This is a genomic window from Streptomyces sp. NRRL F-5135 (assembly GCF_000719775.1).
GTDB classification, from domain to species: Bacteria; Actinomycetota; Actinomycetes; order Streptomycetales; family Streptomycetaceae; genus Streptomyces; species Streptomyces hebeiensis.
Map to the genome: position 1 here is coordinate 1 of NZ_JOHR01000004.1, position 432,206 is coordinate 432,206.

The following is a 432,206-nucleotide window of genomic DNA, read 5'->3' on the forward strand; positions in this document are numbered from 1 at the left end:
AGATCACCCGCCCCCCGCTCCAACCGCCCCAGAGCACCATCACGCTCCACGGCGGCACGAGCCGCACGCCCCTCCGCATCCGCCAACTCCACGACGAACATCTCCAAGGCGCGGCGCAGCTGGAGATCGGACGGTGGCGGCGTGGCCGCCAGGGTCTCCTCGGCGCCCGCGCCCTCCCTGACCCTCTTGAGCACGGCGGGGAGCGTGACGTTCACCAGGTGGGCGGAGTCCGCGCCGGTCCTGGCCAGCTGGGCCTGCGCCGTGCGCCTGTCCTCCTCCGCCTTGGCCGTGCCGCGCCGGCCGCGCCCCAGCGCCAGCGCGGAGGAGACGACGGCGACCGCGACGCACACCCAGGCGACGACGACCGTGGTGACCACCCAGGAGCGGGCCTGCCCGGGAGCCGTCGCGGCCACCGCGCCGCCGACGGCGCCGGCCACCACCAGGGTCAGGGGTACGGCCAGGGAGGTCGACCGGGTGGTGCGTATTCGGCGCGGACTGGGGGCGACAGGAGCTGGCATTCCGCGGTCCCTAGGTAATCGAGTGCGAGGAGCAGACCGGCCGACCTGCGGGGATCGGCCGCACGGGCGGAATCGGACACCGATGGGGACGGCGATCTTCCGCACCACATGTGGCGCTCATGCTAACCACGTGCGGCGGTGGAGAACACATGGAGTCCATGGAGCCCGCGGAATGGAGGACTTCGTCCCGAAGCCGCCCCTGCGGCAGGGGCCGTGGTGAGCGCGGCCCCGTCGCGGACCGCGGCCGACCGCGGCCCCGCCCGCAGTACAGTGCGGTGAACGACCGGGCGCGCCCCACCGTAGTGCGGTGCACGGCACCCGCCATGGACATACGGGACGGAAAGTGTCGGACCTCGACCAGCTCACGCAATCACTCGCCCGCAACCTCAAGCGCTGGCGCGGCGAGCGCGGCTTCACGCTCGACGCCCTGGCCGCCCGGGCGGGGGTGAGCCGCGGCATGATCATCCAGATCGAGCAGGCCCGGACCAATCCGAGTGTCGGCACCACCGTCAAGCTCGCCGACGCGCTGGGGGTGAGCATCACCACCCTCCTCGACCACGAGCAGGGCCCCGAGGTCCGCATCGTCCCCGCGGACCAGGCCGTACGGATGTGGTCCACCCCGGCCGGCAGCCGTACGACGCTGCTCGTCGGCACCGAGGCCCGGGGGCCCCTGGAGCTGTGGTCGTGGACGCTTCAGCCGGGCGACGCCGCCGGCTCCGACCCGCATCCGCCCGGCACGACCGAACTGCTGCACGTCACCGCCGGCCGACTCACGCTCGTCGTGGACGGTGAGCCGCACACCGTACCGGCGGGAGCGTCCGCGACGTTCGAGGCGAGCGTTCCGCACGTCTATCGGAACGACGGCGGGGAAACCGTGGAGATGATCATGTCCGTCTCCATCCCACCCGTCCGCTGACCCGCGGGCCGGGGCCCGTGTCCGCCGGCCCGCGCAACGAACGTCACCGGCACCGGTGCGGTCAGCCGTCCAGGCGGGGAATCTCGATGGCGGGGCACCGGTCCATGACCATGGCGAGCCCCGCCGCGCGAGTCCGGTCGTACGCCTCCTCGTCGACCACCCCGAGCTGGAACCACACCGCCTTCGCGCCGATCTCCACCGCCTGGTCCGCGATCCCGCCCGCCAGCTCGCTGTTGACGAACACGTCCACGACGTCCACGGGGAACGGGATGTCCGCGAGCCGGGCGTACCCCCGCTCGCCGTGCACCGTCTCGGCCTTCGGGTGCACCGGCACGACGCGCTTGCCGAAGCGCTGGAGCACGGCGGCGACCCCGTACGCCGCCCGCGACCGGTTGCCGGACAGGCCCACGACGGCCCAGGTGTCACCGCTGTCGGTGAGAATGCGACGAATCGTCTCCGCGTCTGCGTACATGCTCCATGACAACGGCCCCGCCGCCCCGGCCATTCCCGGGGGCCGGCCCCGCATAGGGTGAGGGGATGCAGGAGCAGTACCGCACCGTCGCCCGCGCGGGCACGCACGAGACCGAGATCAACCGGTCGCGCTTCATCTGCGCCCTCGCGCCGGTCGCCACGGAGGACGAGGCGCGGGAGTTCGTCGCGGGCGTCCGCGCCGCGCACCCGGCCGCGACCCACAACTGCTTCGCGTACGTGCTCGGCGCCGACGCCTCCGTCCAGAAGGCGAGCGACGACGGCGAGCCCGGCGGCACGGCCGGAGCACCGATGCTCCAGATGCTGCTGCGCCGTGACGTGCGCTACACCGCCGCCGTCGTCACCCGCTACTACGGCGGCGTCAAGCTGGGCGCGGGCGGCCTGATCAGGGCGTACGGCGGTGCCGTCGGCGAAGCCCTGGACAGTCTCTCCACCACGACCAGGCACCGGCTCCGCCTGGCCACCGTCACGGTCGGCCACCAGCGGGCGGGCCGGCTGGAGAACGACCTGCGGGCCATGGGGCGTAGGGTGCGGGACGTACGGTACGGGGAGAGCGTGACGATCGAGATCGGGCTCCCGGACGCGGAACTCGACGCGTTCCGCGCCTGGCTGGCGGACGCCACGGCCGGAGAGGCGACGCTGACGCCGGGGGACGAGGTCTTCTCGTGAGGATCCTGCACACCTCGGACTGGCATCTGGGCCGGTCCTTCCACCGCGTGAGCCTGCTCGACGCCCAGGCCGCCTTCCTCGACCACCTCGTCACCACCGTCCGCGCCCACGACGTGGAGGCCGTCGTCGTCGCCGGTGACGTCTACGACCGGGCCGTGCCCCCGCTGGCCGCCGTCGAACTCTTCGACCGGGCGCTGCACCGGCTCGCCGACACCGGCGTCACGACCGTGATGATCTCCGGCAACCACGACTCCGCCCGCAGGCTGGGCGTCGGCGCCGGGCTCATCGAGCGCGCCGGTGTCCACCTGCGCACCGACCCCGCCGGGTGCGGCACGCCCGTCCTGCTCCCGGACGCGCACGGGGACGTGGCCTTCTACGGGCTGCCGTACCTCGAACCGTCCCTCGTGCGCGAGGAGTTCAAGGCGGAACGGACCGGGCACGAGGCCGTCCTCGGCGCCGCCATGGACCGGGTGCGCGCCGACCTCGCCGGACGGGCCGCCGGGACGCGGTCCGTCGTCCTGGCGCACGCCTTCGTGGTGGGCGGCGCGCCCAGCGAGAGCGAGCGGGACATCACGGTCGGCGGTGTCGCCGCCGTGCCCGCCGGGGTCTTCGACGGCGTCGACTATGTCGCCCTCGGGCATCTGCACGGCTCACAGACCATCACCGACCGGGTCCGCTACTCCGGTTCGCCGCTCGCCTACTCCTTCTCGGAGAGCGCGCACCGCAAGACCATGTGGCTCGTGGACCTCGGGCCGCGCGGCGAGATCACGGCCGAGCGTGTCGACTGCCCCGTACCGCGCCCGCTGGCCCGGATCCGGGGACCGCTCGACGACCTGCTCGCCGATCCCCGGCTCGCCCGGCACGAGGAGGCGTGGGTCGAGGCCACGCTCACCGACGGCGTCCGGCCCGCCGAGCCCATGGCCCGGCTCACCGAGCGGTTCCCGCACACGCTCAGCCTGGTCTTCGAGCCCGAGCGCGGCGACGACGACCCGCTCGCCTCGTACGCCCGGCGGCTCGCGGGCCGTACCGACCAGCAGATCGTGGAGGACTTCGTGGCCCATGTCCGGGGTGGCCTCGGGCCCGACGAGCCCGAACGCGCCGTGCTGCGGGGCGCGCTCGAGGACGTACGGGTCGACTCCGGCACGCGCGAGGGGGACGCGTGAGGCTGCACCGGCTGGCCGTCACCGCCTTCGGCCCGTTCGCCACCACCCAGGACATCGACTTCGACGCGCTCGCCTCCGCCGGGCTCTTCCTGCTGCACGGACCGACCGGCGCGGGCAAGACCTCGGTCCTCGACGCGGTCTGCTACGCGCTGTACGGGGCCGTGCCCGGCGCCCGGCAGAGCCCCGGGACCACCCTGCGCAGCGACCACGCGGCCGACGGCACCCCCACCGAGGTCACGCTCGACCTCACCGTCGGCGGCAGGCGGCTGGAGATCACCCGGCGGCCCGCCCAGCGCCGCCCCAAGAAGCGGTCCACGGGCTTCACCACCGAGAAGGCGCAGAGCCTCCTGCGGGAGTACGACGCGGGCAGCGGGCAGTGGCGCGCCCTCAGCCGCTCCCACCAGGAGACCGGCGAGGAGATCGGGCAGCTCCTCGGCATGAGCCGGGAGCAGTTCTGCCAGGTCGTGCTGTTGCCGCAGGGCGACTTCGCACGCTTCCTGCGCGCCGACGCCGAGGCCCGCGGCCGACTGCTCGGCAGGCTCTTCGACACCCGCCGGTTCGCCGCCGTCGAGGAGCGGCTGGCCGAGCTGCGCCGGGCCGGCGAGCACCGGGTGCGGGCCGGGGACGACCGGCTCCTCGCCGTGGCGCAGCGGATCGACCAGGCGGCGGACGACCGCTCGGCGCCGCCCCCGCCCGAGCGGGAGCCCGGCGACGCGGGGCTCGCGCCGGCCGTCCTCGAGTGGGCGGCCCAGGTGCGCTCGACCGCGTGGGAGCGCGCCGACATCGCGGAATCGGCCCGTACCACCGCGGAGAGCGCACTGGCCGCCGCCCGGCGGGCGCTGGAGACCGAGCGCGAACTGGCCCGCCTCCAGGAGCGGTCCGCCGAGACCCGGCGGCGCGCGGAGGCGCTCGAAGCCCGCCGCCCCGACTACGAGCGGGCCCTGGCCCTGCTCGACCGCGATCGCCGGGCCGAGCGGGTCGCCCCCGCGCTGGCGCTGCGCGACGACGCCGAGCGGGCCCACCGCGCGGCGTCCGCGGCCCACGACCGCGCCCGCGCGACCCTGTCCGGCGGCTTCGCGGTCGCCGGTCTCACCGACGACCGCCTCGTCGACGCCGGCGCGGAGCGGCTGGTCGCTCGGGAGCGGGCCGTGCGGCAGGAGCTGGGCGCCCTCGACGCCGCCCGGCGCGCCGAGCGGCGGGACGCGGAACTCACCGAGGAACGGACCGCGCTGGAGCGGCAGGCGCGGGCGGACGAGGAGATCATCGAGGAGACGGCGGCCTGGCTGACCGGCTGGGAGGCCGAGCGCCGCGCCCTGCTCGGGCGGGTGGAGGACGCCCAGGAGGCGGCCGCCCGTGCCGAACAGCTCGCCGGCCGGCTCGAACCCGCCCGGCACCGGCTCGCCGAGGCCCGCCGCCGCGACACCTTGCGAACGGAGGTCGCCGCGGCGGAGCGCCGGCTCGACTCGGCGGCGCGGCAGGCCAACTCCGCCCACGAGAACTGGCTGGACCTGCGCGAGCGGCGGCTGCGCGGTATCGCCGCCGAGCTGTCCGCCCGCCTCGTCGACGGTGAGCCCTGCGCGGTCTGCGGCGCCACCAGCCATCCGGAGCCGGCCCAGGCCGAGGCGGGGCAGGTCGGCCGGGCGGCCGAGGAGACGGCGCTCACCGCGTACCGGCGGGCCGCCGACGCCCGGGCCGAGAGCGAACGGGAACACGCGTCCGTACGGGAGCGGCACGCGGCCGCCGAGGCCGCGGCCGGGACCGAACCGGTGGCCGAACTCGCCGCCACCGTCGAGGAGCTGGAGCGCGAGCACGCCGCCGCCCACCGGGCGGCGGCCGGTACCCACGCCGCCCGGGAGGCCCTGGCCCGCGCCGAGCGCGAACACGACGGCAGGCTCGACGCCCAGCGCCACGCCGAGCGCCGGAGCGCCGCCCGCACCTCACGGCGCGAGGCGCTGGAACGCGAACAGACCGCGTTGCGGGCGGAGATCGGCCGGGCGCGGGGTGATGCGGAGAGCGTCGAGGCGCGGGCCGCGGAGCTGGAGCGCGGGGCCGAGCGGCTCGCCGCGGCGGCCGAGGCCGTACGCGCCGTCGAGACCACCGCGGCCGCGCTCAAGGAGGCCGACGACCGGCTGGCGAGCGCCGCCTTCCGGGCCGGTTTCGACACGCCGGACGCCGCGGCCGAGGCCCTGCTCGGCGACGACGACCGGCGCGTACTCCAGCACCGGATCGACGCCTGGCGGGCCGAGGAGGCGGCCGTCGCGGACCGGCTCGCCGAACCCGGCACCGGGGCCGCCGCGGAGCGCCCGCCCGCCGACCCGGCCGCCGCGCGGGCCGCGTACGACGCCGCCGAGCGCACCCTTCGCCGGGTGTCCGCCGCCGAGACCGCGGCCCGCGCGCGCCGGACCGAACTGGCCGGACTCTCCCGGCGGGCCGAGGCCGAGACGCGCGAACTGGGCCCGCTGCGCGAGGAGTACGACCGGGTGGCCCGCCTCGCCACGCTCGCCGCGGGCACGTCCGCCGACAACGAGCGCCGGATGCGCCTGGAGAGCTATGTCCTGGCGGCCCGTCTGGAACAGGTCGCGGCCGCGGCCACCGTACGGCTCCGGCGCATGTCCGCCGGCCGCTACACCCTCGTCCACACGGACGCCCGCGGCGGCGGACAGCGACGCTCCGGGCTCGGGCTGATGGTCGTCGACGCCTGGACCGGCAGCGCGCGCGACACCTCCACCCTCTCGGGCGGCGAGACGTTCTTCGTCTCGCTCGCCCTGGCGCTGGGACTCGCCGACGTCGTCACCGACGAGGCCGGGGGCGTCCGGCTGGACACGCTCTTCATCGACGAGGGGTTCGGCAGCCTGGACGACCAGACGCTGGACGAGGTGCTGGACGTACTGGACTCCCTGCGGGAGCGGGACCGCAGCGTGGGCATCGTCAGCCATGTCGCGGACCTGCGCCGCCGGATCCCGACCCAGCTGGAGGTCGTCAAGGACCGGCGGGGTTCGAGGGTCCGGCAGCGCTCGACGGGCTGACACGACGTCGGCCGGCCGAGGTGAGGGCGGTCGGCCGAGTGGCGTCGGCCGGCCGAAAACGGGATGACACCCGCCGACCGGGTCATCAGCATGGGGGCCATGCCCGCCCTCGAACCTCCCACGCCCGAAGCCCTGCGCCGCGATCCGCTGCCGCTGCGCGGCCGAACCGCACTCGTCACCGGCGCCTCCCGCACGGGCGGCATCGGCTGCGCGGTCGCCCGGCGGCTCGTCGCGTACGGCGCCGCCGTCTATCTGCACCACCACGTCCCGCACGACGCTGAGAAGCCGTGGGGCGCCGACCCGGAGGGTCCGGAGGGCGTCGCCGCGTTCGTACGGCAGGCCCGCGCGGATCCGGCCGCCCCGGTGGCGCACGGCCCCGGGGACCTGTCCGATGCCGAGGCGCCGGCCGCGCTGGTCGCCACAGCGTCGGAGGCGCTCGGCGGCCGGCTGGACATCCTGGTCGCGAACCACGCGCTGAGCGGTTTCGACGGGACGCTCGACACGGTGGACGCGGCGATGCTCGACGCGCACTGGGCGGTCGACACCCGGTCGGTGCTCCTGCTTGTCCAGGCGTACGCGCGGCTGCGCGCCGCGCACGCCGGTGCCGGGGGCGCCCTCCCCGGCGGCCGGGTCGTGATGATGACCTCCGGCCAGGACATCGCGGGCGGCATGCCGGGGGAGCTGGCGTACGGCCTGGCCAAGGGCGCTCTCGCCTCGGTCACCCGGTCCCTGGCCACGGCGCTCGCGGACGCGGCGGTCACCGTCAACACCGTGAACCCGGGGCCCGTCGACACCGGTTACCTGACGGGGGCGGACTACGAGGCGGTCAGGGCGCGGTTCCCCGCCGGGCGGTGGGGGACGCCGGACGATCCGGCCCGCCTGATCGCCTGGCTGGCGACCGACGAGGCGGCGTGGGTCACCGGTCAGGTCATCGACTCGGAGGGCGGGTTCCGCCGCTGACCGCCGGGTCCCGCGTGCCGGTGACGAGAGGTTCTCCCGCGGACGCGGACGCGGACGCGGACGCGCCCGCCGCCCGCTCCGACGGTACGCCGTCCTGGGCGGGGGAGCGCTTGAACCGGCCCCGGACGATGTCGATCAGCGAAGGACCGCCCCAAAAACACCACAGGGCGATGACGGGATCGCAGATGGCGCAGCCCAACGAGGAGTCGTGCGCGAACGGGATGATCGGGCTGCCCTTGATGTGGTGGACCACGTCCCAGGCGGTGTGCAGCAGCCAGGCGATGCCGATGAATGTCCACGACTCCAGCCCGCGGTACGCGACGTAGGTGAGGACGGCGGTGAAGAGGAACTCCCAGCCGCCCGTCCCGCCGCCGCTCAGGTAGGCGGCTCCCGCTCCTCCCACCATCACCGCGTTGAAGCGGCGCCGGTGCGGTTCACGGATCAGCGACATCAGCAGGGCGTACACGAGGCCGATCAGGATCGGCGCGACGATGCTCATGACCGGGAGGCCCTTTCGAGGTCCGGACGGGCGGAGCCGGCGCGGTCGAGCAGCCGCAGGACGAGCAGGCCGCCGGTGGAGCCGGGGCGGGACGTCTCCACCGAGGCGAGGGCACTGTCCTGACCGGGCAGGATCAGCAGGGCCAGGACGGCGGCGGCCCCCGCGGTCAGCACGATCGAGGTGATCAGCCAGGCGTTGCCGAGGACACCGAGGCTGCTGGCCGTGGGGAACCCGAAGACGGGCACCGCCACGCCGACGGCCGCGTAGACGCGGCATACGCGGTGCGGCGTCCGCAGGGTCGCGAGTGCCTCCAGGTCGCCCGGGGCGGCGTGGGCGCGGCGCGGGGCCCCGGGGAACATGCTCGCGGCGACGGTCACCGGGCCGATGGCCACGACCGCGGCCAGGACGTGCGGGGAGAGGAAGAATTTCGTCACGTCAGCGTTCCGCCACCGCTCGAACGGTGCGGCGCACCGCGGGTGACCGGCGCCTTGTCGCCCGCCCCGTGGGCGGTGCCGGTCAGGACACGGTCCTCCCGCCGGAGACCGGCCGGGGGCCCGGTCCTGTCGGCGGGAGCGGAGCCGGGCGGTGCCCAGATCTGTTTGACGGACATGCTGCGGTACTTCCTTACGGTGTGCGAGGTCGCCGTCCTCCACGACGGGCACCCGCACCGCGTGGGCACCGGTGACGCCGGGCGGACCGAAGCCGTCGGACAGGACGTTCCGGGTCCGCGCGGTGAGGGCCCGCGTGGAGAGGCCCGCGTGGAGAGGGGCTGCGCGGCGAGGGTCTTCGAGTACGGGGAAATCCGGCGTGGGCCGGGGAACGCCCTTGAACGTAACCGGCCGCGCCCCCACCTCCCAGTGGCGTGAGTGACACTTTTCAACGGGATATCGCCACGACCCGTACCAGGCCGCTGAACTGGGGTCGAGTGGACTCGTCCGGGGACCGGACCGGGTGTCGGCCGTCCGGCGGAGAGGTATGTTCCAGCCATGCACACCGTCGCCGTTGTCGCCCTGGACCAGGTGATCCCGTTCGACCTGTCCACTCCGATCGAGGTCTTCACCCGCACCCGACTCCCGGACGGGCGCCCCGGCTACCAGATCCGCGTCTGCGCCGAACGGCCGGAGATCGACGCGGGCTCCTTCGTCCTGCGCGCGCCCTGGGGCCTGGAAGGGCTCAAGGGCGCCGACACGATCATCGTGCCCGGTACCGCCACACCCGCGGCCACGCTCGCGCCCGCCGTCGTCGACGCGTTGCGCGCGGCGGCGGCGGAGGGTACGCGCATCGCCTCCATCTGCTCGGGCACCTTTCCCCTGGCCGCCACCGGGCTCCTCGACGGCATGCGGGCCACCACCCACTGGATCGCGGCAGACGTCCTGGCCGCCGCCCACCCGGCCGTCGAGGTCGACCCGGACGTCCTGTACGTCGACAACGGGCAGTTCCTCACCTCGGCCGGCGCCGCGGCCGGCCTGGACCTGTGTCTGCACATGATCCGCCGCGACTACGGATCAGCCGTCGCCGCCCACGCCGCCCGCCTGTCCGTCATGCCCCTCGAACGCGAGGGCGGACAGGCGCAGTTCATCGTGCACGACTACACGCCCACGCCCCAGGGCTCCGCACTCGAACCCCTGCTCACCTGGTTGCGGGACAACCTGGGCCGCGACCTCACCCTCGCCGACATCGCGGACCACGCCGGAACGAGCACCCGGACTCTGATCCGTCGCTTCCGCGAGCAGACCGGCACCACCCCGCTCCAGTGGCTCCACCGCGCCCGTATCCGCCAGGCGCAGCATCTCCTGGAGACCACACCCCACTCCGTCGAGCGCATCGCGGACCAGGTTGGCTTCGGTTCACCCACCGCCTTCCGCGACCGCTTCAAACGCACCACCGGCGTCAGCCCGCGCACGTACCGCCGCACCTTCGGCTGACGCGTTTTCAGGCGGTGACGGCATTGCAGGCCGGCTCCTCAACTCCCGTCCGTGAAGCGCGGGATGCGCGTCACGTCGCGGGGGCGGCGTTGTTCCTCGCACCGCGGCCGGGGCCCCGCCGCTCGGCGGGGCCCCGGCCGGGTCGTGCGCGTCCGCGAGCGGGTCAGAGCTTCGACAGCTCGTCCACCAGATCGTCCAGCCCCAGCGAGCCCTGCGACAGCGCCGCCATGTGCCAGGCCTTCGCGTCGAAGGCGTCCCCGTGCGCCGCGCGCGCGTTCTCGCGGCCGAGCAGCCAGGCGCGTTCGCCCAGCTTGTAGCCGATCGCCTGGCCCGGCATCGACAGATAGCGGGTCAGCTCGCTCTCCACGAAGTCCGCCGGGCGTCCGCTGTGCCGGCCGAAGAACTCCTGGGCCAGCTCGGGCGTCCAGCGCTCACCCGGGTGGAACGGCGAGTCCGCCGGGATCGTGAGCTCCAGGTGCATCCCGATGTCCACGATCACCCGGCAGGCGCGCATCATCTGCGCGTCCAGATAGCCGAGCCGGCGCTCCGCGTCGGGCAGGAAGCCCAGCTCGTCCATGAGGCGCTCCGCGTACAGCGCCCAGCCCTCCGCGTTGGCACTGACCATGCCGACCGTCGCCTGGTAGCGCGAGAGCTGGTCGGCGACGTGCGTCCACTGGGCGATCTGGAGGTGGTGGCCGGGCACGCCCTCGTGGTACCAGGTCGAGACCAGGTCGTAGACGGGGAAACGCGTCTCGCCCATGGTCGGCAGCCAGGTGCGGCCCGGGCGGGAGAAGTCCTCCGAAGGGCCGGTGTAGTACGGGGCGGCGGCGCCGCCGGGCGGGGCGATCCGGGACTCCACCCGGCGTACGCGCTCGGCCAGTTCGAAGTGCGTGCCGTCCAGCGCGGCGATCGCCTCGTCCATCAGGCCCTGCAGCCACTCCCGGACCTCGTCCACGCCCTCGATGTGCGCGCCGTGCTCGTCCAGGTGGGCAAGCGCTTCCCAGGGGCCCGCGCCGGGCAGCACCTTGCCGGCCTCGGCCCGCATCTCGCCGAGCAGCCGGTGGTACTCGGACCAGCCGTACGCGTACGCCTCGTCCAGGTCGAGGTCCGTGCCGTTGAAGTACCGCGACCAGCGGGCGTACCGCTCCCGGCCCACCGTGTTCGGCGCGTCGGCGACGGCGGGCGCGTACACGTCCCGCACCCAGTCCCGCAGCCCGGTGACGGCGGCGGTGGCGGCCCGTGCCGCCTCGTCCAGTTCGCCGCGCAGTGCGTCGGGGCCGTCGGCGGCGAAGTCCTCGAACCAGCCGCGGTCCTCGCCCGCCCACTCCGTCAGCTGTCCGACGAAGGTGGCGGTGGGGCGGGGGCCGCCCGTCAGGCCGCGGTCGAGGCCCAGGGCCAGCGAGGCGCGGTACCCCTCCAGCGCCGCCGGGACGGCCCGTAGCCGCTCGGCCACCACGGCCCAGTCCTCGTCGGTCTCGGTCGGTGTCACGGTGAACACCTCGCGCACGTGGTGCGCGGGCGAGTGGATGTTGCTGACCTTGCGCAGTCCCTCGCCCGCGTCGTGCACGGCCAGTTCGGCCGTCAGCCGCTCGCGCAGCAGCCGGCCGCAGCGCCGTTCGGCGTCGCTGTCGGCGCCCGGCAGCTTCTCGGCCTCGTCGAGCCGGGCGAGGGTCGCCCGGGCGAGGTCGGCGAGGGCCTCCTGCCCGGCCGGGGAGAAATCGGGGAGCCGGCGGTGGCTCTCCGCGACACCGAGGTAGGTGCCGGTGATCGGGTCGAGTTCGATGAGCGCGTCGACGTAGGCGTCGGCGACCTGGCGGGGCAGCGCGCTGCCGGCTGTGTCTGACATGCGGACATCCTCTCCGAGTCGGCGCCGCGCGTCACATCCGTTACGGACGGAGGGCGCGGGGGTTGGCCGATGACCACGCCACCGTCGGGCCCGGCTGTCCGCCGAGGAGGACGACCGCGGCCGCTCGCCCTGCCCGGCGGGCTCCCGAGCGCGAACGGCCGTGGGGAGCCGGTCGACGGCACGGCGCGGGGGAGGTGAGGCGCGGGGCTCGACGGTCCGAGTCACGAACGGGGACGCGGGCTCGTGCGCGGCGGAGCGGCCGGGCCGGGGAGAGAGCCGTACGGCGCGGCTCGTGATTGGCCGGATCGAAGCGGAACAGCGGGCCCCGCTCATCTCGTCCGGGCGACCGTCGGCCGGGTGGGGCACTTTTTACTGCGACGACCTACGTTATTCGTGGAACGCCGCAGCGAGTGCATCGGCCGCAGGGCCGAGGTCATCCGGTGTCGCGAGGCTGACAGAGGTGGTCACGTCGTGGCCCTCCGTTCGGGATCTGCTGCCGCGGCGGTGCCGGTGCCGGAATCGACGATGGCCTGCAAAGTGGCCAGGTGATGCGCGAACGCGTCGCGTCCGGTGTCGGTGATGCCGACCCAGGTGCGGGTGCGGCGCCCCACCGGCTCCTTTCGCACCGTGACCAGTCCGGCATCCGACAGCACGGTCAGCGTCTGGGAGAGCGTGGAGTCGCTGACCTCCAGCAGGTCGGCGAGAAACCGGAAGTCGACGTCTTCGAGGTTCCGCAGCGCCGCCAGCAGCGAGAATCTCACGGGCGAGTGGATGAGCGAGTCGAGGTCCTTGCGTGGGTGGCTCATCGCCTGGAGCTCGCGAAGAGGCACGCCACGATCGGGCTGACGGCGATGACACCGGCGAGCATCCACCACCACGGCCGGGTCGCTCCGACGAGCTGAAGAGCCGGATCGAGCATCAGGGTGTAGAGCGCGAACCACGTCGCCACCGCGATCTGCATGTTCCGCAGACCGTTGCGAGGCGCGGAGACCTGATTCCTCAGTGCGATCGTCCAGATCGAGACCGAGCCCAGCGACAGGAGCCCGAACGCCGTCCAGTAGTACACGTGGAAGACATCGACCGCGAAGGTGAACGCGAGCGCAAACCCCGCCTGCAGGCCCACGAACGCCGGGAACCAGCGGGTCGCGCGACGGGCCTCAGCGCCGGCCTTCTCACCGGCGGCGACACACGCCACCGCTTCGTCGGCAGAGATGTGATGGTGAACCATGAAGGTACTTTAAAGTCAGTAAAGTTGCCGGGCAACTCGCCTCACCAAGTCTCCTCGCTGTCTGAGGGCTGTCCCGTCATCCCCGGTGGATCAGCGGGAGGCGTCAGATGGGCTGCATCGCGCGGCGGAGGGGCGCCCGCATCCTGGATGAATGCGGGCGTTCCGACAATCCGGCGAGGTGCCGGCCGTGGCGCGTCGCCGCCCCGGGGCGGACGGGGCGTTCCCGGGCTGGTCCGGAGCGGCGGCGCGCGGTGCTCAGCGGTCGGCCGTTGTCGTCGCCTGTTCGGGGACCGTCTCGTCGCCGTACGGTTCGGTCCAGGGCGCCGCCGCGGTCTGATCCAGCCGGGCCGTGATCACCAGCGTGCCCTCGTCGATCTGGTAGTCGAGCGGCAGGCCCAGGCTCCGCATGGTCGCGACCATGCCGGTGTTCGACGCCTGGGTGACCGCGTAGACCTGCGAGCAGCGCGCCTCACCGGCGTGCGCCACCAGCCGTCCGAGCAGCTCGGAGCCGATGCCCCGGCGCTGCCACGCGTCCTCGACGATCAGGGCGACCTCGGTCTCGTCCCCGTCCCAGAGCAGGTGTCCGAGGGCGATCAGCCGCCCGGAGCCCGTCTGGACGGCCAGCGTCCGCCCGAAGCGCGGGCTCAGCAGGTGGTCGAGATAGCGGTCGGCGTCGCGCACGGGGCCGTGGTAGCGCAGCCCGAGCGTACGGTCCGAGCAGCGGGCGTGCAGGGCGCGGGCGGCGTCGAGGTCGTCGCGGTCGGCGCGGCGGACAGTGATCCGCTCTCCCTCGGGGAGCGTGAACACCTCCCGCCCGCGGGGCAGCCGGGGGCCGAGCCGGGTGTCCAGCTCGACCAGGGCGCGGGCCCGGGCGAACTCGGTCGGTGTGAAGGGGAGATGGGGTCGCTCGACGGTGATGCCGCCGCCGTGCGGGTCGCGCAGCCGCATCTCCGTGCCGGTCAGGACGCCCTCGACGGGGATGTCGGCCTTCCCGTGGTCTCCGCGACCGACGCCCGCCGCCGGGGCGGGGTGGTGGTGGATGGTGCAGCGGCCCAGCAACTGCCTTATGGCCAGGGGGAGCTCGGCCGGGTCCAGGGCAGTGCGGGTGGCGAGGCCCAGCACCCGGGTCGGGGTGTCGACCAGGTCGTGCGCGTCGGCGCGCTCGATCCACGTGTCACGGCCACCGGCCGCCGCCACCTCGCGGGTGAGGTCACGGGCCAGGAGCGTGTCCGGGGCGCGCAGCAGGAACTCGTCGACCGTGCCCTCGGCCAGCGGATGCGTCTGGAGGGTCAGGATGTCCACGCTGTGCGCCGCCAATGCCGCGCACAGCGCGGCGAGGCTCCCGGGCTCGTCCCGCACGGTCGTGCGCATCCGCCACAGCGTGGTGGCGGCGGGGCCGGTCGGCCCCACCGTGCGGTCGGCCCCCTGTTCGTCGCGGGCGGCACCCGGATCGGCGCCGCCCGCGCCCGACGCCGGTGGGGCATGACTGTGCCTGCGTGCCCACCATGTGTGGAACGTGGCCGTGGCGACCAGTGCCACCGCCGAGGCGACGAGCAGGAACGCGCCGTCGGGACCGTGCGCGATCATGTTCGCGACCGCGTCGGCCACCGCCACGGCGGTGAACAGCGCGGCCAGTTCGACGAGGTCCCGCCGCCAGTGGTGCGGGCGGCGGGCGCTCTTCGCTGAGGTCACATTGGTCATGACACCACTCTGACGGGATGGTGTTGCGTGATCACGAACAGGATGTGACTCATGGGTTAAGCGTGGTTCTGTTGGTCTTTGGCCTGATTTATTCGTTCTATGGCGTGGAGTGATCGCCTCCCGTGCGCAGCGCGGTCAGCAGGCGCCCCGCCTGCCGAACGGCCTGGGACGAGCCGCCGCGTCCGGCGAACTCCGCCAGGCGCGGCGGCACACCGCCGTCCCGGCAGCGCTCCACACAGTCGGCGGCCACGGCCAGGAGTTCTCCCAGCCCGGGCCGTATCGCCCCGTGCCGCGCGGACCCGCCCGAGCCCGCTGCGTCCGAGCCCGCCGGGTCCGAGCCCGCCGCGACCGGGGATGCCGCGACCGGGGATGCCGCGTCCGAGCCCGCCGCGACCGGGGACGCCGCAGTACGTGTGCCCGGGGCCTCCGGCCGCCTCGGGGCACCGGTCACCGGGGGCAGCAGTTCCGGCAGCGCCGCGCGCAGGACGGACCACACCGTCCGGTACGCGCCCGTCGCCGCGGCCGTGCGCAGTGAGTCGGTCAGCCGGTTGGCCTTGCCCTGGCCCTCGGTCAGCAGAGCGGCCAGTTCCCCGCCCAGCGACCGGCCGTTCAGGTCGCCCCGGGCCGCGAGGACGAGCAGCGCGTCCACGGCCGCCAGCCGGTCCTCCGCCCGTGGCACGACCAGCGCGCAGGCCAGCGCGCGGTGCAGCGCGGGTCCGGCCGGCCCGTCCCGCTCGGCGGCGGAGAGCAGCCAGGTGGCGGCCCCAGCCGTCCGGCCGACCTCCTTCAGGGCGTTGCGCGTCTCGGCCTCCAGCCAGCCGGCGAGGACGTCCCGGTCCTGCGGCAGCACGGACATCCACAGGGCGTCCTCGGGAATCCGATGGCCGTAGCAGGGCTTCCACCTGTCACGCTTGGGCCGGCCCAGCCATGCGAGAGGCTGAGGGAACGCTCGGTGGCCGCCGGGCTCCTGGCCGCCGGGCTCCTGGCCGTCGGAGGGCGGCCGCGTCCCCACCACGGACCCGGCTGTCACCCCGTCCCCCAGGAGCCATGCCGCCAGCCGGTCGCCCTCCGGGGTGCCGAGAGCCGCCGCCGCGCGTGCCGCGGCCGGATCCGCTCCGCGCGGCAGCCGGATGAGGGCCTGCGCGAGGTCCAGCGGCCCCGCGTCGACCCCGAGACGGTGGTACTCGGCCAGCCGGTCCACCAGGACATCCGCGTCCAGGGTCCCCGTCACCCATGTCGGGGTGGCCAGCAGGAACGGCAGCGCCTCCGCCCGCGCCAGCCGGCCGGCGGCCTCCCGCAGCCGGGCGAGGAGCACGTTCCGCAGCGCCTGGTGCCCGCAGGCCGGCCGTTCCACGGACGGCTCCAGGGACTGCTGGGACCCGGTCGGTGCCTCCCCGAGAACGGCCGCGGCCACCGTGACGAAGCCGGTGGGCCGGAACCGGGCGTCACCGTCTCCGCCCACCGGGCGCAACGAGGGAAAACGAGCCACCGTTTCGCGCAGTCCCTCGGCGAGGGCGGTCCGATCCCGGTGCGCGTGCCGGACGACACCGTCCAGAGTCCGCTCGAACTCGGCCGTGCCGAGCGGGGGGCTCCAGCCGTTCCCCACGTTGCCCCGGCCCGACGTGATCAGTGCCGTCACGTCCTCGACCAGTTCGGCGAGGTCCGACGGGGCGGGCGCCATCGGGACCGGTGTGGGCACCGGCGGCAGGATCTCCTCGTACGCCCCCGAGGCGGCGGGGGCCGACAGCTCACCGAAGGCCGCCACGGCCAGGTCCCGGTGGACCGGACTCAACAGCCCGGCGCGCTCGGCCAGTTCCTCGTACAGGGCGCGGTCCACGTGCGGCAGGTGCCGGGCGACCAGCTTCAGCGCCCGCTCCTGGACGGTGGTGTCCTCGTGCCCGAATGCCTCGGCGACCACGGGCAGCAGGTCGCCCGCCGCGCCGGGCTCGGCGCGCAGCACCTTACCCAGCAGCACCAGCTGTGCCCTGACCAGCTTCTTCTCCGGGCGGAACAGCACCGAGGCGGACATGTCCGCGAGGGCGCGGAGCGGCAACGCGCTCGACATGGCCAGCTCGGACAGCACTCCCTGGGCGTACCCGGCCACCGGCGAGGCGGCGTCCGCCGCCATCCCGATCCAGTCCGCGATGTGCTCCCGACGCTCCCCCTCGGTCAGGTCCAGCGCACCCAACAGGCCGAGGAAGAACTTCAGTTCGCTGGGCCGGCCCGTGCGCAGCAGCCGCTCCACGCAGCCCGTCACCACCACCGGCCGCTCCACGACCCCCGCCTCGACCATCGCCACGAGAGCCTGGGGCCACTGGCCCGGATCCTCCGGATCGTCGTACCAGAGCAGCGGGGCCGGTGTCGCCGCCACCTCGAACAGGCGCGGGACCATGACCGGTGTGTGACGGTCCCCGAGCAGGTTGTGCCGCAGCGCGTGACGGTGCCCGATCGCGGTCACCCAGCCGCGCACCACGGGCTCGGTCGTCGGCATGGCACACCGCGCGAGCCCGACCAGCGATTCGATCAGCGGATAGTCCAGTTCGGCGGTCGAAGCCCTCGCCGCGAGCCGGTGGGCCACATCGCCCAGCCACCCCGGCTCGCGGCCCGCGAGGAGGTCGACCAGTTCGCCGACGGGCGTCCGGTCGCCGTCGCGCAGGTCGCGCGCGGTGATCCAGGACACGGTGGCGGCGGCCCCCGTCAGACAGCCGGCCCCGGCCACGATCAGCGCGTCCAGGGTCCTGATCCGCCCCTGCCACCGGTCCCATCCCCAGGAACGGACCTCGGTGCGCAGGGCCTTCAGCTCCGCCAGCTCCGCCTTGCGTTCCGCCGCGTCCAGCGGCTTGACCAGACCGGGTACGTCCCGGACCCGGCCCTCCCGTACGGCGTCCAGCAGCGCGCTCATCGCGTGCCTCCCGTCGCGACGGCGGAGGTCTCGCCCTCGGCAGCGGTTCGGTGACCGTTCTGACCTCCCAGGGCGTGCCCGACCGCACCTGGCGGACCCGCGAGGCCCGGCCGGACCGGACCCGGTCGCGCGGCGGCCCCCTCGCGCCGGGCCATCCGGACCGCCAGCGCGTGCTTGCACGGGCCGCGCCCGCCCCGGTGGTCCGCCCACCAGCGGCACGTGCAGCTGAGCACGCCCGCCCGCTCCCTCACCTGGTAATACCGGTCACCCGAGGCCACCCGGGCCGTCGTGCCGTCCAGCGTCACCGCGCCGGCCGACACCAGCTCGCGGGCCGCGACCAGCCGCGGGTTGTGCCGCTCGGCGCGGTCCGTGCCGTAGGGCAGTTCGCGGTGGAAGTACGCGGCGTCCGCGAGGTCGTAGCCGATCCGGCCCGCCGTGCCCAGCCGGACCAGGGCCGCCCGTACCCGTGCCACCGTCAGCCCCGAACGCTCCGCCAGTTCCACCGGATCGACCCGGGGCTCCCAGGCCAGCAGGACGGAGACCAGCTCCGCGTCCGCGTCGGCGTCGGTCGTGGCCAGCGCCTCCAGGACACCGCCCTCCCCGGAGAAACCGCGCGCCGCGTCCGGCGACAGCGTGAGCGTGAACCGCATGCCGGGCAGGACCGCCTCCCAGGCGCTCGCCGTCGCCGCGCCGTCGGACGCCGGTCCGTACACGCGCAGGGCCGTCGCGTCCCGCAGCACCCGCTGGAGCGCGGCCAGCCGCTCGGGCCCTGGCAGGCACACCGCTCCCGGCCCGGGCCGGGAGGTCCGCCGCAGCGACCCGCCCGCCGGGACGACCCAGGTCGCACCGCGCGAAGCGCCGCCCGAGCCGGCGCCGGGGAGGGAACGCAGGAAGCGCACGGCCTCGGCGACGCCGATCTCGGCCCGCAGATCGAACCCGGCCGAGGCCACCTGCGCCTCCGCGAACCCCCGCAGCCAGCGCTCCGGCAGCGGGACCTTCTTCTCCACGACGGCCCCGCCCGTCGTCGTGACCGCCAACTCCTCGGGCCCCACCCGCAGATGCAGCGGATCGTCGCCGGTCATCCGGGACAGGGCCGTGCGCAAGGGATTGTTCACGTCCACGTTCGTCGTACCGTGTCCCGTCCGGGCGCCGTCGAGGCCCGCACGGCCGATGTCGAGCCGGGCGTACACCCCACAGCAGGCGGAGAACGACTCGAAGCGGAGCCGGTCGCCGTTCCCCGTCACCACCGGGTCGCGCAAGGGGGCAGGCCGCGGCTGGTGGTAACGCGCCCCCGCCACGTCCGCCACGGCGAGCAGGCCCCGGGCGGCGGCGCGCGGGGAGGTCAGGAACCCGGAGAAGAACCGGGGGTGCTTCTCGGTGCCGGAGGGCGTGCTGCCGCCCGAGGTCTCCAGGCCGAGCAGTGCGTCGGTCCCCGTCCGCCCCAGGGCGGACGGGCGCGCGTAGGCGAGCGCCTGTACGGATCGTGACATGAGGACGACGCTAAAAGCCCGCCACTGACAATGGACTTGACCTGCGGCGTTCCTCCAGCGCGGACGGCGCGGGCCTACACGGGCGGGCAGCCGGGTGCCGACCACGCCGCCCGGCTGCCCGCACCGTCCGCCCGTCGGCCGGTTCCGGGCGCCGGCCCGGGCCCGGCTCCGGTCCGCCGCCCGCGCGGAAGTGCGGGTGGCGGACCGGGAACGCAGCGATCCCGTGGTTACTGGCCGATCCGCCCCGGCTGGAGCACCTTCGTGAACAGCACCGCCCCGCCCTGCTCGCGCAGCCGGACCGTCAGCTCCCCGCTGCCGCCGTCGATGTCCACCTGCCCGAACAGCGGCGGCGTCTCCATCGGGGACAGGTTCGATCCCTTCGGCGCCTTGACGTAGACGCGGTCCGGGCCGAACGTGGCGTCCAGCGAACTCGCCGGGAACTGGCCGGCGGCCAGGGGACCCGTCACGAACTCCCAGAACGGCGCGAAGTCCTTGAAGGCGGCCCGCTCCGGCAGGTAGTGCTGCGCGGAGGTGTGGTGCACGTCCGCCGTCAGCCACACGGTGCCGGTGATCCGCCGCCGCTTGATGTACCGCAGCAGCTCCGCGATCTGCAGCTCCCGGCCCAGCGGCGCTCCCGGGTCGCCGTTCGCGATCGCCTCGAAGTCCGTCGTACCGTCCGGGACGACCAGGCCGATCGGCATGTCGGCGGCGATCACCTTCCACACCGCGCGCGAGCGCGACAGCTCGCGCTTCAGCCACGCGAGCTGCTCCGCGCCCAGGATGCCGGTCGTGTCGTCGCTCTGCCGGTTCGGCGAGTTGGCGTTGCGGTGGGTCCGCATGTCGAGGACGAACACGTCCAGCAGCGGACCGTGGTTGATCACCCGGTGCACGCGCCGGTCCGCCCCGCGCGCGTGGAGGGTCGAGACCGGGAAGTACTCACGGAACGCCTGCGAGGCGCGGGCGGCGAGGACGTCGATGTTCTTCTCGGTGTAGCGGTCGTCGTCGAGGATCTGTCCCGGGTACCAGTTGTTGCGCACCTCGTGGTCGTCCCACTGGGTGATCGAGGGCACCTCGGCGTTGAACGCCCGTACGTTGGCGTCCAGCAGGTTGTAGCGGAAGTTCCCCCGGTACTCGGCGAGGGTCTCCGCGACCTTGGCCTTCTCCTCGGTGGTGATGTTGCGCCAGACGCGGCCGTCGGGCAGCGTCACGCTCGGCTCGATCGGTCCGTCCGCGTAAATGGTGTCACCGCTGCACAGGAAGAAGTCCGGGCCCAGGCGCCGCATCTCGTCGTACACGCGGTAGCCGCCGATGTCCGGGTTGATGCCCCAGCCCTGTCCCGCGATGTCGCCGGACCAGACGAACCGCACGTCCTGCCGCCGCCGGGCGGGCGCCGTACGGAAGGTCCCGTGGACCGGCTCCGACGTACGGCGCGGATCGTCCGGATCGGCCAGCGTCACCCGGTAGTGCACCCGCTCTCCCGAGGGCAGCCCGCCCAGCGGGACCGTCCCCGTGAAGTCGGAGCCCGGGCCGAGCAGCGGACCGCGCCACTGGCGGGCGCGGCGGAAGGACTCGGTGGCCGACGTCTCCACGATCATGCGGGCGGGCCGGTCGGACCGCACCCACACGAGCCCGGACGAGGTGGTGACATCGCCCGCCTGTACGCCCCAGGCGGCACGCGGCCGACCGGACAGTGCCTGGGCCGGAGCGGCGGTGACGAGAGCGGCGGTGCCGGGCAGCGCGAGGGCGGCCGAGGCGGCGAGCGAGCCGCGCAGGACGCTGCGGCGCGCGGGCGCGGGCCCGGCGGCCGGGGACGGGACGGACGAGGCGCCGGGGGCCGGTGACCGGCGCGGGGCGCCGCCGGGGGTGTGGGACATCGGGAATCTCCTGGGCAGATGGGCCGCGGTTGCGATGCCATGCCTAGCGGCCGTCGGCGGCCGGCGCGCGAACCTTGCGTGAACAACGAGGTCGGGGCGGAGTGCCTGGACAGCGGAGGCGCGGTCGGATGGGATGGTCCCGTGGCAACCGACAGCGCGCGTACCGACGAGTTCGAAGAGCACCGTGGCGTCCTGACCGGCGTGGCCTACCGCATGCTGGGCCGGATCTCCGACGCGGAGGACGTGGTCCAGGAGGCGTGGCTCCGCTGGAACGTGGAGTCCCGCGCGGACGTCCGCGTGCCCCGCGCCTACCTCGTACGGATCACGACCCGGCTCGCGATCGACCGGCTGCGGCAGTCCAGGACTCGGCGCGAGACCTACGTCGGCCCCTGGCTGCCCGAGCCGGTCGTCACCGACTTCGGCCCCGCCGTGCCCGACACCGCCGAGCGCGCGGAGCTGGCCGACTCGGTGTCGCTCGCGGTGCTGGTCGTCCTCGAGTCGCTCTCGCCCCTGGAGCGTGCGGTGTTCGTGCTGCGGGAGGCGTTCGGGTTCCCGTTCGGTGAGATCGCCACCGTGCTGGAGCGGAGCGAGGCGTCGGTGCGGCAGCTCGCCACGCGGGCCCGCCGCCATGTCGAGGAGCGCAGGCCCCGGTACGACGTCGACCCCGCCGAACGCCGCGACCTCACCGAGCGGTTCCTGGCCGCCGCGGCCGGCGGTGACTTCGACGCGCTGCTCGCCCTGCTGGCCCCGGACGTCCGGCTGGTCGGCGACAGCGGCGGCAAGGCGAAGGCGCCCCTGCGGGTCATGGTCGGCGCGGACAAGGTCGGCCGCTTCTTCGCCGCGGTGGGGACCGAGGCGGCGGCGTTCGAGGTCCGCCTCATGGAGCTCAACGGCGCTCCCGCCGCGCTCGTGCTCAGCGACGGGAGGCCGGAACTCGTCCTCCAACTGGAGGTCAGGGACGGCGCGGTGGAGACCGTGTACGTCATCCGCAACCCCGACAAACTGCTCGGCGTCTCCCCGATGGCCCCGCCTCTCAGCGACTGACCTTCCCGGGCGCCTCGCGGTCCCGTTGCCTCGTCGTCCCGCGGCCGTCCCGCCGGAATTTCCGCGTGCCCGCGCGTCGGGCCCGCCGCTGTGCGCGGCCGCCGGGTGTCCCCCCACGTGCGGGATTGGTCTTGACCAAGACGCAGACCAGTCCTATCGTCGCTCGTTAGTGCAGGAACCTTTAATAAACAAAGGCACGGAAAACCAGCCGGGGGGACCCGGCGATTGCGGAGGATCACGTGGGGACCACGCAGCTGGAAGCGGTGCCGGAGCCGAAGTACTGGCACCTCAGGACCGTGCTCGCCGACGCACTCGACTCGGACTTCGCGGTCGGGGAGATCCTTCCCAACGAGCGTGAGCTGGCGGCCCGGTTCGGGGTCGCCCGCGCCACGCTCCGGCAGGCACTCGATCAGCTGGAGCTGGAGGGGCGCCTCCAGCGCCGCCGGGGCGTCGGTACGACCGTCGCGCCGCCGAGGGTCGGTGTCGACGTCTCCACGACCCGGCACGAATGGCCGGGCACGGGCGGGGACGGCTGGCAGGCCGTCGAGTGCGCCCTGGCCACCGCGCCCGGCACGGTGGCCCGCCTGCTGTCCACGGCGAGCGGGGAAGAGGTTCACACGGTCCGCAGGCTCCGCGTCTGGCACGGCCGGCCCGTGGCCGCCGAGCTGCTCTACGTACCGGCCTCGTCGGTGCCCGACCTGCCGGCCATCGACACGCCCTCCGGTCAGGCCCGCGCCCGCGCGGTCCTGCGCGAACTCCAGCGGCTGGACCTCGACGGCCAGGAGCGCGCCGTGGAGCTGGGCTCGGCCCGCGCGGACGACGCGAAGGAGCTGGACCGGCTGCCCGGCGCGCCCGTCCTCGTGGTGACGACGCGCTATGTCGTCCAGGGCCGTACGGCCGTGGTGTCCCTCGCCACGTACCGGGCGGACACCTGCCGGCTGACCTTCGGCGCGTCCGGCGACCTGGAGATCAGCGACCAGCCGCAGGAACGCCAGGCGTCCTGAGCGGCGCGCCCCGTCCACCCGACGGGCCCGCGTGCCGCTCCCGGGCGCGTACCCGTCCATGTGCCACGGCTCACCTGCCACTCTCGCCACGGCCCAGGGACGCCCGGCCCCAGGGACGCCCGGTCCCGGGAACGCGCGGCCCGTCGCTCGACGTCAGCGGCGGGCCGTGACCGTGCCCTCCACCGCGAACAGCTGCTCCTCCACATGATCCAGCGCCAGTCGCAGCGCGCCGGTCGCCACCGCCGCCTCGCCGAGCAACGAGAGCGTCACCCGGGGCGGCCGCAGGCAGTACCGGGCCAGCTCCTCCCGGAGGGGGTCCAGCACGCCGTCGAGGCCGGCCGCCCAGCCGCCGATCACCACCAGCTCCGGGTCCAGCGCCAGCACCAGCGCCGCCACGTCGTGCACCAGCCGCTGGATGAACCGCTCCACGGCTTCCTTGGCCCGTACGTCGCCCTTCTTGGCATGCGCGAACACCCGCGCCACCGCCTGCTCGTCGAGCGGGTGGAGCGGTTCACCCGTCATCGACAGGAGCCGCTCCGGCATCTCCTCACGTCCCAGCAGGTGCAACGCGCCGATCTCACCGGCCGCGCCGCCGAACCCCCGGTGCAGCCGTCCCCCGATCAGGGCGCCCGCTCCGGGACTCAGTCCGGCCAGCACGAACACGATGTCGTCCGACTCGGACGCCGCACCCTTCCACTGCTCCGCGACGGCCGCCGCGTTGGCGTCGTTCTCCACCAGCACCGGGCAGCGGAACGAGCGCCGCAGCCGGTCGCCGAGCGGCAGCCCGGTCCACTGCGGCAGCGCCGTACCCAGCCGTACGGTCCCGTCCGCGTCCACGATGCCGGGACTGCCGACCCCGACCGCCCGCAGCGAGCCGCGGGCCACGGCCGCGCGCCGCAGCACGTCCGAGACGAGCAGCCGTACCCGCTCCAGGCGTTCGTCCGCGTCGGCCTTCTCCGACACCTCGCGCGTACCGGACTCGACGATCCGGCCGTCCAGTCCCGAAAGCAGCGCGGCCACCCGGTGCGAACCGATCTCGATGCCCAGCAGGTGCCCGGCCTCGGCCCGGAACCGGAAGCGCCGCGCCGGGCGCCCCTGCCGACGGGCGCCGCTCTCCTCGGGCCCCGACTCGACCACCAGGCCCGTCTCGGTCAGCCCCTCGACCACACCCTCCACGGTCGGCCGCGACAGCCCCGTGGTCCGGGTCAGGTCCGTGAGGGTGAGCGAGCCGGCGCCGCGCAACGTGTGCAGGACGACCGCCGAGTTGATCCGACGCAGGAGGGAAGGGTCTTGGCCGGTCAACCGCCCCACGGTATGTCCTCCCAGCTCGTACGGCGCGTTTCGCGGATGCTACTCGGTGCCCGACGGCGGGGCGAGCCGCGGGCCCGCGGCCCGCTGACGGACCGACCGCGCCTGACGGGGCGCCAATTGTCGGACCCCGAAGGTTAACTGGATCCATGACCACCGCTCAGCACCTCGCCGTCATCGAGCGCTTGCGGGCCCGCGCCTTCCCCGCCCGGCGCGGCCCGTCCGACGTGGGCACCAGCGGCCCCGGCTACCACCTCGCCGAACTGGCCCGCGGCGGCGGCCTCGGCGACGACGACGGCACGCGACGCGCCGACGAGGCCGACCAGTTCGACGCGGAGCACGCGGCGCTCGCGGAGATCCTCACGCTCCGCTTCGGCGAGCCGTGGTACATGAGCACGTGGAGCGTCCAGGTGCGCGGCGGCGAGGGCGAGGAGATACCGGAGCCCTGGCGCGAGCTGAGCGGCGGCCCCCGCTTTCTGTACCTGTGGCGCGTCGAGGACCGCTGGCTCGCGGTCGGCCTGGCGGAGGCCGACGAGGAACGGCCCTTCCGCCTGCTGGCGGTGGTGACGGCGACGGACCCGCCATGACAGGTGACGGACCGGCCGCGCCGGGCGCCCCGGCGGGGCCCGTGATCCGCCCGCGTCCGACACCCCGGCCGCCTCCGACACCCCGGCCCTGGCGCGTGCCGGACCGTACGCGTACTACCGCACGCCGTCGTCATCCTGCGAGGCCGCCCGCAAGCGGGCGAACTCGTCCGCCATCGTCGCCGCCGTCCAGTGCGCGTTGAGGCCGCTCGGGTTGGGCAGGACCCAGATCCGGGTGGCCGCGATCGACCGGTCCTGGCGGCCGATCCGGGCCCGTCTGTCGTCGAAGGCCGTGCGGTACGCGGTGACTCCGACCACCGCGAGCCACCGCGGCCGCAGCCGTTCGACCTTCGCCGTGAGGATCCGGCCGCCCTCGCGGAACTCCTCCGGGGTGAGTTCGTCGGCCCGGGCCGTCGCCCGTGCGGCGACATTGGTGATGCCCAGGCCGTACGACGGCAGCTCGTCCTGCTCGGCCGGGCGCAGCAGGCGAGGGGTGAAGCCGGACAGGTGCAGGACCGGCCAGAAGCGGTTGCCGGGGCGGGCGAAGTGGTGGCCCGTCGCGGCCGACATCAGCCCCGGATTGATGCCGCAGAACAGCACCCGCAGGCCGGCCGCGACGACATCGGGGACGACGCGGTCGCGGGCGGCTTCGAGTTCTTCGGGCGTCACGGCCGGGCCGCGGTCACAGGATCGACGCCGGCGTGTAGCCGGCCGCCTCGGGGCGCTGCTCGACGATCTCCTCGACGCGCGCCGTCACGGTCGCGATCTGGTCCGCCGCCGCGCCCGTGAAGGACAGCTTGTCCGCCATCAGCGCCTCCAGTGCCGGGCGGTCCAGCGGCATCCGCTCGTCCGCCGCCAGCCGGTCCAGCAGTTCGTTGCGCTCGGCGCCCCGCTCGCGCATCGCCAGTGCCGAGGCCACCGCGTGCTCCTTGATGACCTCGTGCGCGGCCTCGCGGCCCACTCCCGCCCGTACCGCGCCCATCAGCACCTTGGTGGTCGCGAGGAAGGGCAGGTAGCGGTCCAGCTCACGCGCCACGACGGCCGGGAACGCGCCGAACTCGTCCAGGACCGTCAGGAACGTCTCCAGCAGCCCGTCGAAGGCGAAGAACGCGTCGGGCAGGGCGACCCGGCGCACCACCGAGCACGAGACGTCGCCCTCGTTCCACTGGTCGCCCGCCAGCTCGCCCGTCATGGAGGCGTAGCCGCGCAGGATCACCATCAGGCCGTTGACCCGCTCGCAGGAACGTGTGTTCATCTTGTGCGGCATGGCGGAGGAGCCGACCTGGCCCGGCTTGAAGCCCTCGGTCACCAGCTCGTGCCCGGCCATCAGCCGGATGGTCTTCGCGACCGACGACGGGGCGGCGGCCAGCTGCACCAGCGCGGTCACCACGTCGTAGTCGAGGGAGCGCGGATACACCTGACCGACCGAGGTGAACGCCTGGCCGAAGCCCAGGTGGCCGGCCACCCGCCGTTCCAGGTCCGCCAGCTTCGCGGTGTCGCCGCCCAGCAGGTCGAGCATGTCCTGCGCCGTGCCGACCGGCCCCTTGATCCCGCGCAGCGGGTAGCGGCCCAGCAGGTCCGCCAGCCGCTCGTGGGCCACCAGCAGCTCGTCCGCCGCCGTCGCGAACCGCTTGCCGAGCGTGGTGGCCTGGGCGGCGACATTGTGCGAGCGCCCCGCCATGACCAGCTCGCCGTACTGGCCCGCGAGCGCGCCGAGCCGCGCCAGTACCGCGACCGTGCGGTCCCGGGCCAGCTCCAGGGAGAGCCGGATCTGCAGCTGCTCGACGTTCTCCGTCAGGTCGCGCGAGGTCATTCCCTTGTGCACCTGCTCGTGGCCGGCGAGGGCGTTGAACTCCTCGATCCGCGCCTTCACGTCGTGCCGGGTGACCTTCTCGCGCTCCGCGATCGACGCCAGGTCGACCTGGTCGAGGACGCGCTCGTAGTCGGCCAGGGCACCCTCCGGCACCTCGATCCCCAGGTCCCGCTGGGCCCGCAGGACGGCCAGCCAAAGCCGCCGCTCCAGCTTCACCTTGTGTTCGGGGGACCACAGCTCGGCGAGCTCCGCCGAGGCGTAGCGGCCGGCAAGGACGTTCGGGATGCGAGGCTTCGCGGTCACAGCTGTCACGTGGAGGAATTCTATAGGCGGTTTGTGCAGGCCAGTGCCCCACCCGTGTTCGTAGGTTGCTACGAGAGCCCTCGGAGCGGCTGTTCCGGATCCTCGGACCTACGAGGCGCCCCGGCGGTCTCGGTCGTGCCGGGGGTCCCGGAGACCCCGGGGGGCCCGGACGTCACGTCGTACGGCAGCAGCTCCGGCCGCTTCGGGGCCCGGCCGTCGCCCGAGGAGCGGCCGGTGAGCCGGCGCATGATCCACGGGCCGAGGTACTGCCGCGCGAAGCGGACGTCGCCGGTGCGCCGCGCCGGCCAGGGCAGCGGCACCGCCGCGGGCAGGTCCGCCCGCCAGTCGTCCTCGGCGGCCAGGCCCAGTGTCTGCCAGACGGCCTCGGCGACCCTGCGGTGACCCTCCGCCGTCAGATGCAGCCGGTCCACGTCCCACATCCGCTGGTCCGCGAGGACCGGCGCCCCGTACAGGTCGACGACCAGCGCGCCGTGGCGCGAGGCCAGCTCGTCCACGAAGCCGAACAGCTCCTCCATCCGGGGCCTGAACCGGTCCAACACGGGCCCGTTCCGGCCGGGGCTGCGCATCAGCACCAGTTGCCCGCAGGACGGCGCCAGCCGTGCCGCGGCCTCCTCCAGCAGGCCGCGCACCCGGCCCATGTCGCACTTCGGGCGCAGGACGTCGTTGAGCCCGCCCACCAGCGTCACCAGGTCGGGCGCCATCGCCGCCGCGGTGTCGACCTGCTCGTCCAGGATCTGGCCGATGAGCTTGCCGCGGACGGCGAGGTTCGCGTAACGGAAGCCGGGGGTACGGGCCGCCAGACGCGTGGCGAGCAGATCGGCCCAGCCGCGGTACGAGCCGTCGGGGAGGAGGTCGGACATGCCCTCGGTGAAGGAGTCACCGACCGCGACAAAACTGGTGTAGTTGGCATTCATCTCCATGGCGAGGCCGATCCTACCGCGCGGTAGCGAGCCGGTGGCCCGGCTTCCCGGGACGTGGTACGGGCCGCCAGGGCCTGGCCCGGGGGCGTCCCGCGGGAATCGACCCGGCGTCCCCGGGCCCGGCGCGGCGGCGGGGGATCGCTCGCTCAGGCGTGCCGGCCGACCAGCTCGCGCAGGACGTCCTCCATGGTCACCAGGCCCGCGAGCCGGCCGTCGTCGTCGAGGACCGCGGCCAGGTGGGTACGGCTGCGACGCATCGCCGTCAGCACGTCGTCCAGCGGATGCGCCGCCCGTACGCGCGCGATCGCGCGCATCGCCGACACCGGGAACGGCACATCGCGCGGCATCGCGTCCAGCGCGTCCTTCACGTGGAGGTAGCCGAGGATCCGGCGCGAGGTGTCCAGCACCGGGAAGCGCGAGAACCCGGACTCGGCCGCGAGCCGCTCCAGCCCCTCCGGGGTGACACCGAACCGCGCGGAGACGACCCGCTCCACCGGTGTGACGACGTCGCGCACCGGACGGCGGCCCAGCTCCAGCGCGTCGTGCAGCCGCTCGGTCGCGCGGTCGTCCAGCAGTCCGGCATGGCCGGCGTCCGTGACCAGCCGGGCCAGCTCGTCGTCCGAGAAGGCCGCGGCGACCTCGTCCCGTGTCCGCACCCGGAGCAGTGCCAGCAGTCCGTTGGCGAACGCGTTGACCGTGAAGATCACCGGGCGCAGCGCCCGGGCCAGCGCGACCAGCGGCGGCCCGAGCAGCAGCGCGGCCCGGTCGGGAGCGGCCAGCGCCACGTTCTTCGGCACCATCTCGCCCAGCAGCATGTGCAGATACGTGGCGAGGGCCAGCGCGATCACGAAGGAGACCGCGTGCACCGGACCCGGCGGCACCCCGAGGGCGTTGAACAGCGGCTCCAGCAGATGCGCGATGGCGGGCTCGGCGACGATGCCGAGCACCAGCGTGCACAGCGTGATGCCCAACTGCGCCGCCGCCAGGAGCGCGGACACGTGCTCCAGGCCCCAGATCACCCGCCGCGCCCGCCGGTCCCCGGCCTCCGCCGCCGGCTCGATCTGACTGCGCCGTACGGAGATCAGGGCGAACTCGGACGCCACGAAGAAGGCGTTGACGACGAGCGTCAGCAGCCCGAGGAACAGCTGGAACGCGATGATCACGGGGCCTCCCCGCCGCCGGGGGCCGTCCCGTTCGTATCCGCGCGGTTCGGGCCCGCGCCGCCCGGGGCCGTCCCGTTCGTATCCGTGCCGCCGGAGGCCGTGCCGCCCCGGTCCACGCAGTCGGCGCCCGTCGTGCCGTCCATGGCGAGCGGCGCGCGCAGCAGCACCCGTTCCGCGCGCCGGCGTGCGACCTCGGTCACCTCGAACCGCCAGCCGGCCAGGTCGACCCGGTCGCCCTCGGCCGGGATCCGGCCGAGCTCCGTGGCCATGAGGCCGGCCAGCGTCTCGTACGGCCCCTCGGGCATGCGGAGCCCCACCGCCACCAGCTGGTCCGCCCGCGCGGCGCCGTCGGCCGACCACAGCGTCCGGCCCTCGGCGTCCTCGCCCACCCGTACCAGCCCGGAGGTCTCCTGCGGGTCGTGCTCGTCCCGTACCTCCCCGACGACCTCCTCCACGATGTCCTCCAGCGTCACCACCCCGGCCGTACCGCCGTACTCGTCGATGACCACGGCCAGCGTGCCGCCGCCGGTCAGCCGGTCCAGAAGCCTGTCCACCGTCAGCGTCTCCGGGACCAGCAGCGGCTCGTGCAACAGCTCGGCCACCGCGCGCCGGGGCCGGCTCTCGACGGGAATGGGCAGGACGTCCTTGATGTGCGCGACACCGACGACCCGGTCCAGGCTGTCCCGGTAGACCGGGAAGCGCGACAGACCGGTGGCGCGGGTGGCGTTGGCGACGTCCTCGGCCGTGGCCCGCACGTCGAGGGCCATCACCCGCACCCGCGGGGTCATCACGTTCTCCGCGGTCAGCGCGGCCAGGCTGAGCGTCCGCACGAACAGCTCGGCCGTGTCGGCCTCCAGCGCGCCCTCCTTCGCGGAGTGCCGGGCCAGCGCGACCAGTTCCTGCGGGCTCCGGGCCGAGGCCAGCTCCTCCGTGGGCTCCATGCCGAGGCCGCGCACGATGCGGTTCGCGGTGCTGTTGAGATGGCTGATGAACGGGCGGAAGGCGGCCGTGAAGCACCGCTGCGGGGTGGCCACCACCTTGGCCACGGCCAGCGGCGAGGAGATCGCCCAGTTCTTCGGCACCAGCTCACCGACGACCATCAGGAAGACGGTCGACAGCGCGGTGCCGATCACCAGCGCGACCGAGGAGGCCACGGAGGGGGACAGTCCCACGGCCTCCACCGGCCCCCGGAGCAGCGTGGCGATCGACGGTTCGGAGACCATGCCCACGACCAGGTTGGTCACCGTGATCCCGAGCTGGGCGCCGGAGAGCTGGAAGGTCAGGTTCCGCACGGCCTTCATCGCGCCCGCCGCGCCTCGTTCGCCGCGCTCCGCGGCCCGTTCCAGTTCCCCGCGCTCCACCGTGGTGAGGGAGAACTCGGCCGCGACGAAGGCCCCGCACGCGAGCGACAGCAGCACCGCCACGAGGAGCAGCAACACTTCGGTCATCGGGTCACCTCCGTCCCATGGTCGGTCAGCGGGCGGAGGTCCGCGCGGTGTCGGGCGCGGCGGGGGCCGTGGCCGCTCCCGTGCTTCGGAGAACGCTCGCCCATCGGCGGAACAGACACCTCTTCCGGTCAGTGATGTCGGCCGGTGACCCCGGCCGGTGACCCCGGCCGGCGAATCCGCTCTTCGCGGCCGGTCGTCGGGTCCCGGTCGTCGGATCCCGGCCTTCGGATTCCGGTCGGCTCCGACCGATGGCTTCGGTCGGAGGCCGTGGCTCTCCGTACGGCTGCCCCTGTCCCCCGTCCGTACGCACGGCGTAGGGGCGGCAGCGCCGGCTGTCGAATCCCGGCTGCTCACAGCAGCTCGCCCGCCGCTCCTGCCATGTCTAAATGGGCTTGACCCAGCGTCGCCAGCGGTCCTCGCGCTGGTAGCCGCCCGCCGCCCATGTGTGGTGGGCCTTCTCGTTGGCTTCCAGGACCATGGCGTCGACGCGTCGCCCGCCCAGGGCGGCGAAGCGTTGTTCCGCGGCTTCCAGCAGGGCGGTGGCGATGCCTTGCCGGCGGTGGTCGGGATGTACGGCCAGTCGATAGGCGGAGCATCGCCATCCGTCGAAGCCGGCTATGACGGTTCCGGTGAGGAGGCCGTCGCGCTCTGCGAGGAGCAGGGCTTCGGGGTCTCGCGTGATGAGCCGGGCCACTCCGTCGTGGTCGTCGCTGATGCTCGTTCCTTCCGCGGCGTCGCGCCAGAACCGCAGCACGGTGTCGATGTCCGAGAGCAGGGCGCGGCGGATGTGAAGATCGCTCATGGCGTAAGTCAAACAGGGCGCTCGGCTGTCCGGCCAACGGGTTTCGCCTTCTGGGACGGCGTCGACGTGGCCCGCCGCCGCACCGGCGGCCACGGTGGTTCAGCCGCCCCGCAGCTCCTCGATCACCGGGCCCAGCGCCTCCATGTACGGGTCGAGGACCGTGAAATGGCTGAAGCCCAGGCGCTCCCGCAGCTCACGCAACTGGTCCGCGATCTGCCCCACCGTGCCGAGGGCGAGCAGCGGCAACTCCAGGACCTCGTCCACCGACAGGTGCGGCAGGTGCGGCAGCAGGTTCCGGACCGCCGCCCTGCGGTCCGTCGTGACGGTGACCATCTGGAGCAGCAGATTCCGTTCGGCCGGGGAGGAGCGACGGGCCGCGAAGCCCTCGTAGGCCGCGACGCGTTCGGCCAACTCCCGTGCGTTCAGCACGCGCAGGCCGTCCTCGGTCATCCGGGCCCCGGTGAAGGCGACGGTGTGCGCGTGCTCGGCGGCCAGTCGCAGCACCCGGTCGCCGTTCCCGCCGATCAGCAGCGGCGGGAACGGCCGCTGGACCGGCCGGGGCTGCCAGGTCTCGTCGGCCAGCAGCCGCGTCAGCTCGGTCACCGTACGGGCGAGATGGCCGACCCGGGCGCCGGGGGAGGGGGACCCGAGCCCCGCCCGCTCGTACTCCTCGCGCACGTACCCGGCGCCGAGCCCGATCTCCAGCCGGCCGCCGGTGAGCGCGTCGGTGGTGGCGATCTCCCGGGCGAGCAGCGCCGGGTTCCAGAAAACGGTGTTCAGGACGAACGTTCCGAGCCTGGGCCGCTCGGTCGCCTCGGCGGCGGCCACGAGCGCGGGAAAGGGCCCGGTCATGCCGAGATGGTCGGGCACCTGGATGACGTCGTAGCCCAGTTCCTCCGCGCGTACGCAGCGGGCGCGCCACGCCGCGCCCAGGTCGGGGGTCACCATGCTCACGCTGAACCTGAAGGGGCGTGTCACGGGTCTGGGTGAAGGGCGGCTCGACTCCGTCATGTCAGACTCCTCCGCTCGCCGGGAAGGGCCGGTCCGGTGCCCCGGTGTGCGCCGAGCCTATGAGCCGTCCGGCGTTTTCGACAGGTCGTGCCCGCGAGGGGTGCCCGGCGAGAGGGCGGCGACGGCGGCTCGCCCGACGAGACGGCCGACGGAGGGAGTGGACCGCGGGGCCGACGGCGCTCCTCAGTCCTCCGGCCGCCGGTGCTCCGCCGCGATGCCGAACCGCCCCCGTTCGCCCGGAGCGGATTCCGGCGCGCGCAGCGAGGACAGCGAGGTGATCACGTGCTCTTCCGCCGTCTCCTGCTCGCCCTCGAGTCGTTCCAGATCAGCGGCCGAGACCAGGGCGACCAGCGGCTTGCCGTGACGGGTCACGACGACGCGCTCGCCGCCGTAGACGACGCGGTTGATCAGTTCGGCGAGTTCCGCCCGGGCTTGCGTCACCGGAATCTCATAGGCCATGCTCCCCATCCTAACGCTCTGTACGTCCTGTACATTATTTACAGAGAAGCGAAACGAGAGGTCCGGCCATGCACCGTCCCCGTCCTTCGGCCCGCTATGTCCTGCCCGAGCTCACCGAGCGGACCAGCAGTGGAACCCGCACCCTCGACCCGTATTCCAAGCTGCTGGAGGGGCGGATCGTCTTCCTCGGCACCGCCGTCGACGAGACCGCCGCCAACGACGTGATCGCGCAGTTCGTGCATCTCGAGTACGCCGCGCCCGACCAGGACATCTGCCTCTACATCAACTCGCCGGGCGGTTCGGTCGACGCCATGTCCGCGATCTACGACACCATGCAGATCGTCGGCTGCGACGTGCAAACCGCCTGCCTCGGCCAGGCGTCCGCCACCGCCGCCGTGCTGCTGGCGGCGGGGACGCCCGGCAAGCGGATCGCGCTGCCCGGCGCGCGGGTCGTGGTGGGGCAGCCCTCGATGGAGGAGCCCGTGCGGGGGCAGCTGTCCGATCTGGCGATCCAGGCGGAGGAACTGCTGCGCCGGCGCGAGCTGATCGGTTCCCTCCTGGCGCGGCACACGGGCCACGCCGTGGAACGGATCATGGCGGACATCGAGCGGGACACGTTCTTCGACGCCGTCGGGGCCAAGGAGTACGGCCTGGTCGACCATGTGGTGGCGAGCCGCGAGTCCACGCTGCGCGGCGAGCGGTGACGGGCGTGCCGCCCCCGGAACCGCCGCCGCTGCCCGCCCTGACCCGGGCCGAGGGGGAAGTGGTCGACGCCTATCTGGCCGTCGTGGACCTGCTGGGCCGGATCAATCCCGCCCGTGGCTCGGACACGTACGGCGCCCTGCGCGCCGCCCAGGCGCTGCCGGCCCGGGTGGCCGCCCTGCGTGACGCACTGGCGGTGATGCACCGGCGCGGCGAGACCGAGGTGCACGCCGCGACGCTGGGCCGGGCGCTGCGGGTCCTGGACGGGGAGCGCCGGACGGGACGGGTGGCCCTGCCGCCCGCGTGCTCCCCCTGAGCCGCCCCATGACGCGCACGCACCCGCCGTGAGACCGCCCGGGCCGCCCCCGGATGGCCGCGTCCGTACGGGAGCGCTTCGCTCGTTCGGCGTACGAACCGGGTGGACGGCGCCAATGAGCGAAGTTGCGCCCGCCGCCCGTATGGGGAAGAGGGCCCTGTTTTCCGCGCAGGTGCGGCCCTCATCGGGGTCCCGGTGCCGGAGCCGACACACCCGCTCGCCACTCGTACGGACCAGGCGTGACGAACTTCACATATCGTCGTTTCGGCCCGGATATCAACTGATGACGCGTCAAGATCCCTGGGACGACAAGCCCCCGCCGCGGCGGCGGGGCGGTCCGGGCGGACGCCGAGTCCTGCCGCCGTTCCGGACGACTGGTCGCGAGAAGTGGATCGGCAGGAGTGGAGGACCCGAGCAGTACGGGCCGGCCGCGTTCGCGGGCCGACCCTTGGGGTGAAGCCGCGTCAGCGGCCGGGCGTCTTCGCCAGTCCGAACCCGACAGGTCATCCTTCACAGGCGGCTGACGAAGGGTTGCGCATGAGTGCGCAGGCACATGTCCCGTCCCTGTTGTCCCGTACCGGCGCCGTGTCGGTCCTCACGCTGGCGGCGGTCGGCGGCACGATACTGGCTCCCGGCGCCACGCCCGAGGCCGAGGCCGCGACGCTCGCGACGCAGGCCATGAAGGTCGCGGCCTCCAAGAAGGGCTCGCCCTACCAGTGGGGAGCCTCCGGACCCCGGCGCTTCGACTGCTCGGGGCTGACGCTCTACTCGTTCAAGAAGGCAGGGGGTAAGAAGCTCCCGCGAACCGCCCAGCAGCAGTACAACAACAGCCGCCATATCGGGTCGTCCCAGCGGCGGACGGGAGACCTCGTGTTCTTCCACTACGGCAACAGCGTCTACCACGTCGGGATCTACGCCGGTAACGGCAAGATCTGGCACTCACCGAAGACCGGCGCCAAGGTGCGGCTGGAGAAGATCTGGTCCCGGAGCGTGTGGTACGGCCGGGTGAGGTGACCGTACCGCGCGAACCGGCGGGCCGGGGGCGGCCCGGCGGCCGTCGGGGCCCGGCCCCGGAGCCTCCCCCGGGGCCGGGCCCCGAGGGAGCCCGCGAGTCCGTGACCACCCGACTCCGCGCGCCCCGACCACCCGACTTCGCGAGTCCGCGGCGCCGCGAGTCCGTGAATCCCGTGAGGCCGTGAGGCCGGGAGGACGGACACGCGGGCAGCGGCCCGTGGTCCGCGGGCGGCCGGCCGGTTCAGGGGTCCTTGCGCCATGAGCGTACGATCAGGCCGCGCGACCCGGACGGGCGCGGGGCAAGGACCCCTCAGCCCTGGACGGGGGCCCCCGTCCAGGGCAGCGCGATCCAGACCGTCTTGCCGCCCTCCGGGGTGGGGATGACGGACACCCGGCCGCCGGACTCGGCGGCCAGCGAACGGATGATCACCATGCCCCGGCCGTTGTCCTGTTGAACGGCCGCCGGCAGCCGCTGGGGCCAGCGCGGATGGCTGTCGGTGACCCCCACGCGCAGGGCCTCGTCCTCCTCCAGTCGCAGCTCCACGGTGAAGGTGGGCGACAGGCCGAAGGTGTGCTGCACGGCGTTGGTGGCCAGTTCCGAGACGATCAGCCGGACCGTCTCCGCCGTCTCCGCCGCGCAGGGCAGCCCCCACTCGGTCAGCAGCTCCCCGACGTATCTTCGCGCCGCTGGTACCGACGCGGGCTCGCTCGGCAGGGTGATGGATGCTTCCTGAAGGTCTGCCATGGCGACGCTGTCCCTTTCCCGCCGGACCGGAGCCGGCACAGAGCGGATGCCTGCGCGGACGGCCTCGAACCCGCACGGACCGGACCCGCACGGACCGGACCCGTACGGGACCGGACCCGTACGGGACCGGACCCGCACGGACCGGACCCGCACGGACCGGACCCGTACGGACCAGGCCCGCCCCGACCGGACCCGAACCGACCGGACCCGTACGGACCGGGCACCGCGCCAGCGTGCCACTCATGGTGCCGTTCCTCGGGCCGATGCACCGGGATATGCATATATCTGTCGCTCGAAGCGGTGAACCGTACTACGCGAGACCGTATTCGGGCCGCGAAAAGATAGCTTCTCCGCGCGGTGCCCCTTGGTATCGGCAAGAAGAACCAAGAAGAACGCGGCGAAGGGATTCGGTCATGCGGCATATTCCAGAGGTACGTCGGCGCAGGCTCGGGGACGAATTGCGAAGACTGCGCCAGAGGGCGGGCCTGACGAGCGACGATCTCGCGCGTCTGCTGGGCTGGCACCAGTCGAAGGTCAGCCGGATCGAGACCGGTGTGAGCGGGGTGAAGGACGAGGATCTGGCCGCCCTGCTCGACGCCCTCGACGTCGACCCCCAACTGCGCGCGCTGCTCGGCGCGCTGGCCGGGACGTCGAACAACGGACCGGGGTGGTGGATGGCATACGGCGGGGTGATCCCGCCCCAGTACCGGGACTTCATCAGCCTGGAGTCCCAGGCGTCCTCGGCGCACACCCTGGAGACCTCGGTGATCCCCGGCCTGCTCCAGACCCCGCGCTACGCACGGGCCGTGACCCGGGCGGCGCTGGACGGGCAGCCGCCGGCGACCGTCGATTCGCTCGTCGAGGTGCGGCTCGCCCGCCAGGAGGTGCTGCGCGCGCCGGCCCCGCTGAAGCTGCACGCCCTGCTCGACGAGGCCGTGCTGCACCGGCAGGTGGGCGGACCGGGGGTGCTCCGGGAGCAATTACGGACGTTATCGGAGGTCGCGCGGCTCCCTCAGGTCTGTGTTCAGGTACTGCCGTTCACGGTGGGCGGCTATATCGGACTCACCGGACCTTTTGTTATCTTCTCTTTTCCGCGCATTACTGATCTGGATTTGGTCGTTCTCGACCACTTGACGAATAGCCTCTACCTTGAACGGAAAGAGGACATCGAGGCGTACCGCGCCGCCTTCGAATCGATGCGGGCGCACGCGCTCTCACCCGAGAAATCACTGGACCTCATCGCCGGGATCGGCGACGCCGCGTAGGGAGCAGCATCATGTCCGCTTGCCTCGCACAGCCCCCTGTCCGGACTCCGGGCGCCCCGCCGCCCCCGCCGTCCCGCACGTCCTCCGTGCCGGCCCGTGCGCGGAGCCGCGCGCCGGGCCGTACACCGGGACCCGCGCCGCACTGGCGGCGCAGCACCTACAGCACCGGGGCGAACAACTGCGTCGAGTCCGCCCCGGCCGGCGCGGACGGACTGGCCGTGCGGGATTCGAAGGATGTGCGGCTGCCGCATCTGGTGTTCTCCGCCGCCGCCTGGACATCCTTCATCGCCGCACTGGACGAGGAGCGCCCGGCCGTATGAGACCGGGCGCCCCGGGGTCACCGCCACCGCCGGCCCCGCCGGTGTACGCGCCGGGCGGAAGCGTGCGGGTCAGCGCGCCGGGGCGGTCGCCGCGACCGTACGTACGGCCGCGGCGATCTGGTCGTCCGTCAGGTCGGCCCGGGCGGTGAGCCTGATCCGGGAGATCCCGTCCGGCACCGACGGCGGCCGGAAGCAGCCCACGACGAGTCCGGCGGCCCGGCAGTCGGCGGCCCAGCGCACGGCCGCCTCCGGCCCCGGCGCCCGCACGGACACCACGGCGGCGTCGGGCCGTACGGCCGTCAGCCCCGCCTCGCCCAGCAGCCGGTACAGCGTACGGGCCACCTCGCGGACCCGCTCCGCGCGGGCCGGGTCCCGGCGCAGCAGCCCCAGGCCCGCCCGCGCCGCGCCCACGGCCGCGGGCGCCAGTCCGGTGTCGAAGATGAACGTCCGGGCCGTGTTGACGAGGTGCTCGACGACCCGGGCCGGGCCCAGTACCGCGCCGCCCTGAGCGCCGAGGGACTTGGAGAGCGTGAGCGTGGCCACCACGCCCTCCGCCCCGGCGAGGCCCGCCTCGGCCGGAGTGCCCCGGCCGCCCGGGCCCAGCACGCCCAGACCGTGCGCGTCGTCCGTGATCAGAGCCGCGCCCCGGGTGCGGCAGGCCTCGGCCAGCTCCGCGAGCGGTGCCGCGTCACCGTCCACCGAGAACACCGCGTCGCTCACCACGACCGCCCGCCGCCCCGGGTGGGCGTCGAGGGCCGCCCGTACCGCCCCGGGATCGGCGTGCGGGACGACGACGGTCTCGGCGCGGGAGAGCCGGCAGCCGTCCACGATCGACGCGTGGTTGGCCGCGTCGGACACCAGCAGCGAACCCCGCGCGGTCAGCGCGGTCAGGGCCGCGAGGTTGGCCGCGTACCCGGAGGAGAGGACGAGCGCCGCCTCGAAGCCGCAGAAGTCCGCCAGCTCCCGCTCCAGTTCGGCGTGGAGCTCGGTGGAGCCCGTGACCAGCCGGGAGCCGGTGGACCCGGCGCCCCAGCGGCGCGCCGCGACCGCCGCCGCCTCCGTCACCTCGGGGTGGTGCGCGAATCCCAGGTAGTCGTTGCTCGCCAGGTCGAGCAGGTCCGTCTCGGCCGGGCGGGGGCGGAGTGTACGGACCAGCCCCGCGCGTTCGCGGCGGTGGGCCTCGTCGTCGGTCCAGTCGAACGGATCCTGCGCCATGAGAGGGTCCTTTTGTAGGCTGCTCACAGAGCCTAGGCGGGCGGGGACCAGGGAAGAATGCGGTCGTGCACACACCTGCCGCGGGGGGAGTTGTGGGGTCCCGCCATGGTCGCGGGGCGGTGCCGTGCGTCAGGATCTCCCCCATGGATCTGCTGAAGACGCTGGTGGAGAAGGGGCTGCGGCGTGAGCTGCCGACCCGTGACGAGGCGCTCGCCGTGCTGGCGACCTCCGACGACGACCTGCTCGACGTGGTGGCCGCGGCCGGGAGGGTGCGCCGCGAGTGGTTCGGGCGGCGGGTGAAACTCAACTACCTGATCAACCTGAAGTCCGGTCTCTGCCCCGAGGACTGCTCGTACTGCTCCCAGCGCCTCGGCTCCACGGCCGACATCCTGAAATACACCTGGCTGAAGCCCGAGGAGGCGTCGCGGATGGCGGCCGCGGGGGTGGCCGGCGGGGCCAAGCGGGTGTGCGTCGTCGCGAGCGGCCGGGGTCCCACGGACCGCGACGTCGACCGGATCTCGCGGACCATCGAGGCGATCAAGGAGCAGAACGACGGCGTCGAGGTGTGCGCGTGCCTCGGGCTGCTCTCGGACGGGCAGGCCGAGCGGCTGCGGTCCGCCGGCGCCGACGCGTACAACCACAACCTCAACACCTCCGAGGCGACCTACGGGGACATCACCACGACCCACACCTTCGCCGACCGGGTCGACACCGTGCAGCGGGTGCGAGCGGCCGGTCTGTCCGCGTGTTCCGGGCTGATCGCCGGCATGGGGGAGAGCGACGCGGACCTGGTCGACGTCGTCTTCTCGCTGCGTGAGCTGGACCCGGACTCGGTGCCCGTCAACTTCCTGATCCCGATGGAGGGGACGCCGCTCGCCTCGGAGTGGAACCTGACGCCGCAGCGCTGTCTGCGCATCCTGGCGATGACGCGGTTCGTCTGCCCGGACGTGGAGGTCAGGCTCGCGGGCGGACGCGAAGTGCATCTGCGCACGATGCAGCCGCTCGCACTGCACCTGGTCAACTCGATCTTCCTCGGCGACTACCTCACCAGCGAGGGCCAGGAGGGCCGGGCGGACCTGGAGATGATCGCGGACGCGGGCTTCGAGGTGGAGGGCGCGGACACGGCCACGCTGCCGCCGCACCGCGCCGACGGCCGCCACGGGCCCTGCGGGAGCGGCGCCGGCTCCTGCGGGAGCGGCGACGGGGCGTGCGGCGGCGCCGGGCGGACCGGTGATCGCGCGGACGAGGCGGTCGAGGCGGCGGCGGTCGAGGGGGCGGTGGCCGAGGTGGCGGCCGTCGTGGCGGCGGCTGACGGCTCCGGGGCCGGTACGCGTCCCGCCGAGGCGCCCGCCACCGGCGCGACCGGGGACCCCGCCGGGGCGCGCAGGGATCTGGTGGCGGTCCGCCGCCGCGGCGCCGGCACCGGTCTGGCCCCCAATGCCTGAGCTCACGCCCGACCGGCTGCTGGCCCTGGACCGGGCCCACGTCTGGCACCCGTACGGGCCCATGCCGGGCCGGACCGAACCGCTGGTCGTCCGGTCCGCTTCCGGGGTACGGCTCAGGCTCGCCGAGGAGACCCACGGGCAGCGCGAGTTGGTCGACGGCATGGCCTCGTGGTGGTCGGCGGTGCACGGCTACAACCACCCCGTGCTCAACGCGGCGGCGCGGGACCAGCTGGAGCGCATGAGCCATGTGATGTTCGGCGGGCTCACCCACGAGCCCGCGGTGCTCCTCGCGACGAAGCTGGTGGAGATCACACCGGAGCCGCTGCGCCATGTCTTCCTCGCCGACTCCGGATCGGTGTCGGTCGAGGTCGCGGTCAAGATGTGCCTCCAGTACTGGCGTTCGCTGGGCCGGCCCGCGAAACGGCGGCTGCTGACCTGGCGGGGCGGCTACCACGGGGACACCTGGCAGCCGATGTCGGTGTGCGATCCCGAGGGCGGGATGCACGGGCTGTGGTCGGGGGTGCTGCCCCGTCAGGTCTTCGCCGGGGCGCCGCCCGCCACGTACGAGGAGGCCTACGCGGACGGGCTGCGCGCGCTGATCGCGCGCCACGCGGAGGAGCTGGCCGCCGTGATCGTCGAGCCGGTGGTCCAGGGGGCGGGCGGGATGCGGTTCCATCCGCCCGGCTACCTCCGGGTGCTGCGGGAAGCGTGCGACGAGCACGGAGTGCTGCTGGTCTTCGACGAGATCGCGACGGGCTTCGGCCGGACGGGCACGCTGTTCGCCGCCGAGCAGGCCGCGGTCTCGCCCGATGTGATGTGCGTGGGCAAGGCCCTGACCGGCGGTTACCTCACGATGGCGGCGACGCTGTGCACCGCGCGGATCGCCGAGGGCATCGCGCGGGGCGAGGTCCCCGTCCTCGCGCACGGACCGACGTACATGGGCAACCCGCTGGCCGCGGCCGTCGCCAATGCCTCGATCGGGCTGCTGCTCGGGCAGGACTGGCAGGGCGAGGTGAAGCGGATCGAGGCGGGGCTGCGCGACTCGCTGGCGGAGGCCGCCTCGGTACCGGGCGTGCGGGACGTACGCGTGCTGGGCGCCATCGGGGTCGTCCAGCTGGACCACGAGGTGGACATGGCGGCGGCCACCCGGGCCGCGGTGCGCGAGGGCGTCTGGCTGCGGCCGTTCCGCGACCTGATCTACACGATGCCGCCGTATGTGACGGACGACGAGGACCTCGCGCGGATCGGCCGCGCGGTCCTCGCGGCGGCGCGGGAGGGCTGAGCGATGCCGGTGGTGGTGGTGTCGGGCACCGGGACGGAGATCGGCAAGACCGTCGTCACGGCCGCCCTGGCGGCGGTGGCGCTGGCCGGCGGGCGTACGGTCGCGGTGCTCAAGCCCGCGCAGACCGGGCTCGCCCCGGCAGAGCCGGGGGACGCGGCCGAGGCCGCCCGGCTGGCCGGCGCCGCCACGGCCGTCGAACTGGCCCGGTTCCCCGACCCGCTGGCCCCCGCGACCGCGGCCCGCCGGGCCGGGCTGCCGCCCGTACGGCCCGCCGAGGTGGCCACGGCGGCCGAGAAACTGGCCGCCGAGCACGACCTCGTGCTGGTCGAGGGCGCGGGCGGGCTGCTCGTACGGTTCGACGAGACCGGCGCGACACTGGCGGACGTGGCCCGGCTGCTGGGCGCCCCGGTGCTGGTGGTGGCGCCGGCCGGCCTCGGCACGCTGAACGCGACGGCGCTCACGACGGAGGCGCTGCGCGCGCGGGCGCTGACCCCGCTCGGCGTGGTGATCGGCAGCTGGCCCGCCGAGCCCGGCCTCGCGGAGCGCTGCAACCTGGCGGACCTGCCGGAGGTGTCCGGGGCCCCGCTGCTGGGGGCGGTACCGGCGGGCGCGGGTTCCTGGGCACCGGCGCGGTTCCGGGCCGGGGCGGCGGACTGGCTGGCGGCCGAGCTGGGCGGAGCGTGGCGGCCGGAGGGGATGGCCGAGCGGCACGGACTCCCGCCTCTTCGACAGGGCGTTGAATTCGGTCAGTGCCGCGACCGGCATGGCCTGCCCGTTACGGAGCGCCCGCCGCGCAGCGGCTGATGTCAACCGTGGTGCGTGCCGGGCGTCGCGACGGGGCAAGCCTTGTCGGGAGGGGCACCAGGGTGCCGCTGGCGCCCGGTCGTCGCCGGGCCGACTGACGGTGAGGTGGAAGTGTGCGACTGACTCCGCACGAACAGGAACGCCTGCTCATCCATGTGGCCGCCGACGTGGCCGCCCGACGCAGGGAGCGCGGCCTCAGGCTCAACCACCCGGAAGCGGTGGCGCTGATCACCTCGCACATCCTGGAGGGCGCGCGGGACGGCCGCACTGTCGCGGAGCTGATGGCCTCGGGCCGTACGGTCCTCGGCCGCGAGGACGTCATGGAGGGCATCCCCGAGATGATCCACGACGTCCAGGTGGAGGCCACTTTCCCGGACGGCACCAAGCTCGTCACCGTCCACGAACCGATCGTCTGACGGGCGGGCGCCGATGATTCCCGGAGAGATCCTTCACGCCGACGGCCCCGTCGCGCTGAACGAGGGCCGCGCGGTCACCCGGCTCACCGTGCTCAACACCGCCGACCGGCCCGTCCAGGTCGGCTCCCACTACCACTTCGCCGAGACCAACCCCGGGCTGGACTTCGACCGCGCCGCCGCCCGCGGCCGGCGGCTGCACATCGCCGCCGGCACGGCCGTGCGCTTCGAACCGGGCGTCCCCGTCGAGGTCGCGCTCGTCCCGCTGGCCGGCCTGCGGGTCGTGCCGGGCCTGCGCGGCGAGACCGGGGGTGCCCTCGATGACTGAGCTCTCCCGCGCCGCGTACGCCGATCTCTTCGGCCCCACCACCGGTGACCGGGTCCGCCTCGCCGACACCGGACTGCTCGTCGAGATCGAGGAGGACCGTTCCGGTGGCCCCGGGCACGCCGGGGACGAGGCGGTGTTCGGAGGGGGCAAGGTGATCCGCGAGTCGATGGGCCAGTCCCGTACGACCCGCGCCGAGGGCGCCCCCGACACCGTGATCACCGGTGCGCTGATCCTCGACCACTGGGGCGTGGTCAAGGCCGACATCGGGATCCGGGACGGCCGGATCACCGGGATCGGCAAGGCCGGAAACCCCGACACCATGGACGCGGTCCACCCTGAGCTGGTCATCGGACCGGAAACCGAGGTGATCGCGGGCAACGGGAAGATCCTCACCGCCGGCGCCATCGACGCGCACGTCCACTTCATCTCGCCGACCGTCGTCGAACAGGCCCTCGCGAGCGGGATCACCACCCTCGTCGGCGGCGGCACCGGACCGGCCGAGGGCACCAAGGCCACCACCATCACCCCCGGCCCCTGGCACCTCGCCCGGATGTTCGAGGCGCTGGAGACCTTCCCGGTCAACATCGGCCTGCTCGGCAAGGGCAACACGATGTCGCGGGAGGCGATGCACTCCCAACTGCGCGGCGGCGCGCTCGGATTCAAGATCCACGAAGACTGGGGCGCCACGCCCGCCGTCATCGACGCCTGCCTCGGCGTCTGCGAGGAGACCGGCGCCCAACTCGCCATTCACACGGACACCTTGAACGAGGCGGGATTCGTCCAGGACACCCTCGCCGCCATCGCCGGCCGCACCATCCACGCGTACCACACCGAGGGCGCGGGCGGCGGCCACGCGCCGGACATCATCAGCGTCGTCTCCGAACCGTACGTCCTGCCCAGCTCCACCAATCCGACCCGGCCGCACACCCTCAACACCGTCGAGGAACACCTCGACATGCTGATGGTCTGCCATCACCTCAACCCGGCCGTGCCGGAGGACCTCGCCTTCGCCGAGTCCCGCATCCGGCCCTCGACCATCGCGGCCGAGGACGTCCTGCACGACCTCGGGGCGATCTCGATCATCTCGTCGGACTCCCAGGCCATGGGGCGTGTCGGTGAGGTCATCACACGGACCTGGCAGACCGCGCACGTGATGAAGCGGCGCCGGGGCGCCCTGCCCGGGGACGGGCGCGCCGACAACCACCGTGCGCGTCGTTATGTCGCCAAATACACGATCAACCCCGCGGTCGCCCAGGGACTGGACGGCGAGACCGGCTCCGTGGAGACCGGGAAGCTCGCGGACCTGGTGCTGTGGGACCCGGCCTTCTTCGGGGTCAAGCCGCAGCTGGTCATCAAGGGCGGACAGATCGCGTACGCGCAGATGGGCGACGCCAACGCCTCCATCCCCACCCCGCAGCCGGTGCTGCCGCGCCCGATGTTCGGCGCGCTGGGCAGGGCCGCCGCGGCGGGCTCGGTCAACTTCGTGGCACGCGCCGCGATCGAGGACGGGCTGCCCGAACGGCTCGGCCTGGCAAAGGCGTTCACCCCGATCGGGGACACCCGGCGGATCACCAAGGCCGACATGCGGGAGAACGACGCGCTGCCGAGGGTCGAGGTGGACCCCGACACGTTCACCGTGACCATCGACGGCGACGTGGTGGAGCCGGCGCCCGCCACCGAACTGCCGATGGCCCAGCGCTACTTCCTCTTCTGAGGGCTTCCCGCGGCTCCGGCTGCCCCTGCGGCTCCGGCGGATTCGGCGGCTACTGCGAGAGGGGGTGGGCTCCGACACGTGCTGACTGATCGACATGAGGACTGATCGAGATGAGGACTGATCCGTGAGGGAGGAAGCCCGATGAGCCGCGCCGCACTGCTCGTCCTCGCCGACGGCCGGTTCCCCGCCGGCGGCCACGCCCATTCCGGCGGCGTCGAGTCCGCCGTACGGGCCGGCCGGATCCGGGGCGCCGAGGAACTGGCCGAGTTCTGCCGGGGCAGGCTGCACACCACCGGACTCACGGCGGCGGCGCTGGCGGCCGCCGCCGCACGCGGCCTCGACCCCCTCGCGCTGGACGAGGCGGCGGACGCCCGTACCCCCTCGCCCGCACTGCGCACGACCGCGCGCAAGCTCGGCCGACAACTGATGCGCGCGGCCCGCGCCACCTGGCCGGGGCCGGAACTCGACACGCTGGCCGCGGCCCGGCCGCGCGGTGCGCACCAGCCCGTCGTGCTCGGCCTCGCCGCCCGCTCGGCCGGGCTCACGCCCGAGGACGCCGCGTACTGTGCCGGGTACGAGGCCGTCAGCGGCCCCGCCACGGCTGCCGTACGGCTCCTCGGGCTCGACCCGTTCGAGGCGACCGCCGTCCTCGCCCGCCTGGCGCCTGAACTGGACGAGGCCGCCGCGCGGGCGGCCGAAGCCGCGGCGCGGGCGGCGACGGACGGCCTCGACGCGCTGCCCGCCGCCTCGGCACCGATGCTCGACATCACGGCGGAGGAGCACGCGGCCTGGCCGGTCCGGCTGTTCGCCTCATGACCTTCCGAACAGGAGCCACACCATGCACCTCGACCACAGCCGTACGGGCCCGGCGGCCGTCAGCGCGGACGCCCTGCGTCCCGACGGGCGCCGGCGAGCCCTGCGCATCGGGCTGGGCGGACCCGTCGGCTCGGGAAAGACCGCGACCGTCGCCGCGCTCTGCCGCACCCTGCGCGACCGGCTCTCGCTCGCCGTCGTCACCAACGACATCTACACCCGTGAGGACGCGGAGTTCCTGCTCCGCAACGCCGTCCTGCCGCCCGAGCGCATCCAGGCCGTCGAGACGGGAGCCTGCCCGCACACCGCCATCCGCGACGACATCTCCGCCAACCTCGAAGCCGTCGAGGACCTGGAGGACGCGGTCGGTCCGCTCGATCTGATCCTCGTGGAGTCCGGCGGTGACAATCTCACCGCGACCTTCTCCAAAGGCCTGGTGGACGCCCAGATCTTCGTGATCGACGTCGCGGGCGGCGACGACATCCCGCGCAAGGGCGGGCCCGGGGTGACCACCGCCGACCTGCTGGTGGTCAACAAGACGGACCTGGCCCCGTACGTCGGCTCGGACCTGGACCGGATGGCCCGCGACGCCAAGGAGCAGCGCGGCGAACTCCCGGTCGTCTTCACCTCGTTGAGGAACACGGAGAAGAGGACGGGTACGGAGGGGACGACCCGGCAGAGCGGGGAGAGCGGGGCGGACGGGAAGGGCGTCGGTCCCGTGCGGGACTGGGTGCTCGGGCGCCTCGCCGCCTGGACCGCGTGAGCGGCGTCCGGGCCACCGCCCGTATCGTCGCCACCCCCGCCGGACTGCCGGTCCTCAGCGGGGAGGGGCCACTGGCCCTGCGCCGCACCCGGGCGGCGGGCCCCGGCCTCCGGGTCACCGTCGTCGGCGCGATGAGCGCCCCTCTGGGCGGGGACCGGCTCGCTGTCGAGGCGGAGGTGCGGGAGGGGGCGCGACTGACCCTCGACGCCGCCGCGGCCACCGTCTCCCTCCCGTCCCGCACCGCCGTACCGGCCTCGTACGACGTGCGGCTGACCGTCGGCGAGCACGCCGAGCTGCGCTGGCTGCCCGGGCCGGTCATCTCCGCGTACGGCAGTGACCTCCGCGCGCGTACCCGCGTCGAACTGGCCGCCACCGCCCGCCTGGTGCTGCGCGAGGAACAGGTCCTCGGCCGTCACGCCGAGCCGCCCGGCACGCTCGTCAGCCGGCTCACCGTCCACCGGGCCGGCCGGCCGCTGTTCGACCAGGAACTCGGCAGCGGCCCCGGTGTGCCCGGTGGCTGGGACGGCCCGGCCGTACTGGCCGGGCACCGGGCCACGGGCCAACTGCTCCTTGTCGGGCCGGAGTTCGATGTGAAGCCGGCCCGGCCCCGGCTGCTGGGAGAGAGCGCCGTGCTCACCCCGCTGGCCGGCCCGGCGGTCGTCGTCACGGCCCTGGCGCCGGACGCGCTCCGGCTGCGCCGCGTACTGGACGAGGCGGCACGGGAGATCCTGGCGGAGTGGCTGCCGGACGAGCCGTACCGCTGAGGGGACCCCGCGGAACGCGTCACCCGCGCCCTCCGTGCCGCTCACGGACTCGCTCCCCGGGACTCCAGGCACCAGGTGGAGCGTCCCACCGTTCCCTGACCGCGTAACGCCGTCCCCGGCGCGGTGCCGACGGCGTCCGCGTTCACCCGTCGGCGGCGTGGAGCGACCGGCGCCAGTACGCCGTGACGGTGTGGCGGAGCCGCTCGGTCGCGACGGCCCGGGGGTCGAGCAGCCGCTGCAGTCCTATCCCGCGGAGCTGCCCGACGATCGCGACCGCCACCTCGGCGGGAACGAGGTCGCCGCGCAGGGTGCCGTCCTCGATGCCGGCCTGGACGTCCTCGCACAGGTCGGCGCGGAAGGCCTCGTCCCGCTCGCGGAAGACGGGTGCCAGCTCCGGATCCGTGGCGGCCTCGGCCCACAGCACGAGAAAGGCACGTGACGCCACGCCGTCCTGCCCGAGTGCGCCGATGTAGCCGTCGATCAGGCGCAGCAGGCGGTCCGAGCCGGGTGGCAGGCCGTCCAGTCCCGGTACGAAGCCGGTCTGCGTGCCGCGGGCGAGGCGGTTGAGCAGTTCCCCCTTGGAGCCGAAGTGGTGCGTGACGATCCCTCGGCTGTAACCGGCCCGTTCGCCGACACGGGCCAGCGTCAGCGAACGCACGCCCTGCTCGACGACCAGTTCTGCGGCGGCGTTCAGCAGTGCGGACTCGGCCTGGTCCCGGCGTTCCCGCTGGGTGCGGCGTGCGGTGGTCATGGCGGAATGATAGCAATACAAACTTGCGTGTCGGCCAACAAGTATGTGACGGTGGGCGCGTCGCATTCCCCCGCTTCCTGGAGGTTCCGTTGATCGAGATCGACGACCGTGAGTTGGATGTCCTGCTCTCCGAAGACCCCGGCGGCCCGGTGGTGATGCTCAACCTGTTGCGGTTCCGGCCGGACGGCGGCCGCGAGAGCTACCAGCGGTACGCGGAGGCGCTGCGCGGCTCGGTCAGCTCCCGATACGGGGTGACCGTGGAGTACGCGGGCGACGGCGGGCGCGCGCTGGTCGCCGAGGAGGGGCAGGCGTGGGACATGGTGTTGTTGGTGCGTTACCCGAACCGGCGGGCGTTCGCCGACATGCTCCGGGACCCCGACTACCGCGAGATATCCCACCTGCGGGACGAGGCGCTCGTGGAGTCGGTCCTGCAGCCGACCGTACCGAGTGGGGTGTGAGCGCCGTGCCCGCGGTTTTCGTCCACGGGAATCCCGAGACGGCGGCGGTCTGGGACCCGCTGCTGGCCGAGCTGGAGCAGTACCGGTCCGACCTGGTCCGCCTGTCGCCGCCCGGGTTCGGGGCGCCGCTGCCCGCCGGATTCGGTGCCACCCTCCTCGAATACCGGGACTGGCTGGCCCGTGAGCTGACGGCTTTCGGGGAGCCGGTCGATCTGGTCGGACACGACCTGGGCGGCGGTCATGTCGTGAACGTCGTACTGAGCCGCCCCGACCTCGTCCGCAGCTGGGCGAGTGACGTGCTCGGGATCTACGAGCCCGATTACGTATGGCATGAACTCGCCCGTCGTTGGCAGACGCCGGGCGCGGGCGAGGCCGACGTCGCCGCGCGGTTCGGCTCCACCGTCGAGGAGCGCACCCGTACGCTCGTCGCGCGGGGCATGGGCGGGCAGGTCGCCGCCCGTGTCGCCGCGGGGCAGGACGAGGCGATGGGCCGCGCCGTGCTCTCGGTCTACCGGTCCGCCACGTCGGAGATGGCCGGCCTCGGCCGGGAGCTGGAGCGTGCCGCGGCGCGACCGGGGCTCGCGCTCCTCGCCACCGCCGACCACCTCGTCGGGACCGGGGAACAGTGGCGCCGCGCCGCCCGCAGGGCAGGGGCCCGGGTCGAGGTCCTCGACGGTCTCGGCCACTGGTGGCTGACCGAGGACCCCGCCCGCGGCGCCTCGGCCCTGCGCGCGTTCTGGGCGACGGTCGGCTGAGGGCGGCGCCGGAGGAGCGGGACTCGACGGCCTGCCTCCCGGCGGGGCGCTTGCCGTACTCGCGGTTCCGTCGGTATGGGGCGAGCGCCGCCCGGCGCGTCCGCTCCTCGAACCCGCTCGATACCGGTGGGGCGCACCAGACCCCTCTCCTACGCGAACACCGCGGCCTGTGTGGCGGCGACCGGCCGGAACAGCCGTGCCGTGCGGGGCCCCCGGCCACTGCCGGTACGTGCTGCCCCGGCCTCGGGCAGCGGCGTAACCGGGCGTGGCCACACCCCGCCCACCGGGAAGAACACGGCCGGCGTCCCGCTAGGGAGCGCACCGTGAACGTAGCTCCGAGGGATGACGAGCAGGGGGCCGGCGCCGGATCGGCGGTCAGGCGGACACATCTCCGGCCAGCAGCGCGCTCAGCTCCTTGACGATCGCGGGTGCCTCGCGCTGCAGCGCCGCGATGTCGAGCCCCTCGTCGCCCAGGACGGAGAGCAACGCCCGGTCACCGACGGCGAGGACGACGATCTGTCCGCCGCCGCAGCGGATCACCACGTCACGGAGCGCGCCGGCCTCGGCCTGCTGGGCCATGCGCGCGCCGATGCCCAGGGTGGCCGCCGCCAGCGCGGCTATCGCCTCGGGCTGGACACTGTCGGCGTCGGCGGCCACCAGCAGTCCGTCGGCGGTCGACAGAACGCTTTCCGATGTCCCCATCACCCGCTCCCGCAGTGAGGTCAGTACGTCGACGAGAGAGGTGACGGAGGAGGGTGCGTGCATGGTGGTCGCTCCTAGGGTGTGATCCGGTCGAGGTGGTGCCGTGGGCGTGGGAAAGGGACGGGGAGGCGCGCGCGGAGATCAAAAAGCTCGGTGGAGCGAGAGACGGGGAGGGAGAGAGACGGGGAGGGAGAGAGGCGGGGGACGGGGAGAGATGGGGGAGGGGAGAGGCGGTGGAGAAAGGAAACGGGGGCGGGAAACGGAAGGGTGGTTGCCGGCGGGAGACGGGCGGGACGGGATACGGAGATGTCGAGAGGCGGGAACCACTCCCGCGTCAGGGGCCGAGGCGGTCCGGACGCGCGCGGGGGACGCGTCGGGGCAGCGTGGCCGACGGCGCGGGGGGCGGGGACTGCTCGGTGGGGATCAGCCGTGGGGCCGTGCTCGGTCTGCCGGCCGGCCGGGCGCCCTCCCACTGGAGGAGCTCGAGGTCGTTCATGCGGATCAGATCCACCATGACACCGAACAGCCCCCGGCCCAGGACGAACGCGAGATCCCGTGGGGTGCGGCGGCCGTTGGCCGCCGTGAGGAGCGACTGGTAGCGGCGGGGCAGCCGGCCGGCCGCCCGTTCCGCCTGGGACGAGGGCCGCGTCCTGGCCCGGGCCAGCTCGGCCGCCGGGCCCCACAGCCGGGACACCATCGCGAGGCGGCGCGTGGTCTCCTCGGCCGCGGCCCGGGGCTCGATCCCGGGCCCGCACCGCAGTACGGGGGACGGTTCGGCGGTCTCCCACTCGGCCGTCCGGCCCAGCGACAGCGCGAACGCGCCCTCGAACACCGTGGCGGCGCACAGGACTTCCAGCTCGACGGCCCCGACCAGGCCCTGAGCCACCAGGGTGGCTCCCAGTGCGTCGCCCTCCGCGCCGGTTTCCCGGGCGGTGGCGAGCGCCCGGGCCCAGCCTTCCTCGTCGATACGGCCCGACTTCAGCAGGGCGGACTCGACGGAGGGCGTACCAGGGCTCTCGATCGCGACGATCAGCCCGTCCCTCAGATGAATCGTTCCTCCAGGTGTCCCGGAGACTCGCACGGTGCCGCTGCGCGCTTCCTGGCGCAGCCCCAGCAGCAGCGCGCGGAGGGTGCGCGCGGGGGCGTCCTGCCGCGGCTCCTGGCCGTCGGGGGCGCGGGGCGCCTCCTGGGCCGTGCCGTCGGGCGAGGGGCGGGGGACGTCCGGCTCACCGAACGGGACACCGGGAACTCCGGGGCTGCCGATCTGCGCGCGGCCGAGGTTGGCGGTCTCGGGCGGGTGGCCGGCGCCGGTCCCTTCGCCCGTGGTCGCGAGGCGCGGTCCGTCCGTCACGCTGCCAGACCTTCCGCGTGGGCCGTCAACTGGCGTGTCGCCAGGGCGAGGTTGGTCCGGCTCCGGTCCAGTGCGGCGACCAGCAGAAGCGGGTCCCCGGTTCGCCGGACGGTCTGAACGACGAGATAGCGGCGCGCACTTGTCACTATCACGCTCTCCAGTTCGTTGTCGGCCGCCGCCCGGCCCACCTGATCGGTGATCAGGGCCGTCAACTCGGCGGTCTCCGCGCCGTCTCCCGCCTCCGGCGCGTCCCCGACGGCGCCGTAGGTGAGTCCCGTGACGCCGTCCACCAGTGCGGCTCCGGTGAGCCCCGGGGTCTTCAGCAGCTCGGAAAGGGATGCCTCGATGGCTGACACGTGTATCCCTTCATTTCCAGCCAGTTGACACAGTAGCCTAGGCGCAACTTGCACTTTGGTGACCGACCTTGGCGACTTTGCTCATGGACTTCTTTCTCTCCGATCTGAGCAAGTGCCGCCGCCAGATCGAGGAAGCAGGACCATACGATGAATCTGGAGACCGCGCTCAAAGAGGCCATGAGCATAGAAGGCGCCCTCGGTGTCGCGGTGGTCGATTACGAGAGTGGCATGTCCCTGGGCACGCTGGGCGGCGGCCAGGGGCTCGACCTGGAGGTCGCCGCCGCCGGCAACACCGAGGTCGTACGGGCCAAGGCGCGCACCCTGGCCACCCTCGACATCGAGGACACGGTCGAGGACATGCTGATCACGCTCTCCTCCCAGTACCACCTGATCCGCCCGCTGGCCGCCAGCCACGGCTCGCTCTTCCTCTACCTGGCCCTCGACCGCAAACGGGCCAATCTGGCGCTCGCCCGCCACAGCCTCAAGAAGGTCGAGGGTGCGCTGGAGATCTGACCTTCCGCGGGCCGGCGCCGGCCGGGCCTTTCGCCGGCCGGCGCCGAGCGGCCCGGGCCCGTCCGGCGAAAGGTTCCGTCGGCATGGGGAGCCTGGACGCGCGACATTAATTTGCGTCCAAGATGCGTATTATCTAATCTGCGCGCATGCGCCTCACCAGGTCATCGGATCTGGCGCTGCGGGTGCTCATGGCTCTCGCTGTCGCCCAGGAACCCTCCACGGCGCGGGAGACCGCCGCCGCCCTGCGAGTGCCGTACTCGCACCTCGCCAAGGTCGTGGCCCGGCTGCGGCGCCTGGGTCTGGTCGAGACCAGACGGGGCCGCGGTGGCGGGCTGGCCATCACCGGGGCGGGTCGTGAGGTCTCCATCGGGGAACTGATGCGGGAGCTCGAAGGAGTCGGTGATGTCGTGGACTGCGAGGGGGACACCCCCTGTCCGCTGCACGGCGGCTGCAGGCTCCGCGGGGCGCTCCGGCGGGCGCAGGAGGCCTTCTATGCCTCGCTCGATCCGCTCACGGTGGAGAGCCTGACGGAGTCGCCCACCGGGCCGGTGCTGCTGGGGCTGGTGGGCAGGGGCGGCCGGGCGGGCTGACGCCGGCTCGGCCCGCCGCGCCGGTCCTGTCCGTCGTGCGCGTCGCCGTCGTGCGCGTGGTGTCCATCGTGCGGGGCGCACCCATGGAGCAGGACCGCGTCGCACGAAGCCGTGGGACGCGTGCGCACGCCCATAAATGCGAATGTCATATGCCAGTTCAGGAAGGGGAGGCACCACTGTGCTGACCGAGGAGTCCGCCGCCGTCGTCCGCGCCACGCTGCCCGCCGTGGGAGAGGCCCTGGGCGAGATCACCGAGCGCTTCTACGCGCGGATGTTCGCGGCCCATCCCGAACTGGAGCGCACGCTGTTCAACCGCGCCCACCAGGCCACCGGCGCACAGCGCGAGGCGCTCGCCGGTGCGATCGCGGCCTTCGCGGGAGCGCTGGTGACCCAGCCGCACCGGTCCCCGGACGCCCTGCTCGGCCGGATCGCCCACAAGCACGCCTCGCTCGGCATCAGCGCGGGCCAGTACCGCATCGTGCACGCGCACCTGTTCGCGGCCATCGGGGACGCGCTCGGCGACGCGGTCACCCCGGAGGTCGCCGCTGCCTGGGACGAGGTGTACTGGCTGATGGCCAACAGCCTCATCCGCGCCGAACGGGACCTCTACGCCCGCCACGGCGTCCTCCTCGGGGACACCTGGCGGCCGTGGCGAGTGGTCGGGCGGGTCCAGGAGACCGCCGACGTGATCTCCCTCGAACTCCGGCCGGCCGACGGCGCCGCGGCGCCGGAGTTCACGGCGGGCCAGTACGTCTCGGTCCGTGTCGAACTGCCCGACGGCGCCCGGCAGATCCGGCAGTACAGCCTCACCGGGACGGCCGGCACGGAGTCCCGCCGGATCACGGTCAAGCGCGTACCCGCCGGATCCGGTCCCCCCGGTGAGGCGCACCGTGGGGCATCCGGCGAGGCGTCCCCGGCCGGGGAGGTGTCCGGGTATCTGCACGACCGGGTCCGCCGAGGCGACGTCGTCGAGCTGTCCGCCCCGTACGGCGATGTCGTCCTCCGCGACACCGGGGCGGCCCTGTTGCTCGCCTCGGCGGGCATCGGCTGCACGCCGGTGATCGCGATGCTGGAGCAGCTGGTGCGCGACGGACACCGCGGCCCCGTCGTCGTCGTACACGGCGACCGTTCGCCCGCGGACCACGCGCTGCGCGACGAGCACCTGGCCCTGGTCGGCAAACTCGCCGACGGACAGGCCCACTTCTGGTACGAGGACGGTCGGGGCGCGGCCGTCGGCGACCGCACCGGGCTGGTGGACCTCGCGGCGATCACGCTCCCGGCCGGCCCCCTCGACGCCTGTCTGTGCGGCCCGTTGCCCTTCATGCGCACGGTGCGGGAGCGCCTGCGGGACGCCGGAGTGCCCGCCGAGCGCATCCACTACGAGGTGTTCGGCCCGGACCTCTGGCAGGGCCGCGACTGACCGACGACGCGTCCTCACGCGGGAATGGGCGAATTCCGGCGTGATCCGTTTCACAGAGGGTTGGGGGAACGGGGCGCGCATACGTAGGCTGACCTGGGGAATGCGTGGCGTGGTTTACACGTGGACGCCGGTGTTCCCGCTGCCGGCCTCGGCACGGAGGGCGGCTCACCGCCTGACGACCGAAGGACGAAAGAACGTGGCATCGAATCCGCCGATCTATGACCAACTGGTGAGGGAGCACGGCGACGTCGTCACCGAGGCCCGCGAGGCCGCCGATCTCACGTCCCGGCAGGCGCGGGACGCGCTGGACTGGAGCGGACTGCGCTCCCACCACTCCCGGGCGTGGGCCGGTAAGGACGCCCTGAGCTCCGAGTGAGCGTGTCATGCGGGGGGCCCGGCACGTTTCCCCGCGTGCCGGGCCGCCCGCCGCGCGCTGTTCGCCGGTGTCGTGTCCCCGAGGCCCGGAAGCCCCGAGGCGCCGGTCTTCCCCGCCGCTACGGCCATTGCGCCGCCCGGCCTGACCAGGTGTCAGCGGGCGAGGAGCGTCACCGCCGCCAGGAGACCGATCGTCGCGCCGACCGCCGCCACCGTCCACGCCACGCATCGCGCCCTGAGCCGTGCGTACCGTTCGCCGTACTCCCCGCGCAACGCCAGGGCCCGCTCCCGCACGCGCAGCAGTATCGCCCGGGAGACGGCTGCCCGGTCGGTCACGTAGACGCGTTCCACGTCGGCCCGCTGTGCGGATGTCAGCCAGGGCAACTGCGCGGTGAACCGGACCGCCTGACGCCGGATGTCCGCCATCTCCGCGCTCCACAGGAGATGACCCTCGACCTGGGCGATACCCCGCGCGATGTCCTGGGCAATGCGCCGGTCCACGCTCCGGTCCACGTCCCGGGCGACGCCCCGGGCAATGTCCTCCTCGGGCTCCACGGACCTCCCCCTCAGTCCTCTTGCTTGTCCCCGGGCGCCACGGTCCGGGACGCATGGGGCCTGTTCAGGGCCTCGTCCAACGACCGGATGTCCGGGTGGTGCAGGTCGAAGGCCGGGGACTCGGAGCGGATCCGCGGCAGCGTGAGGAAGTTGTGCCGAGGCGGCGGGCAGGACGTCGCCCACTCCAGGGACCTGCCGAAGCCCCACGGATCGTCCTCCTCGACCTGTTTCCCGTACTTCGCCGTTTTCCAGACGTTGTAGAAGAACGGCAGCAACGACAGACCCAGCACGAACGAGGAAATCGAGGACACGGTGTTGAGCGCGGTGAACCCGTCCGACGCCAGGTAGTCGGCGTACCGCCGGGGCATGCCCTCCGCGCCCAGCCAGTGCTGGACGAGGAACGTGCCGTGGAAGCCGACGAACAGCGTCCAGAACGTCATCTTCCCGAGCCGCTCGTCCAGCATCTTCCCGGTGAACTTCGGCCACCAGAAGTGGAACCCGGCGAACATCGCGAACACCACCGTCCCGAAGACCACGTAGTGGAAGTGCGCCACCACGAAGTACGAGTCCGAGACGTGGAAGTCCATCGGCGGCGAGGCCAGGATGATCCCGGTCAGACCGCCGAAGAGGAAGGTGACCAGGAAGCCGACCGACCACAGCATCGGTGTCTCGAAGGACAGCGAGCCCTTCCACATCGTGCCGATCCAGTTGAAGAACTTCACCCCGGTCGGCACGGCGATCAGGAAGGTCATGAAGGCGAAGAACGGGAGAAGGACACCGCCGGTGACGAACATGTGATGCGCCCAGACCGTGATGGAGAGCCCCGCGATCGAGATGGTCGCCGCGACCAGGCCGATGTAGCCGAAGACCGGTTTCCGGCTGAAGGCCGGGATGATCTCCGTGACGATCCCGAAGAACGGCAGGGCGATGATGTAGACCTCCGGATGGCCGAAGAACCAGAAGAGGTGCTGCCAGAGCAGCGCCCCACCGTTCGCGGCGTTGAACACGTGGGCGCCGAATTTGCGGTCCGCCTCCAGCGCGAACAGCGCGGCGGCCAGCACGGGGAACGCGAACAGCACCAGTACGGCCGTCAGCAGCACGTTCCAGGTGAAGATCGGCATGCGGAACATCGTCATGCCCGGCGCGCGCATGCAGACGATCGTGGTGACGAAGTTGACCGCGCCGAGGATCGTGCCGAAGCCGTTGAAGGACAGGCCCATGATCCACAGGTCGCCGCCGACCCACGGCGAGTGGACCCCGTCCGTCAGCGGGGAGTAGGCGAACCACCCGAAGTCGGCCGAGCCGTTCGGTGTGAGAAAGCCGGAGACGACGATGAGCGAGCCGAAGAGGTACAGCCAGTACGCGAAGATGTTCAGCCGGGGGAAGGCCACGTCCGGCGCGCCGATCTGAAGCGGCATGATCCAGTTCGTGAACCCGGCGAACAGCGGTGTCGCGAACATCAGCAGCATGACCGTGCCGTGCATCGTGAACGCCTGGTTGAACTGCTCGTTCGAGATGATCTGCGTCCCCGGCCGGGCCAGCTCGGCCCGCATGAAGAGGGCGAGCACACCGCCGAAGACGAAGAAGCCGAAGGACGTGACCAGGTACATCGTGCCGATCGTCTTGTGATCGGTGGTGGTCAGCCAGGCCACGACGACCTTGCCGGGATGCTTGCGCCGGACCGGCACCTCGTTCTCGTAAGCGTCGCCGGTCTCGGCCGGCTCTTCCGTGCCAGTCGTCGTCACTGGAGGCGTTCCTTCGGTCAGCGGTCGTGGGTGGGTCGGCAGCAGCATGGCGGTGCATCCACCGGGGCGGTACGACCCGGAATCCCCCGGCGCGTCGCGGTGACGCCGCCCGTACCCGGCAATGAGGCGGTGAATCCGGGCTCTCGGCGCACCGGAGGGGGCGGAAGAGGTGCCGTCCGGCAACGTCCCCGCGCCACATTCACCCGATCGGGTGGCGGCTCCGTCACCGGACCCGAGCCCGGTGCGAGGCGCCGTCCCCGCCCGCTCGGCAGGTCCGTCCGGCGGCACGCGGAGTAGGGTGAAAGAGATCGAGAGGACGTGCCGCCGTCGGCCGCCGCGCCCGGGGCGTTCTCGGGCATACGGGACCGGAGGCAGGCCCTCCAGGAGGCGTGGTCGCCCATGGTCGCGAGTGCTGAGCCGTATGCGCGCGGCGGATGAGTCCTCGCAGAGCCCGGTCGGAGCGATCGGCAGGGTCACCGTTCCGATCCCCGCCGACGGGCCCGGTGAGGTGCTGGTATCGGTACGGGGCGGCTCCGAGGCCTACGCGGCCTGGGCCGACCACCCCATCGGCAGGAACCTTCATGTGATCGTCGTCGACTCCATCTCGGCGCGTTCGGTGATCGTGGAGCCCCTTCCCTCCTGAGGAGCCCCTTCCCCTCCCGGCAGGACGGGTTCCTCTCCGGCAGGACGGGGACCTCACGTACGCCGGGAGCCCCGGAGTACATCAGGAGATCAGTACGTCAGGAGACCGCAATGCTGTTCTGGCACGTTCCCGCGCCCAACGAGGCGATGCTGATATCCGGCTCCAAACGGCAGGCGAGGGACACCCAGTTCCGGATCGTCACCGGGCACGGCAGCTTCGTGGTGCCCGTCAAACAGAAGGCCCGCATGCTGTCGCTGGCGCTGCGGGAGGCGGAGATCGTCGAGGAGTGCGTCACCCAGCAGGGCATCCGCCTCAGGGTGCGGGCGGTGGCGGTGTTCAAGGTCGGGGACGACGCCGTGTCGATCGCCAACGCCGCCCGCCGCTTCCTCACCGAGCAGGACCGGATGGAGGAACTGGTCGGCCGGATCTTCGCCGGGCACCTGCGGTCCATCGTGGGCGGACTGACGGTCGAGCAGATCATCCGGGAGCGCGACCGGGTGGCCCAGGAGGTCAAGCAGGGCAGCCACAGCGAGATGGAGAAGCTCGGGATCGTGGTGGACGCCCTCCAGATCCAGGAGATCGAGGACGCCACCGGCTACATCAACAACCTCGCGGCCCCGCACGCGGCGGCGGTCGCGAGCCAGGCCCGTATCGCCCAGGCCGGGGCGGACCAGGAAGCCGCGGAGCGGGAGCAGCAGGCCGCGGCGCTCAAGGCCGAGTACGAGCGGGACACCGCCATCAAACGGGCCGGTTTCCACGCGGAGACCGAGCAGGCGGGCGCCCGCGCCGCCCAGGCGGGCCCCCTGGCGGAGGCCAGGGCATCCCAGGAGACCATCGAGGAGCAGACGGCGCTGGCCGAGCGCCACGCGCGGCTGGCGGCGCAGCGGCTGGCGGCCGAGGTCGGCCGGCCGGCGGACGCCGAGGCGTACCGGCAGCGCACCCTGGCCGAGGCGGCCCGCGACCGGGCCAAGTTCGAGGCGGACGGCAACGCCTACGCGGAGCGCACCCTCGCCCAGGCACAGGCCGACGCCAACGCGGTCCGCGCGGCGTCCCTGAAGGACGGCAACCAGGAGCTCATCGCCGCCAACCGCATCGTGGAGAACCTGCCGGCGCTCGCCGACTCGGCCGCCCGGGGCATGGCGGACGCGCGGCTGACCGTCCTGAACGGCACCGACGGCGTCAACGGCGTCGCGGCGGGGCTGGTGGGCCAGGGCATGGCCATCCTCGACGCGATCAGGAGCGGCACGGCCGGGCCCGCGGCCGACGGCCGCAGCGGGTCCGCCGGGCCCACGGCGGAGCGTGCCACGAAGCGAGCCGCGGAAGACGCCGGGCCGGAGGGCGGGGCCACCCCCGTGCGGCCGTCGGGCGTCGACGGCACCAGCGTGAACGGCCGGCCCACTCCCTAGCCGGCCCTCCTCGGCAAACCTTGCCGGTCACGGCACCGGACGTCAGCGGCCCCGTGAGGCGACCATCGAGAGTGTGATCAGGACCAGGACCACCCATCCGAACCAGAGCCAGCCGTTGCTGCCGAGCGCCGCGGTGTAGCCCGTCACGACGACCAGCGCGCCGACGGTCACCACACCCATCGTCTTCGTGGATCCGGACACGTCATGTCCTCCTCCGGGGCCGGGGCCGTGAGCCCCATGGTCGCCCCGGACCCGCGCTCCGCGCTACCGGCCCCTGGCCTGCAGCGAGGCGAGATAGGCGTTGTACGCGGCCAGCTCCTTGTCACCGTCCCGGTCCGCCGCCCGGTCCGAGCGCCGGGCCTGCCGCTGTTCCGAGCGGTACCACTGGTAGACCAGGGCCACCAGGACCAGGACCGACGGGATCTCGCTGAACGCCCAGGCGATACCGCCCGCCGCGTTCTGGTCGGCCAGGGCGTCGATCCCCAGGGAGGCCGGGGGAGTGCGGTAGGCGTCCACCATCGGCTCGCTCGCCATCATCAGCGCGATCCCGAAGAAGGCGTGGAACGGCATTCCGGCGAACAGTTCCAGCATCCGCATCACATAGCCGGGCCGGTGCGGGCCGGGGTCGACGCCCATGATCGGCCAGAAGAAGACCAGGCCGACCGCCAGGAAGTGCACCATCATCGCGATGTGACCGGGCCTGGAGCCCATGAGGAAGTCGAAGAGGGGCGTGAAGTACAGGCCGTACAGGCTCGCGATGAACAGCGGGATCGTGAAGGCCGGATGGGTCACGACCCGTACGTACCGGCTGTGCAGCAGCGCCAGCAGCAGCTCGCGCGGCCCCGTGCGGCCACCGCCCGCGACCGGCAGCGCGCGCAGGGCCAGGGTCACCGGCGCGCCCAGCAGGAGCAGGATCGGGGAGACCATGCTGATCACCATGTGCTGCACCATGTGCACGCTGAACATGACCATGCCGTAGTCGTTCAGCCCGGTGCACATCACCAGCGCCACCGTCAGCACCCCGAGGACGAACGCGACCGTACGCCCGGCCGGCCAGCTGTCCCCGCGCCGGCGCAGCCGCAGCACGCCCCAGCCGTACAGGCCCAGCGCCAGCAGGCAGCCGATCAGGAAGAAGAGGTCGGGGGAGTACCCCAGGGCCCGGGCCAGCGTGAACGGCGGCAGATCCATCGTCGTGCCGTGCCCGCTGTGATCCATCCGTCTGCTCCCGTGGGACGTCGCCGCTGACCGGCGCCTGATACGCGCCGGTCGTCCGCACCAGAGTAGAACCGTCCCCGGCCGCGTCGGCGACCGGGGCGGCCCCGCCGCGCGGCCCGGGCCCCCGGCGGCCGCCGGGGGCCGACCACGGTGCGCGGGGGGGATCAGAGCACGCACTCCGCCTCGGCGTAGCGGTCCGCGGGCACGGTCTTCAGCGTCTGTACGGCCTCGCCCAGCGGCACCATGACGATGTCCGTGCCGCGCAGCGCCGTCAGCATGCCGAACTCGCGGCGGTGCGCCGCCTCGACCGCGTGCCAGCCGAAGCGGGTGGCGAGGACCCGGTCGTACGCCGTGGGGGTGCCACCGCGCTGCACATGGCCGAGGATCACCGGCCGGGCCTCCTTGCCGAGGCGCTCCTCCAACTCGACCGAGAGCTGCCGGGCGACTCCCGCGAAGCGCTCGTGCCCGTAGATGTCCTTGCCGCCCTCGTCCCAGGCCATCGACCCCTCGCGGGGCTTCGCGCCCTCCGCGACCACCACGATCGCGAACCGCTTGCCCGCCGAGAAGCGTTTGCCGACCACCTCGGTCAGCTCGTCGATGTCGAACGGGCGCTCGGGCACGACGATGGCGTGGGCACCGGCGGCCATCCCGGAATGCAGTGCGATCCAGCCCGTGTGCCGGCCCATGACCTCGACGATCAGGACGCGCTGGTGGGACTCCGCGGTCGTCTTGAGCCGGTCCAGCGCCTCGGTCGCGACCCCGACGGCCGTGTCGAAACCGAAGGTGACGTCGGTCGAGGCGATGTCGTTGTCGATGGTCTTCGGCACGCCGACGATCGGCAGTCCCGCCTCGGAGAGCAGGTGGGCGGCCTTGAGGGTGCCCTCACCGCCGATCGGGATGATGGCGTCGAGCCGCAGGTCGGCCACATGGCCCTTGGCGCGCTCCACACCGTCCCGCAGATGGGCGGGCTGGACCCGGGACGAGCCCAGGATCGTACCGCCACGGGCGAGAATGCCGCCCACGGCGTCCAGGTCGAGGGTGCGGTAGTCGCACTCCAGAAGGCCCTTCCAGCCGTCGTGGAAGCCGATCACCTCGTCGCCGTGGTCGGCGACGGCGCGGTGCACGACGGACCTGATCACGGCGTTGAGGCCGGGGCAGTCTCCGCCGGAGGTGAGCACACCAATTCGCATTGCCCGGGACACCTTTGCAACGTGGGCCGACGGCCGGACTTCTTCGTACGACCTGATCGTCGTCACCCTACCGGCGGGCGGGGGCGGGACCGAAACCCCGCGTCCGCCTGCTGGACGCCCCGGGCTCCGCCCGGGCTGCCCGGAGCCGGTCGGGGCCCGGCCCGGGGCGGTGGTGGCCCCGGACCGGGCGGTACGGCTCTCGACGGGCCGCCCCGTCGCTTCCCGGGCGGGCCGCGCCGCCCTCTCTCAGGCGGGCTGCGTCGCCGCCGCGACGCGCTCGGCGCGCAGCGCGTCGTACCAGCGGTCGTCGGTCGGCGGCAGCGCGTTCACGTCGAGCGCGAGCTTCAGCAGCAGATCCGCGATGTGCGGGTTGCGGGCCATCACGGGACCGTGCATGTAGGTGCCGAAGACGGTGTCGTTGTACGCGCCCTCCGTGCCGTCGCCGGTGCCGTTGCCGCGGCCGAGCCGCACCTGGGCGAACGGCCGGGCCGTCGGGCCGAGGTGCGTGACGCCCTGGTGGTTCTCGAACCCGGTCAGCTGCGGCAGGTTCAGCCGCGGGTCGATGTCGGCCAGTACGTCACCGACGCACCGCTCGCCCTCGCCCCGGGTGGAGACCACGTCGAGCAGCCCGAGTCCGGCCTCGCGCTCGCCCAGGTCGTTGATGAACTCGTGGCCGAGGATCTGGTACCCGGCACAGACCGAGAACACGATGGCGCCGTTGGACACGGCCCGGCTGAGCCCGCCGTCCCGGCGCAGCCGCTCGGCGGCCAGCCGCTGCGGCCGGTCCTCGCCGCCGCCGATCAGATAGATGTCGCCCGAGGTCGGCACCTGCTGGTCGCTGCGGACGTCCACGCGTGTGACGTCCAGACCGCGCTGCCGGGCCCGGCGCTCGACCACCAGGGCGTTGCCCTGGTCGCCGTAGGTGCTCAGCAGGTCGGGGTAGATCCACACGAGACGCAGGCTGCTCTCGCTCATTCTCGCTCGTCCTCCAGGGGGCCGGGGGGTCCAGTTCGCGGACACGGGATCTGTTGCCTCTCTCGTCGGTGTGAAGGCCCCGGTCCGCCGGCGCGGGGCGGGACGGGACCTCGAGCCCTGTCTCACGGACCGCACCGGCTCGGGGCGGCCCCGAGGAGCTCCGGGACGGCCGGAGCGCCGGACAGGGCAGGGGGCCGGGACGGCTCAGTTGCCGACGCGGCGGCGCAGATCCTGGAACGCGGTGTAGTTGGCGATCGCCTCGATCCGTCCGGGCGGCGCCATCTGTACGGCTTCGTCGGCGGTCTCGCAGACCCGGAAGTCCTGGCCCGCCACCTCCAGGCGCACGGCGAGGTCCAGCTTGCGGTCGCCGATGACGAAGATCGGGTGGCCGGTGAGCCGGGTGTAGTCCACGTCCCACAGCCAGGAGGTGTCCGTACCGTCCGCGCCCCGGGCGTTGACGGCCAGGATGACCGGGGTCGGGGGCTGGTCGATGAGGGAGAACGTCTCCAGCCAGCCCGCCGGGTTCTTGGCGAGCAGCAGCCGCAGGTCCCGGCCGAGGAACTGCACCACGTCGTAGCGTCCGGCCACGGCCTGGACCTGGTACATCCGCTCCAGCGCCACCTGCGGCGGCACCCCGAAGACCGCCGCGACGGCGGCGGAGGTGGCCGCGTTCGCCTTGTTGGCGCGGCCGGGCAGCTGGAGGTGGATCGGCCAGGCCGAACCGTTCGGGTCGAGGACGTGGTCGCCGTGCAGCGCCCAGCTGGGGGAGGGCCGGCGGAAGCCGCACTCGCCGCAGAACCAGTCGTCGCCGGGGCGCTGCATCACGCCGCCGCAGGACGGGCAGGACCAGGCGTCGTCCTTCCACTCCTGGCCGGCCGCCACCCACACCACGTTCGGCGAGGAGGAGGCGGCCCAGACGACCAGCGGGTCGTCGGCGTTGGCGATGACGACCGACTTCGTACCGGCCAGGCCCTCGCGCCACTTCTCGGCGAGCATCCGCGTCTCGGCGGCGCGGTCCAGCTGGTCACGGGAGAGGTTGAGCAGGGCGATCGCCTTGGGGGTGGTGTCCCGGGCGACGCCCGCCAGGTACTTCTCGTCCACCTCGATGACGCCGAACTTGGCGTCCGAGCCGCCCGCGAGCGCGGAGGTGATACCGGCCGGCATGTTGGCGCCGAGCGCGTTGGAGACGACGGGCCCGGCGGCGCGCAGCGCCTCGGCGATCAGACGGGTCGTGGTGGTCTTCCCGTTCGTCGCCGAGACGAGGATGACGTCGAGATGCTGCGCCAGCCGGCCCAGCAGGTCGGGGTCGAGCTTGAGCGCGACCTTGCCGCCGATCACCGATCCGCTGCCTCGTCCGGCGGCGCGCGACACGGCCGCCGCGGCTCTGCCCGCAGTCACGGCCAGCTTGGCCCGCGGCGTCAGCGGGTCCGTGTTGCCTGACATCGTCGTTGGTCCTCCTCGCATCGGTCCCTGGGTCAGCCTATCGAGATCCGGCCAGGGGCCCGACCGCGGCACCGGCACAACCTGGGGCGTCACCACGGACCGTAACCTGATCGGCATGCGAAACCGTCCGATCCCCGGCAGCACCGGGCGAGTACAGGCCATGCGAATACTCGGCGATCCGGTGCTGCACGCGCCGTGCGGGACCGTCACGGACTTCGGTCCGGACCTCTCGCGGCTGATCGAGGATCTCTTCGCGACCATGTACGCCGCCCGGGGGGTCGGGCTCGCGGCCAATCAGATCGGGGTGCCGCTGAGGGTGTTCGTGTACGACTGCCCGGACGACGAGGATGTCCGCCACCTCGGACACGTCATCAACCCCCGGCTGGTGGCGGCCGACGGGGTCACGGTGCGCGGCGCGGAGGGCTGCCTGTCGCTGCCGGGCCTGGAGGCGGGCACCGAACGGTTCGACCGGGCGGTCGTCGAGGGCGTCACACGCGAGGGCGAGCCGGTACGGGTGGAGGGAACGGGGTTCTTCGCGCGCTGCCTCCAGCACGAGTGCGACCACCTGGACGGCACGGTCTACGCGGACCGCCTCACCGGCCTCCGCCGCACCCGGCTCCTGCGGGCGGTCCGCCGGGCGTCGTGGTCGGCGGAGGCGGGCCCGTACGGGTGACGCCGCTCGGGCGGTACGGCGCGGGCACCGGTACGTGGAGACGGCGCCGGGGGTCGGCTCGGCGCCCGAGAGTCCCGGCGGCCGGGGAGTCCCAGCGGACGCCCCGGCCGCGTACCACCCCGCACGGCACCGTACGCGTACGGCCGCGCACGGCCGTGGCCACGCCCGCGCCACCGTTCAGAACCCCGGGCCGCCCTCGCGGTCGTCGACCTCGGCCAGCCGGCCCCACAGCAGGTCCGCCAGGCTGCGTACCAACTGCTCCCGGGAGCAGGGGCGTTCGCCCAGCCACCAGTCGCCCGCGCCGTGCATCATGCCGACGATGCCATGGCCCCAGACCCGGGCGAGCTGTTCGCTGTCCGGCCCCAGGTCGACCCGTTCCCGGATCACCGTGGCGAGTTCCTCGCCGAGCCGGCGCAGCAGGGGCGCCGAGTGGCGGCCCACGTCGAAGCCCTGCTCGGGCAGTTGGCTGTCCTCGGCCGGATGCATCAGGAAGCGGTACACCTGCGGCCGGGCCTCGATCGCGGCGAGGTACGTGTCGAGCGTCGCCTCGACCCGCCGCCGGCGCTCGGCCGGCGCGTCCAGCGCCGCCCGCAGCGCGGCGAGCAGCGCGTCCGTATGGCGCTTGGCCAGCGCCCGGTACAGCCCGCCCTTGTCGCCGAAGTGGCGGTAGAGGATCGGTTTCGTGATGCCCGCCTCGGCGGCGATGGCGTTCATGGACGCGTGCGGGCCGTCCCGGAGCACCACCCGGTCGGCGGCCTCCAGCAGTTGGCGGCGCCGCTGCTGGGCGGACCGCTGCTGCTCGGCCTGTTGTGTGCTCTCCATACGGCCTCTCCCCGCCCGTGCGATGTACACCGTGCCTGACGCCCCGGCAACGTAACACCCCGTGAGCCGCGGACGCTGCTCCCGTGGTCACCGGTTGACATCGCCTACTCGCTGGTAACAGACTGTTGTTACCGCAAGTAACTGCCGGAGGGGACCATGTCCGAGTTCACGCTCGATCTCAACGACGACCAGAGGCAGCTCCGCGACTGGCTCCACGGCTTCGCCGCGGACGTCGTCCGCCCGGCCGCGGCGGAGTGGGACGAGCGCGAGGAGACGCCCTGGCCGGTGATCCAGGAGGCGGCCAAGCTCGGGATCTACTCCCTCGACTTCTACGCGCAGCAGTACTTCGACCCCACGGGCCTCGGCATTCCCATGGTGATGGAGGAGCTGTTCTGGGGCGACGCGGGCATCGCCCTGTCCATCGTCGGTACGGGCCTGGCGGCCGTCGGAGTGCTCGCCAACGGCACCGACGAGCAGATCGGCACCTGGATACCGCAGATGTACGGCGACCCCGACGACGTGAAACTCGCCGCCTTCTGCTCCTCGGAACCCGACGCCGGATCCGATGTGGCGGCCATGCGCACCCGGGCCGTGTACGACGGGGCCACCGACGAGTGGGTGCTGAACGGCACGAAGACCTGGGTGACCAACGGCGGCATCGCGAACGTCCACGTGGTCGTGGCGGTCGTGGACCCGGAGCTGGGCCCGAAGGGACACGCCTCCTTCATCGTGCCGCCGGGCACCCCCGGACTGCGGCAGGGCCAGAAGTTCAAGAAGCACGGCATCCGCGCCTCCCACACCGCCGAGGTCGTGCTGGAGGACGTCCGGGTGCCCGGGCACTGCCTGCTCGGCGGAAAGGAGAAACTCGACGAACGGCTCGCCCGCGCGCGCGAGCGGGCCGCCGAGCGGGCGGGCGGCGGCGAGCGCGTGAAGAACGCGGCCATGGCCACCTTCGAGGCATCTCGCCCGGCCGTCGGCGCGATGGCCGTCGGCACGGCCCGCGCCGCCTACGAGGTCGCCCTGGACTACGCACGCACCCGCAGCCAGTTCGGCCGCCCGATCATCGACAACCAGGGCATCGCGTTCCAACTGGCCGACATGCGCACCGGCATCGACGCGGCACGCCTGCTGGTCTGGCGTGCCTCCTGGATGGCGGCCACGAACAAACCGTTCACCGCCGCCGAGGGCTCCATGTCCAAGCTCTACGCCAGCGAGACCGCCAAGCGCGTCACGGCCCAGGCCGTACAGATCCTGGGCGGCAACGGCTTCACCCGCGAGTACCCGGTGGAGCGCATGCACCGGGACGCCGCGATCTACACGATCTTCGAGGGCACGAGCGAGATCCAGCGCCTGGTGATCGCCCGCACGCTCTCGGGAGTCCCGATCCGTTAGCCTGGTTCGGTCGCCCTTGCTCCGGACGATCCTCGGATGCCGTCGGGGTCGGCCTACTCGGATGCCCAGGCGTCGGTCGTGGCCCGAGCAGCGGGACCTCGTGCGCTTGCGCCGAGTGCGGCAGTGAAAGCCCTCGTCGCCTGGCGCAACTCCATGGCGGCCGTTGACGCGAGGGCCGTGTGACCGCCGTCGACGGTGATGTCCCGGTCGAGGGTGAAGCGGCCGGGAACGATGTGAGCGGCTCCCATGGAGGCCAGGACGGGCCGTAGCGCGTAGTCGAGGGCGAGGACGTGGGCGGTGCTGCCGCCGGTGGCGAGCGGGAGCACGGTCTTGCCGCTCAGCGCGTCCTGCGGGAGCAGATCGAGCAATGTCTTGAGCAGTCCGCTGTAGGCGGCCTTGTAGATGGGAGTGCCGATCACGATTCCCTCTGCCTCCTCGAAGCGGGCGGCTGTCTCGGTGATCGCCCGGTGACGGACGTCTGCGCCGAGCAGGGCGTTGGCGGGCAGTTCACGGACGTGGAGCATGTGGACCTGGTGGCCGTCGCGGCTGAGCAGCTGGTTGACGTGATACAGGAGGTGTCCGGTGCGCGAGACCGGCGAAGGGCTGCCGGCGATGGACAGAATGGCGGCCATGGAGGACCTTCCGGGGGCGTGATCGGGGCAAGAGGTCAGTGTGGGGCCGCGGGGGAGTCGGCGTGGACGGAGATCACGACGTGGCTGCCCCGGTGCAGCGTGTTGTAGATGGGACAGCTACCGGTGAAGTGGCGGACCAGTTCCTCGGCTTCTTCCTCGCGGACTCCGGTCAGCCGGAGTTCCAGGCGGATCCACGCGTAGCGGGTGGGGTCGTCAGGATCACGTTCGTAACTGACGTCGGCCTGGCTGTAAGTCAGGCCGAACGCCTCTTCCCGGGCATGGAGTTGGATATTGCTCAAGGAGCATGAGGCGAGGGCGGCCAGAAGCAGTTCCCCTGCTTGGACGGCCTCGGCCGGCCCCGTGCGTGCGTCGGACACGAAGTGATTGCTGCGTGCGGTCACCAGGAGACGGCCCAGTGTGTCCGTGGTCCGCCCGGTGATCGTCGTGGTCTGGGCTGTCGTGGTCATCGTCTGTGGCCCTTGTGTCGATGGTCGGTTGCCGCTCAGGCGCCGTAGCGGCGGTGGTGCCACGCACCGACGGCGGGACGTTCCAGGCCCAGGTTGTCGCGCAGGGTCCGGCCCTCGTACTCCTTGCGGAAGATGCCGCGGCGCTGCAACTCCGGGACCACTTGGCGGACGAAGTCCTCGAACGCCCGGGGCGCGTGGGTGGCCCCCACGGTGAAGCCGTCGCAGGCGCCCTCGGCGAACCACTGCTCCATGCCGTCGGCGACCTCGGCAGCGGTTCCGATGAACGTCCCCTCGGTGCGGCCGCCGTATCGCTTGCCCAGCTCCCGCAGGGTGAGGCCCTCGCGCCGGGTGAGTTCGACGACCTCCTTGTAGTGGCCCTGCACGCCGGGGACGTCCGCATCGGGCAGTGGCTCGTCCAGTGGCAGGCCGGACAGGTCGATGTCCAGGTGGTACGACAGCGTCGACAGGCCGGCCAGCGGCGGTACGAGATCCGCCAGCTCACGACTGATTTCGTGCGCTGCCCGGGTGGTGGCCCCGATGACGGGGGTCGCCATCGGCAGGATCTTGATGTCCTCAGGGCGGCGGCCGTGGCGGACGGCGCGGCTCTTGATGTCCTGGTAGAAATCCCGGGCCGACTCGAGGGAGGCGTGGCTGCAGAAGATGACGTCCGACCAACGAGCGGCGAAATCCCGCCCCTTGGGCGAGGCGCCCGCCTGGATGATCACCGGGTAGCCCTGCGGCGGACGCGCGACGTTGAGGGGACCGCGGACGCTGAACCAATCGCCCTCGTGGTCGATGTGATGCACGCGCTCGGGGTCGGCGAAAAGCGGTGCGTCCGGATCGATGACGAGGGCGTCGTCCTCCCAGCTGTCCCAGAGCTTGCAGGCCACTTCGAGGAACTCGTCGGCCCGCTGGTACCGTTTGTCGCGGTCGATGTGACGGTCCTTGCCGAAGTTGCGGGCTTCGGAGTCCTGGAAAGAGGTGACCACGTTCCAGGCCGCCCGGCCGTCGGTGAGGTGGTCCGTCGTCGCGAACGAGCGGGCCACGGGGAACGGTTCGAGGTAGCTGGTGGACACCGTGGCGGCCAGCCCGAGACGATCGGTGACTGCCCCGATCGACGCCAGCACGGGCGTCGGGTCGAGGCGGAGCGAGCCGAGCGAGCCGTAGCGCAACTGGCTGTCCATACTGCCGCTCAGCCGGTCCGGTACGGACAGGATGTCCGCGAAGAACATCAGGTCGAACTTGCCTTGCTCGAGGACGCGGCCGATGTGCTGGTAGTAGGAGGCGGAAAGCCAGTTCGGCTCGGAGCCGGGGTACCGCCATCCTCCGGGACGGCCGGGCCCCGCGGTCACGAAGGCGGCGAGGTGCATGTGGTTCGGTGAGGTGCTCATAGGGGTCCTTCTGCTGGGTTGCGGCCGCGCTGAGGAACGAGGGCCGCGGTGGTCCGGGGCGGCTCCGGTCACTTCGCCAGTTCGGCGGCGACCGCCTTCCTGACGGAGTCGAAGCGGGTGTCCTGGAGAAACCCGGTCACGTCGATGCCGGACGGGTAGACGCCCAGGTCGTGGAAGTTGTCGGCGAGGTCCTGAGTACTTTTGACGGCCTTGCGGTCGACCACGGCCAGGGCGTCGGCGTTGGAGTCGGACAACAACTTCTTCCGGGTCAGTTCGAGGTAGACCTCGCGTTCCAGGTCGGTGGAGCCGAATCCGCCGATGCCGTCGAAGAAGTCGACACTCTTGACGGGTGACTTGTTGATGGCGCGCTGGGCGTCCCGTACGGCGCGCACAGTCTTCGCCACGGCCTCGGGATAGTCCTTCGCGAAGGACTCGCTGGCGACATAGAAGCTGTAGTCGTATGTCCTGACGCCGGGCAGGCTGCGCGCGCGGTGCCGCGCCTTCGCCAGTCCGATCGCCGGCTGCCAGCTGATCCAGGCGTCCACCTTGCCGTTGGCGAACGCCGATTCCGCGTCCGCCGCCGGAAGATCGACGTAGTCGACGTCGTCCAGCCGCAGACCCGCGGTTTCCAGGTACTTGATCAGGCTGTAGGTGCCGGTCGTGCCCTTCTGGTCGGCGATCCGAGCGCCCTTGAGATCGGCCGCGCCACGGATGCCGGAGCCGCGTGGTACGAGGATCTCGACCTCCGAGCCGGGCAGAGGGTAGGCGGCGAGCGGCACGATGGGGACGTCACCGCCCACCGCGTAGGCGACTGCCGTGGCGGTGGCGAAGGAGAAGTCGACGCTGCCCGCCTTGAACGCCTCCATCACCGGCAGGGAAGCGGTGAATCCGGAGGGCCAGGAGACTTTGGTGCCCCCGAGGGTCTCGCCGAGGTCCAGGCCGTTCATCCGGTAGCGGAGCGCAGCGTGTATTCCTGTCTTGCCGCTTCCGATGACGGCGAAGCGGAGCTGCTGAGGTACTCCGTCGGCGATCGGCTTGGTTTCCTGGGAAGTGGTCCCGCCCGCGCCGCAGGCCGCGAGAACAGGGGTCATGGCGGCGAGGCCGCCGAGGGCGAGGAAGCCACGGCGTGAGGGACGCCCGGCCGACGGGGACGGGGATGCGGAGTGCGTGCGATCGAGGCTGGGCATGGGAGTCCCTTCGGGGGCAACGGAGCGGAGGAGCGACGGGGCCGGTCGATGGCCCGCGTGGAGGAGGCGTCCTTCAGGCGGCGGCGACGGGGTCGAGCAGGTCATGCAGGATTTCCTCCTTCCACGCCGCGAGCCGCGGGTGACCGCGCCGCTTACCGCGGGGGAGGTCGATGCGCAGATCACGTCCGACCGCGCCGCCGGCCAGGACCAGCACGCGGTCGGAGAGCATCAGGGCTTCCTCCACGTCATGGGTGACGAGCAGGACCGTGCGCGGCTGCTCCAGCCAAAGTCGTTCCACGAGCTGCTGCATGGTGATCCGGGTGATGGCGTCCAGGGCGCCGAACGGCTCGTCCAGAAGCAGGAGCTCGGGGCGGTGCAGCAGGGCTCGGGCCAATGCGACGCGCTGCTTCTGCCCACCGGACAGCTCCGCCGGCCACGCCTCGCCACGCCCGTCCAGACCCACGGCCCGCAGCAGTGAACGGGCTTCCTCCGCACGGCCGCCGGTGCCCAGCTGGACGTTGTCCTCGACACTGCGCCAAGGCAGCAGCCGGTCCTCCTGGAACATCATGCGGACCGTGACCGGATCAGGTCGGCTTCCGCGCAGGGTGAAGGCGCCCGCGCTCGGCTCCTCCAGGCCCGCGATGATGCGCAGCAGTGTGCTCTTGCCGACGCCACTGGGGCCGAGGAAGGAGACGAACGAGCCGGCGTCGACCTGCAGGTCAAGGTTCCGCAGCACCCATCGGTCGCCGTAGCGTCGGCCGACAGAATCGAGAGAAAGCCGTGCTCCTGCAGGAGATTGAGGGAGCGTCATCGCGTCGGGCGCTGGTAGTTGGGGTGCCACCGCAGGATCCTTCGTTCGATGAGCCGGGTGAGGAGGTCGGCGAGCAGACCGGCCGCCGCGTAGAGAATGACGGCCAGGACGATCTGGTCGGTGCGCAGCATCTGGCGCGCGTCCTGCGCGAGGTAGCCGATGCCGTCGCCGGCCGAGATGGTCTCGGCGACCACGAGGGTGATCCAGGCGACGCCCAGCGAGTAGCGGATGCCGGACAGGATGGTGGGCATCGCGCCGGGAAAGGCGATCTCCCGCACCAGAGCCCGACGTCCCAGTCCGTAGGAGCGGCCCAGCTGGAGCAGTTTGGGGTCGACGCCGCGGATGCCGGTGACGGTGTTGAGGTAGATGGGGAAGAAGGTGCCCAGCGCCACGAGAAGGATCTTGGGTTCCTCGCCGATGCCGAACCAGGCGATCACCAAAGGCACCAGGGCCAGGTGCGGAATGGTGCGGATCATCTGCAGGGAGCGGTCCAGCAGCACGTCCATGAGCTTGGACATGCCGACCAGGAACCCGAGCACGAGTCCGGTGACCGCGCCGAGGGCGAAACCCTGGGCGATGCGGCGCAGGCTGGCGAAGATGTGCCGCTGGAGTTCGCCGGTGCCGGCGAGGTCGGAGCCCGCGCGCCAGACCGCCTCCGGCGCCGGCAGGACGGATGCGGAGAGAAGGCCGGCCCCTGCGGTGAGCTGCCATGTCAACAAGGCCAGAAGGGGCACGGCCCAGGGGCCCGCGACGCGTACGACGGCGGCGAGCCGAGGGCCGATGCGACGGCGCGGGGAACGCGACGAGGACGGGGGAGCGACGGTGGGGCGTGCCGCGTCAGAGCCGGTTGTCTCTGCGCGTGCGGAGGGAGGAGGCACTCCGTCCCTGGTGAGCACTCGGTGCTCGGGCATGGGGCTCCCTTTCAGGAGTGATCGGTCGGTCCGCGTGGGCGACCGCGCCGGGATACAGGCATGGGCCGGCCTGCCGCGCGGTCGCGGCTCGGAAGTGTCACCGCCCCTATGGGCAGCGAATGGTTGGGGAGCGAGCGGCTCCGGGACGACGAGGCGTCGTGGGTGAAGGGCCCCGTCACGCGTGCGGCGCGGCGCGGCTGGGTGTGTCGATACGGCAGAACGGGGGCGGCCCCGGGGGTCAGCGACAGCGCGCGCTGGAGGTGCGCATGAGATCGACGTGCCGACGGCAGGTCAGGCCCGACAGGGGGAGCGTGCCGACGACAGCCGAGTCGGCGGGACTCCGCCGTGACTGGGCATCGCCGTACATGGTGGGCTCCCGTTGGCTCTGGACGCAGATGAGGGGGTTGGTGTTCCGAGGGTCGGAACCACGTGAGACGGGACCTTAGCCACGACTGAATTCATGCGCAAACATCTGTATACACTTGTATCGCATAGTGGACGGTGGCGGCCTGACCAGCTCCAGCCGCCGACGTCCGGCTTCAAGCGACGAAAAGGAATGAGACGTGGTCACTGCGCACGGTGAAGGGCGGTCTGGCAGCCACTATGCCCGGATCCGTCAGGGCATCCTCGAAGGGCGAACCGGACCGGGGACGGTCCTGATCCCCTCCGCCCTCAGTGCCCAGTACAACGTTTCCCGTACTCCCGTCCGTGAAGCCCTGATTCGGCTTGAGCAGGATGGCCTCGTCGAGCAGGCGACGCGGGGGTACGTCGTCCGCACGCGCACCCCGGAGGAGATCCTGCAGATCTGTGAGGCGCGTATCGCCTTGGAAGCCACCATGGCCCAAGCGGCTGCGGTCCGGAGGACGGAACTCGACCTCGCCCGGCTTGTCCATGTCCACGAGGCCACGGCGGCCACCACGGATCCCGTTGAGCTGCGGACGTTGAACAGCGAGTGGCATGTGGTGCTGCGCGATGCCGGGCACAACCCCACCATCAGCGAACTGATGGAGCGTCTCGACGCCCAGCTGAAGGCCTACGACTCGTACACCGCGCCCGCAACGGATCTTCCGGACAACCTCAGCCAGATCGTCGCCGAGCACGACGGGATCCTGGACGCGGTGAGTCGGCGCGACGCCGCCGCGGCCCGTGACCGCATGGTCGCTCACCAGAGCCGTACGCGGGATCTGCGTCTTGGCGCCTTCGCGAGGTCGACAAGGGGAGCCTTCTGACGGCGTGGGGTCGCCATGTGTCACGTTGTGAGGCGCGAAATGGCGCTGCGTCCGCGGGGGTCTTGCGGGAGCTGGTGAAATCGCGCCGGATGGAGGCCGATGGACGTGCGCCTGGCGGAACTGGTCCTGCTACGACCGCCTGGGCCAACGCGGTATCGGGCACACCATCCCCGGGAAGTCCGACGGTAGGGCTGCCCACCTGCGCAAGGGCTCACACGGTGGACGGTCACTCGGCCAACCTTGAGATCAAGCGCGCCGCCAGTCAGGTCGCCGGGCCCGAGTAGAGGGCGCGCGGGGCCGTCGAGCACCGGTTCGGGCAACTCGCCCGGCCAGGTGTAGGAGGAGATGACATGGCCATGCACGACCGTCTCCGCCAACACGGTCTCACCGGACGGAATCTCATCATTCGCGAGGGACGGCCGTGTGTACGACCGGTTCGCGCGGGCATTTCCGCCGGTGGACGAGCCGTCGGCGAACCGCAGTGGTACGGCCGGGTTGACCGGGCGGACACCAGGCCGTCGGGGTCGCCGTCGGTGCGGCGCAGACGGTTGTCGATCGGTGCCCACCGCCCCTCGGTGTTCTTCGCCCTTTCGGGGCAGCGCCGCCATCTGCGTGCGCAGTTGACCGTCCGGCTGGGCCCAGGTCATGTCGGTGGCGGTGGTCGCCGTGTCGACGACCACCGCTTTACCGGTGCGCCGGGCACCGGTGACTGTGTGCCGCCGAGGGCACCACGACCATGTCCGCCACGGCCGAGGAGAAGGCCGAGCGGCTGCGCAGCTCGGTCGAGATGGTCCCGGCCGCCGAGGCGCCGACCCGCACCACCGCCGCGAAGAAGGCGTCCACCCGCAAGATCCTCTCGGGCTCGGTACCGGTGGCCGAACTGCTGGCCGGCGACACGGGCGACTCCGGTGACTCCGGCAACGCGGGCGGGAGCGCCTCCCACGCATCCGTACGTACGGCCTCCGCCTCCACCTCCGTCCTCCAGGCCGTCGACGCCTCCGGATCCCAGGTGGTCAGTGCCATGGACACCGGCTCCTCCACCTCCGGCGACTACACCGCCACCCCGCTGCTGTCCTCGGGTTCCTGGTCGGCGGGGTCGTCCTCCGGGGCGTTCACCTACGGCTATCAGGTGCAGGTCCCGGAGTCCGCGGGCGGTCTGACACCGAAGGTCAACCTGAGCTACTCCTCCCAGTCGGTGGACGGCCGCACCTCCGCGACCAACAACCAGGCGTCCTGGATCGGTGACGGCTGGGACTACAACCCCGGCTCGATCACCCGGACGTACGCCACCTGCCGTGAGGACTCCAAGAAGCCCGGCTCGAACAACGCCACCCACCGCACCGCGGACATGTGCTGGGGGTCGAACAACGTCACCCTCTCCCTCGGCGGCATGACCACCGAGCTGGTGTGGGAGGCCAGCGCAACACCAAGGACGGTGTCTTCACCTCCCCGGCCACGGGACGCGTCTCCTTCGCGGTCGAGAGCGCTGCCTCGGCGAGGACGAGCTGACCTGCTCCGAGGCGAACTTCACCGACAAGGACCCGGGCAAGTACCGCATCTGGTACGACACCCCGGCCGACCTCCGCTGCCAGTCGGGCAAGAAATGCTGGAACGCGGGCCCGTCGTTCTGGACCCGTAAACGGCTGACCTCCATCACCACAGAGTCCCAGCGCCTGACCGGAACCACCGCCCGCCAGGGGGTCGACAAGTACACCCTCAAGCAGAGCTTCCCGGTCCTCAGGACCGGCCCGAACACGGCGCTGTGGCTGGAGTCGATCCAGCGCACCGGTTACGCCCGGAACGGCTCGGACGACGCGAACGTCACCCTGAACGCGGTGCGCTTCGAGTCCAACGCCGAGGACATGCCGAACCGCGTGAAGAGCGACTCGCGCCCCGGCTTCTCCCGGCTGCGCGTCGCGCGTGTCATCAACGAGTACGGCGGCGAGACCGTCGTCACCTACAAGCAGCCCGAAGGTGAGTGCGCGTCGGGCACCGGCCTGCCCGACAAGAACGACACCACGGCGCGGCGGGCGGTGCCCTGATCAACACGCAGCGCACCTACACGGCGCCCGGCGGCGCGGTCATGCGGTACGCGAACGGCGACGGCGCGGAGCAGTTGGTCGCGCTGGCGGGTGACCATCAGGGCAGTACGTATGCCGAGGTCGCGCTGAACAGCACGAACACGGTCCGCATCCGCAAGCAGGACCCGTTCGGCAACCAACGCGGCACGAGTACGGTCGGTGTCAACTTCCAGTCGCACACGGGCTTCCTGGGCGCGACCCGCGACGACTCATCCGGCTTCCAGCCCCTGGGCGCGCGGCTGTACGACCCGGGGGTGGGCCGCTTCCTGTCGGCGGACCCGGTCCTGGACCTGAACGACGTCCTCCAGTCCAACGGCTACGCGTACGCCCACAACAACCCCGTCACGATGTCCGACCCGACGGGCCTGGCCATCTCGCTGACGGCGTCGGAGCGCGCGGCGGCCCTGGCAGGCGCGGGGCTGTCGGCGGCTCAGGTGTCCCAGGCCCAGGCCATGATGGGCAAGTCCCTCACCTCGGTGATCCTCTCGGCGGCGTGGGGCACCCTGAAGGACTTCATCGGCATCAACGACGCCGTGGCCTGCTTCGGCGGCGACATGTGGTCCTGCGGCAGCCTGATCGTCGGGGCGATTCCCTGGGGCAAGCTGGGCAAGATCCCGTCGGTGCTGAGGGCGGTCGACCGCACCATCAACGCCGTCATGGCCTTCCGCGCGGCCAAGAAGGCGGCGGAACTGGTCCTGAAGGCGGCGAAGGCGGCGGAGGCGTCGGCGCTCCGGGCCAAGAAGGCTGCGATCGAGAAGGCGAAGAGGGAAGCCGCTCAGAGAGCCAAGAAAAAGGCGGCCGAACAGGAAAAGAGAATCGCCGACAGAGCCGCGGCCCAGGCGAGGAAAACCGGCAACGCGGTCCAGAAACAGGCCCAGGCGAAGGCCGCCCCGAAGGTCTCCCTGCACAAGACCTCCGGCGGCGGTGGTGGCGGGGGCGGAGGCTCGAAGGCCGGTGGTTCCAAGCCGGGCGGCACCTCGGGCGGCACCTCCCGCACCAGCGGGGGAGGCTCCAGCGGCAGTGGCGGCTCGGGCAAGGCCGGCGGGGGCGGGGGTTCCTGTCCGGTCGACAACAGCTTCGTGGCGGGCACCAAGGTCCTGATGGCCGACGGCACCACCAAGCCGATCGAGCGGGTGAAGGCCGGCGACAAGGTCATCGCGACCGACCCGAAGACGGGCGAGAGGCGCGTCGAGACGGTCACCGCGGAGATCAAGGGCCAGGGCCTGAAGCACCTGGTCAAGGTTGTCATCGACACCGACGGCGCGAAGGGCACGAAAACGGCCCAGGTCACCGCGACCGACGGCCACCCCTTCTGGGTCCCCGAACTCGGCGAGTGGATCGACGCCACCGACCTGCGCCCGGGCCAGTGGCTGCGCACGGGCGCGGGCACACTCGTCCAGATCACGGCAGTCGAGCGCCGGACCGTCCCGGACGAGGCGGTCTACAACCCCACCGTCGCAAACCTCCACACCTACCATGTACTGGCAGGCGCCACACCGGTCCTGGTTCATAACTGTGGTCCAGCGGTTGCGACTGAAGACGATGCAATGCTCGCACTTGGTCGTGCGGAGGAATTGCAGGCCTCGCGGAACGACTACTTCATGGCGGACGTGAAGGGCACTACAGCGGGTGATCGGTGTTTTCAACTCCAAAACGAAGGCATTTACCACTCGCATTGGAATCAATGGAGTTGGCACTATGCCTTCCGGCTGGACACTGCGGCCGGGGGAGGAGTTCGTGCAGGCTGCCGGGCATGCTGAAGAAGGGATACTTAACAGTTTGGGCCCCAATGAGCATGCCGTGTTCGGTGCGGCATCAAGAAACTTCTGTGTTGCCATCTGTTCGCCCATGTTGAACGTTCGTGGGATAACAGTGGGAGGTGCGGGGATACGTGGTCATGCCGCGCAGAACTCACCATTCACGATCCTCTGGGCCACAGGAGGCTAGAGAGACATGGGAATTTCGCCGGAACTGCGGGCAATCTCGAATGCTTCCGCCCCTGAACTGGTGCTGATCTGTGCCGCAGTGGCGGAGCGGGGTGCCGTCTTCTGCCGAACCCTCGGCCAACCAGAGCAGTCTGAGTGGGTCGATGCCTCGCTCGGGCTTGTCTGGGCGGCAATTGCTGGGGATTCCGCGCAGGATGACTGCGCTGAGGCGTTGGACGAGCTGGAGATGGAATCTCAGGATGACGAGGATGATTCCTCCCGTCCCGAGTTCTATGTGGCCCAATCCGTGGCGTTGGTTGGAAACGCTCTCGCGGTTTCATTGAGGCCATCCGCCGCAAAGGCTGAGATGGCTGTGAATACCATCCGGTCGCTGCTTTCCATGATCGACTTCAAGATAGAGGGAGAGAAGCCTGTGGTCGTGAGATATGGAGACCTCTCGCCCCCAGCGGGGTCTCTTGTCCAAATGGAGATCGACGCAGAGCGTGAAGTCCTTGACCTCCTTGCTCGCGAGGCAGCGGCCTCTGGGAAAGGGGAACCTCGCGCCTTGGCTGTGAATCGAATCCAGGCGTCATCGAGCGAATTTTGTGGGAGGCTGGCGCCTTCCATCGAAGAAGTTGCCGCGCTGAGCAACTGGGAACTCTAGTCTCGATCTTGCATGAGGGGCCGTCAACTTGCTGACGGGACTGCCGGGGGCGGACCTTCCGTGAGTAGGTGCCCGGTCTGCTGAAGCGTCTGCCCCACCGTACAGTGACGCCTGACTGGCCGGCTTGCCGGGGTGGTCAAGGGGTTATGCGGCCGGGGCCGCATAACCCCTCAGGCGGGTGCTGGCGCTGCCCGTGTCTCTGTGTCACCAGGGCGTGCGGATTCCAGAGTCGCGGTACATGGTCGCGGAAGTAGCGGAACCACTATTTTTTGTCGGCCAAGATGACTCGTTCTTCCGGGTTGTGGAATGTTCCATCGGTGGCGTCGACAGTCCCACTCAGCATGACGTCCTTTGTCTTCATTGTGAGCAGCCAGTGAACGCGCCAGGTTCCGTCCCGGCGCGCTGCAAGCAGGACGGGTTCATTGCGTTCAGCCGTGTCCGTGGTGCTGCCGAAGTGGTCTTTGAAAAGGGACCAGGCTTCCTTTTCTGCAACGTTTGCCTTGGGCAGTTCGGGATCGTCGATGTTGCGGGCAATGAGGTCACGCACGTGCCCCCCAGGTTCGATCACAACATCCAGACGCATGGGTAGCAGCACTTCACCCTTCCAGCGGCGCCAACTGACGAGCCAGCCGAGGTCCTCCTGTTCGTCGATTCTTTCAACACTGATATCCGAATTTTTGAGCCCCCACGGCGCGAATCGCTCCGCGTAGGCGATAGCGATCCGTTCCGCATCGTTGCTGGATCTTACCGGGCCGGAAGTACCAGGGACGGGGAAGGTGTGCCCCTTTTCGATGTTGTCCGGGGTGAGGTTGACGGTGAATTGTTCGGCGTCGGGCCAGGAGAGTTCAGCCGCACCTGCGCGGAAATTGGCCATAATGGTGCCCGACTCCCCGTCGCCTTGAGTGAAATCAAAATTGTCCGGCTTGAAGTAGCCACCGAAAGCTTCGTCGAGAGCGTCGCTTACCGCAGCTTTCTGTGATGAGTTGGCGGCCCTTTGGGATACCGTCCGGTCCATCACAATGGGCTTCATCCATGCCAGCCAACTGCCGGTGAGGATGACGGCGAGAGCCCCACAGGCGATCAGCGGGTATGAGGACGCGTCGACCACCCTCGCGGTTGGTGTGCTGAACGCCTTGTTGGCGAGTAAACCTACAGCCAGGCCGCAGACAGCTCCCGCCGCGTTCGCGACCAGGTCGCTCGTGTCGCACAGGCGGCTGATAAATGGGGTCAACCCCTGCACGGTTTCGATCAGCGCCGGGAAGAGGACGCAGAGAGTCGCGGTGAGGGCCAGACGGCGAGTAGCAAGAATTCCAAGCAGCCCGAATGGCGCGAACATGGCCGCGTTGAGTTGACCCTGAACTGTTCCGAATGGTTCCAGGACGTCCTTGTTGATGACGCACTGCGGGGCGGCCTCGCCACCAGATGGCCATAAAGTAAGGGAGAGGATAGCCGCTGCAGACGATGCCCAAAGGGCCATCGTGAGGGGGCGGTCGGCGCGTGCGCGAGCTTTTCTGTGGACGAGTCCGCCGGTGAGGAGCGTGAGCGCGGTGGCAAAGACCACGAAAATTTCATGACCTTGGAAGACGGCTGTCAGCATGGGCGCAGGGATCCTGGGGGGAATGTTGAGGGCCCGCCTTAATTTGGGCGAGCCCTCAAATGTCAATGGTGATTTACGGGCGTGCTGCTACTAGCATTGCGGGAGTGGCGGGGTCACGTAGGTGCCGCCGCCTGCATTCAGCTTTCCGATGAACGGGTTGCAGCTCCTGCTCGACCCCCATTGCTCTGAGTAATGGAAGGGGGTGTTGGACATGTTTATTTTGGCGGACCAAGTGGTGGAGCCGTTCCGCTCCCAGCCGACACGCCCGGAGAGGCTTCCCCCGCTTTTTCTGTAGTAGTTGACGTGAACGTACGAACCATCACTCTTTCCTGCGACGGAGAGAGTGCCATTCGTGATGGTGCTGCAGCGCTGGCCGCCTCCAGGATTGCCGTTGGCGGGGCAAGTGGTCACGCCGTCGGCCATGGCGGGTGCGGCAGTGATCAGCGGCATGGCGTTGATCATGCCGACAGCAATTGCGTTGAGTATACCTTTGTGCATAATTATTTCTCCGCAAGTAGGTATGAACGGTCATAGAAATGCTGGTACGGAGGATTGGCGCAGTTTGCGACTCCCGATGGGGATCGTAGCGTAACGGAAAGGAGTGATCTAGTTACCAAAGGTAGTTGAATCGAGATCGAATGCGGTGTGAATCTGCCAATATGCGGACAAACAGTCGAGCGAGTCGTGCTTTTTCGTTTTCTGGCTCGTTGCTTCAATTTGTGGACTGGCGCCCCGGCTGCGTCATCGCCGACGATCACGGCCGCCTGGCGGATAGGTGCCTCCTGACCCGGCCCGGACGGCTGTACCGTCGCCGTCTCCATCACGCCAAAGGCACCCAGCAACACGGCAGGGCGTCCGCGAGGCCATCCAGATACGAAGGAACGGCCGGCGGGCGGGGCCGAGGACCACTACCAAAGCCGAAGTCGGTTCGCTGGAAAGGCTGCCGTGGATGGTGAGGCGGATCATTCGCAACGCGCATCGCGGGCTCGTTGCCTGGAAAGAACCACCGGACGAGATGCCCCTCGAACTCGTGCCGTACTCGATCGAATGAACGACCGCGCCCCTGTCCCGGCATCAGACGGGGCAGGGGCGCTTTCGCGTGCGCCTGCGGAGCCGGCCACGGGTACCGTTCTGATGTCGAGTCAGAACGGAGCCAGTATGCACGCTCTTCCGCATGACCACACCGGCGCTCGCATCAAACGTCTGCGCCTGGAGCGACACCTCACTCAGCGCGCCCTGTCCGACCTGTCGACGGTGCCGTACAGCACCCTGACCAAGACCGAACAAGGCGTACTGCCTGCCTCGCCGCATGTCATCGCGAGCCTCGCCCGCGCACTCCGGGTGGACGTTGCGACGATCACCGGCCAGCCGTACGTAACGGAGCTGCGCGCTGACGAGCTGGACGTCCTCATAAGGCCGATCCGGGAAGCGCTGGATGTCTACGACCTTGGCCCGGACCCGGACATCACCCCACGCGCGCACCAACTGCTCGCAGAGGACGCGGAAGAACTCCTTGTCATCGTCCGCGCCGGAGAGATCAAGCGCGCCGCCAGTCAGGTCGCCGGGCTCATCCAGGAGGCAACGACGGCCGCGCACGCGGCGGGTACCACCGAGGGGTGGCTCGTGCTGGCAAGTGCCTACCGGACGGCGTATGACGTCGCCAGCAAGCTCGGTTACGGCGATCTCGCCGCGATCGCGCTGGCTCGGATGGACTGGGCGGCGCAGCGGGGATCGGACGCGGTGGTCGGCGGCATGTACCGCTACATGCGCGCCCTGACCTACCTGCGCGACGGTCAGTACCGAACCGGGGAACGCTTGGTCACGCTCGGCCTGGACGTCCTTGGACAGGCCGAGCCGAGCCGCGATCGTGACGTGGTCACGGGGCAACTCCATCTGGGAGCGGCGGTCATGGCGGGCCGGGCCCAGGATGCGGCCCGTGCCGAGGGCCACCTGGCCGAAGCGGACAGACTCGCCGGCCGGACGGGCGAGGCGGTGGACGTGCACTGGTTGGCTTTCGGGCCCACGAACGTACGGGTGCACCGGGTGTCGGTGCTGGCCGAGCTGGACGAGTACGACACCGCAGCACGGGAGGGACAAGGTGTCACCTTCGCCAAGGACTGGCCGGCCTCCCGACGGAGCCACCACCACGCCGAACTGGCGCGAGCTCAGATGTGGACGGGCGATCTCGGCGAGTCCTTCCGGAATCTGCTCGCCGCGCGGAAAGCGGCGCCTCAGCAGGCGAGGTATCACCCCACTGTCCGCGAGACCTACGCGGGGCTGGAGGCAGCGAAGCGCCAGTTGCCGGATTCGTTCCTCAGCTTTGGCTCGTGGCTGCACATCTAGCAGCCCGTAAAGCTCTAGCCCCGGTTATCACCAGGTCGTGATAGCCGGGGCCCTTGCGCATCCCCATCATGGCTCCACTGTCTCGCTGTCACATGGAGCCGACTATGAGCGCTGCCCCCGCACCCGCCACCGAGGCGATCCAAACCGCCCTGGCTCGCGCCGCGGATCTCGGTCGGGCCGCGGGGACGATAGAGCAGCTCCAAGCGCTCGCCGATGAACTGCGCGACCACGTCCGCGTTCTGCTTCCCGCGGCTCAGGCGCACGCGGACGGGCTGTGGAAGGGTGGCCGGGACTGGTATCTGCTCGTGTCCCGGATCGGCACCGCGCGGCGGGCGGCCGAGAGCGAAGCGGCGCCGGCCGGGTTGCTGGAGGCGCATGTACGCGTGCGGCTGCTCGCGACTGACTGCCGCTGGCTCCTGTCGGAGTACGGTTCGGCCTCCGCGCCGGAAAGGGCCGAGCCGTGATCGCGGTCCGGCTCCAGCTCCCCGGGCCGCCCGATTACCACCTCGGCGCGTGCTTCATCTGCCGCCGCTCGGGGCTGAGCACCATCCGGATCGGCACGATGTCGAGCCCCGGTGGTCCTGGGCACCACGCGCGTGAGACGCCGCTGTGCGTCTGCCGCGGCTGCCTGGGGCACCTGATGCTCATGCACCACACCGCGCACACCGGCCCGGCCCGGCCGTACGTGGCCGGCGGTCACCGCTGCTGGCTGGAGGGCTGATGAAGAACGGTGCCCCGTGGGTGGGTGACCAGGTCCGCGACGAGGTGACGGGCCGGTCCGCCATCGTCACGGACGTGCGGAGCGGTAGGTACGTGTTGCGCGCGCTGCACGGTGTCCGCCAATGGACCGCTCTCGACGCCGCCCGGCTCACCGTGACGGTGCCACTCCCCGAGAACCGACCTCCGCGTCGTCCGTCGGGACGGCGTCACAGCTGATCTCCCGAGTGCCGCACGGCGGGGCAAAAGACAAAGGCAAGGAGGTTGCCCACTCCTTGCCACTCTCAAGGTATAGCGCACGGGGGGCCTTGCGGCAAGGCCCCCCTCGTGCCGCAGAATCGTCGGCCGAGGCCAGGACCTGCGGAAACGGCGGATGCGCGGAGTGCGTGCCGTGTCGTCGGCGTAAAGGGTGTGCGGTCGCGTCGGACCGACCGTGCGCGCCGATGGACCGTGTGGGGCGGGTGGCCGGAATCCACTCTCGTTGAATGGGCGTTGTGATGATTGACGTGATCGTGGTCGGTGGCGGACCGACCGGCTTGACGCTGGCCTGCGAGCTGCGGCTGCACGGCGTGCGCGTGGTCGTGCTGGAGAGGCTGACCGAGCCGACCGGGCAGTCCCGCGGACGCGGCCTGCACGCGCGCAGCGTCGAGCTGATGGACCAGCGCGGCCTGCTGGACCGGTTCCTCGCGGTCAGCGAGAAGTTCCAGGCCGGCGGCCTGTTCGGCGGCATCGTCAAGCCGTGGCCCGACCGGCTGGACACGGCGCACCCGTACGGGCTCGCCACCCCGCAGCCGGTCACCGAACGGCTGCTCGAGGAGCGTGCCCGCGAACTCGGTGCCGAGATCCGGCGCGGCTGCGAAGTGACCGGGCTGAGCCAGGCCGACGAGGGAGACGGGGTGACCGTCGAGCTGGCGGACGGCACGCACCTGCGCTCGCGTTACGTCGTCGGGTGCGACGGCGGCCGCAGCACGGTGCGCAAGCGGCTCGGCGTCGGCTTCCCCGGCGAGCCCGCCAAGGTCGAGACGTTGCTGGGCGACATGGAGGTGACCGAGGACCCGGCGACGGTCGCCGCCGTCGTCGAGGAAGTGCGCAGGACCCAACTGCGGTTCGGCGCCATCCCCGACGTGGACGGGCACGAGGGGGTGTACCGCATCATCGTGCCCGCCGAGGGGGTGAGCGAGGACCGTACGAGCGCGCCGACGCTCGACGAGTTCACCCGGCGGCTGCGGGCCGTCGCGGGCACCGACTTCGGCGCGCACTCCCCGCGCTGGCTCTCCCGGTTCGGCGACGCCACCCGGCAGGCCGAGCGCTACCGCGTGGGCCGGGTGCTGCTGGCAGGCGACGCGGCGCACATCCATCCGCCGACCGGCGGGCAGGGGCTCAACCTCGGCGTGCAGGACGCGTTCAATCTCGGCTGGAAGCTGGCGGCGGCGGTGGCCGGCTGGGCGCCGGAGGGGCTGCTGGACAGCTACCACACCGAACGGCACCCGGTGGGCGCCCGCGTGCTGGACAACACCCGGGCGCAGATCACGCTGTTGGGCACCGATCCCGGCGCGACCGCGCTGCGGGAGCTGTTCTCGAAGCTGATGGACTTCGAGGAGGTGAACCGGTACGTGACCGGAATGATCACCGCGGTCGAGGTCCGCTACGACTTCGGCGAGGGCCACGAACTGCTCGGCAGGCGGCTGCGGGACGTGAAGCTGAAGCGGGGGCGTCTCTACGAGCTGATGCACGGCGGCCGCGGGCTGCTGCTCGACCGGACCGGCCGACTCTCGGTGGCGGGCTGGGCGGACCGCGTCGACCATGTCGTGGACGTCAGCGAGGAACTGGACGTGCCCGCGGTGCTGTTGCGGCCGGACGGCCACGTGGCGTGGGCCGGTGAGGACCAGGGGGAACTGCTCAGTCGACTGCCCCGGTGGTTCGGCGCCGCTGCCGCCTGAGCGCGGCGGTCGAGATGCGTGACGCCCGGGATCGCTTCGGCTCTGATGTCGTACGCCGTCGCGCGTACCCGCCCGCCATCGGGCGCCCGCACCGGACGCGGCACCGGGTCCCGTGCCGGCCCCGCGCCGGGTCCGTCTCCGGTCAGGACCGGGGCGGACCCGGCACGAGGACTTGCGGCGTCAGGCGGGGAGCTGGGCCTCGATCGCCGCGACGACCTCCGGGGACTCCGGCTCCGTACGCGGCCGGATACGGGCCACGACCTCGCCCTGCGGGGACAGCAGGAACTTCTCGAAGTTCCACTGCACGTCCCCGGCCGCCCCCTCCGCGTCGGCCGCCTTCGTCAGCTCCGCGTACAGCGGGTGCCGGGTCTCCCCGTTGACGTCCGTCTTCTCCAGCAGCGGGAAGGTCACCCCGTACGTCGCCGAGCAGAACGTCTCGATCTCCTCCGCGGTGCCCGGCTCCTGCCCGGCGAACTGGTTGCAGGGCACGCCGAGGACCGTGAACCCCTGGGCGCCGAACTGCTTCTGGAGCCGTTCCAGGCCCGCGTACTGCGGGGTGAGACCGCACTTGGAGGCCACGTTCACCACCAGGACGGCCTTGCCCTGGTACGCGGCCAGGGACGTGGGCTCACCGGCCAGGGTGCGCAGGGGAATGTCGTACAGAGCCATGGAGAATCTCCTCGCTGTCCGGGGGGTTCCGGCCTTGCCCGCCCATTCTGTACCCGGAGGTGGGCATGCCGGGGACCGGGCTGGTACAGCTGGGAGGCGTGGCTGAACGGGAGAGGGATCACGGGGTGGCGGATCACGGGGTGGCGGCGCGGCCGGGGGACGACGGACTGCTGCCGGGCACGGGCACGGGCACGGGCACGGGCACGGGCACGGGCACGGAGACGGACACCGGCGCCGGTACGGGCACGGGCGACGGCGCCGGGGCGGGGGCCCGGCGTCCGGTCCGATGCCGTATGTGCGGGAGGCTGTTGACCGGTACGGTGTCCCGTCGCACCGGTCTCGGGCCCACCTGCGACGCCAAAACGCACCCGCCCGCGCCCGACATCAGGACCTGGCGCCGCGAGGCCGACCAGGACCCGCTCCCCGGCTTCTGACCGGCCCAGGGGCCGATCCCGTGCCGATTCGGGGCGGATCCCGTGCCGGTTCCGGACCGGTCCCGGCCCCGGTGACCGGCCCCGTACGGGTACGTCAGGAGCCCGTCGCCGCCGCCGCGGCCCGTCCCGCCTGGCGGCCGGAGAACAGGCAGCCGCCCAGGAAGGTGCCCTCCAGCGACCGGTACCCGTGCACCCCGCCGCCGCCGAAGCCCGCGACCTCGCCGGCCGCGTACAGGCCCGGCACCGGGGCGCCGGTGGCGTCCAGGACCCGGCCGGACAGATCGGTCTGGAGCCCGCCGAGGGTCTTGCGGGTGAGGATGTTCAGCCGTACCGCGATCAGCGGGCCGGCGCCCGGATCCAGGATCTTGTGGGCCGAGGCGGTGCGGCTGAGCTGGTCCCCGCTGTACCGGAGCGCGTTGTGGATCCCCATGACCTGGACGTCCTTGGTGTAGGGGTTGTCGATCTCCCGGTCGCGGGCGTCGACCTGCCGCTGCAGGTCGGCCAGGTCGATCAGGTTGCGGCCGATCAGCCCGTTCATGCCCGCCACCAGGTCCGGAAGGGTCCTGGCGACGACGAAGTCGACACCGTTCTTCTTGAACTTCTCGACCGGTTCGGGGGTCTGCCAGATGCGCGAGAGGGTGAGCGGGATGTCCTTGTTGGTGAGGTCCGGGTTCTGCTCGGAGCCGGACAGCGCGAACTCCTTCGCCATGATCTTCTGCGTCGTGACGAACCAGGAGTAGTCGTACCCGGTGTCCGTGATGGCCTTCAGCGTGCTGAGGGTGTCGTACCCGGGCAGGTTGGGGGCGGAGAAGCGCTTGCCCCTGGCGTCCAGCCACAGGGACGAGGGGCCGGGCAGGATACGGATACCGTGCTTGGCCCAGATCGGGGCGTAGTTGCGCAGCCCCTCGGTGTAGTGCCACATCCGGTCGGGGTTGACGATCCGCCCGCCGGCCCGCTCGGTGATGGCGAGCATCCGGCCGTCCACGTATTCGGGCACCCCGGTGATCATGTTCGCGGGCGGGGCGCCGAGCCGCTCCGGCCAGTTCTGCCGGACCAGGTCGTGGTTGGCGCCGATGCCGCCGGAGGTGACGATCACCACCGGCGCGCGCAGTTCGAAGTCACCCACCACCACGCGCGAACTCTTCTTGCCGCGCGGGGCGTCGCTCGGCTCCAGCACCTTGCCGCGCACACCGGTGACGGCACCGTTCGTACGCACCAGCTCGTCGACGCGGTGCCGGAACTTGAACGTCACCCGGCCCGAGGCCGCCGCCGCCCGTACCCGCTTCTCGAACGGCTCCATCACGGCCGGGCCCGTGCCCCAGGTGACATGGAAGCGGGGCACCGAGTTGCCGTGCCCGTCCGCCAGGCCGCCACCCCGCTCGGCCCAGCCGACGATCGGGAACCAGCGCACCCCCAGCTGGTACAGCCAGGACCGCTTCTCGCCCGCGGCGAAGTCCACGTACGCCTCGGCCCACTTGTACGCCCAGTGGTCCGGGCCGCCGGGGTCCGTGACACCGCGGTCGAAGCCGGCCGTGCCCAGCCAGTCCTGCCACGCCAGGTCGCGCGAGTCCTTGATGCCCATCAGCCGCTGCTCGTCGGAGTCGACCAGGAACAGCCCGCCGAACGACCAGAACGCCTGTCCGCCCAGGTTGGACTCCGGCTCCTGGTCCAGCAGGAGCACCTTGCGCCCCGCGGCGGCCAGTTCCGCCGTGGCCACCAGGCCCGCGAGACCGTGGCCGACGACGATCGCGTCCGCGTCGGCCGACGACGAGGCGGCGAAGGCCGGTGCCGCCTGGGCGAGGGCGGTCGCACCGGCGAGCACGCCGCCGGCCACGGTCAGTGCCCGGCGACGGCTGAACAGGGACGGCTCTGCGGCTGATTCCATGGGGTCCACGGGATACCTTCCGACGGGGGGTGGCGGGTGGTGGCCGCGGGTCCCGCCCGACGGCGGTGCCCGGCGGCGGCGCACGGAGACGGCACCCGGCGGCAGCGCACGGGACCGCGCCCGGCGACGGCCCCGCCACGGGCGCGCGCGAAGGGTGCCGCCCCGAAGGCCCTGCTGTTACTGTGCGGTAGCCCACAGGTAATCAGGTCGCCGCGGGAGGGCGGTAGTGGCCGGGCGCCAACGCACCCGCCCGTCGTTGTGGCCCAGTGACAGCGCTCGTACGTCGGAAGCGTCGGAAGGGCGAGGCTTTGACCGTCACCCCTCAGCGCGAGCCGGTCGCCGGGATCCTGCGGGCCATGGCCCTCGACGCGGACGTACGGGGCGAACTCGTCCGCGCGGCGCGCGGACGCTCGCCCGAGGTGGCCCACCAGCTCACCGAGGCGGAGACCCGCCGCCATGTCGCCGCCCTGGTCGCCGCGGCGGGGGACTGGTTCGGCGCGTCCGACCGGGTGGACGGGTTCGACCGGGCGGACGAGGAGAACTTCGCGGCCGCCGCCCTCCTGGGGGCGGACCGGGCGGGGCAGGGCGTGCCGATGACCGCGGTCCTGCGCGGGGTCCAGGCCGCCCTCACCCGTGCGATAGAGATCACCGCCGACCGCTGCCGGTCCGCCGGGGTGCCGCAGGACGCGCTCCTGGGCGCGGTCCTGCGGCTGAAGGAGTACGGCGACGCGGTCGAGCGCCAGGTGATCCACGGATACCGCGCCGCGGAGCGGGTCGGGCCGCAGGCGACGGGCGAGATCCGGACGAGGCTGCTGCGGCGGTTACTGGTGGGCGGGACGGTACCGGCCCCGGAGGAGCTGACGCGGGCCGGGATACGACCGGACCGGGCGCGCCACTGCCTGGTGACGGACGCCCGGGACCCGGCGCGCGCTCGGCTGCTCGGCCGGCGGCTCGCCGCGCTCGGCGATGTCTTCGGGCTGGTCGAGGGGCGGCTGGTGGGCCTGTCTCCACGGCCGCCCAGGAGTGAGGAGATCGGGGCCGCCGCGCTGGTGGTGGTCTCGCCGCCCGTCGCCCTGGACGAGCTGCGCCCGGCCTACCGGCTCTGCGTCCGGGCCCTGGAGACCGGCGGGCACCGGCGGCGGCCCGGACCGTACGAACTCACCGGTTTCGCGGGCGAGATAGCGCTGGCGGACCAGCCGCTCCTGGGCGCCTACCTGAGCGGCCGGCTCCTGGGGGCCCTCGACCGGTCGGACGACTTCCATCGTCAACTCGCCCGTACCGCCCTGGCGTTCCTCGACCATGGGCGCCGCCTGGACCGGACGGCGGCGAGCCTGTTCACCCACCCCAACACCGTTCGCTACCGGCTCGGCCGGCTCCAGGAACTGACGGGCGAGCCACTGGCCGAGAGCCCGGAGGCCGGACCGCCCGCGGGCCTCTCGGCGGGTCGTTCAGGGGGGCCGCCCGCGCCGCTGAGCACGCTGCACTGGTGGTGGGCCCTGACCGACTGGCTACGGCCGGATCCGCGCCGAGAGCCGGCCCGTGACGCGGAGGACTCGACCCGCGAGCCGGCCCCGGACGCCGACCGGACCCCCGACGTCGACCGGGCCACGGACGCCGACCGGGCCCGGCCCCGCCGTCACGACGCCGGACCTCAGCCGGTGAGCTTGCGGAACAGGCCCTCCTGCACCACCGACACCAGCAACTTCCCCTCCCGGTCGTAGATCCGGCCCCGCGCCAGCCCCCGGCCGCCCGTCGCGATCGGCGACTCCTGGTCGTACAGGAACCACTCGTCCGCGCGGAACGGGTGGTGGAACCACATCGCGTGGTCGAGCGACGCCATGTCGAAGCCGCGCGGCCCCCACAGTGGCTCGACCGGGATGCGCACCGCGTCCAGCAGCGTCATGTCGCTGGCGTACGTCAGCGCGCAGGTGTGCACCAGAGGGTCGTCACCCAGCGGTCCCACCGCGCGCATCCACACGGCGCTGCGCGGGTCCGCGCCCTCGATCTCCTCCCGGGTCCAGCGCAGCCGGTCCACGTACCGGATGTCGAACGGCTGCCGGCGGGCCATCCGTTCGAGCGGCTGCGGCAGCTCGCCCACGTGCGCGCGCACCTCTTCCGCCACGGTGGGCAGCGTCTCGGGGTCCGGGAATTCCAGGCGCGGCGGCAGCTGGTGCTCGAAGCCGCCCTCCTCCGGGCGGTGGAAGGAGGCCGTCAGATTGAAGATCGTGCGGCCCTGCTGGACGGCCGTGACCCGGCGGGTGGTGAAGGACCGGCCGTCCCTGACCCGTTCGACCTGGTAGACGATCGGTACGCCAGGTCGCCCCGGCCGCAGGAAGTAGGCGTGCAGCGAGTGGACGGGGCGCTTCCCGTCGGTCGTACGGCCGGCGGCGACCAGGGCCTGGCCCGCGACCTGCCCGCCGAAGACGCGTTGCAGGGACTCCTCGGGGCTGCGCCCGCGGAAGATGTCGACCTCGATCCGCTCCAGATCGAGCAGATCGACCAGTCTCTCGGCAGGATTCGTCATATTCGCGGTTCTCCATGGTGCGGAAGTGCTGATCGCGTCTCGTGCTGCCAGTGGCCCTGGACAGCGTCCCGGCCCCGGCCCTGGTCCGGTCGCCGGCCCCGGCCCCGGCCCTGGTCCGGTCGCCGGCCCCGGCCCTGGTCCGCCTGCCGGTCCCGGTCCTGGCTCCTGTCCCGGCCCGCTTCACGGCCCTGTCCGGCAGGGCTCACAGCCGGCCCACGGAGGTGACCCGTACGACCGCCACGCCCTCCGCGTCGGAGGCCGCCAGGTCGACCTCCGCGCTGATGCCCCAGTCGTGGTCGTCGTTCGGGTCGGCGAACGTCTGCCGGACCCGCCACAGCCCGTGCGCCGGGTCCTCCTCGATGGCCAGCAGCTTGGGGCCGCGGGCGTCCGGGCCGGTGCCGAGATCGTCGTACTCGTCCCAGTACCCGTCCATCGCCTCGGCCCAGGCGTCCTCGTCCCAGCCCGACTCGGCGTCCAGCGCGCCCAGTTCCCCGACCTTGTCGAGCGCCGCCAGTTCGACCCGGCGGAACATCGCGTTGCGCACGAGGACCCGGAAGGCCCGGGCGTTGGCCGTGACCGGACGGACCTGGTCGGCCTTCTCCTGGGCCTCCTCGGCGGTCTCCTCCTCCGGGTTTGCGAGCTGCTCCCACTCGTCCAGCAGACTGGAGTCCACCTGCCGGACCATCTCGCCCAGCCAGGCGATCAGGTCCTCCAGGTCGTCCGACTTCAGGTCGTCCGGGATGGTGTGCTCCAGCGCCTTGTACGCGCTCGCGAGGTAGCGCAGCACGATGCCCTCGGTCCGCGCCAGCTCGTAGAAGGACGTGAACTCGGTGAAGGACAGGGCCCGTTCGTACATGTCCCGGATCACCGACTTCGGCGAGACGGGATGGTCACCGACCCACGGGTGGCTGGTGCGGTAGGTGTGGTAGGCGTGAACGAGCAGCTCCTCCAGGGGCTTGGGGTACGAGACGTCCTGGAGCCGCTCCATCCGCTCCTCGTACTCGATCCCGTCCGCCTTCATCGCGGCCACCGCCTCACCGCGCGCCTTGTTCTGCTGGGCGGCGAGGATCTGCCGGGGGTCGTCCAGCGTGGACTCCACCACCGACACCATGTCCAGGGCGTACGACGGCGACTCGGGGTCCAGCAGCTCGAACGCGGCCAGCGCGAAGGTGGACAGCGGCTGGTTCAGCGCGAAGTCCTGCTGGAGGTCGACGGTCAGCCGGACGGTACGGCCCTCGGCGTCCGGGGTGTCCAGCCGCTCCACCACCCCGCCGTCCAGCAGCGAGCGGTAGATGGCGATGGCCCGCCGGATGTGCCGCAGCTGCTGCTTGCGCGGCTCGTGGTTGTCCTCCAGCAGCCGGCGCATGGCCTCGAAGGCGTTGCCCGGCCGGGCGATCACCGACAGCAGCATCGTGTGCGTCACCCGGAACCGGGAGGTCAGCGGCTCGGGATCGGACGCGATCAGCTTCTCGAAGGTCGTGTCCGACCAGGCGACGAAGCCCTCGGGCGCCTTCTTGCGCACCACCTTGCGCCGCTTCTTCGGATCGTCGCCCGCCTTCGCCAGCGCCTTCTCGTTCTCCACGACGTGCTCCGGCGCCTGCGCCACGACGAAGCCCGCCGTGTCGAAGCCCGCGCGTCCGGCCCGGCCCGCGATCTGGTGGAACTCCCGCGCCCGCAGGGTTCGCACGCGGCTGCCGTCGTACTTGGTCAGCGCCGTGAACAGCACCGTGCGGATGGGCACGTTGACGCCGACACCGAGCGTGTCCGTACCGCAGATGACCTTGAGCAGACCGGCCTGGGCCAGCTTCTCCACCAGGCGGCGGTACTTGGGCAGCATGCCCGCGTGGTGCACGCCGATGCCGTGGCGCACGTACCGGGAGAGATTGCGGCCGAACTTGGTCGTGAAGCGGAAATTGCCGATCAGCTCCGCGATCTTGTCCTTCTCCTCGCGCGAGCACATGTTGATGCTCATCAGCGACTGCGCCCGCTCCACGGCCGCGGCCTGCGTGAAGTGCACGATGTAGACGGGGGACTGCTTGGTCTCCAGCAGCTCGGTCAGGGTCTCGGTGATCGGGGTGAGGCGGTACTCGTACGACAGCGGCACGGGCCGGGTCGCGGATCGTACGACCGACGTCGGCCGGCCGGTGCGGCGGGTCAGGTCCTCCTCGAACCGGGAGACGTCGCCGAGCGTCGCCGACATCAGGACGAACTGGGCCTGCGGCAGCTCCAGGAGCGGGATCTGCCACGCCCAGCCGCGGTCCGGCTCCGCGTAGAAGTGGAACTCGTCCATCACGACCTGGCCGATGTCCGCGTCCGCGCCGTCGCGCAGCGCGATCGACGCCAGCACCTCGGCGGTGCAGCAGATCACCGGGGCGTCGGCGTTCACGGACGCGTCGCCGGTCAGCATGCCGACGTTCTCCGTGCCGAACAGCTTGCACAGGTCGAAGAACTTCTCCGACACCAGCGCCTTGATCGGCGCGGTATAGAAGGTGACCTTGTCCTCGGCCAGCGCGGTGAAGTGCGCACCCGCCGCGACCAGGCTCTTTCCCGAACCGGTGGGCGTGGAGAGGATCACGTTCGCGCCGGAGACCACTTCGATCAGCGCCTCCTCCTGGGCCGGATAGAGCGTGATGCCCTGTCCCTCGGCCCAGGAGGAGAAAGCCTCGAAGAGGGCATCGGGGTCGGCGTCCTGCGGCAGCTGATCGATAAGGGTCACGCCCCCCATCTTGCCTTCCTTCCGGCCCGATCAGGGAACCGGCGGCCGAGGCGAAGATCATGAGCGATACGCTGCGGGGGCAACCGCGCCCGACCGCGCGGGGCTTCACCGCATCGGGCTTCACCACGGGGCACCACGACAACTGCATGGGGGCGGGTTACGACCATGATGGGACCGGCACACTCTCTGTCGGGAGCGGCGGCCTGGCTGGGGGTGGGTGCCGCGGCCTCCGCAGCCGGGCACGGCATGCCGTGGCCGGTCCTGGTCGCCGGGGCCCTCATCTGCGCGGGCGCCGCGCTCGCCCCGGACCTCGACCACAAGGCCGCGACGATCTCACGGGCCTTCGGACCCATATCGAAGACGCTCTGCGAGGTCGTCGACAAACTGTCCTACGCCGTCTACAAGGCGACCAGGAAGCCCGGCGACCCGCGCAGGAGCGGCGGGCACCGCACGCTGACGCACACCTGGGTCTGGGCGGTCCTGATCGGCGCCGGCGCCTCGGCGGTCGCGTACACCGGCGGGCGCTGGGGCGTCCTCGCCATCCTCTTCGTACACATGGTGCTCGCGGTGGAGGGACTGCTGTGGCGGGCCGCCCGGGTCTCCAGCGACATCCTCGTCTGGCTGCTCGGAGCGTCCAGCGCGTGGATGCTGGCGGGCATCCTGGACGAGCCGGGCAACGGCGCGAGCTGGCTGTTCACCGAGCCGGGCCAGGAGTACCTCTGGCTCGGCCTGCCGATCGTGCTGGGCGCGCTCGTGCACGACATCGGGGACGCGCTGACGGTCTCCGGCTGCCCGATCCTCTGGCCGATACCCGTGGGCCGCAAGCGCTGGTACCCGCTGGGCCCGCCGAAGGCGATGCGGTTCCGGGCCGGCGCCTGGGTCGAGGTGAAGGTCCTCATGCCGGTGTTCATGCTGCTCGGCGGCATAGGCGGGGCGGCGGCGCTGGGCTTCATCTGAGCCGCCGGGCCCGCAACCGGGCCGGCCCCTGCCAGTCCCGCCCGGCGGGACTGGCAGGGGCCGGAGCGCGCCGGGATCCCGTCGCGCGTGGCCCTCGCGTCCGCGCTCTCGGGCCCGTCCAGCGCGGCCCGTGGCCCGGACGGCCCGTAGCGCTTGCCGGGCCCTTGGAACGACCGGACGGGCTCCCGCCTCAGCCGTGCCAGGAACGCCACAGCGCCGCGTACGCGCCGTCCGCCGCGACCAGTTCGTCATGGCTGCCCAGCTCGCTGATCCGGCCGTCCTCCACCACCGCGATCACATCCGCGTCGTGCGCCGTGTGCAGCCGGTGGGCGATCGCCACGACCGTACGGCCCTCCAGCACCCGGGCCAGCGACCGCTCCAGGTGGCGGGCCGCCCGGGGGTCGAGCAGCGACGTCGCCTCGTCCAGCACCAGCGTGTGCGGATCCGCCAGCACCAGCCGGGCCAGCGCGATCTGCTGCGCCTGGGCCGGCGTCAGCGCCGTACCGCCGGAGCCGACGGCCGTGTCCAGCCCCTCCGCCAGCGCCCGTGCCCAGTCGTCCGCGTCGACCGCGCCGAGCGCCGCCCACAGCTCGGCGTCCCCGGCGCCCGGGCGGGCCAGCAGCAGATTGTCGCGCAGTGAGCCGACGAACACGTGGTGTTCCTGGTTGACCAGCGCGACCTGCTCGCGCACCCGCTCGGCCGGCATCCTCGACAGCTCCGCCCGGCCGAGCGTGACCCGGCCGGACCGGGGCCCGTAGACGCCGGCGAGCAGCCGTCCGAGGGTCGACTTCCCGGCCCCCGAGGGGCCGACCAGCGCCACGCGGCTGCCCGGACGGACGTCCAGCGTCACCCCGTGCAGGACGTCGACGCCCGCGCGGTAGCCGAAGCGCACCTCGTCGGCGCTGACGTGCCGGCCGTCCGGCACCACCGACGCGTCGCCCGCGTCCGGCTCGATGTCCCGTACGCCCACCAGCCGGGCGATCGACACCTGCGCGACCTGGAGCTCGTCGTACCAGCGCAGGATGATTCCGACCGGGTCCACCAGCATCTGGGCGAACAGCGCGCCCGTCGTCAACTGGCCGACCGTGATCCAGCCCTGGAGCACGAAGGACCCGCCGAGCACCAGCACGGCCAGGAAGATCGTCGTATGGGTGAGGTTGATGACGGGGAACAGCACCGTCCGCAGCCACAGCGTGTACCGCTCCCAGGCCGTCCACTCCTTGATCCGCCGCTCCGACAGCGCGATCCGCCGGGCGCCGAGGCGGTGCGCCTCCACGGTCCGGCCGGCGTCGATCGTCTCGGCGAGCGCGGCGGCCACGGCCGCGTACCCGGCGGCCTCGGAGCGGTACGCCGACGGCGCCCGCCTGAAGTACCACCGGCAGCCCACGATCAGCAGCGGCAGGGCCAGCAGCACGGCGAGCCCGAGCGGCGGCGCGGTGAGCGTCAGCGCCCCGAGCAGCAGCCCCGCCCACACGACGCCGATCGCGAGCTGCGGCACGGCCTCGCGCATGGCGTTCGCCAGCCGGTCCACGTCGGTGGTGATACGGGACAGCAGATCGCCGGTGCCCGCCCGCTCCAGCACGCCGGGCGGCAGGCCGACCGACCTGACGAGGAAGTCCTCGCGCAGATCCGCGAGCATCTCCTCGCCGAGCATCGCCCCGCGCAGCCGTACCAGCCGGACGAACACGGTCTGCACCACCAGCGCGACCGCGAAGATCGCGACGGTCCGCTCCAGACGCAGGTCGCGCGCGCCGTCGGCCAGATCCTCGACGGTGCCGCCGAGCAGGTACGGGCCGACCATCGAGGCGATCACCGAGACGGCGTTCACGGTGATCAGCAGGGCGAAGGCGGTACGGTGCCGGCGCAGCAGCGAGCCGACGTAGGCCCGGACGGTCGCCGGGGTGCCGACGGGCAGCGTCGTCGCGGACTCCGGGGCCGCCGGGTCGTGGGCGGGTGGCGCCACGCCGATCATGCTGATTCCTCGATCTCTTCCTGAGCCCTCGGCGTGGCCGGGGCGGGGCTGTCGTCGTGTCCGGTGCGGGGCCCGTTTCCGGGACCGCTGTTCGCGGCGCGCGGGCCGTCCTGCCCGGGGCGGGGGCCGTCCTGCCCGGCGCGGGGAGCGCCGTGGTGCCGGTCGCTCAGCCCGTCGGTGCGCTGGTCGTCCCGCGTGCCGGCGCGTTCGCCGGGGAAGCCGCCGGTGCGGCCGGCGCCGAACCCTTCGGCAAGTCCGTCGTCGAGCGCGCTGTCCAGGGCGTCGAGCGTGCCGACCCCGGTGGTGTATTCGCCGCCCCGGGCGCGCTCGGCACGCGCCCGGACACGGTGCTCGCGCTCGGCGCGCCGCTCGCCCTCCGTGCGCTCCTCCGGTTCGGTCTCGCGCGTCACCACGGCGCGGTAGGCGGGCTCGGTGCGCAGCAGTTCGCGGTGCGGTCCCGCCGCCGTGACCGTGCCCTCGTGCACGAACGCGACCCGGTCCGCGTGTTCCAGCAGCAGCGGCGAGGAGGTGAACACCACGGTCGTGCGCCCCGCCCGTAGCTCCTTCACGCCCCGCGCCACGCGCGCCTCGGTGTGCGAGTCCACCGCGGACGTCGGCTCGTCCAGTACCAGTACCTCGGGGTCGGTGACCAGGGAACGGGCCAGCGCCAGCCGCTGCCGCTGCCCGCCGGACAGCGAGCGGCCCCGCTCGGTGATCGGGGACCGCAGGGGGTCGCCGCTGCCGTCCACCGACGCCTGGACGAGCGCGTCGAGCACGTCCCCGCAGTGCGCGGCGAAGAGCGCCCTCTCCGGGGCGACGTCCCCGGAGGACGGCACGTCCAGCAGTTCCGCGAGCGTCCCGGACAGCAGGACCGGGTCCTTGTCCTGGACGAGGACGGCGCCGCGCGCCGCGTCCAGCGGGAGGTCGTCCAGCGCCACCCCGCCGAGCAGCACTGACGCGCTCATGACCGGCTCGGCCGCATGGCCGCCGAGCCGCTCGGCGAGCCGCCCCGCGGCGTCCGGGTCGCCGCACACGACGGCGGTCAGCCGCCCGGCCGGTACGAGCAGTCCGGTGACGGGGTCGTACAGATCGCCGGCCGGCCGCGCGCCGGCCTCGACACGGCCCAGGCCGCCGCGCTCGTCCTCGTACGCCGTCCGCTCCAGCGACAGGACCCGGGCCGCCCGCTTGGCGGACGGGCGGGAGAAGGAGTACGCCATCGCGATCTCCTCGAAGTGGCGCAGGGGAAAGAGCAGCAGGGTCACGGCGCTGTAGACGGTGACCAGACCGCCGACCTCGATACCGCCGTCCAGGGCGAGGCGGGCGCCGTACCAGATGACCGAGATCAGCAGCGCCCCCGGCAGCAGGACCTGGACCGCCGAGATCAGCGACCACATGCGGGCGCTGCGGACGGCGGCCTCGCGCACCTCCTGGGAGGCGGCGCGGTAACGGCCGAGGAACAGCTCCTCGCCGCCGATGCCGCGCAGTACCCGGAGTCCCGCGACGGTGTCGGAGGCCAGCTCGGTGGCCTTGCCGGCCTTCTCGCGCTGGATGTCGGCCCGCTTGGTGGCGCGGGGGAGCAACGGCAGTACGGCGACGGCGAGTACGGGCACGCCGATCGCGACCAGCGTTCCCAGCTCGGGTACGTACACGACGAGGCCCACGCAGATCAGCGCGATCGCGATGACGGCGGCCGCGAAGCGCGAGAGCGCCTCCACGAACCAGCCGATCTTCTCGACGTCGCCCGTGGAGACCGCGACGACCTCTCCGGCCGCGACCTGCCGGGTCAGCGCCGCGCCCAACTCGGCGGTCTTGCGGGCCAGGAGCTGCTGGACACGGGCGGCGGCGGTGATCCAGTTGGTGATGGCGACGCGGTGCAGCATGGTGTCGCCGAGGGCGATGGCCGCGCCGCACAGCGCGATGAAGCCGCCGGCCACGGCGAGGCGGCCGCCCGACCGGTCGACCACCGCCTGGACGGCGAGCCCGGCACCCACCGAGAGCCCGGCGATGCCGGCGAAGTGCAGCAGCCCCCAGCACACGGCCTTGAGCTGACCGCCCAGTTGGTTGCGCCCGAGCCACAGCAGGAACCTGGGGCCCGACCGGGCGTCGGGAGTCCCGGGGTCGGCATAGGGGAGGTCGCGAATCTGCATGATGTCCCATGACTCGTGGAGTGGCTCAAACCGTGCAAGGTTCGCTCCCTCGACCGGTCGGGGCAATCGGTTTTCCGAGAAATGAGCCGGATCGAGCCAGGAGTCTCCCGCGCAGGCGCAGGCGCAGGCGCAGGCGCAGGGGCAGGGGCAGATTCAGGGACCGGGGGCTGGGACGGCGGCGGGCGCCGTGACGTCAGCGCTCGGCGCCCGAGCCGATCAGCGTGTCCAGCAGGCCGCCGAGCACCTCGCGCTGTTCCTGTGTGAGCGGGGCCAGGATGTCCTCGGCCGCCGACCGGCGCGCCGTGCGCAGGGAGCGCAGCGTGCTCCGCCCGTTCGAGGTCAGCTCGATCCGTACGACCCGGCGATTGACGGGATCGGGCGCGCGGCGCACCAGTCCGCTCGTCTCCAGGCCGTCGACCAGCGAGGTCACGGCGCGGGGGACCACTTCGAGGCGGGCGGCGAGATCGGCCATGCGCGGCGGCCGGTCGTAGCAGGCGACGGTCCGCAGCAGGCGGGCCTGGGCCGGGGTGACGCCGATCGGTTCGAACTGCTGCCTCTGGAGGCGGTGGAGCCTGCGGGTCAGGCGCAGCAACTGCTCGGCGAGCATGCCGTCGGCGTCGGGGGTGGTCATGACGGGAACAATATCAGGACGTGGTTCATTGTGAACATAGGTAACGGTCGGCTATGCTCGCCGTGCGCCCGTTTCCGTCCGTATGATCCCCTCCGCTCTTCGAAGGAGCCCATGAAACACACGACATCCTCTTGGACGCCCTCGCCCCGACCAGGGCCGCCGGGCCGGCCGGAGCCGCCCGCCGAGGTACGGCGCATCCTCCGGTTGTTCCGTCCCTACCGCGGCCGACTGGCGCTCGTCGGGCTGCTCGTCGCGGCGTCGTCGCTGGTCTCGGTCGTCTCGCCGTTCATGTTGCGCGAGATCCTCGACACCGCGATCCCGCAGGGCCGTACGGGCCTGCTCAGCCTGCTCGCCCTCGGCATGATCCTCACCGCCGTGGTCACCAGCGTCTTCGGCGTGCTCCAGACGCTGATCTCCACGACGGTCGGCCAGCGGGTCATGCACGACCTGCGCACCGGCGTCTACGCGCAGCTCCAGCGCATGCCGCTCGCCTTCTTCACCAGGACCAGGACGGGCGAGGTCCAGTCCCGCATCGCCAACGACATCGGCGGCATGCAGGCGACCGTCACCTCCACCGCGACCTCCCTGGTCTCCAACCTCACCGCCGTCGTCGCCTCGATCGTGGCCATGCTGGCCCTGGACTGGCGGCTCACGGCCGTGTCGATGCTCCTGCTGCCGGTGTTCGTCTGGATCAGCCGCCGGGTGGGCCGGGAGCGCAAGAGGATCACCACGGACCGCCAGCGGCAGATGGCCGCCATGGCCGCCACCGTCACCGAATCGCTCTCGGTGAGCGGCATCCTCCTCGGACGCACGATGGGCCGCGCCGACTCGCTCACCAAGTCCTTCGCGGACGAGTCCGAGCGGCTGGTCGACCTGGAGGTCCGTTCCAACATGGCGGGCCGGTGGCGGATGTCGACCATCGGGATCGTCATGGCGGCCATGCCCGCCGTCATCTACTGGGCGGCGGGCCTCACGCTGCAGACCGGCGGCGGAGCCGTCTCCATCGGCACGCTCGTCGCGTTCGTCTCGCTCCAGCAGGGACTGTTCAGGCCCGCGGTGAGCCTGCTCTCCACAGGGGTGGAGATGCAGACCTCGCTCGCGCTCTTCCAGCGCATCTTCGAATACCTCGATCTGCCCGTCGAGATCACCGAGCCGGAGCGGCCGGTCGCCCTCGGCACGGTCCGCGGCGACGTCCGGTTCGACGGCGTCGACTTCGCCTACGACTCCAAGGACGCACCGACGCTCCAGGAGGTCGACCTCACGGTCCCGGCCGGCGGCAGCCTCGCCGTCGTGGGCCCCACCGGCTCCGGGAAGTCGACGCTCAGCTATCTGGTGCCCCGGTTGTACGACGTGACGGGCGGCCGGGTGCTGCTCGACGGCGTGGACGTCCGTGACCTCGGCTTCGCGACCCTGTCCCGGGCGGTCGGCGTGGTGTCCCAGGAGACGTACCTCTTCCACGCCTCCGTCGCGGAGAACCTGCGCTTCGCCAAGCCGGACGCCACCGACGAGGAGTTGGAGACGGCTGCCAGGGCCGCTCAGATCCATGACCACATCGCGGCCCTGCCGGACGGCTACGACACGCTGGTCGGCGAGCGCGGCTACCGGTTCTCCGGCGGTGAGAAGCAGCGGCTGGCGATCGCCCGCACCATCCTGCGCGACCCGCCCGTGCTGATCCTGGACGAGGCGACCAGCGCCTTGGACACCCGTACGGAACAGGCCGTGCAGCGGGCCATCGACGCGCTCTCCGAGGGGCGTACGACGATCACCATCGCGCACCGGCTCTCCACCATCCGGGACGCGGACCAGATCGTGGTCCTGGACGCCGGGCGGATCGCGGAGCGAGGCACGCACGAGGAACTGATGCGGCGGGACGGACGCTACGCGGCCCTGGTCCGCAGGGACAGCAGGCCCGCGCGAACGGCGGCGGAAGCGGAAGCCGGGTCGCAAGCGGCAGAGGTATCCGAGACGGACGCCGGGGAAGGCGCGGAGCCGGAGGTCGTGGGAGGCACCGGAGACGGCCGGGCGCCCGCGTCCGGGACGGCACGAACCCCCGGCGACCTGGCACCGGTCGTGCCGTAGGGCCGGACCGGGCCGATTCAGGGCCGATCCGGGGCGGTCCGGAGCGGTCCGGCGCGGTCCGGAGCGGTCCGGAACGGCGCTTGTCCGAGCGGCGCGTGAGCCGTCCGTATGCCTTCGCCTGTGCCGTCCGTATGCCGTCCGTGTCGCCCGCGCCTCAGGTGCCCGGATCGATGATCACACCGGGTTAGCGTGCGCCCCATGACGAACGAGCCTCGCGGGCCGGCGGGGGTGCGGCGGCGCGGTCGGCGACCCCGGCTGACGCGCCGCGGCCGACTGGCCCTGTCGGTGACGGCGGCGCTCGCGGCCGTCTCGGCCGTGCTGGTGCCCGTCCTGCTGGGGGACGAGGCGGAGGACACCGCCGAGCCGCGCACGAAGACCCTGCTCGTGCCCGAGGGACGGCGTGCGAGCCAGGTGTACGCCTCCGTCGACCAGGTCCTCCGGGTACCCGGCGGCACCACCGAAAAGGCGGTGCACACCACCGAACTCGCCCTTCCGGAGGCCGCGCGGGGCAACCCGGAGGGCTATCTCTTCCCGGCCACCTACCCGATCCACGCCTCGACGACCCCGGCCGGGCTGCTCCGCTACATGGTGAACACCGCGAACCAGCGGTTCGGCGGGGCCCGGATCAGCGCGGGCCTCCAGCGGAACGGTGTGACGGGGTACCAGGCGGTCACCATCGCCAGCATCGTGCAGGCGGAGGCCGGGACGGCGGCCGACATGGCCAAGGTCTCGCGGGTGGTGCACAACCGGCTCGCCCTCGGCATGCCGTTGCAGATGGACTCGACCCTCAACTACGCGCTGGGCCGCTCCACGCTCGACACCACGCACCGCGACACCAAGACCGACAGCCCGTACAACACCTACGCCCACAAGGGCCTGCCGCCCACGCCGATCGGGAATCCGGGGGAGGAGGCCATGGAGGCGGCGCTCAATCCGTCACGCGGGGACTGGCTGTACTTCGTCACGGTGAAGCCCGGCGACACCCGCTTCACCACGCGGTACGCCGACCACCGGCGCAACGTCGAGGAGTTCAACGCCCACCGCAGGGGCGCGGCCGGCCCCGGATGACCCGCGCGGAGGACCGTGGAGGGAGCGGCGACGGCGCGCACGGAGCGGCCGGAGGGCGGACGGTCGCCCGGGACGCGCAGGCATAGCCGGGGAACGGGCGCTCAGGCGGCGCTCCCCGCGCCGACGTTCTCGCTGTTCCCCCGTGTGCCCTCCGCGCCGTCCGGTGCGCCTCCGGCGGCGGGTGCCAGGAGCCGGACGATCTCGTGCACCGCCGCCCGGCCCGCCCGGTTCGCGCCGATCGTGCTGGCGGAGGGACCGTAGCCGACGAGGTGGACGCGGGGGTCGTGGACCACCCGTGTGCCCGCCATCCGGATCCCGCCGCCCGCCTCGCGCAGCCGCAGGGGCGCGAGGTGCCCCAGCGCGGGGCGGAATCCGGTGGCGTAGACGATGGCGTCGGCGTCGAAGGTGGTGCCGTCAGGCCAGTGCACCCCGTGTTCCGTGACGCGGTCGAACATGGGGCGCCGGTTCAGGACGCCCCGCGCCCGGGCCCGCCGGACGGCCTCCGTCAACGGCAGCCCCGTCACCGACACCACACTGCGCGGCGGCAGCCCGTTCCGTACCCGCTCCTCGACGAGCGCGACGGCTGCTCGCCCCCGCTCCTCGTCGAACGGGCCCTCGCGGAAGACGGGCGGCCGGCGCGTCACCCAGGCGGTCTCGGCCGCGACCTCCGCGATCTCCATCAGATGCTGCGTGCCGGACGCGCCGCCGCCCACCACGACCACCCGCAGCCCGGCGAACTCCGCCGGCCCGCGATAGTCCGCGGTGTGCGACTGGCGGCCCCGGAAGACGTCCTGGCCCGGGTAGCGCGGCCAGAAGGGCCTCTCCCAGGTGCCGGTGGCGTTGATCAGGGCCCGGGCGGCCCAGGTCCCCTCGGAGGTCTCGACCAGCAGCCGGCCGCCCGCCGTGGGCCCCCCGCGCCCGTCGTCGCGGACGGCCGACACCTCGACCGGCCGGTGGACACGGAGCCCGAACCGCCGCTCGTACTCCGCGAAGTACGCCCCGATCACCTCGGCGGACGGGCGGTCGTCATCGGCCGGGCCCGTGACCAGCTCCATGCCGGGGAGCGCGTGCATGCCGTGCACCTTGCCGTACGTCAACGACGGCCAGCGGAACTGCCAGGCGCCGCCCGGGCGCGGGGCGTGGTCGAGCACGACGAAGTCCCGGTCGGGCTCGAGCCCGGAGCGCCGCAGATGGTGGGCGCCGGACAGGCCCGCCTGCCCCGCGCCGATGACCACGACATCGATGGTGCGCACCCCGGGCCGGACCCGCGGCGCCACGTGCGGCCGTGTGTCCGCCCGTGCCGCCTGCGTGCGTGGTGGCCGCGTCCGTGCCGCCTGTGCCGGCACCTCCTGCGTCCGTGTCCGCGCCTGTGCCCGCGCTCCGAAGCTGTTCACGGTGGCGCCAACCGCGCGGAGGCCGGGAATCTTCCCCGCCGACAGGGGCCGTGCCCCGCTCAGCGTCCCCCGGCCACCAGCAGCGGAGCGCCGCCGGGCGCGGACGCGGGGCGCCCGTTCCGCGCCGGAACTCCCAGCAGCGGGGAGGCCGGGACCTGGGCCAGCAGCCCGCGTGCCGCCAGCAGCGGCGTCACCCCCTCCCCGAACCAGTACGCCTCCTCCAGATGCGGGTAGCCGGAGAGCACGACGTGCTCGATCCCCAGCTCGTGGTACTCCTCGATCCGGTCCGCCACCTCGTCGTGGCTGCCCACCAGCGCGGTGCCCGCGCCGCCGCGTACCAGACCGACGCCCGCCCACAGGTTGGGCGAGATCTCCAGCTTGTCCCGCGAACCGCCGTGCAGGGCCAGCATCCGCTGCTGTCCCACCGACTCGCTCCGGCCGAGCGCGCGCTGCGCCGCGGCGACGGTCTCCGGGTCGAGGTCGTCCAGCAGCCGGTCCGCGGTCGCCCAGGCCTCCCGGGAGGAGTCGCGCGAGATGGTGTGCAGGCGGATGCCGAAGCGGACCGTACGGCCCCGCTCCTCGGCCAGCGAGCGGATCCAGTCGATCTTCTCCTTCACCTGCGCCGGGGGCTCGCCCCAGGTGAGGTACACATCGGCGTGCTCGGCCGCCACCGGCCCCGCGGCGGCCGACGAACCACCGAAGAAGATCTCCGGCAGCGGGTCGGGCGGCAGCGCGGTCAGCCCGCCCTCGACCTGGAAGTGCTCACCGTCGAAGTCGTACGGCCTGCCGCCCCAGACCCCCCGCACCACCGACAGGAACTCCGCCGTCCTGGCGTAGCGCCGGTCGTGGTCGAGATGGTCACCGAAACGGCGCTGCTCGGTCGCGTCGCCGCCGGTCACCACGTTGAGCAGCAGCCGCCCCCGGCTGACGCGCTGGAAGGTGGCCGCCATCTGCGCCGCCAGCACCGGGGAGATCAGCCCCGGCCGGAAGGCGACCAGGAACTTCAGCCGCTCGGTCTGCTGCGCCAGCGCCGTCGTCGTCAGCCACGCGTCCTCGCACCAGGTGCCGGTCGGCGTCAGCACGGCCTCGAAGCCGAGGTGTTCGGCCGCTTTGGCGATCTGCGCCAGGTACTCGACGTCGGGCGGGCGGATCCCGCTGACCGGGGTGTTCGCGGAGCGCGAGATGCCCCCGTCGGTGTACGCGTGGCGGTCCACCAGCGTACGTCCGTCGCCGCCGGTCGGCAGGAACCAGTGCAGGTGAACGCTCATCAGGAAGAGGCCTTTCCGTAGGTGCGCGCCGGCGAGGTGGACGGCGGCAGATTCTTGTTGAAGCGGTTGTCCACGAAGTCCGCGAAGTCGAAGCGGCGGGGAATGAGCTTGAGCTCCGCGAAGGTGTCGGCGATCTCCTGCTCGGAACCGATCGCGGCCTTGTCCAGCGCGACCGGCCTGCGGGTGCCGTTGCTGCGCTTCACCGCGTCCAGGGCCACTCCGTACGGCATTCCGGTGTCCTTGGCCCAGACCTCGGCCCAGTCCTCGGGATGCTCGAAGGCCCAGTCCTGCGCCCGGCGGAGCCGGTCGACGAAGTCGCCGATCGCGGCGGCCTTCTTCTTGTCCTCCAGGGCGGCGGGTGCGGCGACCTGGAAGTTCAGGCCGTTGACGACGCCCCGGCCGTCGGTCAGCACCCGGCCGAGCCCGCCGTGCAGCACCTGGCTGGTGTACGGGTCCCAGACGGACCAGGCGTCCACCTTGCCGCTGGTGAACGCGGCGAGCGCGTCGGCCGGCTGCAACAGCCTGACCTTGACGTCCTTGACGGTGAGACCGGCCTTCCGGAGCGAGGCGATCAGCTGGTAGTGCGCCGAGCTGCCCTGGGCCACGGCGACCGTCTTCCCCCTGAGCTCGGACGTCTTCCTCAGGGGCGAGTCCTCGCGCACGAGGATCGTGTCGCCGCGCGCGTCCCCGTGGGTCGCGGCCACGACCTTGATCTTCGAGCCGGCTCCGGCGGCGAAGACGGGCGGGGTGTTGCCGACGGAACCGATGTCCACGGCCCTGGCGTTCACGGCTTCGAGCAGCGGCGGACCGGAGGTGAAGGTCGACCACGTGACCTTGTAGGGAAGGTCGTCGAGCTCACCGGCGGCGCGCAGGATCGCTTCGGCGCCGCCTTTCTGGTCACCGACCTTGAGGGTGAGGGACCCCTTGCCGTCGGTCCTGCCGTTCGTACCACCGGATCCGTCGGCGGAGGAGGCGCCGGAGCAGGCGGAGAGGAGGAGGGCGACGGGGAGGAGGGTCGCGGCGAGAAAACGCTTCATGGAGGGTGGCTTTCCTCGGTGTGGGGGAGCGCGGGCAGCCGGTGCGCCACACGGGGGCGGCTGGGTACCGGCCGCCCCGGGGCACCGGTTGTCAGGAGGCGGTGGGGCCGTCAGATCGCGGTGGGGCCGCCAGGAGGCTGTCGGCCGTCAGGAGGCTGTGGGCCGTCAGGAGGTGGTGGGCCGTCATGAGGAGGCGGCCGGCTCGTCCACTCCCAGTTCGGTGAGCAGGCGGGACCGGAGCGGGCCGAAGCCGGGGTCGCCGACCGCGCGTGGACGGTCCAGTCCGACCGGGGTCTCGTACGCGATGACACCGTCCCGCATGACCAGCGCGCGGTCCGCGAGCAGCAGTGCCTCGTCGACGTCGTGGGTCACCAGCAGGACCGCGCAGCCACGCCGTTGCCACAGCTCCGCCACCAGTCGCTGGGCCTTGATCCGCGTCAGCGCGTCCAGCGCGCCGAACGGCTCGTCGAGCAGCAGCAGGTCCGGCTCCCGTACGAGCGCTCTCGCCAGTGAGGCACGCTGGGCCTCGCCGCCCGAGAGGGTCTTGGGCCACGCGCCGGAGCGGTGGCCGAGGCCGACCTCGTTCAGGGCGCGCTCGGCCAGCGCGCGGTCGGGCCGTCCGTCGAGCCCGAGCAGCACATTGCGCCAGACGCGCTTCCACGGCATCAGCCGAGGGGCCTGGAAGGCGACCGCGCGGCGCTTGGGTACGAGGACCGTGCCGCTGATGTCACGGTCCAGCCCGGCCAGCACCCGCAGCAGGGTCGACTTGCCGCAGCCGCTGCGGCCCAGCAGGGCGGTGAACTCACCGGGACGCAGGGTGAGATCGAGCCGGTCGATCACCGGCCGGCCGTCGAAGGCGCGGGTCAGCCCCTCGACCCGGACCGCCGGGGTCGCGGCCGGGCCCTCGACCGTGCTCACCGGCCCGTGAATGTCGGTCGCCATTGCAGCAGCAGCCTTTCGAGAGTACGGACGACGGCGTCGGCGATCAGGCCGAGGAAGGCGTAGACGACCAGGCAGACGACGATGACGTCCGTGCGCAGGAAGTCCCGGGCCTGGTTCATCAGGAAGCCGATCCCGGCGTCGGCGTTGATGGACTCGCCGAAGACGAGGGCGAGCCACGCGGTGGCGAGCGAGTACCGCAGCCCGGTCATCGCCCCGGGCAGCGCGCCCGGCAGCACGACATGCCGGATCAGTCCCCAGCGGCCGAGCCCCAACGACTGCCCGGCCTCCACGAGTTGTTCGTCGACGCCGCGGATGCCCGCGTACACGTTGAGGTAGAGATGGAACGCGACACCGAGTGCGATGAGGGCCACCTTGGGGGCCTCGCCGATGCCCAGCCAGATGATGAAGAGCGGGATCAGACCGACCCACGGCACGGTCCGCAGCATCTGGACGACCGGGTCGACCAGGTCCTCGCCGAGCCGGGAGAGCCCGGAGGCCAGCGCGAGCGACACGCCGGCCACCGCTCCGAACAGCAGTCCCACGACCACCCGTTGGAGCGAGATGGCCATGGCGGACCCGAGGGTACCGTCGGAGATCAGCTCGCCGGCGGCGGTGGCGATGGTCCCGGGCGAGGCGAGGATGTCGCGGTGCAGCACACCGGTCGCGCTGAGCACCTGCCACAGGAGCAGAAGAAGCAGCGGCCCGACGACGCGCCGCAGCCAGCGGGGCACGGCATGGCGCCAGGAGCGGGTGGCGGCGGACGGGACGACCGGTTCCAGGGCGAAGGGCGGTTGATCATTCGAAATGGCGGACGTGTCCGGTGGGGCGTGATCGACCGGCATGGGGACTCCGTGCTGGGAGACAGGGGGGATCGCGCGGTCCGGCCGCGACGCGGCACACCGCGGCGCGACACGCCACGGCGTCTCGAGGGACGGCGTCGCGCGAGACGGTGGGGCGGGGGACGGCGGTTCGCGGGACGGTGCGGCGTCGGCCGGAGCCGGCGCGAGTGAAAGGGGCGGGGAGCGGTGAGCGGGACGAGAGCCGCCGACGGGAACGCCGCGTCAGCGACGTGGCGCCGGGATACGCCGAAACGGCGCGCTTCTGCGCGTCAGTACGGTGAAAAGGGCGTCAGCGGCCGCGGCGACACGCGGCGGACGCCACCCGCAGCAGGTCGATGTGACCGCGCGTGGTGAGCAGGGCTGAACGCAACATGGCGCCGAACGTAGCGAGGTATTCCCGACCGGGTCAATGGCGTCTCGGCACGCGGACGCGCGATCCCGCGGCCCGGGCGGGCAGGATGGACCCATGTCGGACTCATTCACCACCAGGATCCTGCACATCACCACCGGCACCGAGGAGGCGGTGACCGACCTGACCGGCGACTGCGAGGCGTTCCTCCGCGACACCGCGGCGGGCCGGGACGGCCTGCTGAACGTGTTCGTACCGCACGCGACCGCCGGCATCGCCGTCCTCGAGACGGGCGCGGGCAGCGACGACGACCTCCTCGCCGCGCTGCGCACCCTCCTTCCGCCCGACGACCGCTGGCGCCACCGCCACGGCACCCCCGGCCACGGCCGCGACCACGTCCTCCCGGCCCTGGTCCCCCCGCACGCCACACTGCCGGTCATCGACGGCCGCCTGGAACTGGGCACGTGGCAGTCCGTCTGCCTCGTCGACACGAACGTCGACAACACCGAGCGCCGGGTGCGGCTGAGCTTCCTCGGCTGACCAAGATCGTTACCCAGGGCCGTGCCGCCATTTCTCCCAGTCGGAAGGTGTGTTCAAGATCGAATCTGCGTAGGAATGCCTGCCGGCGCAGGTCGACGTCCTGGCCGGTCATGCCGGTGCGTGAGGACCGCAGCCAGACCGGTTTCGGGTCACGGTCGCCGGGCAGGTACTGAACCTTCAGCCGGATCAACGTACCCTGAATCAGGGGGAGTTCACCGCAGTGGTCGAGCCAGGGGCCGCGGGCGGTCAGGTGCACGAGCCGGGTGAAGACGTCGCGGCGCGACGTTGCTCGACACCTCGAAGCGTGAAGAACGGCCGTCCTGCTGTCTCAGGAACACACCAAGATCAGCAGGTCGAGTGACCAGCAAGGATAAATGCCAAGCTGAAAGGCCGTCAGTCGACGTGATCAGTCTGGGTGTCGACGGGACTTTTTGAGCTCATGGGAGACCGACCAGGCGTCCGCGACCGGGCCGACGTGGCCCAGCTTGTCCGGATTGAGCACGAGGCGGATCGCCTGGATCTGACCGTCGAGCACGTCGAGCACCATGGTCTGCAGGACCTTGCCGTCCCGGTCGCGGAAGATCGCGCCCGGCTGGCCGTTGATCTCGCGAGGCTCGGTCGTGAGGCCGATCCGGGCCAGCTGGGGGAAGACGGCGGCGAGCAGCCGGGCCACCTTGTCGGCGCCCGCGATCGCCCTGGCCAGCTGCGGGGCCTTGCCGCCCCCGTCGCCGGCCATCGACACGTCGGCGGCGAGCAGCTGCTGCAGGCCGAGGACGTCGCCCTCGCGGAGGGCCTCGAAGAACCGGTCGGCAAGCTCCGCGCGCTCCCTGCGGTCCGCCTCGAAGCGGGGACGGCCGGCCTTCATGTGACGCCGTGCCCGCACGGCCAGCTGGCGGCACGCGTCCTGCGAGCGCCCCACCGCCGAGGCGACCTCGGGGAAGCCGTAGTCGAACACCTCGCGCAGCACGAAGACCGCGCGCTCGAGCGGGCTGAGCCGCTCCAGCAGCAGGAGCGCTGCCGTCGACACGGAGTCGGCCAGCTCCGCCGAGCGCGCCGGGTCCTCGTAAGGGTCGGCGAGCAGCGGCTCGGGGAACCACGGCCCGACGTACTCCTCCCGCCGGACCCGGGCCGACCGCAACACGTCGATCGCGATGCGGGTGACGACGGCGGAGAGGAAGGATTTGACCGAGGCCGGCTGCGTGGGCGAGGCCTCGAACCGCAGCCAGGTCTCCTGGACCGCGTCCTCGGCCTCGCTGACACTGCCCAGGATCCGGTAGGCGATGGAGAACAGTAGCGGCCGCAGCTCCGCGAACTCCTCGACCCTGCTAATTTCCTGACCCCTTCTCGTCTCCTGGTGATCTTCCGTGCTGCTGCCGTTCAGTGCAACTGCCCGGCGACGTAGTCGCCGGCGCACGGCTGGCGGGTGATGATGTTCATCCGGTTCACCATGTTCATGAACGCGATGTGGATCACCAGCGCGGTGAGCCGCTCATCGTCGAAGTGCTTGGCGGCGTTCGCCCACACCTCGTCACTGACCCCCTCGGCCGCGTCCGCGACCCGCGTCCCCTCCTCGGCGAGCGCCAGCGCGGCCCGCTCGGCCTCGGAGAAGACGGCGGCCTCCCGCCACGCCGGCACCAGCGCCAGCTTCACCGGGCTCACCCCGGCGGCGACGGCCTCCTTGGCGTGCATGTCGAGGCAGACGGCGCAGCCGTTGATCTGGCTCACCCGGGTGGACACGAGCTCCTGCAGATCGGCGGGCAGCCCCGACTCCCTGATCACCTTGCCCGCGGACATGAAGTACTTGAGGGCCTTGCCGGAGACGGGAGCGGCGAAGAAGTCGAGTCGCGCGTCCATGGTGTGTTCCTCCGTGCTCGTCAGTTGGTTACACCCACGGGACGAGGCAGCCCGACCGCCAGTGACACGGAGAAATGTGACCTGTGTCACCTCAGTGCGGGGCCGAGGAACAAGCCAGGAATCTCCCATGCAACATCACCTTCACGGACGATGAGATGGACGATATCCGCAGCGCAACGTGCGGGGGCGAATCGGGCGAAAAACTCCCACCCGACGCGGCAGAGGGCCATGTTCGAACGGCGAGGTTAAATCTCAAGCTTAGTATCCACGCTGATCACCGGGGCACCGGCCTTCAGAAAGGCGGCCACCGTGGCGTTCAGGTGCCGAAACTGCGAGTCCAAGTCAGGGTGTTGACTGCCGGCCGGCACCCGCGAGTTGCCCCGCAGGCTGAACCCGGCCGCCTTCAGCAGTGCCGCGACGGTGTCGCGACCCACTTGCCGGCCCTGGGCGGCGAGCTGGTCCACGAGGCGGCGCAACGACTTCGTCGTCCACGTCAGCGGCTTCATCGGATCGCCCTGCGTACTGTCCTCCACCAGCTCCAGCAGGGCCGGCACCAGACCCGGGTCCCTGTCCGCCAGAGCCGGGCGCCCTGCCCCCGGCCGCCGTACCCGCCCGTGCGGCTCCTCGCTCGCATCGAGTTCGGCCAGGCCGCAGCTGACACAGCCCTTCGAGACCCCCGCGACCCGTGCCGCCGCGGCGACCCCACCGTGCCCCAGCTGCCGGGCCTCCGCACCGTAGAGGATCCGGCGCTGCCGCTCATCCGGATACGGCGTCACCGCCTTGAGCCTTCGCCCGTAACGACCCCGTTCGATCCATCAAAGCGCCTCATACCATATGAACGAGCCCAACTACCCCAAGCAACCCACTAATTCATCGACGGCCCCGTGGGGGGGCAACGGTACAGTTCTGGTGATCCATGCGAACAGACCTGCAGCCCGCCGACCCGCTGCCCGAGTGTCGGTGAGGGCGCGCCGTGCCGCCCCAGTGGAAGACGTGATGCAGTGACGGAATCATCCTTGGCCATGTGTGTGCCGTCGGATCACTTCGGCCTTACGTGTGTACGGGATGTCTCGCCGGACGAGGTGCTGGCCCGCTTGAGCGTCACGGATCAGGCACCGTACCCGCTCTGCACCCCTGGCGAGGCTGTCCGGCGCTTGGGATTCGGCCACGAGAACCCCGCGGCCCGTATCTGCCAGGCCGGTCAGTGGACCTTCCTTCTCGACGTCGACGCCCACGGTTTGCTGCTCCAGACCCCGGTGCTCACGCGCCTGTCGGTTGGGACCGAGGCAGTTTCAGTCTGGAATGTGTTGGATGGTACGACCCGGATCGGGCACGCGCGAGGAGGAGAACTGCTGGCCTCCTACGACGCCTGGCACTTCGAGCCGCCCGAGGGCGCCGATCCGTCGTTCCTCAACCAAGCCCTCACGGACGCAGGTTTCTTCCTGGACGAGAACTGGGAGTCTGGCGAGTGGGAGCCGTCCGGTGCCGCGTTGCTCCTGCTGGAGCGAGAGTTCGGCCTGACGCTGTCCTCCGGGACGGTTGAGAGTCCCCTGCCGACCGTCAGCCTCAACGACCTGCGAGGCTGAACCGCCGAAGTCCATTGGCGAAAGCCAGGTCAGAAGGTGATGCTCAGCCAGAACGGGTCATTGTCTTCGAGCCGCGCGCTGACCACGAAGCCGCCGTAGGTCGACCCCAGGTCTGAGTTGAGCGCTCCGGGTATATGCCGCGTACGCACTTCTCACTGACGGTGACGGTCCCCACCGTGGTGAAGGTGGGCCAGTCCACCGCAACGTCACCGGTGGTAGCCGTGCGGACTGTGCCACAGCTCGATTCGAGTGCCTGAATGGTGCCTGCGGCAGCTGCGAGAGGAGCACAGGGTTGCCATCGCCTCCGACGAAAGCTTTTGCGTGTTCCGTCGTCCGGTGATGAGGTGGCACGGTGACCGACCATGACGAGGTGGCGGCTGTCCGGCCGTTGACACTGGCTTGGGTGAGCCGGCACCTCAAGGTCGGCGAATGGATCGTCAAGACCGAGGCGCTGTATGGCGGTATCACTGCCGAAATGCGGAGGCTGACCATCGGCACGCGGGACGGAGGCACCCGTGATCTGGTGTTGCGGACCTTCGTCGACCCGTTCTACGTGGAGCGCGCCGAGGACGGGCTGAACAGGGAGGCTGACGCCCTGGCCCTGCTCACGGGGACTGGTGTGCCGGCTCCTGGACTGGTCGCGGTTGATCCGACCGCCGCGCATTGCGAGTATCCATCGCTCCTCATGACGCATCTGGAGGGCCGGACGTTCCTCGACGATGAGGGAGTGGAGACGCGCGTTGCTCTGCTGGCCCGCCAGCTCGTGGCGATCCACGCGTTGCGGCCCGTCGACCGGCCCCGGGAGTATGTGGCGTTGACGACCGCCGACACCGTCGTGGTTCCGAAGGGCGCCGACGCGGCGGCGTGGTCCGCGGCGATCAACGTGATCCGCAGGCCCCCGCCGCGCTATGAAGGGCGATTCCTGCACCGGGACTTCCAACCCGGCAACGTGCTGTTCGACATGCCGCCCGCGAGGCCGGCAGGTGCCCGGATCACCGGTGTCGTCGACTGGGCAGTCGCCTCCTGGGGCCCGGCAGATCTTGATGTGGCGCACTGCTCCGTGAATCTCGCGCTGCTGCATGGCCCCGCGTGGGGTCTGCGGTTCCCTGAGGCGTATGAGGAGGCCGGCGGGGTGCTGGCCACGGACGCGAACGAGCGGCTGTACTGGCAGGTCCGGGACGGGCTGGCGTCCTCAGGAGAAGTGAAGCAGATGTCGCAGCCATGGCGGGAGGCCGGGAGGACAGATCTGACGACGCGGACCGTGGAGGAGCGGCTGGATGCCTATGTCACCGCCCTGATGGACACGCTGGACTGAGCCAAAGCAGCCCGGGCCGCGGGCCCAGAGACGAGCGCCGGGCGCGGCTGCCACGTCTGCGGAGCCGATCGCACACCCGCATCAGGGCATCCCCGAGTACGGGCCTGGATCCCGGCCGACACCTCCGTGACGCCTCCGAGCCGAACAGCAATATCACTCGCTGTAACAGCTCCCCAAGATCTGTGACAGAACCTGAACTGTGACCTTCTGCCGGCGGTCAAAACTGACTCACTTCGTGGCATCCATACCTCCGGCGGTGGGGGACCTGGCGGTGCCACGCCATTGGAGCCTGGAGATCACCCCGCGCGGACTGGACGGCACTCAAGGCGCCAACTCCAACGTGTTCGGTGACCGGCGCCTCCGACGGCCACGAGATCACCGGACACGGCTTCGCCGATGTCGTCGGACACTGAGGTTTGCGGCGAGGAGTGCTTTGAACGAGATGACCTCTCCGCGCGGCCGATGGACCGTGGGCCGGCATTCGCTGCCGCGTCGGGAGGTCACCATCGGCGACAATGCCGCCTCTCGGCGCCGAGCGTCGTACGCCACCACACCGGCCCGGCGGGCGCAGATCGTCCGTGCCGCGCTCGCAAGCTTCGCCGAGCACGGGTTCGAGCGGGCCTCGCTGCGTGACATCGCCGCGCGCGGGCATGACGCACGCCGCTCTGCCGCGCCACTTCTCCGGCAAGGAGGACCTCCTCCTCACCGCCCTCGCCCAGCGGGAAGCACGCGACGAGGAACAGGCCGACCGGATCCTCGCGTCGGGGACCGCCGGTTCCGCGGTACTGGGCGAGATCCTGGCCGACGAGTTCGCGGATACCGACTATGTGCGCAGCTGGCTCGCTCTCGCCATCGCGGCGACCAACCCCGCCCACCCGGCGCACGAGTACGTCGCCCGTCGGCGAGAGCGGTTGCGCATGCGGTTGCGCAGCGGTTCCCCGCGCACGGTGCACAGCAGCCCGGAGTTGACCGTCGACGACAGGGCAGTCATGGTGCTCGCCATGATGGACGGACTGCGGATCCAAGCCCTTCTCGATCCCTCGAACGATCCGCTGCGACTGCTGGAGCCCTTCATGCGGATGGTCATCATCCCGACGAAGAGCGAATAGCCCGGCACTCCGACCGTCACGACTGGGGTTCCCGTAGGGGAGGACAGTGTCCAGGCCTTCAGGGCCGACAGTCGACCCGGCCTCGCGAACCGTTCGAAGGCAGCGACGCCACCGCACGAGCGATCTCCTGACGGAGCTGGTCCATACCGAAGTCGGCGCCGAGCACCATGCGCCGCAGCTGTGGCATGGCGACGCTCCAGCTCGCGAGGGCGAGGGTGAAGAACACGCGCGCACGGGCGTCGTCGTCCGAGTCGCCGGCCTGCGCCGCGGTCACCTTGTCCTTGTAGTGCAGGGTGCGCTCCTCCTCCGCGGGGACCAGCTCGTCGCCGATCTCCAGGGCCTCCCACATCACCAGGCGAAGGGCCTCGGGGCGGGCTCGGTGGTACTCGAAGAGCCGCTCGGCATAGCCGGGCAGGTCCTCCGACGGGGGGACGGCCTCGGCCAGTTCGACGAGGCAACGCTCCAGCACCACGGCGAAGAGCTTCCTCTTGTCGCCGAAGTAGTCGTAGATCGCGCGTTTGTTGGCCTTGGCGGCGGTGGCGATGCGGTCGACGCGAGCGCCCGCCACCCCATGGGCCGCGAACTCAGCGGTCGCCGCCGTGATGATGCGCGCTTTGGTCGCCGCGGAGTCGTATGCCATGCGTGCATGGTAACGAACCAGTTCGTTTGACCTTCGCGAAACGACGTGTCACGCTCGTCCGGTCAATTAAACCAACTAGTTCGCTCGATCACGTCCCCTGGACGGGACGGCCTACGTCGACAGGAGCACTCGGTCGTGATGTCCCGCAGCACACCAGCCGCGTCCCCCGCGCCGACGGCCCTCGGCCGCGGGCTTCCGCTCGTCATGGCGCTGGCCTGCGGTGTCACCGTGGCCAACGCGTACTTCCCGCAGGCCATCACACCCCTCATCGCGCGGAGTCTCGAAGTCTCCGACGGCACAGCCGCCACCCTCGCGACGCTGACCCAGCTCGGCTACGCCGTCGGGATCTTTCTGCTCGTTCCGCTCGGGGACCGCCTGCCGCGGCGGCCCCTGATCACCGTGCTGCTCGCGGTGACCAGCCTGGCGCTGCTGATCGCGGGGCTCGCCCCCGGGACCGGTCTGCTGCTCGCCGCCGGTACGCTGGTCGGCCTGGCCACCGTCGTGCCGCAGATCCTCCTTCCCATGGCGGCCGGGCTGGTCGAACCGGAGCGGCGCGGCAGCGTGATCGGCACCCTGCAGGCCGGGCTGATCGGCGGCATCCTGCTGGCCCGTGCCTTCGGCGGTGTTCTCGGTGAGCACCTGGGCTGGCGGGCCCCGTATCTGGTCGCCGCCGTGCTCACGGCGCTGCTCGCCGTGGTGCTCTGCGCCACCCTGCCCACGACCGTCCCCGCCGTCCGTGACGGCTATCCGGAACTCCTCGCCCACACCCTGCGCATGCTGCGCAGGGAGAAGGAGCTGCACCGGTCCGTGGTCTTCCAGATCACCCTCTTCGGAGGGTTCAGCGCCGCCTGGACCGCGGTGGCGCTGTTGATCACCGGGCCGCGCTACGACATGGGCACCCAGGCCGTGGGCGTGCTCGCCCTGGTCGGCGCGGGCGCCATGTTCCTCGCCCCCGCGGCCGGGAACTGGGTGGACCGATACGGCCCCGACCGCGTCAACCTGTGGTGTGTCGCGGGCGGGCTCGCCGCGGCGGGGGTGCTGGCGGTCGGCGCGCTCGGCGGCACACCCGGGCTCGTGGCTCTTGCCGCCGGGCTGCTGCTGATCGACGTGGCGGTGCAGTGCGGACAGGTCGCCAACCAGGCCCGAATCTTCGCCCTGCGCCCGGAAGCGCACAGCCGGCTCAACACGGGCTATATGACCTGCTCGTTCCTCGGTGCGAGCGCCGGGTCGTGGCTCGGGGTCCGCGCCTACACCCACGTCGGCTGGTGGGCGGTCTGCGCGCTCATCGCACTCGCCGTGGCCTCGTCCATCGCAACGTACCTGGTCGGGGGCCGCGGGCGCCGGACCGCCGGGACCGCCCCGGAACTCGCCATCAAGTCGGAGCCGGCCGAGCCCAGCTCGAACTCTCTTTCCCTTCGTCACCCTTCTGAGGACACGCGATGAACGACACATCCCCCACCAACGCCGGCATGGCGACAAGTGGCTCGGGGCCGACACCATAGAGCCCCAGGGGGCGGCCGGCTGCCCGGAAGGGTGAGCCTCGGCGTTGTCACTTGCCGCTGGTAGAACTGCCGTGCAGGTCAAGGGCGCTGGACGCGCCGGATACCTCGGACGGCGGGAGCGGGCAGGCACATGCGAACCAGGGACGACCACCTCACCGAGCTCTACGGGCTCCCCGCCTTCACGTTCCCCGAGGAGCGGGACGCGGCCGGCGTCCTGCTGCCCGAGGCCGACGCCGTGGCCTGGCGGATCGGATACGAGCGAGGGACCACCGGCGAGCTGTGGCGTGACACCTTCGAGCGGCTGTGCGCGGCCGTGGACAGCGCGCGCATCCGCGCGCTGATCATCGGCATCTGGGGAGACCCGGAGGACACCGAACCCGACGAGGTCATGAGGGCGCTCCTGGGCGCGCGGGACCGGCTGACCGGGCTGCGATCCCTCTATTTCGGCGACATCACCGACGAGGAGTGCCGGATCTCCCGGATCGGCCAGACCGACGTCACGCCGCTGCTCGCGAGCTATCCGGCCCTGGAGGAGTTCTCGGTCCGGGCCGGCGAGTCCTACGACATGCAAGGGCTGCACCCGCTCAGGTTCCCCCACATACGCCACGACGCGCTACGCAGGCTCGTCGTCGAGAGCGCGGGGCTGCGCGGCCACGTCCTGCGCGGGGTGGGCGAGAGCGAGCTGCCCGCGCTGGAGCATCTCGAACTGTGGCTGGGGGCGCGCGAGGACGGGGGCGACGGCGAGATCGCCGACCTCGCGGGGATCCTGTCCGGAAACCGGCTGCCGCGGCTGCGGAGCCTCGCCCTGCGTAACAGCGAGATGCAAGACGAGGTCGCGGCGGCCGTGGGGGCCGCGCCCATCGTCGCCAGCCTCGACGTGCTCGACCTGTCGCTCGGCACACTGACCGATACCGGCGCCGAGGCGCTGCTCGGCGGGCAGCCGCTGACCCATCTCAGGAAGCTCGACCTGCACCACAACTACCTGAGTGAGCCGATGAGACAGCGTGTCCGGGACACGCTCGAACCGGCCGGCGTCGAAGTCGACCTCGACCCATCCGACGCCGAGGCGGACGAGGACGAGCACGGCGTGCCGGTGCCCAGCATCAGTGTGGGCCCGCTCACTTACTGACCGTCTTGCCGGGCGCGCTACCGGCCCGGATCCCTCCGGCGCCGCCCTGGCGTTCCGGCCGGTCCGGGCACGCCCGCCCATCGCCGGCCGGCTCGGCTGAGCGTCCTGGCCCGCCGGCCGGTTCGTCGGGATCCGCCGCTGCTTGATCGCGCTTGTGTCGCTCCGGTGCGGTGACTCGTGGGGCGGGCGAGCCGGATTCCGAGGGCGGTGGCGGACCACGTGCGACGCGGAAGGCCCCGCTCGTCCGCGAGTGTCGGGACGGGCGGGGGTCCGCGGCGCCGCACGTGGTACGCGCTCGGCTCCGAGAGAGCTGCCTGATCAGCGGGCGAAGCCCCAGTCGAGCATCTTGGTGGCGTCGGCGAACCGGTCCTTGTCGGCCTTGAGGATCGCGCCGACCAGGGTGCGGTTGTCCCGCTCGGCGGCGAAGACGAGGGCGTAACCGGCCTCCGGGCCGCTGCCGGTCTTGATGCCGAGGGCGCCTTCGTAGCTGCCCAGCAGTTCGTTGGTGTTGACCCAGGTGTAGTACCGGGTACGGCCGTTGGCCGCCGGCGCCTCGGTCTCGTACTGCTTGTTCTGCACGACGTCGGCGAACACGGGCTGGAGCATCGCGCGCTGGCCGAGCTTGGCCAGGTCGCGCGCGGTGCTGCGGTTGTCGCCGTGTGAGATGCCGTCGTAGCTGTCGAAGTGCGTGCCGGTCAGGCCCAGCGCTTGCGCCTCGGCGTTCATCTGGTTCACGAAGTCGGCGATCCGCGCGTCCTCGGTGTCCCCGGAGCCGAAGTTGTCGGCCAGGGCCCGCGCGGCGTCCGCGCCGGAGGGGATCAGCATGGCGTGCAGCAACTGCCGGACGGTCAGCGTGTCGCCGGTCTGGAGGTCGGCCGTACTGGCGCCGGTCTCCTGGACGTAGTCCCGGTACTCCTGCTTCACCGCGATCTGCCGGTCCAGCCATTCCGGGTGCTTGAGCACCACCATGGCGGTCATGATCTTGGTGGTGCTGGCCATCGACACGCTCTCGTCGGCCTTGGCCCCGGCCCACATCTCCCGCTCCTGGCTGCCGTCGCGGGCGTCCAGCAGGAAGGCGTGGTCGGCCTTGACGTCGGGGACGGCCTGGTCTCTCGTGTCCGGCGCGCCCTGGCTCCGGTCGGCGGGAGTGGTGGTCTCGCCGCTCGGCAGGCCGTTCTCGTCAACGGTCTGTGTGGCACTGGGGGTGGCCGCCTGGGCGAGCCCGCCGGCGGTGACCGGCAGGACGGCCCCGAAAAACGCGACCGTCGCGATCCGGGCCCCGGTCCGGTGTATTCGGTTGGGGCGGGCGTGGGAACCCATAGGCATTCCTTCTCCCGGCGCGGGGCGCCGGCTTGTAGGGGGAACTCGGTGCATACCGAACTTACTTGCGCCTCAACACCGACTGTCAAGATCGCTTTGTCATGGTCGGGTAACAGGGTTGACATACGTGCAGGTCTCGTGCAGAGGGCTGGTAGGGCCTATGGAGCGGCTCGCGCACGGTATTCGGCCGACTCCACCGGGCAGTGGTGGGCGGCCGGCGCCCGCCCACCCGGCCAGGGCCTGTCCCGACACACGAAAAGGCCGGCCGGTGCGACATTCCGTCGCACCGGCCGGCCTCATGGGACCGGCTGACCCCGTCAGGGGCGGATGTCAGCGACCCGGTCGCCCGGGGCGGTCGTCGCCATCCGCGTCCCTCTCCTTGATCCGCGCCATTTCCTTCCGTACCTCGGCCTGGACGGCGCGCTCCTTCTCCAGCCATTCGGGCCGGTCCCTCTTCAAGGCGTCGATCTGCTCGGTGGTGAGGGGGTCCGTGACCCCGCCGCGTGCGAGACCCGCGATGGAGGTACCCAGCTTCGCCGCGACGACCGGACGGGGATGGGGGCCGTCGCGGCGCAGTTCCCGCAGCCACTCGGGTGGATCGGCCTGCAGCGCGTTCAGTTCGGCTCGCGAGACGACGCCCGCCCGGAACTCGGCGGGGGTGGCCTCGAGGTACACACCCAGCTTCTTCGCCGCGGTCGCGGGCTTCATCGTCTGAGTGGTCTGGTGCGACTTCATGGTGCCGAGAATATCGAGCGTGTGCTCGGCCTCCGACCACGCCCGGTAGCCTGGGGGAGTGACAGGCTCGGAAGTGTCCCCTTCGTTCCGGCTCGCGTACGTCCCGGGAGTGACGCCCAACAAGTGGGTGCGGATCTGGAGCGAGCGGCTACCCGAAGTGCCCCTGACCCTCGTCGCGGCGTCCGCTGCCGAGGCATCCGGCCTCCTGCGCGGCGGCGGCGCCGACGCGGGTCTCGTGCGGCTGCCGGTCGACCGGACCGTCCTCAACGCGATTCCCCTCTACACCGAGACGACGGTGGTCATCGTCCCGAAGGACCACGTCGTGGCGGCGGTCGACGAGGTGTCCGTCGAAGATCTGGCGGACGACATCGTGCTGCACCCCCTGGACGACGTGCTCGACTGGGAACGTCCGCCGGGACGGCCCGCGAACGAGCGCCCCGCCACGACGGCGGACGCCGTGGAGCTGGTGGCGGCCGGAGTGGGACTGCTCGTCGTGCCGCAGTCGCTCGCTCGCTCGCACCACCGCAAGGACCTCACGTACCGGCCGGTCACGGACGCTCCCGAGTCGCAGGTCGCGCTGTCGTGGCCCGAGGACGCGACCACCGACCTGGTGGAGGACCTCATCGGGATCGTCCGCGGGCGTACCGTCAACAGCACACGGGGCCGCAAGCAGGCCTCGGCGCAGCCGGCGCGCGACCGTCCGGATACGGGCGGCGCGCGGCGGAAGCCCGCGACCGGCAAGACGGCCGGCAAGTCGACGGGCAGGTCGACCGGCAAGAGCCCACGCGGCGGTTACGGCGGTCCCAAGGGCTCCAAACGCGGCAGGCCGCGCCGCCGGTCGTAGCCTCCTCGCCGCCGAGCGAGCGCGCTCTTCCCGGTGGCCTTCTCCGTGGTGTGGTCGACGAGGTCGGTGGGGGCGGCGGCGACAGCGGCGGCGCCGTGCCGGGCGATCACGTGTGTCGGCCGCTCCCGGCCGGATGGCGTGGATCACAGAGGGGATCAGGCCAGGGGCGTGGGCGTCGGCGGGCCTTGCGGATCCGGCGGCCGCTCCGCGTCGGTGAGGCGGCGCAGGGCACGGATCAGGGCGTCGACACCCGCCGCCGCCTTGGCGCGGGGGCACCCCACGTTCAGCCGGACCCGTCCCGGGGATCCGTAGACGGCCCCCGGCATGATGGCCACCTTCTCCACCTGGATCAGCTCGCGTTGCAGCGCGTCGTCGTCGACACCCAACGGGCGCAGATCGATCCAGGCGAGGTACCCGGCCTGCGGCGGCTCCCAGCCGAGTCGCGGGAACGCCGCCCGGAGCCGCTCGGCCACCAGGGCGAGATTGTCCGCGAGGTACCCGCGCAGCGCGTCGAGCCAGGGGCCACCCTCGTCGTACGCCGAGATGTGGCCCACCAGGGACAGCACCGCGGGGGAGGAGAGGCCGTCCGCCTCCTTCAGCTGTCTCAGGTACGCGTCGCGTGACGCGGGATCGCCGATGATGCCGTAACTACCGGTGAGAGCCGGGATGTTGAAGGACTTGGAGGCCGAAGTGAGCACCGCCCAGCGGCCCGTGCCGCCGTGCCGGGCCCAGGGGCTGTGGACATGCGGGGCGTGCGCCAGGTCGGAGTGGATCTCGTCGCTGATGACCGCCACGTCGTGCCGTGCGCACAGCCGTGCCATCCGGTCCAGTTCGTCCACGGACCAGACCCTGCCCGTGGGGTTGTGCGGCGAGCACAGCAGCAGTACGGCCGTGTCGGGCCGCGCCAGCAGCCGTTCCAGTCCGGCCCAGTCGTCGAGCGGGCACTCCCGCAGCCGCCGCCCGTTGGCCGCCACGGTCTTGGGGAACGCGTCGTACATGGGGGTGTGCGCGACGACGCCCTCGCCCGGCCGGGACCACAGCCGCAGCAGCTGTGACAACTGGTAGACGACGGAGGGGCCGTAGACGATCTGCCCGGGATCCACGGTCGTCCCGTGCCGCGACGCGTACCAGCGCGTGATCGCGGAGAGGAAGTCGTCCTGACGCCACCGCGAGTAGCCGAGGACCCCGTGCTCCAGGCGGCCCCGGAGCGCTGCCAGGATCTCCGGAGCGGTCTCGAAGTCCATGTCGGAGATGGTGAACGGCAGCAGGCCGGGGACGCCGAAGCGGTCCTCGACGTAGTCCCACTGGGTGCACCAGGTGCCGTGCCGGTCGACGGGCGTGTCGAAGTCGTAGGACGGTCCGCCGGGCCCGCCGGCCGGGCCGGGGGAGGGGTGCGTCATGATCAGCCCACCGGGACCATGGTGGCGAGCGCGTCCTTCACCGACTGGACCTGCGGCCCGATGATGACCTGTACGTTGTGGCCGTCGAGCTTGATGACGCCGAGGGCGCCGAGCTTCTTCAGCCGTGCCTCGTCGACCTTCTCGGCGTCGGCGACGGTCATGCGCAGGCGGGTGATGCAGTTGTCCAGGGACCGGATGTTGTCGGCGCCGCCGATCGCGGCGAGGATGGCGACGGCGTCGTACTTCCCGGCGACCAGCTCGCGGGTGGGCGTCGCCCGCGCGTCGCCGTTCGAGTCGGTGGTCCCGCCGGTCCGCGGTCCCGCGCCGTCCGGCGTGTCCTCGTCGCCCGCCGCGTCCTCGTTGCCTGCCGCGTCCTGGTCGGGCTCCTCCTCGCGGCCCGGGGTCTTGAGGTCGAACCGGGTGATCGCCCAGCGGAAGAGGAAGTAGTAGGCGCCGAACCAGACGGCCGCGATCACCGGCACCAGGTACCACTTGGTCGTCGTGCCCTGCAGGACGCCGAACACCAGCCAGTCGATGACATTGCCGTCGGTGTTGCCGATGAAGACGCCGAGTACCGCCGCGACGAGGAAGCCGAGCCCCACGAGGACGGCGTGGATGAAGTACAGCCAGGGCGCGATGAACAGGAACAGGAATTCCAGCGGCTCCGTGATGCCGCCGACCACGCACGCCACCACACCGGACACCAGGAGGGCCTTGATCCGCGGCCGCATCGTCTTCTTCGCGCAGTGGTACATGGCCAGCGCGGCGCCCGGCAGACCACCCAGGTAGGCCGCCATCTTGCCCTGGGACAGGAAGTGGGTCGCGTCGGTGACGGCGGTGTTCGGGGCGGCCGAGCAGTCGAGCTGCGCGTAGAACATGTTGAGGGCGCCGGAGACGTGTTCACCGCAGACCGCGCCGGAACCACCGACGTCGGTGAAGCGGAACATGGCCACGAGGATGTGGTGGAGGCCGATCGGCCGCAGCAGCACCTCGCCCATGCCGAAGAAGAAGGGCCCGAGGACACCGGTGTGGCCGATGCCGCGGCCCACGGCGTTGATCCAGCCGTTGAACGTCGGCCAGAGCAGCGGGATGAGGAGACCGAGCAGGCTCAGAACGAGCGCCGAGACGATCGGGACGAAGCGCAGGCCGCCGAAGAAGGCCAGCGCGTCAGGCATCCGCTGGGTACGAAAGCGCTGGTGGAGGAGGCTGACAACGATGCCAACGGCCACGGCGCCGAGGAGTCCCGTATCGATGGACTTCACCCCCAGCACATCGGCGATGCCGTAGTGCGCGACCGCTTTCTCGTCCTCGAAGTCGACGCCCTTGGCGGTGAGGTAGAAGTTCACCGCCAGGTTCATGGCGGCGAAGCCGACGAATCCGGAGAAGGCGGCGACTCCCTTGTCCTCACGGGCGAGACCGAGCGGAATCGCCATCGCGAAGAGGACCGGCAGGAAGGTGAAGGCGACGAGCCCGGTGTTGGCCATCCAGGTGAAGACGAGGTGGAAGCCGTCGGCCTTCAGGAAGGGGAGGGTGTCGGCGACGGCTTCGCTGGAGAGCGACGAGCCGATGCCCAGGAAGATGCCGCAGAACGCGAGCAGGGCCACCGGGAGCATGAACGTTTTGCCGAGTCCCTGAAGGAACTCCCAGAGTGCGGCTTTGGTCTTCTGCATGTGCGCGGAACCTTCGGGCATGGACACGTCGGCCTCGGGCGTCCGCAGTGACGAGCGGGGGAGCCGCGGGCAGATCGAGGGGCGGAAAACGGGATGCGGAGGGCCTGCCGTCCCCGTGGGGCGCCTGGGGGATCGCCCCATGTCGCGCCGCCGGACGCGGCCGTTCCGCAGCACGGATCACATCACAGCGGCTCAGCGGCTGTCCATGGAGGAACGGCGGCCGGCCATCTTGCGCGGCCGGCCGCCGCGTGGCTCCGGCCTGTTTCCCCGGCGCCACGTCGTGGAGATCACAGAGCCGAGGAAATCGGAAGACGGAACCGCCGGGTCCGGTCCGGGCGTGCTTGATCATATGAGTGACCGAGGCGACGAGCAGGGGCCGGTACGGGGACGAGGCGGCACACGCCGGCGGGCGATCGCGGGCGGCGCGGCGGCCCTGGCGCTGGCCGTCGGGGTCGGGGTCGTCGTCGCCCGGGACGGCGCCGGGACCATCACCGCCCCGCACACCTGCCACACCTCGGCCCACGGCACCGCACCGGCCGCGGGCCCCGCGGCGAAGACCGGCGAGACCCCGGCCGGGGCCGCCCCCGCCGCCGACTTCGACGGGGACGGCAACCCCGACCTGGCCATGGGATCCATGGGCGACGTGGCGAACGGCAGCGGCGGCGGCAGCATCGAGGTGGCGTACGGGTCGGGCGACGGGACCGGCCTCGCCCGCTGCCAGTACCTCACGCAGAACGACGCCGGGATACCGGGCAAGGGCCGCGACGAGGCGTTCTTCGGTACCGATGTGATGGCCCGCGACTTCGACGGGGACGGGTACACCGACCTCGCCGCCGCCGTCTTCGACTGGAAGCCGAGCGTGATCATCATGTGGGGTTCGACGGACGGGCTGAAGAGCGCTGTGCGGGTGCCGGGCACGGACGGCAGCCACGTCCCCTGGATGCTGGACCCGATTCTGGACGAGCAGCTCGTCGCCGGGGACTTCGACGGGGACGGGCACGCCGATCTGGTCTTCGGGCTCGGCTCCGGCAAGGGCCTGCTCAAGGGCCCCTTCACGCGCGACGGCGCCCCGGCGGCCACCGCCCCGGTCCCCGCCCCGCGCCGGCCGGCGAAGGACGTCGACACCGCGAACTACGCGGAACTCGTCGCCGGGGACCTGGACGGCGACGGCGCCGACGACCTGGTGGCCTTCCACGACAACTCGCTCCCCGAGGCGGCCTGGTCCGAGCAGCACTGGCCGGTGAGCTACCTCCGGGGCGGCCCGGACGGCTTCACCGAGCCCGACGACGTCGGTCTCCCCGACGCGGCGACGGGCGCGGCCGGTGACGTGGACGGCGACGGGATCGCGGACCTCGTGCTCGGTCCCCGCGGCGGTGACGTGAGCCGCAGCGCGGTGACCGTGGTGTACGGATCCAAGTCCGGGCCGGGGAAGGGCAGGCGGACGACGACCCTCGACCGTGACGCTCCCGGCGTGCCCGGCGAGGAACCTCAGGACGAGGACGCCGTCTTCACCTCCTTGGACACCGGTGACGTCGACGGCGACGGCTACGCGGACGTGGTGGCCGGCTCGCCCCGCAGGAACGTGTACGCGAAGCCCGGTCCGGAAGAGGCGCTGTTCCTGCGGGGCGGCCCGGACGGCCTGACCGGCGAGGGCGCCCGCGCCTTCGGGGAGGGCGACCTCGGAGGCGAACCGGAGGCGCGGCGCGTGTTCGGCGCGGCGGTGCGCCTGGTCGACATGGACGGCGACCACCGGTCCGAGCTGGTCGTGGCGGCACCCGGCACCGACAGGACCGACGGCTCCGCCTGGCTCCTGCCCGGCACGGCGGACGGGCCCGCCACCGGGGGAGCCACCCGGCTGTTCGGTGACAGCTTCGACTCCACCGAGGGGCTGAACCTCTACATGGGAGGCGGGGGGATCGCCCGCTGACGCCTTCCCCCGGGCGAACGGCTCGTCCCATGGCCGGGACCGCTACAGGACGAGCCCTCATTGTGTCGGTCACATACATGGATGTGGCCTCGTGGTGTCCCTACTGTTTCCGGCCATGACAAGCGAGACTCCTCCCCCCGTCCCCCGCGCGGCGCCCACGGGCGCCGACGTGGACCTGTCGTCCCGGGTCGCCCTGGTCACCGGCGGCGGCAGCGGTATCGGCAAGGCGTGCGTCGTGGCGCTGGCCGCGGCGGGCGCCACGGTGCACATCGTGGACCGGGACGCCGAGGCCGCCGAAGCGGTCGCCGCCGAGACCGGGGGCGAGGCACACGTCGTCGACCTGGCCGACCCCGCCGCGATCGACACACTGCCGACCGACGCCGACATCCTGGTCAACAACGCCGGCCTCCAGCACGTCGCACCCCTGACGGAGTTTCCGCCCGAACGGTTCGCCCTCATCCAACAGGTGATGGTCACGGCGCCGTTTCTGCTGATGCGCCGCGGCCTGCCGCACATGTACGCGCGGGGCTGGGGGCGGCTGATCAACATCTCCAGCGTCCACGGACTGCGGGCCAGCGCCTACAAGGCGGCGTATGTCGCCGCCAAACACGCCCTGGAAGGCCTGAGCAAGGTGGCCGCGGTCGAAGGCGCCCCGCACGGCGTGACCAGCAACTGCGTCAACCCCGGCTATGTCCGCACCCCCCTGGTGGAGAACCAGATCCGCGACCAGGCCGCCGCCCACGGGATCAGCCCCCAGGACGTGCTGACCGATGTCCTGCTGACCCGCCCGCCCATCAAGCGCCTGCTGGAGGCCGAGGAGGTCGCCGCGGCCGTGCTGTGGCTGTGCGCGGACCACAGCGGCTACATCACCGGCGCCTCGCTGCCTCTCGACGGCGGCTGGGGAGCCACCTGACGCGCTCGCACCACCACGCCGTAACACCCGTACCGCCCGCCCCCGTCCCCGTACCCGAGAACCGGTGAACCCATGACCGAGACCACGACCGACCGGCCCGGCGCGCGCAGCTCCGGCGGCATCGCCCGGATCGTCAGCGCGAGCCTCATCGGCACGACCATCGAGTGGTACGACTTCTTCCTCTACGGCTCCGCCGCCGCGTTGGTGTTCAACACCCTCTTCTTCCCCACCAGCGACCCGCTGGTGGGCACACTGATCGCCTTCGTCACCTACGCCATCGGCTTCGCCGCCCGGCCGCTCGGCGGCGTGGTCTTCGGACACTTCGGCGACAAGATCGGCCGCAAGAAACTCCTCGTCATCAGCCTGCTGATGATGGGCGGCGCCACCTTCGCCATGGGCCTGCTGCCCACCTACGACAGCATCGGCGTCGGCGCCCCCATCCTCCTCACCGTGCTGCGGCTGATCCAGGGTTTCGCCCTGGGCGGCGAATGGGGCGGCGCCGTACTGATCGTCTCCGAACACGGCGGCGACAAGCACCGCGGATTCTGGGCCTCCTGGCCGCAGGCCGGGGCGCCCGGTGGCAATCTGCTCGCCACCGGCGTCCTCGCGCTGCTGGCCGCCGTCCAGTCGGAGGAGACGTTCCTGTCCTGGGGCTGGCGCGTCCCGTTCCTGCTCTCCGGCGTCCTGGTCGTGATCGGCCTGTGGATCCGCGTATCGGTGTCCGAGTCGCCGGTCTTCCTCGCCGCCCAGGCCAAGGCCGAGGCCGACGCCGCCCGCGGCATCAAGGACAAGCCGCCGGTCGTCGAGGTCTTCCGGCGCAGCTGGCGTGAGGTGCTCGGCGCCATCGGCACCCGGTTCGGCGAGAACATCTCGTACTACATCCTGACCTCCTTCCTGCTGGTCTACGTCACCAGCCACCTGGAACTGCCCAAGAGCACCGCGCTGAACGCCGTCCTGATCGGCTCGGCCGTCCACTTCGTCACCATCCCCGCGTGGGGGGCGCTCTCCGACCGGCTCGGCCGCAAGCCCGTGACACTGATCGGCTCCGTCGGCATGGCAGCGTGGGCGTTCGCCTTCTTCGCCCTGGTCGACTCGGAGTCGTTCGCCGTGATCACCTTGTCGGTCACCGTGGGGCTGCTGCTGCACGGCGCCATGTACGGTCCGCAGGCCGCGTTCATCTCCGAGATGTTCGACACCAAGGTCCGCTACTCGGGCGCCTCCATGGGATCGCAGCTCGCTTCGATCGTCGCCGGTGCCCTCGCGCCCATCATCGCGGTCGAGCTGCTCAAGGACTTCGGGTCCCCGACCCCCATCGCGCTGTACCTTTGTGTCGCCGCGGTGATCACCACCGTCACCGTCGCCGTCCTCAAGGAGACCCGAGGCCGTGACCTGACCCGCTCCACCACGGCCGCGCCACCGCACGAGCGGGAAGCGCCGGTCGCCGGCACCGAAGGCGCCTGACCGAGGCCCCCGGGCCGGGGTACGGTCCGCCCAGGACGGCACGGGCGGACCCCGCGGACACGGACCCGGGCCCGGCCACGCGGCACCGTCCGGCCCGCGGGCACCGCTCGGCCCGCGGGCTTCGGGCCGAACCACACACCCGCCGCCGGAGAAGGGAGCCCGCCCCCTATGGCCACCGTGCACGATTCCGCCGACGCGGCCACGGCAGCACTCCGAGAGCTGCTCGACCTCCTCGCAGCCGACGCACCGGCCGAAGAACTGGCCAGGCCCGCCGCCCGGGCACGCGCCGCCGGAGCGCGCCCGCACGAACAACGGGCCGTGGACGAGGCCACCCGGGTGGCCCAGGACATCCACCGGACCCTGACCCAGCGCCGCAGGCGCGAAGCCGAACTCGCCGCCCTCTTCGACACCGCCGGCGACCTGGCCGCACTGCGCGACCTGGACGCCGTGCTGCGGGCCATCGTGCACCGGGCCAGAACCCTGCTGGGCACCGACATCGCCTATCTCACGCTCAACGACCCGGTGGCGGGGGACACGTTCATGCGGGTGACCTCCGGCTCGGTCTCCGCCAAGTTCCAGCAGCTCCGCCTCGGCATGGGCGAAGGGCTCGGCGGCCTCGTCGCCCAGACCGCCCGGCCCTACGCCAGCACCGACTACCGCACCGACCGCCGCTTCAAGCACACCGGTGCCATTGACGAGGGAGTCGAGGAAGAAGGGCTCCTCGGCATCCTCGGGGTGCCCCTGCGCGTCGGCCGACGTGTCATCGGCGTCCTGTTCGCCGCGGACCGCGCCTCCCGCGACTTCACCCCCGACGCCATAGCCCTGCTCACCTCGCTGGCCGACCACGCGGCCGTCGCCATCGACAGCGCGCGCCTGCTCGAGGAGACCCGCACCGCGCTCGTCGAACTGAACGCGGCCAACGAAACCGCCCGCGCCCACAGCGAGGCCCTGCACCGCGCGGCCGATGCCCACGACCGGCTCACCGACCTCGTCCTCAGAGGCGGCGGCGTCGACGACGTCGCCCGCGAGATCGCCGCACTCCTCGACAGCGGCCTGGCCGTCCACGACGCCGACGGCACCGAACTCGCCCGCGTGGGAAGCGTTCCCGTAGCCCCGCCCGGACAGGGAATCGAAGCCTCCCGGGCCGGTGGACGGGCCGTCCCCGTCGACGGGAACTGGGTGTGCGCCGTCCTGGCCGGCCCCGAACTCCTCGGCAGCCTCCTGCTCACCGGCCGGGCCGATCTCACCGCCGCCGACCGCCGCCTGTTCGAGCGGGCCGGCCTGGTCACCGCACTGCTGCTCCTGCTGCGCCGCTCCGTGGCCGAAGCCGAGAACCGGGTACGCGGCGAACTCCTCGACGACCTGCTCACCGGCCGCCGGCCGGGCCGCCACCCCGACACCGGCGGTCTGGCGCTGCGGGCCAGGAGACTGGACATCAACCTCGCCCGGCCGCACGCCGTCCTCGTCCTGGGCTGCGAACCGGACGTACGCTCACGGCTGTCGGCCGAGGCGGCACGCCGCGCACGGGCCCTCGGTGGCCTGGCCGGAGCCCGCAACGGCCACACCGTGCTGCTCGCGCCCACCTCCGATCCGGGCTCACTCGCCCATGACCTGGCCCGAGAACTGTCCTGCGGCTTCGGTACGCCCACCACCATCGGGGCCGCGGGCCCTGTGACGGGGGCCGAGCGCCTGCCGGACGCCTACGACGAGGCACGCCGCTGTCTCGAAGCGCTCGAAGCCCTCGGCCGGACCGGTGAGGGCGCCGGCCTGTCCGAACTCGGCTTCTTGGGCGTGCTCCTGGGCGACCGGGCCGACATCACCGGGTACGTGGACCGCGTACTCGGCCCCGTACTCCGCTACGACACCCAGCGCGGCAGCGAACTCGTCCGCACCCTGGACGCCTACTACGACCACGGCGCCAGCCTCGCCAGAGCCAAGGACGTCCTGCACGTCCACGTCAACACCGTGGTCCAACGCCTCGACCGCGTCGCACAACTCCTCGGCCCCGACTGGAACACTCCCGGCCGGGCCCTGGAGATCCAGGTGGCACTCCGTCTGCACCGCCTCGCCCGACAGCGCGCGTCCGGCTGAACCGGCCCGGCCCGCACGGTGTCAGGTCTGTGCCGGGCACGTGACAGGCTGGGTACGGCTGCCACGTGTCCTGTCAACCGGCTTGCCACTTCACGCCGACCACCGCTTAGCATCACGTCGGACGCATCGTGAACCGGTGATTCCAGGGGGGACTTGTGGTCGTGTTCAGGGAGGCGGTGCGCCTCGGCTGCGCCGTCGCGGTGTGCGGCTCCGTGCTCGTCGGCTGTACCTCCGGCGGAGGCGGCTCGTCCGGATCGTCGCCCGCGAAGAAGGCCGCTGCCGGGACGACCGCCGGCCCGTCGCCGACCGCCGTCGTGGACATCGATCCCGCCGGTCTGCCGACGACGAGCGGCCAGGCCGCCGCGCTGATCCGGGATGTCATCGCGGAACCCGCCGCCTTCGGGCCCGGCGCCGTCCGCCGGACGCCGTACGAGAGCGATCCGCGGCGTTGGCCCGTCCTCGGCGACGACTGTGTCTGGCAGCAGCGGGCGCTCCCGAAGAACGTCCTCGCGACCCTGACCCGCTCCTACGAGATCCCAGCGAGCGGCTCCAAGGGCCCGCTACGGCTGAGCGCCGTCGTCACGGTGCACCGCACCCCCGAGCAGGCCGACTGGGAGAACGCCGAGGTCCTGGAGGAGATGATGCGCTGCCCCGCGCAGCGGTTGCGCTCGGACGAGGTGATCACGTCCCTGAACAACGCGCCGAACTCCTTCGGCGAATCCGGGAACGGGTACGCCGATGACGTTCTCACGGAACTCGGCGCCTACACGGGCGCCGAAGTCGGCGGCCCCCACCCGTACCTCTGGGAACAGACCCGCATCGGTCCGGTCACCCTCGCCGTCTCCGCCAAGGGGGCCGAAGGCTGGTCCCGGGCGGACCTGTTCGACCGGCTGAGGGAACCGCACTCCGGCATGCGCACCCGCCTCAAGTCCGCGATCGACCGGGACGCTCCGGAACCCGAGGCTCCGGAACCCGACGCGCCGGGACCGGACGGCAGCGCGAAGGGCGACCGCCGATGACCGAGAAGCTCACCCCCACCGACCCGGCCCGCGTCGGTGGTCACCGGCTGCTCGCCCGGCTCGGCGCCGGCGGCATGGGTGTCGTCTATCTCGGCCGCGCCGAGTCGGGGGAGCTGGCCGCCGTCAAGGTGATCCTGCCCGAGTACGCCGACCGGACCGAGTTCCGCACCCGCTTCCGCCGCGAGGTCGCCGCGGCCCGGCGCGTGGACAGCCCCTGGGCCGTGCCGGTCATCGGTGCCGATCCGGATGCCCCCGCACCCTGGCTGGCCACGGCCTTCGTTCCCGGTCCCTCGCTGGCCGAGGCCGTCGCCGCCTGCGGTCCGCTGCCGCCGCGCGGCGTGCGCGTCCTCGGCCGGCTGCTGGCCCGCGCCCTGACCGCGGTGCACGACGCGGGACTCGTCCACCGCGACGTCAAGCCCGGCAACGTGCTGCTCGCCGCCGACGGCCCGCGTCTCATCGACTTCGGAATCGCCCGTGCCACCGAGGAGACGGCGCTCACCTCGGCGGGCATGATCGTCGGCACACCGGGTTTCCTCGCCCCGGAGCAGGCCCGGGCACGGCCCGCGTCGCCCGCCAGCGATGTCTTCGCCCTTGGCTGCCTCCTCTCCTACGCCGCCACCGGGCGCCCGCCCTTCGGCACGGGTGCCGTGGACGCCCTGCTCTACCGCACCGTGCACGACGAGCCCGACCTCGCCGGCGTCACGGACGACACACGCGCGTTCCTGGAGCGCTGCCTCGCCAAGGATCCGGCCGCCCGGCCCCCCGCCCGCGAGGTCGCCGAGATCCTGGCCGACGACACCTCGGACGAGGACCTCGACTGGCTGCCCGACGCCGTCGTACGGCTCGTCGCGGAGCGCTCCGCGGCGACGCTCGCCCTTCCGGACATCGAGGCGACGGCCCTCGACGCGCGGGCGGACGGTCGGCCGTCGGACGGTCAGCCGCCGGACGTACCGTCGGATGTTCCGGCGGACGCGCCCGCGGCGTCAGGCCCCGTCGGCCGCCGCCGTTTCCTGCTGCTCGGCGGCGCGGCCGCCCTGCTCGCGGCCGGTGGCGGCGCGGCGCTCTGGGCCACCCGGCGCGACGACGACGGCACCCCGTCGGCGGCCCCGCCCCGTGCCCGCCGCTGGGTTCTCGGCGTCCAGGCCGACCTGACGGGCCCGCGGAAAGCTCTCGGACAGGCTCAGGAACGCGGGGTGCGCCTGGCCGTCGAGCAGTTCAACTCCCGTGCGGACAAACCCTTCACCCTCACCCTCAGGACAGTGGACGACCGGGGCGACGAGACCCGCGCCGCCGAGGCGGCCCGCACCCTCGCCGCCGACCGCGACGTGCTCGCCGTCATCGGCTCGACCGGCGACGGGACCACCGGTGCGAGCCTCGACAGTTACGACGAACAGCTCGTCCCCCAGCTCACGGTCTCCTCCGCGCAGTCCGCGTACGGCACCGCGCAGCCGAGGCACTTCCTCCAGACCGTCCCCGGCTACACGAACCTGCCCGTCACGGCCGCCTTCTCCCTCCGGGCCCAGGGCGCCCGGCGGGTGGCCGTCCTGATCGACCGCGCCGGCGCCGTCCCGGCCTGGGAGTTCGGCCGCACGATGTTCCAGAACCTCGGCGTCATCGGGATCGCCGGTGAGCCGCGCGTCGTACCGAGGCTGGCCGAGAACCTCGCGGCGACGGTCGCCGAGATGGTCGCGCACCGGCCGGACGGCTTCGTCTGTACGGGCACTCCCGCACGCGTCGCCGCCGTCGCACGCGCCCTCGCGCGGACGGACTTCGACGGCCCGCGCGTGCTCGGCCACCCCGCCGCCGGCCCGGAGTTCCTGACCGCGGCGGGCGCCGCCGCCGAAGGCTGGCAGGTCTTCGCCCCGTACATCGCCCCGTCGGCCGCCCCCGTCCGCGCCTTCGCCACCGCCCATCGAAAGCGCTACGGCGCCCCGCCGGCGTACTGGGCGGCCGAGGCGTACGACGTGGCCCGCATGGTCATCACCCGCCTCGTCGAGGCCGGCGGCCGGCCGTCCCGCCAACAGCTTTACGACCTGCTGGCGAAGGGCACCTACAAGGGACTCGTCCGGACGTACGCGTTCGACGAGGAGCACCGGTGGTGGCTCAAGGGGTACGAGACATTCCGCTACGAGGTGAAGGGCGGCCGGTACTCCTACGCGGGCAAGGCCGACGCCTGATGCGCCCCCTGACGGCCGATGACCCCGACGCGATCGGCGGTCACCGGCTGCTCGCCCGGCTCGGCGCCGGCGGCATGGGCGTCGTCTACCTCGCCCGTTCGAGCGGCGGAGCGCTCGTCGCGCTCAAGACGATCCGCGCCGAACACGCGGCGGACCCCGCCTTCCGCATCCGGTTCCGGCGGGAGGTGACGGCGGTCCGAGGTCCGACCCGACGCCCGCTGGTACCGGTGGTGGCCGCCGACACGGAGGCCCGGGAACCCTGGCTGGCCACGGAGTTCGTCCCCGGACCGTCGCTGGCCGAGGCGGTCGACGGCTTCGGCGCGCTGCCCGTCGCCGCCGTACGGGTCCTGGGATCCCGGCTGGCCGACGCGCTCACCGCCGTACACGCGGCGGGGGTCGTGCACCGCGATGTGAAACCCGGCAACATCCTGCTGGCCCTGGACGGCCCGCGTCTCATCGACTTCGGCATCGCCCAGGCCGCGGGCGCCACCGCGCTCACCGCGACCGGCGCCGTCGTCGGCACGCCGGGCTTCCTCGCGCCGGAACAGGCGCAGGCCCGCGCCGGGGAGGTGGGTCCGCCCAGCGATGTCTTCGCCCTGGGCTGCGTCCTCGCGTACGCGGCCTCGGGCAGGCGCCCGTTCGGCACGGGGCACGCGGCGGGCGTCCTCTTCCGTACGGTGCACGAGGAGCCGGACGTGACGGACGTCCCCGCCGAGCTGGCGGCGCTGATCAGGGCCTGCCTGGTCAAGGAGCCGGCCGGGCGGCCGACGGCCGCCGAGGTCGCGGCGGTGCTCCGTGACCCGCGGCCGGCCCTCGCGGTGCGGGCACATCCCGACACCCGGAAGGATCACTGGCTGCCGCCCGCGGTGCTCCGCCTGGTCGCCGAACGCTCCGCACGGGCACTGGACGTCCCCACCCCCCGACGCACCGCACGGCAGCCGACCGGTGACGACCCGACCGCCGTCGCGGCGCCACCACATCCGGGGGACGCCCGCCCGCCGAGCCGACGGCGCGTGCTGCTGACGGGGAGCGCGGCGGCCTCCGTGCTCGTCGTCGGAGGCGGGGCCACCACCTATCTGGCGGCCGGGCGAGGGGGGACGGGCGGCCCGGGCGGTGCCCTTCCCGTGCACACCCTCGGCTTCCAGGCCGACCTCAGCGGCGCGGGCAAGGCGGACGGCGTGGCGCAGGAGCGCGGGGCGCGCCTCGCCGTGGAGCGGCACAACGCGCGCGCGGGCATCACGTTCCGCCTCGCCCTCGACACCGCTGACGACCGGGGTGAGCCGGCCGGCGCCGAGCGGGCGGCCCGGCGCTTCATCGGAGCCGGGGTCCGCGCGGTTCTCGGCCCCGGCACGGTCGACGCCGCGCTCGCCGCCGGCCCGCTCTACCAGGCCGCCCGCACGGCCATGGTCCTGATCTCCGTCGACGTCGACGACGACAGACTCACACCGTCGAACCCGCCCGCCCTGCGCGTCACCCGGGCACCCGAGTCCTTCCTGGCGTTGCCGCTGATCTCGTACCTGACCTCCGTACGACCGGTCGAGCGCACCGCCGTCATCGAAGACAGGGCCGCGGGCCGGACGGGAGCGCGGCTGACCGACTCGCTCGCGCGGACGCCGCCCCATCAGGGCACGACCAGCGTCCATGCCGTGGCGGCCGGCGGCGACGATTTCGCTCCCGCCGTCCGCGCCGCTCTCTCGGCCAGGGCGCAGGCGGTCGTCTTCAGCGGCACGTCGCCCGAACGCGCCGCGCGCTGCGCCCGCGCACTCGCCGACGCCGGCTTCTCAGGACCACGCCTGGGCACCTGGCACATCATGCGCCCGGCCTTCCTGCAGCAGGCCGGACCCGCGGCCCAGGACTGGTTGTTCGGCACTCCCTTCACCGACCCCGGCAGTGTGTCCGGCACGTTCGGAGCCGACTACCGCGCGAGGTACGGCACGGCGCCCGGGCGCTGGTCGCCGGAGGCGTATGACGCCGTGGGACTGGTCACGCGCACCCTGGAGAGACTGGGCGGAACGGCCGGCGTCGCACCGGAAGCCGTGGCCCGGCACCTGTTCGACGTCACCTACCGGGGAATCGCCAAGACCCTCCGCTTCGCCACCGACGGCACCAACACCCTGGACCCGGAGGCGGCGGCGTACTTCCTGTACCGGGCGAAGGGGAACACCTTCCGCTTCCTGGGCCGTCACGACCAGGTCAGGTGAGGTCAGGTGAGGTCAGAAGGGGGTCAGGAGGGGGTCAGCGGCCGGCCGGCCCGACGAGCCCCGCCACCAGCCCGCGCGCGTACGCGGCGTCGAGGCCGTCCGGCCGGAAGAGGATGCGGTACATGATGGGCGCGACGACGTGGTCGAGAACCGTCTCGACGTCCGGTGCGGTCTCCGCGCGGCCGGCCGCGCGGTCGAGGAGGACGTCGATCTGTTCGGCCGCGTAGGCCGAGCACTGGCCGGCGTTGTCGCCGTCCGGGTCGCCGAGCAGGGCGTCGCGGATGTAGGCGCGGCCCGAGGGGGCGGCCATCTCCTCGAGGAACTGCTCGGCCCACGCCTCGAGATCCGAGCTCAGGCTCCCCTTGTCCACCGGCGCCGTCTCGGGCCGCAGGCGTTCCACCGCCACGTCCGACAGCAGTTCCCGCAGGTCGCCCCATCGGCGGTAGATCGTGGACGGGGTGACGCCGGCGCGGGTGGCCACCAGGGGGACCGTGAGCGCCTCGCGGCCCACCTCCGCCTCGAGTTCACGAACGGCGGCGTGGACCGACGCCTGGACCCTGGCGCTGCGCCCACCGGGGCGCACCATTGTCTTTCGGCTCATGGAACCACCTTAAAGCCAACGCGTAGCTTCAAGCGCTGGTCCTGCCTCGCCCGGTCCCGCCTCGCCCTGCCGCGCCTCGCCCGGTCCGGCCGGGGCCGGTCGGCCGGACCGTCACACCGTCGCCACCGGGCGGACGGGCCGGGTCCGCTCGTAGGCGTGGCCGACCCGCAACAGGACCGGCTCCCCGAAGGGGCGGCCGAGCAACTGCATACCGATCGGCAGGCCGTTCGTGTCATGGCCGACCGGTACCGACAGCGAGGGCACACCGGTGATGTTGGCGGGGGCCGAGAGGCGCACGTAGGCGTCGGAGACGCCCTCGACGGTGCCGTCCGGCCAGGTGAGAGTGGACTGGTCGGAGGGCACCGCGGTCGCCGGGACCGTCGGGGCGGCGATCACGTCGGCCTCCTCCAGCAGGCGGGCCCAGTCCTGTCGCATGAGGGTGCGGGCGCGCTGGGCGCGCAGGTGGTCCCCGGCCGGCATCAGCTCGCCGGCTTCGAGGAGGACGCGCACGTCCGCCTGGTACAGCTCGGGGACCGTGCGCAGGGTGCGCTCGTGATAGGCGGTGGCCTCCGGCACCATCAGGCCCCAATGGGTCGCCTGGATGTAGCGCGTCATCGGGATCTCTACCTCGACGAGACGGGCCCCGAGGCTTTCGAGGTGGCCGATGGCGTGCCGGACCGCGGTCTCGACGTCCGGCGCGACGTGGTCGAAGTAGTAGTTCCGCGGCACGCCGACGCGCAGCCCCGTCAGATCCGTGTCCCCGCCCGGCCGGTAGTCCGTGACGGAGGTGGCCAGAGAGGCGGGGTCGCGGGGGTCGTGGCCGGCCAGGACGGTCAGGACCAGGGCCGCGTCCTCGACGGTGCGGGTGATCGGGCCGACGTGGTCGAGCGACCAGGACAGGGACGTGACGCCGTGGCGGGGGACGAGGCCGTAGGTCGGCTTGAGGCCGACGACCCCGTTGAGCGCGGAGGGCACCCGGATGGAGCCGCCGGTGTCGGTGCCCAGCGCGAAGGTCGCCGCACCCGCGGCGACGGCGACGGCGGATCCGCCGCTGGAGCCGCCGGCGACCCGGTCGCGGTCCCAGGCGTTCTTGGTCTGCGGCGTGGTCAGGCCGTAGGCGAACTCATGGGTGTGGGTCTTGCCGACCAGGATCGCGCCGGCCGCGGTCAGACGGGCGGCGACCGTGCTGTCGGCCTCCGCGCGGTGAGCCGCGCGGACCCGGGAGCCGGCCGTGGTGGCCGCGCCGGCGACGTCGATCAGGTCCTTCAGCCCCATGGGCACGCCGTGCAGCGAGCCGTGCGGGCGGACGCCGGCCGCGATGTCGTGCTCGGCCTCGCGCGCCGACCGGCGGGCCTCCTCCGCGGTGACGGTGACGTAGGCCCCCAGGCTCGGCTCGACCTTCTCGACGCGGTCGAGGACGGAGTCCACCAGCTCGACGGGTGACAGCTTCCGTGCCCGGATGGCGTCAGCGGCCGCGGCGACGGACAGTTCATACGGCTGCATCGTCGTACCCCTCTCCCACGCGGTAGGCGGCGGCAGGCGGGGTGTCGCCGAAGTCCAGCTCCCGCAGGACCGCGACGACGGAATGGATGTGGTTGGCGGTGGCGGCCACCGCGACATGCCGGTCGGCCGGGAGCGGGAGCCCGGCACGGTCGGCCCAGCGGGCCACCTCCGGTGGCGTGAGTCCAGCGGCGGACATGAAGGTTCCCTTCGGATCGGGTGTATCGGGCGGATCGGACTGGAGCGGGGGAGCCCCGGACGTCAAACGCTAATGGTTTGCTTTAGTGGAGGCTAAGGTCTACGGTCGCTTAACGCAAACCGATCGCGTTTAGCGAGAGGGGGGAGGGCGGGCGTCACATCGGACGCGGCCCCGGAAGAACGAAGGAGACAACGCAGCGTGAACGCCTCACCCGCCGACGAGACCACCGCCGTCCCCTCCTGGACCGTGGGCGACATCACCGTCCACCGCGTCGACGAGGTCCTCCTGCCGCCCGCGACCGGACCCTGGCTGCTGCCCGACGCCACCACGGACGTGGTCGAGCGACACGACTGGCTGCGCCCCGACTTCGCCGACCAGGAAGGCGTCCTGCGTATCGACAGCCACAGCTTCGCGTTCGTCGTGGGCGGACTGCGCGTCCTGGTCGACACCGGCATCGGCAACGGCAAGGAGCGGGCCAACCCCGCCTGGCACGATCTGCGCACCGGCTTCCTCGGGCGCCTCGACGCGGCCGGCTTCTCACCGGACTCCGTCGACCTGGTGATCCTCACCCACCTGCACGCCGACCACGTCGGCTGGAACACACGGGAAGCGGGAGGCGAGTGGGTTCCCACCTTCCCCGGCGCCCGTTACCTCACCTCCCGCGTCGAACGCGAATTCTGGGCCACGTACGACATGGAGGAGGCACGCGCGCAGATGTTCCGCGACTCCGTGCTCCCGGTCGAGCAGGCGGGGCTGCTGGACCTTGTGGACGTCCCGGCCGAGGGAGTCGAGATCACACGGGGCCTGCGCCTGCTGCCCACGCCCGGGCACACCCCCGGCCATGTCGCCGTCGAGCTGACCAGTCGGGGTGAGACGGCGCTGATCACCGGCGACTGCGTCCACCACCCGGTCCAGCTCGCCCACCCCGCCATCGGCGCGTGCGTCGACATCGACCCGGAGCGGTCCGAGGCCTCGCGGCGCGAGTTGCTCCGCTCCCTCGCCGACACGGACACCCTGGTCCTCGGCACCCACTTCGCGCCGCCCACCGCCGGGCGCGTGATCACTCATGAGGGCGCCTACCGGCTCGCACCCGTCCCCGCCACCCAGCGGACCGTCTCGCGCTGAAGCGATGGCCTGTCATTCGGATGCGCGCCGGCCTGCTCGGTCGTCGGCATCGGGATCAGGCCCGGCTCCGGGCGCGGCGGCGCGCGACAAGGGCGGCGCCGGCCGCCGCGCCCGCGAGCGGCAGCGTCGTGTCGGAGCCGGTGGAGGCCGGGTTCCCGCCGGTCGTCGCCGTGCTCCTGGCGCCCGTGGTGGAGAGGTCGGATGTGAGCCGGGATTGATGTCCGGCCGCGTTTGTCAACCCCTCGATAGTTTCACCTCGTTGTGGACAAAGTATGGACGGTTCATGGTGCAGTTCGTACGCTGGGCGTCGCTTTCGTACGGACGTCTGCGTGCACCATGGCGGAACGCCGCCGCACCACCCGTACGTGGACGAACTCCACTCCGCGACCGCGGTCCGCCACCGGCCGCGCCGCCTCGCAGCGCCCAGCAGGAGGAAGAGTGACGCCACCCAAGTACCCGAACCTCCGTAGCCATCGCCGTAGGCCACGAAGAACCGCGGGTTTACTCCTCGCGGCCCTTCTCACCGGCGGCCTCGCGGCACCGTCCGCCGAAGCGGACGAGAAGCCCTTCGCGGACCTGCCGCCCCAGGAACCCGGCGTCACCCTCCGCGTCTTCGATGTCCAGTCCCCGCTGAACAAGCTCTGTGATCTCAAGCCGGCCCAGACGCCCAACGTCGACAAGCTGATCCCCGTCGTCGACTGGTCGTCCACGGAGGGCTTCGGCTTCACCGACAACTTCGTGTCCCAGATCATCGGCAACATCAATGTTCCCGCCGAGGGCGCGTACACCTTCCGTCTGATCAGCGACGACGGATCCCGGCTGTTCCTCGGCGACCGGAAGGTCATCGACCACGACGGACTGCACGGCGCGGAGCCCAAGGACGGCGAGATCACCCTTCTCCCCGGCTACCACGCGCTGCGGATCGACCACTTCGACCGCGGCGGCGAGCAGCAGGTCACCCTCCAGTGGAAGCCGCCGGGCGCCGACGAGTTCACCCTCGTCCCGAACTCCGTGCTCAGCACGGACGCCGGCGTCGTCCGTGTCACCGCCCCCGGCCGCAAGGAGTGCGAGGGCAGCTACGACACCCCCGGCGACGGCCTCCCGCTGACCTCGGTCAACCCCGGCTACACCCTCACCGATCTGCGCCCCGCGGGCTTCGAGCCGCAGGTCTCCGCGATGGACTGGCTGCCGGAAGGCCGGCTCGCCGTGACCACGTGGGGCGGCAGTACGAATACACAGGGGGAGGTGTACGTCCTCGACAACGTCACGGGTGACACCGGTCCGGACAAGGTCACCTACAAGAAGATCGCCGAAGGCCTGAAGGAGCCGATGGGGATCAAGTACGTCGACGGAAAGCTGTACGTCTCGGAGAAGCACCAGCTGACCGAACTGTCCGACATCGACGGCAGCAACACCGCGGGCGAGATCCGCAAGATCGCCGACTGGCCGTACGGCGGAAACTTCCACGAGTTCGCCTTCGGACTGCTCTACGAGGGCGGGGACTTCTACCTGAACCTGTCCGTCGCCATCAACTACGGCGGCGCGACGACCCGGCCGCAGCCGGCCCCGAACCGCGGCACCACCATCAAGGTGAACAGGAAGACCGGAAAGGTCACTTATCTGGCCGGCGGCCTCCGCACGCCGAACGGTATCGGACGGGGCCCGGGGGGCGACCTCTTCGTCACCGACAACCAGGGCGGCTGGCTGCCCGCCTCCAAGCTGCTCCACGTCAAGAAGGAACGGTTCTTCAACCACTACACCGACCCGGCCGGACCGTTCGACGACCGTACGGTCACCCGGCCGGTCCTCTGGCTGCCGCAGAACGAGATAGCCAACTCGCCGAGTACACCGATGCTGTTGAAGAAGGGGCCCTTCGCCGGGCAGATGCTCTTCGGTGACGTCACCTACGGCGGGCTCCAGCGCGCCGACCTGGAGAAGGTGAACGGCGAGTACCAAGGCGCGGTGTTCCGGCACACGCAGGGCCTGGAGGCCGGCATCACCCGGATCAGCACCGGACCGGACGGCGCGATCTACGCGGGCGGCCTCGGCGCCGACGGCAACTGGGGCCAGGAGGGCAAACTCCGGTTCGGACTCCAGAAGCTCACGCCGAACGGCACAGACGTCTTCGACATCAGGACCATGCGCGCCACCCGCGACGGTTTCGAACTCACCTACACCGAGCCGTTGTCGGAGGAGACGGCCGCCAAACTGGCGAGCGGCGCCTACTCCGTCGAGCAGTGGCGGTACGTTCCCACCCCGGCGTACGGGGGCCCCAAGATCGACGAGGAGGTCCTCCCCGTCACGGCCGCCCGGTTGTCCGACGACCGTCGCAAGGTCCGTCTCACCATCCCCGGCCTGAAGACCGACCGCGTGGTGCACGTGCGATCGCCGCGCCCCTTCGCCTCGGCCTCGGGTGAGCAGCTCTGGTCCACCGAAGCCTGGTACACACTGAACGCGCGCCCGGGTCCCGCGCAGCCCGTCACCTCGTACGACGCCGAGTCGGCACGGCTGTCCGGCGGGGCGGACATCGACACCGAGCACGCCGGCTACACCGGCGGTGGCTTCGTCGACGGCTTCGGTACTCAGGGCGCCACCGCCACCTTCGAGGTCGACGCACCCGCGAAGGGCGTGTACGACGTGGCACTGCGCTACGGCAACGGCCCCGACCCCTTCACCGGGACCAAGACGATCGGCGTCGGCGTCAACGGCGGGCAGGCACGGCAGACCAGCCTCCCCTCCACCGGCGCCTGGAACCGCTGGTCCACCAAGACCGAGCGGCTGACCCTGCGCAAGGGCCGCAACACCATCACCTACACCCATCGGCCCGAGGACACCGGCCACGTCAACCTCGACATGATCGAGGTGCGGAAGGCCGGCAGCCGTATCGACCTGTTCTCCGGTGGCAGCGTCTCCACCGCCTGGCAGCACACCGACGGCCGCAGTGTCGAGTGGCCGCACGCCGCCGAGGAGTCCGTCGAGGTGTGCTGCGGTGACATCCGTACCAAGCAGGCCTTCGGCGACTTCAGGCTGCACGCGGAATTCCGGGTGCCGAAGCTGCCCGACGACGTCACCGGGCAGGACCGCGGGAACAGCGGGATCTACCTCCAGGACCGGTACGAGATCCAGATCCTGGACTCCTTCGGGGTGGCGAGACTCGCCTCGAACGAGGCCGCGGCCATCTACGAGAAGAAGGCCGCGGACCTGAACGCGGCCACCGCGCCGGAAACCTGGCAGACGTACGACATCGTCTTCCGCGCGGCCCGTTTCGACGCCGACGGCCGGAAGACCGACGACGCCAGGATCACCGTGGTGTGGAACGGCAAGAAGGTCCACGACAACGTGGCGGTGGACGGCCCGACCGGCGGCGGCGCCGCCGAATCGGCCGCGGCGGGCGCGATCCGGCTCCAGGACCACGGCAACAAGGTCCGCTTCAGGAACCTCTGGATCGAACCGCTGGACTGACGGCCACGGGGAGAACCGTCCCGGGCCGGCGAGGCCACCCGCCTCGAGAACACACGGCCCAGCCGGCCCGGGACGGTTCGGCGTACGGCGTACGGGTCCTGCCGGACCGCGTACGAGCCTTGCCGGACCGGGTTGCCTGCCCGTCGCGTCAATCCGACGCCGACGGCAGGATTTTCCGCGTCGTCGCCGGTGTTGTCGCACTGCGGATATCCGCTCCGGGGGACATGCCCCCGGCACCCACGACAGGAGAGCGACAGTGAGTACCCGCGCGGCCGCGGCCTTGGCCCGTCCGTTCACGCTGGGTTCGGCCGAGCTGCCGAACAGGATCGTGATGGCCCCCATGACCCGTCGAAGCTCCCCGGGCGGCGTTCCCGGTGAGGACGTCGCCGCCTACTACGCCCGCCGGGCCGCGGCGGGGACCGGCCTGATCATCACCGAGGGCACGTACGTCGGCCACCGCTCCGCCGGCGACGCCGCCGACGTTCCCCGCTTCCACGGCGAGGAGCAGCTCGCCGGATGGCGGCGGGTCGTCGAGGCCGTGCACGCGCACGGCGGAGCGATCATGCCCCAGCTCTGGCACGTCGGGATCCAGCGTCCCGCCGGAGCACCACCGTTTCCCGAAGCGCCGTCCATGGGGCCGTCCGGGATCGCGCTGGACGGCACGCGCGGAGCGGGCGAGGCGATGTCCCTCGCCGACATCGACGACGTCATCAGCGCCTTCGCCGACGCCGCCGAGGCAGCCGAGCGGACCGGTTTCGACGGCGTGGAACTGCACGGCGCGCACGGCTACCTGATCGACCAGTTCCTGTGGGAGCGCACCAACCGGCGCACCGACGCCTACAGCGGTGACCTGGCCTCCCGGACCGCGTTCGCCGCCGATGTGGTGGCCGCCGTCCGCGCGAGGGTCGCACCGGACTTCCCCGTGGTGCTGCGGTTCTCGCAGTGGAAGGCCGGACACTACGACGCCCGGCTCGCCCAGGACCCGAGCGAGCTGGAGGCCCTGCTCGCTCCGCTGGCAGGGGCCGGAGTCGACGCCTTCCACGCCTCCGGGCGCCGCTACTGGACGCCGGAGTTCCCCGACACGGGGTCGGACCTGAACCTCGCCGGATGGACGAAGAAGCTCACCGGCAAGCCGGTCGTCACCGTCGGCTCGGTCGGCCTGGACGCGGTCTTCCAGCCCGCCGCCACCGGCCTCGCCGCCGCGGGCGTGGCGAGCGTCGAACGGCTCCTCGACCGCCTGGAACGGGACGAGTTCGACCTCGTCGCGGTCGGCCGCGCGCTGCTCGCCGACCCGGAGTGGGCCGACAAGGTCCTGAGCGGCCGGGTGAACGAGCTCGTCCCGTTCAGCCAGGAGGCGCTGCTGACCCTGCGCTGACAGCCGGACACGGACACGGACAATCAAGGACAAGGTCTCGGCACCGAGGACGCGGCCCTCGCCCGTCCCCGGCGCACCGTGCGAGGGTCCGGCGGCCCGACGCGGCCGCACGTGCCGACGGCGCATGCGCCGACGGCCGTACGGTCACGGTCGGGCCAGCCGGTCCTCGATGAGCGCTTCGAACTCCGCGGCGGAGCCCGGGGAGACACGCTCGCCGTCGAGGAAGAAGGTCGGTGTGCCCTGCACGCCCAGGCCGAGCCCGTCGCGCTGGTCCGCCCGGACGCGCGCGGCCGTCGCCGGGTCCTTCAGCGCCGCGTCGAACGCCGGTATGTCCAGGCCGAGTTGTTCGGCGTAGTCGCGGAAGAGAGCCTCCTTCGACCCCTCGGCCTCGCCCCATTGCGCCTGAGTGGTGAAGAGTTTGCTGTACATCTGCTCGAACTTGCCTTGCCGGGCGGCGGCTTCGGCGGTGCGCGCGGCGAGTTCGCCGTTGCGGTGGCCGGGCATGGGGAAGTAGCGGGCGACGAAGGTGACGCGGTCCCGGTACTTCTCGCGGAGCTCCTCCACGACCGGGTACACGGCCCCGCACGCCTCGCACTCGAAGTCCAGGAACTCCACGACGGTCAGCTCGGAGCGTTCGGGCCGGGTGAGGCGATGGCTCGACTCGCGTACGGGCACGGCCTCGGCTGCGGGCTCGGCGTTGACGGTGCCGCGCGGCTCGTCGGGCGAGAAGAGGAGGAAGGACCCGAGGGCGGCGGCGAACGCGGCCACCATGACCAGGGCGATGTACACGTGTTTCTTCATGATTCCTCGGTGTGTCGGGTGCGGTCGGAAAATGACGCGGGGACGGGCGGCGGTGCGGTGGGGCGCGGCGTGGGGTCGGCCCCGGGCGGCCGCGACGGCGACGGGACCCGACGGCGGTCGCGGGCGTGCAGGCTCGCCAGATAGGCGTTGCAGGCCGCCAGCGGGTCGTTGTCGTCGCCGCGGTCGATCCGGCGGTCGATGCGGCGGGCCTCGCGCGCGTCCGAGCGGACCCACTGGGCGGCCAGGATGATGGTGGTGATCAGTACGGGGATGTCGCCGGTGGCCCAGGCGATGGCGCCGGCGTTGTACTGGTCGTCCAGCGGATAGGCGACCCAGGGCCGGCTGAGGGAGTTCCACCAGCCGGCGCCGATCAGGTCGGACGAGTTCATCAGGGAGATGCTGAACCAGGAGTGGAACGGCATCGTCAGGATGAGGACGAACAGCCTGCCCAGGTGGGGCGGGCGGCGCGGCCCGGGATCGATGCCGATGACCACCCAGAAGAACAGCAGCCCGACGACGAGGAAGTGCGTGAGCATCGCCAGGTGGCCGAGGTGGCTGCCCATCAAGGTCTCGAAGAGGGACGAGTAGGAGACGGCGAAGGCACTGCCGATGAAGAGCACGCTCGCCACCACCGGATGCGAGACGGTCCTGACGTAGCGGCTGTGCAGCAGTTTCAGCAACACCTCCCTCGGCCCGGCGGGGCCGCCCTTCGGTGCCGGTGGAAGGGCGCGCAGGGCGAGGGTGACCGGGGCCCCGAGGACGAGCAGGATCGGCACCGTCATGGCGAGGATCATGTGCTGGCCCATGTGCACGCTGAACAGCACCTTGCCGTACACGGCCAGACCGCTCATGGTCGCCAGGACCGTCACCGCGAGCCCCAGCAGCCAGGAGACCGTCCGTCCGGCCGGCCACGCGTCGCCCCGCCGGCGCAAGGCGCGTACCCCTGCCAGGTAGAGGAGCGCGGCGGCGGCCGTGCCGAAGGCGAAGACCGGGGCGAAGCAGTTCGCCGGCCGCGAGTGTGACGAAGGCTCTCCTCTCACCGGTCCACAGCCCCGGCAGGGTGCGTCGGCGGTGCCGGACGCCGATCCCCGCCAACAGGGCGAGCACCGCGGTCTTGGCGAGGACCAGCATGCCGTACCGGCTGGTGAACAACTCCGCGGGCGCGGACAGCCGCACTGTCGCGTTGACGATCCCGCTCGCCCCGACCGCGAGCAGCGACCAGCCGGCGATCGGGCCGAAACGCCGGACGGCCTCGCCGGCGCCCTCCTCCCGGCGTGCGGCGACGACCAGGACGAAGAGCAGTCCGCCCACCCACACCGTCACGCCGACGAGGTGCAGGCAGAGGCTGACGACCGCGGAGTCGTGGTTCGCGGCGGCCGAGGAGTGACCGGTGAACGCGGGTGGCAGCACGCCCAGCATGGCCACCACGAGCGCCCACCGGGCCCAGCGCGCGGTGCCGATCCCCAGGCAGAACGTGCCGAGCAGGAGGGCGACGGCCACCACGAGGGCGTAACCGCGCCCCTGCGCGTCGTTGACGACGAAGTCCGCCACCACAGCGGGGGACAGGATCTCGCCGACGGGCTGGGCGAACAGGTCCGACAGGGTGAGGACCAGCGTGGCGGCCGACGCCTCGGCCCACGCCAGTGCCGCGCACGCGGCCCACGGCAGATAGCGCAGCCGGGCACCGTCCAGTTGTCGCCCGCCCGGCAGCAGCACGGCCACCAGCAGCAGGGCACCGACCGTGGCGACCGCCGCCGCGTCGGCGACCGTACGGGCCACGGGCAGACCCCACGCGGTCACCGGCCCGGCGTCCGGGATCCCCGGAATCCGGACGGCCGTGCCGCCCCCGGCCAGGACGGCGACCGCGACGGCCGTGCCGGTCGCGGCGGCGAGAAGAAGGGGCAGCCGTGTGGTGGACCCGCCGTCAGCGGCCATGACCGGCCCGCTCCCGGCGGACGACGTACGCACCGGTTCCGGCACCGACCACGGCCAACGCCCCGGCGCCGGCCACCACGGAGCCGTCTCCCACGGGGCCGGGGCCGTCTGCCAGACCAGTTCGGTATGGGCAGCCGCCCGCGGGGCGGTGGCGGTGAGCACACCTGCCGCGGCCAGGGGCGCGCCGAGGGCGCGTACCGCCACGCGGGCGGCACGCCGGTTGATGACGGGCATGTCAGGGGGCTTTCTGTGTCCCCGGCGGTGACGCCGGGACGGAAGGGGCCCGGTGGCGCCGAGGGGCCCGGTGGCCCTCGCGTCGTGCCGTCAGGGCAGGCAGGGGCCGCCGGTCGGCGTCGGCCGGTGGGGGATGAACGGAGCGGGCCCGTGAGGCGGAGGGGCGCGGCCCGCGTTCAGCCGTGCCAGTACGGCCGACTTCAGGGGGGAGGCGCTTTCCCGGACCGTGGCCCGCGGGCGCTGGTGGTGGGCGGCACCCGTCAGGGGCCAGGCGAACAGCAGCAGGTGTCCCACGGCGAGCAGCAACGGCCCGCTCTGCCACAGCAGTCGTTCGGTGATGCCGAGCAACCGGGCACCGACGGCCAGGGTCACCAGGTGTCCGGCGAGCAGGACCCCGGCGGGTGGTCCGGCGGCCGCGCCGTGCTCGACGGCGGCGGGCAGACCGCCGGGCGTCGCGGCGCTGCCGGCCGTCGTGCGGCAGGCGCCGGGCAGTGAGTAGGCGGCGTGGTAGGCGAGTTGGGTGGCCGTGAGGACAGCGAGCACCTGTGCGTCGGTCAGCCGCCGGCGCGTGAGGGTCACCGCGCCGGGGACGGCCACGGCGGCGATGCCCGCGACGATGACCGGGCGGGGCGCGTGCCCCTGCGCCAGGGCGTGTCCGGCCAGTGGCAGCAGCACGCAGAGCACCGCGAGCACCGTCGCACGCAGCCCGCGCAGCACCCCGGTGGCCGGGGAGGCGGATCGGGCCGGGCCGAGGTGCATGGGTCGCGAACTTCCGAGACGTACGCCGCCGGGACGGACGGAACGGCGGGTGCGGCGGCACGGAGTGCTGCCCCCGCGCTTCTCGAAGCCTATCGACCGGCCCTCGCCGCCCGGCTCCGGCCCCCTCCAGATCCTGTCCGGCCGTCGGCGAGGCCGACGCAAGGATCCGGACAACGCAGCGGCCGGCGGAGCCCGGCGTCCCGTCGACCGCGTCCACGCCGCAGGTGGTGCCTCACGAGGGCTTTTGCGTTCCGTGAACAGCCGCGACCCGGACGTGTGTACGGCGAGCTCTCCGTCGGAGCATGATCCCCACATGGCTTGTTCACGCGGCGTCCGGACCGTTGCCGCCAACGCGACGACAGTCAACGGCTAGGATCACGGCGTGATCACAGCCAGGTTTCCTTTCAGTACACGGCGGAGCCGCTCATCAGCGGCTCCGCTGCGTCTGCTGGGACTGGCCCTGATCCTCTTCGGCGTGTTGTACACGCACGCGGCGAGCCCCGAAGGAACGCTCGGGCATCTCGCTTCGTCGGACAGCGTCTCGGCGCTGTCCGACGGTCCCACGGCGCTCGCCGCGGTCCCACAGTTCGCGAGTGCTACGTGCCACCTCCCCGACACGGAGCTGCCGGGCGGTCATCACGGTGAGCACGGGCAGCACCACGCGCTCCAGGAGTGCGCGCTCGGCCAGCCCCCGCAGGGGCCCGGAACGGGAATGCCGGGTCCGTCGGCGCTGAACTCCACGGCGAACGACGCCGTGCCCCACGTGGGGCACGGACACGTCCCGGTGGTGCGCGGTCCGGTCCTCCCGCCACCCGCGGCAGCCTCCTCCGTACTGCGCATCTAAGGTCTGAACCTCCACCCGGTCGACACCCCGCCGAGGCGCGGCGGAGCGGCACGACGTCGCACCGACGCCTCCCCTCGTCGACCGGGGCATGGCGTCCGGCCTCCCCGCCCGCTGTTCCCTGCGCGGTGGGGGACGGCCCGACGGACCGTCATACCGCCCTGACACCCCTGCCCCGCCGTGGACGATCCGGCGCGGGCGGCCGCCGCGCGGAGGATCTGTGCCGTCCTGCTCTACCCTCCCTCTCGACCGCTCACGGGCGGTCCCGACCTTGGGACGTCGGCGTCCGCCGTGGATCCGCGCGCTCTGGGAACGATGGCTCGTATGGGCCGCCCTGAGTGCCCTGCTGCTTGCCATGGTGCAGTGCGCGGCGGACGTGTCCCATCGGGCGAACCCGTCCCCGGGCGGCCCGGGCAGTGTGTCGCGCTCCCTCTCGACACCCGAGGGGAGCCTCCGCGGCAACACGGTCGCCGGGCGGCAGGCACCCGACGGCTGCTCCGCCTCCGACGCGGGCCGGGCCGGGGTCACACCGCTGCCCTTCCGTGCGCTGCCCTGCCCGGCCACCGCGGCCGCGCACGTACGCGTGGCCGGGCCGCTCATCGCCGAACCTCTTGGTGCTCTCCGCAGCTGCATACCGAACGGCGGCCGAACCGCACTGGCCGCCCTGTGCAGATGGCTGATCTAGGACCGGCCCCGCGGTCGGCCGTGGCCGGACCGCCGCGCCCCGCTCTCCTCATGAGCGCCGCGCGAGACGAGGCCCCCCCGCACAGCCCCGTACAGCTTCCCCAGCGAATGAGAGCGAAGAGATGCACTCCTCGACCCACTCGTCGGCTCACTCTCCGACACACTCGACGATCCACGCCTCGGCCGATTCCCCGGCCGATTCCCCGGCCCATTCCCCGGTCCACCGGCCCGTCATGAGCGACTTCACGCCCGCGGGCGCGACCTTGCCGGGGCTCGTCGGCAACACGCCCCTCCTGCGGGTGTCACAGCCGTTCACCGCGCCGGGCCGTGGATTCTGGGCGAAACTCGAAGGCTTCAACCCCGGCGGCATCAAGGACCGCCCCGGCCTCCACATGGTCGAACGCGCCCGCTCCCGCGGTGACCTGCTGCCCGGCCGCCCCGTCATCGAGTCGACCAGCGGCACGCTCGGTCTGGGCCTCGCCCTGGCCGGTATGGTCTACGGCCACCCGGTCACGCTCGTCACCGATCCGGGCCTCGAACCGTCCATGATCCGGCTCCTGGCCGCCTACGGCGCCACCGTGGACCTCGTACCCCGCCCCCACCCCACCGGCGGCTGGCAGCAGGCCCGCCGCGACCGGGTCGCCGAACTGCTCGCGCGGCATCCCGGAGCCTGGAGCCCCGACCAGTACAGCAACCCGGACAACGTCGCCGCCTACACGCCGCTCGCTCTCGAACTCGCCTCTCAGGTGGGCCACATCGACGTCCTCGTGTGCAGTGTCGGCACGGGAGGACACTCGGCGGGCATCTCGCGCGTCCTCCGCCAGCTCTACCCCGCGATGCGCCTGGTGGGCGTGGACACCATCGGCTCGACCATCTTCGGCCAGCCGGCCAGGCCCAGGCTGATGCGCGGGCTCGGATCGAGCATCCACCCGCGCAATGTCGCGTACGAGAGCTTCGACGAGGTCCACTGGGTGGCTCCCGCCGAAGCGGTCTGGGCCTGCCGGCAACTGGCCGCCTCGCACTACGCCACCGGCGGCTGGAGCGTCGGCGCGGTCGCGCTGGCCGCCGGCTGGCTCGCCCGTACGCTCCCCGGGGACGCGCGGATCGTCGCGGTCTTCCCCGACGGTCCGCAGCGGTACCTGGAGACCGTCTACGACGACGCCTACTGCGCCGAACACGGGCTGCTCGGCGTCTCCCCTGCGCCCGATCCCGAGGTGGTCGGACGGTCCGACGAGAAGGAGGTCACCCGCTGGACCCGCTGCACCACGGTGGTCGACCCGCTCGCCCCGACCGCGGCCCGGTCCGCCGGCGCCGAAGGCGGTACGCACGGTGAGGACGACGCCCGTACCGAAGCGGATGCCGGTACCGAAAACGGCACCCGTGCCGAAGGCGGCGCCCGGTGAAGCGAACGCTCGCGCAGGTCCGGTCCTACGACCGGAGCGTCCAACTGCTGATGGCCAACCAGTTCACCATCAACCTCGGCTTCTACATGCTGATGCCGTACCTGGCCCAGCACCTGTCCGGAACCCTCGGTCTGGCCGGCTGGTTGGTCGGGTTCGTCCTGGGGGTACGCAACTTCAGCCAGCAGGGCATGTTCCTCGTCGGCGGCACCCTCGCCGACCGCTTCGGCTACAAACCTCTGATCGTCGCCGGATGCGTGCTGCGCACCGCCGGCTTCGCCACGCTCGGGCTGGTGGACTCGGTACCGGCGCTGCTCGCCGCCTCGGCGGCCACCGGGTTCGCGGGTGCGTTGTTCAACCCGGCCGTACGGGCCTACCTCGCCGCCGACGCGGGCGAGCGCCGCGTCGAGGCGTTCGCGCTGTTCAACGTCTTCTACCAGGCCGGGATCCTGCTCGGACCGCTGGTCGGAATGGCGCTGACGGGGATCGACTTCCGGGTCACCTGCCTCGTCTCCGCGGTGGTCTTCGGCCTGCTGAGCGTCGTACAGATCCGGATGCTGCCCGCCCGCGGGGCCGCTGACAAGGACGAGAACGCCGAGGCGGGGCAGCGGGAAGGCGTGCTGTCCCAGTGGCGGAGCGTGGCGCGCAACCGGGCCTTCCTGCTCTTCGCCACGGCCATGATCGGTTCGTACGTCCTGTCGTTCCAGGTCTATCTGGCGCTGCCGCTGGAGGTGCGACGCCTGGGTGACGGGGGCCGGGTCGAGACCGCGGCGGTGGCCTTGCTCTTCGCGGCGTCCGGCCTGTCCACGATCTTCGGGCAGACCCGGGTGACCGCGTGGTGCACGCGACGTCTCGCCCCCGGACAGGCCCTGGCCTGGGGATTGTCGAGCATGGGGCTGGCCTTCGTGCCCCTGCTCGTGGCCACCGCCGTGCCGGTGCCCGACGGAGGGGCCGGGCGGTGGCTGCTCGCGGCCGTGCCGCCGACGCTGGCCGCGCTGTTGCTGGCGCTGGGCACGATGATCGCGTACCCCTTCGAGATGGACACCATCGTCCGGCTCTCGGGCAACCGGCTCGTCGCCACCCACTACGGCCTGTACAACACCATCTGCGGCGTCGGGATCACGGTGGGCAACCTGCTCACCGGGGCGTCCCTCGACGCCGCCCGGCAGGCCGGTGTGCCGGCGCTGCCCTGGCTGGTGCTGGTCGCCCTCGGTCTGGCCTGCTCCGGAGCCCTCCACGCGCTCCACCGGACCGGCCGTCTGGCACCGGCCTCTCCCGGCGCTCAACCGGCCACGGCCTGAGGGGAACCCGTCCTCGGCGCGGGGCGGGCGGCGTCCAGCCGTTCGCCCCGCCCCGGGAACGCGGCGGACGGGCCCCGTCGTCAGGCGTGCGTGCTGTCGTCCGGGCCCGTGATGTCCGCGCAGGTGGCGGCCGGGCTCTTGTCCTTGGCGAGGAAGATGGTCTGCGCCATCATCCGGTATCCCGACATCCCCTCGCGCAGGGTCTCGATGGATTCCTCCGGGTGCACGGAGTCGATGACCGCGTTCGGGCCCACCGCGTTGAACTGGTGGGACACCCCGCGAGGGATCTGCATGTCCACCCAGGAGTTCGGTGGCACGATCACGTTGTGCCGGTGGCGGTGCACCCCTGGCGGGGTACCGGGCAGCGCGTCGGTGAAGGTGCTCAGCGGATCGGTCCAGCCCACCGCGGGGCGGACGGTGATCGGGGACAGGCTCGAGACCCGGATCGTGGTCCCGGGGCCGGTCATCATCCGCACGAACCGCAGTCCGGTGTGCAGGTGCATGCGCGAGCATATGTCGCGGTCGGCGGTGTCGTAGAAGTCCATCAGGTAGCGGTCGGCGAAGAAGCCCTCGAAGGGCGGCTCCAGCATGAAGACGTCGCCTTCCTCGAAGACCTGCGCCTGCTTGAGCGTACCGGCCGGGGTCGGGCTCGACCCCTCCCGGCGGTGGGCCGACCGGACCAGACCGGCGAGGGCGTCGACCACGGCCAGGGCGGCGTCCGACGGCAGTTGCACCACCGGGGTCAGCCGGTTCCGGCCGGGGTCCTGGTGGTGCGTCACGTCGAGGACCTCGTCCTCGACATCGGGAGACCGCTTCATCCGGCCGGTCGTTTCGGTGCCCAGGGTCATCCAGTCGCTCCAGTGTGCTCGTACGGTCCTGAATCGGGCTGCCGTGCCCACGGCGCGCCCGCCCACATCGTGCCTCCCGGCTCGCACGCCCTACGCCCCGGACCGGGCCCCGTCCAGGCCGATGCGGACCGGGCCGCCCGTGGTCGAGACGCCGTCGAGGAGACCGGCCGGGACCCGGAAGACCCGGCCGGGGGCGGCGGGCCAGGCGAGCGTGCGGCGCGCGACGGTCCGTCCGTCCTGGCGGACGGTCACCTTGGGGAGGCGGACGAAGGAGTCGGTCCACAGCAGCAGTCGGCCTCGGGCGGGCGCGGGGTCGGTGGGGCGCAGGATCTGCGGGGCGACCCAGCGGAAGGGTGCCTCGGCGAGCAGCCGGACCCCCTCGGCCGGGCGGGGACGGCCGCTCAGGTGGTCGATGACCTGTCGGGCGACGTGCCTGCCGTCCAGGGCGGCGACGTCGGCGGTGTCGACGGGGTGGATCAGGTTGCCGGCGGCGAAGACGCCCGGGCGGCTGGTGCGCAGGGCCGTGTCGGTGAGCGGGCCGAGCGTGCCGGGGTCCAGATCGATGCCGGCGCCGCGGGCGAGTTCGTGGTCGGGGATCCAGTCGCCGGTGAAGACGACGGTGTCGCACGCGACGGTACGGCGCCTGCCGGTGTCGAGGTGTTCGATCTCGACGGCCCGGCAGCGGTCCGTGCCGATGACGCGGGTGACGCGGCTGCGGGTGGCGACGGGGAGGCGCAGCAGGGTCCGTCCGGCGGCGGTGAACGCGGCGTAGGACTCGGCCCGGGGGTACTGGCTGACCATGAGGGCGGGGGTGCAGCCCGCCTCGCGCAGGGTGAGGGCCGCGGACCAGCTGACGAGTTCACCCCCGACGATGACGGCCCGCGTGCCGACCGGCCGATGGTGGAGGTGGACGAGGTTCTGCAGTTGGCCGGTCGTGTAGACGCCGTCGGGGCGGTCGCCGGGGACGCGGCGGGCGGCGCGTGGGCGTTCGCGGGCACCCGTGGCCAGGACGGTGGCCCGGGGCCGGATCCGGTAGCGGCCGTCGGGGCCGGTGACGTCGACGGTGTCGTCGTCGGCCCAGCCGGTGACCATGGTGCGGGTGCGGATCTCGGCCCCGGCGGCGGTGGCCAGGCCGACGAGGTGCCGCGCGTAGGCGGGCCCGGACAGCACGCGGCGCAGGTCCCGCACCCCGTGCCCGGTGTGGTCGCTGTGCCGGGGGATGCCGCCGGCCCGCTGCTCACGGTCGACGACGAGGACGTGGCCACTGCCGCGGCGGGCGAGTTCCGCGGCCGCGGTCAGGCCCGCGGGCCCGGCGCCGATGACGAGGACGTCGGGTGTGAGTGGGGCGGGCCGGTGATTCATCGGTGGTCCCTCAGTCCTCGTCGCGGCCGTCGGCCCGGTCGCGGCCGTCGTCGGCGTGGTGCCGCGCGCGCAGCGCCTCGACGGCCGCGCCGCAGAAGAATCCCTGGCAGCGGCCGTTCATGGCGCGGGTGCGGCGGCGCAGCCCGTCGAGGTCGCGTGCGGGCACGGGGGCGTGGCAGGCGTCCCGGATCTCGCCTTCCGTGACGCGCTCGCAGAAGCAGACGATGGTGCCGTAGGCCGGGTCCCGGGCGATCAGTCCGGCGTTCTGGTAAGGACGCTCGGCGGCCTCGCCGAGGTTGGGCATGCGCGGCGGATCGGGCAGCCGGTCGCGGGCGCGCAGGGGCAGGCCGGCGCCCGCCAGGACGCCACGCGCGTGTTCGGCGATGGCGAGGCCGGCGGACAGCCCGGTGGAGCGGATGCCGCCCACGAGGAGGTAGCGCTGCTCGGGGGTCGCTTCGACGAGGTAGTCGCCGTGGTCGATCGCGGCGCGCAGGCCCGCGTAGCTCGCGGTGATCTCCTCGGCCAGCAGCCTGGGCATGAGCCGCTCGCCCTTGCCGAGCAGGAAGTCGTGGCCGCTTTCGGAGGTCGCGGTGTCGGTGCGGTCGGTGAGGTCTTCGGCGGTGGGGCCGAGCATGACGTTTCCGTAGACGGTCGGCGCGATCAGTACGCCCTTGCCACGGGACGTGGGCACGGGCAGGACGATGGTGTCGACCAGGGGGCGCGCGAGCTTGTCGAAGACGAACAGCTCGCCGCGGCGGGGGGTGACGGTGAAGCGGTCGTGGCCGAAGAGCCGGTCGATGTGGTCGGCGCCGAGACCGGCGGCGTTGACGACCCACCGGGCACGGACGTCGCCGGCCGTGGTGAGCAGGGTGGTGTGGCCGTCGTCGCGCCGGACGCCGGTGACGGCGTGCCGCAGCAGCAGCTCGGTGCCGCGCCGCCGGGCGTCGGTGGCCAGGGCCAGATTGGTGGTCCAGGTGCAGATGACGGACTCGTCGGGCACGGTCAGGCCGCCGAGGGCGCCTTCGCCCAGGGCGGGGACGGCGCGGTAGACCTCGTCCGCGTCGACGAGGCGGCAGTGCTGGTAGCCGTTGGCCTCGGCCTTCTCCTTGAGGCGGGGCAGGACGCCGAGCTCTTCCCGGTCCCAGGCCACCAGCAGGGCGCCGGTGCGTTCGACGGGGATGCCGGTGGCCTCGGCGTAGGCGGACAGCAGGTGGTAGCCGCGGGCGACCAACCGGGATTCGAGGGTGCCGGGCTCGGCGTCGAAGCCGGTGTGCAGGATGGCGGTGTTGGCCTTGCTGGTGCCGTCGCCGACGTCGGCGCGGGCCTCGACCAGGGCGACGGTGAGCTCGTGGCCGGACAGCTCCCGTGCGAGGGCCGCGCCGACGATGCCGGCTCCGACGACGGCGACGTCGTACACGTCCGTGCGGGGGTTCCGGGCCCGTCCGGACCGGTGGGCGCTCACCGTTCGGGTGCTCCCGCGCGCAGTCCGTCCATGACGAGGTCCAGCAGCCGGGCGGCGCGCGGTTGCCAGTCCTCGCGGGGGTCGATCTGCCAGAGGCCGGCGATGGCGAGGGAGAGGTCGTCCCCGGTCACGCCGGGCCGGATGGTACCGGCCGCCTCGTTGGCGCGCAGCAGCAGCTCGGCCGCCGCGATCACCGGGGCGGGTCCCGGTTTCGTCAGGTTCCCGGAGGCCATGGCCTGGCGGATCGCGTCCGCGAGACCGGCCTTGGCCATGGCGAACCGGGCGAGGAGGTCCATCCACTCGCGCAGGGCCCGTTCGGGGTCCCGGGTCCTGAGCAACTGGGCGGCGGAGTCGGCGACCTGCTGCATCCCATGGCGGTAGATCTCGAGGACGAGCGCTTCGCGGTTGGGGAAGTTACGGTAGAAGGTGCCCTGCCCGACGCACGCCTTCTTCGCGATCGTGCTCAGCGGGGTGTCGGCGCAGCGCGTCAGCTCCGCCAGGGCCACTTCCAGAATGCGCTCGCGGTTCCGCTGCGCGTCCGAGCGCAGGGGCACCGCGTCCTTCTTCTGCCGCACTCGTCCTCCTCCGCGGCGAGGCCGGAATTCGACCTTGCTAAGCGGACAGCTGTCCGTTAGGTTTTCCCAGTAATGGACAACTGTCCGATTGGACCACCATAGCGGTGGATGCGGTCGGCGTGGGCGATCGGTGGCGTTCGCGTTACTCGTTCGTATCCTCGCCCACCCCGTCCGTCGCGCTGTCCCGCGTGGTCCCGGCCCCGACATCGCCGCGCGAAGCGGCCTCTCCCCGTATCTGATTCGTTACCGCATGCCGGACCGTCGCCCGTCGGCGTTCCCGGATACGCGAAAGAAGGCTGATCATGCCCCCAGCCCCCTCATCGACGTACAGCGCCATCACCCTGAAGATCAACGGCGAGGAGCACGCGCTTTCCGTCGACCACCGCACCACCCTGCTCGACGCACTGCGTGAGCGTCTCGATCTGACCGGCACGAAGAAGGGCTGCGACCAGGGGCAGTGCGGTGCCTGCACGGTCCTGCTCGACGGCCGCCGGACGGTCTCCTGCCTGCAACTCGCGGTGGCGGCCGAGGGGCGCGAGGTCACCACCATCGAAGGCATGGCCGAGGGCGAGCGACTGCACCCGGTGCAGCAGGCGTTCCTCGACCTGGACGGCTACCAGTGCGGCTACTGCACGCCGGGCCAGATCTGCTCGGCCGTCGCGGTGATCGAGGAACACGCGGCGGGCTGGCCGAGCGCCGTCACCGACGACGTCCGCCCCGAAGCGGGAGCGCCGGCCCTGACCGCCGACGAGATCCGGGAGCGGATGAGCGGCAACCTGTGCCGCTGTGGCGCGTACGTGTCGATCGTCGAGGCGATCGCCCGGGCGGCGGGGAGCCGGGCGGAAACAGCGGGCCCGCCGGACGGGGCCGGGGCCGGGACCCGGGCCGCGGAGGCATCGGGCGGCACGGAGACCGCGCGGGCGGCGGGCACGGCGGCACGCACCACGGAGGTGGCGGCATGAAAGAGTTCGGATACCGGCGCGCGTCCGACGTCTCCGGCGCGGTCGCGCTGCTCGACGCCGATCCCGAGGCGCGGTTCCTCGGCGGCGGCACCAACCTCGTCGACCTGATGAAGACGGGCGTCGAGCGGCCCGCCCTCCTCGTCGACGTACGCGAACTCCCCCTGGACGGGATCGAGTCGACCGAGGACGGTGCCCTGCGCATCGGCGCGACGGTCACCAACAGCGACCTGGCCGCGCATCCCGAAGTGCGCCGCCGCTACCCGGCGTTGGCGCAGGCGGTGCTGGCCGGCGCCTCCGGACAGCTGCGCAACATGGCCACAGTCGGCGGGAACCTGCTCCAGCGCACCCGCTGCGGCTACTTCACCGACGTGACCAAACCATGCAACAAGCGCGTTCCCGGCAGCGGTTGTCCCGCGATCGAGGGCGAGCACCACAACCACGCCATCCTGGGCGCCTCCGGCCACTGCGTGGCCGTGCACCCCTCGGACATGGGCGTGGCACTCGCGGCCTTCGACGCGGTCGTCCATTACGAAACGGCCGAAGGGCCGGGCGAGTCGCCGCTCGCCGAGTTCTACCTGCCCGTGGGCGAGACCCCGCACCTGGAGACCGCCCTGCCGCCGGGCGCGCTGATCACCGGCGTCACCCTGCCGCCCGCCGCCGTCGCGGCCCGCTCGCGCTACCGGAAGGTGCGCGAACGCGCCTCGTACGCCTTCGCGATCGGCTCGATCGCCGCCGCGCTCGACGTCCGGGACGGCGTCGTGCACGATGTCCGCCTGGCCTTCGGCGCGGTCGCGTCCCGGCCGTGGCGGGCCCGCACGGCCGAGCGCGCGTTGCTCGGGGCACCGGCCGACGCCGGGGCCTTCGCCGCCGCCGCGGACGCCGAACTCGCTGCCGCGGAGCCGCTGCCCCACAATGGATACAAGGTGACACTGATGCGCAACCTCGTGGTGGCCGTGCTGACACAGCTCGCCGAGGAGGCCGCCCGATGACCACCGCCCCGATCAGGACCACGCCGGCGAAGGGTGCCGTCGGCACCGCGCACACCCGCGTGGAGGGCCGTGACAAGGTCACCGGAGCGGCCCGTTACGCGGGCGAGATCCCGTTCGCCGACCTCGCCCACGGCTGGCTGGCGCTGTCCACCGTCGCCCGCGGCCGGGTGAGTTCGGTGGAGACCGCCCCCGTCCTCGCGATGCCGGGCGTCCTCGCCGTCCTGCACCACGGCAACGCCCCGCGCGTCGAGACCGACTACATCGGAATACTGGGCAAGCCGGACCCGACCGCCGCGGTCTTCCAGCACGACCGGGTGCCGCATGTGGGATGGCCGGTGGCGATGGTCGTCGCCGAGACGCCCGAGCAGGCCAGGGAAGCCGCCGAAGCCCTCGTGGTGCGCTACGAGGAGGAGCCTCACGACGTGGCGTTCTCCGGGGACCACCCCGGCGCGTACACACTGGACTCCTTCATGCCGGCGGTGACGGAGAAGGGCGACCTGGAGCCCGCTCTCGCCGCGTCCGCCGTCGTGGTGGACGAGGAGTACACCACGCCGGAAGAGCACCACGCCATGATGGAGCCGCACGCCGCGACCGCCCGGTGGGACGGCGGCCGGCTGGACGTCGTCGACTCCAATCAGGGCACCGGCTGGGTCGCCCTCGAACTCGCCAAGATGTTCTCGCTCGACCCGGCCTCGGTGCGGGTGCGCTCCGAACACATCGGCGGCGGCTTCGGCAGCAAGGGCCTGCGCGCCCACCAGGTGGCGGCCGTGATGGGGACGACCCTCCTCCAGCGCCCCGTCCGCGTCGTCATGACGCGACGTCAGATGTTCTCGCTGACCGGCTACCGGAGCCCCACGGCCCAGCGGGTCCGGCTCGGCGCGGACGCCGACGGACGGCTCCTCGCGCTGGAGCACCGCGCCCTGAGCCTCACCTCGACCGTGCACGAGTTCGTCGAGCCGAGCGCCGGTGTGGCCCGGGTGATGTACGACGCCGACGCCCACCGCACGGCCAATGAGGTCGTACGGCTGGATGTGCCCACACCGACGTTCATGCGCGCGCCGGGCGAGGCACCGGGATCGTTCGCCCTGGAGGCGGCGCTCGACGAACTCGCGGAGAAGTGCGGGATCGACCCGATCGAGCTGCGCGTGCGCAACGAGCCCGACCGGGGGCCCGTCTCCGGGCTGCCGTTCAGCAGCCGCCGGCTGCTCGCCTGCTTCCGGGAGGGCGCCGAGCGGTTCGGCTGGGCGGACCGGGACCCGCGCCCCGGCCTGCGCCGCGAAGGGCGCTGGCTGCTGGGCACCGGTACGGCGGCGGCCTCCTTCGGCGCGGGGGCCGGGCCGTCCACGGCGGCCGTGACGGCGGAGCCCGACGGCTCCTTCACCGTGCGGATCGCCGCGGCGGACATCGGGACCGGGGCCCGCACCGCGCTCACCCTGGTCGCCGCCGACACGCTGGAGGTGACACCGGACCGGGTCCGGGTGCGGATCGGGGACAGCGACTTCGGACCGGCGATGATCGCGGGCGGCTCGATGGGCACCCGCTCCTGGGCCTGGGCCGTCTCGGCGGCGGCCCGCGAACTGCGCGAACGCCTCGCGCCGGGCGCCGACGTCCCCCCGGAGGGGATCACCGTACGGTCGGACACGTCCGAGGCCGTCGGCGCCCTCGCCAAGAAGGAACGGCACTCCTTCGGGGCACAGTTCGCCGAGGTCGCCGTGGACACCGGCACCGGCGAGGTGCGCGTACGCCGCATGCTCGGCATCTTCGCGGCGGGCCGGATCGTCAACCCGCTCACCGCGCGCAACCAGCTCGTCGGCGGGATGGCCTGGGGCATCTCCATGGCGCTGCACGAGGAGGCGGTACGGGACCGGGCGACGGGCGGGCACTACGGCGCCGACCTCGCGGGCTACCACGTCGCCACGCACGCCGACGTACCGCGCGTCGAGGCGGACTGGATCGACGACCCCGACCCGGAGGACCCCGTCGGGATCAAGGGCATCGGCGAGATCGGCATCGTGGGCGCGGCCGCGGCCGTCGCCAACGCGGTCTGGCACGCGACCGGTGTACGCCACCGGAGCCTGCCCATCCGGCCCGACCGCGTCCTGCTCGCGGACACGGGAGCGCCGGATGCTTGACATCGCCGCGGAACTGCGGCGCTGGGCGGCGGAGGACCGGAGCTTCGCGGTCGCGACCGTCGTGGCCGTCGGCGGCAGCGCACCGCGCGGCCCCGGCGCGGCCCTCGCCGTCGACGACGAGGGGACGGTCATCGGCTCGGTCTCCGGCGGCTGCGTGGAGGGAGCGGTGTACGAGCTGTGCGCCGAGGCCCTCCAGGACGGTGGGACCCGCCTCGAACGGTTCGGCTACAGCGACGAGGACGCCTTCGCGGTCGGGCTGACCTGCGGTGGTGTCATCGACATCCTGATCACACCCGTCCGCGCGGACACACCCGCCCGGACGGTGTTCCGCTCGGCGCTGGTCGCCGCCGCCCGGGGCGAGCCGGCTGCCGTCGCCCGGGTCGCCCGGGGGCCCGTCGGCCTGCTCGGGAAGGCCCTGTTCGTACGCCCCGACGGGTCGTACGAGGGCGGTCTCGGCGGCGCCGCGGAGCTGGACAGGACGGCGGTCGCCGAGGCCCGGGCCATGCTGGACGGCGGCCGTACCGGCACGGTCGAGATCGGGGAGGACGGCTCGCACTGTCCCGGCGGCCTCACGCTGTTCGTCGAGTCGAGCGTGCCGCCCCCTCGCATGATCGTCTTCGGCGCGATCGACTTCGCCGCGGCGCTCGTGCGGGCCGGCAAATTCCTCGGCCACCATGTGACCGTGTGCGACGCGCGCCCCGTCTTCGCCACCCGGGCGCGCTTCCCCGAGGCGGACGAGATCGTGGTGGACTGGCCGCACCGCTATCTGCGGCGCACCGAGACCGACGGCCGCACGGTCCTGTGTGTGCTCACCCACGACGCCAAGTTCGACGTGCCCCTGCTGGCGGAAGCCCTGCGGATGCCGGTCGCGTTCGTCGGCGCCATGGGCTCGCGCCGTACCCACGCCGACCGCACCCGGCGGCTGCGCGAGGCCGGCGTGGGCGAGCGGGAACTGGCCCGTCTGAGGTCGCCGATCGGCCTCGATCTGGGCGCCCGTACGCCCGAGGAGACCGCCCTGTCGATCGCGGCGGAGATCGTCGCGGCCCGCCGGGGCGGCACCGGCGTGCCACTGACGGGCTCACAGGCGCCGATCCACCGTGACCCGGGGGAGCGGGGCTCAGCGGCGGCCTGACGGGCGCCCGACGAGACGGACATGCGGAACGAAGCGGCTCGGCGGTGTGCCGGGCCGCTTCGTCGCAGGCGCGGTGTGCGGGCTTGCGGTGCCCGGGTGCGCCGCTCCTCCGGGAGGCCGGTCAGGAGGCGGCCCGGCCCTCCTCGGCCGCGGCCGGTGCCTCTTCGGCCTTGCCGGCCGCCCGGCGGGTGGTGACGGCGCTGCCGATGAGGACGGCGGCCAGGGCGCAGACGATCAGGCCGATGACGGCCGCGTGACCGGCCTGGACGGCGCCGCCGAGGAGGAGGCCGGAGACGCCGAAGTCGGCGTCGGAGAAGGTGGAGTTCTGCAGCCCCACGTCCCCGAGGAAGGGCAGCACCAGCAGCGGCAGGAACGTGATCAGCAGGCCGTTGGTCAGGGCGCCGAGCACCGCGCCGCGCCGGCCGCCGGTGGCGTTGCCGATGACGCCGGACGCGGCGCCGGTCATGAAGTGGGCGACGATGCCGGGGATGATGATCGTTCCTCCCACGGCGACGAGGACGCCCATGCCGACGAGTCCGCCGACGAAGCTGGACAGGAAGCCGATCAGCACGGCGTTCGGGGCGAAGGTGAAGACGATCGGGACGTCGAGGGCGGGCCTGGCGTTGGGGACCAGCTTCTCGGAGATGCCCTTGAAGGCCGGGATGATCTCGGCGAGGACGACCCGGACACCGGCCAGGATGATGAACACGCCCGCGGAGAACGTGCCCGCCTGCATGACGGCCCACAGCAGGTACCACTGGCCGTCGCTGAGCTTGTCCTCCACGTAGCCGGGCCCGGCCACCAGGGTGACCAGCAGATAGATGACGCCCATGGAGACGGCGATGACGACGGTGGTGTCACGCAGGAACCCGAGCCCCTTGGGGATCTTCAGGTCCTCCGTGGACTTCGTGGGGTCGCCGACGAGCTTGCCGACCAGGCCGCTGGTGGCGATGCCGACGTTGCCGGTGTGGCCGAGCGCCACGGTGTCGTTGTTGGTGGCCCTGCGCATCCAGGGCTGCACGAGCGCGGGGGAGAGGGTGGTGACCAGGCCCTGGGCGAGGGCGCCCCAGAGGACGGCCTGCCAGGAGCTGAAGCCGTTGGCGATGAGGATCACGGCGATCATGGCCGCCAGGTACAGGGCGACGTGCCCCGACATGTAGATGAACTTGAACCTGGTGAACCGGGCCAGGAGCACGTTCACGACCATGCCGAAGAAGAAGATCAGCGCGGCCTGCGAGCCGTAGTCGGTGAGGACCTTGCCGACGATGGCCTCGTTGTTGGGCACGACACCCTGCACACCGAAGGCGTGCTGGAACATCTCACCGAACGGGGTCAGCGAGCCGGAGACCACTCCGGCGCCCGCCGCCAGGACGAGGAAGCCGACGAACGCCTTGGTCGTCCCCTTGATGGTGTCGGAGACCGACTTGCGTTGCAGCAGCAGGCCCAGCAGGGCGATCAGGCCGACGATGACGGATGGTTCGCGGAATATGTCCAGGAGTTTCTGCAGAACGCTGTTCACTGACAACGCCTCTCTTCGGGCACGACGAGGCCGTGACGTGCGGGGTTGGTGATGTGTGCCGTACTGGGCGGCGTGGGCTCACGGCCGGACGGGCCGGCGGGGCGGTCCGTGAACGACGGTGGGGAAAGCCGGTGCGGCGGTCAGAGGAGGCCGTGGCGGGCGGCCGCGGACTTCACCGCGTCGCGCAGTTCGTCCATGTCGATGATGCTGTTGAGCACGACCACGTCGCCGAGACCTTGGGCCGCGTCCTGAAGATCCTTCGCGACGAAGAACACGTCGGCGCTGCCGGGTCCCGCGGAGCTGATGTCGGAGTGTTCCACCGCGACGTCCGCGAGCCCCAGTTCACGGACGATGGTCTCGATGTTCATGCGCACCATGAAACTGCTGCCGAGTCCGGTGCTGCACATGGCCAGGAACTTCATCGGGTCTCCTCGAACTGAGTGATCAACTTGATGACTTCGGGCGCCGAGGCCGCGTCGCGCAGCGCTTGACGGGTGCCGGCGTCCGACAGGATGCGGGCCAGTGACGCCATGGCGCTCATGTGCGCCTCGGCGTCGACGGCCGCGAAGCAGAAGTAGAGGTCGACGGCGTGGAGCGGGTCGTCGAGCAACGGGGCGGGTGCCGGCAGCCGCAGCATCGACATGGCGGTCCGCACGGCCCCGTTCTCGGGGCGGGCGTGTGCCAGGGCGATGCCGTGGCCCAGATCGATGTACGTTCCGCCGGCCGCGATGGAATCGAGCATCGCCCGGACGTAGTCCGGGGTGATGTCACCGGCCGCCAGGAGCGGCCGGGCGACGCCGGCCACCGCCTCCCGCCAGGTCAGCTCGGACGGGGAGAAGAGTATGCGCTCCTCCGTCAGCAGGTCACTGAGCATGGGTACTCCACACGTTTCACTTCGTACGGTTGGTGATCGGTTCCGTGGCGGGCCGCTACTCGACGTCCGCGACGATGTCGAAGGAGAGCTCCGCGGTCTCGGGGACGAACTTGGACGTGCCGTGGATGACCGGCTTCCCGCCCGGTTCGAAGACGCGTGAGGTGGCCAGCAGCAGCGCCGCCCCCTCGGTCACGTCCAGCAGACCTGCCTCACGACCGTCACACAGGTGCAGGCCGACCACGATCTCGTTGCGGGCGAGCAGCAGGTCGTGGTGCGCACGCAGATAGGCGTACAGGGAGATGGCGGTGAAGTCGGTCGTCAGGACGTCCGGGAAGCGCTCCTCCTCCACGTACGACTCGGCGAGATGATGCACGACTCCGTTGACCCGGCGCAGCCTCTCCAGCCGGACGACCGGTGTGGCCGGGCTGATGTCGAGGAGGGCGGCCAGCCGGGTGCCGGCCCGCGTGCTCTCCTGGGTGAGCACCTCCGAGGTGACGGTGTGGCCCTGGCGGGCGAGCTGGGTGTAGAAGCCGGTCACCTCGTTCACGAACCGCTCGCGGTGTTTGAGGTGGTAGCGCGGGTGGGTCACGAATGTGCCGCGGCCGTGCTCGCGGACGAGGTGGCCGTCCTGCACCAGTTCGTCGACGGCACGGCGCAGTGTGATGCGGCTCACTTCGTACTCCGCGCACAACACACTCTCCGCGGGCAGCTGTCCGCCCACGGGGAGATCGCGGATACGGCGCAGCAGATGGTCGCGCACTCGCGCGTACTTGTGCCCGGCCATCCGTGATCTCCTCATTGAGTTCATGTGTCGTCGAGACGTCATGATGACTACAGCTTGGTGAAAGCGTCAATAGCCGCTACCGAAGCGAAATGTGATCATCGTCCCCTGGGGGTGCGCCGGACTCTGTCCTTGCGCCCCCCGGTTGACCTGTGGGGTTCTACTGCCTCCCGATCCCAGGGGTTTGTGCGGAGGTCCCGGCCGGGTTTCCCAAGTCATCATGACGTCATGACCTTTGCGGGTGTGCCTCCGGTGGTGCCACCGGGCCGCCGGCATGACACAGTGCGCCCTGGTGCCCTACGACAGCGAGGCCTCCTTTGAACACACCGAACACACCGAACGCGCCGAAAACGCCGAACGCGCCGAAAACGCCGAACGCTCCCGCGCCTGGTGTGCCGCGCGGCACCCGGCTCGTCATCTTCGACTGCGACGGGGTCCTGGTCGACACCGAACGCACCGGCCCCGCGATCGTGGCGGAGATGGCCCGGGAAGTCGGCTGGCCCCTCACCCCGGCCCTCGTCCGGCAACGCTTCCTCGGCCGCCCCGAGTCGTACCTGTACGAGCAGGTCCGCGCCCACGCCACCGTGCCCGTCGGCCCCGAATGGCTCCGTGACTACCGCGGCAGGGTCCGCGACGCGTTCGCGGCCCGGCCGCTCACCATGCCCGGTGTCGTGGAACTGCTGGACCTCCTCGACCGCCGCCCCCTCCCGTACTGCGTCGCCTCCAGCGGCAGCCACGAACGCATCGCCCACTCCCTGACGGCCACCGGGCTCATGGAGCGGTTCGCCGGCCGTGTGTTCAGCGCCGACGACGTCCCCCTCGGCAAGCCCGCGCCGGACCTCTTCCTCCATGCCGCCCGCAGCCAGGGCTGCCCGCCCGGGAACTGCCTCGTCGTCGAGGACAGCCCGGCGGGTGTGGACGCCGCCCTCGCGGCGGGCATGCCCGTCGTCGGCTACAGCGGCGGGCCCACCGAGCCCGAGGTCCTGGCACACGCCACGCACGGTGTCATCGAGGACCTGGCGCACTTGTTCCGCGGCACACCGGATTGACGTGGTGTCAACCCGTTGACCCTCCCGGGCCGAAACCGACCGAGTGGGGCCGAGCCGAGCGGGGCCGAGCGGGGCCGAGTGGGGCCGGGCGCGGCCCCGCCGGCTGATGACCGTACCGTGTGCCGATCGGCCGGATTTCACGGAGAGTCAACGGGCCTTCACCGGGCGTCTTGCCATTTCCTCCCGTCCGCCCGAGTATCTGCGGTCGTACTCCGTATTCGCCTCAGAGTGGAGGTAGCGATGCCGGGAGGGACCACGGGCTCGGAAACCGGCCCGGAGACTGGCTCGGACGCGGGTCCGGAAACGGGCTCGGACGCGGGGCCGGGCGCCAAGGTGGGAGCGGTCGCGGGCCGGCGGGGCGCGGCGGACCGGCTGGGGCTGCCGAAGCCCCTGCTCCTCGGCTACGCGGGCCTCCTGTTGTTCATGATCGGTGACGGCGTCGAGTCCGGCTTCATCGCCCCCTACATGGCCGACCACGGAGCCGGCACGGACGTACGGGCCGGATACGTCATCACGGTCTACGGCATCGCCGTCATGCTGGCGTCCTGGTTCTCCGGCGCGCTCTGCCAGGTATGGGGGCCGCGCCGGGTGATGTGGGTGGGGCTCGCGATCTGGGCCGTCTTCGACGTCGCGTACCTGCTGCTGGCCCTGGGCACGGAGAACTTCCCCCTGATGATGCTCTTCTACGGCATCCGGGGGTTCGGCTACCCCCTCTTCGCCTTCGGCTTCCTCGTATGGATCACCAACACGGCGCCGACGGCCAGGCTGGGCACCGCGGTCGGCTGGTTCTACTTCGCCTTCACCGGCGGCCTGCCCACCCTCGGTTCGCTCTGGTCGTCCCTGACGATCCCCGCCGTCGGCCGGCTGGGCACGCTGTGGTCGGCGCTCGTCCTCATCCTCGTCGGCGGCGCGCTCGCCCTGGTCGGCGCGCGCGACAGGCCGGGCGGCGACCGACTGGCGCCGCCCGAGGTCACCACCGGCCAGAGCCTGCGCGAATCCGTCTCCATCATCTGGACGCACCCCCGCGTCCTCGTCGGCTGCCTGGTCCGGATCATCAACACCGCGCCCGAGTTCGGGATGCTGGTGTATCTGCCGCGCATCTTCTCCGACGACGTCGGATTCGGCACGGACAAGTGGCTCCAGTTGCTCGCGATCATCTACGGCACCAACATCTTCTTCAACCTCGTCTTCGGCGCCCTCTCCGACCGCATCGGCTGGCGGCCCACCATCGCCGGATTCGGCGCGCTCGGCTGCGCGATCAGCGTCACGACGCTCTATTTCGTGCCGGTCTGGCTGGGGCCCGATCACTACTGGGTCGCCGTGGTGGCCGGCATGCTCTACGGGGCGACCCTGGCCGGATTCGTGCCCATCTCGGCGCTCATCCCGTCCATGGCGCCGGAGAACAAGGGCGGCGCCATGGCCCTGCTCAACCTGGGCGCGGGCGGCGCCGCCTTCGTCGGCCCGGCGATCGCCAGCCTCTTCCTCCCGCTCGTCGGCGCCGGCGGCGTCACCCTGCTCTTCCTGGGCCTGTACCTGGTCGCCTTCCTGCTGACGTTCCTGCTCAAGCTGCCGGAGGAGACGGCGGGTAAGGCCGCCGCCCGGCGCGAGGCGGGACAGGCCGTCGGCTGACCGCCCGGCACCCCTCCACCGGTGCGGACGTACCCGACAACGTTTCGGAACCGGGTGACCACTCCTACCGACAGGACCGGGGCGTGTCCCGAAACACGCCCCGGTCAGGGTTCGGTGGCGGGTGTCCGGCCGGTGGCGGGACACGCGGGAGAGAAAGGGGTCGGTATGCGTGTCTCAGGCATGCTCGCGGCGGTGGCCGGCATCGCGTGGATGGTGGGAACGACAACGGCGGCGGGCGCGGCCGGGGCGGTGAGCACCGAGGACGGGCCGCGGGCCGTCCCCGCGCCGGCCGCGGTGACTTCGGGGGCGGCGGCGCGAGGAGCGGCAGGGCCGACGGTGACCGCGCCACAGGTGGCGGCACGCCTCGCCGATCCCACCATCGTGGTCGCGCCGAACGGTGACGACTCCGCCCCCGGAACGCTCCAGCAGCCGCTGCGCACCATCCAGAAGGCGGTCGACCGGGCCCGCCCCGGTGATGTCGTCGCCGTCCGCGCGGGCACCTACGCCCTGACGGACAACATCACCATCACCACCTCCGGAGAAGCGGGCCGGCCGATCACTCTTGGCGCCTACCGCGACGAGAAGGTCGTCGTCGACGGCGAACGCCTGCCGGCCAGTCACACGCCGGTCGGCGGCAGTATCCCCCGGGCCGAACGCGGCGCGGTCCACCAGGAGGCGTCCTACTGGCAGGTGTCGGGACTGGAGATCATCAACGGGCCGTATGCCTACTACTGCGACGGATGCGACCACAACGTCTTCTCCGGGCTCGTCGTCCACGACAACTACGAGAGCGGCTTCCAGCTCCAGGGCGACTCCAGCGGCAACCTCATCCTCAACCTCGACTCCTACGCCAATCGCGACCCGCGCAAGAACGGCGAGAGCGCCGACGGCCTCGCCATCAAGGAGGGCGGTGGTGCGGGCAACGTCGTCCGGGGCGCCCGGCTGTGGAACAACGTAGACGACGGCTTCGACGCCTGGAAGTTCACCTCGCCGATCCTGATCGAGGACACCGTCGCGTACGGCAACGGTTACAACCGCTGGAACTTTCCCGACTTCGCCGGTGACGGCAACGGCTTCAAGCTCGGTGGCGGCACCCCGGCGCCGACGGCCGGCCACACCCTGCGCAACAGCGTCGCGTACGGCAACGCGGCGCACGGCATCACCGACAACGGCAATCCGGGCGCGCTCGTGATCTCCCGCAATTCCAGCTTCCGTAACGAAGGCACCGGGTTCGAAGCCGACACCACCGGCTCGGCCGCCGCCTTCACGGGCAACCTGTCCGTGGCGGACGGGACGGCCGCCAGTATCAAGAACGGCGCCGTCGCCACCGGCAATTCCTGGAACCTGGGCGGCACCTGGAACGAGTCCTCCGTCCTGAGCACCGATCCGGGTCCGCTCACCGGCCCGCGTGCCGCCGGCGGAGCCCTGCCGCCGTCCCGTTCCTTCCTGCTTCCCCGTAACGGCGCGGCGGTGGGCGCACGCCTGTGACGCCGGTCCCCGGCGGGGCGGCGTGTCGGCATCGGCACCGGGCCGCCGCTGCTCCGCGGGGGCGGCGGATTTCACGCGACCGCAATGCCGGTGATCTCGACAGCCGCCCCCGCCCGGTGCCACTCTCCCGCCATGCGCCTGATCACCGCTCGCGGGCTCCTCCCCGCGCTGCTCGCCCTCGCCATGGCCGCCACCGCGTGCGCCCCGCAGGAACCGACGTCGTCCGCCGACAGCGCGTCCTCGACGGCGTGCGCCCCGGGCGAACTGCCCACCGAGGCACCGGGGAAGCTGACGGTCGGGACGGACAAGCCCGCCTACGCGCCCTGGTTCCAGGACGACGATCCGGCGAGCGGAAAGGGATTCGAATCCGCCGTCGCCCATGCCGTGGCCGAGGAACTCGGTTACGGAAAGGAACAAGTCGTCTGGCAGACCGTGCCGTTCAACAACTCCTTCGCGCCAGGTGACAAAACGTTCGACTTTGACATCAACCAGATCTCCATCAGCGACGCGCGCAAACGGGCCGTCGATTTCTCCTCCGGTTACTACGACGTGCGCCAGGCCGTCGTCGCCCTGAAGAAGTCCCGGTACGCCACGGCGAAGAGCGCGGCGGAACTGCGGGATGCCAAGCTCGGTGCCCAGGTCGGTACCACCAGCCTCGATGTGATCGAGGAAACCATCCGGCCGGGCGAGCGGCCCGCCGTGTTCCAGAAGAACGACTACGCCAAGTCCGCGCTGCGCGGCGGCCAGGTCGACGCGATCGTGGTCGACCTGCCGACCGCGTTCTTCATCACCTCGGCCGAGGTCCCGGAGGCGACGGTCGTCGGACAGTTCGCCGCCACCACCGGACAGAAGGAACAGTTCGGGCTCGTCCTCGACAAGGGCAGTGCCCTCACGCCCTGTGTCACCCGGGCCGTCGACGGACTCCGCGCCGACGGCACACTGGCCGCCCTGGAGAAACGCTGGCTGTCCGACGCCGTGGACGTCCCGGTGCTGACATGACGTCACCGAACGCGTTCCCGCTGGGAAAGGACGACGGCCGGGGCGACGGACGGGACAACAGACGGGACGACGGCCAGAACGACCGGCAGGACCCGGCGAAGGACTGCGGAAGCGGCGTCGGGCGGCGCGCCGGGCGAGGCGACCGGCCGGACCGACACGCCGCCGAGGACCCGTACACGCCCTCGGCGCGCCGGATCGAGCGCGAACGGTACAAACGCGCCCGGGCCCGCCGCGCCACGGCGATCGCCGCCCTCTCCACCCTGGTGACGGGCCTCGTCCTCGTCCTCCTCGTCACCGGCTCGCCCGGCTGGCAGCGCACCCGGGAGACGTTCCTGAGCGCCGAGTACGCCCGGATGGCGCTGCCCAAGGTCCTGGAAGGGCTGCTGCTCAACCTGCGCCTGCTGGCGGTGTGCGGCCTGTGCGTCCTGGTGCTCGGACTGTTGCTGGCCGTCGCCCGCACCCTGCGCGGCCCGGTCTTCTTCCCCCTGCGGGCGCTGGCCGTCGCCTACACCGACTTCTTCCGCGGACTGCCGCTGATCATCTGCCTGCTGATGGTGGTCTTCGGCGTACCGGCGCTGCGGCTCCAAGGCGTCACCACCGACCCGGTGCTGCTCGGCGGGACGGCCCTCGTGCTGACGTACTCCGCCTACGTCGCCGAGGTGTTCCGGGCCGGTATCGAGTCCGTGCACCCCTCCCAGCGGGCGGCGGCCCGCTCGCTGGGGCTCTCCCGTGCCAAGACCCTGCGGTACGTGGTGCTGCCGCAGGCCGTCCGGCGGGTGATTCCACCGCTCCTCAACGACCTGGTCTCGCTCCAGAAGGACACCGGCCTCGTCTCGATCGCCGGTGCGGTCGACGCCGTGTACGCGGCACAGATCATCGCCGGGAAACACTTCAACTACACGCCGTACGTGGTGGCGGGCCTCGTCTTCGTCGCGCTGACCATCCCGATGACCCGCTTCACCGACTGGGTCACGACCCGCACGGAGCGCCGGCGCGCACAGGGAGGAACGGTATGACGGGCGATCAGGATCCGGTGCTGCGACTGGAGTCCGTACGCAAGACCTTCGGCGGCACCCGCCCGGGTCGCCGGGCCGGCCGGGGTGGCGGGGCCGGCGGAGCCGACGGCGGTGGCCGGGTCGTCCTGCGGGACGTCTCGCTCGACGTGCCCCCGCACACCGTGACGGCGCTGATCGGCGCGTCCGGCTCGGGCAAGTCGACCCTGCTGCGCTGCGCCAACCTGCTGGAGGAGGTCGACGACGGCGCGATCTTCCTGGACGGCGAGGAGATCACCGCCCCGGGGGTCGATCCGGACGCGGTGCGCCGCCGTATCGGCGTGGTGTTCCAGTCGTACAACCTCTTCCCGCACATGACGGTGCTGGAGAACGCCGCTCTCGCGCCGCGCCGCGTGCTCGGCCTCCCGCGCGCGGAGGCCGAGGACCGGGCGCGGGAGCTGCTGGCACGCCTCGGCCTCGGCGACCGGTCGGGGGAGTACCCCGACCGGCTCAGCGGCGGACAGCAGCAGCGGGCGGCGATCGTCCGGGCCCTGGCCGTACGGCCCCGGCTGCTGCTCCTGGACGAGATCACCGCGGCGCTCGACCCCGAACTGGTCGGTGAGGTGCTCTCGGTCGTACGGGACCTCAAGGAGGACGGCATGACGATGGTGCTGGCCACCCACGAGATGGGCTTCGCCCGGGAGATCGCCGATCAGGTGTGCTTCCTGGACGGCGGCGTGGTACTGGAGCGAGGCACGCCGGCACGGGTCTTCGGTGAACCGCGGCACGAGCGGACGCGGCGCTTCCTGCGCCGGATCGTGGCGGCGGGTCGGCTCTGAGCGGGCCGGCCTCCAAGGGTCAGACCGGGCCGAGGATCCCCGGCAGCGTCACATCCGCGCCCGACGACAGCGGGGCGTCGCAGGTGCGGCGGTGCAGACGGTCCATGTCGTCCGGGCGGAAGGCGGCCTGGAAGGCCGGGTGGCCGTACAGCCGTCGTACGTAGGCCCACAGTCGCTCGTACCGGCCGATGTCCTGTGCGGTTCCGGCGTCCAGGTGGAGCCGCTGCACGCCGTCGAGGTGCACCAGCGCCACCCAGACGTCCACGTCCGCGGCCGTGAGGTGGTCGCCCACCGCGTAGGGTCCCCGCGTCAGCCGTGCTTCGAGCAGGTCCAGCGCCGCGAGCAGCGTCCGGCGGGCCTCGTCCCGGCCCGGTCGCGCGGCCGCCGCGCACGCCCGCTGGGCCGCCCGCGTGACGTCCTCGTCGAGCAGCGCACGGACGGTCTCGATCTCCGTCAGGAGGGCGGGGGGACGCAGGTCCGCGACCCGGCCGGTACGGTCGTGGTCGCGGTCGCCGACCTGGTCGACGAGGTCGCGCAGGATGTCGGAGGTGTGGTTGCTGACGACGCGTCCGCTCCACCGGTCGCACAGCGCGGGCACGGTCAGCGGACCGTCGTAGTGGTGCCGGGTGGCCTCGTACGCCCGGCGCAGCCCGGCGAGCGGACCGGGGGCGTCGGCCTCGGCGGGCAGCGTGAGGACCGTGGTGGTGACCGCGTCCCCGAGCCCGAGCAGGCCGAGGGTGAGCGCGACACGCAGCGAGCGCGGACAGCCGGCCGAGAGATACAGGTGGTAGCGGCGCGGCGCCGGGTAGAACCCGCCGGCCCGGTCGTCCCCGATCCGGCTGCGGAAGGGGACGGAGGCGGGAGTGGGGCGGGCGGAAGGTGTCGTGTGCGGACAGGGCGGGGCCGGCGTGCGCGGGTGCGTGGCGGTCCTGGGCGCGGTGGTCGGGGGCATGGCTCTCCAAGAGGTGGTGGAGGGGCCCCGGTGGCAAACGGCGGCACCGGTGGGCGGACGGGGAGGGGCCCCGGGGGCGGGCAGGCCGAAGCGGGCCCCGTGGGCAGTGGCTGATCGGTGGCCCGGCAACCACCGGTCCTTCGCGGACGTGTGGCCGGGGACGTCCCTAACGGGCGGAAGCGCAGGCGCTGCTGACGCGCAGCAGGTCGATGTGCAGACGCCGCGTCAGAAGGAGGGAACGGGGCGCGCGAGAGCGCCCGTGACACCGTGTCGCGTCCGCTCTTCCGCCGGCACTCCTGGGCATCTCACCGGTCCCACCGTCGGGGGCTCGCGGGACGCGAGACCGAGCTTGTCCCGCCACTCCGGCGGGGCCTGGTCGTCACCCGGGGCACCCCGTCGCGGTGGAAGGGTTGCCCGTCAGCGGGCCGGGGCCGATGACCCGCACGAGCGGAAAACTCCTGCACGGCGGGCGCTGACAATCGTGACCGTCCACAACAGTCTGATCGCGCTCCGCGAGACCGTCAAGGGAGACGTCGGCGCCCGACGGGGGCGTGCGTCCGGCGCGGCGCTTCCATGACCGGGACCGTGCCGTCAGGGAACAGCGAGGTTGTCGGGACAGACCGGTCTACCTAGTATGGCGCGGAGGCGGAGGGCCGGACACGGACGTACGGGGCAGGACGGACGCACGGGACAGGAGGGTCATGACGGAGACCGGTGCGGCACCCGCGCAGCCGACCCGGCGGGGCGGCGCGCGTGCGCGGCTGCTCGCCGCCGCGGCACGCCGTTTCTACGCGGACGGGGTGACGGCCACGGGGATCGACACGATCACCGCCGAGGCCGGCGTCGCGAAGATGAGCCTCTACAACAACTTCTCCTCGAAGGCCGAACTCGTCAGGGCCTACCTCGAGGAAAGGCACGACGAGTGGCTGGAACTGTACCGGCGACGGCTGGACCGGGCCGACGGCCCCCGCGCGAGGGTGCTCGCCGTCTTCGACGCGTACGCCGACCACGCGGCGCTCGCGTACGAGCACGGCTTCCGGGGCTGCGGGCTGCTCAACGCGGCCGCCGAACTGCCGGCCGGCGACCCGGGGCGGGACGCGGTGCGCCGCCACAAGGAAGAGGTCGAGGAACTGCTCGCCGGCCACCTGCGCGACCTGCGGCCCGACCGGCGCGCCGAGACCGGCGCGATCGCGGAGCACCTGTCGTTCCTGCTGGAAGGAGCGGTGGCTCGGGCCGGTCTCGAGGGGGACGGGTCCCGCCTGCGGCGGGCGCGGGCGCTGGCCGCCTCCGTGGTGGACGCCTGGGCCGGGACCCGGTGACCGGGGCGGGGACGGGCCCGTCGCGCGGCGGCGGAGCGGGCGCCGTGTGCGTGCTCGCGGCCTCGGTGCTGTGGGGCACCACCGGCACCGCGGCCACCTTCGCCCCGGCCGTCGGCCCGCTCGCGATCGGGGCCGTGGCGATGGGGCTGGGCGGACTGCTCCAGGCCGTCACCGCCGCCCGGCCGATCGCGCGCGACCGGGCCGCCCTGCGCGCGCGGCGCGGCCTCGTCCTGCTCGGCGCGGTGGCGGTGGCGGTCTACCCCCTCGCGTTCTACACCTCCATGCGGCTGGCCGGGGTCGCGGTGGGGACGGTCGTGTCGATCGGCTCCGCCCCGCCGGCCGCCGCGCTGGTCGAACGCCTCGTGGACCGCCGTCGGCTGACGGGCCGTTGGGCCGCCGGTGCCGGGCTCGGCCTGCTCGGCGTCGTCCTGCTGTGCGCCGCCGAGGCCGCCCGGGCGCACCCGGGCGCGGGGTCCGGGTCCGGCGCGGCGACCGTCCTCGGGGTGGGCCTCGGCCTGGTCGCCGGTGTCACCTACGCGGTCTACTCCTGGGCGGCGCACCGTCTCATCAGCGGGGGTACGGCGTCCCGCGCCGCGATGGGCGCGGTCTTCGGGCTGGGCGGCCTGCTGCTCCTGCCGGTCCTGGTGGTCACCGGCGCACCGCTGCTGGCGTCCTGGTCCCATGCCGCCGTCGGCGCGTACATGGCCCTGGTGCCCATGTTCGCGGGATACGTCCTGTTCGGCTGGGGGCTGGCGCGGGTGACCGCGACCACCGCGACGACGCTGTCGCTCCTGGAACCCGCCGTCGCCGCCGTCCTCGCCGTCGTGGTCGTCGGGGAGCGCCTGCCCGCGCTGGGCTGGGCCGGAGTCGCTCTCGTCGTCGGCTGCCTCGCCGTCCTGACCGCCCCCGCGCGGCCGGTACGCCGCCCCGCCCGCGCCGTACGCCCCTCGCGTGGGGCATCGCCCCTTCCCTCCGTGCGACCGGTGAACGGCGACGTCGGCCCGGCGCCGGTGGCATCGGGCCGGGAACCGCCGGAATAGGTCATTCCACCTCTTGCCCTCCGCCTCTTACGCTCCGCGCGTTTTCGAGGTGGACTGGAAGAGGAAGCCCGACAGCTCGGCCTCGGGAGAGGAGGCGGGCATGCGTTTCTCCGACCGCACCGCCGCCGGGAGGCGGCTCGCCGACGAAGTGAGGCGGCTGCGCCTCGACGATCCCGTCGTCCTGGGACTGCCGCGCGGCGGCGTACCGGTGGCCTACGAGGTGGCCCGGGCCCTCGACGCGCCCCTGGACGTGATCGTGGTCCGCAAACTCGGCGTGCCGGCCCGGCCGGAACTCGGATTCGGCGCCATCGGCGAGGGCGGCGTCAGCATCCTGAACGAGAGCGTGGTCATGGCCGCCCGCGTAGGCGCCCGCGAGCGCACCGCGGTGGAGCGGGCGGAGCGGGCCGCGCTGGAACGGCGCCTCGAGCACTACCGGGGCGAGCGCCCCGCAGTGGAACTCGTCGGCCGGACGGCGCTGATCGTGGACGACGGGATCGCCACCGGTTCCACCGCGTCCGCCGCCTGCCAGGTGGCGCGGGCGCGGGGCGCGGACCGGGTGGTGCTGGCCGTGCCGGTGGCACCGCCCGAGGCGCTGGCCGCCCTGGACCGGGAGACCGACGCGCTGGTCTGCCTGTCCTCGCCCGACCGGCTGGGCTCGGTCGGACAGTGGTACGACGACTTCTCGCAGACCGATGACGCGGAGGTCGCCCAGCTGCTGGCCGAGAACGCGCGGACCGTGGGTCACGGCGCGCGCCGTGACCCGCCCGCCGTCGACACGGATGTCACCATCGGCGCCGGATGGGTCGGCCTCCCCGGACACCTGGTCCTGCCGTACGGGGCGCCGGGCGTCGTGGTCTTCGCCCACGGCAGCGGCAGCAGCCGGCACAGCCCGCGCAACCAGGCGGTGGCCACGGAGCTGAACCGGGCCGGTCTCGGCACCCTGCTGTTCGACCTGCTGACCCCCGACGAGGCGTTCGACCGCGGCAACGTCTTCGACATCCGGCTGCTGGCCGAGCGGCTGGGCCGGGCCACCGCGTGGCTCCGCCGCGAGCACCCGGTCCCGGTCTGCTACTTCGGTGCCAGTACCGGCGCGGCGGCCGCGCTCACGGCCGCCGCGGGGCCGGCCGCGGAGATCGCGGCCGTGGTCAGCCGGGGCGGCCGGCCCGATCTCGCGGGAGAGCACCTGGCCGCCGTCCGCGCGCCCACCCTGCTCGTCGTGGGCAGCGCCGACCTCCAGGTCGTGGAGCTGAACCGGTCGGCGGCCGAGCGGCTGCGCTGCGAGCACCGGCTGGCGCTGGTCCCCGGGGCCACCCACCTGTTCGAGGAGCCCGGGGCGATCGAGGCGGTGGGGGAACTGGCCCGTGGCTGGTTCCTGGACCACCTGCCCCCGTCCGGCACGGTGGACCGCGGGGAGATCCGGTACGACCGCTCGGTCTGACCGGCCCGCGTTCCGGAGCCCGTCCGGGCCGGCGGAAAAGTGGAAGGATGAGAAGAGAGTCCCTGAAGAGCGTCCCTTTTGGGGAGGCAGTCATGCAGTCCAAGCAGTGGAACGCGCAGATCGACATCACGGAGGACGGCGACGAGACGCGGGCCCGTGCCGTCCTGAACACCGGGGAGACGTCCCACGTCGTGGGCAGGGGCGTCGCGCGCCGCAACCCCGTCGACCGTACGGTTCCCGAGATCGGCGACGAGCTCGCCGCCAGCCGGGCCCTGGAGGACCTCGCCATCCGCCTGCACGACGTCGCCTCCGACGACATCGTGCAGCTCGCGGGGCCCGCCGACACCGCCCTCAGATGACCGGCGACCCGGGCCCGGCGGTCAGCGGCCTCCGCGGCCGGTGACGGGGCCCGGCGCCGGGCTCGGCGGCAGGCCGGTGACGGGGCCCGGCGCCGGGCTCGGCGGCAGTGTGGCGGCCGGCGTCAGGCGCGGTGTGTCCAGTGGGGTTCGACCCGCGCCCACTCCTTCTCCCACCGCGCGCAGTCCCGGTGGTCCAGCGACCGGCGGACGGCGGCGCGGACACAGGCGGCGAGCCCGACCGCCCCGCCGGCGGCCGTCACTCCCGTGGCCACGCCCGAGAACAGCGTCACGGCCGGCCCGGGGCTCGACGGTGGCGTCACGACCTTCTCCGTCCTGTCGTCCACCCAGATCCGTACCTGCCGGCCCTTCCGCAGCCCCGCCGCGACCGCGGCCGTACCGTGGTGCGTGCCGTCCGCCGCCGTCCAGCGGACCGGTGCGCCGGCGAGCGCGACGCCCGGCCCGGCGATCGGGGCGGACCCACCGGCGTCGCCGGTGAGGACCGCTGTCACCTGGTGCCGGTCCGCGCTCCGGCTCCGGGCCACAGCCTGGTAGTGGTCGTACGTCGCCGCCCCGGCGGCCCACCCCGCGGCCGGTACGCCGATCACCAGAGCGGCGGCGATCAACAGGTCCACCCAGATCCGCAGCCAGTCGGAGAGCCGCAGGAGCGGATTGGCCCGACGCCCGTACGGCGACAGCTTCCCCAGTCGTCCCGCGCGGTGGTGCGGACGTGGCCTCGGATGCTGGTACGGGTGCGGCAATCTCATGGTCCGTCCCGCCTTCCGGGAGCGCCCTGACCTCCCCCTACAGACCATGATGCCGCGCTTCGCGGGCCGAGGAACGTCGTCGTTCGAGCCGTGCGCGTCGTGCGCGTTGTTCGACGGACCGGCCGGCCGCACCGGCTCGGTACCGGGTCGGCTCACGCCCGCGTCAGCCCAGGTCGGCGGACGGCCGGTAGCGGTCTCCCGCGTGACGGAGAAGCGCGGTGTGGAGTCCGGCGGCGCGCGTGGCGGCCTCCGCCCTGCCCAGCGAATGGAGGTCGTATTCCAGGGCGCTCCCGGCGGCGGAGTTCCCGCGCGCCATCGCGGCGGGGACGCGCACGCTCGTCTCCCGCCGGAGCACCGCCCTCACACAGAGCGTGCTGCGGCGTGGGCCCCGGGCGAAGGTGAGGTGGGCGACGTCCTGCCAGGGGACGGTGAGTGTGCCCCGGCGGTGGGTGACGGACCCCGCCCCCCGCCGCGGACGCCGCGCGGGCGTCGGACACCAGCAGCGTGTGGGCGGCTCCGGCACCGAACGCCCCCTGCCCGGTCGCCGCGTACACGAGCAGACAACCGAGCGAGAAGACGTCCGACGGCGGGCCCGCAGGCTCGCCCACGGCCTGTTCGGGCGACATGAAGCCCGGTGTGCCCATGATCGTTCCGACCGTGGTCAGCTGGGTCTCCCCGGTGGTGCCGAGGGCCTTGCCGATGCCGAAGTCGATGACCCTCGGACCGTCGTCGAGAAGCAGGACGTTGGACGGCTTGAGGTCGCGGTGCACCAGCCCGCCCTGGTGGAACGTGGCCAGCGCCTCGGCCAGCCCGGCACCGAGCCGCCGCGCCTCACTCGCGCTCAACGGACCCCTTTCCGTCACCCGTTCCGCGAGCGACGGGCCGTCGAGGTACTGGCAGGCGACCCAGGGGACGGTCGCGTCCGCGTCGGAGTCGACGATCGGCACCGACCAGAAGCCGCCCGCGCGCCGAGTCAGTTCGATCTCCCGCCGGAACCGGTCCCGGAAGCCGGGGTCGGCGGCGATCAGAGGCCGTCGGGTGCGGCGCCACCCGGACGGAAGGCCGGTGCGGGACGCCAGGTCAGGCCCGCCAGGTCAGGGGCCGTCGGCTGGGGGCCGTCGGCCGGGGGTGCCGCCCGCCACCTCCGGCCGGGGGCGGGCGGCCCGGGGCGTCTCACTCGGCGGCGAACTGGGCGAGCCAGGCCAGCGGGGCGTTCCAGTTGATCGCCACCTCGTTGGTCGAGTACGAGCCGATGTCGTCGATGTAGCACGCGGCGGGCGCGCAGCCCGGCAGGCGTTCCTGCGCGACCGGGTCCTGAAGGCCCGCGTTCGGGCCGCCGGCCAGGGAGCCCGCGGGCGGGTTGGGGAGCGAGGCGTCGGCCTGGTGGGCCCAGAAGCGGTGGTGCTGGTTGCGGGACGGCTGCTCGCCGTAGCCGCTGATGTAGGACTGGCCGAGCGTGTTGCGGCCGAGCAGGTAGTCGAGGGTCTCGATCGCCCCGTCACGGTAGGAGCGGCTGCCGGTCAGGGCGTACGCGGTCGCCAGCACGACCGCGTTGTTGCCCACCTGGCCGTTCGACCCCCATACGTACGTGGAGGCCGGGATCGGAACCGCGTAGCCCTGCCCTGACATGACGGCCAGATGGCGGTCGGCCGCCGAGGTCACCGACGCGCGCAGGCGGGCGGTGTCGGCGGCGGGCAGCCCGGTCCTGGCGCCGGCCAGGGTGAGCCGGCCGAGGGCGGCCGTGTCGGCCCAGCCGAACCCGCCGTCCGTGAAGGCGCCGGCCGAGGTGTGCCAGGGGGAGGAGGTGACGGCGTCCCGGTAGACCGTCTCGCCGGTCGTCGTGTACAGCTCCGCGGCGGCCCAGTAGAACTCGTCGCTGACCGTGGCGTCGCCGTACGCCCCGCCGCCGGTGCCGTCGGAGTCCGGGGCCAGCAGATCGGGGTTCGCCTTCGCCGCGGTCCAGGCGCGCCGGGCCGCGTCCAGGCAGCGTGCGGCGAACGCGCCGTCGTACGGGGCGTAGACCCGGGCGCACTGGGCTGCGGTGGCCGCCAGGTTGAGGGTGGCCGCGGTCGAGGGCCGGTGCAGTTCGCGCGGCTGGTCGTCGCGCTCGGGCCGGGTGGGCAGGGCGGTCCACTGCGCGTCGTGCATCTTGTGGAACGCCATGCCCGCCAGCGGCCTGCCCTGCGGTACCTGCATCCGCAGCAGGAAGTCCAGCTCCCAGCGTGCCTCGTCCAGCACGTCGGGGACCCCGTTGCCGCGCTCGGGAACGCGCAGGGTGGAGTCGCCGAGGGCGCCGTCCGTACCGGCGCGCTTCGCGCGTTCGAAGGAGTTGACCAGCAGCCAGGTGGAGAGGCCGCCGTTGACGACGTACTTGCCGTGGTCGCCGGCGTCGTACCAGCCGCCCCGCACGTCACGGCGGTAGTCGCAGACGCCTGCCTGGCAGGGGACGTTCGTGTCGCCCTTGTTGGGCGCCACTCCGAGGTGCCCGGCGGGGCGGGCGTAGGCCGCGCCCGCCAGCGACGCCTCGATGGGGATACCGCTGCGCTGCTGGTAGAAGAACGCCATGGCGTCCGAGCGCAGGCCCTCGTACAGCCCCGCGTCGATGTCGAAGGGATGACTGCTCCGGCCGCCGACGACCAGGGTGAAGCCCCTGCCGGTGCCGGTGTACGAGGAGAAGTCGGCGAGCTGCGTGGCATCCTTCGAGGCCGCGTCGGTGACGGGACGGGTGGTGGTGCCGGAGGCGACCACGGCTCCGGCGGCGTTCCGCAGCTGCCAGCCGAACGGCGCCGTGGAGGTGGTGACCACCGTGGCCCGCTTGGGGCCGTCCGGGAGATAGCCGAGCTGATTGGCGCGTACGGCGGTGGGCTCGGCGGCGACGGGCCCGGCGGCCGGGACGGTTCGGGAGTGGGCCGGCGCCGCGGCGGAGGGGGCGGTCGCGACGACCGCCACGAGTAAGGCCGCGGACAGCACGGCGGAGGCGGCACGCGCGGTGGGGCGGGCCCGGCGGGAGGACGTCCGGCCGGGGCGCGGGGGGACGAATGGCATGGGCATGGGAAGAGCCCCTTTCGCGGAGTGGGGGGTTGGGAGCGCTCCCATGCGGACCATTGCATGGGCACGTCAGATCGTCAATCCATCGGGAGGCCGTCGTTCCTCGGCCCCGGGACGGTCCCGCACGGGACCGTCCCGGCCGGTCCGGTCGGTTCGATCGGTCTAGCCGGTCCGATCGGCGGGCCGGGCTCGGGCGGCGTCGAGCGACGCCACCTCCTGAGCCGTCGGGAACGACGCCTGCGCTCCCCGTTTCGTGACCGCCGCGGCACCCACCCGGACCGCGTACGCGGCGGCGTCCGACAGCGTGTCACCTGTTCCGAGCCGCCACGCCAGCGCCGCCGTGAACGCGTCGCCGGCCCCGGTCGTGTCCACCGCGCGCACGGGCACCGCCGGCACCGGCGCCGCCCCACCGCCGTCCGCCACCAGCGCCCCATGCCCGCCCAGGGTGACGACCACCGAGCGGGGGCCGAGCGCGAGGAGCGCCTTCGCCCAACTCGCGGGGTCGTCGTCCAGCGGCGTTGCCGAGGCGTGTTCGCTCACCACTCGCGCCTCGTGCTCGTTGACGATCAGCGGGTCGCAGGCCGCCAGAACCTCGGCGGGCAGGCGCGCCGGGGGAGAGGCGTTGAGGACGAAGCGCGTGCCGGAGGGCAGCAGCCGTACCACCTCGGCGACCGTCTCCAGGGGGATCTCCAGTTGTGCCGAGACCACCGGCGCGGACGCCAGCAGCGCCGTCGACTCCCGTACGTCCGCCGGGGACAGCCGTCCGTTGGCGCCGGGGGAGACCACGATGCTGTTGTCCCCCGAGGGGTCGACGGTGATCAGGGCGACGCCGGTGGGCGCGCCACCCGACCGCACCCAGGAGGTGTCCACACCGGCGGCCTCCTGGGCATCGCGCAGCAGCCGCCCGTGCGCGTCGTCGCCGAGCCTGGCCAGCAGCGACGTACGGGCGCCGAGGCGAGCGGCTGCCACCGCCTGGTTGGCGCCCTTGCCGCCCGGGTGCACGGACAGGTCCGAACCGAGCACGGTCTCGCCCGGGCCGGGGCGCCGTTCGACGCCGATCACCAGGTCGGCATTGGCCGAGCCCACGACCAGCAGGTCGTAGTCGTACATCGCTGTCTCTTTCCGTCAGGAGGAGGGAAATGCTTCGCCTGGGCCTGACGAGGCGTCAGGAGAGTGCTCCGGCGCTCTCCGAGGTCACCACCTTGACAGCTGCCCAGTTCCGCAGTTTCTCAGTTCCCCTGGGCCGCTGGGCCGGGGACGCGTACAGCGTGCCCGTCCCGACCGCCTCCACCCGCTTCCGGTCCGCCGGACCGAAGTGGCTCTGTCGGCGGCCCAGGAAGACGTTCTCGGCACGGCCCGTTCCGGCACCGGGTCGAACTCCTGCTGGATGGTGCGATGCCGAGACGCTCCTCGTGCCGCGGTGACCCAAAACCGCTCAGGTCTTGTCCGCCTCGTCCGTCGGGTGGGGCAGCAAGGGGAACAGCCGGGTGATGAGGGCGTGCCGTCGCCGTCGTTCAGGGCTCCAGTGTCCTGACCGCGGTCTACGGTCGGGCGGTGCCGGCGACGTCTTCGGGGCGGCGGGCGGCGGCCCAGGCCGCCTCGATCATCCGGAAGATCTCGTCGAGCGCGGTCTCCGGATCGGCCGCCTCCCGGGCCAGTGAATAGCCGTCGATCGCGAACCTCGCGATCGTCCGGCAGGCCGTTGTGGTCTGTGCCAGGTCGGGATCGGCGGCGATGGCCGTTGCCAGCGACTCGGCGTGGCGCAGCCTCATCGACTCCTCGTACTTCCGCAGGGCGGGCGATTCGTCGATCATGCGCCAGATCGGGGCGGCGCTGTCCGCCGTGCAATGTCGCACCAGGGCCTGGATCTCGCGGCGCAGCGCGGGGATGAGCGGCTCCTCCCGCGCCCGGTCGGTGACCGCCCGCGTGAGGCGTTGTTCGAAGTTTTCGTCCTGCTCGAACACCAGGGCCTCTTTGGAGGCGAAGTGGGAGAAGACGGTGGTGACGGCCACGTCGGCCTCGGCGGCCACGTCACGGATCCCCACCGCGTCGTACCCGCGTTCCAGGAAGAGCCGCAGCGCGGTGTCGGCGATCTTCTGGCGGGTCGCGGCCTTCTTGCGTTCACGGCGTCCGGGCGGCGCGGTCATGTCCTGACGCTATCAGATGCAAGAGTGAAACCGTTTTGAAAAGCTAACCGTTAGTGGTACGTTCGGCCGCATGAAAAAGGTGAGTTTTACCGAGTTCGGCGGGCCGGACGTGCTGCGACTCGTGGACGCCGAGGAGCCCCACGCGGGCCCGGGTCAGATACGCATCGCGGTACGGGCGGCGGGCGTGAACCCCGTCGACTGGAGGATCCGTGAAGGCCAGATCCTGGGGGCCCATCCGGTCGAGTTGCCCTCCGGAGTCGGGCAGGACGCCTCCGGGGTGGTGGACGAGGTCGGCGAAGGTGTCGAAGGAGTCGAGGCCGGCGACCACGTGTTCGGCGAGGGCTCGGCCACCTATGCCGAGTTCGCCGTGCTGTCGGCCTGGGCCCGTATGCCCGAAGGTCTGACGTTCGAAGAGGCGGCGGGGTACCCCTCGGTGGTGGAGACCGCGCTGCGCGTCATCCGCGAGGTCGGTGTGCGGTCCGGGCAGACGCTGCTGGTCAGCGGTGCGTCCGGGGGAGTCGGATCGGCGGTGCTGCAGATCGCCCGCGACCGCGGCATCACGGTGATCGGCACGGCCGGGGCCGCGAACCAGGAATATCTGCGGAGCCTGGGCGCCGTCGCCACGACGTACGGCGAGGGCTGGGTCGAGCGGGTGCGGCGGCTCGGCCATGTCGACGCGGCTCTCGATCTGGCCGGCTCCGGCGTGATCCGCGAACTCGTCGAGCTGACCGGGGATCCGCGGAAGGTGATCTCCATCGCCGATCTCGGCGCGCCGGAGTTCGGTGTCCGGTTCTCCGGCGTGGCCGGGAGCGTGCCGGAGGCGCTCGGCGAGGCCGTCGACCTCATTTCGCGGGGAAAACTCCACATCCCGGTCGAGAAGTCGTACACGCTCGCCGAGGCCGCGGCGGCGCATATCGACAGCCATGCCGGTCACACGCGCGGGCGCCGCGTCCTCGTCGTCTGAAAGCCGGCCGCGCGTCGTCCTCGAGCGTGCCCCGAGCAGGCCCCGAGGCCGAGCGGTATCGCCGCCCGGTGCTCGCGGACTTCGAACCGGAGCGCCCCTACGACCGCAAGGGCGTCGCTCCCGTTCAGCCCCGCAGGCCGGCCGGAACAGTGGCGACTGGCTGGAAGCGGACAGCGGGACGGGCGAGGACTGCCTGAACCTGAACGTGTGGGCCCCGGAGCAGCCGGCCGGGGACGCGCTCCCGGTGGCGGTGTACATCTACGGGGGCGGATTCGAGTACGGCGCGAACACGCAGATCACCTCGAACGCCTCCGGTCTCGCCGCGTCCGGGCGCGTGGTGAGCGTGTCGATCAACTACCGGCTCGGCGCCCTGGGCGCGGTTTCACTGTCGCAGTACGGCGGGCGGCTCGCCGAGGCCGGCAACCTCGGCCTCCAGGACGTCATCGCGGCGCCGGCCTGGGTGAAGCAGAATGACTTCCTCGCCGCACCGGTCGGCGCGTGAACCGGGGCATGTGCCCGGAGCGTTCACAGAGCCGCCGCGGCCTCGCGGTCCGCGAACGCGGCCGGGGTGAGCCCGGTGCGCCCGCGAAAGAAGCGGCCGAAGTTCGCGGGGTCGCTGAACCCGAGGTGGGCCGCCACGGCACGTGCGTCCCACCCGGCAGGTCCCAGCAGGCGCCGGGCTTCGAGCAGGCGCCGTTCGTCGATGAGCTCGCGTACGCCCTTGCCGGTGGCGTCGCGGGCGGCGCGGCTGAGGGTGCGGACCGAGCAGCCGAGCAGCTCGGCGTAGTCCGCGGCCCGGTGCAGTTCACGGAAGTGCAGCTCCAGGAAGCCCAGGAACCGTCCGTACATGTCACCACGGCCGGTGCCAGATGTCGTGTCGGCAGGGGTGATGTCGGGGGAGTTGGCGAGGCGCAGCAGCAGTGATTCGAGCAGGCTGCGCCGCAGGGCGTGGTGTGCGTCGAGGGGGCGGCGCCCGAGAGCACGGTGTTCGTCCAGGAGCTGGAGGGCTGTCTGCTGGAGCCAGGCGGCGTCATCGGCGTGCGGGGTCAGCACGGCGGGGGCGTCGTGCGCGGTGAGCAGGGCCAGCAGACGGGCCGTGTCGGCGCGCAGCACGTCCGGCTCGAACAGGATGAACGGGCCGCGGGCGTCGCCGGGCGGATGCCAGCACTGCGCGTGCCCGGGACGCACCCACAGCCACTGGCCCGGCCCGACCGTCCGCGTGACGTGGTCGACGTCGTGCAGCAGCTCACCCTCGGTGACCGCGATGAGGTAATGGAAGGTGGCGCGGCCCGGCCGGGGCGGGTTCCACGGCCAGTCGTCGTGCTGGGCGAAGAAGTCCTCGACGGTACTCACCTCAAGGCCGTAGGGAGTACCGACCGGGGGCTGGAAACCGTACAGCGGAACCACGGCCGGTCCGGCCTGCCCGCCCTGTCCGGGGTGTCGCTTGTCGACCATCACGTGTCCGCAACCTACCACCCTTTTTGTCCGCTTCAGGGAAAGGATGGAACGTGCCGCCGCGCCCGCGCAGCCCACCCCGCACGTCCTTCGACGCCCCAGCCCGTCACCACCCCAAAGAAAGGCGACAGCCATGAACGGATCGACCCTGCACAAGACCGCCACCGACTGCGCGGAGGGACTTCCCGGAACAGCGCTGGAGCATCCCTTCGGCGACGAATGGGAGGTCTTCAAGGTACGCGGCAAGGTGTTCATGCTGATGACCGAGGTCCCCGGACGGCCCGTCGTGATCCTCAAGGCGGACCCCGGCGAGGCCCGCGCCCTGCGGGAACAGAACAGCCACATCACCCCCGGCTACCACATGAACAAGAAGCACTGGATCACGCTGGAGGGCGGGGAAGGCGTCGACAAGAACCTCGTCGAGGAACTCGTCACCGACTCCTACCTGCTCGTCGTCGCCCACCTGCCCAGGGCCGAGCGGCCCGTCGACCCGCACACCTACGGCAACGGCAACAGCAGTCGGGGGGCCCGGTGAGCGCGGCCGGCGACCGGCTCCAGGGCACCGCCCGCCAGACGGCCCTCGCCCTCCAGGGCGTCAGCCACGGGTACCCCTTCACCTCTTCACTCGACGTGTACAAGGTCGCGGGCAAGGTCTTCCTGATCGTCACCGACGCCCCGGACGAGCAGATCATCACGGTCAAGTGCGAACCTGAACTCGCCCGTGCGCACGTACACGCCCACGCCACGATCACACCGGGCCGTTACCTCGACAAACGGCACTGGATCTCGCTCGGCCCCGGCCCGGGCATCACCAAGCGACTGGTCACCGACGCGGTCGAGCATTCCTACGACCTGGTCGTCGAGGGAACTGCCGGGACGCGACGGGGCGGGGCCCGATGAGCCCCGCGCGCGACTGACCCCTCGCCCGTCGCCGCCCCGGGCGAGGCCCGCCGCATCCGCACATCTCCGCCTCCCACCACCCGAGAGACCGATGGAACCGACCGAAGCGACCCTGCCGCTCTTCGACGAGGAGCCCACCCGGCCACTCGCCGACCGCCCGCGCCCCACACAGCTGGAAGACGTCGTCGGACAGGACCACATCCTGGCCCCGGACGCCCCGCTGGGCCGCATGGTCGCCCAGCGGCGCCTCGGCTCCGCCATCCTGTGGGGCCCGCCCGGCGTCGGCAAAACGACCATCGCCCGGCTCCTCGCGCACGGCAGCAACCTGGCCTTCGAACCGGTATCGGCCACCTTCTCCGGCGTGGCCGATCTGCGGAAGGTCTTCGTCGCCGCCCGCGGCCGACGTGGCATCGGCCAGGGCACCCTGCTGTTCGTCGACGAGATCCACCGCTTCAACCGCGCCCAGCGGGACAGCTTCCTGCCCTACGTCGAGGACGGCACGGTCACCCTGATCGGTGCCACCACGGAGAACCCGAGCTTCGAACTCAACGGGGCCCTGCTCTCCCGCACCCAGGTCCTCGTCCTCAAACGTCTCGACGAAGCCGCGCTGTCCACGCTGCTCGACCGCGCCGAGCAGCTCACCGGCCGCCAACTGCCCCTGGACGGCGACGCCCGTCGCGCCCTGATCGCCCTGGCCGACGGCGACGGCCGCTATCTCTCGGCGAGTGCGGCCGTGATGCGCCGGCGGTCCTGCTGGCATGGAGCCCAGTATTGCCTTCGCCGTCATTCATTGCAACGCTTCATTGCGTTCGGCTTCAGCGTCATTGCATCAATTTTCCGGCATTTACCTGGGGAGTAGTTATTCTTCCGATTGACAGCCGTTCTGAACGCAACGTAGCTTTCGAGCGTCGTAAAACGCGTACTATCGCGAGATGAGGAATGGCCATGGGCGCATCCCCGCACACCGTCACGACGATGCCGACGGCGCGTCGGCCCGGCTGCCCCTTCGACCCGCCGGCAGAGCTGCTCGACGCCCGTCGGCACGGCCCCATCAGTCGCTACGCCTTCCCCGGCGGAAGGCCCGGCTGGCTGATCACCGGGTACGACCTGGTCAGGGCGGTCCTGGCCGACCAGCGGTTCAGCTCACGCAAGGAGCTCATGCGCCACCCGACCATCGACTACGGAGACTTCGAGGTCCCTCCGGCGCCGCCCGGCGAGTTCCTCCTCATGGACGAGCCCCGGCACAGCCGCTATCGGAAACCGCTGATGGGCAAGTTCACCGTGCGGCGGATGCGACTGCTCACCGAGCGCGTCGAGCGGATCACCACCGACCACCTGGACGCCATGGAGAAGACCGGGCCGCCGGCGGACCTGGTGACCGCGTTCGCCAAGCCCGTTCCCGCCATCATGATCTGTGAGCTGCTGGGGGTCCCGTACCAGGACCGGGGGTCCTTCCAGGAGCAGGTCGACTCGTTCATGAACGGGGAGACGAGCGACGAGGACCTGATCGCGGCCTATACCGCGACCCAGGACTACCTCGCGGAGCTGGTGGCCGCCAAACGCGCGGACCCCACCGACGACGTGCTCAGCGACCTCACCGACAGCGATCTGACCGATGAGGAGCTGAAGGGGATCGCCCTGATCCTGCTGGCGGCCGGGCTCGACACCACCGCGAACATGCTGGCCCTCGGCACTTTCGCCCTGCTGCGCAACCCGGAGCAACTGGCCGCGCTGCGCGCTGATCCCGCGCTCGCCGACCGGGCCGTGGAGGAACTGCTGCGGTACCTCAGTGTCGCCAAGACGTTCATGAGGACGGCGCTGGAGGATGTCGAGGTGGGCGGCCAGATCATCAGGGCCGGATCGCCGGTGATCCTTTCGTACAACACCGCCAACCGCGACCCGGAGCGCTTCACCGATCCCCATGTGCTCGACCTTCGCCGGCAGGACGGCGGGCACGTGGCCTTCGGCCACGGCATCCACCAGTGCCTGGGCCAGCAGCTGGCCCGCGTCGAGATGCGGGTCGCGTTCCCCGCGCTGCTCGGCCGCTTCCCCACGCTGCGCCTGGCCGTACCGCCCGAAGCGGTTGCCCTGCGCCCGGAGACCGCGGACATCTACGGGGTGAAGAGCCTCCCGGTCACCTGGGACGTGTGACCGATGAGAGCCGCCGTGGGCCGTTCCGGGCGGGGGAACGCGGAGCCGCGCTGAGCACATCCACGGGAGGCACACCACGGGAGGCACACCCACGGGAAGCGCACCACGGGAAGGCCGCTGCGGGCCGAGCCGGTGTGGTATTCGGGCCACTCACCGGTCAGACGTGCTGCGGCCGGGCGGCGTTCGCGGCCAGCAGGCCCGTGCCGAGCGGGGTCAGCACGTGCAGCACCGTATTGCGCTCCCTGCGTGAGACGACGAGGCCCGACTCGCGCAGGGTCCGCGCGTGCTCGCTCGCCGTCGCCAGGGTCACGCCCATGCGCCGGGCCAACTCGCTTGTCGTGCACCCGCCTTCCGCGGCTCGCAGGGCGGCGGCCCGGCCCCGCCCTATCAGATTGCCCAGGGCTCGTTGTTCCGGCTGCTCGGCCTGCGGCGCCCACCACAGGAGGCTGCGGGTGACGGGGTAGACCAGCACCGGCGGGAGGGCCGGGTCGCACAGGGTGATCGGCACCCGCCAGCAGAACACCGACGGCACCAGCCGCAGTCCGCGGCCCGCCAGCCGCACGTCCCGGTCGTAGGGGTAGTCGACCTCCAGCACCGGCCGGCGCCAGCGCATCGAGGGACCCAGGGTCGACAGCAGCGCCTCGCATCCCCCGGTGAGCAGCGCCCGTGCCCGCACCGCCCTGTCCGCCTCCGCCTGCGCTCGTACCGCCGCCCAGTAGGGCGCCAGCGCCGCCTGGAAGTACTGCTCCAGCGCCCGGCCCAGCGTGCGCAGCGCCTCCGGCTCCCCGTCCGCCAGGGGACGCAGCCAGGAGGGCACCCCCTGGAGTGCGCGGATCTCCTCGTGCAGCCGCTCGCGCGGCGTCGACAGCACCGCGTCGATCCCCGGCGCCAGCCCGTCCGCGGCCTCGGGCGGATTCAGGAAGTCGGGGAAGGAGCCCCGGGGCGGGGCCAATGTCCGGAGCAGTCGGCCGTGTTCGCGTGGCAACTGGCGCAGCCGGTCCCGGGCGTGCGACCGCCACTGGTCGAACACGGCCTTTCCCTGGGCCGTGAGAAGAACGTGGGAGCTGAGGACGGTCTCCCACAGTGGGTCCGGCCCGGCAGCCACCGTGGTCCTGAGCAGGTCGTCGTTCGTGAAGTGCAGTCGCAACACAGAGTCCCCCGTACCGGTCGTGGTCACGACCGGAGTCGTCCACACGGCGCAGGCCGGACGCGGTGCACTCTGCCATCCGCGCCCGTCCCCCGTGCGTGCTCTCGCCTTGATGCTGCCCAACAGGACGGGATTCACCCATAAAAGGAGGAAAAATCGATTGAATCCACCATCACGTGCCCTTCCGGCCCGTCAGACCGTCGTCACCCGCACTCCCGCCTCCGTGATCCCCGCCAGTTGGCCGGCCGGCGCGGCGCCGTCGGTGACGAGGTCGTCGATGTCCGTGAGCGGACAGATCTTCGCGAAGGTCACCTTCCCGACCTTGGAATGGTCGGCGACGACGACGGTCCGCCCGCTGCTGCCGGTGAAGGCGCGGTCCGTCGCCGCTTCGAGCTGGTCGTGGGTGGTGCAGCCGTGGGCCGCGCTGATCCCGTCCACTCCCATGAAGGTGATGTCGGTGTGGTGGTCGGCCAGTGTCTTCTCCGCGATGGGGCCGACGAGTTCATAACTCTCGGCGCGGGCGTATCCGCCGACGACGACCAGGGTGACATCCTTGCGGAGCACCAACTCGGCGGCGATGTTCACCGCGTTGGTGACGATGGTCACGGGCCCCCGCTCGGCGAGCAGCCGGGCGATCCCGGTGACGGTGCTCCCGCCGGTCATGCCGACGACCGCCCCCTCGGGCACCAGGTCGGCCGCCGCCCGCGCGATGGCCTGCTTCTCCGGGCGGCGGCGCTCGGCGCGGTGCTGGAGCGGGGCCTCCAGGCCGACATTGCCGACGACCGCGCCACCGTGGGTGCGGCGTATCAGGTTCAGGCCGCTCAGATGCTGCAAGTCGCGCCGGACCGTGGCTCCCGAGACGTCCAACAGCCGGGACAGCTCGCCGACATCGATGCCGCCCTTCGCGGACACGTGCTCAAGTATCCGCGCGTGGCGCTCATTTTTCAGCATGCTGTGAGCATATCCCTGAGCGAAACAGAGCAGGTAGCGCTGTTGGGTGTCAGGTTCGAGCAAGCGATGTGCTCTGTTTGTGCGCGATGTGCTCAACTTCGATCTGTTGACAGGGTGATTCCTGATCGCTTTACTCCATGCAACGCCAGAGTTGAGCACCCGGCGCCAGAGGTATGCCCAGCCGGTAGCACGGCCCCGTGCCGTAAGTCCGGACAAAGTCGCCAGGACCGTCTGAATGGTCCGAGGCGGGGTCGTACCCCCCATCTTCTGGAGCTCCAGATGCCCCTCGTCAATCGTGTCCGGTCCCGTCGATGTCTCGCCGCGGCAGCTGTCGTGGCGACGGCGGTGGTCACCCCCCTGATCACCGCGGGCCCCGCGGGCGCGGCGGCCCAGGCCGTGACCCTGCCGCCCGCGGGCGCCAATTTCGACTACCAGATCGGTGGCGCCTACACCCCGCCGACCGGGGTGAAGGTGGTCAGCCGCGACTACACCGCGTCCCCGGCCGCGGGCCTGTACAACATCTGCTACGTCAACGCCTTCCAGACCCAGCCCGGAGCGGAGGGCGAGTGGGAGAAGGACCTGCTGCTCCGCGACTCCAAGGGCAACGTCGTCTACGACGGCTTCTGGAAGGAAGCCGTACTGGACACCCGCACCGAGGACAAGCGGAAGCGGATCGCGGCCAAGGTGAACGGCTGGATCGACACCTGCGCGAGCAAGGGCTTCAAGGCGGTCGAGCCCGACAACCTCGACACCTTCGACCGGTTCAGCCAGCTCAACGAGGCCGGCGCCAAGGACCTCATCAAGCGGCTCGCCGACCACGCCCACTCGAAGGGCCTGGCGATCGCTCAGAAGAACACCGCCGGCTTCTCCACCGAGCGCGACGCGACCGGTGCCGACTTCGCCATCGCCGAGGAGTGCGGCGAGTGGGACGAGTGCGGTGACTACGTCGAGGGATTCGGCAACAACGTCATCGTGATCGAGTACAAGGAGGAGTACCTGCGCAAGAGCTGCTCCGAGTTCGGCGGCCGGCTGAGCATCGTCCTGCGGGACCTGGACGTCAAGCCCCTCGGAGACCCCGCGTACGTGCGCAAGACCTGTTGAGCGGTCCACCGCGATCCGGTCGGTCCGCCCAGCGGTCATGACCGGCCTGGTGCACCCCCGTTCAGGTGGGGTGCACCAGGTTCCGGGCCTTCCGTACGCGGAGCGGCCCGGCCCGTGACGAATCCGGCGTCGCCGGCGTCACCCCCGCGCGCCGGGCCCTCCGTACGCGGACCGCCCCCGCTTCACCCCACCACCTCACCCACACCGATCCGCACCGGGCCGAGACGTGTCACGTGTCATCTGTCCCGGACCGCTCCGCGCACTCTCCTGGGGGTTCAGATGGCCGCAGCCCACCGCTTTCCCGGTACCCGTACTCCCGGCGTTCCCCGTACTCCCGGCGATTCCGGCGCTCACGATCCCGGCGATCCCGGTGCCCCCGCCGGGCCCTCGCGCCGTGCGCTCCTGCGCAGTGGTACGGGACTGGCGCTCGGCGCCGCCGCCACGGCCGCGCTGTCCGGCTGCGGCGCGGGCGCGAGTGACGGGGTGGGACCCGACGGGAAGGTCACGGTCGAGCTCTGGCACGGTCAGACCGACAGCGCCGCCGAGGTCCTGAAGGGACTGGTCGAGGAGTTCAACCGCACCCATCCCACCATCCGGGTCGACCCCGGCGGCGGCGTGCTGGCCGACGCGATGCTGCAGAAGATCACCGCCGCGCTCGCGTCCGGCTCCTTCCCCGACATCGCCTTCGTCTTCGGCTCGGACCTCGCCAACGTGGCGCGCAGCCCGTCGGTGGTGGACCTGACCGACATGGACCGCTCCGGGACCGTGCCCTGGAAGGACTACTGGGCGCCCGCGCGCGAGGCCGTCACCCTCAACGGACAGCTGCGCGCCGTCCCCGCGGTGCTCGACTCGCTCGCCGTGGTCTGCAACAAGAAGCTCTTCCGCGCCGCCGGCCTGCCCCTGCCCGAACCGGGCTGGACCTGGGACGAGTTCACCGAGACGGCCAGGAAACTGACCGACCGGGGACGGGGCACCTTCGGCACCGGCTGGCCCGGCGTCGGGGACGAGGACACGGTGTGGCGGCTGTGGCCGATGGTGTGGGACCTGGGCGGCGACGTCGTCGCCGGGGACGGGCGGCGGATCGGCTTCGCCGACGAGGGCGTGCGGGCCCTGGAGACGCTGGCCGGGCTCGCCCGGGACAAGAGCGTCTACGTCGACCCGAAACCCGGCAGCGAGCAGATGTACAAAGTCTTCCTGGCCGGCCGGATGGGCATGGTGGCCACGGGGCCGTGGCAGCTGCCCGACATCCGCCAGGCGAAGATCGACTACCATGTCGTGCCCCTGCCCAGCTACAGCGGCCGCCCGCTGACCATCTCGGGCCCCGACACCTGGACGGTGTTCGACAACGGTCCGGCGCGGGTGGAGGCGGCCCGTACGTTCGTGAGCTGGCTGAGCCGGCCCGCCCAGGACGTGCGGTGGGACGTCGACGCCGGGAGCCTGCCGCTCAGCCGGAGCACGCAGGCCATGACCGCCTGGCGCACCCATGCCGAAGACACCGAGGGGCTCCCGGTGTTCACCAAAGCCCTGGAGACGGCCCGGGTCCGCCCCGTCCACCCGGCCTACCCGCAGATCTCCCAGGCCCTCGGACAGGCGATCGTCGCCGTACTGCTCGGCCGGAGCACCCCGGCCAAGGCCCTGCGCCAGTGCGCCGACGAGGCCAACGCCGCGCTCATCATCCCGCGTTGAGAGGTACCGATGCCGCGCCTTCCCACTCCCCTCACGCTACCCGACGGCGGCCACGACGATGGCCGGGGCGGCGAACGGGACCACGAAAACACCGCCACCCACCACGACGACAACACCCCGCACGGCCCGGGGAACACTCAGGGGAGACACCCGGGAAAGCAGCCCCGGAAACACCCCGGGGCACGCCGCCGAGGCGCTCTCGCGCGCGGCGAGTCTGCCACCGCCTGGGCGTTCATCTCGCCCTCGGTCCTCGTCATCCTCGGCCTGAGCGTCGTCCCCGTCCTGTGGTCCCTGCTGCTGTCCTTCCAGGCCGACGACCTGGTCACGCCCAGCCGCTGGGTCGGCCTCGACAACTACCGCGCCCTCGCACAGGACCCGCACTTCAGCCAGGCGGTGGGCAACACACTGCTCTACACCGTGCTGTACGTGCCGCTGAGCATCGGGCTCGGGCTGTTCCTCGCCCTCGTCCTCAACCGGCGGATCCGGCTGGTCGGCTTTTACCGCACCCTCATCTTCGTGCCGTTCGTCGTCTCCGCCACGGCGCAGGGAGTGCTGTTCTCCTTCATCCTCGACCCCGAGTTCGGGGCCGCCAACTCCCTCCTGCAACACCTCGGGGTCTCCCCGCAGGGGTTCCTCACCGACCCCGGACAGGCGATGTTCGTGCTGGTCGCCATCTCGCTGTGGAGCGGCACCGGCTTCTGCGTGGTGGTCCTCCTCGCCGCCCTCCAGGACGTGTCCCCGTCCCTGATCGAGGCGGCGCGGCTGGACGGCGCCGGGCGGTGGCACCTGCTGCGCCATGTGACCCTGCCCGCACTCACACCCGTCACCGTCTTCCTGCTCCTGTGGCAGACCATCAACGCCCTCCAGGTCTTCGACCTCGTGTACGTGACGACCAAGGGCGGGCCGCTCGGCTCCACCACGGTGATCGTCTACTTCATCTGGGAGCAGGCGTTCAAGAACTTCACCGCCGGGTACGGCGCGGCGGCCGCCTACGCGCTCGCCCTCGCCCTGCTCGTGGTCGGTGGCGTTCCCCGGCTGCTCAGGGCCCGCGCGAACCGTCGTACCGAAGGAGCCGCACGATGACGGCGACCACCCCCTCCGCCCGGACCGAGTCCATGACGCCGGCCGGGAGCCCGGGCGCCGCCGGCCCCCGGCGCACCCGCCTCCGGCTGCCCTTCAGCGCCTGGCACCTGTTGCTCGCACCGCTGTCCCTGCTCTTCGCCGTGCCCCTGATCTGGCTGCTGCTCAGCTCCGTGATGAGCGACGCGGAGATCAACCGCTTCCCGGCAGCCCTGTGGCCCGCACGGATCGACCTGGGCGGCTACGGCTATGTGCTCGGCAACGCCATGTTCCCCCGGTGGTTCGCCAATTCGCTGATCGTCTCCACCGTCGCGGTGGCCTCCAACCTGCTGCTCGGCGCGCTCGGAGGTTACGCGTTCGCCCGGATGCGGTTCGCCGGCTCCCGGGTGCTGCTGGTACTGATGCTGGCCACGATGGTGATCCCGTTCCAGCTGACCATGATCCCCACCTTCCTGGTCATGAAGCGGCTGGGCCTCATCGACACCCTGGGCGCGCTGATCGTGCCGTCCCTGGTCACGCCGTTCGCGGTGTTCCTGCTGCGGCAGTTCTTCCTGTCCCTGCCCAGGGAACTGGAGGAGGCGGCGTGGATCGACGGCTGCTCCCGGCTCCGCGTGCTGTTCCTCGTCGTCCTGCCGCTGTCACGGCCCGCGCTGAGCACCGTGGCGGTCCTCACCTTCCTCACCACCTGGAACGACCTGACCTGGCCACTGATCGCCATCAACCACGACACCCAGTACACCCTCCAACTCGGGCTGACCACCTTCCAGGGCCAGCACCACACCCGGTGGTCCGCGGTCATGGCGGGCAACGTCATCACCGTCCTCCCGGTGCTGCTCGCCTTCCTGTTCGCCCAGAGGTCGTTCATCCAGTCCATCACCAACAGCGGGCTCAAGGGCTGACCGGCATGAGCCCCACGACCCCGGAACATCCCGAGCGGCGTTCCCGGGAAAGCGCCGGGCGACGTCCGGAAGCCACCGGGCGACCTCCCTCGGAAAACACCCCGGAAAGCCGTCAACGCTTCGCGCAACGTCCTGCGGAACGCCCCGCACCCCGCCCCACGGAAAGTCCCATGCCACCCACCTACGACCTGCTCGTCATCGGGGACGCCAACCCGGACGTCGTCCTCGGCCCGCTCGACAACCCGCCCGACGCCGCCCTCGCCTTCGGCCAGCGCGAACAACTCGTCGACAGCGGCCTGCTCACCCTCGGCGGCTCCGCCGCGATCATGGCGTGCGGCGCGGCCCGGCTCGGGCTGAGAGTCGCCTTCGCCGGCCGGGTCGGTGACGACGAGGCCGGGCGCTTCATCGTCGCCGCCCTGAACGACCGGGGTGTCGACACCCACGCGCTGCGCGTCGACCCCGACCGGCCGACCCCCCTCACCGTGGTCCTCACCCGGCCCGACGGCGACCGGGCGATCCTCACCGCGCCCGGCACCCTGCCGGCCACCGGCCCCGACGACATACCGGAAGCCCTGCTCACCGGCAGCCGTCATGTGCACGCCGCCTCGTACTTCCTGCTGCCGCGGCTCGCCGACGCGCTGCCCGGCCTGCTGCGTACGGCGCGCGAGCACGGTGCCACCACCTCCCTCGACACCAATGACGACCCGTCGGGGGAGTGGGCCCCGGGCCGCCTCGACGCCGTCCTCGCCGTCACGGACGTCCTGCTGCCCAACGCTCAGGAGGCCCGGGCCCTCGCGCCCGGCGCGGAGTCCCTGGACGAGGCGGCCCGGCAACTCGCCGCCCGAGGCCCGCTGGTGGTCGTCAAGGACGGGGCCGACGGCGCCCTCGCCCATGACGGCCGCACCGTCCTGCGCACCCGCGGCGTCCCCGCCCGGCCGCTGGACACGGTCGGCGCCGGAGACAGCTTCGACGCCGGCTTCGTCGCCGCCCGCCTGCGCGGCCTGTCCACCATCGAGGCACTCGAGATCGCTGCCGCCTGCGGCGCCCTGTCCACCCGGGCCCACGGCGGCACACCCGCCCAGCCCACCTGGGACGAAGCCACCGAGGCTCTCGTCCGCAACGGAAAGAACCCCTCATGACCAGCACCAAGATCGCGTTCATCGGCGCAGGCAGTGTCGTCTTCACCCAGGGACTGCTGGCGGACATCTTCGCCTTCCCCGAACTCCGGAACGCCCATATCGCCCTGCACGACATCGACTCCGAGCGGCTGACCACGGCGCACGGCGCCGCGCGCCACATCGCGGATCGCCTGACGGCGGAGGGGAACGCCTCCGAAGCCGCCCCGGGCACCGGCGGCCTCCGAACCGGAACCGGCCCCCTGATCACCGCGCACGCCCGGCGGCGCGAAGCCCTGGAGGGAGCCGACTTCGTCATCAACATCGTCCAGGTCGGCATGCGCGAGGCGACCCGGACCGACTTCGACGTACCGGCCCGCTACGGACTGCGCCAGACCATCGGCGACACCCTCGGCATCGGCGGCATCTTCCGCGCGCTGCGCACCTTCCCGCTGCTGAAGTCGCTCGGCGAGGACATCGCCGAGGTCTGCCCCGACGCCTGGCTGCTCAACTACACCAACCCCATGGCGATGAACGTCCAGTACCTCGCCCGGGCCACCGGGCTCACCCGCGTGGTGGGCCTGTGCCACTCGGTGTACTGGACCATCCGCGACCTGTCCGACCTGCTGGGCGTCCCGCACCAGGAGGTCACCTACCAGGCCGCCGGGGTGAACCACCAGGCCTGGGTCCTGCGACTGGAGCACCAGGGAGCCGACCTCTACCCCCGGCTGGACGCGCTCGTCGAGCAGAACCCGGAGCTGCGGCGCCGGGTCCGCGTCGACATGTACCGCCGCCTCGGCTACTACCCGACCGAGACGAGCGAGCACTCCTCCGAGTACGTCCCCTGGTACCTGCACCACGACAGCGAGGTCGAACGGCTCCGCCTGCCCATCGGCGCCTACCTCGGCATCGTGGACGAGAACATCGCCGAGTACGAGGGGACCCGCGACGCGCTCGCCGCCGGCACCCCGCTGCACGTCGAGGGCACCATGGAGTACGCGCCCCAGATCATCCACAGCATCACCACCGGCACCCCCCGGACCGTCTACGGAAACGTTCCCAACCACGGCCTCATCGACAACCTGCCCGCGACCGGCACCGTCGAGGTGCCGTGCCTGGTCGACGGCAGCGGTGTACAGCCCACCCGCGTCGGCGCCCTCCCCGCGCAGTGCGCCGCGCTCAACCGGGGCTACCTGAGCATGAACGACCTCGTCGTCCGGGCCGCCCTCGAGGACGACCCGCGTTCCGTCCGGCAGGCCGCCATGGCCGACCCGGCCACCGCCGCCGCCCTGCCCGTCGAGCGCATCTGGGACCTGTGCGACGACATGGTGCGCGCGCACGGCGACCTGCTCCAGCCCGGGCTGCGCGCCACCCTCGGGCACTGATCACCAGCCGGGGTGTGCTGGGTATACCGACAGCAGGCCCAGTCCGCCACCGAGCCCCGCCCCCGACCCCGTCGCGGACTCCGCCATCGAGTCCGCCGCATCCGCACAACGCCTCATCCGCACAACTCCCGTCCACACCGCATCCGCATCGACTTCCACCGGAGAACCATGTCGTACACGCGTGACGAGATCGCCTCCCAGCCCGACTGCTGGGAGCGCGTCCTCGAGGAACTCCCCGCTCACACCCCCGCCCTGCCCGCCCCGGGCGAGCGCGTCGCCGTCATCGGCTGCGGCACCTCGCTGTTCATGGCGCAGGCGTACGCCCAGCTGCGCGAGGACGCCGGGCTCGGTCTGACCGACGCCTTCCCCGCCTCCGAGGCGCGGCTCCACCGCGCCTACGACCGGGTGCTGGCCCTGACCCGGTCCGGTACCACCACCGAGATCCTCACCGCCTTCGAGCAGGTCCCCGCCACCACCCGGATCAGCGTCGTCACCGCCGTGGCCGACTCGCCCGCCGCCACCGCCGCGCACGACGTGATCTGCCTCGACTACGCGGACGAGCGGTCCGTCGTCCAGACCCGCTTCCCCACCACCCAGCTCCTGCTGCTGCGCGCCCATCTGGGCCTCGACACCGACCGCGCGCGCACCGATGTCACCACGGCCCTCACCACCGAACTGGAGCCCGAACTGCTCGCGGCCGAGCAGATCACCTTCATCGGTACGGGCTGGAGCACCGGTCTCGCCGCCGAGGCCGCGCTCAAGGTGCGGGAGGCGGCGGCCTGGTGGACCGAGTCCTACTCCGCCATGGAGTACCGCCACGGACCCGTCGCGGTGGCGGCGCCGGGCCGCGTCGTGTGGCCCCTCTCCCCACTGCCCGAGACACTGGCCGACCAGGTCCGCGCCACCGGTGCCCACCTGCGCGTCCCCGGGCTCGACCCGCTGGCCGAACTCGTCGTCGCCCAGCGCCTGGCGGTCGAACTGGCCACCGCCGCCGGCCGCGACCCCGACCGGCCGGCCCATCTGACGCGCTCCGTCATCCTCGGCTGACGGTCCCTCAATCGCCTCCCCGGCCCCGCGGGCGGCCGGGCCTTCCACCCCTTCGTCATCACGGGAAGCAGACCATGCCACTCGCCCCCACCGGGGACATCATCAACGGCGCGGCGCACGGCGTCGGCGCGTTCAACGTCGTCCTCCTCGAACAGCTGGAAGCCGTCCTCGCGGGTGCCCAGCAGGCGGACCTCCCCGTCATCGTCCAGATCAGCGAGAACGCCGTCGCCTACCGGGGTGCCCTCGCACCGCTCGCCGCCGCCGCGCGCGCGGCCGCCGAGGAGGCCGCCGTGCCGGCCGCGCTGCACCTGGACCACGCGACGCGGCCCGACCTGGTGGAGGAGGCCGTACGGCTCGGCTTCACCTCCGTGATGTACGACGGCGCCCACCTGCCCTGGGAGGAGAACGTCGCCCGCACCCGCGAGATCAGCCGCCGGTGCCGGGACAGGGGCGTCTGGGTGGAGGCGGAACTCGGCGAGATCGGCGGCAAGGACGGCGCCCACAAGCCGGGGGTCCGCACCGACCCCGAGGAGGCGGCCCGGTTCGTCGCGGACACCGGCGTGGACGCCCTCGCCGTCGCGGTCGGCACCTCGCACCAGATGACCGAGCGCACGGCGCGGCTCGACCTGGACCTCATCCGCGACCTGCGCGCGGCCGTCCCCGTACCGCTGGTGCTGCACGGCTCGTCGGGCGTGGACGACAACACCCTCGCCGCGGCGGTGCGCGCCGGGATGCGCAAGGTCAATATCGCCACGCATCTCAACACCGTCTTCACGGCGGCGGCCCGCGCGCGGCTGTCCGCGCAGCCCGCGACCGTCGATCCGCGCCGCTACCTGAGCCCGGCCAGGGAGGCCATGGGCCACGAGGTGGCACGCCTGCTACGGCTGCTGGCCGGTTCCTGACCTCCGCCCGCGGGCGGACGGGGCGGGTCCTCCCTGGGCTTCCCAGGTCCTCGGCCGGGAGGACCCGCCGACACCGCCGGCCCGTCGGCCTGCCTGATCACCAGCTGACCGGCAGCTCGTGCAGGCCGCTGAAGAACTGCTTCGACCGCCAGCGCAACTCCGCCACGGGCACGGCGAGCCGCAGACCGGGCATGCGGGCGAGGACCCGCTCCAGCGCCACCTGGAGTTCCAGCCGCGCCAGATGAGCGCCCAGGCAGTAGTGCGTTCCGTACCCGAAACTCACATGCGCGTTGCCGGGCCGGTCGAAGACCACCCTGTCCGGGTCCGAAAAGGCCTCGGGATCACGGTTGGCCGCTGCCTGGGAGACGATGACGGGCTCGCCCGCGCGGACCAGCACCCCGCCCAACTCGGTGTCCTCCAGCGCGTAACGCGGCAGTGTCAGGCCGTTGAGCAGGGGGACGAACCGCAGCAGTTCCTCCACGGCCTTGGGGATGAGCGCGGGCTCCGCGCGCAACCGGCCCAGCAGGTCCTCCTCGTCCGGCCGGGGCAGGAGCAGCAGCGAGAAGAAGTTGCCGATCTGGTTGGTGGTGGTGACGAATCCGCCGACGAGGAGTTCGTTGAGGACACCCACCAACTCCTCCTCGCTGATCACCCCGTCCTCGTCACAGGCCCGCACCAGGAGCGTCAGCAGGTCGTCGGCGGGCTCCTGGCGGCGTGCGTGGAGCCAGCCGTTCACGCGGGCGAAGAAATCGGCCGCCTCCTTCTGGAGCACCTCCGGCGAGGCGCTGCCCGAGCAGACGATGTCCGCCCAGGACCGCACCCGGCCGTGGTCCTCACGGGGAACGCCCACCAGCTCGCAGATCAGCGTCATCGGCAGCGGGAAGGCGAAGTCCTCGGACAGGTCGGCGGGCGGCCCGGCCTGGATCATCCGGTCGAGCAGCCCGTCGGCGATCCGCCCGACCCGGTCCCGCAGGCGTTCGATGCGGCGTGCCGTGAACTCCTTGCTCAGCACGGAGCGCAGCCGGGTGTGGTCGGGTGCGTCGGTGGCGATCAGGCCCCCGCCGGCCCGGGGCATCCGTCCGATCCGCGGCTGGTCGCGGCGGACGGCCTCGGCGAGACTGAACCGGGGATCGGACAGGACCGTACGGACGTCCTCGTGACGCGTCGCCAGCCAGGCGTCCTCCCCGAACGGCAGCCGCACTTTGGCCAGCGGCTGATCCCGCAAGGGGCGGTAGTCCGGGTGCAGATCCAGTCCCTCCGTGGTCCAGAAGGGGTAGGAGAGGGGCTCCGGGCGCTGAGCGGTGTCCGTGGTGCCCTGGGACGGCCGGTGTGACATGGGGGTGTCCGCCTTTGCTGGTGGGGTGCTGCGGTCCTGGTGAGCGTGTCGTGAGGAGGTATTGATCCGGCGTGAGGTTCGGGGGCGTGGTGACGGGGCCGGGCCGGGGCCGGGGCACCGGGCATGGAGGGGCCCCGCGCCGCAGGCCCGCGGCCTCGACCGGCGGCCGGTCAGTGGGTCAGGCGTGCCGGCTCGGGCGGTGCTCCCGTACTCCGGTCGTCGGGCGCGGCCCCACCGGCCCCACCAGGGGCACCGGGGGCACCGGGGCCCACGGGGATGACGACATGGGTGGGCGGGGGCGCGGAGTCGTCGACGGAGGCGGTGAAGTCGAGTCCGTCGTCGCGACAGATGAACTGCATGACCTGCCGTCCGGCGGCGGCCGCCCTGATGAGGCCGCCCGTGGTGGCCCAGACGCCGGAGAGGTAGAAGTTCTCCAGACCGGGCAGAGCCGGTCCGTGCTTCTTGACCAGCTCCTCCATGGTCTCGCCGCTTTCCACGAACGGCTGCCAGCCCAGGAACGTCCCGTCGTAGTTGCCCGTGTAGCGGATCTGGGTGAGGGGCGTGCACGTGTCCCGCACCGCGATGGAGTCCTTCAGACCGGGATAGCGCTCCTCCAGGAAATCCACCACCGTGTCGCGCACCCGCCGCTTGGCCGCGGAGTACGGGCGGCCGCGCCGCACGGGCAGGGTGTGGTGCTCCTCCCCGCGACGCAGCCGGCTGTGCTGTTCGGGGCCCTCGCTCAACTCCCGCCAGGGCGCCGTGTCCGAGAAGTACGTGGCGTAGACGACCGTGGTGTCCCGTGGCGACAGCTCCGGGTAGAAACGGCTGCGGAACTGGACGTTGAGACTCGGATGGCGCATGCCGAGCAGCCGGCCGGCCGTGGCGTCGTCCAGCAGGTGCGTGGTGGTGGGCTCACCGTGCGGAAAGGGACGGCGCAGGCCCAGGAACACACTGACATAGCCGGGGAAGACCATGCCCGGTTCCAGAATGGTCTCCGTGAACAGCTTCCGGTATTCGTCGTCCAGATAGCGGCCGCCCAGGAACTCCATCACCGTGGTCGGACCGTCGCAGGCGGAGACGACGATGTCCGCGTGGTACTCCCGCCCGTCCGCGAGCCGGACACCCACCGCCCGGTCGTTCTCGACGAGGATCTTCACCACCTTGGCGTTGTACGTCACCTCGCCGCCCAGCCGCTCGTAGCGGTCGGCGATGGAACGCGCCAGCTCCAGCGAACCCCCTTCCGGCACGCCCGCCGACTGGTGCGCCTGCGCCGCCATCTGGAAGTAGAAGGGCAGTACGGGGAACCCGGGATGCTTCTCGTACAGGATGTAGTTGAACGCCTCCCGCAGCAGCGGGTCCCGGAAGCGTGTCGAGTATTCCGTCATCAGCGAGGTCATCGAGGTGCGGAACAGGTTGAAATACGGGACGAAGCCGGCCAGCATGCGCCAGCGCTCCCGCCGGCTCATCAGCGCCACGGGCTTGAGGAACGGATACGCGGGCAGGGCGGAGATGAACTTGCGCAGCCCTCCGCAGAACGCGCGGATGGGGCGGGCGTCGGCCGGGGACAGGGAGAGCAGATGCGCCTCCAGCCGGTCCGGGTCGCAGTAGAAGTACACCGCCCGGCCGTCCTGGCCGCGCACGATGTTGAACACGTCGAAGTGGCGCACCTCCTTGCCCTGGAGCGCGCCCAGTTCGAGCCAGATCTGGTGCATCTCGTTGCCCGGGCCGCTGCCCAGCAGCCAGCTGATGCAGCAGTCGAACGTGAAGTCGCCCCGCCCCCAGCCCGTGCAGCAGCCACCCGGGATCTCGTGCATCTCGAAGACCTGGCTGCGGTAGCCGTTCATCTGCGCGTAGGCGCCGGTGGATAGGCCGCCGAGCCCGCCCCCGATGATGATCATGGATTCCCTGCGCTTGACGGACGGCATGTCCCGCTCTCCCCGCTCTCCCCGGTTTCCTGGTCGCATCGATCGCTCCTGTCCCGCGTGGTCCTTCACCACGAGGTCCTTCAGCACGCGGTCACCGGACCCCTCGTCGTTCGAGCTGGGGCAGGCTGCCCAGCTTCCCCGGGTGCCAGGGTTCCGTACCGCCGCTCTCCCAGGCGCGGAACTCGAGCCCCAGGTCGCGGCAGAGGTACTGGGTGACGAACCGTCCGCTCGCGGCGGTCCGGATCAGGCTGCCGCCGCCGAACCACTGGCCGGCCAGGGAGAAACCGCTCAGCCCGGGCAGTCGCAGCCGGTCCTTGTTGATCAGCTTCGTGATCACGTCGTCGGCGTCGGTGAACGACTTCCAGCCCAGGATGGAGCCCTCCCGCACGCCCGTATACCGCTCGGTGGTGGTGGGTGAGGCCACGTCGATGACCTCGATGGCCTCCGCCACCCCGGGGTGGTGCCGCTCCAGGAAGTCCCGGACGAAGTCCGCCACGTCCTGCTTGCGCGCCCAGTACGCCTTGCGGTCCGTGCGCCGCAGCTCCTTCCAGTACGCGTAGTCACTGAAGTAGGTGCAGTGCACGACGGACTTGCCGGGCGGAGCGAAACCGTCCGAGTAGTGGGACCGCAACTGGACCACCAGGCTGTTCTGCCGTACGGCCGGGAGCGCGGCGCTGTCCTCCTGGGAGAGCAGATAGGTGACGCTGTGCCGCTCGGCCGGGTCGAACTCGCCCTTGACACCGACGAACGCCGAGACGACCCCCGGGTAGACCATCTCGGGGCGGCCCATCATCTCCTCGAAGAGGCGGTCGACCGCGGGGCTCGTGTAACGGCCGCCGAGCAGCCGGTGGATCGTGGTGTGACCGTCGCAGGCGGAGACGACGTGGTCCGCGTAGTGCCGCTCACCGCCGCGCAGTTCGACTCCGATCGCCCGGTCGTTCTCGACCAGGATCCGCTCCACCCGCGCCCGGTAGTCCACCCGGCCGCCCAGCGAGGTGTAGCGCTCCTCGACGGACCGGGCCAGCCCCAGCGAGCCGCCCTGCGGGAACCCCGCGTTGTGGTGGTGGGCGCTGGCCATGTTGAACAGGTACGGCAGGAGCGGGAAGACCTCGTGGTCCTGGAAGAAGATGAACGGGAACGCCCGGCGCAGCAACGGGTCCTGGAAGCGGCCGGCGAACTTCTCCATGCGGGTCGCGGCGGTGCGCCAGAACAGGACGAAGTCCGGCAGGACGAGGCGCAGCGTGGCCAGCTTCTCCTTCAGCGGCTGCAGGGGCGGCGGGGTCAGGAACGGATAGTGATTGATGTCGATGAAGCGTCGCAGATCACGGCAGAAGGCCTTGATGGGCCGGGCGTCGGCCGGCGAGATCTCCAGCAGATGCCGCTCCAGTCGGTCGGGATCGTTGTAGAACGTCACCGAGCGGCCGTTCTCGTCGACGACGGTGTTGAACATCTCGAAGTTCGCGATCGTCTTGCCGTCGAGGGCGCCGAGCTCCCGCCACACCTGGCTGGCGTCGTTGTTCCGGCCCGTGCCGGTGAGCCATTCGATGCAGTAGTCGAAGACGTAGTCCTGCCGGGACCACGCCGTGCAGCACCCTCCGGGCAGGACATGGCGCTCGAAGATCCGCGTCTCGGCGCCGCTCATCTGCGCGTACGCGCCGGTGGACAGGCCGCCGATGCCGGCCCCGATGATGATCACCCGGGGCGCGTCCTCCGGTCCCCGTTCGCGCCGGTGCCAGACCGGCCGGTTCTCACGCGACATGGGTCTCACCCCCGGCCGGCGAGTTCGCCCCGGCGAGGACCGAGAGCGTCAGCTCCGCGTTCCGCGGCAGGTGCTTCTCGTCCAGCATCTCGGCATGGGTGCCACCGCCGCGCAGCAGGACGGTGCCGGCGGACGAACTGCCGTGCCAGGTGCCGCGCTGTCCGGCCGCGTAGAAGGCGGTCTTCCGCTCGTCGGAGATCACGGCGACCGTCGCGGCGACCGTGCCGACGTTGGGCGTACGGCCGCAGAAGTCCAGGTACTCCCTGGCCTGGTCGAGAGTCTCGTCGGCCAGTGTCCGCGAGCCGGTGTGACGGCGCAGATGCTCCCGCAGCTCGTGTTCGAACGTCTGGAGGTGTTCGTCGGTGACCGCGTAGGGCTCCTGGATCCGGTACGAGTCCATGATCACCACCTGCGGCACCGTACGTCCCCGGGCCTCCAGTTCCTTGGCGACCTCGAAGGCGAGGTTGCCGCCGAGCGAGTATCCGAAGAGCGGGCAGGGCCCCTCGGGGCGGAGCGACTCGATCAGGTCCGCGTACCGGATCACCTTGTCGTCACCGCCGATGTGGTTGAACGCCACGAGCTCGTACGGGGGCAGGTGCGCGGCGAGCGAGCGGTAGACGAGCCCGTGCCCACCGGCCGGCGGGAAACAGAACAGCGTGGACGCCTGACCGGAGTTGAACGTCAGGTAGGGCCTGCCGCCGGAGATCTTCCCGGTGATGATGTCCTCCACCGTCCTCGCCATGCCGTGCAGCGTCGTGACCTTGAACAGCAGACTGACCGGAACCGTGATGTTGAACTCGGCCTGGAGCCGGTGGATCAGCTCGATGAGCTTGATGGAACTGCCGCCCGCGGCGAAGAAGTCGCTCCGCAGCCCCACCCGCTCCACGCCCAGCAGCGACTGCCAGTGGGCCGCCATCCGTTCCTCGTAGAGGGTGACCGGTGGCTCGTGGCTCTCCTCGCCGGACTCCCGCCGGGGCTCCGGCAGCGCGGCCACGTCCACCTTGCCGTTCGACGTGAGCGGCAGCGCGTCCAGCGTGGTGAAGTGGGCGGGGATGAGATACGTCGGCAACCGCGTGGCGAGATGGCGGCGCAGCTCACCCGGGTCCGGCTCGCTCCCGGCCTCCGGCACGCAGTAGGCGCACAGCGCGGCCTCGCCGTCCCCGTCCGCGCGGACCGTGACCACCGCCTGGGCGATACCGGGCACGGACACCAGCAGGGACTCGATCTCACCCGGCTCGATGCGGTGGCCGCGCACCTTCACCTGAGCGTCCGCCCGGCCCAGCAGGTGGATCAGCCCGCGGGCGTCCCGGCGGGCCAGATCACCCGTGCGGTACAGCCGCTCGGGCACCGCCCCCGGCCCGCGCCCCAGGGTCAGACTCACGAACCGCTCCGCCGTCTGCCGGGGATCGCCCGCGTAGCCGAGGGCCAGGCCCGCGCCACCGACCCACAGCTCGCCCGTGACTCCCGGCGGCACGGGCTCGCGGTGCTCGTCCAGGATGTGCAGAGCGCAGTTCGGCAGGGGTCTGCCGATCGGGACCTGCTGGTTCGGTTCCAGCCCTGCCGTGGGGCCTTCGAAGAACGCGCTGTCGACGGCCGCCTCGGTCAGCCCGTACGAGTTGATCACCCGGGTGCCCGGGCCGCACAGGCCGCGCAGCCGCTCGTATTCCTCGACCTTCCAGGCGTCCGAGCCGACGATCAGCAGGCGCATGAAGTCCAGGCGGTGGCCGCCGTGCGCGCAGTGGTCCATCAGGGCGCGGGCCACCGCGGGCACGAACTCGGCGCAGTCGACCCCCTCGTCCGTCATCGTCCCGTACAGGCGCTCCGTGTTGAGCAGCAGCTCACGCCCGATCAGCACCAGTCGGCCGCCCGAGCACAGCGCCCGTACCAGGTCGCCGGTGAACACGTCGAACGAGACCGCGGCCATCTGCAGGTGTACCCCGGGCGCCGCGCCGAGACCGTACTCCTCGTGCCAGGCCGCGTGCACGGCCGCGAGCGCCCGGTGGCTGACCTCGACGGCCTTCGGGCGGCCCGTCGAACCGGAGGTGTGGACGACATACGCGGGCGAGTCCGGGTCGACGGGGAAGGGACCGTGGACCTCGGCTTCCGCCGCCCCGGCCCGCCCGTCCCCGGCGAGGACATCGGTGACGGCGTCGAAACCCGGCGCGGCGAGGCGGCGTTGGCCCTCGGCGTCGGTGACGACCAGGGCCGCCGCCGCGTTCTCCGCCATCAGGGCGAGCCGGTCGGTGGGATGGTCCGGATCCAGCGGCAGGTACGCGGCGCCCGCGCGCCAGACGGCCAACAGCGCCACGATCAGCTCGGGCGACTTGGGCAGGCAGACCGCGACGACGTCGCCGGGCTTCACCCCCCTCTCGCGCAGCCGCCCGGCCAGCGCCCACGCGTGGCGGTCCAGCTCCCCGTACGTCATACGGCGGGTCTCGCCCGCCTCGGCCGGTACGGACACGGCGACGGCGTCCGGTCGGCGCGCGGCGGCTCGGGCGATCAGCTCGGGCACGGGCACGTCATGGGGCAGCGGCCGGCCCACGGCCGCCGGATCGCGCAGGGCCCGCTCGCGCTCCTCGGGCCCCAGCAGGTCGAGCCGGCCCACCGGCGCCGCGGCGGGGGCCCGGGTGAGGGCGTCCAGTACCTGCACGTAGTGGGTCGCCATCCGCCGGACCGTCTCCGGCAGGAACAGGTCGGTGTTGTACTTCAGGACGCAGTGGAACCGCCCCTCCGACTCGTCCTCGTACGCCGACAGCGTGAGGTCGAACTGACCCTCCTCCTCCGGCAGTTCGATGTAGTCCAGCCGGTATCCGTACTGCTCCGAGGCCACCTTGTGGGCGAGCAGGATGAACATCGCCTGGAAGACCGCCGACCGGCTCGGGTCGTGCTGCAGACCCAGCTCCTCGACCAGCAGGACGAACGGGTACTCCTGGTTGTCGAGACCGCCGAGGACCACCTGGCGCACCTGGGCGAGCAGCGCGGCGACGGACGGGTCCCCGGACAGGTCCGCGTAGAGCGGCAGGGGGTTGACGAAGTAGCCGTAGACGGAGGCGAACTCCTCCTCCGTGCGCCCCGTCACGGGACTGCCGACGATGATGTGGTCCTGGCCCGAATAGCGGTGCAGCAGCACGTAGTAGGCGCTGAGCAGCACCATGAACACCGTCACGTCGTGCTCACGCGCCAGCGCGTGCACCCGGGCGCTGAGACCGTCGTCCAGGACGAAGAACTCGGACGCGCCGTTGTGCGTCTGCACCGGCGGCCTGGGCTTGTCGGTGGGCAGGTCGAGGGCCGGTACCTCGGCGGGCAGGCCGCCGCGCCAGTAGTCCAGCATCCGCCGCGCGTCGGGCGACGCCAGGAAGCGGTTCTGGGCGTTCAGGAAGTCGAGGTACCGCGCCGGTACGGGCGGCAGCTCGACCGGCCCGCCCCGGCGCGTCCCCTCGTAGAGCGCCAGGAGTTCCTCGATGAAGGTGAACGTGGAGATCGCGTCCGAGATGATGTGGTGGACGGCCTTCATGATGATCCAGCGGTCCGGGCCGCGCTTGAACAGGCGGAACCGGATCAGCGGATCGCGCTCCAGGTCGTACGGCTTGCGGTACTCACGGACGATCGTCTCGTGGATCGTGTCCCAGTCCTGGTCCTGGACGTCGAACAGGGCCAGATCGGGCTCGCCGCCGGCCGACACGCGCTGGACCGGCTGCCCGTCCTCCAGGGCGAAGTTGGCGCGCAGCACCGGATGGCGCGCCACCAGAGTCCGTACCGCGTCGAACATCGCCTCCGGATCCAGACGGGTCCGCACCTCGACCGCGCCACCGATGTTGTAGGCGAAGCCGTCGGGGTTGAGCTGCTTGAGGAACCACAGCGCCTTCTGGTTCTGCGTCAGCGGGTGGCAGGTCTCGTCCTCGTACGTCTCCACCGTGGCGAGCACGCCCGAGCCGCCCGCCGACTCCGCGACGAGGGCCGCCGCGGCGTGGTACAGCTGCGTGCCGAGCTCGGCCGCCGACGCGCCGCTGAGCAGGGACACCAACGGCAGCGAGACCCCCGTCTCGGCCTGGACCCGCACCCGCAGCTCCATGGCGAGCAGGGAGTCGAGCCCGAGGGCGGCCAGGCTGCCCGACCGGTCGATCTGGTCGGCGGGCACCCGCAGCACGGCCGAGGCCACCGCCGTGAACCGTTCGGCGACCAGCTCTGCGCGGCGCTCGTCGTCCGCCGTGCCGAAGACGTCCAGGAAGCTGCCGTGGCCCTCCGCCTCCTCGCCCCCGTCGGCCGCGGCGAGCTCCGTGACGAGCGGCGGCGGCGACTCGTACCAGGCGAGGAAGACCTTCCAGTCCACCACCGTGGCCACCAGCAGCTGGGCGCGGCCCTGGCCGATGACCCGCTCCAGTACGGCCATGCCCGCGTCCGGGGACAGCGAACTCATGCCCCGGCTGGCCCGGTAGTGCTCGACCAGCCCCAGTTCCTCGATCATGCCGGTCGCCCACGGCCCCCAGTCCAGGCTCAGGCCCGGCAGGCCCCGTGCGTGGCGGTGGTGGGCCAGCGCGTCCAGGAAGGCGTTGCCCGCCGCGTAGTTGGTCTGGCCCGCCGTGGTGAGCAGGGACGCGATCGACGCGAACAGGACGAAGTGCTCCAGGGGTTCGTCGCGCAGCAGCCGGTGCAGCAGCCAGGCACCGGCCGCCTTGGGGGCCAGCACCGCGTCGAAGGCGGCCCGGTCCATCGCGGGGACCAGGGTGTCCCGCACGTGCCCGGCCAGATGGAACACACCGCGTACCGGCGGGGCGTCCCGCTCCCGGTACGCCGCGAGCCAGGCGGCCAGGGCCTCCTCGTCGGTGGTGTCCACGGCGGCGTGCACCGGATGGGCGCCCAGGGCCTCCAGCTCCTTGACGAAGCCCGCGTTCCGGCCGGCCGGGGACTCAGGATCCAGGGTGCGCCAGCGCGCCCGGTCCGGCAGGGGAGTGCGGCCGACGAGGATCAGGTGGCGCGCACCGCGCCGGACGAGGAAGCGGCACAGGAGCCGGCCCAGCGCGCCGAAGGCGCCGGTGACGAGATAGGCGCCGTCCGGGCGCAGCCGCGGCGGCAGCGGCCGGGTCAGGCCCTCGGCCCTGGTGAGCCGGCTGATGAGGCGGCGTCCGCCGCGCAGCGCGATCTCGTCCTCGTACGGCCCCGGGGCGGTGGGGGCGTCGAGGATTTCCTCCAACAGGGCCCCGGCCTCGGCCCGGCGGGTCTCCTCGCGGGCCCGGCCGCCACCCGGGGCGAGGTCGACGAGCTTACCGCGATGGGCCGTCAGCTCCTGGTGGCGCAGGACCCGGCCGACACCCCAGGCGAGCGCGCCCAGCGGCTCGACCGGATCGCCCCGGTCGACCGCCTGCGTGCCACGCGTGACCACATGGAGGGCGGCAGGCCCGCCGGACTGGCGGGGATCGTCCTTGAGGGCCTGCGCGAGCGCGATGAGCGAGTACGCCCCCCGGGTGCTGTGCTCCTCCAGCCGGCCGCGCTCGGTGTCGTCCAGCGCGGGCAGGTCGAGGTTCCACAGGTGGACGACGGTGTCGAAGCCCGCCGCGTCCTGGCCGTACCCGACGGTCACGGCCAGGTCCGCGAAGAGCCGGCGCAGGTCGTCCGGGCTGCCGGGCACCACGGTGAAGGTGTTGGTGCCGGGACCGGCGGCGTAGCGTTCTCCGGGGCGTACGAGACGGCAGCGGCCGCCCCGGGCGGTGACCAGCTCCGCGAGTGCGTCGGCGACCCCGCCGGGAGCGTCGGCGAACAGCAGCCAGGACCCCGGGGCCGCGCGGTCCGCCGAGCCGCCCGTCGTCCCGTCCACCGCCCCGACACGCTCGTCGGAGCCGAGCGGGCAGTCGGTCCAGGACGGTTCGGCCAGCCAGTTGTCGATCGTGCCGAGCCCCACCGCGGCGGTCGCCTTCTCGACGTCGGCGGCCCGGAACCCGCTGACGCGGCCGAGCGGAGTGCCGTCGTCGGCGTGGAGGGCGATGTCCCCGACGAGTTCGCCGTCACCCCGCCGGGTCACGGTGGCATGGACCCACAGCGGCTGGTCCCCGACCGGGCCCGTGCGTACCTCCGCGATGGACAGCGGGAGCAGGATGCCCGTGGGCCCGTCCGCCCCGCCGCCGCCCTCCGCGGGCAGCGGCAGTCCGAGCGGGCCGTCCGCACAGCCCGCGGCGAGCAGGGTCTGGAAGCAGGAGTCGAGCAGTACGGGGTGCACATGGTGGCGCGCCGCGTCGTCCCCGAGGACCTCGGGCGGCCGGATACGCGCCAGCGCCTCGCCCCCGCCGGTCCACACCTCCTCGATCCCCTGGAAGGCCGGGCCGTAGTGATAGCCGAGGGCGCCGAGCGCCGCGTAGCACGCCGGACCCGCGAGACGGGTCCCGGCGCGCGCGGTGATCCGGTCGATGTCCAGGGCCGCGGTCCGGCGGGCGGTGCGGTCGCCGGAGCGGACCACGCCGGTCGCGTGGACGGTGCGCTCCGCACTCTCGCCGCCGCCGGTCGCGACGGTGAACGCGGCATCCTCCAGGGACAGGGCGAGCTGGACGGTCCGCGACGCGTCGTCGGGCAGGAACAGCGCCTTGCGCAGTTCGATGTCGCCGAGCGCGGTCTCCGTGCCCCCGGTCAGGGCCCGGGCCGCCTGCGCGGCCATCTCGAGATAGCCGGCGGCGGGGAACAGGGCGCGGCCCTGGATACGGTGGTCCGCGAGGTACGGCGCGGCGGAGAGGTCCAGCTCCGCCTCCCACACCGGCTCCGCCGTGGCCAGCCGGCGGCCGAGCAGCGGATGGTCGACCCGGCCGAGCCGGACCTGCGCCACGGGCTCCGGCTCGGTCCAGTACCGGTCGCGCTTCCAGGGGTAGCGCGGCAGCGGCACGGTCCGCCCGGCGGGCTGCAGCCTGTCCCAGGAGATGTCGGTGCCGAGGGTGTGGAGCGTGGCGAGGGAGGTGGTGAAACGCGCCTCCTCGTCCTCCTCCCGGCGGATCGACGGCAGCGTCACCACGTCGGCGTCCGGCTCCAACGGCCTGCTCTCCAGGCACTCCCTGATCGAATGGGCGAGGACGGGATGCGGGCCGATCTCCAGGAAGACGCGGTACCCGTCGTCGGCCATCCGGTCGACGGCGGCGCGGAAGCGGACGCGGTCGCGGACGTTGTCCCACCAGTAGTCGGCGTCGAGCTCGGTGCCATGGGCCGTGCCCTCCCGGCCCGTCAGGTACAGCGGCACCTCGGCGGGACGCGGCTCGATACCGGACAGGCAGGACAGCAGCTCGTCCTTGATCGCTTCCATGCGGGCGCTGTGGTACGGCACCTGAACGGTGAGGAGCTTGGCGAACACGTCCTCCGTACGCAGCTCGTCCGCCAGGGACGTCAGGGCCGCCTCGTCACCGGCGAGGGTGACCGCGGCGGGGCTGTTGACGGCGGCGACGGACACCAGGTCGCCATACGGCCGGGCCCGGCGCGCGGCCTCGTCCTCGGGGAGGCCCACCGCGAGCATCGTGCCCGTTCCGACCAGCCGCTGCTGGAGGCGGCTGCGGTGCACGATGACGCGCGCCGCGTCGCGCAGGCTGTAGACCCCCGCCTCGTGGAACGCGGCGACCTCGCCCGTGCTGTGCCCGACGATCGCCTCGGGCCGTACCCCATGGGCGCGCCAGAGGGCGGCGAGGCCCACCTGCACCGCGAAGTTGGCGGGCTGGGCCAGCCAGGTCTGGGCCATCCGGGAGTCCGCCTCGTCCGCGCTCATCTCCTCGACGAGGGACCAGCCGGTGAGCGCGGCGATCTCCCGGTCGCACCGCTCGACGGCCTCCCGGTAGACGGGCTGGGAGGCGAACAGCTCCCGGCCCATGCCCCACCACTGGGGCCCCATGCCGGTGAACACCCAGGCCAGGCGGCGCTGTTCGGCCGGGCGCCGGCGGCCGAGGACGACCCGCGGGTGGGCCTCGCCCCGTGCCTGAGCGGCCAGCGCCTCGGCCAGGTCCTCGCGGCCGGTGTGCACGACGGCCATCCGGGCGTCGTGGTGCTGGCGGCGACGGGCGAGCGTATGGCCGAGGTCGGCCAGCGAGATCCCGTGCCCGGTGTCCGTGGCGGCGGGCGCCGCCAGCTCCCGTCGGATCGACTCGGCCAGGACCGGCAGCCCGGACGTGTCGCGGGCGGTCAGCGGGAGGACGCTGTAGCGGGGCCGGTCCGCGGCCACGGGCTCCTCGGCGAGGGGCGGCGGTGCCGCCTCCTCCAGCAGTACGTGCGCGTTCGTGCCGCCGAAACCGAACGAGTTCACCCCCGCTCGGGCCGGGCCCTCGTGCGCGGGCCACGCGGTGACCTCCGTCGGGATGGAGAACGGCGCGGAGGCGAGATCGATACCCGGGTTGATCCGCTCCAGGTTGATGTGCGGGGGGATCGTACGGTGTTCGAGGCTGAGCGCGGTCTTGATGAGTCCGGCGATCCCGGCAGCCGACTCCGTGTGCCCGATGTTGGTCTTGACCGAGCCGACATAGCAGGGGGCGTCCGGCCGGCGGCCGACGGCGAGGGCCCGGGCGAGCGCGGTGGCCTCGATCGGGTCGCCCACCGGTGTGGAGGTGCCGTGGGCCTCGACGTACTGGAGGCCGCCCGGCGCGATGCCCGCCTCGGCGCACACCCGCTCGATCAGGGTGATCTGAGCCTCCGCACGGGGGACGGTGATGCCGTTGGTGCGTCCGTCCTGGTTCACGCCGCTCGCGGTGATCACGGCATGGACCGGGTCGCCGTCGCGGACGGCGTCCGCCAGGCGCTTCAGCGCGACGATGCCGACCCCCTCGGCGCGGACATAGCCGTCGGCGTCGGCGTCGAAAGTGCGGGACCGGCCCCGGGGCGACAGGAAGCCCCCCTGCGTCTCGGCGATGGTGTACTGCGGCGTCAGGTGCAGCAGGGTGCCGCCGGCCAGCGCGAGTGAACTCTCCCGGCGGCGCAGGCTCTCACAGGCGAGATGCACGGCGACCAGGGAGGAACTGCACGCGGTGTCGAGGGAGAGGCTGGGGCCGCGGAAGTCGAAGCAGTGCGAGATGCGGTTCGACACCATCGTCATCATGGTGCCGGTCGCCGTGTGCGCGGCCAGGGTGTCGAAGCGGAGGTCGGCGAACTGGAGGATCTTGTAGTCGAGGGTGAAGGCGCCGACGAACACACCGACATCAGTACCGGCCAGCTCGACCGGCTTCTGGCCACCGTCCTCCAGCGCCTCCCAGGCCACCTCCAACAACTTCCGCTGCTGCGGGTCCATGTGGTCCGCCTCGCGCGGACTGATCCCGAAGAACGCGGGGTCGAACTCGTCGAACCCGTCGATGTACCCGCCCCGGCCGCCCACCAGCCGGCCCGGCCTGGCCTGGTCCCCGCTGCCGAGGGTGGTCACGTCGTACCGGTCGCGCGGTGTCGGTGTGATGCAGTCCTTGCCGTCGAGCAGGTTCTGCCAGAAGGTCCGGTGGTCACAGGCGCCGCCCGGGAAGCGGCAGCCGATACCGATGATCGCGATCTTCTCGGGAGGCGCGCTCCGGAGCGATTCAGACATGGTCGGGTCCTTGAGTCGTCAGCAGACAGCGTGCGCGAAGGGCAGGCGGGGGCCCCGGCCTCCCGTCAGGACGGGTGGAGACCGGGGTCCCGCGTGCATGCACGCGGAGAATAAATAATCTAAAAACGGATAAGTGGTGGTATGGGTCGGGGGATCGGTCGATCATGGCGAGGGCGTAACCGGGGCCGGCCGGGGCTCGTCGGTGGGGCGAACGAGCGACGGACGGGCGCATGGCCGACCGGGCGGTGAGGCATCGGCCGGTGGTGATGGGGCGTCAGCCCGTGGCCGGGTGAGGCAGCCGGCCACGGGTGGCGGGGCGTCAGCCGGTGATGGTGTCACCGGCCTTCACGGGCCGCCGCCAGGGATGGGCCAGCGTCGCCATGAACGACTCGGTCCTCGGGAAGGAAGCGGGGTCCACCAGACCGACCGCCGCCGGCTCCCGCCCCGGCCGCCAGGTGAAGCTGCCGAACGCCCGGTCCCAGATCGAAAGATCGGAGCCGTAGTGCCCGGCCTCGGCCAGATCGGTGCTGTGGTGCAGCCGGTGCTGCTCCGGACTAGCGAAGACATGGTTCAGCGGGCCGAGCCGGACGGTGACGTTGGCATGGACGAAATACCCCTGCGCGACCACGAACAGCCCCACCCCGAAGACGGACGTCTCCGAGAACCCCACGAGCGCCAGCGACAGTTGGGTACACCCCTGGGCGATGAGGATGTCGGCGATGTGATTGACACCGTTGTTGCCGACATTGACCTTCTCGGGTACGTGGTGGACGCCGTGCAGCCGCCACAGCCAGCGGTTGGTGTGCCCCAGACGATGGACCGTGTAACTGGCCAGCGAGCCCAGCAGCAGGGCGAGGGGTATCTCGGCCCAGAGCGGCAGCACGGGGTCGGGACGGGCCAAGGCACTCACCCCGCCGAGCACCAGCGACTGCGCCACACCGCCGCCCACCGCCGTCAGCGTGTAGTACACGCCGTACGAGACCCACTCCCGGCGGGTGGGGTGCCAGGACCGCTGGTAAGGGATCAGACGCTCCAGCGCCGCCAGATAGCCGATGACCGAGAGCTGGAAGACGAAAGTGGTCCGGCCGGTGTCCCAGTCGCCGCGCACGGCTATGGCGAACACACCCGCGATCGAGAGGAGCAGTATCGGATACGCGACCAGGGCCAGCAGTGCCCGTGCCGTCTCCCGCGCGCCACGCTCCGGCCGGGAAGCACCCGCGCTCCCGGGCGATGTACCGGGCATGTCGCCCCCTTCGCTGGTGGTCGGGCCCGTCGGCCGACGGGCTCGCTGGTGGACAGGCCCACGGCGGACGAGCTCGTCGAGGCGACGGGCTCGCTGACGCACGGGCGGGTACCGGACGGAACGGCGAGTGTGCGCGGCCGCCGTCCGCCGTCCGACACGACGGGGCCACCGTGTGACATTTTGCTGTGGTTCAACTACGCGGGGCAATCGCGGCAGGTCGGCGTGCGGGGTCTCATCGGCCTACTTGATCGTCAACGCGCGCCCCCGGCGCAACCCCGATACCGGTCTCATCCCCGCATGAAATCGTGCGCGACGGTGAAAGGGGGGAGGCGGGGGCGCGGGGGCTGCGGGGGCGGTCGAATCGTCGGACGCGCCGGGGCCGGCCATCAGCCCGTCGGGCGGTTGCGCGACACCCCGGCCGGGGAAACCGCGTCCGGCCCGCCTCGGTCACCCCTCCGGCTCCTCCTGGGTGAGCCGCAGTTGCAGGGCCGGATGGCGCGGCGCGGTGAAGCCGAGGGAGCGGTAGAGGCCCAGGCCGTCCCCGGTGGCGTTCAGGCCGATCACCCGGGCCCCGGTGCCGGTGGCGAACCAGTCCAGCAGCGCGGCGAGGCAGGCACGGGCATGACCGAGCCCACGGCGGCGCGGGTCGGTGGACACGTTGAAGACATGACCGTGCACGCCGCTCAGGTTGAGCGGACCCGGGGCGTGCCGGTCGGTGGTGTATCGGCCCAGGCCGACGGGCGCCTCACCCGGCGCCCGGCCCTCGACCAGGACTTTTGGCGCCGGGCGCGGGAGGCGCGGGACGCGGGCCGGCCTGGACCGGAGAGCCCGGAGTCCGGACAAGGTCCAGGAGGGGGCCGGGGGCCGGCGCGGGCTGCTTCCGGCGTACGGGTCCGCCCTCCCGCCGCCGGGCGTCGGCCGGATGACGTGCCGACGCACCCCGTCGGGCGTGGGGCGGCGTGCCGACGCACCCCGCGGGCGCGGGGCCGACGGCATCGCCGTCACCCCGCGAGTGCGGCGTCAGCGCGCCGGGGTGCCCTGCGGCTGCGGAGTGATGCCCAGCGCGGTCGTGTACTTCGACAGCACGAGCTTGCCGATCGCCGGGTACGAGCCCAGCGGTTCGGCCGTCGCGCAGTCCGCCTCCTTGAGCGCCGCGTCCAGCAGCCCCTCGGGCAGCTCGGGACCGACCAGGTACGGCGCCAGCGCCAGCTGGGTCGAGCCGGCCGCGCGCAGCTGCTCCGCGATGGCGGCCACCGAGCCTTCCTGGTCCAGGGCCGCGGCCATCACCGGCAGCGCGAGCCGCGCGGCCAGCAGCATCCCGGTGATGCCCGCCGCCTGGACCGCCTCCTCGCCGCCCACCGTGCCGAGGATGATCCCGTCGGCCGCCGTGGCGACCGTGAACAGCCGGGCGCGGTCGGCCCGGGCGAGACCGGCCTCCGACAGGCGTACGTGCAGCCCTTCGGCGAGCAGCGGGTGCGGACCGAGCACGTCCGTCAGCTCCGCGGCCGCGCCGCCGGCCTCGACAGCCTCGCCTATCCGCGCGATCAGAGCGCTGTCCGGCCCTGCCAGCAGCGGTACGACGACCGCGACCGGGCCCTCGGGCTCGCTGACCTCCCGGCCCAGGGACTTGGCCAGTTCGTAGCGCTCGGTACGCAGCGCCGCGGCGCCGGCCAGCACCGCCTGGAGCGAGGGGTACTGGTCGTCGCCCTCCAGGAAGCCGATGCCCGCTTCCAGGCCGGGCAGCTCGGAACGGGCGATGCTGACGAGCTCCTCGGCCAGACCACGCACGGCGGCCGAGGGCGTGCCGGGGACGGCCAGGACGAGCGCGGGAGCGCCATCGGGAGCCGCGACCGGCTCCGGGCGGCGGTGGCGCCCCGACTGTCGGGGTCGCGGCATTCGTACGGGCAGGCCGGATGCGGGCCCAGTGGGGGTGCTCATGGCGTCGAATGCTACTGGTTTCGTGGCTTCCGCTGTTCGGTCAGGGGGCGGCGGGGAACCGTCTGTCCTTATTTATCCGTTAGGTATTTTTCCGCTCATCCATCCCGTTCTGTCGGGATGTTCAGCAGGTGTGGATCGCGTGGCAGTCGCAGCGAATCCGTGGCGAGCGCCCCCGCCACGAGCAGTGCCCCCGCCAGTGGGTCCGCCGTCGCGGGTACCGGCGCGGCATGCGGCAGCCGCCGGGCCAGCTCGGCGCGCAGGGGGTCGAGGAACGGGTCGCCGAGCTTCAACAGACCGCCCGTCAGGGCGACTTCGGGCGAACCGGAGGCGGGGCAGACCGCCTCGGCAGCCTCCGCGACATGGCGGGCGGCGGCCGACATGATGCTCCGCGCGACCGGATCGTCGGCCGCGCACCGGGCCACCTCCGGTGCGAAGGAGGCCAGGACGGCGGGCCGGTCGGTGCGTGGATAGAGCAGCCCCGGCATCCCGTCGGCGGGCCCGAACGCGTCCTCCATCCTGGACAACAGTGCGGGCGAACCTCCGCTCCGGCCGTCGTGCGCGCGCAGGGCCGCCTCCAGCCCGGCGCGGCCGATCCAGGCGCCGCCCCCGCAGTCCCCGAGCAGATGGCCCCAGCCGTCCGCCCGCCGCCAGTCCGTCAGGCCGGTGCCCAGGGCGATGAGCCCCGTACCGGCCGCGACGACCGCCCCCGGGCGCTGGCCGAGGGCTCCGGCGTACGCGGTGACGGCATCCGCGGCCAGCGCCACTTTCCGTACGCCCAGCGCCCCGTGCAGCGCGGCGGGCAGCTCGGCGCGCAACGCGTCACCGAGCGACGCCATCCCGGCCGCTCCGATGGCGACCGCGGCCGGCCGCGCCGTACCACCGCCGCGGTGCGCCCCCACCGTCGCCAGCAGCGACTCCACGGCGGGCAGCAGCCGGCCGAGGAGGTCGGCCGGGTCGATGCCGGAGGGGCCCGTACGGACCGGCTCGGCGGAGGTGACCGTGGCGAGGGCGGCGACCCGGCCCGTACCGTCGGCGTTCCCGCTCCCGCCACTGGCCGAGCCGAGCGCGACCCGCAGACCCGAACCGCCCGAGTCGACGCCCAGCACCCAGCTCACATGCCCGGCTGAGCTCATGGACCGGCTCCAGGATGAGTGGGAGGGAAACGGTGGGGAAAGGCGAGGAATTGAAGAGAGACGAGAACGAACGGCGAGTGACGGCGGCAGCCTAACCCGAGCCCCGGCGCTCGGGCGAGGAACCGCTCGCATCATGAAGAGGAACCGCTCGCGGCATGAATCCGGCCGGACTCGGCATACGCGTGCCGACCGGTGACCACGGAGCGGTGTCCGTGAACGGCGGTTGCCGACAGGACCGTTGCTCTCCCTTCGTCCTGGATTGGTGGGCCCGTCCCGTGGGCCAGTAGAGTGATCCGCTGTGGCAGCACGACCCTTGAACGAACTAGTCGAATCCGGGTGGGCGGACGCGCTGCGCCCCGTGGCCGGGCGCATCGCCGCGATGGGCGATTTCCTGCGAGCCGAGATCGCGGCCGGCCGTACTTACCTGCCGGCCGGCGGGCATGTCCTGCGTGCCTTTCAGCAACCCTTCGACGAGGTGCGGGTGCTGATCGTCGGGCAGGACCCCTATCCGACGCCGGGAATGGCCATCGGGCACAGCTTCGCGGTGTCGCCCGACGTGCGTTCCCTGCCCGGCAGCCTGGAGAACATCTTCCGGGAACTGCAGTCGGACCTCGGACTGCCCCGGCCGTCCAACGGGGACCTCACACCGTGGACGCGTCAAGGCGTGCTGCTGCTGAACAGGGCGCTCACCACCGCCCCTCGCAAGCCCGCCGCCCACCGCGGCAAGGGGTGGGAGGAAGTGACCGAACAGGCCATCCGCGCCCTGGTGGCGCGGGGCAAGCCGCTGGTGTCCGTCCTCTGGGGCCGTGACGCCCGGAACCTCCGGCCCTTCCTCGGCGACCTGCCCGCGATCGAGTCCGCCCATCCCTCCCCGATGTCCGCGGACCGGGGATTCTTCGGCTCGCGGCCCTTCAGCCGCGCCAACGACCTTCTGGTCCGCCAAGGAGCACAGCCGGTGGACTGGCGACTGCCGTAGCCCCCGGGAGGATCTCGTGACCGACGCGCCCCGCGGCCCCGGCCCCGCTTCCGAACCACCCGGACCGCCCGTCTTCTCCGTACCGCGGACGGAAGCCGACCCCGCCTGGCTGCCGCCGGAGGCGTTCCGCGCGCTCGGCTCCCGGCGCGTCCTCGTCAGCGGGACAGGCCCCCTCGTGGACACCGCGCACGGTGAGGTGGCCGCGGCCTGCGAGCGGTTCGGCGGTACGGTGACGCGCGCACGAGAAGGGACCGCGTCGACCGGTCCCGCGTACGACCTGCTGCTGTGCCTGGAAGAGGCCGCCGAACGCGGCGACGAGGGGTTCACGCTGGCCCGGGAGCGGGGCAGGACGGTGGTGACGGCCACGGGGCAGCGCGGACTGCTTCACGGACTGTTCCACGTCGTACGGCTCGGCGCGGCCGCGTTCGACGGCGAGCACGCGCCCGAGGCGCACCGCCCCGCGCTGGCCACGCGCATGCTGGACCACTGGGACAACGTGGCCGTCCACCCGGTGATGGGACAGGTGGAGCGGGGGTACGCGGGCGGCTCGCTGTTCTGGCGCGACGGCCGGGCGCGCGGCGACCTGGAGCGGGTGCGGGCGTACGGTCGGCTGCTCGCGGCGTGCGGGATCAACGCGGTCTCCGTGAACAACGTCAACGTCCACGAGGCCGAGGCACATCTGCTGACCGACCGGATCGGGGACGTGGCGGACATCGCGGACGCGTTGCGCCCCTACGGGATCAGGACGCACCTGTCGGTCACCTTCGCCGCGCCGGTCGTGCTCGGCGGGCTCACCACGGCCGACCCGCTCCAGGAGGAGGTACGCGCATGGTGGGCCGGGGCGACCGAGCGGGTGTACGCGGCGATACCGGACTTCGGCGGGTACGTGGTGAAGGCGGACTCGGAGGGGCAGCCGGGACCCTTCGCCTACGGCCGCAGCCACGCGGACGGCGCCAACCTGCTCGCCGACGCGCTCGCCCCGTACGGCGGCACCGTGCACTGGCGTGCCTTCGTCTACGACCACCGGCAGGACTGGCGGGACCGGACGACCGACCGCGCACGGGCCGCGTACGACCACTTCGTGCCGCTCGACGGCGCCTTCCGGGACAACGCCGTGCTCCAGGTGAAGCACGGGCCGGTGGACTTCCAGACACGTGAGCCCGTCTCACCGGTCATCGGCGCCATGCCGCGCACCCGGCTGGCGGTGGAGATCCAGGCGACGCAGGAGTACACCGGCCAGCAGCGGCACGTGTGCGCGCTCGCGCCGATGTGGAGCCAGGTGCTGCGGTTCCGCCCCGGCGGCGCGGCGGCGGCCCGCGTCGGCGAGCTGGTGCGGGGCGGACTCGTCGCGGTGTCCAACGCCGGTGACGACCCGTACTGGACCGGGCACCCCCTCGCCCAGGCGAACCTGTACGCCGTGGGGCGGCTCGGCTGGCAGCCGGACGCGGACCCCCTCGCGCTCCTGGACGAGTGGATCGAGCTGACCTTCACACCGGAGGCCGGCCCCGACCCGGAACGCCTGCGCGCCGGGCTGCGCGCCGTCCTGCGCGACTCGTGGCGCACGTACGAGAAGTACACCGCGCCGCTCGGCGTGGGTTTCATGGTGCAGCCGGGCCATCACTACGGGCCGAGCGTGGACGGGTACGAGTACAGCCCCTGGGGCACCTACCACTTCGCCGACCGGAACGGGATCGGCGTCGACCGCAGCCGCGCCACGGGCACCGGGTACGCGGGACAGTACGCCGCGCCGTGGGCCGAGGTGTACGAGTCGGCCGGCACCTGCCCCGACGAGCTGCTGCTGTTCTTCCACCACGTGCCCTACGGCCATGTGCTGCAGAGCGGCACGACCGTGATCCAGCACATCTACGACACGCGTTTCGAGGGCGTGGCCGAGGTGGCGGCGGCGCGGGAGACCTGGGCCTCGCTCGCCGGCCTGGTCGACGACGCGCGGCACGCCCGGGTGGCGGAGCGCTACGAGGAACAGCTCCGCTGCGCCCGCGAGTGGCGGGACCAGGTGAACAGCTACTTCTTCCGCAAGTCCGGTGTACCGGACGCCCACGGCCGTCGCATTCACTGAGCCCGCACCACCGCCACCCCGCGCGGGTCGAGGACGAGCGGGGCGCCCCGCTCGACCCGGCGCCCCGTCAGCAGGTCGGTGCCGGTGACGTGGGCGGTCAGGCGGGCCGGCTCGGGCGCGTGGTTGAGGAGGAAGTGCAGTCGGGTTCCGTCGGGGGCGACGCGCGTGGCGGTCTCCACGTCCGGCCGGTCGGCGTAGGGGCCGATCAGGTCGTGCCGGGCCAGGACGCGGCGTACCACCGAGTCCACACCGGTCCGGTCCAGCGCCGTGGCGACGTACCAGCCCTCGCCCGCGCCGAAGGCGTGGCGGGTGACGGCCGGAGTGCCCGCGTAGAAGTCGGCCGTGTACGTGCCGACCGGCTCGGCGCCGCGCGGCAGGACGATCTCGAACACCAGGCGCGCGTCCGTGCGCACGGCGTCCGGGGTCTCGTCCTCGTCCGGTGCCTCGTCCGGCGCCTCGTTCTTGGTGCCGTGGAGGACGACGGGATGGGCGGTGTCCGCCGGGCGGGCGTCCCATTCGTCGACGCGGATGCCCATGAGGGGGGCCAGCGGGCCGGGGACGTCGGACAGGAACGCCCGGTCGTGCTCGTCGACGCGGCCGGAGAGGAACGTGGCGAGGACCGTGCCACCGCGCGCGGCCACGGCCTCCAGCCGGGTGGCGAGATCGCCCTTGACCATGTGCAGGACGGGGGCGAGGACCACGTCGTAGGCGGAGAGGTCCGCGGTGACCGGGACGACGTCGACGTCCGCTCCCGCCTCCCGGGCGGCCCGGTAGTAGGCGTGCGCCTGTTCCCGGTAGCGCAGCAGGCGGGTGGGGCCGTCGGAGATCTCCAGGGCCCACCAGCTGTCCCAGTCGAAGAGCAGGGCGACACGGGCCGGGGTGCGGGCCCCGAGCGCGGCGTCGCCCAGCAGCTCCAGCTCCATGCCCAGCGCGCTCACCTCGCGGAAGACCCGGGTGTCGGCCCGGCCGCCGTGGCCGATGACCGCGCCGTGGTACTTCTCGCAGGCGCCCCGGGAGGCACGCATCTGGAAGTAGAGGACGGCGTCGGCGCCGTGGGCGACCGCCTGCCAGCCGGCCAGGCGCAGTTCGCCGGGGCGCTTGAGGGGGTTGACGTCACGGCTGGCCGTCGTGGAGGGAGTCTGTTCCATCAGCCAGAAGGGGGCGCCGTCCTTGAGTCCGCGCATCAGGTCGTGGGCGAGCGCGGGCCAGGTCGGCGGCGCGTCCAGGGGCGGGTAGTTGTCCCAGGAGGCGAAGTCGAGGTGGGGCGCCCAGCGGTGGTAGTCGAGCGGCCGGTACATGCCCATGAAGTTGGTGGTGACGGGCGTGTCGGGGCAGTGTGCGCGGATCGCCTCCTTCTCGGCGAGGAAACAGCCGAGGAGGGCGTCGGTGGTGAACCGCAGGAAGTCCAGGGTGATGCCCTGGAAGGCGGTGTGGTCGGGGCCGCGCCAGTGCTCGGTGAGCGCGCTGGGCGGCTCGATCTCGTCCCAGTCGGTGTACCGGTGCGACCAGAAGGTCGTCCACCAGGCGTCGTTGAGGGCGTCGAGGCCGCCGTGCCGCTCGCGCAGCCAGCCACGGAAGGCCACCGCGCACAGGTCGCAGTAGCAGGCACCGCCGTACTCGTTGCCGATGTGCCAGGCGAGGAGCGCCGGATGGTCCGCGTAGCGTTCGGCGAGGCGGCCGGCGAGCGCGGCGGCGGCCGTCTTGTAGACGGGTGAGCTGGGGCAGAAGTTGTGGCGCTGGCCGTAGCGGTGGCGGCGGCCCTCAAAGTCGGTCCGGTTGACCTCGGGGTGGGCGCGGGCCAGCCAGGGCGGGAGAGCGGCGGTTCCGGTGGCGAGGCAGACGCGTCGGCCCTCGGCGGCGGCGCGGTCCACGATCCGGTCGAGGACCGTGAAGTCGTGGACGTCCTCGGCGGGCTGGGTGAGGGACCAGGAGAAGACACCGACGGTGAGGGTGTCGACGCGTGCCTGGGTGAACAGCCGGTGGTCGTCGTCCCAGACGGCCTCGGGCCACTGTTCCGGGTTGTAGTCGCCGCCGTAGGGGATCTTGCCGGTGCGGGGCGGGGTCATACGGTGAAGTCCTCCTCGGTCTCGATGATCACCGGGCGGCTGGTGTGCAGCAGGGACAGCAGCAGGAGCGGGGCGAGCAGGGCGGGCAGGGCCTCGGTGGCGAGGAGCGTCAGGCCGGCGGCGACGATGATCAAGGAGGCGGCGCCGAGGGTGGTCCTGCCGTGGCGGAGCAGGAAGTACGCGGCGAGCCGGCAGGTGTCCGCCGTGCGGAAGGCGAACAGGGAGGTGAGGACCAGGGCGTGGGCGCCCCAGAGCAGCCCCGCGAGCCCGGCCGCCGCCAGCAGGGCGGCCCACCAGCCGGGCAGTCCGGTGAGCGGGAAGTGGGCGAGGCAGAACGCGATGACGGTGAGCCAGGTGAGCAGCCCCGCCCAGAGTTTGAGGGCGGGCCAGGCGTTCAGGCGCCAGCCGCGCCAGTAGTCGCGGGCCGGGTGCAGGTCGGTCAGGTCGCGACCGCGGTGGTGCAGCGCGTGGAGGGCGGCGGCGAGAGCGGGGCCGAGCGGCAGCAGACAGACGGCGGCGAGCGGCAGACCGGCCGGGTCGCGGTCGAGGAAGAACAGGGCGACGAGCCCCGGGGACGCGGCGGCGAGCAGCATCGCCTCCACCGTGAGCAGGGTGTGGACCAGGGCGGCGGCCCGGGAGAGCGGACCGTCGCCGGAGAAGCCGGGCCCGGGCACGCGGCCCGGCGAGGGCCGGCCCTCGGCACCCGGACCGTGCTCGGTCCGGGTGCCGGGACGCGGACCGAGCCCGCCCACGGGCCGGTCCGGGACGCGGTGACGCATGGGGATCGGCCCTTCTCGCGCTGGAAGCGTTCGTAGGCCTGGTTGTGCAGGTCGACGTAGCGGTCCATGTTCCGGCTCTTGAGCTCGGCGACGTAGCTGTCCCATTCGGCCAGGGGACGCTTGCCGAGGGCGAACTTCAGTGTGTTCTGTGCGACGTGGTCCTTGAGCGGGGTGTCCCAGAGCGCCGCCTGCTCCTGCTCCTCGGCCCTCAGAGGATGAGCGGGTTCGACGGGGAGGAGGGGGCGCCGCGCCATGGCGTCGGCGAACTTCTTCTCGTCCGGGGCGAAGGACGAGGAGACCAGCGCCCAGCTGCCGCCGTAGGCGAACACGCCGTTGGAGAATCCGTAGTCCTTCTGGAGGTCCTTCGGCGCGTCGGCAGGGGTGCCCATGAGGCCGATACCGTCCTCGACCCGGTACCGGCCGGGCCCGGACCGGCTGTAGGTGACGCCCTGGACACCGTATTTGCCGAACTCCTGCCCGGCGTCCGAGTACCACAGCCAGTCCACGAACTGCATCAGCGCGACGAAGCTGTCGCTCTTGAGCGCCGCGCTGGAGATCAGCAGGCCGTTCTCCAGACGGCTTCCCCGCACCGCCCGGCCGGCCGGGCCGACGGGTACCGGGATCATCTCGATCGTGGCGCCCTCGACCTGTTCGGAGAGGTTGTACCGGTAGTTCTGCACGAGCTCCTGCGGGTTGGCGCTGATCGCGAAGGACTTCTCGGACAGGAGCTTCTGCACGGCCTCGTCGTCGGTCTGGGTGAAGCTCTCCGGATCCAGCAGCTTCTCGGCGCACAGCTTGCGGAGATATTCGAGCAGCCGCCGGTACTCGTCCATGGCCCCGGTGAACACGTACTTCTGCGCCGTGGTGTCGAAGGTGACGTTGTCGTAGTCCCAGCCGGCCTTGGTGCCGTAGGTCTTGGAGAGGTACGACAGGAGCGATCCGGCCGGGTAGGTGGGGACGCTCCAGCGGTCCGAGAACGGATAGCGGTCGGGGTACTCCTCCTTGATCGCCTTGAGGACGTCGTAGACCTCGTCCCAGGTACCGGGAAGCTTCAGGCCGAGCCGCTCCAGGACGTCCGTGCGCAGGGCCAGCGAGTAGCCGTGCCGCACCTTCTCGTGCAGGCCCGGCAGCAGGTAGAACCTGCCGTCGGCCTGCCGGATGGAGTCGAGTTCTCCCTCCAGGCCCCATGCCTTCACCTTGGCCGTGAAGTTCGGCATGAGGCCGGTGTACTCGCTGACCGGGAGCAACGCCCCCGAGGAGACGAACGCGGTCTCCTGGGGGTGGTAGGTCTTGGGGATGATCCAGGGGGCGTCGCCCGCACCGATCATCAGGCTTCTCTTCTTCTCGTAGTCGCTGGCCGGCACCGCTGTCGGCTCGAAGGTGACCTTCGTGCGTCTGGTGATCTCCTTCCAGAAGAGCCAGGAGTCCTTCATCGGGTAGGTCGGCATGTTGTTGTGCAGGATCGAGAAGCTGAGCGGCCCGGCCGCCGTGAACTGGTCGCCGACGCCGTACTTGTCCATCGCTCCCTTGCGCTTCTTCGACAGGTCAGCGGGGCCTTCGTCGCCCTCGCCCCCGCCGCACCCGCTCAGTGCGGCGAGCCCGGCGAAGCCCGCCACTGCGAGCAGACCGCGTCGCGACAGCTGTCCGGAGTTCTTCACGGTGACTCCTCACTCCCTTGTCCCGATGGTGCGCCAGGGGTGGACCGGTCATCCCTTGACCGCGCCGAGCATGACGCCGGAGACGAAATAGCGCTGGACGAACGGATACACGCACAGGACGGGCAGCGCGGTGAGCACGATGGTGACCGACTGGATGTTCGCGGCGACCTGGGTGAGCTGGTCCGTGCTCGCCCCGGCGCCCGTCCCGCCGGTGGCGCCCACGATGAGGTTGCGCAGATAGACGGTGACCGGCATCAGGTCCGCCCGGTCGAAGTAGAGGAACGCGGAGAACCAGGAGTTCCAGAAGCTCACGGAGTAGAACAGGACCATCGTGGCGACGACCGCCTTGGACAGCGGAAGCACGATCCGGAGCAGGGTGCCGTAGGTGCTCAGGCCGTCGATCTGCCCCGCCTCCTCCAGTTCGGCCGGCAGGCTCTCGAAGAACGCCTTCATCACCAGCAGGTTGAACACACTGATCGCGTTGGGGATCACCATCGCCCAGAGGGTGTTCTTCATGCCGAGGCTGGTGACGAGCACGTAGTGGGGGATCAGCCCGCCGGAGAAGAACATGGTGAACACGGCGACACCGATGAGGAAGCCCCGGCCCGCGAGGTCCTTCTTCGACAGGACATACGCGTAACAGGTCGTCAGGAGCATGGCGACAGCCGTGGCGACGACCGTGTAGAGGACGGTGTTGCCGTAGTTGCGCCAGAACGTCTCGTCCCGGAAAACGATCTCGTAGGTGGTGAGGTTGAACCCCCGCGGCCACAGGTTCACCTCGCCGGCCCTGATCCGGGCCTCGGCGCTGAACGAGCGGGCGAGGATGTTGAGGAACGGGTAGAGGGTCAGCACGACGACACCCGTCAGCACCAGGGCGTTGATCCCCTGGAAGACCCGGTAGCCACGGCCCGGACGATGGAGGGGCCGCCGCACGGTGCCGCGGACCGGTCGTGCGCCCGGCCGTGGACTCAGCCGTGCGCCCGGCCCGTGGCCCGGGCGGCGGTCCCCGCGGTTGTCCGTGCGGCGCGGTGTCACCACAGGCTCGTCCCCACTGTGCGGCGTGAGAGCAGGTTGGCGGAGGCGATCAGGACCAGACCGATGACCGCCTCGAAGAGGCCGATGGCGGCGGCGTAACTGAAGCTGTTGGACTCGACGCCCGTCCGGTACAGGTAGGTGGAGATGACGTCGGCGGTCGGGTACGTCAGCGGGTTGTACAGGAGCAGGACCTTCTCGAAGCCGACGGCCATGAAGGTGCCGATGTTGAGGATCAGGAGCGTGATCATGGTCGGCCGGATGCCGGGCAGGGTGACGTGCCAGATCTGCCGCCACCGGCCCGCACCGTCGATGCGGGCCGCCTCGTACAGGTCCTCGTCGATGGTGGTCAGCGCCGCGAGATACAGGATGGTGCCCCAGCCGGCGGTCTGCCAGATCTCCGAACCCACAAAGACGGTACGGAACCAGCCGGGCTCCTGGAGGAACGCGACCGGTGCCTGGCCGAGGCTCTCGAGCGCCTGATTCACCGGTCCGTCGGCGGCGAGCATCTGCGTGGTGATGCCCGCGACGATCACGATGGACAGGAAGTGGGGGAGGTACGAGACCGACTGCACGAAGCGTTTCAGCGCCCGGGTGCGGACCTCGTTGAACAGCAGCGCCAGCACGATCGGCACCGGGAAGCAGAACAGCAGCGTCAGGGCGCCCAGCCACAGGGTGTTCGTGAACACCTGCCAGAACGTCGGATCGGTCAGGAACATGCGCACGTACCGCAGTCCGACCCACTGTTCGCCCAGGATGGAACCGCCCGGCTCGAAGCGGCGGAAGGCGATGACATTGCCGATCATCGGCAGGTAGCGGAACACCAGGAAGAACGCGAGCGGCAGCACGGCGAGCGAGTAGAGCTGCCAGTCCCGGCGCAGCGCCTGCCGCCAGGTGCGGCGCGCGGCGGGCCGCCTTCCGCGCCGTGGGGCGGTGTCCTCGGGCGGAGGCGCATTCCCGGTGGCCGGCTCCGGGTCCACAGCGGTGCGGGTCGTCACGCTCGGGCCTCCCGTGGAGAAGAGCGGGGCAAGGGCGGTGAGTGTCCGACGGGCCGGTCCGACGGCCGGTCCGACGGGCCTGTCCGATGAGCCGGTCCCTCGGGCCGGGCCCGTGGCCGGTCCGAGGGACCGGACGAAGGAGCCGACCGTCAACGTGTGGCCGCGGCCGATCCCGTCGGCCGGCAATCTCTCCGAATATTTCGGCAATGAAGCCGCAACTTAAGGGTGTGCGATAGCGGTGTCAATGGGTACTGCACGAGGTCGTGTTGCGTCAGAATTGGCGTGGGGCTGTGCATATCCGCAAAGGAACTGGGGAGTTCTCCGTTCTGACTCTTCGAAAGTTTCCGGCAGGCGTCCGTGCCGATCGGATGGCCCGGCAGCGCCCTGACCCTCAGCGAGGTGCCATGCCCGCCTTCGATCTGCCACCGGCCGAACTGGAGAAACACCGTCCCGCCCCTGACGAGCCGGCCGACTTCGACGCCTTCTGGCGAGCCACGTCGGAGGAATCCGGCCGGACCGAACCGGTCGTGTCCGTACGGCCTGTCGACAACGGGCTGCGCCTGGTCGACACGTGGGACGTGACCTTCCGCGGCTTCGCGGGCGATCCGGTACGCGCCTGGTACACACGACCGGCGGGAGACCCGCGGCCGCGCCCGGCCGTCGTCGAGTACGCGGGGTACGGGCGCGGGCGCGGCCTGCCCCACGAGCGGCTCACCTGGGCCGCCGCGGGATACGCGCACCTGCTCATGGACAACCGGGGCCAGGGCGACCAGTACGGCAGCGGTGGCGACACCCCCGACCCGCACGCCGGGGCACCGGGCGGTCCGGGACCGGTCGTACGCGGCTTGCTGGACCCGCACGACTACCACTACCGGCGGCTGATCACCGACGCGGTTCGCGCCGTCGCCGCACTGCGGTCGCTCCCGGGCGTGGACCGTGACCGGGTGGCGGCGGTCGGCAACAGCCAGGGCGGCGGGCTCGCCCTGGCCGTCGCCGGGCTGGTCCCCGACCTCGCCGCCGCGGTGGTCAGCGCGCCCTTGCTGTGCGGTATCCGGCGCGCCCTCGACCTCACCGACGCCGGCCCGTACGGCGAGATCGCCACCTACCTCTCCGTGCACCGCGGCGCCGAGGCCGCCGCCCGTCGCACCCTCTCCTACGTGGAGGGCGTCTCCTTCGCCCGGCGCGCCGCCGCCCCCGCGCACTTCGGGGTCGGGCTGCGGGACACGGTCTGCCCGCCCAGCGGCGCTTACGCCGCCTACAACCGTTACGGAGAGCTCACCGGCCGCTCTCCGCTGCGGGAGATCCACGCGTACCCCTTCAACCAGCACGAGGGCGGCGACGCCGTGCACGTCCGTCGCCAACTGAGCTGGCTGGCGGACGTGCTCGCCCCTTGACCGGCCGGACCGGCCGCACGACCGGCCGCGGCCGGATGCCTCCGGACATGTGCGTCAGGTCGGCAGGCGGAGTCGGTCCGGGCGTGCGGGCCGAGCCGGCCCGCGCACGCGACGGCGGCGCCCCGAAGACCCGGTGCCGGCCTTCGAGGCGCCGCCCAGAGGCTCGCCGGCCCGCTCAGGACCGGTGGTACTGCTGCGGCACGAACACCGTGCCGCCCAGTTCGCGGGCCGCGCGGCGGGCCCAGGACGGGTCGCGCAGCAGCTCCCTGCCGAGCAGGACGGCGTCGGCCTCGCCATTGGTGACGATCTTCTCGGCCTGCTCGGGCTCGGTGATCAGGCCGACGGCCGCCACCGGAAGCCGCGTCTCGGCCTTGACCCGGGCCGCGAACGGCACCTGGTAGCCGGGGCCGGCCGGGATGCGGACGCGCGGTGCGTTGCCGCCGCTGGACACGTCGAGCAGGTCCACGCCGTGTGCGAGCAACTCGTCCGCGAGGCGGACGGTGTCGTCGGCCGTCCAGCCGCCCTCGTCCAGCCAGTCCGTCGCGGAGACGCGGAAGAACACCGGCAGGTCCTCGGGCCACTCCGCGCGTACGGCGTCCACCACCTCCAGGGCGAACCGCGCCCGGTTCTCGAAGGAGCCGCCGTAGGCGTCCGTGCGGTGGTTGCTGTGCGGGGAGAGGAACTCGCCGATCAGATAGCCGTGCGCGCCGTGCACCTCGACCACCTGGAAGCCCGCCTCCCTGGCCCGGCGGGCGGCCGCCGCGAACTGTCCGACGATCTCCTGGATCTCGTCGACGGTGAGTTCGGCGGGCAGCGGGTCGGTCTCGGCGAAGGGCACCGCGCTCGGCGCCAGCGTCTGCCAGCCGCCCGCCCCGGGGCCGAGCGGGGCGCCGCCCTGCCACGGGAGGTCGGTCGAGGCCTTGCGTCCCGCGTGGGCGATCTGGATCCCCGGAATCGAGCCCTGCGAGGTGATGAAGTCGGTGATCCGGCGGAACGCGGCGACCTGCGTGTCGTTCCAGATACCGAGGTCGGCGGGGCTGATCCGGCCCTCGGGGCTGACCGCCGTGGCCTCGACGAGGATCAGTCCGGTCCCGCCGGAGGCGCGCGCCGCGAGGTGCGCGAAGTGCCAGTCGTTCGGCGCGCCGGTGTCCGGGCCCGTGGTGTCCGCGGAGTACTGGCACATCGGCGCCATCCACACCCGGTTGGGAATGGTCAGCGACCGCAGGGTGTAGGGCTCGAAGAGATCGCTCATGAAGGACTCCGTTTCGCTCGGTACGGCCGGCCAGGTTTTGTACGATACGTGTCGTACTATGACGCCCGTCAAATTACGATGGTTCTCGTACCACGGTGCCAACCGGAGCCCGCGGTGAGGAATTCCCTACCGAGGTGTTCGACGGGTCGCGCGTGTGCCGGTGTCCACCGCAGGCGCGGGGAGTGTCGTACCCGGGTCGTACAGTCGGCTGGAGGAAGGTGACTGCCGTACGAGCCGGAGGGACCGATGGCCGGACACGAGCCGCAGGCCGGACGCGAACCGATGGCCCGACGGGAGTCGGCGGAACCGGAGCGGACCGCGCCCGCCGCCCCGGACCTGCCGGCGCTGGACCGGCGTGTCGCCGAGTGCCGGGCCTGTCCGCGGCTGGTGCTCTGGCGGGAAGAGGTGGCGCGGACGCGGCGGGCGGCGTACGCGGACTGGGAGTACTGGGGCAGGCCGGTGCCCGGATTCGGCCCGGCGGACGCCGTGATGCTGATCATCGGCCTGGCCCCCGCCGCCCACGGTGGCAACCGCACCGGCCGGATGTTCACCGGCGACCGTTCCGGTGACGTCCTGTTCCGGGCGTTGTACGACGTCGGTCTCGCCACGCAGCCGGTCGCCACCCACGGCGGAGACGGGATGCGCCTGCGGGCCGTCCGGATGACCGCGCCGGTGCACTGCGCCCCGCCCGACAACCGGCCCACCCCCGCGGAGCGCGACACCTGTCGTCCTTGGCTGGTGCGTGAACTGCGGCTGCTGCGGCCCACCGTGCGCGCGGTCGTGGTGCTCGGCGGCTTCGGCTGGCAGGCCACCTGGCCGGCGCTGGCGGCGGCGGGGTGGCCCACGCCCCGCCCGCGGCCGGCCTTCGCCCACGGGGCCCACCTCGCGTTGCCGCCCCTCGACGGACCGGCGGCGGGCGGCGGGGCGCGGGAACTGCACCTGTTCGGCTGTTACCACGTCAGCCAACGCAACACCGCGACCGGCCGGCTCACGCCGGCGATGCTGCGCGACGTCCTCGCCCGGGCCGCCGACGCCGCGGGCCTGGGCGACGGCTCGTCCGTCGGGTCGCACGCCGCCGGATGAGGCGGGATGCGCCGACAGGGTGCCGTGCGGGCCGCCCCCGTGTGTGCCCTGACAATAAGGGCGGATTGCCTGATTAAGTTGCGATTGTGTCGGAATCTAAGTGGATGTCCGCCCGGGAATCCCGGCCCCATGACGCGCGCGAGTGGCCTCTGTGGGAGGTCCAGGGACACGGCAGCGCGACCGGCGTCACGGACCCCCGGGACATCGCCGCTCCGCAGGAGATCCTGCCGCCCTGGGTCGATGTCCGGCTGACCTTCGCCGACGGTGCCCGGCTCGACGTGCTCGCGGTCGTACGGGAGGGGCGGATCGCCATCGAGGACGCCCAGGCCGATCCGCCCCTGACGCTGGAGGGTTTCGCCGCCCTCGCGGAGGCGATCGAAGTTCCGCTCCGACACGCCTGTCAGGTCGTCACGGGTCCGCACCGGCCGAACGAGCCCCAACCACTTACGGAGACACCCGGCCTGGGCGGCGGCGAGGTGCGGGCCGTCTCGGGACCCACCCGGGGAGCGGCCGTGACGCACGAGACGCCGGTCCCTGATGCCGCGGGGCGCGGCACGCCGGTTCACGACTTGCCGGTCTCCGACGTACCGGCCTCCGAGCTGTCGGTCTCCGATGTACCGGCCTCCGAGCTGTCGGTCTCCGACGTACCGGCCTCCGAGCTGCCGGTCTCCGACCCGCCGACCGAGGACCTGCCAAGTTCCCGCGCTGTGCCCCTCCTTGACGTACCCGGCATCCGCGACCCGCAGGAGCGTCAGCCTGATCCGCCGGAGTCGCGGTGCCCGCCGGGCGCGGCGGAGCCCCCGGGGATGGCGGCACCCGTCGCTGCGGCTCCGGTGTGGGAGCGGCCGAACGCGGCGGGTTACCCGGAATCCGGACCCGGACCCGGACCCGGACCGGAGCCGGAGCGGGAAGCTGTCGGCCGGCACCGTGCGCGCCCCACTTCCTCGCGCGGCAGCGCCGCCCGACGCGGTGTCGCGGAGATCTACCGGGCCGCCCAGCGCGAGGGTCAGGATCCCGTGCTCGCCGTCATGTCCGCCACCGGATTCAGCCGCCGCAAATCGCTCAGGCTGATTGCCGGGGCCCGGGACGCGGGCCATCTGACGCCCCGGCACCACCGGCGCTGATCGCTCGCGAGGGGCCTCTCCCGCATCACATCGAGCGCATCCGGTTCATCTCGGCCGTCTGCTGGGACAGCACGTCGTTCGCCATTTCCTCGATCTGCACGTTCCGGCCTTCCGAGAGCGCCTCGGTGGCCATGGTGATCGCGCCCTGGTGGTGGGTGATCATCAGTTTCAGGAACAGTTCGTCGAAGGCCTTCCCCTTCGCGGCGCGCAGTTGCGTCAGCTGGGCCTCGGTGGCCATTCCGGGCATCGTGGCGTGGTTATGGCCGTGGCTCTGCTTCGCTCCTCCGTTGTTCTTCAACCACGCCTCCATCATCCCGATCTCGGGTTTCTGAGCGGCGGTGATGCGTTCGGCGAGGCGCTTCACCTGTTTCGCGTCGGCCCGTTCCGCCACCAGATCCGTCATCTTCAGCGCCTGGCCGTGGTGCACGATCATCATATGCGCATACGTGAAGTCGGCGGAGTTGGGGGTGTTGTCCGGAGCGGCCTTCGCCGCCTCCGCCGCGGACAGGGTCTTCGCCGGTTCGCCCGGCTTGCCCGGGGCGAGTACGCCCGGTCCCTTCTCCGCGACGGAATGCGCCGTACCGTCGCCGCCCGACGCCTCCGTACCGCCCGAGTCGCAGGCTCCCAGGGCGAGTACGGCGACGGCGGCCAGTGCCGCGTACACCGGCCTGCGGACGCGTGGATTCCTGCGGCGGGTCAACACAGCGGCCTCCCTGGGGCTGTTGGTGGAGTGCACCACCGTCCTAGCACGCTTCCGTGCGCACGTGATCAAAAACTCTTGTTACGTCTGTGTTGCCATCTGTTGAGATGTACATGAGAAGGACGATACTGCCCACGTCGAGAACCCGTTCGACACCGAACGGGGGAAACCAGGGAGGACCGAGTGACCTCGTTGCACACCACCCGAGTGCGGCGCAGACGTCTGGGCGTGGCGGCAGCCGCGGCCGGACTCTTCGCCACGCTCCTGACCGCGGGGACCGCGTCCGCGACCCCCGACCCCGGCGACAGCCCGGTCAGGGAGAAGGTCTCGTCGAGCCAGGCCGCCGAAGCGAAGGCCGCCATCGGCAAGGGTGAGATACCCGGCGTGGACGAGATCGTCCACAGCGACAACATCAAGCACCTCGCGAATGTCCCCAAGGACCTCATCACCGGGACGAACTCCGACCTGGCGTTCCAGGGCAAGTACGCGTTCGCCGGCAACTACGACGGCTTCCGGATCTTCGACATCAGCAACCCGAAGTCGCCGAAGACCGTCGCGCAGGTGCTCTGCCCCGGATCGCAGAACGACATCTCGGTCGAGGGCGACCTGCTCTTCCTCTCCACGGACTCCTCCCGCAGCGACAACTCCTGCGCGAGCACCTCGCAGTCCGCGACGGAGAAGTCCTCCTGGGAGGGCATGAAGATCTTCGACATCAGCGACAAGCGGAACCCCAAGTACATCGCCGCCATCGAGACGGCCTGCGGTTCGCACACCCACACCCTGGTGCCGGAGCGCAAGAACGTCTACATCTACGTGTCGTCGTACGCCCCCAGCGCGTCCTTCCCGGACTGCCAACCGCCGCACGACGGCATCTCCATCATCAAGGTGCCGCGGAAGGCCCCGCAGAAGGCCGAACTCGTCAAGTTCGACGTGCTCTTCCCGGACGGGGGCAACCCGGGCGCGCCCACCAACCCGGGCGTGTCGGCCACCAGCGGCTGCCACGACATCACCGTGCTGCCCTCGAAGGACCTGGCCGCCGGCGCCTGCATGGGTGACGGCATCCTCTTCGACATCAAGAACCCGGAGCAGCCCCGGGTGATCGACCGGGTCCAGGACAACGTCAACTTCGCGTTCTGGCACTCGGCCACCTTCAACCAGGGCGCCGACAAGGTCGTCTTCACGGACGAGCTGGGCGGCGGTGGCGCCGCCACCTGCAACGCGGAGATCGGCCCGAACCGCGGTGCCGACGGCATCTACGACATCGTCGGCAAGGGCGACAAGCGCAAGCTGGTCTTCCGCAGCTACTACAAGATCCCCAGGCACCAGGCCGACACCGAGAACTGCGTCGCCCACAACGGCTCGCTGATCCCGGTCAAGGGCCGCGACATCATGGTCCAGTCCTGGTACCAGGGCGGTGTGTCCGTGTGGGACTTCACCAACTCCGCCAAGCCGAAGGAGATCGCGTACTTCGAGCGCGGGCCGCTCTCGGCCGACACCATGGTGGGCGGCGGCACGTGGTCGACGTACTACTACAACGGCCACATCTACTCGAACGACATGGTCAAGGGCTTCGACGTGCTGAGGCTCGACGACCGCCTGACGGACCCCGCGAAGAAGGTGCGGATGTCCGAGCTCAACGCCCAGACGCAGCCGGACTACTTCGCGTCCTCCGGCCACTGAAGGACGATGGCCTGACTCGTTCCGCCGGGCGGCTCCCCGCCCGGCGGAACGCCGCGTTCCCAGGCCAGCCCGTACCGCCGGAACAACTCCGCGCGCAGCCTGGGCAGCGGCATCGGGGCCCCGGGCATCAGCACCGCGAACACCGCACCCATCAGCAGGGCACGCAGCATCGGGTAGTCGCTGTCCGCGTCCTCGGATCCGTACGCCACGACCGTGTCACGCAGGAGCCCGGCCAGCCGCTGCTGCTCGGGACACCGTACGAAGCCCTCGGCCTGGAGGATGTGGGCCATGTGCGCGCGCATCACGACCGGCTTGTCGGCCGCCAGCCCCAGGATGGCGTCGATCGCCCGCGCCATCAGCTCCTGACCGTCCCGCGTGCGCGGTTCCCGGCTGAGGGCGGCCTCCAGCGTGCGGTGCATCAGCCGGTGCACGGCGGACTGCAGGAGCTGCCGCTTCCCGGGGAAGTAGTAAGAGATCAGCCCGCGTGCGGAGCCGGCCCGGTGGGCGATGTCGGCGAGCGTCGTGGCCTCGTACCCATGTTCGGCGACCAGCTCGACCGTCGCCTGCAACAGCCGCTCCCTGGAACGCCGACGTAACTCTTCATTGACCGACGGGCTTCGCGGGGACATGCTGGACTCCTGCGTTGACTGGCTCTCAGCCAATATACTCAGAGCCGCCCGTCACGCCGCCCGACCGGGCCGGGACGGGACAGCCGCAGGGCTTGGGCGACGCGGGGGATCGCCCAAGCCCTGCGGCGCCTCTCCGCGCGTTGTTGACCAGTACCGTCGGTGGCCCGATCCGCTCGGCGACGGTCGCACCGCGGTCCGCACCGCCTGTTCGTCGGTCACATTCGCCAGGAGAACACCGCCCGCGAGCCCCGTGCGGTGAGGGCGACGGCCACTTCCTCACCGGCAGGGTCGATGTCCAGGACGCTCTCGCCTGTCAGGTGCCCGCTCACCGGCCGGCCCCGCCCACGCCGGCGGCTGCCGTCACCGGCAACTCGGCGCCGAGCGCGTCACCCGGACCGGACCGGACCGAATGCCTGGCGCGGAGTTCTCTGCTCAGAAATTATGAATTAACGTGCGGTCGTCGAATGCCGACACCGCCGGCCGGACCTGCCCGGACCCGGCGCCGAGCCAGGAGGCCGATCGTGCACACCCTGACCCTGCGCCCGCCCACAACGCCGCTGAACGGCCATCTCCGGATGGGTGAGTCCGAAGGGCCGGACCGGATCTACGCCACCAGCACCCATCTCGTGCGCGGTGACCGCCCATGGTTCCCCGTCATGGGCGAGATCCACTTCACCCGCTACCCCCGTGACAGCTGGCGCGAGCAGTTGCTGAGCATGCGCGCCGGCGGTATCGACGTCGTCTCCACCTACCTCTTCTGGCACCACCACGAAGAAAACCGCGGCCACTTCCGCTTCGACGGCAACAGGGACCTCCGGGCCTTCCTGCAGGTGGTCGCCGAGTGCGGATTGGACGCCGTCGTGCGGATCGGCCCCTGGTCCCACGGCGAGGCACGTTATGGCGGCTTCCCCGAGTGGGTCCAGCACTCCGGCACCCGGACCCGCACCAATGACCCCGCCTACCTCGAAATCGTCCAGCCCTACTACGCGCGCATCAGCGCCGAACTGGACGGGCTCCATCACGCCCAGGGCGGACCGATCGTCGCCGTCCAGATCGAGAACGAGCTCTACGACCAGCCCGAACACCTGCGCAGCCTCAAGCACATGGCCCAGGACGCCGGGATCACCCCGGCTCTGTGGACCGCCACGGCGTGGGGCATGGCAGACCTGCCCGCCGACGAGTTCCTCCCGCTCTATGCGGGCTACCCCGAATCCCCCTGGGACGACGCCCACCCGGGCTGGGCCCGGCACAACCGCAGGCACTACTTCTTCACCCCTCTGCGCGACGACCACACCGTCGGCGCCGACCTGCGCCGCAAGCCCGCCGCGGGCGAAGGGCCGGCGCTCGACCGCTATCCCTACGCCACCTGCGAGCTCGGCGGCGGCGTCCAAGTCACCTACCACCGCCGCCCCCGCATCGCCGCGGACGACGTGGCCGCCCTGGCCCTGACAAAGATCGGCTGCGGCTCGGCCTGGCAGGGCTACTACATGTACCAGGGCGGCTCCCACGTCATGGACGCCGCCACCACGATGCAGGAATCCCTCGACACCGGCTACGCCAACGACCTGCCGATCGTCAGCTACGACTTCCAGGCCCCCTTGGGCGAATACGGGCAGGTGCGCCCCGCCTACGGGCTGCTGCGGCTGCAACACCACCTGCTCGCGGCCGCGGGCAGGGAACTGGCGCCGATGCCCCTCGTCGCCCCGGACGAAACCCCCGAAGGGCTCGACGACCGGGACACGCTCAGGTGGGCCGTGCGCACCAACGGCACCTCCGGCATGTTGTTCGCCAACACCCACCAGCCCGGAGGAGAGGACCTTGCCGCGCACAGCGGTGTCCGCTTCCGCCTCGAGGGCCCGGCGGGCCCGCTCGAACTGCCCACGCACCCCGTCGACATTCCTGCCGGAGCCTACTTCGCCTGGCCCTTCCGCTGGCCGCTGCCCGGTGACGCAACCCTGGAATGGGCCACTGCGCAACTCGTGACCGTCCTGGACGACACGGTCGTGCTCACCCGCACCGCCGGCATTCCGGTCGAGCTCGTGCTCAGCGGCGTCGATGCGGACTCGGTCAAGGGCCCCCACGCCACACCGGAAGACCTCGGTGACGGCCGGACCCGCGTGCGCGTCGAGGCACCCGGCACCGACACGCTCATCGAACTCGGTGCTCTGCGCCTGCTCGTCCTCGACGAGGATACCGCCCGGCACACGGCCGTCGGCGACCTGTGGGGAACTCGCCGCCTCGTCGTCGGCCACGACCTCCACATCGTGCCCGACGGCGATCTCCTGCACATCGAGTGCGGGCCCAACGGCGGCTCCCTGCTCGTCCACCCGGCGCCCGCCCACCCGGTCGGTCTGCGGAACGAGCGGACCGGCCCCGGCGACAGCACGCCGCTGCGCCTGCGGGAAGCCGGGACGAGCGGCGTCTTCGCCCGCTTCGAGATCGACGCCCCCGCGGACGTCCCCAAGGCCGGCCTGGTCGAGGTGACCACCGTCACCGGACCCGCCCCCCAGCGCGTCGGAGGGCCACTGCACCGCGCCGCCGCCCCCACCGCCGAGGACTACGCCCGTGCCGCCGCGTTCCGCGTCGACATCGAGCCCGAAGCCTTCACCGGCGCACACCGCCTCTTGCTGCGGCTCGACTGGGTCGGTGACGCGGCCCGCGCCGAACTGGACGGCATCCTCGTCGCCGACCAGTACTGGAACGGCGACCCGTGGGAGATCGACCTCGCCCGCCACCGCGACGCCCTCACCAACGGCGCTGAACTGGTCCTCAGGCTCCTGCCGTTCGATCCGGCAGCCACGGTCCACGTGCCCGAAGACCTGCGCCCCACCGAGCCCACTCTGCGGGTGACATCGGGCCGCCTGGTGCCCGTCTACCGCAGTGCCGTGACCGCTGCCGGCTGACGGGCCTCGCACCGTGCCCGTCCGGGTCGAGCGGTCTGTCCCTTCCGCAGGCACAGGTCCTGCCCCGCCAACCGCCACCGGCCGGGGCAGGCGCCCCCACCGCATCACCGGCCCCTTCCGGAATCCCTGAGTCACCGACCACGAAGGATGTCATGGTCTACACACCGATTCCCCTCGCGCCCCACCTGCCCGACCGACTCACCCTCACCCTGTGGGACTTCACCTGGTACACCCGCACCGGACCTGGTGAGCCCTTCGAGAACCTTGACCGCGCCTTCACCGAAGCCGTCGACCGGGGATACAACACCATCCGCATCTGCGCCATGCCGTTCCTGATCTTCCGGTCCGGGCTCTCAGGAGAAATGGAGTTCGGCCCCCTCGGCGGAGAATACGGCCAGGGCACCCGCTGGTACGACGTGCGGCACATCACCCGACTCGACCCCAAGGCGCACCTGCTGGCCCTGCTGCGCGCGGCCCAGCGGCACGGCGTCTTCGTGATCCTCTCCAGCTGGGAGTACCAGCAGAGCAGTTCCTTCGCCGGTGACCGTCAGTGGTTCGACAGCCTCATGGCCGTCAAGCCCGAGGACCGTCCCGCCCGCCTGGCCGACGCCCTGGCCGACTGCTGCGAACTGGCCGAAGCCGAAGGGCTCGCGGACGTCATCGCGTTCGTCGAACTGCACAACGAAGTGCAGGGCGGCTATCTCACCGAGGGGCTGCCCGGGCGCGAACCCGCCGTGGTGGAGCTGCGCGGGCGGCTGGAGGCGGGCCTGGCCCGCTTCCACGAACGCCGCCCCCGCATCCCCGCCACGGTCAACTACGCCCGCGTCCCACTGGAGTCCTTCCGCGGCATCCCCGAGAACATCGACGTGGGCGTCTTCCACCCCTACGTCTACGGCGTCCTCGACGAACTCGTCACCGGCTACGGCCTCCGCTCGACCGACGGCGGCTTCGACGAGGAACGCGCCCGCGCCGACCTGCTGCGCCCGGGAGCCCCGTCCTTCGACCAGTGGCGCCCGCCGGCCGGGCAGGAGTGGCGACAGCGGGCCACGATCGTGGGCAAGCCCGAGATCTATGTACACGACTGGGTCGACGAGCAGGCGTGGGACCGCCTGCTGTACCAACGCTACGGCGCGCACCGTCTCGCCATGCGCGGCACGCTGGACAGATGGATGGCCGCGGCGGCTGATCTGTGCGCCGCCCGCGGTGTCCCGCTGGTCTTCGGTGAGGGATGGATCGGTTACACCCCGCTGCGTGGCACTTTCGAAGAAGGGCCGGTCGGCGCGGACTTCTGCCGGTACGCGGTACGGCGCAGCGCCGAGATCGGCGCACGGGGGACGATCGTCTGCTCCAACGCCGCGCCGCACCATCCGATGTGGAACGACGTGGAGCTCCAGAGGGAGTGCAACGCGCTGTTCGCCCGGCAGTCGGTGTGACCACCTGAGCCGGACGTCGGTTCAATCCCCTGGCGTCCTACGGCCGGGCCTACGCCACAGGGCGCCGGGCCTGCCGCGGGCGCCGGATGCCCTGCGCGACACAGCCCACCCCGGGTTCCGCCGGGTATCCGGCATCGGCTCGAGACCTCGGGGCGCGGGTCCGTTCAGGCGGAGCCGGGTGTCCGGCGCAGGACCAGGGAGACGAAGCCGAAGGTGTCCCGGTAATCGCGCAGCCATTCGGTGCGCCGGGCCGTGGCCGTCTCGAGCACCTGCGCGCTGTCCGGATGACCGGGGTGGTCCAGGGCCCACGCGGCCAGAGAGCCCCAGCAGGCCCATTCGTAGTCGTCCAGCTCCCGACGTGTGCTGACGTGCCCGTCGACGGGAGTCCAGCCGTCGGCGACCACACGGTCCAGGGTGGTCGCCAGGTCGGTGAAGTTCCCGAGCATCCCGACGGCTTCCTGCGACGGGGGGCCTTCCCAGAACCCGTCACCGATGAGGACGCGGCCGCCGGGGGCCAGGTGTCCGCGGGCCGCGGCAAGGGTGGGGAGCAGGCCGCCGAAGGCATGCGCGGCCCCGAAGCTGAGGACCGCGTCGAACGGCTCCTCGGACACGAACTCCTCGGCCTTCAGGTGATGCAGGACGAGGCGGTCCTGGACGCCGAGGTCGCGCGCCGCGTCGGCCGCCCGGGCCAGGGCGTCCTCGGAGATGTCCACGCCCTCGGCGTGCACACCCGGCCGCGCGGCCAGGGCGCGCAGGAGCCATTCCCCCGAGCCGCAGCCGAGGTCGAGCACCCGCTCCTCGCCCGTCGGCAGGCCGCGTTCCAGCAGGTGGCGGACCGAGTCGTCGTCGAGCGGAGATTTGATCGGGTGTTCGGAATGAGCGATCTGGGACATCTGTTCGCGATTCACCGGGGCAGTGTGCCAAGGGCCGAGCGTGCGCGCACCTCATATACGGCGACTCGGGCTCCGCCGTCCCGAGACCACGTCGTACGGCGGCGCCACCGCGTCGGCGACCGCGCGTGCCGGGCGTCGCGAGGGGGTGAACCTTGCCGGGAGCGGCACGGCAGTGGGGCGTACCGGCCGGGACAGCTGTCGCGGAACTCCTCCTCGGTCACAGGAGGCTCCCGCTGCCGTAGGGGGCGTACAGGTCCAGCAGTCGGGTGCGGGCCGAGCGCAGGCGGTGGGCGAGGACGTCGCCCGCCCACTGGGCGACGCTCGCGCCGAACACGGGGTCGTCCCGGCACATCGAGCGGACCACGGTGGCGTCGAACTCGTAGGCGCGTACCGGACTCGTCGCCTCGGCGCCCAGGTGCCAGGCGTGCGGGACGAACAGCCAGGACCAGCCGACCAGTTCGTTGTGCCCGAGGGACTCGATGACGGCGGCGGGGCGGCCCGGCACGCGCATGTCGAGGTCGATGCCGCCGGTGCGGATGATCCAGAACCGGTCGGCGCGGCCCCCTTCCTCGAAGAGACGGGTGCCCTGGCGGAACGACACCTCCCGGGCGAAGTGCATCAGCCGCCGCCGGTGTTCGGTCGTCAGCGCCTGCAGCATGCCGGCCGTGGCGGGAGCGTTCATGACGTGCCTCCAGTCGGGCGTACGAGCTTTCACATCCAGCGTGCTGCCGTGTGCCGTGCCGGGCGATGGGCCACCCGGCCCCGGGGCGGGGCCGGGTGGCACGCCTTCCGGGTCCTTCCGCATGCTGTGCCGGAACACGGGGCCAACAAGGGGACCGGAGTTGGGGGAGCGGTAGGGCCTACCGGCCCTGGCCCTCCGGTCCGGGATCGAGCAAGATCGTGCGAAGGGCGGGCATCGTGCGGGAGGCCGGCACCGGTTGTGCCCAGCGGGCCGGGCCCGACGCGGGATTCGGACAGAGCGACGAGGAGCATCACATGGCGGACGGGGAGCAGCCCGGGCGCGACAACCCGATAAGGGTCTTCCTGCTGGACGACCACGAGGTGGTACGGCGCGGGGTGCACGACCTGCTGAACGACGAGCCGGACATCACGGTCGTCGGCGAGGCCGCCAACGTCGAGCAGGCCCTGGTCCGCGTCCCCGCGCTGCGCCCCCAGGTGGCGGTGCTGGACGTACGTCTGCCGGACGGCGACGGGGTGACCGTGTGCCGGGAACTGCGCTCGAGGATGCCGGAACTGGCCTGTCTCATGCTGACCTCGTTCGACGAGGAGGAGGCACTGCTGGACTCGATCGTCGCCGGGGCGTCCGGATACGTGCTGAAGCAGATCCAGGGGTCGGACCTGGTGTCGGCCGTGCGTACGGTCGCGGCCGGCCAGTCCCTGCTCGATCCCAGCGCCACCGCCAAGGTGATGGCCCGGCTGCGCCAGGACCAGGACCAGCTCCACGAGCGGGAGGCCGAGCCCGGCACCCTGTCGGTCCTGACCGGACGGGAGCGGGAGATCCTGGCCCTGATCGGCGAGGGACTGACCAACCGTCAGATCGGACGTCGGCTCTACCTCGCCGAGAAGACGGTGAAGAACCACATCTCCCGGCTGCTGGCCAAGCTCGGTGTGGAGCGGCGCATCCAGGCCGCCGTCATCGCCACCCAGGCCCAGGAGCGGCTGAAGCGCGACGGCGGCTGACGGTACGAGGTGAGCCGCCGGGCCGAACGCCCCGGCTCACCCGCCTCCGGCCCGATGCCCGCGCCCGCCCGGTGCCCGATCCGCCAGGCGGCGGGGCCTTGCCGCACCTGGGGCCGGCGGTCCTTCGCGGACGGCCTTCCGGCCCCACCCGGCCGCCCCCGACAGGGCCCCATGGTCCCTGTGTCGCCGCGCCTCACCGCGCGCCGTGCGTTCCTCTGAGCTCGCGTCCGGTGAGCATCTCGGACTCGATCCGAACGAACACCGCGTCCCCCAGGGGCATCCAGGACGTGGGGCCGGCGTCCGACAGCCGCTCGTGCTCGACGGGATCGGTCACCACGGTGGCCCGTCCGGTGACGACCACGCTCCAGCCTGACCGGCTCGCGGCGTCGAACTCGTCCGCCTCGAAGGCGACCACGACGCCGTCGATGGCGCGGACGAGGTCCGAGTCCGACGAGGTGTGCAGCAGGACGGAGGCGTCCGTGTCCAGGGAGAAGTTGATGGGGAGGACCGCGGGCAGCGCCTGCCGCGTGTACACCACGCGGCCGACCGGCACCTTGGCGAGCAGGCTCAGGCACTCGTGCCGGTCGAGTGCGCGAAAGGCGTCGTTCTGGAACATCGGTTCATCGTCCCCGCGGTCGTCGTGAGGGGGTAGGGCCGACCGGCCCAACACCCGTACGGCGCGAGGACGGCGGAGCGCACCCGGTTGTTCTCGCGGAGCCGCGCGGGCACGGCGGTACACCGGGCCGGGGAGAGGGACGGCCGGGAGGCGGACCGCGGGGCCGTCCGTCGGCTCGGTGCGGGACTCAACGCCTGGTTCCCGCCCGAGCGGCGCGGGCTGGCCATCGGCGTCTTCGGCGCCGGCATGGGCGGCACCGCGATCAGCGCCCTGACCACGGTGAAACTGGTCGACGCCCCCAGCATGGCCACCCCCTTCCTGATCACCGCGGTGGTACTCGCCGGTTACGCCGTGGTCGCCGCCCTGCTGCTGCGCGACGCGCCCGGCCGCACCGGGCCGGCCGAGCCGCCGGCGCGAGCGCCACACCGCGGGCACCACCGCGTAAACCAGCCGGGCCCGGGCTGCCCTTGGCGACCGGGACCGTTCCCCGGTCCCGGTCGGAGAACCGGGCCCGGGCTCACGCCTCCACCGGGAGGGGCACCGTCCACTCCGCGACGGTGCCGACGGGCTCGTTCGGCCCGAGTGTGAAACTGCCGCCGAGGTCGCCGGCGCGGCGGTGGAGGTTGGCGAGACCGCTGCACCGGGTGACGCCGGGGTCGATGCCGGTTCCGTTGTCCGCAACGCGCAGTCGCAGCCGGCTGCCGTCGGTCTCGGCCGTGACCTCGACGTGGGTGGCGTGCGCGTGCCGGGCGGCGTTCGACAGCGTCTCGCGCAGCACCGCCAGGAGCTGCTCGGCATACTCGGCGGGTACGCCGGTGTCCAGCAGGCCGGTCATGCGCAGGGCGGGTGTGAAGCCCAGCACGCCCGTGGCCCGGTCGGTCTCGGCCAGCAGTTCGGCACGCAGACCCCGCGCCCCCTCGCGGTCGCGCTCGCGCAGCGCGTAGATCGTGTTCCGTACCGTCTTGATGGTGTCGTCGAGGTCGTCGACCACGCGCCGGACCCGCTCGGCCGCCTCGGGCCGGTCGCTGATCCGGCCGAGGACCGAGTTCAGGGTCAGGCCGGAGGCGAACAGCCGTTGAATGGCCAGGTCGTGCAGGTCACGGGCGATACGGTCGCGGTCGGACAGGACCATCCGCCGGTCGGCTTCGCGCCGGTGCTCGGCGATCTCCAGGGCGAGTGCGGCCTGGTCGGCGAATCCGCCGATCATGGTCATGGTGGCCTCGGAGAACTCCCGCCCGCCGGGCAGGTTGGCGACCTGCAGAACCCCGCGGACATGCTCGCTGCCGCCCAGCGGAAGCAGGAAACCCGGCCCCAGTTCGATCTGCCCCGCCGAGCCCCCGCCCTCCTGGGGCTCCCCCGACAGCGCGCCGCTGGAGACCCGTTCGTTGGAGCGGTACACCTTCGCGGCCAGTGTGGTGGGCGGCAACACCAGCCCGTGCACCCGCTCGGCGCCCGCCCCGTCGGTGGCCTCGATCACCAGCTCGTCGCCGCCGTCGAACGGCACCGCCACCGTCACCAGATCGGCGCCGGCCAGTCGCCGGACGGTGGCGGCGACCTGGTACAGCACCTGGTCCGGATCGGTGCCCGAGAGCAGGCCGTGGGTCAGGTCGCTGCTCGCGGCCAGCCACCGCTCCCTGCGGCGCGTGTCCTCGTACAGCCGGGCGTTGTCGATGGCCACACCCGCCGCGGCGGCGAGCGTGCGCAGCACCGCCTCGTCCTCGTCGTCGAACCGCGCCCCGCCGCGCTTGTCGGTCAGGTAGAGGTTTCCGAAGACCCGGTCGCGCACGCGTACCGGCGCCCCCAGGAACGTGGTCATCGGCGGATGCCCCTCGGGGAAGCCGACCGATTCGGGATGGGCGCCGAGGTCGGCGAGGCGCAGCGGCTCCGGTTCCCTGATCAGCAGCCCCAGGATGCCCCCACCCTCGGGATAGTGACCGATCGCCTTGATGGTCTCCTCGTCCACGCCGACCGTGATGAACCGCTTGATCTGCCCTTCCTCGCCCAACACCCCCAGCGCCCCGTACTCGGCGTCCACCACGGTCACCGCGGACTCCGTGATCCGCCGCAGCACCACATCGAGGTCCAGGTCGGAGCCGATGGTGAGGACGGCGTCCAACAGCGCGTGCACCCGGTCCCGGGTCGCCCGGACCTGCGCCACCTGTGCCTGCAGACCCTCCAGCAGCTCGTCCAGCCGCAACCGGGGCGCCGCCGGCCGGTCCTTCCGCCCCGTCGCCGGACGCTCTGCCATTCCCGCTCCCTCCGGAGGGCGCCATGGGCACCCCGTCATCGTGCCCGAACAGCCCCGCCGGCACGCGGACTTGCGTGGTGAGCGCGCCGTCTCGGCCCTCCCGGATTCTATTGCCCTCCGACAACCGTGACCGAAGGCCGTCCTGGAGGGTCCGGCGCGACGCTCCGCCTAGGGCGTGTTGCGAAAGTCCCGCCTGGCCGGCGACGCCTGGCACGCACTTCCCCAGCTACCGCTGGGAGGTGCTCTCTGCCGCGTTGCCGGAGTCGTCCGAGTACGTCCGGTCCATCGACGACGCCGATCCTCCGCCTTGCGATCGCACGCACCGGACGCCGCCGGCCCCGCCCTTCGGGCGGACGGCGCTACTTTCGCAACACGCCCTGGCCGCCGCGCGGTGTCAGCCCTGCGGGCTCGCTCCGTTCCGCGGGCTCAGTCCCGCCACGGACAGTCGGAAGAGCCGGTCCGCCGAGGCGGCCGGGTCGGGGTGGTGCTCCGTCGCGAGGACGATGCCGACGACCAGTGTGATCAGGTCGGCGACGGTGATGCCCGGTGCCACCGCGCCGTCCCGCACGGCGTGGCGCAGCAGCGGGGTTCCCGCCTCTTCGATAGCCGCCGAGCAGCTGTTCTCGTGCACCGAGTCGGGACCGGCGCCCTCGTAGACCAGCGCGGCCGCCAGCCCCCGGGCGGAGACGGAATAGGCGATGACATCACTCAGCCATTCCAGTAGCGCGCTTCGGCTGTCGCTCTCGCCGGTCAGGGCCTCGGCGCGCGCGCACAGCGCCTCCATCTGCTTCCTGGACACGGCTTCCAGCAGCGCGCGGCGGGTGGGGAAGTGCCGGCGCACGGTCGCCGAGCCGACCTCCGCGGTGCGGGCGATCTGTTCCAGGGAGGCGCCGGCGCCGTGGGCGGCGACCTCCGCCTCGGCCACGGCGAGGATCCGCGCGTAGTTGCGCCGGGCGTCCGCGCGCTGGCGCTCGGGCATGGCGACATCTCCTGGTTGCTAAGTGGTGGGGCCCGCCGTATCGTACCCCGAAGTAAACGGCGGGCCCCGCCGTTTAGCTGCGAGCGCATGAGGAGCACTATGTCCACCGATACCGCACCCGTCCTGGTCACCGGCGCCACCGGCAGGCAGGGCGGGGCCACGGCCCGCGCCCTGCGTGCCGAGGGCGTCCCCGTACGGGCCCTGGTGCGCGACCCGGGCACCGACCGGGCCAAGGCCGTCGAGGCGCTCGGTGTCGAACTGGTCGTAGGTGATCTGCGCGACCGCGATTCCGTGATCCGGGCGGCCGAGGGCGCCCGCGCCGTCTTCTCCGTACAGATGCCCGGCATCACCGCGGAAGGCTTCGACTTCGAGGGGGAGGTGGCGCAGGGCGTCAACCTCATCGAGGGCGCGAAGGCCGCCGGAGTGCCGCAGTTCGTGCACACGTCCGTCAGTGGCGCCGGGGCGCACACCGAGGCTCCCGGCTGGGCGGAAGGCCGCTGGGCTCCGATGGAAGGCACCCTGGGGGCCAAGAGCGCGATCCAGGACCGGGTCCGGGCGGCCGGATTCCCGCACTGGACGCTCCTCAAGCCTGGGTTCTTCATGGAGAACTTCCTGCCGTCCATGGCATTCCTGTTCCCGCGCGGTATCGAGGGCGGCTTGGTGAGCGTCGTGAAGCCCGGGACCCGGCTGTCCCTCGTCGCGGTGGACGACATCGGCAGGGCGGCCGCCGCGGCCGTCGCCGCGCCCGAGCGGTTCGACGGGGTCGAGCTGGAGCTGGCGAGCGACTACCTGTCGATGACGGAGATAGCCGAAGTCCTCTCCCGTGCCCTGGGCACGCGACTGTCCGCACCGGACATGACCGAGGAGGAGGCCGTGGCCGCCGGGATGCCGGGGATGGGTGCCGGCCACGAGTGGCTGAACGCGGTCGGGCAGCCGGGCCGCCCGCGGTACGCGAGGGACCTCGGGATCCCGCTCACCGGCTTCGAGGAGTGGGCGCGGGAGCACATGCGGCCCACGGCGTAAGAGGTCCTGAACCTCAACGCCGCGCGTGGCGGATCCTCAACCGCCCGTACCCCATGCTTCCGGAGATCCGGATCGTGGGCCCGCCGGGGCGGGAGCGCCGCGGAGGCTTGTGGAGCGAGTCCTTCCATCCGGTGCGCAGGTCCTCGATGTCGACTGTCGCGTCGCGGGGCACAGTGATCTTCGCCCCACCGGTGCCCAGTTGCAATTCGATGTCGACCGCCGCGTGCTCGATGACTGCCCGGGACAGGTCCAGGCGCACGCTTCCGAACGCGGACTCGACCTTCAAGAACCGGGGTACCCGCCATGCGCCGCGCCGCCGGATCCGTCCGCCGGCGGCGGCGATCGTGGACGTGGTGCCCGCGTTCTCCGCCGGGAGCGAGGCCAGTGCCGACAGGAGTTCGCTGTGCGTCGTGGCGGTGAGCGCCTGGTCGAGGCGTTCGTCCATCTCCTCGTGCGCGATGTGCCCTTCGGCGTATGCGTCCTTCAGGCGCCGCACGGCCGTGTCACGGTCGTCTTCGCGGATGAGTGACAGCGGGTCTTCCGGCAGAGAGGCCACCGTCTCACTGTAGCGCCGTGCCAGGCGGTGCGAACACGGCTTCGCCGGTCTCCTCGGCGGCCGTTCACCCGCGACGCCCGGCCGGGAATCCCCGGCCGGGCGTCGCGGGTTGAGCCCCCGGCGTGATCGGGCCCGGTCACTCGACGACGAGCTCGACCTCGATGTTGCCGCGGGTGGCCTTCGAGTACGGGCAGTACGCGTGGGTCGCCTCCACCAGCTTGCGGCCCGCTTCGCCCGCGAGGGAGTCCGGCAGTTCGACGCGCATCACGACCGCGAGCCCGAATCCCGTGCCGTCCTTGCCGATCGAGACCTCGGCGGTCACCGACGCGTCCTTCGTGTCGACCTTCATCTCGCGGCCCACCGCCTGCATCGCGCTTGCGAAGCACGCGGCGTAGCCGGCGGCGAAGAGCTGCTCCGGGTTCGTGCCCTCGCCGTTGCCGCCGAGCGCCGGGGGCAGGGCGAGTGCGAGGTCGAGCCGGCCGTCCGAGCTGACGGCGCGGCCCTCGCGGCCGTTGGCGGTGGCGGCGGCGGTGTACAGCGCGTCCATGATGAGCCCTTCGTTCGCACGGTGGGACGGGGCGTCGTCCCATGACGGTGGCGGCCGGGAAGCGATCGCCGACCGTCATGATTGCATGCAATTAAATTGTGCACAACTAAATGGCGCCCGCAGGCTACGCTGGAGCCATGACGCCACCACCCGACCGCACCGCCTCCCGCTCCGAGGCGTCCGCGCCGGCCGACGCGGAACTGCTCCGGCTCGACCGCCAGGTCTGCTTCTCGCTGCACGCGGCCACCCGCGCGTTCGGCGGCGTCTACCGCGAGGCGCTCAAGGACCTCGGCCTGACCTACCCCCAGTACCTGGCCATGCTGGTGCTGTGGGAGGAGGGGCCGCGGACCGTCAAGGCCATGGGGGAGAGGCTGCGGCTCGACTCGGGCACGCTCTCGCCCCTGCTGAAACGGCTGGAGTCGGCCGGCCTGGTCCGGCGCGAGCGCGGTGCGGCGGACGAACGCTCGGTGACGGTCCACCTCACCCCGGAGGGGGTCCGGCTGCGCGAGCGGGCGCTGCCCGTTCCGCGCCGGATCTACGCGGCCACCGGCCTCTCGGTGGAGGAAGGGCTGACCCTTCAGGCGCTCCTCGACCGGGTCACCGCCTCCCTTGATCAGGCGCGGTGAGACGGGAGCGATAATGAGGGGCCGCCGCCCCGCGGCGGTGCGGGACCGTCCGGGTGGAGAGGCCGTCCAGGTATGAAGGTGGTTCAGGCGTGAAGCTGACAATTCTCGGTGGCGGCGGTTTCCGGGTGCCGCTGGTGTACGGGGCGCTGCTCGGCGACCATGCCGAAGGCCGCGTCACCGACGTCACGCTCCACGACCTCGACCCCCGCCGGCTCTCGGCCGTCGCCCGGGTGCTGGCCGAGCAGGCCGCCCCCGTCCCCGACGCACCGGCCGTCACCGCCACCACCGACCTGGACGAGGCGCTGCGCGGGGCCGACTTCGTCTTCTCCGCGATCCGCGTCGGCGGACTCGAAGGCCGCGCCGCCGACGAGCGGGTGGCGCTCGACCTGGGCGTCCTCGGCCAGGAGACGGTCGGCGCGGGTGGCATCGCCTACGGACTGCGCACGGTACCCGTCGCCGTCGACATCGCGCGCCGCGTCGCCGAACTCGCCCCCGACGCCTGGGTCATCAACTTCACCAACCCGGCCGGGCTGGTCACCGAGGCCATGGCCCGCCACCTCGGCGACCGGGTCATCGGCATCTGCGACTCACCCGTGGGCCTCGCCCGCCGGGTCGCCCGCGTCCTCGGCGCCGACCCCGCCCGGGCGAGCGCCGACTACGTCGGCCTCAACCACCTCGGCTGGCTGCGCGGCCTGTACGTCGACGGACGCGACGAACTCCCGCGCCTGCTCACCGACTCCGAGGCCCTCGGCTCCTTCGAGGAGGGCCGGCTCTTCGGGGCCGAGTGGCTCCGGTCCCTCGGCGCGATCCCCAACGAGTACCTGCACTACTACTACTTCAACCGGGAAGCGGTCCGTGCCTACCAGGAGGCGGAGCGCACGCGCGGCGCTTTCCTGCGCGACCAGCAGGCCCGGTTCTACGCCGAGATGGAGCGGCCCGACGCTCCCGCCCTGGCCGCTTGGGACCGTACCCGCGCCGAGCGCGAGGCCACCTACATGGCCGAGAACCGCGAAGCGGCGGGCGTCGGCGACCGCGACGAGAGCGACCTGGAGTCCGGCGGGTACGAGAAGGTCGCCCTCGCGCTGATGCGTGCCATCGCCCGCGACGAGCGCACCACGCTCATCCTGAACGTACGCAACCGCACCACCCTGCGCGTACTGGACGAGGAGGCCGTCATCGAGGTGCCCTGTCTCGTGGACGCGAACGGCGCCCATCCGCTGACCGTCTCGCCCCTGCCGCACCACGCCACCGGCCTGGTGTGCGCCGTCAAGGCCGTTGAGCGCGAGGTGCTGGCCGCCGCCGAGAGCGGCTCCCGCGCCGCCGCCGCCAAGGCGTTCGCCCTGCATCCGCTGGTGGACTCCGTGACCGTCGCCCGTGACCTCGTGGCGGGCTACACGGCCGCGCACCCCGGCCTGGCCTACCTCGCCAGGCCGTAGGACTGTCCGACGCTCTGTCAGGAGTACGCGCATGACCATGCGGCCGTGGTTCCCCGACGCCAAGCTGGGGATCTTCATCCACTGGGGCATCTACGCCGTCGACGGCGTCCGGGAGTCCTGGTCGTTCTTCGACGGCGAGGTCCCGCACGAGCGGTACATGGCGCAGCTCGACCGCTTCACCGCCCGCGCCTACGATCCGCGCGCCTGGGCCGGGCTGTTCGCACGGGCGGGCGCCCGGTACGCGGTGCTGACGGCCCGTCACCACGACGGTGTGGCGCTCTGGGACACCGCTCTCGGCGACCTGAACGTGGCCCGGCACACCCCGGCCGGCCGCGACCTCGTCGGCCCGTACGCGGCGGCGCTGCGCGAGCGGGGGCTGAAGGTGGGCCTCTACTACTCGCACAGCGACTGGAACCACCCCGACTACGCCTCCGTCCGGCACGCGGAACGGCCGGCGGGGCCGGAGGACAACCCGTACGCCGACGCGCCCGAGGGCCGGGAGGACCCGGTTGCCTGGGCCCGCTACCTGGACTACCGCGACGGCCAGGTCCGGGAGCTGTGCACCCGGTTCCGCCCCGACCTGCTCTGGTTCGACGGCGAGTGGGAGCGTACGGAGGAGCAGTGGCGCGTCCGGGAACTGGCCGCGCTCATCCGCGCCGAGGCGCCCGCGTGTGTGCTGAACGCGCGCCTGCCCGGTGCGGGCGACTACGCCACCCCGGAGCAGGGCGTGCCGATCGAACCGCCCCCGGGGCCGTGGGAGTTGTGCCTGACGCTGAACGACTCCTGGGGCCACCGGCACGACGACCACAACCACAAGTCGACCGGACAGCTGATCCGCCACCTCGCCGAGACCATCGGCGCGGGCGGCAACCTGCTGCTCTCGGTGGGGCCGAGGGAGGACGGCACGATCCCTCCCGAGCAGGCCGAGCGTCTCGAGGGCATCGGCGCGTGGACCGCCCGGCACGCCGAGGCGGTGTACGGCACGGTCGCGGGCCTGCCCGCCGGTCACCACTACGGGCCGAGCACCCTCTCCCGCGACCGCCGCACCCTTTACCTGACGGTCTTCGACATCCCGCGCGGCCCGGTGGGCGTCCGCGGGCTGCGTACACCCGTGCGCCGGGTGAGCGTGCTCGGCACCGGGACGGAACTGGGCCACCGGGTCGTGGGCGGACTCCACGAGGTGCCGGGGATGCTGTGGATCGACCCGCCGGCCGCCGCGGACCTGGACGAGCACGCGACGGTGCTCGCGCTGGAACTGGCCGGTGAACTGGAGCTGTACCGGGGCGCGGGCCGCGCCTGACGCCCCGGCGGCCCGGGGCTCACCGGGCCGTTCGCAGGTCGGCGAGGTGGTCCGCCAGCGTCCGGCGCGGGAACCAGCCCTGGTCACGGGCGCGGGTGGTGTCCAGCACCACGGAATGGGCGAGCTGGTCCACCGCGTACCGGCTGAGCGCCGGCCCGGCGGAGCGGCCCCGCCCCCGGCGGGCCCAGGTCTCGGCGGCCCGGGCGGCCGAGCGGGCCACGGGCCGGGGGAGATGGCGGATCCGGGCGGGAACGCCGTGCGCCGTCAGGACCTGGCGTACGGCGGTGTCACGCGCGTACGGCTCGGCGTCGGCGATGTTGTACGCGCCCGGCGGCCAGCCGACGGCGGCCAGGCAGGCGTCCGCCAGGTTCTCCACCGCGGTGAGGCTCAACTCCACGTCCGGGCCCGGCAGCAGCAGTGTCCCGGCCCGGACGCGGCCGATCAGACGCGGCAGCAGCTGACGGTCGCCCGGCCCGTAGACGGCACGCGGCCGCAGCACCACCGCGCCGGCGGCCAGGGCCAGCTCCTCGCCCGCCGTCTTCGTCCTGCCGTACGCGTTGAGGTGGCCGCCGCACGGGTGGTCCTCCCGGACCAGGCGGCGGTCCGGGCGTGGATCGTAGACGCTGGCGCTGCTCACCCAGACCACGGTCCGGCCGTTCGCGGCGGCCAGCAGCCGGCGCGTGCCCTCGACGTTGACCGCGTGCATGGCGGTCTCGGCCGGCGAGCCCGGCGCGGGGTCGCCGACCGCCGCCGCGCAGTGCACCACGACGTCCGTGCCCGTGAGATCGGGGACGGCACGCGCGGCGTCCCAGAAGCGGTGTTCCCCCACCGGGCCCGGGCGGCGGCCCGGGCACACCACGTCCGCGCCGGCCGCCTCGGCGGCGCGGGCGACGTGGGAGCCGCAGAAGCCGCTTGCCCCGGTGACGGCGATACGGACCGGGGCGGTCACGGGCGCGGTCCTGCGGCCGGCCGCCCCGGCCCTGGTGCCGTCGCCCCGTACGGCCCCTCGGACCGCGCCGGACCAGAGGCCCGTACCGGTTCCGGGGCGGCCGCCGGCCTCGTCGCCCGTATGGTCAGCGACCGCCAGCTCGGCAGCGCCGCCCGCCGGTCGGCCCGGGCCCGCGCCACGGTCGGCCGGAAGGGGGCGAGCGCCGTCAGGACGTCGGCCAGCTGGGTCCGCGCCGCGCGGGCGCCCGGGCAGGTGTGCGGGCCCGCGCCGAACACCAGATGGGCGAGGGACGCGTCGGCCGGGCGGCCGGCGTCGGGATCACGCCGGTGCGCGTCGGCGGCGTGCCGGGCGACGAGCACCAGCCGGTCCCCGGCCCGCACCGGGCAGCCGCCGACCGAGCCGTCGGCGGCGGCCACGCGGGGCAGGACCGGCGAGGGCGCGAGCACCCGCAGCAGTTCGTCCGCGAGGGCCGGGGCCAGGTCGGAGCCCGGGCCCGGGACGCGACCCGGGCGCGACGCGGCGTGCTCGGCCTGCGCCCACAGCCCGGCGTCCGCGCACCAGGCGACGGCCCGGGGCAGCGCCGCGACCGTCGTGGTGACGGCGGCCACCGCCACCATCGTGTCGAGGGCGCTGTCGGTGGCGAGAAGGTGCTGGAGCCGGGTGGTGGCCCGGGCGGCGGTGGCGGCCGACCGGCGGCGGGGGCCGGGAAGATGGCCGCGGACGGCGGCGGACGCGGCGTCCAGGGCGGCGTCCGCGACCTCCAGCGGGTCGGCGTCGCGGTCCAGCAGCGCGCACACCACCGAGCCGGACAGGGCACGGGCCAGATCCACCAGATCCACCTCGTGGCCCCGGTCGAGCCGGGCCGTGGCAGCGTCGAGCGCCGGCCGCCACACCGCGCGCAGACGCGCCACGCCCTCCGCGCCGAGCCGCCCGGCCAGATCGCGGCGTGCCGCCCGGTGCCCGTCGCCCTCCTGGTCGAACAGCACGCCACCGTCGTCCGTGCCACGGGAGGCGGCCGGGCCGCGGGAGTCGCCGAGCGCGGCCCGCGCCGCGCCGCCCGTCGTGCCGGCCGCCGTACGGTCCAGCGGCAGCCGGGTCAGCGCCTCGCGGTACGCCTCGGCGCCGTGCACCAGCACGGTCCCGCCGACCTTGCCCGCGGAGCGGCGCCGGTCCACGGCGAGCAGACCGAACAGCAGCGGATGGGCCGCCAGATAGACGCGCCGGTCCCGGCGGCGGGCCCGGGCGTGCGACGTGCCGGTCCGGGGCGACGGGAGTGAGGGCCAAGGTGACGGCTTCGCCGTTCGTGTCATCGGACCGCACCTTTCCGGCGCGCGGGGACGTGGGAGAAGGCAGGGGACGTGAGGGGAAGGGGCCCGCGCGTCCTAAGAGGTCGCGCGGATGGGTGGGGCGGCGTCGCGTGCCGATGGGCGGCGCCCGGCGGCGTTGTCGTCGGTCCACGACGCTCCGCGTCGCCTCCCTCCTCCGCCTTGCCGGACTTGCCCCTCGCCCCGCTCCTTCCTCCACCCCACCCATCCGCGCGACCTCTAAGGGCGGGCGACGCGCCGGCAGAGGTGTCTCCCGGCGCCGTGGACCGCACCGGTACGGGACGTGTCCCGGCGGCGGACGCGGGCACGCGGCGGGCCGCGGTCATGAGAGCCCTCCCGACAGCCGTGCCGCGGCGAGCGCGGCGGCCGCCGCCCGGTCCGGCTTCCGGGAGCGGCCGGACAGCGGGATGTCCGCGAACAGCAGTGCGTCCGGCCGGGCGGTACCCATCCGGCGCATCGGTTCCGCCAGTGCCGCGCGGATCGCGCGGCGACCCGAGCCGCGCTCCGGCTGGACGACGGCGACGAGCCGTTCGTCACCGTCGTCCGCCGGGACGCCCACGAGCACGGCCAGTTCCACCCCCGGCACCTGCAAGGCCGGTTCGTACAGCCCCGGGTAGATGTTCTCCGCCCGGCGCAGCACCATGTCCTTGCACCGGCCTTCGAGGACGATCCGGCCCGCGCCGTCGAGCCGCGCGCGGTCGCCCGTGCGTATCCACGGGTCCGGGGCCTCGCCGAGGTAGCGGTCGCGCGCCGCCGGTCCCGTCAGCAGCAGTTGTCCCTCCGCGTCCAGCGCGGTCTCCACACCGGGCAGCGGAGCACCGGCCAGGTCCCCGTCGCCGTCGAACGCGGCCTTCTCGTCCGCCTCGACGGCCGCGGCGGGGAACAGTTCCGTGAGCGCGTACACCCCCCACGCCCGGTCCGCGCCCGCCCGCCGCACCCGGGCCAGCAGCGCGGCGCTCGCCGGCGCCGAGCCGGTCCACACCGTGCCCCGGAGGCGGGCGCCCGCGCGCAGCGCGTCCCGCAGCTGAGGTGGCGTCAGATAGGTGGCCTGGGCGCGCAGTCGGTGTGTCTGCCGGGCCAGGACGCGCGGTGAGCGCGCCGGCAGGGCGACCGGGGCGCCCTGCGCGAGGGACGGGACGAGGACGAAGAACGTGCCGCCGAGCACCGGTTCGTCCGGCCGGGCGCGGAACAGGGCGGAGACCGACGCCATCCCGGCGGCCAGCCCGGCCCGGGTGTGCACGACGGCGCGCGGCCGGGACGTGGTGCCGGAGGTGAAGACGATCACCGCGTCGCCGTCCGTCCCGCGGGACGCCGGCACGCCCGCACGCGGCGCGTCCGCGTCGAGCCCGGGCGCGCAGCCCGGCAGCCGGGGGCCGACGGTGGCGACGGGACCCAGCTCCGCCAGGTCCGGCAGCGCGAGCCGGGCCCGGCGGGCCAGCGGCCGGGCCCAGCCCGCGACGGCCTGGGCCGTGGCGTCGGCGAGCACCAGCGACGGCCGGGCCAGCGCGAGTCTCGCCCGCAGCACGTCTTCTCCCGCGCCCGGGTCCAGGACGGCGCCGCGCAGCCCGAGGCGCCAGAGGGCGAGCAGGACCGCGAGGGCACGCGGTCCGGGACGTACGGCGACACCGACGGTGTCCCCGGCGCGCAGCCCGCGCGCGTGCAGGGCGGCCGCGTACGCGTCGGCCAGTTCCGCGAGTTCGCCCCGGGTGGCGGCGGTCCGGGGCGCCCCGGACCGGTCGGCGGTGAGCACGGCGGGCCGTTCGGGCCGGGCGCGCAGCGCGTGGTCGAGCCGGTCGAGCATCAGCGCGGGTCCTCTCCGTGCGGGCCGCTGCCCTGGTCCAGATACCAGCGTGCGGTGCCGGCGATCCCGTACGCGCGCAGCCGCCGTGTCGAGTTCTCCACGACCATCGTCCGGCACCGCGCGATACGGGACGTGTGGCCGCGTACCGCGTTGAGGAAGAGCCGGTCCGTCGGGGAGGGGCGCCGGGGCATCCCGCCGACCGCCAGGTAGAGGTCGGCGGTGATGGCCATGTTGTTCCCCGCGTGCATCCGATAGGGCGCCAGATAGCCGTGCCTGCGGGCGTGGGCGGGCCGCAGCCGCCCGAAGAGCGCGGCGAGCGCGACCAGCAGCGAGAAACCGCAGCGCCCCAGCGGGCCGTGTTCGTCCCGCCGGGCGACGATCCGCCCGCACACCATCACCCCCTCGGCACGCCCGGACGGGCGCGCCCCGTCGGCGCCGCGCCGGCCGCCGGCCCGGTACGCGGCCCCGTCGCCGGCCGTGCCCCCGGTGAGCGCCGCCCGCGCCGCGGCGGTCCAGCCGGGGCGGGGCAGACAGTCGGCGTCCGTGCGCGCGAGCAGAGTGGCCCCCCGTTCGATCGCGTACCGGAACCCGGTGTCCACGGCGCACCCCACGCCCTTCGCCGGCTCCTCGACGACCTCCACCGGGAACGGTGCCCCGGCGGCGAACTCGCGGGCGACCGCCCCCGTACGGTCCGACGAGCCGTTGTCCACGACCAGCAGGGTGAAGTCCTTCTCCCGCTGGGCCGCCAGGGCCCGGAGCGTGTCGGGCAGGCGGGCCTCCTCCTGATGGGCCGGCACGATGACCCACATGCTGTCCCGGCGCTCGCGTCTTCGGCGGTCGCCCGCCCCGTGGGTGCTCGTCCGGTGAGTGCTCGTCCGGTGGGTGCTCTCCACGCCGCTCATGACTTCTCCCACACCATCGTCATGACACTGATCCCGCCGCCGAGTCCGACGAACAGCACCCGGTCGCCGGTGCGCAGTTCCCCGTACACCCGGTCCAGCTGGACCCCGATGCTCGCGCTCGCGACGTTGCCCAGCTCGGGCACCGTGCGCACGAGCTTGTCCCGGGGGACGCCGGTCAGTTCGGCGAACCGTTCCAGGTACGGGTCGGTCACCTGGTGCACCAGGACCTTCGCGAAGCCGTCCCAGCCGGTCCCCGCACGGTGCAGCGTCCGGTCGACGACCTCGGTCCCGGCCTTCTCGAACACCCCCCGCAGCCGGTGGCCGTCGCCCCGGAAGTACGTGTACGCGTCACCCCGCGGGTGCCGGGAGCCGCCGCCGGGGATGCCGCCGACCTCCCAGTGCTCCGAATACGCCGCCGCGTCCACGTCCACGATCCCGCCGCGCTCCACCGGCTCCACCACGACGGCGGCGCCCGCGTCGCCGAAGGTGTAACCGGCGAACCCGGCCCGGAACTCGGCCGCCGAGGCGGGCGCCCTGTTCATCGCCCGGCTCGGAGTCTCCCCCGTGACCACCAGGGCCCGCCTCGACCGCCCCGCGAGGATCATGGAGCGGGCGAGGTCGATCCCGTTGACGAAGCTGTTGCAGGCGTTGGTGACATCCAGCGCGTGCGCCCGTGACCCCAGCTCCGCCTGCACCACGTGCGCCGTGGCCGGCTCGGCCATGTCCCGGGTCGCCGAGGCGAAGAGCAGCAGGTCGACGTCCAGCGGATCGAGCGCGGCGGCCGTCAGCGCCCGGCGCGCGGCCCCGGTCGCGAGCGTCGAGGAGTACACGCCCTCGCCGGCGATCCGGCGGGTCGTGATCCCCGTCGCCTGCCGCAGCAGCGACGGCGGCAGGGCGATCCCGCCGCCCCCGGTCACCTCCGCCTGCAGCCGGTCCGACGGCACGACGTCGTCGGGGAGGAGGCTGCCGACGGCGGTTATGCCGACCCGGCGCGGTGAATCGATCATCTGTCCGGCCATGCGCCGATGCTTTCAGGCCGTCCGGACCGTCGCCTGAGTACTTCGACTCACCTCCTGGCCGCGCGGGGTGAGTACGCCCACGCGACCAGGACGTCGCCCACCGCGGACGCTTCCGCGCGCCGGCGGCGCACGCTGGGGAGCACTGCGCGCGCCTCGCCCGCGCGTCCGCCGTGGCGAGCCGTGCCAACGCCCGGCCCGGCGGGCCGGGCTCGGCGCGCGGGCCGTCAGCCGCCCAGGGCCGCCGCGACGACGGCCTTGGCCTCCACCTGGACCTGATCGAGGTGGTCGGGACCGCGGAAGGACTCCGCGTAGATCTTGTACACGTCCTCCGTGCCCGAGGGGCGGGCCGCGAACCAGGCCGACTCCGTGGTCACCTTGATGCCCCCGATCGGCGCGTCGTTGCCCGGGGCACGGGTGAGCACCCCGGTCACCGGGTCCCCGGCCAGCGTGTCCGCCGTGACCTGCTCGGGCGAGAGCCGGGCGAGCACCGCCTTCTCCTCGGGGGTCGCGGGCGCGTCGATCCGCGCGTACGCGGGTGCCCCGAACCGCGACACGAGCGCGGCGTAGTGGGCCGAGGGCGACGTGCCGGTGACCGCGAGGATCTCCGACGCGAGCAGCGCCAGGACGATGCCGTCCTTGTCCGTCGTCCACACCGAGCCGTCCCGGCGCAGGAAGGACGCCCCGGCCGACTCCTCGCCGCCGAAGCCCAGCGAGCCGTCGGCCAGCCCGTCCACGAACCACTTGAAACCGACGGGCACTTCCACCAGCGGGCGGCCGAGGCCTGCGGCGACCCGGTCGATCATCCCGGACGACACGAGCGTCTTGCCGACGCCCGCGTCGGCGGGCCACCGCTCGCGGTGGGCGTAGAGGTAGGAGATGGCGACGGCGAGGTAGTGGTTCGGGTTCATCAGCCCGGAGTCGGGGGTGACGATGCCGTGCCGGTCGGCGTCCGCGTCGTTGCCCGTGGCGATCTGGTAGCGGTCCCGCTGCTCGATCAGCGAGGCCATCGCGTACGGGGAGGAGCAGTCCATCCGGATCCTGCCGTCCCAGTCCAGCGTCATGAACCGCCAGGTCGGGTCGGTCACCGGGTTCACCACCGTCAGGTCCAGCCGGTGCTGTTCGGCGATCCGTCCCCAGTACGCGACCGACGCGCCGCCGAGCGGATCGGCGCCGATGCGCACCCCGGCGGCCCGGACGGCGTCCAGGTCGAGCACCTCCGGCAGGTCCGACACGTAACGGCCGAGGAAGTCGTACCGTCCGGTCGTCGGCGCCGCGAGCGCCCGGGTCCACGGCAGCCGCCGCACGTCCTCGCACCCGCCCGCGATGATCTCGTTGGCCCGGTCCTGGATCCAGTTGGTGGCCCCGGAGCCCGCCGGGCCGCCGCTGGGCGGGTTGTACTTGAAGCCGCCGTCGCCGGGCGGGTTGTGGGACGGCGTGACCACCACGCCGTCCGCGAGGCCCGAGGCGCGGCCGCGGTTGTGCGTGAGGATCGCGTGGGAGACGGCCGGTGTGGGGGTGTAACCGTCCTCGCTGTCGATGAGCACTGTCACGTCGTTGGCGGCGAAGACCTCGACGGCCGTCACCCGGGCCGGTTCCGACAGGGCGTGGGTGTCGGCGCCGAGGAAGAGCGGGCCGGTGATGCCCTGCCGGGCGCGGTACTCGCAGATGGCCTGGCTGGTCGCGGCGATGTGGTCCTCGTTGAACGCGGTGGCCGTCGACGACCCCCGGTGTCCGGAGGTGCCGAACGCCACGCGCTGACCCGCCTCGCCCGGATCCGGGCGCAGGGCGTAGTAGGCCGTCACCAGCCTGGCGACATCGGTGAGGTCCTCCGGCCGCGCGGGCTGTCCCGCTCGTTCGTGCGGCATCTGACCACTCCTCCATATCGGTTGGCGAACTCGTATCGGCTCGTGTCGGTAGGTGAACCGTTACGGCAGTTCATCATCCCGGTTCCTCCTGGCCTCCGTCGGCCACCCCGCCGCCGGGCGGCGACGCGGGACCATGGCGGGCGCGCGGGCCTCACCCGGCCTCACTCGGTTTCACCCGACGGCCAGGAACGGCCGGAGCAGGCCGAGCAGGGCCTCGGGGCGGTGCAGCGGGATGATGTGGCCACAGTCCTCCACGACGTGTCCCACGAGATCGTCCGCCACCGGCCGCAGCTGCTGTTCGAGGGCCCTGCCGACCGGGTGGGCACCGACGGCCATGGTGGCCACGGTGAGCCGGGCCGACGCGACGGCGCTCCGGATCTGCCGGGCGCTGGTGGGCAGGGCACGGTAGTACGAGAAGGCGCGGCGCAGGGCCTCGCGTCCGGTGTAGGCGTGGACGAAGGCGTCCCGCAGGGCGGGGCGTACCCCTTCGCCGAGGGTGCCCGAGTCGAGGAACCAGCCGATGTAGCGCGCCTCGCTGCCGGTCAGGACGGATTCCGCCAGGCCGGGCTCGGAGTGGAAGCCGAACCACCAGGGCGGGCCGGCGGCGAGGAACTCCTCCGCCCCCGGCAGCCCGCCCAGCAGCGATTCCATGACGACCAGGCGGCGTACCAGGCCGGGGTTGCGCAGCGCGAGCAGGAAGGCGGGCGGGGTGCCCGCGTCGATGCCGACCACGGCGGCGGAGGTCTCGCCCAACGCCGTCAGCAGGGCCTCGGCGTCGGCGGCGAGGGTGGCGGCGTCGAAACCGCCGGGGGTGGGGGCGCTCGCGCCGAAGCCGCGCAGATCGGGAGCGATCACCCGGTGGTCCGCGGCGAGCCCGGCGATGACGTCGGTCCATACCCGCCAGGTGTGCGGGAAGCCGTGCAGCAGCAGGACGGCGGGTCCCTCGCCGGCGAGCGCGACGTTGAACTCGACGCCGCCCGCGAGGACGCGGCGGAGCTCGACCCCGACCCCGGTCCCGGTCCCGGTCCCGGTCCCGGTCCCGGACTCGGTCTCGGCCGCCGGCCGCTGCCCGCGCGGCGTCCCGGACGCCGTGGTCGGAGCGTGGGGTGCGAGGCGTGTGGTGTGCATGATGAACCCTCTGAGGTGATTACCAATGGTGACTTCCAAACGTTAGGTGACTAAGGTGGACCGTCCAAGACCGTACGTCCGCCACAGGTGGTGAGCTCCAGGTGACCTCCTCGACGTCCCGAGCGCGCGAAGGTGTCCGCGGTGATCTGTTCGATCCCCAGTGCCCGACCCGGCGCCTGCTCGACCGGATCGGTACGAAATGGACCTCGATGGCCGTCAAGGTGCTCGCGGAGGCGGCGCCGGACGAGGTGCGCTTCGCCGAGCTGCAACGCCGTATGACCGGCATCTCGCAGAAGATGCTGTCGGCCACGCTGCAGGGGCTGACGCGGGACGGGCTGGTCGGCCGCCGGGTGGAGCCGACGGTGCCGCCGCGCGTGTACTACCGGCTCACACCGCTGGGCCTGTCGCTCGAGGGGCCGCTGGCGGCGGTCCGGGCCTGGGCGGAGGAGCACATGGCCGAGATCGACCGGGCCAACACACGTGCCGACCGCCCCGACGCGGAGCGGGCCGCGGGGGAGTGAGCGCGCCACGGGCCGGGCGCGTCCCCGGCCCGCCCGACGCGGTCGGTCAGTTCGTCGTCCGGGCGGGAGCCCTGGACGCGCCGTCGGGAGCCGTGGACGCGCGGACCCGCAACTCGGGGACGAACCGGCGTGAGCGCGCGCCCCGCCCCTCCACCATGCCCACCAGCGCGAGCGCCGCCCGCTCGCCCATTTCGCGCATCGGCGAGCGTACGGACGTGAGCGGTATGGGGAGTTGGGCCGACAGGGGGACGTCGTTGAAGCCCGCCACCGCGAGATCGCGCCCCGGCACCAGCCCCGCCGCGCGTGCCGCGCCCATCACCCCGATCGCCGCGAAGTCATTGACCGCGAAGATCGCGGTGGGGCGGGGCTTGGCGGCCAGCAGTCGGTGGCCGGCCCGTTCGCCGCCGTGCACGTCGAAGGACGAGTTGACGATCAACGAGGGATCCACGGGTACGCCGGCCTCCGCGTACGCGTCGGTGAAGCCCTTGGTGCGCTCGACTCCGGTGGAGGCGTACGGCTCACCCGCGACCACGCCCACCCGGTGGTGGCCGAGCGCGAGCAGATGTTCCGCGACCAGCCGCCCCCCGAGCATGTCGTCGCAGGTGAACGAGGTGACTCCGCGCAGCCGGCGGGACACCAGGGCCACCGGGACGCCCCGGGCGACGAGTTCGGGGGCGAGTGTGGTGTCCCCGCGTGCGTCGCCCAGCAGCAGTCCGTCGACACGCAGCGCCAACAGCCTTTCAGCCTTGGCTCGTTGGGCGGCGGGATCGTCACGGGTGTTGGCCACCACCGCCTGGTAGCCGGCCGCCGCCGCGCCCGCCTCGATTCCCTCGTACACCGTCGCCAGCACGATGTCGGTCAGCCGGGGGACCAGGACGCCGAGCAGCCGTGAGCGGCCGGTGCGCAGGCTGGCGGCTGCCGGGTTCACCACGTAGCCGAGCCGCCTGGCCGACTCCCGTACCCGCTCGGCGGTGGCCGCGCCGACCCCCGCGCCGTCGCGCAGGGCGCGCGAGGCGGTGGACTGGTGGACGCCCGCGTCGGCCGCCACGTCCGCCAGGGTCACCCCGTTCTCGCCGGATTCGCGGGGCGGCCCGGGACGGCCCGTACGGGGTCCGTCCGTACGGGGTCCGGAGCGCTCGGAACCGCCGGTGCCGCCGGACCCGCGGGAATGGCCGGAACCGCCGGTACCACGCGCGTTCCCAGCGCCCTGGGTCGGTCGTCTCACGGCCGTCGTCCTCGATCCTGTCCTGCTCGGTGCCGGCGGGTACGGCCGGTCGTCCAGATGCCCGGGACCATCATCCCGCATGAAAATTCCCTCGTAGGGGTTGCCCTCCTCCCCGTTGGTGGCGCATGGTTGCGCAATCGTTCTCGCAATCGATTGTGAGCCTCGTATGCAGCTGTGTCTCATCGGTACGGGTGGCACCATCGCCAGCCGGTCCACGCCCGCCGGCCGAGTGGCCGCCGTGGGGGTGGCGGAGTTGCTGGCCGCCGCCCGGGCCTTCCCCGTTCCGGGCGAGGCCCGGATCGAGTGCCGGGAGGTGGGCCTGCGCGCGAGCTTCGCGCTCGGTCTGCCGGACCTGGCGGTCCTCGCCGCGGCCGTCGGGGAGGCCCTGCGCGACGGCGCGGACGCGGTGGTCGTCACCCACGGCACGGACTCCATGGAGGAGACCGCGTTCGCCCTGGCGCTGGTGCACGCGGACGACCGGCCGATCGTGCTGACCGGGGCGCAACGGCCGGCCGACGACCCGGCGGCCGACGGGCCGCGCAATCTGGCCGCCGCCCTGACCTGGGCCGCTCACCCGGCGGCCCGGGGGCACGGGGTCGGTGTGGTGTTCGACGGGGCGGTCTGGCCGGCGGTCGGCGTCCGCAAGACCGACACCCTGGCGCCCGCCGCCTTCGGGGCACCCGGCCGGGGCCCGCTGGCCCGGCTGGACGACGGCCGGGTCAGGCTGATCGGACGGCCGCCGCGTCCCGACGCGCTGATCGGCTCCGACGATCTCGGCGCGCTGCCCAGGGTGGACGTCGTGCCGCTCTACGTCGGCTGTGACACCGCGCTGCTGGAGGCGTCCGTGGCCGCCGGGGCGCGTGGCGTGGTGCTGTGCGCCTTCGGTGCCGGAAACGCCCCGCCGGAGGTGACCGCGGCCGTCGAACGGCTGGTCGCGGAGGGCGTCACGGTCGCCGTCGCCAGCAGGGTGCAGACCGGGGCCACCTCCGCGGCGTACGGTGCGGGAGGCGGCGCGGACCTGCTGCGGGCCGGAGCGGTCTTCGCCTCCGACCTGTCGCCGTGGCAGCTGCGGCTGCTCCTGGCGGCGGCCCTGCGCAGGGCCGGTGGCGACCGCCCCGGCCCGTGGGGACACGCGGCAGCCCCCGTCGACCGGGTCGCCGGTGCCGCCGGTGCCGACCGGGCGGGCGGGGCCGCCTCGATCCTGCGTGCCTGGCTCACCGGGGCCGGACACCACGACCATCCATGAGTTCCGGCTGCTCCCTCCACGCCGGTGAAATATCGGCAAAAACTTCCCTAAATCATTCGACAGGCCTCCACATAGACGATCAGCGCACCACTGAGAGGAGTACCGACATGCCCAAGGAAATCCTCGTCGCCTACGGGGTCGACGTCGACGCGGTCGGCGGCTGGCTCGGCTCGTACGGAGGAGAGGACTCGCCGTGCGACATCTCCCGCGGCCTGTTCGCCGGGGAGGTGGGCGTGCCCAGGATGCTGGAGCTGTTCCGGCGCCGGGGGCTGACCACCACCTGGTTCTGGCCCGGTCACTCGATCGAGACATTCCCCGAGCAGTTCGAGGCGTGTACCGCCGCCGGTCATGAGATCGGGGTGCACGGCTACAGCCACGAGAACCCGATCGCCATGAGCCGGACCCAGGAGTCCGACATCCTCGACCACTGCATCGACCTGATCAGCACCCGCACGGGACGTCGGCCCACCGGCTATGTCGCGCCGTGGTGGGAGTTCTCCCCGGTCACCAACGAACTGCTGCTGGAGCGGGGCATCACGTACGACCACTCCCTGATGCACCGGGACTTCGAGCCCTACTACGTGCGGGTCGGGGACAGCTGGACGAAGATCGACTACGACCGGCCGGCCCGGGACTGGATGAAACCGCTGGAGCGGGGCGAGGAGACCGGTCTCGTCGAGATCCCGGCCAACTGGTACCTGGACGACCTGCCTCCGATGATGTTCGTGAAGGCGAGTCCCAACAGCCATGGCTTCGTCAGTCCGCGCGATCTGGAACAGACGTGGCGCGACCAGTTCGACTGGGTCTACCGGGAGAACGACTACGCCGTCTTCACCATGACCGTGCACCCCGACGTCTCCGGGCGGCCCCAGAACCTGATGATGCACGAGCGGCTGATCGACCACATCAGCTCGTATCCCGGTGTGCGTTGGACGACGTTCGACGACATCGCCTCCGACTTCGTCCGCCGCAGGCCGCGGGGCTGACGGCTCCCCTCCTCCCGTCGCCGTAGGGGCCCGGCCACCCCGGGGCGCGGCCGACGGTCTCCCCTCCGTCGCCCTCCCCGCCGGTGCTTTCTCCGTAGTGCCATCCCCTTCGGGGCAACCCCCCTCGCGCCCTTCCCTCTCCGCGCCCTCCCTCTCGCGGCCGGCTCTCCGGCGGCGGTCACCCTCCCCGGGCCGCCGCCGGAGCAGGGCCCTTCCGGTACCCGCTCACCGAACCACGGGCCCGCACCTCACGAAACCGAACCCGTACCGCCGCACACCGTCCCCCGTGTCCGTTCGTCCGTATCGGAGTCCGCACATGCCCACGCCCCCCGTCCCCTCGCCGTCCTCGTCCCCGTCACCCTCATCGTCGCCGTCCTCCTCCCAGCCGTCGCCGCCCTCCGCCGAGCCCTCGCCGCGGTCCTCGTCCGGAACGCCCACTCCGGTCATAGCCGGTGACCGTCCCCCCACCGCCGGCGCTCCCTCGTCGCCGTCCCGCCAACCGGTCGTGCGCGCGTCGGTGATCTGCTTCCTCGCCTGGGTCTTCAGCGTCTACGACTTCACGCTGTTCGGGACCCTGCTGCCCAAGATCGCCGATGATTTCGGCTGGTCCGGCGCCACCGCGGCCAATGTCGCCACCGGGGTCACGGCGGGCACCTTCGTGGTCTCGCTCTGTGTCGGCCCGATCCTCGACCGCTTCGGCCGCAGGCCCGCCCTGATGATCACCTCCGCGGGCGCGGCCCTCACCTCCGCCGCGACCGCGCTGACCGGCGGCGTCTTCTCCATGGTCGCCGTCCGTGCCTTCTCCGGGTTCGGCTACTCGGAAGAGGTCGTCAACACCGTCTACCTCAACGAGATCTACGGCAAGCACCCACGGCGCGGCCTGCTGTTCAGCTTCGTCCAGAGCGGCTGGCCGGTCGGCGCCCTCGTCGGCGCCGGGGTGACGGCGCTGACCCTGCCGACCTTCGGCTGGCGCGGCAGCTTCGTGATCGCCGCGGTACCCGCGCTGGTGGTCGCGCTGCTGATGCGCACCCTGCCCGAGTCGCCGGTCTTCCTCGGCCTCAAGAAGGCCCGGAAGCTGCGCGCCGGCGGACGCGCCGAGGAGGCCGCCGCCGTGGAGCGGGCCGCGGGTATCGAGCCCGCCGGCGGCGCGGCGGAGAAGGCGGGACTCCGCGAGGTCTTCGCGCCCGCGCTGCGCCGGCACACCCTGTGCCTCTCGGCCGCCTGGCTCCTGAACTGGATGGGCATCCAGATCTTCTCCGTGCTGGGCACCACGGTGCTCGTGGAGGCGAAGGGCGTCTCGTTCGACAGCGCTCTGATCGTGCTCGTCCTCGCCAACCTGGCCGGATTCTTCGGCTACGTCTTCCACGGCTGGCTCGGCGACCGGATCGGGCGGCGTACGACGATCATCATCGGCTGGAGCTGCGGAGGCGTGGCCATGACCGCGATGCTGCTCGGGCCCACGTCCAACACGTTCGTCATCGGCCTCTACGCGCTCGGGCTGTTCTTCCTGACCGGCCCGTACTCGGCGATGTTGTTCTACATGAGCGAGTCGTTCCCCGAGCAGGTGCGCGGCATCGGGTCCAACGTCGCGCACACCATGGGGCCGGTCGGTGCCATCGTCGGTTCCGCACTGCTCGCGGCGCTGCTCTCGGCCGGCGTGTCGATGACGGTCGCCGCCCTGCTGGCCGGCGCCGTGGGCATCTTCGGCTCCGGCCTGGTGATGTTCGGGGCCCGCGACGTCGGCCGCCGCGCCCCGTCCGCCGCCTGACGACCCCGATGCGGCGACGTCCTTCCCCACCACGACGCCCTTCCCCACGTTCCCGCCCACAGAGATTCGGAGTACGCACCGCCATGACCGAACCAGCTCAGCGCCGCGTGGCCGTCATCACCGGAGGCGCCAGCGGCATCGGCCGCGCGACCGCCGTCGCCTTCGCCGCCGCCGGTGTCGACACCGTGATCGGGTTCCACAGCGCGGACCCGCACGATCCCGGACGGACCGTGGCCGCCGTGGCCGCGGCGGGCGGCCGGTGCGTCGCAGTCGAGGCGGACGTGACCGGGAGCGTGGGGCCCGAGCGGCTGGCCCAGGCCGCCGTCGACACGTACGGCAGGCTCGACATCGCCGTGGCCGCGGCGGGCATCCTGCGCAGGGCCCCGCTGGCGGACCTGTCCGACACGGCCTGGGAGGGCATGCTCGGTGTGGACCTCACCGGAGTCATGCGGACCTTCCGCTCCGCCGCGGCGCGGATGACCGGCCCCGGCGCGCTCCTCGCCGTCTCCTCCATCGCGGGCGGGGTGTACGGCTGGGGCGACCACGCCCACTACGCGGCGGCCAAGGCCGGTGTGCTCGGCCTGGTCAGGTCGCTCGCCGTGGAGCTGGCCCCGCGCGGGATCCGGGCCAACTCCGTCATCCCCGGCCTGATCGAGACCCCGCAGTCGCTGGACGAGCACAACTCCCTCGGCCCCGAGGGGCTGCGCGCCGCCGGGGCCGCCATCCCGGCCGGGCGGGTCGGCCGCCCGGAGGAGGTGGCCGCCGCGATCCGGTTCCTGTGCGCACCGGAGGCGTCGTACATCACCGGGCAGGAACTGATCGTGGACGGCGGGCTGACGGTCCGCTTCCCCGACTGAGGCACTCCCGTGCGCCCGCCCCGGACGCGTACGCCCTGTCCACCGCCCTGTCAACAGCCACCTCACGGAGGAATCTTGAGCGGCAACAGCACCGGCACCGGGCCGGGCGCGGCCTCGTCCCGTACCGGACCACGCACCGTTGTGATCACCGGCGCCGCCAGCGGGATCGGCGCGGCGATCGCCGAGGCGTTCGCCGCCGAGGGCGACCGGCTCGCGCTCCTCGACCGCGACGCGCGCGGGCTCGCCACCCTGGGCGCGCGGCTCACCGACGCCGCGGCCGTCACCTCGCACACCGTCGACATCACCGACGCCGATCAGGTCCGGGCCGCGATCGAGGACCTGGTGCGCGAACACGGCGGCCTGGACGTCCTCGTGAACTCGGCCGGGATCCTCACCGAGGTACCGCTGGCCGAGATGGACCCGGCGACCTGGGACGAGACCATCGCCGTGGATCTGCGCGGAGTCTTCCTCAGCTGTCGCCACGCCCTCCCGCACATGGTCGCGGGCGGCGGCGGACGCATCATCAACATAGCCTCGCAGCTCGGGCAGAAGGGCGGTGAGGGGCTGACCCACTACTCCGCCGCCAAGGCCGGCGTCATCGGCTTCACCAAGGCGCTCGCCAGGGAGGCCGCGCCGCGCGGCGTCCTAGTCAACGCGGTCGCCCCGGGCCCCGTCGAGACCCCGCTGGTGGACGGTCTCAGCCCCGACTGGAAGCGGGCCAAGCAGGCGGAGCTGCCGCTCGGCAGGTTCGGGCGGCCGGAGGAGATCGCTCCGACGGTGCTGCTGCTCGCCTCCGACCCGGGCGGCAATCTCTACGTCGGTCAGACGCTCGGCCCCAACAGCGGCGACGTCATGCTGTGAGGAAAGGAGCCGCACCGACGATGTGTGGTGTGTGCGGACGCCCGGCCACCGGCTGGCCGGAACGCGTGGCCCCGCTCGGGCCCGGCGGTACGGTCGCCCGGCACCGTGCCGTACGGCGGCTGCTGGCCGGTACCCGGACGGCGGCCAGACCCTGGCCCGGCGGCGGCTGGCAGTTCACCGACCGGGCGGGCCGGCTCAGGCACTGCCCCGGACTGGAGGCGCTGTGGGCCGCCGTACGGTCCGCGGCCGGGCCGGTCGTCGTCCCCGACCCGCGCGACGAGGACGGCGTCCACACCCTGCCGGGACCGGACACGGGCACCGCGGATCCGCACGCCCTCGTCGTCTGGACGGCGGCGGCACTCCACGCGGGCCCGGCGGCACCGTGGCTGGTCGTCCGGGCCGCGGGGTGGCGAATGGCTGCCGGACGCGTCGACGGGGCGCCCGGCCGGGCGCCCCGTGTCACCGTCGGGCGGTGCGCGGGGGCGGGCCTGACGGTCGAGGCACCCGGCGGCGCCCGGTCGCTGGCGGAACAACTGGCGGCCCATCTCGCTGAGTTGTCGGTCCGGCCGCCCTCCGGAACGTTCTGATCGGCTCCGGGCCGCTGCCGTCACCGGCGGCGGGCCGGCCCGGCGGCCGATCCGGCGGTCCGTCCGGCCGGCGCGGTCCGACCGCCGCGGCGTGGTCCCTCGGCCTGTCCGGTGCGAGAGGGCAGGTCACCGGAGAGGTGGCCGGATTCGTCCCGGCGAGCCGTTCGATACGATGGCGGCTCATCGCCGGGGCCTGTCCGGCGCGCGCACCGCGTACGACCGGCGGCACCTCGTGTACGACCGGCCGTACGGGCCGGGCCGGGGCGGACCGGGGGCCTGGGCGACCGACAGGGCCCGGCACGCCCGGCGGTGACGTACCCGCCTCGTCGAAGGGGCCGCGGATGGTAACCATCAGGGATGTCGCCAGGCGGGCCGGCGTCGCGCCCAGCACCGTCAGCTATGTCTTCAACGGCTCCCGGAGCATCTCCGAGGAGACCCGCCGACGCGTCCAGGAGGCCGTGGACGCGCTCGGGTACCACCCCAGGGCCAGCGCCCGGACACTGCGCAGCAGCCGTACGCACGTGCTGGCGCTCGCGCTGCCCCGCGCCGCCGGGCTCCAGGACTCCGTGGACGGCCGGTTCGCGATCGACGTCAGTGACGCGGCCAACGGTCTCGGCTACGACCTGCTGCTCACCACCTCCCAGGACAAGGCCGAGGGGCTGCGGCGGGTGGCGCTCAGCGGGCTGGCCGACGCCGCCGTGCTGATGGCCGTGGATATGGAGGACGCGCGGATCGACGTCGTACGCGAACTGGCCTTCCCCGCCGCGCTGATCGGGCGGCCCGCCGACGAGGACGCGCTGCCGTGGACCGACCTCGACTGGGAGGAGGCCGCGGCGCTCGCCGTGCGCGAACTGGCCGCCGCCGGTCACCGGGACATGGTGTACCTCGCGCCGGGCGAGCGGGAGGTCGAGGGGCGGCGCAGTTACGCGCTGCGCGGTATCGCGGGCGCGCGCCGGGGAGCCCGTACCACCGGAGCCGCCGTCACGGTGGTCCACTCGGTGGCCGACCCCGCCCGGCTCGCCGACCGGCTCCGTACGGTCCTCGGGGACGCGGGCGGCGGGGGAGCCGACGGTGCCGGCCGGGGCGACGGGGGTGGGGCGGCGCCGACGGCACTGATCGTCCAGCACCCCTCGGCGCACCACCACATCCTGCCGTCCGTGACCGCCACGGGGCTGCGGGTGCCCGAGGACCTCGCCGTCGTCGTCATCGGCACTCTGCCCGGTGATCCGGCGAGCCGGGCGCTGCCCCGGGTCGAACTGCCCGTGGAGACACTGTCCTTCGAGGTGACCCGGCTGGCCGTGGCGGCGGCCGACGCGCTGCGCGAGGGCGGCGCGCCGTCGGTCACGGAACCGGGGGCGCGGTTGCTCGCGGAGTCCGTGGGCCATCTGCTGATCCCGCCGGTTCTGCTGCCGGGCACGGCCCCGCTCGCCCCGCCCCGCCACTGACCGGCGGTCAAGCCCGCCGGCTGATTCCGCCCGCGACGGCGGCCGGGTTCGCTCCGGCGAGACCGGGGCTCGCGCGGACCGAGGTGCCGCGGTAACCCTGTCCTTCCTCTTGTCGCCGTATCGGCCAGGGCCTAACATCACCGCAGCGCGGCGTCGAATCGATTCGACATGAAGGGTCGACGCACTCCGCGACGCCCCCTCCCGCACGCCCGCAGCACCCGGTCCGTCCACAACGGCAACGCCGCTCGTTCCCCGCCGCGCCGACCCCGCGTCACCTCCGTCTCCTTTACAGAGCCGTAGACCGAACGGAGAGCAGATCATCATGCAGACCGCCCGTCGGCGCCCCCCGGCGCCGGCCGCGCTCCTCACCGCCGCCGCCCTCGTGGCCGTCACCGGCCTCACCGGGTGCGCGGCGGAGCCCGATCCCGGTGTCATCACCGTCCTGAACTCGGCGACCGACATCGAACACGCCCAGGAGCAGGAGTTCTACGACCGATGCGCACGGCGGATCGGGGTGAAGGTACGCCAGATCAGCGTGCCCGCCGACCAGGTGGCCGCCAAGGCGCTCCGGATGGCGTCCTCGCACTCGCTCACCGACATCCTCGACCTCGACGGCTCCGAACTCCCCCAGTTCGCCGCCACCGGCGGGCTGGTGCCGCTGGAGGAGGCAGGGGTGGCCGTCACGGGCATGTCGGCCGCCGCCGGGACCCTGGGCAGTTACCGGGGCACGCAGTACGGCATCGCCCGCTCCGTGAACTCCCTCGCGCTGTTCTACAACGCCGACGTCCTGCGCGAGGCCGGTGTCGAACCACCCACCACCTGGGCCGAGCTCAAGGCGACGGCCAAGAAGCTGACCCGCGGTTCCCGGTACGGCATGGCCTTCAGCGCGACGCCCAACGCGGACGGTGTGTACCAGTTCCTGCCGTTCTTCTGGTCGGCCGGCGGCGACGAGTCCCGGCTGGACGACGGCAAGGGCGCCCCCGCGCTGCGACTGTGGAAGGACCTCGTCGACCAGAAGTCCGCCTCGGGAGCCGTGGTCACCTGGAACCAGCAGGACATCGCCGAGCAGTTCATCGGCGGGCGGGCGGCCATGATGGTCAACGGTCCGTGGAACGTTCCCGTACTGAACGAGCACAAGGACCTGAACTGGGCGGTCGCCCCCATCCCCGTCCCCGAGGCCGGCCGCCCGCCGGTGCCGCCGATCGGGGGCACGGTCATGACCGTGCCCCGGACCGGCGACGAGGACCGGCAGCGGACCGCCGCGAAGATCATCAACTGTCTCAACGAGCGCCGCAACCAGGTCGACTGGGGCGAGTCGCGCAACAACGTGCCCACCCGCACGAGCGCCGCCGCCGAGTACACGGCCAAGAATCCGAAGCTGGCCGCCTTCGCCGAGGAGGTGGAGACCGCCCGCTCCCGCACCGACCGGGTCGGTGAGCGCTGGCCGGTCGTCTCCGACGCCCTGGCGAGCGCCTTCCAGTCCGTACTCACCGGCCGGGCCCGCCCCGAGGCAGCCCTGGCGCAGGCGCAGGCCCAGGCCGCGGCCGACGAATGAGACGGGGTGAGGAGAGGAGTGCGAAGAGTTGAGAGGAGTGAGGCGACCGTCATGACCACCGCCACCACCACCGTCCCCGCGCCCCCGGCGACGACCGCCGGCGGCCGGGCCGGCCCCGGCCGCCGGCAGGCCCTGCTGCGCTGGGGCTTCGTCGCCCCGGCCGTCCTGTACATGCTGGCCTTCTTCGGCTACCCGCTCGTCCGCAACCTCACGATGAGCTTCCAGAGCTACACCCCGCGCACCTACTTCACCGGCGAGGCGCCCTTCAACGGTTTCGAGAACTGGCGCGGTGTGTTCGACAACCCGCTGTTCACGAACTCGCTCTGGCACACCCTCGTCTTCACGGCGGGTTCCCTCCTCGGCCAGTTCACCATCGGCCTCGCCCTCGCCGTCTTCTTCTCCCGCCGCTTCCCGCTGTCCGGTGTCGTCCGCGCCGTGCTGCTGCTGCCCTGGCTGGTGCCCATGGTGGTCTCGGCCGTCGTCTGGCGGAAACTGCTCGACCAGGACACCGGCGTCCTCAACAGCGCCCTGACGGGCCTGCACCTGGTCTCCTCGCCCGTCCCCTGGCTCAGCAGCACCGGCGTGGCCCTGGCCGCCACCGTCCTGGTCAACATCTGGATCGGCATCCCGTTCAACATGGTGATCCTCTACGGCGGGCTCCAGGAGATACCCCGCGAGCTGTACGAGGCCGGCGCGCTCGACGGCGCGGGCGCGTGGCGCACGTTCCGCAGCATCACCCTTCCGCTGCTGCGGCCGGTCGTCACCGTCGTGCTCATCCTGGGCTTCATGTCGACGGTCAAGATCCTCGACCTGATCCTCGCCCTGACCGGCGGCGGGCCCGCCGACTCCACCCAGACCCTCGGCACGGTCACCTACCAGTTGTCCTTCCAGCAGATGAACTTCGGGCAGGGGGCCGTCGTCGGCAATGTGCTCATCCTCGTGAGCGCGGTGTTCGCCGTGCTCTACCTGCGGGCCAACCGCTCCGACTTCGGCCAGGGGAAGTGACCGCCATGACCACGCCCACCACCGCCCCCGCCGGGCCGCGCCGCACCCCGCGACCGGTGCCCGGCACCCCGCGCCCGTCCGCGCCGCGCACCCGCCGCTCCCTCGGCAGCACGCTCGTCGCGCTGCTCGTCCTGGCCGTCCTCCTCTTCCCGCTGTACTGGATGCTCAACATCGCGCTCCAGCCCGGCGAGAGCCTCGCCGTGACCCGCTGGCTGCCCACCTCCCCGGGCTGGGACAACTTCCGGCGCGCCCTGAGCACCCAGACGGACTCCCTGGTCACCAGCCTGGTCGTGTCGCTCGGCGCCGTCGTCGTCTGTCTGGCGCTCGCGGCACCCGCGGCGTACGGGCTGGCCCGGCTCGGCCTGCGCGGCAGCCGCACCATCGTGTTCGGCACGCTGATCACCCAGATGGTCCCGGGCATCGTCATCGCCAACGCGCTCTACAGCGCCTACGTCGACCTCCATCTGGTGAACTCGCCGATCGGGCTGATCCTCGCGGACGCCTCGCTCGGGCTGCCGTTCTCCATCGTCCTGCTGCGCGCGTTCATGGTGGCGATACCGAAGGAGACCGTGGAGGCGGCGCTGGTGGACGGGGCGAACCGGTTCACCGCCTTCGTCCGCGTCGTCCTGCCGATGAGCCGCAACGCGCTGATCACCGCGGGCCTGTTCACCTTCCTCTTCGCCTGGTCGGACTTCATGTTCGCGCTGACCCTCAACACCACCGACGACGTCCAGCCGATCACGCTCAGCATGTACGAGTTCATGGGCGCCCACGTCAGCGACTGGGGCGCGGTCATGGCGACCGCGGTGATCTCCGCCGTACCCGCCGCCGTCCTGCTGGTGATCGCCCAGAAGTACGTCGCGGCCGGTGTCACCGGAGGCTCCGTCAAATAGGTCCTCGTCCGGTCCACCGACCCTGGCGCGGCGCACCGGCCGGGCAGACTCACCGCACACGCGCGCCGCAGCCCCCACACCAGGAACAGGAGCAGGAGCCCAGATGAAGTTCACTGACGGCTATTGGCAGATGCGCCCCGGCGTCACCGCGCGCTACGCGGTCTCCGTGGCCGACGCCGTCGTCACCGACGACCGGATCTCCCTCTACGCGCCGGTCGGCAAGGTCGGCCACCGGGGCGACACGCTCAACGCGCCGCTGCTGACGGTGGAGTGCTTCTCCCCGGCCGAGGGCGTGATCGGCGTACGGCTCACCCACCACGGCGGCCGGCTGCCCCGGCGCCCGGAGTTCGCGCTCGCCACCGCCGGCGAGGCCGCGCCGCCCGCCAAGGTCGTCCGGCAGGGCTCGACGGCCGAGCTCACCTCCGGCGGGCTCACGCTGCGCACCGGGACCGTGGCAGGCGCGCCCTGGCGGCTCGACTTCGTCGCCGACGGACGGGTCCTCACGTCCGTCGGGGCACGTGGCGCCGGCTTCGCGACCGACGCGGAGGGCCGGCACTTCATGCTGGGGCAGATGACGCTCGGCGTGGGGGAGCAGGTGTTCGGGCTCGGGGAGCGGTTCACCCCGTTCGTCAAGAACGGCCAGAGCGTCGACATCTGGCAGGCGGACGGCGGCACCAGCAGCGAGCAGGCCTACAAGAACGTTCCGTTCCACCTCACCGACCGGGGGTACGGCGTCTTCGTCAACCACCCGGGCCGGGTCGCCTACGAGGTCGGTTCCGAGGCGGTCGGGCGCGTCCAGTTCAGCGTCGAGGACCAGTCGCTGGAGTTCTTCGTCATCCACGGTCCGAGCCCCCGGGAGATCCTCGCCCGGTACACCGCGCTCACCGGCCGCCCCGCGCTGCCGCCCGCCTGGTCCTTCGGCCTGTGGCTGTCCACCTCCTTCACCACCTCCTACGACGAGGCCACGGTGAACAGGTTCGTCCAGGGCATGGCCGACGCCGAGGTCCCGCTGAGCGTCTTCCACTTCGACTGCTTCTGGATGCGCGAGTACCAGTGGTGCGACTTCGTCTGGGACCCGGACGTCTTCCCCGACCCCGACGGGATGCTCGCCCGGCTCAAGGAGCGGGGGCTGCGCGTCTGCGTGTGGATCAACCCGTACATCGCGCAGAAGTCCCCGCTGTTCGCGGAGGGCATGGCCCACGGCTATCTGCTCAAGAAGCCGGATGGCGACGTCTGGCAGTGGGACCGCTGGCAGGCCGGCATGGGCCTGGTCGACTTCACCAACCCGGACGCCCGGGCCTGGTACGCGAGCAAGCTGCGCGTCCTGCTCGACCAGGGCGTGGACTGCTTCAAGACCGACTTCGGCGAGCGGGTGCCCCTCGACGTCGAGTGGTACGACGGCTCCGACCCCGAGCGGATGCACAACTACTACACGCAGCTCTACAACGAGACCGTCTTCCAGCTGCTGCTGGAGGAACGCGGCGAGGGCGAGGCGGTGCTCTTCGCCCGGTCCGCCACCTCCGGCGGGCAGCGGCTGCCCGTGCACTGGGGCGGTGACTGCGAGTCCACCTTCGAGGCGATGGCGGAGTCACTGCGCGGCGGGCTCTCGCTCGGGCTGTCCGGGTTCGGTTTCTGGAGCCACGACATCGGCGGGTTCGAGGGAACGCCGACGCCCGCGCTCTTCAAGCGGTGGCTCCAGTTCGGCCTGCTGTCGTCGCACAGCCGCCTGCACGGCAGCAAGTCCTACCGGGTGCCGTGGGACTACGGCGACGAGGCCGTGGCCGTCGCCCGGTCCTTCACCCGCCTCAAGCACCGGCTGATGCCGTACCTCTACCGCGCGGCGACGCAGGCCAGGGACACCGGTACGCCCGTGATGCGCGCCATGCTGCTCGGCTTCCCGGACGACCCGGCCTGCCGCCCGCTGGACCGGCAGTACCTGCTGGGCGACGACCTGCTCGTGGCACCGGTCTTCACCGAGGAGGGCACGGTCGAGTTCTACGTGCCCGAGGGCACCTGGACGAACGTGCTCACCGGGGCCGAGGTGAGCGGACCCGGCTGGCACCGGGAGACCCACGGGTTCGCGACGCTGCCGCTGCTGGCCAGGCCCGGCGCGGTCATCCCGTTCGGAGCCGAGGGCGAGGGCCCCGAGTACGACTGGGCCGACGGGGTGACACTGCGGGTGTACGCCCCGGCCGAGGGAGTGGACACGGTCACGACGATCCCGGCCCCGGACGGCTCCGGCGCGGCGGCGGTCTTCACCACCCGGCGCACCGGCGACGAGATCGTGGTCGAGACCGACAGCGCGCTGCCGTGGAAGGTGCTGCTGGTGGGTGCCGCGCCCACCGGTGAGGGGGCGGCGGACCGGCTCGGCGCGCTGTACAGCTGCCCCGCGGGCACACCACGGCTGACGGCCCGCTGGTCGCCCGCCTGACACCGGTCCCGGTCCGGGGCGCTGCCTTTCCCGGACGGACCGAGGGTGCCGTCGGCCGGTGGGCCGACGGCACCCTGAGCACGAAGCGTGAAGCACGGTGTCCGCGTGCGCTGCCGGGACCGGCAGCTCGCGGTCAGCAGCTGAGGTTGGAGCCCGGGTCCACGCCGAGCATCTGCGCGAAGCTCTTGTACGTGTCGATCCGGCTCTGGACCTGGGCCGGATTTCCGCCGTTGCACTCCAGGCTGCCGTTGATGCCGCGGATGGTCTCACCGAATCCGGCTCCGTTGACCATGGCGTCGTGCGGGGTCATGGTGCCCGGCCCGCTCTGGGTGTTCCAGTACCACAGACCGGTCTTCCAGGCCACCGCGGCGTCGTTCTGCACGAGGTCCGGATTGTTCAGCAGATCGATTCCGAGTGCGTCACCCGCGGCCTTGTAGTTGAAATTCCAGCTGAGCTGGATCGGGCCCCTCCCGTAATACTTGTCCGTTCCCGCCGGGCAGCCGTACGGCTGATTGGTGTCGCAATAGTGCGGGTAATTCGCGGTGTTCTGTTCGACCACGTGCACCAGGCCGCCGGTCTCATGGCCGACATTCGCGAGGAATGCCGCGGCCTCCTGCTTGCGTACGGTGTCACTGCCCGTGCCGGCGAATCCCGGATAGGCGCTGAGCGCCGCGGTCAGGCCGCTGTAGGTGTAGAAGGGATTGCGGTTCGGGAACATCTGATTGAACTGCGCCTCGCTGACGACGAAGTCCGCCGCCAGGGGGGTTGTCCGCTCCGCCCCGGCCGATCGGTCCGTCGACGCCGACAGCTCCGCCGGCGCGGGCGGTCCGGCCTGGGCCGGAGAGGACGGCGCGAGTGACAGCACGGCGAGCGCCGCGGTCGCGGAGGCCGCGGCGAGCAGTCCGAGGGTGCGCTGAGGCATGTGAGTGATCACTCCTCGACCGGGCCGCCGACGCAGACGGCGGCCCGGTTCGTGTGTGGGGGGAATCTCGTGGGGGGAATGGACCGGGCCTTGGCCTCAAGGCCCCGGCGCCCGGCCCCGGGATCGAATCACTGCATCGGGAACAGGCCCCTGTTTCGGGGACGGGCCCCGACTCAGGGGCCTGCGTGGCCGCTCAGCCGCCGACGTTCACGTCGATGCAGGCGTAGAACGCGTTCGCGGTGTCCGCGACGTTCCAGACGGCAAGGATCTTCTGCTTGCCCGACAGGCCGCCGAAGTCCACCTGGTGGGTGACGGTCGCGCCGGGCTGGGCGCCGTTGTCGTTGAACTCCGCGATCTTCTGGCCGCCGGCGAAGTACTGCCAGGTGCTGGTGGCGTGGCGCGCCGTCAGCTTCCACTCGAACGACGTGGTCTTCGAGACGGGGGTCACGGCCCAGCCCTTGGAGTCGTCGTCCAGTTCGGAGAACCGGGAGTTGCCGCCGCTGCAGCTGGTGAGGCCCTTGGACCCCTCCACGCTCTGCGGCTCGTACGTGATGTCACCGCACGCGACGGTCCCGGCGGCGCACTGCGCCTGCCTGCTGGGCGGGTTCGAGATATATCCGTGAGCGCTGGCGGAACTTGCCGGCAGACTCAATGCGAGAACCGGCGCCAGGGCAATTCCCAGCCCGGCGGCCAACTTCTTTTTGGGGTGCACACCTACTCCTTCACATCGGTCTTCCCGCGCGAAGTCCGGACCGTGGGGGATCCGGCACACGGCGGGTCGGCCTCTCAAGTGTGGGGGTCCAAGAGGCGCGAAGGGCGATGGCCCGTTCCTTTCCAGGCGCAAGGAAATGCGGAAGCGGCAGGGAAAGGTCTTGACCACTTGGACTAGACCATACAGGCCGGAGTTCGCCCGTCAAGGGGAAAGGGCGAAAGGCCAGTTGGAGGTGGGGCTGGTGCGGCACGCCGACGTGACGCGCCGAACGGTTCTTTTCCTGATGAGGCGCCTAAAATGCCGACATTTGTCGGCGCGGTCGACGGCCACGCCCTCTGAGGGGAACGCATGAAAGCGCGGAGCGGCGGACACGGACACACGCCGGACGACAGGGCACCCGGCGGACCGCTCCAACGGCTGGGGGAGTGGTGCGCGCGTCACTTCGCCGTCGTCATCGTTCTCTGGCTGGTCGCCCTCGGCGGGCTGCACGCGCTCCAGAGCGTCTGCGGCGGCACCTACTCCGACAACTTCACGCTGCCGGGCACCCAGTCAGACACGGGCGCCCGGCTGCTCGCCGCGCACGCGCCGCAGGCCGCGGGCATCGCCGCCCAGGTCGTCCTGCACGACAGCCGGGGACCGCTCACCGACCGGCGGAGCGAGATCGAGGAGGCCGTCGGCGCACTGCAGAAGCTGCCGCACGTCCTCGGCGCCGAGAGCCCGCTGCCCGCGACACCGGCCGCGCCGCCCACCGGCGCGCTGACGCCCGACGGCAGGACCGGGTACATCACCGTACGGTTCGACACCCTTCCCACCGCACTGCCGAGCAGCTACCTGCACGGCGTGGACGCGGCGGTCGAGCCGCTGCGGGAGGCGGGCGTCCAGGTCGAGTACGGCGGTCCGCTCGGGGAACTCGCCCGGCCGGCCCCGTCCGACATGACCAGTGAGGCCATCGGCTTCGCGGTGGCCGTGCTCGTCCTGCTTCTCGGATTCGGCAGCGTCCTGGCCGCCGGGATCCCCTTGCTCACCGCCCTGGCCGGGGTGGTCGTCGGACTGGCCTGCCTGGGGCTGATCGCGGCGGCCACCACGTTCGCGAGCGTCTCGCCCACCCTCGCCACCATGATCGGTCTCGGCGTCGGCATCGACTACGCGCTCTTCCTGATCACCCGTCACCGGCAGCTGGTCATGGACGGAGCCGCCCCGGCGACGGCCGCGGGCCGGGCGGTGGCCACCAGCGGGCGGGCCGTCGTGGTCTCGGGCTGCACGGTCATCGTCGCCCTGGCCGGGCTGTACGTGTCCCAGGTCGGCTTCATCGGAAAGCTGGGGGTCGCGGCGGCCGTCACGGTCGTCACCGCCGTCCTCGGCGCGGTCACCCTGGTCCCCGCGCTGCTGGGGCTCGCGGGCCGCCGGATCGACCGCTACCGGCTGCGGCGGCCGGTGGCCGAAATGGCCCCGGCATCCGCCCCGCCCGGAGGGCCCGGTCCGGCCGGCACGCGTCCGGTCGTGCCCGCGAAGGCGCGGCGGCGCGGCGGCTGGACCGGCTACGCCCGGCAGGTGGAACGCCGCCCCTGGTGGTTCCTGGTCGGGGGCCTCGTCGTCCTGGTCGTGCTCGCGGTCCCCCTGTTCTCCATCCGCCTCGGCCACATCGACGACGGGGCCGACCCCACCAGCTTCACCGACCGGCGCGCCTACGACCTCATCGCCGCCGGCTTCGGACCGGGTGCCAACGGCCCGTTCACCCTGGTCGTCGACCAGAGCGCGGTGCCCGCGACGGACCGCGCCGCACTCGCGTCGAACCTGGCGAAGGCACTCACCGGTGTCCCGGGCGCCGCGCACGTCACACCGCTCCGGCCGACCACCGACGGCCGGCTGCTGACGGCCACCGCTCTCTCGCGCACCTCCCCGCAGTCGGCCGGTACGGCCCGCCTCTTCGACGACCTCAAGGACGACGCGCTGCCGCGCGGCGCGCGCTCCACGGCGGCCCGGACCTATGTGACGGGCCCGACCGCGGCCCAGGAGGACTTCAAGGCCATCCTGACCGCACGGCTGCCGATCATCATCGGGGTGGTCGTCGCCCTGGCCTTCGTCATCATCCTCGTCGTCTTCCGCGGCCCGCTCGTGGCGCTCAAGGCCGCCGTGCTCAACCTCCTGTCCATCGCCGCCTCGTACGGCGTGGTGGTGGCGGTCTTCCAGTGGGGCTGGGGCGGACCGGAGCTGGGCGTCAACGGGACGGTGCCGATCGAGAGCTACGTACCGATGATGATGTTCGCCATCGTCTTCGGCCTGAGCATGGACTACGAGGTGTTCCTGCTGGCCCGGGTGTACGAGGCGTGGCTGCGCACCCGTGACAGCCGGGGCAGTGTCGCGCACGGCCTTTCGATCACGGCCCGGGTCATCAGCTGTGCCGCGCTGATCATGGTCAGCGTCTTCGCCGCGTTCATCGTGAGCGACAACATCGTGGTCAAGATGCTGGGCCTCGGCCTGGCCGTCAGCGTGCTGGTCGACGCGACGGTCGTCCGGCTGCTGCTCGTACCGGCGGTCATGACCCTGCTCGGCCCGCGTGCCTGGTGGAGCGGTCCGCTCCCGGATGCGCGATCGCCGGTCAGCGGTGAAGGTGGAGGAGAGCGGGGGCCGAGGACCGAGCGAGGAGTGGGCCATGTCGATGCTCGACAAGCTGAAGGGCCTCATCAAGGGACATGAGGACACCGCGCGCCAAGGGGTGGAGAAGGCGGGCGACGCCGTCGACCGCAGGACCGGGAACAAGTACCGCGACCAGGTCGACACCGCGCAGCGGAAGCTGGACGAGCAGATCGGCACGCAGGAGCCGCCCTCGGACGACAGGCCGCCGCACGGCTGACGCGGCCCGCCCCGGGGTGACGTCCGGGCGGGGGCGCGGTGGTGCACCGTACGCCGAAGGGCGGTGCACCACCGCGCCCCCCGCCCGGACGCGTCAGCTCCTGCTCCGGCTCGTGCCGGACTTCCCCTTGCCGTCCTTGCCCGTCTTGCGGCCTCCGCCGCCACCTCCCTTGTCGCCCTTCGCCCGCTTCTCCTTGGCCCCCTTGTCAAGGGCCGCGCGTACCATCGCCGCGGCGAAGAGCGCCGGGTCGGTACCGGTGTCGCCCGCCAGCTCGGCCAGGACCTCGGTCCGGGTCGGCAGACCGCGCTTGCGTGCCCCTTGCAACGTCTTCTCGTCCAGGTACGGGGCGACTTCCGGCCAGATCCCCTGCACCTCGCGCAGGAAGATGTCCACGCCCACGGGGCCGAGCCCCGGCACCTCGCGCAGCAGCGACCGCATCGTGTCGATGTCGCCGTCCGCCGCCTCGCGGAGCCGGCGCAGATCGCCGTGGTACTTCTCCAGCAGCAGTTCGGCACCTCGGCCAAGCTGGGTGGAGGTGCGTTCGTCGTAGCGGCGGTAGCCGCCCACGCCCAGCGCGTCCACCCGCCGCTGCCAGCCGGCGTCGGCCATGCGCCGGGGCGTGCGGAACCCGGCCTCCGAGAGCGCCCGGGAACTCGCCACGGCGATGCCGCTGCTGATCCGAGCGCTCAACAAGCAGGCGAGCACGAGCAGTTGGTAGAGCGGCTGGGGAGTGTTCCGCAACGGGATGCGCGCCTCGTCGGCATACGTACGGCCATAGGCGTCGAGCAGGTCCCGCACGGCTTCCCGATCGCTGGTTCGCGGCACGGCGGTCCTCCTGTCCTCTTCTCCCTGTTTCTCCCTGTCGCTGTCTCCGCTTCTCCGTGCGACGGCCGTGGAGGGACGGCCCCGGCCGTCGTTCTCCCATTGTGACTCCGCGCCATGGCGGTCGCATTCCTTCGCGTATCGAACCGGAAGCCCCTTCCGCCCGTGCCATGAGTGGCATGTGCACGACCAACCGACGAGAGGCAGCAACCCGCGATGAACAGACCGGAGTTACCCCGCCGCTCCCGGCGGACCCTCGCCGTCCTCGCCCTCGCCCTCAGCACCGCCCTCGCGCTTCCGACCGCGTCGACCGCCGCCGGCCCCGCCGCTCCCACCACCACCGTGGTCACCTGGGGAGCGAGCGCCGACCGGCTGGACGCCTCGGTGCCCGACCGCACCCACCGGGTCGTCCTGCGCACCAGCGCGGGGGGCAGCGCCCTGCGCATCCGCCTGTCCAACGCCTTCGGCACCGAGCCGGTGACCTTCGGCCGGGCGTACGTGGGACTGCGGGACACGGGTGCGGCGCTGGTGCCCGGCACCAACCGCCCGCTGACCTTCCGCGGCGCCGCCTCGGTCACGGTCCCGCCCGGCGGCTCCGTGTACAGCGACCCGCTGCGCGGCACCGTACGTCCGCAGGCCGACCTGGCCGTGAGCGTGTACGTCCGGGACGCGTCCGGCACCGCGACCGGGCACCGGATGGGGCTGCAGACCTCCTACATCGCCCCGGCCGGTGAGCACGCGGCGGAGGAGTCCGGCACGGCCTACACCCAGCAGACCAGCTTCCGGTACTACCTCGACGCGGTGGTCGTCGACGCCCCGCGCGGCACCGGTGCCGTGGTGGCGTTCGGCGACTCGATCACCGACGGCGCCGTCACCACGGCGGACACCAACCGCCGCTGGCCCGACTTCCTCGCGAGGCGGCTGCTGGCCGACCGGCGCACCCCGCTCAAGGGCGTCGCCAACGAGGGCATCTCCGGCAACAAGGTGCTCTCGGACGGCGCGGGCGAGAGCGCGCTCAAGCGGCTGGACCGGGACGTCCTCTCCCAGCGCGGGTTGCGGACCGTGCTCCTGCTCGAAGGCGTCAACGACCTCAAGGCCACCCCGGCGCCGACGGCCGCCCAGCTGATCGCCGGCTACCAGGAGATCATTCGGCGCACGCACGCGGCCGGGGCCTGCGTGGTCGGGGCGACGGTGCTGCCCTACGAGGGCTGGCGCGAGTGGAACGAGGGCGGTGAGGCGATCCGGCAGGAGGTCAACGCGTTCATCCGGAACAGCGGCGCGTTCGACGCGGTGGTGGACTTCGACGCGGCCGTTCAGGACCCGGCGGCGCCGCGCAGAATGCTGCCCGCGTACGACAGCGGGGACCACCTGCACCCCAACGACGCCGGCATGGAAGTGATGGCGGGCGCGGTGGACTTGCGCGCCCTGCGCTGCGCGCGCTGAGCCGTCCGCGGCGGGTTCCCTCCCGTGCGTGTCGTCACGCCCTGGGCCGGGGAGGGGGCCCGCTCACCGCCCGACCACAACCCGGCCACGGAACGGCCCGTGCTCCCGCACGAACCGCACGACCCGCGGCGTCACGACCCGTACGGCCGAGCAACGCTGCCCTTTCACCCGCCGCGGCCCCGAGAGTGGAGGCGTGAGGGCGCGCCGACCCGCGCGCACCTGGCCCCGTACCCGTAGCCCAGGAGCCCGCCATGACCTGCCGCACCCGCCGCACCCGCCGGTCCTCCCGTATCCGCCGCGCTTGTCGCACCTGCCGCACGCACTCCGTCCGTCGCGATGCCGGGTTGCTCGCCCTCCGGCTCGGCATGGGCGGGGTGCTGGCCGCGCACGGCGCCCAGAAGCTGTTCGGCTGGTTCGGCGGCGGCGGGATCGGCGGGACCGCCCAGGCCATGGAGGCGATGGGCTTCCGGCCCGGCCGGCCGAGCGCCGTCGCCTCCGGGCTCGCGGAGGCGGGCGGCGGCACGCTGCTCGCGCTGGGGCTCGCCACCCCGGCCGCCGCGGCGGCGGTCGCCGGCAACATGGCCGCGGCGGTGTCGGTGCAGGCACCGAACGGCTTCTTCAGCCAGGAGGGCGGCTTCGAGTACCCGGCGCTCCTGGGCTGGGCGGCGTCCGGTGTCGGCCTGGCGGGGCCCGGCCGGCTGTCCCTGGACCATTTCACCGGCCACCGGTTCGACCGGCCGTGGATGGTGCCGGCCGCCCTCGCGGTGACCGGGGCCGCGACGGCCGTCGTCATCTGCCGGCGGGCCCGGGCCGTGGACGCCGAGCGGGAACAGGCCATGGCCACCGGCGAGCCCTGAGCGGAGGGGCGCTCGGAAGGGACGAAGAGGGGACCGGGACGACACCCTGGCTACGATCTCCGGCATGCTCGCCCTCCTGCACACCTCGCCGCTGCACGTCCCGGTCTTCGACGGTCTGCGCGACGCCGGCCATCCGGGCCTCGCGCTGCGCCACCTCGTGCACGAGGACCTGCTGGGCCGGGCCAGGTCAGCGGGACCGGACGCCGTGGCCGGGGCCGTCGGGGCGGTGCTCGCCCGCGCCGTCGCCGAGGGCGCCACCGCCGTGCTGTGCACCTGCTCCACCCTCGGTGCCGTCGCCGAGGCGGCCGGGCCCGCTCTCGGGGTGCCGGTGCTCCGGGTGGACCGGCCCATGGCGCGGGCGGCGGCGGCCGCCGGCCGGGTCGTCGTCATCGCCGCGCTGGAGAGCACACTGGAACCGACGGCCGCACTCGTCCGAGAAGAGGCGGCGGGGCGGCCCGTGGCACTCCGTACGGTGCTGGTGGCCGGGGCGTGGGAGCGCTTCGAGGCCGGTGACCGGGACGGCTTTCTGGACGCGGTGGCCACCGCCGTCGACGCGGTCACCGGAGCAGACGCGATCGTCCTGGCCCAGGCGTCGATGGCCGACGCGGCCGATCGCACCACCACCAGCGCGGTGGTCCTGGCCAGTCCCCGCTCCGGGCTGGCCGCCGCGGCGGCCCTCGGCCGAGGACGCCCCGCCGGCGGACACGTTCCGCGTGGCACCACGCGTGGAGTACACGCGCGGGGGCACGCGCACCGCGAGACATCGGTAACGCACGACACTGGTTCACCTGGAGGTCCGGCATGACCAGCCCGTACCCCGACCCCGTACCGCACCCCGATCCGGTACCGCCGTCCCCCACGCCGCCGCCCGGTCCGCCGGGGCCGACCCCTGGGCCGACACCGGGACCGGGGCCGTCGCCGACCCCGCCGGCCCCCGGCCCCGTCCCCACACCGGATCCGGTGCCGCACCCGCCGGGCCCCGACCCCGTGCCGGAGCCGGAGCCCTCGCCGGGACCCATCGGCCGGACCGGCCGGCCGAGGTGACCCGACCGGCTCGGCAGAGGCCCGCCCACCGGCCGGGCAGGGCAGGCTGACCTGCCTACCTGCCCCGGCCGGTGGCGGCGGCCGCGACCGGCCTGCGCCGGCGTTGTCAGCCCGCCACCTCGGAACGGTCGCCGCCCCAGAGGGTGTGGAAGGAGCCCTCGCGGTCCGTACGCCGGTAGGTGTGCGCCCCGAAGAAGTCGCGCTGTCCCTGGGTCAGCGCGGCCGGCAGCCGCCGTGCGCGCAGCGCGTCGTAGTAGGCGAGCGCCGCGGAGAAGCCCGGCGTGGGCACCCCTTGGCCCACGGCGGCGGCGATCACCGCGCGCCAGTCGTCCTGGGCCGCGCCGATCTCCTCGGCGAACTGCTTGTCCGACAGCAGGCTCGGCAGGTCGCGCCGCGCGTCGTACGCGGCGCGGATCCGGTCGAGGAACGCGGCACGGATGATGCACCCCGCCCGCCACAGCGAGGCCACCGAGCCGAGGTCGATGTCCCAGCCGTACTCCTCGCTGCCCGCCTGGATCTGGTGGAAGCCCTGCGTGTACGAGACGATCTTCGACGCGTACAGCGCCTGCTCCACCTGGTCCGCGAAGCGGGCCGCCTCGGCCTCGTCCAGCGGCGCCGCCGTCGGTCCCGGCAGGGACTGCGAGGCGTCGCGCAGCCCCGCGTGCCCGGACAGCGAGCGGGCGAAGACCGCCTCGGCGATACCGGAGACCGGCACACCGAGGTCGAGCGCGATCTGCACGGTCCAGCGGCCGGTGCCCTTCTGCTCCGCCTGGTCCGCCACGATGTCCACGAACGGCTTGCCGGTGTCCGCGTCCGTGTGGGCGAGCACCTCCGCCGTGATGTCGATCAGGTACGAGTCGAGCCGTCCGGTGTTCCAGGTCCGGAAGGTCTCCGCGATCTTCGCGGGGGAGTAGCCCGCGACCGACCGCAGCAGGTGGTAAGCCTCCGCGATCAGCTGCATGTCGGCGTACTCGATGCCGTTGTGGACCATCTTCACGAAGTGGCCCGCGCCGTCGGGCCCGATGTGCGCCACGCACGGCGTGCCGTCGTCCGCCTTCGCGGCGATCCGCTCCAGGAGCGGGCCCAGCGACGCGTACGACTCGGTGGAGCCGCCCGGCATGATGCTCGGCCCGTGCAGCGCCCCCTCCTCGCCGCCCGAGATGCCGACCCCGACGAAGTGGATGCCGCGCTCGCGCAGCTCCTTCTCCCGGCGCCGGGTGTCCGCGAAGTGCGCGTTGCCGCCGTCGATGATGACGTCGCCCTCCTCCAGCAGGGGGGCGAACTCCTCGATCACGGCGTCCGTCGCGGCGCCCGCCTTCACCATGATGACCAGCCGCCGCGGGCGCTCCAGCGCCGCGACGAACTCCTCCGCGGACTCGGCGGGGACGAAGGTGCCCTCGGCACCGAACTCGTCCACCAGGGCACGGGTCTTCGACACGGTGCGGTTGTGCAGCGCGACCGTGAGTCCGTTCCGGGCGAAGTTACGGGCGAGGTTGCGTCCCATCACCGCGAGCCCGGTGACGCCGATCTGGGCAGTACCACTCATGCGTGTGCTCCTGGTTGTCGGTGTTGCTGTTGGTGCTCGGCTTCGTCTGTCGCTTCTGTCGGGGTCGCCGTGCCCGTCCTGAAGCGATACGCGGTGACGAACACGGCTGTTCAGTCATCCTCAAGCTCCGGGGAAGGTTACGCATTCCTGGTCGGCCGCACCCTCTTCCGTCCGAAGTGTGAACCGTCCGCCGAGGCTTCGGTGAGCCGCCGCGAGCCGCTGTGATCGGGCCGCGCACCACCGGGCGTACCGGAGGCCGCCGGGGCCGGCGGCGCTCCGAATGCGGACAGGGGGAGCGCCGTACGGGCACCGGCAGACGGGAAAGCGCACTCCGCGCCGGGCGCCGAACGGGCGCGAAAGGTCCGTGAAGCGGGCTGTGACGCGGGCGACATTCCCCCTCTCATGGGTGCTGGCCTGCGGTGATAACAAATGCGAAACGGGCACATGCGGTCACATGTACTTCTGTGAAGGGCCTGGTCGCGGCCTGGGCCTTGCTTGTACAAACGACGCATGAGCCCGAACGGGTGCTGAGCCGCAGTGAGCAGGGAAGTGTGTGGTCGTGGACACCGACGAGCGTCGCCGAGAAATTCTGGAGATCGCCCGACGTGACGGGTCGGTGGAGGTCACCGCGTTGGCCGCCCGGCTCGCGGTGGCGAAGGAAACCATCCGGCGCGACCTCCACACCCTGGAGGAGCACGGACTGGTGCGGCGCACCCACGGCGGCGCCTATCCCGTGGAGAGCGCCGGGTTCGAGACGACGCTCGCCGCCCGGACCACCCGGCTCGTCCCTCAGAAGTCCCGGATAGCCGCCGCTGCCGCCGACCTCCTCGGGGACGCGGAGACGGTCTTCGTCGACGAGGGCTTCACTCCCCAGCTGGTGGCCGAGGCGCTGCCCAGGGACCGGCCGCTGACCGTGGTCACCGCGTCCCTCGCGGTGGCGACCGCGCTCGCCGACGCCGAGAAGTTCGCCGTGTTGCTGCTCGGCGGCCGGGTGCGCGGCTCCACCATGGCCACGGTCGACCACTGGACCACCCGCATGCTCGCCGACTTCGTCATCGACCTGGCGTACGTCGGCGCCAACGGCATCTCCCGCCAGTACGGCCTGACCACCCCCGACCCGGCCGTCAGTGAGGTGAAGGCGCAGGCCATGCGGAGCTCCCGGCGCAGGGTCTTCGCCGGGATACACACCAAGTTCGGCGCGGTGAGCTTCTGCCGCTTCGCCGAGGTGGCCGAGTTCGAGGCGATCGTGACCGACACGGGTCTGCCGTCGGCAGAGGCCCAGCGCTACTCCCTGCTGGGGCCGCACGTCATCCGTGTCTGAGCCACCCGCCTCCCACTCCGCCACCGCGAGACCTCCGGCCGGTTCGGCCCCTCGCCCGGCGGGTGCCGGGACGAAGACGTCCCCGAGCCCCTTGTTTTCCGTACCATCCCGCAACGAATTATCAGGAGAGAGATCTGATGCCCCTCCACCAACGACGACGACGTCGAATGTATGTGCGCATGGGCGTGGGCGTCGCCCTCACATCACTGCTCGCGGGATGCGCCGGCGCGGGGGGTGCGGCCTCCGGGGGGAGCGACACGATCAACGTGCTCATGGTGAACAACCCGCAGATGATCGAACTCCAGAAGCTGACCGCGAGTCACTTCACCAAGGAGACCGGCATCAAGGTCAACTTCACGGTGCTGCCGGAGAACGACGCCCGTGACAAGTTCACCCAGGACTTCGCCAACCAGGCGGGCCAGTACGACGTCGCCACCATGAGCAACTTCGAGACACCGTTCTTCGCGAAGAACGGCTGGCTGGAACCGCTCGACGGCCACCTCGCCAAGGACCCAGGATTCGACCAGGACGACATCCTGAAGCCGCTGCGCGAGTCCCTCACGGCCGAGGACGGCAAGGTGTACGCCGAACCCTTCTACGGTGAGTCGTCCTTCCTCATGTACCGCAAGGACGTCTTCGAGGCCAAGAACCTCACCATGCCCGAGAAGCCCACCTGGCAGCAGGTCGCCGACCTCGCCGCCAAGGCGGACGGCGCCGAACGCGGCATGCGGGGCATCTGCCTGCGCGGACTGCCCGGCTGGGGCGAGGTCATCGCCCCCCTGACCACCGTCGTCAACACCATGGGCGGCACCTGGTTCACCAAGGACTGGGAGGCCCAGCTCACCGGCCCGGGCTTCACCAAGGCCGCGAAGTTCTACGTCGACCTCGTCAGGAAGCACGGCGAGGCGGGCGCCTCCCAGGCCGGCTACGCCGAGTGCCTCAACAACATGACGCAGGGCAAGAGCGCCATGTGGTACGACGCCACCGCGGGCGCCGGCTCGCTGGAGGCCAAGGGCTCCCCGGTCAAGGGCAAGATCGGGTACGTGCCCGCGCCCGTGGAGCAGACCGACAGCTCGGGCTGGCTCTACACCTGGGCCTGGGGCATCCAGAAGTCCTCCCCGAAGACCGACAAGGCGTGGAAGTTCGTCTCCTGGGCGTCCAGCAAGGAGTACGAGAACCTCGTCGGCGAGACGAGCGGCTGGTCCAACGTGCCCGCCGGCAAGCGGGCCTCGACCTACGCCAACCCCGCCTACCTCAAGGAGGCGGCCGCCTTCGCCGAGGTCACCAAGCAGGCCATCGCCAGCGCGGACCCGCGCGACCCCGGCACCCAGCCCCGGCCCACGGTCGGTGTGCACTTCGTCGACATACCCGAGTTCACCGACCTCGGCACCAAGGTGTCGCAGGAGATCAGCGCGGCCATCGCGGGCAAGCAGTCCGTCGAAGAAGCGCTGAAGACCTCCCAGAAGCTCGCCGAGAAGGTGGGGGACAAGCAGCGATGAGCACCTCCGTCAGCACCGCACCATCCGCACCGGCCGGCGCGCCCGGCCCCGCGACGGCGCCGAAGGCGGCCCGTACGGCCTCCGACCGGGCGCGCGCCTGGGCCACCCGGGCCCCGCTCCTGCCCGCCCTCGTCTTCCTGGTCGCGGTCACCCAGCTGCCTTTCGTGGCGACCCTGGTGATCTCGCTCTTCGACTGGAACTCGCTCTCCCCCGACAACCGCCGCTTCGCCGGGCTCTCCAACTACGCGTCGGTCTTCACCGACGCGAGCCTGCGCGAATCGGTGTTCACCACCGTCCTGCTCACGGCCACCGTCGTGATCGTCAGCGTGGTCCTCGGCATGCTGCTGGCGCTGCTGCTGGACCGTTCGTTCATGGGCCGCGGCTTCGTCCGCACCCTGCTGATCACCCCGTTCCTGCTGGTGCCCGTCTCGGCGGCGCTGCTGTGGAAGCACGCCCTGTACAACCCCGAGTACGGCCTGCTCAACGGCGGCTGGGCCTGGTTCATGGGCCTCTTCGGAGTCTCCGAGCCCGCGCAGCCCGACTGGATCTCCGACATGCCGCTGCTGGCGGTCGAGACGGCCCTGATCTGGCAGTGGACCCCGTTCATGATGCTGATCCTGCTCGCCGGGCTGCAGAGCCGGCCCGCCGAGATCCTGGAGGCCGCGCGGCTGGACGGCGCGTCCCCCTGGCAGATGTTCCGCTACCTGACCCTGCCGCACCTGCGCCGCTACCTGGAACTGGGCATCCTGCTCGGGTCCATCTACATCGTGCAGAACTTCGACGCGGTGTTCACCCTCACCGCGGGCGGCCTCGGCACGGCGAATCTGCCGTACACCATCTACCAGACCTTCTACAAGGCTTACGAATACGGACTGGCCTCCGCCGCCGGCGTCGTCGTCGTGATCGGCACGATCGTGATCGCGACCTTCGCCCTGCGTGTGGTCTCGTCCCTCTTCAGCGAGGAGGCGAACCGCGCATGAGCACCCACTCCGTCGCGGACACCGCGAACACCGCGTCGACCACGGCCGCGCGGCCCCGTGTCGAGCACAAGTACGCCCCCGAGGCCCGGCGGTCCAGGCGGATCAACACCGGACTGGGCGTGCTGGCCTGGATCATCGGCATCGTCTTCTGCCTGCCGGCACTGTGGATGCTGCTCACCTCCTTCCACTCGGAGGCGGACGCCGCCACCAACCCGCCCTCGCTGGCGGCGAGCCTCACGCTCGACGGCTACCGGACCTTCTTCGGGGACGGCGGCGGCGCGAGCCCCTGGCCGCCGCTGCTCAACTCGCTGATGGCGTCGCTGTTCTCCACCGTCCTGGTGCTGCTGCTCGCGCTTCCGGCGGCGTACGCGCTGTCCATCCGGCGGGTGCGGAAGTGGACGGACGTGATGTTCTTCTTCCTGTCCACGAAGATGCTGCCCGTCGTCGCCGGCCTGCTGCCGGTGTACCTGTTCGCCAAGAACGTCGGGATGCTGGACAACATCTGGCTGCTCGTCATCCTCTACACCTCGATGAACCTGCCGATCGCGGTCTGGATGATGCAGTCCTTCCTCGCGGACGTGCCGGTCTCCATCATCGAGGCCGCCCAGGTGGACGGCGCCCGGCTGCCGACCGTCCTGGCCCGGGTCGTGGCACCGGTGGCCGCCCCGGGCATCGCGGCCACCTCGCTGATCTGCTTCATCTTCAGCTGGAACGAGCTGCTGTTCGCCCGCGTGCTGACCGGGGTGCGGGCCGAGACCGCCCCCGTGTACCTGATGAGCGTCGTGACCAGCCAGGGACTCTTCCTGGCCCAGCTGTGCGCGGCGTCCGTCATCGTGTCACTGCCGGTGCTCGCCGCCGGCTTCGCCGCCCAGGACAAGCTGGTCCAGGGCCTGTCTCTTGGAGCTGTTAAATAATGAGGGCAGCGATCATCGAAGCCCCCGGCCAGGTTTCCGTCACGACGGTTCCCGATCCCACCCCGGGCCCCCGTGACGTGGTCGTCTCCGTCGCCTCGTGCGGACTGTGCGGCACCGACCTGCACATCCTCCAGGGAGAGTTCGCGCCCACCCTGCCGATCGTGCCGGGTCACGAGTTCGCGGGAGAGATCGTCGGCATCGGCTCCGAGGTCACCGAGCTGTCCGTGGGCGACAAGGTCGCCGTGGACCCGTCCCTGCACTGCCACGAGTGCCGCTACTGCCGCGCCGGGCGGGGCAACCTGTGCGACCGCTGGAACGCCATCGGCGTCAGCAAGCCCGGCGGGGCCGCCGAGTTCGCGGTCGCGCCCGTGGCCAACTGCGTCAAGCTGCCCGACCACGTCGACGTCAGGGACGCGGCGCTGATCGAGCCGCTGTCCTGCGCGGTACGCGGCTACGACGTGCTCAGCTCGACGCTCGGCGCCGAGGTCCTCATCTACGGGTCCGGCACCATGGGCCTGATGATGCTGGAACTGGCCAAGCGCACCGGTGCCGCCTCCGTCGACGTCCTGGACGTCAACCCGGAGCGGCTGGCGACCGCCGACAAGCTCGGCTGCTCGCGGTCCGCCGCCGCGGCCGACGAGCTGGACCGGCCGCGCGGCTGGGACGTCGTGATCGACGCCACCGGCAACGCCCGCGCCATCCAGGACGGCCTCGGCCGGGTCGCCAAGGGCGGTACGTTCCTCCAGTTCGGCGTCTCGGACTACGCCACGACCGCCGTCATCGAGCCGTACCGCATCTACAACCAGGAGATCACGATCACCGGCTCCATGGCGGTGCTGCACAGCTACGAGCGCGCCGCCGCGCTCTTCGCCACCGGGGTGCTCGACCCGGCGGTCTTCATCAGCGACCGGCTGCCGCTGGAGGAGTACCCGCAGGCGCTGGAGCGGTTCAAGGCGGGCAAGGGCCGCAAGATCGTGGTGGAGCCGTGACACCGGAGTTCCCGGCGGGCCCCGGACCCGCCCCGGCCGGGCCCGCGGCCGGTTCCGGCGCGGTGCTGGTGATGGGCGAGGCGCTGATCGACCTCGTACCGTCACCGGCCGGGCCGGAGACCTACGCGGCCCAGCCCGGCGGCGCCCCCGCCAATGTCGCCGCCGGGCTGGCCCGGCTGGGCACCCCCAGCTGGTTCGCGGGCGCGCTCGGCGGCGACGGCTTCGCCCGGCTGATCGAGCGTCGGCTGGCCTCGGCGGGGACGGAACTGGGCCTCTGCGCCCGCTCGGAACTGCCCACCACGCTGGCGGTGGCCGACCCGGGGCCGGACGGCACCGGCTACCACTTCCACCTCGCGGACACGGCCACCTTCCGGCTGCCGGACCACTCCGCGCGGGTGGACCGGTTCGCCGCGGTGTACGTGGGCGGACTGGCCGCGGTCGTCGACCCGGCGGCCGAGGCGGTCGCCGCCACGGCCCGGGCGGGCGCCGCGCGGTCCCTGCTCGTGGTCGACCCCAACGTGCGCGAGGACCGCACGCTGGACCCGGTCGAGGGGCTGCGCCGGCTGCGCGAACTGTGCGCCCTGGCGCAGGTCGTCAAGGCCAGCGACGAGGACCTCGCGCGCCTGTGGCCCGACGCCGGGCCCGAGGAGACCTGCCGTCGGCTGGCCGAGGCGGGCACGCTCGTCGTGCTCACCCGGGGCGCCCGGGGGGCCACGGCCTACACCCGGGACGACGGGCCCGTGTCCGTACCGGCCGTGCCCGTCACGGTGGTCAACACCATCGGGGCGGGCGACGCCTTCACGGCGGGCGTCCTGCACTGGCTGCGTACCAGCGGCGCGCACGTCGAGGGCGGCGCGCTCCGCCTCGACCGGGAACAGGTGACGGCGATGCTCGGCTTCGCGGCGCAGGTGGCGGCGTCCGTCTGCGCCCAGAGCGGTACGGAGCCGTCCCTGCCCGCGCGTACCTGACCCGCCCCGCCCGGGGCTCCCCGAAACGCCGGAGCCACCGCCCTCCTCCCCCGAGGGGCGGTGGCTCCGGTCGCTGTCCCCCACGGTCGCCGACGGCCTGTCCGAAGCACCGAGGGTCGGCGACGGGGCGTCAACCCAGGGACGAAGAAGGCCAATTCGGCATTCGGCGGGACGCGGCGGGCGCCGGGGTGGCACGCTGAGTGCGCATCCGCGGCCGAAGCGTAGGCGAGACCTTGTCATGGTCCGTGCCCTGCCCGTAGGTTGGCCGCCTGCGACGTGTCCTACTGCCAGTGGGGGAGCGAAGTCATGGCCGCAACCGGTCGGCACCGCCGATACCAGCCGAGCCGTATCAACCGTGCGTCGCTGACCGTCACGGCCGGCGGCGCGGGCATGGCCCTGCCCCTGATCGCGGCGGGAGCGGCGCACGGGGCGTCGGTGGACGTGTGGGACAAGGTCGCGGCCTGCGAGTCGACCAACGACTGGAACATCAACACCGGCAACGGCTACTACGGCGGTCTCCAGTTCACCCGGTCCACGTGGGAGGCGTACGGCGGTACGGCCTACGCGCCGCGCGCCGACCTCGCCACCAAGGACCAGCAGATCGCCATAGCGGAGAAGGTTCTCAAGGGGCAGGGCCCCGGGGCCTGGCCCGCCTGCTCGGTCACCGCGGGGCTGGACGGCGGCGGTGCTGCCCCCGACATCGCCCCCGAGCGGTCGCCCGGCTCGTCGAACGCGCCCGAGGCCGAGACCGCCGCCCGCAGCGGGCCCATCGGCGCCGCGAGCGCGGCACAGGCCCATGCGGAGCAGACCCGGGCGGAGAAGCTGGCGCGGGCCGAGAAGAAGAAGGCCGCGTCCCCCACCCATGTGCCGACCCGGCGCGAGGGCTACACCGTGGCACACGGGGACTCGCTGTCCGGGATCGCCGCCGACGAGGCCGTCAAGGGCGGCTGGCAGCGGCTGTACGAGAACAACCGCCGGGTCATCGGCAGCGACCCGGACCTGATCTTCCCGGGCCAGAAACTGGTCCTGCACGTCCCGGCGGGGCAGCAGGGCAAGGCGGCGCCCACCAGGGGATCCGCCCCGGCGCCCGCGAAGCCCACCGAGCCGCCGCGAGCCGAGAAGCAGCAGGCCAAGGCCCCCGCCCGGACCGAGAAGCCCAAGGCCGAGAAGCCGAAGAAGGAGAAGCCGAAGGCCGAGAAGACCGAGCGGCCCCAGGAGAAGCGGGAGGCGCCGAAGGCGCGGACCGAGGCGCCCAGGGCGGCCGGCCTCACCGCCCCGGTCGCCGCCTCCACCGGCACCCCCTACCGCAAGCCCGGCTCCTGGGCCAGCGGCTACCACACCGGCATCGACTTCCCCGTCCCCACCGGCACCTCCGTCAAGGCCGTCGCCGCCGGGCACGTCGTCTCGGCCGGCTGGGGCGGGGCGTACGGCTACCAGGTCGTCATCCGGCACTCGGACGGCAAGTACAGCCAGTACGCGCACCTGTCCGCGCTGAACGTGCGCGAGGGCCAGCAGGTCAGCAGCGGTCAGCGGATCGCCAGGTCAGGATCCACCGGCAACAGCACGGGCCCGCACCTCCACTTCGAGATGCGCACGGGGCCGGGGTACGGAAGCGATATCGACCCCCTCGCCTACCTGCGCGCGGGCGGCGTCCGCCTCTGACGGCTCACGGCGGCCCGCCCCCGAGGACACACGTGGGCCGCCGAGGCCCGCCGCCCCGGGCAAAGCGCCTTCCACCGCGGGCCGCGGGAGGGATGACACCGACCTGCCCTCCGGGGGCAGGCCCCTGCGCGCGGTGGTGAGCAGGATCAGGCCGGCCGCGGCGACCACACCCGAGCCCAGCGCCAGCACCGTCCCCGGCACCCCGTACCGGAACGACTCGCCGAACAGCGTCAGCCCCACGGCCGCCGCCACCACCGGGTTGACGACCGTGACCGTCGCCAGCGGCGCGGCCAGCCCGGCGCCCCGGTACGACGCCTGGGAGAGCAGCAGCCCGGCCGTCGCCAGCACCGCGATCACGGCCAGACTCGGCAGGCGCCCGGCGGGGTCGTCCCAGAACGGGCCCAGGGCGACGCTCTTGACGAACACGGACGCGATCCCGAACGCGACCCCGGCCGCGCCCGCCAGCAGCACGCTCCGTACGACGGGCCGGCCCACCAACTGAGCGGCCAGGAAGACCAGACCCACCGCGCCGATCGTCACGGCCGCCAGGACCGGCCGCTGCGCCGCGTCCGGCGCGCGGGTGTCGGCGCCCCCGGTCAGGGCCAGCAGGCCCGCCAGCCCCACGGTCGCCATGACCGCGCCCCGCCAGGCCGCGCGCCCGGCCCGGCGGCCCACGAACAGCGCCGCGAGGGGCAGCGCGAAGACGATGGTGAGCGCTCCCAGCGGCTGTACGAGGCTGAGCGGCCCGTACACCAGCGCGACCACGTGCAGCACCGCGCCCAGCCCGTTCAGCGCCACGGCCGCCCACCATGCCCTGTGGCGCACGGGGGCGTACGGCCGGTCCGGGGCGGCCGTCGCGACGCGCTCCTGGAGGATGGCTCCGGAGGCGTAGGCGACCGCGGAGAGGAGACACAACAGGACGGACAGGGCCAGAGCACTCATGTAATCCACGATCCCTCGTCCGGGCGCTCGCGTCGTCGTTCCGGAGAGGTCACTTCCGCGCACTGCGGACGATGTACGGCGTGCTCATGGCGTACTCCCGCAGATGGGCGCGGGGCATCCTCCGGGAGCGGCGATTTCCGGACATGGGCTGGACGGGCACAAGCCCGACGGGCGCAGGCCCCAGGGACGCAGTTGCGCGAACACGGGCTCCGGGGACACGAGCGGCCCGCGGTCACCCGCCGCCGCGGGTGCTCTCCCGTTCTACCAGCCGGAACGAGACACGCAGTTCCCGCCCCCGGCCGGCCCCGTCCCGGGCCCCGGCGGCCTCGGGCGCCGTGCCCCCGGCCCGCAGCCGCTCCACGACGGAGGCCACCGCGAGCCGCGCGATGGCGCGTTTGTCGGGCGAGATCGTGGTCAGGCTCACCGTGCCGTAGCGGCCCTCGGTGACGTCGTCGAACCCCACCACCGCCACGTCCCGCGGTACCCGCAGCCCCTGCTCGGCCAGTACCCGCATCGCGCCGATGGCGATCAGGTCGTTGTACGCGAAGACGGCGTCCGGCCGTTCGCCCGAGTCCAGCAGCCGTGCCATCGCCGTCGCGCCGTCCGCGTGGCCCCAGCCGCCCGTCGGGGCCACCAGGGTGTCGGGGGCCGGCAGCCCGGCCGCCGTCAGCTCCGTGCGCCAGCCGCGCAGCCGAAGGTGCGAGGGCTCGTTGATCCGGTCGGTCCGGGCCCCCAGGAAGGCGATCCTGGACCGGCCGAGGTCGAGCAGGTGGCGGACCGCCGTCCGCGCCGCCGCGACGTTGTCGATCGCGATGTGGTCGTAGGGCAGGTCGTAGGCGCGCTCGCCGAGCAGCACGAGGGGAGCGTCCTGGTCCCGGCCGCGCAGGTCCTCCGCCTCCAGCTCGATGGGGCTCAGGATCAGCCCGTCGATCACCTGTGCCCGGAACCCCTGGCTGACCAGGATCTCCCGCTCGCGGCTGCCCCCGGTGTGGTCGAGCAGCACGGTGTACTCGTGCGCGGCGGCGGCGTCGATCACCGCGCCCGCCAGCTCCGCGAAGTAGGGATTGCCCAGCTCGGGCACCGCCAGCGCGATGATGCCCGTACGCCCCTTGCGCAAGTGCCGTGCCGTCAGGTTCGGCCGGTAGCCCAGTTCGTCGATCGCCCGCCGAACCCGCTCCCGCATCGCCGGGGTGACGTGCCGGTAGTTGTTGACCACGTTCGACACCGTCTTGATCGAGACGCCCGCGCGTTCCGCGACGTCCTTGAGACTGACGGTCACCGGCCATTCCCTCCCGAGGCGGCCCGCGGCCCCTCGTGTCCCGTTCGTACCACGTCCTGCGCGAGCCCTGACCTGTCATGGCTTGTCATGTACCTGGACAGCGGGCGGAGCGGCGTGCTGTCATGCCAACTGCCGTTTCTTCCAACGTTGTACATACCGTCGCAGCGAGCCGCCACCCTCACCTCAGCACCGAGGAGGATATGTGCGCATCCGAAGAAAGATCGCTCTCCTGCTGGCCGCCGTCCTGGGCGCCGCGGGCCCGACCGCGGTCCCGGCCGTGTCGGCCGCCGTGGACGACGGCGCCGCCGAAGTCCGTGGCCTCAAGGGCGAGTACTACACGCAGTCCGCCCCCGGGGCCTTCGACTTCCATGAGCTCAAGGCCACCACCTTCGATCCCGCCCTCGACTTCGACAACCTGGAACCACGGCTGGCGGCAGCCACCGGACAGGCCGACGACGTCACCGCGCGCTGGACCGGCAAGATAGTGCCGGAGAGCACCGGCGCGCACACCTTTTCCATCATCGGCGACAACGGCTTCCGGCTCTGGGTCGACGGCCGGCTCGTCATCGACCACTGGGTGGACGACTGGGACAAGGAACAGACCGCCCAGCCCGTCGAACTCACCGCCGGCCGCGCCTACGACATCAAGGTCGAGTACTTCGAGCACTACGGCGGCTCCAACCTGCACCTGAGGTGGACCGAGCCCGGCGGCACCAAGGAGCCCGTGCCCTCCTCCGCGTTCCGGCTGCCCGACGGCTTCGCCTACGACGGCGCCATCGCCGCCACCGTCCTGCCCGACGGCCGCACCCTGCGGCTGGACTTCGCCCAGAAGCTGGCAGCGCCCCCGGCCCGGCTCGCCTCCCACGTCGACGCGGTCATCGGCGGCGCGGCCTGGCCGCTCGGCACCGTGCGGAAGGACCCGCGTGACGACCGCCGGCTGCTCGTGCGGCTCAAGGAGCCCGTCGTCGGCAAGGGCGGCACGGCCGAGGTGCGCTACGACGGAGCCGGCGGCCTCACCTCTCAGGGGAGCGAGCCGGTCGGCGCCTTCTGGAGCAGTGGACCCAACACGTCCGAGTACGACCTGAGCACTCCCTGGGCCAAGGACGTGTCGCCCGGCAACGCCCTCCCCGAGTACCCCCGGCCGCAGCTGACCCGGGACGCCTGGCGGAACCTCAACGGCCAGTGGGAGTTCGCCGCCGCCGACGAGGGCGACCTCCCGCCCGTCGGCACGAAGCTCCGCGAGAAGATCCTCGTCCCGTATCCGGTCGAGTCGCGGCTCTCCGGGATCGAGCGGCACGAGGACCGGATGTGGTACCGGCGCACCTTCACCGTCCCGCCCCAGTGGCAGGTCGGCGCCAAGGGCGGCAAGCGGCTCAAGCTCAACTTCGACGCCGTCGACTGGCGGGCCGAGGTGTACGTCAACGGTACCAAGGTCACCGAGCACAAGGGCGGTTACGACCGTTTCAGCGCCGATGTCACCGACGCGCTCGAGCCCGGCCGCACCCAGGAGCTGATCGTCGGTGTCTACGACCCCACCGACGCGGCGGACGGCGAGAACCCGCCGATCGGCAAGCAGCGTCTGGACCCGAGCGGCATCTGGTACACCCCGTCCTCCGGCATCTGGCAGACGGTGTGGATGGAGCCGGTCGCGGCCGACCACCTGGACTCGCTGAAGCTGACCCCGGACGTCGCGGGCGAGAGGCTCGACGTCGAGGTGCGCGGCATACGGGACGGGCTGCCGGTCACGGCCACCGCGTACGACGGCAAGCGCGAGGTCGGCACCGTCACCGGCCGCAGCGGCGCGAAGCTGAGCGTGCCGGTCCGTGACCCCCGCCTGTGGTCACCGGACGACCCCCACCTGTACCGGCTGGAGGTCACCGCGGGCAAGGACCGCGTCGGCAGCTACTTCGGCATGCGCTCCATCGCCGTGAAGACGGTCGACGGAGCCCCCCGCACGGTGCTCAACGGCAAGCCCACCTTCCTGATGGCCACACTCGACCAGGGCTTCTGGCCCGACGGGCTGCACACCGCGCCGACCGACGAGGCGCTGGCGTTCGACCTCAAGAAGCACAAGGAACTCGGCTTCAACTCGGTGCGCAAGCACATCAAGGTCGAGCCCGACCGCTGGTTCTACTGGGCCGACCGGTTGGGGCTGCTGGTGTGGCAGGACATGCCGGCCATGAACACGATCAACCCGAACGCGGCCTCCCGTGCCCAGTACGAGCACGAGATGAAGCGGATGATCGACCAGCACAGCAGCAGCCCGTCGGTGATCATGTGGGTCACCTTCAACGAGGGCTGGGGCCAGTACGACCAGGCGCGGGTCGCCGACCAGGCCAAGTCCTGGGACCCGACCCGGCTGGTCAACAACATGAGCGGGCTGAACTGCTGTGGCGCCGTCGACGGCGGGAACGGGGACATCGCCGACGCGCACGGCTACCCGGCCGCCCAACTGCCGCGCCCCGACGGCAAACGGGCCCTGGTCAGCGGTGAGTACGGCGGCCTCGGGCTGGCCGTGCCGGGCCACGCCTGGCCCGTACAGCACACCTACGTGGGCGTCGACCAGGCGAAGTACACCGACGAGTACCTGGCCCAGCTGGCCCATGTGCGCGAGCTCACCTGCCAGGGGAGCAACGGCGCGGTGTACACCCAGATCACCGATGTGGAAGGTGAGCTCAACGGGCTGCTCACCTACGACCGCAAGAAGATGAAGCCCGACGTCGAGCGCCTCAAAGCGGCCCACGAGGCGCTGATCGCCGAGGCGGCCGACCCGGCGTCGATGGAGTGCGGCACCTCCTGACCGGCGCCGTTTCCCGGACGCTTTTTCGCAGGCCCGGACCGCCCCGCTCGCGGCGGGGACGGTCCGGGCCCTCCGGGCGTCCGGGCCTGGAGCGGACGGACCGGCGCCGGGCCGCGGTGCTCGGCACCGGGCGGTGCGCTCCTGGGCCCGGGGGCGGTCGGCCGCCCGCCGCGGGGACCGCTTACAGTGCCGCCAGGCGCACCGAACGGCGAGGAGAGCGAGCACGCATGTCCAGGGCGTACGTCTTCACCCGGCACGGCGGACCCGAGACGGAGTCGTTCATCGACCGGCCGCCGCCGAGCCCCGGACCCGGACAGCTCCTCGTAGCCGTGCGCGCCGCGGGCGTCAACCCCGTCGACTGGAAACTGCGCTCGGGCTACCGCAGGCCGGGCTCCCCGCCCGCCGAACTGCCCGAGGTACTGGGCAGCGAGGCCGCCGGTGTGGTCGTGGCGACCGGCCCCGACGTCGAGGGCTTCGCCGTCGGCGACGCGGTGTTCGGGTCCACGCTCACCGGCGGTTACGCGGAACACACCCTGCTGCCCGTCGCGGTCGCCGCGCACAAGCCCGCGGCGCTGTCCTTCACGGACGCGGCGGCGCTCCCGGTCGCGGCGGCCACCGCGTTCGACGCGGTCGACCAGCTCGGCCTGGAGCGCGGCGCGACCCTGCTGATCACCGGAGCCGGCGGCGGAGTGGGCGTCGCGGCGGCCCAGATCGCGCGCGGCCGGGGCATCCGTGTCCTCGGGACGGCGAGCACCGCCAAGAGGGAGTTCGTGGAGTCCCTCGGGGCGGTGCACCTCGCTCCGGGGCCGGACCTCGCCGAGCGCGTGCGCGCCGCCGCTCCCGACGGGGTCGACGCCGTGCTGGACCTGGTCGGCGGCGCCGTGCTGCGGGCCGCGGCCGGACTGCTCACGGACCGTACGAGGCTGGTCAGCGCCGCCGACAAGGGCACGGTGTCCGAGCTGGGCGGCGCGCCGGTCGTACGGCTGCGGACGGCCGCCGTCCTCGACGAGGTCGCGCGGCTGGTGCTGGACGGCACCCTGGATCCCCACGTGACCAGGATCTTTCCGCTGGAGCGGGCGGGCGAGGCGCTGCGGGCCGTGGAGAGCGGGCATGCGCAGGGCAAGATCGTGATCGAGGTCGCGGCATGACCCTCGGACCCGGAGTCCCGGACGCGCGCACCCGCCGTGTCCCTGTGCCGCGCGTCCGGGAAGAGCGTTCCGGCGAGGGACCGGCCGACGACGGGTCGGGCCACGACGGACCGCCCCGCGGCGGGGTGCCCCAGGATGGACCGGCCCGCGACGGGGCGACTGACGACGGACCGGCCCGCGCCGCCCGTGGCCGCGCGTCCGAGGAGACGACCGCCACGGCCACGGCCGACGGTCGCGGGACCGTCGTGAACGCGCCCGGCAGCCGCGGGCCCGGGGACACCCCCGTACGCCCGCACCCACTGGACCACCCCGTGCGGGCCGCGCTCACCGGGCCGCACGCCGGCTTCGCCCGGCGGCGCGGCCGGGTGCTGCGCTACCCGGCGGACGTGTCGCCCTGGCTGGCGCTGCCCGAGGACGCCACCGACGAGGACTGGGCCGACGCCGCCGCGCTCGCCGGGCCCGGCGGTTCCCTCGTGCTGATGGGGCACCGGTCCCCGCCGCCCGACAGCTGGGAGACCACCTTCTACGCCGACGGCGTGCAACTCGTCGGCCCAGGGACCCCGGGGACGGTGACCGCGCGGGACGAAGAGACCGTACGCCTCGGCCCCGCCGACGTACCGGAGATCCTGGACCTGGTCGAACGCACCAGGCCGGGCCCGTTCCTGCCCCGGACCATCGAACTCGGCACCTACCTGGGCATCCGCCGCCACGGCGCGCTCGTGGCGATGGCGGGGGAGCGGCTGCGCGCGACGGGCTGGTGCGAGATCAGCGCCGTCTGCACCGCGCCGGAACACCGGGGCCAGGGGCTCGCCGCCCGGCTGGTCCTGGCCGTCTGCGACGGCATCAGGGACCGGGGCGAGACACCGTTCCTGCACGCCGCCACCGACAACACGAACGCCGTCAGGCTGTACGAGTCGCTGGGCTTCCGGCTGCGTACGACGACGTGCTTCCTCGGCGTCCGGGCCCCTGGCTGAGTCTTCTTCCGGGCCCCCGTAGCCACCGGGATCGCGCCGCGGGGCCGGGGCCGGCCCCGCGGCCGGATAAGATAGTGGCATTTTGTTGCCCTCCCCGGCGTGTCGGTACGTGTCCGGCCTGCTCCGGCCCGCCCCGGCCCGCGGGGGACGCGGCGACAGCCGGCAGGGAAACCCGGCCGGGGCTCTGGCGTACGAGTGATCGAGGAACAGCGACAGCGATGACGGTGACAGAGGACGGACCCGTGTCCGGCACGGGACCGGCGCACGACGAGACCCCGGAAACCGCCTTCGGTCCCGGCATCGATCCCGAACGCATGGCCGTCTGCCTGAGCGTGCTCGACGAGCTCGACCGGCTGGAGGTCGACCACCCCGACGCCATCGCCGTCCGGCGCGCCACCGCCGGCGTCTACCGGACCGTCAAGCAGCGCCGCCGCCAGGAGCGCAGGGCCGCCAAGACCGCCCATGACAAGGCCGTCACCGAGGCCACCGCCACCGGCTCCGCGGAACGCATCGACGACGAGACCCAGGGGCTGCTGCCCTCCTCCTCGGCGGCCGGGGAGATCGCGGGCATCCTCCAGCGCCCCCGGTCCTGCTACATCTGCAAGACCCGCTACGTCGAGGTCGACGCCTTCTACCACCAGCTGTGCCCGTCGTGTGCCACCGAGAACCGGGCCCGCCGCGACGCCCGTACGGACCTGACGGGCCGGCGCGCGCTGCTCACCGGCGGCCGGGCCAAGATCGGCATGTACATCGCGCTGCGGCTGTTGCGCGACGGCGCCCACACCACCATCACCACCCGCTTCCCCAGCGACGCGATACGGCGCTTCAAGGCGATGCCCGACAGCGCCGACTGGATCCACCGCCTCAAGATCATCGGTATCGACCTGCGGGACCCGGCGCAGGTCGTCGCGCTCGCGGACTCCGTCGCGGCCGAGGGCCCGCTGGACATCCTGATCAACAACGCGGCGCAGACGGTCCGCAGGTCCCCGCAGGCGTACAGCGAGCTCGTCGCCGCCGAGGCCGCGCCCCTGCCGGCCGGTGAACTCCCTTCCTCCGAGGTCATCGGCGCGTTCGGCAGCGGCGCGGCGGCGGTGCTGCCCGCCGCCCGCACCGAGGCCCTGAGCGCCTCCGACGTCACGGACCTCGCGCTCGTCGGCGGATCCGCCACGCTCGCCAGGATCGAGGCGGGCACGGCGATCGACGCGGGCGGTCTCGTACCGGACCTGCACGACACCAACAGCTGGGTGCAGACGGTCTCCGAGGTCGACCCGGTCGAACTGCTCGAAGTGCAGCTGTGCAACTCCACCGCGCCGTTCATTCTCATCAGCAGGCTCCGGCCGGCGATGCGGGCCGCCCGGGCGGAGCGCGCCTACGTCGTGAACGTCTCCGCGATGGAGGGCGTCTTCAGCCGCGGCTACAAGGGCGCGGGCCATCCGCACACCAACATGGCCAAGGCGGCGCTCAACATGCTGACCCGCACCAGCGCCCAGGAGATGTTCGAATCGGACCGCATCCTGATGACCGCCGTCGACACCGGCTGGATCACCGACGAGCGTCCGCATCCGGACAAAATGCGGCTGGCCGAGGAGGGGTTCCACGCCCCGCTCGATCTCGTCGACGGAGCCGCCCGCGTGTACGACCCGATCGTACGGGGCGAGAGTGGTGAGGACCTGTACGGCTGCTTCCTCAAGGACTACGCACCCGCCAACTGGTAGTCGGCCGGATGGCCGGAACATCACCCGAATACCGGCACTGTCGAGCGGTATGACGCTCGTTTGGTTACTCTTGTGCGCACGAACGGCCCGGCGGGGGTACACCATCCTCCGCGGCCGAACTGGGACAGGCCCGCCATCACCGGCCGCGATCCCGTTCCTGGAAACGGCGCCACCGCGACGGAGCTGCCCCTGTACCAGAGTTGCGCGACACAGAGGAGTGCGCGGTGACACCAGACGTGACGGAGTACGAGAGCCGGACGGCCGATCCCGGCGAGTCGAAGCGAACGCCGGAGAAGCTGGGCAATCTCGAAGTGTGGGCCAGATCGGCCCCGATCAGGCTGGCGGGTTACGAGGACGACCTCGCGGAGCCGCACATCCTGCCCGGTATCGACTGACACCGGCGCCCCGACGCCCGCCGGCCCCGGGGGCGGGCGACCCGTCCGACCCGATGATGTCCGGCTCCCGCCCCGGCGGAAGACCTTGACGTCCCGCACCTCGCGACCGCGAGGTGCGGGACGTTTTCGCGTGCCCGGCACATGCCGGACGCGCCCGGCGCGCCCGACGTGCCTGCGCCGGTCGGCCCTGTGTCCGCTTGCGGGCGCGGGAGACGTCCGTCAGACATGGGGGGAGATCTCTGACATCCCTGACGGAAGAGGCGGGAGATTCCGGTGCGCTCATCCATCGGCCGTCGGCATGCCGCGCTTCCGGCGCTGCTCGCGGGCGTCCTCGTCATGGCCGGCTGCGGAGGGGACGACGCGGCCCGCGAGGGGACGGTGGACGCCAAGGAGCTCTACCTCCAGCGGGCCACCGTCCGGGAGCCCGCCCCGTTCACCCCCTCGACGGCCGCCGACCCGCCACGCCCCGTCCCGGGCCCCGAGCGCTCCCCGGCACGGCGGAGAGCGCTCGAGTCCGGGGACGGGGCCACGCTGCCCGTACGGACGGCGCGCGCCCTGCCGGGCTCCACGCCGGGGCTGTACGCGGGCGTCCGGTCCGCCGCCACCTGCGACGTGGAGCGGCAGATCCGCTACCTCACCGAGGAGCCGGTGGCGGCGCGGGCCTTCGCCAAGGGCGCGGGCATCACCCCGGCCGCGCTGCCCGGCTATCTGCGCGGACTCACCCCCGTGTCCCTGCGCGCCGACACCCGGGTGACCAACCACGCCTTCCGCGGCGGCACCGCGACCGCCTTCCAGGCCGTCCTCCAGGAGGGCACCGCCGTCATGGTGGACGACCGCGGGCTGCCACGGGTGCGCTGCGCGTGCGGCAGCCCGCTGGGGCGACCGGCCGCCATCCGTGGGCAGGTGCGCCACAAGGGCGGGAAATGGGCCTCCTACCGGCCCGACCGGGTGGTCGTGGTCAGGCCCGCCCCGCAGGCGGTCACCAGTCTGATCATCGCCGACCTGGCCGGCGAGGCCTGGATCGAGCGGCGGACCGGCACGGACGGGGAGAGCGACGCCTTCCCCGAGGCCCCACCCGCGTACGGACCGGGCGCGGACATCACCGACCCGAGCGCCGTGCGGCCGCCGGGCGCGCCCCTGCCCGAGGCGCCCCCGGGCACCGGCCGCGCGCGGCCGTCGGCGGGGGACTCGTCCGGGGACGGGCCATGGACGCCGGGGGACCCGGGCTCGGTGGAGCTGACGGGGCCCCAGGACGACGCGGACCTGCTGGAAGGCCCGGAGCCACCGCTGGGCGCGGCGGGCGGCTGAGGGGGCGCCGCCGCGGCCGGCAGGCGGCCCGGGGACCAGTCGAAGAATCCGGCAAATGATGACAGAGTGTCCCCATGGTTGAACGGGCAGCGGGTACCCCGTCGCTTCTCGGCGAGTGGCCCGTCCCGCCGGGCGTCAGCCTGTCCCTCAACCGGATGGGCACCTTCGACTGGGACCTGGACGGCGGCCGCCTCCATCTGGACGCCCCGGCCCTCGCCGTGTTCGACCTGCGCCCCGACGAGTACGACGGCCGGCGCCGGAGCCTGAAGGCGCGGATCCCGCCGGGCGAGATGCGCCGCCTGGACGAGATCCTGGAGCAGGCGGTCAGGAGCGGCAGCGAGGCGTACAGCGCGTACTTCCGCGTCTGCCGGCGCGACGGCAGCCGGCGCTGGACCCACACCCAGGGCCGCATCCTCCGGGACCCGGAGGGACGGGCGCGCCGCGTCGTCGGCGTCGTCCGCGACGCCGTGCAGGAACTCGTCGACTCCACCGCGCGCCACGAACTGGCCGCCGCCCGGCCGACGCGCACCAGTGTCGTCGAGGGCACCGCCGCCGCCCTCGCCCACGCCAGGACCGTCCAGGACGTCATCGACGTGCTGAAGGAGTCCGACGGCCTGGCGCACCTCGGCGCCACCAGCCTGGTGATGGGGCTGCTGGAGTCCGGGCGCATCCACCTCGTCGCCGAGGGCCCGGACGGTTCGTACGTGCCCGGTACCCGGGTCACCCGGACCGACGAGGGCTACCCGATGAGCGAGGTGCTCAGGACGCTCACCCCCCGCTTCATCGAGTCCCCCGAGGAGTTCGCCGCCCGCTACCCGCAGTTGTGGCCGCAGATCAGCGATCTCGGCATCAACGCCGCCGCCTATCTCCCGCTGATCGCCCAGGCGCGCCCCCTCGGCGCGCTCGGGCTGCTGTACCGCGACAAGAGCGGCTTCAGCGCCGAGGACCGCGACATCCTTCTCGCGCTCGGCAGCAGCATCGCCCAGAGCCTCCAGCGCGCGATGCTCTTCGAGCAGGACCACGACCTGGCCCAGGGGCTCCAGCAGGCGATGCTGCCGCGCCGGATCCCCGCCGTGGCCGGCGCCGAGATCGCCGTGCGCTACCGCTCGGCACGGCTGGGCCAGGACATCGGGGGCGACTGGTACGACGTGATCCCGCTGCCGGGCGGCCGGGTCGGGACGGTGATCGGCGACGTCCAGGGCCACGACACCCACGCCGCGGCCGTCATGGGCCAGCTGCGGATCGTCCTGCGGGCGTACGCGACCGAGGGGCACTCGCCCGCGACCGTGATGGCCCGGGCCTCGGTCTTCCTGTACGAGCTGGACACCGACCGCTTCGCGACCTGCACCTACGCGGAGGCCGACCTCGCGACGGGGGTGGTCAGGCTGGTCCGCGCCGGGCACATCGACCCGATGATCAGGGACACCGACGGGAGCTGCCGCAGGCTCCCGGTGCCCGGCGGTATGCCACTGGGGCTGTCCGCGGTCTTCGGAGAGCTGGACTACCCGGTGGAGACCGTCGAGCTGGACCCCGGCCAGACCCTGCTGCTCTACACCGACGGGCTGGTGGAGCAGCCCGGCACGGATCTGGACGAGGGCATGCTGCTGCTGGCCGCACTGGTACGGGACGGGCCGCGCGACCTCCAGCAGCTGGCGGACCGGCTCTGCGGGGCGGTGGACGAGCAGGGCGGGGAGGACGACGCGGCCGTGCTGCTGCTGCGCCGGGGCGGCAGCCGCCCGCCCCGCGTGGGCGGCCGGCTCCAGCAGGAGGTCGGTGAGGGCGACCCGGGCGCGCTGCGCACCGCGCGGCGCATGATCCGGGCGGCGGCGACGGCCTGGGGAGCCGCGGGGCGCGTGGACGAGATCGAACTGGCCGCCGACGAGCTGATCACCAATGCCCTGGTGCACACCCGCGCCGGGGCGGTGGTGACCGTACAGGTGGTGCCCGGGCCGGAGCGGCGGCTGAGGATCGAGGTCGAGGACCTGTCCAGCGCCCTGCCGCACCGGCGGGACGCGGGCGAGTCCGGGACCTCGGGGCGCGGACTGCTGCTGGTCGACCTGCTGGCGGACGGCTGGGGTGTGGAGTCGCGCGGCAGCGGCAAATGTGTGTGGTGCGAGTTCGGCGTTCCGGAGCGGCCGGCCGGCTGACGGCTCCCCGCCCGTCCGCGCCGGCCGCCGGTCATCCCGCCGCCGACCACCGGTCTCCTCGCGGCGCCGACCGTCGCGCCGACCGCGTGTGCTCCCGATTTTTTCACCTATAGATCGGATATCACGCCACGTGTTACCGGTTGTGGTACGGGTGGCATCCGTACCGGAAGGGGATGCCCGGGTGTTGACGGGCGCCAGTCATCCGATGAATATTCGTCGGGATCGACGTGGACCACTCCCGAAGGGGCAGCGACATGCGACGGACCACGCTCGGACGCGGCACCGTCCCGGTGACCGGGCTGTCCTTCGGGGCCGCCGGGATCGGCAATCTCTACACCGCGGTCGCGCCCGGTGACGCGGCGGCGGCGGTCGACGCCGCCTGGGAGGCGGGCATCCGCTACTTCGACACCGCGCCGCACTACGGCCTCGGCCTCTCCGAACGCCGGCTCGGCGAGGCGCTGCGCGCCAGGGACCGCGCCGCCTACGCCGTCTCCACCAAGGTGGGACGGCTGCTCGAACCGGTCGCGGGCGGGCCGTACGGCGACGACCTCGGCCACGGTTTCGCGGTCCCCGCGACCCACCGGCGCGTCTGGGACTTCAGCGCCGACGGTGTCCTCCGCTCGGTCGAGCAGAGCCTGGTACGGCTCGGCCTCGACCGGATCGACATCGTCTACCTGCACGACCCGGACGACCACGCCGAACAGGCCCTTCGGGAGGCGTACCCGGCGCTGGAACGGTTGCGGGCCGAGGGGGTCGTCGGTGCCGTCGGCGCCGGCATGAACCGGCCCGAACCGCTCACCCGCGTCCTGCGGGAGACCGATGCCGATGTCGTGTTGTGCGCGGGCCGGTTCACCCTGCTCGACCGGTCGGCGCTCACCGAACTGCTGCCCGTGGCCGCCGCGCGCGGCCGGAGCGTCGTCGTCGGCGGCGTCTTCAATTCCGGCCTGCTCGCCGACCCGCGGCCCGGCGCCAGGTACGACTACGCCGCGGCCCCTCCCGAACTGCTGGACCGGGCGCGGCGCATGGACGCCGTCAGCCGGCGGTACGGGGTCCCGCTGCGCGCCGCCGCCCTGCACTACCCGCTGCGCCACCCGGCCGTCGCCAGTGTGCTGGTCGGCGCCCGGTCGGCGGCGGAGGTACGGGACGCGGCCCGGCTCGCCGCCGGTACCGTCCCCGACGACCTCTGGGCCGAACTGCGCGCCGAAGGCCTGCTGACCGACGACATGGCATGGGCCGGGACTCCGGCACGGGAGGCGGATCCCGCGCGGGAGGCCGACGCCGCGGCGGGCACCGAGGGCTCGGCGGGGACCGGCGGTCCGGCGGGGGCGGGTGGCGTGCCGAGGGCAGACGGCGTGGCGCGCGCCGAGGGCGTCGCGCGCGCCGAGGGCGGAGCGCCGGCGGGCTCCGGCGCCGGTCTCCCGCCGACGGGGAACGGGGCGGGGCGACCGTCCGGGAACGGGGCGGGACGATGACCGGCCCGGCGGCCGTCACCGCTCCCGTCGTCGACGCCCACCACCACATCTGGGACCTGTCCGTACGCGACCAGGACTGGATCACCGGAGCCGCGATGGCGCCCCTCCGGCGCAGCTTCGCCGTCGAGGACCTGGAGCCGGAAGCCGGGGCGGCGGGGGTGACGGCCACCGTCCTCGTGCAGACCGTCTGCGTCCCGGAGGAGACGCCGGAGTTCCTCGCCGTCGCCGGCCGCGGCGGGCTGGTCGCGGGCGTCGTCGGCTGGACCGATCTGACCGCGCCCGACGTCGCCGACACCCTGGCCGCGCTGCGCGAACTGCCCGGCGGCGACCGGCTCGTGGGCATCCGCCACCAGGTGCAGGGCGAACCCGACCCGGCGTGGCTGCTCCGCCCCGACGTACGGCGCGGCCTCGCCGCGGTCGCGGCCGCGGGCCTCGCCTACGACCTGGTCGTCCTCCCGCCTCAGCTGGCCGCGGCGGCCGAGGCGGCACGGCTGCTGCCGGAGCTCACCTTCGTCCTCGACCACCTCGGCAAACCACCCATCGCGAGCGGTCGCACGGACGCGGGAACACACTCGGGCCCGGGCACCGACACCGGCACGGCAGCCTGGGCCGACGCGGTCAGAACGCTGGCCGCCCGCCCCAACACCGTCTGCAAGCTCTCCGGGATGGTCACCGAGGCCGCCTGGGACACCTGGACGACCGACGACCTGCGGCCGTACGCGGACGTCGTCCTCGACGCCTTCGGCCCCGGCAGGCTGATGTTCGGCTCGGACTGGCCGGTGTGCCGGCTGGCCGCCACGTACGGCGAGGTCTACGACGCGGCGCGCAGCCTGACCGGCGGACTGAGCCAGGACGAGCGGAACGCGGTCTTCGGCGCCACCGCCCGGCGCGTCTACGGCCTGCGCGACGGCGGCGGGGCCGGCGGACCGGCCGACGGGCGGAGCTGAGGGCGCTGCGGCACGCTGGACACATGCCGGAAGTCCCCGAAGTGGAAGCGCTCAGAGAGTTCCTCGACGGCCATCTTGTGGGCCGGGAGATCGCCCGCGTCCTGCCCCTCGCGGTGAATGTCCTCAAGACCTACGACCCGCCGGTGTCCGCCCTGGCCGGGACCACGGTCACCGCCGTCGCCCGGCACGGCAAGTACCTCGACATCGTCGCCGGCGAGGCCGGACTGCACCTGGCCGTCCACCTCGCCCGCGCCGGCTGGCTGCGCTGGAAGGACTCCTTCCCGGCCGCTCCGCCGCGGCCCGGCAAGGGACCGCTCGCCCTGCGGACGGTCCTCGCGGAAGGCGACGGATTCGACCTGACCGAGGCGGGGAGCACCAAACGGCTCGCGGTGCACCTCGTCCGCGACCCGGCCGACGTGCCCGGCATCGCCCGGCTCGGTCCCGACCCGATGGACGGCTCCTTCGACCGGGCGGCCTTCGCCCGGCTGCTCGCCGGCGAACACCGGCAGATCAAGGGCGCGCTGCGCGACCAGAGCCTCATCGCGGGCATCGGCAACGCCTACAGCGACGAGATCCTGCACGCCGCGAAGATGTCACCGTTCAAGCCGGTGCGGAACCTGTCCGAGGACGAGATCACCGCCCTCTACGAGGCGATGGGTGCCACGCTCGGGTCGGCCGTCGAGCGCTCGCGCGGGGTTGCCGCCGGTCGGCTGAAGGCGGAGAAGAAGAGCGGGCTGCGGGTGCACGGCCGCACGGGTGAGGCCTGTCCCGTCTGTGGGGACACCATCCGCGAGGTCTCCTTCAGCGACTCCTCGCTCCAGTACTGCCCCACCTGCCAGACGGGCGGCAAGCCGCTGGCCGACCGCCGGATGTCCCGGCTGCTGAAGTGACCAGGCGCTGACGCGGCACGGCCCGGGCTTTCGAGCAGGCGCCGTCCGGCTCAGGCACCGTTCCGGCCGCCGATGATCATCAGTGCGTGACCGTCCGTCGTCCGCACCTCGAAGTGGTCGATCCCGCCCGGCCGCATCGCCGTGCCGCCCCGGGTGACCAGCCGCTCCTCGCGCTCCGCCGAGCTCGCCCACGTCGTCACCGTCTCCCGCGAACCGTCGAGCCCGACCACGACGAGGGAACACACCGCCGTCCCGCCCGGCCGGACCAGCTCGAGCCCCACGTCCGTGCCCCAGTCCGTCTCCGCCGCCGTCACCACGGCCGAGGCGCCCGTCCGCTCGTCGGAGGCGGTCCACCGTACCTGCGCGCCCACCCCGGGACCGGCGTCCCGCGGCCCCAGCGCGGCGAACACCGCGAGCGGGCCGCCCACCGCGAGCACCACCGCCGCCGCGGCCAGCACCAGCCGGCGTCTGCGGGCGCGGCGCCGCCCGGCCGCCGCCCGGTCCAGGAGCCCGGCCAGCAGCCCCGGCCCGGGGTCGGTGAACGGTCCCACGCCGGTGGGGGCCTGCCGTACGTACGTGTCGAGCTGTGCCTTCACTCCGCCGAAGTCGTCCAGCAGCAACGCGCACTGCGGGCAGTCCATCAGATGATCCTCGAAGCGGAAGGCATCCCTGGGGCCGAGCACTCCGAGTGCGTAGGCGCCGACATCGCGATGGAGGTCCAAGGTCCGCATGGTCTCTGGTACGTACCGCAGCCCCGAATCACTCATGCCACACGCGGCCGGACGCGCCTAAACTCCAGCAGCATGCTGAGCGTACTGGCTGTCGACGACGAAGAACCGGCGCTTGCGGAACTTCTCTATCTGCTGAGGGCCGATCCCCGGATCCGGGCCGCCGAGGGAGCGACCGGCGCCACGGAAGCGCTGCGCCGCATCGGGGCCGCGCTCGACGCCGGGCCCGGCGACCCCGCCGCCGTCGACGTGGTCTTCCTCGACATCCACATGGCCGGCCTGTCGGGGCTCGACATGGCCAGGCTGCTGGCCGGTTTCGCCCAGCCCCCGCTGATCGTCTTCGTCACCGCCCACGAGGACTTCGCCGTCCGCGCCTTCGACCTCAAGGCCGTCGACTACGTCCTCAAACCGGTCCGCAGGGAGCGGCTCGCCGAGGCCGTACGCCGGGTCACCGAGCTGGTGGGGGAGCGGGCCCCCGTCGCGGCCCCGGCCACCGACCAGATAGCGGTGGAACTCGGCGGGATCACCCGCTTCGTCGCCGTCGACGACATCGCGTACGTCGAGGCGCGCGGCGACTACGCCCGGCTGCACACCGACACCGGAAGCCACCTGGTCCGGATCCCCCTGACCACCCTGGAGGAGCGCTGGCGGGCCCGGGGCTTCGTCCGCGTCCACCGCAGCCATCTCGTCGCCCTGAACCGGATCGACGAGCTGCGCCTGGACGCGGGCGCGATGAGTGTCCGCGTCGGCGCCGTGGAGCTGGCGGTCAGCCGCCGGCACGCCCGCGCGCTGCGCGACCTCCTGATGCGACAAGGCGGTCGTTGACCAGGCCCTTCCCGCCGGATGACCCGGCTGCGTACACTCCACGCGCGACAGGACGAAGCGCCGGGCCGTGGGCCGCGAGCACCGGTGTGAGGGACGGGACGGGCCGGACGGAGAGGTGCCATGGCGGACGACGCACGGCCGCGGCGGCCGCCACCGCCCGGTGCCGAACCGTTCGAGCGGCGCTCGCCCGGGCCGCGCGACGCGCCCGCGGGCACACCGCGGCGCGAGGTCGTCACCGGCGAGCCCCTGCGCGCCCGCCCCTTGCCGCGCTACCGCGCCCAGGCCGAGATCGCGGAACACACACCGCTCGGCGACGCCTATGTCCGGTCCCTGATGCGCAGCCAACTCCGCGCCGGCCTCACCGCGTTCGCCCTCCTCGCCTGCGTCGCCGGCACCCTGCCGCTCGCCTTCGCCGCGCTGCGCGACCAGACCGCCGTCTGGTTCGTGCTCGGCTTCGCCGCCTACCCACTGCTCGCCCTCCTCGCCTGGTGGTACGTACGGCGCGCGGAGCGCAACGAACGCGACTTCGCCCGGCTCGTGAAGGGCCGGCCCGTCCCGTGAACCAGAGCTACCCGGTCGTGGCCGTCACCGTCGTCGTGCTCGCCACCGTCCTCGTCGGCGGCTTCGGGCTGCGGATCTCCCGCACCACCTCCGACTTCTACGTGGCCTCCCGTACCGTCGGCCCCGCGCTCAACGCCGCCGCGATCAGCGGCGAGTACCTCTCGGCCGCCTCCTTCCTCGGGATCGCGGGGCTGGTGCTGCTGCACGGGCCCGACATGCTCTGGTACCCGGTCGGCTACACCGCCGGCTATCTCGTGCTCCTGGTCTTCGTCGCCGCCCCGCTGCGCCGCTCCGGCGCGTACACCCTCCCCGACTTCGCCGAGGGGCGGCTGCAGTCCCGGGCGGTGCGCCGGCTGGTGAGTGTGTTCGTGGTCGGCGCGGGCTGGCTCTACCTCGTTCCCCAACTCCAGGGCGCGGGACTGACGTTGAAGATCCTCACCGGCGCGCCCGGCTGGTTCGGCGGGGTGCTGGTCGCGCTCGTGGTGGTGGCGGCGGTCGCGGCGGGCGGCATGCGCAGCATCACCTTCGTCCAGGCGTTCCAGTACTGGCTCAAGCTCACCGCTCTGCTCGTCCCCGCGTTCTTCCTGGTGCTGGCGTGGCAGGGCGACGGGCGGCCGAGCGTCGCGGCCGGCCTGACCGGCGCCGTCGCCGGACGCGTCGACCATCCCCTCTACGCCACCTACGGCCTGATCGTGGCCACCTTCCTCGGCACGATGGGCCTGCCGCACGTCGTCGTCCGCTTCTACACGAGCCCCAACGGCCGGGCCGCGCGCCGGACCACCGTGGTCGTCCTGGCCCTGATCGGCGCCTTCTACCTGCTGCCGCCGGTGTACGGGGCGCTGGGCCGGCTCTACGTGCCCCAGCCGCCGTCCGGCACCGACGCCGACGCGGCCGTCCTGCTGCTGCCGGAGCGCGCCATCGGCGGGCTCGGCGGGGACCTGCTCGGGGCGCTGGTGGCGGGCGGGGCCTTCGCCGCCTTCCTGTCCACCGCCTCCGGGCTCACCATGGCCGTGGCGGGAGTGCTCACCCAGGACGTCCTGCCCTCGCGCGGCGTACGGGACTTCCGGCTGGCCACCCCGCTCGCCATCGCCGTGCCGCTGGGCGGGTCGTTGCTGGTGAACTCCATGCCCGTGGCCGACTCCGTCGCCATGGCCTTCGCGGTCTCCGCGTCCTCCTTCTGCCCGCTGCTGGTGCTCGGCATCTGGTGGCGGCGGCTCACCCCGCCCGGCGCCGCCGCCGGTCTGCTGCTCGGCGGCGGCCTCTCCTTCGCGGCCACGGTGGCCACGGTCGGCGGAGCCGTCCGGTCCGGCTGGCCGCACGCGCTGCTGGCCTGGCCCGCCGTCTGGTCCGTGCCGGTCGGCTTCCTCGCCATGATCCTGGTGTCCCTGGCCACGCCGGGCCGGATTCCGCCCGGCACCGGCGCCGCCATGGCGCGCTTCCACCTGCCGGAGGCCCTGGTTCCGCGCGGCGGGGACGGTGGGGACGGCCTGTGCGGCGGGGCGGCCACGGGCGCGGTGGACGGACGGCGGGCCCGGGCCGGCTCCGGTGCCGGCCCGGGCGCGGACGCCGGTCCGGGGTGCCGGTCCGCCGGGTCCGTGCGCGACCGCGGGCCCGCACCGGACCGCGGGACCGTGTCCGGTCGGGGCGCCGCGCCGGGCCGTACGGGGGCGTCCGGCCGTACGGGCGTCCCGGACCCAGCGGACGTGTCGGACCCCGCGGACGTGTCGGATCGTACGGGCGTGCGTGGCCGTACGACGGAGGCGCCATGAGCGGCGCCGCGCTCGCCGCCCTGATCGTGCTGGGGCCGTTGCTGCTAGCCGGGGGCTTTCTGCTCGGCCGCCGCACCGCGCGCCTCGAGCGGATCAGCGATGTCGGCACGCCCGTCGAGCACGCCACGTTCGAGACCCTGCACACCGCCTCGCTCGCCGCGCCCCCGCTGCGGGCCGGCCTCACCGAGGACAGCGCCCGCAAGGCGGCCCGCCGGCTGCGCTCCCTGCTGGGCACCGACGCTCTCTGCCTCACCGACCGGGACCGGGTCCTCGCCTGGGACGGCGCCGGCGAGGACCATGGCACCGGTGTGATGGACCAGGTCGCCGGGGTGCTGGACAGCGGACGCGGCACGGCGTTCGCCGGCGGCTGCGAGGATCTCGACTGTTCCCTGCGGTGGGGCGTGGCCGCCCCGCTCACGGTGGACCACCGGGTGCTCGGCACCCTCGTTGCGTACGCCCCGCGCGAGTCGGCGGTCCTCGCGCGGGCCGTGGGCGAAGTGGCCCGCTGGGTTTCCGTGCAGCTGGAACTGGCCGAGCTGGACCGCTCCCGCACCCGGCTGATCGAGGCGGAGATCAAGGCGCTGCGGGCCCAGATCTCCCCGCACTTCATCTTCAACTCACTGGCGGCCATCGCCTCGTTCGTCCGTACCGATCCCGAGCGCGCCCGCGAACTCCTGCTGGAATTCGCGGACTTCACCCGCTACTCGTTCCGCAGCCGGGGCGACTTCACCACGCTCTCCGACGAACTGCACTCCATCGACCAGTACCTGGCGCTCGTCCGGGCCCGGTTCGGCGACCGGCTCACCGTCACCCTCCAGGTCGCTCCCGAGGTCCTGCCGGTGGCGATGCCGTTCCTCTGCCTCCAGCCGCTCGTCGAGAACGCCGTCAAACACGGTCTCGAAGGCGCGGGCACCACGAGCCACATCACCATCAGCGCACTCGACGCGGGCGCCGAGGCGGAGGTGGTGATCGAAGACGACGGGGTGGGGATGGAACCGGACCGGCTACGGCGGATCCTGCGCCGCGAGGACGGCGCGTCCACCGGCATCGGGCTGCTCAATGTGGACGAGCGGCTGCGCCAGGTCTACGGGGACGACTACGGCCTGGTGATCGAGACGGGCGTCGGCGCGGGGATGAGGATCACCGTACGGATCCCCAAGTACCGCGCCGGGGTGCACGGAAGCTGAGGCCGGCTGGAGTCGGCCGCTGTGCGGTCGGCACCCGGCCGCCACGCGATCCGCGTACGGCTGCCCGTGCTGTTCCGTGTCACCCGTGCCGTTTGCGCCGTCCGTGTGCGACCGCCGTACAGCCGTCCGTGTGCGACCGCCGTACAGCCGTCCGTGTGCGACCGCCGTACAGGGGCAGGGCTCAGAACAGATGGATCGCCAGGTGCCCCAGCGGCAGCCCCAGCTGCCACGCCGGGGTCCACACCTTCGGCCCTTCCTCCTCCGCCGCCGGGCAGGGAGCCTCGCGCGTCGGCCCCATGGCGTCCAGGTCGGGCGCCAGCATCTCCGTCTCCTCCAGCCACCGCCAGGCCGCGCCCGCCAGCTCCAGGTCCGGATCTCGGACCGTGCCACCGGCCTCGAAGGCGAGCGCCTCCAGCCGGTCGAGCCGCGCGCACACCCACTCCGGCCAGGAGGTGCCGTACGCGGTCAGGGAGTGCCACTCCGCCATCCGGGCCCCCGAGCGGGGGCCGCCCGCCGGACTGCCGGAGAGGAAGATGGTCAGGGCCAGCGCGTGCCGGCCCGCTCGGTACTCCAGTGTCGTCGGTGGCATCAGATCGCCGGTGCGCAGCAGTTCGTCGGCGACGTATTCCGCGTACATCCACGCCATCGGCACCAGCAGGTCACCACCGCCCGCGCTGTCTGTACTGTCCGGACGCATCGCTTCTCCGCCTTTCTTCCCGCCCCCCGAAACCCCCTTCACGGAGCATTGAACCGGCGGCGGCCGCCGCGCGTGGCCAGAAGGGCAGGATCGGGCGGCGGACGGGAGCGGATTGTGACGGGTGGGGCCGACGGTGAGGCAGCCGACGCTGGAACGACCGATTCCGGACGGCATGTACGGTCGTTCCTCGGCGCGTACGTGCTGGGCGCGCTCGCTCCCGAGGAGGACCGGCGCGTCGCGGACCACCTCGCGCGGTGCGGTCCGTGCGGGGCCGCCTACCTGGAGGTGGCCGAGGCACCGTCACTGCTGGCGCTGGTGGACGAGGAGGACCTGCGATAGCCGGGCAGGGCGCGGGCGAGCGCCCGTAGCGCGTAGTACGACCGGGACTTGACCGTACCGGCCGGAATGCCCAGCGCCCGGGCGGTCTCGTTCACACTCAGCCCGCGGAAGTAGATGTGCGCCAGCACGGCGCGGTGTTCCGGGCTCAGCTCCCGCACGGCCTTGCGGACGTCGAGCGCCAGGGTCGCGGTCTCGGTGGGGTCCTCCGGGTCGGGGGTCGTCGCGAGGATCCCGTCGCCCACCTCGGGCGGTCGCGACAGCCGGGACCTGCGCGCGTCGATGGCGAGCCGGCGTCCCACGGTGAACAGCCAGGGCCGCATGGATTCGAAGGGACCGTCGAACGCCTCGGGGTGCTGCCAGGCGCGTACCAGCGTCTCCTGGAGCAGGTCCTCCGCGCGCTGCCGGTCCCCGAAGGTCAGTCCCAGCAGGAAGTTGAGCAGAGCCGGGCCGTGCTCGCGCTGGAGGTCCGTCAGCGCCCGCTCGTCGGTCGTCGCCCGGGCCGTGGCGGGGGCAGTGGTCATCGTGAACGTCCTTTCCAGCCGTCGCCGTCGTTTCACGTCGCTGTCGCTGTCGCTGTCGCTGTCGCTGTCGCTGTCGCCGTTGCTGTCGCGGCGCGATCGTCGTCGCAGGGCCGGTGCCGTGAAGATCCTCCGGACCGGCCCTGGCGGTATCCGAACGCAGGACGGCGCCGGGGGACAGGTGGCGCGCACGGCTCTGCGACGAACGGTCGCTCACTGCGACGAGCGGTGCGATGAACGGTCCCACGGGGCTGTTCAGGCCATACGAAGGGAATGGTCGGCTTGGTCGCTTGACATCCTTTTATGCGACTATATGGACTCATTGGGACGGTATTCGCCCGAAATCGGAGCCTTCTCGATGACGACACGTATGCGACAGGGAGTGGTGGCCGCCGTGGTCCTGCTCATCGGAACAGCGGCGGCCTGCGCGGGCTCCGACCGGGCGGCCGGCGGCCGGCTCGCGGTCTCCCCGGCGGCCGGGCCCGAGGCGCGGCGCGGATTCACGCTCGTGGCCTCGGGCGATGTGCTGCCCCACGACTCCGTCATCCGCCGGGCGAACCTCGACGCGGGCGGCGACGGTTACGACTTCGCCCCCATGCTCGCCGCCGTGAAGCCGGTGGTCTCCGGCGCGGACGTGGCGATCTGCCACATGGAGACCGTGTACGGCGAGGAGGGCGGCTCCTACTCCGGTTATCCGGACTTCATCTCACCGCCCGAGGTCGCCGCCGGTCTGCGGGAGACCGGCTACGACTCCTGCTCCACCGCCTCCAACCACAGCCTCGACGACGGTGCGGAGGGCATCCGCCGCACCCTGGACGCCTTCGACAAGGCGGGCCTCAAGCACGTGGGCTCGGCCCGTACGGCAGCCGAGTCGGTCCGGCCCGCGCTGATGACGGCGGGCGGTGCCACGGTCGCCCAACTCGCCTACACCTTCGGCACCAATGACAAGCCGTTCCCCGAGGGCCGGCCGTGGGCGGTGAACCTGACCGACGAGAAGAAGATCGTCGCGGACGCGCGGGCCGCCCGGAAGGCCGGCGCCGACGTCGTCGTGGTGAGCATGCACTGGGGCACCGAGTGGCAGACGGAGCCGGACGACGAGCAGCTGAGCCTGGCCAGGAAGCTCACGGGGTCACGCACCGGGGACCGGCCCGACATCGACCTGATCATCGGCACCCATGCCCATGTTCCCCAGGCGTACGAGATGGTCAACGGGACCTGGGTGGTCTACGGCCTGGGCGACCAGATCGCCGGGACCATGACCAACGACGACGGCGAGCTGGACGGGCGCGGCAACCAGGGCTCGATCGGCCGCTTCACGTTCACCGCGCCCGAGACCGAGGGGGAGCGTTGGCCGGTGACGAAGGCGGAGTTCGTCCCGCAGATGTGGGACCTGGACATCGGGCGCGTGATCGATCTGCCGGAGGCCGTCCGCGAGGATCCCGGCCGCGACGACTACCGCGAGGTGCGCGACGGGATCACGGAGGCGGTGCTCAGCCGTGGCGCGGCGGTGGACGGTCTGATGACGGTCGACTGACACCTCCACCGGTGCGCGACCGCGCGGAGCGCACGCTAAGGGACGACCGTCACCGGCCAGCGGCCCGCCTTCACCAGCCGCACCGCGACCGAACCGACGAACCGGTGTCCCGCCGACTCCGAGGCCCCGACCACCACGGCGTCCGCCTTGAGTTCGTCGGCCGCGGTGACCAGCCCGTTGTAGGGGTCCCCGTGGAAGGTGTGGAACTCCCAGCGGACGTCCCAGACGTCCTTGACCCGGTCCATGGCCCCGTGGATCTCGGCCATCAGCCCTTCGGCGATCTGCTCGGTCGTGTCGGCGACCGGGGCCCCGAGGGCGGCGCTCGCCGAGAGCACCGGCTGCACGTAGACGATGGCGAGCAGGGCTTTCTGCCGCCGGGCCAGGCCGCCGGCGTACGCCGCGGCGCGCAGCGACGACTGCGAACCGTCCACGCCGACGACGATCACCTTCGGTCCGTCGGTCCCGCGTTCGAATGAAGTGGGCTGCTGCTCGGTCACGCCAGGCAGCGTATCGGCTCCCCCGGGCCGGCCGCGCGGTGCCCTCCCCCTCTGCTGAGCTGCGCCGATACCCACCAGGTCCGGCCGTGCGCCGTCGGCCGCCCGACCGTACGGGGTGGCGGGCGCGGCCCGTCGTCCGTCGGCCGCGCCTCACCCCATCGGGTGCTTTCCCGGGGCGACCGGTGGTGCGGGGAGGCGTGCTGACGTCTACCGTGCGAGCCATTAATCATGAAAAAGGATCAGATGGTTCCGGGGCGTCGTGCCGTGCTGCGGGTCGCCGCCTGCCTCGGTGCCGCTTTCGCCGGCCGGTTCCTCGGCGCGGGAACCGCCCAGGCCCCGGGCCGGGCGGCGGCCGGGGCCGGGGCACCGGGAGCGGGGGCGGCCAGGGCCGGGCAGCGTCTCCGGCCGTCCGCGTACCGGCTGGATCCCATGGCGGCGGACGTCGCGGAGGAACTGCGCAGACCCGCGCCCCCGGTGCGTTCCCGGCCGTTCCTCGACCTCCCCGAACTGGGCAACAGCGTGGTTCTCACCTTCGACGACGGACCGGATCCGCTGTACACGCCCGAAATCCTGCGCACACTGCGCGAGTACGACGTCCGCGCGATGTTCTTCGTCTGCGGTGAGATGGCCGACGTCCATCGCGATCTGCTCCGGGAGGCGGCCGGTGACGGCCATGTCATCGGCAACCACTCCTGGTCCCACCCGCTGATGACGACGCTCACCCGCTCCGGCATCCGCGCGGAGATGGGGCGTACCAGCGAGGTCGTGGAGCGGGTGCTCGGCACCCCGCCCCTGTGGTACCGCGCGCCCTACGGCGCCTGGAACCGGCACGCCTTCGAGCTGGGCGCCGAGCTGGGCATGGAGCCGCTCGGGTGGAGTCTGGACAGCCTGGACTGGACCGAACCGCCGCCCGTGGCCGACCGGATCGTCACCCGGGTGGTGGACGGGGCGGTCCCCGGCACCGTCGTCCTCTCGCACGACGCGGGCGGCGACCGCAGCCAGAGCGTGGCGGCATTGCGGGACTATCTGCCACTGCTGCGGCGGGCGGGCTACCGGATCGCCGTACCGCGCCGCTGAGGGCGCCGCTGAGCGGGCTGTGCGGTGTCGTCGGGGCGGGGGCAGGGCAGGGCCGACGCCGTTACGGCCGGTGGGGTACGGCCGAGGGGCCGGCACCGAGCGCCGCCCGGCCGGCGATGGGCGGCGCCCGGCCGGAACCGAGCACCGCCCCGCCCCGACCCGTCAGGCGGTCCTGACCAGCCGGGCGAAGACGACGACGTTGCCGGCGTACCCCCTGCCCTTCGCGTAGCCGCCCCCGCACGTGATCACCCGTAGCTCCGGATGGCCGGTGTCGCCGTAGACCTGCGGCGCCGGGAAGTCGTTCTTGGCGTAGACCTCGACGCCGTAGACCTCGAACACCGCCGTGCGCCCGTCGAAGCGGTCCACCTCGACGTGCTGTCCCTTCTCCAGCGAACCGAGCCCGTAGAAGACCGCGGGGCCGGTGTGGTTGTCGACATGCCCGACGACCACCGCGGTGCCGCGCTGCCCGGGGGCGATGCCGTTCTGGTACCAGCCGGCCAGGTTCGGATCCCGCGCGGGCGGCGCCGCGATCCAGCCGTCCGGGTCGAGCGCCACGTCCACCACCGGCGCGTCGACCCTGATCGCCGGGATGCGCACCCGGGCCATCGGGGCGTACGGCAGCGGCTCGACCGCGGGAACGGCGATCCTGGCGTCCGCCGCCGGATCCGTCGGGGTGTCCAGTGCGGCGGCCGCCGCCGGCTGGGGCGGTCCGAGGGGTGTGTCCACCCCGTTCCGCATCAGCGCGATACCCGTGAGCATGACAAGAGTGAGAACGCCCCAGGGCGAGCGTTTCCTTCTGTACTCCGGGCCGTCGTGGTACGGGCCCATGGTTCTCCCTTCGTGGGCGCCTGTGGGGGCACGCTAAGTGCGGTCCGCCCCGGTGGCGATCACAGGCGGGCGAACGGGTGGCGCGGCCACGGGCGGGCTCATCCGTCCGGGCAATCACGATCACACACCCCCTGACGGCCCGTGACCTGCGGCTCCGTCAGACGTGAGCATCCCGGCGTCGGCGTGTCGCCTCACCGGTGTGGACGAGTGCCGACATGCGGCGAAACGTTCACCCGGTGAGGGTTCGTCATGGAAGGCGTACTCGTCGAATTTCCCGGGGCGCCGCTTCGGGGCGTCTTCCACGGGAGGTTCAACGATGCGTGCTTCACGCGCTCTCGCGGTGACCGCGGCCGCCTGCGCGGCCTTGGCGCTCGCCGCCCCGTCGGCCGGCGCCACCGTCCCGCACGGCGGCCCCGGCAACCAGGGACCCAGCAATGTCACCGTCGATCCGTTCTCGGTCCACCAGGGGGGCCGGCTCGTGATCACCGCCGACGGCTGTGGCCAAGGAGGCACTGTCACCTCCAACGCGTTCCCGACGACGCACTTGTCGTCGCACACGGGCGGGCGCGGCCGAGCCGTGGCGCGTGTCTACGACAACGCCACGCCGGGCCGCTACAACCTTGCCGTCCGGTGTGGCGGCGACGGCGACCGGGGCGGTGACTTCAACCGGGGCGGTGACGGCAACCGGGGTGGCGACGGCAACCGGGGTGGCGACGGCAACCGCGTGGCGACCGCCCAGTTCGAGGTGCTCGCCGGACGCGGTGCGCTGGGCGGCCTCGGCGGTTCGGTCGGGCCCAGTTCGACCGAGATGGCCTTCGGCGGGGCGCTCGTCGCCACGGCGGCCGTCGGCGGGTCGCTGTTCCTCGCCCGTCGGCGGCGCCTGAGCGGTGTGCGGATCTGACCGGCCGACCGCCTCCCGGCCGAGGGCATCCGAGCGCGCGGACGCCTGTCGCCCCGGGCCTTCGAGGAGGGCTCGGGGCGACAGGGTGTGCGCCTTCGCGGACAGGCCGTGCGCCTTCGTTCTCGTCGTTCCGGCCGGCCCGCCCGGTTCAGTGCGCGCGGACGGCCGCGCGCCGCCGCACCGCGTACACGCCGCCGGTGATCGCCACCACGACCAGCCCCGCACCGGTGGCCGTCTGCGCGGCGCTCCCGCCGCCCATGCTGCCGCCCAGACCGCCCCGTACCCCTACGGGCGTGAGCGAGGTGGAGGCGGCCGTCGGAGCCGTCGTGGCCGCCGCGGTGCGAGCGGCTCCCGCGATGGTGAGGCGCGCCGTGCTGCGCGCGCCCGCGCACGTGAAGGTCACCGTGTGCACCGAACCGGGTTTCGCGTCCCAGTCGACCGTCGCGGCGGCGCTGCGGCCGGACGGGACGGTGACGGTGTCGAAGACCGCGGCGGACGCGGTGGCCGAGGCGGCGCAGCCGGTGACGGAGAGCGTCACCCGGCCGCCCGGCGCGACCGTCGCGGGGGAGACGGCGCCCCGGAACGAGGCACCGCCGGCCGCCGCCGCGCCCGCCGGGGGAGCGGTGAGGGCGAACACGCCCACTGCCAGCAGAGCGGCGGACATCGCCCGTATCACACGCATGCTCGGCCTCCGGTCCGGTGAGGAGCATCCCGTGCGGAACCGTCGTCCGCGAAGGGGCGGGTGTGCGTCCTCGATGTCCGAAACGCTAGAAGCGCCCTACCACACCCGCGATCGCTGGCGGGCGAATGGGGCACGGGTGTCCCCTGAGCGGGGGACACCCATTTGTCGGTCGGCGCTTCGGGCTCAGGCGGTCATCCCGCGGCGTGCGGGAAGAGGGCGAGGAACGGTTCCGTGGTCGCCCCGATCCCTCGGCCGTACGGTGCGTCGAAGTCCCAGATCAGGAAGAGCAGGAAGGCGATCAGGACGCTGAACATGCCCGCCAGCAGCAACTCCCGGCCGGTGCGGCGGATCTGGAGGATGAAGATCATGCCCACCGTGGCCGCGGCGCCGATGGTGAGGCCGAACCAGACGACGCCGGGCATCGTCGGGCCCGCGTTCTCCCCGCGCGCCGTCCGGGCGGCGTCGGCCGTGGCCACCTGGTCGACCAGCGGCTGGTACGCGTGGCCCTCCAGATCGGTCCGGGGCGCGTACTGGGTGACGTCGCGGCGGATCGTGTCCATCAGCCGCGTGCCCTTCGGCGTGAGTTCCTCGTGCTCGGACATGTGCGGCCACTCGGTGCGCACCACGTGCGAGACGTACGCGTCGACATCGGCACGGATCCGGTCGCGGACCTCGGCCGGATAGACCTGGACGCGCTCCCGTACCTCGTGCAGGGCCTGTGCCTCCTGCCGCACGGAGTCCTGGGCCGAGCCACGGGCCTCCCAGACCCCGGCGATCGCGAGGCCCAGCACGATCGCGTAGACCACCCCGATCATCATCGTCATGTAGTCCATGACGTCCGGGGTCTCGGAGGGGTCGTCGTCCGCTTCGACGCGGCGCTGGTTGACGACGATGACGGTGAGGACGACCGCGCAGACCGCGGCCAGAGCGATGCTCAGAACGAGCCATTCCGACATGGGTGTCTCCGTCGGTCAGCGGGAACGGGGGCGCAGCACGGCCGCGGCGAGCACGGCGGGCGCCGTGATCAGGAGCATCAGGATGACGGGGGAGGCGTGCCGCCGGGGCTGCTTGCGGACCGTCTTGCGGTACGCGGGCAGGGCCACCTCGGACGGGGCCGGGCGTACGGACGGAGCCGGCGGCGGCGTGCTGCGGCTCGGTGCCGGCGTGGCCGGTGGCCGCGGTGCCGCAGGCCGTACCACCGGGGGTGTCCGGGGCGGTGGCGGAGCCGGTCGGGCGGTGTGCGGCGGCTCCGGCACGACGACGGGTGCCTGCGTCGGCCTGGGCGCGGGAGTCGGCTGCGGCGGCGCGGGAGGTTTCGGAGGCTCCGGAGGTTCGGGTGGCGGCGGTGGTTTCGGTGGTTCGGGCGGGTCGGGCGGCTCCGGAGGAGGTGGCGGCGACGGGGGCGCCGGCGGCTCCGGCGGCGTAGGGGTCGGCCGGGGCGGCGGCGGGCAGTGGCGGCCACCCGCCACGGCGACGGCCGTCACCGAACCGCCGGGACCGATCGAGGCATAGGCGCACGTGTGCGCCGAGGCGGCCGTCGGCACGGCCGACAGCGATATGAGGGCGGCGACGGTCAACAGCCGCGCGACGAGCGATCCGTACACGGGCAGGAGCTTGGACCTGATCAGGCCACACCATGCGGAAAGTGCTCCGGATTCCCCCGAATGGAGGTACTTGGAGCACCGGTGAGCTGTGGCAAGACACGATCAGAGGCCACTTGTGGGGCAGTTGGGGGCTTCTGGGGCGGCGGCGTGAAAGTGCCAGAAGATTTTTTCGGTCGCGTTGAACACGGACCCGCGTCCGCCGCGTACTTAAGGCCATGAACGGCGCACTCCGGTGCACCAACTGCCTTACACCTCACGGGAGTTGACATGAACACCTGGCGGAACGCCTCGCTCGCGGTGACCGCGGTGGCCGTCCTGGCCCTGACGACGGCGTGCGGTCAGGAACAGGGAACCAACACCAACGGACAGTCCGTCGGCGTGGCCAATCCGGCGGGCCAGCCGGGTGCGGCGGGCAGCGGCACGGGGTACACGAGCGGCGGGACCGGCGCGGCAGCCGGCACGGGCGCCGGTGCCCCCGCCGGCGGCGCTCCGGCGGAGGCCAAGCCGGCCGGCCAGCTCGCCGTCACGGAGGACGCCAAGCTCGGCGAAGTCCTCACCGACAGCGAGGGCTTCACGCTCTACCGCTTCGACAAGGACACCCCGAAGCCCCCGAAGTCCAACTGTGAGGGCGACTGCGCGAAGACCTGGCCGATCGTCGAGGCCGGTGACGCCAAGGCCCCCACCGGCACCGACGCCGCGCTGCTGGGCGAGGTGACCCGGCCCGACGGCACCAAGCAGCTCACCATCGACGGCTGGCCGATGTACCGGTACGTCAAGGACACCAAGCCCGGCGACGCCAACGGCCAGGGCGTGGGCGGCACATGGTACGCCTCCGCGCCCGACGGCAAGAAGGCGACCGCTTCGGGCTCCGCCTCCGAGGTGAGCAACGCGGGCCTGTCGGTCCGCAACGACCCCAAGCTCGGCGAGATCGTGGTCGACTCCAAGGGCATGACGGTCTACCGGTTCACCAAGGACTCCGCCTGGCCGATGAAGACCGCCTGCACCGGTGAGTGCCTCGACAAGTGGCCCGTGGTCGCGCCCGTGAACAAGGCCGATTTCGACGGCGTCACGACAAAGGGCGCCGTGACCTTCGACCGGCCCGACGGAATCAAGCAGCAGACTCTCGACTGCTCCCCGATCTACACCTTCGCGGGTGACAAGAAGCCGGGCGACACCAATGGCCAGGGCGTCGGCGGCACCTGGTTCGCGGTCACCCCGGACAACAAGCTGGTCGAGGCGGCCGAGTAGTCCCCACGCCCCCGCTTCGGCCCGCCGGTCCGCCGTCATCCGCTCCCGTGGGATGGCGGCGGACCGGCCGCATGTGCCGTAGGCGTGTGACCAAGAACGGATCTCTAATTTCCGTTTGGGCTCGCTCTCTTGGCGGACGATCAGTAGCCTCGGCTCGAACAGCCGGTCGTTCAGACGGCCGTGAACCGTGGCGACTTGTTGGAGACATCGATGGAGCGTCCCGCCTGGGCCCCGCCGGGCATCGACATCTCGGTGCCGAGCGTTTCCCGCATTTACGACTACTACCTGGGCGGTTCGCGCAATTTCGAGGTGGACAGGGACGCCGCGCGCCGGGCGATGGAGTTCCTGCCGGGCCTTCCCGTGATCATGAAAGCGAACCGCGCGTTCATGCGCCGCGCGGTGAAATTCGCACGGACGGAAGGCATCACCCAGTTCCTCGACATCGGCTGCGGCATACCGAGTTTCGGCAATGTCCATGAAGTCGCGCAGGACGGTTCTCCCATGAACCGGGTCCTTTACGTCGATCACGACCCGGTCGCCGTCGAGCACAGTCAGGCCGTTCTCGACGGCAACGCGTACGCCTCGGCCACGAGCGGCGATCTCCGCGAGCCGCGGAAGATCCTGGACAGCCCGGAGGCCGCCGGACTGCTCGACCTGGAGCGGCCGGTGGCGCTCCTGCTCGTCGCCGTCCTGCATTTCGTCCAGGACGAGGACGAGCCGTACCGGGCGGTGGCCGAACTGCGCGACGCGCTCGCGCCGGGCAGCCTGCTCGTCGTCACCCATGCCTCGCCCCACGGCGTCCCCGAGCCGCCGGAGCGCGTGGAGGGAATGACCGGTGTCTACCGGTCCCTGGGGAACCCGCTGGTGATGCGCGCGCGTGAGGAGATCACCCGGTTCTTCGACGGGTTCACGCTGGTCGCGCCCGGCCTGGTGGCCATGCCGGACTGGCGGCCCGACCAGCCCGACGCCCAGGAGGACCCGTATGCCTTCGTGGGCTTCGGCGGAGTGGGGCGCAAGCCGTGACCCCGCCGCACCGGACCCCGGGATCCGGCACCGATCAGGACAACCCGGAGGACAGACTCAGGCGTTTCACGACGATCTGGAGCCGGGCGATCTACCCGGCGACAGCGATGTCCATGACGCGCCCCGAGTTCGAGACGTATCTCGCCCCCCTCGCCCAGGAGCTGGCCGACGCGCTGCACGCGCGCCCCTTCGACCCCGCGCCCGCGGCGGGCGTCGGAACCGCGCTGATCACGGCGAACTGCACCGACCCCGACGTCCTCAGCCGTACGCTCGGCGTCATCGACTCCTACCTGGTGCTGTACCGCGGCACGGAAGACCTCACCGCCGAGGACGCCCGGGCCCGCTGCGCCCGCCTCCAGCACTCCCTGGCCGCCGGATTCGCCCAGGCCCTGCGCGAGCGCACGCTCTGCGAACAGGAGGCCATCGCCCGCTCCGCGCTGCGCGCGCGCAGCGCCGCCGAGGAGGCCCTGCACGCCACCGAGGCCCGGTTCCGCGCCGTGTTCGAGGGCGCGGCCATCGGGATCAGCATCGCCGACCTCGACGGCAACGTCCTCGAGGTCAACGACACCCTCACCAAGATGTTCGGCGGGCTCGAACACCATGTCCTCAGCCGGAACGTACGCGACTGGGTCCACCCCGAGGACGTCTCCCACGTCTGGCGGCTCTACGACGAACTCGTCCGCGGCGAGCGCGAGCACTACCGCGTCGAGAAGGCGTACTACCGCAACGACGGCACGGTCCTGTGGACCAACCTGACGGTCTCCCTGCTCCGCGACGCGGACGGCGCCCCGCAATACCAGCTGGCGCTGATGGAGGACACCACCGAGCGTCGGCTGCTCAACCTGCGGCTGCGCTACGAGGCCACGCACGACGCCCTGACGGGGCTGCCCAACCGGTCGCTGTTCTCCGAACGGCTGGAGAAGACCCTCTCCGCCGGTGACGATTCCCGGTTCGGTCTGTGCTACCTCGATCTCGACGGCTTCAAGGCGATCAACGACAGCCTCGGCCACTCCGCGGGCGACCGGCTCCTGGCCGAGGTCGCGGACCGGCTCCAGAGCTGCGCGACCGCACCGGGGGAGATGGTGGCCCGGCTCGGCGGCGACGAGTTCGTGGCGCTGATCACCGGCCCCGCGACCCAGAGCGGCGTCACCGAACTCGCCTCCCGGATCCTCGGGGCGCTGTCCACGCCGGTGACGGTCGACGGGCGCGACTTCACCGTGCGCGGCAGCATCGGCATCGTGGAGGGCCGGGCCGCCGACCGCAGCGCGGCCGAGGTGCTGCGCAGCGCGGACATCACCATGTACCGGGCCAAGGCGGCGGGCGGCAACCGCTACGAGCTGGCCGACGCCGAGGCCGATGCCCGCGCCATCACCCGGCACGGACTGACGACGGCGCTGCCGGCGGCCCTGGAGCGCGGCGAGTTCTTCATCGAGTACCAGCCGCTGGTGCACCTGGACGACGGCTCCGTGCACGGCGCGGAGGCGCTGGTGCGCTGGTGCCACCCGCAGCACGGGGTGCTCGGCCCGGACCGGTTCATCCCGCTCGCCGAGCACACCGGGCTGATCGTGCCGCTCGGGCGCTGGGTGCTGGAGCAGTCCGTACGGCAGGCGATGGCGTGGCACGAGCAGCTGTCGGGCGGTGCGGGTGGCGCGGGCGGTGCGGCCGGACCGCTGCGGATCAACGTCAACCTCTCGCCCACCCAGCTGCACCATCCCGGACTCGTGGGCGACACCGTCGAGGTGCTGGACCGGGTCGGCCTGCCGCCGGGATCGCTCTGCCTCGAGGTCACCGAGTCGGCGCTCATCGGCGCGGACGAGGACCTGCTCAAGCCATTGCGGCAGCTGTCCGAGATGGGCGTGGACATCGCGCTGGACGACTTCGGCACCGGCTACTCCAACCTGGCCAATCTGCGCAGGCTGCCGGTGAGTGTGCTCAAGCTGGACCGTTCGTTCACCCAGGGCATGCAGCGGCACCCCGCCGACCCGGTCGACCTGAAGATCGTAGAGGGGATCGTCTCGCTGGCGCACAGCCTCGAGCTGGCCGTGACGGTGGAGGGCGTGGAGACCGGGGCGCAGGCGGAACAGCTGCGCCAACTGGGCTGCGACACGGCGCAGGGCTGGTACTACGCGAGACCGGGCCCGCCGGAGCGGCTGCACGCGCTGTCCCTGGCGGACGCGGGGCCGTCGTCCAATTGAGGGCTCGGTTCGCCTCCGGGGGCGATCGCCGCATCCATCAGCGGCCTCCGGCCGCGGGCCCTGTCGACGGTCGACCGTGCTCGGTTTGCCCGCGCGGCGGAGCCGCACATCGACACTGCCTCACAAACCTCCGTGGCCGCCCCCGCGGGCGGGCGCGTGGCCAGCAGGACCTTCTGCAACTCGCGGGCGGCGCGCGGTGGTGCCACGTCGCTGCGGTGGGCGAGCGCGATCGTACGGCTCAGGCCAGGGCGGGCGAGGGCGGTGACCCGCAGGTCGCGCGTCCGCGCCGCCACCATGCTCGGTACGACCGCCACGCCCAGCCCGGCCCGTACGAAGCCGAGCACCGCGTCCATCTCGCCGCCCTCCACGGTGAACGACGGCTCGAACCCCGCGGCCCGGCACGCGGCCACCGTCAGCTCGCGCAGGTCGTAGCCGTGCCGGAACATCACCAGCGGCTGCCCCTCCAGATCGGCGATCCGCACCGGGCGCCGCGGCTCGGGCGCGCTCGTCGAGGAGACCACGACCAGGTCCTCGTGCAGCAACTCCACCGTGGTCAGCGCGGGCGAGGCGGCCGGCAGCGGCATCACCACCAGCGCCAGGTCCAGCGCGCCGCGCGCCAGCTCCCGCACCAGGTCGTGCGAACCGCTCTCCTCGATCAGCAGCTCGATGCCCGGGTGCAGATCGTGGAACGTGCGCAGGACCTCCGGCAGCAGCCCGGTGCACAGGCTCGGCGGCGCCCCCAGCCTGACCCGGCCGCGCCGTAGCTGCACCAGCTCGGCCACCTCCAGCCGGGCCGTCTCGGCGTCCGCCAGGATCCGCCGGGCGAGGGGGAGCAGCGCTTCACCGGCGTCGGTCAGGGCGACATTGCCGCGCGCCCGGCTGAACAACCGCGCCCCCAGCTCCCGTTCCAGCGCCCTGATCTGCTGGGACAGCGACGGCTGTGAGACATGGACCTGTTCGGCGGCGCGGGTGAAGTGCCGGGTCTCGGCGACGGCCACGAAGTAGCGGAGCTGCTGGAACTGCACCCCCACATGATAGGCGATGTCTATGGACATCAGCCATACCATGTCTTGGACCTCTGAGAGGCGGCGGCCTAGCGTGCTGTCCATGGCTCTGGCAACGAGGACGGACCGACGGCCGTCCCTGACCCGCACCCTGTGGGCATCGACGATCGGCAAGAAGACCGTCATGGCCCTGACCGGGCTGATCATGCTCGGCTATCTGGTCGCGCACATGTACGGCAACCTGAAGATCTTCTTCGGGCCCGACTCCTTCAACGACTACGGACACTGGCTGCGCGTCATGGGCGAGCCGCTGCTGCACGAGAAGTGGGGCCTGTGGATCGTCCGGGTGGTCCTCGTCGTCGCCGTCGTGCTGCACGGCGTGTGCGCGTACCAGCTCAGCCGCCGTGACCTCGCCGCCCGCCCCAGCCGTTACGTCCACAAGCGGCCCCGCGCCAGTTACGCCACCCGCACGATGCGCTGGGGCGGAGTCATCCTCGCCCTCTTCATCGTCTGGCACGTCCTGGACCTGACCACCGGCACCGTGCACCCCGGCGGGTTCCAGCCCGGCCGCCCGTACCAGAACGTCGTGGACACCTTCTCCACCTGGTACGGCAACGTCGTCTACATCGTCGCGATGCTCGCCCTCGGCCTGCACGTCCGGCACGGCTTCTGGAGCGCCGCGCAGACCCTCGGCGCGGGCAGCGCCACCCGTGACCGCCTGCTGAGGACGACGGCCGACCTGCTGGCCCTGGTGCTGACCGCGGGCTTCATCGCCGTACCCGTCGCCGTCATGACCGGAGTGGTGAGCTGACATGGCCGAAACGTCCCCGCGACCGCACACCGTGAACGCCGTGCACCCGCCGTACCCCCCGTACACCGAATACACCGTCGGGGCGCCGGCGCTCGACACCAAGGCACCGGACGGCCCCATCGCCGAGCGCTGGAACCGGCGCCGCTTCGAGGCCAAGCTGGTCAACCCCGCCAACCGCCGCAAGCACACCGTGATCGTCGTCGGTACGGGGCTGGCGGGCGGCGCCGCCGGTGCCACACTCGCCGAACAGGGCTACCACGTCGTCCAGTTCTGCTACCAGGACTCGCCGCGTCGCGCCCACTCCATCGCCGCCCAGGGCGGCATCAACGCCGCCAAGAACTACCGCAACGACGGCGACTCGGTCCAGCGGTTGTTCTACGACACCGTCAAGGGAGGCGACTTCCGCGCCCGCGAGTCCAACGTCCACCGGCTCGCCGAGGTGTCCGTGGAGATCATCGACCAGTGCGTCGCCCAGGGGGTGCCCTTCGCCCGGGAGTACGGCGGACTCCTCGACACCCGCTCCTTCGGCGGCGTCCAGGTCTCCCGCACCTTCTACGCCCGCGGACAGACGGGCCAGCAACTGCTCCTCGGCGCCTACCAGGCCCTCTCCCGGCAGATCGCCGCGGGCGCCGTCGAGATGCACGCGCGCACCGAGATGCTCGACCTGATCGTGATCGACGGCCGGGCCCGGGGGATCGTCGCCCGCGACCTGATCACCGGCGAGATCTCCACCCATCTCGCCGACGCCGTCGTCCTCGCCTCCGGCGGGTACGGCAACGTCTTCTACCTCTCGACCAACGCCAAGAACAGCAACGCCACCGCCGTGTGGCGGGCGCACCGGCGCGGCGCGCAGTTCGCCAACCCCTGCTTCACCCAGATCCACCCCACCTGCATCCCGCGCTCCGGCGACCACCAGTCCAAGCTGACGCTGATGAGCGAGTCGCTGCGCAACGACGGCCGCATCTGGGTGCCCAGGGCGCGGGGCGACCGGCGGCCCCCGGCCGAGATCCCGGAGGACGAGCGGGACTACTACCTGGAGCGGACCTACCCCGCCTTCGGCAACCTCGTCCCGCGCGACATCGCCTCGCGGGCGGCGAAGAACGTCTGCGACGAGGGACGCGGTGTGGGCCCCGGCGGCCAGGGCGTCTACCTCGACTTCGCCGACGCCATCGCCCGGCTCGGCCGCCGGGCGGTCGAGGAGAAGTACGGCAACCTCTTCGAGATGTACGAGCGGATCACCGCCGAGAACCCGTACGAGGTGCCCATGCGGATCTACCCGGCGATCCACTACACGATGGGCGGACTCTGGGTCGACTACGACCTCCAGACCACCGTCCCCGGCCTGTTCGCGATCGGCGAGGCCAACTTCTCCGACCACGGCGCCAACCGGCTCGGCGCCTCCGCCCTCATGCAGGGCCTCGCCGACGGCTACTTCGTCCTGCCGTCCACCATCAACGACTACCTCGCCCGCCATCCGCGCCACGAGCCGGCCGACGCCTCGCACCCGGCCGTCGAGGAGGCCGTCGCGGACACCGAGGACCGGCTGCGGCTGCTGCTCGCCGTGGACGGCGACCGCACCCCCGACTCCTTCCACAAGGAGATCGGCGAACTGCTCTGGGAGCACTGCGGGATGGCCCGCACCGAGGAGGGCCTGCGCAAGGCGCTCGACCGGATCCCGCGGATCCGCGAGGAGTTCTGGCGGCGGATCAAGGTGCCCGGCACGGGCGAACAGCTCAACCAGGCCCTGGAGAAGGCCAACCGCGTCGTCGACTACCTGGAACTCGCCGAGCTGATGTGCCTCGACGCGCTGCACCGCGCCGAGTCCTGCGGCGGCCACTTCCGCGAGGAGTCGCAGACGGGGGCCGGGGAGGCCGCGCGCCGCGACGAGACGTTCGCGTACGCCGCCGCCTGGGAGTTCACCGGTACCGGAAACCCGCCCGTCCTGCACAAGGAAGACCTCGTCTTCGAGTACGTCCACCCCACCCAGCGGAGCTACGCATGAGGCTCACCCTGCGCGTCTGGCGCCAGCCGGACCCCGACACCCCCGGTGCCATGGTCACCTACGGCATCGACGGCATCTCCGAGGACATGTCCTTCCTGGAGATGCTCGACACCCTCAACGAGGAGCTGATCCTCAAGGGGGAGGAACCGGTGGCCTTCGACCACGACTGCCGCGAGGGCATCTGCGGCGCCTGCGGCGTGGTGATCGACGGAGAGGCCCACGGCCCCGAACGCACCACCACCTGCCAGCTGCACATGCGGCACTTCGAGGACGGCGCCACCATCGACGTCGAGCCCTGGCGGGCGGGCGCCTTCCCGGTCGTCAAGGACCTGGTCGTGGACCGGTCCGCGTTCGACCGGATCATCGGCTCCGGCGGCTACATCACCGTCCCCACCGGTGCCGCGCCCGAGGCCCACGCCACCCCGGTGCCCAAGCCCGCGGCGGACCTCGCCTTCGAACACGCCGAGTGCATCGGATGCGGGGCGTGCGTGGCGGCCTGTCCCAACGGCTCGGCGATGCTCTTCACCTCTGCCAAGGTCAATCACCTCGGTGTGCTGCCCCAGGGCGCGCCCGAGCGCGAGACACGGGTGCTCGACATGGTCGCGACCATGGACGAGGAGGGCTTCGGCGGCTGCACGCTGGCGGGCGAGTGCGCGACCGCCTGCCCCAAGGGGATCCCGCTCCAGAGCATCTCGATGATGAACCGCGAGTTCCTGCGGGCGACGGTCAGGGGACGATGACCTCGCGTACGGCCGCATGGCGCAGATAGTCGGCGACGCTGTGCGGCCAGAGAGGCGCGATGCTGATGTCCGGCAGCTCCTCCACACCGGAGAACACCCGCGCGAGCTCACCTTTCGGAATGGCCACGAAGTCCCCGGTGTCGGCGATGTTCACCCAGCGCCCGACGCAGGCCGGACGGGCTCCCCGGCCCTCGACCGGTGCCGGATCCAGCCGGTGGAACACGGCGTTGGGCAGGGCCAGTGGTGATCCGAGGGTGAGCAGCAGGCGGACCTCCAGTTCGTCGGCGAGGTCGTGCAGCGCCTCGTACACCACCACGCTGCCCAGCGAGTGCGCGACGACGATCTCCGGCCGGTGCCGCAGAAGCGCCGCCTTGACCCGCTCGCGCACCGTCGCGCGGCCCGTGGTGAAGTACCGGGTCACCTCCGGGAAGAACAGCCGTACGGTCTTCTCGACCACGGCGGGCCGCTCCTGGGTCAGCTCCGCGACCCGGCCGCAGACCCAGCGCAGCCAGCCGGTGGCCCTGCCCTGCACACCGTCGAGTTCGACGCCCCACGCCTCGGCCCAGGCCCCGACGAGCGCCAGCTCGTCCTCGGTGAACTCACCGTTCTGCCGTTCGGCACGCAACAGGTCGGCGTAGTAGGCGTGTGCCAGGTCGAGTCGCTGTCCGGCCTCGCCGAGAGCCGCCAGCCAGTCGGCCTTGAGCCGTGCGCCGCCGAGCGTGTGGGTGGTGTCGGCGGCCCTGTAGTTGCGTACGCCGTGGACGCCGAGGACGCGGGTCATACGGGCTCCTTGTCGGGACCTGAGCAGTCGTACACGGCGATGGCGCCGTCCATGGACACGAACAGCTTGTCCGGACCGGTGAAGTGGAACCGGTCGGGACGTCCGGGGAGGGGGACACGGCCGGTGAGCCGCAGGCTCCGGGTGTCCCAGATCTTGATCAGGGTGGGATACGTGACGGCCCCGAAGGACGGCTGCCCCATGGTGACCAGCATCGCCAGCAGACCACCGTCGGGAGAGAAGGCGCAGGATTCCCGGCCGGTGGATTTCACCGACGTGCTGACGACCTCGATCCGCGGGTGGGGCTGCGTGTCCGCTCGCAGCAGGAGGAGGCTCTTCTCCGCACTCAGCATGGCCAGCAGATGCCCCGTCGGCGAGAAGCCGAGGACTTCGTCGATCGTGTGCCTGCCCAGGGGCACCTCGCCCAGTTTCCTGCCGGACACGGGTTCGTACATGCGGAGGGCGCTCTCCTCGTTGTCCGCGGCCACCAGGAGCCGGCCGTCGAGGGAGCAGGCCACCAGTTCGGAGGTGAACTGGTCGAGCGGTTCGTCGTCGAGGTCCTGATCGAGCGTCTTCCACAGGCGCAGGCTGCCACGGAGCGCACAGCTGACCAGTTGCAGCGGCGGCGTCGGCCGGAAAGCCACGCCTTGGACGAACCGGTCACGGTTGCCCAGGTCCCCGATCACCTCCGTCGACGCCATGTCCACCAGTTTGAGCGAACCCGACGTGCCCGCCGCGAGACAACCGCCGTCGGGGGAGAAGGACAAACCGCCGGAGACGGCGACGTCACCGAGCGAAACGGTGTCGGTCACCTCCCGTGTCGCGGTGGCCCACAGCGACACGTCGCCGTCGGAGTCGAGACAGGCGAGCAGCGCCCCGTCGGGCGAGAAGGTCACCGCGACGGACCACGAGTCGGCCAGCCAGGTCGTTTTCCGCTCGTCGTCCATGCCCAGCAGGGCCAGTCCGGCCCGGCCGCAGGACACCAGGGACCGTCCGTCGGGGCTGAAGGCCACATCCGCGACCGCTCCCTCGTGCCGCGTTCGGGCGACTTCGACGGGCGGGTTCGCCGTGATGTCCCAGACGGAGACGGTGTGGTCCTCGCCGCCGGCGGCGAGCATGCGGCCGTCCGGGGAGAAGGCGACGCTGTTGATCTGCCCGGTGTGGGCCGGCCAGGAGGCGCCCGTCAGGGACCGGGTCTCCACGTCCCACATCCGCAACTGCTGTCCGTTCTCACCCGTGTTGAACGCGAGCCGACGGCCGTCGGGGGAGAAGGCGACGGCTTCGACCCATCTCTCGGTGCGCCCGAAAGGAGGCGTCACCAGCTGCCAGGTCTCGGCCGACCGCACCTCGACTCCGCCGTGGGTGGCCGCGGCCAGCAGCTCGCCGTCGGGCGAGAACGCCACGTCGTGAATCATCGTGCTCCGGCTGTGGATGAGCCGGGAACGGGTGTCGCTGACGCCTCCCCTGGCCCATACGGCGCAGTGGCTGACACCCTGCCGGTCGGCGGACAGCGCGCGCGCCATCGAGGTGAACTCCACCTGTTTGCCGGTCATGCCGAGCCGGTGCGCGTCATAGGCCAGCACCGAGGCGCGGTCGGCCCCGCCGGTGAGTTCGGAGTGCGCAGACCAGGACGTGGCCAGCAGCCGGCGGTATTCGTCGGCGCTCGCCGAGGCCGCCAGGTCCAGCGGGCGGGGGTCCTGACGGGGATCGAAACGGACCAGGAAGTACGGATCGGTGAGCAACGCCTCGGCCTGGTCGGACAGGCCGGCCGCGGCGACGTGGTCCAGCGCGTGGCGCAGGACGTAGGGCTCCGCGTCCGCCCAGGAGTCCTCGCCCTCCCGCGCCCCCAGATGAGGAGCGACGAGCGCGCCGAACAGGACTCCTTCGAGGCTCCGTTCTCCCGCGGTGTCGATGGCGTCCAGGCTGTTCCAGGGATGCGTGCGCAGGTAGTCCGCCAGTCCCTGGTGGAACAACCGGTAGAGCGCCACCTTGCCTCCCGGTTCTCGCTGGGAATACAGGAACGGGGAGGCTTCGACCAGCGTCCTGGTGAACTGCTCCTTGGAGAAGTCCATGGCGTCGGACTGCCGGGAGCCGTCGTGGAACGCCTCCACACACCGCCGCAGCACCGTGAGCGGCATCCCGTCACCCTTGGAACGGGCGAGTACGTGCAGCACGGGACGCAGCAGTGGGAAGGCGTGGTGACGCGCGTCCAGCACGGCTTCGAGGATGGTCGGGAGGTCCCCCGCGGCTCGCCCCGCGTGGGCGTTGGCGTCGGCCAGGTCCTGCGGAGGTTTCTTCCTCGTCACCATGTAGTGGACGAACATCCCCGCCAGCAGGAAGGGGCCCCACCGGGTGTCCTCCGTCCCCTGACCGGCGATGTTGTTCGCCGCCGTGGCCGCGATGATGTCGACGTACTCCGACGCCGCTCCGCCGGCATAGGGCTCGCTCGCCCTCAGCAGTGCCGCGATGTAGTGGCGGACATCGTCCTTGACCACGGTGCGGTCGGCCTTGTCCAGGTCGAGCAGGACGCCCCGGGACCCGTCCTCCAGAGCCTTCGGCAGCTCCGCCACCGTCTCCGGCCGGCTGCCGGTGAGGATGCGGCAGGGAGGGGCCTGCGGAGTCTTCTTCTCCGACGGCACGACCAGCGCCTCGATCAGCCGCACCACCGCGTCCGGCTCGGCGGACTCGTCCAGCGCGTCGATGACGACGAGGCGGCGCTTGTCCTCTTCGTACAGCGCCTCACGGAGCATGTGAACCGTCCAGTGCGTGGCGCCCGGCCGGTTGTCCTCGCCGTCGTCGATCCCGGGCTTCTCCGGTGCCGGCGGGGTGAGCCCCGCCTGGCTCACGATCATGTCGATCAGCTGCTGCGCCGTGCGCTGTCGCGCGTGCACGGCGACGATCTCCGCGATCTCCGGCAGATCGCGGTCCGCCGGCTCCCAGACCTGGCGGAAGCGCCGCCGCAGCTCCGGATGCGCGGCGCAGACGACAGCTCCCAGCAGTCCTGACTTGCCGGAGCCCACCGCGCCGGTGACGACCATCAGCGGGCTGTCGCCCGCCCACCAGGAGCGGTATGCGACCAGTTGCTCGGCCCGGCCGGAGAAGAAACCGACGTCCTGGGGAACGGAGACCAGGCCGCGCCCGGAGGCACGGTCGACGAAGTAGTTCGCGTCACTGATGTCCGCGCCCGTCGCGATCGTGGTGCCGAGGTCCTGGCCGGGTACGTAGCCGAACGACCCGCGACGCCGCTCGATCTGCTCCCGTGACAGTCCGCCGGCCTTCGGGTTGGGCAGGAAAGGCCAGTCGCCGTCGCCGAGTTCCAGGCTGAACCCGACGGAGATGCGCCATTCCTCCTCCTGCCTGACCACCCCGAACATCTCGAGGGCGAAGTCCTTGAAGTCGACGGCCGGCACCTCCAGCGCGAAGTCCCGGTCCGCCAGGCGGTGCAGCGCGGCGGCGAGCCAGCCGGTGAACCGGCCGCGCTGCGTGGGTGAACCGCTGACGGCGGCCCCCAGCGCCCAGACTCCCCGGTCGGTGCCGAGGTCGGTCAGTGACTGCCGTCCCGTCGCCGTACCCGCGTCGCAGGTGTCCACCAGGAATACGGTCCGAGGGCCGTCCGGGGCGCGGTCGGCCCGGCTTTGCGCCTTCCCGATCCACCGGTCCACGTCGACCTCTTCGCCGTCGCGGCCGATGAAGCAGAGCCGCCCGCCGGGGTTCTGGGTGCCATGGCCGATCAGATGGATGACGACGACGTCGGCCGCCGACCGTTCCTCCGTGAGGATCCAGCGGCGCAGCAGGCCCTCGATCTCCACCTCGGTCGGATCGAGCGCCCGCTCCACCCGCACGTCGAACCGGTCGAACGCCGCGCCGACCTCGGCGACGCGCTCGGCGACGAAGCCCAGTTCCTCCCACCCCGTGCCCTCGTCGAAGCATCCGACACCGATCGACAGCACCATGACCCTGGGCTTGTCCTGAACGTTCGCTGCGCTGTGCACCACGCCCCCGAAGTGATCACTTGACGCGCGACGCCGGACGAGCGCACCGGCGCGGCCCAACGACGTTACCTGATCGCGCGGTCAGGCAGGACCACGCGAAGGGCGTCCCTCGCGCAGCCCCAGCACCGCCGCCAGCCGGCGGTAGGAGTCCAGCAGCGCCGTGCGGTCGTACGTACTGGTCGTGACCAGGTACTCGTCCGCGCCGCTGCGCGCCAGCAGCTTCTCCAGGCCGGCCGCCACCTCCTCCTCCGTGCCCGCGAGGTGGCCGCGCAGGGACTCGTCGAACAGCGCGCGCTCCCGGTCGGTCCCGCGGGTGGCGAGGACCTTCTCCACGGGGGCGAGCGGCGGGAAGACGCCGTGCGTGCGCGAGTACGCCGCCGACCAGGCTTCCGGGAGCAGCAGCCGGCGCGCCTCCTCGGAGGTGGCGGCGACCGCGACGGTGCCCGAGAGCATCACGTACGGCCGCTCGCCCCAGGCCGACGGGCGGAAGGCGCGGCGGTAGTCCTCGATCGCCCGCAGCATCGCGTCCTCGCCCCGTACGGCCGCGATGACCAGCGGCAGTCCCGCCTCGGCCGCGATCCGGGCGCCTCTGCCGGTGGCCAGGACGAAGGCGGGGATCCGCATCCCCTCGGCCGGGCGGGCGTGGACCTGGGGGTGGGCGGTCTGGGTGCCGGTGAAATAACCGAGGAGCTCGACGAGCTGTCCGGCGAAGTCGTCCGCGTCCCGCTTGTCCCGCCCCAGTGCCCTGCGTATCCCGTCGGTGAACCCGACGGACCGGCCCAGGCCCATGTCGATCCGTCCGGGGAACAGCGCCTCCAGCACTCCGAACTGCTCGGCGACGACCAGAGGCTGATGGTTCGGCAGCATCACGCCGCCGGTGCCGACCCGGATGGTGCTCGTCGCGGCGGCGACGGCGGCCGCGAGCACGGTCGGCGCGGAGCCGGCCACCCCGGGCACTCCGTGGTGCTCGGAGACCCAGAAGCGGTGGTAGCCGAACGCCTCGGCCGCGCGGGCGAACGCGACCGTGTCGCGCAGCGCCTCGGGGCCGTCCCCGCCCTCCCGCGTCCGGGAGCGGTCCAGCACGGAGAACCTGGTCGTCGTCGAGATGCTCACACCTCGTTCAACGCCCGGGCGGCACCAGGATTCCCGGATCCGAACGGCTCAGGGGCCACGGGCGCGTGGGCTCCCCGCGGTCCCGCCGTCGTCAGCTCCCGTCCTCGATGCGGAAGCCGACCCTCAGCCCGACCTGGTAATGCTCGATGTCGCCGTCGACGATGTTGCCGCGGACCTCCGTCATCTCGAACCAGTCCAGGCCGCGCAGTGTCTCGGCCGCGCGGGCGATGCCGTTGCGGATGGCGTCGTCGACGCCCACGTGAGAGGTGCCGACGATCTCGGTGACCCGATAGGTGTGGTGGGACATGGGCCGTTCCCTCCGCTGCTCGCGTCGCGCTGGTCCCTCCACCCTGCCCCACCCCGCGCCACCGCGCGAGGCGTGCGGCGGACCGCGGGCACACAGCGTACGTATCGATCATGTTTCCGGTCTTGACCGGCTTATTGGCCCATACCAAAATCCCACACACCCGTGCGAACGCAGTTCGCTTCCCCCACGCCGGGTTCCCTTTTCGTGCCGCCACGCCAGAAGGTCGACCCCCGTGAAGAACCGACGTCTCGTCCACGTCCTCACCCTCCTGTCCTGCACGGCCCTCGTCGGCTGCGGTGCGGTGCCAGGGCTGGGGGACGGTGCCACCACGGTCACCGTCTGGCTGATGAAGGACAGTGCCTCCGACGACTTCCTCCGGCGATTCGTGGCCGACTACGAGAAGGAACACCCGTCCGTCGAGTTGGACATCGTCGTCCAGGAGTGGTCCGGGATCGGCGAGAAGGTGACGAAGGCCATCGAGGGCGACGACGGGCCGGACGTGATCGAGGTCGGCAACACCCAGGTGGCGCGGTACGCCGAGAGCGGGCGGCTGCGGAACCTCACGCTGGAGTCGATACGCGACCTGGGGAGCGAGGACTGGCTGCCCGGCCTGGCCCAGCCCGGCAGTATCGACGGTGCGCAGTTCGGCATCCCCTGGTACGCGGCGAACCGCGTCGTGATCTACAACAAGGACCTCTTCGAGCGCGCCGGGATCGACCGGCCGCCCACCACCCGCGCGCAGTGGCTCACGGCCACCGACGCCCTGGACCAGAACGGTGACCAGGGCATCTACCTCGCCGGGCAGGACTGGTACACGCTGGCCGGATTCATCTGGGACGAGGGCGGGGAGCTGGCCGTCGAGCGGGGCGGCGACTGGCGGGGCGCGATCGACTCGCCGGCCGCGCTCAAGGGCATGGACTTCTACAAGAGGCTCCAGGCGCTGGGGGACGGTCCGCGCAACGCCGACGAGGCGACGCCGCCGCAGGCCGAGGTCTTCGCCGAGGGCGATGTCGCGCAGATCATCTCCGCGCCGAACGCCGCGCGGGTCATCGAGGAGAAGAATCCCCAGCTCGCCGGGAAGCTCGGTTTCTTCCCCATTCCGGGCAAGACCGCGGCCGAACCGGGGACGGTGTTCACCGGCGGCTCTGACCTGATCGTCCCGAAGAACTCCAGCCACCAGTCCGCCGCCGTGGACGTCGTCAAGGCGCTGGCGAGCGAGAAGTGGCAGACGGAACTGGCCCGCACCATGAGCTACGTGCCGAACAAGACCACGCTCGCCGATGTCGTCGGCGGCGACGCCGGTACGGCGGCGATGGCCGAGGGAGCGGCGCGCGGCAGGGCCACCCCGAACTCACCGCTGTGGGCGGACGTCGAGGCCGACAACCCGATCAAGCCCTATATGACGGCGGTCCTCCAGGGCGAGGACCCGAAGCGCGCGGCGAAGACGGCGGCGGACCGTATCACCGCCGCGCTGTCCACGGACTGACGCGTACGGGCCCCGCCGCGCCGCTGCCGTGTCCGGGAGGGCGGACGGGCGGACGGCCGGCGGGCGAGGCCCTGATCCCGAAGCGGTCCCTCGCCGGGCAACGCGGTGCCCGGCCCGCCGGGCCCACCGGCGGACTCGCGCCCGGCCCGCCGGCACCGGCGTGGCTTGCGCCCGGCCGGGCGCCCCCCGGTGGGCCCGGCCGAGTGCGCGCGGCGCCGCCCTCGCGGATCCACGGCATTCAGCCGTCCCACATCCGCTCTCCGCCGTGTGGTCATGTCAAATCCAGCCGGTCACGGAAGAAACGACAGTGCGGGTGCCCGGCCGGCGCACGGACGGCGGCCACGGGCACCGGCACCGGACCGTCCCCACGGCACAGGAGTCAGCCATGTCCGCCATCGCCCCCGCCCCGCTCTCCGCCGCCCGGCTTCCCGCCCCGCTTTCCGGCCCGCTTTCCGTCCCGGCGCCGGCCCCGGCCCCCGCGCCGGCCTCCGCGCCCGGTGACGGAACCCGCTACCGGGTGTCCCTCGCCCGCGACGCGGAGGACGTACGGGCCGCACAGCGGCTGCGCCACCTGGTGTTCGCCGGCGAGCTGGGCGCCCGCCTGGAGGGGCCCGAGCCCGGCCTGGACGCCGACGCCTTCGACGCGTACTGCGATCACCTGCTCGTACGGGAGGAGAGCACCGGCGAGGTCGTCGGCACCTACCGGCTGCTGCCGCCCGACCGGGCCAGGGCCGCCGGGCGCGTCTACTCCGACAGCGAGTTCGACCTCTCCCGGCTCGCCCCGATCCGTGACGACCTGGTCGAGGTCGGCCGGTCCTGCGTGCACCCGGCGCACCGCACCGGCGCGGTCATCGGCCTGGTCTGGGGCGGCCTGGCCCGCTACATGACCACCCGGGGCCACAACTGGCTGGCCGGCTGCTGCTCGCTCCCGCTCAACGACGGCGGGGCCCTGGCCGCCTCCGCCTGGCACACGGTGAGGGACAAGCACCTGGCGCCCGAGGAGTACTGGGTCACCCCGCACCGGCTGTGGACGCCGGGTCCCGGCGCCGCGCCCGTGCCGTCCGCCGAGCTGCCGCCGCTGCTGCGCGGCTATCTCCGGCTCGGCGCCTGGGTGTGCGGCGCGCCCGCGCACGACCCGGAGTTCGGCGTCGCCGACCTGTACGTCCTGCTGTCGATGCGCCGCACCAACCCCCGCTACCTGCGGCACTTCCTCTCCCTCGTGCCCGCCGCATGAGCACCTGGCTGCCCACCGCGCCCTGTGCCCCGGCGTCCTGCTGCGCGCACCGCGGCCCCACGTCCGGTGCGCCGAGGGCGGCGGCCCGGCTGCTGGCGGGCGTCACCGTCGTACTGGCCGGGGTACTGCTCGCCCCGGCGACCGCCCTCCTGGGGCCGGCGCTCCGTGAGCGGTGCACCCGCGTGTGGGCGCGCGCGGTGCTGTGGGGATTCGGCGTGCGGGTCCGTGTCACCGGCCGGCCGCCCCGGCGCGGGAGAGGTGTCCTGGTCGTCGCCAACCACGTCTCCTGGCTCGACATACCGCTCGTCGCCACCGTCCTGCCCGGCCGGATGCTGGCCAAGACCGAGATACGTCACTGGCCGGTCCTGGGGCTGCCTGCGGCGCTCGGCGGCACCCTGTTCGTGGACCGGGAGCGGCTACGGGCCCTGCCCGGCACCGTGCGGGCCCTCACCCGGGCGCTGACCGCCGGTTCGCGGGTGATCGTCTTCCCGGAGGGCTGTACGTGGTGCGGCCGCGACCAGGGGCGGTTCACTCCGGCCGCCTTCCAGGCCGCGCTGGACGCGGGCGCCCCGGTGTGTCCCGTACGGATCACCTACCGGGCACCGGACGGGTCGGTGTCCGGGGCACCGGCGTTCATCGGCGACGACACTCTGCTGGTGTCGTTGTGGCGGGTGGCGGCGGCCCGCGGGCTCACGGCGGAGATCACGGTCCTGCCGCCGCTCCCCGCCGAGGCGCCCGCCGTGCCCTCCGACGCCGGCCCCGCGCGCCGGGTGGCCCCCGCCGCGCGCCGGGCGCTCGCCTCGGCGGCCCGGCAGGCGGTCGTCGGGACGGGCGGTCCGCGACCCCAGGTCACCTGGCCCCATGGTCCGCGGCCCGGGGCGCGGACCGCCGCACGCGGCCTCGCGCCGCCTCCCGCCCGTCAGGCCACCGTCGCCAGCGACAGCGCGAACCGTCCCTCCCCGTCGGTCCACCAGTGTGCCAACTCCAGTCCGGCACATGCGAGTTCGGTTCGTACCCCCTCCTGACGGAACTTCGCCGACACCTCCGTGCGCATCTCCTCACCCGCCTCGAAGTGCACCGCGAGACCGAGTTCCGGGATCTTGGCGGTGAGGGACCTGCGCGCCCGGAGCCGCATCTCGATCCACTCGTTCTCCCGGTCCCAGAGCGCCACGTGGTCGAAGTCGTCCGCACGGAAGTCCGCGCCGAGCTCCCGGTCGAGGACGGTCAGCACGTTCTTGTTGAAGGCGGCCGTCACCCCGGCCGCGTCGTCGTACGCCCTGACCAGGACCGACTCCTCCTTCACCAGATCCGTGCCGAGCAGCAGCGCGTCCCCCGGCGCCAGCAGCGCGCGCACCGACGAGAGGAACACGGCCCGTTCGGCGGGCAGCAGATTGCCGATCGTGCCGCCGAGGAACGCCACCAGCCGGGGGCCCGGGGTGTCCGGCGGCGTCAGCCGCGTGGTGAAGTCCGCGATCAGCGCGTGCACCCGTAGCGACGGGCGCTCGGCGAGCAGCGACCGGGCCGCCCTGGCCAGCGCGCTCTCGCTCACGTCGACCGGCACGTAGGTGTGCACACCGGTCAGCGCGTCGAGCAGGTGGCGGGTCTTGTCGGAGGAGCCGGACCCCAGCTCCACCAGGGTGCGCGCGCCGGTCGCCGCCGCGATGTCCGGGGCGCGGGCGAGCAGGATCTCCCGCTCGGCGCGGGTCGGGTAGTACTCGGGGAGCCGGGTGATCTCCTCGAACAGTTCGCTGCCCCGCGCGTCGTAGAACCACTTCGGGGGCAGCGTCTTCGGTGTGCGGGTCAGCCCGTGGAGCACATCGGAACGCAGCGCGGCGCCGGTGGCGTCCTCGGGGAGGGTGCGGGTCGTGCGGTACGGGCTCACGCGGGCGGCTCCTTGAGGGGGGAGAGCGAGACGCCGGTGCGGGTCGCCACGACCAGGGTGCGGTCGGGGACCTCGTGCCAGCGCGGATCGTCGTCGTACGGCTCCGAGGCCACCACCACGCGGCGGCCCGGGCCGGTCAGGTACCACAGCGAGTCCCCCCAGGCGGTGGCCCCGATCCGGGTGCCGTCCGTGACGAGCAGATTGAGCCGGGAGGCGGGCGCTGCCGTCGCCACCTCCAGGACGGTCTCGGTCAGCGCCTGGCCGACCTCGTCGCCGGACCGCAACCGATACCCGAGCAGCGCCCAGACCAGTGCGGAATCGTTTCTGGCGGCCAGTGTGAGCACCTCCCGGGCGGGCAGCGCCGCCATCGGCGCGGCCAGGCTGTCGGGCCAGCCGCCGACCGCCCCGTTGTGACTGAACAGCCAGGGCCCGCCGGCGTCGGCGAACGGCGCCGCGGCGGCCTCGCCGTCCGCCCCCGGCTCCGTGGCGTCCCGCACGGCCGCGAGCAGGGCTCCCGTACGGACCACCCGGGCCAGATCGGTGAAGCCCGGGTCGGACCAGATGGGCCCGGCGCGGCGGTAGCGCGCGGGCACGGGGTCGCCCCCGGCGTACCAGCCGACACCGAAACCGTCGGCGTTGACCGTCCCGTTGCGTTGCCGGCGCGGTGCCCAGGACTGCCGGTACAGTCCGTGCGGCGGCGCGGTCAGCACCTCGCCGAGGGCCACCGTCGGCCCCAGGAAGGCGATATGACGGCACATCAGGTGTCTCCTTCGCCGGGGGCGGCCGTACGGGCGGTACGGAACCCGGAGAAGATCTGCCGGCGGACCGGCAGGTCCCAGTTGCGGAACGTGCCCCGGCAGGCCACCGGCGCCACCCCGAACGACCCGCCCCGCAGCACCTTGTGCGCGCCGCCGAAGAACACTTCCGAGTACTCGCGGTACGGGAACGCCACGAAGCCCGGGTACGGCAGGAAGTCGCTCGACGTCCACTCCCACACGTCCCCGATCAGCTGGCGCACCCCGAGCGGTGAGGCACCCCGCGGATAGCTCCCCGCCGGGGCCGGCCGGAGGTGGCGCTGACCGAGGTTGGCCCGCTCCGGTGTGGGGTCGTCGTCGCCCCACGGATAGCGCAGGGACCGGCCCGAGACGGGGTCGTACCGGGCGGCCTTCTCCCACTCCTCCTCCGTCGGCAGCCGCCGCCCCGCCCACCGGGCGTACGCGTCGGCCTCGTACCAGCTCACGTGCAGGACCGGCTCCTCGGCCGGGACCGGCTCCACCGCCCCGAACCGGCGGCGCAGCCACTGCCCGCCCTCGCGCCGCCAGAACAGCGGGGCGCCGATGCCGTGTTCGCGGATCTGCGCCCAGCCCTCCGGTGCCCACCAGCGCTCGTCCGTGTAGCCGCCGTCCTCGATGAAGTGCTGGTAGGCGCCGTTGGTCACCGGCACGGTGTCGATGCGGAAGGCCGGTACGAGCCGCTGGTGCGCCGGGCGCTCGTTGTCCAGCGCCCACGGCTCGGTGGAGGTGCCCATCGTGAACGGACCGGCCGGGACGAGCACGTCGGCCGGCAGGCCCGTCGTGTCCCCGGCGGGCGGCGGTGGCGCGGTCAGCGCGGTGGGGCCCCGGCGCAGCTGGTGGGTGATGAGCATCGTCTCGTCGTGCTGCTGCTCGTGCTGGGCGATCATCCCGAACGCGAACCCCGCGTCCAGCAGCGGGCCGCCGTGCAGCGGGACGCGCTCGATGACGTCCAGGACCCGGCCCCGTACGTCCGAGGCGTACGAGCGGGCCTCGGCGGGCGGCAGCAGGGGCAGCGTGGGCCGGCTGGCACGGGGATGTTCGAACGCGTCGTACACCGAGTCGATCTCGGGGCGCAGCGCCGCGAGCCCGGCGACGGTGCGCAGGAGCCACTGCTCCTCCTGGTTGCCGATGTGGGCCAGGTCCCAGACCAGCGGGGACATCAGCGGCGAGTGCTGCGCGGTGAGGTCGTGGTCGTCCACGCACGAGGTCAGCAGGGCGGTGCGATCCCGGGCGGCCGTCAGTGACTCGACGGCCCGCAGCCTGAGTGTGCCCGCGGTGCCGTCCCCGGCCTCGGCGGGAGCGGCGGCCGGCCATGACGTCGCCGTGTCCGGGGTCCGGCCGGCCGCGCCCCTGGGAGCGGCGGTTCCGGCCGGCGTCTCGTGGTCGGTCATGTGCACAGGTCCTTCCCGGTCAGGTGCGTGCGCAGATCGTCGGCGGGACACCGCCCGGGCAGGACGTAGCGGTCGTGGTGGGCCGCGACCGCGTCCAGCACGGCCGATGAGGCGCCGATGCGCGGAAGTGCCTCCAGCGCGGCGGCGAAACACACCGACGCGACGGAGTGGAGTTCGGGGTCGGCCAGGCCGTAGCGCGCGGCGTTGACCCACAGGAGGTTCCGGGGAGCGGGCAGCGAGCCCGCCGTGTCGGCGAGCGACTTGACCGCGCGGTAGACGGTCTCCGCCGCCTCCGGATCGTCGAACAGCGCGGTGGTGACGGCCAGCGGCACCAGCCAGCCGTCGTCACCCGGCTGGGCGTCGATCATCCGCAGCTCCAGGTGGCCGCGCGGCCGGACCGGCGGGAAGAGCGTCGTGAGGTGGTAGTCGAGGTCGGCCCGGACCGGGGGACGCGGCAGACCGGTCCGTATCCAGCGCCGGAAGCTCAGCCCCTCCGGCACGGCCCAGGGCCCCTCGGCCGCCCGGATGCACATCACCGGGGCGTCCAGGGCGTGCGCGGCCCAGGCGGCACGCGGACCCCGGTGGTCGGGCGGCGCCGTGGTACGGGCCGGGTCCAGCTGCGCCCACATCGCCTGACGGGTGGAGCGCCAGCCGGTCGGCCGCCCCTCGCGCATCGGGGAGTTGGCGAACGCGGCCACCAGCACCGCGCCCAGCAGGTGCGCGAGCTGCCAGCGCCGGCCGTGGCCCAGCGGCCCCGGCTCCTCGTGACCCGCGTCAAGACAGACCTGGATGGAGGCGGTGGAGCGCATCATCGCGCGGCCGGCCGGACCGATCCGGTCGAGGTAGGTCTCCATCGCGTCGTAGCGCGGCTCCCGCAGCATGCGGCGGGGCGAGTGCCAGGGGTCCTGGCCGACGCCGGAGAGTCTGAGACCGTCCGCGCCCAGGGCCGCCCGTACGGTGTCCAGGTCGGCGGCGGTGGAGGTCACGCACTCCATCAGGGAGGCGGCGGGCGGCGAGCTGAGCTCCAGCTGGCCGCCGGGTTCGAAGGTGAGCGCGGAGCGAAGGGGAAGGGTCCGCAGGGCGCCGAGGGCTTCTTCCAGCCGGTCGGGCGGTACGGGCCGTTCGGGGTGGTGCCGGTCGTGCACGAGCCATTCGAGTTCGACGCCGACGGTGCGCGGCGGGCCCGTCTTGAAACAGATGCCGCGCAGCAGTTCCTCCGCGTCGGTCTCGCCGAGGGGTGGTCCCTCGTCGGTGAACGTGTCGTCGGAAGGCATGGCCGGATCCTCCTGTCGAAGACCGGTGACCGGACCCCGTCCCGGGCCGGGGCGGGGCGCTCCGTTCAACCTAAGGCCACTCCAACCGCTTCGCACAAGAGTGCCCCCGGGTAACCGGTTCCGTCGGAAATGCGACGGCCCGTCGTACGGCGGTCGAGACCCGTCTTCCCTTGTGCGGCCCTACGCACGCACGGCCGCGGGGACGCGGGGAAGAAAACCGGGGTGATCGTCCGAACGGGGTGGCGCCGGCCCACCGGGGGCCGGCGCGGCCTCCCCTCAACGCCAGCCGTACCGCTCCCTGAGACGGTTGACGACGAGGTTGAACCGCCCCCGGTCCAGCGCGCACGCCTCCCGCCGCATGCCCTGGTCGTGCACCCGCAGCACCCGGTCGACATCCACCCAGGACGCGCGCCCCGCCCGGTCCCAGGGCCCCGCCCCGATCGGCACCCACTCGTGGTCGTCGTCGTGGCGCTTGCTGGAGAGCTGTACGGCGAGGAGGGTGCCCGCCGCCTCCCGGGCCACCACCAGCACCGGCCGGTCCTTGCCGCGTCCGTCGTTCTCCTCGTAGGGCACCCAGGTCCAGACGATCTCACCCGGGTCCGGATCGCCGTCGTGTTCGGGGGCATAGGAGGTGTGGACCCGGCCCACCCTGCGGGGATCGGCCTCGGTCGTGGCGGTCGGTCCGGACCGGCCGGGCCGTTCGGCACCGTGGCCGTCGTTCCCAGTGGTGCCAGTGATACTGCCGGGGCGGTCGGGGCTGTCGGTATGCGAGAAGGCTGTCACCTCCATGACGGTAGGGCCTGGACGATCAGTTCCGGCCGCCGGGTACCCGGCGGCCCGGCGCAGTCACGCAGCGTGTCCGGCCGGGAAGGGGCACGAGGTTCGCGCATATGCCAGACCGCGCCGCCGAGGTCTGGAAGGATCCCTGTGCGATGAATCACTTACCTGAGCAGTCCGCCGATCGCTCCGTTCCCACCAGCGCCGATGTGGCACGGCTGGCCGGGGTCTCCCGGGCCACCGTCTCCTACGTCCTGAACAACACATCGGCCGTGCGGATCAGTGAGCCCACCCGCCGTAAGGTGCGCGAAGCCGCCGAGAGCCTGGGATACGTGCCGCACGCCGCCGCCCGGAGCCTGCGCGCCGGACACACCAGCATCGTGCTGCTGCCCACCGCCCGCGTGCCCTCCGGGGCGTTCTTCGGCCGTTTTTTCACCGAACTCCACGAGGCGTTGCGGCGGCTCGACTACACCGTGGTGCAGTACGGCAGCCTCGGCCTCGGACCGGACGAGGCGGCCCGGGCCTGGGCCGAACTACGGCCCGTCGCGGTCGTCTCGTTCGGTGAGATCGCCCTGACCCCGCACGGCGTGAACGTCCTCAAACGGTCCGGCGCGCGCGCCGTCGTCACCCTCGGCCCCGAGTGCGTCGAGGGGGCGCACTCGCTGGTCACGGACCAGCGCGGGATCGGGGCGCGGGCGGTGGAGCACCTGATCGGGCGGGGCTGCCGGAACATCGGGGTGGTGCAGCCCGAGGAGCCGGCGCTGGCTCCGTTCTCCGCCCTGCGCCTGGCAGGCGCTCGCACGGCCGCCGACGGCACCGGCGCACGCGTCGAGCCGCTGGCGCTGGCCTGCGACGAGAAGTCCGCCGCCGCACTGGCGGCCCGCTGGCGCGACCTCGGCCTCGACGCCGTCTTCGCCCACGACGACGAGCACGCGATGCTCCTGATGCGGGCGCTGCAGGACGAGGGCATCAGGATCCCGGAGGGGACGGCGGTGGTCGGCTGCGACGACACCCTCATCGGCCGGCTGCTGCGGCCCCGGCTCTCGACGGTCCACATCGACCTGGTGACGGGACAGCAGCTGGCCGAACTGGTGGACCGTGCGGTACGGGCCCCGGACGGCACGGGCGAGCAGCACGATGTGATGGAGACCTGGGTCGTCCACCGCGAGTCCAGCTGAGCGACGGGCGGCCCGGTCGCGAGGCCGCCCGTGACTCCTCGACACGCGTCCGGCGGGACGCCGCGGGCTGTTCCGTGAGGTTCGACCGGACAGCCCGTAGCGTCAGCGGCATGACTACGATTCCACAGCGGTTCGAGATCCTGGTGGTCGCGGAGTTCAGCGAAGGGCGCGCGGGCCCGCCCACGGCGGTCGACGCCCTGCGCTCGGCGCTCGTCGAGGCGACCGGCCAGACCGGAGCGTCCGGTTATCCGCGCTACGCGGGCCAGGGGATGGTGGCGGACATCGATCCGGTGACGCGCACGGTGGAGGCGCTCACGGTCGACGGCGAGGAACTGGACTACGGACTGTCCGTACGCGTCGTCCCGGTACCCGCCGACGGAGCCGACCGCGACGGCTGACCCGGTCGGCACGGTGCCGTCGTCGGCCGGGGCGGCCCGGCCGGGGTGTCCCGTACGTCCAGGCTGCGCACGTCCGCCGGCGAGTGAGCCGAAGGGGCGCGGCCGCTGTCGAAAGGGAGGCTGTGGTCGATATGCGGCTCCGCCGCGTGGGCACAGGTTTGCGAGGAACGAGTAAACCGAGCACGGTCGACCGTCGACAGGGGCTGAGAGCGCCCCCGGAGGCGAACCGAGCCCCCCAAAAAAAGAGGGGGGACACGGCCAGGAGCCGACGCCGACGGTGTTCATGGCGTCGGCATCGCCCCGGCCGTGTCCGACGTTGCCGGGAGGGGCTTCAGGAAGCCGGAGGGTTCTCCGTGCCGCCCTGCGCGGCGGCCTGGGCCTCCGCCTCCGCCACCGACTTGCGGACCTCGTCCATGTCCAGCGCGCGGGCCTGGCCGATCACGTCCTCCAGGGCACTCTCGGGCAGCGCGCCCGGCTGGGCGAAGACGGCGACGTTCTCGCGCACGATCATCAGGGTCGGGATGGAACGGATGTCGAACGCGGCGGCGAGCTCCTGCTGCGCCTCCGTGTCCACCTTCGCGAAGACCAGGTCGTCGTGGCGCTCGGACGCCTCCTCGTAGACCGGGGCGAACTGCCGGCAAGGACCGCACCAGGAGGCCCAGAAGTCGATCAGAATGAAGTCGTTCTCCGACACTGTCCGGTCGAAGTTCTCCTTGGTGAGTTCCATCGTGGCCATAGCCTGTGGTGTCCCTTCCTGAGTTCCGTCATGCGCGCGATGTGCGCGATTCTCGTGGTTTCCGTGGGTTCGTCAACCGGGCGCCCGCGACAACCGTGCATACCGAGCCCGTATTCCTGGCCCCTTCCCGAAGATCGTGTGGCCATGCGGGACCGCCACCACCAGACTGACCCCATGACGGAAGCCATCGAGTACGACGTTGTGGTGCTGGGAGCGGGACCGGTCGGCGAGAACGTCGCAGACCGGGTGCGGGCGGCGGGGCTGAGTGCCGCCGTGGTGGAGAGCGAACTCGTCGGCGGCGAGTGCTCGTACTGGGCCTGCATGCCCAGCAAGGCGCTGCTCCGCCCGGCGATCGCCCATGCCGAGGCGCGCAGGACCGCGGGACTGCGCGACGCCGTCCGCGGGCCGCTGGACGCGCGGGCGGTGCTCGCCCACCGCGACGAGTTCACCTCCCAATGGAAGGACGACGGGCAGGTCGAGTGGCTGGAGAGCACCGGGGCCCGGCTGTACCGCGGGCACGGGCGGCTGGCCGGCCGGAAGAGGGTGACGGTCACCGGCCCCGACGGTGACGAACAGTCGCTGACCGCCCGGCACGCCGTCGCCGTGTGCACCGGCAGCCGCGCCGTCCTGCCCGACCTGCCCGGCCTCCCCGAGGCCCGGCCGTGGACGAGCCGGGAGGCGACCAGCTCGCGGCGGGTGCCCGGGCGGCTGGTGGTCGTCGGCGGCGGAGTGGTGGGCGTGGAGATGGCCACCGCCTGGCGCGCACTGGGCGCGGAGGTCACGCTGCTGATCCGCGGCGAGGGGCCGTTGCCGAGGATGGAGCCCTTCGCCGGTGAGCTGGTCGCGGACGCGCTGAAGGAGGCGGGCGCCACCGTCCGTACCCATGTCTCGGTCACCGCGGTGGAGCGCGACGGCGGGACGGGGCCGGTGACCGTGGTGCTCTCGGGCGGCGAACGCGTCGAGGCCGACGAGGTCCTCTTCGCCACCGGCCGTGCTCCGCGCACGGACGACGCCGGGCTGGAGTCGGTGGGCCTGGAACCGGGATCGTGGCTCACGGTCGACGACAGCTGCCTGGTCGAGGGCAGCGACTGGCTCTACGCGGTGGGCGACGTCAACCACCGCGCGCTCCTGACCCATCAGGGCAAGTACCAGGCCCGCATCGCCGGAGCCGCCATCACCGCCCGGGCCCAGCACGTGCCGCTGCTGGACTCAGGGCCCTGGGGCGCGCACGCCGCCACCGCGGACCACGCGGCCGTTCCCCAGGTCGTCTTCACCGCTCCCGAGGTGGCCGCGGTCGGGCTGACCCTCGCCCAGGCCGAGCGGGCGGGCCACCGGGTCCGCGCGGTGGACCAGGACCTGGGCGCGGTCGCGGGCGCGTCCCTCTACGCCGACGGCTACCGGGGCCGTGCCCGCATGGTGGTCGACCTGGACCGGAACGTTCTGCGCGGCGTCACCTTCGTGGGCCCGGGGGTCGGGGAGCTGCTGCACTCCGCGACGCTGGCGGTCGTCGGCGAGATCCCGATCGATCGCCTGTGGCACGCGGTCCCCTCGTACCCGACGATCAGCGAGGTGTGGCTGCGGCTGCTGGAGACGTACCGCGGCTAGGGCGTGTTGTCCACTGCCTGCTGCCCGGGCGTCGTCGCGGACAGACTCCGCCGCATTGCGGACGGGGGGCCTCACCGGTCAGGGTGAGCCATGCTGCTGCGCCAACTCGAATACCTGGTCGCTCTCGCCAGCGAGCGGCACTTCGGCCGGGCGGCCGATGCCTGCTTCGTGTCCCAGCCGTCGCTGTCCGCCGGGATACGCAAGCTGGAGCGCGAACTCGATGTGACGATCGTACGGCGGGGCCGGCGCTTCGAGGGGCTGACGCCGGAGGGGGAGCGCGTCCTGGTGTGGGCGCATCGCATGCTCGCCGAACGGGACGCGCTGCGCCAGGAACTCTCGGCGTTACGGGGCGGTCTGAGCGGCACCCTGCGACTGGGGGTCGTTCCGACCGCGCTGACCGCCATCTCGCTCGTGACCACCCCCTTCTGCGCCGAGCACCCACTGGTCCGGATCTGTCTGGAGTCGCTGCCCGCACACGAGATCGGCCGTCGGCTCGCCGCGTTCGAACTGGACGCGGCGGTCACGTACTTGGACGACACCGCGCCGCGCCGCACCCGCAGGCTGCCGCTGTACGAGGAGCGGTACCTGCTGCTCACGCCCGACGACGAGACGTTCACCGGGGCGCGGACGGTGAGTTGGGCGCGGGCGGCCGAACTGCCGCTGTGCCTGCTCGCCCCGTCGATGCGCAACCGGCGGGTCATGGACGAGTGCTTCGCGGCCGACGGCGTCGAGGCCAAGCCCGTCCTCGAATCGGACACCGTGGCAGGGCTCTACGCCCATCTGGGCGGCGGTTGGTCCGGTGTGATCGCTCAGGCGTGGCTGCACACGTTCGGGGTGCCGGCCGGTATGCGGGTGCTCCCGCTGGAAGGGCCGGTACGAGGCCCCCGCGTAGGGCTCGCCGTCGCCGCCCACGACCCGGCCCCGGCACTGGTCCGGGCATTGTGGGACATCGCCCGCCGGACGCGGCTGCGGGACGTCCTGGACGATCTGCTGGAGTCCCATCTGGTGCCGTACCGGCGGACCGGCCGACCGGGGCCGTGAGCGCTCCCGGGGGACCCGTGGCCGGGGCGGACGACGCGCGCGCCGGGCGCTAGAGTGTGGGTACTCCGTGGCAGGGAACCGGTCCGGTACGTTGCCCTTCTTCCCCCGTTCGACCTCGTGACGGCAAAGGACCGGAACACGCATGACAGTCAACGTCGACCTCCTCGCCTTCGTCCGGGCGCGCCTGACCGAGGAGGAGGACGTCGCGAAAGCGGCCGGCGGCGACACCTGGCGCTGCCCGATCGACCAGCCCGGCGAAGTGCACGACCGGGCCGGCGGAATCGCGTTCGTCGTGCGGACGCACGGTTACGACCAGCACATGGCCCGCCAGGACCCGGCTTCCACGCTGCGCCGTGTCGATACGAACAGGGTGCTCCTCGACGAGTACGAGGAGGTCGCCGACCTGGACACCGACCGCCCGGCGAGCGACTTCGCCTCGGGCCGCGCGGTCGGACTCGGCTTCGCCGTCCGGCAGTTGGCGGCCGAATACGCGGGGCACCCCGACTACCAGGTGAGATGGCTCCCGCGCTTCTCCTACTGGGACCCGTCCTCGGCCTGAGGCCAGTGCCCCTCCCGGCCACGGCCGCCCCGCCGCGGCGGCCGGCACACGTTTCCCCGGCTACCGCCGGGAGGTGCCCCCGCGCGGCACCGCGGTGACATCGGCCGCCGCCCGGCGGGCGCCCCTCGACGGGCGAACCTTGCCGGTCGCGGCACTGGTCCGGGGTGCTCGGACCGCGGCCCGGGCGCAGAGCTCCGCCAGGTCGGCCGGGCTCCGCCCGATGTCCGGCAGCGCCAGCGTGGCCAGCCGCGCCCTGCGGCACCGGGCGGCGACCTCGCGGTCGGCGAGGAGGTCCGCGCACACCTCGGCCAGCGCCCGCGGTTCCAGGTCCGTCAGATGCCGCCCCAGGCCCAGCTCCACCACCCGGCGCGCGTTGAGCGGCTGATCGCCGAAGTGCGGCGCCACCACCATCGGGGTGCCGGTGCGCACCGCCTCCCGGACGCTGTTGTAGCCGCCGTGCGTGACGAAGAGATCGGCGCACTCCAGCAGCAGCGGCTGCGCCAGGGAGTCGGTGAGACGGACGTTCGGCCCCGGCTCGACCCCGTCGCACGCGATGCCCGACGTCGCCACGACGGCGACGCACTCCAGCCGGGACAGCCCCGCGACGATCGCCCGCAGCACCTCGGACGGGTCACTCACCCCGTGCGGCAGGGACGCGCCCTCGGGCAGCAACCCGCGGAGCATCGGCAGCGCCGTGCCCATGGCGGCGAAGACCAGGGGCCGGTCCGTGGGCAGCCGCGCCACCCACTCCGGCAGACCCGCGGTGCGGTCGACCGCGGTGGTCTGGCGGTAGGCCAGGACCGTGGCGGGAAACCGGGCGAACGAGTGGTCGCGGGGCAGGTAGTCGAACCGGCCGTGCGGGTGGAGCGAGGCGGGATCCTCCCGCACAGGCAGCCCCAGCGACTCCCGGAGCCGGTTGAGCCCCGGCAGCAGCAGCGCGGGATCGACCGTGTTGACGAAGCCGGAGGGGATCGGCAGGTGCGGAACTTCCAGCTGCTCGGCGAGCAGGCAGGCCCCCAGGTCCATGCCGTCCCGGACGATCACGTCCGGCGCCATGTCGCGGGCCAGGGGGCGCAGGGCGCGGTGGCCTTCGAGCGCGTGGGAGCCGGTGAGCCGCGCGACGAGCTTGCGCATGTCCGGCCCCAGGCCGTCCGTGTCCCCGTCGCCCGCGTCCTCGTCGCCCCCGACACCGGTGCCCGGGTCGCCGGGGACGCGGACGGCCCGGTCCGCGTCGCGGGGGCCGGCCGAGGCAGTGGTACGGGCCGGGTCCCGCCCGTCGGCGCCCCCGGAGGGGACCAGGGGTGGCAGACACGACACGACGGTGACGTCGTCGTCGGCGAACACGGGCGCCACGGCCGCCGTCGACGCGACCGTGACCTCGTGTCCGGCGGCGGCCAGCGCACGCGCCAGCGGCAGCAGGGCCCTCCCGTGCGACGGGGACCCGGTCGCGGTGCACAGGACACGCATGCGGTTACTCTCCATGCTCGGTGACGGGCTCCCAGGACCTGGTCGGCCCCGGTACGGACCGAGGCTGCCCCGCCGCACCGGGTTCGACCACCGGCCAACGCCCCAAACCACCCGCACCGGTGAGCGTGCCCCGCGCTCACCCGACCGTGTCGAACGGCTTGCCGACCGGCCGAGGGCACGGGCGCGCCGACCGGGCGCCACGGCGCGCGGTCCCGTACGGGCGGGATCGCGTACGGGCGGGATCGCGTTCGCGCGGCTCCCCGTACACGGAGGGCCCGTACGGCGTCGAGCCCGGCCCGGGACACCGGACCGGGCTCGACACCCCAGGCGCGCTCTGCGGCGACGGTGCGGTCGTCGCCGGCGCGACGCCCGCTCAGCAGATGCCGTCCCCCGGCTTGGGGTTGCCCAGGCCGAACAGGGGACGCAGCTTCAGCCCGGCCCAGGTGCCCACGATCGCGACCGCGCCCCAGATCCAGCCGTGCAGACTGCCCGAGGCGATGCCCGCCAGATACGCGCCGATGTTGCAGCCGCCCGCCAGCCGCGCGCCGATACCCATCAGCACACCGCCCAGCACCGCGGCCACGGCGGTGCGCCACGGCACACCGCGGTGCAGCGTCCAGGTGCCGCCGAGCGCCGCCGCCACCGCCGCGCCGATCATGATGCCGATGTCGGTGAGGCTGTTCTTGTCGGCGAGCACCGGACCCGAGAGCATCGTCGCGTTCCCCGGCTGCTGCCAGAACGTCCAGGTCTCCGGGTGCCCACCGAGCGCCCGGACCAGCTCCGCGCCCCAGAGGCTGAACGCGCTGGTGACGCCCCACGCCCCGCCCGAGACCAGCAGCACCCCGGCGCCGAGCACCGCCAGGGCCAGGGCCCCGGCGGCCAGCGGCCAGGAGCCGCGCAGCACGCGGGCGGCCGCACCGCGCGCGGACGGCACCGGACCGGTGGGCGGCGGGTTGCGGCGGGCCTGGACACGACGCGACACCAGGACGATCACGGCGAGTGCGGCGATGGTCACCGCCCAGGACCCGAACCAGCCGATGTGGTCGGACATGACGACCGGCTCCAGCGCGGGCAGGTCCTTCCAGAGGTCGAACTGCCAGGCGGCGAGCGTCGCGCCCGCGATGAAACCGCCCAGGGTGAGCACGATCGACGACTGCCCGGACCCGACCGCGAACAGTGTGCCCGAGGCGCAGGCGCCGCCGAGCTGCATGCCCACGGCGAACAGGAACGAGCCGACGAGCAGCCCCACACCCAGCGTCCCGGCCGACGGCGCGGGTACCGAGCCGAACAGTCCGGTGCCCGTGCCGATCACCAGGGCGAACAGGGTCGCCGTGGCCCCCAGCAGCAGCGCGTGGGCACGCAGTCCGGAGCCGTTGCCGACGGCGACGAGCTGTCGCCAGGCGGAGGTGAAGCCGAAGCGGGAGTGGAACAGGGCCACGCCCAGACCGAGCCCCAGCAGCAGGAGCACTCCCGGCTTGGCCCCGTGCGCCGACCAGACATAGCCGGTCAGCGCGACCGCGAGCAGCGCGGAGACGACGAGAGGGACCCGGCGCACGGGTGGCGCCGGGGGCGCCGCCGGGCGGGGCGAGGAGGTGGGGGAGGGGGCGAGAAGGGGAACGGGCCTGGCCGCCTCGCGGGGCGGTGCGGTGGTCATGGAGACTCCGGGGGGACGGGGACGGCGCGAGGTCGGCCCCCTGGAGAGGCGCCGACCGGGACGCACAACGCACTACCGGCCTCGACGATTCCCGTCGTCCGGCGTGTCTCACGGACTTCTCGCATGCTGAGACGCGCGTCCCGGACGCACGACCGGCCCACCCGCGTGCACCACACGACGCCCACCGTGTCGGCGCCGTACGGGCCTCAGCGTGTCCGCCGTCCCCGTCGGGCGCCTCGCTCGCGCAGGTGCCGGGCCAGGGTCGGCACATGGCTGTGCTCCACGTCCTTCACCGACGTGACGAGCGTGACCGGACGGTCCGCGGCGATCTCGAGCAGGTGGTCCACGGCCTCCCGGCGCTCGGCACCGTCGAGTTCGTGCTCGTACCGTGAGGCGAATTCCTCGTACCGCGAGGCGTCCTGGTGGTACCAGGAGCGCAGCTCCGACGACGGCGCGACGTCCTTGAGCCACTCGTCGACGCCCGCGCGCTCCTTGGAGACGCCCCGCGGCCACAGGCGGTCCACGAGGACGCGGGTGTGGCCGGCGTCCGCCGAGGGGTCGTCGTCGTACACCCTTCGTACCGTGAAGGCGTCCATCGCGCTCTCCTCTCTCCGGACGGGTACCCGCTTCTCTCAGCGTCGAGCGGCGGCTCGCACGGCGCAACGCGCGCGACGGCGGACGACACGCGTATAAATGAATATGTATTCATCTGTCATCGGTAGGATGGTCCCATGGGTCATGGAGCCGCCGCCAACCACGCCGCCACCACACGCGAACGCCTGGACGCCGTGGGAACCGCTGATGTCGCCGCCACCCTCCAGGCACTGGCCACCCCCTCCCGGCTGCGGATCCTCGCCCGCCTCCAGGAAGGGCCGTGCTCGGTGGGGGACCTGGCCGAAGCCGTCGGCATGGAACAGTCCGCTTGCTCGCACCAGCTGCGCCTGCTGCGCAACCTCGGACTGGTGGCCGGGGAGCGGCACGGGCGCTCGATCGTCTACGCCCTGTACGACCACCATGTCGCCGAGCTGCTCGACCAGGCGCTGTTCCATGTCGAGCACCTGCGCCTGGGGCTGCGTGACGCCGTGCCGGAGGAGGACCGGGAACTCGCGGCGGAAGCGACGGCCGATGCGCCGGCGTGACCGGGACCGGAGTCGGCGTGCCTGCGTGACCGGCCCGGCACGGGCGCGTCGGCGTGTCGACGTGACGGGGGCGTGACCGCGAACCGGCCGCGTTCTGACCGGTCCTGGCCGTGGCTCGGCCGGCACCGGAGCGCTCGACAGGCCGTCGGTCAGTGCGCGCGACCGCGTCGGCGGCGGCTCCCGGGCCACCCGCCGCCACCGCCGTGATCACGGTCGTACGTGAGCAGCAGGAAGACCGTGGCGACGACGGCGACCGCCTGCGCGAGGACGGCGAGTTGTTTCTCGCCGTACCAGACGGGTTCGTACATGTCGGGGAAAGGGCCCGCCGCACCCAGGTCGGCGTAGCGGTAGACGAGCAGGAGCGCCAGCCCTCCGGTGGCGACGGCCCAGGCGAAGAGATCGCCGAGCGGCCGGTGCCAGAGCAGTACCGTGAGCGCCGCGAGCGCCGCCAGAGCGGCCTCGATCCGGAACAGCGTGCCCTGGCTGACGCTCGCGGACACGGCGTCGTACCGGTCGGCGAGTTGGGCGTGGACATAGGCGTCCCCCGCGAGGCCGGCGGCGGCCAGCAGCCGGGCCGCCCCTCTGAGGAGCCGGAGGGGCCGCCCGCGACGCGCGGGCGGGACGGAAGGGTCCGATGACATCGCTTCTCCTGTCACGCTCTCACGCTGTCGCGCCGGGCCGGGCCGGGCCGGGAACGAGGACGGGGCGGGGCCGGCCACGAGGACGGGGCGGGGCCGGACGTGGGTGCGGTACGGGCCGGCGGCCGGGATCAGTAGTAGTCGCCGGAGTTGGGCTGAGGCGTGCTGTTCTTCGCCCCGTCGGGGGTGAGGATGTACCAGTGGGCGTCGAAGTCGGTGTGGCCCTGACCATTGGTCTGGCCCGCCTTGCTGTCGCCGCTGTACGTGTACAGGGGGTGCCCGTTGTAGGTGACCTGCTTCTTGCCGTCGCCCCGGGTGAGAGTGGACAACAGCCGCCGCTCCACACCACCGGTGCCCGTCTTCGGCCCCTCGGTGACGATGAAGGGCGGCCAGGTCTTGGCGCAGGTCCCCGTGCAGGTGGAGACGTTCTTCCCGTCGGCCTCGAACAGGTAGAGCGTACGGCCCTTGCCGTTGACGAGGACCGGGCCGAGCGTGGTGGTCGCCACCGACACCCTGCCCACCTCCACGGCGGGAGCCGCCGAACGCCCCGCGCCCGTCGGCGCGGACGGCGAAGCCGGAGCGCTGGCCGAGCCGGTCGCGGCACCGGCGGGTGCCTCGGACGCCGCGCGACCCGCTCCGGCCCCACCGCCGCCCGCGCATCCCGCGACGGCCGCGGCGCACAGTATCGCCGTGGTCACGGCGGTGTTCGTACCGACGGTGCTCCTCATCGAGGCTCCTCAGCTCCGGCCGTCCTGGGGCCTGCTCCCACCGGACAGGCACCGGCCGACGGCGCTCCGACCGTCCCACCCGCACCACCACTACACGACACGCCCCAGGGCCGGGCCACCGGACAGGGCCGTCCGATGGACGCCGACCGCACCTCACCCGACCGCGTCCGTCCCATCCACCAGGCTCACCGCTTCCGTCGCATCCGTGCGGCCGGGCCGGTGCCGCCATGGCCGTGCGGACCCGACCGGTATCGCCATGACGACAAAGTCACCCGTGCCCCGTGGGCCGTGTCTGCTGTTCACTCTGTGGGACGCCGGCGGCCCGGGACCGGCCGTCCCTTCCGAGGGAGCGGGTCGCGGTGAGGAGCATGACGCGGTGAAGGCGAGCGCGACAAGGCAGGCGGTCCTGACGGCATCACTCCTGCGGGGCGGTGTCCGGCGACGGCCTCCGCACCGGCGGATCGGTCTGTGGATCGCCATGGCGGCAGCCGTCCTGGTCCTCGGCGCGGCCGGGACCGGCGGCTGGTTCTACGGCGAGCTCAGCGGCAACATCCGCGGTGCCGGCGTCGGCGACGCGCTCGGTGACGACCGGCCCAGGGCCGTCGGCGGAGGGGCGAACATCCTGGTCATCGGCTCCGACAGCCGGGCGGGACTGGGCGGTTCCTACGGCGGCGAACTGGCCACCACACAGTCCGACACCCTGATGCTCGTGCATCTCTCCGGCAGCGGTGAATGGGCCACGGTGGTGTCCTTCCCCCGCGACTCCTGGGTACGGATCCCGGCCTGTGCCCGGGGCGACGGCACCACCTCCACCCCTCATGACTTCAAGATCAACGCGGCGTTCGCGATCGGCGGGGCCACCGGGGACACCGCGAAGGCGGCCGCCTGTGCGATCAGGACGGTGGAACGGAACGCGGGCGTCCGCGTCGACCACTTCGTGATCGTGGACTTCCGAGGGTTCACCGGAATGGTCAACGCCCTGGACGGGGTGGAGGTCTGTCCCAGGCGGCCGATCCACGACCGCAAGGCCCGCCTGGACCTCCCCGCGGGGTGCCGGACGGTCCGCGACCGCGAGGCGCTCGGGTACGTACGGGCCCGCTACAGCATGGGCGACGGCACGGACCTCGGCCGGATCGGACGCCAGCAGGAGTTCATGCGGGCCCTCCTCGCCAAGGCCGGATCCCGGCTGTACGACCCCGAGTCCCTGTACGGCTTCCTCGACTCGGCCACCCGCTCCCTGACCACCGACCCGGGTCTGGCCGGGCTGAAGCCCCTCTACGAACTGGCCTCCGAGGTACGGGACGTGCCCGCCGACCGCATCGCCTTCCTGACCGTCCCCAACCACCCACGGGCCCGGGACGTCCCCGGTGACACGGCCAACGTCGTCTGGCACGAGCCCGCCGCCGGGGAGCTGTTCGCCGCCCTCGGACAGGACCGGGAGATGACCCGGGACCGGCTGAAGAAGGCGGCCGGTCGGCCGGCCCCGGACCCCGTCCCGGTGACCGTCCTCAACGGCACCGACACCCCGGGCAGGGCCCGTGAACTCGCGGGCCGGCTCGGCGCACTCGGCTTCCGGGTCACCGCCACCGGCAACGCCCCCGCACCGGCCGGGCGCAGCACCCTCACCTACCCCGAGGGGCTCGCGGCGGGGGCCCGTGCCCTCGCCACTTACCTCCCGGGGCTGGATCCGGCTCCGGCGGCCGGGGCCGCGTCCGGCGCGGTCACCCTCACCATCGGTCCCGACCTGCCCGACCTCACCGGCTGAGCCGCGGCGGAGCGACCACCAGGCGTGGCCCCGGTACCGAGTCCGGCTATCGCACCGGGCACGGCTCTGGCATCGAGCACGGCTCCCGGACCGCGCAGCGTCCTGTCATGGCGTACGGCCCCGGGACAGCCGCGGTATCAGGCGCGCGGGAACCGATCCGGCGCGTCGCCGGGGCGCGGACACCACAGGCGCGATGAGCAGGCGCCGGGCGATCGCGATGTCCAGGGCGGGCCGGTCGCCGCCGCGCATCAGCGCCACGTGCCCCAGCAGCGGGCCGAGTTCGAGCGGCAGGGGCACCCCGTCCGCCCGTAGCCACGCCAGCCATCGGATGACCCGGGCGGCGGTGGCGGCGTCCCGGCGAAGCACGGCGCGGGTGGCCCCGCGCGCCAGCTCCAGCGCCGACGCGCGGGCCGCGTCGTGCACGGGGCCGTCGAGGCCTGGCAGGGCCAGGGGTGCCAGCCGGCTCATCATGACCGACCACACGGCCCAGCCCGTGCCGCTCGCCGCGGCGGGTGCCGCGGCGAGCGGGCCCGCGGGCCGCGGCACCCGCAGGGACGCCGAGGCGGTGGCGGCGACGACGGCCAGCGAGGTCAGGGTGCCCCAGTCGTGCCAGGCCGACAGCCACGGCTCCTCCGGGCCCGTCGGCGGAGCGGGCGGGGCGGTACGGGGCAGCGGCAGGACGGTGAAGGCCCGGATGACGGCCTCCGCGTCCCTGGCGTGGAACGCCGCGTTCGTCAGCAGCGCGGGCGCGACGACATCGGCGCCCAGGATCCGTATGGCGGCCAGGGCGGCGTCGGGGTCACGTGCCCGCTCGACGTGCTCCGCGACCACGGCCGTGCCACCCGCGCCGCGCAGGGACAGGAGGACCCGTCGGGTCAGACAGGCAGCCGACGAGTGGTGGGGTACCGGCGGACAGGCGCGGTTCACGGCCGTGGCCGTTCTCGGCGCGGATCACCCAACGCGGTCACGAATATTCGGGTGGGTATTCGACTGACGAGTTGAGAAGGCACGGTGGGCTCCTCATGTGGTCACCATCGCCCGGCGAAGTGAGGTGTGCGGGCTGTGGCACGACTCTAATGCGCGTACGGCACTCCGGCCCATCGACGGGGGGACGGGCCGCCCGTTCGGAGGCACGGTGGCTCCTCGGCGGCGCGCGGCGGGGCGCGCGCCGGCGGTCCGGAGGCAGGACGGCCAGGGCGACCGCGGCGCGGGGCCGGATCACCCGCGCCGTATGGTCAGGGCAACCGCGGGCGGGCGCGCGCCGGGGGCCAGTGCGCGGCGGGGACCGCGGGTGGCGCGGTCGGTGGCCGGGCACCCGGGTCACAGGACCTTCGACAGGAACGCCTTCGTGCGCGCGTGCCGGGGGTTGTCGAGGATCCGCGCCGGCGGGCCCTGCTCGACGACGACTCCTTCGTCCATGAAGACGATGGTGTCGGCGACCTCGCGTGCGAAGCCGATCTCGTGGGTGACGACGATCATGGTGGTGCCACTGCGGGCGAGGTCCTTGATGACATCGAGGACCTCGCCCACCAGCTCCGGGTCCAGCGCGGATGTCGGCTCGTCGAAGAGCAGCACCTTGGGCTCCGGGGCGAGCGCCCGGGCGATGGCCACTCGCTGCTGCTGGCCGCCGGAGAGCCGGCGCGGGTAGACGTCCGCCTTGTCCGCGAGCCCCACCCGCTCCAGCAGCCGTCCGGCCTGTGCGACGGCGTCCTTGCGCGGCCTGCGCAGCGCGGACACCGGCGCCTCAATGATGTTCTCCAGCACGGTCAGATGCGGGAACAGATGGAAGTTCTGGAACACGAAGCCGATGTGGAGGCGCTGTTTGAGCACCTCCCGCTCCTTGAGCTCGTGCAGCTTGTCGCCCGACCTGCGGTAGCCGATCAGCTCGCCGTCGATGAGGACGTGTCCCCGGCTGAGGCGTTCCAGGTGGTTGATGGCGCGCAGCAGCGTCGACTTCCCCGAGCCGGAGGGTCCGAGCACGACGGTGACCTCACCGGCGCGGACCTGGAGGTCGACTCCGCGCAGCACCTCCAGCGTGCCGAAGTGTTTGTGGACGCCCCGGATGTCGACCATCGGGCCGTCGCCCGTGGCGGGAGCGGTGAGGGGAGCGGTGGCGGGATCCGTGCTGGCATCCGTGCCGGCGTTCGTGTCAGCGCCCGCGATGGTGCGCGCGGTGGTGTGAGCGGTCATTCCGAGGTACCTCCGGTGGCGGCAGCGGCCCGCTTCCTGCGGGTGAAGGCCCGCGCGTCGACGGGGATGAATCCCGCCGCGCACGATCTCCGGGCGTACGCCGCCCGGGTCTCCCGCGGGCTACTTCCGCTCGGGCGGGCTGATGCGCGACTCCTCGACGGCGGAGTCCTTCGTCCCCCACTTGTCGAGGATCCGGTCGTACGTGCCGTCCTTGATCAGCTCGTTCACCGCCGCCTGGAACGCCTCGAGGAGCGGTGACCCCTTCTTGAACGCGAAGCCGACATCGAGCCGGTGGTACTCGTTCAGGAACCTGACCCCGGCCGCGGGCTGGGCCGCCTGGTAGCGCAACCCGTTGATGGTCGACATGACGACGTCGACCCGGTTCTGCTGGAGGCTGGTCAGCAGCGCCCCGTTGTCGGAGTAGACATTGACCCGGTACGGCTTCTCGCCGGCGTCGGTGCAGACCGCCTTGTTGGAGTTGAGAGTCGTCTCGAACGTCGTGCCCGCCCCCACTCCGACGGTCTTGCCGCACAACTGGTCGAGCCGGGTCACCTTGCCGAGGCTCTTGTCGTCCGCACGGACCGAGAAGCCCTGGCCGTCGTTGATGTAGGTGACGAAGTCGATCGTTTCGCGGCGTTCGTCGGTCACCCCGAAATTGCCGGTCCCCACGTCGAACTTGCCGCTGCCGAGCGCGGGCAGGATCGCCTCGAAGCTCGCCTCCTGACGCGTCAGCTCGATGCCCAGGACCTTGCCGACGGCGTCCGCGATGTCGATGTCCTGGCCCGCGGGGCGCTTGTTCGCCGCGCTCGGGTAGTACGCGTTGGGCGGGGAGCCGATGGAGGAGGCGAGCCGCAGCGTACCGCGCTCACGGACGTCCGCGGGCAGCAGCTCCGCCGCGGCCTCGTTCTTCTTCACCGCGGAGACGACGTCCTGCGAGGGAGTGGTTCCGGCGCCACCGGCCGTGTCGTCGCCCGCCGCGCCCGTGCCACAGCCCGCCAGCAACGGCAGGAGCAGCACCGCCGCCATGGCGGATCCCGCAGAGGAGACGCGGGAGCGGCGCCCGGGGGTCGTGATGAGGGTACGCACGGGGTCAGACCTTTCGTTCGACGGCGGTCGTCGTCGGGGCGGGAACGGGAGGTTCGGCGGCGACCGCGACGGGTGCGGGCGGTGCCGAGGGAGCATGAGGCGAGGAAGCGCGAGCAGAGGAGGGCGAGGAGAGCGGGAGGAGTGGGGGGAGTCGTTTCTCGAACGGGAGCGGGCCGATCGTCTCCGGGTCGGCGGCCGTGTCGAACAGCGGTGTGTATCCGGTGCTCAGATACAGTCCGCGGGCTTCCGGCTGGCGGGGCCCGGTGGTGAGGTACACGCGGTGGTAGCCCCGCTCGACGGCGACGCGCTCCAGCTCCAGGACGACCCGCCGGGCCAGCCCGCGTCTCCGGTGCGCCGAGTGCGTCCAGATCCGCTTCAACTCGGCGGTGGTGGCGTCGTACCGCCGGAACGCTCCGCCCGCGACCGGCTCGCCGCCCTCCAGCAACAGCAGCAGCGCACCGTGCGGCGGTTCGAACTCCTCGGTCGGGTAATGGGTCAGCTCGTAGTGCGCGTCCTTGCCGTACCGGGTGGAGTACTCGTGCCCCAGCTCGCGAAGCATCGGCTTCACCAGCGGATCGGTGATGGAGGTCGCCAGCCAGGTCGGCCCGCCGGGTTCGGCGACGGATGTCATCGGCCGGCCTCACTCGGTGTCCGCGCGCCGAGGGCCGAGCGCTCGGCGTCCCGCTTGGCGACCTCGTCGCGCACCAGCGGGATGACGTACCGGCCGAAGTCGACGGCGTCGCCCAACAGGTCGTATCCGCGGGCGGAGATGATGTCGACACCGAGGTCGTAGTAGTCCAGCAGTGCTCGGGCGACCGTCTCGGGCGTGCCCACCAGAGCGTTGGAGTTGCCCGCGCCACCGGTGGCGGCGGCGGTCGGGGTCCACAGCGCCCGGTCGAAGCGCTCGCCGGACCGCGCGATCGACAGCAGCCGTCGCGACCCGGTGTTCTCCGGCTCGCCCTCGCGGTGATGACGTACGACGGTCGCCTCGCCCTGTGCCCTGCGGGCCTTGATCGCGTCGACCGTCCGGTACGCCTTCTCCCAGGCGAGTTCCTCCGTGGGCGCGATGATCGGACGGAAGGCCACCTGGATACGGGGCGGCGTCGTACGGCCCGCCGCCCGCGCGGCCGCCTTCACCGCCTCGATCTGCTCCGCCGTCCGCTCCAGCGGCTCGCCCCACAGGCAGTAGATGTCGGCCACGGCGCCCCCGGCCGCGTAGGCCGCGGGCGAGGAACCGCCGAACGAGACATCGGGCCGGGGCTGCCGGACCGGGAAGACATCACTCACGAAGTCGTGGAACCGGTAGTGCTCGCCCTCGTGGTCGAACGGCTCGTGCGAGGTCCAGATCCGCTTGACGATCTCGATGTACTCACGGGTCCTGGCATACCGCTCGTCCTTGGTGAGCGTGTCCCCCTCGCGCCGTTGCTCATGGTCGTTGCCGCCGGTGATGAAGTGCACCGTGAGCCGGCCGTCGCTGATCCGGTCCAGCGTGGCGAAGGTCTTGGCCGCGAAGGTGGGGTACGACACGTTCGGCCGGTGGGCCAGCAGGATCCCCAGCCTGTCGAGCCGGGAAGCGATGTACGCGGCGGCCGGCGCGGGATCGGGCGAGCCGGAACCGTACGCGAACAGCACCCGGTCCCAGCCGTGGTCCTCGTGGGCGCGGGCGAGCCGCAGCGTGTACTCCTTGTCGAACGAGGCGCCGGAGCGCGGATGCGTCTCCGACCCGTCGTGGGTGGCGGCGATGCCGAGGAACTCCACAGGCATGACGGACCTTTCGCGCAGGAGCGAGCGAGCGGGGCGGGTGATGTGCCGTGCGCGGACAGGTGTGCCGAAGAACAACAGCGCACGGACAGGGCAGCGCACGGGCAGGGCAGCGCACGGGCAGGACAGCGCACGGGCAGGACAGCGCGAGAGCGTGAGGTGCCGCTGGTATGACGGTGATGACGGAGCGGGGTCGACGGACGCGCACAACGGCGGATGCCGATGTGCTGACGGGCTGTCAGGTGAACATCGGCGAACGCCGTCCCCGATCAGGCGGAGCCCGGCAGGGAACCGCGGGACGGAGAACGCCGTCGAGTCGCGTCGTACGTCGTCGGAAGGGAGAAGGACGGCAGCGCGCGCCCGGTGAAACGGGGTACTCGGCCCGCGACGGGGTCACCGAGGGAGGGAAGGGCCGGTCAGGCGGCCCGCTGCCGAGTCAGGCGCAACAAGAGGAGGACCACACGCGACCGAAGTCGATGTGGCCGCGGGTGACCAAGGGCAGCTGCTTTCGCATGGAGCCAATTGAGCACGGGACGCCACGGGAAGTCAACAGGCGGTCATTCCGTGGGCGCCGTGGCGGCGTCGTCCCGTGCCGGTCCGTGCCTTGACAGGTACGCGGCTCCCACCCGTACGATCGCGGTGCGTGTGGCCGGGCACCGGTGTGAACGCCCGGCCGCGCCGACCGTGTTGAGGGACGCGGTACGCGTGATGACGTCCGACGTACGCCGACCACCGCCACCACCGCACTCCTGCCGGAGCCCTCATGTCTGTGCCCCCTGACGTCGCGCATTCGCCGGACCACGCGTCCGGCGAAGCGGCCGCGCCCGCGTCGGATTCCGCGCCCCTGTCGAAGCACACGCCCCTGTCGAAGCCGGAGCCGTCCGCGCCTCGCGTTTCCGACCAGAGCCCCCGCATCGTCCCGCGCCGGCACCCCGGCCGGTGGTTCGCCGCGGCCGTGGCCCTGCTGGCTCTCGCCATGGTCGTCAACTCGGTGGTCCGCAACGAGCGGTTCCAATGGGGCGTGGTGATCAGGTACTTCACCACCCCCGCGGTCCTGGACGGCCTGTTGCTCACCCTCTGGCTGACCGCCGGAGTGATGGTGCTCGGCTTCCTCATCGGTACGGTCGTCGCCGTCATGCGGCTGTCCGCCAACCCCGTACTGCGCGCGATCAGCTGGGGGTACGTGTGGATCTTCCGTTCCACGCCGCTGCTGGTCCAGCTGTTGTTCTGGTTCAACATCGGCGCCCTGTACCCCACCCTGGGCATCGGTGTCCCCTTCGGCCCCGAATTCGTCACGGTCAAGACCGTGAATCTCTTCGGCGCCGGACTCACCGCCCTCATCGGCCTCACCTTGCACGAGGCGGCGTACGCGGCGGAAGTGGTGCGGGGCGGCATCCTCTCCGTCGACTCCGGCCAGACGGAGGCCGCCGCGGCGCTGGGCCTGAGCAGGACGCGTGTGCTGCGGCGTATCGTCGTGCCGCAGGCGATGCGCTCCATCGTGCCCACCGCGGGCAACATGCTCATCGGCACGCTCAAGGGGACCAGCATCGTCAGCGTCCTCGCCGTCCAGGACCTGCTGTTCTCGGTGCAGCTGATCTACAACCGTACGTACCAGGTCATCCCGCTGCTGATGGTGGCGACCATCTGGTACGTCGTGGTCACCACCGTCCTGTCGGCGGGCCAGTTCTACGTCGAGCGTCACTACGCCCGGGGCGCCGCCCGCGAGCTGCCGCCCACCCCGCTCCAGCGGCTGCGGCGCCGGGCCGTGGCCCTGGGAGGTCGGCTCCGGGCCGCGAGTGCCCCCGGCGCGAAACCTCTCTGAGGCGCGAACCTCTACGAGGCGGCTTCGAGGGGGCTGTCCCGTGCCTGTCCCCTGCCTGTCCCGTGCCTGTCCCGTGACGCCGGCACGTCCGTCACCGTCCCGACGCGCCCCCATGCCCGAAATCGGGAAGAATTCTCAAGGACCGGCCCTCCCTGTCCGGGGACGACCGTCCGGGTGTGAAGAACGGCCCTCCGGGCAGGCGGGAGCCACACCGCGCTGCACCGACGACGCAGTGCCGAGGCAGTACGGGAAGGCACTACGGAGAGGACGTGAATCACATGCGAGTGGCATTTCTCGTGGCCCCCGAGGGCGTGGAGCAGGTCGAGCTGACCGAGCCGTGGAAGGCCGTGCGCGACTCGGGCGGGGACCCCACCCTGGTGTCCACCGCGCCGGGGGAGATCCAGGCGTTCGACCACCTCGACAAGGCGGACACCTTCCCCGTCGACCGTACGGTGTCCGAGACCGGCGCCGCCGACTACGACGGGCTGGTCCTGCCCGGCGGCGTCGCCAACCCGGACGCGCTGCGCATGGACCCCGCGGCCGTGTCCTTCGTCAAGGGCTTCTTCGACGCCGGCAAGCCGGTGGCGGCGATCTGCCATGCGCCATGGACGCTGATCGAGGCCGACGTGGTGCGCGGCAGGACGCTCACCTCCTGGCCGTCGCTGCGGACCGATCTCCGCAACGCGGGTGCCACCTGGGTCGACGAGCAGGTCAAGGTCTGTACCGCCACCCCCAGCACCCTGATCACCAGCCGGAAGCCGGGCGACCTGAACGCTTTCTGCACCGCGTTCCTCAAGGAGTTCGCCTCCTGACGCCGTGAGAACCCGGTACCTGTTCGTGTACCTGGCCCCGGGACCCGGGCACCGCCCCCGGTCCCCGGGCCGGCTCCGGTACCGCGGGCAGGTCAGGGCAGGACGGCCAGTGTGAACGAGTGCCCGGCCGGATCCGAGTAGGTCCGTGTGTCCCGCGGTCCGCCGTTGTGTTTGGTGTCCAACGGCCGGGCGCCGAGGCCGATCGCCTCGCGCTCCGCCTCGTCGATCTCCTCCCGGGACACCATGATCCGCAGATGTGCCTGCTGGGAGCTCTCGGGGCGGGGCCAGCTCGCCGGTGCGTAGCCGTGGTCCCGGCGGATCGCGAGATGGACCCCGGCATGGCCGACGATCTCCACGAAGTCCGGATCCACACCGATCCGGGTGCCGGCCCCGAGGAAGGCCGAGTAGAACTCCGCCAGTTCAGCGGGTTCGGCGCAGTCAAGAACGAGAACACTGGTCTTCGCGACGGTCATGCCGCTGCGCCTACCCCCGGTCATCGCCCGTACGCGCGAGGTCGCCCCGCACCAGTGGCGTCGCAGCGCACGTGACGTGCGTACCGTACGCGGCGCGCGCGGGGCGCGAACGGCGTGCTCGCGTAGAAGCGCGTACGAAGAGGGCGGCCGGGTAGCAGCCGGGTGATGCCCCGGTGGCGCGTCGACGCCGTCGACGGAGGAGACGGGCGGCGCCGGACCGGACCGCAGGACGACGTACGGAGAGACCATGAGCGACGCACACGGTGAAAACCCGGAGGAGCGGGACACCGCCGTCCCCCGGGATCCGCCCGATCAGCAGGCCACCGCCGGTCCCGACCCGCTGGACATCGAATCCCCGGGGGAGCGGGAGGAGCAGCGGGGCGACGACACGGCCGAGGAAGAGCTCCCCGACGCGGACGAGTCGGGGGCGGGCCCCCGGGGCCGCCCGCGGACGGGCCAGGCACATCCGGAGCAGCAGCCGGTACCGGACGAGTCACCGGGGTGAGCGGGAGCGGGTGCGCCTCCGCGCGCCCCTGGCGAAGACCCTGGTGCCGCGACCGCCGACCGCCGACCGCCGACCGCCGCGGGACCGTGCGCCGGTCGCGGGGGAGCAACTCCGGTCGCGCACTTCGGGCGCCGGGGAGAGCCTGGAAGCGGGCCCTCCGGCCGTACAGAGCCGACAGCAGAACCCTCCGGAGAGGAAGGAACCACGTGAACAGTGCGGACCAGACCGCGACCGAGGTCGTCGTGGCACTCAGCGGCGGGGCGACGGAAGACGCGCGCGCGGTGTTCGGTGTGCTCGGCTCCGCCTTCGCCTCCGACCGCGCGGCCGACGACGTCCCCCAGGAGTTGCCGGGGGAACGCCCCACCGTGTGGACCGCCACGTTCGACGTGGCCGACCTGCGGTCGCGGCCGGGCCCGGTCCGGCTCACGGCGCCGGTGACGGCCGACGTGCAGGGCGGCTACCGGGCGGTGGACAGTCTGCGCGAGGCGCTGTCCACCGCCTTCACCGTCCGTGTCGTCGGTACGGCCTCCGGCGACCAGGAGGAGGAGGTCCAGCTGCGGTTGGAGAACCGCTGAGCCGTTCGTGTTGCGCGCGCCGCGCGGCCGGGTCACGCTATGGGTGACCCAGAAGTGGATTCAGCTCACGCTTCGTGCTCGGGGGTCGTTGGCACAACGTGGTGAAGCAAGTGGGCCTCCGTGTGTGAGGAGCCTGGACCATGACGATTCCACTCGACCGGCACCACGTGGTGGAATTGCCCGCCTCTGAGGAGCGCGTCCCGCGAATACGGCGCGTCGTGTCCGCACACCTGCGTCAGTGGCGGCTCGATCTCCATGTCGCGCCCGTGTGCAGAGGCATCGAGGAAGTGCTGACACACGTCCGTCTGCACGTCGGCGAGGGCGACCGGTGTGTGCTCGAACTGCGGTGGGCGGGCCGCCATCTCACCGTCTCCGTGGAGGACAACGGCCCCCGGATGCCCCGGCTGTTGACGGCCGACGGCGGCCTCGGCCGGCTCGCTGCCCTCAGCGACAGCTGGGGGACCTGCGCCACGGCCGACGGCAAGGTCATCTGGTTCACCAGGAGCGTCTTCGCGCCGCAGGACGTTCCGCGGGTGTCGAAGACGCCGCTCACCGGGCTCGACGCAGCACAACGCGGCCCGGCACCCACACCCGCCCCCGTGCCCGCCCTCGTACCACCGGTGCCCACCGAACCGCCGACGCGGGCCGTCCCGCGCCGGGTTCCGGCCCTCTTCACACCGGCGCCCGTGTGTGACCGTCCCTTCGCGGGCACGTGCGACGTCCCTCGGGACCGTGGGTAACGCGGAGCCCCGACCGACCGCGCCGCGCACGGAAGCCGTGCCGGCCGTCGAAACAGCGGCATACAGAGCGCACGCGGCACACAGAGCGCGCGCGGCATACAGAGCGCACGCGGCACACAGGGCGCGCGCGTCACATACCGAGGCGCCGCGCGCCGACACGACGGACCTTCTCCGTCCCCGGCGCACGGCGTCCCCTGTGTCCGGCGGCGCCCTACTCGCCGGCGTCCGGGTCCGGTACGCGATGCACGGCGGCCTCCTCGGCCGACGCGGCGGCCCCGTCGATCCCCACGTCCTCGGCGATCATGTCCTTCTCGGCGTCCTCGTGCGCGCCCTCGTCCGGCGCCACCAGCCGGCCGGCCCGGCCGTCACCGACCTCGTCGTCCAGCGGCTCGCCCTCGCCGTGAGGCAGGTCTCCGATGCCGTTCCCGGCGGGCGGCTGCTGGTCCGGGACCTCCTCCGCGAGCCGCTCGTCCAGCGACTCGCCCGCCCGCTGCTCGGCGGCTGTCGTCCCCACGTGGTTCACGCCCAGCGGGCGCTCGGGCGGGGACCAGCCCTCGTCGAACGGGTCGGCGCCCCGGTTGAGGAGCGTGTCCTCGGGGTCGAGGATGCCCTCGTCCTCGGTGATCTCGGCGTCGTCCGGCTGGTAGACCTGGTCGCCCATCGTCTCGTCGCTGTCGCCGCTCATGTCGACTCTCCTTACTTCCTGCGGGTCGTGCGAGTCCCGCGCGCCTCCGGGCGGCCGGATGAGGGACCGGCTGAAGGACGGTCCCCGGCCGGCCGTCGTCGCGGGCGTCGACGTGCCGGTACCCGGCGGGAGCCCGCGCAAGCGGTGATTCGCTCCGTGGCCCCCCGTCCGGACGACGGACGGGGCGCGATACACCGGGACACGATCCACGACGGACGGTCCTGGGCGGCTCCGCCGTCGGGGACGCCCGCGCGGGCCGGGTGCCGTACGAACGGCCACGTGAGGCGTCACACGGGCGATCACACGCCAAAGACCCTCAACCACACGGACGGTCACACGCTCTCCGGCGCGGACGACCGCGCGAACAGCCGCGTCGGCGACCGCTCGACCGTCCGAGCGGACGACCATGCGGACAGCGGCGCGGCACACGGCCGTACGGGCCGTCGCGCCGACCGCTGCCGCGCGGACGGCTCCTCCGCTGCGTCCACCCTCCCACCAATCACCGCCGTGTCAAACGGCAGCAGGTCGCCCGCCCCGCCCGCCCCGTCCTTCCCACGGGCCCACCCCGCCCGGGCCGCCCCGCGTCCCGGGTGCTCGTCCCGGACTGCCTCGCGCCGCTCCCGGTGTCCGCCCCGGGTCCCCTCTCGCCGACCCCGGTGTTTGCCCCGGTGGCCGTCGGGCACTCGCCCCTTTGATCCGTACGACCCGATGCACGACCCTCCGGAGTCGAACGTGAGCCGAGAACGCATTGTCATCGTCGGGGCCGGATTCGCCGGCTACCAGGCCGCCCGCACGCTCTCCCGGCAGCTGCGGGGCAGAGCAGAGATCGTGCTCCTGAATCCCACCGACTACTTCCTCTACCTCCCCCTCCTGCCCCAGGTGGCCGCGGGGATCCTGGAACCGCGCCGGGCGACCGTCTCGCTGCCCGGGACGCTGCCGCGCGTACGGCTCGTCCTGGGGGAGGCCGACCATGTCGACCTGGAAGCGGCGAAGGTCCACTACACCGGTCCTGAGGGCGTCGGCGGGGAGCTGCCGTACGACCGGCTGGTCCTGGCCGTCGGAAGTGTCAACAAGCTGCTGCCGGTCCCGGGCGTGGCCGAGTACGCACACGGATTCCGCGGCCTGCCCGAAGCGCTCTACCTGCGTGACCACGTGACCCGCCAGATCGAGCTGGCGGCCACCTCCGACGACCCCGCGGAGAGCGCCGCGCGCGCCACGTTCGTCGTGGTCGGCGCCGGTTACACCGGCACCGAGGTCGCCGCCCAGGGCAAGCTGTTCACCGACGCGCTGGTCCGTAACCAGCGGCGTGGACCGTACGGGCACCGACCGGGGAAGCCGCGCTGGATGCTCCTCGACATCGCGCCCCGCGTCCTCCCCGAGCTGGACCGCAGGCTCTCCACCACCGCGGACCGGGTGCTGCGCGCACGCGGCGTGGAGGTGCGGACCGGCACTTCCGTCAAGGAGGCGGGACCGGCCGGAGTGACGCTGGACACCGGCGAGTTCGTCGAGACGCGTACGCTGGTGTGGTGCGTCGGCGTGCGGCCCGATCCCCTGGTCTCGGAGATCGGACTGCCCGTGGAGCGGGGCAGGCTGTGTGTCGACGCCCAACTCAATGTCCCCGGCCATCCCGAGGTGTTCGCCTGCGGCGACGCCGCCGCCGTACCGGACCTGACCAGGCCGGGGGAGTACACCCCGATGACCGCCCAGCACGCGAGCAGGCAGGGCACGGTGGCGGGCCGCAACGTGGCGGCCTCGCTCGGCCACGGGGAACGCCGGACCTACCGGCACAACGACCTGGGATTCGTCGTGGACCTCGGCGGGGTCAAGGCGGCGGCCAATCCCTTCGGGGTGCCGCTGTCCGGGCCGGCGGCCGGAGCCGTCACCCGCGGCTACCACCTCGCGGCCATGCCCGGGAACCGGGTGCGGGTCGCCGCCGACTGGCTGCTCGACGCGGTGCTGCCGCGGCAGGCGGTCCAGCTCGGACTGGTCCGCTCGTGGACGGTGCCGCTCGAATCGTCCTCGCCCGAACTGGCGAGGGTTCCCGGCGGCCCCGGGAAGGAGTGACATGAACAGCGAAGAACTGACAGAACTGGCACAGCAGTTGAGGGTGGACTCGGTCCGGGTCGCCGACCGTGCGGGGTCGGGACACCCGACCTCCTCGATGTCGGCGGCGGACCTGATGGCCGCCCTGCTGGCCAACCATCTCCACTACGACTACGACCACCCCGGACACCCGGGCAACGACCGGCTGGTCTTCTCCAAGGGGCACGCCTCGCCGCTGCTGTACTCCATGTATCTGGCGGCCGGCGCGATCGACGAGGAGGAGTTCCTCACCTACCGCACCCTCGGCAGCCGCCTGGAGGGCCACCCCACGCCGGAGCTGCCGTGGGTGGACGTCGCCACCGGCTCACTCGGCCAGGGGCTGCCCGTCGGCGTCGGCATGGCACTGGCCGGACAGCGGCTCGGCAGGACCCCGTACCGCGTCTACGTACTCTCCGGCGACAGCGAGATGGCCGAGGGCTCGGTGTGGGAGGCGATCGAGCACGCGGGGGACCAGCACCTGGACTCGCTGACCCTCGTCATCGACGTCAACCGGCTCGGCCAGCGCGGACCCACCCGCCACCAGCGGGACCTGGACGCGTACGGCCGCAGGCTGCGGGCCTTCGGCTGGCACACCGTCGAGATCGACGGCCACGACATGGACGCCGTGGACGCCGCCTTCAACGAGGCGCGCTCCACGCTCCGCAAGCCCACCGCGATCATCGCGGGCACCCGCAAGGGCCGGGGCGTCGCCGCTGTCGAGGACCGCGAGGGCCTGCACGGCAAACCGCTGCCCGACGCGGAGAGCGCCATCGCCGAACTCGGCGGTCGCCGCTCCATCCGGGTGTCCGTGACCAAGCCGCAGGAGCCCGCGGCGGCCACCCGCTCGCCCCGCCGGACCACAGCCGTCGACCTGCCGCGCTACGAGATCGGCGACGAGGTCGCCACCCGCGACGCGTACGGAAAGGCGCTCGCCGCGCTGGGCGCCGGACGGGGCGATGTCGTCGTGCTGGACGGCGAGGTGAGCGACTCCACGCGCTCGGAGTTCTTCGCAAAGGAGCACCCGGACCGGTTCTTCGAGTGCTACATCGCCGAGCAGCAGCTGGTCGCCGCCGCCGTCGGCATGCAGGCGCTGGGCCACGTCCCGTACGCGTCGACCTTCGCCGCCTTCCTGACCCGCGCGCACGACTTCATCCGGATGGCCGCCATCAGCCGCGCCTCGCTCAACCTGGTCGGCTCGCACGCGGGCGTCGCCATCGGGCAGGACGGCCCCTCCCAGATGGGGCTGGAGGACCTGGCGATGTTCCGCGCGGTGCACGGCAGCACGGTGCTGCACCCCTGCGACGCCAACCAGACGGCCGCGCTGGTCCTGGCGATGCACGAGCTGTCCGGTATCCGCTACCTGCGGACGCTGCGGGGCAAGACACCGGTCGTCTACGGGCCCGACGAACGGTTCCCGATCGGAGGCAGCAAGGTGCTGCGCCGCTCCGACAAGGACCGGGTGACCCTGATCGGCGCCGGCACGACCGTCCACGAGTGTCTGAGGGCGGCGGACACGCTGGCCGACGAGGGCGTCGCCGTCCGGGTCGTCGACCTGTACTCGGTCAAACCCGTCGACGAGCGGACGCTGCAGAGCGCGGCGGCCGACACGGGCTGTCTGGTGACGGTGGAGGACCACCGTCCGCAGGGCGGTATCGGCGACGCGGTCGCCGAGGTGTTCTCCGACGGCCGCCCGGCGCCGCGGCGGCTCGTACGGCTCGCGGTCGGCGACATGCCGGGCTCGGCGACGCCGGAGGAGGAGCTGCGGGCGGCGGGGATCGACGCCGACTCGATCGCGGCGGGCCTGCGGCTGCTGCTGGAGAAGGTCATCCGCTGACGCCCGGCCCCGGTGGCCCATGGCCCGTTCGGACGGTGCGCCACCGGGTACCCGGTGTCCATGGGCGGATGAGGAACGACGGCAGACACGACGCGACAGCGAATCGGAGGCAGACATGACCACCGACCGAGGCCCGTGGCCGGCCATGGCCGCCGCGCGCCGCCCCACCGAACGCGAAGGACGGATCCGCACCTGCGTCCCGGCCCGCGCCACCGCGCGCGAACTCGGGAACAGAGAGTCCCGGCGAGGACAGCGGACGGCGGATCAGGACTGGAACGTGGTGCGGGGAGAGGACTGAGACAGGGTGCGGCTGACAACAGCGGACCGTACGGAGATCGGATCGAACGCCGCGGAACCGCGAGTGGACCGGGCGGGTCCCGGGCCGGACACGGGCCATGACGCGGAATCCTGGGCGTGGCTGCGGCACGCGGCGTGCGTCGACGAGGACCCGGAGCTGTTCTTCCCCGTGGGGGATTCCGGGCCCGCCGCGGTGCAGGCCGAGCGCGCCAAGGCGGTGTGCCACGGCTGCCCGGTGGAGCGGCAGTGCCTCGAATGGGCGCTGACGACGAACCGTACCTCCGGAGTGTGGGGCGGTACGGACGAGGAGGAGCGGCGCAGGCTGCGGCGCAGGGCCGACCGGCGCAAGGCCGCCGCGGGGTGATCCGGCCCCCACCTGTTGCGGGGCCGCGCGAGGCGCGGAAGGGTCGGAACCGTCACACGAGGAGGAGGAATCACCATGCCCATCGCGACGGTGAACCCCACCAGCGGAGAGACGCTCAAGACGTTCGACGCGTTCGGGCCGGAGGAGATCGAGCGTCGTGTCGCGGCGGCCGCCGACAGGTTCCGGCAGTACCGAACCACCGGGTTCGACGAACGGGCGAGGCTGCTGAACCGCGCCGCCGACCTGCTGGAGCAGGACGCGCCCGACATCGCCCGGACGATGACCACCGAGATGGGCAAACCCGTGGCGGCGGCCCGCGCGGAGGCGCTCAAGTGCGTCAAGGCGATGCGCTGGTACGCACAGCGTGCGGAGGATCTGCTGGCGGACGAACACCCCGCGGAAGCCGATGTGACGGACTCGGGCGCCGCCCACGCGCGCGTCCACTACCGTCCGCTCGGCGTGGTGCTCGCGGTGATGCCGTGGAACTTCCCTCTCTGGCAGGTCGTGCGATTCGCCGCGCCCGCCCTGATGGCGGGCAACGTCGGCCTGCTCAAGCACGCTTCGAACGTCCCCCAGACCGCGCTCTATTTGGAGGACCTGTTCCGCCGGGCGGGCTATCCGGAGGGCTGTTTCCAGACCCTGCTGGTGGGCTCCGGTGCGATCGAGTCCGTTCTGCGCGACCCCCGGGTGGCCGCCGCGACCCTCACCGGCAGCGAGCCGGCCGGCCGCTCGGTGGCCTCGATCGCGAGCGACGAGGTCAAGAAGACCGTGCTGGAGCTGGGCGGCAGCGACCCGTACGTGGTCATGCCGTCGGCGGACATCGAGCGGGCGGCACGGACGGCGGTGACGGCCCGGGTGCAGAACAACGGCCAGTCGTGCATCGCGGCCAAGCGGTTCATCGTGCACGAGGACGTCTACGACACCTTCGCCGAGCGGTTCACCGCCGGCATGCGGGACCTGACCGTCGGGGATCCGCTGGACGAGTCCACCGACGTCGGGCCGCTCTCCAGCGAGCAGGGCCGCGCCGATCTGGAGGCGCTGGTCGACGACGCGCTGGAGCGGGGCGCGACCGCGCTGTGCGGCGGGGCCCGGCCGAAGGAGTACGAGCGGGGCTGGTTCTACGAGCCGACGGTGCTCGCCGGTGTGACGGACGCGATGCGGATCCACCGCGAGGAGGCGTTCGGGCCGGTGGCCACGCTGTACCGGGTCGGCGGCCCGGACGAGGCGGTCGCCCTCGCCAACGACACGCCGTTCGGGCTGAGTTCCAACGTATGGACACGCGACGAGGCGGACGTGCGCCGCTTCGTACGGGACCTGGAGGCGGGCGGTGTGTATTTCAACGGCATGACGGCCTCGCACCCGGCCCTGCCGTTCGGCGGTGTGAAGCGTTCGGGGTACGGCCGTGAGCTGTCGGGCCACGGCATCAAGGAGTTCTGCAACGTCACCACCGTGTGGCACGGCCCGGAACCGGACAGCGGAACGTCATAGCGGCGACCGAGAGCCGACAGCCGACAGTCGGCGGTCGGCGGCCGGGCGGACCGGGCGCCCGGAGGTACCCAGGAGGCCGACGGCAGTCGCCGTCGCCAGGAAGCGCGACCGCGACCGCCGGCCGGGTCCCGATCGCGACAGGAACAACCATCAGGGAGTTGGACATGGCGGAGGCGAGCACCGGCGCGAGCGGCCCGAGCGCCGGGGCTGCCGGACCGGCCGGGGCTGTCGGGCCGGCCGGGACGGCCGGCGCGACCGGCTCTGACCGGTCCGGCGGTACGGCACGACCGCCCGGCGCCCCCGCACCCGCCGGGGCCGCCGCGGTGGGCGCCGACGCGGCGGCCACCGACCTCACCGACGCCCAGGTCGCCTCCCTCGACGCCCACTGGCGGGCCGCCAACTACCTCGCCGTCGGCCAGATCTACCTCATGGCCAACCCCCTGCTCCTGGAGCCACTGGCACCGGAGCACATCAAGCCCCGGCTGCTCGGCCACTGGGGCACCTCGCCCGGCCTCAACCTCGTCCACACGCACCTCAACCGGGTCATCAAGGCTCGCGACCTCGACATGCTCTGCGTCTGGGGCCCCGGGCACGGCGGCCCGGCCGTGCTGGCCAACTCCTGGCTGGACGGCACGTACTCGCGGACGTACCCGGACGTGACCCGGGACCGGGCCGGCATGGAGCGGCTGTTCAAACAGTTCTCGTTCCCCGGCGGTGTGCCCAGCCACGTCGCGCCCGAGACCCCGGGCTCGATCCACGAGGGCGGCGAACTCGGCTACTCCCTCGCCCACGCCTACGGCGCCGCCCTGGACAACCCCGAGCTGGTCGTCGCCTGCGTGATCGGCGACGGCGAGGCCGAGACCGGCCCGCTGGCCGGGTCCTGGCACGGGAACAAGTTCCTGGACCCGGTGCACGACGGCGCGGTCCTGCCCGTCCTGCACCTCAACGGCTACAAGATCGCCAACCCTACGGTGCTCGCCCGGCTGCCGGAGGACGAACTCGACGCGCTGCTGCGCGGGTACGGCCACGAACCGCTGTACGTCTGCGGCGACGAGCCGTTGGCCGTCCACCGTGCGATGGCACGTGCGCTGGACACCGCCCTGGACCGGATCGCCGGCATCCGGCGCGACGCGCGCGAGAGCGGTGCCGCTGGCCGCCCCCGCTGGCCGCTGATCGTGCTGCGTACCCCCAAGGGCTGGACCGGCCCGCACGAGGTCGACGGTACGCCCGTCGAGGGCACCTGGCGCGCGCACCAGGTCCCCCTCAGTGGGGTCCGGGACAACCCGGACCACCTGCGCCAACTGGAGGCATGGCTCCGCTCGTACGGTCCCGACGAACTCTTCGACGCGACCGGCGCGCCCCGCCCCGACGTCCTGGAGTTCGTTCCCGAGGGCCCGCGCCGGCTCGGCGCCGGCCCGCACGCCAACGGCGGCCTGCTGCTGCGCGAGCTGCCCGTGCCCCCGCTGGAGCGGCACGCGGTACGCGTCGACAAGCCCGGCACCGTCCTGCACGAGCCCACCCGCGTCCTCGGCGCCCTGCTGGCCGACGTGATGGAGGCCACGGCGGGACGGCGTGACTTCCGGGTCGTCGGCCCGGACGAGACGGCTTCCAACCGGCTGGAGGCGCTCTACGAGGTCACCGACAAGGCGTGGCAGGAGGCGAGGCTCGACACGGACGAGCACCTCGCGCGCGACGGGCGGGTGATGGAGGTCCTTTCCGAGCACCTGTGCCAGGGCTGGCTGGAGGGCTATCTCCTGACGGGCCGGCACGGTCTGTTCTCCAGCTACGAGGCGTTCGCGCACATCGTCGACTCGATGGTCAACCAGCACGTCAAGTGGCTGCGGACCTCGCGCCGGCTGTCCTGGCGCAGCCCCATCGCCTCCCTCAACTACCTGCTGACCTCGCACGTCTGGCGCCAGGACCACAACGGTTTCTCGCACCAGGACCCCGGCTTCGTGGATCACATCCTCAACAAGAGCCCGGAGGTCGTACGGGTCTACCTGCCGCCCGACGCCAACACCCTGCTGTCCGTCGCGGACCACGCGCTGCGCAGCCGTGACTACGTCAACGTGATCGTCGCGGGCAAGCAGCCGACCTTCGACTGGCTCACCCTGGACGAGGCCCGCGCCCACTGCGCCCGGGGGCTGGGCGCCTGGACCTGGGCGGGGACGGAGGACGGTACGCGGCCCCCGGACGCGGTCCTGGCCTGCGCCGGGGACGTGCCCACCCAGGAGACGCTCGCCGCGGCCTCACTGCTGCGCCGGCACCTGCCGGAGCTGGCCGTACGGGTGGTCAACGTGGTCGACATGGCTCGGCTGCTGCCGAACGCGGAACATCCGCACGGCATGACGGACAGCGAGTACGACGCGCTGTTCACCACCGACCGGCCGGTGATCTTCGCGTACCACGGTTACCCGTGGCTGATCCACCGGCTCACCTATCGCCGCACGGGCCACGAACACCTGCACGTACGCGGCTACAAGGAGGAGGGCACGACGACCACCCCCTTCGACATGGTCGTCCGCAACGACCTCGACCGGTACCGGCTGGTGATGGACGTGATCGACCGGGTGCCCGGCCTCGGCGTACGGGCGGTCGCCGTGCGCCAGGCCATGGCGGACGTGCGCACCCGCCACGAGGCGTGGATCCGCGAACACGGCACCGATCTGCCCGAGGTGGCGGAGTGGACCTGGTCAGGCTGAACGGAGGGGCCGCCCGGCGGGCAGCCGCAACCCCGAAGGGCGAAGGGGAGGAATGAGGGGAACGGGGGGAACGAGCGGAACGGGGAGAACCTGGGGGAACGAGAGGAAGCGGTACGCGACATGAGCACCGGCACACGGAACGTCCGGGCCGGGAACAGGACCGTGGAGATCCACCGTCCGGACAAGACCCTCTTTCCGGGGACGGGAACCGAGGGCCTCACCAAGGCCGGACTGGCCGAGTACTACCGGAGCGTCGCCCCCTTCATGCTGCCCGAGCTGAAGGGTCGGCCGCTGATGCTGGAGCGGCGCCCGGACGGGCTGGAGGGGCCACGCTTCATGCAGAAGAACACCCCCGACAGCTATCCGGACTGGATCCGCAGGGCCGAGCTGCCGAAGAGGGACGGCACCGTCACGCACACCGTGTGCGACACCACCGCGAGCCTGGTGTACCTCGCGGACCAGGCGTGCCTGACCTTCCACCGCTGGCTGTCGCGCGCCGGGCGGCCCGACTGCCCGGACAGGCTGGTCTTCGACCTCGATCCGCCGGGCGACGACTTCGAGTCCGTGCGCCGGGCCGCCCGGCAGCTGGGGGAGCTGCTCGGCGAACTGAACCTGCCGAGCACCCTGATGACGACCGGCTCCCGGGGGCTGCACGTGATCGTGCCGCTGGACGGCCGTACCGGTTTCGACGAGGTACGGGAGTTCGCCACCGATGTCGCCAGGACCCTGGCGGACCGCGACCCGGACCGGCTGACCACGGAGGTCCGCACGGACGCGCGCGGCGGGCGGCTCTACCTGGACGTCCAGCGCAACGCCTATGCGCAGACGTCCGTCGCGCCCTTCTCCGTACGGGCGAAGGAGGGCGCTCCGGTGGCCATGCCGATCAGCTGGGAGCAGCTGTCGGATCCGGACCTCGACGCACGGCGCTGGACGGTGCGCGACGCGCTGGAGCAGGCCCGGACCCGCCCGTGGTCCGCGGCACCGAGCCGGGGCCGGGCGCTGGGCCCGGCCCGCAGGAGGCTGGCGGAGCTGGGATGAGCACGCGCCCGGAAGCGCGCCCCGCGAGCACGGCCCGCGAAGCACGCTTCGACGAGCGCCGGGGATTCACGCTCCCGGCGGGAACTCCCCGTTCAGCGCGGCGGCGAGCCGCGACTGGGCGGCCGCCTCCGCCGTCCGGCCCTGACGCTCCAGCGTGCGGCTCAGCATCAGATGCGCGTACGGCTCCACCGGATCGCGCTCGATGACGGCGCGCAGCTCGCTCTCGGCCTTGGTCAGCCGCGCCGAGTGGTAGTAGGCGCGGGCCAGCAGGAGCCGCGGGGCGACCTGCTCCGGCACCTCGGCCACCAGGCCGGCGAGGATGCGGGCGGCCGTGACGTACTCCTTCGCGTCGAAGAACAGCTGGGCGCGGTCCCACCGCTCGGCGGCCGTGCCGTACTCGTAGTACGTGCTCGTCGTGCTCCGCGTGTTCTCCACGTGTCCTCCTTCGCCCGTCTCCGACAGGAGCCGTCAACGGAGCGGGCGCGGGGAATATTCCACCCCGGGGACGGAGCGCGCGTTCCTCCGAACGGGCCGGGCGGCTACGGTGACTCGGGGGTGACTCGGGCGGCTGGGCGGCTCCGGTGGGGAGTAGGTTGTGCGCCATGAGCAATCTTGATCGCCAGGCGTCCCCCACCGTCTGCGGCGGGCGGGGGTTCGTCGTCGCCGAGCCGGTCCGTGAGCTGCTGAGCCCGCGCCGGGTCCAGCTGGGCGAGTCCACCGAGGTCCGGCGGCTGCTGCCCAACCTGGGCCGCCGCATGGTCGGCGCCTGGGCCTTTGTCGATCATTACGGGCCCGATGACATCGCCGACGAACCAGGTATGCAGGTGCCGCCCCACCCGCACATGGGGCTGCAGACGGTGAGCTGGCTGCACGACGGCGAGGTGCTGCACCGCGACAGCCTCGGCAGCCTCCAGACCATCCGCCCGCGCGAGCTGGGCCTGATGACGTCCGGCCGGGCCATCTCGCATTCCGAGGAGAGCCCCCGGGTCCACGCCCGCTTCCTGCACGGCGCCCAGCTCTGGGTGGCACTCCCGGGCGCGCACCGCGAGGTCCAGCCGCACTTCCAGCACCACACCGACCTCCCCGAGGTCACCGCCCCCGGCCTGTCCGCCACCGTCATCCTGGGCGCCCTGGACGGTGCCGTCTCGCCCGGTACGACGTACACCCCGATCGTCGGCGCCGATCTCACCCTCGCCCGGGGCGCCGAAACCCGGCTGCCCCTCGAACCGGACTTCGAGTACGCCGTCCTGTCGATGTCCGGCGAAACCGCGGTCGACGGTGTGCCCGTCGTCCCCGGATCCATGCTCTACCTCGGCTGCGGCCGCTCCGAACTCCCGTTGCGTGCCGAATCCGACGCGGGCCTGCTGCTCCTGGGCGGTGAGCCCTTCGAGGAGGAGATCGTGATGTGGTGGAACTTCATCGGACGCTCCCAGGCCGACATCGAACAGGCCCGCGAGGACTGGACCTCGGGCGCCCGCTTCGGCGAGGTACACGGCTACGCGGGCAACCGCCTGGCCGCCCCCGACCTCCCGCCGACCCCTCTGAAACCGCGCGGCCGGGTGCGCTGACCTGGGGAAATGTGCAAGTGGGAGAAGGTGGCCGGAGAGGAGCTACGGCATCTCCCCTGAAGCTCTCCCCACGTGCCAAGGGACCTGTGGCCGTAGGCCTCCGCGCACTTCGGCTCCCTGCTGTTGTGGCGAGCGATCTGGTTTCGTAGCGGCGCGCGCCTACCGATGCTGCCGTGCTCAGGCGTGCGCCTGTGCTGAAGCGGGCGGCCGGGACCATCCCCGTGTCTTTGTGGGAGCGCGACAATGATCCGTCCTGGGCGCTCAGGACGCAGGAACTTCCGTGACACCGTCGAGACATGACCTCGATGTACCCCCCATCGTGGTCCACCGTCCGAGATCGCATTGACGACAAGCTCCGGCCCTCGACCCGGCTGCCACCCGTGACCGGGCCGAGGGTGCGGCCCGGTCACGGGTCGGCGAACACTCCGACGGGTCGAGGGCACCGCGAAGGCCGTGACGTCGGTGTGGCGGCCGGAGGAGCGGAAGGCCGGGGCGTCCGTCCGTGGGGGCGACGACGCCCCTGGGGACGTCAGGACGAGACCGCCCGCGGTGTCCTGGCACGGCGGCGGTTCCGGGCGCGCTGGACCAGCAGGCCGGTGACGCCGAGCGCGAGCACGAGGTAGAGGATGATCGTGATCGGGCTCGACACGAGCACCGACGGGTCGCCCTCGCTGACCGCCATCGCGCGGCGGAACTCGGTCTCGGCGAGCGGGCCGAGGATGACTCCGATGAGGACCGGGGCGACGGGCAGCCCGTACCGGCGCATGGCGAAGCCGAGCAGGCCGATGGCCAGGACGAGGACGAGATCGAGGACCTTGCCGCTGGTGGCGTAGACACCCAGCATGGCGAACACCGTGATCCCGCTGTAGAGGTAGTGCCGGGGAACTTTCAGGAGCTTCGCCCACAACGGTGCGAACGGCAGGTTGAGTACCAGCAGGACGGTCATGGCGACGAAGAAGCTGGCCAGTAGCGCCCACACGAGGTCACTGGCACGCTCGAAGAGCAGCGGGCCAGGCTGGAGCCCGTACTGGCGGAAGGCGGCCAGCAGTACGGCGGCCGTCGCCGACGTCGGCAGGCCCAGCGCGAGCAGGGCGCCCATCGCGGTGCCGGCGGTCGCGTTGCCCGCCGCCTCCGGTCCGGCCACGCCCTGGATGGCGCCCTTGCCGAACATGGAGTCCGCGCGTCGCGATCCGAGCCTGCGCTCGGTGCCGTAGGAGAGGAAGGTCGGCACCTCGGATCCGCCTACGGGGATGATGCCGAACGGTACACCGATCGCGGTGCCGCGCAGCCACGCGGGCATCGCCAGCCGGATCTCCCGGCGCGACAGCCACAGCCGGCCGGTGGACGGCATGACGCGCAGGTCCTCCGTGGTCCCGCGTCGTGCGGCGACGGCGACGACCTCGCCGAGGGCCAGCAGGCCCACGGTGATCACCACGATGTTGATGCCGTCGAACAGCTCCGGCAGACCCCCGGTGAAGCGAGCGGCGCCGGACATGCCGTCGACGCCGACCAGCGCGATCGCGAGTCCGATGACCAGGGCGGCCAGTCCGCGGAGGACCGACTCGCTCACCACGGCCGAGATGGCGACGAACGCGAAGACGGCGAGCGCCAGGTACTCGGCGGGGCCGAAGAGCGTGGCGAGTTCGGCCAGCGAGGGGGCGAAGAAGACCACGAGCACGGAGGAGAGGATGCCGCCGATGAACGCGCCGATGGCGGCGGTCGCGAGCGCCTGGGCGGCGCGACCGGATTTCGCCATCCGGTGGCCCTCGATGGACCCGGCGATCGCGGTGCTGTTGCCGGGGGTGTTCATCAGGATGCCGGCGGTCGAGTCACCGAACAGTCCGCCGAACAGCACGCCGGCGAACATGATGAACGCGCCGATCGGGTCCAGCGAGAAGGTCACGGGAAGCAGCAGTGCCACCGCCATCGCCGAGCCGAGGCCCGGAAGTACGCCGACGGCCGTGCCCAGCAGGGCGCCGACGAGCACCCACAGCATGTTCATGGGCGTCAGGATCGTGAGGAACCCGTCGCCGAGGTTGCCCAGTGATTCCATCAGAGGACTCCTGCCAGGATGCCCGGGGGAAGGCTGAGGCCCAGTCCTGCGGAGAAGGCCAGTTGAACGATGGACGAGATGGCGATCGACAGGAAGGCGTCGAACACCGGCCGACGGCTGCCCAGCGCTCTGGCGACCCCCCAGAACAACAGCGCGCCGGACAGCAGCCACCCGAGAGGGACGAGCAGGGCTATGAACGCCGCGATCGTGCCGACGAGTCCGAGCACCGCCCAGCGGTTGCTGCGGACCCTGCTCGGGGCGAGGGTGTTCTCGGCGTCGGACCCGGTGGTGTCCGCGGCGACGGTGGCGACGGTGTCGTTGCCGGCGGCGGTACCGGCGCCGGTGGGCGGAGCGCCGTCCGCCGGGGCGGTGACCTGTTCGGGCTCGGGACGGCGCACTACGTCGACGCCCAGGAGGACGGCGAACACGACGCACGCGACGGCGACCATCGTGGGGAACATCCGGGGCCCCGGTGAGGCGACGTTGGCCGGCACCTCCATGGTGAGTGTTCCGGCACCCAGCACGATGCCGGTGACGAGCAGCAGCAGCGGGACGATCAGGCCGGTGCGGCGGCGCAGGAAGGCGGCCGGTCCCGTATCCGGCACGGGGTGGGTGGTCACAGCCCCAGCTCCTCGATGATGGTGTTCACCCTCAGCTGGTCCTGGCGGATGAAGTCGGCGAACTCGTCACCGGTCAGGAGGCTGTCCACCCACTTGTTGCGGGTGAGGGCGTCCTCCCACTCGGCCGTGCGGGTCCCCTCGGTGACGATGTCGGTCAGTTCCTGTCGCTGTGCGTCGCTGATGCCCGGCGGGGCGACCAGGCCGCGCCAGTTGGGCAGGGACACGTCGACGCCCTGCTCGATGAAGGTCGGGGTGTCGATCCCCGGCACCGGCCTGTCGGCCGAGACCGCGAGGGCCCGCAGGTTGCCCGCCTCGATCTGGTCGCGGAAGTCGTTGTAGCTGCTGACCCCGATCTCGACGGTGTTCGACAGCAGCGCCGTGAGTACCTCTCCGCCGCCCGCGAACGAGATGTAGTTGACCTCCTTCGGGTCGATGCCGGCCTCGCGCGCGGCGAGTCCGGCGAGCAGGTGGTCGGTGCCGCCGAGCCCGCCGCCGCCGACGGCGTGGCTGTGCGGGTTCTTCTTCCACGCCGCCATGAAGTCCTGGAGCGTCCGGTACGGGGAGTCGGCCGGGACGATGAAGACCTGGTAGTCCTCGGCGAGCCGGGCGATCGGTGTGGTGTTCTCCAGGTTCACGCGCGATTTGTTGACCGTGATCGCGCCTTCCATCACGGTGCCGGTCATCATCAGCCGTGTGGGGTCGTCGCCGAACTCGACGAACTGCCCGAGCCCGATGGTGCCGCCGGCCCCCGGCACGTTGACGACCTGGACGTTGTTGACGATCGAGTCGCCCCGCAGGGCCTGCTGGAACTCGCGTGACGCGAGATCCCAGCCTCCTCCGGGCGCGGCCGGGGCCGTGACCGTCAGTTTCGACCTCGGAGTGGCGCCCGAGGTGGAGTTGCTCGCGTCCACGGCGGCGGCCCCCGCGAGCACCACGGTGCTCAGGACGCCGGCGACGGCGAGCATGAAACGTTTCCTCTGCACGATCACTCCCTTGTGACCCCAGACCGAGCGTGACTCCGTGCCTGGCTGGATTCGCGGTGGTCGGCTACCTCAGTATGTCCATCTGGTGGATACTGATGACCGCCAGATGGTAAACATCATTTCCAGGGCGAGGCAATGGAGATGACATCACGAAGAAGGGAACCGATGTCTCCGACAGCTGACGGGAGTGGGATCCGGGCGGTGAGCCGGGCGTGGCAGGTGCTGCGGGCGTTCACACCGGAACGCATGTCACTCACACTGACCGACCTTGTCCGCGACACGGGCCTGCCGAGGACCACCGTGCTGCGGCTCGTGGAGACGCTGGCCGGCGAGGGGCTGGTGGAGTCCGGGCGGGACGGGCGGGTCCGGGTCGGCACCAGCCTGATCGCCTTCGCGGCCTTCGCCGACACCGCCTGGACGGTCCCGCCCGCCTCACTGGCGCGGATGCGCGCCCTCGCCGCCGAGACCGGTGAGACGGTGAGCCTCTACGTCCGCGAGGGCACGGGGCGGGTCGTGGTTGGCCAGGCTCCCAGCCCCAACACCCTGCGGCATGTGGTGGAGCCGGGGGACGTCCTGACGATGTCCGTGGGATCCGCCGCGTACGTACTGCTCAGCCTCGAACCGCCGGAGGAACGGGAGCTGCTCTTCGCGCGCATCGCCGCGGAGTCCGACGGGGACGCCGAGGCGCTCCGCGCCGGAACGGAGGTCGCGGCCGAGAGGGGCTGGTGCGTCACCCACGGCGAACGCGAACCGGGCAACAGCGGTCTGGCGGTACCCGTCCCGTTCCCGGGCGGTGCCGCACCCGCCCGCCCGCCGGTGCTCGCCGTCGGCGGACCGACCGTGCGGTTCACCGAGGACAAGATCCCCGGTTTCGTGCTCGCGGTGCGCCGCTGCGCCGAGGACATCGCGCGAACCGGTCTGCCTCCCGCCCTGTACTGACCCGCCGAACTCCCGCGCCGTACTGACCCACCGAAGGAGAACCGTGCACGACTATCCGCCCCCCGGGGCGTTCCCCGTCGCCACCGTGTCCGACGCGATGGACCGCTTCGGCGTCGCCGACGGCATCCGCCCGCTGTGGCCGGGCGCGGTCCTGTCCGGCCCGGCGTTCACCGTGTGGACGCGGCCGGGTGACAACAAGGGCCTGCACACGGCGTTCGAGACGATACGGCGCGGGGAGGTGCTCGTCGTCAACGGAGGCGGCGACGTCACCCGTGCGCTGATCGGCGAGCTGGTGGTGCAGAAGGCGAAGGCGCTGGAGATCGGCGGCATCGTCCTCGACGGCGCTGCCCGGGACGTCGTCGAGCTGGCCGCACTCGGCGTTCCGGTCTTCGCCCGAGCCGTCACACCCGCGGGACCGTGGAAGACCGGTCCGTACCGCATAGGCGGCCCGATCGCCGTCGGCGGGGTGCCGGTCGGCCCCGGGGACTGGGTGATCGGTGACGACGACGGTGTGGCGGTCGTCCCGGCCGGGGAGGTCGACGACGTCATCGCCGGTACACGCCGGCTCCTCGAGGGCGAGACCGAGCGCCGGGCGGCCAACCAGCGGCTGGTGCCCCGTGGCTGACCGTCCGCTCGTCTGGATTCCCCGGCCGGTCCACGAGGACGCCCTGGCGCGCCTGCGCCCGCACGCCGACGTGCGCCTCGGGTACGGCACGGAGGGCGTCCCGTTCGACGAGATCAGCGACCGGGTCACCGCCATTCTGCTGCGTACCGAGAGGGTCGACGGCGCCATGCTGCGCGCCGCGCCGCGGCTGCGCATCGTCGCCCGGCACGGCGTCGGTGTCGACACCGTGGACATCGACACCGCGCGGGAGCTGGGGATCACCGTCACCACCACCCCGACGGCCAACAGCCGGTCCGTCGCCGAGCACGCCATGGCGCTGCTGCTCGCCGTGCGCCGGGGCATCGGCATCGCGGTCCGCGACGAGGGGGACACCCGGGCCGCGATCCGCGGGCGTGAACTCTCCGGCGCGACACTCGGGCTGATCGGTTTCGGCCGAATCGCCCGTGAGGTCGCGGCGATCGCCGGTCAGGGCTTTGGTATGCGGGTCCTGGCCCACGACCCGATGGTGCCCGCCTCCGTCATCAAGGAGGCGGGCGTCGAACCCGTGGACCTGCCGGTCCTGCTGTCCCGGGCCGACAACCTCAGCCTGCACGTGCCGCTGGTCGAGACGACCCGGAACCTCGTCGGTCTGCCGGAACTCCTGGCGCTGCCCGAGGGCGCGGTGGTGGTGAACACCTCGCGCGGGGGCGTCATCGACGAGTCCGCCCTGCTGGACGCCGTCCGGCGGGGCCACCTGGCGGGCGCCGGGCTCGACGTCACGGCCGTCGAACCGCTCCCGCGCGACCACCCGCTGCGTGACGAGCCGTCGGTCGTCATCACCCCGCACACCGGCGCGCAGACCGCGGAGGCGTTGCGCCGCATGGCCACCGAGGCCGCCGACCACATCGTGGCCGCCCTCACCTGACGGGGCGTCCGTGGCACCCACCGCGTCGGACGGGGGGCCACGGGCGGTCGCCCCACACGTCGGAGCACGTACGAGGGTGTGCCCCGGAGCAGAAGTCGAACTGAAGTCGAACTGATATTCGTACCACTAGGTGGTTCGTTTGTGCTGTCACATGGTTTTGTGGTCTGATGGCACGGCCCGCTCACCAGCGGGGGTCCGCCCCGCCGGTTGCCCCGACACGAGGGAACGGCATGCCTGAATCCGACGCCGGTGGTGTCCGCAGTGTGCAGCGCGCCGTGGACCTGCTCGCGCTCTTCGACGTCGAGCACCCCAGCCGGTCCGTACGCGAACTGGTCGACGCCACCGGGCTGCCGAAGACCACCGTGGTGCGGCTGGTCCACACACTGGAACAGTGCGGTCTGCTCTGGAGCCGGGGCGACGGCCATCTCGTTCCCGGTGCCGGACTTCTCCGGTGGGCGGAACTGGCCGGCCGGACCTGGCGGTTGCCCGAGGAGGCCCTGCGTCGCCTGGCCGAGCTGAGCGAGGCGAGCGGGGGCGAGACGGTGTCCGTCTACGTCCGCCAGCAGAACAGCCGCGTCTGCGTCGCTCGCCACGAAGGCACCCGTATGTTGCGTCACGTCGTCCGTGTCGGGGCCGAGCTGCCCCTCTGGTCGGGGGCCGCCAGCCATGTCCTCCTGTCCCGCTCGGACCGCGCCGACGTCGCCGCGGTGGCGTCCCGCGCACCCGGCGACGACTGGCGCGAGCGGCTCTGGGAACGCGCCCGGAAGGCCGACGCCGACGGCATGGCCGTCAGCCACGGCGAACGCGAGCCCGGCGTCTCCGGCGTCGCGGCCCCGGTGTTCGCCGCCGCGTCGGGCCGCCTGACCGCGGCGGTCGCGCTGGGCGGCCCGACCACCCGCTTCACCGACGAGGCCGTCGTCGGTCTCACCCCCGCCCTGCTGGACACGGCACGCGCCCTCACCGCGCTCGACTGCATCGGAGGCACCGCCTGATGACGACCCCCCTTCTGGAGGGCGTACGGATCCTCGATCTGACCAACGTTCTCGCCGGTCCCTTCGCCGGCTATCAGCTCGCTCTGCAGGGCGCCGATGTCGTCAAGGTGGAGATGCCGCAATCCGGTGACCTCGCCCGCCAGTTGGGCGCCGATCGCGCTCTGGGGGAGGAACTGCTGGGAGCCTCCTTCCTGGCACAGAACGCGGGCAAGCGCTCGCTCACCCTCAACCTGAAGGATCCGGACGGGCGGGAGGCGTTGCTGCGCGCGGTCCGCGAGGCGGACGTGCTGCTGGAGAACTTCCGCCCCGGTGTGATGGACCGCCTCGGTGTCGGCTGGGAGACACTGCGCGCCGAGAACCCCCGGCTCGTCTACTGCGCGATCTCCGGTTTCGGGCAGACGGGCCCCCTGCGTGACCGGCCGGCCTACGACCAGATCGTCCAGGGCCTCAGCGGCATGATGAGTGTCACCGGTACCGCGGACACGGCGCCCCTGCGGGCCGGGTTCCCCGTCGCCGACACGCTCGGCGGCATGGCGGCCGCCTACGCGGTCGCGGCCGCCCTGGTACGCCGCGGGCGTACCGGGCAGGGTGCCTTCGTCGACGTCTCCATGCTGGAGTCCGCGCTCACCGCCATGGGCTGGGTCACGTCCAACTATCTGATCAGCGGACGCGTGCCCGAACCCATGGGCAACGAGAACTTCACCGCGGCTCCCTCCGGCACCTTCCGCACCGCCGACGGGTACCTCAACATCGCCGCCAACCGGCAGCAGCAGTTCACGACTCTGTGCCGGCTCGTCGGGCGCGAGGACCTGACGACCGACCCCCGTTTCACGCATCCCGCCGACCGCAAGACGCACCGCGACGCCCTGCGCGACGAGGTGGAATCGGCTCTGGCCGCCCGGCCGGCGGCCGACTGGGAGGAGATCCTCTCGGACGCCGGGGTCCCGGCGGCACGCGTGCTGTCCGTGCCGGACGCCCTGGGCCTGGAGCATCTGGCCACCCGTGGCTTCGTGTACGACCTCCCCTTCCCCGACGGACGCGAACGCCCCCTGCACGTGCTGGGCAGCCCGCTGCGCGTGGACGGGGAACCGGCTACGACTCCCGCTCCGCCACCGCTGCTGGGAGAGCACACCGACGACGTGCTGGCGGAACTCGGTTACACCCCGGCGGAGATCGCCGCGCTGCGCGAAGGCGGTGCCATATGAGCGGCACGGCCGTACCAGCGGACGACGGACCGGCGCGGGAGCCCGGGAACGGTGGCGGCGCGGGCGGGAGCGAGGCGCTGATCTCCGAGCGCGCCGTGACCGACTGGTGGTCCACGGCGGTGAGCGAGATCCGGCCCGGCGAGATCCGGCTGCGCGGCTATCCGGTCGAGGAGCTCATCGGCCACATCACCTTCGCCGAGCAGATCTGGCTCATGCTCCGCGGTGAGCTGCCCACGCCGCTCCAGGGCCGCCTTCTGGAGGCCGCGCTGGTCGCCGCCGTCGACCACGGCCCGCAGGCCCCGTCGATCGCCGCGGCCCGTATGGCGGCCACCTGCGGCGTGGGACTGAACAGCGCCGTTGCGACCGGCGCGGGCCTGCTCGGGGACGTCCACGGCGGGGCGGGGCAGCAGTGCATGGAGGTCCTGCACCGGATCGACGACGGTGAGGACGCCCGCGCGATCGTCGCCGAGTACCGTCGACGCCGTGCCTACATCCCCGGATTCGGCCACCGTTTCCACCCTCGGGACCCCCGGCGGGACCCCCTGCTCGCGCTGGTGCGGGAAGCGGTCGCCGAGGGCGAGACCCCCGGGTGGGCGCTGGAGGCCGGACTGGCGCTCGAGGCCGCGCTCGCCGAGGGCCGGGACCGCTCGGTACCCATGAACATCGACGGGGCCACCGCGATCATCTACGCGGAACTCGGCTTCCCGTCCGAACTCGGCCGGGGCTTGTTCGTCCTCTCCCGCAGCGTCGGCATCCTCGCTCACGCCTGGGAGGAGACGGAGAACGGGGCCCGCATCAAAGGACCACTGCCCCGGCCGCTCCTCGCCGGTTACCACGGCACTCCGAAGCGCCACCTGGACCGGGGAGCCTGATCCGCCCCGGACACTCCGGTCGCCGCGCCCGCCGTCAGTGAGCTGGAGGAACCTGATGTGCTGCGCAGAGGACTTGACTCCGAGAGCAGATCGTGGGTGACGTCGTGTCGGTTGCCGCCGGGGTCAAGACGAGCGGGACTTGGTGACGGAGCGGATGGCGGCAGCGGAGCCACCCGCTCCCACGAATCGTCGGGATCAGGACGATCAGTCAGCAGGTGTCCCGGCTCAGCGCCGCCCTGAGCCGCCGGCCCTGCTTGATCAACTGTGATGAGCCCTTGCGCGCCGCCAGCTCGTCGATCTCCGGTATCGCGCCCCGGGCACCGGACCGCTCCGCGCAGTCGGCCGCGAGCGCGAGCAGCGCGCCGTCGGCGGGTGATGGATCTTGCGCCAACAGTCGGGGGAGGGCGCCCGAGAGCACCGTCCACACCGTGGCGTACGCGCCGGTACGCGTCGCTTCCTGCAGCGCTGCCACGACCCGCTTCGGCTTGAGGCGGCGCAGGCTGGTCAGCTCGGCGATGTCCAGGCCCAGAGCCTCCGCGTCGAGTTGTCCGCGAGCGGCCAGCACGAGCATCGCGTCCACCGCGAACAACTGTTCCTCGAAGCGCCGCGCCCCGAGCCCGTACGCCACTAGCAGATGAGTCGCGGCCCCGGCCGGGCCGCCCGACTCGGCCAGCGCGGGCAGCACGGGTACCCCATGACCGAGTTGGTCGGATTCAGCCAGGGCCGCGAAGGTCGACAGCATTCGTGCCGCGATGATCTCCCGGTGCTGGGGGAGGAGGGCCAAGGCCTGCGGGGAGCACTGTCCCTCGTCCCCGCACTTGCACGGACTGCCGACGGGGTCATGGGCGCCGAGCAGGGAGCGGAACGGCTCGGGATGGTCCCCGTGCCCGGGAAGGGCCTCGGTGCGTACGAGCACGCCGGGGCGGGGGGTCCTGAGCCTCAGCCGCTCCCTCTCCCGGGAGAGTACGGGATCGGGCAGGCCACCCGAGGCGAGCCAGGCGGCCAGTCGCTTTCCCGCCGGAGAGGTGAGCCGGTCCGCCGCGGCCCGCGCTTCGGGCGGCACTTCGCGGTCCAGCCGCAGCAGGGCCTGGGTGAGGTCCGACGGGCCGGGCTCGGTGCCCGAGTCCTCGTACGCGGCGAGCCGGGCCGCCAGCTCCGACGGGTCGATGGTTCCCGTCGTCCAGGTGGGTGTGGCCAGCAGGAACGGCAAGGGGGCGCCGAGTTCCAGCCGCGCCCCTATCTCGGCCGCGCGGCTGAGGCAGACGGACCAGATCGCCGTGTGCGGGCACTGGTATTCCTGGAATCTGAAACGGAGGGCGCCCAAACCGGACTGGACGCGGAGCGTCCTCGTTTTCTCCTTCGCGGCCTCGCCCATGACGAACATGACGACGGCTTCAAGTGCCTGTGCGAAGACGTTCTCGCTCAGCCATGAGGCAGGCTGCCGGTGCGCTGCGACGACCGGTTCCAGGGCAGCGCGGAGCCCCGCAAGGTCGGCGTGGGCGTGGACCACGAGGCTGTTCAGCGCCCGCTCCTCCTGCGCCGGGGTGCCCTTGCCGCGCAGCAGCGCGGCGACCTCCTCGGCGAGCTCGGCAGGGGCAAGCGGTGCGGGATCCAGGCGCTCGGGGCCCGGCACGGGCGGCAGGGTCTCGCCCGCTTCGGCGGACGGCGGATCGGCCTCTTCGGCGGCCACGACGCTGCCGAACTTTTCGGTCGCGCGTCGACGCAGGTCGGGGAGGAGCAGTTCGGCGCTCCCCGCCAGTTCGGCGAGGACGGCGTCGCCTGCGTGCTTGCGATGGCGGACGGCCAGCGCGAGCGCCTTGTCCTGGAGGCTGTGTTCCTCGTGGCCGAAGGCTTCGACGGCCACCGGCAGCAGTTCGTCCGTGAGGGACCGGTCGCGCTTGATCGCCTTGTCGAGCATGGCCAGTTGGGCGCGCACGATCTTCTTCTCGGGCCGGAACAGGGCGGCCCTGGACGCTTCGACCAGGTGCTCGGTCTCCAGACGGCCCGCCTCGTCGAGTTCGGCCAGCGTCTCCTGGGCGCGGGCGGCCGCCAGGGGGTGGCCGCTGGAGAGCATCCGCACCCAGGTGAGGGGGCGCGCCGCCCGATCGTCCACGGTCAGGTCCAGGGCGGTCAGCAGGGCGAGGAAGCCCTTCACGATGCCGAGTCGGCCGCCGCGCAGCAGCCGCGACAGACAGCCCTCGACCAGCATTTCGCGGCTGAGCAGTCCTTCCCGGGCGAGTGCGGCGAGTGCGTCGGGCCATCCGGGGTCGGTGTCCCAGGTGTACTGGAAGTCCGAGCCGGCCTCGTCCACCTCGAAGAGCCGCGGTACGGCCGCTTCGAGGAACGGATCGTCCCGCAGTTTCTCCTCGATCGTCCTGCCCCGCTCCGGGATGTCCCTCTCCCAGCCGAGGACGAAGCTGTCCGTCATGGGCGGCTCGCAGCCGGCGAGCAGCGACAGCCGCTTGATCAGCCGGTACTCCCACCTGCCGATGGCGCGGCGCTCCGCCAGCCTGCGCGCCACCTCGGCCAGCCAATCGGGGGCGCGGTCGCCCAGCACGCCGACGACCGCCCCGGGATCCTCATGCCCGGCCCACCACAGATCGCGGCTCGTGAGCCACTGGGCCGCGGCCGCCGCGCCGGTGCAGCACCCAGCCCCGGCGAGCAGCAGTCCCTGGCGCACCAGCAGGTACCCTTCGCCCCGCCAGGATCGCGGGGTGTCCTTGCGCCACTGCTTCAACACCGGCAGCGCCTTTCGTCGCTCGGCGTCGGTCAGGGCGCCGACCAGCTTGGGAAGGTCCTCGACGCGGCCCTCGCGCACCGCGTCCAGTAGGGCGCGGACGCCTGCCGCGGTCCCGTCGGGGACGCGGTAGTCGGGGAAGTCGTGGGTGAAGGTCATCGGGTGGCTCCGGTGGAGATGTCGGCCTTGTCATGGGCGGTGGTGGAGGCGGTCGTACGGGGCGCGGCCGTGCGGCGGGCGATGCGGACGGCGAGGGCGTGTCTGCACGGGCCGCGTCCGCCGCGGTATTCGGCCCACCAGCGGCAGGTGCAGGTCAGCCGTCCCTCGGCGGACCGTACCCGGTGGCTGTGGTCCTCGACGGTGACGGTGGCCGTCTCGCCGTCCAGATGCACCGCGCCCGCGTCGACGAGGGCACGGGCGGCGCGCAGCCGGGGGTTGTCCCGCTCGGCGCGTCCGGTGTCGTACGGCAGCTCCCGGTGGAAGTACGCCGCCTCCGCCGTGTCGTATCCGATGCGCCCTGCTGTGCCGAGGCGGGTGAGCGCGGCCCGTACCCGGTGCGGCGTCAGCCCGGACTGCACGGCGAGGTCGGCGATCTCGACGACGGGGTTCCAGGCGAGCAGCACGGACACCAGGTCGGCGTCCTCGGCCGACTCGTCCGCCGCCAGGGCGTCGAGGACGCCGCCCTCGCCGGAGAAGCCCCGTGCCGTGTCCGGGGAGAGGGTGAGGGCCAGCCGCATCCCGGGCAGGCCGATCTCCCACGCACTCGCCACCGGGCCACTGCCCGCCGTGACGGCCGGGCCGTAGATCCGCAGCCCCGTCGCATGGCGCAGCACACGGGCCAGCGCGGTCAGCCGCTCGGGCCCGGGCAGGCAGACCGCGCCGGGGACCGGCCGGGTGGTGGCGCGCAGCGAGCGGCCCGCCGGGACGACCCATCGTGCTCCCCTGGAGGCGCCACGGGTGGCGCTGGGACGTGGCAGCCCGCGGAGGTAACGTACTGCCTCGCCGGCAGGGAGTTCGGCCCGCAGGTCGAAGCCGGACGCGATCACCTGGGTCTCGGCGAAGCCGCGCAGCCAGCGCTCGGGCAGCGGCACCTTCTTCTCCACCACCGGCCCGTCGAAGGTGGTGACGGTCATGTCGTCGGGCCCGACCTCCAGACGCAGCGGGTCGCTCGCGCCCACCCGGGTCAGGGCGTCCCGCAGCGGGGCGTTCACGTCGACGTTGGTCGTGCCGTGCCCGATCTCACCGTCGACCGCGTCGCCCAGTACGTCGAGCCGTGCGTACACCCCACAGCAAGCGGAGAACGACTCGAACCTCAGCCGGTCCCCGTTCCCGGTGACGACCGGGTCGCGCCAGTGGTCGAGCTGTGGCTGGTAGTAGCGGGCGGCGGCGATGTCCGCCACGCACAGCAGTGCGGCGGCGGTGGCCTGAGGGCGTGTCAGGAAGCCGTGGAAGAAACGCGGATGAGCTTCCTGACCGGCCGGGGTGGTGCCGCCGGATGTCTCCAGACCGATGCTTCGTCCCTCTGCCGTGCGCCGCATGGCAGAGGGACGAAGATAGGCGTATGTCTGTGCCGATCTCGTCATGGCCGAGATGCTAGGGGCCACCACTGACACTTCATCGGGGGAGCGTGGCAGGTCGTCGACACCGGCACGTCGAAGCCTCCGACCGCCTCGTCAGCCGGTGCCTGCCGGTCAGCTCGCGTCGACGTACCAGGCTCCGCAGTGGTACGGAGAGGTGCCGACCGGGTCGATGCACACCCGCGCCGTGTAGTGGCGGACGGGCCGTATCGAGTACAGGTCCCGCTCCTCCTCGCCCCCGCGGGCGGCGGTGAGGGCGTCAAGGTGTGCCGGGCCGTCCTCGGGGCGGCCCTGGTCGGAGCACTGGTCGGACAGGGGATGGAGGATCCAGTCATCTCCGTTGCGGGCGTTGGCCTGGACGCTCATCAGGTCGATCGCTTCGTTCCCCCGGCCGTGCCGGGCCAGGAGTTGCGCGAGCGCGAAAGTCGAGTTGGGGTCGTGGTCCGTGGGGCGGTCGGCTTGCCGGTATGCCGTGATCGCCCCCTCCGCGTCGCCGCGCTCCTCCAGCAACTTTGCGAGCCGTTGTACGCGTACCCAGAGTCATCTGGTCGTCGCTGCCGCCCGCAGCTCGTCGAGCCGGCCGTGCCGTGCCAGCAGCGCGGCCAGTTGCTCCCGGTTGTTGAGCAGCGTCAGCGCCACGGCGAGGGAAGGCTCGCCGATGTGTGGGCGCAGCAGGGTGAACGCCTCCTCGGCGCTGCCGTGCCGGGCGAGCAGGCGCGTGTAGGACTCCAGCGCTATCGGGTGGCCGGCCTCCATGCGGACCCGGTGATCTCGATGGCCTCGTCGATGCGGCCCCAGCCCTCCAGCATCTCGGCAGCGGCTTCGAAGGCCGTCCACCAGCCGGTTGCCCGATACGGGACGAGCACCTCCAACGCGTCGGCCTGGCGGCCCTGCTCACTCAGCAACCGCGCCCACGCCAGCGCGCAGAACCACTCCCAGCCTCCGGCCCGCAGCTCCACCACGTTGACGTGGCCGCGTTCGAGCAGCCGCGAGACCAGCTCCGGCGGGATGCGGCCGGACCGCGTCCGGGCCCGGTAGTCAAGATCAGTAGCGCCGACGGCCACGCACGATAGCGCTCGCTCCTGACGCCTTGCCGGCCCCCCCGGTGGCTGGAGGCGGAACCGTCTCCGGAAAGGGTGCGGCGCTGGGTCGATACGCTCGGTGCAACCGGTTCAGCGGTGCGCGACGACCTCCAAAGTGATCTTGAGATGCCGTCCTGTCATGCCCTTGGCCTTGGTGATGCCGAAGGCGTACCTGTCGATCGTGGTAGTGCCGCTCGCCGTCATCCGCTTGCCCTCGTGGGCAACCGTGCCGAGTGTGACGGCGATCGACTGAGTCACTCCGCATACCGTCAACTCGCCATACAAAGTGGCATCAGCGCCGGATCGTTCCACGCGCTGGCCCCGGAAGCCGATCTCGGGATGCCGAGCCACATCCAGGTAGTCAGAGGACCTGACGTGGTCGTCACGCTGCTGATTGCCCGACTCGAAGCTTCCTGCCTCTATTGCGACCTGCACCAACGACTCTTCTGCCGGGTCCGCCACAGTGATCCAGCCGTGACCGATAGCGAAGGTACCTCGGACTGGGAGCAGCCCGAACATGGCGCGTGTGTCGAAGCGAACCGTTGATGCTGCCTGATCGATCTCGTATGCACCTGCCGCTGGTAGGAGCTGGTTCTCTGATGCTGCCATGAGCTCGTAGCCTCCGTGTGCTGAAGATCAACCCGTGATGGGTCAGCCTCTCGCAGCGGCAGCGGGTATGCCAGCCCCCACGTGCCAGCGTGGCTGGCAAGGAGGTCCTGGCAGGCGGTCAGAGCGTTGTCGGTTCTCGTCAACATTTCTGCGGCGTTGATTGCCAAAGTGCTGTCCGAAACCGTCGACAAACGTTGTCCGCTCGGTTCTGGCTCGCTTTCCGTGAACCGGTCACGGTGGGTCATGCGACGTAGCTCAAACGCTGTGGTTCTGGTGCGCTTCTGGGGGAGAGGGACGGTTCAGCCGTCCTGCGGGCGGTCCGGCGAGGCGCGGAGGTCCACGACGGTGGCGGCGAACGCGAGCGGTCCCGGGAGAAGCGGCACGAGCGGGGGTATCGACCAGGCGAGGAGCACGGCCAGGGGCACGGCGCAGACGAGGAGGAGCGTGCCGCGCGGGTCGGCGACCGAGCGGACCAGGGCCTCGCGGGCGGACAGCCGGTGAGGGGCGTCCAGGGCCGTGGCGCGCAGTCCCACGACCGCGGCCACCAGGGCCGTGAGGGCCAGGGCGGGCACCATCACGGCCGCTCCCGGGATCGCGCCGCGCAGCAGAGCGGTATCGATCAGCAGGACGACGACGAGAAGCGGCGGGATCAGGCCCGCGGCCAGCGTTCCCGCCGTCAGGCGGGCCCGCAGGTGGCCGATGTACACACCGGCTCCGGCCGGGGCGCCGTTGCCCGCGGTGTCACGAAGGGTCGCGGACGCGGCGGCGAACGCGGCCGGGACCGTGACGACGGGCAGACAGGCGACGCCCGTGAGCAGGCCGACGAGCAGCATGTCGGCGAAGAGGGTGAAGCCGGATCCGAAGACCTCGCCGGGCTCCCGGCGGTCGCTGGGAGGCACGGTGGGTGCGTGGTCCATGGTGTCTCAGCCCTTCAGTCCGGAGGTGGCCATGCCCTGCACCAGGTAGCGCTGGAACACGAAGAAGAACAGGACGATCGGCAGCACGGAGATCACCGACATCGCGAACATGGGCCCGTAGGCGGAGGTGCTGGACTCGTCGACGAAGCTGCGCAGGGCCAGTGTGATGGTGAACTTCTCGGGCGCGAAGAGATAGATCATCTGTGTGAAGAAGTCGTTCCACGTCCAGATGAACGTGAAGATGGCCGTGGTGATCAGCGCCGGCCGGCTCAGGGGCAGCGTGATGGTCCAGTACGTACGGAACGCGCCGCAGCCGTCGATGCGGGCCGACTCCTCCAGTTCACGTGGCAGCCCGCGCATGAACTGCACGATGAGGAAGACGAAGAAGGCCTCGGTGGCGAGGAACTTGGGCAGGATCAGTGGCCAGTACGTGTCCACCATGCCGAGCCGGTTGAAGATGATGTACTGCGGGATCAGCACGACGTGGTGCGGCAGCATCAGCGTGGCCACCATGAAGGCGAACATCACCTTGCTCATGCGGAAGCGCAGCCGGGCGAAGGCGTAGGCGGCCAGGGAGCACGACAGGACGTTGCCGACGACGGCACCCCCCGCGATCAGCAGGGTATTGCCCAGCAACCGGGTCACGGTGACGCCGGACACGCCGTCCATGGCGGTCGCGTAGTTCGACCACTCCAGATGGCTGGGCCACAGGTCGAGGCTGGTCACCACCTCGTCGGCCGGCTTGAGCGACGTGGCGAGCAGCCAGGCCAGGGGATAGAGCAGGACGAGCAGGCCCACGACGGCGATCGTGTGCGGCAGCCATCGCTTGGTGGTGAGGTTCATCGCCCCTCCGTGTCCGCGTAGAAGACCCAGGACCGGGAGGTCCTGAAGAGGATCAGGGTGATGACGCCGATGACGATCAGCAGCAGCCAGGCCATGGCGGCCGCGTAGCCCATATGGGAGGCGGTGAAGCCGCGCTCGTACAGATACAGCGTGTAGAACATCGTCGAGTCGGCGGGACCGCCGTCGCCGCCACTGACCGCGAAGGCCGGGGTGAACACCTGGAAGGACTGGATCATCTCCAGCACCAGGTTGAAGAAGACGACCGGGGACAGCATCGGCACGGTGACGGAGACGAACTGCCGCCAGCGGCCCGCGCCGTCCAGCGCCGCCGCCTCGTAGAGGTCGGGCGAGATCTGCTGGAGCCCAGCGAGGAAGATCACCATCGGGGCGCCGAACTGCCACACCGTCAGCAGGACGACGACGAACACCGCCAGGTCGGGATCGCCGACCCACCCGCCGACGTCGATGCCGACGGCGCTCAGGACCTGGGAGACGGAGCCGCCGTCGTTGAACAACGCGCGCCACACCAGGGCGATCGACATGCTCGCGCCGAGCAGGGAGGGCGCGTAGAAGGCGGAGCGGTAGAAGGCGCGGCCGCGGCCGAGGCTCCTGAGCAGCAACGCGGCCCCGAGCGCGAGCAGCAGCTTGAGCGGCACGGCGACCACCACGTACAGCAGCGTGGTGCCGACCGACCGCCAGAACCGGGGGTCCTCGGTGAGCATCTCCTGGTAGTTGCGCAGACCCACCCACTGAGGCGGGTCGAACAGGTTGTAGTCCGTGAACGACAGGTACAGCGACACGGCCATCGGCACCAGGGTGAGCACGGCCGCGCCGGTCATCCATGGTGTGAGGAACACGTAGGCGGGCCACTGACGTTCACGGTGCCGACGCTCGGCCGGCGGCTCCGGTTCCGTCGTGCGGTGGGCGCGCGCGGGCGCCCTGGTCGGTACCGTGCTCATGACCGCAGCTCCCGGTTGGCCTCGTCGAAGAATTCGCGTGCCGCCTGCCGAGGGGAGGTCAGCTCGTACATGACGCGGTGGTACGCGCGCTTGAAGGCGGTCTGGATCGCGACATCGCCCCGTGGTGGTGCGGTCGGCGGGGCGTCCAAACCGTACTTCTCCATCCTCAGCGCGTACTCGTAGATCTCCCGCTCGGGCCCCTCGAGGGTCTTGGCGACGCGGGCGGCGATCTCGCGGTTGGGCGGTGTGGACCGGGTGAAGCCGAGCGCGTCGCCGGCCCGCGGGTCGTTGAGGAGGAAGTCGACCAGTGCGGTCGCCTCCTCGGGGTGCTCGCTGTTCGCCCCGATGCCCAGGAGCATCGAGGGCTTGAAATAAGCACCCTGGCGTCCGTCGGTCGTGGGGACCGGCGCGAAGTGGAGGTCGTCGCCGAGCAGGGCCGCGTACCCGGGGAACGGGGCGTCCCAGGTGTAGTCGGCAGCGGCGAGCCCACGGCCGATGGGGCTGGTTTCGGTGGTTTTGGCCTGTGCGGTGTCCTCGGCCTGCGCGACGGAGCCCTCTTCGCGCAGCGTGTCGCAGAACGTCCAGAACTCGGTGAGGTCGTCCTCGGTGAAGCCGAGCTTCGTCTGGCTCGCGTAGAGCTGCCCGCCACGGCTGCGCACCCAGTTCTCGAAGATGTCCTCGTTGGGCCCGTTGTCATTGGCTCCCGCCACGGCGCGACCGTCGGGGGACTTCAGGCCCAGGGTGGCGATCTTCCTGTTGGCGGCCGCCCAGTCCTGCCAGGTCCAGTCGGGCCGGGGTGTGGGGATGCCGGCCTTCTTGTAGATGCCGGCGTCGTACGCGTATCCGGTGATGCCGCGGCCCGCCGGTATGGCGAACTGCTCGTCCTCGTACGTGCCGGTGCGCAGGAACTCCTCGTCGATCTCGGACGTGCGGATCGTGCCGTCCGCGACGGCGTCGTCCAGCGGCAGGAGCGTGCCGCCGCCCGCGTACTGGGAAATCTGCCGGTAGTCGAGTTGCGCCACGTCGGGTATGCCACCGCCCGCGGCCTGGGTGGCCAGCTTCTGCATGTATGAGCCGAAGTCCGCGTTCGACGTGCGAACGGTGACGCCGGGGTGTTCCCTCTCGAAGAGCCGTACGGCCTTCTTTGTGCGCTCGGAGCGGTCGTCGTTGCCCCACCAGGAGAAGGTCAGGGTGATCTCTTCGGACGCTGTGTCGCTCGCGGCGGAACACGCGGAGAGCGTGGCCGTCAGGGCTGTGCTGAGACCGACGGCGGCCGCGGCCAGGACGGCACGGCGGCCTGGGTGTCGGCGCCGGCCGCTTCGGAACTCGGGCATGAGGGCCTTCCAGGGGGAGACGTGGATGGGGCGGGGCGGGGCCGGGGCACGCCCGACCGCTCCCGGGGAGCCGCCGTATGTCCCGCTCCCGTGCGAGTCCCTCCAGGCGCGCGGCGACGGGAACGGTGCGGAGCCATGCGGACCCTCTCGGAAGACAGACGGGGGTGGACCACTACGGGCAGCGCGAATGCGTGGTGGGATCTCCGGTGCTGGACCGAGTAAGGCGCTCATCCGTGGGTGCGGGCGGTCTCGGTCCGTGGGCGTGCTGCGGTCGGCCACCTGTTGTGGCACGACCGGATCCGATCGGTTCCAACGTTGTAACCGCCCTGTATCTTTAAGGTCAACCCTTTGGCCGGAGAGGACTTGACGACCGGTCCGGGGGCTGACAGCTACGGCATGGCCGTGCATAATCAACGAAAGCAAGCGGCTTTGGGGGCTCGTCGGTGGCAGCAGTGACACTCAAGGACGTGGCGGAACGCGCGGGAGTGTCGATCAAGACCGTGTCCAACGTTGTACGGGGCGTCCCGCAGGTGTCCGAGAGCACGCGGACCCGCGTGATGCGGGCCGTGAGCGAACTCGGCTACCGGCCGAACCCGTCGGCGCGCCGGCTGCGGACCGGCCGCAGCGGCCTGATCGCCCTCGCCGTCCCGGACCTCGCCACGCCCTACTTCGCCGAACTCGCGCACCACGTGGGGGCGGAGGCCTCGGCCCACGGCTTCACCGTCCTCATCGAGGAGACGCTGGGAGATGCCAAGGAGGAACTGCGCCTGGCGACCGGCGTCGGCGCGTCGCTGCTGGACGGTGTGATCCTTTCGCCCCTGCGTGTGTCGCCCGCCGACCTTGCACCGGTCGCCGACGAGTTCCCGCTGGTGCTGCTCGGCGAGCGCAGCTACGAACACGATCACGTCGTGGCCGACCACGTCCTCATCGACAACGTCGCCGCGGCCCGTGACGTCACCGCCCACCTGGCGGCTCTGGGCCGTACCCGGATCGGTGCCATCGGTGTGGACCAGCCGCAGTCGGCGACCAGCCGCCAACGGCTGGAGGGCTTCCAGCAGGCGCTGCACGGTGCCGGACTGACCTACGATCCCCGACTGGCGGCACGGGTCAAGGAGTTCGACCGCCGCGACGGGCTGCTGGCGATGCGCGGTCTCCTCTCCCTGCCCGCCGAGGTGCGGCCCGACGCGGTCTTCTGCTTCAGCGACATGCTGGCCGTCGGGGCGCAACACGCCTTGTACGAAGCGGGGCTGAACGTTCCCGGGGACGTCGCCGTGGCCGGCGTGGACGGATCCGAGGAGGCGCTCTACAGCACGCCCTCGCTCACCTCCGTGGTGCCCGACAAGGCCGCGATCGCCTCGCTGGCCGTGAAGTGCCTGGCGGCCCGCATCCGTTCGCGGGAGCCGCTGCCCTTCGAGGAGTACCTCGCCCCGCACTGGCTGGAGGTGCGGGAGTCCACGGACGGTGTGCGACGGCGGCTGTCCCCCTGAGCGGTACGCCGGTCGCTCGGAACGGGCCCTCCCCGCCCCTGCTGCCACGCGGGGCGGAAGCGGATCGCCGTGCCTCCACCTGCGACGAGTCGCAGGTTCAGGACGGCGGACGCTCGTACGGTCTCGGTCCGTACGTCGATCGGCGGTGGGTTGTCGTGCCGGCTGGTGTCCGGGGCGTCGCTGTGGATCTCGGCCCGGTACCGGCCCCGTCCCAGGAAACGCGGCGGCAGGCTCAGGGCCCGGTCGTGTTCGTCGGGGATGGCGCCCAGGTGCCAGGTGTGGCCCGGTCGCCGGTTGCACGGTCCGCAGTACGCATTCCTCGGCGTGGTTGCGGACGAGTGCGTCGGATCCCCACACGGGCCGCCACCTCCCGTCGATCGTCCTGCGCCGCACGGACAGCAGTAGCAGGCCGCAGGTGGGCGAGGGCCGGCCGGGCCAGGTCGAGCCCCAGCCCGGAGGGGGCCACCAGGGCCCGTCCGCGTCGTGCGACCTGGTAGCGCAGCCGTCCGTCCGTCACCCGTACGGTCATCCGCCGCCGGCCGTTCGGCGAGGCGACCGCGACGTGGCCGCGCGGCGCGGCGGCCGGGTGCGCCGCGACGTCAGGCATACGGCCCCCTTCGGGGGGACAGGCGGGGAGGAGCACCTGTGCGCGACCTGCCGCGCCAAGTGCCGCACCACACCAAGTGTTACAACGTTGTAGCGAGCGCTTTCTGCGGACGTCAACCCCCTTCGCGGACGGAAGTGACGCGCGGAGAGACTGAGCTCGGCGGCGGTCGGCGCCGCGCACACCTCCTCGTTGTGACAGTCGTGGTCAACTCGGATTGCTGCGCGGGGCGTTGACATCAGGGCGGTACGACGTGAAGGTTGCTGCGGCCGGTAAACGTTGTAATGAGCGACGGAGGAGGGCCCGCTGCGATGGCGCGGTATCAATTCGGGCGCAGACGCTTGCTCCAGGCCTCGGCTCTGGCGTTCGCCGCGGCGGCCGCCCCGTGGAGCACTTCCGCCGCATCGGCCGCGCGGCTGGTCGACGAGGACGGCTACGAGCTGTGGCTGCGCTACCCGCTCGTCTCCGGCCCCGACCGCCTGGCGGAGTACCGACGGAGCCTGACGAGCATCGCCCGGCACGGTGACGGTCCGGTGCTGGAGAACGCCGAGGCCGAGTTGAGGCGGGCGGTCGAGGGCCTCACCGGCACTTCTCCCGCCGATGCCCGCGCCTCCAGGGCCGCGATCGTCGTCGGCCGGGTACAGGACTCGTCGCTGCCGCGTTCTCGCGTGGACGAGGACCGCGACTTCCGCCTCAGCGACCAGGGCTTCGCGATCACGTCGGTCAGGGCGGGGAACGGGCGTCGGCGGATCTTCATCATCGGTCGCACCGAACAGGGGGTGCTCAGCGGGGTGTTCCACTTCATCCGGCTGTTGCAGCTCCAGACACCGCTGGCGAGGGTTTCGACCCGGCAGAACCCGGCCGTCGGGTTGCGGATGATGAATCACTGGGACAACCGCGACGGTTCGATCGAGCGCGGATACGCCGGCACGACGATCTTCGGCTGGGACGATCTGCCGGAGATTTCCGACCGGCACGTCGACTACGCGCGGGCGATGGCCTCCATCGGTATCAACGCCTCGGTGATCAACAACGTGAACGCCGATGCGGACTTCATCACCGGCGACATGCTGGACAAGCTGGCGCCGCTGGCCGCTCTCTTCCGTTCGTGGGGCATTTCCCTGTGGCTCTCGGTCAACTACGCCAGTCCGCTCGTGCTGACGGCCGACGACGAGGACCCGATCACGACGGCCGACCCCAGCGACCCGCGTGTCCAGCAGTGGTGGAGCGCGAAGGCCGGCGAGATCTTCTCGAAGCTGGACGGGTTCGGCGGGTTCCTCGTCAAGGCGAACTCCGAGGGACGGCCAGGCCCGCTCGACTACGGCCGTACGCACGCCGAGGGCGCCAACATGCTGGCCAAGGCGGTCCGCCCGCACGGCGGGAAGATCGTCTGGCGCAGCTTCGTCCACGAGGACTTCAGTGACTGGGCGGAGTACCAGTACCGCACCTTCGCTCCGTTGGACGGCGACTTCGACGACAATGTCGTCCTGCAGACGAAGTACGGACCCATCGACTTCCAGGTCCGCGAGCCGGTGCACCCGCTGTTCGGCCGGATGCGCCGCACCCACCAGATGGTCGAGCTCCAGCTGACCCAGGAGTACACCGGCCACGCGGTGCACACCTGCTATCTGGCACCGATGTGGCGCGAGGTGCTGAGTTTCCCGACACAGGGGCCGGCCGACGGGCCGACGGTGGCAGAGATCCTCTCGGCGGGCTCGCTGCGGGAGCCGCGCACCGGCATCGCCGGTGTGAGCAACTTCGGCAACGACCACGACTGGACCGGCTACCAGTTGGGGGCGGCCAACACCTACGCCTTCGGCCGCATGTGCTGGGACACCGAAGCCGACCCCCGGGACCTGGCCGAGGAATGGGCGCGCATGACCTTCGGTACCGACCCGGAGGTGACCGGCGCCGTCGCCGACATCCTGACCAGTTCCCGGGAGACGTACGAGACGTACTCCTCCCCGCTCGGACTGGGATACTTCACCAACCCCGGCGGCGACCACTTCGAGCCCGATCCGAAGGCGACGCTCTTCCAGTCGCACCACACCACCACCGAGGGCACGGGCTTCGACCGCACCGCCGCCACCGGCAGCGGCTTCACCGGGCAGTACCCGAAAGCCTGGCAGGACGTCTACGAATCCCTGGACACGTGCCCGGACGAGTTGCTGTTGTTCATGCATCGGGTCCGCTACGACCACCGCCTCCGCTCCGGCACCACGGTCATCCAGCACATTTACGACACCCACTTCCAGGGCGTCGAGGAGGCCCGGCGCTTCCTCCTCGCCTGGCGCGCGCTCGCAGGGCGGGTCGACGGGCAGCGGCACCGCGACATCGAGGCGGCCTTCACGGCGCAGTTGGCCCACGCCCGCCTGTGGCGGGACGTTGTCGTCGGCTTCTACTTCGACCACAGCCGACGCCTCGACGAGCGGCGCACGTGGATCCGGGCCGCCCTCGGCGGACAACGCGTGCTGCTCGGCGGCCGGGGGAACCTGCTGCCGGTCGACATCACCAACGCCTCGCCGGACAGGCATCGACTGCGGGTACGGCTGCGCCCGCCGAACAGCCGGTGGACCTCCACGACGGCCGTCGGCGAGGTCGCCGGCACCGAGACCGCCGCACTCGAACTGTCGGTCACCCCGCCGCCGGCCGGGACCGTCGCGCCGTGCGACCTCGAGGTGTCACCGCGGCTCACCAGCCTGGACGGGGCGATCCCGGACCTGGTGATCGCTCCGGACGGCGCCCGCTGCCGACTGGCCCTGAACGCCCAGCCGGACGGCGGTGCGTCGATGCCCGGTTACACCCCGCTGCGGCCGTCCTCCGCCTGGTCGCCCGAGGCCGGCTTCGGCTGGGTGGGAGACAGGCCCACCGGACGCGACCGCGGCGGCGAACCACTGATCCGCGACATGCTCTACAACAACCGCTCCCGCGTGCTGCGCATCGCCGTGCCTCCCGGCCCGCACACCGCGTACGCGCTCGTCGGAGACACCGACGCGACCGCCTCGCCGACCAGGGTCGCGGTGGACGGCAGGACGGTCGCCACCAGCCCCCGACAGCCAGGCGGGACATTCGCCTGGCTGGAACTGCCGCTGGACGGCGGCGCCTCGGGTCGCGCCCTGGACCTGACCTTCGCCGGCGAGGGAGGGCCCTGGCGACTGAACGCGCTGGCCCTCCCGGACGAATCACTGCCGACGCCGCCCCTGCTGGTGATGAAGGCCACCACCGAACAGGTCTGGTGGACCGGCCGGCCCAACGAGGTCACGCTGCTGGTACGCAATCAGGGGGACACGGATCGCGAGGTCACCGCCGAACTCGAGACCCCGGACAGCTGGGAGACCACTCCGAGCACCGTCACCGTCAAGGCCGGAACGGACGCGGAGCTGACGGTCACCGCCACACCGGAGTCGAAGCCCGGCTTCGCCGCCGTGGACATCCGCGTCGACAGCGGCGACGAGGAGGTCGAGCGCGGCCGGTCGGTGGCGGTGGTGACCGCCCCGCACGCCGACGACGTCGTGCTGGCGCTCGACGCCGGACCGGACGGCAGCCCCCTGGTGCCCGGCTGGACCCGGCTCACCCCCGGCGACCGGTACGACGGCGAGCGAGGCTTCGGCTGGACGAAGGAGCGCCCCGACACCCGGGACCGGGGCGCCGGCGACGCCCTGCGACGTGACTTCGTCACCCAGAAGATCAAGGACTCCGCGATCCGCCTGCGCGTGCCGGCCGGCACGCACACCGTGTGGATCCTGACCGGCGACATGGTCGCCGAGTCCGCGATCACCACCATCTCCGAGAACGGCACCGTCCTGGCGACCTCCGGCGACGACACCCTGCCGGCCCGCACCTTCGCCTGGTTCTCCTTCGAGCTGGACGGTGGGGGGTCCGGGCGCACCGCCGAACTGGACATCACAGGATCGGAGTTGAACGGTCTGTGGCGGATCGGCGCCCTCGTCGTCGCCTGACCGGCGACTCACACGCCGAGCCACACACACCCGTACCCCGCGACCCACACACCCGCACCGCTCCTCACCACCTCACCGGTCGCCGTGGTGGCCCCACCCCCGAGAAGGAGACCCGGACACATGGCACGATCAAAGATGATCACGGGGACGAGGGCACCGCGTGAACGGGCCGGGCGCCTTGTCGCGACGGTCGTGGCGGTCTGCGTGACCGGCTTCGGTGTGCCGCCGGCCGCCGCCGACCCCACCGACCGCCCCGGCACGTACACGAACCACATCATGGACGACATCGCCGACGCCTACTCCGACCCGTCGATCATCCGCGGGAAGGACGGCTACTGGTACGCCTACGCGACCCAGACGTCCATGACCAGGGAGAACGCCGGCGGACCATGGGAGTCCCAGCACTTCATGCCGATCAGCCGCTCGTCCGACCTGGTCAACTGGACCTACGTCGGCGACGTGTTCGGCCCGGACAACCACCCGCGGTGGCGCGACTTCGAGAGCACGTATTACTGGGCGCCCGACATCCGCTACATCAACGGCAGGTACTACCTGTACTACTCGGTCGCCGGGAACGACGACAACACCATAGCCCTGGCCACCGCCGACCACCCCGCCGGGCCGTGGAAGGACATCGGCCGCCCGGTCCTGCCGTACGGCAAGGAGGTCAACCAGATCGACCCGGCGGTCTTCGTCGACTCCGACGGGGAGAAGTACCTCTACTACGGCTCGTTCCGCGACGGCGGGATCCAGGCGGTACGGCTGAACGCCGCGGGCACGGCGCCGGCCGGCGACCCGGTGCAGGTGGTCGGCGCACGCCGCGGCGAGGCGGCATACGTGACGAAACGCGACGGCTGGTACTACCTCTTCTACTCCGGGCTGGGCTGCTGTGCCCGGGACAAGGGCGCGTACCCGGTGTACGCCGGCCGGTCGAAGAGCCCGACGGGACCATTCGTCGACGCCGAGGGCGTGGGCCTGGCCGACCGGCACCCGGGCGGGACGATCGTCAACTCTCCCAACGGCAACAAGTGGGTGGCCACCGGGCACTCGGCCAACGTGGTGGACAAGTCCGGTCAGGAGTGGATACTCACCAACGGCTTCGACCGCTTCGAGAAGGACCCGGGCTGGGGCGGACGCCCCACCGTGATGGACCGCCTCGACTGGATCGACGGCTGGCCGACCGTGCGGGCCGGTGCCTGGACCAGCGAGGGCGCCCAGGCCGCGCCGGTCGCGCGATGGGACGCCGGCAGCGACTTCGAGGCCGGACTCGACGGCTTCCGGACACTGGGAACCGGCGTCTGGAAGAAGGGCACCGACTCGGACTCGGGCCGCTACGCGAGAGCCACCGGCGGCCGCTCCGCCCCGCAGATGCTGCTGCCGAGCCGCCCCCCGAAGGGGGACGTGCGGCTGGAGGCCGACGTGCGGCTGCGCGACGACCGCGGACGTGTCGGGCTGGTCCTGGCCGCCAAGGGCGCCTTCGACCACCTGATCGCCTGGATGGGATCCGACAGGGCCCTCACGGTCGAGTCGACCCGGGGAGGCACGGTGCGCAAGACCTGGACGGAGCGCCTGCACTCCGGTGTCGACGTACGGACCTGGCACTCGCTGAACGCCGAGATCCGCGACGGCCGGGCGCGGGTGGAGATCAGCTCGGCGATGCTCGGGATGCCCCTCGCCGAGATCGATGTGGACGTCCCCGACGCGTGGCACCGGGGCGGCGCGGCGTCCAGCCACGGCTCGGGCGAAGCCGACAACGTCGGCGTCACCAGGCTCCACACCCCGGTGACGATGAAAAAGCCCGACCCTAAGGTCGGCGAGGAACTGAAGTCCTACCGTGAGGACTTCGCCGACGAGGCGCTGGACGACTGGGAGTGGTTCGGGCCGTCCGACGGGGAGGTGGCCGACGGGAAGTACGTGTGGCCCACCCAGGACGCCGACTTCTCCGGCAAGGGGACGATGGCCTCCGCCCTGCTCCGGAAGGCTCCGAAGGGCACCTACACGGTGGAGGCCAAGCTGAATTTCCCGATCACCGACGCCCCCGACGGCCGGAGCCAGGCCGGGATCACCGCCTTCCGCAGCCCGGAGGAGTCCATCCACCTCGCACCGACCCGTACCGGACCCACTCGCCAGGTCTTCCTGTGGATCGGCCGCGACCGGGACTCGTGGCCGGAGATGCAGATCGGCCCTTCCGCCGACACGATGTGGCTGCGCATGCGGCACACCGTCAACCCGAAGACCGGTGAACACATGTACCAGGCGGCGACCAGCCGCGACGGGAGGACGTACATCTGGGGCGGCGTCTGGCACTTGCCGGCCGGCGACGATCCGCGCATCGGCCTGGTCTCGCTGGCCGGCGAGGGGGTGACCGCCGAGTTCGACCACGTCCGGTTCTACCGCTGAGCCGCCTGCCGCACCAAGTGGGCAGGCCATCTCGCGGCGACGGCCGGGGCGGCGATGCGGTTCGGTGGCCGTCGAGGTGAGCCGGGTGCCGGGCATCGGGCACAGCGCGCCCGTCGATCCCGGTGGCGGGGCCCAGCAGTGCGGCAGTACCAGTATCGCCTACTTCCTGGACTCGATCTGCTCCAGCTACTGGATCACACACTTCTTCGGCCTGGCGAAGTCCGCCGCCGGCCCGGCCCGCTGACCGCTCCGGCCGCGACCGCGTCCCGACACCACCGCCGGCCCGAGCCCAACGCCGTGGACGGCGCCACCGACTACGCCATCCATCTCGGGGGTGCCGTGATCGATGCCCTCGACGCGACGCGCCCGTCAGGGCGGCGGCCCATCCCTCGCCGGGCATCCTCCAGTCAGGCATTGCCTGAACCAGTCAGACCACAGTATCGTCAGTGGCGTAACTGGTCTGCAGGAGTGTTGGCCCAGAGGGAGTTCGTTCTGTGCGGGTGTCGCCGATTGTCTTCCCGGACCCGGAGGTCCTGGGGCGCAAGCTGGCCGCGGAGATCGCGGCGGAGATCGAGGAGGCCGCGCGGGCGGGACGGACGTATGTGCTCGGCTGCCCGGGGGGCCGCAGTGCCGCCAGTACCTACCGGGCGCTGGCGGACGAAGTTGCCGCGCGCGGGCTGGGCCTGGGACATCTCGTGGTCGTGATGATGGACGAGTACGTCGAGGTCACGTCCCTCGGTCCGGGAACCCGTGAGTACCGTGTGATCGACCCCGACCTGCCGCACAGCTGCCTCGGGTTCGGGCGGCGGGAGATCGTCGAGCCGCTGAACGCCGCGGCCGGCCCGGGGCGGGGGGTCGGGTCGGAGCGGCTGTGGGCCCCTGATCCGACGGATCCGGAGGCGTACGACCGGCGCATCGCGGATCTCGGTGGCATCGACCTGTTTCTTCTGGCTTCCGGCGCGGGGGACGGACACATCGCGTTCAACCCGGCGGGCAGCGCTGTGGATTCACGAACCCGCGTTGTCGCGCTGGGGGAGCAGACCAGAACCGACAACCTGGCAACGTTCCCGACGTTCGGCGGCCTTGCCGACGTGCCTCGATACGGGGTAACGGTCGGCATCGACACCATCCGTGCACAGTCCAGGCGGGTGGTCATGGTCGCGCACGGCCGGGACAAGGGCCGGGCGGTTCAGCGGCTCGCCCGGGCCCGTGGATACGAGGCCGACTGGCCGGCCACTGTCTTCGCAGACTGCGTCCGTCCCCGGCTCTACGTGGACGAGGCGGCGATGTCCGCGGCCGCGGCGCTCACGTCGCTCTGAAGCCCACGCGCACAACGGAATCCGAAGCTGTAAAACCAAGAGATCCTGGAGGATCGATGGCTCGCGTCAAGATTGCCTACCTGGGCGGTGGCTCCTCGCGTGCGGCGGGCACCATGGCCTCGTTCATGCACCACGGCAAGGAGTTCGACGGCTCCGAGTTCGTCCTGATCGACCTCGATCAGGACCACCTGGAAGTGGTGCGCACGCTCGCCGAGAAGATGGCCCGCAACGAGGGCCTCGACATCACCGTCAGCACCACGACGAACCGGCGCGAGGGGCTGCGCGACGTCGACGCCGTACTCAGCAGCTTCCGCCCCGGCGGCTTCGGGGCCCGCGCCCTGGACGAGCGGATCCCGCTCAAGTACGGCGTCATCGGACAGGAGACGCAGGGGCCGGGCGGCCTGATGATGGCGCTGCGCTCGATCAATGTCATCAAGGGGCTCTGTGCCGATCTGGCAGACGTGGCGCCCCGCGCACGGATCTTCAACTACACCAACCCGGTCAACATCGTCTCTCAGGCCGTCTCCGACTACACCGACATTCCCATCGTCTCGTTCTGCGAAGGCCCGATCGTCTTCCCGCCGGTCGTCGCCAAGGCCGCCGGCCTGGACCCGGCGAAGCTGAAGGCCAACCTGGTCGGCGTCAACCACAACTGCTGGTCGAACGAGGCGACGTACGACGGGCAGGACGCCTTCCCGATCCTTCGGGAGCGCTACGAGGCACTCAAGGACAAGCCGGCCGAGGACCGCAACGGCCTGCGGGCGCTGCACCTGGCCGTGGCCATGGAGTCCATCCCCTCGGACTACTTCAACTACTACTACTTCCGGGACGAGATCCTGCGCGAGCAGCAGTTGTCCGCCCAGACCCGCTCCGAGGTCATCATGGACGCGCTGCCCGACTACTGGGCGCACTACCAGGAACAGTCCTGCTGCGACGCGCCGCGCCTGGACCAGGACCGCTCCCGGGGCGGGATCCACGAACTCGAGCTGGCCATCGACGCGATCAGCGCGTACTACAACGACGCCCCCACCCGCCTGCCGTTCAACATCACCAACACGGGCGGGTGGCTGCCCGGCTTCGAGGACTCGACCGTGGTCGAGCTGTGGGGCACGGTCGACGGCAAGGGGTTCCACCCCGAAGCGCAGAAGCCGCTGCCGCACTCCGTGCGCGGCGTGGTCCAGCAGCTGGCCGAGTACCAGATCCTCGCCGCGAAGGCCGGTTGGGAGGGCTCTCCGGCGGACGCCGTCCGCGCGATGACGGCCAACCCGCTCGTGCCCTCGCTGCCGGTGGCCGAGGCGCTGTACACCGAGATGGCCAAGGCCCAGCGCGCCTGGCTGCCGGAGCGTCTGCTGCCGTGACCGGAGCACTCTCGGCGGGCCCCGCGTCCGCTCTCTGTCTGGGAGTGGACGCGGGCAACAGCAAGACCGCCGCCCTGGTGTCCACCATCTCCGGTGAGGTGGTGGGCGCCGGGCGCTCCGGCTGTGGGGACATCTACGGCGCACCGACCCCCGAGGACGCCGTGACCGAGGTGCTCGCGGCGGTACGGGAGGCCCTGGACCAGGCCGGCGCGGACGTGACGGCCGTGGTCAGTACGGCTTTCCGGCTGGCCGGAGTCGACTGGCCCGAGGACCAGGAGTACTGGGACTCCGCCCTGGCGCGTCGGTATCCCGGCGCCCTGGGCCGGCGCAGCATCCTCAACGACGGCTACGCCGCCATCCGGTGCGGTGACCCCGGTGGCGTCGGTATCTCGGTGACCGGGGGTACGGCGGCGGCGATCGCCGCCCGCGGACACGACGGTGAGCTATGGGACATGGGCTGGTGGGGCCAGCACGAGATGGGCGCGGTCGGCTTGGCGAACGAGGCGTTCCGGGCGGTCCTCCTGGCGGAGCTGGGGCTCGGGCCGCAGACGGATCTCACCACGGCTCTCCTCGCGCACTTCGACAAGCCCACGGCGGAGGCGCTCAACCACTGGCTGACGCGACGTCAGGGTCAGGCATCCGTTCGTGAACGGACCAGTTGTGCACGGGTGGTCACCGCGGTCGCCGCGGCAGGCGATCCCGTGGCCGTGGACATCGTCCGCGCCCAGGGGCACCGCTTCGCCCAGTACGCGGGCGTGGCCGCGCGGCGCACCGGACTGGTGGGGGAGGGGCGGCCGGTGAGCGTGGTGCTGTCGGGCTCGGTCCTGATGGCGAGGGATTCTCCGGTGGCCGAGGCGCTGCTCTCCGAACTGCCCGCCCATGTGCCGGGAGCGGTGCCGCACAGCAGTTCCTTGCCCCCGGTGACAGGTGCGTTGCTGGACGCCCTGGGTGAGGGCGGGGTGGCGCTGGCGGATTCGGCCGTCGCCGACGCCGTGCTGGAAAAGGTGACAAGAAGTCTGCCGCCCGAGGAGTTCCTGGCCACCTGAGCGGTGGACGCCCCGGCTGCTTGTGGTGTCGGGGCGGTGTCAGTCGCCGACCGGGCGGAACAGGTCGGCCTGGAACCGGTACGCGTCGCTGCGGTAGACCATCCGGCCGGCCAGCACCAGGGAGCCGTCGTCCGCGTAGGTCAGTTCCTCGCCGACGAGTACGGGGTCGCCCGGCTCGATCTCCAGCAGCTTCGCGGTGGCGTCATCCGCGGCCGCCGCGTGGACCGTGTAGGAACTGCGGGCGACGCGCAGCCCGCAATCCTGGTCCAGGGTCTCGTACAACGAGCGGTCGGTGAGATCGATGTCGGCCAGCTGGGGAGCGAGGCCCAGGGCCACGACGCTGGAGTCGACGCACACGGGCACGCCGTCCAGGCTGCGCAGCCGACGCAGATCCAGCACTTTGGAGGCCGGCGCGACGGCCAGTTGTTCGGCCTCTTCGAAGGTGGCCGGGCGCGTGCGGTGGTGGAGCACGCGGGCCCGCGGGCGCAACCCGCGGGCGCGTGCCATCTCGGAGAAGCTCTGCAGCGTGCTCGGCGGTTCGCCGACGACGTTGCGACGGACGAACCATCCGCGCTGGGAGGAGCGTTCCAGCTTGTTCTCTTCGGCGAGCCGCCCCAGCGCCAGGCGCAGGGTCGATCGGCTGACTCCGAGAGTCGCCGCGAGATCACGCTCGCCGGGCAGTCGGCTCCCGGGCGGGTAGACCCCGCGGCGCAGCGCGTTGCTGAGTCGGCGGTAGGTCTGCTCGACAGCGGCCCCCGCCTTGGTGCCGTCCACGCTCGTCATGTCCCCAGCGTACCAATACTGGTCTGGTGAACGGAGCAAACAAACCAGCTTCGAGCATCTGGACTAAGTGGTCTGCTGGCTTTAAGGTCACACTCACCTACCCGGGCTCTCGGGGCATCCCATCGAGGACAGGAGACACCGTGGTCTCGCGCAGCAGAACCGGACGCATCGCCAGCCTGTTGGCGCCTCTCGCAACGGCCGGCCTGCTGGTCGGCTGTGTGCCGGGCACCGACGGGACCGGCGCGGCCAACACCGCGTCGGGCGCGGTGACCACCGACCCGGCCGAGATGGGCCAGGTCACCTTGCACGTCCTTGACTACTTCACCGGCGGCGTCGACGACGCCTGGATGAAGGCCGTGGTCGAGGCCTTCGAGAAGCAGTACCCCGACATCACCGTCGAGCGGACCTCGCTCCCGTGGAGCGACGTGATGGCCGCCCTGCCCCTCAAGCTGAAGTCTGCCGACGCACCGGACATCGTGCCCCCCAACCCCGGCTGGCAGTCGATGGGCACTCTGGTCCGCGGTGGTCTGGTGCTCAACCTGGACAACTACGCCAAGGCCTACGGATGGAACGAGGCCTTTCCCCCGTCGATCGTCAATCAGCATCAGTTCAGCACCGACGGCAGGCACATGGGCACGGGCTCGCTGTTCGGCACTCCTGTCGCCCGAGCCTCCCTCATCGAGGTCTACTACAACCGGGCACTCCTCCAGAAGACCGGCGCCAAGGTGCCCCGGAGCTACGGCGATTTCCAGACCGCCCTCGGCAAGGCCAAGGCGGCCGGCATCACCCCCATCGCGCTGGGCAACGCGGACCAACTCGGCATCACCGCACCGCTCTTCTCACTCATGAACGCCTTCGGTACACAGTCCGCGATCTCGGACTTCACCTACTCGCACCACGACGTGAACATCGGCCGGAGCGGGTTGCCGCAGGCGGTGTCCGCCTTCAGGCAGTGGTCCGACAAGGGGTATCTGGACAAGGACTACGCGGGAACCGATGCGGCCAATGCCGCCCAGAACTTCGTCAACGGCGAGGGTCTGTTCCACTTCAACTATTCGGGCTCGCTGCCGCTCAGGCCGGGCCAGTCCAAGGAGTTCGGCTCCTTCGTCCTGCCGCGCGAGGACGGCGGTGCCCCGGTCGCCACGGCCTCGTCGGCCAGCAACCTTTCCATCGCCTCGAAATCGAAGCATCCCGATGCCGCCGCGGCCTTCCTCAACTTCGCGGCCGGTGAGGAAGCGGCCGAACTCGCCGTCCGGAAAGGCGCAATGCCCTTGCTGCACCCGGACGTGCAGGCGCCCGCCGGCGATCCGCTGTTGGCGGACGACGTCGCCATCGCCCAGGACATCTCGGCGCGGGGCACCGCCGTGCCCTACCTGGACTGGGCCACGCCGACGTTGTTCGACACCATCAACACCACCATGCAGAGCATGCTGGCAGGAAGGTCCGCACCGGACGCCGTGGTCGGCGCGGTCGACGAGAACGTCGCCGCCTTCCGGAAGAGCCTGGGCAGGTAGTCGTGACCATACTCAACGAGAGCCACGCTCCCCGCGTCGGTACAGCGGACGCCCGGGACCGGCGGCCACCACTTCGTCGCACCGGCCGCACAGGTACGCCCTCGTACCGGCGCCGACGGCGCCTTCTGGGCCTGGCCTACCTCGCCCCCGCACTGCTCGTCTATGGGCTCGTCGTGCTGCTCCCGGCCGGGCAAGGGGCACACCTGTCGCTCTACCACTGGGACGGAATCACCGCGGCCACCTGGGCGGGGATCGACAACTACACCGGCTTCCTCACTGATCCGACGCTGCGTCGAGCAGTCGGTCACACCCTGTACTTCATCGTCTTCTTCTCCCTCCTGCCCATCGTCCTCGGACTGACGAGTGCGGCGCTGGCGGCACGCAAGGACGTGCGCGGTGCCGGGATCCACCGCTGGTTCATCTTCCTGCCCCAGGTCCTCACCCCGGCCGTCATCGCCGTGGTGTGGAAGCAGATCTACGCCCCCGACGGCCCTCTCAACGCCGTCCTGACCGCCCTGGGCATGGACGGGCTGACGCGCGGCTGGCTCGGCGACTTCACCTGGGCGCTTCCTGCCCTCGGCCTCGCCGGCACCTGGGCGGCGTTCGGACTGTGCATGGTGCTGTTCGCCGCGGGAATGCAGAACATCCCCGGCGAGCTCTATGACGCCGCCCGCATGGACGGGGCCGGCCCCGTACGGGAGTTCTTCTCCGTGACCCTGCCGGGCCTGCGCGGCCAGCTCGCCGTCGTACTGACGCTCACCCTGCTGGGCGCGATCCGGGTGTTCGACATCGTCTGGCTCACCACCAGGGGAGGGCCGGGCACCTCCACCATCACCCCCACCGTGGTGCTGTACCAGAGAGCGTTCGCCAATCCGGATGTCGGCGCGGCCTGCGCCATCGGCGTCGTACTGGCGCTTGTCGCACTCATCGTCTCGCTGGTCGTGGTCAAGCTGTCGGAAGGGGACGACTGATGATCTCCAAGCGGGAGAAGACCTTCAACTACCTCATTCTGACGGTACTCACGCTGGCGGTGCTCTTCCCGGTGGCGTGGATCCTGGGGGTCGCGTTGAGCCCCGAGGTCTCCGGGCAGCTGGACCTCGGCCACCTGCGGTGGTCCAACTTCGCCGACGCATGGGAGCAGGCAGACTTCGCCCAGTACCTGAAGTCCAGCGTCATCATCACCGGCACGGCGGTGGCCGTCTCGACCGTGTTGGCCGTCCTCAGCGGCTATGCCTTCGGAGTCCTGGGGGTCGTGGGGGAGAAGCTGCTCTTCCCCCTGCTCCTGTTCGGAATCATGATCCCGTTGGAGGCGATCATCGTTCCGCTGTACTACGACTTCCAGTACTGGGGACTGACCGACACCTATCAAGGCATTGTCCTCGCCCATGTGGGAACGGGGGTGAGCTTCGGCGCCTTCTGGATGCGCGCGGCCTTCCGCTCGGTGCCCTCCAGCATCGGCGAGTCGGCTCAGATGGACGGCGCCGGCACCTGGACGATGCTGTGGCGGATCTACCTGCCGGTCGTCCGGCCCGCGGTGTTCACCTTCATCCTGCTGAACTTCATGTGGACCTGGAACGACTACTTCCTCTCCTTGATCCTGGTCTCCGACCCGGCACACCAGCCGCTGACGCTGGGCCTCGGCGCCTTCTCGGGCCGCTACCTGGTGCACATCAACCTGCTCGCCGCGGCGGCGGTGCTGATCTCCCTCCCGGTGGTCGCCCTGTATGTGTTCTGTCAGCGGCAGTTCATCCGCGGAATGCTCTCCGGCGCGGTCAAGGGCTAGGCTTCAAAGTGTCAGGCCCACATCATGCGCGATGCGAGGGTGACGGCCGCTTGGCAGGACTGCGCGGTCTTGTCGTACCTGGTGGCGATGGCGCGCCACCGCCTGAGGCGGGTGAAGCACCGTTCTACGAGGTCGCGGTGCTTGTAGGTCCGACGGTCGAAGGCCGGGGCGCTGCGCACTGCGGAGATGACGCAGATCGGCGGCGATCCGAACTGCGTCGTGCCGCTGGTCAGCCGTGCTCGGGGCGTTCGATGGATACCTTGGGCAGTTTCCGGGCCAGCGGTGCGGGCAGCCACCAGGCCCACTTGCCGAGCATCTGCATGACGGCGGGGACGGTGGACAGGGCGCCGTCCTGCGAGGGCATCGCGTGGCAGGCCAGACGGACAAGACGACGAAGGTCAAGACGATTCGAGCCGGCCCGCTGTCGTGCGGCCGAAGGTCAGGCGTGCCAGGTGCCGCAGATCGCAGCGGCGGTACGGTGGCCGTTGATCTGCGATGGGGGCGGACGTGACACGTATCTGGACAGGGCTCGCAGTGCTCTTCGCGGCACTCGCTGTCGGCAGCATCGCTTCCAGGGAGCCGGGCGCCGTGATCGGCATCGGCGACCTGGCGGTCACCGCGCTCCTTGCCTGCCTCGCCTGGGTCTGCTGGAGGTTCCGCCGGTGACTACGTCCGCGAGCGGGAGGCCATCACGGGACCGGTCGATCCCGGCGCACCGTTCCTGCCGGGCCATGAACTCGCGGTTGGCCGCGCGGGCGGCAGCGGCGAGCGGTGCGGGCGTCGGCTGCCGCGAGGTCGGCCTGTAACGAGGCCCGGCTGACGGCGGGCCCCGGCCGCCGGGGATCGAGGGCGGCTCCGCAGCCCGGGCTCGTTGCCCGGAACTCCACTGCTCCGCCGCCCGGGTGATCGCGAGCACACAAAGCTGCCGGAGCGTGTCGGCCGTGGGCCCGGAAAGAGTGCGGCCGGGCCCACGGCCGGGCGGCTCAGTCGAGGCCGGCGATGGTGTGTGGCCGGTACGGGGTCTCCAGGACCTTGCGTTCGGTCTCGGAGAGCTGGAGTTCGAGAGCCGAGAGGGCGTCGTGGAGGTGCTGGGGCTTGGTGGCGCCGATGACGGGCGCGGTCACGGTGGGCTGCCGCAGCAGCCAGGCCAGCGCCACCTGGGCACGAGGCACACCGTGGCCTTCGGCGACGCGCGCCACGGCTTCGACGATCTCGCGATCGCCCTCCTGATAGAGGGTCTTGCCGAGCTCGTCGGTCTCCTGGCGGGCGCTGAGGTCGTCCCAGTCGCGCGTCAGTCGTCCGCGGGCCAGAGGGCTCCAGGGGGTGACGGCGACCCCCTGGTCCGCGCAGAACGGGAGCATCTCGCGCTCCTCCTCGCGGTAGAGGAGGTTGTAGTGGCTCTGCATGGACACGAACTTCGTCCAGCCGTGGCGCTCGGCGGTGTACTGGGCCTTCGCGAACTGCCAGGCGTACATGTTCGACGCGCCCAGGTAGCGGGCTTTGCCGGCTTTGACGACGTCGTGCAAGGCCTCCATGGTCTCCTCGATCGGCGTCGACGCGTCCCAGTGGTGGACGATGTACAGGTCGATGTAGTCAGTGCCCAGGCGACGCAGGCTCGCGTCGATCTCCGTCATGATCGCTTTGCGGGACAGACCGCGGCTGTTCGGGCCCGGCCTCATGGCCGCGTAGATCTTGGTGGCCAGCACGATCTCCTCCCGCCGCGCGAAGTCGGCCAACGCACGACCGGTTATCTCCTCGCTGGTGCCGTCGGAGTAGACATTGGCGGTGTCGAAGAAGTTGATGCCGGCCTCGACGGCCTGCCGCAGCAGGGGACGGGCGGCGTCCTCGGTCAGGGTCCACGGGTGCACGCCGCGATCGGGAACGCCGTAGCTCATACACCCCAGGCAGAGAGGGGAGACATCCAGGCCGGTGGTGCCGAGCTTTAAGTACCGCACGATTCTCATACCTCCGAGACGGACGATCGCGCCAAGTGTGCGCGGAGGAATACTGCGGGCCCACCCGCCCCCCGGGCAACCCCCGCTGTCGAACCGCTGCTCAACCGGGCCGACGGCGCCCGTCAGCCGGTGCCGCCCGGCTTCGGCGGCTTCCGCGCGTCGAAGGCGAAAAGTGTGTTCTTGTCCGCGGCCACGATCACCGCACGCCCCGCAACAGTCACGCGCGGGCTCGCACCCTGCTCGCCCGTCAAACCATCGGCCTGCGGGTCCGTGGTCCACAGGAGTTTGCCGTCGTGCGGCGACAACGCGACCACCCGGCCGGTGGCCGAGCTGAAATACAGCGCGTCGGCTCCCGCCACGGGACCCGACGCACCCTCCACGCCGGTCTGCCGCGACCACTTCTTCCGGCCGGTCACGGGGTCGAGCGCCGTGACGAGACCGGTCTGTCCACTCACGTAGACGGTGCCGTCCGCCATGCCGGGCGTCCCTGCGTATGTCCTGGCCAGTCGCGAGTACGTGACCTTCCGCGAGACCGGGTCGACCCGCGCGATCCCGTCGTAGCCGGCCGACGCCGTTCCCTCCATGCGCACCCGAAGGAGTACGAGCCTGCCGTCGGCGACGCCCATCGGCACGGCGGGACCGTTGACCGCGATGCGTTCGCCCAGTGTCCCCGAGGCGCGGTCGACCGAGTACAGGGTGGGGTGGCGCACCTCCGAGGCATCCACCTCCACGTCCGTCGCGCACATCGCGAAGAGCTGTGGGCCCACCGGCACGGGAGCGCACCGCGTACCCGCGGGGAACGACGTCGTCCAGGTGACCTCACCGCTGTGCGCGTCCCGCGCCTCGAAGCGGGAGTTGGAAGCGTCCACCGTCACGACGGCGGAGCCGACCACAAGGGCGTCCTGAGTCCGGCCCGTGACGGCCGTCGACTGGGCGCCGGACGGTACGGACCACAACTCCCGGCCGTTGTCCGCGTCGATGGCCACCACCTCGCTGGGAGGGTCCTGTGGGGCGTCCTCGGCGGCGAAGCGGTAACCGAGCACCGTGTCGTCGGTGGCGCCCACCAGGTGCATGCCCTGGACGGGTACGCCCGGGCTCTTCGCCGTCCACACCCGTGAACCGTCCAAGGCTCTGATACGGGTCGCGACAACACCGCCGCCCCCGCAGAACAGCGCGTCGTCGCGCGCGACGCAACGCAGCTCGTCCGGGATGTCCTCGCGACCGCCCGGCACGGTCTCGCGCCACGGCTCGAAGCCGTCCGGAAGTGCGGCACCCGGCGCCGCGACGCTGTCGCCCTGGTCGCCGCCGCTGTTCCCCCCGGAGCCGCCCGCCTTCATGGCGGCGGCTCCCCCGCCGATCGCCGCCACCGCGACCGCGGCCGCGAGCACAGGACGCCATCGGCGCAGCGGACGGCGGCGGATGGGGGTGCCCGTGCTCCTTGTACCGGGAGCGGCCGGGGCGGTGGCCGGGCCGGTCGGCGCCGGGGTGCCCCGCGTCTCGAAGTTGTGCCGGGTGACCGTGTCGCGGGTGCAGCCCGCGCCGGCCCCGTTAGCGTCGGTCCCACCGAGGTCGGTCGGCAGGTCCCTCAGCAGCACGAGGAGTTCGTCCGCCGAGGGGCGCCCCTCAGGGTCCTTGTCCAGGCACGACTCGACGACCGCGCGCAAAGCCACCGGCACGGCACCCAGCGACGGCTCCTCGTGCACCACCTGATATGCCGTCATGTACGGGCTGTCCGCGTCGAAGGGCCCCTGACCCGTCGCCGAGTACACCAGCAGCGTCCCCAGCGAGAAGACGTCGGACCGCGGCCCCACACCACGTGGCGCCTGCAACTGCTCCGGCGACATGAAGGGCGGCGTACCGATGACCCGCCCCGTCATCGTCAGCGTCTGCTGGTCCGCGGCGCGCGAAATGCCGAAGTCGATGACGCGCGGTCCCTCGGGCGAGAGCACGACGTTCGAGGGCTTCAGGTCACGGTGGACGACCCCCACCCGGTGGATGTCGCGCAACGCCTCCGCCAGCCCGATGGCGAGCCTCCTCAGCTCCGCTCCGTTCAGCGGCCCCTCCGTGGCGATGTGCTGGGCGAGCGTCCGGCCCTCGATATAGGTCGTCGCCATCCACGGCTGATCGGCCTCGGGGGCGGCGTCGACGACGGCGGCGGTGAACGCGCCGCTCACCCGCCTCGCCGCCGCCACCTCCTGGCGGAAACGGATGCGGAACTCCTCGTCCCCCGCGAACTGCTGGTGGATCAGTTTGATCGCGACAGGTCGCCCCGAACCCGTACGGGCCAGAAAGACCGTGCCCATGCCACCCGAGCCGAGCCGTGCCTCAAGCCGATAGCCGCCGATCTCCGCTGGGTCACCTCCGCGCAGCGACACTCTTCCCGACCTCCCTTCCCCGTGCACCTCTGCCGCCACGGGCCTGCGTACCTGTCCCGCACACAAACTAGCCGCAGGGTGGTACGGCAGGGCGAAGCGGGTGACGTAGGTGCCGTCTCCGCGTCCGATCTCCTGGACACGCGCGACGGCCGGTGCCTTGGCCGCTTCCCGGGCCCGGTTGCGTGAAGGTCGGCATTCTGGGCCTGGGTGAGGCCGGAGCTCTGTATGCGGCAGGATTTTTGGACAACGGCTGGCAGGTGACCGGATTCGATCCGGGGGACGTTCCCACCCCGGCCGGTGCCGCACGGGCGGTCTCCACGGCCGACGCCGTACAGGGCTGTGACCTGGTACTCGGCCTGACCGGTGGGAAGGCGGCACTGGCCGCGGCGCGGGAAGCGGCTCCACACCTGCAGCCGACGACGGTGTACGCGGACATGAACGCCGCCGCACCGGAGCTGAAGCGGACCATCGCCCACGTCGGAGCGGCCGTCACCGCGGCGGTGGGCTCGGTGACGATTCCCTGGATGAAACGCTCCAAGGTGAGCGGTGAACTCGCCGCCACCGTCGCCGCCGGCGGGGCCGGCATGGGCGTGACCTTCCCTTTCAGCTCCACCATGTTCATCCTCATGGGCTCGGCGGGCGTGGCGTCCCTGGCCACCACCGACGACATCGTGCTGCCCCTCTTCCTCGGCGGCTTGTGGTGCCTCGGCTACCGCCTGGTCGCTGCCTACGTGATGGTGCGCCGCCACGGCATCCAGCCCATGGACCGCGCCGACCTGATGCCCCTGCGAGCCAGCCTGAACGCGGGCTGGACGAGCCTGTTCCTCTTCGTCGGCATCCTCGTACCGCTGCTCATGACACGGGGACCGTCGGGCGGCGCCCTGACCGACTGGGTCGGCGCCAAGATGTCGGACGCGATCAGTCTCATCACCTGGATCCCCGTCCTGCTGATCGCCACGGTCCTCGTCCTCGGCCGCCGCCACCTGCCGCGCGGCGGCAGGGAGTGGTGGCGGGTGCTGGGCGACGCCGCCCCCCAGTTCGGAGTCATCGGGGTCACCATCGTGGCCGCCTTCTCGGCCTCCAATGTGCTGGGTGAACTCGGACTGCCCGAACAGCTGACCGACCTGCTGGCCGGGGTGGACGCGCCCCTGTGGATCATGGCGCTCATCGTCGGTGTCCTCGTGGTCGGCGTGGCCATCCCGCTCACCGCCAGTGCCACGATGGCGGCCATCGGACCGGTCGCGGTCGCGTCGCTGGTCGGCGCTGGTGCGCCACCGACCACCGCCTGCGTCGCGGTCCTCATCTTCGCCTCGACCGAGGGTGCCTCGCCCCCTCCGGAGCCCCCATCTACGTGGCCAGCGGCATCGCCGGGATTGATCCCGCCCGTACCTTCAAGCCCCTGCTCACGTACTACTGCGTCCCCATCCTGTTCATCGGCGCCGCGGTGGCCACCGGCGTCCTGCCCGTCTGAAACCGGAGACCGCGTCATGGCACACCGTCTGCTCCAACTGCTCTTCCGCCTCAGCGTCCTGGTCTTCCTGGCCGGCGGCCTCGTCGTCGTCGCGGGCCAGGCCCTCGGCATCGTCCTCGGTGATGCCGGATGGGTGGTGAACGTCGAAACCGGCGCCCAGCCCGCCATGTGCGTCGCCGCCGGCGTGTGCGGCATCCTCTCCTTCGCGCTCTCGTACCGGAAGCCGCGACACCCGCGGGACGAGACCGGCGAGGACATCTCGCGAAGTCTCGCTTCCACCGCGCCCCGCCGGGGGCTGAAGCGACGACCGCCCTGGATGGCACACGTGCGAACCACCTTCTCCTCGTACGCTGATAATGCTTATCAAGACGTCGCGTGCCGAGCAGACCATCCAGGAGCCCTCAATGGCCACCGCCCCCGCTTCCGCCATGCGTTCCCTCGACCGGGCCTTCGACGTGCTGGGCGTCCTGGAGGACACCCGGCAACCACTGCGCCTGAGCGAGGTGGCACGCCGCGCGGAACTGCACGTCGCCACCACCCAGCGCATCCTGAACGCGCTCGTCGAACGCGGCTACGCGGCCAGAGAGGACAGTGGTTACGTCGCCGGGCCGGCCGCCGTGGCCACCGCGCACGCCTTCCTGGTCAACAACCGTCTCAGCCAGGTCGCCCTCCCCGTCCTGCAGGAACTGGCCGCCACCACGGGCCAGACCGCCAGCCTCTTCGTCCGCGTGGCCTTCGCCCGTTTGCTGATCGCCCGCGTGCAGGGCCGCAACCCCTTGCGCTACCAACTGCCCATCGGCGAGAAGCTGCCCCTGACCCTGGGCGCGGGCAAGGCCCTGGCCGCGTGGCTGTCCGAACCGGAACTCCGCACGTTCATCGACCGGTCCACCCCGTTCACCCGCGTCTCCGGAGAGCAGGTCACCGCCGAAGCACTGGCGGACGACCTCCGCCGCGTCCGCGGCGACGGATACGCCCTGTCCCTCAGCGAACGCGTCCTCAACGTCATCGCCATCAGTGCGCCGATCCGTCGCGGCGAGGAGACGCTCGGCGCGCTCAGCGTCAGCGGCTCCCCCAACGAACTCACCGAGGACGACCGGCCCCGCATCATCGGTGAAGTACGCCGGGCAGCGGACGCCATCGCGGCCCGCTGCCCTTGACAGAAGGTCCCCCATGGATTTTCCCACCTACCGGCAACTCACCCGGCGCATCGACGCCCCGCCCGGTTCCTCCTGGCACCTGTTCCCCGACCTGCCCGAGCGCGGTATGGCCAACTTCGCCGGCCCTCGGCAGATCCGTCGTGCCGCCGCCCGCGTCGTCGACGGACACGCCTTCAACCTCGACCACCCGCTGGACGCCTTCGACCCGCCCATGTCCAAGGCCCGCGGCGTTCCCCGGCACCGCATCACCGCCAAGCACGACCAGGCCCGCGACGACGTCCTGGACAATTTTCATCTGCAGGCCAGTACACAGATCGACGGACTGCGCCATCGCCGGGCCTCCGGCTACGGCTTCTACAACGGCGTCCCCGATGAAGCGATCACCCCTCGCAGCCCCCGCCTGGGCGTCCAGCTCTGGGCCGACACACCGCTTGCCGGACGCGGTCTCCTCATCGACATCGAAGGCCTGCTCCGCGACCGAGGCGCCCCCCTCTCACACGCCGACGGCCCCACCCTCACCTCCGGCCTCCTCGACCAGACCCTGGCCGAGCAGGGCTGCCGCGTCGAACCCGGCGACCTCGTCCTCGTTCACACCGGCTGGGCGGACTGGTACCTGACCGTCACCCCCGGCCAACGCGCCGAGGTCCGTGCCGAACGACGCGCCACCGGCTTCGCGCGGAGCCGCTCTTTCGCCGCCTGGTGTTGGGACCACCGCATCGCCCTCATGGCCACGGACACCTTCGCCGTGGAGGTCCTCCCCGTGCTGCCCGACAGCGACTTCCACCACAGTGCGCCCGAGGACCAAGGGATGATGCACCAGGAACTGATCGCCAAACTGGGCCTTCCCCTCGGCGAGTTGTGGAACCTCACCACTCTCGCCCGGGACTGCAGGCGCACTGGACGCTGGGACAGCCTGGTCACCGTCAAACCCCTCCATCTGACCGGTGGAGTCGGCTCGCCTGCCAACGCCACGGCCCTGCGCTGACAGAGGTGGGCCCGGAGTATCGAGGACGGAACAGCGAGGTCGGAGAACGTCCTGGTCACGCACCCCGAAGTGTCCGGTGCGTTGCCCCGGTCATCGGCGTCCCGGACGCCGAGTTGGGCGAACACGTCAAGGCAGTGGTGATTCGGGCGGTTCACAGCATCAAGTCGAGATAGTCATCAACCAGCTGCGCCAGATTCCGTTGGTCGGCCGGGAAGGGCACCGCCATCGCCAGTCCCACCAGCCCGTGCAGGGCGGACCACAACAGTTTGGCCAAGCGCTCGACCTGCTCGTGCCCGCTGCGATCCGCACGGCAGGCGGCAACTTTTTCGACCCAGAGTTGGTGCACGGTCCACAAGGGATGCGAGGTCGCCCGTTCTCGGGACCCTTCAATCCGCTCGATGCCGAACATCAGCCGGTAGATCTTGGGGTTGTCCCGTGCGAACTGACAGTAGCGATGCGCCATCGCGCCCAGCGCCGCGCGTGGCCCGGCTGCCTCTTCTTCCTCCCAGGCATCGCGCAGCTCGGCGACCAGCCTTCCGAACGCTCGTCGTGTCAACTCCTCGACCAACTCGGCCCGGTCCTTGAAGTGCAGGTAGATACTGGGCGCCGCGATACCGACCTCCCGCGCGACTGCTCGCAACGACAGGTCCTGCTCCCTCCCGGTTTCCGTCAGCAACCGCGCCGCAGCCCCGAGAATCTCCTCCTTCAGCGCAGCGCCTTCACCCAATCGGCTCGGCGTACGCCGCTTGAACCCCTCGGACATCCCGTTCCCTCTTCGATGTGGTCAAGTCAGATCGACTGTGGCGTGAACCCATCGATCACATCATGGGCGGCAGGAAGCCAAATCGGAGCGCCGACGCTGCTGCCGCATGTAGGTGGTGGGGACCGTGCGTACGGCTGAGCACGTCGCGTCACTGTCCCGGGAGGGCGGGCTGCTGGCGGATGCCGCGGCCGAGGGCGGCCCGGACATGGAGGTGCCCACCTGCCCCGGCTGGCATATCCGCGACCTGCTGGCGCACACCGGCAGGGTCCACCTCACCGTTACGGGAGACCCGGAACTCGCCCGGCTCTGGCGCGAGACCTCCACCGTCTGACGGCCCGGCGAGACCGTCGGCGGTCCCCTGGAGTCGCACCCGCCCCGGTGGGAGCGCTTCAGCTGTCCAGTTGAGAAAGCGTGGCGCTGCCCACACCGTCCGCTCGGCCATCCTCGCTGTCAGCGCTCTGTGTCATCATGCGGACGTGTCCCAGGGGAGTGGGCCGCGGTGTACTGATTGCCAGGGGGTTGGGGATGGGCGCGGGTACGGAGCCGGACGGCTCGTCCAGGTCCGACGAGGAGTGGGAGCGGTTTCTGCGCGAGTCGGTGGAGGGTGTCGCCGACGCGCCCAAGGAGCCGTCGGCGCGGGCCCGCGCCGTGGCGAAGCGGCTGCGCGCGGAGCCCGGCCGCGGCCCGGATGGCTGGCGCAGCTACACTCCCGCGCGGCCCAAGCGGCGCACGGGCTGGTACGTGGTCGGGCTGCTGGCCGCGCTGGTGCTGCTGGTGATGGCGCTCGCGCCGGGGCGGGCAGTGGACCTGTTCGCCGGCGCTGACTCCCCGCCGCCGGGCGAGACCGCCCGCCCGACCCAGGCACCCCCGGCGGAGCCGGCCCAACGCCCTACGCGGGAGGAGCCGTTCCGCGGTTCGCCGGCGGCGAGCTGGGCGAGCGGAGCGGCGGGCATCACCGTGCCGAAGGCCGGGGCGGTCGGCTGGATGAGCGCGGCCGAGGTCGAGCGGGCCCTTGCCCGAAGCCGGGACTTTCTCGTCGAGTCCGGCCTGGACCGCGGGGTGCTGCGGGGCGACCGCCCCGAGAAGGCGATCGCACTGATCAACCCGCACCAGAAGGACATCCAGGACCTTCTGAAAACCGCTTTCCGAACCCCGAGCGAGAAGAGCGACCCCCTCCTCCTCTTCAGCCGCTTCCAGCCCTCCCGCGCCCACCTGGTCGGCGACGTCGTGAAGACCCGGGGCCGGCTCACCTACCGGGAGGGCGAGCGCGGCGCGCTCCAGGTGACCGCCGACGTCACCTTCGTCTACCCGGTCACCCCTGCGGACGCGGGCGACGACGACAACGAGATCGTGCGCACGATCGTCCGGCGCGAGCTGGTCCTGAGCTGGGACGACCCTGGCAAGGTGATCACCGAGCCGGGCACGTTCTCGATCGTCTCGTACAAGTACGACATGACCAACGGCGGCTGCGGCGCCCCCACGGGCTACTTCATCCCGCCCTTCGGCACGGACCGCCGGGCCACCGAAGCCGGCACGGAGGTCGACCCCTACGACCGCAGCGTGCCGGTGGGGCAGGGCGAGTCCTCCGGGGGCGAGTGCGGCAAGGCGACGCGGTCATAGGGCCTGTCTGACGAATGATCACCTGGCGGGCTAGTGCTGTGACCGCGTAGGTTCGCCGATCCGCGCCGTCCGACCCGGCGGCGCTCCGATCTACATCATCCTGGACAACCTCTCCGCCCACACCGGCGCCGACATCCGTCGCTGGGCGAAGAAGAACAAGGTCGAGCCGTGCTTCGCCCCGACCTACGCATCCTGGGCCAACCCGATCGAGGCCCACCTCGGCCCGCTGCGGCAGTTCGCCCTGGCCAACTCCCACCACCGCAGCCACCCCACGCAAACCCGGGCACCGCACCGCTACCTGCGCTGGCGCAATGCCAACGCCCGCCACCCCGACGTACTTGCCGCCCAACGCAAGGAACGCGCCCGCATCCGCAGCGAGAAGGTCATCCGCTGGGGCGGACGCCCCCTCAACGCCGCAGCCTGACGACTCAGGAGGCGGACGGCTCGATCTCCCCCGCAAAGACGATGACCTGGTCGATGAGGCTCCGCCGCAGATGGACGACATCCGTTCCCGCCAGGCGGGGGCCTCCATCAGGCGTGGTGAAGACCCACTGGTACCGGGCCCACTCGCCAGGCATGTCCACCGCCGAGCAGCGCACCATCGTGCCGGTCCCCGCCGGGTGGCGCCGGATGTCCAGCACGAACCGCTCGACCGCCGCGAGTCCTTCGCTGCGACCCAACGGCCCCCAGAAGACCACGTCTGAGGTCAGGGCCTGGGAGAGCAGGGCAGTCACATAGCTGTCGTCCGAGGCGTTAAAGGCGGAGATGAACGTGTCGATCGCGGAGCGTGCCGTCTCTTCCTGCATGCCCCAGTAATACCAGCCGTCGGGCGTGCGCTCATCCCGCGAGCCGCCTTCCGACCACGGTGGACCGTCCCGGTCACAGGACTAGACGTGGAAGGCGGTGGTTGCCTCCAGGGCGACCCGCTCGGTCGTGACCCGGTTCACCGGCGCGCTCTCGTCGGCGTAGCCGAAGGAGATACCCACGAGCAACTTTCCTTCGTCGACGCGGAGTTCGTTCCGGACGGTTTCGGCGTAGAAGCTGAGCAGGCCCTGCGGGCAACTGTCCACGCCGTATGCGGCCATGGCCAGGAGCAGCGTCTGCATGTAGGCGCCGACGTCGGCGGCCAGTCGCGCCCCGCCGTCGCCGGTGACGAACAGGAACGCGGCGTGGGGTGCCCCGTAGAAGCGCAGGCTCTCCGCGTCGTAGGCCGCGCGTGCCGCGTGGTCGTCAGGGCCGATGCCCAGCGCTCCGTACAGACCGGCGCCGAACGCCGCCCGCCGCTCCTGGTGGACGGGGGCGTACATGCCCTCGGAGTACGGGAAGTCGGCCGAGGCGCGCTGTTCGGCGTGGGCCGCCCGCAAGGCGTCCGAGAGGCGTTCGCGCCTCGCGCCGCTGACCACCTCGACCCGCCACGGTTGCGCGTTGGAGTTGGACGGCGCGGTGCCGGCGAGGGAGAAGATGGCGCGGATCGTGTCCCCGGGCACGGCTTCGGGGCGGAACGCGCGTGTCGCGTGGCGACCGCGTATCAGCTTCTCCGCGTAGTCGCTCAGCTCGGTGAAAACCAGCCCGCTCATAGAACTCTCCTCAAGGGCGCTTAAGTAAACGTTTGCGTTTACCGGTGGGCTTACTATAGCCACTCCCTCCCTTCGAAGTAAACGAGAACGTATACTTCCTTCATGAGCACGGTGACGACGGCGTCTCGACGGCAGGGGCGCGGAGGGCGCGAACGGATCCTGGCCGCCGCCGCCAGGCTGTTCGCGACCCAAGGGATCAACGCGACCGGCATGGAACAGATCGCGGAGCAGGCGCCGGTGTCCAAGCGCACCCTCTACGCGCACTTCCGGACCAAGAGCGACCTGGTCATCGCCCATCTCCAAGACCTCGCCTCGACGGGCCACACCCTGGAGAGCGCGCTGATTCGCGAGGACATCCCGGCGAGGGAGCGGATCCTCGCACTGTTCGTCCCGCCCGCGGCGGACGCGGCCCCGGTGCGCGGATGTCCGTTCATCGACGCCGCCGCGGAGTTCCCCGACCCGCGGAGCGCGGTCCACTCCTATGCCCGCGAACAGAAACTGCTGATGGTGCGGCTGGTAACCGCACTGGTGACGGAACTGGGCTGCCGCGAGCCCACCGCACTCGCCGAACAACTCGTCACTCTCGCGGACGGGGCCGCCAGCCGAGCCATGGTGCTGAGTGATCCGGACTACGGACGACACGCGCGGGCGGCGGCAGAGGTCCTCCTGGAAAACGCTCTGCCGGGCACGAGCTGACGAGGACGACGTCCGCAGCGGAAAGCGTCCGCCGCCGACGCGGCTCACACGCGTCCACCTGGCCCGGTCGCCCGGCATTCGCCGTGGCCCCAGCGCCCCGGCTGTGTCCCCTTACACCTCGCCAACGCCACACCGCTCCAACCCCTGCACCACAGCACCCCGCCCGCAAACCACCCCTACGCGTGATTGGCCCCACCCCGGTCTCAGCCACCTGCCGGCCTGTGAGCGTCCGTCGCGGGAGAGCCGGGAGCCCCCGCTCGCGGGGCGGGCACTCAGCTTCGGGCGGCAGGGTTCTCCAGCACGACGGCCAGGCCCTGGCCGACGCCGATGCAGATCGCGGCGACGCCCCAGCGGTCCCCGCCGGACCGCAGCCGCTGTGCGAGGGTGCCGAGGATGCGGGCACCCGAGGCGCCGAGCGGGTGGCCGATGGCGATGGCTCCGCCCCAGGCGTTCACGGTCTCCGGGTTGATCTTCCAGCTGTCGAGGCAGGCGATCGACTGGACGGCGAAGGCTTCGTTCAGCTCGACCGCCGCCACGTCGGCCCATGTGATGCCGGCCCGTGCGAGGGCCTGCTCGGCCGCGGCGACCGGTGCGATGCCGAAGTCCTGGGGAGCCAGCGCGTGGACACCACGGCCTGCGATCCGCGCGAGCGGCTCGGCACCGATCGAGTCCGCCGCGGCCTCGGAGCCTATGACGAGTGCCGCGGCCCCGTCGTTGAGGGGCGAGGCGTTGGCGGCGGTGATGCTGCCCTGCGGCCGGAAGGCCGGTCGCAGGGACGCGAGAGCGTCCGGGGTGGAGTTCGGCCGGATGCTTTCGTCGCGGGTGAGGTCGACGCCGGGAACGGGCACGACAAGATCGTCATAGTGGCCGGAGTTCCAGGCGGCGTCGGCCAGGCGGTGCGAACGCAGAGCGAACTCGTCTTGGCGGTCCCGGCCGATACCGAGCCGGTCGGCGAGCAACTCGTTGCATTCCCCGAGGGAGACGGTCCACTCCTTCGGCATGCGCGCGTTCACCAGGCGCCATCCGAGGGTGGTCGACACGAGAGACGAGTCGCCCGTGGGAAACGCGCGTTCGGGCTTCGGCATCACCCAGGGGGCGCGGGTCATCGACTCCACGCCGCCCGCGATCGTGACGGTGGCATCCCCGGATTCCACCGCGCGGGAGGCGATCATGACGGCATCGAGCGAAGACCCGCACAGCCGGTTCACCGTCGATCCGGGAATCGAGACGGGCAGTCCGCTGAGGAGTACGGCCATGCGCGCGACGTTGCGGTTGTCCTCGCCCGCCCCGTTGGCGTTGCCGTAGACGACATCGTCTATCAGTGCCGGATCAAGGCCGGGCACCTTGGACAGGACGCCAGTCAGGGCTGTCGCGGCGAGGTCGTCGGGCCGGACGCCTGCGAGGGCGCCCCCGAAGCGTCCGAACGGGGTTCGTGCCGCCGCGTACACGAAGGATGAGGTCATGCTCGGAACTCCTGTCGATGGGGGCCTGGTTCAGGTACCGTCACGGCCCGCGCGTCACGCGAGGTACCAAAGCGTAAGAGGTCGCGCGGATGGGTGGGGTGGAGGAAGGAGCGGGGCGAGGGGCAAGTCCGGCAAGGCGGAGGAGGGAGGCGACGCAGGAGCGGAAGGGGCCT

At 72.2% G+C, this 432,206-nt stretch carries 376 protein-coding genes, 14 pseudogenes and 2 riboswitches; of the genes and pseudogenes, 205 read left to right on the top strand and 185 right to left on the bottom strand.

The window, feature by feature from the left end:
- Positions 1-518: pseudogene (locus IG02_RS0106820) on the bottom strand (ATP-binding protein); the annotation flags it as partial.
- A 343-nt stretch (positions 519-861) separates the two neighbouring features.
- Here IG02_RS0106820 and IG02_RS0106825 point away from each other — a divergent pair.
- A complete protein-coding gene (locus tag IG02_RS0106825; RefSeq protein ID WP_030743059.1) occupies positions 862-1,434 on the top strand; it encodes a helix-turn-helix domain-containing protein in 573 nt (190 codons plus the stop codon).
- Between the two features lie 61 nt (positions 1,435-1,495).
- Here the strand turns inward: IG02_RS0106825 and IG02_RS0106830 are convergent, their stop codons facing one another.
- Entirely contained in the window at positions 1,496-1,906 is a 411-nt protein-coding gene (locus tag IG02_RS0106830; RefSeq protein WP_030743060.1) for a CoA-binding protein, read from the bottom strand.
- 65 nt (positions 1,907-1,971) lie between these two features.
- Here IG02_RS0106830 and IG02_RS0106835 point away from each other — a divergent pair, with 65 nt between their 5' ends.
- The 4 genes from IG02_RS0106835 to IG02_RS0106850 all read left to right on the top strand — a co-directional run bounded on the left by IG02_RS0106835 (position 1,972) and on the right by IG02_RS0106850 (position 7,741).
- Positions 1,972-2,592 (top strand): YigZ family protein, encoded by a 621-nt coding sequence (locus tag IG02_RS0106835; protein WP_030743061.1) that lies wholly within the window; start codon positions 1,972-1,974, stop codon positions 2,590-2,592.
- Positions 2,589-3,755, top strand: a complete 1,167-nt coding sequence (locus IG02_RS0106840; protein WP_030743063.1) for an exonuclease SbcCD subunit D — start codon at positions 2,589-2,591, stop codon at positions 3,753-3,755. The genes IG02_RS0106835 and IG02_RS0106840 overlap by 4 nt, the downstream gene beginning before the upstream one ends.
- Complete coding sequence (locus IG02_RS0106845) at positions 3,752-6,781, top strand: AAA family ATPase (protein WP_030743066.1); 3,030 nt, start codon at positions 3,752-3,754, stop codon at positions 6,779-6,781. The genes IG02_RS0106840 and IG02_RS0106845 overlap by 4 nt, the downstream gene beginning before the upstream one ends.
- A 99-nt stretch (positions 6,782-6,880) precedes the next feature.
- Positions 6,881-7,741, top strand: coding sequence for an SDR family oxidoreductase (locus IG02_RS0106850; protein WP_030743069.1), 861 nt, complete (start codon positions 6,881-6,883; stop codon positions 7,739-7,741).
- A gap of 115 nt (positions 7,742-7,856) precedes the next feature.
- Here the strand turns inward: IG02_RS0106850 and IG02_RS0106855 are convergent.
- The 3 genes and pseudogenes from IG02_RS0106855 to IG02_RS0106865 form a co-directional block, all read right to left on the bottom strand.
- Positions 7,857-8,240: pseudogene (locus IG02_RS0106855) on the bottom strand (DUF6010 family protein); the annotation flags it as partial.
- The gene (locus tag IG02_RS0106860) at positions 8,237-8,674 is read right to left on the bottom strand and encodes a hypothetical protein (protein ID WP_051764615.1); all 438 of its coding nucleotides are present in this window, start codon (positions 8,672-8,674) and stop codon (positions 8,237-8,239) included. The gene IG02_RS0106860 and the pseudogene IG02_RS0106855, both read right to left, overlap by 4 nt.
- Positions 8,671-8,850 (bottom strand): hypothetical protein, encoded by a 180-nt coding sequence (locus tag IG02_RS0106865; protein ID WP_030743075.1) that lies wholly within the window; start codon positions 8,848-8,850, stop codon positions 8,671-8,673. The genes IG02_RS0106860 and IG02_RS0106865 overlap by 4 nt, the downstream gene beginning before the upstream one ends.
- A gap of 376 nt (positions 8,851-9,226) precedes the next feature.
- Between IG02_RS0106865 and IG02_RS0106875 the strand changes: the two genes are divergently transcribed.
- Complete coding sequence (locus IG02_RS0106875) at positions 9,227-10,165, top strand: GlxA family transcriptional regulator (RefSeq protein WP_030743080.1); 939 nt, start codon at positions 9,227-9,229, stop codon at positions 10,163-10,165.
- Positions 10,166-10,328: 163 nt separating this feature from the next.
- Here the strand turns inward: IG02_RS0106875 and IG02_RS0106880 are convergent, their stop codons facing one another.
- The 7 genes from IG02_RS0106880 to IG02_RS0106910 form a co-directional block, all read right to left on the bottom strand.
- Positions 10,329-12,011, bottom strand: coding sequence for a DUF885 domain-containing protein (locus IG02_RS0106880; RefSeq protein ID WP_030743082.1), 1,683 nt, complete (start codon positions 12,009-12,011; stop codon positions 10,329-10,331).
- 464 nt (positions 12,012-12,475) lie between these two features.
- Positions 12,476-12,817: a transcriptional regulator gene (locus tag IG02_RS0106885; protein ID WP_030743084.1), complete on the bottom strand. Its 342-nt coding sequence runs from the start codon at positions 12,815-12,817 to the stop codon at positions 12,476-12,478.
- Positions 12,814-13,239: a hypothetical protein gene (locus IG02_RS0106890; RefSeq protein ID WP_030743086.1), complete on the bottom strand. Its 426-nt coding sequence runs from the start codon at positions 13,237-13,239 to the stop codon at positions 12,814-12,816. Before IG02_RS0106890 ends, IG02_RS0106885 begins: the two co-directional genes overlap by 4 nt.
- Before the next feature lie 255 nt (positions 13,240-13,494).
- Complete coding sequence (locus IG02_RS0106895) at positions 13,495-14,931, bottom strand: GNAT family N-acetyltransferase (protein WP_051764617.1); 1,437 nt, start codon at positions 14,929-14,931, stop codon at positions 13,495-13,497.
- 106 nt (positions 14,932-15,037) lie between these two features.
- Positions 15,038-17,842: a DUF6493 family protein gene (locus IG02_RS0106900; protein ID WP_030743090.1), complete on the bottom strand. Its 2,805-nt coding sequence runs from the start codon at positions 17,840-17,842 to the stop codon at positions 15,038-15,040.
- Positions 17,839-19,332 (bottom strand): SWIM zinc finger family protein, encoded by a 1,494-nt coding sequence (locus IG02_RS0106905; RefSeq protein WP_234314638.1) that lies wholly within the window; start codon positions 19,330-19,332, stop codon positions 17,839-17,841. The genes IG02_RS0106900 and IG02_RS0106905 overlap by 4 nt, the downstream gene beginning before the upstream one ends.
- Before the next feature lie 227 nt (positions 19,333-19,559).
- Positions 19,560-21,206: an alkaline phosphatase D family protein gene (locus IG02_RS0106910; RefSeq protein ID WP_078854269.1), complete on the bottom strand. Its 1,647-nt coding sequence runs from the start codon at positions 21,204-21,206 to the stop codon at positions 19,560-19,562.
- 141 nt (positions 21,207-21,347) lie between these two features.
- On the opposite strand from IG02_RS0106910, the gene sigJ reads away from it, so the two are divergent.
- Together sigJ and IG02_RS0106920 are read left to right on the top strand one after the other, a co-directional pair.
- Entirely contained in the window at positions 21,348-22,250 is a 903-nt protein-coding gene (gene sigJ / locus IG02_RS0106915; RefSeq protein ID WP_030743096.1) for an RNA polymerase sigma factor SigJ, read from the top strand.
- A 239-nt stretch (positions 22,251-22,489) separates the two neighbouring features.
- Positions 22,490-23,254 (top strand): GntR family transcriptional regulator, encoded by a 765-nt coding sequence (locus IG02_RS0106920; RefSeq protein WP_030743099.1) that lies wholly within the window; start codon positions 22,490-22,492, stop codon positions 23,252-23,254.
- A gap of 153 nt (positions 23,255-23,407) precedes the next feature.
- Here IG02_RS0106920 and IG02_RS0106925 read toward each other — a convergent pair whose 3' ends face one another.
- Positions 23,408-24,565: an ROK family protein gene (locus tag IG02_RS0106925; protein WP_030743101.1), complete on the bottom strand. Its 1,158-nt coding sequence runs from the start codon at positions 24,563-24,565 to the stop codon at positions 23,408-23,410.
- A 146-nt stretch (positions 24,566-24,711) separates the two neighbouring features.
- Here IG02_RS0106925 and IG02_RS0106930 point away from each other — a divergent pair, with 146 nt between their 5' ends.
- A complete protein-coding gene (locus tag IG02_RS0106930) occupies positions 24,712-25,149 on the top strand; it encodes a hypothetical protein (RefSeq protein WP_030743102.1) in 438 nt (145 codons plus the stop codon).
- 114 nt (positions 25,150-25,263) lie between these two features.
- On the opposite strand, the gene mug is transcribed toward IG02_RS0106930, so the two are convergent.
- The 8 genes from mug to IG02_RS0106970 all read right to left on the bottom strand — a co-directional run bounded on the left by mug (position 25,264) and on the right by IG02_RS0106970 (position 33,086).
- A complete protein-coding gene (gene mug / locus IG02_RS0106935; protein ID WP_030743104.1) occupies positions 25,264-25,815 on the bottom strand; it encodes a G/U mismatch-specific DNA glycosylase in 552 nt (183 codons plus the stop codon).
- Positions 25,816-25,828: 13 nt separating this feature from the next.
- Positions 25,829-27,271 (bottom strand): adenylosuccinate lyase, encoded by a 1,443-nt coding sequence (gene purB, locus IG02_RS0106940; protein ID WP_030743106.1) that lies wholly within the window; start codon positions 27,269-27,271, stop codon positions 25,829-25,831.
- A 59-nt stretch (positions 27,272-27,330) separates the two neighbouring features.
- Positions 27,331-28,203: an SGNH/GDSL hydrolase family protein gene (locus IG02_RS0106945; RefSeq protein WP_078854270.1), complete on the bottom strand. Its 873-nt coding sequence runs from the start codon at positions 28,201-28,203 to the stop codon at positions 27,331-27,333.
- Between the two features lie 146 nt (positions 28,204-28,349).
- Positions 28,350-29,363 carry a hemolysin family protein gene (locus IG02_RS0106950; RefSeq protein WP_030743112.1) on the bottom strand — a complete coding sequence of 338 codons (1,014 nt, stop codon included), beginning with the start codon at positions 29,361-29,363 and terminating at the stop codon, positions 28,350-28,352.
- The gene (locus IG02_RS0106955) at positions 29,363-30,814 is read right to left on the bottom strand and encodes a hemolysin family protein (protein WP_078854271.1); all 1,452 of its coding nucleotides are present in this window, start codon (positions 30,812-30,814) and stop codon (positions 29,363-29,365) included. The genes IG02_RS0106950 and IG02_RS0106955 overlap by 1 nt, the downstream gene beginning before the upstream one ends.
- Positions 30,815-31,196: 382 nt before the next feature.
- Positions 31,197-31,616, bottom strand: a complete 420-nt coding sequence (locus IG02_RS0106960) for a GNAT family N-acetyltransferase (protein WP_030743116.1) — start codon at positions 31,614-31,616, stop codon at positions 31,197-31,199.
- Positions 31,617-31,715: 99 nt separating this feature from the next.
- Positions 31,716-32,594 carry a TIGR03621 family F420-dependent LLM class oxidoreductase gene (locus tag IG02_RS0106965; protein ID WP_030743118.1) on the bottom strand — a complete coding sequence of 293 codons (879 nt, stop codon included), beginning with the start codon at positions 32,592-32,594 and terminating at the stop codon, positions 31,716-31,718.
- A 216-nt stretch (positions 32,595-32,810) separates the two neighbouring features.
- Positions 32,811-33,086 carry a type II toxin-antitoxin system Phd/YefM family antitoxin gene (locus IG02_RS0106970; protein ID WP_030743119.1) on the bottom strand — a complete coding sequence of 92 codons (276 nt, stop codon included), beginning with the start codon at positions 33,084-33,086 and terminating at the stop codon, positions 32,811-32,813.
- A gap of 68 nt (positions 33,087-33,154) precedes the next feature.
- On the opposite strand from IG02_RS0106970, the gene IG02_RS0106975 reads away from it, so the two are divergent.
- The 3 genes from IG02_RS0106975 (at position 33,155) to IG02_RS0106985 (ending at position 35,118) form a co-directional block, all read left to right on the top strand.
- Positions 33,155-33,790 (top strand): ATP-dependent Clp protease proteolytic subunit, encoded by a 636-nt coding sequence (locus IG02_RS0106975; RefSeq protein ID WP_030743120.1) that lies wholly within the window; start codon positions 33,155-33,157, stop codon positions 33,788-33,790.
- A gap of 5 nt (positions 33,791-33,795) precedes the next feature.
- Complete coding sequence (locus IG02_RS0106980) at positions 33,796-34,104, top strand: hypothetical protein (RefSeq protein ID WP_030743122.1); 309 nt, start codon at positions 33,796-33,798, stop codon at positions 34,102-34,104.
- A 336-nt stretch (positions 34,105-34,440) separates the two neighbouring features.
- A riboswitch (cyclic di-AMP (ydaO/yuaA leader) is annotated at positions 34,441-34,638 on the top strand.
- A 3-nt stretch (positions 34,639-34,641) separates the two neighbouring features.
- Complete coding sequence (locus IG02_RS0106985) at positions 34,642-35,118, top strand: C40 family peptidase (protein ID WP_030743124.1); 477 nt, start codon at positions 34,642-34,644, stop codon at positions 35,116-35,118.
- Between the two features lie 310 nt (positions 35,119-35,428).
- Here the strand turns inward: IG02_RS0106985 and IG02_RS0106990 are convergent, their stop codons facing one another.
- Complete coding sequence (locus tag IG02_RS0106990) at positions 35,429-35,863, bottom strand: ATP-binding protein (protein ID WP_030743127.1); 435 nt, start codon at positions 35,861-35,863, stop codon at positions 35,429-35,431.
- A gap of 413 nt (positions 35,864-36,276) precedes the next feature.
- Here IG02_RS0106990 and IG02_RS0106995 point away from each other — a divergent pair, with 413 nt between their 5' ends.
- Both IG02_RS0106995 and IG02_RS0107000 read left to right on the top strand, forming a co-directional pair.
- Entirely contained in the window at positions 36,277-37,128 is an 852-nt protein-coding gene (locus tag IG02_RS0106995; protein WP_030743129.1) for a helix-turn-helix domain-containing protein, read from the top strand.
- 11 nt (positions 37,129-37,139) lie between these two features.
- Positions 37,140-37,448, top strand: coding sequence for a DUF397 domain-containing protein (locus IG02_RS0107000; protein WP_078854272.1), 309 nt, complete (start codon positions 37,140-37,142; stop codon positions 37,446-37,448).
- Positions 37,449-37,517: 69 nt separating this feature from the next.
- Here IG02_RS0107000 and IG02_RS0107005 read toward each other — a convergent pair whose 3' ends face one another.
- Positions 37,518-38,663, bottom strand: coding sequence for an 8-amino-7-oxononanoate synthase (locus IG02_RS0107005; RefSeq protein WP_030743134.1), 1,146 nt, complete (start codon positions 38,661-38,663; stop codon positions 37,518-37,520).
- A gap of 143 nt (positions 38,664-38,806) precedes the next feature.
- Between IG02_RS0107005 and bioB the strand changes: the two genes are divergently transcribed.
- The 9 genes from bioB to IG02_RS0107050 all read left to right on the top strand — a co-directional run bounded on the left by bioB (position 38,807) and on the right by IG02_RS0107050 (position 46,989).
- Positions 38,807-40,108: a biotin synthase BioB gene (bioB, locus tag IG02_RS0107010; RefSeq protein WP_030743136.1), complete on the top strand. Its 1,302-nt coding sequence runs from the start codon at positions 38,807-38,809 to the stop codon at positions 40,106-40,108.
- Complete coding sequence (locus IG02_RS0107015) at positions 40,101-41,390, top strand: adenosylmethionine--8-amino-7-oxononanoate transaminase (protein ID WP_030743138.1); 1,290 nt, start codon at positions 40,101-40,103, stop codon at positions 41,388-41,390. The genes bioB and IG02_RS0107015 overlap by 8 nt, the downstream gene beginning before the upstream one ends.
- Positions 41,391-41,393: 3 nt before the next feature.
- The gene (gene bioD / locus IG02_RS0107020; RefSeq protein WP_078854273.1) at positions 41,394-42,194 is read left to right on the top strand and encodes a dethiobiotin synthase; all 801 of its coding nucleotides are present in this window, start codon (positions 41,394-41,396) and stop codon (positions 42,192-42,194) included.
- A gap of 113 nt (positions 42,195-42,307) precedes the next feature.
- Positions 42,308-42,610, top strand: coding sequence for an urease subunit gamma (locus IG02_RS0107025; protein ID WP_030743141.1), 303 nt, complete (start codon positions 42,308-42,310; stop codon positions 42,608-42,610).
- A 13-nt stretch (positions 42,611-42,623) separates the two neighbouring features.
- Entirely contained in the window at positions 42,624-42,935 is a 312-nt protein-coding gene (locus tag IG02_RS0107030; RefSeq protein ID WP_030743142.1) for an urease subunit beta, read from the top strand.
- The gene (locus IG02_RS0107035) at positions 42,928-44,649 is read left to right on the top strand and encodes an urease subunit alpha (RefSeq protein WP_030743144.1); all 1,722 of its coding nucleotides are present in this window, start codon (positions 42,928-42,930) and stop codon (positions 44,647-44,649) included. The genes IG02_RS0107030 and IG02_RS0107035 overlap by 8 nt, the downstream gene beginning before the upstream one ends.
- Before the next feature lie 141 nt (positions 44,650-44,790).
- The gene (locus IG02_RS0107040; RefSeq protein ID WP_030743145.1) at positions 44,791-45,465 is read left to right on the top strand and encodes an urease accessory protein UreF; all 675 of its coding nucleotides are present in this window, start codon (positions 44,791-44,793) and stop codon (positions 45,463-45,465) included.
- Between the two features lie 22 nt (positions 45,466-45,487).
- Complete coding sequence (gene ureG / locus IG02_RS0107045) at positions 45,488-46,225, top strand: urease accessory protein UreG (RefSeq protein WP_030743148.1); 738 nt, start codon at positions 45,488-45,490, stop codon at positions 46,223-46,225.
- Positions 46,222-46,989 (top strand): urease accessory protein UreD, encoded by a 768-nt coding sequence (locus IG02_RS0107050; RefSeq protein ID WP_030743151.1) that lies wholly within the window; start codon positions 46,222-46,224, stop codon positions 46,987-46,989. The genes ureG and IG02_RS0107050 overlap by 4 nt, the downstream gene beginning before the upstream one ends.
- 142 nt (positions 46,990-47,131) lie before the next feature.
- Here IG02_RS0107050 and IG02_RS0107055 read toward each other — a convergent pair whose 3' ends face one another.
- Positions 47,132-47,740 (bottom strand): TetR/AcrR family transcriptional regulator, encoded by a 609-nt coding sequence (locus tag IG02_RS0107055; protein ID WP_030743154.1) that lies wholly within the window; start codon positions 47,738-47,740, stop codon positions 47,132-47,134.
- Positions 47,741-47,829: 89 nt separating this feature from the next.
- On the opposite strand from IG02_RS0107055, the gene IG02_RS0107060 reads away from it, so the two are divergent.
- Both IG02_RS0107060 and IG02_RS0107065 read left to right on the top strand, forming a co-directional pair.
- Positions 47,830-48,198, top strand: a complete 369-nt coding sequence (locus IG02_RS0107060; RefSeq protein ID WP_030743157.1) for a DUF1330 domain-containing protein — start codon at positions 47,830-47,832, stop codon at positions 48,196-48,198.
- Positions 48,195-48,953 carry an alpha/beta fold hydrolase gene (locus IG02_RS0107065; RefSeq protein WP_234314639.1) on the top strand — a complete coding sequence of 253 codons (759 nt, stop codon included), beginning with the start codon at positions 48,195-48,197 and terminating at the stop codon, positions 48,951-48,953. Before IG02_RS0107060 ends, IG02_RS0107065 begins: the two co-directional genes overlap by 4 nt.
- Before the next feature lie 375 nt (positions 48,954-49,328).
- On the opposite strand, the gene IG02_RS0107070 is transcribed toward IG02_RS0107065, so the two are convergent.
- The 3 genes from IG02_RS0107070 to IG02_RS0107080 all read right to left on the bottom strand — a co-directional run bounded on the left by IG02_RS0107070 (position 49,329) and on the right by IG02_RS0107080 (position 51,362).
- Positions 49,329-49,718 carry a roadblock/LC7 domain-containing protein gene (locus tag IG02_RS0107070; protein ID WP_030743163.1) on the bottom strand — a complete coding sequence of 130 codons (390 nt, stop codon included), beginning with the start codon at positions 49,716-49,718 and terminating at the stop codon, positions 49,329-49,331.
- 271 nt (positions 49,719-49,989) lie between these two features.
- Positions 49,990-51,006 carry a hypothetical protein gene (locus tag IG02_RS0107075; RefSeq protein ID WP_234314640.1) on the bottom strand — a complete coding sequence of 339 codons (1,017 nt, stop codon included), beginning with the start codon at positions 51,004-51,006 and terminating at the stop codon, positions 49,990-49,992.
- On the bottom strand, positions 51,003-51,362 hold the full coding sequence (locus tag IG02_RS0107080; RefSeq protein ID WP_030743168.1) for a hypothetical protein: 360 nt from the start codon (positions 51,360-51,362) through the stop codon (positions 51,003-51,005). The genes IG02_RS0107075 and IG02_RS0107080 overlap by 4 nt, the downstream gene beginning before the upstream one ends.
- A gap of 147 nt (positions 51,363-51,509) precedes the next feature.
- Between IG02_RS0107080 and IG02_RS0107085 the strand changes: the two genes are divergently transcribed.
- The 4 genes from IG02_RS0107085 (at position 51,510) to IG02_RS36025 (ending at position 54,261) form a co-directional block, all read left to right on the top strand.
- Entirely contained in the window at positions 51,510-51,875 is a 366-nt protein-coding gene (locus IG02_RS0107085) for a hypothetical protein (protein ID WP_030743169.1), read from the top strand.
- Between the two features lie 146 nt (positions 51,876-52,021).
- Positions 52,022-52,465 (top strand): RrF2 family transcriptional regulator, encoded by a 444-nt coding sequence (locus IG02_RS0107090; protein WP_030743170.1) that lies wholly within the window; start codon positions 52,022-52,024, stop codon positions 52,463-52,465.
- 178 nt (positions 52,466-52,643) lie between these two features.
- Entirely contained in the window at positions 52,644-53,885 is a 1,242-nt protein-coding gene (locus tag IG02_RS0107095; protein WP_030743172.1) for a globin domain-containing protein, read from the top strand.
- 196 nt (positions 53,886-54,081) lie between these two features.
- On the top strand, positions 54,082-54,261 hold the full coding sequence (locus IG02_RS36025; protein ID WP_324604721.1) for a hypothetical protein: 180 nt from the start codon (positions 54,082-54,084) through the stop codon (positions 54,259-54,261).
- A gap of 152 nt (positions 54,262-54,413) precedes the next feature.
- Here the strand turns inward: IG02_RS36025 and IG02_RS0107105 are convergent, their stop codons facing one another.
- On the bottom strand, positions 54,414-54,749 hold the full coding sequence (locus tag IG02_RS0107105) for a hypothetical protein (RefSeq protein ID WP_037802544.1): 336 nt from the start codon (positions 54,747-54,749) through the stop codon (positions 54,414-54,416).
- 77 nt (positions 54,750-54,826) lie between these two features.
- Positions 54,827-56,560 carry a cytochrome c oxidase subunit I gene (gene ctaD, locus IG02_RS0107110; RefSeq protein ID WP_030743176.1) on the bottom strand — a complete coding sequence of 578 codons (1,734 nt, stop codon included), beginning with the start codon at positions 56,558-56,560 and terminating at the stop codon, positions 54,827-54,829.
- 421 nt (positions 56,561-56,981) lie between these two features.
- On the opposite strand from ctaD, the gene IG02_RS0107115 reads away from it, so the two are divergent.
- Both IG02_RS0107115 and IG02_RS0107120 read left to right on the top strand, forming a co-directional pair.
- Positions 56,982-57,203, top strand: coding sequence for a hypothetical protein (locus IG02_RS0107115; protein WP_030743178.1), 222 nt, complete (start codon positions 56,982-56,984; stop codon positions 57,201-57,203).
- A 110-nt stretch (positions 57,204-57,313) separates the two neighbouring features.
- Positions 57,314-58,609 carry a flotillin family protein gene (locus IG02_RS0107120; protein ID WP_078854274.1) on the top strand — a complete coding sequence of 432 codons (1,296 nt, stop codon included), beginning with the start codon at positions 57,314-57,316 and terminating at the stop codon, positions 58,607-58,609.
- Positions 58,610-58,651: 42 nt separating this feature from the next.
- Here the strand turns inward: IG02_RS0107120 and IG02_RS42065 are convergent, their stop codons facing one another.
- From IG02_RS42065 to IG02_RS0107145, 5 genes are all read right to left on the bottom strand, one after another.
- The gene (locus IG02_RS42065) at positions 58,652-58,810 is read right to left on the bottom strand and encodes a hypothetical protein (RefSeq protein WP_030743182.1); all 159 of its coding nucleotides are present in this window, start codon (positions 58,808-58,810) and stop codon (positions 58,652-58,654) included.
- A 63-nt stretch (positions 58,811-58,873) separates the two neighbouring features.
- Complete coding sequence (locus IG02_RS0107130) at positions 58,874-59,824, bottom strand: cytochrome c oxidase assembly protein (RefSeq protein ID WP_030743184.1); 951 nt, start codon at positions 59,822-59,824, stop codon at positions 58,874-58,876.
- Between the two features lie 164 nt (positions 59,825-59,988).
- Positions 59,989-61,014: a 6-phosphofructokinase gene (locus IG02_RS0107135; protein WP_030743186.1), complete on the bottom strand. Its 1,026-nt coding sequence runs from the start codon at positions 61,012-61,014 to the stop codon at positions 59,989-59,991.
- 246 nt (positions 61,015-61,260) lie between these two features.
- The gene (locus tag IG02_RS0107140; RefSeq protein WP_030743188.1) at positions 61,261-61,989 is read right to left on the bottom strand and encodes a type 1 glutamine amidotransferase; all 729 of its coding nucleotides are present in this window, start codon (positions 61,987-61,989) and stop codon (positions 61,261-61,263) included.
- Positions 61,990-62,193: 204 nt separating this feature from the next.
- Positions 62,194-63,432, bottom strand: a complete 1,239-nt coding sequence (locus tag IG02_RS0107145) for a MurT ligase domain-containing protein (RefSeq protein WP_030743190.1) — start codon at positions 63,430-63,432, stop codon at positions 62,194-62,196.
- Positions 63,433-63,547: 115 nt separating this feature from the next.
- Here IG02_RS0107145 and def point away from each other — a divergent pair, with 115 nt between their 5' ends.
- On the top strand, positions 63,548-64,105 hold the full coding sequence (gene def, locus IG02_RS0107150) for a peptide deformylase (protein WP_030743192.1): 558 nt from the start codon (positions 63,548-63,550) through the stop codon (positions 64,103-64,105).
- Positions 64,106-64,282: 177 nt separating this feature from the next.
- On the opposite strand, the gene IG02_RS0107155 is transcribed toward def, so the two are convergent.
- Complete coding sequence (locus IG02_RS0107155; protein WP_030743194.1) at positions 64,283-64,927, bottom strand: TetR family transcriptional regulator; 645 nt, start codon at positions 64,925-64,927, stop codon at positions 64,283-64,285.
- 156 nt (positions 64,928-65,083) lie between these two features.
- Here IG02_RS0107155 and IG02_RS0107160 point away from each other — a divergent pair, with 156 nt between their 5' ends.
- Positions 65,084-66,319 carry an acyl-CoA dehydrogenase family protein gene (locus tag IG02_RS0107160; RefSeq protein ID WP_030743196.1) on the top strand — a complete coding sequence of 412 codons (1,236 nt, stop codon included), beginning with the start codon at positions 65,084-65,086 and terminating at the stop codon, positions 66,317-66,319.
- 53 nt (positions 66,320-66,372) lie between these two features.
- On the opposite strand, the gene ssuE is transcribed toward IG02_RS0107160, so the two are convergent.
- From ssuE to IG02_RS0107190, 6 genes are all read right to left on the bottom strand, one after another.
- A complete protein-coding gene (gene ssuE, locus IG02_RS0107165) occupies positions 66,373-66,951 on the bottom strand; it encodes an NADPH-dependent FMN reductase (RefSeq protein ID WP_051764619.1) in 579 nt (192 codons plus the stop codon).
- Positions 66,952-66,986: 35 nt separating this feature from the next.
- The gene (locus IG02_RS0107170) at positions 66,987-67,418 is read right to left on the bottom strand and encodes an OsmC family protein (protein WP_030743200.1); all 432 of its coding nucleotides are present in this window, start codon (positions 67,416-67,418) and stop codon (positions 66,987-66,989) included.
- A 35-nt stretch (positions 67,419-67,453) separates the two neighbouring features.
- On the bottom strand, positions 67,454-68,809 hold the full coding sequence (locus IG02_RS0107175; protein WP_199813969.1) for an LLM class flavin-dependent oxidoreductase: 1,356 nt from the start codon (positions 68,807-68,809) through the stop codon (positions 67,454-67,456).
- 68 nt (positions 68,810-68,877) lie between these two features.
- Positions 68,878-69,996: an NrtA/SsuA/CpmA family ABC transporter substrate-binding protein gene (locus IG02_RS0107180; RefSeq protein ID WP_030743202.1), complete on the bottom strand. Its 1,119-nt coding sequence runs from the start codon at positions 69,994-69,996 to the stop codon at positions 68,878-68,880.
- Positions 69,997-70,069: 73 nt separating this feature from the next.
- Positions 70,070-70,732, bottom strand: coding sequence for an ABC transporter ATP-binding protein (locus IG02_RS0107185; protein WP_234314641.1), 663 nt, complete (start codon positions 70,730-70,732; stop codon positions 70,070-70,072).
- Positions 70,733-70,803: 71 nt separating this feature from the next.
- Entirely contained in the window at positions 70,804-71,718 is a 915-nt protein-coding gene (locus tag IG02_RS0107190) for an ABC transporter permease (RefSeq protein ID WP_037802514.1), read from the bottom strand.
- Positions 71,719-72,281: 563 nt separating this feature from the next.
- On the opposite strand from IG02_RS0107190, the gene IG02_RS0107195 reads away from it, so the two are divergent.
- From IG02_RS0107195 to IG02_RS0107215, 5 genes and pseudogenes are all read left to right on the top strand, one after another.
- Positions 72,282-72,947: a GntR family transcriptional regulator gene (locus IG02_RS0107195; RefSeq protein WP_030743207.1), complete on the top strand. Its 666-nt coding sequence runs from the start codon at positions 72,282-72,284 to the stop codon at positions 72,945-72,947.
- Positions 72,948-73,683: 736 nt separating this feature from the next.
- The gene (locus IG02_RS43805; RefSeq protein WP_030743209.1) at positions 73,684-74,586 is read left to right on the top strand and encodes a hypothetical protein; all 903 of its coding nucleotides are present in this window, start codon (positions 73,684-73,686) and stop codon (positions 74,584-74,586) included.
- A gap of 196 nt (positions 74,587-74,782) precedes the next feature.
- Positions 74,783-74,989 (top strand): hypothetical protein, encoded by a 207-nt coding sequence (locus IG02_RS43810; protein ID WP_030743212.1) that lies wholly within the window; start codon positions 74,783-74,785, stop codon positions 74,987-74,989.
- A pseudogene (locus IG02_RS43815) lies at positions 74,977-76,572 on the top strand (RHS repeat-associated core domain-containing protein); the annotation flags it as partial. The gene IG02_RS43810 and the pseudogene IG02_RS43815, both read left to right, overlap by 13 nt.
- Before the next feature lie 409 nt (positions 76,573-76,981).
- A complete protein-coding gene (locus IG02_RS0107215; RefSeq protein ID WP_158712251.1) occupies positions 76,982-77,617 on the top strand; it encodes a hypothetical protein in 636 nt (211 codons plus the stop codon).
- A gap of 262 nt (positions 77,618-77,879) precedes the next feature.
- Here the strand turns inward: IG02_RS0107215 and IG02_RS0107220 are convergent, their stop codons facing one another.
- Both IG02_RS0107220 and IG02_RS41420 read right to left on the bottom strand, forming a co-directional pair.
- On the bottom strand, positions 77,880-79,214 hold the full coding sequence (locus IG02_RS0107220; protein WP_051764621.1) for a VanZ family protein: 1,335 nt from the start codon (positions 79,212-79,214) through the stop codon (positions 77,880-77,882).
- 90 nt (positions 79,215-79,304) lie between these two features.
- Positions 79,305-79,712, bottom strand: a complete 408-nt coding sequence (locus IG02_RS41420) for a hypothetical protein (RefSeq protein ID WP_158712252.1) — start codon at positions 79,710-79,712, stop codon at positions 79,305-79,307.
- A gap of 660 nt (positions 79,713-80,372) precedes the next feature.
- On the opposite strand from IG02_RS41420, the gene IG02_RS0107230 reads away from it, so the two are divergent.
- The 4 genes from IG02_RS0107230 to rox all read left to right on the top strand — a co-directional run bounded on the left by IG02_RS0107230 (position 80,373) and on the right by rox (position 84,214).
- Positions 80,373-81,557 carry a helix-turn-helix domain-containing protein gene (locus IG02_RS0107230; protein ID WP_030743219.1) on the top strand — a complete coding sequence of 395 codons (1,185 nt, stop codon included), beginning with the start codon at positions 80,373-80,375 and terminating at the stop codon, positions 81,555-81,557.
- A gap of 104 nt (positions 81,558-81,661) precedes the next feature.
- Entirely contained in the window at positions 81,662-82,021 is a 360-nt protein-coding gene (locus tag IG02_RS0107235) for a DUF6415 family natural product biosynthesis protein (protein WP_030743222.1), read from the top strand.
- A complete protein-coding gene (locus tag IG02_RS41425) occupies positions 82,018-82,278 on the top strand; it encodes a hypothetical protein (RefSeq protein WP_158712253.1) in 261 nt (86 codons plus the stop codon). Before IG02_RS0107235 ends, IG02_RS41425 begins: the two co-directional genes overlap by 4 nt.
- Before the next feature lie 493 nt (positions 82,279-82,771).
- Positions 82,772-84,214 (top strand): rifampin monooxygenase, encoded by a 1,443-nt coding sequence (gene rox / locus IG02_RS0107245; RefSeq protein ID WP_030743227.1) that lies wholly within the window; start codon positions 82,772-82,774, stop codon positions 84,212-84,214.
- A gap of 180 nt (positions 84,215-84,394) precedes the next feature.
- Here rox and IG02_RS0107250 read toward each other — a convergent pair whose 3' ends face one another.
- Positions 84,395-84,883: a glutathione peroxidase gene (locus IG02_RS0107250; protein WP_030743229.1), complete on the bottom strand. Its 489-nt coding sequence runs from the start codon at positions 84,881-84,883 to the stop codon at positions 84,395-84,397.
- A 125-nt stretch (positions 84,884-85,008) separates the two neighbouring features.
- Here IG02_RS0107250 and IG02_RS41430 point away from each other — a divergent pair, with 125 nt between their 5' ends.
- Complete coding sequence (locus IG02_RS41430) at positions 85,009-85,317, top strand: DUF6011 domain-containing protein (protein WP_158712254.1); 309 nt, start codon at positions 85,009-85,011, stop codon at positions 85,315-85,317.
- A gap of 94 nt (positions 85,318-85,411) precedes the next feature.
- Here IG02_RS41430 and IG02_RS0107260 read toward each other — a convergent pair whose 3' ends face one another.
- On the bottom strand, positions 85,412-87,202 hold the full coding sequence (locus IG02_RS0107260) for an FAD-binding dehydrogenase (RefSeq protein WP_030743233.1): 1,791 nt from the start codon (positions 87,200-87,202) through the stop codon (positions 85,412-85,414).
- A gap of 308 nt (positions 87,203-87,510) precedes the next feature.
- Between IG02_RS0107260 and IG02_RS43415 the strand changes: the two genes are divergently transcribed.
- A complete protein-coding gene (locus tag IG02_RS43415) occupies positions 87,511-88,923 on the top strand; it encodes a PucR family transcriptional regulator (RefSeq protein ID WP_063756736.1) in 1,413 nt (470 codons plus the stop codon).
- On the opposite strand, the gene IG02_RS0107270 is transcribed toward IG02_RS43415, so the two are convergent.
- Entirely contained in the window at positions 88,854-89,726 is an 873-nt protein-coding gene (locus tag IG02_RS0107270; RefSeq protein WP_030743237.1) for an acyl-CoA thioesterase, read from the bottom strand. The two genes, IG02_RS43415 and IG02_RS0107270, sit on opposite strands and share 70 nt — an antisense overlap.
- 202 nt (positions 89,727-89,928) lie before the next feature.
- The gene (locus tag IG02_RS0107275; RefSeq protein WP_030743239.1) at positions 89,929-92,442 is read right to left on the bottom strand and encodes a DEAD/DEAH box helicase; all 2,514 of its coding nucleotides are present in this window, start codon (positions 92,440-92,442) and stop codon (positions 89,929-89,931) included.
- Between the two features lie 165 nt (positions 92,443-92,607).
- On the opposite strand from IG02_RS0107275, the gene IG02_RS0107280 reads away from it, so the two are divergent.
- A complete protein-coding gene (locus IG02_RS0107280) occupies positions 92,608-93,399 on the top strand; it encodes a metal-dependent hydrolase (protein ID WP_030743242.1) in 792 nt (263 codons plus the stop codon).
- Between the two features lie 190 nt (positions 93,400-93,589).
- Here the strand turns inward: IG02_RS0107280 and IG02_RS0107285 are convergent, their stop codons facing one another.
- From IG02_RS0107285 to IG02_RS0107295, 3 genes are all read right to left on the bottom strand, one after another.
- Positions 93,590-95,371, bottom strand: a complete 1,782-nt coding sequence (locus IG02_RS0107285) for an ABC transporter ATP-binding protein (protein WP_030743244.1) — start codon at positions 95,369-95,371, stop codon at positions 93,590-93,592.
- Positions 95,368-97,518 (bottom strand): ABC transporter transmembrane domain-containing protein, encoded by a 2,151-nt coding sequence (locus tag IG02_RS0107290; RefSeq protein WP_234314642.1) that lies wholly within the window; start codon positions 97,516-97,518, stop codon positions 95,368-95,370. Before IG02_RS0107290 ends, IG02_RS0107285 begins: the two co-directional genes overlap by 4 nt.
- A 193-nt stretch (positions 97,519-97,711) precedes the next feature.
- Entirely contained in the window at positions 97,712-98,149 is a 438-nt protein-coding gene (locus tag IG02_RS0107295) for a MarR family winged helix-turn-helix transcriptional regulator (protein WP_030743249.1), read from the bottom strand.
- A gap of 111 nt (positions 98,150-98,260) precedes the next feature.
- Here IG02_RS0107295 and IG02_RS0107300 point away from each other — a divergent pair, with 111 nt between their 5' ends.
- Both IG02_RS0107300 and mltG read left to right on the top strand, forming a co-directional pair.
- The gene (locus tag IG02_RS0107300) at positions 98,261-100,228 is read left to right on the top strand and encodes an ABC transporter ATP-binding protein (RefSeq protein ID WP_078854275.1); all 1,968 of its coding nucleotides are present in this window, start codon (positions 98,261-98,263) and stop codon (positions 100,226-100,228) included.
- A 198-nt stretch (positions 100,229-100,426) separates the two neighbouring features.
- Positions 100,427-101,296, top strand: coding sequence for an endolytic transglycosylase MltG (gene mltG / locus IG02_RS0107305; protein ID WP_030743252.1), 870 nt, complete (start codon positions 100,427-100,429; stop codon positions 101,294-101,296).
- 101 nt (positions 101,297-101,397) lie between these two features.
- On the opposite strand, the gene IG02_RS0107310 is transcribed toward mltG, so the two are convergent.
- The 6 genes from IG02_RS0107310 to IG02_RS43820 form a co-directional block, all read right to left on the bottom strand.
- Positions 101,398-102,549, bottom strand: a complete 1,152-nt coding sequence (locus tag IG02_RS0107310) for an NAD(P)-binding domain-containing protein (protein ID WP_030743253.1) — start codon at positions 102,547-102,549, stop codon at positions 101,398-101,400.
- Positions 102,550-102,749: 200 nt separating this feature from the next.
- A complete protein-coding gene (locus IG02_RS0107315) occupies positions 102,750-103,958 on the bottom strand; it encodes an LLM class flavin-dependent oxidoreductase (protein WP_030743254.1) in 1,209 nt (402 codons plus the stop codon).
- A complete protein-coding gene (locus tag IG02_RS0107320; protein ID WP_030743256.1) occupies positions 103,958-104,995 on the bottom strand; it encodes an ABC transporter substrate-binding protein in 1,038 nt (345 codons plus the stop codon). The genes IG02_RS0107315 and IG02_RS0107320 overlap by 1 nt, the downstream gene beginning before the upstream one ends.
- 183 nt (positions 104,996-105,178) lie before the next feature.
- Positions 105,179-105,937: an ABC transporter ATP-binding protein gene (locus tag IG02_RS0107325; RefSeq protein ID WP_030743258.1), complete on the bottom strand. Its 759-nt coding sequence runs from the start codon at positions 105,935-105,937 to the stop codon at positions 105,179-105,181.
- Positions 105,910-106,779, bottom strand: coding sequence for an ABC transporter permease (locus IG02_RS0107330; protein WP_030743261.1), 870 nt, complete (start codon positions 106,777-106,779; stop codon positions 105,910-105,912). Before IG02_RS0107330 ends, IG02_RS0107325 begins: the two co-directional genes overlap by 28 nt.
- A 286-nt stretch (positions 106,780-107,065) precedes the next feature.
- Positions 107,066-107,149 carry a putative leader peptide gene (locus tag IG02_RS43820; protein ID WP_313884353.1) on the bottom strand — a complete coding sequence of 28 codons (84 nt, stop codon included), beginning with the start codon at positions 107,147-107,149 and terminating at the stop codon, positions 107,066-107,068.
- Positions 107,150-107,242: 93 nt separating this feature from the next.
- Between IG02_RS43820 and IG02_RS0107335 the strand changes: the two genes are divergently transcribed.
- Positions 107,243-107,665, top strand: a complete 423-nt coding sequence (locus IG02_RS0107335; protein ID WP_030743263.1) for a secondary thiamine-phosphate synthase enzyme YjbQ — start codon at positions 107,243-107,245, stop codon at positions 107,663-107,665.
- Positions 107,666-107,702: 37 nt separating this feature from the next.
- Here IG02_RS0107335 and IG02_RS42615 read toward each other — a convergent pair.
- The 4 genes and pseudogenes from IG02_RS42615 to IG02_RS0107350 form a co-directional block, all read right to left on the bottom strand.
- Positions 107,703-107,915, bottom strand: a pseudogene (locus IG02_RS42615) (transposase); the annotation flags it as partial.
- A gap of 156 nt (positions 107,916-108,071) precedes the next feature.
- Entirely contained in the window at positions 108,072-108,995 is a 924-nt protein-coding gene (locus tag IG02_RS0107340) for an RNA polymerase sigma-70 factor (RefSeq protein ID WP_030743265.1), read from the bottom strand.
- A gap of 47 nt (positions 108,996-109,042) precedes the next feature.
- Positions 109,043-109,519 (bottom strand): carboxymuconolactone decarboxylase family protein, encoded by a 477-nt coding sequence (locus tag IG02_RS0107345; protein WP_030743267.1) that lies wholly within the window; start codon positions 109,517-109,519, stop codon positions 109,043-109,045.
- A gap of 245 nt (positions 109,520-109,764) precedes the next feature.
- On the bottom strand, positions 109,765-110,295 hold the full coding sequence (locus IG02_RS0107350; protein ID WP_051764624.1) for an ISAzo13-like element transposase-related protein: 531 nt from the start codon (positions 110,293-110,295) through the stop codon (positions 109,765-109,767).
- 246 nt (positions 110,296-110,541) lie between these two features.
- Here IG02_RS0107350 and IG02_RS0107355 point away from each other — a divergent pair, with 246 nt between their 5' ends.
- From IG02_RS0107355 to IG02_RS42620, 3 genes are all read left to right on the top strand, one after another.
- A complete protein-coding gene (locus IG02_RS0107355) occupies positions 110,542-111,105 on the top strand; it encodes a DUF6461 domain-containing protein (RefSeq protein ID WP_030743271.1) in 564 nt (187 codons plus the stop codon).
- Positions 111,106-111,457: 352 nt separating this feature from the next.
- Positions 111,458-112,420: a phosphotransferase family protein gene (locus tag IG02_RS0107360; protein WP_030743273.1), complete on the top strand. Its 963-nt coding sequence runs from the start codon at positions 111,458-111,460 to the stop codon at positions 112,418-112,420.
- A gap of 650 nt (positions 112,421-113,070) precedes the next feature.
- Positions 113,071-113,529, top strand: coding sequence for a TetR/AcrR family transcriptional regulator (locus IG02_RS42620; protein ID WP_234314643.1), 459 nt, complete (start codon positions 113,071-113,073; stop codon positions 113,527-113,529).
- 58 nt (positions 113,530-113,587) lie between these two features.
- Here the strand turns inward: IG02_RS42620 and IG02_RS0107370 are convergent, their stop codons facing one another.
- On the bottom strand, positions 113,588-114,169 hold the full coding sequence (locus IG02_RS0107370; RefSeq protein ID WP_030743275.1) for a TetR family transcriptional regulator: 582 nt from the start codon (positions 114,167-114,169) through the stop codon (positions 113,588-113,590).
- A gap of 138 nt (positions 114,170-114,307) precedes the next feature.
- Between IG02_RS0107370 and IG02_RS0107375 the strand changes: the two genes are divergently transcribed.
- Complete coding sequence (locus IG02_RS0107375; protein WP_051764626.1) at positions 114,308-115,612, top strand: MFS transporter; 1,305 nt, start codon at positions 114,308-114,310, stop codon at positions 115,610-115,612.
- 189 nt (positions 115,613-115,801) lie between these two features.
- Positions 115,802-116,800: an STM4015 family protein gene (locus IG02_RS0107380; protein ID WP_030743279.1), complete on the top strand. Its 999-nt coding sequence runs from the start codon at positions 115,802-115,804 to the stop codon at positions 116,798-116,800.
- 318 nt (positions 116,801-117,118) lie between these two features.
- Here IG02_RS0107380 and IG02_RS0107385 read toward each other — a convergent pair whose 3' ends face one another.
- Complete coding sequence (locus IG02_RS0107385) at positions 117,119-118,120, bottom strand: D-alanyl-D-alanine carboxypeptidase family protein (protein WP_030743282.1); 1,002 nt, start codon at positions 118,118-118,120, stop codon at positions 117,119-117,121.
- Between the two features lie 330 nt (positions 118,121-118,450).
- On the bottom strand, positions 118,451-118,855 hold the full coding sequence (locus IG02_RS0107390) for a DUF5997 family protein (RefSeq protein WP_030743284.1): 405 nt from the start codon (positions 118,853-118,855) through the stop codon (positions 118,451-118,453).
- Between the two features lie 58 nt (positions 118,856-118,913).
- On the opposite strand from IG02_RS0107390, the gene IG02_RS0107395 reads away from it, so the two are divergent.
- On the top strand, positions 118,914-119,699 hold the full coding sequence (locus tag IG02_RS0107395) for a LysR family substrate-binding domain-containing protein (RefSeq protein WP_030743286.1): 786 nt from the start codon (positions 118,914-118,916) through the stop codon (positions 119,697-119,699).
- 155 nt (positions 119,700-119,854) lie between these two features.
- Here the strand turns inward: IG02_RS0107395 and IG02_RS0107400 are convergent, their stop codons facing one another.
- Positions 119,855-121,099: a MalY/PatB family protein gene (locus IG02_RS0107400; protein ID WP_051764628.1), complete on the bottom strand. Its 1,245-nt coding sequence runs from the start codon at positions 121,097-121,099 to the stop codon at positions 119,855-119,857.
- Positions 121,100-121,101: 2 nt separating this feature from the next.
- Positions 121,102-122,769: a maltose/glucose-specific PTS transporter subunit IIBC gene (malX, locus tag IG02_RS0107405; RefSeq protein WP_030743290.1), complete on the bottom strand. Its 1,668-nt coding sequence runs from the start codon at positions 122,767-122,769 to the stop codon at positions 121,102-121,104.
- 349 nt (positions 122,770-123,118) lie between these two features.
- Here malX and IG02_RS0107410 point away from each other — a divergent pair, with 349 nt between their 5' ends.
- The 7 genes from IG02_RS0107410 (at position 123,119) to IG02_RS0107440 (ending at position 134,558) form a co-directional block, all read left to right on the top strand.
- On the top strand, positions 123,119-124,696 hold the full coding sequence (locus IG02_RS0107410) for an FG-GAP repeat domain-containing protein (protein ID WP_078854276.1): 1,578 nt from the start codon (positions 123,119-123,121) through the stop codon (positions 124,694-124,696).
- A gap of 115 nt (positions 124,697-124,811) precedes the next feature.
- A complete protein-coding gene (locus IG02_RS0107415) occupies positions 124,812-125,609 on the top strand; it encodes a 3-hydroxybutyrate dehydrogenase (protein WP_030743294.1) in 798 nt (265 codons plus the stop codon).
- A 72-nt stretch (positions 125,610-125,681) separates the two neighbouring features.
- Positions 125,682-127,070, top strand: a complete 1,389-nt coding sequence (locus tag IG02_RS0107420; protein WP_030743296.1) for an MFS transporter — start codon at positions 125,682-125,684, stop codon at positions 127,068-127,070.
- A 168-nt stretch (positions 127,071-127,238) separates the two neighbouring features.
- Entirely contained in the window at positions 127,239-129,161 is a 1,923-nt protein-coding gene (locus IG02_RS0107425; protein WP_030743298.1) for a helix-turn-helix domain-containing protein, read from the top strand.
- Between the two features lie 155 nt (positions 129,162-129,316).
- Positions 129,317-130,180 (top strand): hypothetical protein, encoded by an 864-nt coding sequence (locus IG02_RS0107430; RefSeq protein ID WP_234314644.1) that lies wholly within the window; start codon positions 129,317-129,319, stop codon positions 130,178-130,180.
- Complete coding sequence (locus tag IG02_RS0107435; RefSeq protein WP_030743302.1) at positions 130,177-132,357, top strand: bifunctional serine/threonine-protein kinase/ABC transporter substrate-binding protein; 2,181 nt, start codon at positions 130,177-130,179, stop codon at positions 132,355-132,357. Before IG02_RS0107430 ends, IG02_RS0107435 begins: the two co-directional genes overlap by 4 nt.
- Positions 132,357-134,558: a bifunctional serine/threonine-protein kinase/ABC transporter substrate-binding protein gene (locus tag IG02_RS0107440; RefSeq protein WP_030743304.1), complete on the top strand. Its 2,202-nt coding sequence runs from the start codon at positions 132,357-132,359 to the stop codon at positions 134,556-134,558. The genes IG02_RS0107435 and IG02_RS0107440 overlap by 1 nt, the downstream gene beginning before the upstream one ends.
- Before the next feature lie 34 nt (positions 134,559-134,592).
- On the opposite strand, the gene IG02_RS0107445 is transcribed toward IG02_RS0107440, so the two are convergent.
- From IG02_RS0107445 to IG02_RS0107455, 3 genes are all read right to left on the bottom strand, one after another.
- Entirely contained in the window at positions 134,593-135,159 is a 567-nt protein-coding gene (locus IG02_RS0107445) for a TetR/AcrR family transcriptional regulator (RefSeq protein ID WP_030743306.1), read from the bottom strand.
- Between the two features lie 111 nt (positions 135,160-135,270).
- Positions 135,271-136,662 carry an amidase gene (locus IG02_RS0107450; RefSeq protein WP_030743308.1) on the bottom strand — a complete coding sequence of 464 codons (1,392 nt, stop codon included), beginning with the start codon at positions 136,660-136,662 and terminating at the stop codon, positions 135,271-135,273.
- Positions 136,649-136,858, bottom strand: coding sequence for a hypothetical protein (locus IG02_RS0107455; protein ID WP_030743310.1), 210 nt, complete (start codon positions 136,856-136,858; stop codon positions 136,649-136,651). Before IG02_RS0107455 ends, IG02_RS0107450 begins: the two co-directional genes overlap by 14 nt.
- A 198-nt stretch (positions 136,859-137,056) precedes the next feature.
- Here IG02_RS0107455 and IG02_RS0107460 point away from each other — a divergent pair, with 198 nt between their 5' ends.
- A complete protein-coding gene (locus IG02_RS0107460; protein WP_030743312.1) occupies positions 137,057-137,983 on the top strand; it encodes an MBL fold metallo-hydrolase in 927 nt (308 codons plus the stop codon).
- 55 nt (positions 137,984-138,038) lie between these two features.
- Here IG02_RS0107460 and IG02_RS40410 read toward each other — a convergent pair whose 3' ends face one another.
- Positions 138,039-138,221: a hypothetical protein gene (locus IG02_RS40410; RefSeq protein ID WP_107055555.1), complete on the bottom strand. Its 183-nt coding sequence runs from the start codon at positions 138,219-138,221 to the stop codon at positions 138,039-138,041.
- A 200-nt stretch (positions 138,222-138,421) separates the two neighbouring features.
- Here IG02_RS40410 and IG02_RS0107470 point away from each other — a divergent pair, with 200 nt between their 5' ends.
- Together IG02_RS0107470 and IG02_RS0107475 are read left to right on the top strand one after the other, a co-directional pair.
- Positions 138,422-141,445: a family 16 glycoside hydrolase gene (locus IG02_RS0107470; protein WP_030743316.1), complete on the top strand. Its 3,024-nt coding sequence runs from the start codon at positions 138,422-138,424 to the stop codon at positions 141,443-141,445.
- A 256-nt stretch (positions 141,446-141,701) separates the two neighbouring features.
- The gene (locus IG02_RS0107475; protein ID WP_030743319.1) at positions 141,702-142,820 is read left to right on the top strand and encodes an NADH:flavin oxidoreductase; all 1,119 of its coding nucleotides are present in this window, start codon (positions 141,702-141,704) and stop codon (positions 142,818-142,820) included.
- Positions 142,821-142,964: 144 nt separating this feature from the next.
- Here the strand turns inward: IG02_RS0107475 and IG02_RS0107480 are convergent, their stop codons facing one another.
- The 4 genes and pseudogenes from IG02_RS0107480 to IG02_RS0107490 all read right to left on the bottom strand — a co-directional run bounded on the left by IG02_RS0107480 (position 142,965) and on the right by IG02_RS0107490 (position 146,549).
- Entirely contained in the window at positions 142,965-143,621 is a 657-nt protein-coding gene (locus IG02_RS0107480) for a DsbA family protein (RefSeq protein WP_030743322.1), read from the bottom strand.
- The gene (locus tag IG02_RS37645) at positions 143,618-144,661 is read right to left on the bottom strand and encodes a cytochrome c oxidase assembly protein (protein WP_051764630.1); all 1,044 of its coding nucleotides are present in this window, start codon (positions 144,659-144,661) and stop codon (positions 143,618-143,620) included. The genes IG02_RS0107480 and IG02_RS37645 overlap by 4 nt, the downstream gene beginning before the upstream one ends.
- Before the next feature lie 43 nt (positions 144,662-144,704).
- A pseudogene (locus IG02_RS43825) lies at positions 144,705-145,790 on the bottom strand (copper resistance D family protein); the annotation flags it as partial.
- Between the two features lie 90 nt (positions 145,791-145,880).
- Complete coding sequence (locus IG02_RS0107490; protein WP_030743324.1) at positions 145,881-146,549, bottom strand: hypothetical protein; 669 nt, start codon at positions 146,547-146,549, stop codon at positions 145,881-145,883.
- Positions 146,550-147,024: 475 nt separating this feature from the next.
- On the opposite strand from IG02_RS0107490, the gene IG02_RS0107495 reads away from it, so the two are divergent.
- From IG02_RS0107495 to IG02_RS0107510, 4 genes are all read left to right on the top strand, one after another.
- A complete protein-coding gene (locus IG02_RS0107495; RefSeq protein WP_158712256.1) occupies positions 147,025-147,393 on the top strand; it encodes a hypothetical protein in 369 nt (122 codons plus the stop codon).
- 268 nt (positions 147,394-147,661) lie between these two features.
- Complete coding sequence (locus tag IG02_RS0107500; protein WP_158712257.1) at positions 147,662-148,075, top strand: hypothetical protein; 414 nt, start codon at positions 147,662-147,664, stop codon at positions 148,073-148,075.
- Between the two features lie 232 nt (positions 148,076-148,307).
- Entirely contained in the window at positions 148,308-149,477 is a 1,170-nt protein-coding gene (locus IG02_RS0107505; protein WP_037802559.1) for a PLP-dependent cysteine synthase family protein, read from the top strand.
- Positions 149,474-150,775: an MDR family MFS transporter gene (locus IG02_RS0107510; RefSeq protein ID WP_030743331.1), complete on the top strand. Its 1,302-nt coding sequence runs from the start codon at positions 149,474-149,476 to the stop codon at positions 150,773-150,775. The genes IG02_RS0107505 and IG02_RS0107510 overlap by 4 nt, the downstream gene beginning before the upstream one ends.
- Before the next feature lie 80 nt (positions 150,776-150,855).
- On the opposite strand, the gene IG02_RS0107515 is transcribed toward IG02_RS0107510, so the two are convergent.
- From IG02_RS0107515 to IG02_RS0107530, 4 genes are all read right to left on the bottom strand, one after another.
- Positions 150,856-151,623 (bottom strand): hypothetical protein, encoded by a 768-nt coding sequence (locus IG02_RS0107515; protein WP_234314647.1) that lies wholly within the window; start codon positions 151,621-151,623, stop codon positions 150,856-150,858.
- A 90-nt stretch (positions 151,624-151,713) separates the two neighbouring features.
- On the bottom strand, positions 151,714-152,985 hold the full coding sequence (locus IG02_RS0107520; RefSeq protein ID WP_030743336.1) for an NAD(P)/FAD-dependent oxidoreductase: 1,272 nt from the start codon (positions 152,983-152,985) through the stop codon (positions 151,714-151,716).
- A gap of 10 nt (positions 152,986-152,995) precedes the next feature.
- On the bottom strand, positions 152,996-154,447 hold the full coding sequence (locus IG02_RS0107525) for an NAD(P)/FAD-dependent oxidoreductase (RefSeq protein WP_234314648.1): 1,452 nt from the start codon (positions 154,445-154,447) through the stop codon (positions 152,996-152,998).
- A complete protein-coding gene (locus tag IG02_RS0107530) occupies positions 154,444-155,022 on the bottom strand; it encodes a TetR/AcrR family transcriptional regulator (protein ID WP_030743340.1) in 579 nt (192 codons plus the stop codon). Before IG02_RS0107530 ends, IG02_RS0107525 begins: the two co-directional genes overlap by 4 nt.
- A 302-nt stretch (positions 155,023-155,324) precedes the next feature.
- On the opposite strand from IG02_RS0107530, the gene IG02_RS0107535 reads away from it, so the two are divergent.
- From IG02_RS0107535 to IG02_RS0107550, 4 genes are read left to right on the top strand one after another with little or no spacing between them, the layout of a single operon-like run.
- Positions 155,325-155,984, top strand: a complete 660-nt coding sequence (locus IG02_RS0107535) for a (2Fe-2S)-binding protein (protein ID WP_051764641.1) — start codon at positions 155,325-155,327, stop codon at positions 155,982-155,984.
- On the top strand, positions 155,981-156,973 hold the full coding sequence (locus IG02_RS0107540; protein ID WP_030743344.1) for an FAD binding domain-containing protein: 993 nt from the start codon (positions 155,981-155,983) through the stop codon (positions 156,971-156,973). Before IG02_RS0107535 ends, IG02_RS0107540 begins: the two co-directional genes overlap by 4 nt.
- Positions 156,970-159,105 (top strand): xanthine dehydrogenase family protein molybdopterin-binding subunit, encoded by a 2,136-nt coding sequence (locus IG02_RS0107545; RefSeq protein ID WP_030743346.1) that lies wholly within the window; start codon positions 156,970-156,972, stop codon positions 159,103-159,105. The genes IG02_RS0107540 and IG02_RS0107545 overlap by 4 nt, the downstream gene beginning before the upstream one ends.
- Positions 159,098-160,237, top strand: coding sequence for an XdhC family protein (locus tag IG02_RS0107550; protein WP_030743348.1), 1,140 nt, complete (start codon positions 159,098-159,100; stop codon positions 160,235-160,237). The genes IG02_RS0107545 and IG02_RS0107550 overlap by 8 nt, the downstream gene beginning before the upstream one ends.
- Before the next feature lie 121 nt (positions 160,238-160,358).
- On the opposite strand, the gene IG02_RS0107555 is transcribed toward IG02_RS0107550, so the two are convergent.
- The 4 genes from IG02_RS0107555 to IG02_RS0107570 form a co-directional block, all read right to left on the bottom strand.
- Entirely contained in the window at positions 160,359-161,756 is a 1,398-nt protein-coding gene (locus IG02_RS0107555; RefSeq protein ID WP_030743350.1) for a PTS ascorbate transporter subunit IIC, read from the bottom strand.
- A 140-nt stretch (positions 161,757-161,896) separates the two neighbouring features.
- Entirely contained in the window at positions 161,897-162,178 is a 282-nt protein-coding gene (locus IG02_RS0107560) for a PTS sugar transporter subunit IIB (protein WP_030743352.1), read from the bottom strand.
- Complete coding sequence (locus IG02_RS0107565; RefSeq protein WP_030743354.1) at positions 162,175-162,630, bottom strand: PTS sugar transporter subunit IIA; 456 nt, start codon at positions 162,628-162,630, stop codon at positions 162,175-162,177. The genes IG02_RS0107560 and IG02_RS0107565 overlap by 4 nt, the downstream gene beginning before the upstream one ends.
- A gap of 55 nt (positions 162,631-162,685) precedes the next feature.
- Positions 162,686-163,414, bottom strand: coding sequence for a GntR family transcriptional regulator (locus IG02_RS0107570; RefSeq protein ID WP_030743358.1), 729 nt, complete (start codon positions 163,412-163,414; stop codon positions 162,686-162,688).
- A gap of 389 nt (positions 163,415-163,803) precedes the next feature.
- Here IG02_RS0107570 and IG02_RS0107575 point away from each other — a divergent pair, with 389 nt between their 5' ends.
- The 6 genes from IG02_RS0107575 to IG02_RS0107600 all read left to right on the top strand — a co-directional run bounded on the left by IG02_RS0107575 (position 163,804) and on the right by IG02_RS0107600 (position 170,407).
- A complete protein-coding gene (locus IG02_RS0107575; protein WP_037802519.1) occupies positions 163,804-164,460 on the top strand; it encodes an HAD family hydrolase in 657 nt (218 codons plus the stop codon).
- A gap of 240 nt (positions 164,461-164,700) precedes the next feature.
- Positions 164,701-166,089 (top strand): MFS transporter, encoded by a 1,389-nt coding sequence (locus tag IG02_RS0107580; protein WP_234314649.1) that lies wholly within the window; start codon positions 164,701-164,703, stop codon positions 166,087-166,089.
- Between the two features lie 165 nt (positions 166,090-166,254).
- Entirely contained in the window at positions 166,255-167,577 is a 1,323-nt protein-coding gene (locus IG02_RS0107585) for a right-handed parallel beta-helix repeat-containing protein (RefSeq protein ID WP_030743367.1), read from the top strand.
- 132 nt (positions 167,578-167,709) lie between these two features.
- Positions 167,710-168,576: an ABC transporter substrate-binding protein gene (locus tag IG02_RS0107590; protein ID WP_030743369.1), complete on the top strand. Its 867-nt coding sequence runs from the start codon at positions 167,710-167,712 to the stop codon at positions 168,574-168,576.
- The gene (locus tag IG02_RS0107595) at positions 168,573-169,592 is read left to right on the top strand and encodes an amino acid ABC transporter permease (RefSeq protein ID WP_078854279.1); all 1,020 of its coding nucleotides are present in this window, start codon (positions 168,573-168,575) and stop codon (positions 169,590-169,592) included. The genes IG02_RS0107590 and IG02_RS0107595 overlap by 4 nt, the downstream gene beginning before the upstream one ends.
- Entirely contained in the window at positions 169,589-170,407 is an 819-nt protein-coding gene (locus tag IG02_RS0107600; RefSeq protein ID WP_030743375.1) for an amino acid ABC transporter ATP-binding protein, read from the top strand. Before IG02_RS0107595 ends, IG02_RS0107600 begins: the two co-directional genes overlap by 4 nt.
- Positions 170,408-170,426: 19 nt before the next feature.
- Here the strand turns inward: IG02_RS0107600 and IG02_RS0107605 are convergent, their stop codons facing one another.
- Both IG02_RS0107605 and IG02_RS43830 read right to left on the bottom strand, forming a co-directional pair.
- Complete coding sequence (locus tag IG02_RS0107605) at positions 170,427-171,359, bottom strand: glutathione S-transferase C-terminal domain-containing protein (RefSeq protein ID WP_051764643.1); 933 nt, start codon at positions 171,357-171,359, stop codon at positions 170,427-170,429.
- 166 nt (positions 171,360-171,525) lie between these two features.
- Positions 171,526-171,663 (bottom strand): putative leader peptide, encoded by a 138-nt coding sequence (locus IG02_RS43830; RefSeq protein WP_352085994.1) that lies wholly within the window; start codon positions 171,661-171,663, stop codon positions 171,526-171,528.
- 36 nt (positions 171,664-171,699) lie between these two features.
- A riboswitch (SAM riboswitch) is annotated at positions 171,700-171,846 on the bottom strand.
- Between the two features lie 214 nt (positions 171,847-172,060).
- Here IG02_RS43830 and IG02_RS0107610 point away from each other — a divergent pair.
- The 4 genes from IG02_RS0107610 to IG02_RS0107625 all read left to right on the top strand — a co-directional run bounded on the left by IG02_RS0107610 (position 172,061) and on the right by IG02_RS0107625 (position 175,515).
- Positions 172,061-172,678: a TetR/AcrR family transcriptional regulator gene (locus tag IG02_RS0107610; RefSeq protein WP_030743379.1), complete on the top strand. Its 618-nt coding sequence runs from the start codon at positions 172,061-172,063 to the stop codon at positions 172,676-172,678.
- Between the two features lie 50 nt (positions 172,679-172,728).
- Positions 172,729-173,718 carry a DMT family transporter gene (locus tag IG02_RS0107615; protein ID WP_078854306.1) on the top strand — a complete coding sequence of 330 codons (990 nt, stop codon included), beginning with the start codon at positions 172,729-172,731 and terminating at the stop codon, positions 173,716-173,718.
- Between the two features lie 100 nt (positions 173,719-173,818).
- Complete coding sequence (locus tag IG02_RS0107620; RefSeq protein WP_030743382.1) at positions 173,819-175,156, top strand: phosphoribosyltransferase; 1,338 nt, start codon at positions 173,819-173,821, stop codon at positions 175,154-175,156.
- 92 nt (positions 175,157-175,248) lie between these two features.
- Positions 175,249-175,515 carry a DUF1876 domain-containing protein gene (locus IG02_RS0107625; protein ID WP_037802520.1) on the top strand — a complete coding sequence of 89 codons (267 nt, stop codon included), beginning with the start codon at positions 175,249-175,251 and terminating at the stop codon, positions 175,513-175,515.
- A 122-nt stretch (positions 175,516-175,637) separates the two neighbouring features.
- On the opposite strand, the gene IG02_RS0107630 is transcribed toward IG02_RS0107625, so the two are convergent.
- The 6 genes and pseudogenes from IG02_RS0107630 to IG02_RS0107650 form a co-directional block, all read right to left on the bottom strand.
- Positions 175,638-176,279: a hypothetical protein gene (locus IG02_RS0107630; RefSeq protein WP_158712258.1), complete on the bottom strand. Its 642-nt coding sequence runs from the start codon at positions 176,277-176,279 to the stop codon at positions 175,638-175,640.
- 163 nt (positions 176,280-176,442) lie between these two features.
- Positions 176,443-176,613, bottom strand: a complete 171-nt coding sequence (locus IG02_RS42630) for a hypothetical protein (RefSeq protein WP_234314668.1) — start codon at positions 176,611-176,613, stop codon at positions 176,443-176,445.
- A gap of 190 nt (positions 176,614-176,803) precedes the next feature.
- A pseudogene (locus IG02_RS42635) lies at positions 176,804-177,358 on the bottom strand (serine/threonine-protein kinase); the annotation flags it as partial.
- 94 nt (positions 177,359-177,452) lie between these two features.
- Positions 177,453-179,330, bottom strand: coding sequence for a glycoside hydrolase family 9 protein (locus IG02_RS0107640; RefSeq protein WP_030743391.1), 1,878 nt, complete (start codon positions 179,328-179,330; stop codon positions 177,453-177,455).
- 159 nt (positions 179,331-179,489) lie between these two features.
- Positions 179,490-180,437 carry a ribokinase gene (locus IG02_RS0107645; RefSeq protein ID WP_051764649.1) on the bottom strand — a complete coding sequence of 316 codons (948 nt, stop codon included), beginning with the start codon at positions 180,435-180,437 and terminating at the stop codon, positions 179,490-179,492.
- Between the two features lie 431 nt (positions 180,438-180,868).
- Positions 180,869-181,474 carry a TetR/AcrR family transcriptional regulator gene (locus IG02_RS0107650; protein WP_030743396.1) on the bottom strand — a complete coding sequence of 202 codons (606 nt, stop codon included), beginning with the start codon at positions 181,472-181,474 and terminating at the stop codon, positions 180,869-180,871.
- A 70-nt stretch (positions 181,475-181,544) separates the two neighbouring features.
- Between IG02_RS0107650 and IG02_RS0107655 the strand changes: the two genes are divergently transcribed.
- Both IG02_RS0107655 and IG02_RS42640 read left to right on the top strand, forming a co-directional pair.
- Positions 181,545-182,438: an NADP-dependent oxidoreductase gene (locus IG02_RS0107655; RefSeq protein WP_030743399.1), complete on the top strand. Its 894-nt coding sequence runs from the start codon at positions 181,545-181,547 to the stop codon at positions 182,436-182,438.
- Positions 182,398-182,940: a carboxylesterase family protein gene (locus IG02_RS42640; RefSeq protein WP_234314650.1), complete on the top strand. Its 543-nt coding sequence runs from the start codon at positions 182,398-182,400 to the stop codon at positions 182,938-182,940. The genes IG02_RS0107655 and IG02_RS42640 overlap by 41 nt, the downstream gene beginning before the upstream one ends.
- A gap of 23 nt (positions 182,941-182,963) precedes the next feature.
- Here IG02_RS42640 and IG02_RS0107665 read toward each other — a convergent pair whose 3' ends face one another.
- Positions 182,964-183,896 carry a helix-turn-helix domain-containing protein gene (locus IG02_RS0107665; protein ID WP_037802521.1) on the bottom strand — a complete coding sequence of 311 codons (933 nt, stop codon included), beginning with the start codon at positions 183,894-183,896 and terminating at the stop codon, positions 182,964-182,966.
- 130 nt (positions 183,897-184,026) lie between these two features.
- On the opposite strand from IG02_RS0107665, the gene IG02_RS0107670 reads away from it, so the two are divergent.
- From IG02_RS0107670 to IG02_RS0107685, 4 genes are all read left to right on the top strand, one after another.
- Positions 184,027-184,428 carry an MmcQ/YjbR family DNA-binding protein gene (locus IG02_RS0107670; protein ID WP_030743407.1) on the top strand — a complete coding sequence of 134 codons (402 nt, stop codon included), beginning with the start codon at positions 184,027-184,029 and terminating at the stop codon, positions 184,426-184,428.
- Positions 184,425-184,793, top strand: a complete 369-nt coding sequence (locus tag IG02_RS0107675) for an MmcQ/YjbR family DNA-binding protein (RefSeq protein WP_030743411.1) — start codon at positions 184,425-184,427, stop codon at positions 184,791-184,793. Before IG02_RS0107670 ends, IG02_RS0107675 begins: the two co-directional genes overlap by 4 nt.
- Before the next feature lie 91 nt (positions 184,794-184,884).
- Positions 184,885-185,652, top strand: a complete 768-nt coding sequence (locus tag IG02_RS0107680) for an AAA family ATPase (RefSeq protein WP_234314651.1) — start codon at positions 184,885-184,887, stop codon at positions 185,650-185,652.
- Between the two features lie 86 nt (positions 185,653-185,738).
- On the top strand, positions 185,739-186,944 hold the full coding sequence (locus tag IG02_RS0107685; protein WP_030743418.1) for a cytochrome P450: 1,206 nt from the start codon (positions 185,739-185,741) through the stop codon (positions 186,942-186,944).
- A 157-nt stretch (positions 186,945-187,101) separates the two neighbouring features.
- Here the strand turns inward: IG02_RS0107685 and IG02_RS0107690 are convergent, their stop codons facing one another.
- Both IG02_RS0107690 and IG02_RS0107695 read right to left on the bottom strand, forming a co-directional pair.
- Positions 187,102-188,121: a DUF5937 family protein gene (locus tag IG02_RS0107690; protein ID WP_234314652.1), complete on the bottom strand. Its 1,020-nt coding sequence runs from the start codon at positions 188,119-188,121 to the stop codon at positions 187,102-187,104.
- Between the two features lie 162 nt (positions 188,122-188,283).
- Positions 188,284-189,042, bottom strand: coding sequence for a DeoR/GlpR family DNA-binding transcription regulator (locus IG02_RS0107695; protein ID WP_037802522.1), 759 nt, complete (start codon positions 189,040-189,042; stop codon positions 188,284-188,286).
- A 279-nt stretch (positions 189,043-189,321) separates the two neighbouring features.
- On the opposite strand from IG02_RS0107695, the gene IG02_RS0107700 reads away from it, so the two are divergent.
- The 8 genes from IG02_RS0107700 (at position 189,322) to IG02_RS0107735 (ending at position 198,257) form a co-directional block, all read left to right on the top strand.
- On the top strand, positions 189,322-190,143 hold the full coding sequence (locus tag IG02_RS0107700) for an endo alpha-1,4 polygalactosaminidase (RefSeq protein ID WP_030743425.1): 822 nt from the start codon (positions 189,322-189,324) through the stop codon (positions 190,141-190,143).
- A 279-nt stretch (positions 190,144-190,422) separates the two neighbouring features.
- A complete protein-coding gene (locus tag IG02_RS0107705) occupies positions 190,423-191,829 on the top strand; it encodes an ABC transporter substrate-binding protein (protein ID WP_078854281.1) in 1,407 nt (468 codons plus the stop codon).
- A 9-nt stretch (positions 191,830-191,838) separates the two neighbouring features.
- Complete coding sequence (locus IG02_RS0107710; protein ID WP_030743430.1) at positions 191,839-192,912, top strand: carbohydrate ABC transporter permease; 1,074 nt, start codon at positions 191,839-191,841, stop codon at positions 192,910-192,912.
- A complete protein-coding gene (locus tag IG02_RS0107715) occupies positions 192,909-193,808 on the top strand; it encodes a carbohydrate ABC transporter permease (RefSeq protein ID WP_030743433.1) in 900 nt (299 codons plus the stop codon). The genes IG02_RS0107710 and IG02_RS0107715 overlap by 4 nt, the downstream gene beginning before the upstream one ends.
- 170 nt (positions 193,809-193,978) lie before the next feature.
- On the top strand, positions 193,979-194,947 hold the full coding sequence (locus IG02_RS0107720) for a carbohydrate kinase family protein (protein ID WP_030743435.1): 969 nt from the start codon (positions 193,979-193,981) through the stop codon (positions 194,945-194,947).
- Positions 194,944-196,308 carry an alpha-glucosidase/alpha-galactosidase gene (locus tag IG02_RS0107725; RefSeq protein WP_030743437.1) on the top strand — a complete coding sequence of 455 codons (1,365 nt, stop codon included), beginning with the start codon at positions 194,944-194,946 and terminating at the stop codon, positions 196,306-196,308. The genes IG02_RS0107720 and IG02_RS0107725 overlap by 4 nt, the downstream gene beginning before the upstream one ends.
- Before the next feature lie 168 nt (positions 196,309-196,476).
- Positions 196,477-197,355 carry an SIS domain-containing protein gene (locus tag IG02_RS0107730; protein WP_030743440.1) on the top strand — a complete coding sequence of 293 codons (879 nt, stop codon included), beginning with the start codon at positions 196,477-196,479 and terminating at the stop codon, positions 197,353-197,355.
- Between the two features lie 74 nt (positions 197,356-197,429).
- Positions 197,430-198,257: a class II fructose-bisphosphate aldolase gene (locus IG02_RS0107735; RefSeq protein WP_030743442.1), complete on the top strand. Its 828-nt coding sequence runs from the start codon at positions 197,430-197,432 to the stop codon at positions 198,255-198,257.
- Positions 198,258-198,354: 97 nt separating this feature from the next.
- Here the strand turns inward: IG02_RS0107735 and IG02_RS0107740 are convergent, their stop codons facing one another.
- The 8 genes from IG02_RS0107740 to IG02_RS0107775 all read right to left on the bottom strand — a co-directional run bounded on the left by IG02_RS0107740 (position 198,355) and on the right by IG02_RS0107775 (position 217,111).
- Positions 198,355-199,593, bottom strand: coding sequence for a cytochrome P450 (locus IG02_RS0107740; protein ID WP_037802523.1), 1,239 nt, complete (start codon positions 199,591-199,593; stop codon positions 198,355-198,357).
- A 170-nt stretch (positions 199,594-199,763) separates the two neighbouring features.
- Positions 199,764-201,491 carry a phytoene desaturase family protein gene (locus IG02_RS0107745; protein ID WP_030743450.1) on the bottom strand — a complete coding sequence of 576 codons (1,728 nt, stop codon included), beginning with the start codon at positions 201,489-201,491 and terminating at the stop codon, positions 199,764-199,766.
- Positions 201,492-201,609: 118 nt separating this feature from the next.
- Entirely contained in the window at positions 201,610-203,277 is a 1,668-nt protein-coding gene (locus IG02_RS0107750) for a phytoene desaturase family protein (RefSeq protein WP_030743452.1), read from the bottom strand.
- Entirely contained in the window at positions 203,267-212,797 is a 9,531-nt protein-coding gene (locus IG02_RS0107755; protein ID WP_030743455.1) for a non-ribosomal peptide synthetase/type I polyketide synthase, read from the bottom strand. The genes IG02_RS0107750 and IG02_RS0107755 overlap by 11 nt, the downstream gene beginning before the upstream one ends.
- Before the next feature lie 319 nt (positions 212,798-213,116).
- Positions 213,117-214,040, bottom strand: coding sequence for a sterol desaturase family protein (locus IG02_RS0107760; protein WP_078854282.1), 924 nt, complete (start codon positions 214,038-214,040; stop codon positions 213,117-213,119).
- A gap of 447 nt (positions 214,041-214,487) precedes the next feature.
- The gene (locus IG02_RS0107765; RefSeq protein WP_234314653.1) at positions 214,488-215,036 is read right to left on the bottom strand and encodes a GNAT family N-acetyltransferase; all 549 of its coding nucleotides are present in this window, start codon (positions 215,034-215,036) and stop codon (positions 214,488-214,490) included.
- A 24-nt stretch (positions 215,037-215,060) separates the two neighbouring features.
- Positions 215,061-215,978, bottom strand: coding sequence for a sirohydrochlorin chelatase (locus tag IG02_RS0107770; RefSeq protein ID WP_078854284.1), 918 nt, complete (start codon positions 215,976-215,978; stop codon positions 215,061-215,063).
- Between the two features lie 95 nt (positions 215,979-216,073).
- Positions 216,074-217,111 carry an N-acetylglucosamine kinase gene (locus IG02_RS0107775; RefSeq protein WP_030743468.1) on the bottom strand — a complete coding sequence of 346 codons (1,038 nt, stop codon included), beginning with the start codon at positions 217,109-217,111 and terminating at the stop codon, positions 216,074-216,076.
- A gap of 298 nt (positions 217,112-217,409) precedes the next feature.
- On the opposite strand from IG02_RS0107775, the gene IG02_RS0107780 reads away from it, so the two are divergent.
- Both IG02_RS0107780 and IG02_RS0107785 read left to right on the top strand, forming a co-directional pair.
- Complete coding sequence (locus tag IG02_RS0107780) at positions 217,410-218,087, top strand: uracil-DNA glycosylase (protein ID WP_030743469.1); 678 nt, start codon at positions 217,410-217,412, stop codon at positions 218,085-218,087.
- 109 nt (positions 218,088-218,196) lie between these two features.
- On the top strand, positions 218,197-220,164 hold the full coding sequence (locus IG02_RS0107785; protein WP_030743471.1) for an alpha-glucuronidase: 1,968 nt from the start codon (positions 218,197-218,199) through the stop codon (positions 220,162-220,164).
- Here IG02_RS0107785 and IG02_RS0107790 read toward each other — a convergent pair.
- From IG02_RS0107790 to IG02_RS0107810, 5 genes and pseudogenes are all read right to left on the bottom strand, one after another.
- On the bottom strand, positions 220,158-222,230 hold the full coding sequence (locus tag IG02_RS0107790; protein ID WP_030743473.1) for a beta-galactosidase: 2,073 nt from the start codon (positions 222,228-222,230) through the stop codon (positions 220,158-220,160). The genes IG02_RS0107785 and IG02_RS0107790 overlap by 7 nt on opposite strands.
- Positions 222,227-222,904, bottom strand: a complete 678-nt coding sequence (locus IG02_RS0107795; RefSeq protein WP_030743475.1) for a hypothetical protein — start codon at positions 222,902-222,904, stop codon at positions 222,227-222,229. Before IG02_RS0107795 ends, IG02_RS0107790 begins: the two co-directional genes overlap by 4 nt.
- 113 nt (positions 222,905-223,017) lie before the next feature.
- A pseudogene (locus IG02_RS0107800) lies at positions 223,018-224,667 on the bottom strand (extracellular solute-binding protein); the annotation flags it as partial.
- A 48-nt stretch (positions 224,668-224,715) separates the two neighbouring features.
- Positions 224,716-225,600: a carbohydrate ABC transporter permease gene (locus IG02_RS0107805; protein WP_030743479.1), complete on the bottom strand. Its 885-nt coding sequence runs from the start codon at positions 225,598-225,600 to the stop codon at positions 224,716-224,718.
- 98 nt (positions 225,601-225,698) lie between these two features.
- Positions 225,699-226,697, bottom strand: coding sequence for an ABC transporter permease (locus IG02_RS0107810; protein WP_030743481.1), 999 nt, complete (start codon positions 226,695-226,697; stop codon positions 225,699-225,701).
- A gap of 404 nt (positions 226,698-227,101) precedes the next feature.
- Between IG02_RS0107810 and IG02_RS0107815 the strand changes: the two genes are divergently transcribed.
- Positions 227,102-228,091, top strand: coding sequence for an acetylxylan esterase (locus tag IG02_RS0107815; RefSeq protein ID WP_030743484.1), 990 nt, complete (start codon positions 227,102-227,104; stop codon positions 228,089-228,091).
- Between the two features lie 175 nt (positions 228,092-228,266).
- Here IG02_RS0107815 and IG02_RS0107820 read toward each other — a convergent pair whose 3' ends face one another.
- Positions 228,267-229,343 (bottom strand): NADH:flavin oxidoreductase/NADH oxidase, encoded by a 1,077-nt coding sequence (locus tag IG02_RS0107820; protein WP_030743486.1) that lies wholly within the window; start codon positions 229,341-229,343, stop codon positions 228,267-228,269.
- Positions 229,344-229,625: 282 nt separating this feature from the next.
- Between IG02_RS0107820 and IG02_RS0107825 the strand changes: the two genes are divergently transcribed.
- On the top strand, positions 229,626-230,426 hold the full coding sequence (locus IG02_RS0107825; protein WP_051764700.1) for a uracil-DNA glycosylase: 801 nt from the start codon (positions 229,626-229,628) through the stop codon (positions 230,424-230,426).
- Positions 230,427-230,530: 104 nt separating this feature from the next.
- Positions 230,531-231,550, top strand: a complete 1,020-nt coding sequence (locus tag IG02_RS43835) for a DUF6214 family protein (protein WP_107055557.1) — start codon at positions 230,531-230,533, stop codon at positions 231,548-231,550.
- A gap of 25 nt (positions 231,551-231,575) precedes the next feature.
- Here the strand turns inward: IG02_RS43835 and IG02_RS0107835 are convergent, their stop codons facing one another.
- Positions 231,576-232,253: a DUF305 domain-containing protein gene (locus IG02_RS0107835; protein ID WP_030743492.1), complete on the bottom strand. Its 678-nt coding sequence runs from the start codon at positions 232,251-232,253 to the stop codon at positions 231,576-231,578.
- A gap of 180 nt (positions 232,254-232,433) precedes the next feature.
- On the opposite strand from IG02_RS0107835, the gene IG02_RS0107840 reads away from it, so the two are divergent.
- Complete coding sequence (locus tag IG02_RS0107840) at positions 232,434-233,930, top strand: LVIVD repeat-containing protein (protein ID WP_030743493.1); 1,497 nt, start codon at positions 232,434-232,436, stop codon at positions 233,928-233,930.
- On the opposite strand, the gene IG02_RS0107845 is transcribed toward IG02_RS0107840, so the two are convergent.
- On the bottom strand, positions 233,906-234,559 hold the full coding sequence (locus IG02_RS0107845; protein WP_030743494.1) for a TetR/AcrR family transcriptional regulator: 654 nt from the start codon (positions 234,557-234,559) through the stop codon (positions 233,906-233,908). The two genes, IG02_RS0107840 and IG02_RS0107845, sit on opposite strands and share 25 nt — an antisense overlap.
- Positions 234,560-235,080: 521 nt before the next feature.
- Here IG02_RS0107845 and IG02_RS0107850 point away from each other — a divergent pair.
- Positions 235,081-237,462 carry a beta-galactosidase gene (locus IG02_RS0107850; protein ID WP_158712259.1) on the top strand — a complete coding sequence of 794 codons (2,382 nt, stop codon included), beginning with the start codon at positions 235,081-235,083 and terminating at the stop codon, positions 237,460-237,462.
- A gap of 152 nt (positions 237,463-237,614) precedes the next feature.
- Positions 237,615-238,895: a cellulase-like family protein gene (locus IG02_RS0107855; RefSeq protein ID WP_030743496.1), complete on the top strand. Its 1,281-nt coding sequence runs from the start codon at positions 237,615-237,617 to the stop codon at positions 238,893-238,895.
- A 164-nt stretch (positions 238,896-239,059) separates the two neighbouring features.
- On the opposite strand, the gene IG02_RS0107860 is transcribed toward IG02_RS0107855, so the two are convergent.
- Complete coding sequence (locus IG02_RS0107860) at positions 239,060-239,803, bottom strand: SAM-dependent methyltransferase (protein ID WP_030743497.1); 744 nt, start codon at positions 239,801-239,803, stop codon at positions 239,060-239,062.
- Between the two features lie 202 nt (positions 239,804-240,005).
- Positions 240,006-240,470, bottom strand: a complete 465-nt coding sequence (locus IG02_RS0107865) for a cyclic nucleotide-binding domain-containing protein (protein ID WP_030743498.1) — start codon at positions 240,468-240,470, stop codon at positions 240,006-240,008.
- Between the two features lie 314 nt (positions 240,471-240,784).
- On the opposite strand from IG02_RS0107865, the gene IG02_RS0107870 reads away from it, so the two are divergent.
- Complete coding sequence (locus IG02_RS0107870) at positions 240,785-241,489, top strand: response regulator (RefSeq protein WP_030743499.1); 705 nt, start codon at positions 240,785-240,787, stop codon at positions 241,487-241,489.
- A 193-nt stretch (positions 241,490-241,682) separates the two neighbouring features.
- Here IG02_RS0107870 and IG02_RS0107875 read toward each other — a convergent pair whose 3' ends face one another.
- Complete coding sequence (locus IG02_RS0107875) at positions 241,683-242,105, bottom strand: pyridoxamine 5'-phosphate oxidase family protein (RefSeq protein ID WP_030743501.1); 423 nt, start codon at positions 242,103-242,105, stop codon at positions 241,683-241,685.
- Positions 242,106-242,291: 186 nt separating this feature from the next.
- On the opposite strand from IG02_RS0107875, the pseudogene IG02_RS38895 reads away from it, so the two are divergent.
- Positions 242,292-242,510 (top strand): annotated as a pseudogene (locus IG02_RS38895) (MFS transporter); the annotation flags it as partial.
- A gap of 112 nt (positions 242,511-242,622) precedes the next feature.
- Here IG02_RS38895 and IG02_RS0107885 read toward each other — a convergent pair.
- A complete protein-coding gene (locus tag IG02_RS0107885) occupies positions 242,623-244,353 on the bottom strand; it encodes a GAF domain-containing protein (protein WP_030743505.1) in 1,731 nt (576 codons plus the stop codon).
- 394 nt (positions 244,354-244,747) lie between these two features.
- The gene (locus IG02_RS0107890; RefSeq protein ID WP_030743508.1) at positions 244,748-245,332 is read right to left on the bottom strand and encodes a TetR/AcrR family transcriptional regulator; all 585 of its coding nucleotides are present in this window, start codon (positions 245,330-245,332) and stop codon (positions 244,748-244,750) included.
- Positions 245,333-245,431: 99 nt separating this feature from the next.
- Between IG02_RS0107890 and IG02_RS0107895 the strand changes: the two genes are divergently transcribed.
- Positions 245,432-246,355: an NmrA/HSCARG family protein gene (locus tag IG02_RS0107895; RefSeq protein ID WP_030743510.1), complete on the top strand. Its 924-nt coding sequence runs from the start codon at positions 245,432-245,434 to the stop codon at positions 246,353-246,355.
- A gap of 13 nt (positions 246,356-246,368) precedes the next feature.
- Here IG02_RS0107895 and IG02_RS0107900 read toward each other — a convergent pair whose 3' ends face one another.
- Complete coding sequence (locus IG02_RS0107900; protein WP_030743512.1) at positions 246,369-246,911, bottom strand: DUF1707 SHOCT-like domain-containing protein; 543 nt, start codon at positions 246,909-246,911, stop codon at positions 246,369-246,371.
- Positions 246,912-247,047: 136 nt separating this feature from the next.
- A complete protein-coding gene (locus IG02_RS0107905; protein WP_030743514.1) occupies positions 247,048-247,458 on the bottom strand; it encodes an organic hydroperoxide resistance protein in 411 nt (136 codons plus the stop codon).
- 137 nt (positions 247,459-247,595) lie between these two features.
- Between IG02_RS0107905 and IG02_RS0107910 the strand changes: the two genes are divergently transcribed.
- From IG02_RS0107910 to IG02_RS0107920, 3 genes are all read left to right on the top strand, one after another.
- Entirely contained in the window at positions 247,596-248,084 is a 489-nt protein-coding gene (locus tag IG02_RS0107910) for a MarR family winged helix-turn-helix transcriptional regulator (RefSeq protein ID WP_030743516.1), read from the top strand.
- A gap of 89 nt (positions 248,085-248,173) precedes the next feature.
- Positions 248,174-249,520 (top strand): 6-phospho-beta-glucosidase, encoded by a 1,347-nt coding sequence (locus tag IG02_RS0107915; RefSeq protein ID WP_030743519.1) that lies wholly within the window; start codon positions 248,174-248,176, stop codon positions 249,518-249,520.
- Between the two features lie 31 nt (positions 249,521-249,551).
- Entirely contained in the window at positions 249,552-250,820 is a 1,269-nt protein-coding gene (locus IG02_RS0107920; RefSeq protein WP_030743522.1) for an alpha-L-fucosidase, read from the top strand.
- A 19-nt stretch (positions 250,821-250,839) separates the two neighbouring features.
- On the opposite strand, the gene IG02_RS0107925 is transcribed toward IG02_RS0107920, so the two are convergent.
- The 7 genes from IG02_RS0107925 to IG02_RS0107955 form a co-directional block, all read right to left on the bottom strand.
- Complete coding sequence (locus tag IG02_RS0107925) at positions 250,840-251,769, bottom strand: NAD-dependent epimerase/dehydratase family protein (RefSeq protein ID WP_030743525.1); 930 nt, start codon at positions 251,767-251,769, stop codon at positions 250,840-250,842.
- Positions 251,766-253,079 (bottom strand): hypothetical protein, encoded by a 1,314-nt coding sequence (locus IG02_RS0107930; RefSeq protein WP_063756737.1) that lies wholly within the window; start codon positions 253,077-253,079, stop codon positions 251,766-251,768. Before IG02_RS0107930 ends, IG02_RS0107925 begins: the two co-directional genes overlap by 4 nt.
- A gap of 337 nt (positions 253,080-253,416) precedes the next feature.
- Positions 253,417-254,895, bottom strand: coding sequence for an AMP-binding protein (locus tag IG02_RS0107935; RefSeq protein WP_030743529.1), 1,479 nt, complete (start codon positions 254,893-254,895; stop codon positions 253,417-253,419).
- Complete coding sequence (locus IG02_RS0107940) at positions 254,895-255,797, bottom strand: glycosyltransferase (RefSeq protein ID WP_234314655.1); 903 nt, start codon at positions 255,795-255,797, stop codon at positions 254,895-254,897. The genes IG02_RS0107935 and IG02_RS0107940 overlap by 1 nt, the downstream gene beginning before the upstream one ends.
- Positions 255,794-256,816 carry a 3-oxoacyl-ACP synthase III family protein gene (locus IG02_RS0107945; RefSeq protein WP_030743532.1) on the bottom strand — a complete coding sequence of 341 codons (1,023 nt, stop codon included), beginning with the start codon at positions 256,814-256,816 and terminating at the stop codon, positions 255,794-255,796. The genes IG02_RS0107940 and IG02_RS0107945 overlap by 4 nt, the downstream gene beginning before the upstream one ends.
- 224 nt (positions 256,817-257,040) lie before the next feature.
- Positions 257,041-258,681, bottom strand: a complete 1,641-nt coding sequence (gene pgm / locus IG02_RS0107950) for a phosphoglucomutase (alpha-D-glucose-1,6-bisphosphate-dependent) (protein WP_030743534.1) — start codon at positions 258,679-258,681, stop codon at positions 257,041-257,043.
- A gap of 171 nt (positions 258,682-258,852) precedes the next feature.
- Positions 258,853-259,809 (bottom strand): alpha/beta fold hydrolase, encoded by a 957-nt coding sequence (locus tag IG02_RS0107955; protein ID WP_078854286.1) that lies wholly within the window; start codon positions 259,807-259,809, stop codon positions 258,853-258,855.
- 101 nt (positions 259,810-259,910) lie between these two features.
- On the opposite strand from IG02_RS0107955, the gene IG02_RS0107960 reads away from it, so the two are divergent.
- Positions 259,911-260,330 (top strand): winged helix-turn-helix transcriptional regulator, encoded by a 420-nt coding sequence (locus IG02_RS0107960; RefSeq protein ID WP_030743538.1) that lies wholly within the window; start codon positions 259,911-259,913, stop codon positions 260,328-260,330.
- A 46-nt stretch (positions 260,331-260,376) separates the two neighbouring features.
- Here the strand turns inward: IG02_RS0107960 and IG02_RS0107965 are convergent, their stop codons facing one another.
- The gene (locus tag IG02_RS0107965; protein ID WP_234314656.1) at positions 260,377-261,555 is read right to left on the bottom strand and encodes a LacI family DNA-binding transcriptional regulator; all 1,179 of its coding nucleotides are present in this window, start codon (positions 261,553-261,555) and stop codon (positions 260,377-260,379) included.
- 166 nt (positions 261,556-261,721) lie between these two features.
- Here IG02_RS0107965 and IG02_RS0107970 point away from each other — a divergent pair, with 166 nt between their 5' ends.
- The 11 genes from IG02_RS0107970 to yicI all read left to right on the top strand — a co-directional run bounded on the left by IG02_RS0107970 (position 261,722) and on the right by yicI (position 275,189).
- A complete protein-coding gene (locus IG02_RS0107970; RefSeq protein ID WP_063756738.1) occupies positions 261,722-262,801 on the top strand; it encodes an asparaginase in 1,080 nt (359 codons plus the stop codon).
- Between the two features lie 107 nt (positions 262,802-262,908).
- The gene (locus tag IG02_RS0107975; RefSeq protein ID WP_030743544.1) at positions 262,909-263,787 is read left to right on the top strand and encodes a polysaccharide deacetylase family protein; all 879 of its coding nucleotides are present in this window, start codon (positions 262,909-262,911) and stop codon (positions 263,785-263,787) included.
- Positions 263,788-264,292: 505 nt separating this feature from the next.
- A complete protein-coding gene (locus tag IG02_RS0107980; protein ID WP_199813970.1) occupies positions 264,293-265,555 on the top strand; it encodes an MFS transporter in 1,263 nt (420 codons plus the stop codon).
- Between the two features lie 83 nt (positions 265,556-265,638).
- Positions 265,639-266,412: an SDR family NAD(P)-dependent oxidoreductase gene (locus IG02_RS0107985; protein ID WP_030743548.1), complete on the top strand. Its 774-nt coding sequence runs from the start codon at positions 265,639-265,641 to the stop codon at positions 266,410-266,412.
- Positions 266,413-266,487: 75 nt separating this feature from the next.
- Positions 266,488-267,273, top strand: coding sequence for an SDR family NAD(P)-dependent oxidoreductase (locus IG02_RS0107990; RefSeq protein ID WP_199813971.1), 786 nt, complete (start codon positions 266,488-266,490; stop codon positions 267,271-267,273).
- Positions 267,274-267,302: 29 nt separating this feature from the next.
- Complete coding sequence (locus IG02_RS0107995; RefSeq protein ID WP_030743551.1) at positions 267,303-267,860, top strand: hypothetical protein; 558 nt, start codon at positions 267,303-267,305, stop codon at positions 267,858-267,860.
- A gap of 341 nt (positions 267,861-268,201) precedes the next feature.
- Positions 268,202-269,305, top strand: a complete 1,104-nt coding sequence (locus tag IG02_RS0108005) for a LacI family DNA-binding transcriptional regulator (RefSeq protein ID WP_030743553.1) — start codon at positions 268,202-268,204, stop codon at positions 269,303-269,305.
- Positions 269,306-269,627: 322 nt separating this feature from the next.
- Entirely contained in the window at positions 269,628-270,860 is a 1,233-nt protein-coding gene (locus IG02_RS0108010; RefSeq protein ID WP_030743555.1) for an extracellular solute-binding protein, read from the top strand.
- Positions 270,861-270,911: 51 nt separating this feature from the next.
- Positions 270,912-271,865 (top strand): carbohydrate ABC transporter permease, encoded by a 954-nt coding sequence (locus IG02_RS0108015; protein ID WP_030743557.1) that lies wholly within the window; start codon positions 270,912-270,914, stop codon positions 271,863-271,865.
- A gap of 5 nt (positions 271,866-271,870) precedes the next feature.
- Positions 271,871-272,758: a carbohydrate ABC transporter permease gene (locus tag IG02_RS0108020; RefSeq protein WP_078854288.1), complete on the top strand. Its 888-nt coding sequence runs from the start codon at positions 271,871-271,873 to the stop codon at positions 272,756-272,758.
- A 103-nt stretch (positions 272,759-272,861) separates the two neighbouring features.
- Positions 272,862-275,189: an alpha-xylosidase gene (yicI, locus tag IG02_RS0108025; RefSeq protein WP_030743561.1), complete on the top strand. Its 2,328-nt coding sequence runs from the start codon at positions 272,862-272,864 to the stop codon at positions 275,187-275,189.
- 133 nt (positions 275,190-275,322) lie between these two features.
- On the opposite strand, the gene IG02_RS0108030 is transcribed toward yicI, so the two are convergent.
- Together IG02_RS0108030 and IG02_RS0108035 are read right to left on the bottom strand one after the other, a co-directional pair.
- A complete protein-coding gene (locus tag IG02_RS0108030; protein WP_030743562.1) occupies positions 275,323-276,111 on the bottom strand; it encodes a chitinase in 789 nt (262 codons plus the stop codon).
- A 193-nt stretch (positions 276,112-276,304) separates the two neighbouring features.
- Positions 276,305-276,823 (bottom strand): lytic polysaccharide monooxygenase auxiliary activity family 9 protein, encoded by a 519-nt coding sequence (locus IG02_RS0108035; RefSeq protein ID WP_030743564.1) that lies wholly within the window; start codon positions 276,821-276,823, stop codon positions 276,305-276,307.
- A gap of 348 nt (positions 276,824-277,171) precedes the next feature.
- Here IG02_RS0108035 and IG02_RS0108040 point away from each other — a divergent pair, with 348 nt between their 5' ends.
- Both IG02_RS0108040 and IG02_RS0108045 read left to right on the top strand, forming a co-directional pair.
- Positions 277,172-279,520 (top strand): MMPL family transporter, encoded by a 2,349-nt coding sequence (locus tag IG02_RS0108040; RefSeq protein ID WP_078854289.1) that lies wholly within the window; start codon positions 277,172-277,174, stop codon positions 279,518-279,520.
- On the top strand, positions 279,477-279,677 hold the full coding sequence (locus IG02_RS0108045) for an antitoxin (protein ID WP_030743568.1): 201 nt from the start codon (positions 279,477-279,479) through the stop codon (positions 279,675-279,677). The genes IG02_RS0108040 and IG02_RS0108045 overlap by 44 nt, the downstream gene beginning before the upstream one ends.
- 93 nt (positions 279,678-279,770) lie before the next feature.
- Here the strand turns inward: IG02_RS0108045 and IG02_RS0108050 are convergent, their stop codons facing one another.
- On the bottom strand, positions 279,771-280,502 hold the full coding sequence (locus IG02_RS0108050) for an endonuclease (RefSeq protein ID WP_234314657.1): 732 nt from the start codon (positions 280,500-280,502) through the stop codon (positions 279,771-279,773).
- A gap of 213 nt (positions 280,503-280,715) precedes the next feature.
- On the opposite strand from IG02_RS0108050, the gene IG02_RS0108055 reads away from it, so the two are divergent.
- The 3 genes from IG02_RS0108055 to IG02_RS0108065 all read left to right on the top strand — a co-directional run bounded on the left by IG02_RS0108055 (position 280,716) and on the right by IG02_RS0108065 (position 283,604).
- Positions 280,716-281,942 carry an SGNH/GDSL hydrolase family protein gene (locus IG02_RS0108055; RefSeq protein ID WP_030743573.1) on the top strand — a complete coding sequence of 409 codons (1,227 nt, stop codon included), beginning with the start codon at positions 280,716-280,718 and terminating at the stop codon, positions 281,940-281,942.
- 365 nt (positions 281,943-282,307) lie between these two features.
- A complete protein-coding gene (locus IG02_RS0108060) occupies positions 282,308-282,799 on the top strand; it encodes a DoxX family membrane protein (RefSeq protein ID WP_051764703.1) in 492 nt (163 codons plus the stop codon).
- 64 nt (positions 282,800-282,863) lie between these two features.
- A complete protein-coding gene (locus IG02_RS0108065) occupies positions 282,864-283,604 on the top strand; it encodes an aspartate/glutamate racemase family protein (RefSeq protein ID WP_234314658.1) in 741 nt (246 codons plus the stop codon).
- 345 nt (positions 283,605-283,949) lie between these two features.
- Here IG02_RS0108065 and gndA read toward each other — a convergent pair whose 3' ends face one another.
- A complete protein-coding gene (gndA, locus tag IG02_RS0108070; RefSeq protein WP_030743579.1) occupies positions 283,950-285,389 on the bottom strand; it encodes an NADP-dependent phosphogluconate dehydrogenase in 1,440 nt (479 codons plus the stop codon).
- A 559-nt stretch (positions 285,390-285,948) separates the two neighbouring features.
- On the opposite strand from gndA, the gene IG02_RS0108075 reads away from it, so the two are divergent.
- From IG02_RS0108075 to IG02_RS0108105, 7 genes are all read left to right on the top strand, one after another.
- A complete protein-coding gene (locus IG02_RS0108075; protein WP_030743581.1) occupies positions 285,949-286,710 on the top strand; it encodes a DeoR/GlpR family DNA-binding transcription regulator in 762 nt (253 codons plus the stop codon).
- A gap of 179 nt (positions 286,711-286,889) precedes the next feature.
- Complete coding sequence (locus IG02_RS0108080; protein ID WP_234314659.1) at positions 286,890-288,209, top strand: ABC transporter substrate-binding protein; 1,320 nt, start codon at positions 286,890-286,892, stop codon at positions 288,207-288,209.
- Positions 288,206-289,189: a carbohydrate ABC transporter permease gene (locus tag IG02_RS0108085; protein ID WP_030743585.1), complete on the top strand. Its 984-nt coding sequence runs from the start codon at positions 288,206-288,208 to the stop codon at positions 289,187-289,189. Before IG02_RS0108080 ends, IG02_RS0108085 begins: the two co-directional genes overlap by 4 nt.
- Positions 289,186-290,103 (top strand): carbohydrate ABC transporter permease, encoded by a 918-nt coding sequence (locus tag IG02_RS0108090; protein ID WP_030743587.1) that lies wholly within the window; start codon positions 289,186-289,188, stop codon positions 290,101-290,103. The genes IG02_RS0108085 and IG02_RS0108090 overlap by 4 nt, the downstream gene beginning before the upstream one ends.
- Positions 290,103-291,092: a zinc-dependent alcohol dehydrogenase family protein gene (locus IG02_RS0108095; protein WP_030743589.1), complete on the top strand. Its 990-nt coding sequence runs from the start codon at positions 290,103-290,105 to the stop codon at positions 291,090-291,092. Before IG02_RS0108090 ends, IG02_RS0108095 begins: the two co-directional genes overlap by 1 nt.
- Positions 291,089-292,060: a carbohydrate kinase family protein gene (locus IG02_RS0108100; RefSeq protein ID WP_234314660.1), complete on the top strand. Its 972-nt coding sequence runs from the start codon at positions 291,089-291,091 to the stop codon at positions 292,058-292,060. The genes IG02_RS0108095 and IG02_RS0108100 overlap by 4 nt, the downstream gene beginning before the upstream one ends.
- A 306-nt stretch (positions 292,061-292,366) precedes the next feature.
- A complete protein-coding gene (locus tag IG02_RS0108105; RefSeq protein WP_030743593.1) occupies positions 292,367-293,722 on the top strand; it encodes a transglycosylase family protein in 1,356 nt (451 codons plus the stop codon).
- On the opposite strand, the gene IG02_RS0108110 is transcribed toward IG02_RS0108105, so the two are convergent.
- Together IG02_RS0108110 and IG02_RS0108115 are read right to left on the bottom strand one after the other, a co-directional pair.
- Entirely contained in the window at positions 293,603-294,664 is a 1,062-nt protein-coding gene (locus IG02_RS0108110) for a DMT family transporter (RefSeq protein ID WP_199813972.1), read from the bottom strand. The two genes, IG02_RS0108105 and IG02_RS0108110, sit on opposite strands and share 120 nt — an antisense overlap.
- A 232-nt stretch (positions 294,665-294,896) precedes the next feature.
- On the bottom strand, positions 294,897-295,943 hold the full coding sequence (locus IG02_RS0108115) for a LacI family DNA-binding transcriptional regulator (protein WP_030743597.1): 1,047 nt from the start codon (positions 295,941-295,943) through the stop codon (positions 294,897-294,899).
- A 202-nt stretch (positions 295,944-296,145) separates the two neighbouring features.
- On the opposite strand from IG02_RS0108115, the gene IG02_RS0108120 reads away from it, so the two are divergent.
- From IG02_RS0108120 to IG02_RS0108170, 10 genes and pseudogenes are all read left to right on the top strand, one after another.
- Positions 296,146-298,743 (top strand): glycoside hydrolase family 2, encoded by a 2,598-nt coding sequence (locus tag IG02_RS0108120; RefSeq protein ID WP_030743599.1) that lies wholly within the window; start codon positions 296,146-296,148, stop codon positions 298,741-298,743.
- Between the two features lie 227 nt (positions 298,744-298,970).
- A complete protein-coding gene (locus IG02_RS0108125) occupies positions 298,971-299,891 on the top strand; it encodes an NADP-dependent oxidoreductase (protein ID WP_030743601.1) in 921 nt (306 codons plus the stop codon).
- 245 nt (positions 299,892-300,136) lie between these two features.
- Complete coding sequence (locus tag IG02_RS0108130; RefSeq protein WP_030743603.1) at positions 300,137-300,865, top strand: GNAT family N-acetyltransferase; 729 nt, start codon at positions 300,137-300,139, stop codon at positions 300,863-300,865.
- Positions 300,866-301,083: 218 nt separating this feature from the next.
- Entirely contained in the window at positions 301,084-302,580 is a 1,497-nt protein-coding gene (locus IG02_RS0108135; protein ID WP_030743605.1) for an SDR family NAD(P)-dependent oxidoreductase, read from the top strand.
- Positions 302,581-302,804: 224 nt separating this feature from the next.
- The gene (locus tag IG02_RS42075; protein WP_199813973.1) at positions 302,805-302,975 is read left to right on the top strand and encodes a hypothetical protein; all 171 of its coding nucleotides are present in this window, start codon (positions 302,805-302,807) and stop codon (positions 302,973-302,975) included.
- Between the two features lie 273 nt (positions 302,976-303,248).
- The gene (locus tag IG02_RS0108145) at positions 303,249-304,283 is read left to right on the top strand and encodes a DUF6777 domain-containing protein (protein WP_051764652.1); all 1,035 of its coding nucleotides are present in this window, start codon (positions 303,249-303,251) and stop codon (positions 304,281-304,283) included.
- Positions 304,284-304,357: 74 nt separating this feature from the next.
- The gene (locus IG02_RS0108150) at positions 304,358-306,430 is read left to right on the top strand and encodes a SpoIIE family protein phosphatase (RefSeq protein ID WP_030743609.1); all 2,073 of its coding nucleotides are present in this window, start codon (positions 304,358-304,360) and stop codon (positions 306,428-306,430) included.
- A gap of 254 nt (positions 306,431-306,684) precedes the next feature.
- Positions 306,685-307,644 (top strand): annotated as a pseudogene (locus IG02_RS0108155) (aldo/keto reductase); the annotation flags it as partial.
- A gap of 254 nt (positions 307,645-307,898) precedes the next feature.
- The gene (locus IG02_RS0108165) at positions 307,899-308,849 is read left to right on the top strand and encodes an amidohydrolase family protein (protein ID WP_030743869.1); all 951 of its coding nucleotides are present in this window, start codon (positions 307,899-307,901) and stop codon (positions 308,847-308,849) included.
- A 23-nt stretch (positions 308,850-308,872) separates the two neighbouring features.
- Positions 308,873-309,739, top strand: a complete 867-nt coding sequence (locus IG02_RS0108170) for an Fpg/Nei family DNA glycosylase (protein ID WP_030743613.1) — start codon at positions 308,873-308,875, stop codon at positions 309,737-309,739.
- 50 nt (positions 309,740-309,789) lie between these two features.
- On the opposite strand, the gene IG02_RS0108175 is transcribed toward IG02_RS0108170, so the two are convergent.
- The gene (locus IG02_RS0108175) at positions 309,790-310,470 is read right to left on the bottom strand and encodes a zf-HC2 domain-containing protein (RefSeq protein WP_030743615.1); all 681 of its coding nucleotides are present in this window, start codon (positions 310,468-310,470) and stop codon (positions 309,790-309,792) included.
- Positions 310,471-310,542: 72 nt separating this feature from the next.
- Between IG02_RS0108175 and IG02_RS0108180 the strand changes: the two genes are divergently transcribed.
- From IG02_RS0108180 to IG02_RS0108195, 4 genes are all read left to right on the top strand, one after another.
- Positions 310,543-311,292 carry a LytR/AlgR family response regulator transcription factor gene (locus IG02_RS0108180; protein WP_030743617.1) on the top strand — a complete coding sequence of 250 codons (750 nt, stop codon included), beginning with the start codon at positions 310,543-310,545 and terminating at the stop codon, positions 311,290-311,292.
- 246 nt (positions 311,293-311,538) lie between these two features.
- Complete coding sequence (locus IG02_RS0108185; RefSeq protein ID WP_030743618.1) at positions 311,539-311,853, top strand: hypothetical protein; 315 nt, start codon at positions 311,539-311,541, stop codon at positions 311,851-311,853.
- Positions 311,850-313,622, top strand: a complete 1,773-nt coding sequence (locus tag IG02_RS0108190; protein ID WP_234314661.1) for a cation acetate symporter — start codon at positions 311,850-311,852, stop codon at positions 313,620-313,622. Before IG02_RS0108185 ends, IG02_RS0108190 begins: the two co-directional genes overlap by 4 nt.
- Positions 313,619-314,809 (top strand): sensor histidine kinase, encoded by a 1,191-nt coding sequence (locus IG02_RS0108195; protein ID WP_030743620.1) that lies wholly within the window; start codon positions 313,619-313,621, stop codon positions 314,807-314,809. Before IG02_RS0108190 ends, IG02_RS0108195 begins: the two co-directional genes overlap by 4 nt.
- Positions 314,810-314,990: 181 nt before the next feature.
- Here IG02_RS0108195 and IG02_RS0108200 read toward each other — a convergent pair whose 3' ends face one another.
- Positions 314,991-315,506 carry a hypothetical protein gene (locus IG02_RS0108200; RefSeq protein ID WP_030743621.1) on the bottom strand — a complete coding sequence of 172 codons (516 nt, stop codon included), beginning with the start codon at positions 315,504-315,506 and terminating at the stop codon, positions 314,991-314,993.
- 114 nt (positions 315,507-315,620) lie between these two features.
- Here IG02_RS0108200 and IG02_RS0108205 point away from each other — a divergent pair, with 114 nt between their 5' ends.
- Entirely contained in the window at positions 315,621-315,845 is a 225-nt protein-coding gene (locus IG02_RS0108205) for a zf-HC2 domain-containing protein (RefSeq protein ID WP_030743624.1), read from the top strand.
- Here the strand turns inward: IG02_RS0108205 and IG02_RS0108210 are convergent.
- Positions 315,782-316,366, bottom strand: coding sequence for a sigma-70 family RNA polymerase sigma factor (locus tag IG02_RS0108210; protein ID WP_030743627.1), 585 nt, complete (start codon positions 316,364-316,366; stop codon positions 315,782-315,784). The genes IG02_RS0108205 and IG02_RS0108210 overlap by 64 nt on opposite strands.
- 355 nt (positions 316,367-316,721) lie before the next feature.
- Here IG02_RS0108210 and IG02_RS0108215 point away from each other — a divergent pair, with 355 nt between their 5' ends.
- A complete protein-coding gene (locus IG02_RS0108215; protein ID WP_030743629.1) occupies positions 316,722-317,897 on the top strand; it encodes a CapA family protein in 1,176 nt (391 codons plus the stop codon).
- 35 nt (positions 317,898-317,932) lie between these two features.
- Here the strand turns inward: IG02_RS0108215 and IG02_RS0108220 are convergent, their stop codons facing one another.
- On the bottom strand, positions 317,933-318,394 hold the full coding sequence (locus IG02_RS0108220; protein ID WP_030743631.1) for a universal stress protein: 462 nt from the start codon (positions 318,392-318,394) through the stop codon (positions 317,933-317,935).
- Between the two features lie 228 nt (positions 318,395-318,622).
- Here IG02_RS0108220 and IG02_RS0108225 point away from each other — a divergent pair, with 228 nt between their 5' ends.
- On the top strand, positions 318,623-319,471 hold the full coding sequence (locus IG02_RS0108225; RefSeq protein WP_030743633.1) for a polysaccharide deacetylase family protein: 849 nt from the start codon (positions 318,623-318,625) through the stop codon (positions 319,469-319,471).
- A gap of 162 nt (positions 319,472-319,633) precedes the next feature.
- Here IG02_RS0108225 and IG02_RS0108230 read toward each other — a convergent pair whose 3' ends face one another.
- Positions 319,634-320,299, bottom strand: a complete 666-nt coding sequence (locus IG02_RS0108230; protein ID WP_030743636.1) for a class F sortase — start codon at positions 320,297-320,299, stop codon at positions 319,634-319,636.
- A 316-nt stretch (positions 320,300-320,615) separates the two neighbouring features.
- Between IG02_RS0108230 and IG02_RS0108235 the strand changes: the two genes are divergently transcribed.
- Entirely contained in the window at positions 320,616-321,200 is a 585-nt protein-coding gene (locus IG02_RS0108235) for a hypothetical protein (RefSeq protein WP_030743639.1), read from the top strand.
- A gap of 148 nt (positions 321,201-321,348) precedes the next feature.
- On the opposite strand, the gene IG02_RS0108240 is transcribed toward IG02_RS0108235, so the two are convergent.
- The 3 genes from IG02_RS0108240 to IG02_RS43420 all read right to left on the bottom strand — a co-directional run bounded on the left by IG02_RS0108240 (position 321,349) and on the right by IG02_RS43420 (position 322,985).
- A complete protein-coding gene (locus IG02_RS0108240) occupies positions 321,349-321,864 on the bottom strand; it encodes a hypothetical protein (protein ID WP_234314662.1) in 516 nt (171 codons plus the stop codon).
- Between the two features lie 209 nt (positions 321,865-322,073).
- A complete protein-coding gene (locus IG02_RS0108245) occupies positions 322,074-322,838 on the bottom strand; it encodes a DUF4239 domain-containing protein (protein WP_030743644.1) in 765 nt (254 codons plus the stop codon).
- Between the two features lie 15 nt (positions 322,839-322,853).
- Complete coding sequence (locus tag IG02_RS43420; protein ID WP_037802527.1) at positions 322,854-322,985, bottom strand: hypothetical protein; 132 nt, start codon at positions 322,983-322,985, stop codon at positions 322,854-322,856.
- A 768-nt stretch (positions 322,986-323,753) separates the two neighbouring features.
- Between IG02_RS43420 and IG02_RS0108265 the strand changes: the two genes are divergently transcribed.
- The 3 genes from IG02_RS0108265 (at position 323,754) to IG02_RS0108275 (ending at position 327,952) form a co-directional block, all read left to right on the top strand.
- Complete coding sequence (locus IG02_RS0108265) at positions 323,754-324,734, top strand: SCO0930 family lipoprotein (protein WP_030743648.1); 981 nt, start codon at positions 323,754-323,756, stop codon at positions 324,732-324,734.
- Between the two features lie 210 nt (positions 324,735-324,944).
- Complete coding sequence (locus IG02_RS0108270) at positions 324,945-325,757, top strand: SAM-dependent methyltransferase (protein ID WP_030743650.1); 813 nt, start codon at positions 324,945-324,947, stop codon at positions 325,755-325,757.
- Complete coding sequence (locus IG02_RS0108275; RefSeq protein WP_030743653.1) at positions 325,754-327,952, top strand: putative bifunctional diguanylate cyclase/phosphodiesterase; 2,199 nt, start codon at positions 325,754-325,756, stop codon at positions 327,950-327,952. The genes IG02_RS0108270 and IG02_RS0108275 overlap by 4 nt, the downstream gene beginning before the upstream one ends.
- A gap of 140 nt (positions 327,953-328,092) precedes the next feature.
- Here IG02_RS0108275 and IG02_RS0108280 read toward each other — a convergent pair.
- Positions 328,093-328,977, bottom strand: a pseudogene (locus IG02_RS0108280) (LysR family transcriptional regulator); the annotation flags it as partial.
- An 82-nt stretch (positions 328,978-329,059) separates the two neighbouring features.
- Between IG02_RS0108280 and IG02_RS0108285 the strand changes: the two are divergent.
- The 3 genes from IG02_RS0108285 to IG02_RS0108295 are packed head-to-tail and all read left to right on the top strand — an operon-like array spanning position 329,060 to position 332,509.
- Complete coding sequence (locus tag IG02_RS0108285; RefSeq protein ID WP_030743657.1) at positions 329,060-329,767, top strand: succinate dehydrogenase; 708 nt, start codon at positions 329,060-329,062, stop codon at positions 329,765-329,767.
- A 1-nt stretch (position 329,768) separates the two neighbouring features.
- A complete protein-coding gene (locus tag IG02_RS0108290) occupies positions 329,769-331,769 on the top strand; it encodes a fumarate reductase/succinate dehydrogenase flavoprotein subunit (protein WP_051764655.1) in 2,001 nt (666 codons plus the stop codon).
- A complete protein-coding gene (locus tag IG02_RS0108295; RefSeq protein ID WP_030743661.1) occupies positions 331,766-332,509 on the top strand; it encodes a succinate dehydrogenase/fumarate reductase iron-sulfur subunit in 744 nt (247 codons plus the stop codon). Before IG02_RS0108290 ends, IG02_RS0108295 begins: the two co-directional genes overlap by 4 nt.
- Here the strand turns inward: IG02_RS0108295 and IG02_RS37655 are convergent.
- The 4 genes from IG02_RS37655 to IG02_RS0108315 all read right to left on the bottom strand — a co-directional run bounded on the left by IG02_RS37655 (position 332,496) and on the right by IG02_RS0108315 (position 338,699).
- On the bottom strand, positions 332,496-333,290 hold the full coding sequence (locus IG02_RS37655) for a hypothetical protein (protein ID WP_051764661.1): 795 nt from the start codon (positions 333,288-333,290) through the stop codon (positions 332,496-332,498). The genes IG02_RS0108295 and IG02_RS37655 overlap by 14 nt on opposite strands.
- Complete coding sequence (locus IG02_RS0108305; RefSeq protein WP_158712261.1) at positions 333,287-337,282, bottom strand: caspase family protein; 3,996 nt, start codon at positions 337,280-337,282, stop codon at positions 333,287-333,289. Before IG02_RS0108305 ends, IG02_RS37655 begins: the two co-directional genes overlap by 4 nt.
- Before the next feature lie 78 nt (positions 337,283-337,360).
- Positions 337,361-338,386 carry an LLM class flavin-dependent oxidoreductase gene (locus tag IG02_RS0108310; RefSeq protein WP_420707730.1) on the bottom strand — a complete coding sequence of 342 codons (1,026 nt, stop codon included), beginning with the start codon at positions 338,384-338,386 and terminating at the stop codon, positions 337,361-337,363.
- 97 nt (positions 338,387-338,483) lie between these two features.
- Entirely contained in the window at positions 338,484-338,699 is a 216-nt protein-coding gene (locus tag IG02_RS0108315) for a dodecin (protein WP_030743670.1), read from the bottom strand.
- Between the two features lie 232 nt (positions 338,700-338,931).
- On the opposite strand from IG02_RS0108315, the gene IG02_RS0108320 reads away from it, so the two are divergent.
- The 3 genes from IG02_RS0108320 (at position 338,932) to IG02_RS36075 (ending at position 342,444) form a co-directional block, all read left to right on the top strand.
- Positions 338,932-340,185 carry an extracellular solute-binding protein gene (locus IG02_RS0108320; RefSeq protein ID WP_030743671.1) on the top strand — a complete coding sequence of 418 codons (1,254 nt, stop codon included), beginning with the start codon at positions 338,932-338,934 and terminating at the stop codon, positions 340,183-340,185.
- Between the two features lie 385 nt (positions 340,186-340,570).
- Complete coding sequence (locus IG02_RS0108325) at positions 340,571-341,419, top strand: GNAT family N-acetyltransferase (protein ID WP_030743673.1); 849 nt, start codon at positions 340,571-340,573, stop codon at positions 341,417-341,419.
- Positions 341,416-342,444 carry a lysophospholipid acyltransferase family protein gene (locus tag IG02_RS36075; protein ID WP_037802530.1) on the top strand — a complete coding sequence of 343 codons (1,029 nt, stop codon included), beginning with the start codon at positions 341,416-341,418 and terminating at the stop codon, positions 342,442-342,444. The genes IG02_RS0108325 and IG02_RS36075 overlap by 4 nt, the downstream gene beginning before the upstream one ends.
- Here IG02_RS36075 and egtD read toward each other — a convergent pair.
- From egtD to IG02_RS0108355, 5 genes are all read right to left on the bottom strand, one after another.
- Positions 342,339-343,301, bottom strand: a complete 963-nt coding sequence (egtD, locus tag IG02_RS0108335; protein ID WP_030743677.1) for an L-histidine N(alpha)-methyltransferase — start codon at positions 343,299-343,301, stop codon at positions 342,339-342,341. The genes IG02_RS36075 and egtD overlap by 106 nt on opposite strands.
- Positions 343,298-344,059 carry an ergothioneine biosynthesis protein EgtC gene (gene egtC, locus IG02_RS0108340; RefSeq protein ID WP_030743680.1) on the bottom strand — a complete coding sequence of 254 codons (762 nt, stop codon included), beginning with the start codon at positions 344,057-344,059 and terminating at the stop codon, positions 343,298-343,300. Before egtC ends, egtD begins: the two co-directional genes overlap by 4 nt.
- Entirely contained in the window at positions 344,059-345,486 is a 1,428-nt protein-coding gene (gene egtB, locus IG02_RS0108345; RefSeq protein WP_078854296.1) for an ergothioneine biosynthesis protein EgtB, read from the bottom strand. Before egtB ends, egtC begins: the two co-directional genes overlap by 1 nt.
- Entirely contained in the window at positions 345,483-346,760 is a 1,278-nt protein-coding gene (egtA, locus tag IG02_RS0108350) for an ergothioneine biosynthesis glutamate--cysteine ligase EgtA (protein ID WP_051764663.1), read from the bottom strand. Before egtA ends, egtB begins: the two co-directional genes overlap by 4 nt.
- 276 nt (positions 346,761-347,036) lie before the next feature.
- Positions 347,037-347,549, bottom strand: coding sequence for a type II toxin-antitoxin system PemK/MazF family toxin (locus IG02_RS0108355; protein ID WP_078854297.1), 513 nt, complete (start codon positions 347,547-347,549; stop codon positions 347,037-347,039).
- Between the two features lie 143 nt (positions 347,550-347,692).
- Between IG02_RS0108355 and IG02_RS0108360 the strand changes: the two genes are divergently transcribed.
- Together IG02_RS0108360 and IG02_RS0108365 are read left to right on the top strand one after the other, a co-directional pair.
- The gene (locus tag IG02_RS0108360) at positions 347,693-348,715 is read left to right on the top strand and encodes a LacI family DNA-binding transcriptional regulator (RefSeq protein ID WP_030743689.1); all 1,023 of its coding nucleotides are present in this window, start codon (positions 347,693-347,695) and stop codon (positions 348,713-348,715) included.
- A 110-nt stretch (positions 348,716-348,825) separates the two neighbouring features.
- Entirely contained in the window at positions 348,826-349,113 is a 288-nt protein-coding gene (locus IG02_RS0108365; protein WP_030743692.1) for a hypothetical protein, read from the top strand.
- Between the two features lie 331 nt (positions 349,114-349,444).
- Here IG02_RS0108365 and trxA read toward each other — a convergent pair.
- Positions 349,445-349,858, bottom strand: a pseudogene (gene trxA, locus IG02_RS0108370) (thioredoxin); the annotation flags it as partial.
- 165 nt (positions 349,859-350,023) lie between these two features.
- Here trxA and IG02_RS0108375 point away from each other — a divergent pair.
- The 3 genes from IG02_RS0108375 to IG02_RS0108385 all read left to right on the top strand — a co-directional run bounded on the left by IG02_RS0108375 (position 350,024) and on the right by IG02_RS0108385 (position 353,054).
- Positions 350,024-351,454 carry a dihydrolipoyl dehydrogenase family protein gene (locus IG02_RS0108375; protein ID WP_030743698.1) on the top strand — a complete coding sequence of 477 codons (1,431 nt, stop codon included), beginning with the start codon at positions 350,024-350,026 and terminating at the stop codon, positions 351,452-351,454.
- Between the two features lie 90 nt (positions 351,455-351,544).
- Positions 351,545-352,495 carry a LysR family transcriptional regulator gene (locus IG02_RS0108380; RefSeq protein WP_030743701.1) on the top strand — a complete coding sequence of 317 codons (951 nt, stop codon included), beginning with the start codon at positions 351,545-351,547 and terminating at the stop codon, positions 352,493-352,495.
- Between the two features lie 142 nt (positions 352,496-352,637).
- The gene (locus tag IG02_RS0108385) at positions 352,638-353,054 is read left to right on the top strand and encodes a DUF6221 family protein (RefSeq protein WP_030743703.1); all 417 of its coding nucleotides are present in this window, start codon (positions 352,638-352,640) and stop codon (positions 353,052-353,054) included.
- Between the two features lie 60 nt (positions 353,055-353,114).
- Here the strand turns inward: IG02_RS0108385 and IG02_RS0108390 are convergent, their stop codons facing one another.
- The 3 genes from IG02_RS0108390 to IG02_RS0108400 all read right to left on the bottom strand — a co-directional run bounded on the left by IG02_RS0108390 (position 353,115) and on the right by IG02_RS0108400 (position 356,771).
- On the bottom strand, positions 353,115-354,521 hold the full coding sequence (locus IG02_RS0108390) for a glycosyltransferase (protein ID WP_063756740.1): 1,407 nt from the start codon (positions 354,519-354,521) through the stop codon (positions 353,115-353,117).
- A gap of 373 nt (positions 354,522-354,894) precedes the next feature.
- On the bottom strand, positions 354,895-356,175 hold the full coding sequence (locus IG02_RS0108395) for a YeeE/YedE family protein (RefSeq protein ID WP_030743708.1): 1,281 nt from the start codon (positions 356,173-356,175) through the stop codon (positions 354,895-354,897).
- Positions 356,176-356,381: 206 nt separating this feature from the next.
- Entirely contained in the window at positions 356,382-356,771 is a 390-nt protein-coding gene (locus IG02_RS0108400; protein ID WP_051764665.1) for a DUF488 domain-containing protein, read from the bottom strand.
- 135 nt (positions 356,772-356,906) lie between these two features.
- Here IG02_RS0108400 and IG02_RS0108405 point away from each other — a divergent pair, with 135 nt between their 5' ends.
- Complete coding sequence (locus tag IG02_RS0108405) at positions 356,907-357,314, top strand: ArsR/SmtB family transcription factor (RefSeq protein WP_030743715.1); 408 nt, start codon at positions 356,907-356,909, stop codon at positions 357,312-357,314.
- Between the two features lie 149 nt (positions 357,315-357,463).
- Here IG02_RS0108405 and IG02_RS0108410 read toward each other — a convergent pair whose 3' ends face one another.
- Both IG02_RS0108410 and IG02_RS38190 read right to left on the bottom strand, forming a co-directional pair.
- Positions 357,464-357,955, bottom strand: coding sequence for a hypothetical protein (locus IG02_RS0108410; RefSeq protein WP_051764667.1), 492 nt, complete (start codon positions 357,953-357,955; stop codon positions 357,464-357,466).
- 128 nt (positions 357,956-358,083) lie between these two features.
- Entirely contained in the window at positions 358,084-358,680 is a 597-nt protein-coding gene (locus IG02_RS38190; RefSeq protein ID WP_030743721.1) for a hypothetical protein, read from the bottom strand.
- 376 nt (positions 358,681-359,056) lie between these two features.
- Here IG02_RS38190 and IG02_RS0108420 point away from each other — a divergent pair, with 376 nt between their 5' ends.
- Positions 359,057-360,445, top strand: a complete 1,389-nt coding sequence (locus IG02_RS0108420; protein ID WP_324604722.1) for an LCP family protein — start codon at positions 359,057-359,059, stop codon at positions 360,443-360,445.
- Between the two features lie 105 nt (positions 360,446-360,550).
- Here the strand turns inward: IG02_RS0108420 and IG02_RS0108425 are convergent, their stop codons facing one another.
- The 5 genes from IG02_RS0108425 to IG02_RS0108445 all read right to left on the bottom strand — a co-directional run bounded on the left by IG02_RS0108425 (position 360,551) and on the right by IG02_RS0108445 (position 365,485).
- Positions 360,551-361,276, bottom strand: a complete 726-nt coding sequence (locus IG02_RS0108425; RefSeq protein WP_158712262.1) for a hypothetical protein — start codon at positions 361,274-361,276, stop codon at positions 360,551-360,553.
- Positions 361,277-361,765: 489 nt separating this feature from the next.
- Entirely contained in the window at positions 361,766-362,518 is a 753-nt protein-coding gene (locus IG02_RS0108430; RefSeq protein ID WP_030743727.1) for an amino acid ABC transporter ATP-binding protein, read from the bottom strand.
- 237 nt (positions 362,519-362,755) lie between these two features.
- On the bottom strand, positions 362,756-363,661 hold the full coding sequence (locus tag IG02_RS0108435; RefSeq protein WP_051764705.1) for an ABC transporter substrate-binding protein: 906 nt from the start codon (positions 363,659-363,661) through the stop codon (positions 362,756-362,758).
- A gap of 64 nt (positions 363,662-363,725) precedes the next feature.
- Positions 363,726-364,352, bottom strand: coding sequence for a GNAT family N-acetyltransferase (locus tag IG02_RS0108440; RefSeq protein ID WP_078854298.1), 627 nt, complete (start codon positions 364,350-364,352; stop codon positions 363,726-363,728).
- Entirely contained in the window at positions 364,349-365,485 is a 1,137-nt protein-coding gene (locus tag IG02_RS0108445) for an LLM class flavin-dependent oxidoreductase (protein WP_030743737.1), read from the bottom strand. Before IG02_RS0108445 ends, IG02_RS0108440 begins: the two co-directional genes overlap by 4 nt.
- A 760-nt stretch (positions 365,486-366,245) precedes the next feature.
- On the opposite strand from IG02_RS0108445, the gene IG02_RS0108450 reads away from it, so the two are divergent.
- Both IG02_RS0108450 and IG02_RS0108455 read left to right on the top strand, forming a co-directional pair.
- Entirely contained in the window at positions 366,246-367,304 is a 1,059-nt protein-coding gene (locus IG02_RS0108450) for an amino acid ABC transporter permease (protein WP_063756742.1), read from the top strand.
- A 278-nt stretch (positions 367,305-367,582) separates the two neighbouring features.
- Positions 367,583-368,116 (top strand): type 1 glutamine amidotransferase domain-containing protein, encoded by a 534-nt coding sequence (locus IG02_RS0108455; protein ID WP_030743743.1) that lies wholly within the window; start codon positions 367,583-367,585, stop codon positions 368,114-368,116.
- Between the two features lie 92 nt (positions 368,117-368,208).
- Here IG02_RS0108455 and IG02_RS0108460 read toward each other — a convergent pair whose 3' ends face one another.
- Positions 368,209-368,589, bottom strand: a complete 381-nt coding sequence (locus IG02_RS0108460) for a VOC family protein (RefSeq protein ID WP_030743746.1) — start codon at positions 368,587-368,589, stop codon at positions 368,209-368,211.
- A 247-nt stretch (positions 368,590-368,836) separates the two neighbouring features.
- Between IG02_RS0108460 and IG02_RS0108465 the strand changes: the two genes are divergently transcribed.
- The 3 genes from IG02_RS0108465 to IG02_RS0108475 all read left to right on the top strand — a co-directional run bounded on the left by IG02_RS0108465 (position 368,837) and on the right by IG02_RS0108475 (position 370,409).
- Positions 368,837-369,094, top strand: coding sequence for a hypothetical protein (locus IG02_RS0108465; RefSeq protein WP_030743748.1), 258 nt, complete (start codon positions 368,837-368,839; stop codon positions 369,092-369,094).
- Between the two features lie 206 nt (positions 369,095-369,300).
- Positions 369,301-369,669, top strand: a complete 369-nt coding sequence (locus IG02_RS0108470; RefSeq protein WP_030743751.1) for a hypothetical protein — start codon at positions 369,301-369,303, stop codon at positions 369,667-369,669.
- Between the two features lie 140 nt (positions 369,670-369,809).
- Positions 369,810-370,409, top strand: coding sequence for an ATP-binding protein (locus IG02_RS0108475; protein WP_199813974.1), 600 nt, complete (start codon positions 369,810-369,812; stop codon positions 370,407-370,409).
- A 211-nt stretch (positions 370,410-370,620) separates the two neighbouring features.
- Here IG02_RS0108475 and IG02_RS0108480 read toward each other — a convergent pair whose 3' ends face one another.
- Positions 370,621-371,094: a DUF5709 domain-containing protein gene (locus IG02_RS0108480; protein WP_030743756.1), complete on the bottom strand. Its 474-nt coding sequence runs from the start codon at positions 371,092-371,094 to the stop codon at positions 370,621-370,623.
- Positions 371,095-371,826: 732 nt separating this feature from the next.
- Between IG02_RS0108480 and IG02_RS0108485 the strand changes: the two genes are divergently transcribed.
- The 7 genes from IG02_RS0108485 (at position 371,827) to ligD (ending at position 380,899) form a co-directional block, all read left to right on the top strand.
- Positions 371,827-373,158: an NAD(P)/FAD-dependent oxidoreductase gene (locus IG02_RS0108485; RefSeq protein ID WP_037802594.1), complete on the top strand. Its 1,332-nt coding sequence runs from the start codon at positions 371,827-371,829 to the stop codon at positions 373,156-373,158.
- Position 373,159: 1 nt separating this feature from the next.
- Positions 373,160-375,010: a transketolase gene (locus tag IG02_RS0108490; protein WP_030743760.1), complete on the top strand. Its 1,851-nt coding sequence runs from the start codon at positions 373,160-373,162 to the stop codon at positions 375,008-375,010.
- A 115-nt stretch (positions 375,011-375,125) separates the two neighbouring features.
- A complete protein-coding gene (locus IG02_RS0108495) occupies positions 375,126-375,308 on the top strand; it encodes a hypothetical protein (RefSeq protein ID WP_030743763.1) in 183 nt (60 codons plus the stop codon).
- Between the two features lie 63 nt (positions 375,309-375,371).
- Positions 375,372-375,671, top strand: coding sequence for a WhiB family transcriptional regulator (locus IG02_RS0108500; protein WP_420707731.1), 300 nt, complete (start codon positions 375,372-375,374; stop codon positions 375,669-375,671).
- Positions 375,672-375,746: 75 nt separating this feature from the next.
- A complete protein-coding gene (locus IG02_RS0108505) occupies positions 375,747-377,159 on the top strand; it encodes an NADP-dependent succinic semialdehyde dehydrogenase (RefSeq protein WP_030743769.1) in 1,413 nt (470 codons plus the stop codon).
- A gap of 164 nt (positions 377,160-377,323) precedes the next feature.
- A complete protein-coding gene (locus IG02_RS0108510; protein ID WP_078854299.1) occupies positions 377,324-379,861 on the top strand; it encodes a phosphoketolase in 2,538 nt (845 codons plus the stop codon).
- Between the two features lie 120 nt (positions 379,862-379,981).
- A complete protein-coding gene (gene ligD, locus IG02_RS0108515) occupies positions 379,982-380,899 on the top strand; it encodes a non-homologous end-joining DNA ligase (protein ID WP_030743774.1) in 918 nt (305 codons plus the stop codon).
- 66 nt (positions 380,900-380,965) lie between these two features.
- On the opposite strand, the gene IG02_RS0108520 is transcribed toward ligD, so the two are convergent.
- Entirely contained in the window at positions 380,966-381,334 is a 369-nt protein-coding gene (locus tag IG02_RS0108520; protein ID WP_030743775.1) for a tetratricopeptide repeat protein, read from the bottom strand.
- Between the two features lie 167 nt (positions 381,335-381,501).
- Between IG02_RS0108520 and IG02_RS0108525 the strand changes: the two genes are divergently transcribed.
- Positions 381,502-382,467 carry a pirin family protein gene (locus tag IG02_RS0108525; protein WP_030743777.1) on the top strand — a complete coding sequence of 322 codons (966 nt, stop codon included), beginning with the start codon at positions 381,502-381,504 and terminating at the stop codon, positions 382,465-382,467.
- 529 nt (positions 382,468-382,996) lie between these two features.
- Here IG02_RS0108525 and IG02_RS0108530 read toward each other — a convergent pair.
- Genes IG02_RS0108530 through IG02_RS0108540 form a run of 3 tightly spaced genes read right to left on the bottom strand, consistent with a single transcriptional unit; the run spans position 382,997 to position 386,123 of the window.
- Positions 382,997-384,520: a tripartite tricarboxylate transporter permease gene (locus IG02_RS0108530; RefSeq protein WP_030743779.1), complete on the bottom strand. Its 1,524-nt coding sequence runs from the start codon at positions 384,518-384,520 to the stop codon at positions 382,997-382,999.
- The gene (locus tag IG02_RS0108535) at positions 384,520-385,140 is read right to left on the bottom strand and encodes a tripartite tricarboxylate transporter TctB family protein (protein ID WP_051764671.1); all 621 of its coding nucleotides are present in this window, start codon (positions 385,138-385,140) and stop codon (positions 384,520-384,522) included. The genes IG02_RS0108530 and IG02_RS0108535 overlap by 1 nt, the downstream gene beginning before the upstream one ends.
- A complete protein-coding gene (locus IG02_RS0108540) occupies positions 385,137-386,123 on the bottom strand; it encodes a Bug family tripartite tricarboxylate transporter substrate binding protein (RefSeq protein ID WP_030743786.1) in 987 nt (328 codons plus the stop codon). The genes IG02_RS0108535 and IG02_RS0108540 overlap by 4 nt, the downstream gene beginning before the upstream one ends.
- Positions 386,124-386,288: 165 nt before the next feature.
- Between IG02_RS0108540 and IG02_RS0108545 the strand changes: the two genes are divergently transcribed.
- The 6 genes from IG02_RS0108545 (at position 386,289) to IG02_RS0108570 (ending at position 391,660) form a co-directional block, all read left to right on the top strand.
- Entirely contained in the window at positions 386,289-387,062 is a 774-nt protein-coding gene (locus IG02_RS0108545) for an IclR family transcriptional regulator (protein ID WP_030743788.1), read from the top strand.
- Between the two features lie 43 nt (positions 387,063-387,105).
- Entirely contained in the window at positions 387,106-387,687 is a 582-nt protein-coding gene (locus IG02_RS0108550) for an RraA family protein (RefSeq protein WP_030743790.1), read from the top strand.
- Positions 387,680-388,591, top strand: a complete 912-nt coding sequence (locus IG02_RS0108555; protein WP_030743792.1) for a hydroxyacid dehydrogenase — start codon at positions 387,680-387,682, stop codon at positions 388,589-388,591. Before IG02_RS0108550 ends, IG02_RS0108555 begins: the two co-directional genes overlap by 8 nt.
- A 230-nt stretch (positions 388,592-388,821) precedes the next feature.
- Entirely contained in the window at positions 388,822-389,583 is a 762-nt protein-coding gene (locus IG02_RS0108560; protein ID WP_030743794.1) for an IclR family transcriptional regulator, read from the top strand.
- The gene (locus tag IG02_RS0108565; protein WP_030743797.1) at positions 389,583-390,788 is read left to right on the top strand and encodes a CaiB/BaiF CoA transferase family protein; all 1,206 of its coding nucleotides are present in this window, start codon (positions 389,583-389,585) and stop codon (positions 390,786-390,788) included. Before IG02_RS0108560 ends, IG02_RS0108565 begins: the two co-directional genes overlap by 1 nt.
- Entirely contained in the window at positions 390,785-391,660 is an 876-nt protein-coding gene (locus IG02_RS0108570; RefSeq protein WP_078854300.1) for a citryl-CoA lyase, read from the top strand. Before IG02_RS0108565 ends, IG02_RS0108570 begins: the two co-directional genes overlap by 4 nt.
- Positions 391,661-391,868: 208 nt before the next feature.
- On the opposite strand, the gene IG02_RS0108575 is transcribed toward IG02_RS0108570, so the two are convergent.
- The 10 genes from IG02_RS0108575 to IG02_RS0108610 all read right to left on the bottom strand — a co-directional run bounded on the left by IG02_RS0108575 (position 391,869) and on the right by IG02_RS0108610 (position 401,718).
- On the bottom strand, positions 391,869-394,556 hold the full coding sequence (locus tag IG02_RS0108575; protein WP_030743800.1) for a DUF6493 family protein: 2,688 nt from the start codon (positions 394,554-394,556) through the stop codon (positions 391,869-391,871).
- Positions 394,553-395,980: an SWIM zinc finger family protein gene (locus IG02_RS0108580; protein ID WP_030743802.1), complete on the bottom strand. Its 1,428-nt coding sequence runs from the start codon at positions 395,978-395,980 to the stop codon at positions 394,553-394,555. Before IG02_RS0108580 ends, IG02_RS0108575 begins: the two co-directional genes overlap by 4 nt.
- Before the next feature lie 108 nt (positions 395,981-396,088).
- Positions 396,089-396,484: a hypothetical protein gene (locus tag IG02_RS40425; protein ID WP_051764673.1), complete on the bottom strand. Its 396-nt coding sequence runs from the start codon at positions 396,482-396,484 to the stop codon at positions 396,089-396,091.
- 30 nt (positions 396,485-396,514) lie between these two features.
- Positions 396,515-396,730 (bottom strand): hypothetical protein, encoded by a 216-nt coding sequence (locus IG02_RS40430; RefSeq protein ID WP_051764675.1) that lies wholly within the window; start codon positions 396,728-396,730, stop codon positions 396,515-396,517.
- Entirely contained in the window at positions 396,709-397,038 is a 330-nt protein-coding gene (locus IG02_RS41435) for a hypothetical protein (RefSeq protein ID WP_051764677.1), read from the bottom strand. Before IG02_RS41435 ends, IG02_RS40430 begins: the two co-directional genes overlap by 22 nt.
- Before the next feature lie 108 nt (positions 397,039-397,146).
- Positions 397,147-397,665, bottom strand: coding sequence for a YceI family protein (locus tag IG02_RS0108590; RefSeq protein ID WP_030743804.1), 519 nt, complete (start codon positions 397,663-397,665; stop codon positions 397,147-397,149).
- Between the two features lie 299 nt (positions 397,666-397,964).
- A complete protein-coding gene (locus tag IG02_RS0108595) occupies positions 397,965-398,582 on the bottom strand; it encodes a hypothetical protein (RefSeq protein ID WP_037802534.1) in 618 nt (205 codons plus the stop codon).
- Positions 398,583-398,588: 6 nt separating this feature from the next.
- On the bottom strand, positions 398,589-399,425 hold the full coding sequence (locus IG02_RS0108600; RefSeq protein ID WP_030743808.1) for a carbohydrate ABC transporter permease: 837 nt from the start codon (positions 399,423-399,425) through the stop codon (positions 398,589-398,591).
- A complete protein-coding gene (locus tag IG02_RS0108605; RefSeq protein ID WP_030743810.1) occupies positions 399,422-400,384 on the bottom strand; it encodes a carbohydrate ABC transporter permease in 963 nt (320 codons plus the stop codon). Before IG02_RS0108605 ends, IG02_RS0108600 begins: the two co-directional genes overlap by 4 nt.
- Positions 400,381-401,718 carry an ABC transporter substrate-binding protein gene (locus tag IG02_RS0108610; protein ID WP_030743813.1) on the bottom strand — a complete coding sequence of 446 codons (1,338 nt, stop codon included), beginning with the start codon at positions 401,716-401,718 and terminating at the stop codon, positions 400,381-400,383. Before IG02_RS0108610 ends, IG02_RS0108605 begins: the two co-directional genes overlap by 4 nt.
- A 443-nt stretch (positions 401,719-402,161) precedes the next feature.
- On the opposite strand from IG02_RS0108610, the gene IG02_RS0108615 reads away from it, so the two are divergent.
- The gene (locus IG02_RS0108615; RefSeq protein ID WP_030743816.1) at positions 402,162-403,205 is read left to right on the top strand and encodes a LacI family DNA-binding transcriptional regulator; all 1,044 of its coding nucleotides are present in this window, start codon (positions 402,162-402,164) and stop codon (positions 403,203-403,205) included.
- A gap of 68 nt (positions 403,206-403,273) precedes the next feature.
- Here IG02_RS0108615 and IG02_RS43840 read toward each other — a convergent pair.
- Positions 403,274-403,489: pseudogene (locus IG02_RS43840) on the bottom strand (glycoside hydrolase family 97 C-terminal domain-containing protein); the annotation flags it as partial.
- Positions 403,438-403,812 (bottom strand): glycoside hydrolase family 97 N-terminal domain-containing protein, encoded by a 375-nt coding sequence (locus IG02_RS43845; protein ID WP_107055561.1) that lies wholly within the window; start codon positions 403,810-403,812, stop codon positions 403,438-403,440. The pseudogene IG02_RS43840 and the gene IG02_RS43845, both read right to left, overlap by 52 nt.
- Positions 403,813-404,120: 308 nt before the next feature.
- Between IG02_RS43845 and IG02_RS37680 the strand changes: the two genes are divergently transcribed.
- The 6 genes from IG02_RS37680 to IG02_RS37685 all read left to right on the top strand — a co-directional run bounded on the left by IG02_RS37680 (position 404,121) and on the right by IG02_RS37685 (position 413,891).
- Entirely contained in the window at positions 404,121-407,768 is a 3,648-nt protein-coding gene (locus IG02_RS37680; RefSeq protein ID WP_051764679.1) for an alpha-glucuronidase family glycosyl hydrolase, read from the top strand.
- Between the two features lie 120 nt (positions 407,769-407,888).
- On the top strand, positions 407,889-410,168 hold the full coding sequence (locus tag IG02_RS0108625; protein WP_078854302.1) for a family 43 glycosylhydrolase: 2,280 nt from the start codon (positions 407,889-407,891) through the stop codon (positions 410,166-410,168).
- A 64-nt stretch (positions 410,169-410,232) separates the two neighbouring features.
- Positions 410,233-410,412, top strand: a complete 180-nt coding sequence (locus tag IG02_RS0108630) for a hypothetical protein (protein WP_030743822.1) — start codon at positions 410,233-410,235, stop codon at positions 410,410-410,412.
- Between the two features lie 250 nt (positions 410,413-410,662).
- On the top strand, positions 410,663-411,487 hold the full coding sequence (locus tag IG02_RS0108635; RefSeq protein WP_030743824.1) for a 6-phosphogluconolactonase: 825 nt from the start codon (positions 410,663-410,665) through the stop codon (positions 411,485-411,487).
- A 56-nt stretch (positions 411,488-411,543) separates the two neighbouring features.
- Complete coding sequence (locus IG02_RS0108640) at positions 411,544-412,845, top strand: glycoside hydrolase (protein ID WP_030743826.1); 1,302 nt, start codon at positions 411,544-411,546, stop codon at positions 412,843-412,845.
- On the top strand, positions 412,842-413,891 hold the full coding sequence (locus tag IG02_RS37685) for a BadF/BadG/BcrA/BcrD ATPase family protein (RefSeq protein ID WP_051764683.1): 1,050 nt from the start codon (positions 412,842-412,844) through the stop codon (positions 413,889-413,891). The genes IG02_RS0108640 and IG02_RS37685 overlap by 4 nt, the downstream gene beginning before the upstream one ends.
- A 39-nt stretch (positions 413,892-413,930) precedes the next feature.
- Here the strand turns inward: IG02_RS37685 and IG02_RS0108650 are convergent, their stop codons facing one another.
- Entirely contained in the window at positions 413,931-414,674 is a 744-nt protein-coding gene (locus tag IG02_RS0108650; protein WP_030743830.1) for a GntR family transcriptional regulator, read from the bottom strand.
- A 140-nt stretch (positions 414,675-414,814) separates the two neighbouring features.
- Here IG02_RS0108650 and IG02_RS0108655 point away from each other — a divergent pair, with 140 nt between their 5' ends.
- Genes IG02_RS0108655 through IG02_RS0108665 form a run of 3 tightly spaced genes read left to right on the top strand, consistent with a single transcriptional unit; the run spans position 414,815 to position 417,971 of the window.
- Positions 414,815-416,188 (top strand): ABC transporter substrate-binding protein, encoded by a 1,374-nt coding sequence (locus IG02_RS0108655; RefSeq protein ID WP_030743833.1) that lies wholly within the window; start codon positions 414,815-414,817, stop codon positions 416,186-416,188.
- A 2-nt stretch (positions 416,189-416,190) separates the two neighbouring features.
- The gene (locus tag IG02_RS0108660; protein ID WP_234314664.1) at positions 416,191-417,159 is read left to right on the top strand and encodes a carbohydrate ABC transporter permease; all 969 of its coding nucleotides are present in this window, start codon (positions 416,191-416,193) and stop codon (positions 417,157-417,159) included.
- On the top strand, positions 417,159-417,971 hold the full coding sequence (locus IG02_RS0108665; protein ID WP_030743837.1) for a carbohydrate ABC transporter permease: 813 nt from the start codon (positions 417,159-417,161) through the stop codon (positions 417,969-417,971). Before IG02_RS0108660 ends, IG02_RS0108665 begins: the two co-directional genes overlap by 1 nt.
- Positions 417,972-417,982: 11 nt before the next feature.
- Here the strand turns inward: IG02_RS0108665 and IG02_RS41440 are convergent, their stop codons facing one another.
- Entirely contained in the window at positions 417,983-418,150 is a 168-nt protein-coding gene (locus IG02_RS41440) for a transposase (protein ID WP_158712263.1), read from the bottom strand.
- A gap of 50 nt (positions 418,151-418,200) precedes the next feature.
- A complete protein-coding gene (locus IG02_RS43425; RefSeq protein WP_267958495.1) occupies positions 418,201-418,335 on the bottom strand; it encodes a hypothetical protein in 135 nt (44 codons plus the stop codon).
- A 143-nt stretch (positions 418,336-418,478) separates the two neighbouring features.
- On the opposite strand from IG02_RS43425, the gene IG02_RS41445 reads away from it, so the two are divergent.
- Positions 418,479-418,637 (top strand): hypothetical protein, encoded by a 159-nt coding sequence (locus IG02_RS41445; RefSeq protein ID WP_158712264.1) that lies wholly within the window; start codon positions 418,479-418,481, stop codon positions 418,635-418,637.
- Between the two features lie 317 nt (positions 418,638-418,954).
- On the opposite strand, the gene IG02_RS0108685 is transcribed toward IG02_RS41445, so the two are convergent.
- Together IG02_RS0108685 and IG02_RS0108690 are read right to left on the bottom strand one after the other, a co-directional pair.
- Entirely contained in the window at positions 418,955-419,926 is a 972-nt protein-coding gene (locus IG02_RS0108685) for an aldo/keto reductase (RefSeq protein ID WP_030743841.1), read from the bottom strand.
- Between the two features lie 122 nt (positions 419,927-420,048).
- Positions 420,049-422,301, bottom strand: coding sequence for a serine/threonine-protein kinase (locus IG02_RS0108690; RefSeq protein ID WP_030743843.1), 2,253 nt, complete (start codon positions 422,299-422,301; stop codon positions 420,049-420,051).
- 524 nt (positions 422,302-422,825) lie between these two features.
- Here IG02_RS0108690 and IG02_RS36095 point away from each other — a divergent pair.
- From IG02_RS36095 to IG02_RS0108710, 3 genes and pseudogenes are all read left to right on the top strand, one after another.
- Positions 422,826-423,575, top strand: a pseudogene (locus IG02_RS36095) (TRAP transporter large permease subunit); the annotation flags it as partial.
- Between the two features lie 553 nt (positions 423,576-424,128).
- Positions 424,129-424,929, top strand: coding sequence for an IclR family transcriptional regulator (locus IG02_RS0108705; protein WP_234314665.1), 801 nt, complete (start codon positions 424,129-424,131; stop codon positions 424,927-424,929).
- Between the two features lie 13 nt (positions 424,930-424,942).
- A complete protein-coding gene (locus tag IG02_RS0108710; RefSeq protein WP_030743850.1) occupies positions 424,943-425,914 on the top strand; it encodes a cyclase family protein in 972 nt (323 codons plus the stop codon).
- Positions 425,915-426,065: 151 nt separating this feature from the next.
- On the opposite strand, the gene IG02_RS0108715 is transcribed toward IG02_RS0108710, so the two are convergent.
- The gene (locus IG02_RS0108715) at positions 426,066-426,677 is read right to left on the bottom strand and encodes a TetR/AcrR family transcriptional regulator (RefSeq protein ID WP_030743852.1); all 612 of its coding nucleotides are present in this window, start codon (positions 426,675-426,677) and stop codon (positions 426,066-426,068) included.
- 124 nt (positions 426,678-426,801) lie between these two features.
- On the opposite strand from IG02_RS0108715, the gene IG02_RS0108720 reads away from it, so the two are divergent.
- The 3 genes and pseudogenes from IG02_RS0108720 to IG02_RS40445 all read left to right on the top strand — a co-directional run.
- Complete coding sequence (locus IG02_RS0108720) at positions 426,802-427,008, top strand: maleylpyruvate isomerase N-terminal domain-containing protein (RefSeq protein WP_078854312.1); 207 nt, start codon at positions 426,802-426,804, stop codon at positions 427,006-427,008.
- A 194-nt stretch (positions 427,009-427,202) separates the two neighbouring features.
- Positions 427,203-428,297, top strand: coding sequence for a hypothetical protein (locus IG02_RS0108725; RefSeq protein ID WP_030743856.1), 1,095 nt, complete (start codon positions 427,203-427,205; stop codon positions 428,295-428,297).
- Between the two features lie 58 nt (positions 428,298-428,355).
- Positions 428,356-428,721, top strand: a pseudogene (locus IG02_RS40445) (transposase); the annotation flags it as partial.
- Between the two features lie 4 nt (positions 428,722-428,725).
- Here the strand turns inward: IG02_RS40445 and IG02_RS40450 are convergent.
- Positions 428,726-429,103 (bottom strand): nuclear transport factor 2 family protein, encoded by a 378-nt coding sequence (locus tag IG02_RS40450; RefSeq protein WP_030743858.1) that lies wholly within the window; start codon positions 429,101-429,103, stop codon positions 428,726-428,728.
- Positions 429,104-429,184: 81 nt separating this feature from the next.
- Positions 429,185-429,874, bottom strand: coding sequence for a nitroreductase (locus IG02_RS0108735; RefSeq protein WP_030743861.1), 690 nt, complete (start codon positions 429,872-429,874; stop codon positions 429,185-429,187).
- A gap of 102 nt (positions 429,875-429,976) precedes the next feature.
- Here IG02_RS0108735 and IG02_RS0108740 point away from each other — a divergent pair, with 102 nt between their 5' ends.
- The gene (locus IG02_RS0108740; RefSeq protein ID WP_030743864.1) at positions 429,977-430,570 is read left to right on the top strand and encodes a TetR/AcrR family transcriptional regulator; all 594 of its coding nucleotides are present in this window, start codon (positions 429,977-429,979) and stop codon (positions 430,568-430,570) included.
- Between the two features lie 272 nt (positions 430,571-430,842).
- Here IG02_RS0108740 and IG02_RS0108745 read toward each other — a convergent pair whose 3' ends face one another.
- Complete coding sequence (locus IG02_RS0108745) at positions 430,843-432,033, bottom strand: thiolase family protein (protein ID WP_030743866.1); 1,191 nt, start codon at positions 432,031-432,033, stop codon at positions 430,843-430,845.
- Positions 432,034-432,206 lie beyond the last annotated feature (173 nt).

Coding starts and splice junctions, on each gene's coding strand:
- IG02_RS0106830 (WP_030743060.1), bottom strand. CDS start 1,906: ATGTACGCAGACGCGGAGACGATTCGTCGCATTCTCACCGACAGCGGT.
- IG02_RS0106835 (WP_030743061.1), top strand. CDS start 1,972: ATGCAGGAGCAGTACCGCACCGTCGCCCGCGCGGGCACGCACGAGACC.
- IG02_RS0106850 (WP_030743069.1), top strand. CDS start 6,881: ATGCCCGCCCTCGAACCTCCCACGCCCGAAGCCCTGCGCCGCGATCCG.
- IG02_RS0106865 (WP_030743075.1), bottom strand. CDS start 8,850: ATGTCCGTCAAACAGATCTGGGCACCGCCCGGCTCCGCTCCCGCCGAC.
- IG02_RS0106875 (WP_030743080.1), top strand. CDS start 9,227: ATGCACACCGTCGCCGTTGTCGCCCTGGACCAGGTGATCCCGTTCGAC.
- IG02_RS0106880 (WP_030743082.1), bottom strand. CDS start 12,011: ATGTCAGACACAGCCGGCAGCGCGCTGCCCCGCCAGGTCGCCGACGCC.
- IG02_RS0106885 (WP_030743084.1), bottom strand. CDS start 12,817: ATGAGCCACCCACGCAAGGACCTCGACTCGCTCATCCACTCGCCCGTG.
- IG02_RS0106890 (WP_030743086.1), bottom strand. CDS start 13,239: ATGGTTCACCATCACATCTCTGCCGACGAAGCGGTGGCGTGTGTCGCC.
- IG02_RS0106900 (WP_030743090.1), bottom strand. CDS start 17,842: ATGAGCGCGCTGCTGGACGCCGTACGGGAGGGCCGGGTCCGGGACGTA.
- IG02_RS0106905 (WP_234314638.1), bottom strand. CDS start 19,332: ATGTCACGATCCGTACAGGCGCTCGCCTACGCGCGCCCGTCCGCCCTG.
- IG02_RS0106910 (WP_078854269.1), bottom strand. CDS start 21,206: ATGTCCCACACCCCCGGCGGCGCCCCGCGCCGGTCACCGGCCCCCGGC.
- IG02_RS0106930 (WP_030743102.1), top strand. CDS start 24,712: ATGACCACCGCTCAGCACCTCGCCGTCATCGAGCGCTTGCGGGCCCGC.
- IG02_RS0106945 (WP_078854270.1), bottom strand. CDS start 28,203: ATGGAGATGAATGCCAACTACACCAGTTTTGTCGCGGTCGGTGACTCC.
- IG02_RS0106955 (WP_078854271.1), bottom strand. CDS start 30,814: ATGACCGAAGTGTTGCTGCTCCTCGTGGCGGTGCTGCTGTCGCTCGCG.
- IG02_RS0106960 (WP_030743116.1), bottom strand. CDS start 31,616: ATGAGCGATCTTCACATCCGCCGCGCCCTGCTCTCGGACATCGACACC.
- IG02_RS0106970 (WP_030743119.1), bottom strand. CDS start 33,086: ATGGCCTATGAGATTCCGGTGACGCAAGCCCGGGCGGAACTCGCCGAA.
- IG02_RS0106975 (WP_030743120.1), top strand. CDS start 33,155: ATGCACCGTCCCCGTCCTTCGGCCCGCTATGTCCTGCCCGAGCTCACC.
- IG02_RS0106985 (WP_030743124.1), top strand. CDS start 34,642: ATGAGTGCGCAGGCACATGTCCCGTCCCTGTTGTCCCGTACCGGCGCC.
- IG02_RS0106990 (WP_030743127.1), bottom strand. CDS start 35,863: ATGGCAGACCTTCAGGAAGCATCCATCACCCTGCCGAGCGAGCCCGCG.
- IG02_RS0106995 (WP_030743129.1), top strand. CDS start 36,277: ATGCGGCATATTCCAGAGGTACGTCGGCGCAGGCTCGGGGACGAATTG.
- IG02_RS0107000 (WP_078854272.1), top strand. CDS start 37,140: ATGTCCGCTTGCCTCGCACAGCCCCCTGTCCGGACTCCGGGCGCCCCG.
- IG02_RS0107005 (WP_030743134.1), bottom strand. CDS start 38,663: ATGGCGCAGGATCCGTTCGACTGGACCGACGACGAGGCCCACCGCCGC.
- bioB (WP_030743136.1), top strand. CDS start 38,807: ATGGATCTGCTGAAGACGCTGGTGGAGAAGGGGCTGCGGCGTGAGCTG.
- IG02_RS0107015 (WP_030743138.1), top strand. CDS start 40,101: ATGCCTGAGCTCACGCCCGACCGGCTGCTGGCCCTGGACCGGGCCCAC.
- bioD (WP_078854273.1), top strand. CDS start 41,394: ATGCCGGTGGTGGTGGTGTCGGGCACCGGGACGGAGATCGGCAAGACC.
- IG02_RS0107030 (WP_030743142.1), top strand. CDS start 42,624: ATGATTCCCGGAGAGATCCTTCACGCCGACGGCCCCGTCGCGCTGAAC.
- IG02_RS0107035 (WP_030743144.1), top strand. CDS start 42,928: ATGACTGAGCTCTCCCGCGCCGCGTACGCCGATCTCTTCGGCCCCACC.
- IG02_RS0107040 (WP_030743145.1), top strand. CDS start 44,791: ATGAGCCGCGCCGCACTGCTCGTCCTCGCCGACGGCCGGTTCCCCGCC.
- ureG (WP_030743148.1), top strand. CDS start 45,488: ATGCACCTCGACCACAGCCGTACGGGCCCGGCGGCCGTCAGCGCGGAC.
- IG02_RS0107055 (WP_030743154.1), bottom strand. CDS start 47,740: ATGACCACCGCACGCCGCACCCAGCGGGAACGCCGGGACCAGGCCGAG.
- IG02_RS0107070 (WP_030743163.1), bottom strand. CDS start 49,718: ATGCACGCACCCTCCTCCGTCACCTCTCTCGTCGACGTACTGACCTCA.
- IG02_RS0107085 (WP_030743169.1), top strand. CDS start 51,510: ATGAATCTGGAGACCGCGCTCAAAGAGGCCATGAGCATAGAAGGCGCC.
- IG02_RS0107090 (WP_030743170.1), top strand. CDS start 52,022: ATGCGCCTCACCAGGTCATCGGATCTGGCGCTGCGGGTGCTCATGGCT.
- IG02_RS0107115 (WP_030743178.1), top strand. CDS start 56,982: ATGCGCGCGGCGGATGAGTCCTCGCAGAGCCCGGTCGGAGCGATCGGC.
- IG02_RS0107120 (WP_078854274.1), top strand. CDS start 57,314: ATGCTGTTCTGGCACGTTCCCGCGCCCAACGAGGCGATGCTGATATCC.
- IG02_RS0107130 (WP_030743184.1), bottom strand. CDS start 59,824: ATGGATCACAGCGGGCACGGCACGACGATGGATCTGCCGCCGTTCACG.
- IG02_RS0107135 (WP_030743186.1), bottom strand. CDS start 61,014: ATGCGAATTGGTGTGCTCACCTCCGGCGGAGACTGCCCCGGCCTCAAC.
- IG02_RS0107140 (WP_030743188.1), bottom strand. CDS start 61,989: ATGAGCGAGAGCAGCCTGCGTCTCGTGTGGATCTACCCCGACCTGCTG.
- IG02_RS0107145 (WP_030743190.1), bottom strand. CDS start 63,432: ATGTCAGGCAACACGGACCCGCTGACGCCGCGGGCCAAGCTGGCCGTG.
- def (WP_030743192.1), top strand. CDS start 63,548: ATGCGAAACCGTCCGATCCCCGGCAGCACCGGGCGAGTACAGGCCATG.
- IG02_RS0107155 (WP_030743194.1), bottom strand. CDS start 64,927: ATGGAGAGCACACAACAGGCCGAGCAGCAGCGGTCCGCCCAGCAGCGG.
- IG02_RS0107160 (WP_030743196.1), top strand. CDS start 65,084: ATGTCCGAGTTCACGCTCGATCTCAACGACGACCAGAGGCAGCTCCGC.
- ssuE (WP_051764619.1), bottom strand. CDS start 66,951: ATGGCCGCCATTCTGTCCATCGCCGGCAGCCCTTCGCCGGTCTCGCGC.
- IG02_RS0107170 (WP_030743200.1), bottom strand. CDS start 67,418: ATGACCACGACAGCCCAGACCACGACGATCACCGGGCGGACCACGGAC.
- IG02_RS0107175 (WP_199813969.1), bottom strand. CDS start 68,809: ATGAGCACCTCACCGAACCACATGCACCTCGCCGCCTTCGTGACCGCG.
- IG02_RS0107180 (WP_030743202.1), bottom strand. CDS start 69,996: ATGCCCAGCCTCGATCGCACGCACTCCGCATCCCCGTCCCCGTCGGCC.
- IG02_RS0107190 (WP_037802514.1), bottom strand. CDS start 71,718: ATGCCCGAGCACCGAGTGCTCACCAGGGACGGAGTGCCTCCTCCCTCC.
- IG02_RS43805 (WP_030743209.1), top strand. CDS start 73,684: ATGTCCGCCACGGCCGAGGAGAAGGCCGAGCGGCTGCGCAGCTCGGTC.
- IG02_RS0107215 (WP_158712251.1), top strand. CDS start 76,982: ATGGGAATTTCGCCGGAACTGCGGGCAATCTCGAATGCTTCCGCCCCT.
- IG02_RS0107220 (WP_051764621.1), bottom strand. CDS start 79,214: ATGCTGACAGCCGTCTTCCAAGGTCATGAAATTTTCGTGGTCTTTGCC.
- IG02_RS41420 (WP_158712252.1), bottom strand. CDS start 79,712: ATGCACAAAGGTATACTCAACGCAATTGCTGTCGGCATGATCAACGCC.
- IG02_RS0107230 (WP_030743219.1), top strand. CDS start 80,373: ATGCACGCTCTTCCGCATGACCACACCGGCGCTCGCATCAAACGTCTG.
- IG02_RS0107235 (WP_030743222.1), top strand. CDS start 81,662: ATGAGCGCTGCCCCCGCACCCGCCACCGAGGCGATCCAAACCGCCCTG.
- rox (WP_030743227.1), top strand. CDS start 82,772: ATGATTGACGTGATCGTGGTCGGTGGCGGACCGACCGGCTTGACGCTG.
- IG02_RS0107250 (WP_030743229.1), bottom strand. CDS start 84,883: ATGGCTCTGTACGACATTCCCCTGCGCACCCTGGCCGGTGAGCCCACG.
- IG02_RS0107260 (WP_030743233.1), bottom strand. CDS start 87,202: ATGGAATCAGCCGCAGAGCCGTCCCTGTTCAGCCGTCGCCGGGCACTG.
- IG02_RS0107270 (WP_030743237.1), bottom strand. CDS start 89,726: ATGACGAATCCTGCCGAGAGACTGGTCGATCTGCTCGATCTGGAGCGG.
- IG02_RS0107280 (WP_030743242.1), top strand. CDS start 92,608: ATGATGGGACCGGCACACTCTCTGTCGGGAGCGGCGGCCTGGCTGGGG.
- IG02_RS0107285 (WP_030743244.1), bottom strand. CDS start 95,371: ATGATCGGCGTGGCGCCACCCGCCCACGACCCGGCGGCCCCGGAGTCC.
- IG02_RS0107290 (WP_234314642.1), bottom strand. CDS start 97,518: ATGCAGATTCGCGACCTCCCCTATGCCGACCCCGGGACTCCCGACGCC.
- IG02_RS0107295 (WP_030743249.1), bottom strand. CDS start 98,149: ATGACCACCCCCGACGCCGACGGCATGCTCGCCGAGCAGTTGCTGCGC.
- IG02_RS0107300 (WP_078854275.1), top strand. CDS start 98,261: ATGAAACACACGACATCCTCTTGGACGCCCTCGCCCCGACCAGGGCCG.
- mltG (WP_030743252.1), top strand. CDS start 100,427: ATGACGAACGAGCCTCGCGGGCCGGCGGGGGTGCGGCGGCGCGGTCGG.
- IG02_RS0107315 (WP_030743254.1), bottom strand. CDS start 103,958: ATGAGCGTTCACCTGCACTGGTTCCTGCCGACCGGCGGCGACGGACGT.
- IG02_RS0107320 (WP_030743256.1), bottom strand. CDS start 104,995: ATGAAGCGTTTTCTCGCCGCGACCCTCCTCCCCGTCGCCCTCCTCCTC.
- IG02_RS0107325 (WP_030743258.1), bottom strand. CDS start 105,937: ATGGCGACCGACATTCACGGGCCGGTGAGCACGGTCGAGGGCCCGGCC.
- IG02_RS0107330 (WP_030743261.1), bottom strand. CDS start 106,779: ATGCCGGTCGATCACGCCCCACCGGACACGTCCGCCATTTCGAATGAT.
- IG02_RS43820 (WP_313884353.1), bottom strand. CDS start 107,149: ATGTTGCGTTCAGCCCTGCTCACCACGCGCGGTCACATCGACCTGCTG.
- IG02_RS0107335 (WP_030743263.1), top strand. CDS start 107,243: ATGTCGGACTCATTCACCACCAGGATCCTGCACATCACCACCGGCACC.
- IG02_RS0107345 (WP_030743267.1), bottom strand. CDS start 109,519: ATGGACGCGCGACTCGACTTCTTCGCCGCTCCCGTCTCCGGCAAGGCC.
- IG02_RS0107355 (WP_030743271.1), top strand. CDS start 110,542: ATGTGTGTGCCGTCGGATCACTTCGGCCTTACGTGTGTACGGGATGTC.
- IG02_RS42620 (WP_234314643.1), top strand. CDS start 113,071: ATGACGCACGCCGCTCTGCCGCGCCACTTCTCCGGCAAGGAGGACCTC.
- IG02_RS0107370 (WP_030743275.1), bottom strand. CDS start 114,169: ATGGCATACGACTCCGCGGCGACCAAAGCGCGCATCATCACGGCGGCG.
- IG02_RS0107375 (WP_051764626.1), top strand. CDS start 114,308: ATGTCCCGCAGCACACCAGCCGCGTCCCCCGCGCCGACGGCCCTCGGC.
- IG02_RS0107380 (WP_030743279.1), top strand. CDS start 115,802: ATGCGAACCAGGGACGACCACCTCACCGAGCTCTACGGGCTCCCCGCC.
- IG02_RS0107385 (WP_030743282.1), bottom strand. CDS start 118,120: ATGGGTTCCCACGCCCGCCCCAACCGAATACACCGGACCGGGGCCCGG.
- IG02_RS0107390 (WP_030743284.1), bottom strand. CDS start 118,855: ATGAAGTCGCACCAGACCACTCAGACGATGAAGCCCGCGACCGCGGCG.
- IG02_RS0107400 (WP_051764628.1), bottom strand. CDS start 121,099: ATGACGCACCCCTCCCCCGGCCCGGCCGGCGGGCCCGGCGGACCGTCC.
- malX (WP_030743290.1), bottom strand. CDS start 122,769: ATGCAGAAGACCAAAGCCGCACTCTGGGAGTTCCTTCAGGGACTCGGC.
- IG02_RS0107410 (WP_078854276.1), top strand. CDS start 123,119: ATGAGTGACCGAGGCGACGAGCAGGGGCCGGTACGGGGACGAGGCGGC.
- IG02_RS0107415 (WP_030743294.1), top strand. CDS start 124,812: ATGACAAGCGAGACTCCTCCCCCCGTCCCCCGCGCGGCGCCCACGGGC.
- IG02_RS0107420 (WP_030743296.1), top strand. CDS start 125,682: ATGACCGAGACCACGACCGACCGGCCCGGCGCGCGCAGCTCCGGCGGC.
- IG02_RS0107425 (WP_030743298.1), top strand. CDS start 127,239: ATGGCCACCGTGCACGATTCCGCCGACGCGGCCACGGCAGCACTCCGA.
- IG02_RS0107435 (WP_030743302.1), top strand. CDS start 130,177: ATGACCGAGAAGCTCACCCCCACCGACCCGGCCCGCGTCGGTGGTCAC.
- IG02_RS0107440 (WP_030743304.1), top strand. CDS start 132,357: ATGCGCCCCCTGACGGCCGATGACCCCGACGCGATCGGCGGTCACCGG.
- IG02_RS0107445 (WP_030743306.1), bottom strand. CDS start 135,159: ATGAGCCGAAAGACAATGGTGCGCCCCGGTGGGCGCAGCGCCAGGGTC.
- IG02_RS0107450 (WP_030743308.1), bottom strand. CDS start 136,662: ATGCAGCCGTATGAACTGTCCGTCGCCGCGGCCGCTGACGCCATCCGG.
- IG02_RS0107455 (WP_030743310.1), bottom strand. CDS start 136,858: ATGTCCGCCGCTGGACTCACGCCACCGGAGGTGGCCCGCTGGGCCGAC.
- IG02_RS0107480 (WP_030743322.1), bottom strand. CDS start 143,621: ATGAAGAAACACGTGTACATCGCCCTGGTCATGGTGGCCGCGTTCGCC.
- IG02_RS0107490 (WP_030743324.1), bottom strand. CDS start 146,549: ATGCACCTCGGCCCGGCCCGATCCGCCTCCCCGGCCACCGGGGTGCTG.
- IG02_RS0107505 (WP_037802559.1), top strand. CDS start 148,308: ATGAGCGACTTCACGCCCGCGGGCGCGACCTTGCCGGGGCTCGTCGGC.
- IG02_RS0107515 (WP_234314647.1), bottom strand. CDS start 151,623: ATGACCCTGGGCACCGAAACGACCGGCCGGATGAAGCGGTCTCCCGAT.
- IG02_RS0107520 (WP_030743336.1), bottom strand. CDS start 152,985: ATGAATCACCGGCCCGCCCCACTCACACCCGACGTCCTCGTCATCGGC.
- IG02_RS0107535 (WP_051764641.1), top strand. CDS start 155,325: ATGCCCCCAGCCCCCTCATCGACGTACAGCGCCATCACCCTGAAGATC.
- IG02_RS0107540 (WP_030743344.1), top strand. CDS start 155,981: ATGAAAGAGTTCGGATACCGGCGCGCGTCCGACGTCTCCGGCGCGGTC.
- IG02_RS0107545 (WP_030743346.1), top strand. CDS start 156,970: ATGACCACCGCCCCGATCAGGACCACGCCGGCGAAGGGTGCCGTCGGC.
- IG02_RS0107550 (WP_030743348.1), top strand. CDS start 159,098: ATGCTTGACATCGCCGCGGAACTGCGGCGCTGGGCGGCGGAGGACCGG.
- IG02_RS0107560 (WP_030743352.1), bottom strand. CDS start 162,178: ATGAAGTTCCTGGCCATGTGCAGCACCGGACTCGGCAGCAGTTTCATG.
- IG02_RS0107565 (WP_030743354.1), bottom strand. CDS start 162,630: ATGCTCAGTGACCTGCTGACGGAGGAGCGCATACTCTTCTCCCCGTCC.
- IG02_RS0107570 (WP_030743358.1), bottom strand. CDS start 163,414: ATGGCCGGGCACAAGTACGCGCGAGTGCGCGACCATCTGCTGCGCCGT.
- IG02_RS0107580 (WP_234314649.1), top strand. CDS start 164,701: ATGCCGGGAGGGACCACGGGCTCGGAAACCGGCCCGGAGACTGGCTCG.
- IG02_RS0107585 (WP_030743367.1), top strand. CDS start 166,255: ATGCGTGTCTCAGGCATGCTCGCGGCGGTGGCCGGCATCGCGTGGATG.
- IG02_RS0107590 (WP_030743369.1), top strand. CDS start 167,710: ATGCGCCTGATCACCGCTCGCGGGCTCCTCCCCGCGCTGCTCGCCCTC.
- IG02_RS0107595 (WP_078854279.1), top strand. CDS start 168,573: ATGACGTCACCGAACGCGTTCCCGCTGGGAAAGGACGACGGCCGGGGC.
- IG02_RS0107600 (WP_030743375.1), top strand. CDS start 169,589: ATGACGGGCGATCAGGATCCGGTGCTGCGACTGGAGTCCGTACGCAAG.
- IG02_RS0107605 (WP_051764643.1), bottom strand. CDS start 171,359: ATGCCCCCGACCACCGCGCCCAGGACCGCCACGCACCCGCGCACGCCG.
- IG02_RS43830 (WP_352085994.1), bottom strand. CDS start 171,663: ATGCCCAGGAGTGCCGGCGGAAGAGCGGACGCGACACGGTGTCACGGG.
- IG02_RS0107610 (WP_030743379.1), top strand. CDS start 172,061: ATGACGGAGACCGGTGCGGCACCCGCGCAGCCGACCCGGCGGGGCGGC.
- IG02_RS0107620 (WP_030743382.1), top strand. CDS start 173,819: ATGCGTTTCTCCGACCGCACCGCCGCCGGGAGGCGGCTCGCCGACGAA.
- IG02_RS0107625 (WP_037802520.1), top strand. CDS start 175,249: ATGCAGTCCAAGCAGTGGAACGCGCAGATCGACATCACGGAGGACGGC.
- IG02_RS0107630 (WP_158712258.1), bottom strand. CDS start 176,279: ATGAGATTGCCGCACCCGTACCAGCATCCGAGGCCACGTCCGCACCAC.
- IG02_RS0107640 (WP_030743391.1), bottom strand. CDS start 179,330: ATGCCCATGCCATTCGTCCCCCCGCGCCCCGGCCGGACGTCCTCCCGC.
- IG02_RS0107645 (WP_051764649.1), bottom strand. CDS start 180,437: ATGTACGACTACGACCTGCTGGTCGTGGGCTCGGCCAATGCCGACCTG.
- IG02_RS0107650 (WP_030743396.1), bottom strand. CDS start 181,474: ATGACCGCGCCGCCCGGACGCCGTGAACGCAAGAAGGCCGCGACCCGC.
- IG02_RS0107655 (WP_030743399.1), top strand. CDS start 181,545: ATGAAAAAGGTGAGTTTTACCGAGTTCGGCGGGCCGGACGTGCTGCGA.
- IG02_RS42640 (WP_234314650.1), top strand. CDS start 182,398: ATGCCGGTCACACGCGCGGGCGCCGCGTCCTCGTCGTCTGAAAGCCGG.
- IG02_RS0107670 (WP_030743407.1), top strand. CDS start 184,027: ATGAACGGATCGACCCTGCACAAGACCGCCACCGACTGCGCGGAGGGA.
- IG02_RS0107680 (WP_234314651.1), top strand. CDS start 184,885: ATGGAACCGACCGAAGCGACCCTGCCGCTCTTCGACGAGGAGCCCACC.
- IG02_RS0107685 (WP_030743418.1), top strand. CDS start 185,739: ATGGGCGCATCCCCGCACACCGTCACGACGATGCCGACGGCGCGTCGG.
- IG02_RS0107695 (WP_037802522.1), bottom strand. CDS start 189,042: ATGCTGAAAAATGAGCGCCACGCGCGGATACTTGAGCACGTGTCCGCG.
- IG02_RS0107700 (WP_030743425.1), top strand. CDS start 189,322: ATGCCCCTCGTCAATCGTGTCCGGTCCCGTCGATGTCTCGCCGCGGCA.
- IG02_RS0107705 (WP_078854281.1), top strand. CDS start 190,423: ATGGCCGCAGCCCACCGCTTTCCCGGTACCCGTACTCCCGGCGTTCCC.
- IG02_RS0107710 (WP_030743430.1), top strand. CDS start 191,839: ATGCCGCGCCTTCCCACTCCCCTCACGCTACCCGACGGCGGCCACGAC.
- IG02_RS0107715 (WP_030743433.1), top strand. CDS start 192,909: ATGACGGCGACCACCCCCTCCGCCCGGACCGAGTCCATGACGCCGGCC.
- IG02_RS0107720 (WP_030743435.1), top strand. CDS start 193,979: ATGCCACCCACCTACGACCTGCTCGTCATCGGGGACGCCAACCCGGAC.
- IG02_RS0107725 (WP_030743437.1), top strand. CDS start 194,944: ATGACCAGCACCAAGATCGCGTTCATCGGCGCAGGCAGTGTCGTCTTC.
- IG02_RS0107730 (WP_030743440.1), top strand. CDS start 196,477: ATGTCGTACACGCGTGACGAGATCGCCTCCCAGCCCGACTGCTGGGAG.
- IG02_RS0107735 (WP_030743442.1), top strand. CDS start 197,430: ATGCCACTCGCCCCCACCGGGGACATCATCAACGGCGCGGCGCACGGC.
- IG02_RS0107740 (WP_037802523.1), bottom strand. CDS start 199,593: ATGTCACACCGGCCGTCCCAGGGCACCACGGACACCGCTCAGCGCCCG.
- IG02_RS0107745 (WP_030743450.1), bottom strand. CDS start 201,491: ATGATCATCATCGGGGGCGGGCTCGGCGGCCTATCCACCGGCGCCTAC.
- IG02_RS0107750 (WP_030743452.1), bottom strand. CDS start 203,277: ATGTCGCGTGAGAACCGGCCGGTCTGGCACCGGCGCGAACGGGGACCG.
- IG02_RS0107755 (WP_030743455.1), bottom strand. CDS start 212,797: ATGTCTGAATCGCTCCGGAGCGCGCCTCCCGAGAAGATCGCGATCATC.
- IG02_RS0107760 (WP_078854282.1), bottom strand. CDS start 214,040: ATGCCCGGTACATCGCCCGGGAGCGCGGGTGCTTCCCGGCCGGAGCGT.
- IG02_RS0107765 (WP_234314653.1), bottom strand. CDS start 215,036: ATGCCGTCGGCCCCGCGCCCGCGGGGTGCGTCGGCACGCCGCCCCACG.
- IG02_RS0107770 (WP_078854284.1), bottom strand. CDS start 215,978: ATGAGCACCCCCACTGGGCCCGCATCCGGCCTGCCCGTACGAATGCCG.
- IG02_RS0107775 (WP_030743468.1), bottom strand. CDS start 217,111: ATGAGCTCAGCCGGGCATGTGAGCTGGGTGCTGGGCGTCGACTCGGGC.
- IG02_RS0107790 (WP_030743473.1), bottom strand. CDS start 222,230: ATGACCCCGCCCCGCACCGGCAAGATCCCCTACGGCGGCGACTACAAC.
- IG02_RS0107815 (WP_030743484.1), top strand. CDS start 227,102: ATGCCCGCCTTCGATCTGCCACCGGCCGAACTGGAGAAACACCGTCCC.
- IG02_RS0107820 (WP_030743486.1), bottom strand. CDS start 229,343: ATGAGCGATCTCTTCGAGCCCTACACCCTGCGGTCGCTGACCATTCCC.
- IG02_RS0107825 (WP_051764700.1), top strand. CDS start 229,626: ATGGCCCGACGGGAGTCGGCGGAACCGGAGCGGACCGCGCCCGCCGCC.
- IG02_RS43835 (WP_107055557.1), top strand. CDS start 230,531: ATGTCCGCCCGGGAATCCCGGCCCCATGACGCGCGCGAGTGGCCTCTG.
- IG02_RS0107845 (WP_030743494.1), bottom strand. CDS start 234,559: ATGTCCCCGCGAAGCCCGTCGGTCAATGAAGAGTTACGTCGGCGTTCC.
- IG02_RS0107855 (WP_030743496.1), top strand. CDS start 237,615: ATGGTCTACACACCGATTCCCCTCGCGCCCCACCTGCCCGACCGACTC.
- IG02_RS0107865 (WP_030743498.1), bottom strand. CDS start 240,470: ATGAACGCTCCCGCCACGGCCGGCATGCTGCAGGCGCTGACGACCGAA.
- IG02_RS0107870 (WP_030743499.1), top strand. CDS start 240,785: ATGGCGGACGGGGAGCAGCCCGGGCGCGACAACCCGATAAGGGTCTTC.
- IG02_RS0107875 (WP_030743501.1), bottom strand. CDS start 242,105: ATGTTCCAGAACGACGCCTTTCGCGCACTCGACCGGCACGAGTGCCTG.
- IG02_RS0107885 (WP_030743505.1), bottom strand. CDS start 244,353: ATGGCAGAGCGTCCGGCGACGGGGCGGAAGGACCGGCCGGCGGCGCCC.
- IG02_RS0107890 (WP_030743508.1), bottom strand. CDS start 245,332: ATGCCCGAGCGCCAGCGCGCGGACGCCCGGCGCAACTACGCGCGGATC.
- IG02_RS0107895 (WP_030743510.1), top strand. CDS start 245,432: ATGTCCACCGATACCGCACCCGTCCTGGTCACCGGCGCCACCGGCAGG.
- IG02_RS0107905 (WP_030743514.1), bottom strand. CDS start 247,458: ATGGACGCGCTGTACACCGCCGCCGCCACCGCCAACGGCCGCGAGGGC.
- IG02_RS0107910 (WP_030743516.1), top strand. CDS start 247,596: ATGACGCCACCACCCGACCGCACCGCCTCCCGCTCCGAGGCGTCCGCG.
- IG02_RS0107920 (WP_030743522.1), top strand. CDS start 249,552: ATGACCATGCGGCCGTGGTTCCCCGACGCCAAGCTGGGGATCTTCATC.
- IG02_RS0107930 (WP_063756737.1), bottom strand. CDS start 253,079: ATGACACGAACGGCGAAGCCGTCACCTTGGCCCTCACTCCCGTCGCCC.
- IG02_RS0107935 (WP_030743529.1), bottom strand. CDS start 254,895: ATGCTCGACCGGCTCGACCACGCGCTGCGCGCCCGGCCCGAACGGCCC.
- IG02_RS0107940 (WP_234314655.1), bottom strand. CDS start 255,797: ATGAGCGGCGTGGAGAGCACCCACCGGACGAGCACTCACCGGACGAGC.
- IG02_RS0107945 (WP_030743532.1), bottom strand. CDS start 256,816: ATGGCCGGACAGATGATCGATTCACCGCGCCGGGTCGGCATAACCGCC.
- pgm (WP_030743534.1), bottom strand. CDS start 258,681: ATGCCGCACGAACGAGCGGGACAGCCCGCGCGGCCGGAGGACCTCACC.
- IG02_RS0107955 (WP_078854286.1), bottom strand. CDS start 259,809: ATGCACACCACACGCCTCGCACCCCACGCTCCGACCACGGCGTCCGGG.
- IG02_RS0107970 (WP_063756738.1), top strand. CDS start 261,722: ATGCAGCTGTGTCTCATCGGTACGGGTGGCACCATCGCCAGCCGGTCC.
- IG02_RS0107975 (WP_030743544.1), top strand. CDS start 262,909: ATGCCCAAGGAAATCCTCGTCGCCTACGGGGTCGACGTCGACGCGGTC.
- IG02_RS0107985 (WP_030743548.1), top strand. CDS start 265,639: ATGACCGAACCAGCTCAGCGCCGCGTGGCCGTCATCACCGGAGGCGCC.
- IG02_RS0108005 (WP_030743553.1), top strand. CDS start 268,202: ATGGTAACCATCAGGGATGTCGCCAGGCGGGCCGGCGTCGCGCCCAGC.
- IG02_RS0108010 (WP_030743555.1), top strand. CDS start 269,628: ATGCAGACCGCCCGTCGGCGCCCCCCGGCGCCGGCCGCGCTCCTCACC.
- IG02_RS0108015 (WP_030743557.1), top strand. CDS start 270,912: ATGACCACCGCCACCACCACCGTCCCCGCGCCCCCGGCGACGACCGCC.
- IG02_RS0108020 (WP_078854288.1), top strand. CDS start 271,871: ATGACCACGCCCACCACCGCCCCCGCCGGGCCGCGCCGCACCCCGCGA.
- yicI (WP_030743561.1), top strand. CDS start 272,862: ATGAAGTTCACTGACGGCTATTGGCAGATGCGCCCCGGCGTCACCGCG.
- IG02_RS0108030 (WP_030743562.1), bottom strand. CDS start 276,111: ATGCCTCAGCGCACCCTCGGACTGCTCGCCGCGGCCTCCGCGACCGCG.
- IG02_RS0108040 (WP_078854289.1), top strand. CDS start 277,172: ATGAAAGCGCGGAGCGGCGGACACGGACACACGCCGGACGACAGGGCA.
- IG02_RS0108045 (WP_030743568.1), top strand. CDS start 279,477: ATGTCGATGCTCGACAAGCTGAAGGGCCTCATCAAGGGACATGAGGAC.
- IG02_RS0108055 (WP_030743573.1), top strand. CDS start 280,716: ATGAACAGACCGGAGTTACCCCGCCGCTCCCGGCGGACCCTCGCCGTC.
- IG02_RS0108060 (WP_051764703.1), top strand. CDS start 282,308: ATGGGCGGGGTGCTGGCCGCGCACGGCGCCCAGAAGCTGTTCGGCTGG.
- IG02_RS0108065 (WP_234314658.1), top strand. CDS start 282,864: ATGCTCGCCCTCCTGCACACCTCGCCGCTGCACGTCCCGGTCTTCGAC.
- gndA (WP_030743579.1), bottom strand. CDS start 285,389: ATGAGTGGTACTGCCCAGATCGGCGTCACCGGGCTCGCGGTGATGGGA.
- IG02_RS0108080 (WP_234314659.1), top strand. CDS start 286,890: ATGGGCGTGGGCGTCGCCCTCACATCACTGCTCGCGGGATGCGCCGGC.
- IG02_RS0108085 (WP_030743585.1), top strand. CDS start 288,206: ATGAGCACCTCCGTCAGCACCGCACCATCCGCACCGGCCGGCGCGCCC.
- IG02_RS0108090 (WP_030743587.1), top strand. CDS start 289,186: ATGAGCACCCACTCCGTCGCGGACACCGCGAACACCGCGTCGACCACG.
- IG02_RS0108095 (WP_030743589.1), top strand. CDS start 290,103: ATGAGGGCAGCGATCATCGAAGCCCCCGGCCAGGTTTCCGTCACGACG.
- IG02_RS0108105 (WP_030743593.1), top strand. CDS start 292,367: ATGGCCGCAACCGGTCGGCACCGCCGATACCAGCCGAGCCGTATCAAC.
- IG02_RS0108110 (WP_199813972.1), bottom strand. CDS start 294,664: ATGAGTGCTCTGGCCCTGTCCGTCCTGTTGTGTCTCCTCTCCGCGGTC.
- IG02_RS0108125 (WP_030743601.1), top strand. CDS start 298,971: ATGTCCAGGGCGTACGTCTTCACCCGGCACGGCGGACCCGAGACGGAG.
- IG02_RS0108135 (WP_030743605.1), top strand. CDS start 301,084: ATGACGGTGACAGAGGACGGACCCGTGTCCGGCACGGGACCGGCGCAC.
- IG02_RS0108150 (WP_030743609.1), top strand. CDS start 304,358: ATGGTTGAACGGGCAGCGGGTACCCCGTCGCTTCTCGGCGAGTGGCCC.
- IG02_RS0108165 (WP_030743869.1), top strand. CDS start 307,899: ATGACCGGCCCGGCGGCCGTCACCGCTCCCGTCGTCGACGCCCACCAC.
- IG02_RS0108170 (WP_030743613.1), top strand. CDS start 308,873: ATGCCGGAAGTCCCCGAAGTGGAAGCGCTCAGAGAGTTCCTCGACGGC.
- IG02_RS0108175 (WP_030743615.1), bottom strand. CDS start 310,470: ATGCGGACCTTGGACCTCCATCGCGATGTCGGCGCCTACGCACTCGGA.
- IG02_RS0108180 (WP_030743617.1), top strand. CDS start 310,543: ATGCTGAGCGTACTGGCTGTCGACGACGAAGAACCGGCGCTTGCGGAA.
- IG02_RS0108195 (WP_030743620.1), top strand. CDS start 313,619: ATGAGCGGCGCCGCGCTCGCCGCCCTGATCGTGCTGGGGCCGTTGCTG.
- IG02_RS0108200 (WP_030743621.1), bottom strand. CDS start 315,506: ATGCGTCCGGACAGTACAGACAGCGCGGGCGGTGGTGACCTGCTGGTG.
- IG02_RS0108210 (WP_030743627.1), bottom strand. CDS start 316,366: ATGACCACTGCCCCCGCCACGGCCCGGGCGACGACCGACGAGCGGGCG.
- IG02_RS0108215 (WP_030743629.1), top strand. CDS start 316,722: ATGACGACACGTATGCGACAGGGAGTGGTGGCCGCCGTGGTCCTGCTC.
- IG02_RS0108225 (WP_030743633.1), top strand. CDS start 318,623: ATGAAAAAGGATCAGATGGTTCCGGGGCGTCGTGCCGTGCTGCGGGTC.
- IG02_RS0108230 (WP_030743636.1), bottom strand. CDS start 320,299: ATGGGCCCGTACCACGACGGCCCGGAGTACAGAAGGAAACGCTCGCCC.
- IG02_RS0108235 (WP_030743639.1), top strand. CDS start 320,616: ATGCGTGCTTCACGCGCTCTCGCGGTGACCGCGGCCGCCTGCGCGGCC.
- IG02_RS0108240 (WP_234314662.1), bottom strand. CDS start 321,864: ATGTCCGCCGCTCTGCTGGCAGTGGGCGTGTTCGCCCTCACCGCTCCC.
- IG02_RS0108245 (WP_030743644.1), bottom strand. CDS start 322,838: ATGTCGGAATGGCTCGTTCTGAGCATCGCTCTGGCCGCGGTCTGCGCG.
- IG02_RS0108265 (WP_030743648.1), top strand. CDS start 323,754: ATGAACACCTGGCGGAACGCCTCGCTCGCGGTGACCGCGGTGGCCGTC.
- IG02_RS0108270 (WP_030743650.1), top strand. CDS start 324,945: ATGGAGCGTCCCGCCTGGGCCCCGCCGGGCATCGACATCTCGGTGCCG.
- IG02_RS0108285 (WP_030743657.1), top strand. CDS start 329,060: ATGGCTCTGGCAACGAGGACGGACCGACGGCCGTCCCTGACCCGCACC.
- IG02_RS0108290 (WP_051764655.1), top strand. CDS start 329,769: ATGGCCGAAACGTCCCCGCGACCGCACACCGTGAACGCCGTGCACCCG.
- IG02_RS0108295 (WP_030743661.1), top strand. CDS start 331,766: ATGAGGCTCACCCTGCGCGTCTGGCGCCAGCCGGACCCCGACACCCCC.
- IG02_RS37655 (WP_051764661.1), bottom strand. CDS start 333,290: ATGACCCGCGTCCTCGGCGTCCACGGCGTACGCAACTACAGGGCCGCC.
- IG02_RS0108315 (WP_030743670.1), bottom strand. CDS start 338,699: ATGTCCCACCACACCTATCGGGTCACCGAGATCGTCGGCACCTCTCAC.
- IG02_RS0108325 (WP_030743673.1), top strand. CDS start 340,571: ATGTCCGCCATCGCCCCCGCCCCGCTCTCCGCCGCCCGGCTTCCCGCC.
- IG02_RS36075 (WP_037802530.1), top strand. CDS start 341,416: ATGAGCACCTGGCTGCCCACCGCGCCCTGTGCCCCGGCGTCCTGCTGC.
- egtC (WP_030743680.1), bottom strand. CDS start 344,059: ATGTGCCGTCATATCGCCTTCCTGGGGCCGACGGTGGCCCTCGGCGAG.
- egtB (WP_078854296.1), bottom strand. CDS start 345,486: ATGACCGACCACGAGACGCCGGCCGGAACCGCCGCTCCCAGGGGCGCG.
- egtA (WP_051764663.1), bottom strand. CDS start 346,760: ATGCCTTCCGACGACACGTTCACCGACGAGGGACCACCCCTCGGCGAG.
- IG02_RS0108355 (WP_078854297.1), bottom strand. CDS start 347,549: ATGGAGGTGACAGCCTTCTCGCATACCGACAGCCCCGACCGCCCCGGC.
- IG02_RS0108360 (WP_030743689.1), top strand. CDS start 347,693: ATGAATCACTTACCTGAGCAGTCCGCCGATCGCTCCGTTCCCACCAGC.
- IG02_RS0108365 (WP_030743692.1), top strand. CDS start 348,826: ATGACTACGATTCCACAGCGGTTCGAGATCCTGGTGGTCGCGGAGTTC.
- IG02_RS0108375 (WP_030743698.1), top strand. CDS start 350,024: ATGACGGAAGCCATCGAGTACGACGTTGTGGTGCTGGGAGCGGGACCG.
- IG02_RS0108380 (WP_030743701.1), top strand. CDS start 351,545: ATGCTGCTGCGCCAACTCGAATACCTGGTCGCTCTCGCCAGCGAGCGG.
- IG02_RS0108385 (WP_030743703.1), top strand. CDS start 352,638: ATGACAGTCAACGTCGACCTCCTCGCCTTCGTCCGGGCGCGCCTGACC.
- IG02_RS0108390 (WP_063756740.1), bottom strand. CDS start 354,521: ATGCGTGTCCTGTGCACCGCGACCGGGTCCCCGTCGCACGGGAGGGCC.
- IG02_RS0108395 (WP_030743708.1), bottom strand. CDS start 356,175: ATGACCACCGCACCGCCCCGCGAGGCGGCCAGGCCCGTTCCCCTTCTC.
- IG02_RS0108400 (WP_051764665.1), bottom strand. CDS start 356,771: ATGGACGCCTTCACGGTACGAAGGGTGTACGACGACGACCCCTCGGCG.
- IG02_RS0108405 (WP_030743715.1), top strand. CDS start 356,907: ATGGGTCATGGAGCCGCCGCCAACCACGCCGCCACCACACGCGAACGC.
- IG02_RS0108410 (WP_051764667.1), bottom strand. CDS start 357,955: ATGTCATCGGACCCTTCCGTCCCGCCCGCGCGTCGCGGGCGGCCCCTC.
- IG02_RS38190 (WP_030743721.1), bottom strand. CDS start 358,680: ATGAGGAGCACCGTCGGTACGAACACCGCCGTGACCACGGCGATACTG.
- IG02_RS0108430 (WP_030743727.1), bottom strand. CDS start 362,518: ATGGTCGACATCCGGGGCGTCCACAAACACTTCGGCACGCTGGAGGTG.
- IG02_RS0108435 (WP_051764705.1), bottom strand. CDS start 363,661: ATGGCGGCGGTGCTGCTCCTGCCGTTGCTGGCGGGCTGTGGCACGGGC.
- IG02_RS0108440 (WP_078854298.1), bottom strand. CDS start 364,352: ATGACATCCGTCGCCGAACCCGGCGGGCCGACCTGGCTGGCGACCTCC.
- IG02_RS0108445 (WP_030743737.1), bottom strand. CDS start 365,485: ATGCCTGTGGAGTTCCTCGGCATCGCCGCCACCCACGACGGGTCGGAG.
- IG02_RS0108450 (WP_063756742.1), top strand. CDS start 366,246: ATGTCTGTGCCCCCTGACGTCGCGCATTCGCCGGACCACGCGTCCGGC.
- IG02_RS0108455 (WP_030743743.1), top strand. CDS start 367,583: ATGCGAGTGGCATTTCTCGTGGCCCCCGAGGGCGTGGAGCAGGTCGAG.
- IG02_RS0108460 (WP_030743746.1), bottom strand. CDS start 368,589: ATGACCGTCGCGAAGACCAGTGTTCTCGTTCTTGACTGCGCCGAACCC.
- IG02_RS0108465 (WP_030743748.1), top strand. CDS start 368,837: ATGAGCGACGCACACGGTGAAAACCCGGAGGAGCGGGACACCGCCGTC.
- IG02_RS0108475 (WP_199813974.1), top strand. CDS start 369,810: ATGACGATTCCACTCGACCGGCACCACGTGGTGGAATTGCCCGCCTCT.
- IG02_RS0108480 (WP_030743756.1), bottom strand. CDS start 371,094: ATGAGCGGCGACAGCGACGAGACGATGGGCGACCAGGTCTACCAGCCG.
- IG02_RS0108490 (WP_030743760.1), top strand. CDS start 373,160: ATGAACAGCGAAGAACTGACAGAACTGGCACAGCAGTTGAGGGTGGAC.
- IG02_RS0108495 (WP_030743763.1), top strand. CDS start 375,126: ATGACCACCGACCGAGGCCCGTGGCCGGCCATGGCCGCCGCGCGCCGC.
- IG02_RS0108505 (WP_030743769.1), top strand. CDS start 375,747: ATGCCCATCGCGACGGTGAACCCCACCAGCGGAGAGACGCTCAAGACG.
- IG02_RS0108510 (WP_078854299.1), top strand. CDS start 377,324: ATGGCGGAGGCGAGCACCGGCGCGAGCGGCCCGAGCGCCGGGGCTGCC.
- ligD (WP_030743774.1), top strand. CDS start 379,982: ATGAGCACCGGCACACGGAACGTCCGGGCCGGGAACAGGACCGTGGAG.
- IG02_RS0108525 (WP_030743777.1), top strand. CDS start 381,502: ATGAGCAATCTTGATCGCCAGGCGTCCCCCACCGTCTGCGGCGGGCGG.
- IG02_RS0108530 (WP_030743779.1), bottom strand. CDS start 384,520: ATGGAATCACTGGGCAACCTCGGCGACGGGTTCCTCACGATCCTGACG.
- IG02_RS0108545 (WP_030743788.1), top strand. CDS start 386,289: ATGTCTCCGACAGCTGACGGGAGTGGGATCCGGGCGGTGAGCCGGGCG.
- IG02_RS0108560 (WP_030743794.1), top strand. CDS start 388,822: ATGCCTGAATCCGACGCCGGTGGTGTCCGCAGTGTGCAGCGCGCCGTG.
- IG02_RS0108565 (WP_030743797.1), top strand. CDS start 389,583: ATGACGACCCCCCTTCTGGAGGGCGTACGGATCCTCGATCTGACCAAC.
- IG02_RS0108570 (WP_078854300.1), top strand. CDS start 390,785: ATGAGCGGCACGGCCGTACCAGCGGACGACGGACCGGCGCGGGAGCCC.
- IG02_RS0108575 (WP_030743800.1), bottom strand. CDS start 394,556: ATGACCTTCACCCACGACTTCCCCGACTACCGCGTCCCCGACGGGACC.
- IG02_RS0108580 (WP_030743802.1), bottom strand. CDS start 395,980: ATGACGAGATCGGCACAGACATACGCCTATCTTCGTCCCTCTGCCATG.
- IG02_RS40430 (WP_051764675.1), bottom strand. CDS start 396,730: ATGGAGGCCGGCCACCCGATAGCGCTGGAGTCCTACACGCGCCTGCTC.
- IG02_RS0108590 (WP_030743804.1), bottom strand. CDS start 397,665: ATGGCAGCATCAGAGAACCAGCTCCTACCAGCGGCAGGTGCATACGAG.
- IG02_RS0108595 (WP_037802534.1), bottom strand. CDS start 398,582: ATGGACCACGCACCCACCGTGCCTCCCAGCGACCGCCGGGAGCCCGGC.
- IG02_RS0108600 (WP_030743808.1), bottom strand. CDS start 399,425: ATGAACCTCACCACCAAGCGATGGCTGCCGCACACGATCGCCGTCGTG.
- IG02_RS0108605 (WP_030743810.1), bottom strand. CDS start 400,384: ATGAGCACGGTACCGACCAGGGCGCCCGCGCGCGCCCACCGCACGACG.
- IG02_RS0108610 (WP_030743813.1), bottom strand. CDS start 401,718: ATGCCCGAGTTCCGAAGCGGCCGGCGCCGACACCCAGGCCGCCGTGCC.
- IG02_RS43845 (WP_107055561.1), bottom strand. CDS start 403,812: ATGCCTGACGTCGCGGCGCACCCGGCCGCCGCGCCGCGCGGCCACGTC.
- IG02_RS37680 (WP_051764679.1), top strand. CDS start 404,121: ATGGCGCGGTATCAATTCGGGCGCAGACGCTTGCTCCAGGCCTCGGCT.
- IG02_RS0108625 (WP_078854302.1), top strand. CDS start 407,889: ATGGCACGATCAAAGATGATCACGGGGACGAGGGCACCGCGTGAACGG.
- IG02_RS0108640 (WP_030743826.1), top strand. CDS start 411,544: ATGGCTCGCGTCAAGATTGCCTACCTGGGCGGTGGCTCCTCGCGTGCG.
- IG02_RS0108650 (WP_030743830.1), bottom strand. CDS start 414,674: ATGACGAGCGTGGACGGCACCAAGGCGGGGGCCGCTGTCGAGCAGACC.
- IG02_RS0108665 (WP_030743837.1), top strand. CDS start 417,159: ATGATCTCCAAGCGGGAGAAGACCTTCAACTACCTCATTCTGACGGTA.
- IG02_RS43425 (WP_267958495.1), bottom strand. CDS start 418,335: ATGCCCTCGCAGGACGGCGCCCTGTCCACCGTCCCCGCCGTCATGCAG.
- IG02_RS0108705 (WP_234314665.1), top strand. CDS start 424,129: ATGCTTATCAAGACGTCGCGTGCCGAGCAGACCATCCAGGAGCCCTCA.
- IG02_RS0108710 (WP_030743850.1), top strand. CDS start 424,943: ATGGATTTTCCCACCTACCGGCAACTCACCCGGCGCATCGACGCCCCG.
- IG02_RS0108715 (WP_030743852.1), bottom strand. CDS start 426,677: ATGTCCGAGGGGTTCAAGCGGCGTACGCCGAGCCGATTGGGTGAAGGC.
- IG02_RS0108725 (WP_030743856.1), top strand. CDS start 427,203: ATGGGCGCGGGTACGGAGCCGGACGGCTCGTCCAGGTCCGACGAGGAG.
- IG02_RS40450 (WP_030743858.1), bottom strand. CDS start 429,103: ATGCAGGAAGAGACGGCACGCTCCGCGATCGACACGTTCATCTCCGCC.
- IG02_RS0108735 (WP_030743861.1), bottom strand. CDS start 429,874: ATGAGCGGGCTGGTTTTCACCGAGCTGAGCGACTACGCGGAGAAGCTG.
- IG02_RS0108740 (WP_030743864.1), top strand. CDS start 429,977: ATGAGCACGGTGACGACGGCGTCTCGACGGCAGGGGCGCGGAGGGCGC.
- IG02_RS0108745 (WP_030743866.1), bottom strand. CDS start 432,033: ATGACCTCATCCTTCGTGTACGCGGCGGCACGAACCCCGTTCGGACGC.